General features: G+C 39.9%; 375 protein-coding genes, 5 tRNA genes, 16 rRNA genes, 11 pseudogenes and 1 riboswitch. Of the genes and pseudogenes, 243 read left to right on the forward strand and 164 right to left on the reverse strand.

Annotated elements, in window-relative coordinates; all coding sequences use genetic code 11:
* Positions 1 to 71 precede the first annotated feature (71 nt).
* From dnaA to CMT41_RS00035, 7 genes are all read left to right on the forward strand, one after another.
* Positions 72 to 1,454: a chromosomal replication initiator protein DnaA gene (gene dnaA, locus CMT41_RS00005; protein ID WP_057183534.1), complete on the forward strand. Its 1,383-nt coding sequence runs from the start codon at positions 72 to 74 to the stop codon at positions 1,452 to 1,454.
* A 43-nt stretch (positions 1,455 to 1,497) separates the two neighbouring features.
* On the forward strand, positions 1,498 to 2,601 hold the full coding sequence (gene dnaN / locus CMT41_RS00010) for a DNA polymerase III subunit beta (RefSeq protein WP_058025995.1): 1,104 nt from the start codon (positions 1,498 to 1,500) through the stop codon (positions 2,599 to 2,601).
* A gap of 27 nt (positions 2,602 to 2,628) precedes the next feature.
* The gene (gene recF, locus CMT41_RS00015; RefSeq protein WP_057183538.1) at positions 2,629 to 3,762 is read left to right on the forward strand and encodes a DNA replication/repair protein RecF; all 1,134 of its coding nucleotides are present in this window, start codon (positions 2,629 to 2,631) and stop codon (positions 3,760 to 3,762) included.
* Positions 3,763 to 3,771: 9 nt separating this feature from the next.
* Positions 3,772 to 6,216, forward strand: coding sequence for a DNA topoisomerase (ATP-hydrolyzing) subunit B (gyrB, locus tag CMT41_RS00020; protein WP_057183540.1), 2,445 nt, complete (start codon positions 3,772 to 3,774; stop codon positions 6,214 to 6,216).
* Between the two features lie 151 nt (positions 6,217 to 6,367).
* Positions 6,368 to 7,324: a glycine--tRNA ligase subunit alpha gene (glyQ, locus tag CMT41_RS00025; RefSeq protein ID WP_058025996.1), complete on the forward strand. Its 957-nt coding sequence runs from the start codon at positions 6,368 to 6,370 to the stop codon at positions 7,322 to 7,324.
* Positions 7,324 to 9,390: a glycine--tRNA ligase subunit beta gene (glyS, locus tag CMT41_RS00030; protein WP_058025997.1), complete on the forward strand. Its 2,067-nt coding sequence runs from the start codon at positions 7,324 to 7,326 to the stop codon at positions 9,388 to 9,390. The genes glyQ and glyS overlap by 1 nt, the downstream gene beginning before the upstream one ends.
* Before the next feature lie 153 nt (positions 9,391 to 9,543).
* The gene (locus CMT41_RS00035) at positions 9,544 to 9,858 is read left to right on the forward strand and encodes a TraR/DksA family transcriptional regulator (protein ID WP_057183546.1); all 315 of its coding nucleotides are present in this window, start codon (positions 9,544 to 9,546) and stop codon (positions 9,856 to 9,858) included.
* A 90-nt stretch (positions 9,859 to 9,948) separates the two neighbouring features.
* On the opposite strand, the pseudogene CMT41_RS19295 reads toward CMT41_RS00035, so the two are convergent.
* The 4 genes and pseudogenes from CMT41_RS19295 to tusA all read right to left on the reverse strand — a co-directional run.
* Positions 9,949 to 10,512: pseudogene (locus CMT41_RS19295) on the reverse strand (transposase); the annotation flags it as partial.
* Positions 10,513 to 10,523: 11 nt separating this feature from the next.
* The gene (locus CMT41_RS18855; RefSeq protein WP_157466229.1) at positions 10,524 to 11,144 is read right to left on the reverse strand and encodes a hypothetical protein; all 621 of its coding nucleotides are present in this window, start codon (positions 11,142 to 11,144) and stop codon (positions 10,524 to 10,526) included.
* Between the two features lie 659 nt (positions 11,145 to 11,803).
* Positions 11,804 to 12,496 carry a signal peptidase I gene (gene lepB, locus CMT41_RS00050; protein ID WP_058026000.1) on the reverse strand — a complete coding sequence of 231 codons (693 nt, stop codon included), beginning with the start codon at positions 12,494 to 12,496 and terminating at the stop codon, positions 11,804 to 11,806.
* A gap of 345 nt (positions 12,497 to 12,841) precedes the next feature.
* A complete protein-coding gene (tusA, locus tag CMT41_RS00055; RefSeq protein ID WP_057183550.1) occupies positions 12,842 to 13,087 on the reverse strand; it encodes a sulfurtransferase TusA in 246 nt (81 codons plus the stop codon).
* Between the two features lie 180 nt (positions 13,088 to 13,267).
* Here tusA and CMT41_RS00060 point away from each other — a divergent pair, with 180 nt between their 5' ends.
* From CMT41_RS00060 to CMT41_RS00075, 4 genes are all read left to right on the forward strand, one after another.
* Complete coding sequence (locus CMT41_RS00060; RefSeq protein WP_083494173.1) at positions 13,268 to 15,199, forward strand: lytic transglycosylase domain-containing protein; 1,932 nt, start codon at positions 13,268 to 13,270, stop codon at positions 15,197 to 15,199.
* A gap of 143 nt (positions 15,200 to 15,342) precedes the next feature.
* Positions 15,343 to 16,674 (forward strand): Xaa-Pro dipeptidase, encoded by a 1,332-nt coding sequence (gene pepQ / locus CMT41_RS00065; protein ID WP_058026002.1) that lies wholly within the window; start codon positions 15,343 to 15,345, stop codon positions 16,672 to 16,674.
* Between the two features lie 43 nt (positions 16,675 to 16,717).
* Positions 16,718 to 17,335, forward strand: a complete 618-nt coding sequence (locus CMT41_RS00070) for a YigZ family protein (RefSeq protein WP_057183556.1) — start codon at positions 16,718 to 16,720, stop codon at positions 17,333 to 17,335.
* A 21-nt stretch (positions 17,336 to 17,356) separates the two neighbouring features.
* The gene (locus CMT41_RS00075) at positions 17,357 to 18,808 is read left to right on the forward strand and encodes a TrkH family potassium uptake protein (protein ID WP_057183559.1); all 1,452 of its coding nucleotides are present in this window, start codon (positions 17,357 to 17,359) and stop codon (positions 18,806 to 18,808) included.
* Between the two features lie 84 nt (positions 18,809 to 18,892).
* Here CMT41_RS00075 and CMT41_RS00080 read toward each other — a convergent pair whose 3' ends face one another.
* The 5 genes from CMT41_RS00080 to def (CMT41_RS00100) all read right to left on the reverse strand — a co-directional run bounded on the left by CMT41_RS00080 (position 18,893) and on the right by def (CMT41_RS00100) (position 26,231).
* On the reverse strand, positions 18,893 to 21,832 hold the full coding sequence (locus CMT41_RS00080; RefSeq protein ID WP_058026003.1) for a TolB family protein: 2,940 nt from the start codon (positions 21,830 to 21,832) through the stop codon (positions 18,893 to 18,895).
* Between the two features lie 108 nt (positions 21,833 to 21,940).
* Complete coding sequence (gene trkA, locus CMT41_RS00085; RefSeq protein WP_058026004.1) at positions 21,941 to 23,317, reverse strand: Trk system potassium transporter TrkA; 1,377 nt, start codon at positions 23,315 to 23,317, stop codon at positions 21,941 to 21,943.
* Positions 23,318 to 23,354: 37 nt separating this feature from the next.
* Positions 23,355 to 24,677 (reverse strand): 16S rRNA (cytosine(967)-C(5))-methyltransferase RsmB, encoded by a 1,323-nt coding sequence (gene rsmB, locus CMT41_RS00090; RefSeq protein WP_058026005.1) that lies wholly within the window; start codon positions 24,675 to 24,677, stop codon positions 23,355 to 23,357.
* An 8-nt stretch (positions 24,678 to 24,685) separates the two neighbouring features.
* On the reverse strand, positions 24,686 to 25,681 hold the full coding sequence (gene fmt / locus CMT41_RS00095; RefSeq protein WP_058026006.1) for a methionyl-tRNA formyltransferase: 996 nt from the start codon (positions 25,679 to 25,681) through the stop codon (positions 24,686 to 24,688).
* 43 nt (positions 25,682 to 25,724) lie between these two features.
* Complete coding sequence (def, locus tag CMT41_RS00100) at positions 25,725 to 26,231, reverse strand: peptide deformylase (RefSeq protein ID WP_057183569.1); 507 nt, start codon at positions 26,229 to 26,231, stop codon at positions 25,725 to 25,727.
* Between the two features lie 155 nt (positions 26,232 to 26,386).
* Between def (CMT41_RS00100) and CMT41_RS00105 the strand changes: the two genes are divergently transcribed.
* The 4 genes from CMT41_RS00105 (at position 26,387) to CMT41_RS00120 (ending at position 29,879) form a co-directional block, all read left to right on the forward strand.
* Positions 26,387 to 27,475 (forward strand): LysM peptidoglycan-binding domain-containing protein, encoded by a 1,089-nt coding sequence (locus CMT41_RS00105; RefSeq protein ID WP_058026007.1) that lies wholly within the window; start codon positions 26,387 to 26,389, stop codon positions 27,473 to 27,475.
* Between the two features lie 75 nt (positions 27,476 to 27,550).
* Entirely contained in the window at positions 27,551 to 28,702 is a 1,152-nt protein-coding gene (gene dprA / locus CMT41_RS00110) for a DNA-processing protein DprA (protein ID WP_057183573.1), read from the forward strand.
* 19 nt (positions 28,703 to 28,721) lie between these two features.
* On the forward strand, positions 28,722 to 29,195 hold the full coding sequence (locus tag CMT41_RS00115) for a DUF494 family protein (protein WP_057183575.1): 474 nt from the start codon (positions 28,722 to 28,724) through the stop codon (positions 29,193 to 29,195).
* Between the two features lie 123 nt (positions 29,196 to 29,318).
* On the forward strand, positions 29,319 to 29,879 hold the full coding sequence (locus tag CMT41_RS00120; RefSeq protein WP_058028105.1) for a DNA topoisomerase family protein: 561 nt from the start codon (positions 29,319 to 29,321) through the stop codon (positions 29,877 to 29,879).
* Between the two features lie 73 nt (positions 29,880 to 29,952).
* On the opposite strand, the gene CMT41_RS00125 is transcribed toward CMT41_RS00120, so the two are convergent.
* Positions 29,953 to 31,110, reverse strand: a complete 1,158-nt coding sequence (locus tag CMT41_RS00125) for a 5-(carboxyamino)imidazole ribonucleotide synthase (RefSeq protein ID WP_058026008.1) — start codon at positions 31,108 to 31,110, stop codon at positions 29,953 to 29,955.
* Between the two features lie 10 nt (positions 31,111 to 31,120).
* Positions 31,121 to 31,603 carry a 5-(carboxyamino)imidazole ribonucleotide mutase gene (purE, locus tag CMT41_RS00130; protein WP_058026009.1) on the reverse strand — a complete coding sequence of 161 codons (483 nt, stop codon included), beginning with the start codon at positions 31,601 to 31,603 and terminating at the stop codon, positions 31,121 to 31,123.
* A 194-nt stretch (positions 31,604 to 31,797) separates the two neighbouring features.
* On the opposite strand from purE, the gene CMT41_RS00135 reads away from it, so the two are divergent.
* From CMT41_RS00135 to CMT41_RS00145, 3 genes are all read left to right on the forward strand, one after another.
* Positions 31,798 to 32,349 (forward strand): Sua5/YciO/YrdC/YwlC family protein, encoded by a 552-nt coding sequence (locus tag CMT41_RS00135; RefSeq protein WP_057183581.1) that lies wholly within the window; start codon positions 31,798 to 31,800, stop codon positions 32,347 to 32,349.
* A gap of 184 nt (positions 32,350 to 32,533) precedes the next feature.
* A complete protein-coding gene (gene aroE / locus CMT41_RS00140) occupies positions 32,534 to 33,361 on the forward strand; it encodes a shikimate dehydrogenase (protein ID WP_058026010.1) in 828 nt (275 codons plus the stop codon).
* A gap of 13 nt (positions 33,362 to 33,374) precedes the next feature.
* Positions 33,375 to 33,608: a hypothetical protein gene (locus CMT41_RS00145; RefSeq protein ID WP_057833167.1), complete on the forward strand. Its 234-nt coding sequence runs from the start codon at positions 33,375 to 33,377 to the stop codon at positions 33,606 to 33,608.
* 21 nt (positions 33,609 to 33,629) lie between these two features.
* Here CMT41_RS00145 and CMT41_RS00150 read toward each other — a convergent pair whose 3' ends face one another.
* A complete protein-coding gene (locus CMT41_RS00150) occupies positions 33,630 to 34,169 on the reverse strand; it encodes a gamma carbonic anhydrase family protein (RefSeq protein ID WP_057833168.1) in 540 nt (179 codons plus the stop codon).
* A gap of 765 nt (positions 34,170 to 34,934) precedes the next feature.
* Here CMT41_RS00150 and CMT41_RS00155 point away from each other — a divergent pair.
* The 6 genes from CMT41_RS00155 to CMT41_RS00180 all read left to right on the forward strand — a co-directional run bounded on the left by CMT41_RS00155 (position 34,935) and on the right by CMT41_RS00180 (position 40,888).
* Positions 34,935 to 36,490: ribosomal RNA gene (locus tag CMT41_RS00155) — 16S ribosomal RNA — on the forward strand.
* A gap of 93 nt (positions 36,491 to 36,583) precedes the next feature.
* Positions 36,584 to 36,660, forward strand: a tRNA-Ile gene (locus CMT41_RS00160).
* A 638-nt stretch (positions 36,661 to 37,298) separates the two neighbouring features.
* Positions 37,299 to 40,203, forward strand: a 23S ribosomal RNA gene (locus tag CMT41_RS00165).
* Positions 40,204 to 40,334: 131 nt separating this feature from the next.
* Positions 40,335 to 40,449: ribosomal RNA gene (gene rrf, locus CMT41_RS00170) — 5S ribosomal RNA — on the forward strand.
* A 98-nt stretch (positions 40,450 to 40,547) separates the two neighbouring features.
* A 5S ribosomal RNA gene (rrf, locus tag CMT41_RS00175) occupies positions 40,548 to 40,662 on the forward strand.
* Together the 16S, 23S and 5S rRNA genes with 2 tRNA genes alongside form the textbook arrangement of a ribosomal RNA operon.
* A 141-nt stretch (positions 40,663 to 40,803) precedes the next feature.
* Positions 40,804 to 40,888: transfer RNA gene (locus tag CMT41_RS00180), tRNA-Tyr, on the forward strand.
* 16 nt (positions 40,889 to 40,904) lie between these two features.
* Here CMT41_RS00180 and CMT41_RS00185 read toward each other — a convergent pair.
* On the reverse strand, positions 40,905 to 42,509 hold the full coding sequence (locus CMT41_RS00185; protein ID WP_058026011.1) for a response regulator: 1,605 nt from the start codon (positions 42,507 to 42,509) through the stop codon (positions 40,905 to 40,907).
* Between the two features lie 91 nt (positions 42,510 to 42,600).
* Here CMT41_RS00185 and CMT41_RS00190 point away from each other — a divergent pair, with 91 nt between their 5' ends.
* The 8 genes from CMT41_RS00190 to rrf (CMT41_RS00225) all read left to right on the forward strand — a co-directional run bounded on the left by CMT41_RS00190 (position 42,601) and on the right by rrf (CMT41_RS00225) (position 55,915).
* Positions 42,601 to 43,851: a DEAD/DEAH box helicase gene (locus tag CMT41_RS00190; RefSeq protein ID WP_058026012.1), complete on the forward strand. Its 1,251-nt coding sequence runs from the start codon at positions 42,601 to 42,603 to the stop codon at positions 43,849 to 43,851.
* A gap of 697 nt (positions 43,852 to 44,548) precedes the next feature.
* Positions 44,549 to 46,104, forward strand: a 16S ribosomal RNA gene (locus CMT41_RS00195).
* 677 nt (positions 46,105 to 46,781) lie between these two features.
* A 23S ribosomal RNA gene (locus tag CMT41_RS00200) occupies positions 46,782 to 49,686 on the forward strand.
* A 131-nt stretch (positions 49,687 to 49,817) separates the two neighbouring features.
* Positions 49,818 to 49,932 (forward strand): 5S ribosomal RNA (gene rrf / locus CMT41_RS00205).
* A gap of 496 nt (positions 49,933 to 50,428) precedes the next feature.
* Positions 50,429 to 51,984 (forward strand): 16S ribosomal RNA (locus tag CMT41_RS00210).
* 92 nt (positions 51,985 to 52,076) lie between these two features.
* Positions 52,077 to 52,152, forward strand: a tRNA-Ala gene (locus tag CMT41_RS00215).
* Between the two features lie 620 nt (positions 52,153 to 52,772).
* Positions 52,773 to 55,669, forward strand: a 23S ribosomal RNA gene (locus CMT41_RS00220).
* Between the two features lie 131 nt (positions 55,670 to 55,800).
* Positions 55,801 to 55,915 (forward strand): 5S ribosomal RNA (rrf, locus tag CMT41_RS00225).
* A gap of 1,064 nt (positions 55,916 to 56,979) precedes the next feature.
* Here the strand turns inward: rrf (CMT41_RS00225) and CMT41_RS00230 are convergent.
* A pseudogene (locus CMT41_RS00230) lies at positions 56,980 to 57,994 on the reverse strand (IS110 family transposase).
* A gap of 779 nt (positions 57,995 to 58,773) precedes the next feature.
* Here CMT41_RS00230 and CMT41_RS00235 point away from each other — a divergent pair.
* From CMT41_RS00235 to CMT41_RS00275, 9 genes are all read left to right on the forward strand, one after another.
* Positions 58,774 to 59,160, forward strand: a complete 387-nt coding sequence (locus tag CMT41_RS00235; protein ID WP_057179167.1) for an ATP synthase subunit I — start codon at positions 58,774 to 58,776, stop codon at positions 59,158 to 59,160.
* A 43-nt stretch (positions 59,161 to 59,203) separates the two neighbouring features.
* On the forward strand, positions 59,204 to 60,058 hold the full coding sequence (gene atpB, locus CMT41_RS00240) for a F0F1 ATP synthase subunit A (protein WP_057179168.1): 855 nt from the start codon (positions 59,204 to 59,206) through the stop codon (positions 60,056 to 60,058).
* 44 nt (positions 60,059 to 60,102) lie between these two features.
* Positions 60,103 to 60,336 carry a F0F1 ATP synthase subunit C gene (atpE, locus tag CMT41_RS00245; RefSeq protein WP_004335261.1) on the forward strand — a complete coding sequence of 78 codons (234 nt, stop codon included), beginning with the start codon at positions 60,103 to 60,105 and terminating at the stop codon, positions 60,334 to 60,336.
* A 40-nt stretch (positions 60,337 to 60,376) separates the two neighbouring features.
* The gene (atpF, locus tag CMT41_RS00250; RefSeq protein WP_057179169.1) at positions 60,377 to 60,847 is read left to right on the forward strand and encodes a F0F1 ATP synthase subunit B; all 471 of its coding nucleotides are present in this window, start codon (positions 60,377 to 60,379) and stop codon (positions 60,845 to 60,847) included.
* 10 nt (positions 60,848 to 60,857) lie between these two features.
* Positions 60,858 to 61,391, forward strand: coding sequence for a F0F1 ATP synthase subunit delta (gene atpH / locus CMT41_RS00255; RefSeq protein ID WP_057179170.1), 534 nt, complete (start codon positions 60,858 to 60,860; stop codon positions 61,389 to 61,391).
* A gap of 25 nt (positions 61,392 to 61,416) precedes the next feature.
* The gene (atpA, locus tag CMT41_RS00260; RefSeq protein WP_057179171.1) at positions 61,417 to 62,958 is read left to right on the forward strand and encodes a F0F1 ATP synthase subunit alpha; all 1,542 of its coding nucleotides are present in this window, start codon (positions 61,417 to 61,419) and stop codon (positions 62,956 to 62,958) included.
* Positions 62,959 to 62,993: 35 nt separating this feature from the next.
* A complete protein-coding gene (gene atpG / locus CMT41_RS00265) occupies positions 62,994 to 63,863 on the forward strand; it encodes a F0F1 ATP synthase subunit gamma (RefSeq protein ID WP_058026013.1) in 870 nt (289 codons plus the stop codon).
* 106 nt (positions 63,864 to 63,969) lie between these two features.
* Positions 63,970 to 65,355, forward strand: a complete 1,386-nt coding sequence (gene atpD / locus CMT41_RS00270; protein ID WP_057179173.1) for a F0F1 ATP synthase subunit beta — start codon at positions 63,970 to 63,972, stop codon at positions 65,353 to 65,355.
* An 89-nt stretch (positions 65,356 to 65,444) separates the two neighbouring features.
* On the forward strand, positions 65,445 to 65,870 hold the full coding sequence (locus tag CMT41_RS00275) for a F0F1 ATP synthase subunit epsilon (protein WP_057179174.1): 426 nt from the start codon (positions 65,445 to 65,447) through the stop codon (positions 65,868 to 65,870).
* Positions 65,871 to 66,089: 219 nt separating this feature from the next.
* Here CMT41_RS00275 and CMT41_RS00280 read toward each other — a convergent pair whose 3' ends face one another.
* The 4 genes from CMT41_RS00280 to CMT41_RS00295 form a co-directional block, all read right to left on the reverse strand.
* Positions 66,090 to 67,046, reverse strand: a complete 957-nt coding sequence (locus CMT41_RS00280; RefSeq protein ID WP_058026014.1) for a phosphotransferase — start codon at positions 67,044 to 67,046, stop codon at positions 66,090 to 66,092.
* Positions 67,047 to 67,061: 15 nt separating this feature from the next.
* On the reverse strand, positions 67,062 to 67,706 hold the full coding sequence (gene pnuC, locus CMT41_RS00285) for a nicotinamide riboside transporter PnuC (protein WP_058026015.1): 645 nt from the start codon (positions 67,704 to 67,706) through the stop codon (positions 67,062 to 67,064).
* Positions 67,706 to 67,972 carry a hypothetical protein gene (locus tag CMT41_RS00290; RefSeq protein WP_058026016.1) on the reverse strand — a complete coding sequence of 89 codons (267 nt, stop codon included), beginning with the start codon at positions 67,970 to 67,972 and terminating at the stop codon, positions 67,706 to 67,708. The genes pnuC and CMT41_RS00290 overlap by 1 nt, the downstream gene beginning before the upstream one ends.
* 88 nt (positions 67,973 to 68,060) lie before the next feature.
* Positions 68,061 to 70,256 carry a TonB-dependent receptor gene (locus tag CMT41_RS00295; protein WP_058026017.1) on the reverse strand — a complete coding sequence of 732 codons (2,196 nt, stop codon included), beginning with the start codon at positions 70,254 to 70,256 and terminating at the stop codon, positions 68,061 to 68,063.
* 467 nt (positions 70,257 to 70,723) lie between these two features.
* On the opposite strand from CMT41_RS00295, the gene CMT41_RS00300 reads away from it, so the two are divergent.
* The 3 genes from CMT41_RS00300 to CMT41_RS00310 all read left to right on the forward strand — a co-directional run bounded on the left by CMT41_RS00300 (position 70,724) and on the right by CMT41_RS00310 (position 76,560).
* Complete coding sequence (locus CMT41_RS00300) at positions 70,724 to 74,194, forward strand: hybrid sensor histidine kinase/response regulator (RefSeq protein WP_058026018.1); 3,471 nt, start codon at positions 70,724 to 70,726, stop codon at positions 74,192 to 74,194.
* Positions 74,195 to 74,546: 352 nt separating this feature from the next.
* Entirely contained in the window at positions 74,547 to 76,046 is a 1,500-nt protein-coding gene (locus CMT41_RS00305) for an FG-GAP repeat domain-containing protein (protein WP_058026019.1), read from the forward strand.
* A gap of 307 nt (positions 76,047 to 76,353) precedes the next feature.
* A complete protein-coding gene (locus CMT41_RS00310) occupies positions 76,354 to 76,560 on the forward strand; it encodes a DUF3565 domain-containing protein (protein ID WP_057179182.1) in 207 nt (68 codons plus the stop codon).
* Between the two features lie 49 nt (positions 76,561 to 76,609).
* Here the strand turns inward: CMT41_RS00310 and CMT41_RS00315 are convergent, their stop codons facing one another.
* From CMT41_RS00315 to cyaY, 5 genes are read right to left on the reverse strand one after another with little or no spacing between them, the layout of a single operon-like run.
* Positions 76,610 to 77,821 (reverse strand): heme biosynthesis HemY N-terminal domain-containing protein, encoded by a 1,212-nt coding sequence (locus CMT41_RS00315; protein WP_058026020.1) that lies wholly within the window; start codon positions 77,819 to 77,821, stop codon positions 76,610 to 76,612.
* Complete coding sequence (locus CMT41_RS00320; protein WP_083494175.1) at positions 77,818 to 79,098, reverse strand: uroporphyrinogen-III C-methyltransferase; 1,281 nt, start codon at positions 79,096 to 79,098, stop codon at positions 77,818 to 77,820. Before CMT41_RS00320 ends, CMT41_RS00315 begins: the two co-directional genes overlap by 4 nt.
* A 38-nt stretch (positions 79,099 to 79,136) precedes the next feature.
* Positions 79,137 to 79,979, reverse strand: coding sequence for a uroporphyrinogen-III synthase (locus CMT41_RS00325; protein ID WP_058026022.1), 843 nt, complete (start codon positions 79,977 to 79,979; stop codon positions 79,137 to 79,139).
* Positions 79,963 to 80,916, reverse strand: a complete 954-nt coding sequence (gene hemC / locus CMT41_RS00330) for a hydroxymethylbilane synthase (protein WP_057179186.1) — start codon at positions 80,914 to 80,916, stop codon at positions 79,963 to 79,965. The genes CMT41_RS00325 and hemC overlap by 17 nt, the downstream gene beginning before the upstream one ends.
* Before the next feature lie 24 nt (positions 80,917 to 80,940).
* Complete coding sequence (gene cyaY / locus CMT41_RS00335; RefSeq protein ID WP_057179187.1) at positions 80,941 to 81,261, reverse strand: iron donor protein CyaY; 321 nt, start codon at positions 81,259 to 81,261, stop codon at positions 80,941 to 80,943.
* Positions 81,262 to 81,415: 154 nt separating this feature from the next.
* On the opposite strand from cyaY, the gene lptM reads away from it, so the two are divergent.
* The 6 genes from lptM to CMT41_RS00365 all read left to right on the forward strand — a co-directional run bounded on the left by lptM (position 81,416) and on the right by CMT41_RS00365 (position 88,279).
* Positions 81,416 to 81,694: an LPS translocon maturation chaperone LptM gene (gene lptM / locus CMT41_RS00340; protein WP_082606383.1), complete on the forward strand. Its 279-nt coding sequence runs from the start codon at positions 81,416 to 81,418 to the stop codon at positions 81,692 to 81,694.
* On the forward strand, positions 81,694 to 82,524 hold the full coding sequence (gene dapF, locus CMT41_RS00345) for a diaminopimelate epimerase (protein WP_057179189.1): 831 nt from the start codon (positions 81,694 to 81,696) through the stop codon (positions 82,522 to 82,524). The genes lptM and dapF overlap by 1 nt, the downstream gene beginning before the upstream one ends.
* A gap of 34 nt (positions 82,525 to 82,558) precedes the next feature.
* Positions 82,559 to 83,272, forward strand: coding sequence for a DUF484 family protein (locus CMT41_RS00350; protein WP_232299988.1), 714 nt, complete (start codon positions 82,559 to 82,561; stop codon positions 83,270 to 83,272).
* Between the two features lie 276 nt (positions 83,273 to 83,548).
* A complete protein-coding gene (locus CMT41_RS00355) occupies positions 83,549 to 84,325 on the forward strand; it encodes an HAD family hydrolase (RefSeq protein WP_058026023.1) in 777 nt (258 codons plus the stop codon).
* Positions 84,326 to 84,786: 461 nt separating this feature from the next.
* Positions 84,787 to 86,961, forward strand: coding sequence for a DNA helicase II (uvrD, locus tag CMT41_RS00360; protein ID WP_058026024.1), 2,175 nt, complete (start codon positions 84,787 to 84,789; stop codon positions 86,959 to 86,961).
* A 58-nt stretch (positions 86,962 to 87,019) separates the two neighbouring features.
* Entirely contained in the window at positions 87,020 to 88,279 is a 1,260-nt protein-coding gene (locus tag CMT41_RS00365; protein WP_058026025.1) for a diguanylate cyclase, read from the forward strand.
* A gap of 72 nt (positions 88,280 to 88,351) precedes the next feature.
* On the opposite strand, the gene rarD is transcribed toward CMT41_RS00365, so the two are convergent.
* Entirely contained in the window at positions 88,352 to 89,254 is a 903-nt protein-coding gene (gene rarD / locus CMT41_RS00370) for an EamA family transporter RarD (protein ID WP_057179193.1), read from the reverse strand.
* A gap of 386 nt (positions 89,255 to 89,640) precedes the next feature.
* Between rarD and recQ the strand changes: the two genes are divergently transcribed.
* Positions 89,641 to 91,470, forward strand: a complete 1,830-nt coding sequence (gene recQ, locus CMT41_RS00375) for a DNA helicase RecQ (RefSeq protein ID WP_083494176.1) — start codon at positions 89,641 to 89,643, stop codon at positions 91,468 to 91,470.
* A gap of 540 nt (positions 91,471 to 92,010) precedes the next feature.
* Here the strand turns inward: recQ and CMT41_RS00380 are convergent.
* From CMT41_RS00380 to CMT41_RS00390, 4 genes and pseudogenes are all read right to left on the reverse strand, one after another.
* Positions 92,011 to 94,176, reverse strand: coding sequence for a prolyl oligopeptidase family serine peptidase (locus tag CMT41_RS00380; protein ID WP_057179194.1), 2,166 nt, complete (start codon positions 94,174 to 94,176; stop codon positions 92,011 to 92,013).
* A gap of 296 nt (positions 94,177 to 94,472) precedes the next feature.
* Positions 94,473 to 94,889 (reverse strand): VOC family protein, encoded by a 417-nt coding sequence (locus CMT41_RS00385; RefSeq protein ID WP_057829897.1) that lies wholly within the window; start codon positions 94,887 to 94,889, stop codon positions 94,473 to 94,475.
* A 53-nt stretch (positions 94,890 to 94,942) separates the two neighbouring features.
* A pseudogene (locus tag CMT41_RS19405) lies at positions 94,943 to 95,104 on the reverse strand (VOC family protein); the annotation flags it as partial.
* A gap of 24 nt (positions 95,105 to 95,128) precedes the next feature.
* A complete protein-coding gene (locus CMT41_RS00390) occupies positions 95,129 to 95,761 on the reverse strand; it encodes an NAD(P)H-dependent oxidoreductase (protein ID WP_058026026.1) in 633 nt (210 codons plus the stop codon).
* A 178-nt stretch (positions 95,762 to 95,939) separates the two neighbouring features.
* Between CMT41_RS00390 and CMT41_RS00395 the strand changes: the two genes are divergently transcribed.
* Positions 95,940 to 96,557, forward strand: a complete 618-nt coding sequence (locus CMT41_RS00395) for a helix-turn-helix transcriptional regulator (protein ID WP_058026027.1) — start codon at positions 95,940 to 95,942, stop codon at positions 96,555 to 96,557.
* A 251-nt stretch (positions 96,558 to 96,808) separates the two neighbouring features.
* Here CMT41_RS00395 and CMT41_RS00400 read toward each other — a convergent pair whose 3' ends face one another.
* Positions 96,809 to 98,194, reverse strand: a complete 1,386-nt coding sequence (locus CMT41_RS00400; protein WP_058026028.1) for a GAF domain-containing sensor histidine kinase — start codon at positions 98,192 to 98,194, stop codon at positions 96,809 to 96,811.
* A gap of 147 nt (positions 98,195 to 98,341) precedes the next feature.
* Between CMT41_RS00400 and CMT41_RS00405 the strand changes: the two genes are divergently transcribed.
* On the forward strand, positions 98,342 to 99,070 hold the full coding sequence (locus tag CMT41_RS00405; protein ID WP_058026029.1) for a GGDEF domain-containing protein: 729 nt from the start codon (positions 98,342 to 98,344) through the stop codon (positions 99,068 to 99,070).
* 257 nt (positions 99,071 to 99,327) lie between these two features.
* Here CMT41_RS00405 and CMT41_RS00415 read toward each other — a convergent pair whose 3' ends face one another.
* The 6 genes from CMT41_RS00415 to CMT41_RS00440 all read right to left on the reverse strand — a co-directional run bounded on the left by CMT41_RS00415 (position 99,328) and on the right by CMT41_RS00440 (position 105,368).
* Positions 99,328 to 99,993 (reverse strand): YceH family protein, encoded by a 666-nt coding sequence (locus CMT41_RS00415; protein ID WP_058026031.1) that lies wholly within the window; start codon positions 99,991 to 99,993, stop codon positions 99,328 to 99,330.
* 148 nt (positions 99,994 to 100,141) lie between these two features.
* Positions 100,142 to 101,005 carry a YicC/YloC family endoribonuclease gene (locus tag CMT41_RS00420; protein ID WP_058026032.1) on the reverse strand — a complete coding sequence of 288 codons (864 nt, stop codon included), beginning with the start codon at positions 101,003 to 101,005 and terminating at the stop codon, positions 100,142 to 100,144.
* Between the two features lie 114 nt (positions 101,006 to 101,119).
* Positions 101,120 to 102,049 (reverse strand): DM13 domain-containing protein, encoded by a 930-nt coding sequence (locus CMT41_RS00425; protein WP_058026033.1) that lies wholly within the window; start codon positions 102,047 to 102,049, stop codon positions 101,120 to 101,122.
* Between the two features lie 123 nt (positions 102,050 to 102,172).
* On the reverse strand, positions 102,173 to 103,900 hold the full coding sequence (locus tag CMT41_RS00430) for a GMC family oxidoreductase (protein WP_058026034.1): 1,728 nt from the start codon (positions 103,898 to 103,900) through the stop codon (positions 102,173 to 102,175).
* 109 nt (positions 103,901 to 104,009) lie between these two features.
* Positions 104,010 to 104,744: a gluconate 2-dehydrogenase subunit 3 family protein gene (locus CMT41_RS00435; RefSeq protein ID WP_058026035.1), complete on the reverse strand. Its 735-nt coding sequence runs from the start codon at positions 104,742 to 104,744 to the stop codon at positions 104,010 to 104,012.
* A 72-nt stretch (positions 104,745 to 104,816) separates the two neighbouring features.
* Positions 104,817 to 105,368, reverse strand: a complete 552-nt coding sequence (locus tag CMT41_RS00440) for a thioredoxin family protein (protein WP_058026036.1) — start codon at positions 105,366 to 105,368, stop codon at positions 104,817 to 104,819.
* A 134-nt stretch (positions 105,369 to 105,502) separates the two neighbouring features.
* On the opposite strand from CMT41_RS00440, the gene rph reads away from it, so the two are divergent.
* The 3 genes from rph to CMT41_RS00455 all read left to right on the forward strand — a co-directional run bounded on the left by rph (position 105,503) and on the right by CMT41_RS00455 (position 108,464).
* Entirely contained in the window at positions 105,503 to 106,216 is a 714-nt protein-coding gene (gene rph / locus CMT41_RS00445) for a ribonuclease PH (protein WP_057179210.1), read from the forward strand.
* A gap of 33 nt (positions 106,217 to 106,249) precedes the next feature.
* Complete coding sequence (gene pyrE / locus CMT41_RS00450) at positions 106,250 to 106,915, forward strand: orotate phosphoribosyltransferase (RefSeq protein ID WP_057179211.1); 666 nt, start codon at positions 106,250 to 106,252, stop codon at positions 106,913 to 106,915.
* Positions 106,916 to 107,075: 160 nt separating this feature from the next.
* Positions 107,076 to 108,464, forward strand: a complete 1,389-nt coding sequence (locus tag CMT41_RS00455) for an alpha/beta hydrolase (protein ID WP_058026037.1) — start codon at positions 107,076 to 107,078, stop codon at positions 108,462 to 108,464.
* On the opposite strand, the gene CMT41_RS00460 is transcribed toward CMT41_RS00455, so the two are convergent.
* The 3 genes from CMT41_RS00460 to waaA are packed head-to-tail and all read right to left on the reverse strand — an operon-like array spanning position 108,461 to position 110,886.
* The gene (locus CMT41_RS00460; RefSeq protein ID WP_058026038.1) at positions 108,461 to 108,781 is read right to left on the reverse strand and encodes a hypothetical protein; all 321 of its coding nucleotides are present in this window, start codon (positions 108,779 to 108,781) and stop codon (positions 108,461 to 108,463) included. The genes CMT41_RS00455 and CMT41_RS00460 overlap by 4 nt on opposite strands.
* A gap of 9 nt (positions 108,782 to 108,790) precedes the next feature.
* Positions 108,791 to 109,567 carry a 3-deoxy-D-manno-octulosonic acid kinase gene (locus CMT41_RS00465; protein WP_058026039.1) on the reverse strand — a complete coding sequence of 259 codons (777 nt, stop codon included), beginning with the start codon at positions 109,565 to 109,567 and terminating at the stop codon, positions 108,791 to 108,793.
* 11 nt (positions 109,568 to 109,578) lie between these two features.
* Positions 109,579 to 110,886: a lipid IV(A) 3-deoxy-D-manno-octulosonic acid transferase gene (gene waaA, locus CMT41_RS00470; RefSeq protein WP_058026040.1), complete on the reverse strand. Its 1,308-nt coding sequence runs from the start codon at positions 110,884 to 110,886 to the stop codon at positions 109,579 to 109,581.
* A gap of 89 nt (positions 110,887 to 110,975) precedes the next feature.
* Between waaA and CMT41_RS00475 the strand changes: the two genes are divergently transcribed.
* Positions 110,976 to 111,881: a hypothetical protein gene (locus CMT41_RS00475; protein WP_157466231.1), complete on the forward strand. Its 906-nt coding sequence runs from the start codon at positions 110,976 to 110,978 to the stop codon at positions 111,879 to 111,881.
* 60 nt (positions 111,882 to 111,941) lie between these two features.
* Here CMT41_RS00475 and CMT41_RS00480 read toward each other — a convergent pair whose 3' ends face one another.
* Positions 111,942 to 112,370, reverse strand: a complete 429-nt coding sequence (locus CMT41_RS00480) for an Lrp/AsnC family transcriptional regulator (RefSeq protein WP_057179217.1) — start codon at positions 112,368 to 112,370, stop codon at positions 111,942 to 111,944.
* Positions 112,371 to 112,604: 234 nt separating this feature from the next.
* Here CMT41_RS00480 and CMT41_RS00485 point away from each other — a divergent pair, with 234 nt between their 5' ends.
* From CMT41_RS00485 to glpG, 4 genes are all read left to right on the forward strand, one after another.
* Positions 112,605 to 113,813, forward strand: a complete 1,209-nt coding sequence (locus CMT41_RS00485; RefSeq protein WP_057829916.1) for a glycine C-acetyltransferase — start codon at positions 112,605 to 112,607, stop codon at positions 113,811 to 113,813.
* A gap of 130 nt (positions 113,814 to 113,943) precedes the next feature.
* Entirely contained in the window at positions 113,944 to 114,969 is a 1,026-nt protein-coding gene (gene tdh / locus CMT41_RS00490) for an L-threonine 3-dehydrogenase (protein ID WP_057179219.1), read from the forward strand.
* 127 nt (positions 114,970 to 115,096) lie between these two features.
* Positions 115,097 to 115,423 (forward strand): thiosulfate sulfurtransferase GlpE, encoded by a 327-nt coding sequence (glpE, locus tag CMT41_RS00495; protein WP_082606371.1) that lies wholly within the window; start codon positions 115,097 to 115,099, stop codon positions 115,421 to 115,423.
* Positions 115,424 to 115,428: 5 nt separating this feature from the next.
* The gene (glpG, locus tag CMT41_RS00500) at positions 115,429 to 116,340 is read left to right on the forward strand and encodes a rhomboid family intramembrane serine protease GlpG (protein ID WP_058026042.1); all 912 of its coding nucleotides are present in this window, start codon (positions 115,429 to 115,431) and stop codon (positions 116,338 to 116,340) included.
* A 74-nt stretch (positions 116,341 to 116,414) separates the two neighbouring features.
* Here glpG and CMT41_RS00505 read toward each other — a convergent pair whose 3' ends face one another.
* Positions 116,415 to 116,804 (reverse strand): flagellar basal body-associated protein FliL, encoded by a 390-nt coding sequence (locus tag CMT41_RS00505; protein WP_058026043.1) that lies wholly within the window; start codon positions 116,802 to 116,804, stop codon positions 116,415 to 116,417.
* Between the two features lie 213 nt (positions 116,805 to 117,017).
* Here CMT41_RS00505 and CMT41_RS00510 point away from each other — a divergent pair, with 213 nt between their 5' ends.
* Positions 117,018 to 117,674, forward strand: coding sequence for a chorismate--pyruvate lyase family protein (locus CMT41_RS00510; RefSeq protein ID WP_057179222.1), 657 nt, complete (start codon positions 117,018 to 117,020; stop codon positions 117,672 to 117,674).
* A 39-nt stretch (positions 117,675 to 117,713) separates the two neighbouring features.
* Positions 117,714 to 118,577 carry a 4-hydroxybenzoate octaprenyltransferase gene (ubiA, locus tag CMT41_RS00515; RefSeq protein ID WP_058026044.1) on the forward strand — a complete coding sequence of 288 codons (864 nt, stop codon included), beginning with the start codon at positions 117,714 to 117,716 and terminating at the stop codon, positions 118,575 to 118,577.
* Between the two features lie 11 nt (positions 118,578 to 118,588).
* Here the strand turns inward: ubiA and CMT41_RS00520 are convergent, their stop codons facing one another.
* Positions 118,589 to 120,400 (reverse strand): putative bifunctional diguanylate cyclase/phosphodiesterase, encoded by a 1,812-nt coding sequence (locus CMT41_RS00520; protein ID WP_058026045.1) that lies wholly within the window; start codon positions 120,398 to 120,400, stop codon positions 118,589 to 118,591.
* Positions 120,401 to 120,414: 14 nt separating this feature from the next.
* Positions 120,415 to 121,551: an FIST signal transduction protein gene (locus CMT41_RS00525; RefSeq protein WP_058026046.1), complete on the reverse strand. Its 1,137-nt coding sequence runs from the start codon at positions 121,549 to 121,551 to the stop codon at positions 120,415 to 120,417.
* A gap of 272 nt (positions 121,552 to 121,823) precedes the next feature.
* Between CMT41_RS00525 and CMT41_RS00530 the strand changes: the two genes are divergently transcribed.
* The 10 genes from CMT41_RS00530 to CMT41_RS00575 all read left to right on the forward strand — a co-directional run bounded on the left by CMT41_RS00530 (position 121,824) and on the right by CMT41_RS00575 (position 138,508).
* Positions 121,824 to 122,912 (forward strand): TRAP transporter substrate-binding protein, encoded by a 1,089-nt coding sequence (locus CMT41_RS00530; RefSeq protein WP_058026047.1) that lies wholly within the window; start codon positions 121,824 to 121,826, stop codon positions 122,910 to 122,912.
* Positions 122,913 to 123,012: 100 nt separating this feature from the next.
* Positions 123,013 to 123,534 carry a TRAP transporter small permease subunit gene (locus CMT41_RS00535; RefSeq protein WP_197410231.1) on the forward strand — a complete coding sequence of 174 codons (522 nt, stop codon included), beginning with the start codon at positions 123,013 to 123,015 and terminating at the stop codon, positions 123,532 to 123,534.
* Positions 123,534 to 124,814, forward strand: a complete 1,281-nt coding sequence (locus CMT41_RS00540) for a TRAP transporter large permease (protein ID WP_058026048.1) — start codon at positions 123,534 to 123,536, stop codon at positions 124,812 to 124,814. The genes CMT41_RS00535 and CMT41_RS00540 overlap by 1 nt, the downstream gene beginning before the upstream one ends.
* Positions 124,815 to 124,925: 111 nt before the next feature.
* Positions 124,926 to 125,519: an ECF-type sigma factor gene (locus tag CMT41_RS00545; protein ID WP_058026049.1), complete on the forward strand. Its 594-nt coding sequence runs from the start codon at positions 124,926 to 124,928 to the stop codon at positions 125,517 to 125,519.
* A 95-nt stretch (positions 125,520 to 125,614) separates the two neighbouring features.
* The gene (locus CMT41_RS00550) at positions 125,615 to 127,921 is read left to right on the forward strand and encodes a serine/threonine-protein kinase (protein ID WP_257721039.1); all 2,307 of its coding nucleotides are present in this window, start codon (positions 125,615 to 125,617) and stop codon (positions 127,919 to 127,921) included.
* A gap of 375 nt (positions 127,922 to 128,296) precedes the next feature.
* On the forward strand, positions 128,297 to 134,386 hold the full coding sequence (locus CMT41_RS19410; RefSeq protein WP_058026051.1) for a PKD domain-containing protein: 6,090 nt from the start codon (positions 128,297 to 128,299) through the stop codon (positions 134,384 to 134,386).
* Between the two features lie 21 nt (positions 134,387 to 134,407).
* Positions 134,408 to 134,791, forward strand: a complete 384-nt coding sequence (locus CMT41_RS00560) for a four helix bundle protein (protein ID WP_058026052.1) — start codon at positions 134,408 to 134,410, stop codon at positions 134,789 to 134,791.
* A gap of 249 nt (positions 134,792 to 135,040) precedes the next feature.
* Entirely contained in the window at positions 135,041 to 136,708 is a 1,668-nt protein-coding gene (locus tag CMT41_RS00565; RefSeq protein WP_058026053.1) for an RNA-directed DNA polymerase, read from the forward strand.
* Positions 136,709 to 136,727: 19 nt separating this feature from the next.
* Positions 136,728 to 137,249 carry an Lcl C-terminal domain-containing protein gene (locus tag CMT41_RS00570; protein ID WP_058026054.1) on the forward strand — a complete coding sequence of 174 codons (522 nt, stop codon included), beginning with the start codon at positions 136,728 to 136,730 and terminating at the stop codon, positions 137,247 to 137,249.
* Between the two features lie 284 nt (positions 137,250 to 137,533).
* Entirely contained in the window at positions 137,534 to 138,508 is a 975-nt protein-coding gene (locus CMT41_RS00575) for a transposase (protein WP_058026055.1), read from the forward strand.
* A gap of 43 nt (positions 138,509 to 138,551) precedes the next feature.
* On the opposite strand, the gene CMT41_RS00580 is transcribed toward CMT41_RS00575, so the two are convergent.
* On the reverse strand, positions 138,552 to 138,920 hold the full coding sequence (locus tag CMT41_RS00580; protein ID WP_058026056.1) for a helix-turn-helix transcriptional regulator: 369 nt from the start codon (positions 138,918 to 138,920) through the stop codon (positions 138,552 to 138,554).
* 232 nt (positions 138,921 to 139,152) lie between these two features.
* Here CMT41_RS00580 and CMT41_RS00585 point away from each other — a divergent pair, with 232 nt between their 5' ends.
* The 5 genes from CMT41_RS00585 to CMT41_RS00605 all read left to right on the forward strand — a co-directional run bounded on the left by CMT41_RS00585 (position 139,153) and on the right by CMT41_RS00605 (position 148,407).
* Positions 139,153 to 142,758, forward strand: a complete 3,606-nt coding sequence (locus tag CMT41_RS00585) for a PKD domain-containing protein (RefSeq protein WP_058026057.1) — start codon at positions 139,153 to 139,155, stop codon at positions 142,756 to 142,758.
* Positions 142,759 to 143,227: 469 nt separating this feature from the next.
* Complete coding sequence (locus CMT41_RS00590; RefSeq protein WP_058026058.1) at positions 143,228 to 144,475, forward strand: hypothetical protein; 1,248 nt, start codon at positions 143,228 to 143,230, stop codon at positions 144,473 to 144,475.
* Between the two features lie 44 nt (positions 144,476 to 144,519).
* A complete protein-coding gene (locus tag CMT41_RS00595; RefSeq protein WP_231732931.1) occupies positions 144,520 to 144,909 on the forward strand; it encodes a hypothetical protein in 390 nt (129 codons plus the stop codon).
* A complete protein-coding gene (locus CMT41_RS00600; protein ID WP_057179230.1) occupies positions 144,902 to 146,497 on the forward strand; it encodes a sensor domain-containing diguanylate cyclase in 1,596 nt (531 codons plus the stop codon). The genes CMT41_RS00595 and CMT41_RS00600 overlap by 8 nt, the downstream gene beginning before the upstream one ends.
* Positions 146,497 to 148,407 (forward strand): putative bifunctional diguanylate cyclase/phosphodiesterase, encoded by a 1,911-nt coding sequence (locus tag CMT41_RS00605; RefSeq protein WP_057179231.1) that lies wholly within the window; start codon positions 146,497 to 146,499, stop codon positions 148,405 to 148,407. The genes CMT41_RS00600 and CMT41_RS00605 overlap by 1 nt, the downstream gene beginning before the upstream one ends.
* A 9-nt stretch (positions 148,408 to 148,416) precedes the next feature.
* Here CMT41_RS00605 and CMT41_RS00610 read toward each other — a convergent pair whose 3' ends face one another.
* Positions 148,417 to 149,205, reverse strand: a complete 789-nt coding sequence (locus CMT41_RS00610) for a hypothetical protein (RefSeq protein ID WP_058026059.1) — start codon at positions 149,203 to 149,205, stop codon at positions 148,417 to 148,419.
* Between the two features lie 119 nt (positions 149,206 to 149,324).
* Positions 149,325 to 151,760 (reverse strand): glycerol-3-phosphate 1-O-acyltransferase PlsB, encoded by a 2,436-nt coding sequence (gene plsB / locus CMT41_RS00615; RefSeq protein ID WP_057179233.1) that lies wholly within the window; start codon positions 151,758 to 151,760, stop codon positions 149,325 to 149,327.
* Between the two features lie 237 nt (positions 151,761 to 151,997).
* Between plsB and CMT41_RS00620 the strand changes: the two genes are divergently transcribed.
* Positions 151,998 to 152,471 carry an NYN domain-containing protein gene (locus CMT41_RS00620; protein WP_057179234.1) on the forward strand — a complete coding sequence of 158 codons (474 nt, stop codon included), beginning with the start codon at positions 151,998 to 152,000 and terminating at the stop codon, positions 152,469 to 152,471.
* Positions 152,472 to 152,501: 30 nt separating this feature from the next.
* On the opposite strand, the gene CMT41_RS00625 is transcribed toward CMT41_RS00620, so the two are convergent.
* The 3 genes from CMT41_RS00625 to CMT41_RS00635 all read right to left on the reverse strand — a co-directional run bounded on the left by CMT41_RS00625 (position 152,502) and on the right by CMT41_RS00635 (position 156,393).
* Complete coding sequence (locus CMT41_RS00625; RefSeq protein ID WP_058026060.1) at positions 152,502 to 153,242, reverse strand: TVP38/TMEM64 family protein; 741 nt, start codon at positions 153,240 to 153,242, stop codon at positions 152,502 to 152,504.
* A gap of 205 nt (positions 153,243 to 153,447) precedes the next feature.
* A complete protein-coding gene (locus CMT41_RS00630; protein ID WP_058026061.1) occupies positions 153,448 to 155,637 on the reverse strand; it encodes an SHOCT domain-containing protein in 2,190 nt (729 codons plus the stop codon).
* A gap of 57 nt (positions 155,638 to 155,694) precedes the next feature.
* Entirely contained in the window at positions 155,695 to 156,393 is a 699-nt protein-coding gene (locus tag CMT41_RS00635; RefSeq protein WP_058026062.1) for a single-stranded DNA-binding protein, read from the reverse strand.
* Between the two features lie 133 nt (positions 156,394 to 156,526).
* Here CMT41_RS00635 and CMT41_RS18865 point away from each other — a divergent pair, with 133 nt between their 5' ends.
* The 5 genes from CMT41_RS18865 to ftnA all read left to right on the forward strand — a co-directional run bounded on the left by CMT41_RS18865 (position 156,527) and on the right by ftnA (position 160,921).
* Positions 156,527 to 156,682, forward strand: a complete 156-nt coding sequence (locus CMT41_RS18865) for a hypothetical protein (protein ID WP_157447778.1) — start codon at positions 156,527 to 156,529, stop codon at positions 156,680 to 156,682.
* Positions 156,682 to 157,500, forward strand: coding sequence for a class I SAM-dependent methyltransferase (locus CMT41_RS00640; protein ID WP_057179238.1), 819 nt, complete (start codon positions 156,682 to 156,684; stop codon positions 157,498 to 157,500). The genes CMT41_RS18865 and CMT41_RS00640 overlap by 1 nt, the downstream gene beginning before the upstream one ends.
* A 107-nt stretch (positions 157,501 to 157,607) precedes the next feature.
* Entirely contained in the window at positions 157,608 to 159,557 is a 1,950-nt protein-coding gene (locus CMT41_RS00645; protein ID WP_058026063.1) for a methyl-accepting chemotaxis protein, read from the forward strand.
* A gap of 140 nt (positions 159,558 to 159,697) precedes the next feature.
* Entirely contained in the window at positions 159,698 to 160,171 is a 474-nt protein-coding gene (locus tag CMT41_RS00650) for a peroxiredoxin (protein ID WP_058026064.1), read from the forward strand.
* A 222-nt stretch (positions 160,172 to 160,393) separates the two neighbouring features.
* A complete protein-coding gene (ftnA, locus tag CMT41_RS00655; protein WP_057179241.1) occupies positions 160,394 to 160,921 on the forward strand; it encodes a non-heme ferritin in 528 nt (175 codons plus the stop codon).
* 153 nt (positions 160,922 to 161,074) lie between these two features.
* Here the strand turns inward: ftnA and CMT41_RS00660 are convergent, their stop codons facing one another.
* Both CMT41_RS00660 and CMT41_RS00665 read right to left on the reverse strand, forming a co-directional pair.
* Positions 161,075 to 161,404: a winged helix-turn-helix domain-containing protein gene (locus tag CMT41_RS00660; RefSeq protein WP_058026065.1), complete on the reverse strand. Its 330-nt coding sequence runs from the start codon at positions 161,402 to 161,404 to the stop codon at positions 161,075 to 161,077.
* Between the two features lie 10 nt (positions 161,405 to 161,414).
* Positions 161,415 to 162,929: a DUF4397 domain-containing protein gene (locus tag CMT41_RS00665; protein ID WP_058026066.1), complete on the reverse strand. Its 1,515-nt coding sequence runs from the start codon at positions 162,927 to 162,929 to the stop codon at positions 161,415 to 161,417.
* 325 nt (positions 162,930 to 163,254) lie between these two features.
* On the opposite strand from CMT41_RS00665, the gene CMT41_RS00670 reads away from it, so the two are divergent.
* Together CMT41_RS00670 and CMT41_RS00675 are read left to right on the forward strand one after the other, a co-directional pair.
* Positions 163,255 to 164,463 carry an NAD(P)/FAD-dependent oxidoreductase gene (locus tag CMT41_RS00670; protein ID WP_058026067.1) on the forward strand — a complete coding sequence of 403 codons (1,209 nt, stop codon included), beginning with the start codon at positions 163,255 to 163,257 and terminating at the stop codon, positions 164,461 to 164,463.
* A gap of 510 nt (positions 164,464 to 164,973) precedes the next feature.
* The gene (locus tag CMT41_RS00675) at positions 164,974 to 165,156 is read left to right on the forward strand and encodes a hypothetical protein (protein ID WP_057179245.1); all 183 of its coding nucleotides are present in this window, start codon (positions 164,974 to 164,976) and stop codon (positions 165,154 to 165,156) included.
* A gap of 333 nt (positions 165,157 to 165,489) precedes the next feature.
* Here CMT41_RS00675 and CMT41_RS00680 read toward each other — a convergent pair whose 3' ends face one another.
* A complete protein-coding gene (locus CMT41_RS00680) occupies positions 165,490 to 165,720 on the reverse strand; it encodes a glutaredoxin family protein (RefSeq protein ID WP_057179246.1) in 231 nt (76 codons plus the stop codon).
* A gap of 528 nt (positions 165,721 to 166,248) precedes the next feature.
* Positions 166,249 to 166,659, reverse strand: a complete 411-nt coding sequence (locus CMT41_RS00685) for a CBS domain-containing protein (RefSeq protein WP_058026068.1) — start codon at positions 166,657 to 166,659, stop codon at positions 166,249 to 166,251.
* Positions 166,660 to 167,242: 583 nt separating this feature from the next.
* On the opposite strand from CMT41_RS00685, the gene CMT41_RS00690 reads away from it, so the two are divergent.
* The gene (locus tag CMT41_RS00690) at positions 167,243 to 168,130 is read left to right on the forward strand and encodes an alpha/beta fold hydrolase (protein WP_058026069.1); all 888 of its coding nucleotides are present in this window, start codon (positions 167,243 to 167,245) and stop codon (positions 168,128 to 168,130) included.
* A 134-nt stretch (positions 168,131 to 168,264) separates the two neighbouring features.
* Entirely contained in the window at positions 168,265 to 170,268 is a 2,004-nt protein-coding gene (locus tag CMT41_RS00695; protein WP_058026070.1) for a methyl-accepting chemotaxis protein, read from the forward strand.
* A 65-nt stretch (positions 170,269 to 170,333) separates the two neighbouring features.
* On the opposite strand, the gene CMT41_RS00700 is transcribed toward CMT41_RS00695, so the two are convergent.
* The 7 genes from CMT41_RS00700 to CMT41_RS00725 all read right to left on the reverse strand — a co-directional run bounded on the left by CMT41_RS00700 (position 170,334) and on the right by CMT41_RS00725 (position 181,122).
* Positions 170,334 to 171,602, reverse strand: coding sequence for a leucine-rich repeat-containing protein kinase family protein (locus tag CMT41_RS00700; RefSeq protein ID WP_058026071.1), 1,269 nt, complete (start codon positions 171,600 to 171,602; stop codon positions 170,334 to 170,336).
* 209 nt (positions 171,603 to 171,811) lie between these two features.
* Complete coding sequence (locus CMT41_RS00705; RefSeq protein WP_058026072.1) at positions 171,812 to 174,430, reverse strand: glycosyl hydrolase family 18 protein; 2,619 nt, start codon at positions 174,428 to 174,430, stop codon at positions 171,812 to 171,814.
* 114 nt (positions 174,431 to 174,544) lie between these two features.
* Positions 174,545 to 176,137, reverse strand: a complete 1,593-nt coding sequence (locus CMT41_RS00710) for a lytic polysaccharide monooxygenase (protein WP_058026073.1) — start codon at positions 176,135 to 176,137, stop codon at positions 174,545 to 174,547.
* 88 nt (positions 176,138 to 176,225) lie between these two features.
* Positions 176,226 to 179,390: a glycosyl hydrolase family 18 protein gene (locus CMT41_RS00715; RefSeq protein WP_058026074.1), complete on the reverse strand. Its 3,165-nt coding sequence runs from the start codon at positions 179,388 to 179,390 to the stop codon at positions 176,226 to 176,228.
* 511 nt (positions 179,391 to 179,901) lie between these two features.
* Complete coding sequence (locus CMT41_RS19830) at positions 179,902 to 180,054, reverse strand: CPBP family glutamic-type intramembrane protease (RefSeq protein WP_083494177.1); 153 nt, start codon at positions 180,052 to 180,054, stop codon at positions 179,902 to 179,904.
* A complete protein-coding gene (locus CMT41_RS00720; protein ID WP_058026075.1) occupies positions 179,991 to 180,650 on the reverse strand; it encodes a hypothetical protein in 660 nt (219 codons plus the stop codon). The genes CMT41_RS19830 and CMT41_RS00720 overlap by 64 nt, the downstream gene beginning before the upstream one ends.
* A gap of 169 nt (positions 180,651 to 180,819) precedes the next feature.
* Positions 180,820 to 181,122 carry a hypothetical protein gene (locus CMT41_RS00725; RefSeq protein ID WP_232299989.1) on the reverse strand — a complete coding sequence of 101 codons (303 nt, stop codon included), beginning with the start codon at positions 181,120 to 181,122 and terminating at the stop codon, positions 180,820 to 180,822.
* Between the two features lie 168 nt (positions 181,123 to 181,290).
* On the opposite strand from CMT41_RS00725, the gene CMT41_RS00730 reads away from it, so the two are divergent.
* From CMT41_RS00730 to CMT41_RS00745, 4 genes are all read left to right on the forward strand, one after another.
* Positions 181,291 to 182,070: a SapC family protein gene (locus CMT41_RS00730; RefSeq protein WP_058026077.1), complete on the forward strand. Its 780-nt coding sequence runs from the start codon at positions 181,291 to 181,293 to the stop codon at positions 182,068 to 182,070.
* Positions 182,071 to 182,206: 136 nt separating this feature from the next.
* Positions 182,207 to 183,691 (forward strand): hypothetical protein, encoded by a 1,485-nt coding sequence (locus tag CMT41_RS00735; RefSeq protein WP_058026078.1) that lies wholly within the window; start codon positions 182,207 to 182,209, stop codon positions 183,689 to 183,691.
* A gap of 107 nt (positions 183,692 to 183,798) precedes the next feature.
* The gene (locus CMT41_RS00740; protein WP_057179260.1) at positions 183,799 to 184,464 is read left to right on the forward strand and encodes a YjaG family protein; all 666 of its coding nucleotides are present in this window, start codon (positions 183,799 to 183,801) and stop codon (positions 184,462 to 184,464) included.
* 76 nt (positions 184,465 to 184,540) lie between these two features.
* The gene (locus CMT41_RS00745) at positions 184,541 to 186,133 is read left to right on the forward strand and encodes a serine hydrolase (RefSeq protein ID WP_058026079.1); all 1,593 of its coding nucleotides are present in this window, start codon (positions 184,541 to 184,543) and stop codon (positions 186,131 to 186,133) included.
* A gap of 137 nt (positions 186,134 to 186,270) precedes the next feature.
* Here the strand turns inward: CMT41_RS00745 and CMT41_RS00750 are convergent, their stop codons facing one another.
* Together CMT41_RS00750 and rsmD are read right to left on the reverse strand one after the other, a co-directional pair.
* Positions 186,271 to 186,819 (reverse strand): methylated-DNA--[protein]-cysteine S-methyltransferase, encoded by a 549-nt coding sequence (locus CMT41_RS00750; RefSeq protein ID WP_057179262.1) that lies wholly within the window; start codon positions 186,817 to 186,819, stop codon positions 186,271 to 186,273.
* Between the two features lie 84 nt (positions 186,820 to 186,903).
* Positions 186,904 to 187,527 carry a 16S rRNA (guanine(966)-N(2))-methyltransferase RsmD gene (gene rsmD / locus CMT41_RS00755; protein WP_083494178.1) on the reverse strand — a complete coding sequence of 208 codons (624 nt, stop codon included), beginning with the start codon at positions 187,525 to 187,527 and terminating at the stop codon, positions 186,904 to 186,906.
* 422 nt (positions 187,528 to 187,949) lie between these two features.
* Here rsmD and ftsY point away from each other — a divergent pair, with 422 nt between their 5' ends.
* The 12 genes from ftsY (at position 187,950) to hemB (ending at position 200,344) form a co-directional block, all read left to right on the forward strand.
* Positions 187,950 to 189,383: a signal recognition particle-docking protein FtsY gene (gene ftsY / locus CMT41_RS00760; protein WP_058028107.1), complete on the forward strand. Its 1,434-nt coding sequence runs from the start codon at positions 187,950 to 187,952 to the stop codon at positions 189,381 to 189,383.
* A gap of 135 nt (positions 189,384 to 189,518) precedes the next feature.
* Positions 189,519 to 190,211, forward strand: coding sequence for a cell division ATP-binding protein FtsE (ftsE, locus tag CMT41_RS00765; protein ID WP_057179263.1), 693 nt, complete (start codon positions 189,519 to 189,521; stop codon positions 190,209 to 190,211).
* A complete protein-coding gene (ftsX, locus tag CMT41_RS00770) occupies positions 190,211 to 191,185 on the forward strand; it encodes a permease-like cell division protein FtsX (RefSeq protein ID WP_058026080.1) in 975 nt (324 codons plus the stop codon). Before ftsE ends, ftsX begins: the two co-directional genes overlap by 1 nt.
* A 252-nt stretch (positions 191,186 to 191,437) precedes the next feature.
* Complete coding sequence (gene rpoH / locus CMT41_RS00775; protein ID WP_058026081.1) at positions 191,438 to 192,295, forward strand: RNA polymerase sigma factor RpoH; 858 nt, start codon at positions 191,438 to 191,440, stop codon at positions 192,293 to 192,295.
* A gap of 381 nt (positions 192,296 to 192,676) precedes the next feature.
* Positions 192,677 to 195,181: a TonB-dependent receptor gene (locus tag CMT41_RS00780; RefSeq protein WP_058026082.1), complete on the forward strand. Its 2,505-nt coding sequence runs from the start codon at positions 192,677 to 192,679 to the stop codon at positions 195,179 to 195,181.
* Between the two features lie 305 nt (positions 195,182 to 195,486).
* Positions 195,487 to 195,756 carry a twin-arginine translocase TatA/TatE family subunit gene (tatA, locus tag CMT41_RS00785; RefSeq protein WP_058026083.1) on the forward strand — a complete coding sequence of 90 codons (270 nt, stop codon included), beginning with the start codon at positions 195,487 to 195,489 and terminating at the stop codon, positions 195,754 to 195,756.
* A gap of 3 nt (positions 195,757 to 195,759) precedes the next feature.
* Entirely contained in the window at positions 195,760 to 196,233 is a 474-nt protein-coding gene (tatB, locus tag CMT41_RS00790; RefSeq protein ID WP_058026084.1) for a Sec-independent protein translocase protein TatB, read from the forward strand.
* The gene (tatC, locus tag CMT41_RS00795) at positions 196,230 to 196,994 is read left to right on the forward strand and encodes a twin-arginine translocase subunit TatC (protein WP_057179269.1); all 765 of its coding nucleotides are present in this window, start codon (positions 196,230 to 196,232) and stop codon (positions 196,992 to 196,994) included. Before tatB ends, tatC begins: the two co-directional genes overlap by 4 nt.
* A 5-nt stretch (positions 196,995 to 196,999) precedes the next feature.
* Positions 197,000 to 197,500, forward strand: coding sequence for a hypothetical protein (locus tag CMT41_RS00800; protein WP_157466233.1), 501 nt, complete (start codon positions 197,000 to 197,002; stop codon positions 197,498 to 197,500).
* A gap of 90 nt (positions 197,501 to 197,590) precedes the next feature.
* Positions 197,591 to 198,394: a TatD family hydrolase gene (locus CMT41_RS00805; protein WP_057179356.1), complete on the forward strand. Its 804-nt coding sequence runs from the start codon at positions 197,591 to 197,593 to the stop codon at positions 198,392 to 198,394.
* Positions 198,395 to 198,400: 6 nt separating this feature from the next.
* Positions 198,401 to 199,282, forward strand: coding sequence for a GGDEF domain-containing protein (locus CMT41_RS00810; RefSeq protein WP_232299991.1), 882 nt, complete (start codon positions 198,401 to 198,403; stop codon positions 199,280 to 199,282).
* A gap of 15 nt (positions 199,283 to 199,297) precedes the next feature.
* Positions 199,298 to 200,344, forward strand: coding sequence for a porphobilinogen synthase (gene hemB, locus CMT41_RS00815; RefSeq protein ID WP_057179271.1), 1,047 nt, complete (start codon positions 199,298 to 199,300; stop codon positions 200,342 to 200,344).
* A 126-nt stretch (positions 200,345 to 200,470) separates the two neighbouring features.
* Here the strand turns inward: hemB and CMT41_RS00820 are convergent, their stop codons facing one another.
* The gene (locus tag CMT41_RS00820; RefSeq protein WP_058026086.1) at positions 200,471 to 201,127 is read right to left on the reverse strand and encodes a glutathione S-transferase family protein; all 657 of its coding nucleotides are present in this window, start codon (positions 201,125 to 201,127) and stop codon (positions 200,471 to 200,473) included.
* Between the two features lie 129 nt (positions 201,128 to 201,256).
* On the opposite strand from CMT41_RS00820, the gene CMT41_RS00825 reads away from it, so the two are divergent.
* Together CMT41_RS00825 and CMT41_RS00830 are read left to right on the forward strand one after the other, a co-directional pair.
* Positions 201,257 to 201,826, forward strand: coding sequence for a TetR/AcrR family transcriptional regulator (locus CMT41_RS00825; protein ID WP_058026087.1), 570 nt, complete (start codon positions 201,257 to 201,259; stop codon positions 201,824 to 201,826).
* Positions 201,827 to 201,851: 25 nt separating this feature from the next.
* Positions 201,852 to 202,109 carry a hypothetical protein gene (locus tag CMT41_RS00830; RefSeq protein ID WP_232299992.1) on the forward strand — a complete coding sequence of 86 codons (258 nt, stop codon included), beginning with the start codon at positions 201,852 to 201,854 and terminating at the stop codon, positions 202,107 to 202,109.
* A 35-nt stretch (positions 202,110 to 202,144) separates the two neighbouring features.
* Here the strand turns inward: CMT41_RS00830 and CMT41_RS00835 are convergent, their stop codons facing one another.
* On the reverse strand, positions 202,145 to 203,125 hold the full coding sequence (locus tag CMT41_RS00835; protein WP_058026089.1) for a Ppx/GppA phosphatase family protein: 981 nt from the start codon (positions 203,123 to 203,125) through the stop codon (positions 202,145 to 202,147).
* 23 nt (positions 203,126 to 203,148) lie between these two features.
* Positions 203,149 to 204,450: an ATP-dependent RNA helicase RhlB gene (gene rhlB / locus CMT41_RS00840; protein WP_057179276.1), complete on the reverse strand. Its 1,302-nt coding sequence runs from the start codon at positions 204,448 to 204,450 to the stop codon at positions 203,149 to 203,151.
* Between the two features lie 186 nt (positions 204,451 to 204,636).
* Between rhlB and trxA the strand changes: the two genes are divergently transcribed.
* From trxA to fre, 4 genes are all read left to right on the forward strand, one after another.
* The gene (gene trxA, locus CMT41_RS00845) at positions 204,637 to 204,963 is read left to right on the forward strand and encodes a thioredoxin TrxA (protein WP_057179277.1); all 327 of its coding nucleotides are present in this window, start codon (positions 204,637 to 204,639) and stop codon (positions 204,961 to 204,963) included.
* Between the two features lie 244 nt (positions 204,964 to 205,207).
* On the forward strand, positions 205,208 to 206,467 hold the full coding sequence (gene rho / locus CMT41_RS00850) for a transcription termination factor Rho (protein ID WP_057179278.1): 1,260 nt from the start codon (positions 205,208 to 205,210) through the stop codon (positions 206,465 to 206,467).
* Between the two features lie 90 nt (positions 206,468 to 206,557).
* Positions 206,558 to 208,039, forward strand: coding sequence for a 4-hydroxy-3-polyprenylbenzoate decarboxylase (gene ubiD, locus CMT41_RS00855; RefSeq protein WP_057179279.1), 1,482 nt, complete (start codon positions 206,558 to 206,560; stop codon positions 208,037 to 208,039).
* A 119-nt stretch (positions 208,040 to 208,158) separates the two neighbouring features.
* Entirely contained in the window at positions 208,159 to 208,878 is a 720-nt protein-coding gene (fre, locus tag CMT41_RS00860; RefSeq protein ID WP_058026090.1) for an NAD(P)H-flavin reductase, read from the forward strand.
* A gap of 115 nt (positions 208,879 to 208,993) precedes the next feature.
* Here fre and CMT41_RS00865 read toward each other — a convergent pair whose 3' ends face one another.
* Both CMT41_RS00865 and CMT41_RS00870 read right to left on the reverse strand, forming a co-directional pair.
* Positions 208,994 to 209,644, reverse strand: a complete 651-nt coding sequence (locus CMT41_RS00865; RefSeq protein WP_083494180.1) for a response regulator transcription factor — start codon at positions 209,642 to 209,644, stop codon at positions 208,994 to 208,996.
* Between the two features lie 475 nt (positions 209,645 to 210,119).
* Positions 210,120 to 210,416, reverse strand: coding sequence for an extracellular solute-binding protein (locus tag CMT41_RS00870; RefSeq protein WP_058026092.1), 297 nt, complete (start codon positions 210,414 to 210,416; stop codon positions 210,120 to 210,122).
* Positions 210,417 to 210,437: 21 nt separating this feature from the next.
* Here CMT41_RS00870 and CMT41_RS19300 point away from each other — a divergent pair, with 21 nt between their 5' ends.
* From CMT41_RS19300 to CMT41_RS19840, 4 genes and pseudogenes are all read left to right on the forward strand, one after another.
* Complete coding sequence (locus CMT41_RS19300; protein ID WP_198149772.1) at positions 210,438 to 210,686, forward strand: hypothetical protein; 249 nt, start codon at positions 210,438 to 210,440, stop codon at positions 210,684 to 210,686.
* 12 nt (positions 210,687 to 210,698) lie between these two features.
* Positions 210,699 to 210,923, forward strand: a pseudogene (locus CMT41_RS19835) (EAL domain-containing protein); the annotation flags it as partial.
* Positions 210,919 to 211,416: pseudogene (locus CMT41_RS19655) on the forward strand (EAL domain-containing protein); the annotation flags it as partial. The pseudogenes CMT41_RS19835 and CMT41_RS19655, both read left to right, overlap by 5 nt.
* 150 nt (positions 211,417 to 211,566) lie before the next feature.
* Entirely contained in the window at positions 211,567 to 211,785 is a 219-nt protein-coding gene (locus CMT41_RS19840; RefSeq protein WP_442855075.1) for a diguanylate cyclase, read from the forward strand.
* 161 nt (positions 211,786 to 211,946) lie between these two features.
* Here the strand turns inward: CMT41_RS19840 and CMT41_RS00885 are convergent, their stop codons facing one another.
* From CMT41_RS00885 to coaBC, 3 genes are all read right to left on the reverse strand, one after another.
* Entirely contained in the window at positions 211,947 to 213,410 is a 1,464-nt protein-coding gene (locus tag CMT41_RS00885; protein ID WP_058026095.1) for an aminoacyl-histidine dipeptidase, read from the reverse strand.
* Between the two features lie 96 nt (positions 213,411 to 213,506).
* A complete protein-coding gene (gene slmA / locus CMT41_RS00890; RefSeq protein WP_057179285.1) occupies positions 213,507 to 214,103 on the reverse strand; it encodes a nucleoid occlusion factor SlmA in 597 nt (198 codons plus the stop codon).
* Positions 214,104 to 214,173: 70 nt separating this feature from the next.
* Entirely contained in the window at positions 214,174 to 215,385 is a 1,212-nt protein-coding gene (gene coaBC / locus CMT41_RS00895) for a bifunctional phosphopantothenoylcysteine decarboxylase/phosphopantothenate--cysteine ligase CoaBC (protein WP_058026096.1), read from the reverse strand.
* Positions 215,386 to 215,519: 134 nt separating this feature from the next.
* Here coaBC and radC point away from each other — a divergent pair, with 134 nt between their 5' ends.
* From radC to mutM, 8 genes are all read left to right on the forward strand, one after another.
* Positions 215,520 to 216,272, forward strand: a complete 753-nt coding sequence (gene radC / locus CMT41_RS00900; protein WP_082606376.1) for a RadC family protein — start codon at positions 215,520 to 215,522, stop codon at positions 216,270 to 216,272.
* A gap of 86 nt (positions 216,273 to 216,358) precedes the next feature.
* Positions 216,359 to 216,670: a PilZ domain-containing protein gene (locus tag CMT41_RS00905; protein ID WP_057179287.1), complete on the forward strand. Its 312-nt coding sequence runs from the start codon at positions 216,359 to 216,361 to the stop codon at positions 216,668 to 216,670.
* A 97-nt stretch (positions 216,671 to 216,767) separates the two neighbouring features.
* Positions 216,768 to 217,436 (forward strand): AAA family ATPase, encoded by a 669-nt coding sequence (locus CMT41_RS00910; protein ID WP_058026097.1) that lies wholly within the window; start codon positions 216,768 to 216,770, stop codon positions 217,434 to 217,436.
* Positions 217,423 to 217,857 carry a hypothetical protein gene (locus tag CMT41_RS00915; RefSeq protein ID WP_057179289.1) on the forward strand — a complete coding sequence of 145 codons (435 nt, stop codon included), beginning with the start codon at positions 217,423 to 217,425 and terminating at the stop codon, positions 217,855 to 217,857. The genes CMT41_RS00910 and CMT41_RS00915 overlap by 14 nt, the downstream gene beginning before the upstream one ends.
* A gap of 270 nt (positions 217,858 to 218,127) precedes the next feature.
* On the forward strand, positions 218,128 to 218,364 hold the full coding sequence (gene rpmB / locus CMT41_RS00920) for a 50S ribosomal protein L28 (RefSeq protein WP_019029297.1): 237 nt from the start codon (positions 218,128 to 218,130) through the stop codon (positions 218,362 to 218,364).
* Positions 218,365 to 218,391: 27 nt separating this feature from the next.
* A complete protein-coding gene (gene rpmG, locus CMT41_RS00925) occupies positions 218,392 to 218,547 on the forward strand; it encodes a 50S ribosomal protein L33 (protein ID WP_057179290.1) in 156 nt (51 codons plus the stop codon).
* A gap of 155 nt (positions 218,548 to 218,702) precedes the next feature.
* Positions 218,703 to 219,203, forward strand: coding sequence for a hypothetical protein (locus tag CMT41_RS00930; RefSeq protein WP_057179291.1), 501 nt, complete (start codon positions 218,703 to 218,705; stop codon positions 219,201 to 219,203).
* 49 nt (positions 219,204 to 219,252) lie between these two features.
* Positions 219,253 to 220,068, forward strand: a complete 816-nt coding sequence (gene mutM / locus CMT41_RS00935; RefSeq protein ID WP_058026098.1) for a bifunctional DNA-formamidopyrimidine glycosylase/DNA-(apurinic or apyrimidinic site) lyase — start codon at positions 219,253 to 219,255, stop codon at positions 220,066 to 220,068.
* Here the strand turns inward: mutM and coaD are convergent.
* On the reverse strand, positions 220,065 to 220,538 hold the full coding sequence (gene coaD / locus CMT41_RS00940) for a pantetheine-phosphate adenylyltransferase (RefSeq protein WP_057179293.1): 474 nt from the start codon (positions 220,536 to 220,538) through the stop codon (positions 220,065 to 220,067). The two genes, mutM and coaD, sit on opposite strands and share 4 nt — an antisense overlap.
* Positions 220,539 to 220,773: 235 nt before the next feature.
* Between coaD and CMT41_RS00945 the strand changes: the two genes are divergently transcribed.
* The gene (locus tag CMT41_RS00945) at positions 220,774 to 221,430 is read left to right on the forward strand and encodes a TetR/AcrR family transcriptional regulator (RefSeq protein WP_057179294.1); all 657 of its coding nucleotides are present in this window, start codon (positions 220,774 to 220,776) and stop codon (positions 221,428 to 221,430) included.
* 107 nt (positions 221,431 to 221,537) lie between these two features.
* On the opposite strand, the gene CMT41_RS00950 is transcribed toward CMT41_RS00945, so the two are convergent.
* From CMT41_RS00950 to bioH, 3 genes are all read right to left on the reverse strand, one after another.
* Positions 221,538 to 222,548, reverse strand: coding sequence for a putative metalloprotease CJM1_0395 family protein (locus CMT41_RS00950; protein WP_057179295.1), 1,011 nt, complete (start codon positions 222,546 to 222,548; stop codon positions 221,538 to 221,540).
* A gap of 48 nt (positions 222,549 to 222,596) precedes the next feature.
* Positions 222,597 to 222,899, reverse strand: a complete 303-nt coding sequence (locus CMT41_RS00955) for a hypothetical protein (RefSeq protein ID WP_057179296.1) — start codon at positions 222,897 to 222,899, stop codon at positions 222,597 to 222,599.
* Positions 222,900 to 223,029: 130 nt separating this feature from the next.
* Positions 223,030 to 223,866 (reverse strand): pimeloyl-ACP methyl ester esterase BioH, encoded by an 837-nt coding sequence (bioH, locus tag CMT41_RS00960; RefSeq protein ID WP_057179297.1) that lies wholly within the window; start codon positions 223,864 to 223,866, stop codon positions 223,030 to 223,032.
* Positions 223,867 to 223,937: 71 nt separating this feature from the next.
* On the opposite strand from bioH, the gene CMT41_RS00965 reads away from it, so the two are divergent.
* A complete protein-coding gene (locus CMT41_RS00965) occupies positions 223,938 to 224,699 on the forward strand; it encodes a ComF family protein (protein ID WP_057179298.1) in 762 nt (253 codons plus the stop codon).
* Between the two features lie 11 nt (positions 224,700 to 224,710).
* On the opposite strand, the gene CMT41_RS00970 is transcribed toward CMT41_RS00965, so the two are convergent.
* Positions 224,711 to 227,287, reverse strand: coding sequence for a M14 family zinc carboxypeptidase (locus CMT41_RS00970; protein ID WP_058026099.1), 2,577 nt, complete (start codon positions 227,285 to 227,287; stop codon positions 224,711 to 224,713).
* A gap of 173 nt (positions 227,288 to 227,460) precedes the next feature.
* Between CMT41_RS00970 and nfuA the strand changes: the two genes are divergently transcribed.
* Genes nfuA through CMT41_RS00985 form a run of 3 tightly spaced genes read left to right on the forward strand, consistent with a single transcriptional unit; the run spans position 227,461 to position 228,687 of the window.
* Positions 227,461 to 228,039 (forward strand): Fe-S biogenesis protein NfuA, encoded by a 579-nt coding sequence (gene nfuA, locus CMT41_RS00975; protein WP_057179300.1) that lies wholly within the window; start codon positions 227,461 to 227,463, stop codon positions 228,037 to 228,039.
* Between the two features lie 12 nt (positions 228,040 to 228,051).
* Entirely contained in the window at positions 228,052 to 228,303 is a 252-nt protein-coding gene (locus CMT41_RS00980) for a hypothetical protein (protein ID WP_057179301.1), read from the forward strand.
* A gap of 27 nt (positions 228,304 to 228,330) precedes the next feature.
* A complete protein-coding gene (locus CMT41_RS00985; protein ID WP_231732936.1) occupies positions 228,331 to 228,687 on the forward strand; it encodes a VanZ family protein in 357 nt (118 codons plus the stop codon).
* 83 nt (positions 228,688 to 228,770) lie between these two features.
* Here the strand turns inward: CMT41_RS00985 and CMT41_RS18875 are convergent, their stop codons facing one another.
* Positions 228,771 to 228,947, reverse strand: a complete 177-nt coding sequence (locus CMT41_RS18875; RefSeq protein ID WP_157447779.1) for a hypothetical protein — start codon at positions 228,945 to 228,947, stop codon at positions 228,771 to 228,773.
* A gap of 70 nt (positions 228,948 to 229,017) precedes the next feature.
* Here CMT41_RS18875 and CMT41_RS00990 point away from each other — a divergent pair, with 70 nt between their 5' ends.
* Positions 229,018 to 230,091: a polysaccharide deacetylase family protein gene (locus CMT41_RS00990; RefSeq protein ID WP_058026100.1), complete on the forward strand. Its 1,074-nt coding sequence runs from the start codon at positions 229,018 to 229,020 to the stop codon at positions 230,089 to 230,091.
* Positions 230,092 to 230,140: 49 nt separating this feature from the next.
* Here CMT41_RS00990 and CMT41_RS00995 read toward each other — a convergent pair whose 3' ends face one another.
* The 11 genes from CMT41_RS00995 to CMT41_RS01045 all read right to left on the reverse strand — a co-directional run bounded on the left by CMT41_RS00995 (position 230,141) and on the right by CMT41_RS01045 (position 240,981).
* Positions 230,141 to 230,806, reverse strand: a complete 666-nt coding sequence (locus CMT41_RS00995) for an SCO family protein (RefSeq protein WP_057179304.1) — start codon at positions 230,804 to 230,806, stop codon at positions 230,141 to 230,143.
* 57 nt (positions 230,807 to 230,863) lie between these two features.
* Positions 230,864 to 231,784, reverse strand: coding sequence for a heme o synthase (cyoE, locus tag CMT41_RS01000; protein ID WP_057179359.1), 921 nt, complete (start codon positions 231,782 to 231,784; stop codon positions 230,864 to 230,866).
* A gap of 28 nt (positions 231,785 to 231,812) precedes the next feature.
* Positions 231,813 to 232,874 carry a COX15/CtaA family protein gene (locus tag CMT41_RS01005; RefSeq protein ID WP_057179305.1) on the reverse strand — a complete coding sequence of 354 codons (1,062 nt, stop codon included), beginning with the start codon at positions 232,872 to 232,874 and terminating at the stop codon, positions 231,813 to 231,815.
* A gap of 4 nt (positions 232,875 to 232,878) precedes the next feature.
* Positions 232,879 to 233,502 carry a hypothetical protein gene (locus CMT41_RS01010; RefSeq protein WP_057179306.1) on the reverse strand — a complete coding sequence of 208 codons (624 nt, stop codon included), beginning with the start codon at positions 233,500 to 233,502 and terminating at the stop codon, positions 232,879 to 232,881.
* Entirely contained in the window at positions 233,495 to 234,397 is a 903-nt protein-coding gene (locus CMT41_RS01015; protein ID WP_082606377.1) for an SURF1 family protein, read from the reverse strand. Before CMT41_RS01015 ends, CMT41_RS01010 begins: the two co-directional genes overlap by 8 nt.
* Positions 234,398 to 234,408: 11 nt before the next feature.
* Complete coding sequence (locus tag CMT41_RS01020; RefSeq protein ID WP_057179307.1) at positions 234,409 to 235,293, reverse strand: cytochrome c oxidase subunit 3; 885 nt, start codon at positions 235,291 to 235,293, stop codon at positions 234,409 to 234,411.
* Between the two features lie 24 nt (positions 235,294 to 235,317).
* On the reverse strand, positions 235,318 to 235,881 hold the full coding sequence (locus CMT41_RS01025) for a cytochrome c oxidase assembly protein (protein ID WP_057179308.1): 564 nt from the start codon (positions 235,879 to 235,881) through the stop codon (positions 235,318 to 235,320).
* A 1-nt stretch (position 235,882) separates the two neighbouring features.
* On the reverse strand, positions 235,883 to 237,508 hold the full coding sequence (gene ctaD / locus CMT41_RS01030) for a cytochrome c oxidase subunit I (protein ID WP_057179309.1): 1,626 nt from the start codon (positions 237,506 to 237,508) through the stop codon (positions 235,883 to 235,885).
* Between the two features lie 10 nt (positions 237,509 to 237,518).
* Entirely contained in the window at positions 237,519 to 239,024 is a 1,506-nt protein-coding gene (gene coxB / locus CMT41_RS01035) for a cytochrome c oxidase subunit II (RefSeq protein ID WP_232300055.1), read from the reverse strand.
* 662 nt (positions 239,025 to 239,686) lie between these two features.
* Positions 239,687 to 240,322 carry a transcriptional repressor LexA gene (gene lexA / locus CMT41_RS01040; protein ID WP_057179310.1) on the reverse strand — a complete coding sequence of 212 codons (636 nt, stop codon included), beginning with the start codon at positions 240,320 to 240,322 and terminating at the stop codon, positions 239,687 to 239,689.
* 53 nt (positions 240,323 to 240,375) lie between these two features.
* Positions 240,376 to 240,981, reverse strand: a complete 606-nt coding sequence (locus CMT41_RS01045; RefSeq protein WP_058026102.1) for a HutD/Ves family protein — start codon at positions 240,979 to 240,981, stop codon at positions 240,376 to 240,378.
* Between the two features lie 517 nt (positions 240,982 to 241,498).
* Positions 241,499 to 241,596, forward strand: a riboswitch (TPP riboswitch).
* Positions 241,597 to 241,710: 114 nt separating this feature from the next.
* On the opposite strand from CMT41_RS01045, the gene thiC reads away from it, so the two are divergent.
* The 6 genes from thiC to CMT41_RS01075 all read left to right on the forward strand — a co-directional run bounded on the left by thiC (position 241,711) and on the right by CMT41_RS01075 (position 249,553).
* The gene (thiC, locus tag CMT41_RS01050; RefSeq protein WP_058026103.1) at positions 241,711 to 243,687 is read left to right on the forward strand and encodes a phosphomethylpyrimidine synthase ThiC; all 1,977 of its coding nucleotides are present in this window, start codon (positions 241,711 to 241,713) and stop codon (positions 243,685 to 243,687) included.
* A 115-nt stretch (positions 243,688 to 243,802) separates the two neighbouring features.
* Positions 243,803 to 244,987: an FAD-dependent oxidoreductase gene (locus tag CMT41_RS01055; protein WP_058026104.1), complete on the forward strand. Its 1,185-nt coding sequence runs from the start codon at positions 243,803 to 243,805 to the stop codon at positions 244,985 to 244,987.
* 322 nt (positions 244,988 to 245,309) lie between these two features.
* The gene (gene thiS, locus CMT41_RS01060) at positions 245,310 to 245,522 is read left to right on the forward strand and encodes a sulfur carrier protein ThiS (RefSeq protein ID WP_057179314.1); all 213 of its coding nucleotides are present in this window, start codon (positions 245,310 to 245,312) and stop codon (positions 245,520 to 245,522) included.
* 5 nt (positions 245,523 to 245,527) lie between these two features.
* Positions 245,528 to 246,322 (forward strand): thiazole synthase, encoded by a 795-nt coding sequence (locus tag CMT41_RS01065; RefSeq protein WP_058026105.1) that lies wholly within the window; start codon positions 245,528 to 245,530, stop codon positions 246,320 to 246,322.
* Between the two features lie 368 nt (positions 246,323 to 246,690).
* Positions 246,691 to 248,316 (forward strand): thiamine phosphate synthase, encoded by a 1,626-nt coding sequence (gene thiE / locus CMT41_RS01070; RefSeq protein ID WP_058026106.1) that lies wholly within the window; start codon positions 246,691 to 246,693, stop codon positions 248,314 to 248,316.
* A 130-nt stretch (positions 248,317 to 248,446) separates the two neighbouring features.
* On the forward strand, positions 248,447 to 249,553 hold the full coding sequence (locus tag CMT41_RS01075; protein WP_058026107.1) for a multicopper oxidase domain-containing protein: 1,107 nt from the start codon (positions 248,447 to 248,449) through the stop codon (positions 249,551 to 249,553).
* Between the two features lie 326 nt (positions 249,554 to 249,879).
* Here the strand turns inward: CMT41_RS01075 and CMT41_RS01080 are convergent, their stop codons facing one another.
* Complete coding sequence (locus tag CMT41_RS01080; RefSeq protein ID WP_057179318.1) at positions 249,880 to 250,545, reverse strand: PEP-CTERM sorting domain-containing protein; 666 nt, start codon at positions 250,543 to 250,545, stop codon at positions 249,880 to 249,882.
* A gap of 456 nt (positions 250,546 to 251,001) precedes the next feature.
* Here CMT41_RS01080 and CMT41_RS01085 point away from each other — a divergent pair, with 456 nt between their 5' ends.
* The gene (locus tag CMT41_RS01085) at positions 251,002 to 251,343 is read left to right on the forward strand and encodes a methyltransferase family protein (protein WP_198149773.1); all 342 of its coding nucleotides are present in this window, start codon (positions 251,002 to 251,004) and stop codon (positions 251,341 to 251,343) included.
* Between the two features lie 123 nt (positions 251,344 to 251,466).
* On the opposite strand, the gene CMT41_RS01090 is transcribed toward CMT41_RS01085, so the two are convergent.
* Positions 251,467 to 252,318 (reverse strand): delta-class carbonic anhydrase, encoded by an 852-nt coding sequence (locus CMT41_RS01090; protein WP_058026108.1) that lies wholly within the window; start codon positions 252,316 to 252,318, stop codon positions 251,467 to 251,469.
* 506 nt (positions 252,319 to 252,824) lie between these two features.
* Here CMT41_RS01090 and CMT41_RS01095 point away from each other — a divergent pair.
* Together CMT41_RS01095 and CMT41_RS01100 are read left to right on the forward strand one after the other, a co-directional pair.
* The gene (locus CMT41_RS01095; RefSeq protein WP_058026109.1) at positions 252,825 to 253,031 is read left to right on the forward strand and encodes an AbrB/MazE/SpoVT family DNA-binding domain-containing protein; all 207 of its coding nucleotides are present in this window, start codon (positions 252,825 to 252,827) and stop codon (positions 253,029 to 253,031) included.
* Between the two features lie 44 nt (positions 253,032 to 253,075).
* Entirely contained in the window at positions 253,076 to 253,783 is a 708-nt protein-coding gene (locus CMT41_RS01100) for a lipoate--protein ligase family protein (RefSeq protein WP_057179322.1), read from the forward strand.
* Positions 253,784 to 253,861: 78 nt separating this feature from the next.
* Here the strand turns inward: CMT41_RS01100 and prsT (CMT41_RS01105) are convergent, their stop codons facing one another.
* Positions 253,862 to 256,657: an XrtA/PEP-CTERM system TPR-repeat protein PrsT gene (gene prsT, locus CMT41_RS01105; RefSeq protein ID WP_058026110.1), complete on the reverse strand. Its 2,796-nt coding sequence runs from the start codon at positions 256,655 to 256,657 to the stop codon at positions 253,862 to 253,864.
* Positions 256,658 to 257,039: 382 nt separating this feature from the next.
* Here prsT (CMT41_RS01105) and CMT41_RS01110 point away from each other — a divergent pair, with 382 nt between their 5' ends.
* The 3 genes from CMT41_RS01110 (at position 257,040) to CMT41_RS01115 (ending at position 259,858) form a co-directional block, all read left to right on the forward strand.
* A complete protein-coding gene (locus tag CMT41_RS01110; protein ID WP_057179324.1) occupies positions 257,040 to 257,846 on the forward strand; it encodes a PEP-CTERM sorting domain-containing protein in 807 nt (268 codons plus the stop codon).
* Between the two features lie 175 nt (positions 257,847 to 258,021).
* Positions 258,022 to 258,237: a cysteine-rich CWC family protein gene (locus tag CMT41_RS18420; RefSeq protein ID WP_082606379.1), complete on the forward strand. Its 216-nt coding sequence runs from the start codon at positions 258,022 to 258,024 to the stop codon at positions 258,235 to 258,237.
* 136 nt (positions 258,238 to 258,373) lie between these two features.
* Entirely contained in the window at positions 258,374 to 259,858 is a 1,485-nt protein-coding gene (locus CMT41_RS01115; protein ID WP_057179325.1) for an FAD-dependent oxidoreductase, read from the forward strand.
* Positions 259,859 to 259,903: 45 nt separating this feature from the next.
* Here CMT41_RS01115 and CMT41_RS01120 read toward each other — a convergent pair whose 3' ends face one another.
* Positions 259,904 to 260,584, reverse strand: coding sequence for a phosphoglycolate phosphatase (locus CMT41_RS01120; RefSeq protein ID WP_057179326.1), 681 nt, complete (start codon positions 260,582 to 260,584; stop codon positions 259,904 to 259,906).
* Between the two features lie 219 nt (positions 260,585 to 260,803).
* On the opposite strand from CMT41_RS01120, the gene CMT41_RS01125 reads away from it, so the two are divergent.
* The 5 genes from CMT41_RS01125 to CMT41_RS01145 all read left to right on the forward strand — a co-directional run bounded on the left by CMT41_RS01125 (position 260,804) and on the right by CMT41_RS01145 (position 266,673).
* Positions 260,804 to 261,124 carry a DUF3649 domain-containing protein gene (locus CMT41_RS01125; protein ID WP_058026111.1) on the forward strand — a complete coding sequence of 107 codons (321 nt, stop codon included), beginning with the start codon at positions 260,804 to 260,806 and terminating at the stop codon, positions 261,122 to 261,124.
* The gene (locus tag CMT41_RS01130; RefSeq protein ID WP_058026112.1) at positions 261,124 to 262,788 is read left to right on the forward strand and encodes a PepSY-associated TM helix domain-containing protein; all 1,665 of its coding nucleotides are present in this window, start codon (positions 261,124 to 261,126) and stop codon (positions 262,786 to 262,788) included. The genes CMT41_RS01125 and CMT41_RS01130 overlap by 1 nt, the downstream gene beginning before the upstream one ends.
* Entirely contained in the window at positions 262,788 to 263,111 is a 324-nt protein-coding gene (locus tag CMT41_RS01135) for a DUF3325 domain-containing protein (RefSeq protein WP_058026113.1), read from the forward strand. The genes CMT41_RS01130 and CMT41_RS01135 overlap by 1 nt, the downstream gene beginning before the upstream one ends.
* A gap of 320 nt (positions 263,112 to 263,431) precedes the next feature.
* Positions 263,432 to 265,333: a methyl-accepting chemotaxis protein gene (locus tag CMT41_RS01140; protein WP_057179330.1), complete on the forward strand. Its 1,902-nt coding sequence runs from the start codon at positions 263,432 to 263,434 to the stop codon at positions 265,331 to 265,333.
* 581 nt (positions 265,334 to 265,914) lie between these two features.
* Positions 265,915 to 266,673 carry a TSUP family transporter gene (locus CMT41_RS01145; RefSeq protein WP_057179331.1) on the forward strand — a complete coding sequence of 253 codons (759 nt, stop codon included), beginning with the start codon at positions 265,915 to 265,917 and terminating at the stop codon, positions 266,671 to 266,673.
* A 17-nt stretch (positions 266,674 to 266,690) separates the two neighbouring features.
* Here CMT41_RS01145 and CMT41_RS01150 read toward each other — a convergent pair whose 3' ends face one another.
* Positions 266,691 to 269,141, reverse strand: coding sequence for a cation:proton antiporter (locus CMT41_RS01150; protein ID WP_057179332.1), 2,451 nt, complete (start codon positions 269,139 to 269,141; stop codon positions 266,691 to 266,693).
* 187 nt (positions 269,142 to 269,328) lie between these two features.
* Between CMT41_RS01150 and CMT41_RS01155 the strand changes: the two genes are divergently transcribed.
* Positions 269,329 to 269,814: a hypothetical protein gene (locus tag CMT41_RS01155; RefSeq protein WP_057179333.1), complete on the forward strand. Its 486-nt coding sequence runs from the start codon at positions 269,329 to 269,331 to the stop codon at positions 269,812 to 269,814.
* A 48-nt stretch (positions 269,815 to 269,862) separates the two neighbouring features.
* Entirely contained in the window at positions 269,863 to 270,108 is a 246-nt protein-coding gene (locus tag CMT41_RS01160; protein ID WP_057179334.1) for a helix-turn-helix transcriptional regulator, read from the forward strand.
* A gap of 69 nt (positions 270,109 to 270,177) precedes the next feature.
* Here CMT41_RS01160 and CMT41_RS01165 read toward each other — a convergent pair whose 3' ends face one another.
* From CMT41_RS01165 to CMT41_RS01180, 4 genes are read right to left on the reverse strand one after another with little or no spacing between them, the layout of a single operon-like run.
* Complete coding sequence (locus tag CMT41_RS01165; protein ID WP_082606380.1) at positions 270,178 to 270,576, reverse strand: FixG Ig-like domain-containing protein; 399 nt, start codon at positions 270,574 to 270,576, stop codon at positions 270,178 to 270,180.
* Complete coding sequence (locus CMT41_RS19845; protein WP_442855059.1) at positions 270,555 to 270,899, reverse strand: sigma 54-interacting transcriptional regulator; 345 nt, start codon at positions 270,897 to 270,899, stop codon at positions 270,555 to 270,557. The genes CMT41_RS01165 and CMT41_RS19845 overlap by 22 nt, the downstream gene beginning before the upstream one ends.
* Positions 270,853 to 271,122 (reverse strand): PAS domain S-box protein, encoded by a 270-nt coding sequence (locus CMT41_RS19850; protein ID WP_058026115.1) that lies wholly within the window; start codon positions 271,120 to 271,122, stop codon positions 270,853 to 270,855. Before CMT41_RS19850 ends, CMT41_RS19845 begins: the two co-directional genes overlap by 47 nt.
* Before the next feature lie 48 nt (positions 271,123 to 271,170).
* Entirely contained in the window at positions 271,171 to 272,145 is a 975-nt protein-coding gene (locus CMT41_RS01180) for a methylenetetrahydrofolate reductase (protein WP_057179337.1), read from the reverse strand.
* A 251-nt stretch (positions 272,146 to 272,396) separates the two neighbouring features.
* Here CMT41_RS01180 and CMT41_RS01185 point away from each other — a divergent pair, with 251 nt between their 5' ends.
* On the forward strand, positions 272,397 to 272,636 hold the full coding sequence (locus tag CMT41_RS01185) for a hypothetical protein (protein ID WP_058026116.1): 240 nt from the start codon (positions 272,397 to 272,399) through the stop codon (positions 272,634 to 272,636).
* Between the two features lie 297 nt (positions 272,637 to 272,933).
* Here the strand turns inward: CMT41_RS01185 and CMT41_RS01195 are convergent, their stop codons facing one another.
* The 9 genes and pseudogenes from CMT41_RS01195 to CMT41_RS19860 form a co-directional block, all read right to left on the reverse strand.
* Positions 272,934 to 275,186, reverse strand: a complete 2,253-nt coding sequence (locus CMT41_RS01195; RefSeq protein WP_058026118.1) for a xanthine dehydrogenase family protein molybdopterin-binding subunit — start codon at positions 275,184 to 275,186, stop codon at positions 272,934 to 272,936.
* 2 nt (positions 275,187 to 275,188) lie between these two features.
* On the reverse strand, positions 275,189 to 275,689 hold the full coding sequence (locus CMT41_RS01200; RefSeq protein WP_058026119.1) for a (2Fe-2S)-binding protein: 501 nt from the start codon (positions 275,687 to 275,689) through the stop codon (positions 275,189 to 275,191).
* A 23-nt stretch (positions 275,690 to 275,712) separates the two neighbouring features.
* On the reverse strand, positions 275,713 to 276,375 hold the full coding sequence (locus tag CMT41_RS01205) for a nucleotidyltransferase family protein (protein ID WP_058026120.1): 663 nt from the start codon (positions 276,373 to 276,375) through the stop codon (positions 275,713 to 275,715).
* On the reverse strand, positions 276,365 to 277,408 hold the full coding sequence (locus CMT41_RS01210; protein ID WP_057179342.1) for an XdhC family protein: 1,044 nt from the start codon (positions 277,406 to 277,408) through the stop codon (positions 276,365 to 276,367). Before CMT41_RS01210 ends, CMT41_RS01205 begins: the two co-directional genes overlap by 11 nt.
* 109 nt (positions 277,409 to 277,517) lie before the next feature.
* Positions 277,518 to 280,601, reverse strand: coding sequence for a PqiB family protein (locus tag CMT41_RS01215; RefSeq protein ID WP_058026121.1), 3,084 nt, complete (start codon positions 280,599 to 280,601; stop codon positions 277,518 to 277,520).
* A gap of 2 nt (positions 280,602 to 280,603) precedes the next feature.
* On the reverse strand, positions 280,604 to 281,290 hold the full coding sequence (locus tag CMT41_RS01220; RefSeq protein WP_058026122.1) for a paraquat-inducible protein A: 687 nt from the start codon (positions 281,288 to 281,290) through the stop codon (positions 280,604 to 280,606).
* Entirely contained in the window at positions 281,277 to 281,924 is a 648-nt protein-coding gene (locus CMT41_RS01225; protein ID WP_057179345.1) for a paraquat-inducible protein A, read from the reverse strand. Before CMT41_RS01225 ends, CMT41_RS01220 begins: the two co-directional genes overlap by 14 nt.
* A 132-nt stretch (positions 281,925 to 282,056) precedes the next feature.
* Positions 282,057 to 282,599 carry a c-type cytochrome gene (locus CMT41_RS19855; RefSeq protein ID WP_442855076.1) on the reverse strand — a complete coding sequence of 181 codons (543 nt, stop codon included), beginning with the start codon at positions 282,597 to 282,599 and terminating at the stop codon, positions 282,057 to 282,059.
* 144 nt (positions 282,600 to 282,743) lie between these two features.
* Positions 282,744 to 283,013: pseudogene (locus CMT41_RS19860) on the reverse strand (c-type cytochrome); the annotation flags it as partial.
* A gap of 244 nt (positions 283,014 to 283,257) precedes the next feature.
* Between CMT41_RS19860 and yihA the strand changes: the two are divergent.
* Positions 283,258 to 283,944 (forward strand): ribosome biogenesis GTP-binding protein YihA/YsxC, encoded by a 687-nt coding sequence (gene yihA / locus CMT41_RS01235; protein ID WP_057179361.1) that lies wholly within the window; start codon positions 283,258 to 283,260, stop codon positions 283,942 to 283,944.
* Between the two features lie 104 nt (positions 283,945 to 284,048).
* Here yihA and CMT41_RS01240 read toward each other — a convergent pair whose 3' ends face one another.
* On the reverse strand, positions 284,049 to 285,854 hold the full coding sequence (locus CMT41_RS01240) for an ABC transporter ATP-binding protein/permease (protein WP_057179347.1): 1,806 nt from the start codon (positions 285,852 to 285,854) through the stop codon (positions 284,049 to 284,051).
* A 1,162-nt stretch (positions 285,855 to 287,016) separates the two neighbouring features.
* Here CMT41_RS01240 and CMT41_RS19305 point away from each other — a divergent pair.
* Positions 287,017 to 287,352 carry a helix-turn-helix transcriptional regulator gene (locus CMT41_RS19305; RefSeq protein ID WP_197410232.1) on the forward strand — a complete coding sequence of 112 codons (336 nt, stop codon included), beginning with the start codon at positions 287,017 to 287,019 and terminating at the stop codon, positions 287,350 to 287,352.
* The gene (locus CMT41_RS01250) at positions 287,349 to 288,623 is read left to right on the forward strand and encodes a HipA domain-containing protein (protein WP_058026124.1); all 1,275 of its coding nucleotides are present in this window, start codon (positions 287,349 to 287,351) and stop codon (positions 288,621 to 288,623) included. Before CMT41_RS19305 ends, CMT41_RS01250 begins: the two co-directional genes overlap by 4 nt.
* Before the next feature lie 44 nt (positions 288,624 to 288,667).
* Here the strand turns inward: CMT41_RS01250 and CMT41_RS18430 are convergent.
* The 4 genes and pseudogenes from CMT41_RS18430 to CMT41_RS01260 form a co-directional block, all read right to left on the reverse strand.
* Positions 288,668 to 288,947, reverse strand: a pseudogene (locus tag CMT41_RS18430) (IS66 family transposase); the annotation flags it as partial.
* Positions 288,948 to 289,270: 323 nt separating this feature from the next.
* Positions 289,271 to 290,245 carry a transposase gene (locus CMT41_RS01255; RefSeq protein WP_058026125.1) on the reverse strand — a complete coding sequence of 325 codons (975 nt, stop codon included), beginning with the start codon at positions 290,243 to 290,245 and terminating at the stop codon, positions 289,271 to 289,273.
* An 89-nt stretch (positions 290,246 to 290,334) separates the two neighbouring features.
* Positions 290,335 to 290,502 (reverse strand): annotated as a pseudogene (locus CMT41_RS18435) (transposase); the annotation flags it as partial.
* Positions 290,503 to 291,040: 538 nt separating this feature from the next.
* The gene (locus CMT41_RS01260; RefSeq protein ID WP_058026126.1) at positions 291,041 to 291,358 is read right to left on the reverse strand and encodes a hypothetical protein; all 318 of its coding nucleotides are present in this window, start codon (positions 291,356 to 291,358) and stop codon (positions 291,041 to 291,043) included.
* A gap of 277 nt (positions 291,359 to 291,635) precedes the next feature.
* On the opposite strand from CMT41_RS01260, the gene CMT41_RS01265 reads away from it, so the two are divergent.
* Together CMT41_RS01265 and CMT41_RS01270 are read left to right on the forward strand one after the other, a co-directional pair.
* A complete protein-coding gene (locus tag CMT41_RS01265; protein WP_058026127.1) occupies positions 291,636 to 293,102 on the forward strand; it encodes a methyl-accepting chemotaxis protein in 1,467 nt (488 codons plus the stop codon).
* On the forward strand, positions 293,086 to 293,613 hold the full coding sequence (locus tag CMT41_RS01270; RefSeq protein WP_058026128.1) for a DUF6436 domain-containing protein: 528 nt from the start codon (positions 293,086 to 293,088) through the stop codon (positions 293,611 to 293,613). The genes CMT41_RS01265 and CMT41_RS01270 overlap by 17 nt, the downstream gene beginning before the upstream one ends.
* A 261-nt stretch (positions 293,614 to 293,874) precedes the next feature.
* On the opposite strand, the gene CMT41_RS01275 is transcribed toward CMT41_RS01270, so the two are convergent.
* The 8 genes from CMT41_RS01275 to CMT41_RS01310 form a co-directional block, all read right to left on the reverse strand.
* Positions 293,875 to 294,156, reverse strand: coding sequence for a hypothetical protein (locus CMT41_RS01275; RefSeq protein WP_058026129.1), 282 nt, complete (start codon positions 294,154 to 294,156; stop codon positions 293,875 to 293,877).
* 259 nt (positions 294,157 to 294,415) lie between these two features.
* Positions 294,416 to 294,799 carry an HsmA family protein gene (locus tag CMT41_RS01280; protein WP_058026130.1) on the reverse strand — a complete coding sequence of 128 codons (384 nt, stop codon included), beginning with the start codon at positions 294,797 to 294,799 and terminating at the stop codon, positions 294,416 to 294,418.
* A gap of 89 nt (positions 294,800 to 294,888) precedes the next feature.
* Positions 294,889 to 295,659: an MBL fold metallo-hydrolase gene (locus CMT41_RS01285; RefSeq protein ID WP_058026131.1), complete on the reverse strand. Its 771-nt coding sequence runs from the start codon at positions 295,657 to 295,659 to the stop codon at positions 294,889 to 294,891.
* Positions 295,660 to 295,911: 252 nt separating this feature from the next.
* Positions 295,912 to 299,004: an efflux RND transporter permease subunit gene (locus CMT41_RS01290; RefSeq protein ID WP_058026132.1), complete on the reverse strand. Its 3,093-nt coding sequence runs from the start codon at positions 299,002 to 299,004 to the stop codon at positions 295,912 to 295,914.
* Positions 299,005 to 299,016: 12 nt separating this feature from the next.
* Complete coding sequence (locus tag CMT41_RS01295; RefSeq protein WP_058026133.1) at positions 299,017 to 300,162, reverse strand: efflux RND transporter periplasmic adaptor subunit; 1,146 nt, start codon at positions 300,160 to 300,162, stop codon at positions 299,017 to 299,019.
* Positions 300,163 to 300,274: 112 nt separating this feature from the next.
* Positions 300,275 to 300,997, reverse strand: coding sequence for a TetR/AcrR family transcriptional regulator (locus CMT41_RS01300; protein WP_057179370.1), 723 nt, complete (start codon positions 300,995 to 300,997; stop codon positions 300,275 to 300,277).
* 236 nt (positions 300,998 to 301,233) lie between these two features.
* Positions 301,234 to 301,557, reverse strand: a complete 324-nt coding sequence (locus CMT41_RS01305) for a hypothetical protein (RefSeq protein WP_231732942.1) — start codon at positions 301,555 to 301,557, stop codon at positions 301,234 to 301,236.
* Positions 301,558 to 302,139: 582 nt separating this feature from the next.
* Positions 302,140 to 303,006: a LysR substrate-binding domain-containing protein gene (locus CMT41_RS01310; RefSeq protein WP_058026134.1), complete on the reverse strand. Its 867-nt coding sequence runs from the start codon at positions 303,004 to 303,006 to the stop codon at positions 302,140 to 302,142.
* Between the two features lie 218 nt (positions 303,007 to 303,224).
* Here CMT41_RS01310 and CMT41_RS01315 point away from each other — a divergent pair, with 218 nt between their 5' ends.
* Together CMT41_RS01315 and fghA are read left to right on the forward strand one after the other, a co-directional pair.
* Complete coding sequence (locus CMT41_RS01315) at positions 303,225 to 304,391, forward strand: S-(hydroxymethyl)glutathione dehydrogenase/class III alcohol dehydrogenase (protein WP_058028109.1); 1,167 nt, start codon at positions 303,225 to 303,227, stop codon at positions 304,389 to 304,391.
* Between the two features lie 87 nt (positions 304,392 to 304,478).
* Positions 304,479 to 305,318, forward strand: a complete 840-nt coding sequence (gene fghA / locus CMT41_RS01320) for an S-formylglutathione hydrolase (RefSeq protein WP_058026135.1) — start codon at positions 304,479 to 304,481, stop codon at positions 305,316 to 305,318.
* A 110-nt stretch (positions 305,319 to 305,428) separates the two neighbouring features.
* On the opposite strand, the gene CMT41_RS01325 is transcribed toward fghA, so the two are convergent.
* From CMT41_RS01325 to CMT41_RS01340, 4 genes are all read right to left on the reverse strand, one after another.
* Positions 305,429 to 305,821 carry a DUF2750 domain-containing protein gene (locus CMT41_RS01325; protein ID WP_058026136.1) on the reverse strand — a complete coding sequence of 131 codons (393 nt, stop codon included), beginning with the start codon at positions 305,819 to 305,821 and terminating at the stop codon, positions 305,429 to 305,431.
* Between the two features lie 109 nt (positions 305,822 to 305,930).
* Positions 305,931 to 307,112 (reverse strand): lipocalin-like domain-containing protein, encoded by a 1,182-nt coding sequence (locus tag CMT41_RS01330; RefSeq protein WP_058026137.1) that lies wholly within the window; start codon positions 307,110 to 307,112, stop codon positions 305,931 to 305,933.
* Complete coding sequence (locus CMT41_RS01335) at positions 307,109 to 309,547, reverse strand: FtsX-like permease family protein (protein WP_058026138.1); 2,439 nt, start codon at positions 309,545 to 309,547, stop codon at positions 307,109 to 307,111. The genes CMT41_RS01330 and CMT41_RS01335 overlap by 4 nt, the downstream gene beginning before the upstream one ends.
* A gap of 4 nt (positions 309,548 to 309,551) precedes the next feature.
* Positions 309,552 to 310,220: an ABC transporter ATP-binding protein gene (locus CMT41_RS01340; RefSeq protein WP_057179378.1), complete on the reverse strand. Its 669-nt coding sequence runs from the start codon at positions 310,218 to 310,220 to the stop codon at positions 309,552 to 309,554.
* Positions 310,221 to 310,574: 354 nt separating this feature from the next.
* Here CMT41_RS01340 and CMT41_RS01345 point away from each other — a divergent pair, with 354 nt between their 5' ends.
* The 4 genes from CMT41_RS01345 to ubiB all read left to right on the forward strand — a co-directional run bounded on the left by CMT41_RS01345 (position 310,575) and on the right by ubiB (position 315,716).
* Positions 310,575 to 312,188, forward strand: a complete 1,614-nt coding sequence (locus CMT41_RS01345) for a CHASE domain-containing protein (protein WP_058026139.1) — start codon at positions 310,575 to 310,577, stop codon at positions 312,186 to 312,188.
* Positions 312,189 to 312,555: 367 nt separating this feature from the next.
* A complete protein-coding gene (gene ubiE, locus CMT41_RS01350; protein ID WP_082606389.1) occupies positions 312,556 to 313,395 on the forward strand; it encodes a bifunctional demethylmenaquinone methyltransferase/2-methoxy-6-polyprenyl-1,4-benzoquinol methylase UbiE in 840 nt (279 codons plus the stop codon).
* Between the two features lie 2 nt (positions 313,396 to 313,397).
* A complete protein-coding gene (locus CMT41_RS01355; protein ID WP_058026140.1) occupies positions 313,398 to 314,093 on the forward strand; it encodes a ubiquinone biosynthesis accessory factor UbiJ in 696 nt (231 codons plus the stop codon).
* 54 nt (positions 314,094 to 314,147) lie between these two features.
* A complete protein-coding gene (gene ubiB, locus CMT41_RS01360) occupies positions 314,148 to 315,716 on the forward strand; it encodes a ubiquinone biosynthesis regulatory protein kinase UbiB (RefSeq protein ID WP_057179381.1) in 1,569 nt (522 codons plus the stop codon).
* Between the two features lie 101 nt (positions 315,717 to 315,817).
* On the opposite strand, the gene rep is transcribed toward ubiB, so the two are convergent.
* Positions 315,818 to 317,848 (reverse strand): DNA helicase Rep, encoded by a 2,031-nt coding sequence (gene rep, locus CMT41_RS01365; protein ID WP_058026141.1) that lies wholly within the window; start codon positions 317,846 to 317,848, stop codon positions 315,818 to 315,820.
* Positions 317,849 to 317,959: 111 nt separating this feature from the next.
* On the opposite strand from rep, the gene ubiK reads away from it, so the two are divergent.
* The 11 genes from ubiK to ltrA all read left to right on the forward strand — a co-directional run bounded on the left by ubiK (position 317,960) and on the right by ltrA (position 334,024).
* Positions 317,960 to 318,211: a ubiquinone biosynthesis accessory factor UbiK gene (ubiK, locus tag CMT41_RS01370; RefSeq protein WP_058026142.1), complete on the forward strand. Its 252-nt coding sequence runs from the start codon at positions 317,960 to 317,962 to the stop codon at positions 318,209 to 318,211.
* An 82-nt stretch (positions 318,212 to 318,293) separates the two neighbouring features.
* On the forward strand, positions 318,294 to 319,706 hold the full coding sequence (locus CMT41_RS01375; protein WP_058026143.1) for a phosphomannomutase/phosphoglucomutase: 1,413 nt from the start codon (positions 318,294 to 318,296) through the stop codon (positions 319,704 to 319,706).
* Between the two features lie 23 nt (positions 319,707 to 319,729).
* Entirely contained in the window at positions 319,730 to 320,881 is a 1,152-nt protein-coding gene (locus tag CMT41_RS01380; RefSeq protein WP_058026144.1) for a GNAT family N-acetyltransferase, read from the forward strand.
* Between the two features lie 3 nt (positions 320,882 to 320,884).
* Positions 320,885 to 321,160, forward strand: a complete 276-nt coding sequence (locus tag CMT41_RS01385) for an acyl carrier protein (protein WP_057830066.1) — start codon at positions 320,885 to 320,887, stop codon at positions 321,158 to 321,160.
* 11 nt (positions 321,161 to 321,171) lie between these two features.
* Positions 321,172 to 321,999, forward strand: coding sequence for a hydrolase 2, exosortase A system-associated (locus tag CMT41_RS01390; protein ID WP_058026145.1), 828 nt, complete (start codon positions 321,172 to 321,174; stop codon positions 321,997 to 321,999).
* Positions 321,993 to 322,856: a hydrolase 1, exosortase A system-associated gene (locus CMT41_RS01395; protein WP_058026146.1), complete on the forward strand. Its 864-nt coding sequence runs from the start codon at positions 321,993 to 321,995 to the stop codon at positions 322,854 to 322,856. Before CMT41_RS01390 ends, CMT41_RS01395 begins: the two co-directional genes overlap by 7 nt.
* Positions 322,857 to 322,975: 119 nt before the next feature.
* The gene (wecB, locus tag CMT41_RS01400; protein ID WP_058026147.1) at positions 322,976 to 325,255 is read left to right on the forward strand and encodes a non-hydrolyzing UDP-N-acetylglucosamine 2-epimerase; all 2,280 of its coding nucleotides are present in this window, start codon (positions 322,976 to 322,978) and stop codon (positions 325,253 to 325,255) included.
* 122 nt (positions 325,256 to 325,377) lie between these two features.
* Entirely contained in the window at positions 325,378 to 328,122 is a 2,745-nt protein-coding gene (prsT, locus tag CMT41_RS01405) for an XrtA/PEP-CTERM system TPR-repeat protein PrsT (RefSeq protein WP_058026148.1), read from the forward strand.
* A 133-nt stretch (positions 328,123 to 328,255) separates the two neighbouring features.
* Positions 328,256 to 331,045, forward strand: a complete 2,790-nt coding sequence (gene prsT, locus CMT41_RS01410) for an XrtA/PEP-CTERM system TPR-repeat protein PrsT (protein ID WP_058026149.1) — start codon at positions 328,256 to 328,258, stop codon at positions 331,043 to 331,045.
* A gap of 199 nt (positions 331,046 to 331,244) precedes the next feature.
* Positions 331,245 to 331,889: a PEP-CTERM sorting domain-containing protein gene (locus CMT41_RS01415; RefSeq protein ID WP_058026150.1), complete on the forward strand. Its 645-nt coding sequence runs from the start codon at positions 331,245 to 331,247 to the stop codon at positions 331,887 to 331,889.
* A 923-nt stretch (positions 331,890 to 332,812) separates the two neighbouring features.
* Positions 332,813 to 334,024 carry a group II intron reverse transcriptase/maturase gene (gene ltrA / locus CMT41_RS01420; protein WP_232299993.1) on the forward strand — a complete coding sequence of 404 codons (1,212 nt, stop codon included), beginning with the start codon at positions 332,813 to 332,815 and terminating at the stop codon, positions 334,022 to 334,024.
* Positions 334,025 to 334,368: 344 nt separating this feature from the next.
* Here ltrA and CMT41_RS01425 read toward each other — a convergent pair whose 3' ends face one another.
* Entirely contained in the window at positions 334,369 to 334,671 is a 303-nt protein-coding gene (locus CMT41_RS01425) for a c-type cytochrome (RefSeq protein WP_057179390.1), read from the reverse strand.
* Positions 334,672 to 334,874: 203 nt separating this feature from the next.
* Between CMT41_RS01425 and CMT41_RS18890 the strand changes: the two genes are divergently transcribed.
* The 6 genes from CMT41_RS18890 to CMT41_RS01450 all read left to right on the forward strand — a co-directional run bounded on the left by CMT41_RS18890 (position 334,875) and on the right by CMT41_RS01450 (position 340,034).
* On the forward strand, positions 334,875 to 335,033 hold the full coding sequence (locus tag CMT41_RS18890) for a hypothetical protein (RefSeq protein WP_157447780.1): 159 nt from the start codon (positions 334,875 to 334,877) through the stop codon (positions 335,031 to 335,033).
* A 28-nt stretch (positions 335,034 to 335,061) separates the two neighbouring features.
* The gene (locus CMT41_RS01430; RefSeq protein WP_057179391.1) at positions 335,062 to 335,541 is read left to right on the forward strand and encodes a DUF523 domain-containing protein; all 480 of its coding nucleotides are present in this window, start codon (positions 335,062 to 335,064) and stop codon (positions 335,539 to 335,541) included.
* A 139-nt stretch (positions 335,542 to 335,680) separates the two neighbouring features.
* Complete coding sequence (locus CMT41_RS01435) at positions 335,681 to 336,169, forward strand: DUF4442 domain-containing protein (protein WP_057179392.1); 489 nt, start codon at positions 335,681 to 335,683, stop codon at positions 336,167 to 336,169.
* Between the two features lie 92 nt (positions 336,170 to 336,261).
* Entirely contained in the window at positions 336,262 to 339,189 is a 2,928-nt protein-coding gene (locus CMT41_RS01440) for a hypothetical protein (protein WP_058026152.1), read from the forward strand.
* Positions 339,190 to 339,251: 62 nt separating this feature from the next.
* The gene (locus CMT41_RS01445) at positions 339,252 to 339,437 is read left to right on the forward strand and encodes a DUF1289 domain-containing protein (RefSeq protein WP_057179417.1); all 186 of its coding nucleotides are present in this window, start codon (positions 339,252 to 339,254) and stop codon (positions 339,435 to 339,437) included.
* Positions 339,438 to 339,512: 75 nt separating this feature from the next.
* The gene (locus CMT41_RS01450; protein ID WP_232299994.1) at positions 339,513 to 340,034 is read left to right on the forward strand and encodes a hypothetical protein; all 522 of its coding nucleotides are present in this window, start codon (positions 339,513 to 339,515) and stop codon (positions 340,032 to 340,034) included.
* A 46-nt stretch (positions 340,035 to 340,080) separates the two neighbouring features.
* On the opposite strand, the gene queG is transcribed toward CMT41_RS01450, so the two are convergent.
* Positions 340,081 to 341,283, reverse strand: coding sequence for a tRNA epoxyqueuosine(34) reductase QueG (gene queG / locus CMT41_RS01455; RefSeq protein WP_058026153.1), 1,203 nt, complete (start codon positions 341,281 to 341,283; stop codon positions 340,081 to 340,083).
* 60 nt (positions 341,284 to 341,343) lie between these two features.
* Between queG and CMT41_RS01460 the strand changes: the two genes are divergently transcribed.
* The 15 genes from CMT41_RS01460 (at position 341,344) to CMT41_RS01530 (ending at position 358,713) form a co-directional block, all read left to right on the forward strand.
* Positions 341,344 to 342,951: a bifunctional ADP-dependent NAD(P)H-hydrate dehydratase/NAD(P)H-hydrate epimerase gene (locus CMT41_RS01460; protein ID WP_058026154.1), complete on the forward strand. Its 1,608-nt coding sequence runs from the start codon at positions 341,344 to 341,346 to the stop codon at positions 342,949 to 342,951.
* Between the two features lie 50 nt (positions 342,952 to 343,001).
* Positions 343,002 to 343,490: a tRNA (adenosine(37)-N6)-threonylcarbamoyltransferase complex ATPase subunit type 1 TsaE gene (gene tsaE / locus CMT41_RS01465; protein WP_058026155.1), complete on the forward strand. Its 489-nt coding sequence runs from the start codon at positions 343,002 to 343,004 to the stop codon at positions 343,488 to 343,490.
* 19 nt (positions 343,491 to 343,509) lie between these two features.
* A complete protein-coding gene (locus CMT41_RS01470; protein ID WP_058026156.1) occupies positions 343,510 to 344,844 on the forward strand; it encodes an N-acetylmuramoyl-L-alanine amidase in 1,335 nt (444 codons plus the stop codon).
* A gap of 5 nt (positions 344,845 to 344,849) precedes the next feature.
* Positions 344,850 to 346,814: a DNA mismatch repair endonuclease MutL gene (gene mutL, locus CMT41_RS01475; RefSeq protein WP_058026157.1), complete on the forward strand. Its 1,965-nt coding sequence runs from the start codon at positions 344,850 to 344,852 to the stop codon at positions 346,812 to 346,814.
* 85 nt (positions 346,815 to 346,899) lie between these two features.
* Entirely contained in the window at positions 346,900 to 347,799 is a 900-nt protein-coding gene (gene miaA / locus CMT41_RS01480; RefSeq protein WP_058028111.1) for a tRNA (adenosine(37)-N6)-dimethylallyltransferase MiaA, read from the forward strand.
* A gap of 167 nt (positions 347,800 to 347,966) precedes the next feature.
* A complete protein-coding gene (gene hfq, locus CMT41_RS01485) occupies positions 347,967 to 348,218 on the forward strand; it encodes an RNA chaperone Hfq (RefSeq protein WP_057179399.1) in 252 nt (83 codons plus the stop codon).
* A gap of 54 nt (positions 348,219 to 348,272) precedes the next feature.
* Positions 348,273 to 349,559 (forward strand): ribosome rescue GTPase HflX, encoded by a 1,287-nt coding sequence (hflX, locus tag CMT41_RS01490; RefSeq protein ID WP_058026158.1) that lies wholly within the window; start codon positions 348,273 to 348,275, stop codon positions 349,557 to 349,559.
* A gap of 63 nt (positions 349,560 to 349,622) precedes the next feature.
* Entirely contained in the window at positions 349,623 to 350,771 is a 1,149-nt protein-coding gene (gene hflK / locus CMT41_RS01495; protein ID WP_058026159.1) for an FtsH protease activity modulator HflK, read from the forward strand.
* A 3-nt stretch (positions 350,772 to 350,774) separates the two neighbouring features.
* A complete protein-coding gene (gene hflC, locus CMT41_RS01500) occupies positions 350,775 to 351,662 on the forward strand; it encodes a protease modulator HflC (protein WP_058026160.1) in 888 nt (295 codons plus the stop codon).
* Between the two features lie 171 nt (positions 351,663 to 351,833).
* A complete protein-coding gene (locus CMT41_RS01505; protein WP_438819287.1) occupies positions 351,834 to 352,415 on the forward strand; it encodes a hypothetical protein in 582 nt (193 codons plus the stop codon).
* 126 nt (positions 352,416 to 352,541) lie between these two features.
* Positions 352,542 to 353,837: an adenylosuccinate synthase gene (locus CMT41_RS01510; RefSeq protein ID WP_057179404.1), complete on the forward strand. Its 1,296-nt coding sequence runs from the start codon at positions 352,542 to 352,544 to the stop codon at positions 353,835 to 353,837.
* A gap of 484 nt (positions 353,838 to 354,321) precedes the next feature.
* On the forward strand, positions 354,322 to 355,563 hold the full coding sequence (locus tag CMT41_RS01515; RefSeq protein ID WP_057179405.1) for a malic enzyme-like NAD(P)-binding protein: 1,242 nt from the start codon (positions 354,322 to 354,324) through the stop codon (positions 355,561 to 355,563).
* A 133-nt stretch (positions 355,564 to 355,696) separates the two neighbouring features.
* On the forward strand, positions 355,697 to 356,080 hold the full coding sequence (locus tag CMT41_RS01520) for a hypothetical protein (protein WP_058026161.1): 384 nt from the start codon (positions 355,697 to 355,699) through the stop codon (positions 356,078 to 356,080).
* A 67-nt stretch (positions 356,081 to 356,147) separates the two neighbouring features.
* Complete coding sequence (locus CMT41_RS01525; RefSeq protein WP_058026162.1) at positions 356,148 to 357,254, forward strand: hypothetical protein; 1,107 nt, start codon at positions 356,148 to 356,150, stop codon at positions 357,252 to 357,254.
* A 31-nt stretch (positions 357,255 to 357,285) separates the two neighbouring features.
* The gene (locus CMT41_RS01530; protein ID WP_057179408.1) at positions 357,286 to 358,713 is read left to right on the forward strand and encodes a hypothetical protein; all 1,428 of its coding nucleotides are present in this window, start codon (positions 357,286 to 357,288) and stop codon (positions 358,711 to 358,713) included.
* Between the two features lie 34 nt (positions 358,714 to 358,747).
* Here the strand turns inward: CMT41_RS01530 and CMT41_RS01535 are convergent, their stop codons facing one another.
* The 3 genes from CMT41_RS01535 to CMT41_RS01545 all read right to left on the reverse strand — a co-directional run bounded on the left by CMT41_RS01535 (position 358,748) and on the right by CMT41_RS01545 (position 361,991).
* Positions 358,748 to 359,242 (reverse strand): SixA phosphatase family protein, encoded by a 495-nt coding sequence (locus tag CMT41_RS01535; protein ID WP_057179409.1) that lies wholly within the window; start codon positions 359,240 to 359,242, stop codon positions 358,748 to 358,750.
* 101 nt (positions 359,243 to 359,343) lie between these two features.
* Positions 359,344 to 360,771: a Si-specific NAD(P)(+) transhydrogenase gene (gene sthA, locus CMT41_RS01540; protein ID WP_057179410.1), complete on the reverse strand. Its 1,428-nt coding sequence runs from the start codon at positions 360,769 to 360,771 to the stop codon at positions 359,344 to 359,346.
* Between the two features lie 101 nt (positions 360,772 to 360,872).
* Positions 360,873 to 361,991 (reverse strand): acyl-CoA desaturase, encoded by a 1,119-nt coding sequence (locus CMT41_RS01545; protein ID WP_058026163.1) that lies wholly within the window; start codon positions 361,989 to 361,991, stop codon positions 360,873 to 360,875.
* Positions 361,992 to 362,185: 194 nt separating this feature from the next.
* On the opposite strand from CMT41_RS01545, the gene fabR reads away from it, so the two are divergent.
* Entirely contained in the window at positions 362,186 to 362,818 is a 633-nt protein-coding gene (gene fabR, locus CMT41_RS01550; protein WP_057179413.1) for an HTH-type transcriptional repressor FabR, read from the forward strand.
* A gap of 1 nt (position 362,819) precedes the next feature.
* On the opposite strand, the gene trmA is transcribed toward fabR, so the two are convergent.
* Both trmA and CMT41_RS01560 read right to left on the reverse strand, forming a co-directional pair.
* The gene (gene trmA / locus CMT41_RS01555; protein WP_058026164.1) at positions 362,820 to 363,914 is read right to left on the reverse strand and encodes a tRNA (uridine(54)-C5)-methyltransferase TrmA; all 1,095 of its coding nucleotides are present in this window, start codon (positions 363,912 to 363,914) and stop codon (positions 362,820 to 362,822) included.
* 644 nt (positions 363,915 to 364,558) lie between these two features.
* On the reverse strand, positions 364,559 to 365,041 hold the full coding sequence (locus CMT41_RS01560) for an RNA recognition motif domain-containing protein (RefSeq protein ID WP_058026165.1): 483 nt from the start codon (positions 365,039 to 365,041) through the stop codon (positions 364,559 to 364,561).
* 746 nt (positions 365,042 to 365,787) lie between these two features.
* On the opposite strand from CMT41_RS01560, the gene CMT41_RS01565 reads away from it, so the two are divergent.
* The 8 genes from CMT41_RS01565 to rrf (CMT41_RS01600) all read left to right on the forward strand — a co-directional run bounded on the left by CMT41_RS01565 (position 365,788) and on the right by rrf (CMT41_RS01600) (position 377,308).
* A 16S ribosomal RNA gene (locus CMT41_RS01565) occupies positions 365,788 to 367,343 on the forward strand.
* A gap of 92 nt (positions 367,344 to 367,435) precedes the next feature.
* A tRNA-Ala gene (locus CMT41_RS01570) sits at positions 367,436 to 367,511 on the forward strand.
* Positions 367,512 to 368,132: 621 nt separating this feature from the next.
* A 23S ribosomal RNA gene (locus tag CMT41_RS01575) occupies positions 368,133 to 371,037 on the forward strand.
* 131 nt (positions 371,038 to 371,168) lie between these two features.
* Positions 371,169 to 371,283, forward strand: a 5S ribosomal RNA gene (rrf, locus tag CMT41_RS01580).
* Positions 371,284 to 371,809: 526 nt separating this feature from the next.
* Positions 371,810 to 373,365 (forward strand): 16S ribosomal RNA (locus CMT41_RS01585).
* 92 nt (positions 373,366 to 373,457) lie between these two features.
* Positions 373,458 to 373,533, forward strand: a tRNA-Ala gene (locus CMT41_RS01590).
* A 621-nt stretch (positions 373,534 to 374,154) separates the two neighbouring features.
* Positions 374,155 to 377,059 (forward strand): 23S ribosomal RNA (locus CMT41_RS01595).
* Positions 377,060 to 377,193: 134 nt separating this feature from the next.
* Positions 377,194 to 377,308 (forward strand): 5S ribosomal RNA (gene rrf / locus CMT41_RS01600).
* A gap of 622 nt (positions 377,309 to 377,930) precedes the next feature.
* On the opposite strand, the pseudogene CMT41_RS01605 reads toward rrf (CMT41_RS01600), so the two are convergent.
* The 4 genes and pseudogenes from CMT41_RS01605 to dusA all read right to left on the reverse strand — a co-directional run bounded on the left by CMT41_RS01605 (position 377,931) and on the right by dusA (position 384,143).
* Positions 377,931 to 378,892 (reverse strand): annotated as a pseudogene (locus CMT41_RS01605) (IS1595-like element ISCosp3 family transposase).
* A 1,068-nt stretch (positions 378,893 to 379,960) separates the two neighbouring features.
* Complete coding sequence (gene istB, locus CMT41_RS01610; RefSeq protein ID WP_058026166.1) at positions 379,961 to 380,725, reverse strand: IS21-like element ISShfr5 family helper ATPase IstB; 765 nt, start codon at positions 380,723 to 380,725, stop codon at positions 379,961 to 379,963.
* 30 nt (positions 380,726 to 380,755) lie between these two features.
* Positions 380,756 to 382,300, reverse strand: coding sequence for an IS21 family transposase (istA, locus tag CMT41_RS01615; RefSeq protein ID WP_058028112.1), 1,545 nt, complete (start codon positions 382,298 to 382,300; stop codon positions 380,756 to 380,758).
* A gap of 832 nt (positions 382,301 to 383,132) precedes the next feature.
* Positions 383,133 to 384,143, reverse strand: coding sequence for a tRNA dihydrouridine(20/20a) synthase DusA (gene dusA, locus CMT41_RS01620; RefSeq protein ID WP_057179422.1), 1,011 nt, complete (start codon positions 384,141 to 384,143; stop codon positions 383,133 to 383,135).
* A 106-nt stretch (positions 384,144 to 384,249) separates the two neighbouring features.
* On the opposite strand from dusA, the pseudogene CMT41_RS01625 reads away from it, so the two are divergent.
* Positions 384,250 to 385,314 (forward strand): annotated as a pseudogene (locus CMT41_RS01625) (site-specific integrase).
* 50 nt (positions 385,315 to 385,364) lie between these two features.
* Here CMT41_RS01625 and CMT41_RS01630 read toward each other — a convergent pair.
* A complete protein-coding gene (locus CMT41_RS01630; RefSeq protein WP_057179420.1) occupies positions 385,365 to 385,748 on the reverse strand; it encodes a hypothetical protein in 384 nt (127 codons plus the stop codon).
* A 420-nt stretch (positions 385,749 to 386,168) separates the two neighbouring features.
* On the opposite strand from CMT41_RS01630, the gene CMT41_RS19665 reads away from it, so the two are divergent.
* From CMT41_RS19665 to CMT41_RS01640, 3 genes are all read left to right on the forward strand, one after another.
* A complete protein-coding gene (locus CMT41_RS19665; RefSeq protein WP_257721030.1) occupies positions 386,169 to 386,297 on the forward strand; it encodes a hypothetical protein in 129 nt (42 codons plus the stop codon).
* 105 nt (positions 386,298 to 386,402) lie between these two features.
* Positions 386,403 to 386,651 (forward strand): hypothetical protein, encoded by a 249-nt coding sequence (locus CMT41_RS01635; RefSeq protein ID WP_057179421.1) that lies wholly within the window; start codon positions 386,403 to 386,405, stop codon positions 386,649 to 386,651.
* Positions 386,652 to 387,151: 500 nt separating this feature from the next.
* Entirely contained in the window at positions 387,152 to 388,144 is a 993-nt protein-coding gene (locus CMT41_RS01640) for a TRAP transporter substrate-binding protein (protein WP_198149774.1), read from the forward strand.
* Positions 388,145 to 389,622: 1,478 nt separating this feature from the next.
* Here the strand turns inward: CMT41_RS01640 and CMT41_RS01650 are convergent.
* Positions 389,623 to 390,438, reverse strand: a complete 816-nt coding sequence (locus CMT41_RS01650; RefSeq protein ID WP_198149775.1) for a rhodanese-like domain-containing protein — start codon at positions 390,436 to 390,438, stop codon at positions 389,623 to 389,625.
* A 346-nt stretch (positions 390,439 to 390,784) separates the two neighbouring features.
* Between CMT41_RS01650 and CMT41_RS01655 the strand changes: the two genes are divergently transcribed.
* Together CMT41_RS01655 and CMT41_RS01660 are read left to right on the forward strand one after the other, a co-directional pair.
* Positions 390,785 to 391,297 carry a type II secretion system protein gene (locus tag CMT41_RS01655; RefSeq protein WP_058026170.1) on the forward strand — a complete coding sequence of 171 codons (513 nt, stop codon included), beginning with the start codon at positions 390,785 to 390,787 and terminating at the stop codon, positions 391,295 to 391,297.
* 181 nt (positions 391,298 to 391,478) lie between these two features.
* Positions 391,479 to 392,402 (forward strand): manganese-dependent inorganic pyrophosphatase, encoded by a 924-nt coding sequence (locus tag CMT41_RS01660; protein WP_057179426.1) that lies wholly within the window; start codon positions 391,479 to 391,481, stop codon positions 392,400 to 392,402.
* A gap of 77 nt (positions 392,403 to 392,479) precedes the next feature.
* On the opposite strand, the gene fadA is transcribed toward CMT41_RS01660, so the two are convergent.
* The 3 genes from fadA to CMT41_RS01680 all read right to left on the reverse strand — a co-directional run bounded on the left by fadA (position 392,480) and on the right by CMT41_RS01680 (position 398,327).
* Entirely contained in the window at positions 392,480 to 393,640 is a 1,161-nt protein-coding gene (gene fadA / locus CMT41_RS01665; RefSeq protein ID WP_058026171.1) for an acetyl-CoA C-acyltransferase FadA, read from the reverse strand.
* 15 nt (positions 393,641 to 393,655) lie between these two features.
* Positions 393,656 to 395,824, reverse strand: a complete 2,169-nt coding sequence (gene fadB, locus CMT41_RS01670) for a fatty acid oxidation complex subunit alpha FadB (protein ID WP_058026172.1) — start codon at positions 395,822 to 395,824, stop codon at positions 393,656 to 393,658.
* A 280-nt stretch (positions 395,825 to 396,104) separates the two neighbouring features.
* Complete coding sequence (locus tag CMT41_RS01680; protein ID WP_058028113.1) at positions 396,105 to 398,327, reverse strand: bifunctional diguanylate cyclase/phosphodiesterase; 2,223 nt, start codon at positions 398,325 to 398,327, stop codon at positions 396,105 to 396,107.
* A gap of 291 nt (positions 398,328 to 398,618) precedes the next feature.
* On the opposite strand from CMT41_RS01680, the gene CMT41_RS01685 reads away from it, so the two are divergent.
* On the forward strand, positions 398,619 to 399,506 hold the full coding sequence (locus tag CMT41_RS01685; protein WP_057179430.1) for a TIGR03899 family protein: 888 nt from the start codon (positions 398,619 to 398,621) through the stop codon (positions 399,504 to 399,506).
* A 171-nt stretch (positions 399,507 to 399,677) separates the two neighbouring features.
* On the forward strand, positions 399,678 to 400,058 hold the full coding sequence (locus CMT41_RS01690) for a MerC domain-containing protein (RefSeq protein WP_057179431.1): 381 nt from the start codon (positions 399,678 to 399,680) through the stop codon (positions 400,056 to 400,058).
* Between the two features lie 72 nt (positions 400,059 to 400,130).
* Here CMT41_RS01690 and glnG read toward each other — a convergent pair whose 3' ends face one another.
* The 4 genes from glnG to glnA form a co-directional block, all read right to left on the reverse strand.
* Positions 400,131 to 401,531: a nitrogen regulation protein NR(I) gene (glnG, locus tag CMT41_RS01695; RefSeq protein ID WP_057179432.1), complete on the reverse strand. Its 1,401-nt coding sequence runs from the start codon at positions 401,529 to 401,531 to the stop codon at positions 400,131 to 400,133.
* Entirely contained in the window at positions 401,528 to 402,643 is a 1,116-nt protein-coding gene (gene glnL / locus CMT41_RS01700) for a nitrogen regulation protein NR(II) (protein ID WP_057179433.1), read from the reverse strand. The genes glnG and glnL overlap by 4 nt, the downstream gene beginning before the upstream one ends.
* Before the next feature lie 169 nt (positions 402,644 to 402,812).
* Positions 402,813 to 403,280 (reverse strand): DUF4124 domain-containing protein, encoded by a 468-nt coding sequence (locus tag CMT41_RS01705; protein WP_231732945.1) that lies wholly within the window; start codon positions 403,278 to 403,280, stop codon positions 402,813 to 402,815.
* Between the two features lie 308 nt (positions 403,281 to 403,588).
* A complete protein-coding gene (gene glnA, locus CMT41_RS01710) occupies positions 403,589 to 404,995 on the reverse strand; it encodes a glutamate--ammonia ligase (RefSeq protein ID WP_057179435.1) in 1,407 nt (468 codons plus the stop codon).
* Between the two features lie 433 nt (positions 404,996 to 405,428).
* Here glnA and CMT41_RS18895 point away from each other — a divergent pair, with 433 nt between their 5' ends.
* Positions 405,429 to 405,593 carry a hypothetical protein gene (locus CMT41_RS18895; protein WP_157447781.1) on the forward strand — a complete coding sequence of 55 codons (165 nt, stop codon included), beginning with the start codon at positions 405,429 to 405,431 and terminating at the stop codon, positions 405,591 to 405,593.
* Between the two features lie 613 nt (positions 405,594 to 406,206).
* Positions 406,207 to 406,338, forward strand: a complete 132-nt coding sequence (locus CMT41_RS18905) for a hypothetical protein (RefSeq protein ID WP_159459914.1) — start codon at positions 406,207 to 406,209, stop codon at positions 406,336 to 406,338.
* Positions 406,339 to 406,362: 24 nt separating this feature from the next.
* Here the strand turns inward: CMT41_RS18905 and CMT41_RS01715 are convergent, their stop codons facing one another.
* Entirely contained in the window at positions 406,363 to 407,532 is a 1,170-nt protein-coding gene (locus tag CMT41_RS01715; protein ID WP_057179436.1) for a 2Fe-2S iron-sulfur cluster-binding protein, read from the reverse strand.
* A gap of 109 nt (positions 407,533 to 407,641) precedes the next feature.
* On the opposite strand from CMT41_RS01715, the gene mpl reads away from it, so the two are divergent.
* The 3 genes from mpl (at position 407,642) to CMT41_RS01730 (ending at position 410,315) form a co-directional block, all read left to right on the forward strand.
* The gene (gene mpl, locus CMT41_RS01720) at positions 407,642 to 409,042 is read left to right on the forward strand and encodes a UDP-N-acetylmuramate:L-alanyl-gamma-D-glutamyl-meso-diaminopimelate ligase (RefSeq protein WP_083494187.1); all 1,401 of its coding nucleotides are present in this window, start codon (positions 407,642 to 407,644) and stop codon (positions 409,040 to 409,042) included.
* 96 nt (positions 409,043 to 409,138) lie between these two features.
* Complete coding sequence (gene def / locus CMT41_RS01725; RefSeq protein ID WP_057179438.1) at positions 409,139 to 409,639, forward strand: peptide deformylase; 501 nt, start codon at positions 409,139 to 409,141, stop codon at positions 409,637 to 409,639.
* Positions 409,640 to 409,667: 28 nt separating this feature from the next.
* On the forward strand, positions 409,668 to 410,315 hold the full coding sequence (locus CMT41_RS01730; protein WP_082606393.1) for a flavin prenyltransferase UbiX: 648 nt from the start codon (positions 409,668 to 409,670) through the stop codon (positions 410,313 to 410,315).
* 87 nt (positions 410,316 to 410,402) lie between these two features.
* On the opposite strand, the gene CMT41_RS01735 is transcribed toward CMT41_RS01730, so the two are convergent.
* The 4 genes and pseudogenes from CMT41_RS01735 to CMT41_RS01745 form a co-directional block, all read right to left on the reverse strand.
* The gene (locus CMT41_RS01735) at positions 410,403 to 410,867 is read right to left on the reverse strand and encodes a chemotaxis protein CheX (RefSeq protein WP_057179439.1); all 465 of its coding nucleotides are present in this window, start codon (positions 410,865 to 410,867) and stop codon (positions 410,403 to 410,405) included.
* Between the two features lie 168 nt (positions 410,868 to 411,035).
* A complete protein-coding gene (locus tag CMT41_RS19435; protein WP_058026175.1) occupies positions 411,036 to 411,224 on the reverse strand; it encodes a DUF6702 family protein in 189 nt (62 codons plus the stop codon).
* Positions 411,225 to 411,711: 487 nt separating this feature from the next.
* Positions 411,712 to 411,932 (reverse strand): annotated as a pseudogene (locus CMT41_RS19440) (hypothetical protein); the annotation flags it as partial.
* A 66-nt stretch (positions 411,933 to 411,998) separates the two neighbouring features.
* Positions 411,999 to 412,433 (reverse strand): transcriptional repressor, encoded by a 435-nt coding sequence (locus CMT41_RS01745; protein ID WP_057179440.1) that lies wholly within the window; start codon positions 412,431 to 412,433, stop codon positions 411,999 to 412,001.
* 251 nt (positions 412,434 to 412,684) lie between these two features.
* Between CMT41_RS01745 and CMT41_RS01750 the strand changes: the two genes are divergently transcribed.
* The 6 genes from CMT41_RS01750 (at position 412,685) to rplI (ending at position 417,009) form a co-directional block, all read left to right on the forward strand.
* The gene (locus CMT41_RS01750) at positions 412,685 to 413,761 is read left to right on the forward strand and encodes an acyltransferase family protein (protein ID WP_058026176.1); all 1,077 of its coding nucleotides are present in this window, start codon (positions 412,685 to 412,687) and stop codon (positions 413,759 to 413,761) included.
* A gap of 151 nt (positions 413,762 to 413,912) precedes the next feature.
* Positions 413,913 to 415,268, forward strand: coding sequence for a hypothetical protein (locus tag CMT41_RS01755; protein ID WP_057179442.1), 1,356 nt, complete (start codon positions 413,913 to 413,915; stop codon positions 415,266 to 415,268).
* Positions 415,269 to 415,460: 192 nt separating this feature from the next.
* Positions 415,461 to 415,904 (forward strand): 30S ribosomal protein S6, encoded by a 444-nt coding sequence (gene rpsF, locus CMT41_RS01760; RefSeq protein WP_057179443.1) that lies wholly within the window; start codon positions 415,461 to 415,463, stop codon positions 415,902 to 415,904.
* 10 nt (positions 415,905 to 415,914) lie between these two features.
* Entirely contained in the window at positions 415,915 to 416,256 is a 342-nt protein-coding gene (priB, locus tag CMT41_RS01765) for a primosomal replication protein N (protein WP_057179444.1), read from the forward strand.
* A 55-nt stretch (positions 416,257 to 416,311) separates the two neighbouring features.
* The gene (gene rpsR / locus CMT41_RS01770; protein ID WP_019029522.1) at positions 416,312 to 416,539 is read left to right on the forward strand and encodes a 30S ribosomal protein S18; all 228 of its coding nucleotides are present in this window, start codon (positions 416,312 to 416,314) and stop codon (positions 416,537 to 416,539) included.
* A gap of 17 nt (positions 416,540 to 416,556) precedes the next feature.
* A complete protein-coding gene (gene rplI / locus CMT41_RS01775) occupies positions 416,557 to 417,009 on the forward strand; it encodes a 50S ribosomal protein L9 (protein ID WP_057179445.1) in 453 nt (150 codons plus the stop codon).
* Positions 417,010 to 417,333: 324 nt separating this feature from the next.
* Here the strand turns inward: rplI and CMT41_RS01780 are convergent, their stop codons facing one another.
* Positions 417,334 to 418,533: a BamA/TamA family outer membrane protein gene (locus CMT41_RS01780; protein WP_058026177.1), complete on the reverse strand. Its 1,200-nt coding sequence runs from the start codon at positions 418,531 to 418,533 to the stop codon at positions 417,334 to 417,336.
* A 408-nt stretch (positions 418,534 to 418,941) separates the two neighbouring features.
* Here CMT41_RS01780 and CMT41_RS01790 point away from each other — a divergent pair, with 408 nt between their 5' ends.
* Complete coding sequence (locus CMT41_RS01790; protein ID WP_058026179.1) at positions 418,942 to 419,904, forward strand: phospholipase A; 963 nt, start codon at positions 418,942 to 418,944, stop codon at positions 419,902 to 419,904.
* A 123-nt stretch (positions 419,905 to 420,027) separates the two neighbouring features.
* On the opposite strand, the gene yrfG is transcribed toward CMT41_RS01790, so the two are convergent.
* Positions 420,028 to 420,693: a GMP/IMP nucleotidase gene (gene yrfG, locus CMT41_RS01795; protein WP_057179448.1), complete on the reverse strand. Its 666-nt coding sequence runs from the start codon at positions 420,691 to 420,693 to the stop codon at positions 420,028 to 420,030.
* A gap of 125 nt (positions 420,694 to 420,818) precedes the next feature.
* On the opposite strand from yrfG, the gene nudE reads away from it, so the two are divergent.
* The 3 genes from nudE (at position 420,819) to CMT41_RS01810 (ending at position 423,532) form a co-directional block, all read left to right on the forward strand.
* Positions 420,819 to 421,370 carry an ADP compounds hydrolase NudE gene (gene nudE / locus CMT41_RS01800; protein WP_057179449.1) on the forward strand — a complete coding sequence of 184 codons (552 nt, stop codon included), beginning with the start codon at positions 420,819 to 420,821 and terminating at the stop codon, positions 421,368 to 421,370.
* A gap of 56 nt (positions 421,371 to 421,426) precedes the next feature.
* Positions 421,427 to 422,248, forward strand: coding sequence for a 3'(2'),5'-bisphosphate nucleotidase CysQ (gene cysQ / locus CMT41_RS01805; protein ID WP_057179450.1), 822 nt, complete (start codon positions 421,427 to 421,429; stop codon positions 422,246 to 422,248).
* 483 nt (positions 422,249 to 422,731) lie between these two features.
* Positions 422,732 to 423,532 (forward strand): DUF1338 domain-containing protein, encoded by an 801-nt coding sequence (locus CMT41_RS01810; protein ID WP_057179451.1) that lies wholly within the window; start codon positions 422,732 to 422,734, stop codon positions 423,530 to 423,532.
* 49 nt (positions 423,533 to 423,581) lie between these two features.
* Here CMT41_RS01810 and CMT41_RS19670 read toward each other — a convergent pair whose 3' ends face one another.
* The 7 genes from CMT41_RS19670 to CMT41_RS01830 all read right to left on the reverse strand — a co-directional run bounded on the left by CMT41_RS19670 (position 423,582) and on the right by CMT41_RS01830 (position 430,289).
* Positions 423,582 to 423,710 carry a hypothetical protein gene (locus tag CMT41_RS19670; RefSeq protein WP_257721031.1) on the reverse strand — a complete coding sequence of 43 codons (129 nt, stop codon included), beginning with the start codon at positions 423,708 to 423,710 and terminating at the stop codon, positions 423,582 to 423,584.
* A gap of 13 nt (positions 423,711 to 423,723) precedes the next feature.
* Complete coding sequence (locus CMT41_RS18910) at positions 423,724 to 423,864, reverse strand: hypothetical protein (protein ID WP_157466244.1); 141 nt, start codon at positions 423,862 to 423,864, stop codon at positions 423,724 to 423,726.
* A 186-nt stretch (positions 423,865 to 424,050) separates the two neighbouring features.
* On the reverse strand, positions 424,051 to 424,287 hold the full coding sequence (locus CMT41_RS01815; RefSeq protein WP_057179452.1) for a YheU family protein: 237 nt from the start codon (positions 424,285 to 424,287) through the stop codon (positions 424,051 to 424,053).
* A 2,041-nt stretch (positions 424,288 to 426,328) separates the two neighbouring features.
* A complete protein-coding gene (locus CMT41_RS01820; protein ID WP_058026180.1) occupies positions 426,329 to 427,015 on the reverse strand; it encodes a flagellin in 687 nt (228 codons plus the stop codon).
* A gap of 110 nt (positions 427,016 to 427,125) precedes the next feature.
* Entirely contained in the window at positions 427,126 to 427,263 is a 138-nt protein-coding gene (locus CMT41_RS19310; RefSeq protein WP_197410238.1) for a hypothetical protein, read from the reverse strand.
* Positions 427,264 to 427,341: 78 nt separating this feature from the next.
* Entirely contained in the window at positions 427,342 to 428,118 is a 777-nt protein-coding gene (locus CMT41_RS01825) for a tetratricopeptide repeat protein (protein ID WP_058026181.1), read from the reverse strand.
* A gap of 245 nt (positions 428,119 to 428,363) precedes the next feature.
* Positions 428,364 to 430,289, reverse strand: coding sequence for an ATP-binding cassette domain-containing protein (locus CMT41_RS01830; RefSeq protein ID WP_058026182.1), 1,926 nt, complete (start codon positions 430,287 to 430,289; stop codon positions 428,364 to 428,366).
* A 144-nt stretch (positions 430,290 to 430,433) separates the two neighbouring features.
* On the opposite strand from CMT41_RS01830, the gene CMT41_RS01835 reads away from it, so the two are divergent.
* Entirely contained in the window at positions 430,434 to 430,637 is a 204-nt protein-coding gene (locus tag CMT41_RS01835; RefSeq protein ID WP_058026183.1) for a YheV family putative zinc ribbon protein, read from the forward strand.
* 68 nt (positions 430,638 to 430,705) lie between these two features.
* On the opposite strand, the gene CMT41_RS01840 is transcribed toward CMT41_RS01835, so the two are convergent.
* The 4 genes from CMT41_RS01840 to CMT41_RS01855 all read right to left on the reverse strand — a co-directional run bounded on the left by CMT41_RS01840 (position 430,706) and on the right by CMT41_RS01855 (position 434,716).
* Positions 430,706 to 431,473 (reverse strand): hypothetical protein, encoded by a 768-nt coding sequence (locus CMT41_RS01840; protein WP_058026184.1) that lies wholly within the window; start codon positions 431,471 to 431,473, stop codon positions 430,706 to 430,708.
* A gap of 13 nt (positions 431,474 to 431,486) precedes the next feature.
* Positions 431,487 to 433,100, reverse strand: a complete 1,614-nt coding sequence (locus tag CMT41_RS01845; protein WP_232299995.1) for an esterase/lipase family protein — start codon at positions 433,098 to 433,100, stop codon at positions 431,487 to 431,489.
* A 435-nt stretch (positions 433,101 to 433,535) separates the two neighbouring features.
* A complete protein-coding gene (locus CMT41_RS01850; RefSeq protein ID WP_058026186.1) occupies positions 433,536 to 433,799 on the reverse strand; it encodes a SlyX family protein in 264 nt (87 codons plus the stop codon).
* A complete protein-coding gene (locus CMT41_RS01855; RefSeq protein ID WP_232299996.1) occupies positions 433,781 to 434,716 on the reverse strand; it encodes a WD40 repeat domain-containing protein in 936 nt (311 codons plus the stop codon). Before CMT41_RS01855 ends, CMT41_RS01850 begins: the two co-directional genes overlap by 19 nt.
* A gap of 216 nt (positions 434,717 to 434,932) precedes the next feature.
* Here CMT41_RS01855 and CMT41_RS01860 point away from each other — a divergent pair, with 216 nt between their 5' ends.
* Together CMT41_RS01860 and CMT41_RS01865 are read left to right on the forward strand one after the other, a co-directional pair.
* Entirely contained in the window at positions 434,933 to 435,706 is a 774-nt protein-coding gene (locus CMT41_RS01860; RefSeq protein WP_057179468.1) for an FKBP-type peptidyl-prolyl cis-trans isomerase, read from the forward strand.
* Between the two features lie 164 nt (positions 435,707 to 435,870).
* On the forward strand, positions 435,871 to 437,124 hold the full coding sequence (locus tag CMT41_RS01865) for a glycosyltransferase (protein WP_058026187.1): 1,254 nt from the start codon (positions 435,871 to 435,873) through the stop codon (positions 437,122 to 437,124).
* A gap of 249 nt (positions 437,125 to 437,373) precedes the next feature.
* On the opposite strand, the gene CMT41_RS01870 is transcribed toward CMT41_RS01865, so the two are convergent.
* Complete coding sequence (locus tag CMT41_RS01870) at positions 437,374 to 438,261, reverse strand: S1/P1 nuclease (protein ID WP_058026188.1); 888 nt, start codon at positions 438,259 to 438,261, stop codon at positions 437,374 to 437,376.
* Positions 438,262 to 438,282: 21 nt separating this feature from the next.
* Positions 438,283 to 438,759 (reverse strand): acyl-CoA thioesterase, encoded by a 477-nt coding sequence (locus CMT41_RS01875; RefSeq protein WP_057179471.1) that lies wholly within the window; start codon positions 438,757 to 438,759, stop codon positions 438,283 to 438,285.
* Between the two features lie 300 nt (positions 438,760 to 439,059).
* On the opposite strand from CMT41_RS01875, the gene CMT41_RS01880 reads away from it, so the two are divergent.
* The 8 genes from CMT41_RS01880 to CMT41_RS01920 all read left to right on the forward strand — a co-directional run bounded on the left by CMT41_RS01880 (position 439,060) and on the right by CMT41_RS01920 (position 445,437).
* Positions 439,060 to 439,488: a DUF2753 family protein gene (locus CMT41_RS01880; RefSeq protein ID WP_058026189.1), complete on the forward strand. Its 429-nt coding sequence runs from the start codon at positions 439,060 to 439,062 to the stop codon at positions 439,486 to 439,488.
* A 25-nt stretch (positions 439,489 to 439,513) separates the two neighbouring features.
* A complete protein-coding gene (locus CMT41_RS01885) occupies positions 439,514 to 439,696 on the forward strand; it encodes a hypothetical protein (protein WP_057179473.1) in 183 nt (60 codons plus the stop codon).
* Positions 439,697 to 439,722: 26 nt separating this feature from the next.
* On the forward strand, positions 439,723 to 440,226 hold the full coding sequence (gene sodN, locus CMT41_RS01890; protein ID WP_058026190.1) for a superoxide dismutase, Ni: 504 nt from the start codon (positions 439,723 to 439,725) through the stop codon (positions 440,224 to 440,226).
* Positions 440,227 to 440,269: 43 nt separating this feature from the next.
* The gene (sodX, locus tag CMT41_RS01895; RefSeq protein WP_057179475.1) at positions 440,270 to 440,566 is read left to right on the forward strand and encodes a nickel-type superoxide dismutase maturation protease; all 297 of its coding nucleotides are present in this window, start codon (positions 440,270 to 440,272) and stop codon (positions 440,564 to 440,566) included.
* A 1,192-nt stretch (positions 440,567 to 441,758) separates the two neighbouring features.
* Positions 441,759 to 442,826, forward strand: coding sequence for a uroporphyrinogen decarboxylase (gene hemE, locus CMT41_RS01905; protein WP_057179478.1), 1,068 nt, complete (start codon positions 441,759 to 441,761; stop codon positions 442,824 to 442,826).
* 474 nt (positions 442,827 to 443,300) lie between these two features.
* The gene (locus CMT41_RS01910) at positions 443,301 to 443,678 is read left to right on the forward strand and encodes a GntR family transcriptional regulator (protein ID WP_058026192.1); all 378 of its coding nucleotides are present in this window, start codon (positions 443,301 to 443,303) and stop codon (positions 443,676 to 443,678) included.
* Positions 443,675 to 444,532: an ABC transporter ATP-binding protein gene (locus CMT41_RS01915; protein WP_058026193.1), complete on the forward strand. Its 858-nt coding sequence runs from the start codon at positions 443,675 to 443,677 to the stop codon at positions 444,530 to 444,532. Before CMT41_RS01910 ends, CMT41_RS01915 begins: the two co-directional genes overlap by 4 nt.
* Positions 444,532 to 445,437 carry a hypothetical protein gene (locus CMT41_RS01920; protein WP_058026194.1) on the forward strand — a complete coding sequence of 302 codons (906 nt, stop codon included), beginning with the start codon at positions 444,532 to 444,534 and terminating at the stop codon, positions 445,435 to 445,437. Before CMT41_RS01915 ends, CMT41_RS01920 begins: the two co-directional genes overlap by 1 nt.
* 220 nt (positions 445,438 to 445,657) lie before the next feature.
* On the opposite strand, the gene metJ is transcribed toward CMT41_RS01920, so the two are convergent.
* Positions 445,658 to 445,987, reverse strand: coding sequence for a met regulon transcriptional regulator MetJ (gene metJ / locus CMT41_RS01925; protein ID WP_057179482.1), 330 nt, complete (start codon positions 445,985 to 445,987; stop codon positions 445,658 to 445,660).
* Positions 445,988 to 446,232: 245 nt separating this feature from the next.
* On the opposite strand from metJ, the gene metB reads away from it, so the two are divergent.
* The 3 genes from metB to CMT41_RS01940 all read left to right on the forward strand — a co-directional run bounded on the left by metB (position 446,233) and on the right by CMT41_RS01940 (position 452,152).
* The gene (metB, locus tag CMT41_RS01930; protein WP_057179483.1) at positions 446,233 to 447,399 is read left to right on the forward strand and encodes a cystathionine gamma-synthase; all 1,167 of its coding nucleotides are present in this window, start codon (positions 446,233 to 446,235) and stop codon (positions 447,397 to 447,399) included.
* Between the two features lie 554 nt (positions 447,400 to 447,953).
* Complete coding sequence (metL, locus tag CMT41_RS01935) at positions 447,954 to 450,500, forward strand: bifunctional aspartate kinase/homoserine dehydrogenase II (RefSeq protein ID WP_057179484.1); 2,547 nt, start codon at positions 447,954 to 447,956, stop codon at positions 450,498 to 450,500.
* Between the two features lie 272 nt (positions 450,501 to 450,772).
* Positions 450,773 to 452,152 (forward strand): hypothetical protein, encoded by a 1,380-nt coding sequence (locus CMT41_RS01940; RefSeq protein ID WP_058026195.1) that lies wholly within the window; start codon positions 450,773 to 450,775, stop codon positions 452,150 to 452,152.
* A 243-nt stretch (positions 452,153 to 452,395) separates the two neighbouring features.
* Here CMT41_RS01940 and argE read toward each other — a convergent pair whose 3' ends face one another.
* Positions 452,396 to 453,544 (reverse strand): acetylornithine deacetylase, encoded by a 1,149-nt coding sequence (argE, locus tag CMT41_RS01945; RefSeq protein WP_083494188.1) that lies wholly within the window; start codon positions 453,542 to 453,544, stop codon positions 452,396 to 452,398.
* A 122-nt stretch (positions 453,545 to 453,666) separates the two neighbouring features.
* Here argE and argC point away from each other — a divergent pair, with 122 nt between their 5' ends.
* From argC to argA, 6 genes are all read left to right on the forward strand, one after another.
* Positions 453,667 to 454,719: an N-acetyl-gamma-glutamyl-phosphate reductase gene (argC, locus tag CMT41_RS01950; protein WP_438819289.1), complete on the forward strand. Its 1,053-nt coding sequence runs from the start codon at positions 453,667 to 453,669 to the stop codon at positions 454,717 to 454,719.
* A 35-nt stretch (positions 454,720 to 454,754) separates the two neighbouring features.
* Positions 454,755 to 455,561, forward strand: coding sequence for an acetylglutamate kinase (gene argB, locus CMT41_RS01955; RefSeq protein ID WP_057179487.1), 807 nt, complete (start codon positions 454,755 to 454,757; stop codon positions 455,559 to 455,561).
* 82 nt (positions 455,562 to 455,643) lie between these two features.
* Positions 455,644 to 456,585 carry an ornithine carbamoyltransferase gene (locus tag CMT41_RS01960; RefSeq protein WP_057179488.1) on the forward strand — a complete coding sequence of 314 codons (942 nt, stop codon included), beginning with the start codon at positions 455,644 to 455,646 and terminating at the stop codon, positions 456,583 to 456,585.
* 166 nt (positions 456,586 to 456,751) lie between these two features.
* Complete coding sequence (locus CMT41_RS01965) at positions 456,752 to 458,029, forward strand: argininosuccinate synthase (RefSeq protein ID WP_057179489.1); 1,278 nt, start codon at positions 456,752 to 456,754, stop codon at positions 458,027 to 458,029.
* 2 nt (positions 458,030 to 458,031) lie between these two features.
* The gene (gene argH / locus CMT41_RS01970) at positions 458,032 to 459,966 is read left to right on the forward strand and encodes an argininosuccinate lyase (protein WP_057179490.1); all 1,935 of its coding nucleotides are present in this window, start codon (positions 458,032 to 458,034) and stop codon (positions 459,964 to 459,966) included.
* An 82-nt stretch (positions 459,967 to 460,048) separates the two neighbouring features.
* Positions 460,049 to 461,359: an amino-acid N-acetyltransferase gene (argA, locus tag CMT41_RS01975; protein ID WP_057179509.1), complete on the forward strand. Its 1,311-nt coding sequence runs from the start codon at positions 460,049 to 460,051 to the stop codon at positions 461,357 to 461,359.
* Positions 461,360 to 461,373 lie beyond the last annotated feature (14 nt).

Raw genomic sequence — 461,373 nt, forward strand, 5'->3', positions numbered from 1 at the left:
TGCACTTGTGGATAACTCCATAGATAATAGCCCTCAGAAAAATATTAACCTAGTAATTACTGGAGTTTTGGTTGGATCATTCCCCTTGGCAACGATGCCTATCTGTTCTACAAGAAGAATTGCCTGCTCAGCAATTTAGTATGTGGATCCGACCTTTGCAGGCCGTTGTCAATGACAATGTTATGACGTTATATGCACCTAACCGTTTTGTACTTGATTGGGTTAGAGATAAATACGTCAATCGGATTAATGAACTTTTAAGCATTAATGAAGCAAATAATCCATTGTTGCTGCGTTTTGATGTTGGCAGTAAACCTATTGTTAATACAACAACTAATATTTCAACACCGGCGAATGTTCGTGGTAATGAAAATATGTTTGCTCGCTCAACTCCTGCTGTCAAAATTTCCCAGCCGGTAAGTAATATTCCTAAAAAATCCAACATACGACTAAATTACACTTTCGATAACTTTGTTGAAGGTAAATCTAATCAACTTGCCCGTGCTGCGGCCTCGCAAGTTGCAGATAACCCAGGCACTGCTTACAACCCTTTATTTATCTATGGGGGCACAGGTTTAGGTAAAACGCATTTATTACACGCGGTTGGCAATGCTATATTACTTAAAAACCCCAATGCTAAAATTGCCTATATGCATTCAGAGCGATTTGTCCAAGATATGGTTAGAGCATTACAAAATAATGCCATGGAACAATTTAAACAATATTACCGGTCAGTTGATGCATTACTTATTGATGATATTCAATTTTTTGCTGGTAAAGAGCGTACTCAAGAAGAGTTTTTTCATACATTTAACGCTTTACTTGAAGGAAATCAACAGGTTATATTAACTAGTGATCGTTATCCTAAAGAAATTGTTGGTGTAGATGACCGGTTAAAATCTCGATTTGGTTGGGGATTAACTCTTGCCATTGAACCGCCCGAACTTGAAACTCGTGTTGCCATTTTAAAACGTAAGGCGCAAGAGAGTCAGATCAACCTAGCAGATGAAGTTGCTTTCTTTATTGCCAAGCGCCTGCGTTCTAATGTTCGAGAATTGGAAGGGGCATTAAATCGTGTTATTGCTAATGCTAATTTTACCGGTCGTGCCATAACCATTGATTTTGTCCGTGAAGCATTACGTGATTTATTAGCACTGCAAGACAAGCTGGTTACTATAGATAATATTCAGCGCACCGTTGCCGAATATTATAAAATTAAGATTTCCGATTTATTATCGAAACGCCGCAACCGTTCTGTCGCTAGGCCTAGGCAAATAGCCATGGCATTATCTAAGGAATTAACCAATCATAGTTTACCTGAGATTGGCGATGCCTTTGGTGGCCGAGATCACACCACTGTTTTACATGCTTGTCGCAAGGTTAAATCTTTACGTGAAGAAACGCATGATATTAAAGAAGATTATTCTAATTTAATCAGAACACTTTCGTCTTAGTTTTTATAAAATAAAAATACTAGCCATTCAAGCAGGTAAAAAAATGAAGTTTTCACTGAATAGGGAATTATTACTTAAGCCACTATTATTGGTTTCTGGTGCAGTAGAACGAAAAAGCACCTTGCCCATTCTAAGTAATGTACTTTTTGAAGTAAGTGGTCAATCACTTACTCTGACCGCTACAGATTTAGAGTTAGAAATGGTTGCTTATGCACAAATTGATAATCAAGGTGAAGATGGAAAAATTACTATTCCAGCGCGGAAATTATTAGATATTTGTAAAAGTTTACCTGATAATTCTTTGATATCTTTTGAGGTCATTAAGGAGACGATTAAGTTATCATCTGGTCGTAGTCGCTATTCTCTGTCAACGTTACCAGCAGCAGATTTTCCTAATATTGAAGAATGGCAGGGCGATGTTGAATTTAAGCTGTTAAAGTCTGAATTTTTGCGCCTAATTGAAAGTACTCATTTTTCCATGGCCAACCAAGATGTTCGTTACTATTTGAATGGCATGTCCATTGAAAGCGACGGTAATGAAATCCGTTCTGTTGCTACCGATGGTCATCGTCTGGCGATCTGTAAAATTTCAAACGACTCGCTCGATTTACCGGTTAGACAAGTTATTGTGCCGCGGAAAGGTATTTTAGAGATTATACGTCTACTGGCACCCGTTGATGAGTTGGTGCAGATTTTTTTAGGCTCTAATCATATTCGCATTATAGACACAGAGTTTTCTTTTACTAGTAAATTAGTTGATGGTCGCTTTCCTGATTACCGTCGAGTATTACCTCGTAATGGTGATAAAGTTTTTGAAACAAATAAAGATGAACTTCGTCAAGTGCTTTCACGAGCATCAATATTATCGAATGAAAAGTTTAAGGGTGTACGTTTAAACTTCTCTAAGACTAATTTAAAAATAACAGCGAATAATCCTGAGCAAGAGCAAGCGGAAGAAGAAATTGAAATCGATTTTCCTTACGATGATTTAGAAATTGGTTTTAACGTAAGTTATGTGCTTGATGTGTTAAACGCTATTAAAGATGAGAACGTTAAATTTACTTTGGCGGATGCAAATAGTAGTGTTGTTATTGAAGGCAGTAGTAATAGCGAAGCGCTTTACGTTGTCATGCCTATGCGTTTATAGTTTTCAATAAAATTATTATATCTACAGATGAGTGTTGCAAAACTAACTACTTATAACTTTAGAAATTTATCATCGGTAACTATAGATTTTCACCCTAAGCTTAACTTCTTTGTTGGCGATAATGGCAGTGGTAAAAGTAGTTTACTTGAAGCTATTTTTTTTATTGGACACGGAAAATCTTTTCGTACCTCTAAGGTAGAACATCTAGCAAGTTATGATACTGATAATTTTGTTGTTAGTATAAAAGATGATAATGATTTACAACTAGGTCTTAGTAAAAATACAGCTTCAGGGGTAACGTTAATAAAGATAAATGGTGAGCGGCATGCTCGATTATCTGAACTCGCCAAGAATATTGCCGTACAAATAGTTACGCCCGAAAGTTTTAAGCTTTTTTTTGGTGGACCCAAAGAACGTCGACGCTTTATCGATTTAGGTATGTTTCACGTGAAACATGATTTTTCTAAACAGTGGCGGGAATTTAATCGGGTACTTAAGCAGCGTAATGCTTGCATCAGAAATGCTTTAGATAAATCGAGTTTAGATTACTGGACTAAAATATTTTGTCAGTTATCAGAAAATGTTGCCGAGACCAGATCACAATATGTTGCCGACCTAGTGACAGAATTGCCTTTCTGGTTGGCTATATTATTACCTAATATAGCGGCAAAGGTTAGTGTGCAATATTTACAGGGCTGGCCACAAAAAAAGAATTTAATGGCAGCACTACAGGATAGTCATGAAAGAGAGCAAGGTTTTGGTTATAGTATCTATGGCGCGCATAAATTTGATGTTAAATTTCTTATCGCTAAGCAGCCATTAGAAAGTCAACTTTCAAGGGGACAACAGAAGTTGTTTTTATTGGCATTAACATTTGCACAAGCTAAATTAATTGCAAGAGTTAATCGAGTAAAACCAATTTTACTTATTGATGATGTAGGTGCTGAGTTAGATAGTAATTCAAGGCAGGCTTTATCAAATGCAACGAGTAAATTAGATTGCCAAGTTGTTATTACGGCAATTGAAGAAAGTGTTCTGCAACCTTTTTTTAATGACAGCCAAGTTATTAATAATGAGGGTAGCGAAAAGAATAATTATCATATGTTTCACGTGAAACATGGTGTTATATTACCTGTGAATAATTCAGTAATGATTGAGTAGGCTAAAACTATGACAGTAGAAAATGAATATGGTTCGTCCAGTATTAAGGTACTAAAAGGACTTGATGCAGTACGAAAAAGACCTGGTATGTATATAGGTGACACGGATGATGGCACTGGTTTACATCATATGGTTTTTGAGGTTCTAGATAACTCAATCGATGAAGCATTAGCAGGGCATTGCTCTGAAATTGTGGTAACCATTCATTTAGATGGCTCGGTATCGGTAAAAGATGATGGCCGTGGTATCCCGACTGACATACATCCAGAAGAAGGTATATCTGCTGCTGAAGTTATTATGACTGTTTTACACGCCGGTGGTAAATTTGGTGGTGAAGATTCGGGTTATAAAGTTTCCGGTGGTCTTCATGGCGTGGGCATTTCAGTGGTAAATGCTTTAAGTGCAAAGCTTAAGTTGAATATTCGTCGCGATGGTAAATTGTTTGAACAGTTTTATTATGTAGGTGTAGCGGAAGCGCCACTTGCCGAAGTGGGTGTAAGTGATGAAACGGGTACTGAAGTACGCTTCTGGCCAAGTACCGATACCTTTACGGATGTGCTATTTCATTACGACCTATTAGTTAAACGTATTCGTGAATTATCTTTCTTAAATTCAGGCGTATCAATACATTTAATTGATGAACGTGAAGAAGGTAAAGAAGAACTTTTTTGCTATAAAGGTGGTATTCAAGCCTTTGTTGATTATTTAAATACCAATAAAACACCTGTTAATGAAGAGATATTTTATTTCGATTTAGAGCGTGACGACGGCATTATTGTCGAAGTAGCCATGCAATGGAATGATGGTTTTCAAGAAAGTATTCACTGTTTTACCAATAATATTCCACAACGTGATGGTGGTTCGCATTTAAGTGGTTTTAGAACTGCGCTTACCAGAACACTGAATTCTTATATGAACAGAGAGGGCCTGAATAAGACCAAAAAAGGTGGTAGTACTGAAACTAGTGCTACCGGTGATGATGCCCGTGAAGGTTTAACTGCGGTAATATCCGTTAAAGTACCAGATCCTAAGTTCTCATCACAAACCAAAGATAAACTTGTTTCATCTGAAGTGAAAACTGCCGTTGAACAAGCCATGGGTGAAAAGTTAGGTGAATATCTATTAGAGAATCCTTCTATTGCCCGCACCATCATTATGAAGATAGTTGATGCTGCTCGAGCTCGTGAAGCTGCCCGCAAAGCACGTGAAATGACACGTCGTAAAGGTGCTTTAGATATTGCTGGTTTACCAGGTAAGTTGGCAGATTGTCAGGAAAAAGATCCGGCCTTATCTGAAATATATATTGTGGAAGGGGACTCTGCTGGTGGTTCAGCCAAGCAGGGCCGTAATCGTAAAAACCAAGCAATTTTACCGTTAAAAGGTAAAATTCTTAACGTAGAAAAAGCACGTTTTGATAAAATGATTTCTTCGCAAGAAGTAGGTACCTTAATTACCGCATTAGGTTGTGGTATAGGTCGCGACGAATATAATCCAGACAAATTACGTTATCACAGCATTATCATCATGACCGATGCCGATGTCGATGGTTCTCATATTCGTACCTTATTACTGACATTCTTTTATCGTCAAATGCCTGAAATTATGGAACGTGGCCATATTTTTATTGCCCAGCCACCGCTTTATAAAGTGAAAAAAGGTAAGCAAGAACGCTACATTAAAGATGATGAAGGTTTAACCGAGTACTTAACAACATTAGCACTTGATAACGCCTCTGTTCATGTTAATGAAGATGCACCGGGAATATCGGGTACTAGCTTAGAACAGTTAGTAAATCAATATCGTAAAACCATGGATATAGTTAAACGTCTATCTAGACAGATGCCTGCTGATATTTTAGAGAAGATGATTTATAGCAGAACTATCACCACTGAAGACTTTTCCGATGAAAGTAAAGTGCAAGACTGGACCAAAGATATTATTACTCAACTAGAAAATCAAGATGGTAACGGTTCAATCTATCAAGTTGAAGTGAAGCATAACCAAGAGCGTAATATATATTACCCGAACTTTATTGTTAGAAAACATGGTATCGATAAAGAATATCATTGTAGTTATGAGCTTTTACAATCAAAAGAGTTTGCCGCAATTATGTCATTAAACACGGAAATTAATGGCTTGATGGAAGATGGCGCTTACGTTAAACGTGGTGATAAAGTTAAGTCAGTAGATACCTTTGATGAAGCTTTGGAATGGTTAATGACAGAATCGAAACGTGGTCTATACATACAGCGTTATAAAGGGCTAGGAGAAATGAACCCTGAGCAGCTTTGGGAAACTACCATGGATCCTGACACACGACGTATGTTACAGGTAACTATCGAAGATGCCATTGCTGCGGATCAACTGTTTACCACCTTGATGGGTGATCATGTAGAACCGCGCAGGAAATTTATCGAAGAAAATGCCTTACGAGTTTCAAACTTAGATATATAGTTCTTATTAAAGCTTAAATAAGATGCCCGGTCTTCATGTCTGGGCATTTTTGTAGCATAAACGTTATAATCGTCAGATGTAAAAAGCGCATGATAATTCCCAGCAAAGACCCTTTGCTCAGTTAACTAAGACAAAAGTGAATTTGAACACCATGACAACTTACCAAAGTAAAACTTTTCAAGGCTTAATTTTACAGTTGCAAGATTACTGGTCACGTCAAGGTTGTGCAATCGTACAACCTCTTGATTTAGAAGTTGGGGCAGGTACCTTCCATCCCATGACTTTTTTACGCTCAATTGGCCCTGAGCCGATCAGCAGTGCCTATGTACAACCTTGCCGACGTCCCACCGATGGTCGTTATGGTGAAAATCCAAATCGCTTACAGCACTATTATCAATTTCAAGTGATGCTAAAACCATCGCCAAAAAATATTCAGCAGCTTTACCTCAACTCGCTAAAAGAGTTAGGTATCGATCCTCTGGTGCATGATATTCGGTTTGTTGAAGATAACTGGGAATCACCTACCTTAGGTGCTTGGGGTTTAGGTTGGGAAATTTGGTTGAACGGCATGGAAATATCTCAATTTACCTACTTCCAACAAGTGGGTGGTTTAGAGTGTAAGCCAGTTACCGGTGAGATTACTTACGGCTTAGAGCGCTTAGCAATGTATATTCAAAATGTGGATAGCATTTATGATCTAGTGTGGACTGATGGCCCATTAGGAACTATCTATTACCGTGATATTTTTCACCAAAATGAAGTCGAGCAATCTACCTATAACTTTGAATACGCGGATGTTGACGCACTATTTAAGCAATTTGACCAATGTGAAAAAGAGAGTAAAAAACTGATTGAGGTAAACTTACCATTACCCGCTTATGAGCAAGTAATGAAAGCATCCCATGCCTTTAATATGCTTGATGCTCGCCATGCGATATCAGTAACTGAACGTCAGCGATATATTTTACGTGTCCGTACCTTATCTAAAGCCGTAGCAGAATCATATTACCAAAAACGTAAAGAGCTTGGCTTTCCCTTATGTAAAAATAGTGAAGGTAAAAATAATGATGCCAGTACGAAGCAAGCTTCAACTAAAGGAGATAAATAATGACTACTGAGACACTCCTTATTGAGCTTGGTACAGAAGAGTTACCACCAAAATCATTAAAAACATTAGCGATAGCTTTTTATGACAATATTAAAAGCCAACTCGATAGCCATAATTTAACTTATAGCGATATTAAGTGGTTTGCTACTCCGCGCCGTTTAGCTGTACAAGTTTTTGATTTAGTTGATAAACAACCAGATAAAATTGTAGAAAAGCGTGGACCAGCAGTCAATGTTGCTTTTGATGATGCCGGTAATGCCAGCAGAGCAGCGCAAGGGTGGGCAAGATCCAATGGTATCGATGTTGAGCAAGCCGAGCGTCTAGTAACCGATAAAGGTGAGTGGTTACTGTACCGTGCGACAGTTGCGGGGAAATATGTTACTGAATTAGTGCCGGATATGGTAACAAGCGCATTAAGTAAGTTACCTATTGCTAAACCAATGCGTTGGGGCGCTGAACGTATTCAGTTTATTCGTCCTGTGCACACGTTAACTATGCTTTTTGGTAGCGAAATAATTGCTGGTGAAGCCCTTGGCGTCAGTTCAAGTAACCAAGTGCAAGGTCATCGCTTTCATCATGAAGGTTTAGTGACCATTAATCATGCTAACGATTACCAAGCCGAATTAATCAAAGCTTATGTAGAAGTCGACTTTAACGTAAGACAAAGTAAAATTGTTGCGCAAATAAAACAAGTCGCTAAAGATATTGACGCTGTCGCTCTAATTGATGAAGAGTTACTAAACGAAGTCACGGCATTGGTTGAGTGGCCGGTAACCTTAGTAGGTACCTTCGATGAAAAATTCTTAAATGTTCCGGCTGAGCCATTAATATACTCGATGAAAGATCATCAGAAGTATTTTCCGGTAACCGATCATCAAGGCCGATTGGTTAACAAATTTATTTTTGTTGCCAATATCGAATCTAAAGATCCAAATACCGTTATTTTTGGTAATGAGAAGGTGATTCGCCCACGTTTGGCTGACGCTGAATTTTTCTTTAAAACAGATAAAAAACAGACTTTAGCATCAAGACTAGCCAGCCTTGAATCAGTATTATTTCAAAAGCAACTGGGTACACTGAAAGCAAAGTCTGAGCGAATCGCTACTTTATCTCAGTTCATTGCCGAACAGTTAAACGAGAATGCACAAGATGCGTACCGTGCTGGCTTACTGAGTAAAACCGACTTGATGACAGAAATGGTACTAGAGTTTCCACAAGTGCAAGGCACTATGGGTAAGTACTATGCATTGCATGATGGTGAAAATGAAAATATTGCCCAAGCACTGGAAGATCAATACCGGCCACGTTTTGCTGGTGATAGTCTACCTGAAGCCAATATTGGCTGTGCAGTCGCTATCAGTGATAAAATTGATACTTTAGTCGGTATCTTTGGTATTAATCAGGCTCCTAAGGGCGATAAAGACCCCTTTGCGCTACGAAGAGCCGCCATTGGTAGTATTCGTATCATCATTGAAAAACAGCTCGATTTAGACCTTGCCGTGTTAATTAACAAAAGTATCGAGTTATTTGGCGATAAATTAGTTAATAACAATACCGCTAGTGATGTTCTTGAATTTATTATGGGCCGATTTCGTGCCTTCTATCAAGAACAGGGTATTAGGGTTGATGTTATCCAAGCGGTATTGGCTAAAAAGCCCAGCGCACCACTTGATTTTGAAAAGCGTATTAAAGCCGTTACCTTCTTTGGTAAATTGCCGGAAGCAGCGACACTTGCTGCCGCAAATAAGCGTGTTGGTAATATACTGGCTAAATTTGATGGTGAGCTATATCAAGCCTTTAACAAAGATTTAGCAACAGAACAAGCGGAAAACGATTTAGCAAATATCTATCAAGAAATAAGCTTGAAAGTAGCTCCCTTGATGGCTGATAAAAATTACCAAGCCGCACTGACTGAATTAGCACAGCTTAAAACACCTATAGATACTTTCTTTGATAGTGTTATGGTGATGAGTGATGATGAAGCAGTTAAAATTAACCGGTTAACCTTGCTGAATGAAATTAGAAATAGTTTCTTTGCCATAGCGGATATATCAGTGCTGCAGTAATAAACTCAGCGACAAAATAGCGATCAAAGGTCATGGTAACATGGCCTTTTTTTATGGCTGAAATTTGAGCTAGAGCAATAATAACAGTACAAATAGGCGTAAGGTGAATGTAAGAGCTAATATAAAGAGATACCGAGTCATAAGGAGCTGTTTATGCCAAGCAAAGAAATCACAATATTATTGAAAAATAAACAAACACAGCTAACCAAGCGCATTGCCGCCATAGAAGCTGACTTTCATAAAGGCAGATCACAGGATTTTTCTGAGCAAGCTACGGAGACAGAAAATGATGGTGTACTTGATGAAATACATCACGAAGCAAAGTTAGAATTAACCTTAGTTAAATCGGCATTACAACGAATAGCCGAAGGATTATACGGACATTGTGAGGAGTGTGATGAATTGATAAACCCAGACCGTTTATCGGCGTTACCTTATACAAGCAAATGTATTAACTGTGCACTTTAGGCTCTGTTGTTGTTGTTGTTGTTGTTTAGTGTGGGCGAGTAAACAAGCGATACGCATAAACCCATCCATGGCTGAGGGATCCCCATTTCTTTATCTGAATTGTGCATCCGCGCATGCCTTTAACCCTCCTAGTGCTAGAGCAATGTCAGCAACATTAAACTGATATTGTTCTCGTCTGATTAACTCCTTTCCCAATCGAAAATAAGATAGTACTCGTCTAGATTTAACCGTGTTAGCTTGGAAGTCTTTATAGTAGCCTTTTATGTAAGCCATTTTTCCTACCAATATCAATGAAAATTGGGTAAGCATTGCTATCATGAGTAAAATATTTACTCGTTCTAAACTTGAACTTCGGCAAAAATTTAGTGCTAGGCCGTAACGTTCATTTTTTGTATCTCTAAAGCCTTCTTCTATCTGCATTCGTTGATTGTATAAGTTGACAATCCGCTCTGCAGGCCACTCTAATTCAGGCATGTTGCTCACTAACAACCAAGGCTCTCTACCGCCTTTAGCATACTCTAAGCTTACGCTTCTTCTACTTTTTTTACCGTCTAATGTTTTCGTACTCCTTCCTTTGGAGGCTTTTTTATAAAGGACGGCTGTGCAAGTGTGCTTTTGCGTCTTTCCCAACAAACATGTCCCTAAGTGCTTTTTTTCATTGACTTTTACTTGTGAAAATAATTCATAAACACTCTGCCATTGCTCTTCAACTTGAAGACTACTCTACCTCGTAAACGGCCAAGCCAAAACCATCCTTGTGCTTCTACTTCTTTAAACCACGGAACCCTATAACCAGCATCGGTTGAAATTATTGGGGTTATATTTTTAGGAAGAACTAACGCTAATTTATTCAAAAAATCTTTATGAGCGGTAACCGTGCCAAGTTGTTTTTCTGGATAAACTTCTTCATAAAGAGTAAATGCTCTGCCCCCTATAGGGATCACCGCGCGCAATATTTGTTTATCTAGCCTATTTACAGGTGACCAATCAATAATAATCAAAGGATATTTGATATTCTTGAGGCTGACTTTAGCAATCGCAGCATAAACACCTATCCGCTCTTGGTGTAAATTTTCATTGCCTAATAGCCGACAGACACGTTTAATGGAGTTTTTAACTTTTGCTTTAGTATTGATGATACCTCTGCCTAAACCTGTAAGGGTAAGCGTTTCATCCATTGCAAGTGAGTCAGTACAATCTAAAACAGCTTTGATCCTCCGTTTATCATTAATAGCATTAAAAGAAGACATTTTGAAAAAGGTGTGTAACATAGTGGATGTATTCATGAATATTGACGTCAATTGGGTTTTAGAGAATTTAATGATCGCCGATATTCATGGGTACACCTAACCTTATTTAACTATTTTTATGCTTTTTTTAATGAGTCTCCCGGCCCAAGGGTTTCGCTTAGGCGAAATTTTCTGCGAAAAGAGAGGGTATCTTTAGTTAGTTTATCTCATCTTTTTTCACCGTAAGCGCTGGGGAATTAAACCCAACTAAGATTAAAAAGTTATGGGGATTCGTCAGCCATGGGGCTCTACACAAGCATCAGGACAGTGTGCTCCTGCACTGTCTAGTAAGGGTATATCCATATACCGTCATGCTTGTGACGCTCGCTTTTATCACACCACCAACACTCACTGTAAAATCAATAGCCTTACTATATTACCAACACCTAACTACAACACCGCTGCTTTAACATGCAAGAAAATCAGCTAGGAGAGGAGAATGACAGTAGAGAAACATAACTTACACCGCGAATTCCCACATTTAACCGATGAAATACAGCACTTATAAATGAATGACAACTATTTTTATAGAAGCTTTAATGAGTATCATGAAGTTGATAAATAAATTCACCGAATAGAGCAGGGTGTTGAAAATAGCGGCATAGCTATTACCATAAAATAGGCCTTGCCAACACCCGTTCGGTTTTTTCTATTAGTTAGATACCATAAATATCTTTGAAAAATCGTTTAGCGCGGGGAAGATAAAAATTATTATAATCTACAGAAAATGCGATGGCTGTTGCCTTGCCTCGCAACTCTTGATGTGGCACAAAGCCATAAACACGAGAATCGGCACTATGGCGGCGATTGTCACCTAACACGAGATAATGACCCGCAGGTACCGTTATCGGGCCAAAATTGCTAAGCCTATTACTTGCTGTGTTATCAATGTTTATCTGATGTTTAATATTCGCTAATTTTTCTATTGTTACCGTTACACTCGCGGAATCTGCTGACCAGGTACTTTTACTTGAAGGGCTATAAGATAAGGCTAAACCGTTTATTTCAATAACTTCATTGTTCATCGCGACGACATCACCAGGTAAACCCACAATTCGTTTAATTAATCGAAGATCAGCCGGTTTAGATTCGAAGACTACAATTTCTCCACGTTGTGGTGTATTAAGGGCAAGTAATATTATATCGGTAAAGGGCAAGCGTAAATCATAGGCCATTTTGTTTACCACTATGCGATCACCTACTTTAATGGTGGGCTGCATTGAACCGCTAGGTACTGAATACCAGTCAGCAACAGCACTACGAAATACCGACATTAGTAAAATAAAAATAAGCAGTTTTTTATTACTTAGTAAAATTGCAATGAGTTTATTATTGCTAGCTTTTAGCATTATGTCTTGCTCCTTATGTAAATACCTACCAGCTATAAGGCAACATAAAAGCATGATAGTTCCACACAGAAATACTTACTTAACCTGAACTCTGGATAATGAGTGCTTGATGGTTTAGTAAAAACAACAATTTACGATTATTAAGAATAACATTTACAAAATCAGTCGCGATATAGGTTATCAATGTTTCAATTTATTCGATTATCAAGGCATAACGTTTATGAATAACGAGTTATTTATCGACGTTTTAACGCTGATAATCAGATAAAGGGGAATATTGAGCAAGTGCTGCTTATCCAGAGTTCAGGTTACTTACAACTAGCTAAGAAAAACACTGCGTCAGGGTTAACTTTTTTTTATCACATACAGATAGGGTAGTTTTTCTGTTTGCTTAGCCAGAAGCTCATGCTCCATAAAGCGACAAAAGCTTGGAATATCTCTAGCGGTAGAAGGGTCATCACATTTAATTAATAAGGTCTCACCGCTGGCGATTTTTCGAATATTCATACGAACCATCATCACGGGCTCGGGACAGCGCAATCCTATAGCGTCAAGCATATGATCTGTTTGTTGAAAAATAGTAGTAAGCATAAACGGGTATTTACAGAGTGAGTTAAATAATAATTATACCCTATTAAAACAATTCAACATAAGAAATAAAGCAATTTTAGCTTTAAAAAAACAGCTTCAGCTATACTCAAACTATTGTAATTAGTTAGACAAACGATGCACAATTTCAGTCTAAATCTATATAGCTACGTCGAGGTACCAGTGAAAAACATACTTAAATTTATATTATGGTCAGTTTGTATCTTTGCCTCAATAAATCTGTCAAAAGCCAATGAAAGTTTGCAGATAATGACAGATATCGACCAGCAAAAAAAATTTTTAAAGGCTGAGAAACTATTAGCAATAAGCTATTCTGAGCAGTATAAAAGTCTCTATAACCAACTGTATTACTACCCATTACAGCCCTATTTAGAGCAAGGTCGTTTAATGGCAACGATGCAGTTATCATCGGCAGGTGAAATTTCGGTTTTTTTAGAAAAATATCGGCACTCACCATTAGATTGGCCACTGAGAAAGGCGTGGTTAAAGTACTTAGCAAAAAAAAATAAAGGCACACTATTTCTCGAATTTTATAAAAAATCTAGTAATACGGCGTTGACCTGTCAAAAGCTGAAATTCTCATTAACAGCAGGTATGCCAGCAAGCGTGGTGTTACCGCAAGTGACAAAATTATGGTTAGTGGGTAAGTCGTTAGATAAAGCCTGTGATCCGCTAATTGACCAGTGGCAACAAGCGGGCTATAGAACGAATGAACTAGTTTGGCAACGTATTGTCTTGGCGGCAGAGGGTGGTCAACAGACACTAATCCCTTATTTAACAAGATTTCTTGCTAAAGAACAGCAATACTTGGGCCGGTTATGGCATCAAGTAAGGCGTGACCCTGCAACCGTAGTACGGCAAGATGAATTTATTAAAAAATCGCTAAAAGAGAGTCAAATTTATACTTATGGCATTAAGCGGTTGGTATGGCGTGATGCCGATAAAGCGTTGGCGAGTTATAAAAAGGCGCAGCTAGCTTTCACCTTTTCAAGCAGACAAAACCAACAGATAGCAGAGAAGTTTGCTGTGGCTTTAGCCAGTAAAAATCACGTACAAGCAGGGGCTTGGTTGGATAAAGTAGATCCAGTAAATATAGATGCTAGTATCATGCAATGGCAGTTAATCGAGGTGTTGAAGCAACAAAATTGGCACTTAGTACTGCAAGCGTTAGCCAAAATGCCGGGGAAATATAAAACCGAGTTACAGTGGCAGTATTGGTATGCTAGGGCACTGATCGCTACTGATAAACTTGAACGAGGTCAAGATGTCATGAGTGAGTTAGCAACTAAACGCCATTACTATGGCTTTCTGGCAGCGAGTTATTTAGAAACACCAGTCAGTTTACAACATAGTCCTTTAGCAATAACTAACCAGGAAAAAAAAGGTGTATTGTTGCACCCCGCTGGGAAGCGGGCATTTGAGTTTTACTACTTGGGACGCTATGTTGAAGCGCGTAGAGAATGGCGCTATTGGCTTAGCCAACTCAATTATCGGGAAAAACTCGTGGCGGCAAAATTAGCCAATGAAAATGGCTGGTTTGATCGCGCTATTTTTACCTTAGCTCAGGTTGGCTATTTAGATGATGTCGAGTTACGTTTCCCAAAAGCATTTGATAAGAAAATTACCCAACATGCACAACAGCAGGAAATAAATCCTGCTTGGGCTTTTGCTATAACTCGACGTGAAAGTTCGTTTATGACCGATGCTCATTCATCGGTAGGGGCGAAGGGTTTGATGCAATTAATGCCTAATACCGCCAAGCAACTGAAACGCGGTCGTGTCAGTCGACAATACCTATACAATGCGGAGAATAATATCCAACTAGGGACAAGGTATTTACGTAAATTACTTGATAAAAACAAGGGTAATCAGCTACTTGCTACAGCATCTTATAATGCCGGACCTTATAGAGTAAAAAAATGGTTAAAAAATGCCAGTGCCATGCCAGCAGATATTTGGATAGAAACCATACCGTTTAAAGAAACACGAAACTATGTAAAAAGTGTCTTAGCGTATCAAGAGATTTATCAGCATCAGCCCGGGCAGATTAGTCGGGTTTTTGAACAAGTTATTAATATGAATATTGGCGATTAGTTAAAACCTCGACATCAGCGAATAATTGCCAAGTTTAATGCACAGATCTAGCCGCCGCCTTTCTTTTGTCAATAGCGTGCTTTTTGAGGTGTATGCTATCATGAGGCAAATTTCTTGATGGCCGTCTTTCGGATACATAATATATGACAACACTTAATGCTAAGTTGGCTAGCCAATACCCAGCTCATATTGCCCAATTGCAACAGATGACTAAAGCTGCACTTTCCCGTGAAAACCTAGAAGGTTTAGTTATCCATTCTGGACAAGAAATTAAGGCCTTTCTTGACGATAACTGTTACCCATTTAAAGTTAACCCTCATTTTAAATATTGGCTGCCATTAATTGAACTGCCAAACTCTTGGTTGGTGGTTAATGGCGAAGATAAACCAACCTTAATCTATTATCAGCCAGTGGATTTTTGGCATAAAATCACCCCGTTAAGTGAAAGTTATTGGGGGGAATATTTTAATATTAAAATTTTAACTAATGCGAGTGAAGTCGATAAATTACTGCCTTATGATAAAAAGGGTTTTGCCTATATTGGCAGTCATATTGAAGTGGCAAAAGCCTTAGGTTTTGAAGCTATTAATCCTGAATCCTTGCTTAATTATATTCATTACCACCGTGGCTATAAAAGTAAATATGAGCATGAGTGTCTTCGTCAATCTAATACTTTGGCAGTAAAGGCACACCAAGCGGCTCGTAACGCTTTTTTACAAGGTGATAGTGAATATGATATTCAACAGGCTTACCTTAAGTCTATCGGTTATGGTACTAACGATACCCCATACGGTAATATTGTCGCGCTAAATAAAAACTGTTCAATTTTACACTATATGTCTTTGGATAAAATGCCTCCGCAGGCGCATCGCTCATTCCTTATCGATGCCGGCGCTAACTTTAATGGTTATGCAGCTGACATTACCCGTACCTATTCATATAAAAATGATAAGTTTGCCGAACTCATTGTTCGTATGGATCAATTGATGCTTAAGGCCGTGGCAGGATTAAAACCTGGTGTCAGTTATGTCGATCTTCATATTGAAACACATAGAGCGATTGGCCAAGTATTACGTGATTTTAACTTTATCAATGTTGACGCTGATATTGCCGTTGAGTCTGGCATTATTTCTACCTTCTTCCCCCATGGTTTGGGTCATCATTTAGGACTACAAGTTCATGATGTTGGTGGTTTTATGGCCGATGAACGTGGCACTCATGTAAATACACCCGCCAGTCATCCATTTTTACGTACCTCTCGACTGATAGAAGCCAATCAGGTCTTTACTATTGAACCTGGCTTATACTTTATTGATTCATTATTGGCAGAGCTAAAAGCATCGCCTAATGCCGACCAAGTTAATTGGAAAAATGTTGATGAAATGCGTTGTTTTGGTGGTATTCGTATTGAAGATAATATTATTGTCCATCAGTCTCATAATGAGAATATGACCAGAGATTTAGGCTTAAACTAAACTTAATTAAAGTAAACCAAGCTTAGAGAAGTAAAAGTATATTGTGACTAAGTCTTTTCCTATCGCGGTTAATAATGTCGAAGATGAGATCATTATTAACCGCAGTCGTTTTATCTGCTATTTACGCCCCTGCGACGATATAGTGGCAGCAAAAGCTATGCTCAAAGAGTTACAGCATCTTCATCCGCAAGCTAGCCATCATTGTCATGCTTTTTTAACCAGAGCAGCCGGAGATAGTCAAGGCTATGGTTTTTCTGATGATGGCGAGCCGAGCGGAACTGCGGGTAAACCTATGTTATTAGCCTTGCAAGGTGGTGGTGTAGGTCAAGTCTGCGCTGTTGTAGTTCGCTACTTTGGCGGCACTAAATTAGGCACAGGCGGTTTGCAAAGAGCATATGGTGGCAGTGTACGCCAAGCCTTAGGCTTTTTGCAGTCAAAAATTAAAATAGCTATGGTACACAAAACCTTAGCATGTCAATATAGCCAAGTAGATGATATTTTGCATTTACTTAAGCAAGTTGAAGGTCATGTTATAGCTCAAGATTATCAACAAACAGTCATTTTCAGACTTGCCATTCCAAGTCAAAATTTGGCTTTAATGCAAGATCAGTTACACACCTTGTCATCCGGGCAATTACAGTTAACCACTCTCGAACAATAAAGCGAACAAGAAAAATAACACGTGCAATATAAAAATATTATCCGAATTCTAGGTTTGATGGTTGCGTTACTGAGTGTGACCATGCTGCCACCTGCGTTAATTTCATTAATCTATCGCGATGGTGGCGGCTTATCTTTTATTCTGGCTTTTCTCTGGTGTCTTGGCACCGGCTTATTGGCTTGGTATCCTAACCGTTATGAAAAAACCGACCTTAAAGCCAGAGAGGGCTTTTTAATTGTCGTGCTCTTTTGGTTAGTTTTAGCCAGTTTCTCTGCTATTCCGTTGATGTTATTAGATCAACCCAATTTATCGGTCACCGATGCCTTCTTTGAATCTTTCTCCGGGTTAACGACTACCGGGGCAACTATTTTAAATCACATTGACGATTTACCTCATGCGGTCTTATGGTATCGCCAGCAATTACAGTGGTTAGGAGGTATGGGTATAATTGTTTTAGCTGTTGCCGTATTACCTATGCTAGGTATTGGTGGTATGCAGCTATATCGCGCTGAGACACCAGGCCCAGTGAAAGATTCAAAAATGACGCCTCGTATTGCCGATACCGCAAAACACTTGTGGTACATCTATTTAGGGTTAACTATCGCGTGTGCGTTAGCTTATTGGCTTGCCGGTATGTCTGGTTTTGATGCCATTTGTCATGCTTTTTCAACCATTGCTATTGGCGGTTTTTCTACCCACGATGCCAGTATGGGCTACTTTAATAGCCCTGCTATCAATCTGGTTTGTGTCAGCTTCTTACTTATTGCCGGGGTTAACTTTGCCTTGCACTATGCCGCACTACAAAATAAATCGCTGAAAAATTACTTCTTTGACCCAGAATTCAAAGTTTTTATTGGTATCCAAGTGGTGCTGCTTATTATTTGTTTTACCGTGTTAATAAGTACCGGCACATACCAAGATGCTGATCATGCATTTGATCAAGCTCTATTCCAATCGGTTTCAATTAGTACTACGGCGGGGTTTACCACAACATCCTTTGCTGATTGGCCAACCTTATTGCCTATGTTACTTATTTTTTCTAGTTTCATTGGTGGTTGCGCTGGTAGTACTGGCGGCGGCATGAAGGTCGTACGTGTGGTGTTACTCTATTTACAAGGTCTTCGTGAGTTAAATAAACTGGTTCACCCTAGGGCCCTTTTTAGCATCAAGTTCGGCCGGAAAGTTTTACCTGATCGCGTAGTTGAGGCAGTATGGGGCTTCTTTTCTGCTTATGCCGCTGTGTTTGTTATTTGTATGTTATTACTACTTGCCACTGGCATGGATAACATGACCGCCTTCACCGCGGTTGCTGCTTGTATTAATAACCTAGGACCAGGGCTAGGAGAGGTGGCCGCTAATTTTTCATCGATTAATGATATGAGTAAATGGGTATTAATTATGGCAATGCTGTTTGGCCGTTTAGAGATATTTACTCTGTTAGTTTTATTTACACCGGGGTTCTGGCGTACATAAGAGCCATTATTTGTATATTTAGCCGTACCAATCAATATACCTGTTTCAGCGTGCTTGAATGGTACGGCTAGAGCTATCTATAAATTACCACTTGTAACTAAAGGCAACCCAGCCTTGAGTATCAGAGCTATCATTTTCTGGGTTTACCTGTGCTAAGCCATAATTTATCACTAAATTAGTTAAGCCAGTAAAACCAAAGTCATTATGTAAACTACCTTTAACACCGTAACTATCGATAACGGCTTGTTCAGCCATTTTATGACGAGTATAAAAAACTTCAACAAAGCCTAAGGGTATATAAGCTTGATATGCTTGATAGTCATTAGCCGTTTGTCGATAAAAGGCTAATTCAGGCGACAATTGCTTATTTAAGTGTGCTTTTTCTTGGATTAAAGTTGAAGAGTAACCACCTAAACTGAGTATATCGCCAGCATCCTCTGAGCGGTGCGCCCATAGGTAATTAAAGCCTAAGCCATAATCATGAATATGTGCACTTAAGTTAATCAAGCCATTACTACCGGTATAACTGCCGTCATTACCCTTAACTTCAGCTTGCTCATCTTGACCGGTAATTAACTGGACATTTACTGCTTGTGATATGCCCCAGCTTTGTTGGTCATGCGACCAGCTTTGCTCAATGCCTAGAGCAAAAAAGTGACTGGAAAAATCTACACCTTGGCTATTTTCAAAGCTTGCAGCCTGCACTTGGGCAAATAAATCGACCGTAAGCGTTGCTACGCTATAGGGGTAGCGTGCTTCTAAAAAGAGTCCTTTCTCAGATGTTTTACCTAAGGCTAAGGCATCACTACCTTGTTGGTCAGTTTTTAAATTAAATAGGTAGCTGTGAGCCAATAATTTAACCGGCCAGCCTTGCCATCGTATAGCCGCCGAGGCACCAGAAATAATATGATTAAAAACATCTTGGCTGGCGTTTACTTGCCAATCAAAACGAGACAGTACATCGCCAGACTTATAACCTAGCTCAAGCATACTACTACTCGCTGAATAAGTACTTTCAGCCAGGGTTATTGTGCCTTGTTGCGGACCTATGCCATAGGGTGATTGTTCACCAATGCTTTCATCTATAGCAATACTTGCCTCGGCTAGCTTTAAGTTATCGGCCAAGTTTTGGCTAATAGCCGAACTTGTGGTGGTGTTGGTGATTATTTGCTTATTTGCCTTGCTTAAATCAAGCTGATACACATCGGGTCCTTGAGCATTTATGGCTAAATGTAGCAGCTTATTATCGCTGTTAACCATAGGCCAAGTAATGACTTGCTCTCCTGAGGTAAGCGCAGATAATTTTTGCTGGGAAAAGTCATATTGATATAAACGGGTAGCACCCTCTAAACCAGCGACAAAATACAGTGATTGACCATCTTTAGACCACTCAGGGAATGAAAGGAATTGATAGTGCTGTGGCATAGGTATTATTTGCTCTTCATCACCTTCTAACTGACGAACTTTTAATTGCCATTTATTATTCAAACTTGAACTGACGTAAGCAAAGCTTTTCGACGCTGAACCATCAGGTATTGGCCTAAGTCGAGGAAAGTCATAAACCTGCTCTAGGCTTTGTGGCGTTAATTCCGCGGTTATTTCACCTAAAGATTCAGGTATTAAACTTACTTTAACTAATTGAGAATAGCCGAAACGACTGCGTTCAGCAATGAGGTATTGGCCATTTTCACTAATGTCAAAACGACGAAGGTTAGCATTTTTCGTAAGTTGTTTGACAGTATTGCTCGGTAAGTGCCAAGAAAATAGATCTTGGTGGTAGTCGTTTTTGCTCGCTAAACTACGGGCACCATAAATAATAGTATCCTTATTTAACCAGCGAGGGTTGTTTATACCACGATCATTTCTTTGATTTAAGGTGTAGGCAACTTCTCGCTTAAAAACACTTGGCTTTTTATCGGCAATGTCTTCTGGGTCATCAGCTAATAGCTCTTCAACTTGTTTGTTAAACTCTTCGATCTTTTTGGTGTTTTCACTGGTTTTATAGATTTGTAACTTAGTGGTATTACCATCATCGGTTCTTTCGGTTTCAACAATAGCGAGGTAATCACCTTGTGGACTTAAACTCGGCTCACCGACAGAGCCAGATAAATCTAACCATAATGTTGAGCTATTATCTTCGTTACTGTCTGCACGTAATTGTGCTTCATGTTGCATGGCTTTATAGGTATATTCAGCAACAAAACGCTGATAGAGGTGTTGAGCAGTGTCAGGGAATACGCCTTTAAAGGCTTGCTCAAAATCACGTTGTTCCACGGCTGACCAACGCGTCCATACAGCATCAAGGGTGTCTTGACCGTATTTTTCTTCTAACCATTGTAAATATCGAACACCGACCAGATAAGCCATAGCACCAGACATAAAGCTATCATCGGCTTTATTGAGTTGTTTATAGCTGGGTAGGGCACCTTGGCGGGCAAACTGTTCAATGATGGCCTCAACCTGATTGTTAAATAATCGACCTCGGCCGGTAAGTCTAGATTCTAGTAAGGTGGCATAACCTTCACTGACCCAGCGTTCACCATTAATTTGTGCAGCATCAAAAATATCATACCAATTGGCTAAGTTGTTGCGCCATTTACTCCGGCTCTTTTGCGCCAAATGCACTAGGTGTACATATTCATGTAATACCAGTAACTGTTGCCAACCCGTAGTGTTGGCAATAATGCTGTCTGATTGTGGCGGTGTGGTAAATAAAGCCATATAAGGTCGATGACTTAATGGCAAGGCAAAGCCATTGGCGGCATTATAGGGATCGATAATATAAGCATCGACCTTTTCCGTTAATACTCTACCTTGTTGCTCTTTGATTAATTGACGGACAACTTCCATTTCTCTGGCACTTGATAAAGCCCATTGGCGATACTCAGGAGTGAAATGAACTCGAAAATTTTTCGTTTCAAACGTTTGCCAGTCTTGAGCACTATCAACAAGCTCTGCTTGGCTATTAAAGGTCATACTCGTTAACGCTAATGTTATCGCTGTGAATATTCGGGAAGCTTTCATAAAAATCCTTGTAAATTAGGGCTTGGGTTGCTGTATTCAGGGGGGATTATTACAGCTAATCAATCCAAGGATAAGTGATTAGCTGGAAGTAAAGAGGTCAAAAATGCATTAAAAATAGGTAGCACTGACTTGAAAGAGCTTTTCTATATCATAAATATAGCGTTTGTTAACTAAAAATAAAATCACATGGTCTTCTTCGTGTATTAAGGTGTTTGAGTGAGCGATAAGCACTTCACTACCACGAACTATAGCGCCGATCGTGGCTCCGGGTGGCAGTTTGATGTTTTTGATGGCACGGCCAACCACTTTTGAGGATTTTGCATCCCCTTTGGCAACAATTTCAATGGCTTCAGCAGCACCACCACGTAGGCTATAAACGTTATCGATGGCGCCACGTCTTACATGAGTTAAGAGGGCCGATATGGTTGCTTGTTGTGGTGAAATGGCAATATCAATAGTACTGCCATGTACTAAATCTATATAGGCATCGCGTTGAATAAGTACCATGGTTTTACGAACACCAAGTCGCTTAGCCAGCAGTGATGACATGATATTAGCTTCGTCATCGTTAGTCACCGCAATAAAAAGATCAAATTGGTCAATATTTTCTTCCATAAGTAGCTCTTGGTCTGAAGAGTCTCCGACGAAAACTAAGGTATTATTGAGTTCAGAGGTTAATTGCTCTGCGCGTTTTTGTGAGCGCTCAATAAGTTTTACTTGATGGTTTTTTTCTAGAATACGAGCTAAACCAGCACCGATATTACCACCACCGGCAATCATTATACGTTTATAAGCAGGTTCGAGTTTTTGTAACTCATTCATCACCGCACGAATATGAATACTGGCGGCGATAAAAAACACTTCATCATCTGCTTCTATTACTGTCGTGCCAAGAGGACGAATAGGTTTACCATTTCGGTAAATTGCCGCGACTCGAGTATCCACATTAGGAATATGATCTTTTAACGCTGACAGCGCATGGCCAACGAGTAGACCACCGTAGTAGGCTTTTACCGCGACTAGACTTACTTTGCCACTAGCAAACTCTAATACTTGCAGCGCGCCTGGGTAATCAATTAGTCGAGCTATATCTCGGGTCACTAATTGTTCAGGGGCAATGATATGGTCAACAGGTATGTGTTTTTTATGAAAAAGTTGTTCAGCATATTTTAATATTTGATTAGAGCGGATACGGGCAATTTTTTTCGGCGTGTTAAATAATGAGGAGCATATTTGGCAAGTGATCATATTGGTGGCATCGTCATTGGTAACTGCTATCACCATATCAGCATCTTCACCACCCGCTTCTTTTAATACATCTGGATGGCAACCTTGACCAATAACAACTTTCAAATCCATTTTATCTTGTAGCTCGTGCAATTTTTCACCGTCAATATCTACAATACAGATTTCATTATTCTCGCCAACAAGGTTTTCAGCTAAGGTGCCGCCAACTTGCCCAGCACCTACTATGATTATTTTCATGTGTTAGTTTCTGCTTAGGTTATACCAATAGGATTAATTATTTGAGTTTTAACAGTTTGGCGTAATAAAAGCCGTCCATATTTTTAGCATCGGGTAATAATTGCCAACCGATAGAATTTTCATCAGTATCAAGGTTATTACCAGTAATGGCAATTAATTGTGCATCTTGGTTTTGTTCCACAAAACGAGCAATCTGTTGGCAGTTTTCTTCGGGTAAAACACTACAGGTAGCATAAAGCAAGGTACCGCCCGGTTTGAGTAAAGACCAAATATTATCAAGAATCTGCTGCTGCAATATCACTAACTTATCAATGTCGTCGGCTTTACGTAACCACTTTATATCAGGGTGACGGCGAATAACGCCAGTACCTGAACAAGGGGCATCCAGTAAAATTCGATCAAATAGTTCACCTGACCACCAATCTTTACTGGCGGCATCAGCAGTAATAACCTTTGCTGAGAGACCTAAACGAGCCAAGTTTTCATGAACCCGAGTCAGGCGACCTTCTTCAATATCTATTGCAGTCATCGAGGCAATATCAGGTGTTAGCTCAATAATATGGCAAGTTTTTCCACCAGGGGCGGCACAACAATCCAATACCACATCATTTGGTTGGCAGTCTAATAAACGTGCCGCTTGCTGTGCTGCACCATCTTGTACTGAAACCCAGCCTTGTTCAAAGCCAGGTAATTTAGCGACATCGATGGGGTGAGCAAGGGCAATGGCTTGAGAATTGACTTCAATATTAGCTATGTCTATCTCTGCTGCAATAAGTAACGCTTGATACTGTTCACTAGTATGGTGTTGTTGGTTGGTGCGTAACCACATTGGTGGTCTTTGCTGGTTAGCATCGAGTATGCCTTGCCATTGTTCAGGGTAGCTTTGCTGTATTTTTTTAATAAACCAGCTAGGGTGATTATATTTTATCGAGTCAGGTAGGTTTTTATCTGTTTTATTTTCTAGTTTACTTGCCGCCTCTTGTGTACGAAGAAATCCCCTCAGTACAGCATTAACTAATGCTTTCATATGACGGTTTTTTAACGTACTTGTTGCCGATACCGTTTCACTAACCGCAGCATGGTCAGGTATACGCATATATCTTATTTGATAAACACCCACTAACAGTAAAAAGTGAAAGACTCTTTGTTTGCCCTTTAGCGGTTTCTGCATTAAATGACTGACATCGTTTTCTAATTCTGGTAGGTAGCGCAGTACGCCATAACAAATTTCTTGCAGCAAGCCCTTATCTTTACCAAGCAACTTATCTTGCTGTTTAGGCAGTTCATCACTTAAGCTTCGCCCTTTATCTATAACGGCGTAACAACATTTTGCTGCCAGGGCTCTAATATTAATTGTCATAATTTCTCTTAACCAAGCTTATTTATAGGGCTGCCAACAGTGAACCAATCGCTGCGACCATTAAGAATATCTTGCACAGGTAAGGCTTTTTTACCGGGCAATTGCATTATTTCTAAGCGTAATGAACCGTCGCCTGTTGCTACTTCTATACCTTGTTTATCCACTTTTATTATGGTGCCTGGAGCCGCACTGCCTTGATATTCTTGAACGGATGCTTGCCATACCCGTAATCTATGTTGCTTACTTTCTGATTCCGACTCTAATTCAGTGAAGGTGAATTGAGAGACAGGCCAGGGGATATATGCACGGATCTTTCTATGCAGTTCGTTTGCACTGAGTTGCCAATTAAGCTCAGCTTCTGCTTTGTCTAGTTTATGCGCGTAAGTGGCTAGTGTATTATCTTGGGCAATATTGTGCTCCCTTGCTTGATAATTAGTTTGCGCCATCAGTGCCAGTGTTTCTAGCAAAGCCGCTGGCCCCAAATCGGCAAGTTTTTCATAAAGGCTGGCGCTAGTATCGGTATTTTCAATGGCACATTCAGCCGTTAATATCATATCGCCAGTATCGAGACCTTTATCCATTTGCATTATGGTGACACCTGTTTTTTTATCTCCCGCTTCAAGTGAACGTTGAATTGGCGCTGCACCACGCCATTTAGGCAAAATTGAGCCATGGACATTTATACAGCCTAACCGTGGCGAGTTTAAAATGACTTCAGGTAAAATTAGACCATAAGCAACCACCACCATAATATCAGCGTCATATTGAGCCAATTTTTGTTGGTCTTCGTCACTTTTAAAGTTTATCGGTTGTTCAACAATAATGTTGTGTGCTAGCGCTAGCAATTTGGTCGCACAAGCGGTTAGTTTTTTACCACGACCTGCGGGTTTATCTGGCGGACAATAAACAGCAACTACATTATGTTCAGAGTTAATTAATGCCGCTAAATGTTTAGCGGCAAAGTCAGGAGTGCCAGCAAAAATGATATTTAATGGGGGAGCCAAGGGAGTATCCTATAATGGTAAATAATTACTTACTTAGTGGTTGCTATTTATCTAAACGAGCTTCTTTTTCAAGTTTCTTTTGAATTCGTTGGCGCTTTAATGGCGATAAATAATCAACAAATAAAATGCCATTTAAATGGTCAATCTCATGTTGAATACAAATGCTTTGTAAGCCGGTGGCGCTTAAAGTGAATTCTTTACCCTGGCGGTCAAGTGCTGTTACCGTGCAAGTATCATGGCGATTTACTTTGGCATAAGTTCCGGGTACGGATAAACAGCCTTCTTCATTAATCGACTTTTCATCACTGCTAGCAATAATTTCAGGGTTGATAAGTACCATAGGCTGATTGCTATCTTCAGAGGTATCCATTACAACGATACGTTGATGAATATCGACTTGTGTAGCGGCAAGACCTATGCCTTTCTCTTCGTACATAGTTGCCAGCATATCGTCTATAATTGTTGCTGTCGCACTAGTAACATCAGTAATCGGCTGCGCTTTTGTTCTTAAACGCGGATCAGGAAAACGTAAAACAGTTAGAATAGTCATATTTTGTTAAAAGAATTAGCGATAATTCATCTAGAATGTTATGTTTTAATTATATACTCAAGTAACTGTAACTGAAACCTGCATTTTAAAGTCACTCGATATAACTAATCATTATAGTGCGTTACAGCAGTAAGCACGTAAAAGGAATGAGCACCATGCTTAAAAAAATAATACTCTCGCTATCTTTAATGTCTTGTCCATTGATTGCACTTGCTGAGCAAATAAAACTTAATGATGACGCACCTAAAACCCATGTGGTAGTGAAAGGTGATACGTTATGGGATATATCAGCTTTATTTCTTGAGCAACCTTGGTTATGGCCTAAATTATGGCGTTTAAATCCAGAAATTAATAACCCACATTTAATTTACCCCGGTGATATTTTAAAGCTGGTCTTTGATGAATACGGTGAGCCAATGTTAGTGATAGAGCCGGCAAAACCTAGTTATAAATGGTCGCCTAAGATTCGTCAAAAGAAGAAAAAAGACTCGGCTATTACCTTATTACCCCTTGAGATTATTGCACCTTTCCTTAGGTACGAGCACTTATTTACCGAAGATGAGCTAGCAGCCTTACCTTATATTATAGGTAGTGATGAAGGTTATAGAATGTCGACCAAAGATTTTAAAGTGTATGTTAATGCGGATCTAGATGTGGCAAAAAGTTATGCAATTTATGATAAAGGGCAGGAGATTTTTGATCCTGAAACAGACGATTCATTAGGCTTTTATGTCAACTTAGTCGGCACAGGGCAGGTATTGAGGCGTGGTGATATTGACAACGATGTACCATCTACTCTGAATGTGGGCTCGGCAAAAAGAGAAATTCATGTCGGTAACTATGTCGTACCGGTTAATGACGGGCAATTATTGCCCGCAGTTTTTTCAATGAAAGCTGCTAAGGAGTCGCTTCGCGGTGCAATTGTTAAAGCGAGTAGTAATGGCCGTGAATTTGCCAAGTTGGAAGTTGTTATGATTAACCGTGGTCTTGAACATGATGTGACCGTAGGTGATGTCATGGCCATAAAACGTATCAGTCCAGCAGTAGTTGATACCGGTGATGGCCCCGCTTATGTGGCCGAAACATCACTTTGGCACCAAATTACTGGCGGTGATTATAATATGCCAGCAGAGACATTAGGTGAGTTAATGGTCTTTAAAGTTTATCAAAAAGCAAGTATGGCACTGATTCTACATACGGATAAACCTGCCAGAATCAGTGATTTGATTACGGCACCAGACTAGCCAGCTGTTAAAGGTTTTATTTTTTATCTAAAGGGAAAGTAAACCTAGCACTTGCTCTTAGGGAGAAGACAAGTAATGAGCAATAGCAGTAAAAATAATATTGAATATTGGTTAGCTTTAAAGCTTGTTCCTCGGTTAGCCATTCACCAAAAAATAGCGCTGGTTGAAACCTTTGGTTTAACCGCGCTTTTTTCATTTAACGATAAGTCATCGGTGCTTACTTCAGCCAATGGTTTAAGTGTTAAACAACTGCACGCTTTTTACCAGCCGAACTGGCAACAAATAGCGAAAATTATGCTAGCCAGTAAAGCATGTCATAGTGATATTATTTGCTTTGATGATGTTTGTTACCCACAAATATTAAAGCAAATTTATGATCCGCCTTTACTGATATTTATTCAGGGTAATCCTCTATTACTCAATGCGCCACAGTTAGCTGTAGTAGGTAGTCGTTCAGCTAGCGCAGGAGGTAGAGATACCGCCTTTTCATTATGCCAACAACTGGCCAAAAAAAACCTTGTTATTACTAGTGGCTTAGCACTTGGTATTGATGCTGCGGCTCATCGTGGCGCCCTTAGTGAGTCAACCGGTACTATAGCGGTAGTTGCTACTGGCTTAGATCAAGTATACCCCGCAAGACACCGTACTTTAGCGGCACAAATAATTAACTCTGGTGGAGCTATTATTAGTGAGTTTATTCCTGGTACACCAGCGAGAGCCGGGCACTTCCCCAAAAGAAACCGACTTATTAGTGGCTTGAGCTTAGGCGTTTTAGTGGTAGAGGCTGAATTGAAAAGTGGCTCTTTGATTACCGCGCGTTGTGCACTAGAGCAAAACAGAGACGTTTTTGCTATACCAAATTCTATTAAAAATCCGCACGCAAAAGGTTGCCATTGGTTAATTAAACAAGGCGCTAAACTAGTAGAGCATTGTGCCGATATAATAGATGAGTTCGCTTTTGCCGATAAAGCTAGGCTACACTTAAAGAGTGATGCACAGCCATTAAAGCCTGTTAAACAAGGCACTAACAAAGGAGTCACGGAAATAAAACAAAAAGACTTGTGTAACGATGCATTGTTGGCTAGTGTGGGATTTGAAATTACTCCCGTTGATAAAGTGGTTTTACGAAGCGAACTTCCCGTAGAGGAAGTGTTAACTCGATTAACAATGCTTGAGCTAAGTGGTCTGGTAACTGCGGTACCAGGTGGCTACATTAGAACGCAATAAAGTATATAAGGGGCTAATTATGTTCGATATCTTAATGTATCTTTTTGAAACCTATATCCAAAATGAAGCAGAAGCCATGGTGGATCATGAGCTGTTAACCGATGAGTTAACACGAGCGGGCTTTCATCAGGATGAAATATATAAAGCATTAAATTGGTTAGAAAAACTTACCGCGTTACAAGACACCGAGGCTTATCCTTATCTAACCCGTGAGGGTAGTAAGTCGGTACGTATTTATACCAGCGAAGAAATGCTGTTGCTTGATACACCTAGCCGCGGTTTTATTTTGTTTTTAGAGCAAGTGAATGTACTTGATTTTACTACGCGTGAAATGGTAATTGATAGGGTGATGGAGCTTGATACAAAATATTTCTCTATGGATGATCTTAAATGGGTAATTCTTATGGTGTTATTTAATGTACCAGGCAAAGAGTCGGCTTACTCCCAATTAGAAGATTTAATCTTTGAAGAACAAGAAGGTCCATTACACTAATAATACCTCCCAAGCCGAGTAATAAGTAGTTGCGCATTATATAGTCAGCAGTTGCTTAGCATAGGGTTTAGTCAATTTTTGTGGCATAATAGTGCCACACTTGTTTTACCCGCAATTTCAATAATGTCTGAATCTGATAAAGCTCTCTTTACTCATCACGAACATGCTTTAGATAAAGCGCAGCAAGTGTGTCCTGAATGTGGTGCTGAATTGGCTATTAAACGTGGTAAATCAGGTGCCTTTTTAGGCTGTGTCAATTACCCTAATTGTCAATATACCCGCGCAGTAGTAGAACATGAACGTGTTGAAGATAAGATACTATCGGGTAGTGAATGTCCATTGTGCTCACATGAGTTAGCGGTGAAACAAGGTCGATACGGTATGTTTATTGGTTGTAGTAACTTCCCTGCATGTTATCATATCGAGCATGAGGTGCAAGAAACCTTAGATAATGTGGCATGTCCAAGCTGTAAAAGCGGTTCATTGCAAGAAAAGACCAGTCGCTTTGGCAAAAAATTTTACTCCTGTGATGCTTATCCAAAATGTAAGTTTGTTGTGAACCATGAACCTATGGGGGGGCAGTGCGAAAAGTGTCAATTTCCGTTACTATTAAAAAGAAATATGGCCGCTGGGCTTAAATACCAGTGCGCAGATAAAAAATGCTCTCATATGCAGAAGGCATGACAAAGTATCCTCTATAAAAAAAGACGCCTTTCACTATGTGAATAGGCGTCTTTTTTATTGATGGCATTACTTATTAACTTTGTTTGTCTAAATAGTTTTTTGCGAAATCGTTAAGATCAGGGAATGCTTTAGGGCAAAGGATATCAGCTAAACTTTGTAAACGCTGAGCAAGTTGTAATTCATGCTCACCGCTAACATTAATATGGCCCATCTTACGACCTACACGTTTACCTTTGTTGTACCAATGAACAGATACACTTGCTATAGCAAGCACTTCATCAGGGATAGTGTCTTCACCAATAATGTTGACCATCGCTGTTGGGCGAACAAGCGCTGTACTACCTAAAGGCAAATCACAGATTGCTCTTAAGTGATTTTCAAACTGACAGGTGTCAGCACCTTGCTGGGTCCAATGACCTGAATTATGGACTCTGGGTGCAATTTCATTGACCAAGAGCTGATTACCGACTTGGAAAAATTCAATGGCCATAACACCAACATAGTTGAGTTTATCAGATAGCGCTTTAAATATAGTACCAGCTTGCTCTTGTAGTTTAGTATTAATAGGAGCGGCAACGGATACCGTTAAAATACCATTGGTATGGTGATTTTCAGTCAGAGGATATACTGCAACATCACCATTGACTCGGCGTACACCAATAAGAGAAATTTCGCGATCAAAAGGCACCATTTGTTCAGCAACAATGCCCTGCTTTACTGTTGTGGTCGAAGCGTTAAGGAAATCAGCCATTTCTTGCCAAATTGCTTCGGCATCAGCAGCTACTTTTAATCGCCATTGGCCTTTGCCATCATATCCTTCAAGTGCTGTTTTAAAGATAATAGGTAAAGATAAGTAACTAATTGCCTTGTCAAAGTCTTCTTTTGAATTAACAAAATAATGTTTGGCATTGGCAGTATTACAAGATTCAAGCAATGCTTTTTCTAACCGTCTATCACCGCCAATCTTAATAGCTTCACTTTTTGGAAAAAGTTTTCCTGATTGCTGACACTGGTCAAGTATGTCATGAGCTACATGTTCAAACTCGGCGGTAATAACATCAGCATGAATAATGCCAGCTGCTAAATCGCCATATATGTGTTCAGGAGTTATAGGGTGAACCACCTTATTACTTGATACATCGAGTGCTTTGACATCCAAGTTTAAAGGTGTGCCCGCTAATTGCATCATTCGAGCTAATTGGCCTGCGCCAAGTACGAGAACTTTTTTCATCATGCTGTGTTTATTCTGCCGGATTTGGGTTAGCAAGTATGGTTTCGGTCTGTTTTTTACGAAACTGTTCGATGTTTTCTTGGATCTCAGTATTATGAGTGCCGATAATCTGTGCCGCAAGTAAACCGGCGTTAGCCGCACCGGCATTACCTATAGCTAAGGTACCTACTGCGATACCTTTTGGCATTTGTACAATAGATAATAATGAGTCCTGTCCGTTAAGTGCTTTAGATTGCACAGGTACACCCAAAACAGGTAAAGAGGTATAAGCTGCAGCCATACCTGGTAGGTGAGCGGCACCACCAGCACCAGCCACAATGACTTTAATGCCTCTATCTTTTGCACTTTCAGCATATTCGGCAAGTAAGTGCGGGGTGCGATGAGCTGAAATTACTTTTGTTTCGTATTTTACACCCAAAGAATCAAGCATTTCTGCTGTATGTTGCATTGTTGGCCAATCTGATTTTGACCCCATGATGATACCCACTGTCATGAATTTATGCCCTTTAAAAGAATATAGTGTTCTTCGTTTACGAAGAAAGTAAAAATAGAGCTGTAATTATAACCTTGTTTAGCGCAATACGGAATGGAGAACTTTTTTATCGATAAATTAATCCATCACTAGATATTTGTGATGGGGTTTTGGTAATATTGTCATGGATGTAGTTATTAATAGAAGGGTGATTTGTGAACGAAGAAAATGTAGTTGATGCTTTCAACAATGGTGGCATTATCGCTTATCCTACCGAAGCGGTGTTTGGTCTCGGTTGTGATCCAGACAACGAAGAGTCACTTAAACACTTGTTAGCGCTAAAGCAGAGATCGGCTGAGAAAGGACTCATTTTACTGGCCGGAAATTACTCGCAATTACTGCCTTATATCGATGACAGTAAAATTCCGCAAGATAAGCGTTTTACTATGTTATCGAGATGGCCAGATGGCATTACGCAACTTGTTCCTAAAAATAGTAATATTTCACCGTTATTATCGGGTAAGTTTGACACCATTGCGGTAAGGATTACCAGCCAACCTGACGTTGTTGCTCTGTGTAAACAAACCAATAAACCCATAGTATCGACCAGTGCTAACTTATCTGGGCAAGAGCCAGCTAAAACATGGCAAACATTAGATCCGGTATTATCTAAGCAAGTAGATTTTATTATTGAGGGAGTAACGTTAGGTCATAGCTCACCATCAAAAATAATGCATGCGCTGACCGGCAAAGTGATTAGAACATAACTGCAGCGTAGGTATTGAGCATGTTCGTATGGTATATTCAATTATGCTTGCGGAAAATTCTAAAGGTTTCTTTTAGCATCAAAATAAAAATCAGTAACTTATTCGAAAGTGTTACTGCTTTTTTGTTTTCATTAATTGTTGATTCAGTTAGGCTGTCGCCATTCGTTAACTTCTCCCTATCGCTATGACACAACCAATTCCAGATCAATATCGCGTTTTTGGCAATCCAATTAAGCAATCACGTTCACCAGACATTCATCATATATTTGCCAGTAAGAGCCAACAAATAATTAATTACCAAAAACAGCTAGTTGATATTGATGGTTTCGCTAATGCGGTTGCCGAACTTATTGATCAAGGCGGAAAAGGCGCAAACGTAACCGCACCTTTTAAAGAACAAGCACTGGCATTAGCCGATGAGCTCACCGAACGTGCATCATTAGCTGGCGCAGTTAACACCCTAACTTTTAAAGAAGGCAAGATACTCGGTGATAACACCGATGGTGAAGGCTTAGTTCAAGACCTAATTATTAACAAAGTACTGTTAAAGCAAAGGAGAATTTTGCTCTTGGGTGCTGGTGGCGCAGCCAGAGGAGTCTTATTGCCGCTATTGGCGCAAGGTCCTAGCGCTATTGTTATTGCTAATAGAACGGTAAGTAAAGCAAAAGATCTTTGTCAGCATTTTAACGATGGACGACTAAGTGCTTGTAGCTTTTCTGAGACCACAGGTCAAGAGTTTGACCTGATAATTAATGCCACATCTGCAAGTTTAGCTGGAGATTTACCACCAATACCTACTAGCATAATAAACAGTAAAGTGGTTTGTTATGACATGGCATACGGGAAAAATGAAACGCAATTTCTTCAATGGGCAAGAGAGCAAGGAGCGGTAGACGTTATTGATGGTTTAGGCATGTTAGTTGGACAAGCTGCGGTAAGCTTTGCTATTTGGCGAGGGGTAACTCCCCAAGTGCAACCAGTAATTAAAAAATTAAGAGCCGCTCTTAAATAAAATAGGAATAAATATGAATCAAGCCATTTTGTTTAATGATGACTTAGTATTTGATGACGAACAAGACGCTTGGTGTTTTACCGCGCTACTCTCGGCGCAAGTGATGACTATTTACTTTCATTCAATGCAGTTAAAGAACCTTGCAAAGATAGATAACTGTACTAAGTTCGACTTAGAAGAAATAGTTGAACTCTGGCTCGAAAAAAACGAGCCAGAGGGAGATAGTATTCACATACAAATGCGTTAATTATTATCGCCATAAAGGGAATCATTCACTGAGGTAGTCATTTTTTAATTCGACATAGTTTATCGCGGACTGTTTAAGGAAAGCGGCTTCACTTTCTTTTAATGGCCTAACTTGTTTTACTGGGTTACCAACATATAAATAACCGCTTACCAGTGTTTTATTTGGTGGCACTAAACTGCCGGCGCCAATAAAAACATCATCCTCGACAATTACACCATCCATAATTATCGCACCCATACCAACTAATATGCGGTTGCCAAGCTGACAGCCGTGTAGCATACATTTATGACCTACAGTGACGTCGTCGCCAATAATTAATGGATTTCCTTGTGGATTACTCGAACTTTTACGGGTGACGTGTAAAACACTACCGTCTTGTATATTTGTACGAGCACCAATGGTTATGGTATTAACATCTCCTCGGGCGGCAACGAGCGGCCAAATACTGACATCATCTGATAAGGTAATGTCTCCAACTAAAACGGCTGAGTTATCGATATAGATATTCGAACCAAGGGAGGGGTAAATACCTTTATAAGGACGTACGTTAGTTATACTCATATAGCACCTTTTGCACAGCTGCAATTTAATTTAATGGCAAGTGGTGGTAAAAATAACATAGACAGTCAATAAAACCAGTATTAGAGCAGCTTTGTATTGAAAAAATCTATAAAGATAAAATAAGCAATTGAAATGAAAAACAATAAATACGACTAACTAATGAACGTATCGAGGTAAACTCACACAAGGGCTGTGTGAAAATAGAGCAAGGGAAATATTTATACGATTTTAACCAAAAAAGGGTTGACCTAATTATAAAAATGTCTAAAATGCGCATCCAGTTCCAAGGGGTATCCTAAAGAACTGTTTTGATAAGTTATCTACTTCCTTTTAAGGTAAATAAGTTAACTTAACGTTTTAAAAGTTAAGCTGAAAAATTAATTTAAATAAAACGTTGACATCAAAACTCGGAAGCGTATTATACGCATCCTGCTTCGGGCAAACGGCAACGTTAGCAAGGAGTTAAAGCGAGTAACGAATGCGATTACTGCTTATTTCTTTAACAATTAGTTATCATGCAATTTGTGTGGACACTCACATTAATGTTGTTTTACATAGTTTTCCTTTCGGGGAGAACAAAAACGCTTAATGAATGATGTTCATGCAAATAAATATAGTTGCTTATTTCTAGCGAGATAGGTAGCGACTATGTAATGCTTCTTTTACTTGTAGGCGGGAACTTGTTCGCGCATTACTTTTAAAAGGAACGACAGAATTCATTGAGCAGTAACACATCGCTTGCGATGAGGTTACACAAACGATTTTTAATTGAAGAGTTTGATCATGGCTCAGATTGAACGCTGGCGGCAGGCTTAACACATGCAAGTCGAACGGTAACATGAACTAGCTTGCTAGTTTGATGACGAGTGGCGGACGGGTGAGTAATGCTTGGGAATATGCCTTGGAGTGGGGGACAACAGTTGGAAACGACTGCTAATACCGCATAACGTGCTTTTTGTAGTGAAAAGTACCAAAGGGGGGGATCTTCGGACCTCTCGCTTCTTGATTAGCCCAAGTGAGATTAGCTAGTTGGTAAGGTAAAGGCTTACCAAGGCGACGATCTCTAGCTGGTTTGAGAGGATGATCAGCCACACTGGGACTGAGACACGGCCCAGACTCCTACGGGAGGCAGCAGTGGGGAATATTGCACAATGGGCGAAAGCCTGATGCAGCCATGCCGCGTGTGTGAAGAAGGCCTTCGGGTTGTAAAGCACTTTCAGTTGTGAGGAAAGGTGGTGATTTAATAAATCATCACTGTGACGTTAGCAACAGAAGAAGCACCGGCTAACTTCGTGCCAGCAGCCGCGGTAATACGAGGGGTGCAAGCGTTAATCGGAATTACTGGGCGTAAAGCGTTCGTAGGCGGTTATTTAAGCAAGATGTGAAAGCCCAGGGCTCAACCTTGGAACTGCATTTTGAACTGGGTAACTAGAGTACTGTAGAGGGTGGTGGAATTTCCAGTGTAGCGGTGAAATGCGTAGAGATTGGAAGGAACATCAGTGGCGAAGGCGGCCACCTGGACAGATACTGACGCTGAGGAACGAAAGCGTGGGGAGCGAACAGGATTAGATACCCTGGTAGTCCACGCCGTAAACGATGTCAACTAGCCGTTCGTGGACTTGATCCGTGAGTGGCGCAGCTAACGCACTAAGTTGACCGCCTGGGGAGTACGGCCGCAAGGTTAAAACTCAAATGAATTGACGGGGGCCCGCACAAGCGGTGGAGCATGTGGTTTAATTCGATGCAACGCGAAGAACCTTACCATCCCTTGACATCCAGAGAAGAGACTAGAGATAGACTTGTGCCTTCGGGAACTCTGTGACAGGTGCTGCATGGCTGTCGTCAGCTCGTGTTGTGAAATGTTGGGTTAAGTCCCGCAACGAGCGCAACCCCTATCCTTATTTGCCAGCGCGTTATGGCGGGAACTCTAAGGAGACTGCCGGTGATAAACCGGAGGAAGGTGGGGACGACGTCAAGTCATCATGGCCCTTACGGGATGGGCTACACACGTGCTACAATGGCAGGTACAGAGGGCTGCAATACCGCGAGGTGGAGCGAATCCCACAAAGCCTGTCGTAGTCCGGATCGGAGTCTGCAACTCGACTCCGTGAAGTCGGAATCGCTAGTAATCGTGGATCAGAACGCCACGGTGAATACGTTCCCGGGCCTTGTACACACCGCCCGTCACACCATGGGAGTGGGATGCAAAAGAAGTGGCTAGTTTAACCTTCGGGAGGACGGTCACCACTTTGTGTTTCATGACTGGGGTGAAGTCGTAACAAGGTAACCCTAGGGGAACCTGGGGTTGGATCACCTCCTTATCTTGAAGTAAAATTGCTTAATGGGAATTCTCTTTTAAGAGCGTTTCACGAGTGTTCACACAAATTACATGATAACAAAAATGAAGAAACGATAGGTCTGTAGCTCAGCTGGTTAGAGCGCACCCCTGATAAGGGTGAGGTCGGCAGTTCAAGTCTGCCCAGACCTACCAATTTCGTATTCTATCTGCGTTAGTTCGCAGCTCGTGTAGAAAAGCCTACACGTCGCTACCAACTGCCTTGATAGAAAACGAAATGGTATTGTTTCTCTGTATAAAGAAAGAAGCCAAACTTAAAGTGTTGTCGCGGGAATTTATTCGCGCTTATGAAAACAACTTAAGTTTGGTTTTTTAAACCACTTTTTAAGCGAATGTGCCTTAAATTGAAGTTCTTTAACAATCTGGAAAGCTGATATAAATATCGGTATTTATGTCGTAACGAACGGTGTCGCGCTGAACGTTGCAATGATATAAATACCAACAAAAGCGATACAATCTCTCCCAAGAGGTTGTATCAACATTCGATTGATGTCTACTCGACATTGATTGTCTTATCAAGTAACTCATCTTATATGAACCTTTCGAGGTAAGTATATTGAGTACGTGAAAATGTCAGACTTTACAATTAGTTCGGATTAGTCTCCGAACATTCTAGTAAAATGTTTTATCTTTTGTTTTACAATAAATAATTCATTTCGACGGGGTTTGTGCTTTAAACAAGGCGCTTAGATATGAAGTGTAGTTTGTTCTACACGAATATTTAAGCAACGAAGTATAAAGGTCAAATAACAAGAAACTACTTAGGGTTGTATGGTTAAGTGACTAAGCGTATGTGGTGGATGCCTTGGCAGTTAGAGGCGATGAAGGACGTGTTAATCTGCGAAAAGCTCAGGTAAGGTGATAACAACCGTAATAGCCTGAGATGTCCGAATGGGGAAACCCACTTAGCATAAGCTAGGTATCGTTAACTGAATACATAGGTTAACGAGGCAAACCGGGAGAACTGAAACATCTAAGTACCCCGAGGAAAAGAAATCAACCGAGATTTCGTTAGTAGCGGCGAGCGAACGCGAATCAGCCCTTAAGCTTATTGGGCGCTAGTGGAATCTACTGGAAAGTAGAACGATACAGGGTGATAGTCCCGTACACAAAAGCAACCTTTAAGTGAAATCGAGTAGGACGGAGCACGTGAAACTTTGTCTGAATATGGGGGGACCATCCTCCAAGGCTAAATACTACTAACTGACCGATAGTGAACCAGTACCGTGAGGGAAAGGCGAAAAGAACCCCTGTGAGGGGAGTGAAATAGAACCTGAAACCGCATACGTACAAGCAGTGGGAGCCAAATTTAGTTTGGTGACTGCGTACCTTTTGTATAATGGGTCAGCGACTTATATTCTGTAGCAAGGTTAACCGATTAGGGGAGCCGTAGCGAAAGCGAGTGTTAACTGCGCGTTTAGTTGCAGGGTATAGACCCGAAACCCGGCGATCTACCCATGGGCAGGTTGAAGGTTGAGTAACATCAACTGGAGGACCGAACACACGTATGTTGAAAAATGCGGTGATGACTTGTGGGTCGGAGTGAAAGGCTAATCAAGCCGGGAGATAGCTGGTTCTCCCCGAAATCTATTTAGGTAGAGCCTCGGACGAATACCATTGGGGGTAGAGCACTGTTAAGGCTAGGGGGTCATCCCGACTTACCAACCCTTTGCAAACTCCGAATACCAATGAGTACTATCCGGGAGACACACTGTGGGTGCTAACGTCCATTGTGAAGAGGGAAACAACCCAGACCGCCAGCTAAGGTCCCAAAGTACTAGTTAAGTGGGAAACGATGTGGAAAGGCATAGACAGCTAGGAGGTTGGCTTAGAAGCAGCCATCCTTTAAAGAAAGCGTAATAGCTCACTAGTCGAGTCGGTCTGCGCGGAAGATGTAACGGGGCTAAACTAGTCACCGAAGCTGCGGATTTGCAATTTATTGCAAGTGGTAGGGGAGCGTTCTGTAAGCCGTTGAAGGTAGATTGAGAAGTCTGCTGGAGGTATCAGAAGTGCGAATGCTGACATGAGTAACGATAAGGGGAGTGAAAAACTCCCCCGCCGAAAGACCAAGGTTTCCTGTCCCATGTTAATCAGGGCAGGGTAAGTCGGCCCCTAAGGCGAGGCGGAAACGCGTAGTCGATGGGAAACAGATTAATATTTCTGTACTTCATTATATTGCGAAGGAGGGACGGAGTAGGCTAGGTGAGCACGGCGTTGGTAGTCCGTGTGAAAGGCTGAAGGTTGGGAGATTAGGTAAATCCGGTCTCCTCCTTTTATTAGGAAAACTGAGAGCTGAGACGAGTCACTACGGTGATGAAGTCATTGATGCCACACTTCCAGGAAAAGCTTCTAAGCTTCAGATATAGTGGAACCGTACCCCAAACCGACACAGGTGGTTGGGTAGAGAATACTAAGGCGCTTGAGAGAACTCGGGTGAAGGAACTAGGCAAAATAGTACCGTAACTTCGGGAGAAGGTACGCTGGTATAGGGTGAAGGAACTTGCTTCCGGAGCCTAAACCAGTCGAAGTAACCAGGTGGCTGGAACTGTTTATTAAAAACACAGCACTGTGCAAAATCGAAAGATGACGTATACGGTGTGACGCCTGCCCGGTGCCGGAAGGTTAATTGATTCGGTTAGACTTAGGTCGAAGCTGATGATCGAAGCCCCGGTAAACGGCGGCCGTAACTATAACGGTCCTAAGGTAGCGAAATTCCTTGTCGGGTAAGTTCCGACCTGCACGAATGGCGTAATCATGGCCACACTGTCTCCACCCGAGACTCAGTGAAATTGAATTTGCGGTTAAGATGCCGTATACCCGCGGCTAGACGGAAAGACCCCGTGAACCTTTACTATAGCTTGACAGTGAACATTGCTCCTACATGTGTAGGATAGGTGGGAGGCTATGAAACCATGTCGCTAGATGTGGTGGAGCCAACCTTGAAATACCACCCTTGTATGCGTGATGTTCTAACCTAGGGCCGTAATCCGGCTTGGGGACACTGTCTGGTGGGTAGTTTGACTGGGGCGGTCTCCTCCCAAAGAGTAACGGAGGAGCACGAAGGTTGGCTAAGTACGGTCGGACATCGTACGGTTAGTGCAATGGCATAAGCCAGCTTAACTGCGAGACAGACACGTCGAGCAGGTACGAAAGTAGGTCATAGTGATCCGGTGGTTCTGTATGGAAGGGCCATCGCTCAACGGATAAAAGGTACTCCGGGGATAACAGGCTGATACCGCCCAAGAGTTCATATCGACGGCGGTGTTTGGCACCTCGATGTCGGCTCATCACATCCTGGGGCTGAAGTCGGTCCCAAGGGTATGGCTGTTCGCCATTTAAAGTGGTACGCGAGCTGGGTTTAGAACGTCGTGAGACAGTTCGGTCCCTATCTGCCGTGGGCGTTTGAGAATTGAAGAGGGCTGCTCCTAGTACGAGAGGACCGGAGTGGACGAACCACTGGTGTTCGGGTTGTCATGCCAATGGCATTGCCCGGTAGCTACGTTCGGAACTGATAACCGCTGAAAGCATCTAAGCGGGAAGCAGGCTTTGAGATGAGTTCTCACTGGGACTTTAAGTCCCCTAAAGGGTCGTTGGAGACTACAACGTTGATAGGTCAGGTGTGTAAGGACTGCGAGGTCTTGAGCTAACTGATACTAATTGCCCGTGAGGCTTAACCATACAACACCCAAGTAGTTTTTGACTATAAAGTGTGTGTGAGACTGACATAAATATATAAAACACGTACTCGTGTTACTTGAATTGCCTTTGTAAACTTTTTATATCAAATTTCTAGATTGTACCCTTTTTTGTTTAGCGACCATAGCGCTGTGGCCCCACCTGATCCCATTCCGAACTCAGAAGTGAAACGCAGTTGCGCCGATGGTAGTGTGGGAGTTCCCATGTGAGAGTAGGACATTGCTAAACTTTTATTTAAGAAACCCGTAGCTGATGCTACGGGTTTTTTGCTAAAGTTTTATTTGTTTAAATTATTTATAGAGTAAATTAAGCAATTAAAGTTTTTGTCTAGCGACAATAGCGCTGTGGCCCCACCTGATCCCATTCCGAACTCAGAAGTGAAACGCAGTTGCGCCGATGGTAGTGTGGGAGTTCCCATGTGAGAGTAGGACATTGCTAGACTCCTATTATAGTTTAATCGTGAAACGCAACAGCGCCGATGGTAGTGTGACTTATGTTACAGAAAACCCCATGTGAGAGCGCAGCGGGACATTGCTAGACTTCTAATTCTTATCAGCAAGTTGTTGATAAAAATGGCCCCGTGGAGGGGTTCCCGAGTGGCCAAAGGGATCAGACTGTAAATCTGACGGCTCCGCCTTCGGTGGTTCGAATCCACCTCCCTCCACCATATTCCTTTTGGAAGATTAAATACCAGCAATCAGCTGGTATTTTTTTTGCATTTTTTTCAGCTTTTCAAGTTCTTCAGTAGTAGGTGTTAAAACATGTACCTCAACTAACAATCTTTTTACACTATGCAAATCAGTGTTACGCTCACGGTTTTCTTCGAAGGATACTAGTAGCACCTGTATCAGATTTAGTTTAATACCTATATGTTTAGGAAACATTGCCTCAGCTTCTCTTAATTTAATAATAGCCTGGTGGTACTTTTTGTTCGAATATAAGGATAGCCCTAGTTCAATATTAGCTTGAGCGAGATCTTTTAAACTAACACGGGTATCTTTGTTGGATTTATCATCTTTAGAGTTGATTTTTTCGGTAGAAAGTAAGATCTGTGTGGCAAGATTACCCTGGTTCAGCTTTTTTAAGGTAAGTGATATATTTATTAATTTTTTGTGCGGGATATTATCTTGCTCCCGTGTAAGTAAAAGTTGTCCAAGTTTAATTTCTGTATTTGCTAAATCAATTTCTTTGGTAATTTCAAATAAGCACGCGCCAAGCAGATGGGATTGAATTCTGATATCAACATCTTTAAAGTCCCTAATCATTTGTTTCATAAAGCTTAAAGCTTTGCTATTCATCTTCTTCGCATCGACAAGGGAAAGTGATGGCGTATGTTCTATAAGAGCCTGTACGTACTTAATAGTATTGTCTGCACAATGGTGGATAGAATTATGAGCAAGTTTGTGATTATTTTCATAAGCTAATGTGGCCTTATCAAAATGTTGATTGTGAATACATAACTGCGCATACCTCTTTAATCTATTTAGGGAACGAGGTGAAAGTTTAAGCGCTTTTTCTAAAATATCCTCAGCATAAATATGATGAAACTGCTCTTCATAAGTAGCAGCAAGCCAATCATAGCTTGATAAATATAGCGGGTAATCTTGTATTAGTAATTTAAATAATTTTTCAGCCTGTTTTAGTTTGTTTTGATGTAGCGCTAATTTACCAAGTCCTATTGTTGCCCATTGACAGTTGGCGGCGTTTTGATAGGCAAGGTAGATTGATTTTGCTTCGTCGTACCGTTCCAATTCAAAGTATTGCCTTGAGATAATACCTAAGCATTCAGCTTTATAAACTGTATTATTTGCTAATGCATGCTCACACCTATCTATGACAAGTAAGGGTTTATTTAGATCGAGGGCATAATAAATATCTGCCATGGCCTTTTTCTTAGCTAGGCAATTGTTTAAGCGCTTATCTAGTTCATATAGAGAGTAGGGTTTACATAAATAATGGTCAGGTTTATGTTCAAGAGCAGCAAGCACCATAGCTTGAGAAACTTCAGCGGTTATTAAAATAACAATACAATGTCTATTTATATATCTGTTGACCCTCAATTCCTCAAGGATTTGTTGGCCATTCTTTTGGTTATCTCCTAAGTCATAGCCTAATAATATAACGTCATAAGATTTCTGCTGACAAATGGCTGCAACATCTTGTGCGTAATGGGTACTGTCAACTTGCTTTGTCGTCAGGTGCATAACAAATTGCTTAAGAATATCCTGTGATGGCTTGATGTTGTCAACGATCAAGAATTTCATATTTTGATAATTGGGCTTTGCCATAACGTCCTTAATGTCAAATACTCTAATAACCGAGATGGTAATACATCTCTTCTGATACAATTAGCCCATTCAATACTCACGGGCTAAACGAATGACCTTTTCTTCTTTTTCTTTGGACCCAGCATTGCTTAAAGCAATAGCTGAATCTGCTTATAATGAACCCACAGAAATTCAAAAGCAAAGTATACCTCTAATTCTAGCTAACCATGATGTGATGGCAAGAGCGCAAACCGGAACAGGTAAAACGGCTGCCTTTGCCTTGCCAATTCTTCAGCAATTATTATCAGAAAAACCTATCAGTACCAATATCCGCGCGCTAGTGCTCACACCAACAAGGGAGCTTGCCCAACAAGTATATAAAAGCTTCAAGCATTATGGTCAGTTTACTTGTGTAAATATTGGCATTGCATATGGTGGCGTTAGTACAAAGAAGCAGATTTTAGACATAAAAACTGGTTTAGACATTTTAGTTGCAACACCAGGTCGATTATTAGATCTTATTAGAAGTGAGCATCTTTCTTTAGAACAGATAAATACTGTCGTATTTGATGAAGCAGATCGAATGTTGGATATGGGTTTTAAAGAGGAGATAGATCAAATTCGTAAATACCTTCCTGTTGAGAAACAAACCTTGCTCTTTTCTGCAACATTTGCCGATGACATATACAAAATGAGTAAAAGTATATTAGTAAATCCAAAAGTTGTAGAAATTGATGAGAAAAACACAGTTGCGGATGATGTCGAGCAAATTGTTTATGCTGTAGATGCTGATCGTAAAAGGGAACTTACCTCCTATTTAATTGGGTCAAAGAACTGGCAACAAGTTTTAGTTTTCACACGCACAAAGCAATGTGCAGATTATTTAGCAAAAGAAATGACTAAAGATGGCATTAAATCATTAGCTATACATGGTGACAAATCTCAAGGGGCCCGTGAAAAAGCACTTCATGAATTTAAAGAAGGAAATATAAGAGCTTTAATCGCGACCGATGTAGCTGCGCGAGGCATCGATATAAAAGGTCTTAACTATGTTATTAATTATGAACTTCCATATAATGCTGAAGATTATGTTCATCGTATAGGTCGTACTGCTAGAGCAGGAAATTCTGGCTTAGCAGTATCTTTAGTGAGTGTAGGTGAAGAGTGGCTCCTAACAGCAATTGAAGAATTACTTGATATCCAATTATTACAGCAGTGGTTACCTGGTTATGAGCCAGATTTAACAAAAACTGTTCAATCAGACAAAAAACCAATAAATAAAAAAAATGCTAGAAGAAATGCATTGTCTCCAGGAGATAACTCGAACAAAAGAAAGCCCGGATCGAGAAGTAGAAGAAGGTAAGGTGTAAAGCTTACGACTTTTGTGCTATTTATGACCTATACTAATTCGGATAATAAGCGAATAGCGGCATTTATAATCGAACAAACAAAAAAGTGAAATTAACTCTTGTACTAAGATAAAAATTCGCTAGAATGCGCTCCAGTTCCAAGGGGTTCAGCTAAAATGAATCATTAAGGAACTGTTTTGATAAGTTATCTCACCTTTATTAAGGTATATAAGCTAACTTAATGTAACGTTTAAAGTATTTAAAATACTTTACTTTATTATAAAGAAAAACGTTGACATCAAAACTCGGAAGCGTATTATACGCATCCTGCTTCGGGGCAATAGCAACGAGCAACGCAAATTAAGTTCAACTTAATTTGCTCCGGTGAAGAGCGAATGCGACTCTCATCGACGTTTACTTTCCATATTAGGAATAAACGTTTTCTTTAACAATTAGTTATCATGCAATTTGTGTGGGCACTCACATTAATGTTGTTTTACATAGTTTTCCTTTCGGGGAGAACAAAAACGCTTAATGAATGATGTTCATGCAAATAAATAGTGTTACTTATTTCTAGCGAGATAGGTAGCGACTATGTAATGCTTCTTTTACTTGTAGGCGGGAACTTGTTCGCGCATTACTTTTAAAAGGAACGACAGAATTCATTGAGCAGTAACACATCGCTTGCGATGAGGTTACACAAACGATTTTTAATTGAAGAGTTTGATCATGGCTCAGATTGAACGCTGGCGGCAGGCTTAACACATGCAAGTCGAACGGTAACATGAACTAGCTTGCTAGTTTGATGACGAGTGGCGGACGGGTGAGTAATGCTTGGGAATATGCCTTGGAGTGGGGGACAACAGTTGGAAACGACTGCTAATACCGCATAACGTGCTTTTTGTAGTGAAAAGTACCAAAGGGGGGGATCTTCGGACCTCTCGCTTCTTGATTAGCCCAAGTGAGATTAGCTAGTTGGTAAGGTAAAGGCTTACCAAGGCGACGATCTCTAGCTGGTTTGAGAGGATGATCAGCCACACTGGGACTGAGACACGGCCCAGACTCCTACGGGAGGCAGCAGTGGGGAATATTGCACAATGGGCGAAAGCCTGATGCAGCCATGCCGCGTGTGTGAAGAAGGCCTTCGGGTTGTAAAGCACTTTCAGTTGTGAGGAAAGGTGGTGATTTAATAAATCATCACTGTGACGTTAGCAACAGAAGAAGCACCGGCTAACTTCGTGCCAGCAGCCGCGGTAATACGAGGGGTGCAAGCGTTAATCGGAATTACTGGGCGTAAAGCGTTCGTAGGCGGTTATTTAAGCAAGATGTGAAAGCCCAGGGCTCAACCTTGGAACTGCATTTTGAACTGGGTAACTAGAGTACTGTAGAGGGTGGTGGAATTTCCAGTGTAGCGGTGAAATGCGTAGAGATTGGAAGGAACATCAGTGGCGAAGGCGGCCACCTGGACAGATACTGACGCTGAGGAACGAAAGCGTGGGGAGCGAACAGGATTAGATACCCTGGTAGTCCACGCCGTAAACGATGTCAACTAGCCGTTCGTGGACTTGATCCGTGAGTGGCGCAGCTAACGCACTAAGTTGACCGCCTGGGGAGTACGGCCGCAAGGTTAAAACTCAAATGAATTGACGGGGGCCCGCACAAGCGGTGGAGCATGTGGTTTAATTCGATGCAACGCGAAGAACCTTACCATCCCTTGACATCCAGAGAAGAGACTAGAGATAGACTTGTGCCTTCGGGAACTCTGTGACAGGTGCTGCATGGCTGTCGTCAGCTCGTGTTGTGAAATGTTGGGTTAAGTCCCGCAACGAGCGCAACCCCTATCCTTATTTGCCAGCGCGTTATGGCGGGAACTCTAAGGAGACTGCCGGTGATAAACCGGAGGAAGGTGGGGACGACGTCAAGTCATCATGGCCCTTACGGGATGGGCTACACACGTGCTACAATGGCAGGTACAGAGGGCTGCAATACCGCGAGGTGGAGCGAATCCCACAAAGCCTGTCGTAGTCCGGATCGGAGTCTGCAACTCGACTCCGTGAAGTCGGAATCGCTAGTAATCGTGGATCAGAACGCCACGGTGAATACGTTCCCGGGCCTTGTACACACCGCCCGTCACACCATGGGAGTGGGATGCAAAAGAAGTGGCTAGTTTAACCTTCGGGAGGACGGTCACCACTTTGTGTTTCATGACTGGGGTGAAGTCGTAACAAGGTAACCCTAGGGGAACCTGGGGTTGGATCACCTCCTTATCTTGAAGTAAAATTGCTTAATGAAAGCTTCGGCTTTACGAGTGTTCACACAAATTACATGATAACAAAAATGAAGAAGAACCCACTTTTACTGTAAAGTAGAGGGCTATAGCTCAGTGGGGAAAATAACTTCTTCAATTAAAGAAAGAAGCCAAACTTAAAGTGTTGGCGGCGGGAATTTATTCGCGCTTATGAAAACAACTTAAATTTGGTTTTTTAAACCACTTTTTAAGCGAATGTGCCTTAAATCGAGTTCTTTAACAATCTGGAAAGCTGATATAAATATCGGTATTTATGTCGTAACGAACGGTGTCGCGCTGAACGTTGCAATGATATAAATACCAACAAAAGCGATACAATCTCTCCCAAGAGGTTGTATCAACATTCGATTGATGTCTACTCGACATTGATTGTCTTATCAAGTAACTCATCTTATATGAACCTTTCGAGGTAAGTATATTGAGTACGTGAAAATGTCAGACTTTACAATTAGTTCGGATTAGTCTCCGAACATTCTAGTAAAATGTTTTATCTTTTGTTCTTACAATAAATAATTCATTTCGACGGGATTTGTGCTTTAAACAAGGCGCTTAGATATGAAGTGTAGTTTGTTCTACACGAATATTTAAGCAACGAAGTATAAAGGTCAAATAACAAGAAACTACTTAGGGTTGTATGGTTAAGTGACTAAGCGTATGTGGTGGATGCCTTGGCAGTTAGAGGCGATGAAGGACGTGTTAATCTGCGAAAAGCTCAGGTAAGGTGATAACAACCGTTATAGCCTGAGATGTCCGAATGGGGAAACCCACTTAGCATAAGCTAGGTATCGTTAACTGAATACATAGGTTAACGAGGCAAACCGGGAGAACTGAAACATCTAAGTACCCCGAGGAAAAGAAATCAACCGAGATTTCGTTAGTAGCGGCGAGCGAACGCGAATCAGCCCTTAAGCTTATTGGGCGCTAGTGGAATCTACTGGAAAGTAGAACGATACAGGGTGATAGTCCCGTACACAAAAGCAACCTTTAAGTGAAATCGAGTAGGACGGAGCACGTGAAACTTTGTCTGAATATGGGGGGACCATCCTCCAAGGCTAAATACTACTAACTGACCGATAGTGAACCAGTACCGTGAGGGAAAGGCGAAAAGAACCCCTGTGAGGGGAGTGAAATAGAACCTGAAACCGCATACGTACAAGCAGTGGGAGCCAAATTTAGTTTGGTGACTGCGTACCTTTTGTATAATGGGTCAGCGACTTATATTCTGTAGCAAGGTTAACCGATTAGGGGAGCCGTAGCGAAAGCGAGTGTTAACTGCGCGTTTAGTTGCAGGGTATAGACCCGAAACCCGGCGATCTACCCATGGGCAGGTTGAAGGTTGAGTAACATCAACTGGAGGACCGAACACACGTATGTTGAAAAATGCGGTGATGACTTGTGGGTCGGAGTGAAAGGCTAATCAAGCCGGGAGATAGCTGGTTCTCCCCGAAATCTATTTAGGTAGAGCCTCGGACGAATACCATTGGGGGTAGAGCACTGTTAAGGCTAGGGGGTCATCCCGACTTACCAACCCTTTGCAAACTCCGAATACCAATGAGTACTATCCGGGAGACACACTGTGGGTGCTAACGTCCATTGTGAAGAGGGAAACAACCCAGACCGCCAGCTAAGGTCCCAAAGTACTAGTTAAGTGGGAAACGATGTGGAAAGGCATAGACAGCTAGGAGGTTGGCTTAGAAGCAGCCATCCTTTAAAGAAAGCGTAATAGCTCACTAGTCGAGTCGGTCTGCGCGGAAGATGTAACGGGGCTAAACTAGTCACCGAAGCTGCGGATTTGCAATTTATTGCAAGTGGTAGGGGAGCGTTCTGTAAGCCGTTGAAGGTAGATTGAGAAGTCTGCTGGAGGTATCAGAAGTGCGAATGCTGACATGAGTAACGATAAGGGGAGTGAAAAACTCCCCCGCCGAAAGACCAAGGTTTCCTGTCCCATGTTAATCAGGGCAGGGTAAGTCGGCCCCTAAGGCGAGGCGGAAACGCGTAGTCGATGGGAAACAGATTAATATTTCTGTACTTCATTATATTGCGAAGGAGGGACGGAGTAGGCTAGGTGAGCACGGCGTTGGTAGTCCGTGTGAAAGGCTGAAGGTTGGGAGATTAGGTAAATCCGGTCTCCTCCTTTTATTAGGAAAACTGAGAGCTGAGACGAGTCACTACGGTGATGAAGTCATTGATGCCACACTTCCAGGAAAAGCTTCTAAGCTTCAGATATAGTGGAACCGTACCCCAAACCGACACAGGTGGTTGGGTAGAGAATACTAAGGCGCTTGAGAGAACTCGGGTGAAGGAACTAGGCAAAATAGTACCGTAACTTCGGGAGAAGGTACGCTGGTATAGGGTGAAGGAACTTGCTTCCGGAGCCTAAACCAGTCGAAGTAACCAGGTGGCTGGAACTGTTTATTAAAAACACAGCACTGTGCAAAATCGAAAGATGACGTATACGGTGTGACGCCTGCCCGGTGCCGGAAGGTTAATTGATTCGGTTAGACTTAGGTCGAAGCTGATGATCGAAGCCCCGGTAAACGGCGGCCGTAACTATAACGGTCCTAAGGTAGCGAAATTCCTTGTCGGGTAAGTTCCGACCTGCACGAATGGCGTAATCATGGCCACACTGTCTCCACCCGAGACTCAGTGAAATTGAATTTGCGGTTAAGATGCCGTATACCCGCGGCTAGACGGAAAGACCCCGTGAACCTTTACTATAGCTTGACAGTGAACATTGCTCCTACATGTGTAGGATAGGTGGGAGGCTATGAAACCATGTCGCTAGATGTGGTGGAGCCAACCTTGAAATACCACCCTTGTATGCGTGATGTTCTAACCTAGGGCCGTAATCCGGCTTGGGGACACTGTCTGGTGGGTAGTTTGACTGGGGCGGTCTCCTCCCAAAGAGTAACGGAGGAGCACGAAGGTTGGCTAAGTACGGTCGGACATCGTACGGTTAGTGCAATGGCATAAGCCAGCTTAACTGCGAGACAGACACGTCGAGCAGGTACGAAAGTAGGTCATAGTGATCCGGTGGTTCTGTATGGAAGGGCCATCGCTCAACGGATAAAAGGTACTCCGGGGATAACAGGCTGATACCGCCCAAGAGTTCATATCGACGGCGGTGTTTGGCACCTCGATGTCGGCTCATCACATCCTGGGGCTGAAGTCGGTCCCAAGGGTATGGCTGTTCGCCATTTAAAGTGGTACGCGAGCTGGGTTTAGAACGTCGTGAGACAGTTCGGTCCCTATCTGCCGTGGGCGTTTGAGAATTGAAGAGGGCTGCTCCTAGTACGAGAGGACCGGAGTGGACGAACCACTGGTGTTCGGGTTGTCATGCCAATGGCATTGCCCGGTAGCTACGTTCGGAACTGATAACCGCTGAAAGCATCTAAGCGGGAAGCAGGCTTTGAGATGAGTTCTCACTGGGACTTTAAGTCCCCTAAAGGGTCGTTGGAGACTACAACGTTGATAGGTCAGGTGTGTAAGGACTGCGAGGTCTTGAGCTAACTGATACTAATTGCCCGTGAGGCTTAACCATACAACACCCAAGTGGTTTTTGACTATAAAGTGTGTGTGAAGACTGACATAAATATATAAAACACGTACTCGTGTTACTTGAATTGCTTTTGTAAACTTTTTATATCAAATTTCTAGATTGACCCTTTTTTGTTTAGCGACCATAGCGCTGTGGCCCCACCTGATCCCATTCCGAACTCAGAAGTGAAACGCAGTTGCGCCGATGGTAGTGTGGGAGTTCCCATGTGAGAGTAGGACATTGCTAAACTCCTATTTGTGCTTAGGCACTGAGAAGCCCGTTACAATGGTAACGGGCTACTTGAGAAACACTATTTTTTAACTTAATTGCTTGGTAAATAAGCAAATTAAGGTAAAAAATAAGGTTTTATAAAACACTTACTTTTATATAAGATTAAGTGTTGACATTAAAACTAGGAAGCGTATCATGCGCATCCTACTTCGGGCAAACGGCAACGTTAGCAAGGAGCGAAGGTACTTAGCGAATGCGACTAAGACCTCTTTTCTTTAACAATTAGTTATCATGCAATTTGTGTGGACACTCACATTAATGTTGTTTTACATAGTTTTCCTTTCGGGGAGAACAAAACGCTTAATGAATGATGTTCATGCAAATAAATATAAGTTACTTATTTCTAGCGAGATAGGTAGCGACTATGTAATGCGATATCAACTTCGGTTGGTATCACGACAGAATTCATTGAGCAGTAACACATCGCTTGCGATGAGGTTACACAAACGATTTTTAATTGAAGAGTTTGATCATGGCTCAGATTGAACGCTGGCGGCAGGCTTAACACATGCAAGTCGAACGGTAACATAAACTAGCTTGCTAGTTTGATGACGAGTGGCGGACGGGTGAGTAATGCTTGGGAATATGCCTTGGAGTGGGGGACAACAGTTGGAAACGACTGCTAATACCGCATAACGTGCTTTTTGTAGTGAAAAGTACCAAAGGGGGGGATCTTCGGACCTCTCGCTTCTTGATTAGCCCAAGTGAGATTAGCTAGTTGGTAAGGTAAAGGCTTACCAAGGCGACGATCTCTAGCTGGTTTGAGAGGATGATCAGCCACACTGGGACTGAGACACGGCCCAGACTCCTACGGGAGGCAGCAGTGGGGAATATTGCACAATGGGCGAAAGCCTGATGCAGCCATGCCGCGTGTGTGAAGAAGGCCTTCGGGTTGTAAAGCACTTTCAGTTGTGAGGAAAGGTGGTGATTTAATAAATCATCACTGTGACGTTAGCAACAGAAGAAGCACCGGCTAACTTCGTGCCAGCAGCCGCGGTAATACGAGGGGTGCAAGCGTTAATCGGAATTACTGGGCGTAAAGCGTTCGTAGGCGGTTATTTAAGCAAGATGTGAAAGCCCAGGGCTCAACCTTGGAACTGCATTTTGAACTGGGTAACTAGAGTACTGTAGAGGGTGGTGGAATTTCCAGTGTAGCGGTGAAATGCGTAGAGATTGGAAGGAACATCAGTGGCGAAGGCGGCCACCTGGACAGATACTGACGCTGAGGAACGAAAGCGTGGGGAGCGAACAGGATTAGATACCCTGGTAGTCCACGCCGTAAACGATGTCAACTAGCCGTTCGTGGACTTGATCCGTGAGTGGCGCAGCTAACGCACTAAGTTGACCGCCTGGGGAGTACGGCCGCAAGGTTAAAACTCAAATGAATTGACGGGGGCCCGCACAAGCGGTGGAGCATGTGGTTTAATTCGATGCAACGCGAAGAACCTTACCATCCCTTGACATCCAGAGAAGAGACTAGAGATAGACTTGTGCCTTCGGGAACTCTGTGACAGGTGCTGCATGGCTGTCGTCAGCTCGTGTTGTGAAATGTTGGGTTAAGTCCCGCAACGAGCGCAACCCCTATCCTTATTTGCCAGCGCGTTATGGCGGGAACTCTAAGGAGACTGCCGGTGATAAACCGGAGGAAGGTGGGGACGACGTCAAGTCATCATGGCCCTTACGGGATGGGCTACACACGTGCTACAATGGCAGGTACAGAGGGCTGCAATACCGCGAGGTGGAGCGAATCCCACAAAGCCTGTCGTAGTCCGGATCGGAGTCTGCAACTCGACTCCGTGAAGTCGGAATCGCTAGTAATCGTGGATCAGAACGCCACGGTGAATACGTTCCCGGGCCTTGTACACACCGCCCGTCACACCATGGGAGTGGGATGCAAAAGAAGTGGCTAGTTTAACCTTCGGGAGGACGGTCACCACTTTGTGTTTCATGACTGGGGTGAAGTCGTAACAAGGTAACCCTAGGGGAACCTGGGGTTGGATCACCTCCTTATCTTGAAGTAAAATTGCTTAATGAGAGCTTCGGTTCTACGAGTGTTCACACAAATTACATGATAACAAAAATGAAGAAGAATACCCATAAATGGGGCTATAGCTCAGCTGGGAGAGCACCTGCCTTGCACGCAGGGGGTCAGCAGTTCGATCCTGCTTAGCTCCACCATTTAATTTTACTCTGCGTTAGTTCGCAGCTCGTGTAGTAAACTACACGTCGCTACCAACTGCCTTGATTAAAAGTAAATGGATATTTTCTTCTTCAATAAAAAGAGAATAGAAGCCAAATTTAAACTACGCTTTATAAGCTATTTTAAATTTGGTTTTTTTAAACCACTTTTTAAGCGAATGTGCCTTAAATTGAAGTTCTTTAACAATCTGGAAAGCTGATATAAATATCGGTATTTATGTCGTAACGAACGGTGTCGCGCTGAACGTTGCAATGATATAAATACCAACAAAAGCGATGCAATCTCTCCCAAGAGGTTGTATCAACATTCGATTGATGTCTACTCGACATTGATTGTCTTATCAAGTAACTCATCTTATATGAACCTTTCGAGGTAAGTATATTGAGTACGTGAAAATGTCAGACTTTACAATTAGTTCGGATTAGTCTCCGAACATTCTAGTAAAATGTTTTATCTTTTGTTTTACAATAAATAATTCATTTCGACGGGGTTTGTGCTTTAAACAAGGCGCTTAGATATGAAGTGTAGTTTGTTCTACACGAATATTTAAGCAACGAAGATTAAAGGTCAAATAACAAGAAACTACTTAGGGTTGTATGGTTAAGTGACTAAGCGTATGTGGTGGATGCCTTGGCAGTTAGAGGCGATGAAGGACGTGTTAATCTGCGAAAAGCTCAGGTAAGGTGATAACAACCGTAATAGTCTGAGATGTCCGAATGGGGAAACCCACTTAGCATAAGCTAGGTATCGTTAACTGAATACATAGGTTAACGAGGCAAACCGGGAGAACTGAAACATCTAAGTACCCCGAGGAAAAGAAATCAACCGAGATTTCGTTAGTAGCGGCGAGCGAACGCGAATCAGCCCTTAAGCTTATTGGGCGCTAGTGGAATCTACTGGAAAGTAGAACGATACAGGGTGATAGTCCCGTACACAAAAGCAATCTTTAAGTGAAATCGAGTAGGACGGAGCACGTGAAACTTTGTCTGAATATGGGGGGACCATCCTCCAAGGCTAAATACTACTAACTGACCGATAGTGAACCAGTACCGTGAGGGAAAGGCGAAAAGAACCCCTGTGAGGGGAGTGAAATAGAACCTGAAACCGCATACGTACAAGCAGTGGGAGCCAAATTTAGTTTGGTGACTGCGTACCTTTTGTATAATGGGTCAGCGACTTATATTCTGTAGCAAGGTTAACCGATTAGGGGAGCCGTAGCGAAAGCGAGTGTTAACTGCGCGTTTAGTTGCAGGGTATAGACCCGAAACCCGGCGATCTACCCATGGGCAGGTTGAAGGTTGAGTAACATCAACTGGAGGACCGAACACACGTATGTTGAAAAATGCGGTGATGACTTGTGGGTCGGAGTGAAAGGCTAATCAAGCCGGGAGATAGCTGGTTCTCCCCGAAATCTATTTAGGTAGAGCCTCGGACGAATACCATTGGGGGTAGAGCACTGTTAAGGCTAGGGGGTCATCCCGACTTACCAACCCTTTGCAAACTCCGAATACCAATGAGTACTATCCGGGAGACACACTGTGGGTGCTAACGTCCATTGTGAAGAGGGAAACAACCCAGACCGCCAGCTAAGGTCCCAAAGTACTAGTTAAGTGGGAAACGATGTGGAAAGGCATAGACAGCTAGGAGGTTGGCTTAGAAGCAGCCATCCTTTAAAGAAAGCGTAATAGCTCACTAGTCGAGTCGGTCTGCGCGGAAGATGTAACGGGGCTAAACTAGTCACCGAAGCTGCGGATTTGCAATTTATTGCAAGTGGTAGGGGAGCGTTCTGTAAGCCGTTGAAGGTAGATTGAGAAGTCTGCTGGAGGTATCAGAAGTGCGAATGCTGACATGAGTAACGATAAGGGGAGTGAAAAACTCCCCCGCCGAAAGACCAAGGTTTCCTGTCCCATGTTAATCAGGGCAGGGTAAGTCGGCCCCTAAGGCGAGGCGGAAACGCGTAGTCGATGGGAAACAGATTAATATTTCTGTACTTCATTATATTGCGAAGGAGGGACGGAGTAGGCTAGGTGAGCACGGCGTTGGTAGTCCGTGTGAAAGGCTGAAGGTGGGAGACTTAGGTAAATCCGGGTTTCCATTCAACACTGAGAGCTGAGACGAGTCACTACGGTGATGAAGTCATTGATGCCACACTTCCAGGAAAAGCTTCTAAGCTTCAGATATAGTGGAACCGTACCCCAAACCGACACAGGTGGTTGGGTAGAGAATACTAAGGCGCTTGAGAGAACTCGGGTGAAGGAACTAGGCAAAATAGTACCGTAACTTCGGGAGAAGGTACGCTGGTATAGGGTGAAGGAACTTGCTTCCGGAGCCTAAACCAGTCGAAGTAACCAGGTGGCTGGAACTGTTTATTAAAAACACAGCACTGTGCAAAATCGAAAGATGACGTATACGGTGTGACGCCTGCCCGGTGCCGGAAGGTTAATTGATTCGGTTAGACTTAGGTCGAAGCTGATGATCGAAGCCCCGGTAAACGGCGGCCGTAACTATAACGGTCCTAAGGTAGCGAAATTCCTTGTCGGGTAAGTTCCGACCTGCACGAATGGCGTAATCATGGCCACACTGTCTCCACCCGAGACTCAGTGAAATTGAATTTGCGGTTAAGATGCCGTATACCCGCGGCTAGACGGAAAGACCCCGTGAACCTTTACTATAGCTTGACAGTGAACATTGCTCCTACATGTGTAGGATAGGTGGGAGGCTATGAAACCATGTCGCTAGATGTGGTGGAGCCAACCTTGAAATACCACCCTTGTATGCGTGATGTTCTAACCTAGGGCCGTAATCCGGCTTGGGGACACTGTCTGGTGGGTAGTTTGACTGGGGCGGTCTCCTCCCAAAGAGTAACGGAGGAGCACGAAGGTTGGCTAAGTACGGTCGGACATCGTACGGTTAGTGCAATGGCATAAGCCAGCTTAACTGCGAGACAGACACGTCGAGCAGGTACGAAAGTAGGTCATAGTGATCCGGTGGTTCTGTATGGAAGGGCCATCGCTCAACGGATAAAAGGTACTCCGGGGATAACAGGCTGATACCGCCCAAGAGTTCATATCGACGGCGGTGTTTGGCACCTCGATGTCGGCTCATCACATCCTGGGGCTGAAGTCGGTCCCAAGGGTATGGCTGTTCGCCATTTAAAGTGGTACGCGAGCTGGGTTTAGAACGTCGTGAGACAGTTCGGTCCCTATCTGCCGTGGGCGTTTGAGAATTGAAGAGGGCTGCTCCTAGTACGAGAGGACCGGAGTGGACGAACCACTGGTGTTCGGGTTGTCATGCCAATGGCATTGCCCGGTAGCTACGTTCGGAACTGATAACCGCTGAAAGCATCTAAGCGGGAAGCAGGCTTTGAGATGAGTTCTCACTGGGACTTTAAGTCCCCTAAAGGGTCGTTGGAGACTACAACGTTGATAGGTCAGGTGTGTAAGGACTGCGAGGTCTTGAGCTAACTGATACTAATTGCCCGTGAGGCTTAACCATACAACACCCAAGTAGTTTTTGACTATAAAGTGTGTGTGAAGACTGACATAAATATATAAAACACGTACTCGTGTTACTTGAATTGCTTTTGTAAACTTTTTATATCAAATTTCTAGATTGACCCTTTTTTGTTTAGCGACCATAGCGCTGTGGCCCCACCTGATCCCATTCCGAACTCAGAAGTGAAACGCAGTTGCGCCGATGGTAGTGTGGGAGTTCCCATGTGAGAGTAGGACATTGCTAAACTTTTATTTAAGAAACCCGTAGCTGATGCTACGGGTTTTTTGCTTTCTGGGATTTTAAAATAAGCGCGAATAAATTCCCGCCTACAGTATGAGAGCTGTGTAGGCGGGATTTCAATCGCGCAAGGTAATAGCACCGAAGATAGTAAGCGTGTGGGTGTTTTTCTCTTTATGTGAGAGTAGGACATTCTCGATTTCTATTAATAAAGCCCGATTCATAAGAGTCGGGCTTTTTGCTGTCTGGGATTTGAAACAATTAATATTAAGCGGGAATAAATTCCTGCCTACAAATTTTGGAACCACCTGATCCCATTCACTCTTATCTAACCGAAGTGCCGCGGCGCTTAAGAAGTGAGCGCAGTTACGCCGAAGGTAGTAAGTGTGTGGGTGTATTTCTCTTTATGTGAGAGTACGACATTCTCGATTTCTATTAAGAAAAGCCCGATTCATAAGAGTCGAGCTTTTTGCTGTCTGGGATTTGAAACAATTACTAATAAGCGCGAATAAATTCCCGCCTACATATTTTGGCCCCACCTGATCCCATTCAGTCTTCTCTAACGGAAAGTGCCGCAGCGCTGCAGAAATGAGCGCATTTATGCCGAAGGTAGTAAGCGTGTGGGTGTATTTCTCTTTATGTGAGGTCACTCCTTTGCATCAGGACAATATGCTCAGGATAATTTCTCCTGCATTATCTTATAAGGTACATCCTGTACCGTCTGCATTATCCTAATAAGTGGCATCCATGCCACGTCTGCATTCTCTAATAAGCTACATATATGAACCCACTCCGTTTGCAAGATATTTGATCATAGTGTGAGAGGTAAATCATTGCTCTCATATATCCGGCCTGTTTATGGAAGATTTTTACTTCCTGGCCCCGATGGTTATTTGCGCTCATTCTCCTCATCATCAATACGGCTTCTTAAGAGCCGAAGCAGCTAGCAGGTTTTGAATGAGCCGGTCTGACCTATCTCACCATCCGATCTTTTATCTTTTGCAACTGAAGTAAAGGGTTTTACCTTTATTTAATAAGTAATAGTGTTTTTCACTAATACGATTAAATTTCTATTACATGGCTGGGCGGTATGTTTCACCCTTTGCCATAATGACCCATGCTATTCTTGCAAGCTTGTTGGCGACTGCTACACAGGCTTTATTGTGCCCCCTACGTTTGAGTAGTGCCTGAGCCCAAAGACTGAAACGATCATTTTTCTTCTCCGAATGCCTTAATACCACTCTTGCTTCATGTATCAATAACGTCCTCAAATAGCTATTGCCTCGTTTACTGATACCTAATAACCTCGGCTTTCCACCCGTTGAATGTTGACCTGGAACTAAACCAATCCATGCGGATAAATGACGCCCATTAACAAAGTCTTTTCCATCGCCAGCCGTGGCATAAAGTGCACTCGATGTGATAGCACCAATACCTAACACATCACCTAGCCGAGTACATACGTCATTATTTTTTTTCGATATTTGTATTTTCGTATCCAATGTACAAGCAGAACATCCATAGCGCGAAACTCTTCAAGTAGCTTGTTAAAAAACGCTCTGGAGATCACAGTTAAGTCATTTTCTGCCTCTTCAATAATTGAAGGTAATTCATTTCGTATAGCTGAGATACCTTTTTTGATCACGATGCCATATTCAGCGAGCAACCCTCGTATTTGATTGGCTAAAGCCGTTCTTTCTTTTTTACACGTTCTCGTTGGCGATGGACATTTTACAAGTCTTGCTGCTCAACCGATTTAATGGGCACAAATCGCATGCTAGCACGTTGTGATGCTTCCGCTATTGCTTGAGCATCGTTGGAATCATTTTTATTTCCTTTAACAAAAGACTTTACATATTGTGGTGCTATTAATTTGACTTGGTGACCTTGCTTGATAAATTCTCTTGCTCAATAGTTTGCACCACCACAAGCTTTCATCACTACAATACTAGGCTCAAGTTTGGCAAAATAAGCTAATAGCTGTTTACGCTTGAGCTGTTCCTTTCTAACCAATCGCCCGGTATGATTAATCGCAAACGAATGAAAGATAGATTTTGCTATATCAAGTCCAACTGTTGTAATCTTCATTATGCCCACTCCGCTTTTGTTAAATGGTATGTTTACACTTCCATTTTGGCCCATTGCGAGGCCGTTAGAAAGTGGAGTGGGTTCATACCATTATCCATGTAACCTCATAGTAACGCGACATGAGTTAATCCTTTCATGTCAAAGTCGGTGCGTTGCAGGAATTGCATGTGGATGTTCTTCTCTTTATGTGAGGTCACTCCTGTGCATCAGGGCAATAAGCTCAGGATAATATGCTCCTGCATTATCCTAATAAGTGGCATCCATGCCACGTCTGTATTATCTTATAAGGTACGTCCTGTACCGTCTGCATTGTCAAATAAGTTACATCCATGTAACGTCATGATACTTGTGACATTAGTGAATACATTCACGTCAGTAGGACATTGTCGATTTATATTCGTTCTTAGCTACAAAGGAAAAGCCCGTTAGGTAAGTAACGATTTTGGTAATTGTGTGATTTTTTGTTGTCAGCAAGAAGCATCTGTCGCGTTTTTAAGCTCTATATCATCGTTGATCGCTAGACAACCTGCCTGCTATTTATTTTAGCCTTAAACAGGTCAAATAAAGCGTTTAATTCAATAATCTCTATGGTACTTAATGAGATGATAACTTCTTTGTTGAATATATGATAAACGCACAAATAAAGGAAGTTGCCTGCCCTAATATCTTGCAAAATAACCTGAGTTCAGTATACTTACGCAAACTTTTTATAGTTAAAGTTTTTACTTTAAAAACTATAACACATACGAGTTTTTTCGTAATTTAGAAACAAGTCAACTATGAGTAATACATTAACAAAAGTTGGACGGGAATTTGCTTTTAAGCAAATTCTGTTAATGATTGTTGTCGTTTTTATTATAACGCTGACAGTCTATTTTTTTTGGGGTTTTTTACATGCTAAGTCAGCCTTTGTCGGTGGTTTTGTTGCCATAGTCCCGAATATGATTTTTGCATACAAAGCTTTCCGTTATGCAGGAGCTCAGTCGTCAAGCAAGGTGATGGAATCTTTTTATAGTGGCGTAAAATTTAAAATGTTATACACCGCGTTATTATTTGCACTAGCTTTGAAGTTTTTAGTGCTTATACCCGCAGCATTCTTGACTACATATTGCGTAGTAGTGTTTTTACCACTATTACTGCCAGTTTTTTTAATAAAAAATAATTAACTGGCGCTAACAAATTTATAAACTTTAACTTTTGGGATAAGACATGGCAGAAGAAGTTACTCTCTCAGCTCATATTCAGCACCATTTAACTAATGCAAAAATGTGCTCAACTGATACCGGTTGGGCATTTAATAAAGCATGTAGTGATAGTGGTTTCTGGACATGGCATATAGATACCCTTGCATGGTCAATCGGATTAGGCATTATGTTTTTATGGGTTTTCCGACGGGCCGCTATGAAGGCAACCACAGGTGTACCTGATAAATTTCAATGTTGTATTGAAATGGTCATTGAATTTGTTGGTGATAATGTCAGCAAAACCTATCATGGTAAAAGTAAATTGATCGCGCCGCTAGCCTTAACAATTTTTGTTTGGGTATTTTTGATGAATTTAATGGATCTGATCCCCGTTGACTTCTTACCTGCACTTGCTGGTCTAGTAGGTGAAACTGTATTTAATATGGACTCACATGATGTCTATATGAAAGTTGTTCCAACAACAGATATTAATATGACAGCTGCATTAGCAATTGGTGTTTTCATGCTGATGATAGGTTATTCAATTCGTATTAAAGGTATTAAGGGGTTCGTAGCAGAACTTACTCTACATCCATTTAATTCGAAAAATAAAACTTTGCAAGCTGTGCTAATACCTTTCAATTTATTACTTGAAACCATCTCGTTAATTTCTAAACCGTTTTCATTGTCATTGCGTTTATTTGGTAACTTGTATGCAGGTGAATTGATCTTTATATTGATTGGTGCTGTGGGCTTAGCGCAGTTACCGTTACACTTCATGTGGGCTGTATTCCATATTTTGGTCATAGTATTACAAGCGTTCGTATTTATGATGCTGACAATTGTATACCTCAGTATGGCAAGTTCAGACAATCATTAAGTAGAAAACTTTTTTAATTTTTAATTTTAACTTTGGAGAAAAAAATGGAACTAGTATTAGGTCTTAAATATATCGCAGTAGCGCTACTAATTGGTTTTGGTGCTATTGGTACAGCAATTGGCTTTGGTAACATGGGTGGTAAATTTTTAGAAGCGTGTGCACGTCAACCAGAACTTGCCCCTTCTTTACAAGTCAAAATGTTTATCTTAGCCGGTCTTATTGATGCCGTAGCTATGATCGGTGTTGGTATCGCAATGGTATTATTGTTTGTACTTTAATTTTATCATTTGAACAGCTTACTATTAAGGAGGAGCGGTTGTGAATTTAAACGCCACTCTAATTGGGGAATTAATAGCATTTCTATTTTTTGTTTGGTTCTGCATGAAGTATGTATGGCCACCATTAAACGGTGCTATTGAAGCTCGCCAGGAGAAAATCAAAGATGGTTTAGCTGCTTCAGACCGTGCTGAAAAAGACTTGGCTCTAGCCCAAGAAAAAGCAACGGCACAACTAAAAGAAGCTAAAGCTCAAGCCGCATCAATTATTGATGCAGCGAAAAAGCACGAAGCTAAAATTGTTGAAGAAGCTGCTGGTAAAGCAGAAGTTGAGAAAGAAAAAATCTTAGCTGCTGGCCAAACAGAAATTGAAACTGAACGTAACCGAGTGAAAGAGGAATTGCGCATACAAGTTGCACTTCTTGCTGTTGCCGGTGCCGAGAAAATTCTCGAACGTTCAATAGATGCCGCTGAACATAGCGATATCTTAGATAAACTCGTCGCTGAGTTGTAAGGGGAGCTTTATGTCTGAATTGGCAACTATCGCTCGTCCTTATGGTAAAGCAGCGTTTGATTTTGCTGTTGAAACAAATGCTCTTGACAGTTGGCTTAGCCAACTAACATTTGCTGCTCAGGTTTCTGAAAATGAAACTATTGTGGACTACCTTACTGGCGGTGCATCGGTTGAGCAGGTCACCTCATTATTTTTAAATGTATGTGGTGAACAAGTAAATAGTCAAGTCCAGAATTTATTGAAAATAATGGCAGAAAATAGACGCTTGCAAGCGCTACCACATGTTTTAACCGAGTTCTGTTTACTTAAAGCAGAATACGAGAAAACTATTGAAGTGGACGTAACCTCTGCTGTAGAAATTACAGTTGAGCAGGAAACGAAAATTAGCGCCGCGCTTGAAAAACGCTTGGCACGTAAAGTTAAGCTCAATTGTAAAGTAGATGCGTCCATTATTTCTGGTTTGATTATTAAAGCAGATGATATGGTGATTGATGGTTCTATCCAAGGTAAATTGAACCGTTTAGCACAAACATTACAATCCTAGCACTGATAAATTAAGGGAACAGAGCATGCAACTGAATTCCACTGAAATCGCTGAACTGATCAAAAAACGTATTGGACAGTTTAACGTTGTCAGCGAAGCTCGTAACGAAGGTACTATCGTTTCTGTAACAGACGGTATCATTCGTATCCATGGCCTTGCAGAAGTAATGCAAGGTGAAATGATCGAACTTCCTGGTGGCCGTTATGCTATCGCATTAAACTTAGACCGTGATTCGGTCGGCGCGGTAGTTATGGGACCGTACGCGGATCTCGCTGAAGGACAAAAAGTAAAATGTACTGGTCGTATATTGGAAGTTCCAGTAGGACCAGGCTTATTAGGTCGCGTAGTAAACACTTTAGGTGAGCCAATTGATGGCAAAGGCCCTATCGAAAACGATGGCTTTGCTCCTGTTGAAGTACAAGCTCCAGGTGTTATCGAACGTCAATCAGTTAACCAACCAGTACAAACTGGTATCAAGTCAATTGATGCAATGATTCCAATTGGCCGTGGTCAACGTGAATTAATCATTGGTGATCGTCAAATTGGTAAGTCTGCCATCGCAATAGATGCCATTATTAACCAAAAAGATACCGGCATTAAATGTATTTATGTTGCGATTGGTCAAAAATCTTCTACCGTTGCTAACGTAGTACGTAAGTTAGAAGACCATGGCGCTCTAGAAAATACTATTATTGTGGTTGCCTCAGCTTCTGAAGCTGCTGCCTTAATATACTTAGCACCATACGCGGGTTGTTCAATGGGTGAATACTTCCGTGACCGCGGTGAAGATGCGTTGATCGTATATGATGATTTGTCTAAGCAAGCTGTTGCTTACCGTCAAATTTCATTACTACTTCGTCGTCCGCCAGGTCGTGAAGCCTACCCAGGTGATGTTTTCTATCTTCATAGTCGTTTATTAGAGCGTGCTGCTCGAGTAAATGTAGCTTATGTAGAAAAATTCACCAAGGGTGCGGTAAAAGGTAAAACGGGTTCTTTAACTGCCTTACCTATTATTGAAACTCAAGGCGGTGATGTATCTGCATTCGTTCCAACGAACGTTATCTCAATTACTGATGGTCAGATATTCTTAGAGTCTAGTTTGTTTAACTCAGGCATTCGTCCAGCGGTAAATGCAGGTTTATCTGTATCGCGTGTTGGTGGTGCTGCACAAACAAAAATCATCAAGAAACTTGGTGGTGGTATCCGTTTAGCATTAGCTCAATACCGTGAATTAGCTGCGTTTGCTCAATTTGCCTCAGATTTAGATGACGCCACTCGTGCTCAATTAGAGCATGGTCAACGTGTGACTGAATTAATGAAGCAAAAGCAATACAGCCCATTATCAGTAGCTGAAACTGCAATATCATTATTTGCTGCAGAAAAAGGTTTCTTGATCGATATTGCGGTTAATAAGATCAATGATTTTGAAGATGCATTACATATTTATGTAAATAATGAGTATGCTGAGTTGATGGCTAATATCAACGAAACAGGTAACTACGATAAAGACATCGAAGCCAGTTTGACTAAAGCACTTGAAACATTCAAGTCTACGCAAACTTGGTAAGACCTATCTATTAACTAGTTTCGGAGAGAAGAGTCATGGCCGTTGGTAAAGAAATAAAAACCAAGATTGCGAGTGTGCAAAACACTCAAAAGATCACGAAAGCTATGGAAATGGTTGCTGCTTCAAAAATGCGTAAAGCTCAAGAAAGCATGAGAGCCTCTCGTCCATATGCAGAAAATATACGAAATGTGATCGGTCATATCGCGCTTGGTAACTTAGAATATCGCCATCCATATATGGAAGAGCGTGAAGTTAAGCGTGTTGGCTATATTGTTGTATCAACCGATCGTGGTTTGTGTGGTGGTTTAAATATTAACTTATTTAAGCAAGTACTAGCTGATGCTGCTAAATGGCAATCATCTGATACTGAAGTTGAGGTTGAATTTTCGGTAGTGGGTGCAAAAGCCACGTCGTTTTTCAACAACATGGGCGCTAAGGTTTTAGCTCAAATCTCAGGTCTGGGTGATGCTCCTTCACTTGCCGATTTAATCGGTAGTGTGAAGGTCATGTTAAATGCATATAACGATGGTAAAATTGACAGACTATTTATTGTTTACAATAAGTTTGTTAATACCATGACGCAAGTGCCAACAATTGATCAATTGTTACCTTTGCCTAAATCTGACGATGAAAATATGAAATATCGTTGGGATTATATTTACGAACCTGATGCTAACGTATTGTTAGATCAATTATTGGTTCGTTATGTAGAATCGCAAGTATATCAAGGCGTGGTAGAAAACATCGCCTGTGAACAAGCTTCCCGTATGGTAGCGATGAAGTCAGCGACAGATAATGCTAGTGACTTGATTGATGATTTACAATTGATATACAACAAAGCGCGTCAATCAGCAATCACTCAAGAGTTAGGTGAAATTGTTGCTGGTGCTGCTGCGGTTAGCTAAGTTTTTTCTTAAATAGATGAGCTTAGGGCAAATAACAAATTTCGTAATTTAACGACAAGCTAATTAACTATTAATATTTAGTTAGCTTAAATTAAGAGGAATAAACATGAGTGCAGGTAAAGTCGTCCAAATAATTGGCGCAGTTGTGGATGTTGAATTTCCACAAGATGCCGTACCTCAGGTATATCACGCAATAAAGATAACCGAAGGTGACCTAGCAGGTTTAACACTTGAAGTTCAGCAACAGCTGGGCGGTGGTGTTGTTCGTACTATTGCAATGGGTTCATCAGACGGTTTACGTCGTGGTTTGACTGTAGAAGATACAAAAGAAGCTATTCAAGTTCCTGTTGGTGTTGAGACTTTAGGTCGCATCATGAACGTCTTGGGTGAGCCTATCGATGATGCAGGTCCAATTGGCGAAAAAGAACGTTGGGGTATTCATCGCGAAGCACCAGCATACGTCGACCAAGCATTATCTAACGAATTGTTAGAAACCGGTATCAAAGTAATCGATTTAATTTGTCCTTTTGCTAAGGGTGGTAAAGTTGGTCTTTTCGGTGGTGCTGGTGTTGGTAAAACCGTTAACATGATGGAACTTATCCGCAACATCGCTATTCAACATAGTGGTTACTCAGTATTTGCTGGTGTTGGTGAGCGAACTCGTGAAGGTAACGATTTCTACCATGAAATGAACGACTCAGGTGTACTTGATAAAGTATCACTTGTTTACGGTCAAATGAACGAGCCTCCAGGAAACCGTTTACGTGTTGCCATGACAGGTTTAACCATGGCTGAAAAATTCCGTGATGAAGGTCGTGACGTATTATTCTTTATTGATAATATTTATCGCTATACTCTTGCGGGTACTGAAGTTTCAGCATTACTTGGTCGTATGCCATCAGCGGTTGGTTATCAACCAACCTTAGCTGAAGAAATGGGTATATTACAAGAACGTATTACTTCAACTCATAAAGGTTCAATTACTTCAATTCAAGCGGTATACGTACCTGCGGATGATTTGACTGATCCAAGTCCAGCAACCACCTTTGCACATTTAGATGCAACAGTGGTACTGTCGCGTTCTATTGCTGAGTTAGGTATTTACCCGGCAATTGATCCACTAGATTCTACTTCTCGTCAGCTTGATCCTTTAGTTGTTGGTCAAGAGCATTATGATGTAGCACGTGGTGTACAATCGATATTACAACGTTATAAAGAACTAAGAGATATTATCGCTATTTTAGGTATGGATGAACTTTCTGAAGAAGATAAACTGACAGTTACCCGTGCTCGTAAAGTTCAGCGTTTCTTATCTCAACCGTTCTTCGTTGCTGAAGTATTTACTGGTTCTCCAGGTAAATATGTATCATTAAAAGACACCATTGCTGGCTTTAAAGGCATAATAGCGGGTGATTATGATAACTTACCAGAGCAAGCATTCTACATGGTTGGTACTATTGAAGAAGCCGTAGAGAAAGCGAACAAGATGTAATCATTTGTAGGTCGTCCTTTAGGGCGTCATGGTTTTTATAAATATGTGATGGGCTAAAGCCCAACCTACAATTAAAGAGGTCAAGTTAAATGGCATTATTAAGTGTTCATCTAAATGTAGTTAGTGCAGAAGAAAGCTTGTTTTCTGGTAGCATTAAATCATTGCAGATCACAGGTAGTGAAGGTGAGTTAGGCATTTTGCCTGGTCACGCACCTTTATTAACCTCACTAAAACCTGGTATGGTATTGATCACCAAAAGTGACGGCACTGAAGAAGTGATCTATCTTTCTGGTGGTATGTTAGAAGTTCAACCAAACAAGGTTACCGTGTTAGCTGATGTAGCTACCCGTAGTGCTGATTTGGACGAACAAGCAGTACTTGAAGCTAAGCATAGGGCAGAAGAAAACATTAACGCTAATGGCGGTGATGTTGACTATGCTGCTGCCGCGGCTGAATTAGCTCGTGCTGTAGCGCAATTACGTGTTATCCAAGTGACTAAGAAAAAGGTTAGCTAGTTTATCTAGTGATCGTATCTTCAGGGTTAGTGATTTCTGACTTTTATAACTAAGAGTTAAGAAGTGAATAATGATACTGATTTTAAAAGCCGCTTACTCCTAGAGTAAAGCGGCTTTTTTGTCTCTGTCACACTCTGAGTGAAGAGTATATAAAGAATAGCAATAGACACTTTATAAAGAGTCAGTAAGTTCGCAAGCAGTATTGATTCACTGTCGGTATCAATTACGGGGATTAATCATCGACATTAACTTTGGTACAGCAAGGGCGTGTGCACTAGAAAAATGGTCGAAGGCAGACCATTGTGCTATAGCCAGGGCATGCAATTGACTTTCAGCGGCTAAGTTGTTGCTGTTATCGAAGTACCATAAACCATTAATATAAAAGCTATAGAGAATGTAGTAGTTCAGTAATTTAAGATTAGGCTGGTAACTAGCGACTAATTTTCTATAGTCATTAACTATCCCCGCTATATGGTGGTCATCAATATTGTTTACTGCGATAAACATGGCCAAATCGAATTCCACTGGTGCGAAATGTGCACATTCAAAATCTATCAGCCAAGATCTTTGCTCATCATCGAGTAAAATATTAGTGAAATTAATATCACCATGACAAAGCATGCTAGGGCTCTGTGAAGCCTCAATTAGCCTGTTAATAGAGCAAGACAATGACTTGCTCACATTATCTAAAAAGTGCCTCTGTTTTGCTAGTAAAGGGCTAGGGTCAGTTAATAAGCGGCTGACTGACTGTCTAATGTTCAGAGGATGAATCGCTTGTTTGGTAAGTGAACTAGGCAATTGATGTAACTGTGCCATGAGCGTCAGTGCAATTGAAATCTTGAGCTCAATTTTAAGCTCAGCATCAGCAAGCGCGATACCGTTAATAAATTCAGTCACTAACCATTGTTCATCATGATAAATTACCTCTGGGCTAAAGTGATTTTTTTTTACTTGGCCTGAACTTTCCTTAACACCAGAAAGGGCAGTAAGTAGGGCACAAGATACTTCAGTATTAGCGGTATCTTGATTAAGTTTTTTAGCAAAAAACACCTGCGAAGCGGTGCTAACCTTAATAGCCGTTTGACTCAAGCCATCCGCTAATAAACTAATGGCCTGAATCTCGGTAAAACAAGGCAAAGATTGCAGAGAGTTAATAATATCTATAGGAACAAGCATATAACAACTATAGCCTTAGCTACTAGTAGCTGGCTGTAACTTGACTGCAGACTTTTTATACAGGGTTAACCACTTGCCATAACCGTAACATGCAGCAATAACAAAGATAACGAATAAAACCGTGGTCGGTATTAAGCCTTTTTCGATATATAAATAGATAGAAACAAGATCAATAACAATCCAATATAGCCAGTTTTCCAAGACCTTATTAGCAACCAAGTAGGTAGCAAATACAGCATAAACCGTAGTAAAGGTATCTAAGTAGGGCAAGTGCGCAGAGGTATAGTTAGCCATAAGATAACCCAAGCCAACAGCGAGTATTGCTAAGCCAGAACAACTTTTAACGTGCCAGCTTAAATCCCAGCTAACTATAGTAAGTTCAGCGTTATCATCTTGACTATTGTTGCTATTTTTTGACCATTGCCAGTAACCATAAACTGCCATTAGCAGATAATAGCCGTTTAAGGCGCTATCCATTAATAGTAAAACATCATAAAAAATAACTGTGTACAGTGCGGTACTAACAAAGGCAGCCGGCCAACACCATAAAGAACCTTTAGCAGCCAAAATAACATAGGCAAGTGATAGCAGCATAGCTATCAGTTCAAGCCATGGCAGTTGTTGGAAGTAACTTATTACATTAGCTAAAATTTCAGCCATTAACTTTCTGCTTCTACTTGTGAACGATCACCATTAATAAATTTACAGACAAAAACCGCCGCGCCAGTGTTTTGATGCACATGTTTGATCTCAGCCATAACATGATTAACAGCAAGATCGTAATCACCAAACACTTGCGTACTCATGCCGTTAGTGACTACTTGCAAACCTTCTACAGCTCTAAGCCTTTTGATAAACGCCCAAATCTCGGTTTTATATTGCTCTTCTGCTAAGGGATATAAGCTCAGTTCGATAGAAATTTTCATAAGGTACCTTTTATATAATAGGGGGATAGTTAATACTCCCCCTATTTCGTTGTCATAAGTCGGTCACCATAAGTAACCAGCGATGGAGCTAAAATTGGTAATCTAAGCTAGCACCAAAAACCAATGGCTCAGAAAGTTGAGTATGTGCTTTTGGGATATAACCATCACGGGAGTCATTATCAAAATAAAAACCACGGTTAGCGTAATCTTCATCAGTTAAATTACGGCCCCAAAGTTTAACTTGCCAGTTATCTTGAATATAAGAAACAGAAGCATTGAGCAATATAATTGATTCAGATTTTAGATCTTCATCGGGGATAGGTGCGAAAGTACCATCATAGCCATAATCAAAATAACGAGTGTCAGAAAAATAAAATTCATCTTTACCGTCAACTGAAATATTAAATAACCATTCATCTGTTGGTTGATAGTTAACACCGACATTAAACTGATAACTAGGAGCATGTGACTGTTCAGCACCGGTAAGTGAATTTTGGTTTGCATCAATGAAGTCGTTAAATTCAGTTTCAAGTAAACCCAATGAACCATAAACATTAACATAGTCATTGATAGTCCAAGCAGATTCGATTTCAGCGCCATAGTTACTACCTGAAGTAGCATTACCTAAATAGCTAACAAACTCAGTGCCATTGCCTTCCTTAGATACTCTTGAGCTATTAACTTGCATATCATCACGATCCATATAGAAAAGAGCAGTACGTACATAAGCACTGTTATCTAATAATGTGACTTTATAGCCCAGCTCATAGTTCATCAGATACTCAGGATCAAAGCTACGTAGATCTGCAGGTAAGGTACCATCGGTATTATGGCCACCAGCTTTATAACCTCTGTTAACAGAAGCATACCAAAGGTTATCGTCGCTTTGTTGGTAACTCAGCACTAACTTACCGCCAAGCATAGTATCGTCAATACTGTCATCAAACAGATCTGAATTGTTATAGTCAGCGCTATAATTTTCAATACGCAAACCCGAGATAAGCGACCAACGCTCGCTCAGTTGAGTATCTAATTGGCCATAAACGGCAACGCTAGTGCGCTCATTAGTTGAGGTGAAATCAAAACTTTTAATAGGCTTATCATGTCTAGTATATTGACGTAATAAATCTTCATCATCTTGCTTAAAGTAAATACCAGCAACCCAAGCGGTGCTGCCATTAAAAAGTTCTTGCCCTTGCTTAGATATTGCGCGTAACTCTGTCGTTAACACGGCTTTATTACGATAATAATGATCGGTAGAGTTATATTCCCAGTATTCAAAATCAGGATCAATATCAGGGTTGATAGTAGGATCTGAAATGCCAGCATAGGCCCAATCCTCATCAAAGCCATACGCTAGATCTGAATCAGCATTACTAAAAATGGCTATTACGGTAGCCCTTTCAAAGCCTTGATAGGTGAATTTGGCTGATAGAGCTTTGGTTTTTTGATTGTCAAAACCAGGCTCATCAGAAAGGGTTTGTCTGGTGTTATCTAGCGAGAATGTATCATAGCCATTATCGAAATCAAAATAATAGCCCGCAAGATCAATGGTTAAATCATTACTGGCTTCTATGGCTAACTTGCCGCGGATAGTTAATTCATCACGGTTGTTGGTATCATTTCGTTGCAAATGGATATTTTCTATATAACCATCACTATTACTTTGATTCACGGCTAGGCGATAATTAACAAAATCACTGGCGGGGCCTGATAAGGCAACACCCATATCATAACTATTATAATTGCCAACGCCAAATTGCATGGCACCTTCAAAGTCTTCGGTTGGCTCATTAGTGGTAATGTTTATCATGCCAGCAATAGCATTGGCGCCAAAACGAGTACCTTGTGGGCCGCGAAATATTTCCGCTTGTTTAACATCAAATAATGAAGCAATACTGCCGATACCGGTAAAATCCACCTCATCAATAATCACCCCAACTGATGGGTTAATCGTCTCTTGGAATTGACTACGCTCACCAATACCGCGAATTTGATAATAACGTGCTCGTTGTGAACCACTGGCAAAATTCACATTGGGGCTAACGGCAATGAGTTCTTCAAGATGTTTAGCATTGCGCTGTTTAATATCAATAGCGGTTAATACCGTCATTGAAGTCGGCGCTTTTTGCAGGCTTTGCTGGCGAAAATCACTGGTGACAGTAATGGTTTCAATATTGTTAGTGTTGCTGGTGTCTTTACTCGCTTGCTCTGCAGCGAAAGCGGTAACGTTAAAAATACTGGCAGTGATAGCTATACAAATAGCCGATTTGGGGAAGGTCATTAAAAGTCTCATCAAAAAAAATAAAAAGTTGGGCTGTGCAAGTAGGATAATTTTTGATGAATTTTAATATTTATCTATAACCATCCCTATGCCAGAAAAATAATTAAGCTAATTTTCTGCCCAGGTTCAAAGAGTATATATCTCAGCGACTAGTCAGTTAAAAGCTAAATGACAGCGCACCCCTTGGTTGCACGTTATTCTAACAAATAATTACCCTGGAATCTTGTTATTGTTGAGCCGCTGTTAAAAGGTTTTTTGCAGCGTTATTGCGGTTAAATAGGCAGTTACTGGATGTTGCTCATTAGATAAGGTCGGAGCATATTCTGTTGAATATCCTTTATTTTCAATGAATGCTTTACCTAAAGTCTTTTAAATTGACACTGAATCCTGCATTATGAAGTAGCACGAATATCATGATTAATCCACATTGTAATAACTTTCCGATAAAATAATAGTAGCGAGTATTTATGTTTCCTAATTGGCAATTAGTGCTGTTAAGTTTGACTTATATTGGCTTATTATTTTTAATTGCTTTTCTGGGGGACCGATACCGACATCAGCTGGCGAAAAAAGGTCAGAGTATTATTTATGCACTAACGCTTGGTGTTTATTGTACCTCTTGGAGTTTCTTAGGCACCACAGGACAAGCATCTACTAGTTTACTATCGCACTTACCGATCTATTTAGGCCCGATACTGCTTTTTGTTTTTGCCTGGCCCTTTATTCAACGCATCATTCGTGTCAGTTTAAAGTTACATTTAACCTCTATTGCTGACTTACTAGCAGCGCGCTTTGGCAAGTCACACAACCTCGCTATTATGGTGACCATAGTTGCCCTCGTTGGCACCATGCCATATATCGCCTTGCAGCTTAAAGCCATGGTGTATTCTTTTCAGCAATTACAAATAGAGCAAAGTTTCACTAGTTGGGGCATTGGCTTAGTGGTCAGTTTAGTTTTAGCGGTATTTACTGTTTTATTTGGTATTAGACACATTGATGTCACTGAGCGACACCCCGGCGTTATGTTGGCCATTGCCTTTGAATCTTTAGTGAAGTTATTTGCTTTTTTAGCTGTGGGTATTTTTGTCTGTTTTGTTTTGTATGATTCACCGGTAGATATTTGGCAGCAAGCCGATGCAAATGCTTTACTTGAGCAACAACTGACTGTCGATAACGTCACTTCTATGTTGGCCATGTTAGTGATTGTTATGGCGGCATTTTTATCATTGCCGCGTCAATTTCAGGTGATGGTGGTTGAGCTGAAAGATCAGAAAGATACCTGGCTTAGTCGTCGAGTCTTTCCGCTGTATTTATTAGTCTTTGCTTTCTTCGCCGTGCCGCTGGGTTTAGCTGGTCAAATGTTACTAGGGAATACTGTGCCCTCAGATACCTATGTACTGTTTTTGCCGGATGTTACCGAGCAAACCTGGCTGACCTTGTTTGCTTTTTTAGGGGCGATATCGGCAGCAAGCTCTATGGTAATTATTTCCGCTATCGCCCTAAGTACCATGCTCAGTAATGAAATTGTTTTCCCGCTACTTTATCGTCGACAAAAAGTAGCGCAAACTGACTATGATCATTTTCGCAAACGTTTATTAAACATTCGAAAGCTACTGGCCTTGTTTGTTATTCTCCTAGGTTATGGTGTTTTTATTATGGCCTCACCCGATACACTCTCTTCCTTAGGCGAAGTGGCTTTCGGCGCTTTTGCCCAACTAACACCAGCGTTAATTGCGGCCTTTTATTGGCGACGTGCTAGCTTAGTAGGGGTCTATGCGGGTATATTGGTGGGCTTTATCTTATGGCTGACCCTTAACTTCTTACCGCAATTTGGTTTATACGCATCACCTTTTGCTGAAGGGTTTTTACCGGCAAAAACCACCGCCACGCTCTTTAGTTTAGGCGCCAATATCATAGTGATGTGGGCTTTATCACAAATCAGCCGACAGAGTGTACAAGAGCGGATACAAGCCTCGCTGTTTCTTGAGTGGCAGTCACCCAAGCTGCTTAGCGTAGAGAAAAAACGTCATTTAGATGTTAGCGAGTTAGAATTGTTAGCGTCTCGGTTTGTTGGCATAGACAAAGCGCGCGATAGCTTCAAGAACTTCTTATCGGTTAATGATAAAAAGCAATTGGGCAATGTTGGCTATAACCAACAATTATTGCAGCACACTGAAAATACGCTAGCAACTGTGATGGGCTCATCATCTGCTCGTTTAGTGTTGAGTTCAGTATTTGATGGGCGTGATTTTGCCCTAGATGAATTGGCTGTTTTTGTTGAAGAAGCCTCCAGTCATAAACAACAATTTTCCCAAAACTTACTGCAAAGTGCTATAGAAAATGCCAGTGAAGGCATTTCCATCGTTGATGATAAATTACAGCTAGTTGCCTGGAATAAAAAATATATAGACTTATTCGATTACCCAACAGAGTTAGTCTATATAGGCAGCCCGATATCTGACCTTATTCGTTATAATGTGAAACGCGGCTTATGTGGCTCTGGAGATATAGAGTCGCAGGTGAACCGTCGCTTAGACTTCTTACGTAAAGGCAAGCCACATAGTTCAGAACGGCAACAAGCAGGTGGGAAAACTATTCGCATTGAAGGTAACCCTCTGCCGGGTGGTGGTTTTGTTATGTTGTTCTCTGATATCACCGCCTATCGACAAGCAGAGCAAGTACTTAAAGAGGCCAATCTTGATCTGGAAACTCGCGTTTATGAACGTACGCTAACGCTAGCTAAAACCAATGAAGCTCTGGCGAAAGCGCATGAAAAAGCTGAACAAGCGCATTTGAAAAAAAGTCAGTACCTGAAAGCTTGTAGTCATGATTTAATGCAACCCTTAGAAGCCGCAAGATTATTTACTTCGGCTCTGTCAGAGCAAGGTGATTTAACCAAGGTTCAGCAAAGACAAGTCGATAATATTGACCGTTCGTTAAAAGCGGCCAATGATTTATTGGCTGATTTAGCCGAAATTGCTCGTTTAGAAAGTGGCAATATAAAAGCCAATGTGCAAGTTTTTGCGCTCAATGACTTATTTGAGGACTTGTCAGAAGAGTTTGCCGCCCTTGCTATTGAACAGTCGGTCGAGTTTCGTCTAGTGGCCAGTAAAGTTTGGATTAAATCAGATAGACATTTACTCAGGCGTATTATTCAAAATTTGGTTGGCAATGCTTTTAGATATGCCAGCCCAGGAAAAGTGTTATTAGGTGCCAGAGTTTTTAATAACAAAGTTATTATACAAATTTTAGATAATGGTCCAGGTATTCCGCTTGAAAAGCAAGAGTTGGTTTTTGAGCAGTTTACCCAACTTAATACTCCTAATAATCAAGCGGGTAGAGGCTTGGGTTTAGGGCTTAATATCACCCAAAGTTTGGCGCAGTTATTGGGACATAGCTTAAGTTTACAATCGAAAACCATGCAAGGTTGTAAATTTTCTGTGCAAGTAGAGCAAGCGAAGCCTGTGGTGCAAGCGAGAATGGTTACAAAACCTAGCTTTCATGTCGCGTTAAAAGATATCACCGTTTTATGTATAGATAACGATCCAGATGTACTCAGTGGTATGGTTGAGCTACTTTCAGCGTGGCAATGTAATATCCTGGCGGCGGACTCTAGAGAAACAGCCCTAACAGAATTTGCTAATCACAGTAATGAAATCGATATATTATTGGTTGATTATCAATTGGGCTATCAGGCTGGTGATCGACAAGAAATGCAAGTGGATGGTTTAACCTTGATTAAAGACATACGTAGTCAGTGTCATCATTCACTCCCAGCAATATTAATAACCGCGACCACAGACACAGACATTGAAGCTAAGGCCAAAAGTTACGATGTCGGTTATATGCGTAAATTAGTAAAACCGGCCGCGTTACGGGCAATGATGAGCGCTATGTTGGCGAAGAAGTTACAAGCTGATTATGTTGGCTATAGCTAGATTTAACATAGCCTATAGGTGGAGTGGCTCATGATGAGCGCGTGGTTATAAGGTAAGGTGAAGAAGCTGCAAGCGGATTATGTTGGCTATAGCTAGACTTAACATAGCCTATAGGTGGAGGGGGCTCATGATGAGCGCGTGGTTATAAGGTAAGGCGAAGAAGTTACAAGCTGATTATGTTGGCTATAGCTAGATTTAACATAGCCTATAGCTAGGTTTAACTTGGCTATGTTATATATGTTAGAGCATGCTAGGGAACTCTAATGGTTTTTTGTGTTCTACCTTTACCAGAAGATGGTTAATAGCATTAAGTATTATATGGAGATTGCCCTTGTTATTTAAGAAAAAAAGAGTGTTTAGCCTGCTTACTAGCCTTGTCTGTGTAACGTCTTTAACTACGTTTGCTAGCAAGTCGAGCGCCATTGATTTTGATGAAGTTATTATTAAGACACCCTATAAACTCACACAAGAAATTATTGCCGCCGATATACTGGCAGGTAAAGGTAAGGAGCTAATTACTTTTTCTGTCGATGAACAGAGTAATCGTTGGTTAATAATTTACCAACTAGATAGTGACGCTAATCAGTATGTGATCGCGGAAAAAGCTATCATACCGAAACAGTTTTATCGCTTTGATTTAAGTGAATTACACGCAGAGAAAAAACAACAGCTCTACTTCCTTTCTGCTGATTTATTAAGCCTTTATCAAAATCAGCAGTTTAAGCCCCTAGCAAATATTGAGTCGTTATACATTCAAGAGCAAGCCGATTACCTCAGTCGCGGCGATTTTATTCAAGATCTAAATAATGATGCTTTTGCTGATGTAATTATTGCCGACTTTAATAACACCCATATTCTTATTGGTCAGGAAAAGGGTGGCTTTATTAGCCAAGTACTACCGATAAAGCCTGAAGTTCGGGTGTTTTCATCAGGTGCCAGTTATAGCCAAGCAAAGCTGTATTTTAGTGATGTAAACTTCGATGGTAAAGTTGATATTTTACTGATCGGTGATGGTGAAATGATTATTTATCTGCAAACGGAACAGAGTATGTTTGCTAGCACGGCAGTTCACTTAACCATTAATGCAGCGATCAGTGGTACTGAATGGTGGAATAAGCGTGATGAAAGTGGTGAGCAACTTGACCAAAGTGATTTGGAATACCGAAAGTTAGAGCAGCTGCGTGATGTTAATGCCGATGGTATTGTCGATATGGTGGTGCGTTATACTAAGGTTTCAGGTGTACTCGACCGCGTTAATGATTATGAAATATTCCTTGGTCAGAACAAAAACGGCGAATTAAGTTATGCTCAAACTCCCGACAGTGTTATTCATGCCGAAGGTACACTGACAGGTTTAGAGTTTGTCGATATTGATAGTGATGACAAACTTGAGGTTTTACTCGCTGGCTTTGATATCGGCCTATCGCAAATTATCGGTGCCTTAATCACTGGCAGTATTGACCAAGATGTTTATGTATTTAAAATGAATGCAGAAGATAAATTTCCAGAAAAACCAACGATTAAAAAAGGTGTTGAACTGACTTTTAGTTTAAGCTCAGGGCAAAGTGGTAGTGCGGTAGTTAAGTTGGCTGACTTAAACGGTGACGGCCTAAAAGAGCTTATCTTGTCAGATGATGATGAGTTGAAAATATACCTAGGTATAAAAGCGAGCAAGAATAACAAATCATTTAAAAAACGCAGTGTTAGCTATAGCACTCAGTTACCTAAAGATGGCAAACTGGTCATGGTTGAAGATTTAAATGGTGATGGTAAAGATGATTTACTAATGAAATTCTCTCGCCTTGATGGTGAAGATAAAGCTAAAGAGTTTAAAGTACTCTTTTCAAAGTAACTTATACCCGTTACCATTCAAAGTGCTCAATTTCAGTGGGAATTAAAAGGGCTTTAGGCAAGGGAAATAATTGAAGCATAGTCATTCTATGGTTTAATTATTTAACGCGGTATAAAGTCATTTTAAACCCATCGAAGAAGCGTTTGAGCAACATCACTTCATCGTTGCTGTAACTCATAATGGAACAACCATTATTTCATCACAGCGCCTTGAATTGAAATTGCTCAAGCACTCTGAAACATGCATCTTGAATGGTTACGGGTATATACCATAGCCCCCAGAATGCTAAAATAATACTGAGTTAACAATGAAACAGGCGATTTGTGGTTATCATCAAGATGAAGAAGGCCATTGGGTAGCAGAGCTAGTTTGTGGACATTTTCAACATGTTAGGCACAAGCCGCCGTTTATTAATCGACCTTGGGTTGTGTCATTACATGGACGGAAAAGCATGTTAGGGCAGTTACTCAAATGTAAAAAATGTGATGAGGGTGCAGCAAAAGATACAGGCTGAAGCACTGAAGGGTTATTACTTTGCTAAGCAATAACCCTAATTACCTTATCTATAAAGCGCTGGCTTTTAACCAAATAGAATCGGCAGCTTGATACCGGCCTTGTTGGCTATGAGCCTGTGCTAAAGCGTGCAAGTCTTGGCGATCATATTGCCTACCATAATCATCATCGGCTAGCTTTATCAGGCTACCAAAGGCTTTTTCTGCCATAGAATATTGCCCGCTCATCAAGGCTAAATGACCTAAACAGCTTAACCATTTACCGCTATGAACATTTTTATGCAGTTGTTTTTGCACAATAACAATCAGCTCGTCGGCTTGGGTAATGGGCAGGCTACGGATTTCCTTTAAAAACTCACTACTAGGTGATTTTTTTAATAGTGGCGCTAGTAAGTTATTTATTGGCGCTATGATTTTGTTTTCGGCTAAAACTTTGCAATAAGCAAAAAGTACGGCTTCCTGTTGTTTAACCTTACGGCTAAGTGCCTGCCAATTATCAAACAAGGCTTTACTATCATGCTGGGTGATAATGTCATTAAAGCTACCGTAATAGGCTTGTCGTTGCCAAGCTTGAAGTACCCCATCGGTAATGGTCTTCTCTTTACGTGCAGCCGCTAAGTATTTTATCGCTTGGCTAAAACGTTGCTCAATAATGCATAAATCAATTTCTAGCGCCAGTAAGCGAGCGTCATGGCCAATCTGTTTATGGTGTTCATCAATTAAGCTGCGAGCTTGGCTGTAGGTTTCCGCCTTATCTTGATTCATTAATAATTTAATATTCACAAGAACACTTTCTAAACCAACATCTTGCAGCTTAACGGTTTCTTTTTCTAGCAATGCTAGGTAATGATTTGTATTGCTATCTAGGCTTAATTTTGCTGCTGCAGAGGCGGCAAGTAGGTAAGCACTTTGTTTACGTTTTGATGGAATGGCACTCTTGGCGAATAGCGCTTCTGCTTGGCTATAGTCCTCTAACATATAAGCGGCCAGACCTTTGTTAAAGTTGGCAATACCACGGCGTTGCCCGGCAAAAGCGAGCTTGTTCCAGGCACCAAAACTTAAGTTTAAACCTCCGCGCAACAGCTTTAAGCTAATAATGAGGGCAATGAAGAGTAGTGTTAACATAATGCCGGCAGATAACACGGTTAATTCTATGGTGGTGTTACCCATAGCAATAAGAATGTAACCTTTTTCATCAATTAAAAAGGGGCTTATTGCCATTACGCTAAGAAAAAGGATTAAGGCAATGATAATACGGATCATAACTGGCCTCCGCTCGCGGGTTCATTGTCAACGGGTTTGTTTGCTTCGGGTGTTGGCGTTTGTCCTACCGACGGGGTTGATTTTTGCTCTAGAGGGGCATTTTTTAACTTAGGGCTTTGTGGTCGCGTAATTTGCTTAGTATCATCAAGTAAACGTTTTATTGCCGTTAATGAACGTAAATCACTGGGGTAGTCGTAATAGATAGTCTGCTGTTTCAGCTGCTCTATTGCTTGATAGAACTTTTGGTTTACCGGTAAACTCATATCAAAGAATTCATTTAGCCATTGTTGAATATCAAGCAAGGTTTGTTGATAAACTTCTTCCTTTTGTTCGCTGGCAGCCCATTGCACTAACTGTACTTTTAGGCTTATATTTTGTTTTAAATGCTGTTGTTGCTCAGGAGTCATTAATGGCTCAACTTGTCCGGTTCTTCGGCGTACCGTGATAAAGTCGTTGAGAAATTTCTGCCAGGTTTTTGCGAGATTTTCTTGCCAATCACCGATATCATCGGACAAAGCAAGGTCTTCTTTGCTTGCATCGACTACGGCCGTTAGGTTCACGCTGGCCAGTGTTAATGTGGCTACTTGTTTGTTAAGTGCCATCAAGGTCAAAATGGCTTGCTGATTGTTCAGTGTTGGCATTAACGCCAAACTTTCAATATCTTCATTAATTAATGCCCGCACAGGTAGGAACTTTGGCTGATTTAATTCTTCTAGGCGATTGTCAGCATCACGCAGCAAACCGATAGCGGCTTTAGTGTCACGCTCTAGCCACATAGTACGCGCGGCCACACGCACTAAGTATTCTGCTTCATGTATTAACCAATCACTGGGCTGGCGCTGAGTCACTTGCTGTGCTAACTGGCTAATTTGAGCCGCTAATCGCTGCACCTGGGTGTCATGTTCAATATGTACTTGCTGAGCGCTTTGTTGTGATTGGCTATTGGCACTATGCTGTTGTTGCAATTGCTGGTTAAACTCTGCGCTTAAGCTGCTCTTTAGCTGAGCTTGGCTTTGTTGTAGCGCTTGGCTATTTTCTTGGCTTAGTGCTAGAAATTGCGCGCTAGTTTGTTGCTGTTGCCAAGTATAATGGCCAAGTGAAGTAAAAACACTTATCGTGGCAAGTACCAAAGCAATAGTCGCGGTTTTATTTGATGATTTTTTCTGCTCAGATTTTGTTTGGTTAGTGTTACTGTCAGATGATATTTTAGCGGTCTCTTGCTGCTCGGTGCCGCTATGAGCCGATAGTTTGTTGTTAGAGACTTTTTTATCCGACATAATTCTATATTCCATCGTTATTTATTTTATAAATAGGCTTACGAACCAGAGAGTGTTTGCAAGGTCTCACTAAGTATTTGAGCGCTAGCGCTATGGCTATTAATCACCCGTGTTAAACCTAAGGTTTGGGCATTTCTTTCAATACGATCACTGACTACTAACCACAAACACTGGCATTGCCAATAATTATCTGCGTTATCAGAGGTGCTGACTAGGTATTTTACTAATGCTAATAATATATCGTTACTGGTAACGACAATACAGTTAATTTGTTGTGCTCGCCATTGCTCAGCAATATTTATTGCTAATGTTCGCCATACACGTAGGTAACTTTCGACATAACTAACGTTAGCACCGCGTTGCCTTAAACAATCGGCAATATGTTCTCGCCCACCATTACCACGAATTATGACGACTTTTTTACCGGTAACTTGTGCTAATTGCGGTAGCTTAAGTATACCTTCACTGTGCTCTTGCTGAGGTGGTGGCGATATAACGCTAGTAATACCTATTGCCTGTAGCGCTTGTTTGGTGGCATTACCAACAGCAAAAAACTTTCTGCATACCTTGTTATTTAGTGGGTAGCTGGCGTGAGTAAATTCAACGGCGGCAACACTAACAAAGATCAGTATATCGGCGTGTGCTAGCGCTGTGCAGATGTCGTTAGCACTGGCGTTACTTTGATAGTCAAATAAGGTTTGGCTGGTGTTGGCTATGCCTTGTTGGTTAAGTAATAAGGCAAGTTGTTGAGCTTTAGCCTTAGGTCTAGTGATTAAGACCTTAAGCGGTTTACCTAAGGTAAGTAAAGACGGCTCTGGTGTAGGTGTCTCAAGTGCTATCACTTGAGAGCTATGTTCGGCAGACTTAGGTGTTTTCGGCATTACTTTCTGCATACACTTGCTGTAAGATTTTATCGGCACCTCGATTAAGTAATTCTTGCGCAAGCTTATTGCCGAGTGCTTCAGCTTCTGCAACCGGGCCAGTAATTTCACTTTTAATTATTTCACTGCCATCAACAGCACCCACTAAACCACGTAAGTAAAGTTCTTTACCATCTGCAGAGATAACACCATAGCTGCCAATAGGTACCTGACAGCCACCTTGTAAGGCTCTGTTCATCGCACGTTCGGCTAAAACACGTATACGAGTGGTGCTACATTCTAACGGTGCCAACAAGGCTTTAATAGTTTCATCGTCGTTGCGACATTCAATGCCAACAGCGCCTTGGCCATTTGCCGGCAGCATTACTTCTGGTTCGATAAATTCTGCAATACGCTCAGGCATAGCTAAGCGAATTAGCCCGGCAGCGGCTAAAATGATGGCATCGTATTCACCGTCATCTAATTTTCTTAAGCGGGTGTTTACATTACCACGTAAATCACGAACATCTAAATCTGGGCGGCTGGCTTTTAATTGACACTGGCGGCGTAAGCTTGACGTACCGACAATGGCGCCTTGTGGTAAATCGCTTAATGACTTGATGGTATTAGAAACAAAAGCATCACGGGGATCTTCACGAGGACAAATCACTGTTAAGCCTAAGCCATCAGGAAAATCTACCGGTACATCTTTCATAGAATGAACCGCAATATCAGCACGATTTTCAAGTATTGCCACTTCAAGCTCTTTAACAAATAAGCCTTTACCACCCACCTTGGCTAAAGGCGTGTCTAAAATGATATCGCCCTTGGTGGTCATAGGTACTAATTCAACGTTAATACCGGCATGAAAATGCTCAAGTTGAGCTTTAACATATTCAGCTTGCCATAAGGCGAGAGCGCTTTTGCGTGTGGCAATGCGAACTGTAGTGTTAGTCATTCTATTTATCCAAATATATCAAGGTTACTGAGCTGAAAGTGTTAATTCAGTTTCAGCTTGTATGCTTACCGCTTTTGATAAAAACTGCCAAAATTCATCACCACTGCGTTTATCTATCCAACGCTCGTTGTTAAAGACAAAGTGGTGACCGTTAAATTTTGTTGCTACCCATATTTCATGTAAGGGCGCTTGCTTGTTGATGATCACTTTGCTGGAATTTAGAAAAGTGAGCGTTAATAATCCGCCAACGGCTTCGTAATCTATATCGACACCAGAGTCTTCGACAGCTTCTTCTATAGCGAGAAGAAGTTCATCAGTGAGTAAGTTGTATTGGCTATCGTTCATTGCCTATCCTTTAACTATCATTATTTTTCTAAGTGAGTATTATTGTTGATAAGCATGTGAGTATAATGGTAATCAGACCAAATAAATATAGATATAGAGCGGTTAAGTTAAGCTAAAAACCTTGATTTAAACGACTTTCATGGTAAAAACCATCATGAGTACCAATAGACAGCGTTACTTACATCGTAATTTAAATATCAAAAAGATTTTACTGACTTTTCTCGCTGCAGTTTTTTTATCTGCTTGTGGTATTAAAGGTGATTTATATCAAACACCTGAGCAAGCAGTTACCGAGCCAGCTGAACAAAACCAAGCACAAACCGTAACAAGGCTTGATGAGTCAAAAAAACAACAAGCTGTGCAGCAGCCAATAGAGTCAGCAGTTATTCCTTCAGTAAAACAGTCAACAGACCAAGTTAAAGAGTCACCCTAATGTTAGTCAACTTTTCTAAAATGCATGGTTTAGGTAATGACTTTCTCGTGCTTGATAATGTCACGCAAAATGTTTTTTTATCACCAGAACAAATCGCTAAAATTGCTGACAGAAACTTCGGTGTTGGTTTTGATCAACTATTAATTGTTGAGCCGCCCTATGATCCCGATTTAGATTTTCATTACCGTATTTATAATGCTGATGGCAGTGAGGTCGGGCAGTGTGGTAATGGCGCTCGCTGTTTTGCAAAGTTTGTCCGGATGAAAGGCTTGTGTAATAAACATAAGATTAAAGTTTCTACCAGTACAGGCAAGATGAATTTACACATAGAGCGTGATGGTAATATTTCCGTCACTATGCCTGTGCCGCAATTTGAACCGAGTAAAATCCCTTTTACTGCCAAGAAAATGGAAGGCACTTATATTCTACGCAGTGAAAGTGAAACTGTTTTATGTGGCGTTGTCTCTATGGGTAATCCACATTGTGTTGTTACCGTTGATAGTGTCGCGGAAGCACCTGTTGCCTCACTTGGTAAAGAGTTATCAACCCATGAGCGTTTTCCTAAAGATGCCAATGTTGGTTTTATGGAAATCGTCTCGTCGAATTATATTAAATTAAGAGTCTATGAGCGTGGTGCAGCAGAAACCTTAGCTTGTGGTAGTGGTGCCTGTGCAGCCGTTGTTATTGGGTATATGCAGAAAAAACTAGCCAAACAAGTAACCGTAGAGCTGCCAGGTGGTAAATTACGCATATTTTGGCAAGGACCGGGTCACCCGGTGAAGATGTCAGGACCCGCCACTCACGTATTTGATGGCCAAATATCTATATGATACTAATCCCCAACCCTATTAGCGATAGCATGCAATGAAAGAAGAAACCAGTAAAATTAATGATGTACAACAAGGTATCAATAGTGAAGATCTGCCATTAACGGATGAGTTAGTGGTCAGTTACTTACAAGATAACCCTGAATTTTTTAATCGTCATAATAGTTTAATGACCAGCTTACGTTTAATCGATGAGCAACGTGGCACTGTCTCTTTAGTTGAACGCCAACAACAGCTACTTCGCCAAAAAATACACGGTTTAGAAGATGAAATTACTCAGTTAATGTCGGTCGCTAATCATAATGAGCAGTTATTTGTGCTCTATAGTGATCTCTATTTACGTTTACTTGATTGTCAGTCTGCGGGGGAATTACTCGATTGCTTACATCACACAACTATTGAGTTGTTATCGCTATCATCGTTCAAATTGTGGTTACTTCCGGCAAATAATACCGCACTTACTCATCACAGCTTATCAACAAATGATTGCGCTGACATAATGCAAAATCGTTTAAGTAAGGAGGAATACTATTTTGGTCGCTTGCAAGAAAGTGAACAAACCCTGATATTCTCGCAGCCGTGTGCAGGCTCAGTGGTATTGATTAAACTAACTCATGAAGAAAAAGTACTTGGTTTTATGGCGATTGGTAGTGCCGAGGCCCACCATTTTGATCCACGAATGGATACCTTATTACTTAATCAATTTAAACGGCTAGTGGCAAAATTGTTACAACAACAGTTAGCACTGTAGTACTCGCTTTTGCTAAATCAATTTAAACGGCTGCTTACCGAGTAAATGGCAAAATTGTTACAACAACAGTTAGCACTGTAGTACTCGCTTTTGCTAAATCAATTTAAACGGCTGCTTACCGAGTAAATGGCAAAATTGTTACAACAACAGTTAGCACTGTAGTACTCGCTTTTGCTAAATCAATTTAAACGGCTGCTTACCGAGTAAATGGCAAAATTATTACAACAACAGTTAGCACTGTAAATATTTTAAGTATTATCAGGGTTATGTAAGACTATGCGATTTTACCGACGATTAACCACGATTAAGGCCATCAGTTTTGATTTAGATGACACCTTATATAATAACCGCCCAGTAATGCTAGCCATTGAAAAGCAAATGTTGCAGTATTTTACTGAAAGGTTTGCCCTTTTATTGCCTGAGTTAGTTCCTAAGCTAAAGCCGATTTTTAATCGCCGTTTCTGGGCACCATATCGTCAACAAGCACTTGCAGCTACACCTGACCTTAGCCATGATGTTGTTAGAGTTCGTTATGAAACTTATCGTTTGGGGTTGCTGGCACATAATGTCTCGGCAGAAGACGCGGTACAAGAAGCACAAGCGGGCTTAGATTTTTTTATTAGCTTACGTAGTGATTTTACCGTACCGAAAGCGAGCCATGAATTGTTAGCGAGTTTAAGCAAGGAGTTCCCTTTGGTAGCCATCAGTAACGGCAATGTAAATACCAAAACCTTGGGTATAGCTCACTACTTTCAACACATTTACCATGCGGGTTTTCAACGCGGTACTAATCATGGTGAAAGTGGACACTTGCTAAGGCAAAAGCCTGCGGCAGATATGTTTACTTTGGTCTGTCAGCAGTTAACCATTCCAATGGAGCAGTTACTGCATGTCGGTGACTGTGGCTTTGCTGATATTTATGGAGCGTTAAATGCGGGCTGTCAGACTGCTTGGTTACCGCAATACGGTGTCGGTAAAAAATTACAGCAATTACCTCATATTGAATTGACCCAAGTAAGCGAACTGTTGCAATTACTTGATTATAAACAATAGGCATACCTAAATCCGTACAGTTGCTATAGCGCTTAGTGCTATAAAACAGATCAAAAATCTTATCTTTTGCTTGCTCACTACGCAGTAATTCAGTACGGGTTAATTACAGTAACTTCATCTTTATTGAGCATGGGCTACTGTCAGAATTAAAGATAAATAACGCAGCAACACTTGTTGGGGTATGCATCATAGCTTTGAAAGTAAGCAGCAGTTAAATGCTCTAGTCGCTTGTTTTATAGTATTATTTATCCTTGTTTTCTTTATTAACTCCTTGGATATCAAAATCAGTGTAGCGAAATTGACTAGCAGGAACGAGCTATAATGTGCTGCAAGGGTACTGTAAAAATAAACAGCAGATCACAACAACTAGTTTTAAATGGTGATATACTTTTGCCTATTATTATTTAGCACCACTATCTACTTCATTAGATAATGCCACCGCAAGAAAGGTTTTTAACCCTATGGACGTTTCAGAATTACTCGACTCTCTTAATGATAAGCAGCGTGAAGTTGTTGCTGCCCCTAAGCAAAATATGCTTGTTTTGGCTGGCGCAGGTAGTGGTAAAACTCGAGTATTAGTGCAGCGTATTGCCTGGTTAATACAAGTAGAAAAAGTTTCATCACACAGCATATTGGCGGTAACCTTTACCAATAAAGCGGCGGCAGAAATGCGTGCTCGTGTTGAACAGGTAGTGGCTGGTAATACTCATGGTATGTGGATTGGCACCTTTCACGGTTTAGCACATCGTTTGTTACGTATGCATTTTAAAGAAGCCAATTTACCGCAAAGTTTTCAAGTATTAGACAGCGATGATCAATTACGCCTAATCAAAAGAATCGTTAGGTCACTAGAACTTGATGAGAAAAAATGGCCGCCTAAGCAATTTGTTTGGTATATCAATGGTAAAAAAGATGAAGGTCTACGTCCTAAGCATATAGATGCCCAATTTGATCCCACAGAAGAGTTATTTGTTAAAGTGTATAAAGCTTATCAAGAAACTTGTGACCGAGCTGGCTTAGTCGATTTTGCGGAATTATTATTGCGTGCCCATGAATTATGGTTGGAAAATCCTGTGTTGTTAGAACATTACCAACAGCGTTTTGGCCATATTTTGGTGGATGAATTTCAAGATACCAACGCCATTCAATATGCTTGGCTTACCATGTTAGGTAAAGCTCGCAGCAAGGTAATGATTGTTGGAGATGATGATCAATCTATTTATGGCTGGCGTGGCGCAAAAATAGAAAACATTGAACGATTTTTAAAAGAGTATGATGATACTAAAACGATTCGACTCGAACAAAACTACCGCTCCACCGCCAATATTTTGCAAGCAGCGAACCAATTAATTAGCAACAATAATAATCGCATGGGCAAAAAGTTGTGGACCGATGGTGAGGCTGGCGAAAAAATCTCAATTTATACCGCTTTTAATGAAATTGATGAAGCGCGTTTTATCGCCGGTCGTATTAAACAATGGCGTGATGACGGTGGCAAACTGGACGAAATAGCCATTTTGTATCGCTCTAATGCGCAATCTCGTTTACTTGAGGAAGCTCTATTACAAGGACAATTACCTTATCGTATCTATGGTGGTCAACGATTCTTTGAACGACAAGAAATCAAAGACACCCTTGCTTATCTGCGCCTTATCAATAACCGTGATGATGATGCCGCCTTTGAGCGTGTTATTAATACGCCAACCCGTGGCATTGGTAATCAAACCTTATCGTTAATTAGAGATGCCGCCCGTGGTATGGAAGTAACGATGTGGCAAGCTTGTCAGCATATGTTGCAAGCAGAGCAACTAAAAGGGCGAGGTGCTAAAACCATAACCGCCTTCATCCAGCTTATTGAGCAATTAGAAGATGATACCCAGAATTTAGATTTAGATCAGCAAGCGAATTTTGTCATTAATAATAGTGGTTTAAAGGCTATGTACCAGGCAGAAAAAGGTGAGCGGGCTGCCCAACGTATAGAAAACTTAAATGAGCTGGTTACCGCCTGCCAAACTTTTGAAAGTGATCCTGAGTTAGTCGAAGAGCAAAGCCCATTAACCGCTTTTCTCACTCATGCGGCATTAGAGTCAGGTGAGTCACAAGCCGATGAATTTGAAGCCGCCGTACAGTTAATGACCATGCATTCAGCTAAAGGGTTAGAGTTTCCTCTGGTGTTTATTGCGGGACTTGAAGAAGGCATGTTCCCATCACAAAAATCGGTTGAAGAAATAGGGCGTTTAGAAGAAGAGCGTCGATTGTGTTATGTCGGCATGACACGAGCAATGCGTAAGCTATACTTATGCCATGCTGAAAGTCGTCGCTTATATGGGCAGGAAAAACACCATAAAGCCAGTCGTTTTTTACGTGAATTACCTGAAGAGTGTATAGAAGAAATTCGTATGCAGGCGCAAGTAAAACGACCGAGTAAAGTGGGCAGATTCTCCAACACCTTTACCCTTGAAACCTTTGAAAATACAGGTTTTAAGTTGGGTCAGCTGGTTAAACATGCTAAGTTTGGTGAAGGGGTAGTGCTTAACTATGAAGGTAGTGGTACTCAGTCGCGTATTCAGGTGAATTTTGCCGATGTTGGTAGTAAATGGCTAGTGGTGGAGTATGCCAATTTAGAAACAGCCTAAGTTCAGCAGTGAACCTAACGTCCATAGAGTAGCCGATTTAAAATCTGAAGGTGTAGTGATGTCGCAAAGATTATTAGTGGTAGAAGACAGCAAACCGATAGCAACCGTTATCAAACAGATAGCCCATTCATTAAAATTTGAGGTGGTTATAGCGACCACCTTGGCTGAAGTAGAAGATATTTTATCTGCCGATACTGACTTTTTTGCCGCGACCATAGATTATGCGCTACCTGATGCGCTCGACGGTGAAGCCATCGCCTGTGTCTTATCCCATGGTATTCCTAGCATTGTGATGACAGGGAAAATGGATGATGAAACTCGGCAGAAAATATTATCTCAGCCGGTAATTGATTATATTCCCAAAGAGAATAGCCAAGCCTTTTTGTATTTAAAGCGCGTTTTACATTGGCAGCTAACCAATGATCAAAATACCATTTTAGTGGTGGATGACTCCTCGGCAGCGCGTAATCATATTGTTGAATTATTAAAACGTCGTAATTTTACTGTGGTAACCGCTAATAATGGTGTGCAGGCATTAGAGAAACTAGCTCAACACAAAAATATTAAAATGGTGATAACCGATTTAGAAATGCCGGAAATGGATGGTATCGAGCTGACCAATGAAATTCGCCGTATTTATACACGTGAGCAATTAGCCGTAATAGGTATCTCTGGCGCGACTAGCGGCATTCATTCAGCGCGTTTTATAAAAAATGGCGCTGATGATTTTTTACGGAAACCCTTTTGCCCGGAAGAATTTTATTGTCGTATTACCCAAAACATTGAGAGTTTGAATAATATTGCCAAAATTCAACATGCCGCCAATACGGATTATTTAACTGATCTTGCTAACCGTCGTGCTTTTTTCCATGCGGCTGAATTGCGCATTAAAGAATATATCCAGAAAAAAGTACCTTACTGTTTAGCTATGATAGATATCGACTTCTTTAAGAAGGTTAATGATAGCTACGGTCATGATGCGGGTGATCAGGTATTAAAAGTGATTGCGCTTTATATGCGTAAACACTTTAGTGCAGGGCTAACAGCTCGTTTGGGTGGAGAAGAGTTTGCGGTATTATTACACGGCATTGATGTCGATAATTTGTATAACAGGTTAGACGACTTTAGACGCGAAATTTCCGTGTCGACTATTCCAGTCGGTGGAGTACCTATATCAATAACGTTAAGCATTGGCGTGATTTTTGATAGTCAAGATAAGTTCGCTAAGCAAATGAATGAAGCCGATAATGCCTTATATTTAGCAAAAGAAAATGGTCGTAATCAAGTGGTTATCTCAGGCGCTGAACTCGAAGACTAACTTGCCACCTTAAAAAATAAATAAAAGAGCGCTTATCACTGCTGAGGATAAGCGCTTTTTTTTCGCCTACTTTTATGCGCGTTTTCTTAACGAGTCTAAGGTATAGAGTGCTAATGCCGCCCAAATGAAAATAAAGGTGATCAGCTCAGCACTTTTCATGGTTTCTTGATAATAAAAAGTCGCCAATAAAAACATAATACTTGGCCCTAAATATTGAAAAAACCCTAAGCTTGACAGTGTTAACCTTTTTGCGGCTATAGTAAATAATAATAATGGTGCTGTGGTTACCAAGCCTGCCATGATCAAAGTAAAATTCAAACTAGAGCTATTTAACGCCATATTACTGGTACTGCTTTCAACAAAGAAAAACCAATAAATCAGGGCTATCGGTAGCATTAACAATGACTCAATAAATAAACCAATGAATGAATTAACCGGCAGTTTCTTTCTTATTAAGCCATAAATGGCAAAGGTAGTGGCTAAGGCGAGTGAAATCATTGGCAGAGTACCTAAGGCAACCAGTTGCACCAATACACCCGTCAGGGCTAAACCTACCGCTATTAATTGATTACGGCGTAAACGTTCATGAAAAAATATCATGCCAAGGACAACATTAAAGAGTGGGTTAATGTAGTAACCTAAACTGGCATCGAGCAAGTGGTTATTATTAATTGCCCAAATAAACAGAAACCAATTTACCGCCAGAAAGCTAGCTGATAAAGACAGCAAGAGTAATATCTTTGGCTGACGGAAAACAGTAACGAGCTGTGACCATTTTTTCATAACGACAATCATCACTAGCAAAAATAAAGCTGACCAAATAACCCTATGCATTAATATTTCACCGGGCTCAATTTCGTTGAGTAATTTAAAATATATTGGCGCAAAACCCCACAGTAGGTATGCGCTTAAGGCACTTAAGGCGCCGTTACGGCTGCTATTGGCTTCAAGTTGATCAGAGGTTGCTGTACTCATCAGTTAATCATTCCAGGGCAAGCTATAAGGAAAGGCGGAATAATAACATGACCTTAAGCGGTGTAAGTACTAAAAGTTCAGTACTTATTGTTGGCGGTGTAAACTTGTTAATACGAGGAACGGTAAGCTGGCTATACAGCCATAATAGTCACCATGGGTTTTTAGTATGGCAGCGAAAATTATGTTCAAGGTGGGTTTTTTATTAATGGCGTGGTCTTAAAAATAGGGGCTATCAAGAGCATGAATTATGAATTTTAAGGTAACTTGGCCATAAATATCAATAAGATCGACGCTAAGTTAAAAATATATTTTTCTGTACTATGTTTTCACTGCACCGCTGAGTTAAAATAGCTTTATTACTCCTTAGAAAATTAGTCGACACCTTCTTGAATTCCTCAGTAGCCACAGCCAATACAGCAAGCAGTGCAATAGATAAGGCCTTATTGCTTGAAACCTTAAAACACTATTTTGGCTATGAAAGTTTTCGTACCGGTCAAATCGAGATTATTAATAATTTATTGCAAGGGCGAGATTCTCTGGTATTAATGCCTACCGGCGGGGGTAAATCGCTGTGTTATCAATTACCAGCGGTGTTGTTGCCAGGGGTTACTATTGTTGTTTCGCCTTTAATTGCCTTGATGAAAGATCAAGTAGATGGCTTAACTCACCAAGGCATATCGGCGGCGTTTATTAACTCTAGCCTAGAGCAAAGCGAGATCAATGATATTTTTGCTCGCTTAGGGCGAGGTGAAATTAAGTTACTGTATGTGGCGCCGGAACGTTTAACTAATTACTACTTCCTACAAAGCTTAAGGCAATTGCCCTTAAGTTTATTTGCTATTGATGAAGCACACTGTATTTCTCAATGGGGCCATGATTTTAGGCCAGCCTATACCAAGCTACAATGTTTAAAACAAAATTTTCCTACGGTACCTGTGATGGCATTAACCGCTACGGCGGATGTCACCACCCGCAAAGATATTTTGCACCAGCTGGCGCTGCCAAACCCCTATATTCATCTTGATAGCTTTGACCGTCCCAATATCCGTTTTACCTTAGCGCCTAAATATAATGGCGAAAAGCAGTTGCTCGGTTATATCAAAAAGAAAGGCGAAGATAGCGGCATTATTTATTGTAACAGTCGTTGGCAAGTAGACAAACTGACTAAGTATTTAGCGGCCAGCGGTATAAATTGTGCGGCTTACCATGCCGGTTTAGAGAATGAAATCCGTACCATAGTGCAAGAAGGATTTACTAAAGATAACATTCAGATAGTGATAGCTACCGTTGCCTTTGGCCTAGGTATTAATAAACCTAATGTCCGTTATGTTATACATTTTGAGCCACCACGTTCCTTGGAATCTTATTATCAAGAAATAGGTCGCGCTGGGCGTGATGGTTTAGACGCAGAAGCCTTATTTTTGGTTGATGAAAAAGATGTCGCCCGCATTAAGAAACGTATTAGTGAGGGCGATAACCCTGAGCGAGTAAATGTTGAAATGCAGCGCTTTGCTGCCATGAATGCTTTTATTGACGCACAAACCTGTCGTCGACAAGTGGTACTGAATTATTTTGCTGAATATACCGAAAAAGGCTGTGGTAACTGCGATATTTGCTTAGACCCACCGAGTCAGTTTGATGGCACTATAGAGGCACAAAAAGTATTGTCATGTGTATATCGTATCGAGCAACAAGGTGATATTGACCATGTAATTGCCGTGTTACGCGGTGAACTTACCGATAAAATTAAACAGTTAGCGCACGATAAAGTCTCTACCTTTGGTTTAGGCAAGGGAAAAACTGCCGGTTATTGGTACTCGATTATTGGTCAGCTAATACACTTAGGCTATTTGCAGCAAGATATCGAGCAACAATCTATTTTATGTTTAACACAAGCCTCGGGTGTGGTACTAAAAGCGCAAGAGCCATTAATGTTAGCCAGCCCACGTTTACAAAAAGCCAGCTACTGGCAGCAAAAAATCCCACAAAAGAGTTATGATCGGGCTTTATTTGCCAAATTGCGTGAACTGCGTAAAGCCATTGCCGATGGCGAAGATATTGCACCCTTTATTGTCTTTAATGATGCCACCTTATCTGAATTAGCACGGGTAAAACCGAAAACCTCTCGGGGCATGCTTGCTATCAGTGGTATAGGTGAAGTGAAGTTATCCCGTTATGGTCAACCATTTTTGGCCTTGATTAAGGAACATGGCTAAACAGTTCCTTGATTACTTGAAGTAGGTAGGAATCAATTTGTAGTAAGCCCGTTACCATTTTCTTTATTGAGTATCTGGTTAGTTTCTCTATTCGCTATAGCGTCTTTTAACCTGAGTTCGATAGAATATTTAACCGCAGATAAAAAAGCCACTGAACTTGAATAAGTTAGTGGCTTGGTCGTTAACATGAAAAAACTGAGCGAAGCCAGGATAATAAGGCTAATTTATACTGATTTGAACCGATACCAGTTTAAAGCAAGTGTAGTTAATCTTTCTCAGCAGCTTCAGTTTGTGCTGTTGTTTTATCTTGAGCTTGTTCTTGCGCTTTTTTTTCATCATGGCCTTCGCCACCACAACCACCCATAATTTACTCCATTATTAACGTTGAGAAATAAAGTCTCGAAATGCTTTTTTGACATAACACTTCGAATTAAATAGGACTTGTTGCAATAGTACCTGAGTAATATTCTCAGGTACTTGCTCAAGATCAGCTTTGCTCATATAAAGTAAAGGTTAACGATACTTTGACTTTTTACTCTGCTACTTTGGTAACACCTTAAAACCCATGTTAAACAAGGTAAAGGCATAGATATCGGCATATTGATCGATAGTTTTAGATACCGGTGTACCAGCACCATGACCAGCATTGGTTTCAATACGGATAAGCATTGGTGCATTGCCAGCTTGTTTGGCTTGTAACTCAGCAGCAAACTTAAATGAATGTGCCGGCACTACACGGTCATCATGATCGCCAGTAGTGATCAAGGTCGCTGGGTAGCTAACACCAGCTTTAACATTGTGTACGGGCGAATAAGCTTGTAAGTATTTGAACATTTCTTCACTTTGCTCAGCGGTACCGTAATCGTATGCCCAACCTGCACCCGCAGTGAAGGTATGGTATCTCAGCATATCTAATACACCAACGGCTGGTAAAGCTACTTTCATTAGATCAGGACGTTGTGTCATAACAGCACCAACTAATAAACCGCCATTAGAGCCGCCATTAATGGCTAAGTAATCACTAGAAGTATAATCTTTTTTGATTAAGTACTCAGCAGCAGCAATAAAGTCATCAAAAACATTTTGTTTGTCTAACTTGATACCAGCGTTATGCCACTTTTTACCGTATTCACCGCCGCCACGTAAGTTAGCAACAGCATAAATACCACCTTGCTCTAGCCATACCGCACGAGCAACACTAAATCGTGGTGTTAAACTAATATTGAAACCACCATAACCATATAAAATAGTCGGATTTTTACCATTAAGTTCAATACCTTTTTTATAGGTAATGATCATAGGTATTTGTGTGCCATCTTTTGATGGATAAAATACTTGTTTTGATTCATAAGCATTACTGTCAAATTTAGCGCCTGACTTACGGTAAACGTCACTATTGCCATTATCTATATTGTAGCTATAGATGGTACCTGGCGTTTTGTAGTTGCTAAATGAGTAATATAAGATACTTTCGTCTTTGTCACCTTCTAAGGCAGAAGTACTACCAATACCGGGTAAGTTGATTTCACGTACTTGTTTACCTTGATAATCGTATTGGTAAACTTTCGAAATAGCATCAACCATATACTCAGTAAAGAAGTAACCGCCACCCGTAGAAGCGCTTAGTACATATTTAGTTTCGGCAATAAAGTCGGTCCAGTTTTTACTTGCTGGTGCGCTCGCATTTACCGTGACAATTTTCTTGTTTGGCGCATTTAGATTAGTCACTAAAAATAGCTTATCGCCCTCATTTTCAAGTAGATAAGTATCGGCATCAAAGTTATCGGTAATGGTTACTAATGGGCTATCTGGCTTACTTAAGTCTTTAAGATAAAGATCGTTACCTGAGGTTGAAATTGCACCTGAAATAAGTAAGAAGCGGTTATCTTCGGTGACAGTACCACCAACGTAACGACGCTTTTGTTCGGCAGTGTTACCAAAAATAATTTTATCGTCTTTTTGTGGTTGACCTAAGACATGGTAATAAAGTTTATGTTGATCGGTTTTTGCCGATAACTCACTGCCCTCTGGCTTATCATAACTTGAGTAGTAAAAACCTTCGTTTTTGAACCAAGAAATACCTGAGAATTTCACATCAACAAGTGGTGTCTCTAATACTTTTTTTGTTTCTACATCAATAATGATGATTTTACGCCAGTCACTACCACCTTCAGAAATAGCATAAGCGGCAATTGAACCATCTTTTGAGAAGCTAAGTTGTCCCAAAGACGTGGTGCCATCTTCACTGAAAGTGTTTGGATCTAAAAATACTTCAGCAGTGCCACCGTCTTTTTGACGATAAACCACATACTGGTTTTGCAAACCATCATTTTTATAAAAATAGGTATAGTTACCCTCTTTGAAAGGAGCACCCACTTTTTCATAGTTCCATAATTCAGCTAAACGAGACTTTAGTTGGTCGCGGTAAGGAATTTTCGCTAAGTAATCAAAAGTCACTTTGTTTTCTGCTTTAACCCAAGCGCTAGTTTCTTCACTACGGTCATCTTCTAACCAACGGTATGGGTCGGCAACATCAGTACCAAAGTAATTATCAACTACGTCACCTTTAAGCGTTACTGGGTAACTAATTTTTTGTGCTTGAGTGACTGCGATTGGGTCTGATGTTTGTTTAATGCTGTTGCCAGTACAACCGGCTAATACACTAGTGACCAAGATACTGGTCAAGAAAATACTTTGTTTGTTCATTTGAGTCTCGCTTGTTGAAGTGAGTATTATGCCGCGACTAGTACTTAGCGACATATTGACATTTATTTTACAAATCGTTTAGCAGTGTAGCAGAGGAGGCTTTAGTAAAACTATGGCTTACCTCATTGAGTGGTGAGGCAAGCGGCAGTATTTTGTTACAGAGTATTACTAACTGTTTGTCGGAGGGGAAATTAGCGCATAACTTGCTAAGTTTACGCTAGGTTAATGAATACTGTAACCTTCTCATGGTTGGTAACTAGGTACTCATCAACATAGCTTAGCGCCGCATATTGGCATTAATAACGGTTTCTTAGTTCAGGAATATCGGTATGGTATTGCACGAACTCTACTTCATAACCATCAGCATCTAGAAAATAGATGTTCTCTCTATACTTATCAGGGGTGCCGTCTTTATGGATAGGGAAACCAGCTTGGGTTATCCGCGCTATGGTACCTTTTAAGTCACTGGTAACATAGGCAAAATGCGCTAAACCTACTTGATGGCCGGTTAAGTCTCTGTTGTCACCAACACCATTATCGGCAAAGGCGATATATTGATAGTCATCACCAAAGTGTAACCAATTTCTTGGTTTGCCAGACCATTCACCTTTGTCACCACCACGTACATGCCAGTGAGGAAAAGCGGCGCGGTAAAAAGCTAAACTTTTTTCTATATCACTGACCACTAAGTTAATGTGTTCTAAGGTAATCATAATTGCTCTCCGTTACCTATTTTGTAGGTATATTTTTAATAAGTGTAGTCGTTTTATGCCTGGTATTTTTTCTCAATCCGCCAAGGCGGATTTAAACGATTTTCTCCTGCCCAATAGAGTTTTATGTTGTTGCCACTAGGGTCAACTAGGCTTGCTTCGCGCCACAGGTAGGACTGATCTGTTGGTAACTGTTCAAATTGAATGCCTCGTTGTTGATTTACTTTAGTCTGACGATTAATTTACATACCGTACGGGTATAAATACTCGTTGTTATAGGTATTGCCTTGTAAGGTTTCACGTAATATTTTCATCGCCTGGCTGTAATAAAACAGTGTATGTAAGCTATAACCAATACGGTGGCGGATACTTTTATCTCGACGAGTTATAGCGTGATCTTCTTGCTGGTTATGTTCATTAATCGTATTAAGAATTTCTTCAACATTTCTAATAATTAGGTGATCGGGAATAGCAACTAACTTGTTATTGGAAAAGGCATTCATGCGTAATTCTGCGATAGGGTAAGCGCCGCTAATACCATTAACCACAGACACTAGCAGTACTGGTTTATGACCAATATCGGCCGCTTGCGCCATCATTAATAAGTTTTTTAATAACGGTGAGGCTGTACCGCCCCATTCTGGGGTAATAAGTATTAAGGCATCCATCGTTTGTAATTGAGCATTTATGGCCAGCCAATCACTATCATCTTGTTGTTTACTTATCTCTTCACCATCCCATAGGGGTAGGCGCTGTTTACATAATTCAATATGCTGAACGGCACTAAATTGACTACTGTTGTCAGCTAGGTAATTAGCAACTTTAGCGCTTTGTGATTGAGTACGTTGACTGGCACTGATAATAACTAAATTCATCACAATTCTTTCCCGGTATTAAGTAAAGCTTTCTATTTGTTTAATAAGGTAAACACTTTACAAAAGAAGATCAAGTAAAATATAAACAAAAAACTTTACTTAATATGATGCTAGACGATGAAATCATGCTAAAAATGGGTAATAATGGCGTTATACCTACCTTTCGGCCGGAGATCTAATGAAGACTCATGAAAAAATAATTCAGCTATTAAAGACCGAAGGGCCGTTAACGGCAAAAATATTGGCGAGTGAATTAGGTCTTACCACCATGGGTGTGCGTCAGCATGTACAAGGCTTGGAAGACTCGGGCGATGTGGTTTTTAAAGACGAAAAAGCGGCTCGTGGTAGACCAACCCGGTATTGGTCATTAACGGATAAAGGCAATAGTCGTTTTGCTGATCGTCATGATGAATTAACCGTGCAGTTACTCGATTCGGTGATTAGCATCTTTGGTGACGATGGCATGGAAAAACTGATCAGTCATAGAGAAGAAACGGCGATGGCAAACTATCGATTAGCCTTAGCCGATAGATTTGGTATCGAAGAAAAATTACAGACTTTAGCGAAACTGCGTAGTGATGAAGGTTATATGGCGACAGTGGAACAGCATGACGGCGTTTTTTGGTTAATGGAAAACCATTGCCCTATTTGTGCCGCGGCCAGTAAGTGCTTAAGTTTTTGTCGTTCGGAATTACAAATGTTTCAAGCGCTTATGAGTGAGGTCGCTACCGTTAGCCGAGAAGAGCATATTATTGATGGTGCTAGGCGCTGTGCTTACAAAGTAACACCCACTTAAAGTGGACTAACCTAGCAGTGCTACAGCCTGAGTATATTGTTTTAATGCAGTTTCTTTATTACCAATAAAAACAATATTGCCCCGTAATAAGCGCTAGCCCGAAAGGAAAGAGCAGTAGTGCTAATGAAGACTTTAATTTAAGTGTATTTAGAAAGGTAAACATTTTATCACATCCATGATGTTTAAATAAAAACATTGATGGCTAGGGAATATCCAGAAATCATAAGCTAATAAAAGTATTTGATTAGGCTTTAATTACTTGTATTTGCTTTGAATTTATAGTGAAAACAGGCACCAGACTTCGTCTTTTTTACTTCGATAGAGCCATTGATTTTTTGGTTAATTAAGTTAAAGACAATAGACATGCCTAAACCTATGCCACCTTGTGCGCGCGCTGTGGTAAAGAAAGGTTCAAAAATATGTTGCTGTGCTTTTTTAGATAAACCACGGCCATTGTCACTGTATATAACGTCGACTTCACCCGTAGTGAGCTGTTTAATCTCAATAGTAATTTTATTTTCTTGACGGGCATTATCTACCTCAGCATTGTGCTTGCTAGCAAAACCATGTTTAACACTGTTACTGATTAAATTAGTTAATATTTGTGCATGGATACCCGGGTAGGTAGCCAAAACTATTTGCTCTTGACACTCTATAGTAAGGCTAACCTTTTGCGGTTTAAGGATAGAGCGCAAGGTCGAAATGACTTGTTGATAATATTGACCAATATCAAGCGTTTCAATTTCTAATTGATGCTGATCAGCAGCAGTTTTTTTAAAGCTGCTAATTAATTTTTTAGCCCGGTTTAAGTTCTCTCCTTGCATCGCTATGGCACTTTCTGACGTTTTACGGAAGCGCTCCATATCTTTCATACTTAGGCTTTTAGTCGCCAGTTTATCTTGTAATTTATTAAATTCATCGGCCAAAATACTGTGGGTAGTTATGGCGATACCTAGAGGCGTATTTACTTCATGTGCAACACCGGCAACTAAGTTACCTAAAGCAGACATTTTTTCTGATTCTACTAATTGTTGCTGTGTTAGTTGTAATTGTTTTACTGTTTCGGATAGCTCTAAGGTGCGCGCAGCTATTTTATCCTCAAGGGATTGTTCATAATCAAGGCGTTCCAGTTCGGCGGCAATTCTACCTGAGAATAATTGAAATAGCGCCGATGTTTCCTTTTCCTTTTTATGCTCAGTTTCGAATAAGGCGACAATTATGCCGATCACTTGCTGTTTTGAATCAAGGAGCGGTGTACCTAAATAGGCTTGAATTTTCATATCAAACAATAATTGGTCTTTAGGGTAATACTTACAAATATCTTTAGGGTAGAAGCATACCGAATCAGCAGCGACATTAGCGCAAGGGGTATTTTCTAGGGAATACTCAAAGTTATCAACAATTTTTCCTTTGGCAACTAACACCTCTGTTCTACAACTATGAGCATGCGAATCTAACCGGGCAATAAAGGTGTAGTCAGCAGCAATCACTTTATTGAGCGCTAAGGTTACCTTAGTAAAAAATTCATCGCCATAACTGTTTGATACTGCCTCAATAATTTCTTGAATGTGAGTTAACATAGATACTCCCAAGTGCCACCATAACTTAACTATGGCATAAGCCATTTTATTTTTCATAAGTTATCTTCGCCTCTGTAGCGAAATAAAAATAACTTACTGATAAATAATATTATTGGCCTTATGTGCAACTATGAGTGAAAATTACTCGCATTTACTTTTGTTTTAGTTAATTATAGAAAAGGTAGTATTATTCTTGGGATAACTATGGTGCATTATAAGTATTTACATAGACGTTCATTTGTTCGAGATGGATTGTGGTTACTGGCAATAAATGCCATTTTGTTTGCTTTCTTTGCTCATTATGACGTCTTAGAAGTTATTATTAATTTGGTTAAAGAGTATGAACATTGGGAGCTTGATGAGTTTTTACCTTTAGGCGCTAGCTTAACGTTTAGTTTAGTTATTTTTATTTATCGTCGCTTGGTGGAATTGGGGCGAGTCACTCAAGCTTTTGAAGACCTTGCCAAACAAGACCCTCTAACACATGCTTATAATCGGCGTGCAGGTCAGGTTATATTGCACAATTTTTGTCAAAAAGCCCACAGTGAGGGCGAAGGCTTTAGTTTATTACAGCTTAATATTGATAATTTTAAGCGCATTAATGACTGCTATGGCCCGAGTGTTGGAGATGATATTTTAATAAAATTGGTTGCTATCATTCAAAAAAACATCCCGGCAAAGAGCGAACTTATCCATTGGCACAGCGATAATTTTCTTTTAGTTTTACCAACAAGTATCACTTCCCCTTATGAGTTTGCTAACAATCTTAGAGAAACCATAGCCCAGCAACTTTTTACTACCGATACTATTACTTGCAGTATGGGTTTAGCCACGTGGCAAAAAGGCTTTTCTTTATCCGATATGCTGCATAATGTTGAAGATGCCTTGTTGGATGCTAAAGCGGCAAACAAAAATACCATTAAGGTCGCTTAACGGTATTTAGCTGCAGTTGTCATCACTCTACATTCCGAATGTGAATGTAGATTAATGGCGTTAGCTGAGACGCTAGATTAAAGGCCTTATCGGTATCATAAAATTTATTGGCAAAAGCGGGTATACCGCAGTCATGAAATAGTCCTAGGGTATATAAATCGCCAGCTGACATCCCTAGAGATAACTTTAGCAAAATCGGCAAGAATGGCTTCATTATCATGCATTAGGCGTTACTTGCGGGTTAATTAAATCAACAATTATTCACTATCGAATAGCTCAGTTAATGTAGCTACTTGCTCTGTTAATGAGGCAACTTGTTGCTCTAACTCAGTGACTCTCTGAGCAAGTTGATTTTTATTGTCTGTGGGGGCTATTTTAACTGGATTATCACTGAATTCAGCCAAGCTGCTTTCATCAAAATCTGATAGTAAATGTACATAGCGTGAATCACGCCTTCCTGGCTCACGTGCCAGTTTTTTCACCAGTGGTTGACCGTTTAAGTCTTGTAATTGCTTTAAGGCATCTTCAACGGCACTAACATCGCTAAAGTCAGTCAGGCGATTAGTACGCGTTCTTAACTCACCCGGCGTTTGCGGTCCTCTTAGTAACAGTACACAAATGATGGCTCTTTGCTGGGCGGTGAATTTTAAACTGCCAAATTCGGTATCACAAAAGCGATGGAAATATTTATTTACTCGGCTGGAGGCTTTATGGTCGACCATTAATTTATTCAGTTGCACCAACTCATCGACTACGTTTTGCACGTCACTTTCTGATAATGACATTACTGGATCACGGTTGCTTTTTTGATTGCAGCCGAGAGTAATACCGTTTAATGACAGTGGGTATTGCTCTGGTGTGGTGGTTTCTTTTTCAAGCATGACGCCGATAATGCGGCATTGCTCAGTAGAGAGTGAGATCATTTTGAAGGCATCCTGATAAATTAGATGCTGATGTTATAGCAAGCAATATGCGATATTACTAGACTAATGTTGTTGATTGCTAATAAAAAAGCCACAGTTAATGATGGCGCTAACTATGGCTTTTTTATCGATAATATTGGCTTGAGTATTATTCTATATTCGCAATCTGCTCACGCATTTGTTCAATTAACACCTTTAACTCTACCGCGCTGGCGGTAATGTCGGAATTGATGGATTTAGAGCCTAGGGTATTGGCTTCGCGATTAAATTCTTGCATCATGAAATCTAAACGGCGACCTTGGGCGCCACCTTTATTCAAGATCTTTTTAGTTTCGCTCACATGGCTGTTTAAACGGTCAAGCTCTTCAGCGACATCCATTTTTTGGGCCAGTAATACTAGCTCTTGTTCAACACGACCTGTGTCTAGCTCAATTTTAGCATCGGTAAACTTATCGATAATGCGTTTACGCTGCCATTCAATCACTTCAGGCATTCGGCTTTGTACTTTATCGGCTTCAACAGATATCGCCTCAAGGCGTTGTTCAATCATGGCTTTAAGGTTTTCACCTTCACTAGCGCGGGCAGCAATGAAATCTATTAAGGCGGTATCAAAGGCCGCTAAAAGTTCAGTTTGAATAGCCGACATATCGGCTTCGGGTGCTTCCATTACCCCAGGCCAACGCATTATTTCAACAGGATTTACTTGGCTATTCAGCGTGTGTCCATTAATCCAGTTAGCATGCTCAATAAGTTGCAAAGCCAAGTTTTCATTAAGCGCAAGCTCACTTTTGTTGGCTGCATTGGCATTAAAGCGTAAGTTACATTCTACCTTGCCGCGATTTAACTGTTTGCGAAAACGCTCACGTAACACCGGCTCAATGCCACGAAACTGTTCAGGTAATCGAAAATATGTTTCTAAAAATCTTTGATTTACTGAGCGTATTTCCCAGACTGCATTGCCCCAGTCACCTTTTATTTCAACGCGTGAAAACGCCGTCATGCTGTAGATCATAATCTTTCCTATTATTACTCAAAAAGTTTGTTTTATAAGAATGAACAGCAGGATTATGCCTGACCTTGTTATATCTAGCCAGAAATTCAGTGCTGACAAAACCCCTTTTGTCAATTAAGGGGTAAATTCCATTTGGCCAAAGTTAGCATTAAAATCGACACACCAAACACTTAGACCGGTTAAGTCATCTAAGGTTTTATTACGGGGTAATTTAATAATAAAGCTAGCATTGTCAAACACCTGACCATTAAGTCTGTTACCTATTGAAAAAGCCTCATTGCCAGCATATAAATGCTCTGTAGCGCCGTAGATGTATACCTCGGGGCCACCACCATCATAACTAAATTGCGTTATTTCAATGGTGCAGTCATCTATAATTGTCGCTTTGCCTGAGACATTGTGGGCAAAAGTATTGAAGAAACCACTATGACCAACTTTGTCATGTTCTTTACTGCAGCTTGTTATATTGTTATCACTGATCTGATTCAGTGTTAACTGAAAGTGCTCGATTGCCATTGAGGCAGGAATGAGTGTTTGGTAAACGCCACCACTTTGGCTGACGAGTTCCGCGACTTGTTGGGCAAAATCACTGGCGGAAAAGTCAATAATCAAGTTAGTGGCTAATTGGTGCGCCGATGCCGTTATTTCAATGCCATTACTACTATCACCATCACTATCTAAACTTTGTAATAGCCGCAGCAGGTTAATGACTTCAATTTGATTAATATCGGTGGTTTGAAAGAGCTCTAACGGGGTTAAATAGAGACGGGCAAGTGTGGTGGGCAGTTCAATATCACCAATTGAGAAAGTGATCATTTCATTGTCTTGAAAGTTAAATTCGCCCAGCTCATTGGTTTGCCCACTTTGGCTAACCGTTTTATAGTTTAGCCCAGTAACCGCTGAATCTAGAAATATACCAGTATAAGTGGTAACCGCCGAAGGGGGCGGATTTAAATTATTTGCTACTTCAGCAATCTTGTCATCTGAACCGCATGCGGTTAATAACAGGGCTAATATGGCAGTTAATAGTAATTTGACAGTCATATCCGGTCACCAATAATAAGTAAAATATAGAGACCGATATTGACGGTATAACTTCACAGAGATATCACCAATTGATAGTTTTTTAATATTTCTGCTAATGCTTACGCAAATAACACTGAGTTGTTAGGGCTTATTTGTCAGCGTTAACCAATGTGCTTTAATTTTATCCGCTACGCGAAAGGCATTGGCATAAATGGTAAAAGTGTAGGGTACGCTACCGCCAGTGGGCATAAACGAGCCATCAGTGACATACAAGTTATCAACTTCATGGGCTCGGCAGTTTTTGTTTAGCACTGAGGTTGTTGGATCATGGCCAAACCGACAACCGCCCGCCATTAAGTTTGTTGACGGGTAACCACTGACCGAGGAGGAAACATTTTTTGCCCCTAGGGCTGCTAGCAGTTTTTCTGCTTTTTTCGATAAGTACTCTCCGACTTCAAGGTCATGGTCATGATAGCCAATGCGCACCTTAGCGACTGGATCGCCCCATTGATCGGTAACTTCTTTATCTAAGCTGACAAAGCAGTCGTCAGTAGGCAGCCAATCATTAAATACTTCAAAACGTAGGGTTTTATAGCTGGTAAATTCTGTTTTTAAACTTTGCTTGAGATCTTCGCCCCAGAGTAATTGTGCAGTACCACTTTCATCACTAGCCCACTGTGTGCCTTGTGCTCTAGCGATAGGGTTTTGGTGAAATAAAAAGTCGATAGTGCCACCTTTGGCTTGGCCTTTTTTGTTGGCACCAGTAAAATTCTTGTCGTTAATTTGATACCAGTCTTGTAGTGCCCTATTAATAAAGGGACCCACTTGCTTTAAATCATTCACTTTTTGCTCGGATAAATCAGCATAAATGAAGTCACCTTGGCCGGTGCCACCACCACTAAAGAGTAAATTCTTGCCAACCTGACCACTATTATTCGCTAGGCCTTGAGGGAATTTTTCACCGGTTGAAGCCAGTAATAAGCGCGAGGTTTCTACTGCCTGACAAGCAACCACATATATTTTGGCACTGACAGATTTTTTACGACCGATTTTATCGTAATAATGTACACCGGTAATTTTACCCTGTTTATCACTGGCAATTTTATAAACCTTGGCATTGGCTTTAATGGTGCAATTACCCGATGCCACGGCATGGTTTAATAATGCGGCTCTGCCACTACCTTTAGCGCCAGAAGAGCAGCCATAGCTGCTGCAATAACCTGAATACTCGCAACTGCCTCTGCCCATGGCTGGTTTAGATAAAATGGCTCTAGGAACGGGAATGGCATGATAGCCAATTGCTGTCGCGGCTTTATCGATCCATGCAGACATGGGTAATTCGGCAATAGGAGGATAGGGAAAGTCGGTAGAGCGCGGCTCTTGATGTGGGTGTTTAACCACACGGCCAGATACGCCAATTTCACGCTCTACCTTGGCATAGTAGGGTTCGAGTTCGTCATAAGTAATCGGCCAATCTACGATATTGGCACCTTTTATCGCACCAAATTCAGATTCTAAGCGAAAATCTATCGGTTTTAACCGGTGAAAGTAGCCACTCATAAAATTAGATGAGCCACCAACCACAGTACCATTCCACCAACTCCAACCCGAATCACTGGTTTTTTCACCTTGCCAGAAAGGTTGGTCATTTTCATCTAGGTATTCTTCTTCAATAACGTGCTGTTCATCACTTAACTTGGGGTTGTAAGCATCATGAATACTGATGGTCAGCTCATCTTTGAAAAATTCTTTTTCCGTTAACCAAGGGCCTTTTTCTAGCACTAAGACCTTGGCACCGGCTAGCGCTAATTGGTGGGCAATAGGGGAGGCGCCTGCGCCGCTACCAATGATGCAAATATCATAACTCATTGAAAACTCCAAGATTTAGGCGAGGTAAAGGCGTTGTTATCAATAACTCGGTAGCGGCGGGCAGTACCGTCATTACCAGTGCAGCAAATGTCATTATTTAACGAAACGGTCATGCTTTGCGGGTTCCTTGATGGGCTTTTTTCCGCCGGCTGGCGAGGCGTTTATTATCGTATTGCTCTGGGCTAAGTAAATCAATGCGGGCGCGAGTAGGTAATTCAAAATAGCGTTGACCTTTTTCTGGCAGGGGAAAACCTGCTTGATGTTCTAACCATTGCCAACCGATACCGTTAGGATTGCCGCCGTAACTAGGGGCTGATAACATGGCTTCAAAAATGTAACCGAGTAGGGTATTTAACCAATTCTGTCCCGCGGTTGATTGGCTAATACCACGTAATAGCTGTTCTTTATCGGTAAAACTTAATTGGGCAAAGTCGGCAGATTTTTCGCTATTAGCATAAGCATTTAACCAACCAACCCCCTTGAGAATAAAATCTTTTTCATCTTGCTCGGTCGGTTGTACATTCATCACTTGATATAAATAAGCGGTGGCCTTTATTTCTCTGGCACTTGGGCCTGTTGCTGAGCTGGGCAATAAATGATTAAGTGTGGCATCTAGAGTTAACCATGGTTCTGTTTTAACTAAGCTGTTAACTAACTCATGCAGCGAAATTTGTGTTTTTGCGGTGATACTAAAGCTGGATAAACTGGCTAATGCGCCCATACCCGCGGCTGATTTAAGAAAATGACGTCTATTGTGCTGTAGTTGCTTTTGTCTCTCTTTGATAAATTCAGGTGTTTGGTAATTTTTATCAAAAAAAGACCTACATTGCTCTTCATTAATCACTAACTTGCTCCCCTAACCTAGGCCGATCTGATCTTGGTATTACTCGGTTTATGTCTTGCTACTCATTTTGAACTATTCTGCCGCGTTAGTTGTTACTAACTGTGCTGGTATTGCGGTGGCCTTCACTGACCAGTCGCTGAGAAAACGTAACCATTGAGATTTTGAATAATTATTGTCGGCCAGTAATTCGGCGGTATCTTTAGATAAAATCATTTTACCTTGTGCCGTGGAAACATACATATGCGGATAACCCAATACCGGCGGTAGTGATTTCATAAAGTCATTATTTTCATTACTGTCACTGACATTAATTTTCAGCAAAACATATTGACTATGCAAAGCTTGATATACCTCGGGATTTTTAGCAAGAAAGCTATCCATCTTATGGCACCAGCTACACCAGTTACCGCCAATTTCAATTAATACTTGGCGATTAGTCTCTTTGGCCAAAGCCAGTGCTGCTACCGCATCTTTAAAAGGGTCGCGTTGCTCATCATAGATTTTGCTGTAAGTGGGTAAGTCAGAGGCTATTACTGTTGGTGCAGTATAACTAGTAGCACTTACGGTAATAACAAAGTTTAAAAATAAGCTTAAACTGATAACTAAGGCGGTGATAATTTTCATGGTGCTCTCTGCTGATTTTCGGTGCTTGGGACAATTAACATGACCTTACTTTACTGAACTATATTTCAAAAAAGTCTGATAGGCATTATAATAGCGGCAATTATTTTATCCGTCTTTATATATAGGAACACTTCATGCGTCCAAGCGGCAGAACATTAGGGCAAATTCGCCCAGTAACGATTACCCGTCATTTTACCACTCATGCAGAAGGCTCAGTACTTATTGAGTTCGGCGATACTAAAGTGATTTGTACTGCTTCGGTTGAGGTTGGTGTACCACGTTTCTTAAAAGGCCAAGGTAAAGGTTGGATTACGGCGGAATACGGCATGTTACCTCGCTCTACTCATACACGTATGCGTCGTGAAGCGACTACTGGTAAGCAAAGTGGTCGTACGTTAGAAATTTCTCGCTTAATTGCGCGTGCCTTACGTGCCGCGGTTGATTTAAAAGCGTTAGGTGAAAATACCATTTCTATCGATTGTGATGTTATTCAAGCCGATGGTGGTACCCGTACTGCTGCTATTACCGGTGCTTGTGTGGCTTTAGTTGATGCACTTAACTATATGCGTGCTAAAGATATTATTAAAACGAACCCGCTAAAACATATGATCGCTGCCGTTTCTGTTGGTATTTATAAAGGTGAAGTGATTACTGATTTAGATTACCCAGAAGATTCAGCCGCAGATACCGATATGAACGTGGTGATGACAGATACCGGTAAACTTATTGAAATACAAGGTACTGCTGAAGAAGAACCGTTTAGCTTTGAAGAGATGCAAGCCATGCTTGAATTAGCAAAAAATGGTATCAACGAATTATTCGACATACAAAAAGCAGCATTAAGCTAAGCTATATTCAGTTAAGTAAACAGGAAAATAACTATGAAAGATTATCAACGCGAATTTATTGAATTTGCTATCGAAAAGCAGGTATTACGTTTTGGTGAGTTTACTTTAAAGTCTGGTCGAGTGAGCCCGTACTTTTTTAATGCTGGTATGTTTAAAACCGGTGGTGATTTAGCGCGCTTAGGTCGTTTTTATGCGGCGAGCTTAATGGACGCAAAAATTGATTTTGATGTGATTTTTGGTCCGGCTTATAAAGGTATTCCCATTGCCACTACCACGACTATTGCTCTGTACGATCACCATAATCTCGATGTGCCTTATTGCTTTAACCGCAAAGAAGCCAAAACCCATGGTGAAGGTGGCTCATTAGTAGGCGCTGATCTTGAGGGTAAAATTATGCTTGTTGATGATGTTATCACCGCAGGTACTGCCATTCGTGAATCAATGGAAATCATTAAAGCACACGGCGCACAGCTTTCTGGTGTCTTGATTGCTCTTGATCGTCAAGAGAAAGGTCAAGGCGAGTTATCAGCGATTCAAGAAGTTGAACGTGATTTTGGTACGCAAGTTGCGTCAATTGTCACTTTAGGTGATGTGGTAGCTTTTCTTGAAGAAAAAGTTGCCGCGCAAGGTGCTGAGAGTTCAGAGCTAGCAGAAAACTTAGCCAGTATTAAAAAATACCGCTTAAGTTACGGTATTTAATTTTTCAGGCTTACCGTGCTTTAATGGTAAGCCTGAAAATAATGTGCATAAATTTTAACGCCTTTGCCGCATAATGCTGCAAAGGCGTTATTTTTTTGGCTACTATATGACCTTATAGCTCCGCTTGTTCATCGATAAAATACAATTAAAGGAAATCATCATGCAATATGTTAATAAGTACACGTTATTACTACTCTGGTTGGTGAGTACCTTGTCCTTTTCCCAAGGGCAGCAAGATTGTCTGAGTATTCAAGATGACTATGTATCCCTAATTGAATCTGGTAAATATCGATTCTCTAATAAGCTAGCTAAGGATTCTTCAGGTAAATTTTTAGCCAGTGTTAACTTTAAAAAACTATCAAGTTATCAGCAATACCTTAATGATGCTTACCAGGTCATTGTTAATACCAACCCTAGGGCTAATATGCCTTGCCCCATTGTTACTGAGACCTACCGACAATTGGCAAAACAAAAGCAATGGTCAAAAATACCAACAATCAGCCAGTTGCTTGCTCCGTTTGAATTAGCTCAGCCTAATAATGACAAAGCTATTTTACTTATTCACGGCTTAACTGATTCACCGTTTTATTTTCATGATCTTAGCCAGTTTTTCTATCAACAGGGTTTTACCGTACGTACGCTGCTATTGCCTGGGCATGGTATGGCGCCTTCAGCATTGTTGACTACTGATTATAGTGAGTGGCAGCAGGCGACAACGTTTGCTATAGAGCAAACGTTAACTGATTATCAGCAGGTGTATCTTGGTGGTTTATCTACTGGCGGGACACTTATCTTTAATTACTTGATGCAGAAAAACAGTGTTGATGAAAAAATTAAAGGCCTCTTTATGTGGTCACCCGCATCCAAGGCCAAAAGTGATTTAGCTTGGTTAGCCCAATATATTGATGCCATCCCCTTTGTTGACTGGCTTGATCTCGATGCCGATATTGATTTTGCTAAATATGAGTCATTCCCTTATAACGCGGCCGCGCAAGTACATGCCTTAATGAGCCTTGTTGGTGGTGATCAAGCTATGGCGAGTCGAAATATGCATGATATTCCGCTCTTTGTTGTTGCCAGTGAATATGATCAAACCATAGCTACTGAGTCTACTTTACAGCTAATTCAGCAGTGGCAGTTAGCATCACCGCAAGAGGAAATGAAGCAAAGTGTGTTGATTTATTATGGTGATAACAACAAATTGACGAAAAAATTAGCGGAAGTCATGTCAGTGGTAGTGCCTGAATGTTCTGCTGATAGTTTATGCAGTGACATTTTTGATGTTGCTCACATTGCTACCACTAATTCCCCTGATAATCCCCATTATGGCGTTAATGGGCGCTATAGAAATTGTGGTCACTATGTAAAAGATGCCGTTCGTTATCAGGCATGTAAACAAAATAAGCAGGTGATAAAAGGGGAGGTAACAGCAATGAACCTTAAGCATGAATTGCCAATACAAAGGCTGACTTACAATCCGTATTATCAGGAAATGCTTGCTGATATGGCTAAGTTTTTACAGGTGACTCAGCAGTCAGTTAGTGATTAACGTGAGTATTTTAGCCACAGTTTATAAAATACAGCATTACATGTGGCATTATTGTCCATCTTGCCATCCCTGTCACAATCAGAGCCAGTCAATGATCTAGCAACATGTTGACCATATTCATCTTTATCTGCCTTTGATGGCGTTACTGTAATTGTCACCTTGGGTGATTGTTCAATAAAGTCTGCGACATTTTGATAGCGGGCAAACTCTTGCTGAGAAATTAAGTGACTAATATCTTGTGCCGCCGGCTTTTTTGCGCTTAAAGCAAATGACGTTAGCGCTAAACTTGCGGTCAGTAGCAGGATAAAAAAATTCATTTAAGTCACCTAATCAGTGTGGTTTTGATAGCCAGTCAGCAATGTTTGCCAGTTTTTTTTAGTAAAATTAAATTGCGTTATCTTATTGAATTCCTTCAAAAATGAACGCTGTAAACGTGCCATATTAGCATGTTTCCATCGGGCATCAGTTGTTAAATCTGCTTTACTTTGGCGTAATTCGCCACGGTCAAAGTCGATTAGAAACACCTGCTCTTTATCATCGAGCAAAATATTATGGCTATTTAGGTCGTGATGATAAATACCCTGTTGATGAAAGCGTTTAATTGTGGCGCCAATACGTTGCCAAACATTATCAGCTAAGATTTTTTTACTTAATATTGCCACTAAATCTTGTGCGTTTTGAATACGGCTTGATAATAAGTCTGCTTGGTAGGTTAGACGATGGCGAATAACACGATAGGCAATAGGCTCAGGTGCAGGCAGTTGTAGAGTTTGCATATGACTCAGTAAGGCAAACTCACGCGCGGCACGAGTATTTGCAAAACCGCTAAACCAGTAGCTATCGTTAATTATTTTACCCATTAAACCGCCACGGTAATAATGACGTAACACCCAAGCATGTGAAATATTATTGCTATCATTATAAGCGACAAACCAAGTGGTGCCGCGCCCTTGGGCTGAACCTGTCACTGCATTTTTTTGTTGCCAATAGCTTGGCTCAAGCATCTTGGCACTGAAATCATCAATCAGGTTTTTACTAAAAAAACCACTGATGTTACCTTGTGAAAACTGGGCAAACTGTTCGCTGCTTATCGTTTGATTCACACGTTTTATCCTCATGACTTTGCGCCGTTACTCGCTAATAACGCTTGTACTTGAGCCAAGGTTTTTTCGCTGGCGCCTTGGTTTGCTAAGACCACTTTAAGGGCATTTTCGCCCAGAGACTTTTGTCGTTCCGGCTGCTGTAATAAGATGCTAACTTCTTTGGCGAGTTGATGGCTAGGTTCATCAGCAGTTAATTGGACTATGGCATCTGCCTGTCTTAACTGCTGCATGATTTCGTTGAAGTTACTCATGTTAGGGCCAACGATGACTGGTTTATTAAATAACGCCGGCTCTAGTGGATTATGGCCACCCACGGCATTAAAGCTACCACCCATAGTGACAATATCGCTCAACGCAAAAGCCGCCATTAATTCACCCAAGCTATCGAGTAACCATACTTGCTCATTATTAATGACAGTATTTTCACTGCGCTTAGCCAATGATAAACCTTGCTCAAGACAAAGCTTGGCCACTTGTGCAAAGCGTTCTGGGTGGCGCGGCACTAGCACTAATAATAATCGTGGGTATTGAGATAATAATGTTTTAAAAGCGGTCAAGACAATTGTCTCGTCGCCATCATGAGTACTGGCGACTAGCCAAATGCTTCTTTGCTCTTGACGCTGCTCAGTAAAAAGTAGTTTGGCTAATTCGGCTTTTTTTGCCATCACTTGAGCATTGACACTGATATCAAATTTTAAGTTACCACTATTCACACAGCGACTAGCTTGCGCTCCTAGTTGCAAAAAATGGCTTAAATTTTCTTGGCTTTGTGTCAGGATTTTATCGAAGTGGTTTAGGCAGGGTTTAATAAGCGGGCCAATTTTTTGGTAGCTAGTTAATGATTTCTTCGACAAGCGGCCGTTAATTAATAGTAATTTAATGTTTTGCTGAGCACATTGGGCAATTAAGTTCGGCCATAACTCGGTTTCCATAAAAATCATCATTTTTGGTTGTAGTCTATGCAAAAATAATGCGGTGCAGGGCAATATATCTAAGGGTAAATAACCGTGTTGCACACGATCACCAAAGAGCTTAGTTACTTGTGCTGAGCCAGTGGGAGTAAATGAAGTAATCGTAATGGCTAAATCAGGGTAATTAAGTAATAATTTTTCGATAAAACTTTTTAGCGCGATAACTTCGCCAACACTGGCAGCATGAACAACAATACCACCTTGCTGGTAAGGTTTTGGAAAAAAGCCCAGTCGTTCAGCTAAGCGCTGACGATAGGCTTTATTACTTTTTGAGCGAATAAGCAAAAAAATGAGTAGTAAGGGTAGTAATAGCAAGAGTAAAATACGGTAAAATAGCAAGTAAATCATGTCGGTGAATATTGCTCTATAATCAGTTTGTCGGTAGATTATACCAAAGGGTATCCAAATAAGCGTTAGCAATTATGATGGTAAAAGCCATGCAGCAAAAATTAATGAAAAATGTCGGTAGCTCGAAGGTAAAACATCTTGCTTACCTGAGTATATTGATGGTTTACAGCATAGCAATGCCGGCGGATGCCAACAACCATTTGCCAGAGAGAATTGTCTCCCAGGGCTTTTTATCTGAGAGTATGCCAGAGGCACACAAATCGGCTAAGCAAGCTAAGATTGATCTTGCTCTACAATACCAAGTACAGTTTAAAGCTCGGGTCGATCATGACTTTTTATTAGTGGCTGACTATCGCTACTTCCCGGATAAAGCGTCTGCTAAAAATATGGCCGGCGTCATTGTTTTACATGACTGTCATAGTGACCGCAGCAAATATCGAACCGTATCGACCAGTATTGCTGAGCAAGGCTTACATACCTTATCGCTGGATTTTCGCGGTTATGGCAGTAGTGTCGCCCAGGGATATTCTGCCTTAGAGGTGAAAAAACATGCCACTGACATTATGAGTTTTCAAACTGAAATTGCCGTGTTGATGTCTTATTGGTCAGCAGACTTAGTGGCGGCTTATAATTTTTTACGCAAAAAAGTTGATAATAGCAAAGGTATTTCAATTGTTGCTAGTGGTTGTGCGGGTAGCTATGCGGTAGCGTTAGCTGAAAAAGTGCACTTAAACTCTATGGTGTTATTAACGCCTGACATGTCTTATACCGATAAAGAGCGCTATAAAAATTTGGTGGATATTCCAAGTTATTTTGTTAGTTCAGCGCAGCATGCCATAAGCTATGCTACGGCACAGGAGCTCTTTGCTTGGAGTGGCGCAAGGCATTCAAAACTGCAAGTGTACAAGGGCGAACGGCTAAATTATCAGCTAATTAGGGCCAATAAATATTTGGTGGATGATATTGCCCAGTGGTTGAAGCTCACTTTGCGTTAAGGCCGCCTAATCACTTAAATAAGCGTTGGCGGTATTCAGGGCGGTGGCAAAAGGGTAGGGCTAACGCTCAAAGATGGTATCAAGAATAATAGCAGAGTTGGTTCTTTCTACGCCTTCAGTTGAGCATACTATATTGAGTACATCACTGAGTTTTTCTAGTGTGCTGGCTTGTATGATAACCAATAAGTCATATTCGCCACTTATCGAATGGATATGACTAATTTGGTGAACTTTTCTTAAGGCGATACCAATCGTTTTTCGTAAGTTTGGCTTTACTTTTAACGAGACATTAGCAGAAATTAAGCCACTGGTATATGCGCTGCCGAGTACAACGCTGTAGCCTTTAATCACATTATTATTTTCAAGCTTATTGAGTCTATTTTGTATAGCTGTTCTAGAAACGCCTGTGGCTCTGGCGATATCTGAAATACTTGCTCTTGCATTCAGCCGTAATATTGACAGTAATTCTTCATCTTTTTCGGTTAACAAACTAAACTCCACTTTAGTGATTATAGCCGTTATCAATCAATATGGATGTTGCCCACACTTTGAATGATAACGGTTATATATTCATAATATAGTTATTACCTTACACTTTGACAGGTTTACCTGTCAATTTAACTATTAAAAAGGTCATATCACCAAGTAGTGTCACTTTTATTCTAATACGATCTGGGTTGATAATATGACTATTAAACGACAATCATTATTTAAGGAATTTACATGACTGATTCTGTATCGACAAAAGATTTTTACTCGCATTTAACCGCGCAAATAGACCAAGTTAAAACAGATGGTTTATATAAAGCCGAACGTATTATTACTACTGCGCAGCAAGCGAAAATTTCCGTTGCTAGTGGTGAGCAAGTAGTTAATTTTTGTGCCAATAACTATTTAGGTTTAGCAAATCACCCTGAATTAATTGCCGCGGCAAAAACCGGCTTAGATGAACATGGCTTTGGTATGGCATCGGTACGCTTTATTTGTGGTACACAAGATATTCATAAAACCTTAGAGCAAGGTATTAGCCAATTTCTCGGTATGGAAGATACTATTTTGTACTCTTCTTGTTTTGATGCCAATGGCGGTCTATTTGAAACCTTATTAGGACCAGAAGACGCTATTATCAGTGATGCCTTAAATCATGCCTCAATTATTGATGGTGTGCGTTTATGTAAAGCTAAGCGCTTCCGTTATGCTAACAATGACATGGCGGCTTTAGAGCAAAGCCTGATTGAAGCTGATGCCGCGGGTGCACGTTTTAAATTAATTGCTACCGATGGTGTCTTCTCCATGGATGGCGTTATCGCTAACTTAAAAGGTATTTGTGATTTAGCCGATAAATACAATGCCATGGTGATGGTTGATGATTCCCATGCGGTAGGTTTTGTTGGTGAAGAAGGTCGTGGTAGTCATGAATATTGCCAGGTAATGGGTCGTGTCGATATCCTCACTGGCACGTTAGGTAAAGCTATGGGGGGCGCATCAGGTGGCTATACTTCAGCGAAAAAAGAAGTGGTTGAGTGGTTACGTCAACGTTCACGTCCTTACTTGTTTTCAAATTCACTAGCACCGGCAATTGTTAATGCGTCATTAAAAGTACTTGAATTATTAGCTGATGGTGGCGCTTTACGTAAAACCTTAAAAGATAATGCCGCATATTTCCGTAGCAACATGGAAGCCGCTGGTTTTACTTGTGCGGGTGCGGACCATGCGATTGTGCCGGTAATGCTAGGTGACGCTAAAGTTGCTAGTGCAATGGCGGAGCGTTTATTAGCGGAAGGTATTTATGTTATTGGTTTCTCTTTCCCGGTTGTACCGAAAGGGCAAGCACGTATTCGTACGCAAATTTCTGCCGCCCACAGTAAAGAGCAGTTGGACCACGCCATTGCCGCCTTTATCCGTATTGGTAAAGAGATGGCCGTTATTTAGTTAAAAGAGCCTAATTAAAGGTATCTAATTAGCAATAACTATAACTGCTGGTTTAGCCCAGCTAGTACTAAATTAGAATGTGGGCTATGCCATTTAATCGTATTGAATATATTAAAGATAGAGAGCGACAATGAAAGCTTTAGCTAAATTAAAAGCAGAACCAGGCATTTGGTTAACCCAGACCGAAAAGCCGAAACTAGGTCATAACGATCTACTTATCAAAATCAAAAAAACCGCCATTTGTGGTACCGATATCCATATTTATAACTGGGACGAATGGGCACAAAAAACTATTCCTGTGCCTATGGTGGTCGGTCATGAATATGCGGGCGAAGTCGTCGGTATTGGCCAAGAAGTAAAAGGCTTTACTATTGGTGATCGTGTTTCTGGTGAAGGTCATATTACTTGTGGTCATTGTCGAAATTGCCGAGGTGGAAAAACTCACTTATGTCGTAATACCATAGGTGTTGGCGTAAATCGCGAAGGTTCATTTGCTGAATTTTTAGTGATACCTGCTTATAATGCCTTTAAATTACCGGATGAAATTTCAGATGACTTAGCGGCAATTTTCGACCCCTTTGGCAATGCAGTGCACACCGCCTTGTCATTTGATTTAGTCGGTGAAGATGTCTTGATCACAGGTGCCGGTCCTATCGGTATTATGGCGGCGGCAGTGGCCAAACATGTTGGTGCTCGCCATGTCGTTATCACAGATATTAATGAGTATCGCCTTGATCTAGCAAGAAAAATGGGCGCAACTCGTGCGGTAAATGTCAATACAGAAAAACTAGAAGATGTCATGAGCGAATTAGGCATGAATGAAGGTTTTGATGTTGGCATGGAAATGTCAGGTGTACCAGCAGCATTTACCAGTATGTTAGAAAATATGAATAATGGCGGTAAAATTGCCATGTTAGGTATTCCCAGTGGCGAAATGGCCATTGATTGGAGCCAAATTATCTTTAAGGGCTTAACCATTAAAGGTATTTATGGCCGTGAAATGTTTGAGACCTGGTATAAGATGGCGAGCTTGATCCAATCGGGCTTAGATCTAACGCCAATTATTACTCACCATTACAAGATTGATGACTTCCAACAAGGCTTTGATATGATGCGATCTGGTCAATCTGGCAAGGTCATTTTAGATTGGACCTAAATTGGTTATACTAGCGGTTACAAAAGCGCTACCCTAGCTGGGTAGCGTTTATATTAAGTTGAGCGAAACCAAAAAATCACTGTCATCAAGGCCGTGATTTAAATAAAGGTTAATTGAGGAATAGATAGTGTCAGAGAATAGTTTTAAACATATGTCAGTCAGTGAGCTGCAAGCAGTTATGGCAGATAAGTCACATGTTGTTGTAGATATTCGAGATGAAAATTCCTTTGCCAATGGCCACATTACCGATGCGATTAATTTAACGAATGAATCAATGGCTGACTTTTTACGTACAGCAGATCTGGATGCACCGCTAGTTGTTTGCTGTTATCACGGCATTTCCAGTCAACAAGCCGCACAATTTCTCATTAGCCAAGACTTTACTGAGGTCTACTCTCTTGACGGCGGCTTTACTCAATGGCAAACAGATTTTCCTGATAATATTGAGCGATAATTAGCATGACAAATGAGTCTGCTGAGAATATGGATACTTTACAGCCTCTGGTGCAAGTTAAAGATCATAGTATTGCCTTATTATTTAGTAACTATTTACAATCTTTGGGTATTCAAGCGCAGCTTAAAGCAAACCCAGAGCAGCTTAAAGCAAACCCAGAGCAGGGCTATATGATTTTGTGCCCTAAGAATAAGATCTCACAAGCAAAAATAGAATTTGATGCCTTTATTTTGCAACCTTATGCTGATAAATATCAACAAGCAGCATGGGATAGAGCTGAAACAGTCACCTTAAATGCGGATGACTTCAGTTTATTAGCTAGCTTCAAAGAAAACTTTTTAGCTCATGCCGGTATTGTTACCTTAGTGATTTTTAGCCTGTGCTGGTTAGTCTTTCTAGGTAGTGAGCTGGGTTGGGCACAAGAAATTTTCAATAGCTTACAGTTTTATCCGCAACTATCAGTGGATGCTTTTTTAGCAGAGCCGCTACGTTTAATTGGCCCTGCATTTTTTCATTTTTCGTGGTTGCATATTGTCTTTAATACCATGTGGTGGTGGCAATTGGGTGGCAGTATTGAGCAAACGTTAGGTAAAACAACACTGATAAATATACTACTTATCTCGGCGATTGTTTCTAACCTAGGCCAATATTTAGTCTCAGGGGCTAATTTTGGTGGCTTATCTGGCGTGGTCTATGCGCTGGTGGGTTTTGTCTGGTGGTTTGGCTATTTAGCACCAGAGCGCGGCTTGTCGCTGGCTAAACCTTTGGTTGGTTTTTTACTGTTCTGGTTGCTGCTTGGTTTTGTCGACTTACTACCAGTGAATGTTGCTAACACTGCGCATTTGTTGGGCTTATTGTCAGGGTGTTTTTTAGCGTTATTTACCGTGAAAGTCATCGGTATCAAGGTTAAAAAATAACGATACAGCTTATATTTACTCGCTCTCAGCGCTTCACTTACTAAGATATTACTCTTGCTGGCGCTTGGCTTAAATTAGTTATCTAGCCATTGGGTAAAGAGTAATTTTTTAATCAGTGGTTTGCCAGTTTCTTTAATCAGTAACTCTTTTACTTGCTCTTCACACTGCAATAGAATTTCTGCTCGGCCTTTTATTGATTTTACTTTAGCTTCTGATTGCTGACCAATAATGTTGATGATGGCGTCGCGTAATAAAGGCGCATGGTGCTCTACTATGCTTAAGTCATCACCTGCAACCATCAACTCCACCGTTAAGCGAACATAACCCATTTTCTTTTTCACCGCGACATAATTGGTGACAATGTCAGGTTCAAAGCCGTAGTAAGCATAATCGCTGGCATTGGCTCGAGAGACGCTAGTGCATAATGTCAGTAAAAAAGAACAGAGAAGTAAGGTTTTAAACATAAAATAACAGTCGGTTGAGTATGATTGAACTTATCCTTATCATAACCCGATTTTATTTTTTTTCCTTATTATTTTGATAAATGTAGCGTTTTTTTATTTCATTGATTGAGATAAATGAGATTACTGTTTAGGTCTGCTACTATAGCGACGATCTTATACCAAATAAATTAGTGCCCTTGGTATTAACGCCCTATTATTCTATAAAGTAAATTCATGCCGCAGATAACAGAGAACTTTCCGATAACCTTTCCGGTAACCTTATCGGGTCAATGGCAATCGCCTAGTGCTGAGCGTTTCTCTGAGTTGTCAGTGCCCCTAAAAGATTGGTTACTTGATGAAGGTTCACTGACAGCCCGTTTAAAAAATCGTGGTAAAGACTTTAAAGTTAAGGTGATTGGTGAGCAAGAGCAATTATGTTCAGCAGCAGAAGCGGGTGACTTTATTAAAGTAGGTGAGCCTGTTTTAGTACGGGAAGTCATTTTATATTGCGACAATGTGCCACAGGTTTTTGCCCGCAGTTTATTGCCTTTAGCTAGCTTGACCGGTAAAGAGCAAGTGTTGGCAAATTTAGGTGAGCAACCCTTAGGGCAAGTACTGTTTAATAACCCGACATTACAACGTCTAGGATTAGAGCTCTCCGCTTTTGCTAGTGATTCTAGTGTTGCCATCTTAGCCGTTAAATTAGCAACGACACTATCTAATAGCTCATCGGATAAAGTACCGCTAATGCCAGAGCAAGAGTTATGGGGGCGACGTTCCATCTTTATGTTGGCTGATAAACCCTTTATGGTAGCTGAGGTGTTTTTACCCGAGGCCTTTGCTTATCAAAAAACAGCAGTACCGAAGGCATTAAACCAAGAAAGCTTATAAACAAAACTATTAAACGAAACTATTAAAAGAAACAGATAAATGCTGAAAAAAATTCAACAAAAATGGTTAGCAATTAAGTTAATTACCCGCATGGATAAACCTATTGGTACCTATCTACTATTATGGCCAACGTATTGGGCCTTATGGATTGCTAGTGATGGCTGGCCTAACATGCATCTACTGTTGATTTTTAGCCTAGGTGTTTTTATCATGCGTAGCGCGGGTTGTGTGATCAATGATTACGCCGACCGAAAAATAGATGGCCAGGTTGCCCGCACTAAAAATAGACCGCTTGTTAATGGCATGATGACCAGTAAGGAGGCCATCACTGTATTCGGTCTATTAATTGGCATGGCACTTGGCTTAGTGCTTACCCTTAGTTGGACCACTATTTATCTCGCTGTTGTTGCGGTGTTTTTAGCTGCGCTCTATCCCTTTATGAAGCGCTATACCCAGTTTCCACAAGTGTTTCTTGGTGCCGCCTTTGGCTGGGGTATGATCATGGCGTTTTCAGAGGTACAAGGTCAGATACCGTTAGTGGCTTGGTTACTTTTTTCGGCTAACCTCTGTTGGACCGTTGCTTACGATACCATATACGCTATGGTTGATAGAGATGATGATATTAAAATAGGGGTGAAGTCGACCGCTATTTTATTTAGCGATAACGATAAACGTATTATCGGTTTTTTACAGTTAATGACCTTGGCTTTATTGTGGACAGTAGGTGATATTTTAGCTTTTGGTTGGCCATATCAGTTGTCTCTTATTGTGGCTGCAGGCTTGTTTAGCTATCAACAGCTATTGATTGTCAATAGAGATCGCGATGCCTGTTTGCAAGCTTTTTTGCATAACCATTGGGTAGGTTTGATTGTCTTTGTCGGAATATCCATTGAGTATTTATAGTTTTCATTACGTTAGTTAAACAATTGAACAAACTTATCAAAGGGTAGCGGTTTACTAAAATAATAACCTTGGTATTGATAACAACCAAGGTCCTTTAAACAATTGAACTCTGCCACTGTTTCAACTCCTTCAGCTAAAATGTCCATTTTAAGGGTTTTGCCTAAGCTAATAATCATACTGGCAATGGCGGCACTTTCACTGCTTTGCTCTATATTGGCAACAAAAGAACGATCTATTTTTAATAGACTGGCGGGAATACGCTTCAAGTAGGTAAGCGAGGAGTATCCAGTACCAAAATCATCAATGCTACAATCAATAGAGTTTGCTTTAAGATCAGCAATTAACTTGATTGAATCTTCGATATTTTCTACCAAAAGGTTTTCGGTTAGCTCTAATGCTAAACGTTCCGCTGGAATATCATTGAGCTTGATAGCGCGCATTATCTTGTCTTTAAAGTCATGCTGAATTAATTGTTTGGCGCTGACGTTTATGGCTATTTTCTTAAAGGTCTGTGGCAGTGGCAATTGCTCAAGCTTTTTAATGTCACGACAAGCTTGCTCTAATACCCATTGGCCAATAGCGAGAATTAAATCACTTTCTTCAGCAATAGGGATATAAACCGATGGCGATTCCATACCATGAACAGGATGTTGCCACCTTAATAGCGCTTCGGCGCCAATAATGTCACCATAATGATTATATTGCGCTTGGTAATATAATTTAAAATCGCCATTTTCTAGCCCTTGCTTCATATCATCGACATAAGCTAAGCGCCTTTTTATTTTTTCAGACATAGTCTTCTGGTATTGTTTACCCTGTTTACTTTTAGCGCGCTTAGCTTCGTACATGGCAATATCGGCAAACTTAATGAGATTATTCACTGTACTGCTTTGTAACGGAAATAGCGCATAACCAATACTACAACTGAACTTATATGAGTTAGCATCAATAACAAAAGGTATTTCCAGTAATTGATTAATCTGGGTAATTATGTCTTTGATATCATCTTGATAGTTGTGGTTAAGGTTCTTGATGATAATGATAAATTCATCACCACCAAAGCGACCCACATCAATGTGCTCACTCGTTAAGGAATGCAGTCGGTTGGCCAGGGTGAGCAATATTTTATCGCCGACAGCATGACCCATAGCATCATTTATTGGTTTAAAACGATTGAGGTCAATAAAAATGACGGTGCCAATTTTTTTATTGCGATGAGCATCTTCAATGGCATTGCTTAGTAAATGATTAATATGTTGGCGATTGAATAAACCGGTTAAACCGTCGTGTTGTGCTTGAAAGGCAATTTTTTCCTCAATGAGTTGTCTTGAATGTACTTCTTTAACAAGAGAGTCGTGCACTAGTGAGGTATAACAACTTGTGGCTAGTTTTTGTAAAATGGGGGATAACGCCTTTTGCACCTCATCAGCCAAGGTATAATGGGTTTCAAAAATAAGTAAGCCATGTTCAGGAATGATAAAACCAAACAGATACTGACCATTTTCACATTGAAAAGAAATATTGTGCTGAGCCTGGTTAAGTTGCTGGGCAAAGTCGGTTAGTACCGGATTTTTCTGCCATGGTTGGCCACGCTTATTTTTAGGAATGCTTAAAAAATGCTGGTAGATCACACTTTCCAGTGCTGCTAACTTATGGGGCATGCCACTACTATCGCAATATATATAAATGTGGGCACTGGTTAAATTGAGGCGGCTAAAACATACTTTTAAAAAAACTTTTAGCATGGCTTTTAAATCAAGCTTATTACCAATGGCCATGGCAAGCTCATGTTGTAGGGAAATTAGAAACAGTGCTTTAGTCATTACTTACCTAGTTGCTACCAAGAGCTAATTACGATTGATTTATTGAGCAGAGCAATAGCGCCATTGGGGCTATTTGCTACTTCTCCTAAGGAAAGCACGCCAAATAATACCGGAGTCGGGCAGTGCTTGGCGATGGTATCAAGTTCGTGCTCAAATTTATCTGCCAAATATAGCTCCCTGCTAATGCAATCAAAAATCATTGCGGCCGATGTTATTTTTGTCGTTGCGGTAAATGCAGTGATAGCAGCTTGTTCGGCCGAGGATATTAAAGCCTCGCTATTACTTTCAAGCAGATAAACCATAGAATTAATAGGTATATTGCCAGCACATTGCAAATGGTTGTTATGGGTGGCAATAGGATCTCGGACCAGTAAATTATTATTAATATCCTCAATGCCTAGGGGGAAATTCTTGGCAATATCGAAAAAGTTACTGCCATTAAATCTAAACTCACTAGCACTTTCAATTGCTTGGCAATAAACATCCAGCGCCGGTTGATAATTTAAGCCTTGCACTGTTTGTCCGTGGGCATCTGAAACCAAAAAAGGTCCCTGAAAAATTTTCCAGCCATGGGCAACACCGATATTGAGCTTACTAGGTAAAGTAACTAACAACGCCACATTGCTGTGCAACCCTTGGTTGCTATAAATACAAGGGCGTTGAATGAAGTCTAAACTACCCGCACCGCCACCAGCGATATTAATACCGTGATCTAAGCATTCAAATAGGCAATCGATAAAATCTTCGATGTTGTTGATTCGCGAGTCATAAAACATCAAAAAATCATCATGAGCACAATAATTGTTTTTTTGTTCGAGTGTGTTAGTAATGAGGTCTTCTAACTTATCTTCATTGGTGACCTGATGAAGTTGTGAAAATAGCGTGACATCAAAGGCTTCTTTAAAACCAATAATCAACGCACCTTGCTTTATTAACGTATTTTTCCAGGTAAGCATGGGGTAAATACCACCGAAGATGGTCAGTGGGCAGGCACGTAATAATGAGGAAAGCTCTTCTTCGGGGTAATGATTTTGGCTACAGGTCAACAGTAATAAACTTTTTGCCCCGCTATTTTGGGCAATAGTTAAGGCGTGCTTAAAATCACTTAAGGTATCGCTATGAGTATGCCAAGTGAATAATATTGTATTCATCTTATTGTATCTCTTGATTTTTATTATTACAGCGCTGCTAGCATAATGCCTAAGTTATAAGGAGAAAACTAGTGTTAATTGTATTGCCGTACCATTACTTGTGTATTGGTTAATATTCGTTAGTCTGGTCAAGGGTAAAATAACTACGACTTATGTCTAGTTGCATTGTTTAATAAAAATACAGTACAACTAGTAGGTTCAATTAAATCTGTACAGCGTTATGTTCTTATTATAAAAATAATTAATGACAATCAGTTAAAAGGAAGGAACAGATGAAAAAATCAATTTTCGTACAAGCGGCACTCGTGCTATCGCTGGGGTTATCCTCACTGGGGTTTTCGGCCCTAGCCTATGCCGATGACGACAAAAAATATCGTTGGCGTTTAGCCGAAACTTGGGGGCCAAATTTCCCCATCTTTGGTGATACTACTAAAAACATGGCCAAAATGGTCAAAGAAATGTCCAATGGTCGTTTAACCATTCGCATTGACTCATCTAATAAACATAAATCGGCCCTAGGAATTTTTGATTTTGTTAAAAGTGGCCAATATCAAATGGGTCATTCGGCCTCTTATTATTGGAAAGGTAAAGACTTCAATACCATGTTTTTTACTACCGTACCATTTGGCATGATTGCTTCTGAGCAGCATGCTTGGTTCTACTACGGTGGTGGCATGGAGTTAATGAAAAAGGTGTATGACCAATACGGTATTTTATCATATCCAGGTGGCAATACCGGTAACCAAATGGGTGGTTGGTTCAAAAAAGAAATTAACAGCTTAGAAGACCTTAAAGGGTTAAAAATGCGTATTCCAGGTTTTGCCGGCGAAGTTTTAGCAAAATTAGGAGCAAAACCCACCAATATCCCATCGGGTGAACTTTATACTGCTTTAGAGCGCAATACCATTGACGCCCTAGAGTGGGTTGGTCCATCACTCGATTTACGTATGGGTTTTCATAAAATAGCACCATATTATTACACTGGCTGGCATGAGCCAGGTACTGAGTTACAGTTTATGATCAATGAAAAAGCTTATAATACCTTGCCAAAAGATTTACAAAAAATCCTAACCGTTGCCATGAAAGCAGCCGCTTATGATATGTATGCACAATCTATGCATGTCAGTGGCGTGAATTTAGCCACGTTGAAAAAAGATTATCCTAACGTAAAAATGCGCTCTTTTCCTAAAAGCGTGATGAATGCCCTTAAGAAAACGAATGACGAGTTATTAGCGGAGTTTGCGGCGAAAGATCCAATGACAGCAGAAATTTTAAAATCATTAAATGATTATAAAAAGCAAATACGTGCTTGGACTAATTTGTCAGATAGAGCTTACCTTGATAATTTTGATGAAAAGTAGCGTTTCTGTTAGGAGGGAATAGACCTTTAAATCAGTAAAACCAGTGAGTTAGGTTAACTCACTGGTTTTTATTACATAGTATTAATAACTGAGAAGCCAAATGGATTCAGTGTTAAAAATAACGGGTAAAATTATCGATGCCCTAGGTAATTTTTGTAGCTTACTCATGGTCTTAATGATCATGAATGTTTTTTATGACGTTATCATGCGTTACTTTTTTAATGATGTCAGTATTGGTATGCAAGAGCTTGAATGGCATTTGTTTGCCGCTATGTTCATGTTTGGCATTGCCTATACCATGAAAGAAGATGCACATGTGCGAGTTGATGTTTTCTACGATACCTTATCCGCTAATAAACAAGCCTGGGTGAATATTTTTGGCTCGTTAGTATTTGCCTTACCCATCACTTTAGTTATTTTTTATTACAGCTGTGACTACACTTTTGATGCCTACCAAATGGGTGAGGGCAGTGCTGACCCTGGGGGGTTACCGCATCGTTGGCTAGTGCGCAGTGTTATTCCTATTGCTTCCTTCTTTTTAGTCTTAGCCATTATCCATGTGCTGCTTGTGCAAGTGAAAATTCTCAGCACACCAGCTCACTCTGAAACAGGAGCACAGTAATGACAGGTATTGTACTGTTTGCTATTGCTCTGGTTTGCTTATTTTTAGGCTATTCAGTCGCTTTTACTTTTGCCGGCGTTTCATTAATTGTTGGCACTATTGTCTTGGGCGCGGATTTATTCGCTTTTATGCCTTATCGCATAATGAGCATTATGGAAAATACCATTTTAATGGCTGTGCCTATGTTTATTTTTATGGGCATAGTGTTACAAAAAACCGGCTTGGCCGAACGCTTGTTAGAATCTTCCGCTAAACTTTTTGGCGGCATTTCTGGTGGTGTGGCAGTTTCAACCATTATTGTTGGCGCTTTATTGGCGGCATCAACCGGGGTGGTTGGCGCTAGCGTAGTTGCTATGGGTGTTATTTCACTGCCGGTTATGTTGAAAAATAATTATCACCAGCCAACCGCGGCTGGCGTTATTTGTGCTTCGGGCACCTTAGGACAAATTATTCCGCCTTCTATCATCTTAATTATTTTGGGTGATGTTATGGGAGTACCTGTGGGCGACTTATTCCGTGCGGCGGTGATACCCGGTATGATGTTAGTGATTTTTTATATCGTGTATATTTTAATTTTAGGCAAGTTTAAACCCGAATTAATGCCACCGTTGGTGGTTACTGAGAGCAAACGTGAGTTACTAGTACAAGCGCTAAAAGATATAGTGCCGCCGTTAGTACTTATTCTTGCCGTACTTGGCTCAATATTTGCGGGCATTGCCACACCAACTGAATCTGCTGCTATCGGCGCTGTTGGTGCGGTTATCTTATCTATTTGCTATGGCAGTTTTTCTTTTAGTAAAATGCATGAAGTTTCTAAAGAAACGGTGAAAGTAACTTCCATGGTTTTTGCGGTACTTATTGGTGCCACAGCATTTTCCATGGTATTTAGTTATTCGGGCAGCGAGTACTTAATCGAAGACTTCTTTATGGAGCTTCCCGGAGGTAAATGGACGTTCATTATTTTCGCCATGTTAGCCATTTTTATTTTAGGCTTCTTTATCGACTTTATTGAAATAGCTTTTTTAGTGGTGCCTATCTTATTACCGGTCGCTATAGCTTTAGATATTAACCTAGTCTGGTTTGCCATTTTAATTTCAATGAATTTACAAACCTCATTTTTGACGCCACCCTTTGGTTTTAGCCTCTTTTATTTAAAAGGCGTGGCCCCCAAATCGATGAAAACCACCACCATTTATAAAGGTGTTATCCCCTTTATTTTAATGCAAATCATGGTGTTGTTATTAGTGATACTATTTCCGCAGCATTTTATTATTTCTTAGGGTAATAAGTGAATTGGCTCAATAGTAAATCAATTGTATTGTGTTGAGCGAGCAAAACGGGTATGTTTTGTTCGCTCATCATACAAATTAGTCTGAAAAGGATATTCACTAATGCCAACATTAAATAAAGTACCAACAACAGATTTTACTCAGGTACTAAATGTTTGGGTTACTCAGGGAGATGTAACGAGTGCGAATCAACTGAAGAGCATGATTTACTATCACTTAAAGGGCATTGTAAAAAATCAAATTAGGACTAAAGCCAAAAAAATTGGCAACACACAATTATTAGAGCAACTCCCCAATACCACCTCATTACTGCACGATGTTTTTATCGCCTTGGTGCCACCAAAAGAAATTTTTACCAATCGAGAGCAATTTTATCTATCACTGGCCTTGTTTGTGCGTTGGATGCTGCTTGATGAGCTGAAAGCTAAAAATGCTCAAAAACGTGTTTTAAAAAAAGAAAATATCTTAGCACTAGTAAATATGGAAGTAGAAAGTGACCCTTATTTTTCCTTTGATTTAGCACTATCAAATTTAGAGAAACTCTTACCCCGTTGTTATGAAATTGCCTTGTTGCACTACTTTTTGGGCTTTAATGTCGCCGAAATTAGTAGCAAGTTAACCTTAGAAAAATCGACCATTTATAACGAACTGGCAACAGCTAAAGCCTATTTACGTACTCAGTATCAAGCTGCGTAATGTAAAAACCTGATATACCCCACAAACTTTCATTTTAAAATAAGAACAATATGACCTTTAATAATTCACTAGCATTATTCCAGCATTTGCTGACAATGGATAAAACCAATATACGTAATAATTTATTGCAGTATATTGATGAAAATCATGAGTTTTATCAAGAGGTCATCGCCCTGATTAATGCCCATGAAAAAAATTTAGAGCAGACAAAATTTAGTGGTCTAATTAGTGAGCAAGCATCAGTATTGGTTGATGACGAGGTAATTCATCAACTGTTAGGTACTCAACTGGGTTATTACCAATTAACTGAAAAGTTAGGTCAAGGAGGTATGGGTGTTGTTTATCTTGGCGAACGTAATGACGGCAAACTGACGCAAAAGGTAGCCATTAAGTTTGTTTATCCTTCTATTGCTGCTCTGGCGGGTGATGATTTTTTAAAAAAAGAGGCACAGCATTTAGCCAACCTAGGCCATCCTAATATTGCCAAAATTTATACTATTGATAATACCGAAGATGATGTGCCATACATGGTGATGGAATATATTGAAGGTTTAGCAATTGATCAATATTGTCATCAAAACAAATTATCATTAAAAGCACGTTTAGCGTTATTTCAAAAAGTATGTGATGCAGTACATTTTGCCCATCAAAACATGATAATTCACGCCGATATCAAACCCTCTAATATCTTAGTGAATGAACTCGGTGAGCCGAAGTTAATGGATTTTGGTATTGCTAGAACCATTAATCAATCAATAGATATTGAGGATGAAAATAAAGAGGTTACTCAGCGTTATTTGCAAGCGGTAAGTCATGATTTTTCCAGTCCAGAGCAATTAAACGGTGAAATACTAACCTCGAGCACGGATGTTTATTCTCTTGCTCGGGTATTAAAAAAACTATATAAAAATGAAACAAAGAATCGCAGTGGCAAAGAAATTAACGCCATTATTGATAGAGCTTGTGCTGTTGAATCGAACTTGAGATTTCGTTCTCCGAATGAGCTTTCTCGTGTTATTTATCATTTTACAGAAGGCTTTCCAATTAAGGAATACAGCGATACGCTCATATATAAAACCCGTAAGTATGTTAGCCGTAACTGGATCGGTGTTAGCTTGTCTTTTGCTTTATTAACTTCTCTTCTTATTGGGGGAGGAGCCCTTGTTTGGCAAAATAGTGAGCTACGAGAGCAAATTACGATTAGTAATGAAGTTTCAGGTTTTTTATCTAGTTTATTTACCGCCGCCAATGCTTATGATCATATAACCCCTCAGGTTAAAGATTTACTTGATGCGGGTGTAAAGCGAGTAGATGATGAATTAATTGCGAGTGATACGATAAAAGCTAAGTTAAAAATATCTATGGCCAATAGTTATTCTGGGCTCAAAGAGCATGCAATAGCGGAAAAGCTTTATTTGCAAGCTATTACTCATCTAGAGGCTTCTATAGAGGGGGACAGTTTACATGAAGCATATATTTTACTGGCCGATCTATATACCAATATGAGTAAATTTTCGCAAGCAGAAAAATATTTAGATAAAGTCAACAATATTAAAAATAAATCAAAGCAAGTAACATATTTTATGTGGTCAAGGTATGCAGACTTGCACCATACAATAGGGGAGTATGATAAGGCACTAACATATTATAAAAAAACACTTAACGGGTATAAGTCAGAATCAACGGCTAAACTAACTAAAATAGCCGATGTACATAATAATATCGGACTTATTTATAATCGACTAGGTGAGTATGATAAATCTGTAAAGTACTTGCAGCAGGCCATAGACAAAAGTAAAAAAATACATGGTGATATAGCACACCCAAGAATTGCCGCTGGTTTTTTAAATTTAGGTGCTGTGTTGGGTAAGCAAAATAAGCATCAAGAAGGGATTCGTTATTTATTAAAAACGTTAGCTATATATAAAAAGATTAGCCCAGAAGGGCATCCAGGAGAAGGTGTATTATACAACAACTTAGGAGCCGCTTATTTTAAATGGGACAAACCTAACGAGGCACAAACTTATTATGCTATGGCGCTTGAAAAACAGCAAAAAACTCTGGGAAGAGAGCATTTAAATATAGCCATTCTAAACCATAATATTGCTAACGCTCAGCGTTTATCTGGTAATGTGAACAGTGCTATTAGCGCACATCAAGAAGCGTTATCTATTTTAACGGAAATTAAAATATCAGGTCCAACGTTAGCCATTTTTAAAGGGGGGTATAGTGAAACATTATTTAAAGCAAAAAGGTATGAAGATGCTAGCATAGAAATTGCTTTTGCAATTTACACACTTAAAAAAACTATACCTAATCATCCAAAGGTTAAAATATTTGGCAAACTACAAAAAGACATTACAAGTCATTTAGCGTCAAAAATCGGCGATAATAAAAAGTAGGGGTGATCCATTCTCGCAGCGCTTAAAAACAGCACAAAAGACTTTATGCTCAGTAAAAGCCAATTCGTTTGCTATAACAGAGGATTTTACCCCAAGGCGAAGCAAGTGCTTCGCCTTTTCTATTCTATAACTCGCTATGTCGTTCTTTTCCAAATTGAACAGGGATAAAAATAGTCACGAAAGACGGCGTTTTTTTCCAATAAACAATTGATTTTTTAATGAGCGATTTAGGGAATGATTTATTGGCTATTAAGTGTTTAGATAGCTGCAAATTTAGTTTTGTTAAGCTTTTGTCAAAGTCTTGTTAAATGAATTTCATTTACTACAAAATAATAACAATGAATACACAGTCTCTAGCATTAAAAAGGAAAGCCCATGCTCCCGCCGGCAGTAAATATAAATATCGGATTGGTAAAATACATTATAAGTACTTTGTTTGTCTTTACATTAAGTGCTTGTGGCGGTGGCTCGGATGAAAAACCTACTCAAACTCAAGTTAAACAATTTGCTATTACCGCCACCAGCAGTGCTGGCGGTAGCATCTCGCCACAAGCTATTAATATAGATGAAAACAAAACCACTACATTTACTTTAACAGCAGATGATCATTATATTATTGATAGTGTCACCGGCTGTGTTGGCTCTCTAGATGGTGATGTTTATACAACGGCAGCAGTAACTGCCGATTGTAGTGTAGAGGTAAGTTTTAGTTATGTTAATCAAGCGCCAATGGTTAATGCTGGTGAAGATCAAGCAGTAGAAGAAACAGCTACTGTTACCTTACAAGGCTCAGCGACAGATAACGACGGTAGTATTGCTAGTTACCAGTGGGCGCAAGTAAGTGGAACGAGTGTTGTTTTAAACTCACCAAGCCACTCAGCTGCAAGTTTTACTATTCCAACTATTTTAAAATCTGAAACATTAATATTTTCGTTAACCGTTACCGATAACTCTGGCTTACAAGCCACCGATGAAATATCAATTAATGTGAATCACATTAATATTGCCCCCACATTAGCATTAGGTGATGATATTAGCGTTAGTGAAAAGTCGACGATTACATTAACGGCAACAACGGGTGATATTGATGGTGAAATAGCTCAGTATCAATGGCAGCAAATAGCAGGTGACACGTTAACAATATCTGATGACAGCGCCTCAACGTTAACCTTAACGATTCCTGATTTAGTCGAAGAAAAAACAGCAACCTTTCAATTAACAGTTACCGATGATTTAGGCGCAACAGCAACTGACTCGATTATTGTTACCATGATTAATGATAGCCAAGCACCTAATAACGTAGCACTTGTTGCACTTACGGCTTTGTCTGAAAATAGCTTTAATATTGACTGGTTAGAAACGACCGACAATTTAAGTTTAACCGCTAACATTAAATACATTATTCATGTTTCTGAACAAATAGGCTTTACCCCATCAGCCTCTACCAATCAACTTGAACTAACGGGTAGAGCAAGCGCAGAACTCTTAGGGTTTACGGCTAATACTACTTATTACGCTATTATTGTTGCCGAAGATGAAGATAATAATATTAGTTATTCTAATCAGATGAGTGTTACTACTATGGCGAGTGCAGTAGTAGTAAATAGTAGTCAGGTTGTTCATGAAGTTACAACGGTAGCCGTTACTGACACTCAACTAATTTATACCCTAGGTGCTGATGAACCAGAGCCTCAAATAGGTGAAATTATTGTTTCATCAAATGAGAAGGGCATACTGAGAAAAATTACAGGAGTGTCAATTAATGGTGACCAAGTAACGGTTGATACTGAAAATGCCGCTTTGAATGAAATATATGATGAACTTGATTTAAACACCTCGATTAAATTAATAGACGTACCTGTAAGTGAAAATGTTACACAAAATAATTTGAGAAAAATGAATTTAGCGGGCTTGTCGTTAAAAAAATCGATAAGTATTTCGGGTAATAATATTAATGAGCTAAAGTGGCAAAGTAGTGGTTTAACACTTTCGCAAGAAATATATTCGTCTCCAAACCCTAGTAAAACTTCTAGTAAAAGATCATATAAAATATCAGCAACAACCGCACAATCAACCGCTATCACAAGTCGCCACCAAGAAATAAAAGATGTAAACCTTATGGTGAAAGGACCATTAAGGGTTTCTTTTATGCCAGGTAAGCGTGGAACTTTTACAATAAGTGCTGCTGTCATTAATGATTCACAAAATAACTACAAAGTATCAGAACTCGAGTTTATTAAAATAAGCCACAATAAAATTAAGCCTGAAAATACAAATTATGGTGTAAGAGTCGAATCTACTCCTTACGGAACTGATAATAACAAACGTGACGTTACCTTATCTTGGACAACAAAAGAGTCGCATGTCGATACACAAACAGCCCAACCTTATATTGCAACTTTTAAAGCAAAAGTAAGGGAACGCGATTGTATTGTTTATAAATGTAATAAAGGCAGTGCTACTATCAGTGTTAAAATTTATGTCGGTAGCACAGAGATCCCAAAACTAAACAGTGTGGATTTTAACAAAGAAGGCGACATTACTATCATTGGTAGTGCGAGTTTTAAATTTGAACCTAAAATTGATGTTGGAGCAAAAATCAGCTTTGGCAAGCTACAAAATGCGCATGCGGTAGTGAGTGGTTATCTTGATTTTGATGCCGATTTACAAGTAATAGCGAATGTATCTGGAGAAGTTAAAGGTTCGCAGCAATTTGTTAAAAAATCATTTGTAAAAGTGCTAGTCGTTGGTGGTGTTCCGGTTATTATTCGCGGTGAATTTACCCTGACAGGAGAATTTAACGCTATTGCAACGGGTGAATTAGATTTAACCAACCATTTGAATGTGGGTTTTGACTTTAGTGCTGGTTTTAAATATGTACATGGTCAATGGATTGCGGTTAGAGAAAGTAGACCATCGTTATCTTATAAACTAACGGGTAGCGCTAAAGCAGAGGCTTATGCTGAATTAAGGTTAGTACCTGAATTAAAACTTTATTTTTATGAATTTACTTCAGGTCACATAAAAGTAGAACCTTACATTTATGCGGAAGCGGGTATAGAAGGTGAGTTTGTTGGTTTGGCGGCTTTAGAAACTGGCGTAGATATAAGTAGCGACTATCGTTTTACTAAGCTTAATGCGGGTATAGGTATGGACTTGAAGCTACGAGCAGGCTTTGAAGTTTTTGACAAATCAATCGCCGGCTGGCCGAGTAAAAACTTAGATGATTTTAATACCTATGCCGTATTAAATAAAACACCTTTATTTGGCTTACCTGTTATTAGTTTAAGCCCAACAGATATTTTGGGTGCAACTAACAGTTGTCTTATGGGGGTTCAAGCAAAAGTAAAAGCGATAAAACTTCCTTTTACTGATAATGAAACACTCAATGATTGGGAAGAAAATAGTGGTCACTGGACGGTATTTCCCACGGCTGATAACGACAGTATTGTTATGCAAGGCAACGGCTTTACTTATGACGCACAAGCCTTACTAACAACGAAGTCTGAATACCGATTACGTTTTTCAGGTCATAGTGAATTAGGCTCTTGGGCAAATCAGTATCAAGATGTAGTACTCGACTTTAGAGATGAAAATCAAGATTCACTACCCGATTACTGGGCTACTAAATACCAAGTTTCATCTGCACATGCTGATATAGATAATGACGGGATCAGTAATTTAGAAGAATTCAACGCTTGTACTTTTCCAAATAATGCAGATAGCGATAACGACGGCATGCCTGATGGCTGGGAAGTAACACATGGCTTAATGCCAACGGTTGATGATGCCAGCGAAGACAGTGATAACGATGGTCGTAGTAATTTAAGTGAATTTCTTGATGGTACCGATCCAAACGTAGAAGACGAAAATCCAATCCCTACCGTATCAGCAGGTAGCGACCAAAGTGTTGATGAACAAACATTAGTAACACTTACAGGTAGTGCAACCGATGTAGGTGGAGCGATAGCAACCGTACTTTGGCAACAAACCAATGGTACGAATGCTACCTTAAACTCAGAAAATTCACTTGAGGCCACCTTTATTGCGCCAACGGTGAGCGAAGTTGAAGTGCTTACCTTTGCTTTAACTGCCACTGATAATAGTGGCGCACAAGCACAAGACACCATAGCGATAACAATAAATCCGGTTAACAGTGCTCCAATTGCCAATGCTGGCATTGATATTCTTATAACCAATGGTGAAACCGTAGAACTTGATGGTAGCCAGTCAATAGACACTGACGGCAATATTGTGAGTTATCAATGGTCATTCTTAAATAACCAAACACTCACCATTGATAATGCCGAAAGCGTAATGGCAGGTTTTGTTGCGCCAAGCGTAACGGCAAATACACGTTATGAATTACAACTTACAGTAACCGACAACCAAGGTGCTACCGACACTGACACGGTAATAGTAGAAGTAACGCCAAATTTAGCGAATGGCGGTGAATTAACCTCAATTCCATTAGCGGAATTAACCAATAAAGTGATTGTTATTAGAGAAATTGATGATGAAGGGTTACATTCTACGTTAATCTTAAAATTAACGACTTCTGGACCTAGAGTTTATTTTGCTGGACAAAGTAAAGATGCAAGTACAGGTGAAGTAAGTACCGACATTGTTGAATACCCATTAACTTGGCAAGTAGCCAATAATGATTTAATACTCGACAGCAATGCCTTTGGCAGTTTAACGCTAAACTTTGCTGACGGCGTGGTAGATTTGGATGAAAACCTAACCAGTTTAGGTAACGACATAAAAATAGCAGAGCTTTATCATTATCAAACACTAACCACTAATAGCCTCGAAGGTTACCGTTTTACCATGATGGCGAATGAAGCCAATGTTTACTTTGACTTTATTTCTGCGACTAAATTATTTATATACACGCAAGGCAGTAATGATATTACCGAAGCAAGCTGGGAATATACTGAAATTGATGGACAATTACGCTTATTGCTCGATTTTGGCACAGGTAACCCGTATGTAGGTACTTTTAATCTATTTAATACTTGGAACCTTGTTAGTAATTTTAGAATACTAAACATTTCAACACTGCCAAGTATTACCAATCCTATATCTGCATTGGTCTTCACCGACGCGAATTTAGCAAATTGTGTAGCGCAAGCCGCGCAAGCTAATCATTGGCAGAGTGTTGAACAAATAACCACACTAGATTGTAGTAACTTAAATATTACCGATGCAACCGGTATTGCACAGCTTATTGCATTGGTAAATCTTGATTTAAGTAATAATCAACTCACAGAAATTGACTTAAGCAGTAATATCAATATTACGCACTTAAACCTTGATAATAACCAGTTAACTAGTATTGATTTTACCAATAACACTTTATTGCAAACCGTGTCACTGTTAAATAATGTCTTTACGCAAGAGGCGCTTGATTATTTGGCATCAATTAACTGGGTTAATAATTTAATTTACCAAGTTGAAGAAGGGTTACCGCCATTACTTTCATTTTCTTCTACCGCAGTAAATTCAGTGCAAATAACATGGTCGGCACAAGTAGGTAATATTGCCAGCTACCTAATTACTCAAGACTCAGGTATTAATGTTAATCATCAACTAGAAGATATCGATTTAGCAACAGGGCTAACGTTAACGTTTGTTTTACCTGAAATAACCGAAGAAATTATCCTTGAATTCACCGTTACGGTAACTGATGACGCAGGCAGGTCAACCACTAGAACTATATCGTTAACAATAACGCCAACTGGCACACCACCCACAACCTCAACAGGCAAACTAAACGACACTGGTATAACCACCTGCTCATCAGGCTCAAGCAATGGTTTAGGCTGTCCAGTAACTGACTACAACGGGCAAGACGCCGAATATGGCAGAGATGCACAAGCGACAGCAGGCACCTTAACCAAAGTGGGTGCAGGGAATGCAGGGTTTGACTTTACTAAGCTTGATGCTAATGGCAATACCTTACCTGCCAATGCAGCGCAGTGGTCATGTGTGCAAGACAACCACACCGGGCTAATGTGGGAAGTTAAAACCAATACCACAGGTTTACACCATAATAACGACCGCTACAATTGGTACAATACTAATGCTAGCACCAATGGTGGTGCAGCAGGTTATGCCGACAATAATGGTAATATTTGTTACAACTACAACAGCGGTGATGCCAATAGCTTTTGTAATACTCAAGCTTTTGTAGCGCGCGTAAATAGTCAAAGTTTATGTGGCGCAACTAATTGGCGCTTACCTAATAAAAATGAATTATCGTCAATTGTTGATTTTGGGACATACAGCCCAGCAATAGACAGTAATTATTTTCCTAATACGGTTAATAGCTGGTATTGGTCGTCCTCCCCTATTGCCTACTACGGTAGCTACGCGTGGATCGTCTCCTTCGGCGATGGTGGCGGCTTCGGCGATCGCAAGAGTAGCGGCGGTCGTGTGCGTCTTGTTCGCGGCGGACAGTAATTTGGCTTTTTGGGGTTTTTTATGAATTATCAACGTTTACCCATATGGCAACAAGCAAATAGACTGTTGTTTGAATTAGAAATAAGTGTGAAGCAGTTTTCACGTTACCATAAATACAGCGTTGGCTTAGAGTTAAGGCAAACGGTGTTACGTTTATGTAAAGCAATTCACCGGGCTTTTACCCGTAAAAATAGCAAAATAAAATGCATACAACATGTGGTCGAGTTAATAGACGACCTTAAGTTTCAATTACAATTAACTAAGGAGTTAAAAGCATTTAAAAATTTTGCTCAGTACGAGCAGTTAGCCGAATTGGTTGTCAGCTTAGGTAAGCAAGCTGGCGGTTGGTTTAAACAAGCAAAAGCAGAAGTTAATAAAGTTAAACTTAGTGTTAACCTTAATTAGCGAGTCTTAATATCACTGTGCGTCTAGCCCACTTAATCGTTTTTTATATATTTTATAAAAAACGATTAAGTATAAAACCAGCAATAAACTACCGTTAGGATGTTTATTGTTAATAAAGTGGTTAGATAAAGAAGGTAACAGGTGAGAGACCACTTTAAATGGTCGTCCTCCCCTAATGCCAACAACAATAACAACAATCATGTGCGTCTTGTTCGCGGCGGATAGTGATACCAGTAAAAGGGCATTAATATGTTAACGCACTTACATGTAAGTGGTGACGTGCAGAAACGCACTAAATCCACAAACGTATGGCAACGTAAGAGTGATTACAATAATAACGCCGAACCTTATTCGTATTTTAACTTGCAAGCAGTAGACAATGCCTACAGGCAGTGTCGTAAACGCAAGCGAAAAACGGTAAGTGCTTGTTTATATGAAACCAAGCTATTAGATTACACCATTAATAGTAAAAACGCCTTGCAAAACCTTTGCTGGCAACCAAACCCACCCATTGCTTTTGTGGTAACAAAACCTAAAGCACGGGAAGTATATGCCGCACAATTTGAAGACCGCGTAATACATCACTTGCTTATTAATGAACTAGAAACATTGCTTGATAACCAGTTTATTTATGACGCGGCTTCAAACCGTAAAAATAAAGGCACGCACTTTGCCGTTAATCGTTTGCAAAAATTTATGCAGCAACATCAGGGTAAAGGTTGGTTTTTACAGCTTGATATTGCCAATTTTTTTCACAGTATATCTCAACCTATTTTATTAGCGTTATTGCAAAAACACTTAACGAAACAGGTGAATAAAAATGCAATATCTTTTGAAAAGTCACAGCATTTATTCTGGTTATGCCGACAAATTATTCTACAAAAAATTGATGTAAAAACCTGCGTTAAATTAGGTAACCCAAAAGATTTCACCAAAGTACCAAAGCATAAACGGCTAACAGAGTTAGTGCCAGGCAAGGGTATACCTATTGGCAATCTTACTAGTCAATTTTTTGCTAATATTTACCTTAACGAGCTAGACCAATACATAAAACACCAGTTAAAGTGCAAGCATTATGTGCGCTATGCCGACGACTTTATATTGTGTCATACCAACAAAGCACAGTTACAGTTATGGCAAAATGATATTGCTGATTTTGTTGAACAAAAACTAGCGTTGTCATTAAAAAACGACATTATTTTACAGTCACTAAGTCAAGGGGCTAATTTTTTAGGTTATATTATTAAGCCTTATTATAAGTTAGTAAGAAAGCGAGTATTAGGTAATTTACATGAAAAACTGATGGCATTGTATGCACAAATCACTCCGCACAAAAAAAGTCAGCTAGATTGTAAGCCCGAAGTAATACAACAATTACGCGCGGTGCTTAATAGTTACTGGGGGCATTTTGGCCATGCTGATGCTTATACACTTAAAAATGCTTTGTTTCGTCGTTACGCTTGGTTGCAGTGGCTTTTTATTAACCCGCAAAAATTAATACCCCGTTGGTACCCTTTAAGGGTAAATCGTTTTTATTGTCAGTGGCAATATTTTTACCTGCAATACCAAGGTTTTGTGGTGTTATTACAGTGTGGCAACAGAATAATAACGCAACGTATATTACCCGTAAGTGGCTTTAGTTTACATTATTTATATTCAAATAATAAAGTGATAAATAACAAAAACACAAACAACCAAGGTAAAAGTACTCGTATGCACAGTAACAGCAAGGCGATAACCTTGTACCAATTCCCGTTACGGCATTTGTTGGCGGTGCGTAAGCACTTAACATTAAATAACCAAGCTTATGTGTTTTGTAACGAGCAAGGTTATTTAAAAGGCGGATTAAAAAAGCGTTGTGTCCGTATTATTTCTTTAGCAACAAAAAATCATTCGTTAACAAATATTAATACCTAAATTAACATAAGGAACAAAGATGAATAACCCAATAAAAACAGCGTTACTTTCAGTATTAATGCTAATAGCGCTGCCCAGTAATGGGCAAACCTGTAACAGTTCAATTACCCCTAGTACGCCCACTAGCCAATTTGACCTAAACAGTGATGGTACGGTTACCGACAATAAAACAGAGTTAATATGGATGCGCTGTAGTTTAGGGCAAACATGGAATGCAAGTGACAGTAGTTGTTCTGGCAGTGCCCTTAATTATAACTGGCAAAGCGCACTCACTACGGCAAACAGCACTAGCTTTGCTGGGCAAAATAATTGGCGATTACCCAATATAAAAGAATTAAAAAGTATTGCCGAGCAAGCTTGTTACTCACCGGCAATAAATGTCAGTGTATTTCCTGATACATCGACATCAAACTATTGGTCGTCCTCCCCTGGTGCCAGCAGCAATAACTACGCGTGGATCGTCTACTTCAGCAATGGTTACGGCTACTACGATAGCAAGAGTGACTACGGTCATGTGCGTCTTGTTCGCGGCGGACAGTGATTTGGCTTTTTGTGTATAAATAAATTAAATAAATGATAAATAAATGAGGACAGCCATAAACTAGACCTATTAAATAGAAAGTAAATAGAAGACACCCACCTTAAATTAGAAGTAAATAGAAGATAAATAGAAGACACCCACCTTAAATAGAAGACACCCACCTCATTGGTAATTCCCAATAAATAGAAGACACCCAATAAATAGAAGACACCCACCTCATTGGTAATTCCCAAAACCTCAACTATGCTTATTTAATGACCAGTAAAATAGTTGAGGTTACTACTATGGCAACGGCAAGAAAAAAACAAATCAGTTTAATTGACACTCCTTACTATCATTGTGTTTCTCGTTGCGTTCGTCGGGCTTTTTTATGTGGTGAAGATAAAGTTACCGGGCAGAGTTATGAGCACAGGCGCGGTTGGGTTGAGAAGAAACTATTAGCGTTAAGCCAAACCTTTGCCATTGATATTTGTGCTTACGCGGTAATGAGTAATCATACCCATATCGTTTTACATGTTGATGTTGAACAAGCCAAAACATGGACAATGCATGAAGTGATTACCCGTTGGCATCAATTGTTTAAAGGTACACTCATCACTCAACAATACTTGCGTGGTGAAAAACTGATTAAACCTCTGCAACAAATACTGGAAGAAACCGCAGAGGTATATCGAACACGGTTAACCGACATCAGCTGGTTTATGCGCATTCTAAATGAAAGCATTGCCATACAAGCTAATAAAGAAGATAAATGCACTGGTAGGTTTTGGGAAGGACGTTTTAAATCTCAAGCCTTGCTTGATGAAGTCGCTTTAATAGCATGTATGGCTTATGTCGATTTAAACCCCGTTAGGGCTCAGATGGCTAAAACCCCAGAAACATCAAATTACACCAGCATTCAAGGTCGAATAAAATTAGCGATTAAGGGTAAACAAGCGCCACAATTACTGCCATTTATCGGTAACCCAAGAAAGCACATGCCAAAAGGCTTACCCTTTGAATTATGTGATTATATCCAATTGGTTGATTTAACGGGTCGTTGTATTAGAGCCGATAAACGTGGTTATATTGAAAACTCCCAACCTGAAATATTAACCCGTTTAGGTATAAGTCCGCAAAACTGGTTGGTATTAACCACCCAGTTTAGACAATGTTTTCATGGTGCTGTAGGGAGGGCGCAAGCACTGACGGATTTTTGTGAGCATCAGCACTTAAAAAAACGTGCGTCGGTGTCCATTTGCCAAAAGTTGTTTGCTTAATTAACCTTATCAAACCACAGATAATAACTTGTGCCTACTTTACTCAACAAGCTTGGCTTAATTTAGAAGGTGTTTGATTTTCATAGCGTTTAAAAACACTACAAAAGATTTTATGCTCGGTAAATGCTAATTCTTTTGCCACCACCGAAGATTTTATACCTTGTCGAAGTTTTTGCTTTGCCAAACTTATACGGTACCTTGCTAAATATTCCTTCGGACTTTTCTGGCAGTACTCAGCACACCAGCGCCTTAATGTAGCCACGTCAATGTTAAAATACTTGGCTATTTCGGTAATATAAATATCTCGGTAAGAGCCTTCTGGCAATGCCTGCCTTTCAATAATTAAATTATCAATAGCACCATTTAATGCTAACTGGAATTGATATTGGTTATAAGGTTTTACTCTCGCCATTTAGGGTTGCTTATTGCTTAAGTTATAAGGACATTTTGCAATAAGGGCCTTAAATAACTAGTCACGAAAAACAAAGTTATTTTTCCAAAAAAATAAATAATTAATTTGTATTTAATCTAAATTTTACTGCGCGATTTAGGGAAGGTTTTTATTGTTACAAAATGGTTAAATAAGCGACAGCTTGACTAGGTAACCCTAAAACCAAAAGAATACTCATAAACAAGGATTGATCATGATCAGTAGAAAAGCTTTCCAATTATCCATTATTGCCAGTGCGCTTATGCTATCGGCTTGTGGCAGTGATAAAAAAGAAGAAATTAAAGACGTCGTTGATAAAAAAATTGAAAATGTACTGCCTAGCGCAACAATAGCAAACATAAGCGTTAATGAACTTGAAACAGCATCATTAACGGCAACAGCAGCAGATAGTGACGGCACAATCAGTAGTTATCTTTGGACACAAAACAGTGGTACCAGCGTTACCCTTACCGATGCAGATAAAGCTACTGTTTCATTTGTCGCGCCAGAAGTGACTGCCCATGAAGAAATTGGTTTATCACTTACGGTAACAGATAACAGTAATGGTTCAGTGACTGTGACTGGCACGGTAATGGTTAACAATGTTAATAAGTTGCCCAGCGTAACAATTGAAAATAGCCAAGTTAATGAAAAATCCACGGCTGTTATTACAGCAACAGCCACAGATACTGATGGTGAAATAACTACTTATGCCTGGACACAAACCAGTGGTACCAGCATTACCCTTATCGATGCGGGTAAAGCCACGGTGTCCTTTATTGCACCTGAAGTGAGTGCAGATGAAGAAATAGAGTTATCACTTACGGTAACGGATAATGATGGCGGCACAGCAGTTGCGACCACAACAATTATTATTAAGCAGCTTACTATTCCGTTAACTATTCAAGGTTTAGCTACAGATTCACCACTTGGTCATGCTGAAATATCAGTAACTGTATCTGGTCGAGACATCACCGTTGATGTGACCGCTGATGAAAATGGTGTTTATAGTGTTGATTTATTACTAGATGATACTGAAAGTGAGGCCTTTATTTCTATTATCGCTAAAGGTGTTGCAGAACAAGTTAATGCCGGTTTAATTTCATTGCTTGGCACCGCAGGCCAGTTAAGCACTAAAGCGGGTGAAGACAATATCTTAACTCAAGACGAACACTTTGCTGTTAACGTCACCAATATCACTACAGCGCAATATGCCCTGGCTAAGTTAGCTAATAATGGTGAGGACATTACTACCGATGAAGTGTTAGAACAATTATTGCAAAGCATAGATTATGATGAGGTGATAACGCTCGCTACGGCAATAAAGGTGGCAATTGATAAAGCGGGAACTAATAGCGATTTAGCCTTACCTAGTGGCATATCAGATACACTAGCTTTAGTTGAAAATACTGAACTTACACAAGTGTACATCGAAACGGTAAAAGATCAGCCAGAATACCAAGAGGCACAGGAAGAAATTTATCAAGATACAAACTTGGTTGATGTTTCTACATGGCAGGTACCAAGTGCCTATTATGAGAATAAAACAGGTTTATTTTGGAATAGTATTTATCGATTTTATAATGATAATACCGGTAGTTACGCACAAGAGGAGTTTACCTGGCAGCAAGTTGATGGCGTTATCACTGCTACGGTAACCAAGCAAGAGCCAAGTACTTCATATGATAATCGTGAAATTAACGGTCAAATGACTCAGGTTGAAACTACTTATTCAACACTTAGTTATACCTTTAAGCGCTTAACCAGTGGTGAGAAAAGTGATGTACTGTTAGTTACAGTTAACAATCAAGTTCACTTTCCCAATGGTGAATTACCCGATGAAATAAGTAGCTCTACCGATACGTTATCCATGGTGAAAACGAGTGGTTTAGAGAGTATTAGTCATACAGGTTCAGCCATTGCTTACTTGCCTCGTCTTGATATTGAGTCAGGTAATCGAGCAGACGAATATATTTTAAATGCTGACGGCAGTGGTCACTCTACCATAGCTAATAATGACTTTACTTGGCAGGTTAATGCGGGTGTACTTGAATTTATCTACCCACACGATAACTCAGATGCAACAACAATTTATCGCTGGAGCCAATTGCCTAAAAAAAATGAACATCTATTTTATGCGATCGAAGTGATAGACGATGGGGATTTGCTATCGGAAAACGATATCGTTGGTATCGGTGCTATTACCACTGCATTACCTCCGTGGGGTGATGCAGCTGGAATTGCCGGTATTTATGCGGGCCAAAAGCAAGGTGATAGCGATGATGGGGCTTTCTGGTTTGAGCTGCGTGAAAATGGTGAAGCCGATACCATTTCTGCTAGTGATAAAAATGAAGATGGTGTTATTACTGAGGATGAAGCAACCATTATGCCAGGTAGTTGGCTTTTAAATAGTGATGGTTCATTAACGGTTAAACGTGTTACCGATGAAAACTATAACTACACTGAGGACTGTCGTTATGAAACTACACCGGGTTGTATTTTAATTAATGAGCGAACTTGGACGTTATTTTCCCATCATGATGATCAATATCAGGTATTTCGTAAATTTGATTGGCGACCTTCTAACCGCATATATTATACCAACCGTACTCTTTATAAACTTGACTCTGCTCCTGTTGAAATCAAACCAATAGAAGTGCCAGAGTTACATTTTGTTCTTGACCAAACAAGCCAAACTCACGGTGAAAATGTTTTCCGCTTTTATAAAAACAAAACAGGTACTAAGGGCGAAACAAGTTTTAACTGGACTAATGCTAATGGAATAATTGAGGTCCATACCAATTACAGTACTGTCTCGTACGGCGGAGAAACCCGTGAAATTAATGGTGTTATGATTAGGGTTTCTACAGAGTCTTATGATGAGTTTTATCAATTTACCCCAGAGCCGCCAAACCCCAATGGTAGTAATATTAGTGCTTATTACCTAGAGACAACCCGTGTTATACACTTTCCTAATGGTGAGTTTTATGATGAAAGCAGTGTTACAGGTAAAACTGTTCATGTAGTAAAGGCATCTAAAACTATAGCTATTAACCATACAGGTGCAGGTTATGCGTATTTGCCTTTTGGTGATGATAGAGAAAATATTTATGCCGATGAATTTGTTTTAAATGCCGATGGTACTGGTCAAGCAACGGTAAACGGTTTCGATTTTACTTGGCAAAGTAATAACGGTGTCTTTGAAATTACCCTACCAAATGGCCAGGAGGTTGCTAAATGGCATCAATTAACCAATGATCAGGGCGCAAACTATTATGGCCATGAAATGTTTATTAGTGGTGAGGTTAATGCCTCTGATGATTACCTTGGTTTAGGTGCAATTCTAACGACACTGCCTGAATGGGATAGTAACAATCTCGCAGGTATCTATAGCCCCATTCAAGATGCTGTTGGCCATGATGGCCAGTCTTTCTATTGGTATGAGTTTAGTGCTAATGGCGATGTTAATACCTACTGGCTTTATGATGCTAATAACGATTATGTTTTTAGTAAAAGTGAATTGTATACTGAATTTGGTAATTGGCGCATAGATAGTGACGGTGTTTTAATTATCACCTTAGTATCAACTGTTACGGGTGATGCTAGTGAAAGTTGCCGTGAGGTAATTGCCAATACCTGCTTGTTGACAAAAGAAGTTACTTTACGCTTGCTGGGTGAGAAAGATAACCAGCTTGAAGTATTTCAACGGTATTTTCAAAAATCAACGCATCAAGACGTAGAAGATAGCTTGAGTTATGAAAACCGTCCTCTATTTAAATTAGATCAAGCTCCTGTTGATATTATGAACTTGCCTGATTAATAGCAGAAAAAGTTCAGTAAAACTGAAGGCCATGTTTGTATTGAGCAAGCGTGGTTTTTTTATCGTTACTTGTTAATCACGAAATTTCGTTGAGTTTTTATATGCTAGCGAAAATTCTTACTAAATGTATTCTTACGATAGGAAATGTAAGGCGTAATACCCTTTATTTTAATGCAAATCATGGTGTTGTTATTAGTGATATTTTTTCCTGAGCATTTGATTATTTCTTAGCTGGATAAAAATAGCTCGTGAGATTAGCTTAATTAAATTAATGATAAGTCGTTAATATTTGTCTAGGCTCTTTACGGGATTTACTAGCTAATCGATAAATAGCTAAAATTAAATGTCAGTTTTTATGTAAGTGATTGTTTTTATTGTTTTTTGCTTATTCGCTAATGACTGGCACATTGAATAATCAGCAATGTTGATATATATTTTATATATTCCTTAGCTATTGGTTATCTGTTGTATGCTCTTAGCACAATGTAAAAATTTCCTCTGCTTTGCTCTTGTTGGCCTTGCATTTCATGCGGCAGCAAATGAGACGGGTAATGAAAAATTACAATTCAGTGGTTTTGCCACGCTAGGTGTTGTTTATTCTGACTCTGACCATCATGGCTATCGAAAAAATGTCGGCTCAGATGATGCTGTATATTCAGGTGAGGTTGATTTTAAGCAGCATAGCTTACTAGGCTTGCAAGTCGACTGGTCTATATCACCAAGCTTTGATGTTGTATATCAAGCAGTGCTTAGAGGTTTACCCAAGCCGTCATTAGATAGATATACCACGCTGGCTTTTTTGCGTTATGAAGTGAATACCAATTGGACTATAAGGCTTGGTCGGACAGCTCCAGATGTTTTTTTACTAACTGAATATCGAGATGTCGACTTCTCTTATATTTGGGCCACAGCTCCCAATGAAATCTATGGCATTATCCCTTATCGAAGTATTGATGGTATCGATGTTACTTATAGTCGAAGAGCTTTAGGTGGCGTTTTTACCAGTAAATTGTTTACCGGTGCAAGTGAGGCAGAAATCTCTGCAAGTTCAGTGATCGAAGAGATTAAAATTGACGATATTATTGGCCTCTCGCTCACCTTTGATCACTTTAACTGGATAGTACACGCAAAACATAGCCAAGTTAATATTGCTAATGAACCTAAAACTAACGCCTTGTTAGCGGCGATCATTAGTCAAATTCCCGATTTTTTATGGCCTAATCAAGATGTATTTGCTCAGTCAATACGGATGGTGGGACAAGAAGTAAACTATTCATCAATCAGTGGTCAATATCAATGGCAACATTGGTTGGCATCAGCCGAGTTGGCACATATTAACTCAGCAAGTGAAGTCATTCCTAAAATAACCAGCGGTTATGCGGCTCTGTCATACCAATTAGACGCCCACCAATTTTATGGTATTTATGCTTTTACTGATTCTAACAATTATATTTTTGCTGAACCAGGCGTTAATGAGTTAGCACTAGAAGAAATTATTCATGGCACTACGACAATGATGAATTTCTATGCGACCAACCAGCAAACAATATCCTTAGGTTGGCGTTGGGATATTACCAGTTATATGGCCTCATCGTTACAATGGAGCTACACCCGTATTGATGAAGGTGGTGGTACCTTGTGGCTAAATGAAGCGGATCAACATAACGTAGCAGAAGATATTAATACCTTGTTACTTACCTTGAGTTTGATTTTCTGATGGCTAAATTCCCTCAAATTATCGTCATTATAATGCTGACACTATTGAGTGTAATAGTTCAGGCACAAGAACCTCTTGCCGTGGTGGTTAATAAGGCCAATCCTGTTGATGAATTATCCCGCTCCGAACTGATTGACTTATTTATGGGCAAGTATGTGGCCTTTCCTAATGATAGTAAGGCTATTCCAGTCGAGCTTAAGGGGGAGCATGCGATCAAAGTTAAGTTTTATAAAAATCTTGTCGGCATGCCTTTATCTCGGGTTAACGCTTATTGGTCTAGATTACGTTTTACTGGTAGAAAGCGCGCCGCAGTATTTCAGTCAAATGAAGATGACCTAATTGCTTTTATTATAGCGAACGAACAAGCGATTGGTTATGTACCGCAGTCACTTATCACCGATGATTTAAAGGTGGTTTATATTTTAAATGAATAAATCGGGCTTAGTTATTCGATTGGCAGTCGTTATTGTCTTTACAGCAGTTATTGTTGGGCTTATTACTACCCAACTTTTCTATCGTTATACCTTTCTTAACGAGCAACGACTGGGAGAACAAAGTATTAAGCAATTGTATAACACGGTTTCCCCGACGGCCTCTATTGCCAGTTATTTAGGTGATGAAGAACTAGCGAAAGAGGTTATTAATGGCTTGATTAGTAATGATCTTATCACTGCTGCCGCCATTAAAACCGATGTGCTTATGGTGAAAAGTGATAACTATCAAGAGTCGGCAGCTATGCTTGAATTTATCTTGTTTTCGCCTTTTCAACCAGAACGCAGTGTCGGCGTACTTTTTGTCAAAGCAAATGAAAAATACCTCGTTGAAAAAGCCAATAATATAAGTGCGACTAATACTATTGTGGTCGCGGTTGAAGCCTTAATTATCACCATTATTTCCATTTTTGTTACTTATTATGTTATTACCCGTCCTATCTTAAGCATTAGCAAAGCATTGCATGCCATCAGCCCAGGAACGCGAGAACGAATAAATAAACCTTTATCACATCAAAAGAGTGAAATAGGTCAATTAGCGGATGATGTAAATAGTTTATTAGCAAAAGCCGAGCAACAAATGCTCAGAGAAAAAAGCCTTAGAAGTGAAGTACAAGTATTAGAGTCAAGATTTAGAATGCTCTTTGAAAATGCAACTTCAGCGATAGTATTGGTTGAGCCGCAAGGTGATATTCTACTTTATAATCAAGTATTTGAGCAGCTTATTGAGAAACTTAAACTGCCATTAAAAAAGAATTATGGTAACTATTTGCAAGACCTTTTTATCATGAAAAAAGATTTACATGAACAGATTCGCATTGCTTTTACTAATGATGAGTCAGCCGTGGCAGAGCTGGAATTAATATCGTATCAAGAAGAAAAAATTTGGGTGCAAATAGTGGTGACTCAGCTAATAACCGATGACTTTCAAGAAAATTATCAAATTACCTTACATGATATTTCCAAGCGTAAACAACAAATATCATTACTTGCTCAAAAAGCCAATTATGACAGCTTAACCAAGTTACTTAATCGCCAAGCGGCAGAGCAGCATTTAAAACAACTAATCTTTACTAGAGTACCTTTCGCGCTGATAATGATGGACTTAAATGATTTTAAACCGATAAATGATATCTTTGGCCATGATGCGGGTGATGAAGTGCTGATTCATGTCGCCAGTCAGTTAATGAAAAGCTTAAGAAAAGACGATATTCTATCACGTTGGGGCGGCGATGAGTTTGTCATTATTTTACCTAATGCTATAAAAAAAGAGGTGACTAATGTCTGTGCAAAATTGGCTGCACAGTTGAGTAAACCTCATCATTTATCCCAGTATAATAAGAGTGTTAGTGTTACGGCAAGTATGGGGGTTAGTTTTTATCCAGACGATAAATTGGAGTTATTAGAGCTCATTAGAGCGGCAGATAAAGCCATGTATCAAGTAAAAAGAGAAAAATCGACCAATAAAGAGCTTTATTTAGCCTTTAGCAGTGATCTTGCTAAGCAAGCCAATGATAGTACGTCAGCATAATGGCCGTAATAGATGCGGTAGGGCGCTCTTCAATAACACTCTTTTCACAACAGGAAAAAGTTCATCGACTTAGACTAACGCTGAAAATTTTGTTGACTATTCTTACCCTGCTGCTGCTTAGTGAGCTGTTTTTTAATGGTCAATCAGTGTTAGCTTTTGCTATGTTTTCATCGATTAGCCTGTTAGTGGTGTTTTACTATTGGGCTTCTGTCGATACCTGCAGCGTTATATCAGGCATGGTGTTATGGTCTATCGCCGTATTTATTACTTACGCTTGTTGGCTGGGTGAAGGTATCTTTGATGCCGCGGTATTAGCCTTTCCTTGCCTCTTGATGTTAGCCATAGTGCTATCCGGTAAGCTAATTTTTATTTCCTTGTTTGTCTATCTGGTTAGTGCTTTATGTTTCTTCGCTTTGGCCCATAATCAGGGTTTTTTAGTGGCTAGCGGACTGTTTGATACGTTACCCATGTGGGGACGTGTCTTTAGTTATGTGGTCATGTTGACCTTCTTTTCGGTCGGGGTGTTTTATATATTTGCCGATATAAGAACAAGGTTCAAATACATTTTGCAAGCCAATGCTGCGCTTGAATTAGCCATTGCTCAATTAAGAAAAAGTAGTCGCTTTGATCAACTCACGCAATTACCCAATGAAAATGCTTGTAAAACTGATCTTGCACAAAAGCTAAAGCAACAAAAATCGTCAGGTCATCTCTTAGCTTTTATCACCTTGAATGTGGGTAATTTACACTTAATTAAGATGAACTATAGCCATAATGTCTGTGATGAAGCACTTAAACTATTGGCAAAAAGGTTGCTGTCTTTTGCCAATGACAAGACGGTTGTCTATCGGTTTCAACAAAATGAATTTGTTATTTTAAAACACTCCGTGGATTATCGTGGCATCAGTAAATTTGCCGAGCAAGTGCAGCAAGTTTGTTCCCAAAGTTATCATGTCACTGACTTTGAACTTGCGCTGCAACCTGATATTGGTATTGCTCTTGCTCCTTTTGATGGTAGTACTATGGCCGAGTTGCGGCATAACTCTCACTTAGCCATGCATGCTAAGGGTGAAGAGGGTAAAGCTGATTTTAGTTTCTTTGACCGAGTGATGGCGGTGCAAGAGCAAGAAAAGCTACAACTAACTAAAGCGTTAAAAAATGCCATTAGTAATCATGAGTTAGTTGTCCACTTTCAGCCAAAAATAGACTTAGTGACCGAGCAAATAACCGGTGCCGAGGCTTTAGTACGCTGGCTTAGTCCAGAGCACGGCTTAGTACCGGCAACGATCTTTATTCCATTGGCGGAACAATCAGGAGTAATAACTGATATAACTCATTGGGTTATCGAACAATCAGTTGCCGCGTGCAAGCAATGGCATCAGTTAGGTTTTAATAAATTATCTATTGCGGTGAATTTATCCGCGGAAGATTTTAAACGCGGTAACCTATCAACACATATCCTGAGTGCTCTTACTCAGGTTAACCTAGCCGCACATTTTTTAGAGCTAGAACTGACTGAATCCATGTTGATGGATGATATCAATTATATTCAGAAACAAATTAATGAGTTGCGCTCTTTTGGTATTTCATTTGCCATTGATGACTTTGGTACTGGCTATTCTAATCTAGGTTATTTAGCAAAATTTAATGTCTGTACACTTAAGTTAGACCGCTCTTTTGTTAAGAATATCTGTCATGCAACTAATGAACTACAGATTGTTAAAGCGATAATAGGCATGAGTAAAAGTTTGAGCATTACCAATGTCGCTGAGGGCATTGAAGATAAAGCAACCGCAGATTTACTGGCAGAACTAGGCTGTGAGATGGGGCAGGGTTACTTCTGGTCTAAACCGGTAGTACAGCAAGAATTTATTGCTTTATTAGTAAAAAATAGCCAAGAAAATAAGTGATTTTAGTCTTTATCGTTGAATCGCTAGTTTGGCTTGTACCTTCTGCATATGTTCTCTAAAACCCTTATCGAATTTACTTTCCCCACAAGCAAAACTTGTTCTTGTCGCTTCAATTGGGCTACCGTACATTTGCTCTGTCACCATAGTGCAACTACCGTTGTCATTTTTAGTAATACGGGTGTTATTAGAAACACTGGTATTTAGCTTATGTTTTTGATCGCGAGTCAAAGGAACCACAGTATGAGGCACGGGAAAGGGCTCACCATGCATGATGGAAGCGGAACGCTTTTGTGTTAATTCAGTAAAGGCCTGTTGCCGCTGTTGCTCGGCTACTTTTTGTCTAAGACGAGATAAGCGCTCAAAGCTCGAAAAACTGCCTTGGCTTACACTTGGCACTTTATTTTCAGTGGTTACAGTTGTACTTTTAACAGTATTGCTAACCTGTCTAGGTGGCGCTTTAGCTACAGCGATAACAGGGGTAGTTACTGCTTTATTAGCTAATATTTTAGCCACTGTTTGCCCCAAGGCTATCTTCTGGTTTTCAGTCTGCTGCGGCGCTGCTATCTCAGCGATAATTTTTTCTGCGGTAGTTTTTTGAGTGATTATTTCTTGAGGCGCAACTTTTTTTGATACGACTTTCTTAGGGGCAGAATATAAAAAACTTTTGATTATGGTGACTTTAGGCGGCTTTTTCTTGATAACCTTAGGACGATTTATTGAGCTGTTAATTAGGGCAATTAATAGTAATAAGTGCAGTAAAACAGAGATAAAAATGGCAGTGTAAGATCCCTTTAACACAGAGTATTTATTCTTTTAGTTTCCATAGGTAATGTTCTAGACCAAAAAAAACACCACAGGTTCAATACACAGGGTGTTTATTTTTCTAGCAAGTTATTACTCAACGAGCACTATTAGGGTTAGCGGGCGATACTTTGTAATACTTCAATGTCGACCAAGTTAATGATGGTGGCTTTTATTTCAGCCATGCTACTACTGGCAATGAGTAAACCATCATCATTTATTTCAATATAGCCATGCTGACGCATGCTGGCGATTAATGTTGATTGCGCACGTTTGTCGGTAAATTCTGGGGCATTAATATTATTTAATACCGATAAACGCTTGGCAATAGCCACTACTTTGCTTTCTAAATCACGTTTACTTAAAGGCCCTAAACGACTGGTTAATGACGTGATAATCGCTAGGCGCTGTAAGCTTTCATCAACACACTCCGCCATGGCGTGAACTTGGCTTAGGAGCACCATATCGTCAGTCAGTGACCAAAAACCAGCTTTACTTAATGTTGTAATATCTTTTGCTTGTAATGCCGCTAATATTTGATGCGTTTGTGTAGCGACCTGTTCGCTATCTTGGTATAAAAATAAATCTTCTTTGAGTAAGGCCATTAATGCTTGTACTTTGGCAATTAATTCGTCTTGATTAATTTTGTTCTGTCTATCGAGCAAACGACAAATAAGTGCTGGCAGCACAAACGTATGCAAAATATTATTGCGGTAATAGCGCATTTCAAGCTTGGCGGTATCAGAAAGTGATACCAAGCTACCAAAGCTATCTTCAGTGATAGTCACCTTGTTCAGTGAAATAACATGTGTCAGTAACTGGGCACCTGTTTCTTCTGGAATGGTCAGTTGCTCACTAAAAGGCGCTTGGCGTTGTAAATTCAAGAAAAAATCGAGTTGTGTTTGTAATTCCATTTTAGCTAACGCTTTGTTTTTGCTGGCATGTAAAATCAACGCAGTTAAAGCTACCCCGTTCAATGCGGCACTTTTATTGATGTTTTCCATCACTTTATTAGCAAGTATATTGACCGTAGGCGTTAACCAAGTTGGTTTTTGTGGCGCAATAGGGTCTATGGCATCTTTCCAGTTGGGAACTTGTTTATTTAAAAACTCGTTGATATTCATCGGCTCACCAAAGTTCACATAACCATTGCCGTAGTTACGTAAGCTCTTAATTGCTTTTAGCACGCCAAACATCGATTCGCCTTTTTTCTCACCACCACTTAATTCTTTATGGTAAGTGCCTACTTCCATAACGTGCTCATAGCCTATGTAAACAGGCACTAAAGTTAGCGGTCTATCAATGCCACGCAGTAAACTTTGAATAGTCATCGCTAGCATGCCGGTTTTCGGCGCTAACAATCTACCTGTGCGGCTTCTTCCACCCTCAGTGTAGTATTTAACGCTATAGCCACGTTCAAATAAAAGTCCTAAATACTCGCGGAAAATAGTTGAATATAAACGGTTGCCGCCAAAGCTACGTCGAATAAAAAAGGCGCCGCCTTTTCTAAATACGGTACCTGCAGGCCAAAAATTTAAGTTAATGCCCGCGGCAATACGTGGCATGACTAAGCCTTCTTGCAATATGACATAAGAAAGTAATAAGTAATCCATATGGCTACGATGGCAGGGTACATAAATTATTTCATGGCCATCTTGTGCCAATTTACGTAATACCTTGGCATTAGTGACGTTAATGGCGCTGTATAATCTCGCCCATAACCAATGCAAAATAATCTCACCAAAACGTACCCAAGAAACACTGTAGTCACCAGCAATTTCATTCATCATGGCTAGCGCTTGTTTTTTAACGTCTGCTGCCGGTATTTTTTTACTTTTCGCTTCGTCACTGATCATGCGCTTTATTGACGGATTGGCAAACAAGGCGGTAAACATTTGCTTACGATGCATTAATCTTGGGCCTTTAGCGGCAATGGTTTGACGATGAAAATGAAAGCGAGCAACGCGTAAAAACTTATGTGCGGCAACTTCATCGCTACCGTGATTGTCAGTGATATCTCTAAAAGAAAAAGCTTCGCTAAAACGTACTAAGGTATCGCGACCTAAAAAGAGTACGATAAAAAATTTACGTAACCAATTTGGTGACTCTTGATCGGCAATCAGCGTGCCGATATTAAGGTTTGTACGCTCTTTGGTTGGTGTCCGGCCCCATATTAAATTGACTGGAATTAATTTTGCATCGAGACTTTCATCAAGTGCATGTAGCTTTAAAAGCTCTAAACCTTGGCTGCTTGCCGCTGTTTCACTGGCTTTACACCATGAAAAAATGGGTGTTGGTTTGGCTAAACATAAGGTGCGATTAAAAATTTTTCCGTTAATGCTAACTTGGCCAAGAGGATCGGGAAGATTTTGCTTTTTACAAGCACTTTGCAGGGTCAATAAGTCGGAAGCGGATTGATGACGAACAATATAAAAAATAGGATTATTTAGCGGTTCGGTCGCACTTTGACTGTCGTTGATGATTTTACAGCGAACCAGTAATTTAAGAGGGAAATTCAAGAAAAAATAGAAAAAAGAACGTAAGGCTAACATGTTGTCTTGCTCGGATTAGTCATTAACTGCTATAAAAAAAGATTTTAACATCATTAATTAACATTGTCTTGGTTTGTGGCTAATGGTTATTCAGGTGGGTAGTCTCATTTTGTTTATGCTAATGTCATCCGTGCCTTGCTAAGTGTTCTCTTCTTTATGCACAATGCTATAAAGTGGTAGCACACTAGCTCATCGCGTTTAATCAGATAAAAAGACCTTTAATTTCAGGAGATCACCTTGAAAAAAATAGCTGTGTTTGTCGATGTACAAAACATTTATTACACCACCAGAGATGTATTTTCTAAGCAATTTAACTACCGCTTATTGTGGCAAGAGTTGATGGCGCAAGGTGAGATTACTATCGCCAATGCTTATGCCATTCAACGCAGTGATGATCAACAGCATAAATTTCAAAAAGCGCTGAAGCACATTGGTTTTGAGGTCAAACTAAAGCCTTATATCCAACGTCGTGATGGTTCTGCCAAAGGTGATTGGGATGTGGGCATAACCATAGATATCATGGAAGCTGCTGCTGACGTTGATACCGTGATATTACTTTCCGGCGATGGTGATTTTGATGTGCTGCTGCGTAAAGTTCGTGAAAAATATGGGGTTACTACAGAAGTGTATAGTGTTGCCAGCTTAACGGCAAAATCCTTAGTGGATGCTGCTGATGTGCACCATAAAATTGAACAGAGTTTATTGTTGTAGTGTTAGACAGAAGATAGGAAGTTGTTAATATTATTTTACTTTCATTTTATGTTTTTTCACTAAATAGGCGCTTAACAACAGCGCAATAATAAATAGACCTGCGCTAGCCATTAACTCATTTTGTGCACCTAAGCGTATACCGCTACCAGCAAAAGCAAAGATGATCATTTGTGGGATAAAACCAACAAATGAGCCACTAACATAAGCGGGCATTGATACCTTACTCACCCCAGCAATAATATTGGTGATAAAATTACTCCCTAGCGGTAATATACGAATAATGATGGCTTTTAAGAAGGTTTGTTCACCAAGAAAAGCCGATAATTTTGCTAGCTTACTTGGGTACTTACGAGTAATTCTATCGCTTAGTAGGTAGCGGGCAACAGTAAAGGTAATGAAGCAGCCAAGCGTTGCCGCCAATGTCGCGATAATCATGCCGATGAAAGCACCCAAGTTAATACCCGCGACTAAAGCAGCAATTTGTCTAGGTAAACCTATACTGGTTGCTAGGGATAAAAAAACCAACAACACCAAGGTATTATAAGATGTTGAGCTGGCTTCTTCTTGCCAGTTAAGCTTATCAACTAAGGCTATGGTCCACTGACTTAAATTAAAGCCAGCTTCTGCTGCGTTAAGTGTTGTCGCGCCAGCTGCTGGTGTCTGTATTAGCCACTGATATAAGCCAGTCACGATAATAATGATCATGATAAGGCTAGCCAGTATTCTAGTGGTATGTACGTGAGAGGAAAAAAGAACAATCTTAGCAAGCATGGTTATACCAAATAGATTAATTAATTGCCCACTTAGCGATAATTATAAAGCTTATAGGTAAGGCATGGATTGTGGAACATAGTGATTTAGGACATTTTGTTCGAAAAATTACTCAGGATAATACCGTCTGCATTATCTCATAAGGTAGCTCCGGTACCGTCTACATTTTTAGTAAGCTAGATGCGTGCAGCTTACTAGCGAAATATTACTCAGTTTTATTTAAACAGTCCAATAATTTGGCTTTCGCTTGGGAAAATTCATCAGCACTTAAAAAGCCTTGTTGTTGTAGTTTAACTAATTTTTCTAAGGCATTCACCAACTCTGTTTCTACTTTGGCCGCTGTTATCGCGGTCGAGTCATGATAGTTAGATAAAATGATCACATCGCTATTTCCCTGAGCTATTGGTATTTCAGCCGTGGGGACTTGTTCATTAACAGCTAAAGTTGGCTGAGGGTGGGTGGCTGGCCTAATAATAGCGGCTTGGGTATGCAGAGGGGTATCATCATGGCTCTTGTGCTCTGCTAGAGCTATATCTGCGGCAGAGATACTAGCTTTTAAACCACGCTTGCTGGTATGTTGGCTATTGATCTTGGCGGCAATTAACCAGCACCAATTAATGACATCATCGACCACGGCAAAGTAACTGTTTTTGGTTATTCTATCGTTACCTTTGCGTAGGTATAAACAAATGATGTACTTATTTTTTTCACCGGTATTGATTGATAAGCTAATGCGCCTAACTTTACCATCAACCATTTTATCAATTTGCTCGTTATGAAATATCTCACGTAATGCCTGTTCTTGTTGATCATTAAAACCATGAGCCAATGTGGTGTTAATTGTCGCAATGACTAAATCACCCAGTAACAGTTGACACTGCTTAATTTGATCCAGGGCTATCACAGTCTCAGTCTTGTGTTGATGGCGTTTAAATAAGTTTAAAGCTAACTTATCATCAGTCAATGCTAAGTGAGAAAACTCTCGACGTACCAATGATTTAACTGAATTTTTCTGGCTGTTTACTTGGTAAAAAATATAACCAGCAAGTAAAGTGAATAGGCTAATAAAAAAGAAAGTAATACCAGCTAAACCGCTTTGTTTTATTGCTTGATTACCTTGTATATGACCTTGACCTGGTATTATATCCTGTTGAAATAGCTGATAGATAGCGCCAGAGTCCTCATTGAAAAAAAGCAGTTCACCACGATTATCACGAAAAATAGATAATTGCTTAGTGATTAACTTCTGCTGCGATAATGGCCACTCTAGTTGCGGTGTTGATAAGGATTTTTGTTGTTGTACGCCCAATTTAACCACTGGATTACCATTAGTTAATGAGCTCAGTTGCCAGTGCCGCTTTTTTTTAGTCAGTAATAATAACTTGTTGCGCAAGCTTGGTGCATTTTGACCTCGGTATACTAGCAAGCTATTGGCCGTTAAAGGTTGGTCGTTTTGGTATATAAACTGTTTAGGTGAGTATGCCCGCCAATCTTCCCCGCCATAGCTATAAGATAACCAATGTTTTATTGTGTTTTTATAGCGGTATAAATGTGATATCAGTAATTTATTAGAGTATTTATCCGGCCAAATAAATTGCTTTATTTGCCCAGCACCCAGTAAATAAATGGCGGCTGAAATTTCGTTATGAGCGAAATAAGGGTTGTTATCAGGCACACTATAACTAGCCGTAGTAATTTTTTGTGGATTAATACGTAAAATGGCACCGGAATACAGTGGGTATTGGCTTAATTTTTGGTTTTGTGCAAGGGCAATATAGAGCTGAGCAAAGTCATCATGCCATGATTTACTGTAGGGATTAAAGCTCAATTGTTTAATGCCAGTTGTTACGCTGGCAATGGCTATTCTCAATACTTCTCTTTGACTTGAAATATCGACTTGCCTCGCTGGGTTTAATTGCCATTCAGTTACTACGGCATCAAAGCTGAGTGCTATGGTGACCGCCGATTCTTGTAAGCGCTTGGCTCTGCTGATGGTAGGTGATTTTTCTACATGAGCGGTATAAAAAATGCCATAACCGCTATGCTCATTCAAGGCAAAGTTGGGGTGTAAAGCAAAAGCGCTGAGTTGCAGTATCGGCTCTTTAGTCGAGACTTGCTGAAAATCTAGTAATAAAGAGCTGTTAATAGCGTTATCTTGCGCTAACTGATAAATTTGACCCTGTCTATTCGCAAGATAATAATTTTGGCTGTTACCCGGTTGCTCAAGCAGTTGCAGCCACTGGCTATTTTTTCCTTTAAGTAGAGGCGCTTGCACTATTTTTTGTAGTAAATATTGATTTTTTTCACTGGTGCTATTATTGGCATGGCTGCTGCGGGTGAAGAGCACTAGCCATAGGAAAAAAAATAAAAAGAGAGAGTGTTTTACGGTAAGCATTTAGTTGAGTCATCCATAGTCCAGTGTATTGCTAACGATTTTATTTTTGCTTTTCTTTTAGGAGCCCTTAAATAAATGCACGTTTTTTACTTCAATAAACTGATCTTTGTTAAAACCGCTGGTGTAACTTAGTTTTCCCTCTAACATCAGTTCATCGCCAATATTACCATGTTCGGCTAAATACAGTGCTTGTTTGCCCCAAGCATGAATGGCTCGTTCAACAGTAATTGTCTGCCATGTTTGTTTTTCGGTATTATAAATATGTTGATTAATGACAATATTTGCTTGGGTTATCTCTTTGTTTTGTTCGGTTAACATCAGTTTTGGTTGAGACGTTAGCTGGGCACTACAATGAATTTGGTTAATTGCTTGAGTATAGCCTTTACTGAATTTTTGTACGAAGTTAGCGTGGACAATACCCAGGTGATTAGTACTTTTATCCGTTGCTTTGGCCTTAATATTACTTAAATAGCCATGCAGTAAAATAATGTCGCCTTTATTGGCCTGTAATAACGCCTGCTCGACCAATTCACCTTCTACCTTGACATGATGGTAACTAGTCCATTCTTTATATTTGTTAGTATTTTTATCTAACCATTTACTCGATGTCGCTAAGACAATCTCAGTCACTGCGGTGGCAGGATTAGCGCGATAGCGAATATCTGGCGTAGCGACTAAATTGCCCAACAAGGTCACGGCACAAAGCTGTGGGCTTGGTGTTTTTAGGTGTTTATTAACAGCATCGGATAATGACAAAATTTTTCCTGTGAGTGTAATTGTTTACAAAGTATTAAGTTTTCTATTATCTCTTTGCATGATAAATGGAGCAAGTGTTTATATTTTAATATGAATACGAGAGAGTTGTTAATGATTTGTAAGGTGAATTGCTTTGAAAGTTAATTTAAAAGCCTCTTTAGTAGCAATTAACTACTCATTTGAGTGGTTAGTGAAAGACAAAGACGGCCATGGCTTTTATAATGAAGATAATATTTTAGAAGCAAATCAAAAAATCTTGTCTTTCTTAGGCAAGCATATAGGAAGCTAATGAGCGCAACTATTGCCAGCGAATACCTTAATACCATCGCCCTCGGTTATGTCGATAATGTTGATAGTGAATACGCTAAACGACTGGCGAAAAAATGGCATTTCAATTATCTGGGGGATGTAGCCGCTGCCAATAAACAGCCACAGCTGGAATTTATCTTGCAAGTGCATCATCACGCTTTAGAGTTATGTAAATTAGACGAACCTAAACTGGGCGCTATCAAAGTAGACTTCGTTGCCGGCGCGGTCGCCCATCGACGTAAGTTTGGTGGCGGTCGCGGTCAAGATATTGCCAAAGCGGTGGGCTTAAAACATGGTTTTACTCCCCATGTTTTAGACGCTACCGCTGGCCTTGGTCGTGATGCCTTTGTTTTGGCTGGCTTAGGTTGTCAATTAACCTTAATGGAACGTATGCCCGTCGTGGCCGCACTTTTAGAGGATGGTATTGAGCGTGCAAAACTAAATCATGAAGTTGCCGATATAGCTAATAACATGCAGTTAATTCACGGTTCATCAATAGAGCAAATGGACTTGGCCAGCGCGCCTGATGTGGTCTATCTAGATCCTATGTTTCCACACCGAGAAAAATCTGCTGCAGTTAAAAAAGAAATGCGTATTTTTCAATGCCTCGTTGGTGAAGATCTTGATGCCGATGGCCTACTTGAACCTGCACTCGCGTTAGCTAAATACCGCGTGGTGGTAAAACGACCCAGTTATGCACCACCACTGGCAGGTAAAAAACCGTCGATGAGCATTAAAATGAAAAAAAATCGTTTCGATGTTTATGTTAATCAAGCCATTCCAAAATTGACTACTTAAGTCTAGCTCGGCTTACTCAATTACATAAATCCGTCATGTTTATGTAACCTTACTGTCATATTAATACCTGATTATTGCCTTTAATTTATCTTAAAGGCAATGTTATCATGCGCGTTTCTAGCTTCTCCCGCTTGTCTGTTGCGGCAATCAGTATTTTTGCAGTAATTTTTTTGGCAACCATGTATCACGTCGGTGAATCTTTAAGGAAAAGCCAAGCGCAATACCAGGGCTATCAAGCACTTATTTCTTTAACCAGTATTGAGTTTAATCGCACCATTACTGAGTATTTACAAAGTGGTGATGCGGCTTTGCTGAATAAGGCGCAAAAGCAACTCGCTAATATTGTTAAACAAACACATCGTTTGAATATCGATAAATTGTCTAAGCAAATAGACGGGCAAGCAGAGGCACTTGCTAACAATATCGACACTAAATTTCGCGCTATGGGTAAGCTCAGTGGCGATCCTTTAGTGTTATTGCGTAATAGCGAACAAGCAATGCTGGCCATCAATAACCATCTCGCTAACTATGTGCAAAAAACCCGGGTATTATCGCTATCGGCACAGTTTAACTACCTCATTAAAACCCAAACCATAGGGAAATTATTGGCCGATTTAGTCAGTGCCCGAGAGGCTGTTTTTACTAAGCAACAAGGGAGTATTGAATCGATAACGGCCCTCTTAGATGAGTTAAAAGATTTAGGTCGTTTCTTAGCAATACAACCGGCTTTAGCGATTTATGCAGCAAGTGATGATGACTTATTTGATGAGGATGACGTACTTGACGAACCCGAAGAGCTTCAAGATGTAAGTATTGAAGCCATTAATGAATTGCAGTCTTTATTTAATCGCTATCAACGAGAGCTAAAAAACACCCTAGCCCAGCAGCAGCAACGACAAATGGGCTTAGCATTATTGGCCGAGCAAGTAGGCAACATTGAACAAGCTATCATGGCAGGTGAAGCGGATATCTCCCAACAGCAAGAGCAAATGAATGAGCAGCTTTATTTTATTGTCATGGGACTATTAATATTTTTGGTGGTTTTTCTGTTAGCAAACTATGCCTTGCAGCGTAGTGTTATCCTTAAACCACTACGACATTTACGTGATAGTTTTGTGCAATTAATGGCACAAGGCAAGGTAGATAACATCACTAATATTGATAAAAGCACTGAGTTTGGTGAGATTTCAACCAGCTTTAATCATATGGTTAATAAGCTAGCGCAAGACGATAAAGACAAAGCAGAGCAACTTGATTTAGTGGCCAAAGCATTAACCACCATGGAAAGTCAGGTAAAAAGAATTTACCAGTCATCACACACCACCAGTGAACATGTGCAAGGGGCGAGAAAAATAATGCAAGCCTTAGGTGAGGCCACCGAAACAGTGAATACCCTCTCAGGACAAGTGGTTAATAATGCCCAGGCTACCAAAAAAGCCATGGCAGTAAGTCAGCATCATGTTGCGCAAGTACTGGCAGCAAGTGAGTCGACCAATTTAGCAGCAAAGGAAAGTAAAAGTGCTATTACCTCTCTATTTCACTCGGTTGCATCGGTTACTTCTATTGTTGATGTCATTAGCGCCATTGCGGATCAAACCAATTTATTGGCACTGAATGCCGCCATTGAAGCGGCAAGGGCCGGTGAGCATGGCCGAGGATTTTCTGTGGTCGCCGACGAAGTGCGCAAACTCGCGGCTAAAACACAAGCATCACTCAAGCAAATTTCAGCACGCTTAAATCAATTGCACAGCGCCAGCAATTCAATAGAAGGCATTATTAATGACATTGAAAAAGCGTCACATAAGCAACGTATTATCGCCGATGAATTGCAAGAAACAGCACTAGCCGTTACTGGGCAAGCGCAAGTTTCAGCAACGGTTGCCCAAGACACCCTTGAGCAAATTACCCGTCAACGCCAGCATTTTATCGCCTTTGAGCAAGCCATGGCCAATGTTGATAAAGAAGTGAGTGACTCTCAACAATTATCCAGTGTTATCTCGATTGATGTCACTAAGCAAGTAAACGCTATTGGCCTGACCCTGAATAGAGCCTCTTAGTGAGATATTATGTTAAGTTTCTAAAGCTAGGTATAATTAACGTTCATCCGGATAAGTTACTCGAAAACTTATTTCCATTACTAATACCAATCGACCAATAAATTAGTCCGATTGGTCTGATAACAAATAAAGGTGTTTTAATGATTAAGCAAAATAGTTTAATGCCCGTAGGCGAATTACAACAATTAAAAAATGGCAAAATGATCACGCATAAAACTGCTGAACTTTTTGCTAATAAAAAAGTGGTGTTATTTGCCGTACCCGGTGCTTTCACGCCAACCTGTTCCGCCGCACACTTACCTGGTTATGTGGTTTCGGCGGATGAATTTAAAGCCAAAGGTGTAGATGCCATTATCTGTTTATCTGTTAACGATGCTTTTGTGATGAATGCCTGGGGCGAGTCGCAAAATGCCGAAAATATCATGATGTTAGCCGATGGTGATGGTAGCTATAGCAAAGCATTAGGTTTAAGCATGGACACAGCTAGTTTTGGTGGCTTGCGCTCACAGCGTTATGCCATGATTATTGATAATGGTGTAGTGAGCCATTTAAATATTGAACAAGCTAAAGCGTTTGAAGTCAGTAAAGCCGAAGTCATTCTTGCTCAGCTGTAGCATTAATAGCCGTTATAGTATTGGTTATTAAGGCGGTATTTAATAATAGCCGCTTAATAAAGCGGATACTAAAAGCAATAAACAAGAGAACACAAACAAGAATGATTAACCTTATTAACCCATTGGTTAATAAGGTTTTTTATGTGTTTTATGCTATTTTTACTTGAATGTTCTCGGATAAAAAGGCAGAATTAACCCAATTAAAATATTCAAGGCAAAATTATGTTAAAAGCTGACATGGTAGACAAGTTAAACAAACAACTTAATTTAGAGTTTTACTCTTCAAATTTGTATTTACAAATGAGTGCCTGGTGTGAAGAAAAAGGCTTTTCTGGCGCGGCAGAATTTTTACGTAAACATGCTAATGAAGAAATTCAGCACATGAACCGTTTATTTACTTACGTAAGTGAAACGGGCGCCTTACCTATTATTGGTGCTATTGATGCGCCGCCGCATGAATTTGAAAGCTTAGGGCAATTATTTCAACTAACTTACGACCATGAATGTTTAATCACTGAGCGCATTAACTCACTTGCTCATGAAGCATTCACTAATCAAGATTACTCTACCTTCAACTTCTTACAGTGGTATGTGGCTGAGCAACATGAAGAAGAGACTTTATTCAAAGGTATTTTAGATAAAATCAACCTAGTAGGTAACGATGGTCATGCGTTATTCTTCGTTGATAAAGATTTAGCCGAACTTGCCAAAACTGGCAGCACTAGCATAATGACAGGTGCCACAGTATAAGCGCCTAGCTATAGCGCTTCATACGGTTTAACTAACTGCGGCCCTCAAAAGTTTGCACTTCCTTAAAGGGAAGCTTTGAGGGGAGCAGTTAATATAATCATTGCGTCTTTTAGTTAAGTATTTTAGTTAAATATTTAAGTTAATGAATGGACGTTAAGGTTTTAAAAATATATATCCCCGCCCTTTCACTGTTTTAATCACCGTACGCTTCGATATCACCAGTAACTTCTTTCTTAAATTGGCCATGTGACTATTAATACTTTTATCACAATGGGCAAGCTTACGTTGAAAAATCCGCTCAGCAATAACCTCTCTAATCACTAGCGAACCGGCATGGTTCATAAGTAACGCCAGTAAATTAAATTCTAGTCCAGTAGTACTAATAGGCTGTTCTAAAAATATTACCGAGCGATTTAAAAAACTTAACTCAACTTGCGCAATCAATAATTTGTCTACGGGTAGCTGTTGCTCTTTAGTTAACATGAGACTTACCTTATTCTTGTTCGGCAGTTTGGTTAAACAGGGTGGTTTTATAGCCTGTTGGCGAAGTCTCACTGCTTTCAAGCACTAAAAACTGTTCATTTGATTGCTCATTAATGATTAATTCAAATGAATTTAAGATAATCGAGCTGCCATTATTATTGGCGATAACAAAAACTTGATAGCTGTTATTTCTTAATAATATTGAGCCAGTGTTTTTATAGCTAAGTTCCCGGTGATAAATAGCAGAGCTTATGCTTTCATCTTGTCTAACAAAGAAAACGGCTACTTGAGCAAAATCATCCGATTGAATTAAGTTTACTATTTCAATCTCATGCTGATAGATACTGCTCAGCACACTATTTTCAACCATCAAAGAGAAAACATTAACGTCAATTTCATCAATGATGCCATCACCATTTTCATCAATATTACCGTCGTTATCATTATCAACATATTCTTGCTCCGCATAGAAAAAAAGTGTTTTATTAGTATTTCCCACTAAAGATAATAAATGATTGCTCATTAACGGCACATTATCCTCGGTGCTGGTGAGATCTATGTTGTAGTCACCACTTGCTAAGACCAAGGCATTACTAATTTCGCCATAGGGCAGGGCAGCGATAACCGGGTTATCACCAACGCCATTAATATGTAAAGCAAAGACTTCCTGGTAGCTGGTTAATTGCTCATGATTGGCAACGGCATTATAAGCCCTAAATTGTGCTTCAGCTTCGGCGTCGACATACTCAATGACCGCAGAGTCTGACATTTTATCTAACACATAAGGTGAAGAACCTGCTCCCATGTTATCTTTTACTATCATAATGTTCTGCGAGCTATAGGCAAAAGGGATGCTGCTTGATCTAAATAACACCTCATCGCTACCAGCAGTGGTGATATAAAAAATATAGTCATCTTGAGCAAGTTTTTCATTGTCAGATAATTGCTGATAACTGTATTGGCCCACTAAAATCGCCTCATTAAAACTTTCATTTTCTTTAGAGAGATAAAAATCAACGGCTTGCTGGTTTGAATGCATATTTAGCACCCTAAGATTAAAAAGATCGTTAGTGGTATCATCGTCATCATCAATGACCGGAATGCTGTGTATCATGACCTGTGGCGATAAAATACTACCGCTGAGCACTATCATCTGGATAGTATCGTCAACCAAGGCGAGGGTATCTTCATAAATGACCGACAGATCATCGGTCGCTGAACTGTCATCATCTTGCCAGGCAAGCTGGTAGTAATAGTAGTTTTTGCTGGTTAAGCTGATATTACTATGGGCTTTACCATAAGCAATGGCGGTATAGGTTTGCTCATAGTGGTCATCATCATTGTTATCCTCAGTAAGATCTTCATCTATGGTTAAATAAATACTGGGCGAGTCTTTAGATAAATTATAGAGTTTCACATAACCTGTCCCGCTGCTGTCCTCACTAAATTCACAACCGAGTAAGGTCAATAATATGCTGGCAGCAAGCCAGCTCTTTAAGGTTTGTAGGGTTTTAAGTGTTTTCATGTGTTTTCCATAAGGTAAAGTTACAACAATTTGTCGTCAAATGTGATGCAGCAATAGATAGCGAGTTGAGGAAAGAGTTCCTACCTTTACACAATCTTTGCATTTCTTTACTTAGCGTGACATTTTCTTGCACAATCGCGTAATTTACTGCACTTTTATCGGGTGATTCGACGAATGTGCAGCAAATGTGCAAGGAGCGTCTTCCGTAAAAAGACTTATAAAAGCAACGACAGTAAAACGCTAAGGTAAGTTTTTGTATACGACCTATTTGCATACAGATTATAATAGCGGCGAAATTTTCAGGTTTTCTTCTTAAGGTGTAACAGTGATCACAACAGACGTATTAATAATTGGTGCCGGCGCGGCAGGCTTAATGTGTGCCGCACAAGCAGGCTATCGTGGTAAAAGCGTTGTTGTGGTTGATATGGGGAAAAAGCCGGCGCGAAAAATATTAATCAGCGGCGGCGGCCGTGCCAATTTCACCAATGAAGGTGCAAGTCCTGAAAATTACCTGTGTCAAAATCCACATTTTGTTAAATCAGCACTTAGTCGCTATAGCGCGCAAGACTTTATTGATTTAGTTGATAGACATGGCTTGCAATACCACCATAAAACCCTAGGTCAGCTATTTTGTGATGATAGCGCGCAAGATCTGGTGGATATATTGATGACCGAATGTGAGTGGGCCGGAGTAGCAGTAAACTTGCGCACCGAAGTGCTTTCCGTCACGGCAATAACAAGAAACACCGCTAGCGAAAACGAGCTGGGCTATTTAGTTAAAACAAATGAGCAAAGCTACCAATGTAAATCGTTAGTAGTGGCGTCCGGTGGCTTAACCATGCCTAAACTGGGCGCAACACCCATTGGCTATAAAATTGCCGAACAATTTGATTTAAATGTCTTAGAAACCTTAGCTGCGTTAGTACCTTTTACCTTGCATGAGCACGATAAACAACGCTTCGATGGTTTATCAGGCATCAGCTTATTAACCGAAATAACTAGCGAAGACGGTACTAGTTTTCAAGAAAATATTTTGTTCACCCATCGCGGTTTATCAGGGCCAGCGATATTACAAATATCGTCTTTTTGGCGCGCAGGGCAGGCGGTTACTATTAACTTATTGCCAGAATATAACCTTAGCGATACCCTAACTCAGTGGCAAAGTGAGCAAGGGCAAAAATCGGTAAAAAATCTATTGGCGACTTTGTTACCTAAGCGCTTTGTTGAAGTGCTGGTCAAAGAAGGCGTAATCGCCGACAAACCAATTAAACAATTAAACCATCAAGATATTGCCGCACTAAGTGATTACATACACACTTGGCAGATCAAGCCCAATGGCACCGAAGGTTATAGAACTGCCGAAGTAACCTTGGGCGGGGTAAACACCGATGAACTATCTTCAAAAACTTTTGAAAGTAAAAAGCAGCAAGGGTTGTTTTTTATCGGTGAAGTCATTGATGTTACCGGCTGGTTAGGAGGTTATAATTTTCAATTTTGCTGGGCTAGTGGTTTTGCTTGTGGGCAAGCGGTTTAGTTGTTTGACGGAATTATAACGAAGATATTTTGTTAAAAACGAAGACAATGTTATTAGCGATAGTTGAAATTCCATTGAAATTATTGTATTTATTTCGTCTTCGTTTTTTAGTTAAAGTAAATCAGCTAGGTATATAAAAGTGTAAACTCTAAATTTCTAGCCATTTAAGTGAAGGCTTTAATAACTGGTATGTGTCGATGTTCACAAATGTGTGACTGCGCATAATGTTTTAGATTATAAATCAGCAAATGAGATTGACTCTTATGGTCACTGTTACCACAAGGCGAGATACCACTATACAATCACTAATACCGCAGACCAACCGGTAGCATCAGCTTTCCTCTCGAACTGTCTTTTGTACTTGTCGGCCAAAGTAAATTTAATGTTCAGATAGGATGTTATTTTACAGAAATTTTATTGATATCAGTCAGAACATTGTTTGCACTAAATTGTATGGAGAAAAAGTGGTATAATCCGTTCAATTGTCAACATAGATAGAGAGAAGTAGTAATGCGGATCAAATTAACCCAAGACCTAATATGTGGTCAGGACACTTTTTTAACTGGTGAAGAGTACGAGGCAGTCTTGATATTACCTAGATCAACAACGGTAGAGTTTGTTGCAAATTCGGGTAAAAAAGTCAGAGCATTTAGTTATGAATATGTGGAAGTATTACCTGCAACAGACATCTAGAGTTTAACTTCTGTATCGATTTTTATTTATTGCTACATAAAAATCAGCTTGGTTAATGTTGCTAACAGTGAGCTCTGAGCCCCACAACGAATTAGAGCTAATTGTCATTTTTACCACAAAGCCGAGAAAATTTAGACAAAATTTGATCGCAATAAATAGTCAGCTTAGCAACAATACTTGTGCTGATTGATAAAAAAATTATGGGGTTATAATGCTAAGGGGCGGGTTATATGATGCTTTGCTCCTCTATATTTTGTTATCCAGTCGAAATAGAGTAATCAATAACTCTGTGCCCATGGGTTGCTCAATTATCTAATGAGATAATTGAGCTTCTTAATCTGCGGCATAGAGTTTCTTAAAATTTTCTAGATTCCAGCCAATCATTACTTCATTACCAATTTTAAGGGCTGGTACAGAGCGAGCACCTATAGCGTCAAGCTCTTTTCTACCGCGCTGCATTTTCGCATTTGTTAATCGGTATTTAATGCCATTATCATCCAAGTATTTTTGAGCTTTACGGCAATGGGGGCATTTATCTGAAATATATAAAACAACACGTTTCATCACTAACCTTTACAGAACTGTTAAATACTAACTATTTTACTAAACTCTCAAAAAAAAACAAAGATGAATTAACTGAACTGTCGATTATATACAAAGAAAATTAAGCTACTCAGTAAACCAATGGGGTCAAAGCATTTTAAGTAATCGTTTTGGCTTTAATTTAATCGTTTCAGCTTAAAGCTGCCAACGGCAGCAATGAGCTTGAAGCGGACGTTAGAAATAACGGTAGTGTAAATTAAGCTTAAGTTAATGACATTGATTGGCTATCAGTTGACCTAAAGAACAACCAATAACTAACGTCAACTAAGCGCACCAAGAAGTCATTAGCGCTGAACTATTTGTAACTAGCCATTAGTTAATAGCTAAGGATCACTTTAACTCAAGCCACAAAGCCGTGCTAATTATTAGAACAATAGGCTTCTCTTTTATGTCCACTACCTTCAAGAATAGCTGACATTAGCAGTATTTTTCTAAGGCTCTATCGCCGCCATGGCGAGTTAGAAACTATAAATTTAAGGCCAGAATGACTTAGCCACTACACTTGTTGTCAATTTGCTCCAGTAGTTTCTCCAGTACGCAGCGGCGCTGCACCAGCCCGACCACTTTGCCTTCCTCAACCACTGGTAGTACCCGACGATTGTTGTGCAGGAATTTCTCCGCGACATCGACTAGGTTGGTATTGGTACCGATTGATTCGACTTCGGTTGTCATCCGATCGCGAACTAGCTCGCCGATGGTCGAGAAGTAGCCTCCCATCAGCGCGCCGCGCATACAGTCAGCTTCGGACAGAAAACCGATTAGATTTTTATCGGCATCAACCACAGGTGCACCAGACATACTGGCGGTTAGCAGCTGGCGCAGGGCGACGATCACCCCGCTATCGGGTCGAAATGATAACGGTGAACGGTCCATGATGGTTTCAGCGGTGATGGTTTGCATGTTAGGCTCCTGAAGCGGTGGGTCGCTCGTTTGGGTATTGTTGATTGTTATTTGTGGTCGAATGATAGAAAGCAACAGCCGTGCCATCTATAGCATATAAAAATTAACTGTTTTATTACAATCAGTTAGTTTTTTATACGACCAACAAATAACCACTGTCTGGTAATGTATAGCGGTTACTGGGTTAAAGGGGGTCTTCTTTGCACCGAAATGGTGCTGTCCGCCGAAGCGTGCATGCGGGGGTAAGACTAAGCAGAAGTCATAAGAGAATGATGATGCTAACGACCGCTTTAAGTCTTGGACCTGCCGTTAGTGAGGCAGGATTTAACTTCTGTAATACGCACCAAAACGACGTTCAATGGAGCAATTTATAGGTGGCTTTTGATGTGTTTAGCACCGAAATTTAGCTGAACTAGATTATAGTATCGTGCCAGCATATAAATTATTCATATATGCGCTCAATTTTGTTTTTATTCAAAAAAGTATCATGCTCCTTGCTGATGTTTTATTTAACTGTATGCTAATGGTTCAGTGGTCAGACCTTTGATTGCGGTAAATTATTATAGAGGGTTGTAAGTAAGCAATGAAGCAGCAGTCGTTATATATTCAAGGTGAAGGTTACCAACTACATCTTCGCCATATTTCTAAAAATTCAGCGGGCACACCGGTATTAATGATCCACGGAGCGATAGAGAATGGCTTTATTTTTTATACTGAGAAAGGTAAAGGTTTAGCCTGTTATTTAGCGGAACAGGGCTTTGATGTTTATGTTGCTGACCTGCGTGGTCGCGGGAAAAGCACGCCAATAATAAATGCCAAGTCTGATTTTGGTCAATTTGAAGTGATTAGCCAAGATATTCCCATGCTTTTAGATTACATCGCTAAAAAAACCAACAAAGCCATGCATGTTGTTGCTCACTCATGGGGCGGTGTCTTGATGGCGAGTTGTTTAGCTCGTTATCCAGAACGTTTATCACAAGTGTTAAGTAACACCTGTTTTGGCACAAAAAGGTCGGTAACGGTCAGAAGTATAGAAAAGTTTTTAAAAGTGAATTTGTTTTGGAATAATTTTGCCATCAAGCTAGCAAATAAGCATGGTTTTTTAGACGCAAAAAGGTATGGCATAGGCTCAGATAATGAAACGAAAAAATCGCTTGCACAGAGTGTTGCTTGGGTTAAAAAAGGTGCTTGGCTAGATCCTCACGATGGTTTCGATTATAACAACGCCGCTAAAAATATAGTATGGCCGCCGTCTTGGCATTTTACCGGGGTAAAAGATAAGGTGTTAGGGCATGAGCAAGATGTAAAAGCTTTTATTGCCGAGTCATATAATCATCAAGCTAAGTTTAATTTACTGTCAAAGAAAAATGGTAATGCCCTAGATTATGATCATATTAATATTCTGACTCACCCACAGGCGGTTACCGATCATTTTCCACTGTTAGCTGCATGGCTAAAAACGCATCAATAATTTGAGTAAAGGTTTGCTAGATAGCCATTTCATTCGAGCCGTGATACAGTTTTTGCCTTATCAAAATTAACGTTTTGATTTACAGATAATAAAAGCTAAAACTTGTTCAACACCAATCATGCAGTAGGAAGTTCATGTTTAATTTTATCAACCGTTCTATTATGCGTCAGTTAGTTGCTGGCATATCAGGTGCAGTGGCGCTATTACTGATCATCACTTCATTTTTTATCCTGTCAAATGTCAGTGATAACACGCGAACACAAATCATTAGCTCGATTGAAGATATTGTGAAACTGCAATCGGCAGAGGTGCGTGGTTTTTTTGAAGCGAAAGGACAAATAGTGCACAGTGTTTTTGCTAGCCCACAAGTTATCGACTGGTTTTCCAACTATGACCAAAGACTTGCAGATATTGATAACAATAAGCAATACCAACAAGTTACTGAATATTTTAAATTCTTTTCAACGAAAGATCCCGCCATTAAAAGTGTCTTTTTTGGTAGTGAAAATACTCATGAATATTTTGATTTAAATGGTCGCTATACCGATGCCGACTATTACACCAATCAACGACCTTGGTGGACTTATGGTATAGAGCAAGGGCAAATGTATGTTACCGACCCTGCCGTCGATAACAATGATGGCTCTATTTCAGCGACAGTAACCGGGCCTTATTACTTACCTAATGGCAAACTATTAGGCATTGGTGGTATTGATATTTTAATCTCCACCATAGGTAAAGATTTACTGTCAAAAATCAAATATCAAGGTGAAGGTGACGCATTTTTAATGACAGATACCGGTAAACTGGTGTTTTTTCCTGGCTTCAATACGCGCTTCTCGCCAGGTGATTTGATGCAAGACATAGACACTAAGTTTGCTGATGCGTCGGGCTTTACCCAATTACAGCACCTCGCCTTAAATAATTCTTCCGGTATAGGCAGTGTTGAGTGGCAAGGGGAACGGTATACAGTTGTCTTTAATCAGGTACGCAGTGACTTTCCTAAAATGAACTGGAAGCTAGGTTTTATGGTGCCAGAAAAGCTTATTTCTGAACCCGTTACCCAGGCTTTTTGGTCATCAAGCTTTATCGTCTTGATTATCATCGTATTAATCTCGGTAGTTGTTTATGTGATGGTTTTACCGCTGACTAAACGTATCACTCGTTTACAACAAACCATGCATGATATCGCGGAAGGTGATGGTGATTTGACTAAGCGTATTGAACCGCTTAAAGATGATGAAATTGGTCAATTAGTCAAAGAATTCAATACCTTCATTGATAAAATTCAAGCCTTAGTGAAAGAAACCGTGGTGATTACTGCCGAAGTGGGGCAATCAACCAAGATTGCTTCAGCTATTAGTAAGCAAACTATCGAAATTATTGCTGAGCAAAAACAAGAAATTGCCTTGGTTGCCACTTCGGCGAATGAATTGGCGCAAAATAGTAGTGAAATATCTTATAACGCTAATTTATCACAAGAGTTGGCCAATAGTGCTGAAGCTCACGTTGCTCAAGGGGCATCTGTGGTTAATCAAGCCACTGCCGGTATCAGCAAGTTAGCTGAAAATATTAGTGCCGCGGCAACTGTGGTTAATAAACTGAAAGAAGATAGCCAGAGTATTGGTGACGTGTTGAGTGTGATTCGCGGTATTGCTGATCAAACCAATTTATTAGCCTTAAACGCCGCCATTGAAGCGGCCCGAGCGGGTGAACAAGGTCGAGGTTTTGCCGTGGTTGCCGATGAGGTGAGAACGTTAGCCTCGCGGACACAAGAATCAACGGCGAGTATCGAAAAAATTATTGATGAGCTACAAACTACAGCATCAAAAGCGGTGACAGTGATGGAAAGTAGCCGAGTCGAGGCTCAGTCTAGTGTTGAGCTTACTGAGCAAGTGCAAGCGGTGTTAACTGAGATCACCGGTGTTATTAGTAACATTCAAAGCCAAACACAAGAAATTGCGCTCTCGGTTACTCAGCAGTCAACCGTTGCTGAAGAGGTCTCGAAAAACATCGAAAATGTGCGAGCGTTGACCGAAGATACTGTACAAGGCGCCGCAGAAATGCGTGAGGGTTTACAGGGTTTACAAACCTATTCGGAAAATCTGACTACCGTAGTGAATCAATTCAAAGTTTAATCATTAAACTAAATTAACAAAACTTAAGCGTGCAGATGTTCATCTGCACGCTTTTTTTTGTGCTGTTAATAGTGTACTCGTTCATTTAATACCTTAAACGCTTCACTAGCTCTATCTTCTTCAGCACAAATAGTTAATAAATCTTCAATAAAATGATTTAGCGCTCGGTGTTCAATTTGTTGTACTTTTTCTTGCTGTGCTGGCGTTAACATTTGATAGCTAGTAGCAGCACCAAAGTCGCCAAAAATGATATTACCTTGAGTATCAAATAAGGTGTTATGGGCGTATAAATCACCGTGACATACTTTGCTTTTATGTATGTGGTTAAAGACATCTTCCATTTGCAGCACTATGTGGGTGATGAGGGTAATAGTTAAACTAAAACCTTGTGGAAATGTGTCACGGGTACAACTTTTAAAGCAAGGTGGCAGACCTAGGTTTTTATAGTGTTCAGGAATTAAATTCATGATTAACGCTAGGTACTTACCTCCTGAGTTTAAGTCTTCCTTCACTTGCGCCAACGATTGTATTAAATTTGGGTGATTACCGACTTGCAAACACGCTTGTAATTCATCTTCTGGGTAGCCGTCACTGGTCACGTCACCTTTAAATACTTTCACGGCAATGTCATCAGGGAATTGAGACTGGGCACTATGCCAATGGGCTTTTGAAATAACGCCAGAAGCGCCTTGGCCAAGGACATGCTCTAAATTGTAGCTAGCTGATGATAGCTCAGGTACCGATTTAGCCTTAGCTTTTTCTCTGGCACTAAGTTCTGAGAATGGGTTACCGGCAAAAGCCAGCCAAGCTAGCTTTGGTAAGTTTAATAATTGCTCCGGGCATGCAGTTAACTTATTGGCTGAAATTCGAATCAGTTCAAGCTTATGAGCTCGGGCTAATGATTGCGGTAATTGCGTTAAGCGGTTACCGGCTAAGGCTAGCTTTTGTAATCTAGGTCGTTCACCTAAAGAGTCAGGTAAGGTGGTAATTTGATTATCGGTTAATATTAACCAACGCAATTGCGCCGGCAGTGAGTTTGGCGCTACGTGTGTTATTTGGTTTGATTTAAAGCCAACCATCTCTAAGTTAGGTAACTTTCCTAACACTTCAGGCAGGTGTCTGAATTTATTTTGCGAAGCGAAAATTATTTTTAGTTTTGTCAGCTGCACCAGCTCGTCAGGTAATGATGACAAGGCATTACTTGATAAGTCGAGTATCTCTAAACTGTCAGCCAAGGTTAATATTTCCAGTGGAAACTCAGTTAGATTTTCAGCGAGTTTTAACTGATTAATGCCGGCGAGTTCGCCAGAGCGAAGCTGAGCAAGAGTATGCAAAATAAAGCGTCCGTTAGAGGTAATGAAAAACGGCGCTAGTGTACTGGAATTCTGGCTGTAATGCTCATGCTATGCGATCTAATGTGAATTTCAGCCACATTAGTCAAGCGAGTTTGTGGTTTTACTTTTTGAAAAAAGCACCTAGTCTCATTGCTGAAGCTAGGTGCAAAAGTGTAGGGAGTTAACTTAATCCTTCATTACATTTATGATTATTTTTTCCAAACACTGGCAACACCAGGCTGCTCACCTTTAGTCCACCAAGCAGCGGTATACGTTACGTTATTATGTGACACTTTATCGCCGCCGTTATACACTAAATCTGCGCGCCAGGCTCTTACTTGACCGTCATCAGGAATAACTTCCGACCATGCAGCACTTTGATCTGGCTGTTCATCTTTAGTCCACCAATTGGCTTTATAAGTTACCTGGTTATAAATAACAGTATCGCCAGTATTATAGATTTTACTGCTGTCCCAAGTACCACTGCCGCCGGTATCTTTGTTAGTTACCGTAACGGTGAAACTTTGTGAAGTAACGGCAGTACCATCACTCACCTCAACACTTACCGTATAGCTAGTATCAGCTGTTACGTCGCCGGCCGTTAAGGTGACATTGGCACCTGAGCCTGTAAGTGTTAAACCGGTAGGTACTTGCCAGGTGTAAGTTAGTGCGTCGTTATCAGCATCGCTAGCAACAACAGTAATACTTATTTGCATTGCTTCCTCTATCGTTACATCACTTATAACGTTAACAACAGGCGCGATATTACCAGTACTGGGTGCAACTACCGTTAATGTGGTCGATTTACTTACATTTGTTTTACCATCAGATACTGTCAGGGTTAATACATAGTGAGTATTTTGGCTAACTGTACTGGCGGTAATATCAACATTAGCGCTATTGGTTGCCCCAGTTGTTAAGGCGTTATCTACAGTCCAGCTATAGGTTAAGGCATCATTATCGGCATCAGTTGCTGTCGCTGCGATAGTAATCATTTCACCAGAGTTAACCGAAAAGCTACTTGCTAATGAAATCACCGGTTTTTTGTTAATTGGGCCTACCGTGCCGCCTAAACCTTCATGCATGGCATTGAGAATATCGCCATTATCGGCATCAATTTCCCAAGCAAATAAACCACCTAAACCACTGGCTTTAACATATTGACCTTTAGCAATAACAGAACGTGGGCTATCGTAAGTCACTAAAGTGCCTGATTGCTTGTTCCATACATAAGCCGCATCAGCCATTTCATCATAACCAACTTCAAAACCATTAACACCAGTACCGGCAGCGCCAACCATATGCTGAGCAAGGCCTTTGTAATCAATAATGCCGGCTTCCCAAATACCTTGTGCAGAAGTGCCGGTCAGTTTTCCAGTACCGTCAGCTGTCATGGGATTGTCTAAAATGCTGGTGTTATCTGGAAATACACCTTGCCAACCACGACCATACATAGCAGTACCAACAACAATTTTTTTCGCCGCTACACCTTGTGCTAATAATAAATCTACCGTATTGTTGATGGTATAAGCAGGGCCTTTACGTGGTTCGCCTTTATCATCCAAACCCGTGCCATTACACTCATCAACACTCAAATGGCTACCACAATTTAAACCAGTTTGATGACCAGTAACGTTGTTCCAGCCGCCAAAAAAGTCATAAGTCATGGCAAAAATGTAATCCATAAACTGCGCAGCTGCGGCGTAGTCGACATCTTCAATTTTGTCATAACCTGAGCCGATTGCTGAGGTTAATTCATAGGTGCGACCGGTATCCGCTTCTAACTCGTTTAACATGGTGCGCAACTCTTGCATTAAAGCAACATAAGCTGGACCATCATTAATCGGGTCACCTAATGTTGATGAAGCACCACTACCACCAGGAAATTCCCAGTCAATATCAACGCCGTCGTAGAATTTCCATGTTTTTAAGAATTTTTTCATTGAGGCAACAAACACATCACGGTTAGCTTTCTCAGTAAAACCATAGAAAGGGTCTGATAACGTCCAGCCACCAACAGAAGGCAGTATTTTTAAATCAGGGTTACGTTGTTTTAACGCCATCAATTGCGCGTAGGTACCACGAATAGGCTCGTTTGAATCTATACCGGGTAAGGTTTTTTGTACTGCTGCCCAGGGGTCATGAATAACCACTTCATAATCAGCCGAGCCTGCACAGGCTTTTTCTAATGCGCGCCAGCTATTGCCATTCTCTATTTCTTTGAGTGACTCATTAGCGCCACAAATTGGAATAAAGCCGTATAATAAATGCGTTAAGTTATCCGCGGGTATTTGGCTAACATCATAACCACGGCCGTAAATTCCCCACTCAACAAAATAAGCACCAACAACATTATCTATTTGTTTTGGATAGCTTTTATTATTCGGATCTATATTCATGGTTAGGGGGGCTAAATGACCGCCATCGGTATCGGCAATCACGATTTCTTTTTGCGCACTGGTTGCACACACTGTGCCTTCACACAATTCGATAGTTAGCTGATGACGACCAGATCTATCATAAGGAAAGTTAATAACGCCGCTTTTAGTGCCTGCAGCGAAAGTGCCTTGATTAACCAGTGCATTATCGAAATACACTTTGTAGCTATCGCCACCAGTGCCGCTCCAGGAATTCCATTTAATAGCGATATCAACTTGCTCTTTTACTTTAACTAAATCTTTGTAAGAGCCATTGCCTTCAAGGTCTACTTCTACAAAAGAGTAGGTTTGTGGGGTCCAATCTATACTTGGTGCAGCGGGTGCTGCCGCAGCTTGTTGCGATGATAGTGCGGCACTGATTGCGCACATTGTCAGTAATCTTCTATTCATAATTGCCTCTTATTATAATATTGCTGAATTTTATACCCTTGGTATTATCAGCCTTGTTGTTGGTATTATTTTGTGGGGGATTCTTGAGCAAAGGCCTTTTCCTAAGCCAGGGACTTAACGTTTTTGCCAAACATTGCTGACATCAGGCTGGTCACCTTTAGTCCACCATTTGGCTTGGTAGTTAATTTGTTGATAGCTAACCACAGCACCTTGGGAGTATTCATTTTGAGCATGCCAAATGACCATGCTACCGTCGGTGGGTGAGTCGAGTTGCCAAGCATTGCCGCTGCTAGGAAATTGGTTTTTGTTCCACCATTTGGCCGAATAAACTTTATTTTCATAACTAACGTTATCGCCAGTAGAGTAGGCTGTAGTGCTTTGCCATTGCGGAACGCTTGGCTCTACTGAGCTGTTGGTAACCGTGACGGTAAAGCTTTTTGTGGTGGTTAACCGGCCATCTGAAACTTCGACACTGAGGTTAAAGTTAGTGTCGGCATCAACAGCCGGGGCAACTATAGTGATATTGGCATCAGTGCCGGTATAGCTTATTTCATTAGGTATTTGCCAAGTGAAGTCCAAGTTCACTTGTTCATCATCAAAGGCATGCACATGAATGTCCTGTGCGGTAGACTCTGCTATAACAATATTGGCAATGTCATTTACTATCGGTGCGGTATTTACTGGTGCAGCTTGCATGGTAAGAACAAAACTATGATCTTTATCGGTTAGATAAGTGACATTACTGAGCAGGCTGGCCCCATCAAAAACAATATCTCCTTGAGGGTTTTTTACGCCAATTTGCAGTAAATGGCTGTAATCAAGGTTCAATGATTGCGCTAAATCGCTAGCCCAACTTGCTTGATTTAACTCGGTTATCGCAAGTTGTTGCTTTATTAACTCTTGGCCGGTAGCGTTGAATACTCGTAAGCTGACGGTTTCACCAGCAACTACTTCTTGCCCTTGTTTTACGTAGAAACCAGCATCGAACCAAGTGTCAGGCTGAACATTATCTCGGACTATGGTGATGTCACTACAGTTATAAAAGCCCTCACCAGCTGCGTCATCTCGCTGCCAGCGGCTATATAAAATGGCATCGCCAACTCTATCTGCGGGTATGTTGACATCCATCTGATAAAAACGTCTGCCATCGTCATCTTTAATGAAATCGACATTAGCGTGTGACTGCACCAAGGTGATATCTGACCAAGTTAGTGGCATGGTGTTGCCATCATAGTTAGGGTTAGATAAATAAAACTGCCAGAAGCTAGGGTTATGTGGCGTGCTGGCTAAAAACTTTATTTTTATATCGCCATTGGCATTTGGCACCACGTCACTGCGTTGCCAATAAGGTGAAGGCAAGTTCATGCCTTTTTTCTTGTCATCGCCACCGGCACATAAAGTACCATCGGGTATGTTGGCTTTCACGGCAGCTAAATTAGTATAATCAGCAGTATTGACTGCAAATTCATGATGCTGGACAAATTGAAAGTGACCAGAGCTTAAGTAAGCGGCACGACAAGCCGTATTGGGAATATTAGAGCCATCTTCAGGCCACCAGTAACCTTGTTGTAATTGACAAAATGCTTGGCGAGCCATAGGGCTGAACATATAACCATGGGCAGCAACTTGCATACTGGCGCCAGATAAGACACTGGTTAGTACTAAAGCCAAGGTGGTGGACTTAAATTTTAGCTGATTTTTAGACATAGAGTTCCCCTAGCGATAAATACTTAAGTATTTATCGCTGGTTAATTATTAAAAAATATTTGAGTTAATTGCTGCGTTTATAGAGGTTTTATAAACTACAAACGTCATCCCAGTCAGCACCACCTGGCGCTGAGTTTGTCCACCACTTTGCTTTGAAAACAGCATTATTGTGCACAACCATATCGCCTTGGTTGGCATGACTAGAGTTACCGGCCCAATCTTTTTGCGGGAACTCTGGGTAGACCGATAGTGTTGCAACATCAACACCGTCACATGTTGTGCCATTTCCGCCATCAGAGCCGCCACCTGTGTCACCGCCGCCAGAAGTTGCTTCCGGTAAGCTTGGGTACTCAGCTTTGAAGGCAAAAACTTTACCGTCTTTTTCTATGGTGAAATTGACCGGACCACTAATTGGCATGTAGTACATCACCTGAGCATTCACGGTTTGACCTGGTGCGAATGGTTCAGCTGCGCCGCCCCATTCGTCAGTCAAGGTAATTGAGAAGCGATGGAAGTCATTTTCGAAGCCGCCGATGTTATTGCCAACACTATTTGAGGCGTTGTTATCAATAGCCATGTTAAGTTTCTTAGTGGCATTCCAGTTTGATTTGAAGATTGCTGACGTAGATACCGGCACATCAAAGGATATTTTTGCCCCTGAAAAATCAATGGCAGAGTTGTTAGTAAAGGCAAAAGTAGGACTAATAGGGTAGTTATCATCACCACTTGGAAAGTCTTTAGCGGCAAAGCTTACATCAACCATTGCTGCTGGTTTAACAAAGTTCTTATTACCTTTATCTATACCATAGGGTGTGCCACTTTGATTGAATTTATCATAAGCAATGGTGGTCATGGTTGAACCCATAAAGTATTCACCTTTGGCAGCATCATAATCAAAGTCGCCCGCAAGTTCCCAGAACATTACGCCACCTAAACCATGGTCGATAACGTAATCAACCTTAGTAGCCATCGACTCTTCATCTTCGATCGAGATAAAGACTTTTTTACTGTCATTCCATAACCAAGGCGCTATGGCAGCGCTGTCATAATAACGGGTATAAGTGCCAGTTAATTTATCACTTGGCTCATTTACCGGATCAAGGCCGTAAGCGGCTGAGTAGCTGCCAACAATGCCTTTTTCTAAGTTTTTAATATGCCATAGCGGGTTAGAGCCAGCAGGCACTTCTCGGTCATTTTCGGTATCATGCCAAAGGTTGTCGATACCGACAGCGCCATTACCACAGCTATTTTTATCGCCTTTACCTGTTCCTTTAGGACAGTTAGCTTGATCTGGGAAAACTGCTTGACCCCATAAACCATTGGTACCACCAGTAACATCTTTAAAACCACGGGTGTAATAAGGAATACCAATGTTGATACGACCAGCGGATAAACCGCCGCGAAAGTATTTTACCGCCCAGTCGGTATTTAAATAACCAATGCCTTCAAATTCTTTAGTGCCGTAGACATCCCATGCGGCTAGCTCAGAATCTAAACCGGTATCAAACAAGGACGCATTGTGACCTACGTGTGAATTCCAGGCACCGTGCAAGTCGTAAGACATGATATTGACGTAATCAAGATATTGTGTTGCTTGGAAGGTTTCCATACCGCGCAATAAGTAACCCGATGATGGTGACGCTATGGTCAGTAAATAATGTTTACCAGCCGCTTCACCGGCAATATCGAGACTTTCACGTAGTGACTTCATCAGTACTTGATAGGAAGCATTTAGCTGTGCTCGGCGGGCATTTGAAAAACTGAAATCATCTGGATGACCAGAATCAGCCATTGATGATGGGTATTCGTAATCAATATCGACACCATCGAAACCGTATTTTTCAATAAATTCAACCGCGCTGGCGCTAAAGGCTGAGATTGCTGCATGATTAACTGTGCCATCGGCATTGGTGGTTAAGGTATAAAAACCGCCATCAGCAACACGACCATTGTCAGCAAAGTGACCACCTGTTTCAGCCCAACCGCCGACCGAAATTAAGGTTTTTACCTTAGGGTGTAACTTTTTATATTTATTTAACAGGTTGAAGTGACCTTTGTACGGCAAGCTAGGATCAAGCTCTGCACCGACAACACCAGGCCATTCCATATTGGTGGCAGGATTGTTGGCTGAATTTGGCTCACCAATGGATACTTTATTGTTAGCGTCTATATGGGCAAAGGCGTAATTGATATGGGTGACCTTGTCCCAGGGAATATCATTAACCAAGTAACTTGGTTGATTGTTTGCGCCATTTCGCCAACTGGTGAAGTAACCAATAATACGGCGCGGGTGATCTACGCCCATCAACTCACGACCGTCTTGATCGTAAATTGTACAGTATGGCGTGTTCACGCCTGGCGTTTGGTATAAGCCTTCAGGGCGACAGGCGTCAGCATCGTTACCTGTTTGTCCATCGGTAACTACGGTAAAGTTGATAGTATTACTGAGTGCAGTTGCACCCTGGTCATCGGTTGCTGCCACAGTAAAAGCTTGCGGACCTAAGGCGGTTGCTGTCCAGGTAAAGCTGCCTGAAGCGGCATCGATGGTATTTATCACCACACCATTTTCAAGTAACGATAACTGAGTCACTTGACCGTCGCTATCAGTGGCGGAATATTCAAAATTTATGGTACTCGCCACTAAAATTTTACTGGGCAAGGTTGCCATTAATGTTGCCGTTGGTGCTTCATTGACCGGAGGCGTATCTTTAGCGGTTACCGTTAGTGTGGTGTTTTCCGTACTCGCTTGTGCACCTTTATCATCAAAGGCAATGGCTTTTAACAGATGTTCACCTAAGACTGCAGACCAAGTGAATTGGTAGGGCGAGCTAGTTAACGTAGTTAACATAACATCGTCTAAATACAGTGCGATTTTGGCGACACTACCGTCTTCATCAGTGGCGAATACGGAAAAGACAACGCTGTCATTTTCAAAGAAAGAACTATTTTTTTCCGGTGAGATGATAGACACAGTGGGTGGACTGTTTTCAACCACGACACCAGTACAAGTGCCTAGGTTTTGCCATTCTTGCCATTCGCCAGAATGAGTTACCGGGTCGGTCTTGTTCCACCAGTTTGCTTTAAACGCTTGCTCAGCTGATTTTACTATTTGCTCGGCTACTGATACTTGCTCTGCTTGCCATTGGGTTAAATTACTACAATCATAAGTGGCCGCATAAACAGAATTACTCAGTAAAGCGACGAATAGCGCACTTAACTTTAAGGCCTTATTTATTTTTATTATCTGTTCCATACTATTCCTTTACATTTATTTAACATTATTCATGATGTTATTTAAAAATAACACATAAGTTTTAAAGGTCAATATGTCGCCATTTGTAGACAAAAATTAGCAGGATAATAATTAGTCTGTTTTTGTTTAGTAAAATCAGTTGGTTGAGAATGTTTTCAGAACGACAGTAAAAAACTGTAATTTTAGACATATTCAGACATATTTGGATGTATATGGTGGTGTTAATGGGGTGTTAATTATATTGTAGCTGTTGTTTAATAGGGCTGTCAGGTTAAAAAATAATCATGGAAATATTAAGTATAAGATATTACTAATAAGTATATGCTGATTTTTAATTTGGCGAAGAATAGAAAAAGTCTCAAATAATGAAAGCGTTAGCGAGTAAAGTTTAGAGTTTTTATTCTATTTTAGTGTGTAAAAGACCATAAGTAAGTTATTAAAACGATTGGTGCAATCAATATAGATGCAGTGAAATTGTACTGGTCCGTTAACTTTGCCGATGTAATATTAGTTAAAGTAACTGGCCTAAAAACACCGTGGCATTATGGGCTACTATAGGGAAAAGCAAACTGCCAGTTTTCTCTCGCAACCACAGCAGAACTAAGCCATAAACACTGGAAAAAACAATACTGATATAAAAATATGCCAATGTGATTGTTGCCAAATTAGGCCATTTACTAGCGCAAAAAGCAGCACCAGCAAAATGCCGGCAATATTAACTTTTGCCCGATAAATAGGGTAACGTGCCGAGATAATTGCTTTCGACATTACATAGAGTAATACCCCACGATAAAGCATCTCTTTATCTAACCCTGACATTGTCGTTAAAAATAAAAGTTCTTCAGGATCGGTGGAACCATCATCACCACCAAATAAACTGGCAAAAACAAACCTAAACGCTAACAGTAGCAACAGCATTTTTATTGCTGGAATAAGTGAGTTAGGTGTTTGTTTTAAGGTAAAGCCAGCATCGGCTAGGCTAAATTTTTTCTGCCCTAGCCATAGAAGAAGTAGAGCCAGAAAACTGCATGTAATTACGGAGACTTTATCAGCCCAAGGCCAAGCGAACTGGGCAAATAAATGTTCTAAAGGTAATAGAGTGTTCAGCATGCTAGGAGCTAAGACATAAGCAGGAAATAAGGCAATAGCGACTAAGGACCAATTAAGTTTAATCTTAATAAGTTTACGTTGTGATAAAGCTAAACACAGCACGGCAATAATGAATATATAGGCAGTGAGTGGTATTAATAAATCAACCATACAATATTGACTGCTCTGTTAAGTAGTTTATTTTCATTAACTTAAAAGATAACATGAGCGAGGTAAATAAAATCACCTAGGTAGCAGTGTTATTGGGTAAAAGAGCTAACTGCAAGTTTGCCTTTAGCTCTTTTTATTTTAGCTCTAGCGCTAAGGGCTAGTTGCTTACTTACTCTGCTTGATATTTAGGGTGCAGTTCTAAATAATCACACCAAATACTAAAGTGAGTATGATTAAAGCGCACATCAGTTGCGGTAAACCAGTGGGAAGATTCTATCGCTTTAAGACGAAAAAATATTTTATGACCATCGATGGCAATATGACAAATTAGATTTACCATGGTGTCATTACTGACTTGTACTTCGGCAAAGCCTGTGACATTACGTTGATGTTTTACCGTTATTTTAGGCATGGCTATGGCACTAGTAATGAATAATAACAAAGTGAAAAAAGTAAAAATCTTAACGGTCATAATCCTATTTTTAAAAGTATTTAGAAAATAATATTAAGTTTAGCATTGAAAGCTTAATTAAGTGTCTCCATAACTTATAGCAACGAAGTAATTTCATTCTAGTTATAGCAATTCAATTACAATATTATAAAAATATGCTCAATAGAAGCATTTATACGAGATAAAATCATGGCTAATTTTGTAGCAATTAAAGCAGACAAACATCAAAACCTTAAAGTTTCACAAAAACGAAACTTAGCACATGTTGCTAACCAGCACATAATTACCATAACAGCAGCAGAATATGCACAAGCTTCTGCTAGCTTCCCAATAGTACTGGTTAAAAATCCCGATTCCCCACGCTACCGTAGTGTTGCCATGTTAGGTTTAGAAGCAGGTGAAAATTTATATTATAATGATGACAAGTGGTCCGCTTTATTTGTGCCGCAAAGCATTGCTATGGCACCATTCTCTTTGGGTTTAGACCCAGACAAAGAAAAAACCTTAACGGCATGTGTTGATGTTGATAGCGAATTTGTTGGTGAAGATAAAGATTTAGCGTTATTCGAAACTGAGGGTAAAGAGTCAGAATTATTAACGAATGTACAAAATGCACTTGGTCGCTTATATGAAAATGAAAAAATGACTGAGAACTTTATCAAAGAATTAGAAGACAATGATCTTTTACAAGAGCTTGAATTAAAAATTGACTTAAGTAGTGGTGAAAAGAAAAAACTTACCGGTCTTTTTACTATTAATGAAGATAAAGTGAAATCATTAGCCGATGATAAAGTGTTAGATTTCCACAAACGTGGTTTATTTGTACCAATCTATGCCATGTTAGGCTCTTTAGGACAAATGAACCGTTTAGTGCAACTTCGCAATCTTACGGGTAAAAATAAAATTGCCGGTATCCAAATTGCGCCATTAGTTAAACAAGAAGCGAAAGAAGAAGTTACTGAGAGTTAATCAACGGTCGAATAGTGGCTTAAATATTTTTAGAAAATGATAAAAGGGGCTTCGGCCTCTTTTTTGTTTCTTTTTGTTAAAAAAAGTTACTTTCATATTCCGGTGCTGGTGTACCTGTGGTAATTTAGGGACAGTGGTGATTTATAATAATGAGAATAATATGGTCGATAAGAGTACACTTTCTAAGGATATAGAAGAGCAAATACAAAGCCTAGCAAGTGATGTTTACATTCAAGTTGAAGAGAAACTAACTAGCTTGATAACTGCTGCAGTGAATAAGGAAATTAGCAAAAGTACCGATCAACAGAGTGAAAATCTATCAGCACAAGAGCAATCATTACAGCAAGATTTTTCTGAAAAACTAAAGCGGCAAGAGCAAGAGCTTACCCAAATTAAACAAGTGTTAGCAGAAGAACAAGCTGATGCCGAGACAACTAAACAGAATTTCCAAGTAGAGTTCACGCAAAATAGCATTAACTTTAGCGAGACCATAGAGCGTCTAGAAAAAGAAGTCTCTAACTTAAAGCAGCACAGCACTCAGCAGCATGATGAAAAGCAAAGTAGCGATGATAAGTTAGAAGAGAAACTACTCGAAGTTGAACAAGATTTAAATGATAAAACTCAAAAAATTGATGGCTTAAATGGCCGTATCATGGTGTTAACAGAGCAAGATCAAAGTCTAACTAAAAAATTGATTCAAGCAAAAGAGCAAGCGGAGACGGCTGTAGTACAACAAGTTGCGGCACTTAATGAAGCTAAAAAGCAAATAAACGCCGTTGCGCAAAAGCAAATAGATGTCTTGACGGAAAAGCTTCAGCAGGCTCATAGTGAAATTAGCCATGTTAAAACTGAAGCACTACAGAGTAATGATAAGGTCGTAGAGGGGTTACAGCAAAAAAATGCCTTGCTGACCGAGCAAGTTCGACAAGAACAAAACGGCAAGGCCGAATTACAACAACAGTTATCAGTCCAGCAAAAATCTATTGATACCGAGCAAGATAAAAACAAGCAAGCAGAGCGAAAAACATCCGATTATCAGGCGCAAGTTATTAAGTTAGCAGAGCAAGCTGAGCAAAACAGCTCAGACCATCAGGGGCAGATAGCTAAGTTAGTAGAGCAAACTGAACAACAACGCTCAGACCATCAGGGACAAATTACTAGCCTAAATGAACAAAATGCTAGTGAGAGACAGGCCCAGCTTGATGAAATAAAGCTAATGAATGAAGCGGCTGTACAAGCAGAACAATTACAAGAAATGGCGCAACAAAAAATTATCGAATTAGATAAAGCTAATGAGCTACTTAGTAAGCAAGTTACCACCGAGCAAGATGATATAAAATTATATCAGCAGGAAGTTGTTGTACTTAATGAGCAAGTTAAGGTCGCGCAAGAGGGGCAAGAAAATATCTTAAAGCGCTTTAATAGTAATCGTGATAAACAAGAATTAGAAAATGATAAAGTGAGAGAAGCCATTAAGTTTTTGCGTGATGAAAATCATGATCTGCTTGGCGCTAATACTGAGCAAGCCACTAAATTCACCGAAGAAATTAATGCGGTAGAACATAAGTTAACCGAATATCGTTTGAAATTCGAGTATGCCCAAAAACAATTAACCAGTTAATTGTTCTGCTAAAAATATAAAATTACCGCCATCAAGCCAAGCTTATTCGCATTTTGAATAAGCTTGGGTATAATCCAGTTAATTATCGCAACTGAGTATAAGTATAAGTGGCTATTTACCTTCCCTTTGTCAAATTAAGTCAATGGCAACAAATTGCTTTTTCCGCGGCGCTACTTGAGCGTATGTTACCTAATTATAAAATGTTTAGTGAGGCCGTTGATTTTGGTGATGCTAAAATATTGCGCAATCAACTCGATATTATTTGGCAATGGCTTGCCAATCGTAATACGGTAAAAATTAATATTGATGCCCAACTACTCAAGTTGGAGGCTGAAATACCTGATCCCGAAGCATTTGATTCTTTTGGTGTCTTCCCCGCACTGGATGCTTGCATGGCGTTAACCGCGTTATGGCAATTAATGCAAAGTAAGCCGCTAAAAAAATCGATAGTGTCAGAAGTGGATCTAGATGATATTAAAAGTATTAGTCGCTTATCCCATAATAGCGTCAGTTATTATGTTGAGCTGCTTTTACTTGAAGAGGCTGCAGACGTGACAGCGACTAATGCAACCACTCCGCAGCCTATTACCGACGAGCTTGTGATCACGGATGAACAAATGAATGAACATCCATTAATGCAGTGGGAAAAAGATAGCCAAAATGAGCTGTTCGACTTTCTAAAGTTTGCGGCTGAAGATAAGCGTAGCTGTCAATTAGCTAAGCAGATGAGCCTATCTGAAGGTTTATCGAATTTGGGTATAGAAATCTCTTAGTTTAATAGTGGCTAAGTAAAGCAAAGCTTAACCTAGCGCTTAAATAAAAATAATAATGTTAATAATAGGAAGAAAAATGAAGTTACTCAGTAACACATTGTTTTCAATCACCTTGATTTTTACCTTAAGCTTGTTAGTGGCTACTCCGCTGCAAGCCAGCAGTATCGAGGAAAAAAACACTAAAATTGAACTAGCCATTGCGAAAGTTATGAGTACTTTTCAAGTACCTGGTGTAGCGGTTGCCATTATCAAAGATAACAAGGTGGTGATGAGTAAAGGTTTTGGTGTTATTGAACAGGGTAAATCGGCCAAGGTCACTGCTGATACTTTATTTGGTATTGCCTCAAATACTAAAGCGATGACGGTGGCGTTATTAGCCAATTTGGTGGATGAAGGAAAATTAACTTGGCAAACCAAGGTGATTGATATCATTCCTGAGTTTCAAATGCCTAATGCTTATGTGACTAGCGAATTTACTATTACTGACTTATTAGCCCATAACTCAGGTTTAGGTTTAGGTGCGGGTGATTTGATGATTTGGCCGCATACTACTCTAACAAATGATGATGTTATTAAGGGTATTAAACATCTACCTGTGATATCTAGTTTTCGTAGTGAATTTGCTTATGATAATTTATTATATATTGTTGCCGGTGAAGTGATTGCACGTGTTACTGGCCAGTCTTGGAATGAGGTTGTTCAACAGCGTATATTTAGCCCGTTAGGTATGAAAAATACCCGTGCAACTTTCTCACAAATTGACAAACAGAACAAAAATGTTGCTAGAGCGCATGTGCCACTTAACGGCAAGTTAAATGTTATTGGCGGTAACTTCATCGAAAGATTTGGTGCCGCGGCTTCAGTAGCTTCAAGCGTTAATGATATGAGCTTGTGGTTACAGGCTCAATTAAATCAAGGTGTATACGGTAGCAAAACTGATGACAAATTACCTCGTCTATTTTCAGCTAAACAAAGCCGTAAAATGTGGCAGGCGCAAACTTTACGGTCTGTTTCTGAACAAGCGACCCAGCAAGATAAAACCCATTTTTCTGCCTATGGTTTAGGCTGGTTTATGAAAGACTACCATGGGGTGAAATTAATTCATCACAGTGGTGGCATCTTAGGCATGGTGTCAAAAGTGGTGTTAGTGCCAGAAGAAAATTTGGCTATGGTGATTCTGACTAATCAGCAATCGGGTTATGCTCTTAATGCTATCTACCACGAAATCTTAAATGAGTACCTTGAGTTAGAAGAAAAAGATTGGATCGCTTACTATCACGCGAAACAGCAAAAAAATATAGCCAAAGAGAAAAAGCGCTTAGCTAAAATAGCGGATTCAGTTAATAAAAACTCAGCACATTCGTTGCCACTACGTGATTACGCACAAAGCTATGTTGATAGCTGGTACGGTGAAATTGATATTAGTTTTAAAAACAATAAGCTGCATATGCAATTTGCTAATACCGCAGCGTTACAAGGCACACTAGAGCACTACCAGCATAATACTTTTATTGTCCGTTGGCATGATAGAACCCTTGAGGCTGATGCTTTTGTGAATTTCAATTTAAATGAAGAGGGTGGTATTAACTACGTCACCATGAAAGCGGTATCGTTGGCGACCGATTTTAGCTTTGATTTTCATGACTTGAGACTAGTACCGAAAAAATAACTCACTAAGCTGAACTCTGGATAATGGCTGATTGCTTGTTAAGTGCAGCTGAACGAGTTTACTAATTAAAAAGGAGTGCTAATCTGGCACTCCTTTTTTGTTTTTAGCCAATAAGCTAATCCAATTCAGCGTGGATATTAGCGGAGAAATTGTGTTTTTGCTTGTCGTTTATGAATAACATTATTGATATCTAGCTGACTGTTGTCATCAGAGACTTTAACGCTGACCCCTTCATGCTTTAATAACCAGAGTTTACGTTCAATACCTCCGGCATAACCTGTTAAAGCGCCATCAGCACCAATAACGCGATGACAAGGTACTATTAAAGTAATAGGATTTCTGCCATTAGCGCCACCAACCGCCTGGGCAGCTTTTGGCTTATTGAGCATCTTGGCTATGTCGCCATAGGATTTTACTTGCCCAAAAGGAATTTCTGTTAGACAACGCCACACCGATTGTTGAAATGATGTTCCTAGTGGCGCCAACGGCAGGGTAAATACTTGCCGCTCACCGGCAAAGTATTCTGTTAATTGCTGTTTGCACAGTGCCGTGATGTCATTAGTTTTGCCTTGCGCTGGTTCACCACCACAAACTTTATCACCACAAAAAATAGCTTGGCAAATTCCTTGCTCGGAGGCCATAAATTCAAATAAGCCTAATGGCGTGTCGAGATAGTCGGTATACATACTTGTTGTTGCCAAAAGTTGCCTCCAGTGCTGTAAGTTATTATTTCAAGTTATGACTTCAAATTATTGTTAGCAATAGCGAAATTAGGCTTGATATTGATAGAGCTGATAGACAACCTGACCGGCGGTTTTTTCTTTCAATAATTGCCAGTTTGTTGGCATAAGCTGTTTGCTTTCGACTTCCATTTCGACATAAATGAGTGCTTGCTCAGCTAAACCATATTGATTTAATAGCGCTGCCGCTTGCTCTACTAGCTGTTTTCTAAAAGGAGGGTCGAGAAAAACCAAATCAAAGGGCTTGTGGCTACTTGCCGTTTGCTCCGACTTAAGAAAAGCAAGTGCATCACGGTTAATCACCATGACATTGTCAGCTTTAAGTAGCTCTTTATTGGCCTGTAGTTGTTTAGCCGCCGCTTTGTTTAATTCCACTAAGGTAACTTGAGCAGCGCCACGTGATAATGCTTCAAAACCTAAGCCACCAGAGCCAGCAAAGCAATCTAAGCAATTAGCTTGATTAATGTAAGGCATTAGCCAGTTAAAGACGGTTTCTTTTACTCTATCTGTTGTTGGCCTTAGACCATCAGCCATTAATACCGGTAACTTCCTGCCTCTATATTTTCCGGCAATAATGCGGATCTTACCGGTAGATTTTCCCTGAGTCATCCCCGCAGGAGCCTTTCTATTAAGTTGTTTTTTTGCTTGTTTCATATCACTGACAATTTTGCTATTAAGTGCTAATATAGCGCCAATTTTATCCTTGTTTGGCCTTTATACCAAGTAGATTAATTAATCCCATTGGTATTATCGCAAACAAATTCATACTGTAATACCAATCGGACTAATGAACTGATCACTTAGCGAGAATTAAAAGGCTTAGAGGCAAGGCATTGATTGATGAGAATGGTTATTCCCTTGTCAAAATCAATAACGCCGCATGTAAGCCTTTTAAACTCGCCCTTCGGGAACTCGTTAGCAAACTGAGAACGTCACAAAATGAATGAAATATAGAATAACTATGTTTAACTCATTTTGTTTGTTCTAAGCTCACTAACGTAGCTCTAAGTTGGTCAGTTAATTAATCCGTTTGGTATAATATATTTAGGTAGCTAAAAGTGTCGAAAAAAAAAGGTATGTTGTCTTGGTTAGGCTTTGGCAAAAAAGCCAAGCAAGCAAGCGCTGAAAAAAGCACAGCAGAAAGTTCAACAGAGCATCTTCCCGACGCTAAGCTTGCACCAGCGCCCGTAGTTGAGCCACTTGTCGAACCGATAAGCGAACCGACCAGTGAGCAAGCCGCTGAACCAGAGAAAATTGTCCCAGTAGTTAATGACGCTAGCAGCGTCGAACATGAAAGTGGCGAAGAGCAAAAAGTCGAGCATGGCATTAATGTTGCTGAACCAGTCGCTGACGTTGTCGACAGCATTATTACTCTAGCTGATGAAGTGCTACCCGAGGAAAAATTATTAGCTGAAATGACCGCTAGTGAGCAAGGTGAAGAAACAGCTGCAGCTGAGCCTGCTAATGAGTCAGTGCCAAATGAAACCGTACCAGTAGACAGCACAACCACGCTTGAGCCGAGTGACATCAAGACCCTTGTTGGCCAAGATGAAGCAAAAACTGAAGCAAAAACTGAAACAAAGGCGGCAGCTAAGCTGGGTTTCTTTGCTCGTTTAAAGCAAGGTTTAAGTAAAACCAGGCAAAATTTAGGTGGTGGCTTAATTGATTTATTTCGTGGTAAACAAATTGACGATGACTTATTTGAAGAGTTAGAAACCCATTTGTTGTTGGCCGATGTTGGTATTGAAACCACCATGAAAATTATCGATTCATTAACGAAAAGTGCTAGTCGAAAGCAGCTAAAAGATGCTTCAGCCTTGTATGACTTACTGAAAATAGAATTAAAGAAAATCATTGCAGATGTTAGCCAGCCTTTAGTTATCCCAGAGAGTGATGGACCCTTTGTTATACTGATGGTTGGCGTAAATGGTGTTGGTAAAACCACCACCATAGGTAAACTGGCTAAGCAATTTCAAGCTGAGGGTAAGTCCGTAATGCTTGCTGCAGGGGATACTTTTAGAGCCGCAGCCGTTGAGCAATTGCAAGTTTGGGGGGAGCGTAATAATGTCCCTGTTATTGCGCAACATACCGGTGCTGATAGTGCTTCGGTTATTTTTGATGCCATTAGTGCCGCAAAAGCGCGTAAAGTTGATGTCCTCATTGCTGATACTGCCGGTCGTTTACAAAATAAAGCCCACTTGATGGAAGAGTTGAAAAAAATCGTGCGGGTAATGAAAAAATTAGACATTAATGCCCCACATGAAGTGATGCTTACCCTCGATGCGGGCACTGGGCAAAATGCTTTAAGTCAAACTAAGTTGTTTGATGAAGCGGTCGGTTTAACGGGGTTAATTGTGACTAAGCTAGATGGTACCGCCAAAGGTGGTGTTCTTTTTGCTATTGCCGATAAACATAATATTCCTATTCGTTATTTAGGTGTGGGTGAAGGCATCGATGATTTAAGACCCTTTAATGGTGATGACTTTATCGAGGCCCTTTTTAGCAAATAAATAAGCAAAGCCTCAAACGACGGCAAAACAGATTATTGCTTGGTGATGCTAAATAAGCATTTTAACGTCGTTTGAGTATATTGTGGGGAACTGTGCTAAGTTATCCTGCTAACCAGGGCAAAATATAAAAATAATATGATTAATTTCAATAAGGTAAATAAAACCTATCCCGGTGGGTTTTTGGCATTAAAACAAGTGAGTTTTAGCTTGGCAAGCGGTGAAATGGCGTTTTTAACGGGCCATTCAGGCGCTGGTAAAAGTACTTTATTAAAATTAATCTCACTGATGGAAAAGCCTAGCTCTGGCAGTATTCAAGTAAATCATACCGAGCTAGCTGACATTAAATATAAGCAGGTTCCTTATGTGCGCCGTGGTATTGGCATGATTTTTCAAAGTCATAATTTACTTAAAGACCGCACAGTTTTTGATAATGTCGCCTTACCTTTAATTATTGAAGGTGTCAGCCATAAAGAAATTAAAAAACGGGTTGCTACTGCATTGGACAAGGTGCATTTAGCCGCCAAATTAAAATGTTACCCACATATGCTTTCGGGAGGTGAACAACAGCGTGTTGGTATTGCCCGCGCCATTGTTAACAAACCGCCTATTCTGCTTGCCGATGAGCCAACAGGTAATTTAGATCCCAAGTTATCGCTAGATATTATTCGTTTATTTGAGGAGTTTAATGCCGCAGGTGTCACTGTGTTAATTGCTACTCATGACCTAGGTTTAATTGCCCGCATGAAATATCGTACCCTGACGCTAAAAGAGGGGACCATGATTAATGATGGTATTGTTGATGGCTTGCAAGTGCAGGGGGGGAGTTGATGAGTAATATTCATAGCAGTGGTTTAAAAGCACGTTCAAGCTTATTAACACGCATTTTAACCTTACCCATACGACATGTTCAGCAAGCCATAGGTAGCTTAGGTAATTTATGGCGTACACCTTTTACTACCGTGATGACTATTTTTGTTTTAGGGGTCAGTTTGGCCTTGCCCGCAACCTTGCATCTTTTTGTTAAGAATGCACAGCAAGTAAGTGAAAAATGGGATAGCGCTGCGCAAATCACCCTATTTTTAAAACTATCAACCAGTGAAAAGAGCACACAAAACCTGATAAAACGTATCAGCCTTTATAATGAAGTCGCCGAAGTTCGATATATTTCGGCCGAACAAGCATTAAAAGAGTTTAAAATTTTATCCGGTTTTGGCCAGTCACTTGAATATTTAGAGACCAACCCATTACCAGCGACATTGCTGGTGACACCAACACAAAGAGCCAGCCAAGCGCAAGCAGCGAATGCCTTATTAGCAAAACTGAATAAAGAGCGCGAAGTCGACCAAGGTAAGCTAGATTTAGAATGGTTAACACGTTTAGAGGCGATAGCACGTTTAATTGAAGATATTGTCCTTGGTGTCGCCTTATTATTATGTTTATCTGTGGTGCTTATTGTCGGTAATACCATTCGCTTAGCTATTTTAAATGAAAAAGATGCTATCGCTATTATGAAATTGGTGGGTGCAACCGATAGTTTTATTCAGCGACCCTTTTTATATTCGGGTATTTGGTACGGTATTTTTGGCGGTATACTTTCATGTATTGCCGTTACCTTACTTGCTTGGTATCTAGGTTATGCGATAAGTGATTTAACAGCGCTTTATCAAAGTAATTTTCAACTACAGGGTCTTACTGGCAGTGAAGCCTTAATGCTTATTGCTTTTGCTGTGGTACTATCTTTACTGGGTAGTTACATCTCGGTAAGCCAACATATCAAGGCAATAGAGCCCAATGCGGACTAACCACGAAAAAATAACCGTACTTTCAATTAATTGTTGGCATGGTTCTATAATTAGTTATCTGTTTGTTTCTTCGCTTGTTTAAAGTTGAAAAGTAAAGCCACTTACAAAGTGTCACATTTAATTCATCAATAATTTGAAAGATCGCCTTGTGCCCCTCTTTCTATTAGGCTAATGTTCATGTCCCCGCTATCGTAAAGAGTGTCGAACTATGTTATTATCGCGGGCGAATCAAAGAGAGAAAGGAGAGTTATTATGAGTCAAACAATGCAACTTACCCTACCAAAAAGTGGTAGCATCGAAGCCTATATGCAATCAGCGTATAATATTCCTATGCTTACGGCTGAAAAAGAGCATGATCTGGCTACTCGTCTTTATAACGACAATGATTTATCAGCGGCACAAGAGTTAATTATGTCGCACTTACGTTTTGTTATTCATGTGGCTAAAGGTTATGCAGGTTATGGTTTACCTCATGCTGATCTAGTGCAAGAAGGCAACGTCGGTTTAATGAAAGCGGTTAAACGCTTTAACCCCGAAGTAGGTGTACGTTTAGTGTCTTTTGCTGTTCATTGGATTAAAGCAGAAATTCATGAATATGTGCTTAAAAACTGGCGCATTGTCAAAGTTGCCACCACTAAAGCGCAACGTAAATTATTTTTCAATCTACGTAAAAATAAAAAACGTTTAGGCTGGTTCAGCACCGAAGAAGTAAATACGGTCGCAGAGAATCTTGGTGTAACCACTAAAGACGTTATGGAAATGGAATCTCGTATGAGTAGCCATGACCAATCGTTTGAATTATCAAAAGACGATGATGATAATATTGGCGCTAGTAGTTTTTCACCTGCGCAATACTTGGAAGATAAACAATCAGATTTAGCCGTTGAAGTTGAAAATGATAATTGGGAACGTCATGCCAATCAGCGTTTATCAACCGCACTGGTGACACTGGATGACCGTAGCCAAGATATTATTAAGACACGTTGGTTAACAGAAGATAAAACCACCTTGCAAGAGCTAGCTAATAAATATCAGATATCAGCAGAGCGGGTAAGGCAGTTAGAAAAAAATGCTTTATCTAAATTAAAAAATACCATGGTATTTGATTAAGCCTTATCTAAGCTTAAAAAAACCTATGTAAATAAGCCGACTTGATGTCGGTTTTTTTATGGCTAAATTTTACGGCATTGTCATATTATCAAATTTATGCCCACCTTACTCGCTAGTCATTAATCCCATTAGAGCGATATTTATCTTGCAAGTAGCTAAAAAATAGCCAATCTAATCACATCTAATCACATCCTACTCGGCAAAAATCACCACTTCATTACAGTCTTAACTAAATTACCACACTTGAAAACGAACTTTTTCAAATAGATCGCGCAGTATTGATGGCAATTGATTAATACCCGCTCCCACTGAAATCCTGCACTTTGAATAGGAACGGGTATATATCAGTTCCCAATAATTTACGATAAAAAGGTAGAAGTAATGAGCCTAAGAACAGCCAGAAAGAATATTGTCAGCCGTGGAGTAATGTTTGCCCTTGCCGCCACGTCTGTCACTTCAGTACAAGCAATTGCCGAAGAAGGCGCAGAAGAAATTGAACGTATTGCCGTAACCGGTTCTCGTATTAGCAGAACAGATATCGAAACCGCAAGTCCAGTCACAGTGATTTCTGCAGATTTTATTGCTAAAAGTGGTTTTACCTCAGTACAAGAAATATTAGCGATGCAACCTGCAGCTGCGGGTATGAGCTTAGGTGCCACCTCTAATAATGGCTCTGGCGGCTCGGCCACAGTTAATTTACGTGGTATGGGCAGTCAACGTACGTTAGTGTTATTAAATGGTCGTCGTATGGTGGCTTCAGGTACGGGAGCTGATTCTTCCGTAGATTTAAATACTATTCCGGTATCAATGATCCAATCCATTGAAATCTTAAAAGATGGTGCTTCTGCGATATATGGCTCAGATGCTATCGCTGGTGTAATAAACATCATCACTAAAAAAGACTTTGAAGGTACAGAAATTACCGCTGATGGCAGCATTACCGACAAAGGTGATGGTGAAAGTGGCGGTTTTAGCATTTTACACGGCCGTGAATTTGCCGGTGGTAACTTAGTACTTGGTGTACAGTACTCAAAGCGTGGTGAAGTGATTCAGTCGGATCGTGATTTTGTGCCGGCAGGGGAGTCATCATTCATTCCAGGTGGTAGTTTAGGTGGCATGGTGCCAGATGGTAATAGTGGCTTTAAACCACGTGAAGAATCTTATGATTACACCACTTCTAGCTATGCACAAACACCGAATGAGTTATTAAGTTTATTTACTAGCTTTAACAGTGAAATTGCTGACGATACCGAGCTTAGTATTGATCTTATGTATACCCGTCGTGAGTCAAATCAGCAAATGGCACCACAACCAGCAAATATCGATTTAATCACAAGTAAGATAGACCCGACATACATAAAGGGTATTCAAGATGTTTATGATGAGCTAAATTCAGACATTGCTGATTCTGACGATCATTATGTCATTGGTGATACCATTAACTATAGGCGTCGTATGACAGATGCTGGTCCACGTATTTATGGTCAAGAAACTGATACTTACCGTGCTTCTGTTGCTCTAACTGGTTATTTGAGTAATGATGCACAGTGGGAGATGTCAGCGACCTATGGCCGTAATGATTCAAAAGACAGTGTTGCTAACTCTATCCATGCCGGTAATATGGAAAAAAGTATCTACGCCAATCCAGAGGATTGGTTCAGTGGCGAGCCCATGGATAATGACTTCTTAGCAAGTGAAAAAATTATGTACACCGAAGAAAATCAAGGTGGTAACGAGCAATTTATTTTAGCCGCTGGTTATAGTGGCATTAGTGAATCGGATATTGGTTATGCTGTTGGTGTTGAAAGCCGTTTTGAAAGTGGTTACTACACCCCTGATTTAATTACTCAAGCTGGTGACAGTACTGCGGCACAACAAGCCCCAACTGAAGGTAACTATTCAGTACAATCTATTTATGGTGAGATTTCAGTACCAGTAACTGATTCATTTACGGTAGAAGCCGCGACTCGTTACGATAACTACTCAACTTTTGGTGGCGCAGCCACGTGGAAGTTAGGTGCTACTTATACCATTATCGACGGTTTAATGTTTAGAGCAGTAGCGGCAACAGGCTTTAGAGCGCCAAATGTCAGTGAATTATACGGCGGCAACACCGGTTCATTCGATTATCTAGCTGACCCTTGGGAAAACGAACTAGACCCACAAATCAAAGTTAATTATACAAGTGATGCCGATTTACAACCAGAAGAGAGTGAGTCCTTTACTGCCGGTGTAGTGTGGGAAATCGCTGACGGTTTATCTACTACCATGGATTACTGGTCGTTTGATATTACCAATGCTATTAGCCGGGTAAATGTGCAAGCTGAAATGAAAAAGTGTGATGAAGGCGACCTTGTTGCTTGTGCGACTATTAATATTACTCCAAAGGGTGATTTGTCGAACATGACGGCAATGCTAACCAATATTGGTCATCAAAAGACCTCAGGTATAGATTGGAATGTTAGCTACACTGCCGGCATTTTTAGAGTAACACTTGATACCACTTACTTGATAGAGTTTGAAGAAGACAATAATTCCTATGAAGGTACCATTGATGGCAATATGGGTGGTTACTCGCAGTTAAAATCTAACTTAAGTATTAGTGCTGATATCAGTGAAGATTGGAACCTGCTTTATACCGCTAATTATATCCAAGGCATGGACGGTGTTAACTACGGAGACGAATTCACCACGGATGACGTGGTCTATCACAATATATCAACAGCTTACCATGTTAATGATGCTTGGCAGGTAACTGGCGGTATCAAGAACTTATTTGATACTGAACCAGAAGAAGTACCAAATGGTAATGACATGAATACAGTACCCAACATTTATGATGTGGTCGGTCGTATTTTCTTTGTTAATACTTCCTATAAATTCTAGCAGCTATTAATTGCTGATATTCATTATGGTGAATATCAGTCACTCAAACTCAAGGCGACGGTAAAGTCGCCTTTTTTGATCCATTTATTCGACGGCATGACTGCTATTTTGACTGGTTATTTGAGCGATTATTATCGAAACTGACTTACCGACAAAATAAATGTTGTTTTAGCTTATCATTTAGCCATTCATTTACCGCTTTTACTCGTTTCCCAGTATTATTTAGGTATATAATGTTAATACAAAAAGCATGAACTAGGCTATTGCTTAGTCATGTGAACAGCAAATAGCAGGAGTAGTTTATTATGGGTGGCATCGGAATTTGGCAACTAGTTATTATTGCCGTGATTGTCGTGTTATTATTTGGCACTAAAAAGCTGCGTAATTTAGGTGGTGATTTGGGCTCAGCGATTAAAGGTTTCAAAAGTGCTATTGGTGACGATAAAGAGCAAAATACTAAGGTCGAAAAGACAAGTGCCGAAAAAACATCAGATAGTTTAGTCGATAACTCTAGCAGCGCAGCAGCAGAAAGTAGTAAAGCTAGCAGCAAAACTAAAGAAACTGATCAGGCTTAATTTATGTTTGATGTTGGCTTTTGGGAATTAATTCTTATTGCAATTATGGGCTTGGTAATTTTAGGTCCTGAGCGCTTACCGGTAGCAATACGTACACTTCGTGGCTGGATAACAGGGGCACGTAAATTTAGCGATACAGTGAAAGCTGAGCTAACCGAAGAGTTACGTATACATGAGTTGCATGCCAACTTAAAAAAAGCAGAAGAAAGCGGTTTGAAAAACTTAAGTCCGGAAGTCGCCGAGTCATTAAAAACATTACAAGAGGCGGCAGCCTCGGTCACTGAACCCTTTAAAAAAGTGGATAATCAAGCTTTAGATGCCATGACTTCCTCTTCATTGGCATCCTCAGCTAATACTAAAGCTGAGCAAGACGATAGTGCCGATAATGCAACGGTAGCCGAAACAAGTTCCGCAGCACAATCAGCTGAACAATCAATAAAAGTAGCTAACCCAGAAAGTGATAAACGCCAATCATGAGCACAGCCCCAGCACCTAGTGCCAGCCTATTTGATCACCTGTTAGAATTACGTAATCGTTTATTACGCGCTATTTTAGCGGTGTTAATTGTCTTTTGTTGCTTGGTATACTTTGCCCAAGATATTTACCAATATGTGGCACAGCCATTGTTAGCAACTATGCCCGAGGGCTCACAAATGATAGCAACCGATGTTGCTTCGCCATTTTTTGCCCCCTTTAAATTAACCTTAGTATTATCACTCTTTATTGCTATGCCCTTTGTCTTATATCAAATTTGGTCATTTGTGGCACCGGGTTTATACAGCAATGAAAAACGTTTGATTGTGCCGTTAATGTTTGGCTCAACCCTACTTTTTTATAGCGGTATTGCTTTTGCTTACTTTATCGTTTTTCCGGTAGTGTTTACTTTTTTTGCTTCAGTAGTACCAGAAGGGGTGATGATTGCCACAGATATCAGTAGTTATCTGGACTTCATTTTAAAGCTATTTTTTGCTTTTGGCGCGGCATTTGAGATCCCCATTGTTATTATTTTGCTGTGTTGGACGGGTATGACGACACCTGATAGTTTAAGAGAAAAACGAGCCTATGTCGTTGTTGGTGCTTTTATTGTTGGTATGTTATTAACACCGCCTGATATTATTTCACAGACTATGTTGGCTGTGCCTATGCTGCTATTGTTTGAAGTGGGTATTATTATTGCTTCGTTTTATCATAAAGAAGACGAAGATAATTCAATTGATGGAAAAGAGAGTAAAGAATGACAGCGATGAATTTATTAACCTGTACCGCACTTATCAGCGGCTTAGTATTTCCCCTATTAGCGCAAGGTCAGACGACTAATCTCGCTGCTGACATTAAGGTTTGTCGACAAATAAGCCAGGACCAAGCAAGATTAACTTGTTTTGATGCACTTAGTCAGCAAAAACCATCAGTAAGCAAGCTAGCAAGTACCTCGGTAACCGCTGGACAAGTGGCTTTAACGGCAGAGCAAATTGATGCTTTTGCTAAAGAGCAGGTAAAAAAAACCACGGAAGAATTAGCTAATGAAATAAATAGCATTAGCCTAACCATTAGTAAATTAACGAAAACACCACGAGGAAAATGGAATATATTTTTTGAAAATGGTCAAAAATGGCAGCAAAAAGATACTATTAAGTTTAAGTTAAAAGTCGGCCAACAGGTGATTTTAACCAAAGGTGCACTTAGTGCGGTATTTTTACAAAAAGAAAATACCAATACTCGTATTAAAGTAAAAAGATTAAAATAGAGCGAGACTATTTTGAATATCGACTTATTAAAAAGTAATAATTCAAAAGCTAAGACCTCAGCAGCTAAGGCCTCATCAAGCAATGCCTTAATAGATGTAGGTGTTAATTTAACCAATAAACGCTTTGATAAAGATCGTGAAGAGGTGATTGCTCGCGCACAATCGGCAGCGCTCAGTGGCTTGCTGATCACGGGTACCAGTGTTGCCGAAAGCAAAAAAGCCTTAGCACTGTGCCAGCAATACCAAACAGATTTCCCTAACTTTTTATACAGCACAGCCGGTGTTCACCCGCACGATGCTGACCATGTTGCCGTTGACTATATAGCGCAGCTCAAACAATTAGCCATGCACACACAGGTCAAAGCTATTGGGGAATGTGGTCTGGATTTTAATCGCAATTTTTCAACACCCGCCCAGCAAAAAATAGTTTTTAGCGAGCAGGTTGCTTTAGCGGCTGAATTACAAATGCCGTTATTTTTACATCAAAGAGATGCTTTTGCACCCTGGTTTAATATTCTATCGCCATACTTAGGTAAAGTACCTGCCATGGTCGCTCACTGTTTTACCGGTTCGAAAAATGAATTAATGCAATGTATTAACGCTGATATGTATATTGGCATTACCGGTTGGCTATGTGATGAGCGCCGCGGTCAAACCCTTCGTGACATTGTCAGTTTGATCCCGTTAAATCGTTTGTTAATTGAAACGGATGCGCCCTATTTAACGCCTAGAACGATCCGACCAAAACCGAAAAGTAGCCGCAACGAACCCAGTTATTTACCTTACATACTGAAAGAAATTACTAGCATTACCGGGCTTGACCAAGAACAGATAGCTTGGCAAACTAGTCGTAATGCCGAAAAGGTGTTTAATTTTCCTACAAAAAGGAATTAATTCAAAATGAAGCCAGTCGTTATCGCTAAAATTACAGGTTATGCAGCTTTATTGATCTTGTATACTCCTGTGGCTATGGCGGTTACCGCAGAGAGTAGCGAACCGCTATATTTTACTATGGGGTTTTTTTTTGGCAGCGTCATAACCGCCATCATTACTTGTTATTTAAGTCGGCATTTTCACAAAAAATATAAAAAAATGTTATTGCAGCTTAAGTTAGCAAAAAACAATAACAAAATAGCCGAGCAAACCATGAAAAGCTTGACTGAAGAGCAACAAGACAGTCAAGATTTATTAGAAGAAAGGGTACAAGAGCGTACGCTAGAGCTTAATATAGCCTTACAAGAATTAGAAAGTGCTAACCAAGAGCTTGAACGAAAAAATGTCCTAGATGAACTTACCGGCTTACATAACCGACGATTTTACGATCAAAAAATATTAGCCGAGTATCGCCGTAGTCGCCGTAATCTTACCCCCTTAAGTTTAGTGTTAATTGATATTGATCACTTTAAATTAGTGAATGATAATTATGGTCATTTAGCCGGAGATCAGTGTCTTATTTGGCTATCGAAACATATTAAGCAAAGCTTGAAGCGTAGCGCTGATAAAGCATTTCGTTATGGTGGTGAGGAATTTTGTCTCATTCTCCCTAATACCGATGTAGAAGGTGCACTACTCTTGGCTGAACAATTACGCTTGTTGTTAAATGAACAAGTTTTCATTTTCCAAGAAATCGAGATAGCGCTAACGATTAGTTGTGGTATTTGTACTTACCAGCAAGAAGTGGATATTGGCCCCGAACAAATTTTCTCTGGCGCTGATAAAGCGCTATACCAAGCAAAGAATAATGGTCGCAATCAAACGCAACAATATATTTTAACAGAATAATTTTTAGGAATGTTTATGTCTCTCAATGGTAGTTTGGCTTTTGGCCAATATCCTGCTCGTCGACTGCGCCGTATGCGTGTCGATGATCATACCCGTCGTTTAATGGCAGAATCTCAGTTAACGGTTAATGATCTTATTTACCCAGTTTTTGTACTTGAAGGGGAGAATCAGCGAGAGGCTATTGCTTCTATGCCGGGGGTCGAGCGTAAAAGTCTTGATCTCTTATTAGTAGAAGCACAAGAGTTGGTTGATTTAGGCATACCGGCCATTGCAATTTTCCCGGTAACGCCCAATGATAAAAAATCACTCATGGCTGAAGAAGCATATAACCCGGAAGGCTTGGCGCAACGTACAGTGCGTGCCCTTAAAGCTAATTTTCCACAACTCGCCGTTATCACTGATGTTGCGCTTGACCCTTTTACCACTCATGGACAGGACGGTATTATAAGTGATAGTGATGACAATAAAGCCGGTAAAACTGGCTATGTTTTAAATGATATCACCACAGATATTTTAACAAAACAGGCGCTATCACATGCCCAAGCCGGGGCAGATATTGTCGCACCATCAGATATGATGGATGGCCGTGTCGGCGCGATCAGGCAAGTATTAGAAGAAAATGGTTTTGTTAATACCAAAATTTTAGCTTATTCAGCAAAGTATGCCTCTAATTACTATGGCCCATTTCGTGATGCGGTCGGCTCAGCAGGCAACATTAAAGGTGGCAATAAACATAGTTATCAAATGGATCCTGCTAATAGTAATGAGGCTATGCATGAAGTTGCCCAAGACTTGGCCGAGGGTGCTGATATGGTAATGATAAAACCGGGTATGCCTTATTTAGACATAGTCCGTCGCGTTAAAGACACCTTTCAGGTACCTACTTATGCCTATCAAGTCAGTGGTGAATATGCCATGCATATGGCCGCTATTCAAAATGGCTGGTTAGAGGAGAAACCTTGTGTGATGGAAGGTTTGCTCGCTTTTAAACGAGCGGGAGCCGATGGGATTTTAACCTATTTTGCCAAGAAAGCTGCCCGCTGGTTAAAAGAAGACGCTTAAGCTTTACATTAAAACTTAACTTAAAATTTAATATAAAACTTAACTTAAAACTTAATATAAATGCGCGATTTATTCGCGCTTTTCTTTGGCTAGCATTTGATTAAACGGGATTTATTTACGCTATTATTATAATTTTTTTGCAATTAATACTTTTTGACAAGACGGTCTGGTCATTAAGTCAGCTAAATATTGCTCTATTTTCGGATAATCCGCTATCAGGTTAAAACCTGTCGGTAGGCAAGAGATATAATGCAACATGGGTGCTAATAAGGCATCAGCAATGGTGAACTCTGCAGCAGCGAGAGCTGTCTCTTCGCCTAACATCTTTTCAATGATAGCTAAAGTAGCTGCCGCTTTAGGTTGCAGCTCTTTAACTAGGTCAAATCGTACGCTGTTGTTTTCTCCTTTTGGAAAGGCAAACTCCAGCAGATATTCGCGTATCAGTACCCTATCAATATCTATAGATATTAGCGCACACAGAGCATCGTGTCGGGCAAAAGCAAAACTATCATCGGGCTGCAACGTCTTGTCTTTATCAAGATATCGACAAATACTGGTTGTTTCTGGCAGAACTAAGCCACCTTGAAGCGGGTTACCTGCAAGTAATACCGGTATTTTACCAAAAGGGTGCCAAATGTGGTGCTGTTCGCCTTTAAAGGTTATTTTTTTGCCATCCACCTCAATGCCAACGGTATATGCAAGCTGATTTTCTTCACACACTAGCATCACCGTACGAACGAAATTAGAAAAACTTGGCCCGTAGATGTGTATTGCTGCTGTCATTTTATTATCCTTTATGTAAAATCTTCACTGTATAGACAATAATCTACTCATAATGAAAATATGTTCAAGAACATATTTTAAAAATATGAAATACTATCTTTAAAATATGCAAGCAAGTGGAGCTTAGCCATGGCATGGCAAGAAACTCATAAAGAACAGTCCAAAGAGAGAATTTTAACCAGTGCAGCTATGCTCTTTACCCATCATAGTTTTGAACAGATATCCATTGATCAAGTGATGAAAAAAGCAGAGTTAACCCGAGGTGCTTTTTATAGTCACTTTAAATCAAAGAGTGATTTATACGCCCAAGCAATCAGTAAAGCGGCCACTGTCGCTTACCAGCGTAAGCCTGAAAATTGTCCGCAGACCATGAAAAATTTTGCTCAATATTATTTAAGTACCGAGCATAGAGATGATCAAAATGAACAGGCATGCCCGTTAGCCTTTTTGCTATCAGATATAAGCCAACAAGATGAGCAAGTAAAAGAGACTTACACCAAGACCCTACAAGCCTTTATCGGCCAAGCTCAAGCCTTAACTCCAAGCCGAGAACAAGCGCTACAAAGCGTGGTGCTGATGATTGGTGGCTTGGCTTTATCTAGAGCATTAGCTGATAAAGACTTAAGTAATGAACTCTTAGCTGCTTGCCAAGTAGGGATTAGATCGCTAACAAGTAATGAGGAAAATGATGTCGGCTGAATTCAGTATAATATTAGTAAACGCAGTGATTATACTGATTGCTTATGTCTCTGTGTACCCGAAATTGGCCGGTAAAAACCTTAATAAAGTAGCGCTATTTGATTGCGTGGCTTCTTGCTTAGCCTTGGTTATTGTGGCAAGTAAATACTGGGGCACAAGTGTTGAGTTTAATTTTTTAATGGTTGAGCTAAACTGGTTTTGGTTTACCCTACTAAGTTATAGCGTTATTGAAATACCGGTAGCCTTGTGGTATTTCAAAGCTTCATTTACTAAAGGCAGTTAAAGCTAAATATGGCTACCGGCAAGATGAAAAGTTGTTTAGATAATTTTAGCATCGGGGACTAATTCAAAAAGTAAGCCCTCACGAAGTGCGCCGCTGGATAGAGTTAATGTTTCAATATGCAGACACTCGAATAGGGCAATTAAAATAGCTAGGCCACTGGCTAATACCGCTTTACGATCAGCTCTCAGCCCCGGAATATTGATATTATCTATGGTCTGGCAACTTATTAGAGTTTGTTGCATTTCATTAAGAAAGGTTAAGGTGATTATAGGTGTTTGCTGACGTTGCTTAAGTATCTCTATCAAGGCTTGCATGGTGCCTGATCTGCCTACAGCAGACTGCCAACCAAGTTGTATAAAGTCTTTACTCACTGCGGTAATAACATTTGCCGCCGCGGCAATACCATGAGTAAAATTCTGCTGGTTAAGTATGCCAGCAGTAAAGTATTTTCTCATAAAGCTAACGCAGCCAATATTTAAACTCACTACTTTTTTTGCCGTACAGCCAGCGCCGACGATAATTTCAGTACTAGCACCGCCAATATCAAGGACTAATTTCTTAGCATGTGCTTGTTGGTTAATGGTGGTACAAGTGTGAGCAACCCCAGCATATATTGTTTTAGCTTCTTGCTCTCCGCTCAGTAATTTAATGTCTTTAGGCAATATTTTCTTAGCGGCATCAAAAAACAGCTGATTATTTTCGGCAATACGTAATGCTGCTGTTGCGACAATAATAATATTGTTTACTGGAATACTTTGTAGGTATAAGGAGAAGTTTTTAAGACAATCAAGGCCACGTGAAATGGCATCATCGCTGAGCAGGTTATTACTATCTAATCCTGAGGCTAAGCGAACTTTTTGCTTAACTTTATTGACGATTTTTATTGATTTACCCCTTGGTTCGGTAACCAAGCAGGTAATAAGTAGGTGGAAACTATTAGAGCCTAAATCAACCACAGCGTAATGGTTATCATCATACTGTGGTATTACCTGATTTTGGCTCACTAAGTTAGTCAATGTGCATTTATATCTAGGGGAAGTTAGCTGCGGGTGCTGCGATTAGTATTACCACTGCGGTTTCCTGGTCTAGTATTAGCGCGTCCGCCTTGTCTATTACCACCTGTTCTTGAGGTATTAGTTCTATGACGGCGTTGACGAGGTTTAGGTCTAGGTAAGTCAGTCAGTAAGGCCTCATGATCATACTTAGATACTGGTAGCTCATGTTCAATATAGCTTTCAATTTCAGGTAAATTAAAGACATATTGCTCACAGGCTAAACTGATGGCATGACCGCTTTCGCCCGCACGACCAGTACGACCGATGCGATGGACATAGTCTTCGCAATCATCAGGTAGGTCATAGTTGAAAACATGCGTTACGCTGGGGATATGTAAACCTCGGGCAGCAACATCAGTTGCCACGAGAATATCTATGGTACCTTCAGTAAATTGCTCTAATATTTTCAAACGCTTTTTCTGTGGCACATCACCGGTTAATAAACCAACACGTATTTTATCGGCACTCAGATGGTCATAAACTTTTTCACAAACATGTTTGGTATTTGCAAAAATAATGGCTTTTTCAGGCCAATCTTCTTCAATCAATGTTTGTAACAAAGCCATCTTATCCTCGTTAGAGGGATAGAAAAGCTCTTCACTGATGCGAATGTTGGTTTTTTGCTCAGGGGCAATTTCAACACTGGTTGGATCATTCATATGATCGAAGGCTAATTCTTTAACACGGAATGATAAGGTTGCCGAAAACAGCATGCTTAAACGTTCAGTAGCAGCAGGCATTTTATCAAACATATAACGAATATCTTTAATAAAGCCTAAATCAAACATTCTATCGGCTTCATCAAGTACGATGACTTCGATGTTGCTAAGGTTGTAAATGCCTTGTTTCAAGTAATCTATTAAGCGACCACAAGTACCAATAAGAATATCAACACCTTGTTCAAGTTCTAAACGTTGACTTTCATAACCTTCACCCCCATATACCACACCAAGTCGTAGGCCAGTGCTTTTTGCCATTTCTTTAGCATCACGGTGAATTTGTATCGCTAATTCACGTGTTGGCGCCATTATCAAGGCTCTAGGTTGGTTATGTGTTGGCGCTTCTTTTTGTAGCAGATGATGAAAAGTAGCGGCTAGAAAGGCAAGGGTTTTACCTTCACCAGTTTGTGCTTGGCCAGCTATATCAGTGCCTTTTAGTAAAACGGGTAAAGACATCGCCTGAATAGGCGTACAATATTCGAAGCCCATGGCTTCTAATCCGGTCACTACTTGCGGAGCAAGATTTAGGTCAGCGAATTTTGTTTCAGTTAAGTGTGTTTTTTTCATGGCGCAAGCTTAACATTTTTGATTGCTAAATAGTGGCTTAAAAATTAATTAATTAGATTTTAGGGCATTACTAGTTAATTTATCCCAATGAAACATAAAACAGTATTGGCAAAGTAGTGAATCACGGTATAATTACCTCAGATTAATTACCACAAAGGCGTTTTCGCCATAACAACGGAGAATATGATGAGCGATAAAATTGTTCAGCTAACTGATGATAGTTTTGAAGCAGATGTATTAAAAGCATCGGGTTTAGTATTAGTTGATTTTTGGGCTGAATGGTGTGGTCCATGTAAAATGATTGCCCCAGTACTTGATGATATTGCCAAAGAATACGATGGCAAAGTGACTGTTGGTAAATTGAACATAGACCAGAACTCAGTGACACCACCTAAATATGGTGTCCGTGGTATTCCAACCTTATTACTGTTTAAAGACGGTGAAGTCGCTGACACTAAAGTGGGCGCATTATCAAAAACTCAATTAAAAGAATTTTTAGATAAAAATTTGTAATTTTAAAAGTTAAAAAGCCTGACAACTACTAGCTAAGTAGCAGGCTTTTTGTTTTTAACAGAAAAATGTTCACTTACATCTTCATTCAGCCTTTACCTAATCAGATTTTAGTGCTAAATTTAGCCCCTGAGTACAAAATTACATCTCTTTATCTCTATTCTTATTGTAACAAATACATTTAATATACACTTGTGCCGGCAATCGCCTAAGACACTATCACTTAAAATAGTTTAAGAAACCCCCTATGAACCTTACCGAACTAAAAGAAAAAACCATTAATGAATTGGTTGAGCTTGCTGAGTCAATGAAGCTTGAAAACCTAGCTAGAACACGCAAGCAAGACATAATTTTTGCTATTTTAAAAGCACATGCTGAAGGTGATAATGACATTTTTGGCGGCGGTGTTTTAGAGATTTTACAAGATGGTTTTGGCTTTTTACGCTCAGCAGACTCGTCATACTTAGCAGGGCCGGATGATATTTATGTATCACCAAGCCAAATTCGCCGTTTTAGTATGCGAACAGGTGATACCATCCAAGGTAAAATTCGTTCGCCGAAAAAAGGCGAACGTTACTTTGCCTTATTAAAAGTAACTGAAATTAACTTTGATCGCCCTGAAAATGCACGTAATAAAATTTTATTTGAAAACTTAACACCGATTCACCCAACACATCGTTTTGGCATGGAGCGTGGTAATGGTTCTACAGAAGATATTACTGCACGTATTATTGATCTGGCCTCACCCATTGGTAAAGGCCAGCGTGGTTTAATTGTTGCACCGCCAAAAGCCGGTAAAACCTTATTATTGCAAAATATCGCCCAAAGCATTGCTCATAATTATCCGGATGCCGAGCTAATGGTATTATTAATTGATGAGCGTCCAGAAGAAGTAACTGAAATGCAGCGCTTGGTGAAAGGTGAAGTTATTGCTTCTACCTTTGATGAACCAGCAAGTCGTCACGTACAAGTGGCAGAAATGGTCATTGAGAAAGCCAAACGTTTAGTTGAACATAAAAAAGATGTGATCATTTTATTAGATTCAATTACCCGTTTAGCCCGTGCCTACAACACAGTTATTCCTTCGTCAGGTAAAATTCTATCTGGTGGTATTGATGCCAATGCACTACATCGTCCAAAACGTTTCTTTGGTGCAGCACGTAATATCGAAGAGGGTGGTAGCTTAACTATTATTGCTACCGCGCTAGTCGAGACAGGTTCTAAAATGGATGAAGTTATCTACGAAGAATTTAAAGGTACAGGTAATATGGAATTACACCTGTCACGTAAAATTTCTGAAAAACGTGTTTTCCCGGCGATTAATATTAATCGTAGTGGTACACGTCGTGAAGAACTCATTACTAGACCCGATGAATTACAAAAAATGTGGATTTTGAGAAAAATAGTCCACGAAATGGATGAAGTAGGTGCGATTGAATTCCTAATCGGCAAACTAGCCATGACCAAAACCAATGATGAGTTTTTTGATTCAATGAAGCGTAAATAATCGCAGCATTAATTACTCAGCCATAATTTATGAAAACCAGTCCTAATGACTGGTTTTTTTATTTTACCTTACCTCTTACTGGTAACTTAGATGAAATATAGTGATTTAAGAGACTTTATCAGTCAACTTGAAAAAATAGGCCAACTTAAGCGTATTACTCAGCCTATATCAACTCATTTAGCAATGACTGAAATCAGTGATAGAACGCTAAAAGCAGAAGGGCCAGCGTTACTTTTTGAAAATGCGGTTAATGAAAAGGGTGAACCCTATGCTATGCCTGTGCTTACCAACCTTTTTGGTACCACAGACAGAGTTGCCTTAGCCATGGGGCAAAAAAGCTTTGGTGATTTGCGCGATGTTGGTAAGTTACTGGCTATGTTAAAAGAGCCTGAGCCTCCCAAAGGTTTTCGTGATGCGTTAGGCAAAATACCTGTGTATAAACAAGTATTGAATATGCCAGTAAAGGTCATCAAAAAGCCATTATGCCAACAAATAGTGTTATCGGGTGATGACGTTGATTTAACTAAACTACCGATACAAACTTGTTGGCCTGATGATGTCGCGCCATTAATTACCTGGGGGCTTACTATTACTAGAGGGCCTCACAAAGAGCGCCAAAATCTCGGTATTTACCGCCAGCAAGTACTCAGTAAAAACAAAGTCATCATGCGTTGGTTATCACATCGTGGCGGCGCCCTTGATTTTCAAGAATTCAAAAAAGAAAATCCAGGTGAGAGATACCCAGTATCTGTTGCTTTAGGTGCTGATCCTGCCACCATTTTAGGTGCGGTAACGCCAGTACCCGATACGCTATCTGAATATGCTTTTGCCGGTTTATTACGTGGCGCTAGAACACAAGTTGCTAAATCCATCAGTAATGATTTAGAAGTGCCAGCTAGCGCTGAAATCATTTTGGAGGGCTATTTAGATCCCGATGAAACGGCACCAGAAGGTCCTTATGGTGATCATACTGGTTATTATAATGAAGTAGATGTCTTCCCTGTATTTACCGTTACTCATATTACCATGCGCAAAGATGCTATTTATCACAGTACCTATACCGGTCGTCCGCCAGATGAACCTGCGATTCTAGGTGTTGCTCTTAATGAAGTATTCGTGCCTATTTTGCAAAAGCAATTCCCTGAAATTCAGGACTTTTATTTACCGCCAGAAGGTTGCTCTTATCGCCTTGCTATTGTCACTATTAAAAAGCAATATGCCGGTCACGCTAAGGTAGTAATGATGGGGGTTTGGTCATTCTTACGGCAGTTTATGTACACCAAGTTTGTCATAGTCTGTGATGATGATATTAATGCCAGAGATTGGAAAGACGTTATCTGGGCGATGACCACTCGGATGGATCCTAGTCGTGATACTGTTTTGATAGAAAATACGCCCATTGATTACCTTGATTTTGCCTCACCTGTTTCAGGGTTAGGCTCTAAAATGGGCCTAGATGCCACGAACAAATGGCCAGGTGAAACAGATCGTGAATGGGGTAAACCCATTGAAATGACACAGAAAATAAAAGACCAAGTTGATGAGATTTGGGATGAATTAGATATTATTTAACTATTATATAAAGTTTGCTGACTATACTTAAATACAGTCGAAATTTTATCTTATTACCTCTTGGTAAAGACTATTAATTTGCCAAGAGAAATTACTAATAAAGTAGAAAAGGTTAAAGAATGAAGACAGTTAGTTGTCAAATAGCGTCGTTAACATCGTTAACTTCACACGTCTATAAAGTACTTTTAAAGCCCAGTGAAAAAGTAGATTTTATCCCGGGGCAGTATTTAAACTTTGTTATGAGTGAGGATGATAAACGTCCATTTTCAATAGCCAGTTCACCTAATAGTGATTTACTTGAATTACAAATAGGCGCTTTTGTTGCGGATAGTTACCCTATGCAAGTGATTGAACGTATTAAAGCGAGTCATGCTAGTGGTGAAGCGATAACCATTGAAATAGCTGCAGGTCATGCGCAATTACGTACGATGAGTGAACGACCATTATTATTACTTGCTGGTGGTACTGGTTTCTCTTATATTAAATCAATGTTTGAGTATTTGGCCGAACAAAAGTCACAGCGTCATATTATGGTCTATTGGGGGCTAAGGGAAGAAAGCGCCATTTATGAACTAGAAAAAACTATTGCCACTATTGCTAAACTGCCGCACGCTAACTTTATTCCAGTCATCGAGCATGTGCAGGAAAATGCGGCCAAGCCATGGCAAGGTAAAACGGGCTTAGTACATCAAGCCGCTATGCATGATATTGTCAGTTTTGAACCTTATGATATTTATTTGGCTGGTCGTTTCGACATGGTTGGTGCTATTCGTAGTGACTTCGTTGAACATGGTGCTCTGTTAGAGCATATGTATGCCGATGCTTTTGCTTTTATCTAACAAGCTGATGAAATACACTAAGCTAACAGATGAAAAAGCACGTTAATGAGCGATCATTGACGTGCTTTTTTGTTGCAGTCATCAATAGAAAAACAACCTATCACCATACATTTTATTAAAATGTAGCCTCAGATAAATTTAACTGAGCAATGGTAATAACTGCTTGTGTACGGTTGCGAACATCGAGTTTTCTGAAAATTGCTGTAGCATGGGCCTTAATTGTCGCTTCTGAAACATTTAAATCGTAAGCGATTTGTTTATTTAACATGCCTTGGGCAAACATCATTAATATACGGTATTGTTGTTGAGTTAAACTGGCAACGCGCTCTGCAACATTACTTTTACTGTTGCTACCTTGGCTTTGTTCAAAAGAAGCGGGTAACCAGATATTACCTGACAATACCGCAACAATAGCCGCATATATATCATTAACTGGGGTCGATTTGGGTACAAAGCCAGCCGCACCATATTCCATGGCTTTACTGATGGTGTCATGATCCTCATGAGCGGAGACGATAACTACAGGAATTTGGGGGAAGTGATTACGCACATGGATTAGGGTATTAAAGCCATGCGCACCCGGTATATTTAAATCCAGTAATAACAAGTCGCTATCATTATGAGCAGTAAGCTGCTGATTTAGTTCTTCAATCGTTTCTGCTTCAAGCCATGTTGTATAAGTTAGTTTGGCTTTTAATGTCCCTAATAAAGCTTGTCTAAATAAGGGATGATCGTCAGCTATTATTATTTTTTCTGGCTGAATCATAACAAGTATCCTAAATAGTGATTTACCCATTCTAACGGAAAAATTTTTAATAACAAAGCTTAGTTATGAATAGCCATTAGCAGTGTTATTGAGAACGCTATTTTTGCTGAGCAGTTTTAATGAAAAGGAGGTTATCTGCAGTTATCGACTACTGTGCTATGTTCAAATAATTTCTACCACTCAGTCACTTTACTTAACCAGCCATTGTCGGGCGTCTGAGAAAATCACGTTCATCGTTGCTTAGTTCAGGACGTTGCATGGATACAGTTTAATAGAGAATGCAGACGGTACAGCAAGTACCTTATATGGATAATGCCGGAGCAATTATGCTGAGCATATTCTCCTGAACAAGCATTAATGAAATACACGCCTTGATTATGAATCGCTCAGACGTCCTGAAACAAGCATCTTGAAGTCGCTTGGGTAAAAAACTGAGACTTACCAATTACTTTGTGCAATGATTTCGGCCGCCCGCTTATGATATAAAGGCAAACCAATAATTTTCTGGATCACGTAAATTTTCAGGTACATTAGCGCGTAATATTGCGGAGTCGATTGGTTTGATCAGCTTTAGTTGTTTAGCTTTGTCGAGTCTCGCTGCACCTACGGTTAGCAATACATCGGCAAAACTATCATCACCGTCCTGAATAAGTCGCTGCATTAATTTATCGGCTTTACCGCTGACAACATTTACTCTAATGCCTGTTTGTTCGGTAAATTCTTTAATTAACGGTGCAATTAATTCAACGTGGCGAAAAGAATAAACATTCACTATACGCTCATGGGTGTTGCTGTGAGGAGTAAGATAAAGCTCAGTGCTAATGAGTTGATTACAAATGCCGATATCGCCATGTTTGAAGCTAAACGTTTGGGTCGAGGTCGGGTTATATTTTATCAAGCCGATATGCATCAAATTTTAGTGCACAAACAAGATATTGAAGATGAGTTGGCCGATGCTATTAGTAATCAGCAATTAAGTTTGTACTTGCAACCGATACATGAAAACAAAGTGCTAAAAGGTTTTGAAGCATTAAGCCGTTAGCAACATCCTAACAAGGGCATAATTTTCCCTGATGAATTTATTGCGGTTGCAGAAGAAACCGGTCTTATTCATATGCTAGGTAAGTGGCTTATTGAGTCAACTTGTGCACAACTAGCACTATGGCTAGCGAGATATGGCGAACAAAATTGTCCATACATTAGTATCAATGTTTCACCAATTCAGTTGGCACAAGATGAAGTGGTCGATCAAATAGCTAAAAGCCTTATGGCAATATAATGTTCCTAGTAAATTATTAGCGGTAGAACTGACGGAGTCGGCGCTTATTGATAATAAAGCTATCGTTAAAAACAACTTAGCCCGTTTGCAAAAACTTGATGTCAAAATATTTTTAGATGACTTTGGTACCGGCTTTTCATCTTTGTCTTTATTACGCGACTTCCCCATTGATGTTTTGAAAATAGACCGCAGTTTTATTTCTGACATTGCCTTTAATGAAACACATCAAGACTCAAAAAAATTAGTTAAGGCAATGATTAACATGGCCAAAGCGCTGAATATGCAAGTGGTTGCTGAAAGCGTAGAAGACTTAAAGACGTTAAACTGGCTTAATGATGCTGGTTGTCACTTAATGCAGGGCTACTACTTCTCCAAGCCAATTGCACGAGAAAACTTAGATGATTACTTAACCAAACAAATGAAACTCAGTGCTATAATTACAACCGACAAAGAGCAGCAATACCAATTTTTAGCACTCTTGGCGGAAGCTTAATTTTGGCGGATATGGTTAGTTAATTAAAAATATCTGTGTGAGCTACTAAAAATTAATTGCCGCCAAAAGCCAACTATAGCGGTTAACGATAACCGACGCCTTAACCCGCCGCTTTAATCGACGTCACTTTGATGAATACTGCCACAGCGAATTAGTAGTGCCAATAGAGGCCATGAATTATTAGCACTGGTAATCATCGGTATTGATCATTTTAAAAGCTATAACGATGCTTTTAGCCATTCTGCCGGTTATGTTGTCCTTGTTGCACTAGCAAATTTATTAAAAATACAAATGAAGCGGGGTAACGATGCAGTTTTCCGCTGGGGTGGCGAGGAATTCACCCTGCTATATCAAGGGAAAAGCGAATAGAAAGCATTAATATTAAGCGACGATATTCGGGTCGCAGTGGCGTGTTTGAATGAACATGGTGCCATTGAACAAAAAATGATGGTATCTGCAGGGGGGATTGTTAATTCCGCCATGATAAACTGATAGCCTTAAGCTATCAGTTTATCAATATTGTCTTGCTGTTATTTTTTTGGAATATTAGCTAATACCGCGACTAATAATTGCCAATATAGCGCTACTGTGGCAATTTCAATTTTTTCGTCTGGTGAGTGAGGAAACTTAATTGTTGGTCCAATAGAGACCATATCCCAATGTGGATACGCGGTTTTAAATAAGCCACACTCTAAACCAGCATGAATTACCATAACCGCAGGTACTTTATTAAATATATCTTGGTAAGTATCACGTACCGTCTGCATGATGGCAGAATCGGTATTAGGCTGCCAACCAGGGTATGCGCCGGAGAATACAATGTTCGCACCAGCCAGTTCAAAAACAGATTGTACCGTGCGTTGAGTTTCTAAGCTGCCATCGTCATGCAAGCTACGAATTAATACCATGGCACTGAAGTTTTTCCCTCTGGTGCGTATTACCCCTAAGTTTAGTGAGGTCTCTACAATACCTTCAATATCATCACTCATCCGCATGACACCATTTGGACAAGCATTCAGCGCTCGTAAAATGGCGGCTTGTGTTGCTTTTGTCCAACACTGCTCAAAATCTTCTGGTGAAATTAATAACATATCTATATCAGTTTCAATGGCACCAAGATTTGTTCTAATAGTTGCTAAGTAGTTGGCTAGAGCTGCCTTTAAGGCGTCAACTTTATCGTTAGCAATAACAAAACTGGCATTCGCTTCCCGAGGAATAGCATTACGTAAGCTACCACCATTTAATTCAGTTAGGCTAATATCAAACTCATTAGAGGCATTTAATAGAAAACGCACTAATAACTTGTTAGCGTTGGCACGGCCAGTGTGAATATCAACACCAGAATGGCCGCCTTTTAAACCAGAAATAGATAAGTTAAAAGCTTGGTAATCGTGTGCAACATCGGTAAAAGCTAATGGAAAAGTGGCATTACCATCAATGCCACCAGCACAACCCATGTAAACTTCGCCTTCTTGCTCCGAATCAGTGTTGATTAAAATATCACCGTCAAGCCAACCCGCTTCTAAGCCAAATGCCCCGGTCATGCCCGCTTCTTCATCAATGGTTACCAGAACTTCTAATGGCCCATGAGGAATATCATCACTGGCTAAAATAGCTAAGGCTGAAGCCAAACCAACACCATTGTCAGCACCTAAGGTTGTGCCTTCAGCCGTTACCCAATCACCAGACTCGATAATATATGGCTTAATGGGGTCGGTTAAAAAATCATGGTCTGTGTCATTGTTTTTTTGTGGCACCATATCCATATGTGCTTGTAAGATAATACCTTTGCGATCTTCCATACCTTTGGTTGCTGGCTTTTTAATAAATAAGTTACCCACGGCATCTTCTTTAATGGCTAAACCAAGCTCTTTTGCCCAGCTTTGTATCCATAAAGATATCTCTTGTTCATGTTTTGACGGATGTGGAATACTGCAAATTTTTTCAAATAATTGCCACAAGCGGGCAGGTTTTAATTGAGATAGAGCACTCATAGGTTTCCTTGGGAATATTAAGATTATTTACTGTAAAGAGCCGGTACAGGCGATGTTAGCCTGCCTACAGCTGAGATGAAGACAGTATTATTACTATTATTTGTCGGCCATTAAAAATTGCCATTGTTCATTAAAGTCAGCGCTTGGTTTTTTACTATAACCTGAGCGGACAAATCGGCTCATTTTACCTTCAGCGAAAGCAACAAGTAAGCTAGCTAAAGCGGCTTCACTAATAGTAAATGTTTTACCTTCACGTAGTTTGCGTTCACGTAAAACTTGTTTGAATTGCGATTCTAATTTTTCAAAAAATTGATGAACTCTACTACGTAAGCGTTCATTTTCACCCATTAAGGCATCACCCGCTAGAATTCGGCACATGCCAGGATTACGCTCAGAAAAAATTAATAAAACATGCATGATATGATGGCATCTTACTAAGGCTTCTTTATGATCCGCTAGGATTAAATTGATACGAGAAAAAATAGATTCCTCAATAAAATCGATTAAACCTTCAAACATGCGCGCTTTTGACGGGAAGTGCCGGTATAAAGCCGCTTCTGAAAATCCGACTTCAGCGGCTAACTTTGCCGTAGTGATACGCTGCCCAGGACAGTTTTCTAACATTAACGCTAAGGATTCTAATATTTGGTGTTTACGGTTTGGCTTTTTGCTTTTACTTTGTGTGGCGACCATAGTTAAATATTCTCTATTGTTATGTCCGTTAAGCTTGAGGACCTAGCCCGATGTTAAAGTCATTAAGCTATTATGGCTTAGTACTTTTTGCTAGATAATGCTGATTGATTAAGGACACGAGTTTTGTAGCTATAACTTGTTTATTTGCCAAAGGAATTTCTATTTCATCAAACGCACTATAAAGGGTTAAGGCGTTATCATCACTGTTAAAACCTTGTCCAGCTTTAGCGACATCATTGGCCGCGATTAAATCTAAATTTTTACGCTTTAATTTACCACGTGCATAGTGTGCTATATTTTGCGTTTCAGCAGCAAAACCAACGATAAACGGTTTATTGGCTAACTTTGCCACATCAGCAACAATATCTTGGTTTTTGACCAAGGAAAGTTGCATATGCTCATTGTCTTTCTTGATTTTTTCCTTGGCAATATCTGCAACGCGATAATCAGCAACCGCAGCACAAGCGATAAAAGTAGTGCCTTGAGGCGCGTAAGTTAGCGCTTGTTGGTACATTTGTTCGGCGCTAGTGACTTCAATAAGCTCACAGCCTCTGGGCGCGGATATATTTACCGGGCCAGAAATTAAGGTTACTTTAGCGCCCGCACGCAACGCAGCATGAGCAATGGCATAGCCCATTTTACCCGAACTATAGTTAGAAATATAACGTACTGGGTCTATCGCTTCACGTGTTGGTCCGGCAGTAATAACCCAATGTTGGTCTTGCAAGTATTTGTCGGCAAAAAAATCACTACTCAGGGTAACCAATTCATCAACCTCTAGCATACGACCTAAGCCGATATCACCACAAGCCTGTTCACCAGCACCGGGCCCCCAAATATGCAGTCCCCATTTTTTTAAGGTATTGATATTTGCTTGCGTTGCTTTGGCATGCCACATTTGCTGATTCATTGCTGGGGCAATGGCGATTGGTGCGCTGGTAGCTAAACATAAAGTAGCTAATAAATCATTGGCCATACCTGCGGCTATCCGCGCAATAATATCGGCAGTCGCCGGAGCTATGACAATCAAATCAGCCCATTTAGCCAGTTCAATATGTCCCATGGCAAGCTCAGCCTGACTATCGAGTAAGCTATCTGAAACATGATTCCCAGAGACTACTTGCAGCGTTAAGGGGGTAATAAAGGCTTTGGCACCGTCGGTCATAACTACGCGTACATCTGCGCCATGATCTTTAAGTCGACGGACTAATTCTGGTGTCTTGTAGGCTGCGATACCGCCAGTAATACCCAGCACTATTTTTTTGTCCTGAAGAGTTTGCATAACCTGCTAATCTTAAAGTTAACAATAATATCGATAAGATAACATTTATTGGCATTATTTAGAAATAACTGTTGCTAAATAATGACAGTAACTAACCGATAAAAGTAGATAAAATGTAAAGCAAGGATGCAATTATGTTAAAAGGATCAGTGTTGAAGGCATCGTCATTAAATGAAGCACCGTTAAAGTACAGTGTGTTAAAAGATTGGCCGGAACTGGAAAGGCCAAGAGAAAAGCTGCTCCACTTGGGCCCATCGAGTTTAAGTGATGCTGAGTTGTTGGCGATATTTTTACGTACTGGGGTAAAAGGCTGTCATGTGGTCGATCTGGCTCGGCAGTTATTACTTAGTTTTGGTAGTCTAGGTGCTGTTTTTTCTGCCAGTCAGGAAGACTTTTGCGCTAGGCATGGACTTGGTATGGCCAAATACGTGCAATTGCAAGCTTGTTTAGAAATGTCTAAACGTTATTTAGCTGAAAAAATGAGAGAAAGTGACTATTCTTTAACCTCTTCACAAGCAACTCGGGACTATTTATTAAGTGAGTTACGCTTTGAAAACCGTGAAATATTTGCGGTGTTATTTTTAGACAATCAACATCAAGTGTTAGCTTTTGAACGGCTCTTTTTTGGCACACTTGATGCGGCCGCCGTGTATCCTAGAGTTGTGGTGGAGCAAGCCTTAAAACACCATGCCGCCGCAGTGATTTTAACACATAACCACCCTTCTGGTATTGCTGAAGCCAGTCTTGCCGATAAACAAATAACCAATAAATTAATTCAGGCGCTACAGTTAATTGATGTGCGTGTCTTGGACCATATTATTGTTGCGGGCAATCAATGTTACTCGTTTGCAGAACACAATGACATTCCCTCGTTTAAAGGAAAATAGCGGATAATTTGCTAAAAACTGGAAAGACAATTACTTTTAATTAGGAACCCCTAGTTAAAATTTACTAAGTAAAGAAGGATCATCTGATGACTGATAGTAATGGCGAGGGAAAAGAACGTCGAAAATCATTTCGTTTAGATATGGAAAAAGAGTTGGTGGATATTGTTTGGACCGATGAAAATGGTAAAGAGCATAATAAAAAAATTGCTTGTTTAGACTTTGCCCGTGGCGGATTGAAATTAGATTGTGACGAAAGTTTACCCGCTAATACCGCAGTAACCGTGGTCTTTAAATCGACCAATGCCAGTAATAAAAAGCTGTATAGCAAAGTGCTGCGCAGTATTAAACAAGAGAATGGTTGGTTTGAAATTACCCTAGTGCTGGATAAAGATGCTTAGCCATATCGGCTTATTGAGTGAAAGCAATATGGTGAAATTGAACTACAATTAGCACGGGAAGATGTTAATTATATTGTGGTAAAGGACGGTACTAAGCATGATGATATTAGTGGGTGGCGAAAAAGGCGGCAGTGGTAAAAGCTGTTTAGCTCAAAATTTAGCGGTATATTTCGCCTCAAATAAGAAAGCAATTGTGTTAATGGTGGATTGTGATCCGCAAAGAACAACTTCAGATTGGATACAAACCAGAAATGGTGATCCCTCATTACCCTCCATTAACTGTATTCAATTGTATGGGAAAATTCGTAATGATTTACTGAGCTTAGTACAACATTATGACTACGTTATTGTTGATTGTGGTGGCCAAGATAACCTGGCCTTGCGTGCTGCTATGTCGGTTGCTGATCACGTTATTATCCCCTTAAGACCAAAAAGACGGGATTTAAAAACAGTACCTCATATGGAAGATATGCTAAGTACCTGTAAAATGGTCAATCCAAAAATGATGGCCTCTTTTGTTATTACCCAGTGCCCATCATTACCCAACCAAGCAAAGAGAATTCTTGAAGCAAAAGAAGTGTGTAGCTCATATGGCATTAACGTTTTAGATGCCGTAACCTATAATCGAAACGTTTATGATGATAGTGAAGAGCAGGGTTCTTCCGTTATTGAAATAGATCCCACAGGTAAGGCTGCCCTAGAGATGATTGCTATAGCCGAAGAATTATTGGCAATGGAACCGGATAATTTGCATGAGTTTAACTGATTTAAAGAAAAGCAAGGATGGCAAGGTAAAAAGGAAAAACTTCACTATTGATGAGTTTATCTCTGATGCTGAAGATTATGCCAAAGGTGCGCCTAAAATTGTTAGTGAGCTAACAAACGAAGGCACTTGCCATAAGTTAAACCTTAAGCAAGCTATCAGTGAAGCAAAGCGCTATGTTGAAATGACAGAAATTGAACATCAGCAAGCAGAAGGCGTTAAAGTAGGTGTTAGAAATAAGACCAATAAACCTTTTCGGCGGGCAACTTTTACTTTAAGCGAAGAGGCTATTGACCAGCTTCATGATTTATCTGAAGGTTCAGACTTGGCTAAATCACATATATTGCGTATTCTTATTGATGAATTGTGTAATAAAGAACAAAATGAGCAATTAAAGAAGTTATTACAATCAAGAATTGGTTAATTTTCCAGATTTTAACTGAAATTTGTTGACTTTTTACCCTTAAAAGAGACAATATTTAGTCGAAAGCTCACTATTTAGCTGAGCTTTTTCTTTCTATATCCTATTTAACTATATGAAACTTAGTGAAAACTACTATTTTTGTAGTATTTTTCTATTAAGACTAGTATTAGTTAATCAGTTTCTCTATAATATGCCACCTTTTTCAGGATCCCGAGACGACGGTCTTGGGGAAAATATAGCTCGAGCTGAAATTAATATTGGAGTACTCACATGTCTAAAGTTTGCCAAGTAACAGGCAAAGTGCCAATGGTTGGAAACAACCGTTCTCACGCAAGAAACGCGACTCGTCGTCGTTTTTTACCTAACCTTCAATCTCACCGTTTTTGGGTTGAGAGTGAAAATCGTTTCGTTAAATTACGTTTAACTCCGAAAGGAATGCGTATTATCGATAAAAAAGGTATTGATGTTGTTTTAGCAGACATCCGTGCCCGTGGCGAAAAAGTTTAATAACTTTATTATTCTAAGGAAAATACTATGCGCGATAAAATTCGTTTAGTTTCTAGTGCTGGTACTGGTCATTTTTATACTACTGATAAGAATAAAAGGACTATGCCTGAGAAAATGGAAATCAAGAAATTTGATCCAACCATTCGCAAGCACGTAATGTATAAAGAAGCTAAAATTAAGTAATTAATTTCTGTTTCTAGTAAAAGCCCGGTTCTTACCGGGTTTTTTTATGTCTGAATTAGGGTATTGAGCGAGCATATGGGTGTGTAGAGTTGTTATACGCGCTATTTTTTAAAAAGTTCAGTATCATACCTGCATAGTTAACTTGGAATATTTGTATGAAATTATCTCGGACCGGATGGAATAATGTCATTATTTTTTCAGTAATGACGATAATTTTAGTGATTAATGCCACTAATAACAAACTCTTCCCAAAAGAAGAACATGAAAATACGGCCGAACAATTAATACTGCCACAACATAGTGTTATTTTAACACTAGCAATAGATTTGTCAGCAAGGCAACAGGTGTTATTTGAACGTGTCGGTCGCAGTTGGCAACTAACGGCTAAAGGTATTATGTTGGTAAAAACTGAACAGCAAATTGAGCAGATGATGTTTGCTTGGCAACAGAGCACTGGCTTAGTACAAGCAGCAGAAATTGTCATTGATAGCGAGCAAGCAATTAACGTGGAAATTTCTTTAGCAGGGGAGTCGCAAGCGCGAACTTTTATGTTATATCCGCTCAATGATCAATTATTAATTTATCAGCAACAAGGTAACACTTGGTTAGCCTTACCTCCGGCACTCGCCCAGCAGTTATTACCTATTAGTTTGTAGTCGTTTAGTTTTTAAAATAACGTTTGCAACTTTTTACTAAGAAGAAATTATGCCCGAATTACCCGAAGTCGAAGTATGCCGCTTAGGTATAAGCCCTCATATTATTGCTCAGACAGTCAGTAAGGTAACTATTCGTGATAGCCGCTTACGTTGGCCTATCCCTGATGAAATACACTCTGTAGTGGGCTTACAAGTGCTTGGTGTTGATCGCCGCGCTAAATACCTATTATTGCGCTTTAAAACAGGAACTTTATTACTGCACCTAGGCATGTCAGGTACGATAAGGATAATTGAGCATGATACCCCTATAGTTAAGCATGATCATTTTGATCTCGCTTTTCAACACGGCAAGGTATTGCGCTTCAATGATCCTCGACGCTTTGGTGCGGTGTTATGGTTAGCGAATGATGAAGATAAACTGGGCTTACTCAGTAAATTGGGGCCTGAGCCACTCAGTGATGACTTTTATCAGGGCTATTTGTTTAATAAAGCTAAAAATAGAAAAGTCCCTATCAAAACCTTTTTAATGAATAATCATATCGTGGTAGGCGTAGGTAATATTTATGCCAATGAGGCGCTGTTTCAAGCCGGTATTTTACCGACAGCCAAAACGGGGGCTATTGATGAGCAAAGACTAGACCGGCTAACTAATATTATTAAAAAAGTGCTCAGTGCGGCCATTGCACAAGGTGGCACTACCCTTAAGGACTTCACCCAAGCAGATGGTCGTCCAGGTTATTTTGCGCAATCACTGATGGTCTATGGTCGTGCCGGGCAACCCTGTGTGACTTGTCAGAGTAAATTACAGGAAATTAGGCAGTCGAATCGTAGCTCCGTTTTTTGTCCTAATTGCCAACAGGATTAATTTTGCTGTAATGCTTTTTTCACTATGGGATGAACAAACTGACCAACATCACCGTGGTGGAGGGCAACTTCTTTTACCAAGGTTGACGAAATAAATGAATTTTCTTCTGCTGGTGTTAGAAATACACTCTCAAGATCAGGGGATAAGCGGCGATTCATGTTGGCAAGTTGAAATTCATATTCAAAGTCTGACACTGCCCGTAAACCGCGAATAAGCACTTTAGCTTGATGTTGCTTAGCAAAGTCAACCAATAAGCCGCTAAAACCAACGACAGTCACATTAGTTAAATGCTTAGTTACTTGTTCAATCATAGTAACACGCTGTTTTAAATCAAAGCGTGGTTGTTTACTTGGACTGGCAGCAACACCAACAATTACCTCACTAAATAATTTACTAGCGCGAACAATTAAGTCACTATGGCCATTAGTTACGGGATCAAAAGTGCCTGGGTATATTGCTTTTATTGTCATTATCTACTGTTTTCTTAATGGTTGTTAAGCGTTATTGTAATGCTAGAGGTGACATACTGACAAGTATTTATACCTCTCAGTATGTCGCTAAGCCATAGATAATCCACTAAAATGAATTATTAATCACAAAAAAAAGCAAAAAATCCTAAAGTATTTGCTCAAAACACTTTATATATACTGAATTTTGATAGTATTATTGTGTTAGTTTTAATCAAATCAAGTGAGAAGTTGTTGCATGAAAACCCGTGATAAAATAATCCAAGCCAGTATTGAATTATTTAATGAGCAAGGTGAGCGTAATGTCACCACTAATCATATTGCTGCTCACTTAGCCATCAGCCCTGGTAATCTGTATTATCATTTCCGTAATAAAGAAGACATTATTTTATCTATATACGAGGAGTATGCACGTAGTTTACTATTGGAAACCTTGCCGAAGGTGTCCCCGGAAGTAAAACCACTAGACTCACTTGTTTTGTATATGGATGCGGTATTCCAAACAACAATGAAATTTCGTTTTTTTTATAGCAATCTACCGGTGTTATTGGATAAAAGCCCTAGTTTGCGGGAAAAATATGTTGAAGTGCAACAGTCTATTTCAGAGCGTGTTAGTCAATTACTTCTTTCATTAAGAGCCGCAGATATCATTGATTTTTATGATGATGAATTGGCTGATATTGTCAGTATTTTACGTCTTATCAATACCTTCTGGGTTAGTTTTCATCAAACTCAGACTATCGTTAATGAAGTCAATGATTCAGTCTTTTATCAAGGCGTGCTTAAAATATTAGTGATTTTACGTCCCTATACCAAAGCTCATGCCATAAGTGACCTTAATCAAGCGCGTGATGTTTATCAGCAAAGGTACCAAAAAGCGGTAGAAATAGATTAACCTTAGCAGCACTTGCTCAATAGCTCGCTATTGGCATTGAGAGTAAGCCAATCTTGGTAGTTTTTAAACCAGTACCATAAGCAATAACCTAGTAAAATTGGTATTAGTTAAGCTGTTAATTCGAATTGAAAGTTGTCCGGTCTTTCATAACCTTGGCTTACTGTGAAGTAAAAACTTTCGATACGTAGTGCCCGTTGTTGTACCTCATTTGATTGTACGTTCTGAGTACTTTGACTAGCCGCTAACTTTTGCTTTGATGAGTTGGAAATAATAGCGTCTTGCGCAGATAAGGTCTGCTTGATGAAAGTATCGAACTCAGTACTTGTAGCATCCAGGCTCACATTAGCTGCTATATTCAGTTCTTTATTCGAATGACTTGGCTGAGCATCAGCGTTACTTTGTAACGCAAGTAACTCTGATTGTGCTACGAGTATTTTTTGTGTAGCACTGGCGGCAACCCGAGTATCTTGTGTCGACGGATTTGCTGGTGCTAATGCCGCAGAATGCACTTTTTGCATCTTAGTTATGGTTGCTTGCGGATCGCCTACGACACTGCTTAAGTCGACAGATACCTCTCCTCCTACCGCATATTTTTTTCCATCAGGGCCTACTTCAAAGGTATAAGAAGGCGTTCCTGTCACCGCCCCCCCCATTGTCGCGTGAGCTAATTCATGGGCTTTTACTTCTTTATCTCTTTGTTGTAGCTGGCTAATGAGTTTTTCATCGGCAAGTGCCTGTTTAGTGCTGTCGTTATCTTTATCATTTTCGGCGTCGCTATCCTCAGCGCCGCTGTTAGCCTTAGCATGCTGTTCTTCTTGCTTGTGTTCAGCATCCTGCTGAGAGCTCTGTTCACCTTGTTGATTTTCTTGTTCAGCAATGGAGCTAGCAGCATGCTCTGCTTGTTTTCTTAAATGAGCAAGATCGACTTGTTCGTTGACTTGGGCTGGTGTTCGGGCGCGCTCTTTATCGGTAGCGACAGCTTTTTCCGCAGCAGAAGGGTTGGTGGCCGTAACCTGGGTGATAATTTCTCGTTGATGATTATCACGACGCAAGCTTTCCGTAGGTGGGTTGATCACAGTTGCTAAGGGTAAGTTTGCTACATGAGGGGTGATATTCATAAGGACAAATGATTTACCAATAAGTAAAACGTTAACGGCTATATATTATTAGGCGGTGACATCTAGTAGGGTACCTAGAACATCATCAGCACTTTTAATAACTTCAATCGAAGCTTTTGCTTGAAATTCAGCCACTTTTAAATTGACAATAGCTTGGTTTAAATCAGGTAAATCTAAGTGGTTACTTGCCTTAGTCACCTCAGTGTTTACCTCACCACTATTGGCTGGATTTGTTTGTTGCTCAGCATTATAGGTGGTACTGGCGAAAATATCAGCAGCCGCTTGCTCTGCTGTTGCGTTAGCCTTTTGTAAGCCTTGCAAACCTGAATTAAATGCAGACGGTATTTCCATAGGTAATCTTCCACGGCTAATAAGCTTTATTGGTTAATTATTAATCTAAATGGCGAAAAAGTAAAGCTGAAATTACCACCAGGTAAGACATTATCTCATTATTATTTCGGTATTATTATTTCGGTATTATTCATTTCGCCTTATTGGCATTGAAATGTAACGCTAGCCAAGTGCATAACACCTGATAAAAATCATCAAGGTGAGAAATAAAGGGTGCATGGGAAGCATGGTCAAATACGTGTAAGTCACTATGTACGGCTAAAAGACTGATTTTTTCGATCACTGTTTTAGGTACCAAGCTATCATTCTGCCCGTATAACCTTAGAAAAGGTTGCTGGATACTTGCTAATTGCTGGCGTAGATCACAGTCACTCAATAAGGCCAGTGAATTGGCTAACGTTTCTTGGCTAGGCAGGGCATGTGCCATAACTAACTTGCTGATTAGCTTTAAATCTTGTCGAATATGTGGGCTGCCCATGGCTTGAATTTTTAAGAAAGCTTTAATCGTTTTCTCGGTATCTTGTGCTAGCTGATGATGAAAACTATCCAGTACATTGGCCTTTATACCCGGCCAGTTATTTTGCTCTTGTTCAACAAAGTATGGGCTGCTGGCAACCGTAATCAAGGCTAATACTTTTTCTGGGTAGTTGATGGACATTTGCGTGGCAATTAAGCCGCCCAATGACCAACCAAGATAAATAGCGGGTTGGTCAATTACTTGCTCAATATGATGGCAAATATTGGCTAAAGAGTAGGGCTTTATAGCAACAGCACTATTGATACCAAAGCCAGGCAAGTCCAGGGTGATTAACTGGTAGTGACTATTTTTATTTTCGCTGAATAATTTTAGCAGCGGTTGCCAAACGCCTGAGTTTAAGCCCCAACCATGAATTAACACAATAGGAATGGCATTGTTATTAAGGCTACTTTGAGGAGGGAAGGTGGAAAATGTTAAGCTTTTTGCCATGCTTACTACTGCACTATAAATATAAAAGTACTAGTGTATATCATATCATTTGATAGCAAAAGGAAAGCAAGATGGCATGGCAGCTAGAGCTAAGAAAACTTAAGGCGTGTTGTCTTTCTAGCTTAAGAAGTATTAGTTGCTGTGATCTGTGTGGTGAAAATGTCAATAACAGCTTTTTACTCGGTTACTCGCTGCCACAAGCATTACTTTGTCAAAACTGTGTCAACGATTTACCTTATTTTAATCAACAGCTAGTAGCGGGTAACTTACTCAGTTGGCCCGCTATTTATCATGCCTTACCAAACATTCATTTTGAACAACTTTTTGCCTTATCGCCTTATATTTACCCCTTTAATAAATGGCTAGCACAAATGAAATATCTAGGTCGTTTTGAGCTGGCGCATTTGTTCAGTGCCTTGCTCTGTGCTCAGTGGCAAGCCATGGTAAAACACCAAGCGTTAGCTCCTGTGGATTTAGTACTACCGGTGCCTTTGCATATTAAAAAATGGCAGCTTCGTGGTTATAACCAAGCCCACCTGATAGCAAAGTGTTTTGCTAAGCAGTTAACTTTTCCTTATGACGCTAAGTTAGTGGTGCGCATTAAAAATAATACTAGCCAAATGGGGAAAACTGGTCATCAACGGCGAAAAAATTTAGCCAATACTTTTGCTTTGCAGCGAAAATTGGCGAGCCATATCAAACATGTATTGATTATTGATGATGTAGTAACCACGGGTACCACGGTCAGTGAAATTAGTAAGTTATTAAAACAAGCAGGTGTTGAAACCGTCACCTTAGTAACTGTGTGTTTAACCCTACCTAAAAGCAATTAGCAACAATGTCCTTATTTATAAGGCGTGGAAAAAATTTTACTAAAAAACAAGCTGTTGGCGAGTAATTTAGCGCTACCATGCCAGTAACCTCTAAAAGCGAGTACCTCAGTGGTAGCAATGACCCTACCTTCACCGACGTTGTGCGCAACAATGGCAGCGTTATGTGCTAATCGATTTACTAAGTTTTTGTCGGTATAACCACTGAGTAGTGGTGAGGAGGTATATTTCGCTAACGTGACAAACGGTTGATGAGGGTGCTCGATAATGAGATTGCTATTACGAAATACTGGCAGTAAATTATGCTGATAACCGTAAGCTAGTGGATGACTAGTATCTAATTCTACTTGGAAGATAGCGCCAGCAATACGTTTGCGACTAGCGAGTTTTTCTTTATCTTGATAACTGAGATTGTCATTATCAAATAACTGGTCTATCTGTTCTTTAGTGACAAATTTAGTACGTAATATTTCTTGTTTTGCTAACCATTGGGCCGCACGTTTTTGGCCGATAATGACGCCACCTTGTTCAACCCATTGCTTTAATTGCTGCGCAGTATGTTCAGTAACATACTGATAATTACCATCAACAAGAATAATATGACTATAAGTTGATAAATCTACACGTTTTAACCTGCTATGATCGATAATTGACAGAGGAATATTTAGTGTCTCATCAAGGTAAAAGCGCACTTCACCAGCTTCATATTGAGAGATACCCATTCCGCCTATTAATAGTGTTTTAGCCTTACTGATTGGCTTTAATGAGCTACTGCCAATATCAATGCCTTTCAGGGTCAAACCTGTGTTAATACTGTCTAAGGTGATACCTGCGCTATTACTGGCAGCAATTAATAGGCTTTGCCAGTCTTGATTTTGTTGGATGCCAGCGGGCACCACGATACTGCCGGCATTAAAGTGCTTTGTTTTGCCATTAATCATGCTAGAAAAAGGCTTAGTGGCCACTCTCGCTTTGATATTATTGTTTAGTAGCTCATTGAGTAATTTCGGCGCTAAAAAGTGATGCCATTCGAAGACATAGCCATAGGCTGACTTGCTGATATTATTTGAGATAAAGGCTGGCGGCTTAGACCAAGCTTGCTGCGCCAGTTTTAGTCCACGTGTCCGGTTTATTTGAATAGCTGCAATATTCATTGCCAAAGGCATAGTCCAGCCGGAAACATCATAAAAAGTATTATCTTTAAAATTAGTTTGTCGATTAAACAACGCTTGAATCAGGCGAAATTGTGGCTGGGCAAGAGGTATATAATAGCTATAACTTTTTTGATGTTTTTTATCTTTAAATTTAAAATCAGCAGTAAGCGGGTAAACTCTAATTTTATGCTGAGCGAGTGTTGATAACAATGCATTGAGGCGATAGCTATCTTTATTTTCGTGTAATAAGTAGCCGGAAAAATCTTCTTGTTTGGCCAACTTTATACTTTGTTGATAAAAATCACTACGGTATTGCTTTAGTTGCTGGCGATTTTCCCAAGCACCTTGGATAGTTGAAAGCGAGGTGGTCACGTGGTTTTCTATACTAAACTCTAACGTCAGTAAGCCATTTATCGTCTGTTGCTGCATTCCCCTAGCACTGGCTTGCTCGAATAAAACGCCAATACTGCCATTAATATCTGGATAGGTTGAGCCTTTGCCGTAGTAGAAGTCATCAAAATTCTCTTCACTATAATAAAGGCGCTGTTGCTTATCTAACGCTGCCGCATGAAAGCTTGCTAGTGTTGTGGTTAATTCGACATTTCTTTTTGGTGTCAGTGGATGAGTACGGCTTTGAATGCCCGGCTGAAAAAAGTAACTACTGTTGGCAGACATTTCGTGAAAATCACCGACAACATGAGGTTGATATTGGTGAAAGTACTTTAATCTGTGTTGGCTTTCTTGTTGAGAAAGTAATAACCAGTCGCGATTTAAATCAAACCAAAAATGATTAGTTCGTCCAGTAATCCAGCCTTGGTGATGTTCAATATGATTTGCGTCGCTATTGTCAGTGGAGTTACGGTAAGTGTTAACCCAATTAACAAACCTATCCATACCATCGGGGTTAATACTCGGCTCTAAGACGATAATGGTATTGGCCAGTAATTCAGTCATTTTTGCATCGTCATTAGCCGCCAAATAATAGGCAACTATCATGGCGGCATTAGCACCACTTATTTCATCACCATGTACACTATAACCGAGCCAGATAACTAAGGGGGCATTGTCGGACTTTTGCTGAACAAGTCGATTTTTATTTTGAGAAAAAATGTCGCGCTCACTAAGTATATTGGCTAAGTTAGCTAGATTTTTGGGGCTAGAAATGGTCACCAGCAATTGCTCACGTTGCTGAGCCGTTTTTCCCATCGAGGTAATAGCCACCCGTGCTGAGTTATGCGCTAGTGTATAGAAGTAGTTACTTAGTTGATCATGCCTGATATGTCGTTGACCAATTTCAAAGCCTAACGTGCTACTGGGTAAGGGGATTTTACTATTAAACTGAATACCTGTGGGTAAGTAATCTTGTACTGGCATGGCATTTAGCCAAGTAGAGCAGAGTAAGGTGAATGAGATAATTAGAATTCGTATAAGTAGCATCTATGTGGCCCCTTGTTAAGACTGCTCTAAAGTAGCAAACAAAAGCGTAAAAATCATTAGCACATAACTAAATAGCAGAGTAAAATGACCATACTTGAGTAAAACAGTCAGGTACTTTTCACTGTTGATTGATAAAACTGGAAGAGTATCCGAGAGCAAAGAGAGTTAAGATAATGATCAGTATTTCAGAAAATGCGCAAAAGCATTTTATTAATTTACTTTCGCAACAAGCTGAAGGTACACGAATTCGTGTTTTTGTCGTTAATCCAGGTACAGCGAAAGCTGAGTGTGGCGTTTCATATTGCCCTCCTGATGCGATGGAAGACGATGATATTGAACTCCCTTTTGACGGCTTTTCAGCAATGGTTGATGCCGATAGTAAAGGCTTTTTAGTAGACGCTGAGATTGATTTTACTACGGATCAAATGGGTTCACAGCTTACCTTGAAAGCGCCTAACGCTAAGTTACGTAAAGTTGCCGATGATGCACCCTTATTTGAACGTGTGCATTACTTTTTGCAAGCCGAGGTTAACCCTCAGTTAGCGGGTCATGGCGGCGAATGTACCTTAGTTGAAATTACCGATGATGGTTATGCTGTCTTGCAATTTGGCGGTGGCTGTAATGGTTGTGCACAAATTGATGTCACAGTAAAAGAGGGCATTGAAAAGCAATTAATAGAATTAATGGGTGATGAAATTAAAGGCGTTAAAGATGCAACTGATCATAAACGTGGTGATCACTCATATTACTAATCTTTAATTTATATGATTAAATTATTAGAAAAACTAGGTCAAAATCCACAGCGCAGTTTAACACTGTTCTTAAGTGGTCTTGGCCTTTTTGTTATCGGATTACTTTTTGTTGGTTTAGGCTACTTTTATCATCACCTTTGGCAAGTGATCGGCATGGTGATACTTAGTATTGCGTGCTTAATTTCGGCCTGGGGTTATCTAGGTATGTTTGCCAATCGTTGGTTAAATATCATTTATCGCACTCGCCCTATTAACAAACAATAACCTAACAAACAGACACGCTAAATGAACATGATGATTAATTTGATAAAACACTATTGGTTTATCATTACGCTTTTTTTACTTACTGCCATTGCAACGTTATCTTTATGGCCAGCCGAATATTTACCCCAGGTCCCGGGTAGCGATAAAAGCCATCACTTTATATCCTATGGCGCTTTAATCTTGCCGCTAGCATTACGAAAACCTAAACACTGGTTGTGGATTGCCCTAGGCTTCGCTGCTTTTAGTGGTGCTATTGAGTTGATTCAGCCCTATGTTAATCGCTATGGTGAATGGCTTGATATGCTAGCCAATGTGATGGGTTTAGCTTGTGGCACGATACTGGCAAAAATTATTACTCACTTCTTCTCTGGCTCTAGCAAGTAACACTTGTTCAGATAAAGAGTACACTTGCTTGATTCATAGTGCACATAAGCCCGTCGTCGACATACATAAAAGCCATAAGCAAACTACTGAGGTATGAGCATGGCAGCTAGGGTGCTAGCAGCTAAATAGTTAGCATGCTCGGGATGGGCAATATTACCGTGTCGGCTAAGCCAAGCAAGGGGACTAATATTTGATGAAATCATCGGTAATGCTAGATAAAATAAGCGCTGGTGTTGCTTTAAATGGCTAGTTTTAAACAAAGAAATACCCTAAAGTGCTAGTGGTTTACAGACAAGACGTTATCTCATCTGATTTTTAAGGGTATATACCATGAAATATATGTGGCGGACACTATGTTCAGTTTCATTATTATTGAGCGTTGCGCTCAGCAGTCAAGCAGCGGTTATTTTACAATACCATCATGTTAGTGATAGCACCCCAGCAAGCACTAGTATTTCGCCAAAGCAGTTTGAAGTCCATTTACAGTACCTTAAAGATAATAATTTTAAAGTGTTGCCTTTATCCGAGTTAATTGAAAGCATTAAAAATCACCAAGCCTTGCCAGATAAAAGTGTTGCCATCACTTTTGATGATGCTTATATTGATGTCTTAACTCAGGCAAAACCGCTGTTAGATAAGTTTGCTTTTCCGTATACCATTTATGTTAACCCAGGTATTATTAATCGCCATGAAAACAATAAAGCCTCACCTTATTTATCATGGCTTCAACTAAAATCGCTGTCTGATGAAGGGGTGATTATTGCCAATCATGGTTATGAACATGATTCAATGCTGCGTATGACCGAGGGTGTTACGCAAGCACAATGGCTAAGTCAACAAACAGAATTATTATTAAAAGCGGAAACTATTATTGAAGAAAACACCGGGCAAAGCTGGCGATATTTTGCTTACCCTTATGGTGAATATGATGTGGCAGTGCAAGCTTGGGCAAAAGCCAATGATTTTGTCGCTTTTTCTCAGCAATCAGGTGCTATCGATCTATCAACAGACTTAACCAGCGTACCACGTTTTCCTGCTTCTAAACCCTACGATAAACTTTCTGGCTTACGTGACAAGCTCAACTCATTGGCGTTTAATATTAGTTTAACAGGTGATCAAGCCGAAACAATCTTTAAGTACCAAGAAGCTAAAAGTATTACTTTCTCGATTGACAGTGAAGACTTCTATAAATCGGCGTTAAATTGTTATATTTCCGGTTTAGGTAAACAAAAAATTACTTGGCATGATGATCATAGTTTTACTATTAATTTCACTCAAGACCTACCCGTAGGTAGGGTTAGAGCTAACTGCACTGCCGCCAGTATTAGTAAACCAGGACGTTACTACTGGTACTCAAAGCCATGGTTTATCTTAAAAGCTGATGGCAGCTGGTATCATCTATAATAGAGCAGAATAATTTCGCTCAGTTATTTATACCCGTTACCATTCAAAATTATTGTTGATATAAAGCGACTATTTTTTGGTAGTCGCTTAATAGCTTGTCATTATTGATAGTGGGCACTTCACCAATTACTTGTTCAGCTTTAAATATTGCCGCTACTTTTCCTGCTGGATTGATTAATACTAGTGATGCACTGTGATCAACCCAGTAGCTTTCATCCGTCTCCTCAGCCCCGTCTTTACTTGACTCTTTACTAGTGATGGCATACATCATGCCTAAATTTCGAGCAAACGGAAAAAGTACATCGTGCTCTGCACGCAGCGCTTTAAAGTCAGCATTAAAATAAGCAATGTATTGCGCGAGCTTTTCCTGAGTATCTCTTTTAGGATCAACGGAGACTAATAACACTTGGCTATTGCTGGCAATAGCCATTAAATCCTCATAAATGAAATTGAGGTTTTGCAAGGTTATTGGGCAAACATCTGGGCAAGAAGTATAACCGAAAAACACCAGCGACCATTTGCCCTGTAATTGGCTGTTATTAAAAGACTGTCCTGATTCATCGGTGAAGGTAAAAGCGGATATTGGCCGTGCTTGCTGATAATGCAAGGCAAATTCAGCTGCAGGCAATGTTTTTGTTTGCTTAATAAGATGAAAACCAACCGCACCAGCACTAATTGATAGTAAGGCAATAATGCCATAGATAGCTTTATTCATTATCGATACTCTATTATTTTGTGTCATTTTACTAATATGGTTATGCAGTTATTCAGATTAACTCATGGGTAGCCAATAATGATCGATGAGCAAAATAATGAACAGCAGCATTAAATGTACGATGGAGAATTTAAAGGTGGCCATGGCTGTACCTTCGTTAGCATGAAACTTGAGTTGCCACGCATAGCCCATAAAGATTAAATTCAAGCTACAGGCTCCTATTAAGTAGAACCAATTACTCATGCCAACTAAATAGGGTAATAAACAAACCACAAAGAGTAAGATGGTATATAGCAGTATTTGCGTTTTGGTAAAACTGACACCATGGGTGACCGGTAACATGGGAATGTTCACTTTGGCATAATCATCTTTACGGTGAATGGCTAATGCCCAAAAGTGTGGCGGTGTCCAGGTGAAAATAATTAACACTAATAGTAAGGCGTTAGGCGCTACTTCATTGGTCATTGCTGTCCAACCCAGTAAAGGTGGGATAGCTCCGGCTAATCCGCCGATAGTGATATTTTGTGGCGTTGCTCGCTTTAAATACATGGTATAGACAAAGCTGTAGCCAACTAAGCCGGAAAATGTCAAAAAAGCAGTCAGTGGATTGACTAAGCTATAAAGAATAATAAAACCGAGTAAGGCTATGCTAATGGCAAAAACAATGGCATTAGTGACGCTAATTCTACCCTCTGGCAACGGTCTATTATGAGTTCTGCCCATAATGGTATCAATTCTTTCATCAACAATATGGTTGATCGCTGCTGCCGCTGAAGATAATAAAGCAATACCTAACATAGCGGGTAGTAGCACTTGCCAAGGTAAACCGCCGGGAACCGATAAACTCATCCCCACTAAGGCGGTTAGTACCAGCAAGGCGACGACTTTAGGCTTGGTTATATCATAATAGGCACGCCAATTAGTAAAGATATGATTCATGGAAAAATTATAATTGTTGTTAGCAATTGGCGAGGACATAGTATTATTAATAGTTTTATTCATGGCCTTATTCATAGAACGACTCCTTGGAATTTTGTCTTAACCTATAAGCTAAGGTGATCAAACTCAGCATTAAACAGGCGGCAACTAAGTTGTGCGCTACCGCAATCTTAAGTGGCAACGAAAACCAAATATTACTCACCCCCAAACTGATTTGAATAACTAATAAACTAAGTAAAACCATGGCGGCGTTTTTGATCGCATGAGTCTTCGCTTTGAGAAAAACCACGATGGCTAACCAAGCGAGAAACACGCCGGTAATGATGGCGCCAAAGCGATGACTCACATGGATAGTCACTCGTTCATTATGCGCTAGGTGACCAAACTCATAGCTTTCTTGTTTGGGGGGAATTAGGTCAAATGACTGCTCAAAGCTTAAATCCGCTAGCCAATTCCCCTGACAAATAGGCAACTCTACGCAGCTCAATGCCGCATAGTTTGAGGAAGTCCAACCACCTAAGGCAATTTGCGCCGTTAAAATAGTAATGCCGAGTAGAGCATAGCGGCTATATTTTTTAAGTTGAAAATCTACTAAAGTAGCCCCTTGCGCACTTACTCCCTTGGCATTAAGGCGCAAATATAATAAAAATAGCAAACATAAGGTGGTAAAACCACCGAGTAAATGCGCCAGTACCACCACGGGCATTAATTTCAATGTTACTGTCCACATACCGAGAGCGGCTTGCAAGATAACAATGCCTAAAATAAGTAACGGCAGCAATACGGGAGACCTAACGCTGGATCGCGTTGCAACGCGTAATTTAATTGAACAAAAGGCAATAGCAGCAATAAGTAAACCAAGGCTGCCGGCAAAATAGCGGTGGATCATTTCATTCCAGGCTTTAGTCGGCTCGACCGTGCTTTGTGGAAACGCTTGCTCGGCCACGGCAATTTGTAAACTGGTTTCTGGTACAGCAAGCAAGCCATAACACGTTGGCCAGTCTGGGCAACCTAAGCCAGCATGAGTTAAGCGTGTATAAGCACCTAAACCAATCACCACAATGGCTAATAATAAACTGGTCAGTACTAAACGACGCAGTGTTTGCTTGTTTTTACTCTGCTCTGTCATTTAGTTAACCCACCTTGGAATATTTCAAAAGTTTTTTCATATCATTGATAATAGCCTTACCAAAAGACGTTTGCTGCTGCTCATGCTCTGGCAGCTGATGGCTTAAAATAATGTTGCCTAGAGGATCGGCAATCAGCACTTGTGGCTCGTGTAGCAAGTTTTTCATTTGCGCTGTTAAGGCAAGTATTTGCCATTGGCTCTTGGCAAGCCGTTCACTTTGCTGGGCGGTAAATATATTTTCTTGCAGTAATACCGGTGTGACCCTTGGCATATCTTTTCCTAAAGTGACATAACTGTTGTGCACAATTTCAATGCTATGCAAACATATATCAGCACATTGCTTAGGTAGTCGATAAATAATAAGCCATTGTTGGCCAAATTTTTGTTCCTTAATGCCTAAGTCAGTCAGTGTTAACGGCTGTGTTAATAACCTACCTTCATTGGTTACGCCTAAGTCTAGCCACTGATTGTCTAAGGCTAATTTAGCTAATAATATCGGCAAGATAAAAACCGTGATTAACAATAGTAAGCTGCGGCGATTTTTATTATTTGCAGCATGCTCTGGTTTATTGCTACTGCTTAGCGTATTGCTATTATTTGCATCTAGCTGCTTGTTTGACTTAGTCATATTTTACCGCCTTATGCTTGTTGTTATTATTGAGAGTATTAATGTCAGTATTTTCCGCTGGGATATCGGCGCAAGATTGAGCTGAATGTGACGGATGACGACCGGCAAGCTTTGCTGTATTGATGCGCAAACAAATCATCAATATTAGCCAAGCAATAGCTAAGGTTGCCCATTGAAAGGCGTAGCCGAAATGTTTTTCAGCTGGCATCACTATAGGGTGCCAGTTCTTTTTATAGCCAAGGTTTTCTTCTTGGTCCACATAGATGACAAAGGGTAGCAGTGGCTTATTTAACCGTACTTTGTTTAACTGTGCTTTATTTATCAAGGTGGAAAATTTAGCTAATTCAATTTGTTGCACCCGCAATGGCCAACTGGCTTGAGTAAAGTCTTGCTCGGCCAGCATTATGCCTTGCTCGACAATGCGTACATGTCCTTTAAACGTATAGTGCCCCTGCAAAGGGATTACTTCAGGCAGTATACTGCGATCAATTGAACCTTGTACCCAGCCTAGATTAACTAATACTGCATGAGTTGCTGTTTCGACAACTTGTAATACTCGATAGCCTAAAGAAGTCTTTTCCACTTGATTATCGAGTAAAAAGATATAGTTTTCGTTAAACTGGCCGTTAATCGTGACGGGAAAATCGTTAATACTTTCTTTACCGGTGAATTGCTTTTCCTTAGAGAGTCTGACTATTTCTTTAAGGGTTAGTGGCGATTGCTGATTAAGTTGCGTAATACGGGCAGCGCGCCGCTCTTTCTCTAAGCCACGGTCATACTGCCAGAAAGATAGTTTAACCAAACCGACAAAGACAATAAGCGTGAACCCTAACCAAAGGGCGTTTCTTACTACTGATTTAGTTGATATTTTTACTTGGGTATCGACATACTGCAAAAAGTCAGACCTTATAAAATATAGACAAAAACAAAAAGTATTAGCCAAACCACATCGACAAAATGCCAATACCAACTTGCTGCTTGAAAAGCAAAATGGTTATCAGGGGTAAAATGACCTTTTAATACTCTGCACCACATAATTATCAGCATGATACAGCCCAAGGTGACATGCATACCGTGAAAGCCAGTCAATAAGTAAAAAGTGTTGCCATAGACACCGCTATCTAGAAATAGGCGCATTTCTTCAGAATAGCCATGCGCGTATTCTAGAATTTGAAAAGAGATAAAAGCCAAGCCTAGTAGTATGGTTAGGCCAAGCCACTTTTTTAAAGCACTGCGATTATTTTTGATTAATGCATTATGAGCAAAGTGGGCAGTAACTGAAGAGGTTAATAGTAAAACCGTGTTAATTAACGGTAAGCCAAACCAGCCCATCGCCGTAGTGGTGGTGCCATCAGGGGTTTTTATTAACGGCCAAGTCGCAATAAAGTCAGGCCAAAGGACAGCGCCAGTTGCGACATTATTGCCAGCGCCACCAAGCCAGGGTACTGAAAATACGCGTAAATAGAGTAAGGCACCAAAAAAAGCCGCAAAAAACATCACTTCAGAGAAGATAAACCAACTCATACCTTGGCGGAATGAATTATCCATCTGATGTGAGTATTTACCCGTTAACGATTCATTAATGACATCACTAAACCAACCCACTAGCATATAAATAACCAAGGCTATGCCTGCTAGCAGTAAATAGCCACCGTAACCACTCTCTTCATTTGCTAAATCAGTGACAAAGTTTCCCGCGCCAAAGGCAATCATAAAGAGTGCCACCGCACCCATGATTGGCCAGTGGCTTTGGCTGGGTACGTAATAACTTTCGTATGCTTTGTTAGTCATTTTCTATCCCTTTTTCAGTGAACCCTATGACGACTTCTCTGTTATGTCATACAAGGTATAAGATAAAGTTAAGGTGTTAATATCTTCGGGTAACTCTACATCGACATAAAACTGCAAGGTCATTTCAACTTCCTCTGCGGCCCTGAGCGGTTGTTGAGTAAAACAAAAACATTCAATTTTATGAAAATAATTTGCCGCTAAGCCAGGTGAAACTGACGGTACGGCTTGTGCGGTCATGTCATAACTTGCTTTGTTTTTTGCATAGAATGAAACCAGGGTAATTTCCCCTGGATGAACAGTTATTTCATTAATGACAGGCTCAAATATCCATGGAATACCTTGGGCATTGCGGGTAATAAATTGCACGGTAACGGTACGAGACTTGTCAATAGTCGTGGCGGTATAAGCCACAGCCGTTTTATTCGTTTTGCCATTTAAGCCGGTAATATCACAAAAAACATCATATAAAGGTACCAGGGCAAAACCAAAACCAAACATAGCAAGTACCACAAGTAGCAGTTTCTTTACCGTCTTGCTGTTGTTATTGCGGCTTTCAGTCGCCGCTTGGTTTTGCTCGGTATCATTCATATTATTTAATGCCCTGCGGTTCGATATTGTCTATGTCTTTTTGCGAGGGTGGTGTACTAAAAGTGTGATAAGGTGCTGGACTGGCTACTGTCCACTCTAAGCCTACGGCACCCTCCCAAGGTTTGGCGGCTGCTTTTTCGCCACCGCGAATACATTTGATCACTACCACTAAGAAAATCAATTGCGATAAACCAAAGGCAAAACCGCCAATGCTGACCCACTTATTAAAATCGGCAAATTGCAGGGCATAATCTGGAATTCTGCGCGGCATACCCGCTAAACCTAAAAAGTGCATGGGGAAAAATAATAAATTTACTGATATTAAGGAACACCAGAAGTGCCATTTACTTAAGGTATCGTTGTACATATGGCCGGTCCATTTAGGTAACCAATAATAGGCACCAGCATAAATTGAAAATAATGAGCCAGTAACCAGCACATAATGAAAGTGAGCAACAACAAAGTAAGTATCATGATATTGAAAATCAACGGGGGTCATGGCTAACATCAAGCCTGAAAAACCGCCTATGGTGAATAAAATAACAAAGGCGATGGAAAACAGCATAGGTGTTTCAAAGCTTAATGAACCGCGCCACATGGTTGCTACCCAGTTAAAAACTTTTACCCCCGTTGGTACCGCAATGAGCATGGTGCAATACATAAAGAACAGCTCACCAAATAATGGCATGCCGGTGGTGAACATATGGTGTGCCCAAACAATAAATGACAGTAAAGCAATGGATGAGGTTGCATAAACCATTGAGCTATAGCCGAATAATCTTTTGCGAGAAAAAGTGGGGATAGTGGTGGAGACAATGCCAAAGGCTGGCAATATCATGATATACACTTCCGGGTGGCCAAAGAACCAAAAAATATGTTGGAACATCACCGGATCACCACCACCAGCGGCATTAAAAAAGCTGGTACCGAAATAGGTATCGGTCAGTAGCATGGTGACCAAACCCGCGAGTACGGGCATAACCGCAATCAATAAATAGGCAGTAATGAAAAAAGTCCAGACAAATAACGGCATTTTCATGTAAGTCATACCTGGGGCACGCATGTTCATTATGGTAACAACAATATTAATTGCCCCCATAATGGAAGATATCCCCATAATATGAATAGCAAAAACGAAAAATGCAGTACTGCCGTTAGAATAGGTGGTCGATAATGGTGCGTAGAAGGTCCAACCAAAATTGGGTGCACCGCTGTCCATAAAAAATGTACTCAGTAAAATGATAAAAGCAAAAGGTAAAATCCAAAAGCTCCAGTTATTCATGCGCGGCAGTGCCATATCTGGCGCCCCTATCATCATAGGTATCATCCAGTTAGCAAAGCCGGTAAAGGCGGGCATAATTGCGCCAAACACCATAATCAAACCGTGCACTGTGGTTAATTGGTTAAAAAAATCAGGTTCAACTAATTGTAAACCAGGCTGGAATAGTTCAGCACGGATCACCATTGCCATGGCGCCGCCGGTTAAAAACATAATAAAAGAAAACCATAAATAAAGTGTGCCGATATCTTTATGGTTAGTGGTATAGAGCCAGCGTTTTATGCCAGTCATTTTATGCTCAACATGATGTTCGTCGTGCGAATCTTGTTCTATAACGTCTGTAGTCATTTTATATCCCCTACTTCGCACTAGCAGCATCAACAGCTGCAGGTTGTACTAAATCACCAGTATTATTTCCCCAAGCATTACGCTCATAAGTCACAACTGCGGCTATTTCGGTTTTGGTTAATTGACTACCAAAAGCAGTCATGGCAGCATTTTTCTTACTACCGTTAATCACCATATCTAAATGAACAGTAATATCTCCCGTCGCAATCACACTGCCTTTAAGCGCAGGAAATGCCGGAGGTAAGCCTGCCCCTGTCGGTTGATGACAGGCAACACAAGCTTTTAAGTAGACTTTTTCGCCCATTGTCATTAATTCATCATGGCTATACACTTTAGATAAATCCTCTACTGGTACTTCTTCAGTTATTATCTCTACCGCTTCTTCAACTGCAGTTTCAATTGCTAAGGATGCTGTGGCCTCTTGTGCTTTACCTTCAACAGAAGAGGCAACAGCAGACTTTACATCAGATGCTTGCACTAAATCACCGGTATTATTGCCCCAAGCATTACGCTCATAGGTGATCACCGCAGCTAGCTCTTTTAAACTTAATTGCTTGCCATAGGCTTGCATGCCCGTGCCTGTTTTACCGTTAAACACTATATTGATGTGATCTTGTATTGTGCCTGTGGTAGTTATTGGACTGTCTTTTAGGGCCGGGAAAGCTGGCGGTAAACCTAAACCAGATGGCTGATGACATGCGGAGCAGTAGGCGGTGTAAGTTGTTTTGCCTAATTGCATCAGCTCTGCTTTAGACATGGCAGTAGTTAACGAGGCTTGTTCAGCACTGGCTGCTTGGGCGATACGTTGCTGTTGTTCATTAAGCCAAATGTCATAATCTTCTGCTGATTTTACTTCCACAACTATGGGCATAAAACCATGATCTTTACCACATAACTCAGCACATTGGCCGCGGTAAATACCGGGTTCATCAACCCTAGTCCATGCCTCGTTGATAAAGCCTGGGTTAGCATCTTGTTTAATGGCAAAAGCAGGTACCCACCAAGAATGGATGACATCATCTGAGGTTATTAGAAAGCGCACCTTTTTATTGGCGGGTATCACCAGAGGTTTATCAACTTCAAGTAAATAGTGCTCGCCCTTAATAGCAGTAGTTTCTTGTTGGTTTTGATACTGTTCGGGTGGGGTCGACAGGACAGAGTAATATTCGATATCTTGATCAAAATATTTGTAATGCCATTTCCATTGGGAGCCGGTTATTTGAATGGTAACATCAGAATTAGTGTTGTCTTCCATAGCGATTAAGGTGGTAGTTGCTGGTACTGCCATGGCGATTAGAATAACAATAGGTATTGCCGTCCATAATATTTCCACCTTGGTACTTTCATGAAAGTCAGCGGCTTTTGCCCCTTTAGACTTTCGATGAAAAGCCATGGACCAAAACATTGCACCAAAAACTATTACGCCAATTGCGGTACAAATCCAAAGTACCAGCATATGTAAATCATAGACATCTCTGCTAACGGCAGTAACCCCTTTTGTCAGGTTTAACTGCATTTCTGCCCAGGCTGAATTGGTAAATAGGCTGACCAACACTAGCCAAATTAGCTTATGTTTCCCCACACGGCATCTCCTCTTGGTAATCATAGAGAACAGATGTGCAGCAAAGTACTTCATAACCACTGAACTGAATATCTGTAGTTTTTATTATTATTAATAAACTAACAATATCTCGGTTTAGCCACGGTTTCGCGATGGTGAACGATTGATGGCGAATAAACAATACCCTTGGGTATTCCTCCCGAGATCAGGTTAATTATTGACGTGAAGAGTAATCTGGCATGGCACTATAAATTTAGTGTGACAGTATTAGCGCATTGACGTCTTTTTATTCTTTTTATGTTCGTTTTATATGCGTTACTGTTAATAGAATTACGCTAAAATTCGATCGAGGTCAAATATTTTATAGCTAAGTAATTATAAAAAAGTCATTCAATTCAATGGAGTAATAGCTCTAAAGCCTGTGTGAGCTATACTGGAAGTAGCTTTGTTAAAGATAAGAGGGGCATTAAAAAATAGTAGCTAGGGGGAAAATAAATTTATTAGCTTGAAGAAAAAAAAGCACCATAATTACTGCCAATGCTATTATTGGTAAGTGTAATTATGGCGCTTGTTATATTACGGATTAAGCACACTAGCTTGCCTAGGTTTTGTACATTTTACATCCAACTACCACTGCGGATGATACCAACGGCAATACCTTCAATATGAAACTCTTGCTTGCTTAGATCAACTTTAATGGGCGAAAACTCTGCATTTTCAGCATGTAAATAAACAATATTCCCTTCACGTTTATAACGTTTTACCGTGACCTCGTCTTCTACTCGGGCAACAATCACTTGGCCATTTTGTACATCAGTGGTTTGATGTACCGCCAGTAAATCACCATCTAAAATACCAATATCTTTCATGCTTTCGCCATTAACACGTAAGAGATAATCAGCGGCTGGGTGGAATACATTGCCATCCATTTTATAATGCTCTTCAATATGTTCTTGCGCCAAAATAGGTTCACCGGCAGCAACACGGCCAATAAGCGGTAAACCCTCGGGCTCTAAAAACTCTTCAACTAAGCGAATACCACGAGAAGTGCCGGCAAGCATTTCAATATAGCCTTTTTTTGCTAAGGCTTTTAAGTGCTCTTCAGCGGCATTTGCTGATTTAAAACCAAAAAATTTAGCAATTTCGGCTCGAGTTGGCGGCATGCCAGTGTCTTTGATTTTATCTTTGATTAAATCATAAATTTGCTTCTGGCGGTTAGTCAGCGGGCGTAATTCGGTTGTTGAATTTATCATAGCATTAGCCTGTAAATTTACACAGTATTACTGTTAGTATATACAGGATTATTTTAAAGGCAAGCATTTACTTTTAGTTGCATAATAATCATATTCTTACCGCTAATGCTGACATTTAATAACTGCGAATTTTCTGGAGAATTTTTTGCTTGTAACTTAACTAGATGACCAACAGGCACGGTGCAATCTTTACCTTCGGCGGTGTTAACCATCATGGTGTCAGTGAGGCTATAAGCAAACAGTAAGCTATCAGCTAGCAAGGCAAGGGTGACATTTTGTCGCTCACTATAGCAATTCACCTCAGCTGAAAATGCTGTTTGTTTAGTCATGATATTGAAGTCTTTTATGCCGCCATTAAGCAAAGAACCATGAGTTTTATTGGCGCCATCAAAACGGGCTATATCCAGTAATTGTATTAACTTATCTACATCGCCATTACGATGGTCTAGTGTCAAACCTGCACCTTCGATTAAGACTAAATTACGTTGATAACCAGAAAAATTTGAAAAGTCGCCGTCATTTACCACGCTGGCGATACTTAACCGCCAAGCAAAATCATCTAAATTACCACCATCGCTAATGGCTAATTCTGTGGTGTGACCTAAACCATTTTTCCAGGGGATTGTTTTGAATTCATTTGGCGAGATTAACGTTATCACTAGTATTACCTTAGGACTAATTGCTGTTGGGCAGTTATTTTATCTTATACCCGTCACCATTCAAAGTTCTCGATTTCAGTGGGAATTAATATGGCTTTAGGCAAGGCAAATAATTGAAGCATAGTCACTCTATGGTTTCATTATTTAACGCGGTATAAAGTCATGTTAAACCCATCGAAGAAGCGTTTGAGCAACATCACTTCATCGTTGCTGTGACTTATAATGACGCTGCATGGATGCAGCTTATTAGAGAATGCAGACGGTACAGGAAGTACCATATACGGATAATGCAGGAGCAATTATCCTGAGTATATTCTCCTGAACAACCATTATTTCATCACAGCGCCTTGAATTGAAATTGCTCAAGCACTCTGAAACATGCATCTTGAATGGTAACGGGTATATGCTCAGTTATTGGCAATATTTTATCATCTTGTTTTTATATTAGTATTTGCTTGCTAACATGTGCATGCCCACGTTAGAATCAGCTCACGTTTTGTTAGCCTCGCTAGCAAAACAATACTTGTCGGAGTGCCAAAGGCTGAGATCGCGTAAGCGGGATCCGTAAAACCTGATCAGATTAATATCTGCGTAGGAAACAAGAGAGAGTAATTTTCTTTCATACAAGCCTAGTGCTTACCATGTAGAACAAAGCTCTTTTTGCCTCATCTTTAGCTAAAAAACTCCGCCTTTTTTTATTTTATTAAAAATTTTAAAACAGGTGCGACCATGAGCGAGCAAAATAACGCTGCTGTAAAAGACAAAAAAAAACCAACTAGACGTGAAAAACGTGCAGCGGCTGAAGCATTTTTAAAAAATGTTTCCGACCAATCTTTTCCTAATTCAAAAAAAGTTTATGTAGCAGGTAAAATCCATGATATCAAAGTGGGTATGCGTGAAATTACCTTATCTGATACCTTAATTAGTGGTAGTAAAGATACTGCCGTTTATGAGAAAAATGAACCTTTATGCGTTTATGATACTTCGGGCTTTTACACCGATGAAAATGTTGATATTGACGTGCACAAAGGTATTCCACGTTTACGTGAAAGCTGGATTGACGCCCGTGGTGATGTCGAGCCGTTAACTTCAACTAGCTCTGAATACGCGCAACAACGCCTTGCCGATGAAGGTGTTGACAGTATTCGCTTTGAAAATTTACCTCAAATGCGTATCGCTAAAAAAGGTAAAAATGTTACGCAAATGCATTACGCTCGCCAAGGTATTATTACCCCAGAGATGGAATACATTGCTATTCGTGAAAATATAAAACGTGAAGAAGTGAAAGATGCCACCTTACTGCTGCAACATAAAGGCGAATCTTTTGGTGCTAGCATTCCGGAGCAAATCACCCCTGAGTTTGTCCGTGATGAAGTGGCTCGCGGTCGTGCCATTATTCCAGTAAACATAAACCACCCTGAATGTGAGCCTATGATCATTGGTCGTAACTTTTTAATTAAAGTTAACGCTAACATTGGTAACTCAGCAGTAACCTCTTCTATTGAAGAAGAAGTAGAAAAACTGGTTTGGTCAGCAAAATGGGGCGCAGATACGGTAATGGATTTATCTACCGGTCGTAACATCCATGAAACCCGTGAATGGATTTTGCGTAACTCACCGGTACCTATTGGCACAGTACCCATTTACCAAGCACTTGAAAAAGTAAATGGTGTCGCCGAAGATCTTACTTGGGAAATTTTCCGCGATACTTTAATTGAACAAGCAGAGCAGGGCGTGGATTACTTTACTATTCATGCTGGTGTATTACTGCGTTATGTACCTATGACAGCAAAACGTGTCACCGGTATTGTTTCGCGTGGTGGTTCAATTATGGCGAAATGGTGTTTAGCCCACCATAAAGAAAACTTCCTTTTTACCCATTTTGAAGATATCTGTGAAATCTTAAAGCAATACGATGTGTCATTTTCACTCGGTGATGGTTTACGTCCAGGCTCAATCGCCGATGCTAACGATGAAGCACAATTTGCAGAATTACGCACCTTAGGTGAGCTAACTAAAATCGCTTGGCAGCATGATGTACAAGTCATCATAGAAGGTCCAGGCCACGTACCGCTTCATATGATCAAAGAAAATATGGAAGTACAACTTGAAGCTTGTGATGAAGCACCTTTCTACACCTTAGGGCCATTAACCACAGATATAGCCCCAGGTTATGATCATATTACTTCCGGTATAGGTGCGGCTAATATTGGTTGGTTCGGTTGTGCCATGCTTTGTTATGTGACACCAAAAGAGCATTTAGGTTTACCGAATAAAGAAGATGTAAAAGAAGGCTTGATGACTTATAAAATTGCTGCTCATGCTGGTGATTTAGCTAAAGGTCATCCCGGTGCACAAATCCGTGATAATGCCATGTCTAAAGCGCGTTTTGAATTTCGTTGGTATGATCAATTCAATATTGGTTTAGACCCAGAAACCGCTAGAGCTTATCATGATGAAAGCTTGCCACAAGAGTCTGGCAAAGTAGCGCATTTCTGCTCTATGTGTGGACCAAAATTCTGTTCAATGAAAATCTCACAAGAAGTACGAGAGTACGCCGCTAATCTTGATAAAAATGCCATCAAAATTCAATTGCTTGATGAGACAATAACGATAACGTCGGATGAAGCTATTGAAAAAGCCATGCAAGAGAAATCTGCTGAATTTAAAGCGAGTGGTAGTAAATTATACCAACTTGCTGATTAGCTCAACCTAGTCATATCCGAAGGTTCTGAGCGGATATCCATTGACTGCCCGAACAAATGCTTCGGGCATGTCAATACTATGCTTTAGACATAAAAAGATTTTAGGCAGATAAACCATGAATATTGCCATTGTTGGCGCAGGATTGATGGGACGATTACTCGCCCTGTCCTTACTTCGTAATGAACAGCATAGAGGTGAACAGCTTCGACAAAAACAGTCTCAAAGCGTAACCATTACTTTATTTGATAAAGATAATAAACTCGCCCACCAGAGTGCCGCCTATGCTGCCGCAGGTTTATTAACACCATTAGGTGAGTCACTTCATTGTTCACCTAATATTGTTAGTATGGGTTTTGAGTCATTAGGTTTATGGCCGACTTTGCTTGATAGTTTGCATGAACATACCTTTTTTCAACAAACTGGCGCCATCATGGTCAGTCATGAGCAAGATAAAGGTGACTATCAGCGCTTTGTTAGGCACTTAAAAAACAACTATCCGGAGCAAGTATCACATTCGCTAAATCGAGCTGAATTACTTGAATTAGAGCCTGAAATAGGCCGTAGTTTTAACCAAGCTTTGTACCTGCCACAAGAAGGGCAACTGGGTAATCGCCGTTTATTAGTGGCGCTGCGTAAGCAGTTGGCAAAAGAAAGCCCACACGCCAGTACAGGCAATAGGCTTAACTGGTTAAGTGAATGCCAGGTGGTAGGTATTGATGTCGGTGAGCACAGGAGTAAAGTGACCTACCTTCAAGGAAGTGAAAAGCATAGCCAGAGTTTTGATTTAGTGATTGATTGTCGAGGTACCGGGGCAACGAACAATAATAGTAATAGTGCTTGTGCTCCATTAGCGGACTTACGTTCGGTTAGGGGCGAGCTGTTTCAACTGTTTGCACCCGATGTCAATATTTCTCGGCCAATACGGTTAATGCATCCTAGATATCAGCTTTATATCGCGCCCAAGGGCAAAGGTTTTTATGTGGTGGGTGCAACTGAAATTGAAAGCGATGATGATTCACCTATGACAGTACGCTCGGCAATGGAACTATTAAGCGCAGCTTATAGTGTGCACCCTGGTTTTGCTGAAGCGAATATTCGTCAACACGTTAGCCAATGCAGGCCAGCCTTTAGTGATAATCAGCCTAAAATCACCGTGCAAGATACACTTATTCAAGTAAATGGTTTGTTTCGCCATGGATTTTTGATAGCCCCCGTGGTGCTTAAACAAACACTGGCGGTTATTGAAAACAGCATAAATAATACCGAAACAGCTTTACCTTATGCTGACTTATTCTCATGAATAGTTGCCGGTAAATGTTACCTATACCCGTAACCATTCAAGATGCATGTTTCAGAGTGCTTGAGCAATTTCAATTCAAGGCGCTGTGATGAAATAATGGTTGTTCCATTATGAGTTACAGCAACGATGAAGTGATGTTGCTCAAACGCTTCTTTGATGGGTTTAAAATGACTTTATACCGCGTTAAATAATTAAACCATAGAATGACTATGCTTCCATTATTTCCCTTGCCTAAAGTCCTTTTAATTCCCACTGAAATCGAGCACTTTGAATTGTTACGGGTATATAATAACTAGACAAGAACCAATATAAAGAATCTCCTATGAACATTCATATTAACGGAAAAGCGTACGCGTTAGGCCATGAAAACCATATTAGTATTACTTCGGCGTTAACTTTGCATTTTATTGAGCCGCAACAGAGCACTTTTGCCGTGGCACTTAACGGTGATTTTGTTGGTAAAACAGATTACGACACCACCATGGTGAAAAATGGTGATAGTCTTGATGTCTTACAGCCTATTCAAGGAGGCTAAATTCAATGTCATTGAATATCTACGGACAAAAATTAGAGAGTCGTTTACTGATTGGCAGCGCCTTGTATCCGTCACCACAAGTGATGAAAGAAGCGATTTTGGCCAGTGGCTCACAAGTGGTGACACTGTCGCTAAAGCGACAGAACCCAGCGGAAAAGTCGGGTCAACAAATTTGGCGTTATTTACAAGAAATAGTAAAACAAACTGATGGGCATTTACTGCCAAATACAGCCGGCTGCAAAACAGCGAAAGAAGCGGTCACCTTGGCACATATGAGTCGTGAAATTTTTCAAACTGACTGGATTAAGTTAGAGGTTATTGGTGACGATTATAACTTACAACCTGATCCTATTGAATTATTGTATGCCGCAGAACAGTTGATAAAAGATGGCTTTAAAGTACTGCCGTATTGCACCGATGACTTAGTCGTATGTCAGCGTCTGTATGACTTAGGCTGCCAAGTTATTATGCCTTGGGCCTCTCCCATTGGCACAGGAAAAGGCTTGATGAACCCTTATAACCTAGAGACCATTCGCTTTCGATTACCTGATGCTACCTTGATTTTAGATGCCGGTATCGGTAAACCCTCTGATGCATGTTTAGCGATGGAAATGGGCTATGATGGCGTATTACTCAATAGTGCGGTGGCACTGGCAGATAACCCAGTATTGATGGCAAAAGCTTTTGGCCAAGCACTGCAAGCAGGTGAGCAAGGTTATGTCGCTGGTATCATGGAGCAAAGACAGACCGCCCACCCGTCAACGCCGACATTAGATACACCATTCTGGCATCAATCGTGAGTTAAACGGCTTATTGCTATAGCACTCAATCACGACGTCAAAAGCCCTCATTGGCTCAAATAGCTAATAAATGCGTCGTTATTTAACGCTATTGCGGCGTTGAAGATGCTCACCTAGTAAACTAGGCTCCGCGTATTCGCCTTGCATTAGCGCCAACTAACTTAGTCTTTAAGCTATTTTTAAGAAGAAAAATATAACCTAAAGCCATATGAGTTCAAGTTATAGAACATGAATACCCGCCAAGACACTGCAGGTATGACAACTCATGGCTGGATGCTTACTTTATAGTCGTCACTCCCGTGGTGTCCTAGTCGGGAGTCTATTGGCTTTAAAGTTAGTTGAAAGTAAATAATCTAGAGAAATATGAAATGAAAACCAAACTACCAATGGCTAAAAAACCAATAATCTGGACAATTTCTGGCAGTGACTGCTCTGGTGGTGCGGGTATAGCCGCCGATATTAAAACCGGTCATGCTTTAGGGGTGGAAGTTTGTCATCTTATTACCGCTAATACCGTACAAAATTCTCAGCAGTTGCTCAGTGTAAACGCTGTTTCGGTTGAGATATTACAGCAACAAGCGACACTACTTATTGATGACAAATCGCCGTCAGTGATCAAAATTGGCTTAGTGGTTAATGTTGAGCAAGTTCATTGGCTAGCTAAATTGCTTAAGCAATTTAAAGTCATCATGCCCAACTTAATCAGTGTTTATGATCCTGTTGGCCAAGCCAGTGTTGGTGGTAGTTTTAGCTGCCTTAGTCTAGAGCAACTTACTCCTTTATTGATGATAGTTGATGTCATCACCCCTAACTTGATGGAAGCAAAAATCTTAGCCCGCGTTGATAAGTTAGCTAAGCTAGCAGAGGCAAATGATGTCGAGGTGTTAGCAAAAAAAATCTATCAAGACTTTGCCATCACTAGCATCATTATTAAGGGTGGTCATAGTGATGATGCCGAGCATAGTAGAGAGCACAGCCGTGACTATTGTCTGCATCAACTTAACCAACTCAATGGCAAGCAAGATAATCAAGACAAAGACCAGGTGGCGATCGAATATCAACTGAACTCACCACGATTAGCGACGCATTATAGTCATGGCGGCGGTTGCAGTTTTGCTAGCGCACTCTCCGCTTACCTCGCTTTAGGGTATTTATTACGTGATGCTTTTACCTTAACCAAAGCTTTTATTAATCAAGGTTTAGCGGCAACCTTAGAGATAAGCGCTTTAAATGGTCATCAATATTATGGTGCTTTTGAACAAGTAAAGTTACCTGCTAAGGCTAAATTTTTCCCAAGTGTAATTGATGATTTAAGTCTGCAATATCAGTTGCTGCCAGTATTTACTTCCTTAGACCTTAATGGCAAAAAATTAGGGTTGTATCCGGTTATTGACTCATTATATTGGTTAAAACGCTTGTTACCACTAGGTTTGAAAATCATTCAGTTACGGGTGAAGAACTTGACTGAAAACGAGTTAGAGCAAGTGATTATTGCGGCGGTAGCGTTAGCGAAAAACTATGGTACTCGCCTGTTTATCAATGATTATTGGCAACTGGCGATAAAACATGGTGCTTATGGTGTGCATATTGGCCAAGAGGATTTAGCTGATGCTGACTTAGTTGCCATTCAACGGTCTGGCATACGTTTAGGTATCAGCACTCATGGTTGTTATGAGTTTATATTAGCGCAACAATTACAGCCGTCTTATTTAGCCATAGGGGCAATTTTCCCGACCAAAACTAAAGACATGACTGGGCAAATCCAAGGGCTAGATAACTTAAGGCAAGTGTTAAGTTTGCGACCAGCAGAAAATGCTTGGCAGATCCCAGTGGTTGCCATTGGTGGTATTAATCTTGAACGGGCAATAGACGTAGTTGCCACTGGTGTCGAGAGCATTGCGGTAGTTACTGCGATAACTGAAGCGGAACAATCACACGGCATAACTCCAGAGCAAGCAGTAGCAGCATTTGAACAGATCATTGTTAAGGGGTAAATAGTTGGATTTATCATACTGCCTTGGTTATGTGGGCATATTTCAGCTTTAACTGTTTATAAAGTACTATTGATAATTATTCGTATTTGCTATTATGGGGGCAATTCTAATTAATTAGCAGTATAAATAGATGAATACCATGATATCTCTTCTCTGTCGTTTGACCGTGATTTTAGCGACTTTATTTTCATTTCAAGCCGTTGCTGTTGAGCGACTTTATTATGTCGCTGCCGACGAAATTGAATGGCAATATGCAGAAAAGCATCATAATTTAATGATGGATATGCCGTTAATGCCAGAGCAGCAAGTATTTGTTAAAGCGAGTGAAAATACCATTGGTAGCAAGTATAAAAAAGCGCTTTACCGTGAATATACCGATGCTTCTTTTAGCCAGTTAAAAGCACGTCCAGCCAGTGAGCAGCATTTGGGTTTATTGGGACCATTGTTTCGTGCCGAAGTGGGCGATACCATCAAAGTCGTCTTTAAAAATAACGGCACCCGTCCGTATACCATTCATCCCCACGGCGTATTTTACGACAAGGCCAATGAAGGCTCTCCGACCAACGACGGTACCTCGGGCAAGGATAATTTAGACGATCGAGTGATGCCAGGGCAAACTTATACGTATAACTGGCAAGTGCCAGAAACTGCAGGTCCAGGACCAGCAGATACTAGCTCGGTAGTCTGGGTTTATCATTCTCATGTTAACAGCATCAGAGATTCTAATACCGGTTTGATTGGCGCTATTGTTATTACTGCTAAAGGCATGGCTAAGGCTGATGGCTCACCTAAAGATGTTGACCGTGAGTTTATCAATCTATATACAGTGATGAATGAAAATGAAAGCTGGTTTTTAGCCGATAATATCAAAAATTACCTGACCGCTCCGGCCAGCGATGACATTACTGAGGATGAAGATTTTGTTGAAGGTAACCTGATGCATATGATTAACGGTTACCTGTTTGCGAACTTACCTGGTTTAACCATGGTTGAGGGTGAAAAAGTGCGTTGGCATTTAATTGCCTTAGGCACAGAAGTTGATTTACATACCCCGCATTGGCATGGTCATACCGGTTTGATCAATGGCCATAGAACTGATGTGGTGGAATTATTGCCAGCGTCGATGAAAACCTTAGATATGACGGTTAATAATTCGGGCATTTGGATGTATCACTGTCATGTTAATGATCATATCGCTGCCGGTATGACGGCACTTTATCAAGTGTTGGCAAAATAACAGGTATTATATAACTAGTGGGGCAGCAGCGATTTTTTATTGCTACCGTCCTACTTACCGTGAGCTACTACTGGCTAGCATACGCATAGTGCTTTGTGAAAAACTGAGTGAGAAAAATATTAAATGACAGCTTTGCTCTATAACTAGCTTATTGCGAGTAACAGGAGTAAATAGTATTACTGTAGTTACTGCGATAACTGAAGCCGAAAACTCACCAAAAGGTATTTTTTTTGATGCTTGCTCAATCAAAGTAGAGTGGTTAAATTTGCTACGTAAGCAAAAAAGCACCTGACAAATGGCAGATGCTTAAAAGGACCGGAAAATATTTAAGCGTTATTTTTTAATTTTCGTGATGCTAAACCCATAAGGCTTAATGCAAAAATAGCAAGTGTAGTTGGTTCAGGTATATCTGTTACTGAATTTGATGCCGGTGCTATAACTGCACTTACACCAAAATCCCATGGATGTCCCTGAATATCAAAGGCCCATGCTCCATCTTGTCCAAAGTGAATATCCATATTAGATGGGTAAGCATTTAAACCTTGTTGATATTCGTAATATGTTGTGCCGGATTTTTCCCATATAGTGTGGGAAAAGTCTAGCTCAAAGCTAGATTGATCAGCAGCTATCGAGCCTGAAACAGCAAAAATACCAGATTCCAAAATACTATTACTAGCCGCAGTATTGTTATTATTAAATAATGTAAAGGCGTCTATATGAATAGATGGACCATCGTAAGAGAATGATACAAGGTTGTTATTGTCTATAATAAACGCTTCCCCTGGGGTATAACCATTTATTACAATAGAGCCAGACACTTCGATATTTTGAGTTGGATCAGTTAGGCCCATCGTTGAATTACAATCACCACAAATTGCAGTCCAAGTAAAAGTGAAATCAGTGTCACTAGGTAGGATGTTTGCATGTGCTGCCTGAGATAACGATGCAATAACTAGAGCACTTTTTAGTAGGTTAGAAAAAGCTTTGTTCATTTATATATATCCTTATTAATAAAAATAATGGCATTAAATTATAATGCCATTGAGCTTGTAAGGCAAAAAACGTACCAAGTGTTTCGTTGTGTGCTGTGTACTACTGGAATTGGCTATTTAACAGAGATATCCAAATTAATAACGAATACTTTTATAGGTGTTGTAAAAAATCATGACACCTTTTTTATATAATTGATAAAGTTGAATAGCATAGGTAGGGCCTTGCTTCTCATTATCAATAAAGGCATTCATTATGGGGTGAAAACAATGGAACTACTGAAACATAAAGTTGCTATGAAATATCATCTGAATAGACAGTAATAAATATTAAGGATAATAATGAAGTTTTTATAGAACAAGATACCACCACCATTAGTTGCACTATTAATTGCTGTGGCTATGTGGGGCTTAAGCAATTTTACAGCTACTGTAGCGCTACCTGCTACAGTATATTCGATGGTTACGGGCTTTGTTCTCGCAGGCGTATTCTTTGCTTTATCTGGTGCAATATCTTTTCGATTAGCTAAAACAACGGTAAATCCGCTCAAGCCTGATACCGCCAGTTCACTGGTTACTTCGGGTGTTTATCAATTTACTCGTAATCCCATGTATGTGGGTTTTGTTGCATTATTATTTGTTTGGGCTAGTCATTTAGGATCAGCTTGGGGCATAGCGTTAATTGCCTTGTATATCGTTTACATTCAACGCTTTCAAATTGTGCCTGAAGAAAGAGCGCTTGTGGCGATATTTAAAGTAGAATTTTCTGACTATAAAGCAAAGGTTAGTCCGTGGTTATAATGACTACATGTAACGAATTTAGGGCTATAATTTAGTAAATAAACTTCCTTATTAATAGCAAAAAAAAGGGGAAGTGCATCACTGCAATTCCCCTATAATAGAAAATATAATAACTTCCTTATTCTACATTGCCGATAATAACTTAGCATTGGTCACTAGGTTTCTTACACCATGAGCGTGATCTTCATTAAAGGTATTACCTTCACACCACTTGCCAACGGTGGCAATGTTAACCTTGGCAACTTGTGGGCGTACGCTCCAAGAAACTTGTAACGGTGAACCTTTTTCGTTGTAGCCAGGGCCCGTAGTTGAACCCGCATATTGAATGGCACTACCGGTATTGTTTGGAATATTAAATGCTTGTTGATAGCCATTTTTAGCACCATGTTTAGTGAGTTTGCTAAAATCTAAAGCATTTTTATCATTCACCAATACATATACTTGCGTTTCTACGCGTAATTGTGGGTTCATGATTGATTCACTTAAACAAGCACCTAATGTTGGCCCAGGCATTACTTGCGCGCTTGAATGCACGTAATGAACTTCAATGGTATCACCTGAATATAAGCCGCCATGTTTACTTGGACAAACTTTACTTTTATAAGTACTGCTTTCTTTTGCTGTTAGCTTACCAGTGTAAACAAAACCACTTTGAAAACCGTGACCATCACCATTACCCGCGTATTTAGCAAACTCACCCCCTTTATGCTCAGCATTTTTATGGAAGTGAATATTACATAAATTCATAGCAGTATAAGCGGGGGCAGTAGTAAACGCGCGAGCATTACTACCCTTGATGGTATCGATATCTCGTGGAGATTGTGGGCCAAAGCCTTTACCGTCAGTATTTTTCTCAAGCATGGCGCGTTGCTTTTTAATGACGCTGTCGGCAACGTTGTCATGGCCACTACCAGCACAAGCTATTAGTGGTATTAAGGTTGTGGCGATAGCCAGTGCAATAATATTTGTCTTCATGTTTTACCCTTAAGGTTGTTGATTAACAGGTTACTTACGACGAATAGTACTACTGGAGTATTTTCCTACGCGCTAAAGTCAGCAGAGGAGTAGTTTTACGGATTATTGTATGAAAACAAAACTATTCTTCGTTTTTATTATATAGCTGGTAAATAACAAAATCACAAGTCATTTTCCTTAGTAAATTATCCAGATAAACAATGTTACGCTTTGTTTTTACTTGCTTTTCATCATAAGTTACCCACTGACTATGCTACAGTAAAATTGGATTCTAGACACTAGCACAAGCCAAGCATACCCTGCCTAACGTGTTAAAAATTGTAACCGACTTTTTGCTGGCTGTAAGGCTACTGCTCAAAAGCAGTTAAGGCCTTTCGTGATGTTAGCTCGGGTTTGTGCCCCGACAATAGCCAGCTATAATTTTAATTACATCGAGTGCCCAGCATTGAGTTATAGCATTGCTCTATAACCGTGATAATGTCTGGCAATTAAGCGGAAGTATTATTATGATTGAACTAAAAATACAAAGAGTTGGCGCTAGTTTGGGGGTTGAACTTCCTCAGGAAGTGTTAAAACAGTTACAGACCAGTGAAGGGGAAAGTATCTTTTTGGAAAATATGTTTGATGGCAGTTATAGCCTGACTAAACATAATGAGAAGTCTGCTGAGCAAATGATGTTAATTGACGGTCAAATGCATGAGGAAGACTCCTGAAGATATCCGGTTAAATATGAAGAGCAATACCAGAAGAAGTAAATATGAGTCCTAATAAGCTGCTACGCTATCAACAAATTTCAGTTGCTAATGTTTTTGATAAAGAAACACAGCTTATAAAACAAATACAAGCTGGCGAACTTAAGCAGTGCTTAATGTTATGGCAAGCTAAGCAAGCTACCTTGGTGTTACCTGCCGGAAAAAAATGGCCTGAATCTGATGCGCTTAAAACGGAATTATTAGCCGATAAATGGCTTTTGCATGCGCGTAAAACCGGCGGTGCACCTGTGCCGCAATGCCCAGGTGTGATTAACCTATCGCACCTTTATCTGTGGTCAAGTGATACGCCGTATTCGATCCCCCAAGCCTATGAAAACTTATGTACAGTTTTACAAGGTTTTTTCCAGCAATTTAACCTAGTAAGCCATACCCATGCTACTGAGTTTTCCTACTGTGATGGCGATTACAATATGAATATTAACGGTAAAAAAATTGTTGGCACCGCGCAGCGGGTTATCTTGAAAAAAGGCGGTGGCAAGATAGTGTTAGCGCAAGCCTTTATTCTTATTGATGTGTTATTAGATGAGATCATCAAGCCAGTTAACTTGTGTTATCAACTATCTGCTAAAACAGAGCGAGTAAAAGCGCAGGTTCATACCACGCTTTTTGAACAGATTACGGGGCGACCGACAATAGATAAATTATATCAGCAGCTTACGCAAGCTTTTGTCGATAGTGCTTTATATCGATAAAACCGTCAGGTTAATTAGCTTTATGCTGTGCTAAGTGCCATTTTTTAGCTGTAAATAAAGCTCGGTAAAGTTAACGCGCTACCATTGTTTTAACAGAGCACCAGCAGCTGTTTTTTCCGGGAAAGTTTGTTCACTATCAATGGCTTCAATTAAATACTTCTTTGCTTCTACTTCTCTTGATAAGGCATAGAGGGTTACTGCAATGTGGTATTTTACTTCGGCGTTATCAAAGTCTTTGCTAAGGGCGAGACGAAATAAGGCAATCGCTTGTTGGTGTTCACCCAACCGACTTTTAATCCAAGCAAGGGTATCAATAATAGCGACATTTTCGGGTAAATAATCATAGGCTTGTTGAGCATATTGCTTGGCTTTCTCGGTATTGCCGAGAGTAAATTCAATGCTGGCGGCATTATTTAATAAAATAGGTAATGGCCCAAACTTCACCATTAATGCCTGGTAATGTTCAGCCGCCTTGGTTAATTGTTTACTGCCTTTATAGCTATCCGCAAGAGCGATGGCGACTAACATGTCATTGGGGTAGCTCTTTAACCATTGCTGCAATGGCTTGATGGCTTTACTTACTTGCTCTTGTTGCTGATAGTTGCGGTATAAACCCAGTATGGCTTGCTTTTGAGCAGATTTATTTAGCGCACTTTGATAAAATTTTATCGATTGTTTGTGATCACCTAAGGCAAGGTATAAATCACCTTTAAATACTGCTGTTAGGCTAGTACTCTGGGTTATATCGCCAATGGATGAGATCAAACTTAAGGCAAATGCTTTATTTTTGTTTTTAATAGTCAGGTTAACCAACCCTATATAAGCAGGTAGATATTTATCATCGGCGATGATGGCCTTTTTATAAGACCTTACTGCGCCAATATTATCTTTGGCTTGTAATTGCGCTTTCGCTAAAACAATCAGTGCTTTTTCTTTACGACGAGATTTTTCCACATATTCTCTTAATGCCAGTACCGCTTGCGGGTGTTTATTTTGTTGTTGATACAATTTTGCTAGGGTAAGTAGCGCTTGTGGCTCTTTAGCGTTATGACCAATAAATTCATCAATTAAATCTATGGCTGCATCAAGCTGGTTTTGTTTAACTAAAATTCGGCTTAACTTGAGCACCACATAAAAATCATTAGGATCTTGTGCGTATGACTTTTGTATCCAAAGTTGGGCATTTTCAATATCTTTTTTGAATAAATAACTGTCAGAAATTTCGGTCATCAGTAAAATATTTTTATCAAACAAGGCTAATTTAGTTTCCAAGAAGCTCAGTGCTTTATCATAGTCACCCATAATATTATCCATGCGAGCTAAATGCACCATAGCAATAATATTTGCCTTATCTAACACCAAAGCTTGCTCAAAGGCCGCTCTTGCTGACGCGAGTTCTCTGTTTAAGCCATAGAGCATGCCTAGGCGTTGCTGAAAAAAGCTATCTTGGGGGAATTCTGCTACCAAGGATTTGGCAATATCGATAGCTAAAGGATATTTTTGGGTATTTTGATAGGCATCAATCAAGAGTAATTTTATTTGTGTGCCATTAATTTTATTATCTTTAATGGCTGATAAGGCCTCTATGGCTGCTTTATAATCGCCAGATTGCATTTTACTGCGCGCCAAGTTACTTACGCTAACGGTAGAATTGGGGTAACTATCCACTACTTTTTCAAAGTAAAATTGTGCCTTGGCACTATCTTCTAATTGTAAGTAGGTTAAGCCAAGCAGTGTTAAAATATCAGCATTACCTGGACGAGCAACATTGGTTTTGATGAGTAAGTGACGGGCAGAATTTAAATCGCCTTGTTGTATTTCAATACTGGCGAGCATGCGTACAGTATCAATATCATACTCAACATAATTAAGGTAATAGCTTAGGTAGCGATGGGCATCATTTAAGTTACCAAATTGAAAATTGGTCAGTCCAGCTAAAAAATAATAATCAGGGGTGTTTTTCATCACCTCAGGTGGTACTGCGGATAAGGTGGCGATTACCTCGGTGAGTTTGTTGTTAGCAGCATTATTATTATTCGGCATGCTGGCATTGATAATGGCTTTTAAATAACCCGCTCTCGGTTCATTGGGAATTTTCGCCAGAATAAAATCCACATGGGCAACGGCTTGTTGATACTCTTGCAACTCAATGTGCAGCATAGCTATGGTTAAACGAGCGGATAAGTGTTTATCATTAATCTTGAGCGCTTCATTAATAGCAAGTAATGCCCCTTGGCGATCGCCTAAGCGATGTAATATTTTAGCTTTTAATACCCAACCATTGATAAATGGTTTAACACTGCTAAGAGATAAATCAATGTAAGCGAGTGCTTTATTAACGTTGGACTCTTGAAAAGCAATTTGTGCTCTACCTAATAAGGCTATCTGGTTTTTAGGTTTCATACTGAGTGCGGCAATAAACGCTTTATCAGCTAGTTTATATTGTTTTTTGCCAATAAATGCTTGTCCTCTAATGAGTAATAACTCATTTTCAATTTGCTTGTTACGCTGACCAAGTTGCGCTATTTCTAATGCTTGGTCATATTTTCCTTGTAAAAGGTAAGCTTGCCCGTACAAGGTAATTAATCGGTCGTTATCAACCTTGCCATCTCTGGCTCGATCGAGTTCTATTTGTGCTGCCGAGCCATTGCCTTGAGTTATGAGTATTTGTGCCATTAACACCCGCGATGGCATATGTGTAGGGTTTGCTTGGATAATATTTTTTAAATGGATAATAGCACTAGCAAACTCATCATTTTGAAAAGCAATTAAGGCTTGTTCATAACTGGCATCAAGATTTTCGTTTGCCAATGTTAAAGGTGTAATGAACGAGAGAGAGAGTAAAGCAACTATTAAGCTATTATTTATATTCATGTTATACCGATTTTAATAATCTGTTTTTAGGGTGGTTATGCATACTAGTTTACTTTACTAGGTGCTTTGCCTGAGGTTTAACTGTAAATCTATTGCAAGACATTAATTATTAAAATAGTAACATTGATAGTGACTTAGTTAAAAAACATTTATATAAATTAATTAGCAAAAATTTAACAATGATTGTCGGTTTTTTTTACACCAGAAAACTTTACCCGCTGAACTCAACAAGGTAACATGCTTAAGGTGTTGTTAAATGGCGACATTGAATTTATGGTACGATAATTGCTTACTGTATTATGTAATATAAGAAAATGGTTAAACTGCTATAAATGGCGGGTTAACCGGTAATTAACTCTCAAAGCGATAAAGTATTAAGACTATGACTTTAATTAAAAATGTATTTAAAATTCTTGCAGTAACTGCTTTATTTTCATCGGCTAATTTATTCGCCGCTGATTTTTTTGTTAATACCACGATTGATGATGCAAATAATGATGCCGTTGGTGGTTGGAAATATGAAATTGACAAAATGGATGTAAAATGGGCAAGTGACGGTTTAATTACTATTGATATTTATACCAACTTTGTTGATTACAATAATGAATATAGTACTGGTTCAAGTTGGCAATATGATTCAGATTGGCAATGGAAATCTAATGGCAACATTGTTTTAGGTGATTTACTTATTGGCACTGATGGTGCTAATTCACCTTTTGACTATGCTTTTGTTTTGTCTGATGCGGATAGACAACGTCAGAAATATTGGGAAAAGAGTCACTGGGATAATACCGGTACTTTAACTGAAATCAGCTCTACGTTAACGGCAAAAGAATTTCATAATAATTCTAGCAGCGTACAAGAGGGCCAAGTCATGGCTGGAGATATCGTTCCAGGTACAGGTCAACAAAGTGCTTGGTCTGTTGATAGACAAAACACGGGTGCTAATTATGATAATTATGATGTGATCAGTTTTAGCTTTAACGTCAGTGGCATTGATGCTTTTCAAAATGCTTCACAATTAGCCTTTAGTTGGGCCATGTCTTGTGCCAATGATATCGTTGCTGGTGTAGTTAGTGTTAATCGTCCTACTAGTGTGCCAGAGCCAGCAACAGGGTTACTTATGTTATTAGCCTTTGCTTTTATGGCTAAAATCCGCAGCAAAAAAGCAAATGATTTTTCTGCCTAGTTCATGAGTGTATGTAGCTTAGGTAAGTTGTAGATACAAAAATGAATGAAAAAAAACGACCTAAGGGTCGTTTTTTTATGCGCTAAAATACGCATTAAAACACGTACTAACACGGGTAAAGCTGTTAATATCACCGTTTGCTATTACCCCTAACACACATATTTACTGAACTTTTATGACATCTAAAAATGATGATAGTATTTGCCCTTTATGTCAGCAAAATAATCGTTGCGATGTTAACGCTAACAGTGGTTGCTGGTGTATGAATAGCCAAGTAGCTGAAGCACTTTTGGCAAAGATTCCTACTCATCTTAGAAACATAAGTTGTGTCTGTAATGCTTGTATTAGAGGTCATCTACAGCAACAAACGTTAAATCATAGTGCCGAGTAACAGTTTTTATGACACCTGTTTTATTCGCTGTAAAAATAAAAACACCTACGAATAATAATTATTTATCTTTTAGCACTACGAAAGTAACGCTCAGGATAGTAAAATCCCCCTATGAAAGCATTATCTTGTTACCTTTATGAATAAATCCCAAGCAAGCCCAGCAGTAAATCAATCAATACTAAGCTCAAAGGCTAAAATTGCCATTATTGGTGGTGGTGTTGCTGGCTCCACCATAGCTTTACGATTTGCTGAACTCGGCTTAGACACCACACTGATAGAAAAAGGCCCCAGTTTAGTCAATGGCCCACCTATTTGCCATTTACATGCTGGCGGTAACTTGTATCGTGAGATTTGTGATCAGCAGTGTCTTACTTTATTACAGCAATCGATAGATACCGTGAAAGTATATCCACACAGTGTCAATATACGCCCGACACTTATTGCGCTGCCTAAAACGGATCATGGCCAACCAGAAGATCTATTACCTCGCCTAGAAAAATTACGCGCCAGATATGCTGAGCTAGTGGCTCAAGATGAGAGCAACAAGGTACTAGGTGAACCAGAGCATTACTTTCGGTTTTACTCGCGGGCAGAGCTTGATGCACTGCTTGATATACCATTACCAAGCGTGGCAAAAAATGACAGTGATTGGTTAGTCGCCTTTGCCCAGCATGTTGAATTAGACAGTCTTAAATTTCCAGTGCTGTTAGTACAAGAATATGGCTTATCAGCATTTCGTTTTGCTGCTATTACCAATTTAGCGATAGCGCGTTTGCCCAGCTGTCATTTACATACTAACAGCCAAGTTATCGCTATTACTAAGCAAGAAAATTCTTTAGGTTGGCAAGTGTCAACTCAGCACCAACAGAGCCAAGTTATTAGCCATCAGTATTATGATTATGTGATTAATGCCTGTGGTTTTAAAAGTGGTGAAATTGATGACATGGTAAGTGCTAAGCGGCAACGTATGGTGGAGTTTAAAGCCGCTTATGTTGCTCATTGGTCTAAATGCCAAGGCTTATGGCCTGAGGTTGTCTTTTATGGCGAGCGCGGTACTCCGCAAGGGATGGCGCAATTAACGCCATACCCAGATGGCTATTTTCAACTACATGGTATGACCCAAGACATTACCCTGTTTGACCAAGGCCTAGTGGCCAGTTGTCAGCAAAGTGCCCAGCCAAAATTAGCACCACGATTTATCGAAAAAATTGATAAACAGTGGCCTGAGCAGCTGATAAGTAATAGAACCTTAGGGTCTATTGCCCATATTGCCCAGTTTATCCCCGCTTTTAGCACAGCAGTGGTAGCGGCAAAGCCGTTATTTGGTGCTCAGCAAATCCCAGGAGAAGATGCAGATTTACGTACTGCTGATGTCTCTTTTTATGGTCAACATTACGCCCGCGCAGAAATTGTTAAAGCCTCATCGGCCTTAGCCGCTGCCGATGCTATATTGAAAAACCTAGTCGAGTGCGGCTTAGTTGCCGAGTTAGAGCTGGGCAAATATTTAACGGAACACTATTTCCCCATAAGCCTGCAATGTTCTGCTGCCGAAGTCACTGAACATGCTATAGCCTTAGCCAAACAGCGTGATTACCCTATTGCTTTGGCAAAGAACCTGTAGCGCCCTGTCTGTAAGTTAACGTAAGTAATAGTAAATTAGCGAGTGTTAACGCTGCAGGGCTGCCAGTAGTTCGTTAAAAGTGTCAAAGCACCACTGTGGCTGATATGTAGCAATATCTTCACCATAGTTATAACCATAAGTTAAGCCGACACTGTCTATGTTGGCAGCTTTCGCCGCTAAGATATCGTTTTTAGAATCGCCAATCATTAAACACTGCTCGGCGGTCACTTTAAGTTGCTCTAAGGCATAATTTAACGGGGCAGGGTGGGGTTTTCTCTCAGTCAAAGTATCACCACCAATGAGGATTTCAAAGAGTCCACCTATACCTAAAGCCGATAAAATAGGTTGGATAAAGACGGCGGGTTTGTTGGTAATGATAGCCAAGCGAAAACCCGAGCTTTTTAATATTAATAAGCCTTCTTTTACATCGTCATACAGGGTTGACTCAATGCACAAGCCATCTTGGTAATGCTGGAGAAAAATGCCTAAAGCGTCATTTACCAGCGCCGGCTCTAATTGCTCACTAATATTTGCTGAGCCAGATAATCCCCGTTCAACTAATGTCTTGGCACCATTACCAACCCAGTGACGAATCGTCTGTTGACTATATTCAGTCTGTTTTAACTGTCGTAGGGTTTTATTTAGCGCTAAGGCGAGATCTGGCGCACTATCAACTAAAGTGCCATCAAGGTCGAATAATAGGACGTTTTTTTGTTGAATATTCACTGGCAGCTCTTTTCAATGATAATTGTCCACTAATGTACCATAAATTGCGTTTTTACATGAATCTAGCAAGTAATTTGTTGATTCCATCAAGCGAGTGTAGTTTTTCGACGTCACCCTGATAATGAGAATGGTTTCTATTTCTGTTTGTGTGTATGATGTGGCAATAACTTGTCTAGTTTATCGAAGAACATATCTTCGCTCAATGACTATGGAATAATTGTGCCTTACCTTATCAATAAATTACATTTATCTAGTCCGCATTGGCCCTTGGTCTCTAGGGTATTCGCCGCTATTTTGGGTGGTTATGCCTTAGCGACGTCAAGTTCACTTCTTATTAGTCAGTTATTGCAGCATGTTGTTGGCAAGTACCAAGCCATTCATATAGGCTTGATGCTGACTTTTATCGTTTATGCCTGCGCCGCTATGTGGGTTTTTTCAGTCGCAAGTGTAAGTAAAGCCTGGTTAGGCTTAATCAAGTTAACTATTTTCTTTACCGTCGCAACTTGGTTTTTGATGCAGTTTACTGGTGTAACTAGCTGATGAAAGATAACTTTAGACAATCAATGAAGTGGTTGCATACCTGGGTTGGCCTTATTGTCGGTTGGATGTTGTTTTTTATGTTTCTAACGGGCACTTTGGGTTATTTCTATCAGGAAATAACCCGGTGGATGGAACCAGAAAGACCATTTATTGTACATAATATTAGCAATGAAAAGTTAATCGATACCGCGCAGAGTTACCTTAACAAGCACGCTCAAGGCATTGAGGCTTGGGATATTTATTTACCCAATTCCCGTGATCAAAATTTACGTGTCGGTTGGCGACATGAGCCTGAACCAGGAAAAAAAAGAGGTCAATACATAACAAAAGTATTGGATATAACGACAGGAGAAAAGGTCGAAAGCAGAGCTACGGGCGGTGGTCGGTTACTGTATAGAATGCACTATCGTTTGCACTACCTATCAACCGATATCAGCTATTGGTTAGTTGGCTTTTGTTCTATGTTGATGTTACTTGCGGTTATTACCGGCGTGGTTATTCATAAAAAAATATTCAGCGACTTTTTTACCTTTAGAGCGAAAAAAGTCTTACCTGGTTGGTTAGATATTCACAATGTCTTAAGTGTGATTGCCCTGCCATTTCACTTTATGATCACCTATAGCGGTTTACTGTTCTTCCTCTTTACTTATATGGTGTTAAGTAGCAACTTACAAACCAATGAAGATGAATATAGAGCAATGCGCAAAGAGATATATCCGCGTACCGCCCATTTAGAAAAAGCAAACCAAGCTGCGGAGATGTTAGATATTTCAATACTATATCAGCAGGTCAAAACGGCTTGGCAAGGGGATGAATTAAGTTACGTAGAAATTTTTGCTGCTAACGATGTTAATGCTCAGGTATTGTTTGTTCGTCATGAAACCGACATTACTTATAATCCTGCCGATGAAGTGATGATAAGCGCTGTTACTGGCGAAGTTATAACGCAGCAACCTAAAGAGTATACTGCCGCAGGTATGATTCATAATGGCTTTATCTCTTTGCATGAAGGCCAGTTTGCTGGAGCCATAGCCCGCTGGATATATTTCTTCACCGGCCTTATCGGCACAGCGATGATTGCTTCAGGTTTAATCTTGTGGACCACCAAGCGTAAACCTCAACAGATGAAAAAGCCTAATGGCCCTGATTTTGGCTATCGCCTGGTTGAGCAATTAAATATCGGTACCATTGTTGGTTTACCTATTGCCATCGCCTTATATTTTTATGCCAATCGCTTATTACCCCTTGATATGGTTGGACGTGCGGCCTGGGAAGCACATGTGATGTTTATTAGCTGGGCAATATTATTAAGTTATCCAGCGTTTCGGCCAGCGGCTAAAGCTTGGTCTGAGCAATTACAATTGGCGGCCCTAGTTTATTTGGCGCTACCGTTAGTGAATGCACTAACCACAGATAAGCACTTATTTAATAGCCTTAGTAAGCAAGACTGGAATCTAGCCGGCTTTGATTTAACCTTACTATTGGTTGGTAGCTGTTTTGCCTTTGCCGCTTATAAAGTTAAAGCCTTACAAGTAAGTAACAATTCAAGTAAGCGGCCAAGTACGCAGTCAAGTAAACAAAGAGTAAAACAGGGTAAAGCGCCATTACCTGCAACTAGTGGCAGCTTATTGCCAGTGCAGCAAGCGCATAAGGAACAGTGCTAATGTTAGTGTTAACCAGCTTAAGTTTTTCTGCCATGGTGCTGTTTTGTTTAGCCATGAGTAAACATAGAGAGCAGGTATTAGCGCATCAGGTTTCTAGCCTAGTGGTGCGATTTTTACGACCATTGGCTTGGCTATTATTGTCGTTCACGGCCTATTTAAGTGTCGAACTGTTTGGTTGGTCTATTGGCCCAGCATTGTTATTTGGCGCACTGACCATAGCGACTTTATTACTGATATTGTTATTAACCTACCGAGCGAAAATAGTGCCGCCATTAGCCATTGTTATCTCGTTACTCGCGAGCATTAGTATCTTCATCGGCTAGCCGTAATGCTTTTTATCAAGCTTGGTCTTTGCCAGTGACTATGCCATTAACTTAAAGCGTTTTAACATCTCTTGTCATTGCTTTGCCTGATGGGATAACTCTTTTGCAGCAGCAGCGGCGCCGCCTTGTTTGATCATTACCACTAAGTCTAATTAACTTCATTTTAACTGTACTAAAAACACGGCAGTTATTTGTTACTTTTAGATAAAATTATATAAATCCTGAGCTTGTGGTGTAATAAAACTGTAACAAAACTGTCGTATTATCGAAACACAATAATCATCATTCTGTAACAAATACAGATCCTTAAGGAACTTGCTATGGATCGTTTGAATATAAAATGGAAGTTGGGTTTATTAGCAATATTAGCGGCAATAGGTTTTGTGATATTGATCACTTATAATTATTTAGCCACGGCAACCTTGGTAAAATTCAACAATATCTCTCGACAAACCGTGCAACTTGAAGCTGAAATGTTAATGTTGCGGCGCCATGAAAAAGATTTTATCGCCAGAAAAAATATTAAATATTTAACCAAGTTTACGCAAACATTCAGCAAAATCACCCTTACTCTCGCTCAAGTAGAGCAACAGCTATTGTCCGTTGATATTGCGAATCAACAGATTGATGAGCTTAAAAGGGTGTTAGTAAGTTACCGCGACAAATTTTCTATGCTGGTGAAGCAGCAACAAATAGTTGGCCTTCATGCTAAAGACGGTTTGTATGGTTCATTAAGAAATGAAGTACATCACATTGAAAATTTACTGATAGCGCGTGAAAAATTAGCAGGTGAAAGTTTACAGATCCATAGCTTAATGCGCACTATGTTGATGCTACGCCGACATGAAAAAGATTTCATGTTAAGACGCGATATCAACTATGTTGAAAAGTTTAATAAACGTATAGATATTATGCGTACTAAACTAACCAATAGCAGAATTGACCGTGATTTTAAGGAAGAAGCAAATATAGCCTTAGATAATTATCAACAACAATTTATCCAGCTAGTGCGGGCTGAACAGAAATTTGGTTTAACGAGCAATCAAGGTGTTCTTGGGGAAATGAGGGCGATCATTCATCAAAGTGAAACCCTATTAAAATCATTTAGACAATTTTCTATTGAAAATATTGAACAATATATGGCTAAAAAACAGTTAAACGACATAGTAGTCGGTCTTTGCTTAATCATATTAGTCATGTTGGCACTAATTATTATAGCCAATGGTATTTCAAAACGTATTACTGATTTATCTAAGCTAATGACTTTAGCGGCAAGTTCAAAAGATTTAAGCTTGCGGGCGTCGATTTCGGGTAATGATGAAATTAGCACAATGGCAAAAACTTATAATGACATGATGGCTGAGTTTGATTGCTTGATGACGGAAGTAAAAAACTCCTCGCTAGAGCTAGCACAAGCATCTAAAGATTTAAAAGTATCAAGCGAGCATACTTTAGCCGGTGTTAATCGCCAGTTAAGCGACAGCGAACTGGTCGTATCGGCCATGACTCAAGTCAGTGATTCTGTTGCTGAAGTTGCGTTTAATGCTTTAGAAGCCGCTAAAACCTCATCGTCTGCCGAGCAAGCTTCATCTCGTGGGCATCAACTGGTCAAAGAAAATAGAAAAAGTTTTAGCAAACTTGTCGCTGACATTGAAAATTCTGGCACGATAATTCAAAATTTAAGTAAAGAAAGTAATAATATTGAGGCCATGCTCAACGATATACGCAGTATTGCCGATCAGACCAATCTACTTGCCCTTAATGCTGCTATCGAAGCCGCCAGGGCGGGAGAGCAAGGGCGTGGTTTTGCCGTGGTCGCCGATGAAGTAAGAACTCTCGCCAAACGTTCAGCTGAATCAACACTTGAAATAGAAAATGTGGTAACTCGCTTACAATCATTAGCAGCAGATGCGGTAACCGCAATGCAATTAGGCAAAACTCAGGCAGAAACCAGTGTTGAAAATACCAATAACGTCGAGCTAGCATTAACTGACATAAAAAATTCCAGTGAAGCTGTTAATAATATGAATCGACAAATAGCGAGTGCCGCTGAGCAGCAGTCTAGGGTTGTACACGAAATTAATCGTAATTTGATGTCAATTGCTGAAGTAGCAAGGAATACGGCTAACTTGTCTGAGACAATATCAGTGTCTAGTGAGCAATTACAACACTTGTCTGATCAACTTGGCCTTCGTGTCTTAAAGTTTACCCTCACAAGTTAATGGACTACAACTCCAGGACTGAGTGTGTGCCTAAGGCTCAAATATTTCGGGGTGGTTAACTCAAATCCCCCGGTGTTAGGCTGCTTGGATGTATTTGAGGGCAGGGGGCTTTATCGTATAAATCTGCTCTTGGTATTCAATCTTCTGTGGTGATTGATAATCTCAAACCTTAGGCTAGTCACACTTCATTGGTTAAGTCTTATACCAGTTTCATTAAATGATTGCTCACTTGTACTGGTTAAAATAATCCAGCCCTTCGTTGCTTTCAATCCCAATAGCCAGCTATTGCTCAATCAAGCGCCTTGTCCTGAAGTGTTTTTCCTACGCACAACAAGATCAAAAACTTAATGAAAAGGGTATTATTTCATCATAATTAAGCTAAAACTGGCACTTTATTTTCCTCGGTGAAATCGATTATTGCCCCCTAGTGTGTTGCTAATTGTTGAGCACTTGCTTAAAATATGCGGCTATTGGTTGATGTATTGCCAAGCTGATTGAAAATGTGTCCTCGTTGGACAGGTAGGAACCAGTATCTTCAGGTGGTTTGGCTCGATACTTAGTTGAAATTTAGAGGACCTGTTGTGGAGTTTGCCAGCTTAACTATTGAAATGTATTTCTTTTTATTTACCATCGCCATTGTTGCCGGTTTTCTTGATACCTTGGCAGGTGGCGGTGGTTTATTAACCCTGCCGGCGTTAATGATGACTGGCATGCCGCCTTTAGCTGCATTGGCAACGAATAAATTGCAATCAAGTATGGGCGCAGCTACGGCCAGCGTGATGATGTTACGTGGTAGACGAGTGCGCTGGCATCAGGTGAAATACTTAATGCTATCTGCTTTCATTGGCTCGGTGATAGGTACTGTTATTCTTCAGTTTATTGATGCACAAATGCTGACGGTTATTATTCCCGTGGTGATTACTTGTATCGGTATATATTTTTTAATCACACCAATGGTTGATGAAGCGAATAAGCCGGTGAGAGTATCATCAGCAGGTTATAAGAAGTTTGTTGTACCGCTCATTGGTTTTTATGACGGGATTTTGGGTCCTGGAACTGGCTCGTTTTTTACCTTGGCAGGTCGAGCTTTACGTGGTCAGAAATTTCTTGAAGCAACGGCTATCGCAAAAACCTTGAATTTTGCCAGTAATATTGCCTCACTGCTGGTGTTTTTGTTTGCTGGTCATGTAGTCTGGTTACTGGGCATGCTCATGATGGTGGGGCAATTTATAGGTGCTTGGTTAGGTTCTCATTGCTTATTCAAAATACCGGTGAGCTATTTACGTTATTTAGTGGTATTTATGTGTTTTGCCATGCTAATTAAGTATGTTGCTACTTAATTATTGTGTGGGGTAATTTATTGCATCATTTTACCAATAGCTTGTGATAATTCAGGCTCAGTGGCTAAGATAGGTTTTATTTTTTCACCAGGCAACCAAATAATATCCACCAAGGAAGTCGCTTTAATAGTATCAGCAGAAAAGCCAGAGAGTAACGATATCGCACTCACTGTTTCGCCCATACCTAAGACACTGGTAATTGTTTTGCCATCTTGTTCTCGTACTAGTTCCACTGTACCTCGCGTGATAATGCCTAAGGCACAAAAGGCCTTGCCAGCCTTGGTTATTTCTTCATTGGAGTTATAAATACTGTGCTGCATTATGGCGTTAACTTTATCTTGCGTGCTTTTGGGCAGTTTTTGTAACCAAGCGAGCTGTTTGATTAACTGCTCGCCAGAAATTGAGCTTTCAATATTGGTCGCTTTATTGAGTGCCGCCATGCGTTTTTCCACCGCCATTATCATGCGCTCTGCTTCGGGTTTATCAAGTACCGCTTGTTTTAGTTGCTGCGTTATAACCGCTCGCTCGCGATACAATAGCAATCGACAAGCAGAGTAAGTTTCTAAGCTATGGATGATCTCTGGAAAGGCTTCGCGCAAACTGGTGATATAACACATTGTCGTTTTTTTGTTATCTTCGACCATAACATGTACATCTTCAGCGGCTATATCGTTGGGCGCTAACTCATCAATATGTGATTTAAGTTCACTTTGAGCCTGAATAAAGCCCCGGGCAACCTCATAACTTAATGACAAACGATTAAAGCTAAGTTTTAGGGCGAATTTTTTCATTGTTTTAATATTTTTTAAAGCATTTAACAGTGGCGGTGTTTGCCATAAACTTTCTAGTTCAGTACGTGGTGCTATGGTGGGTGTGCCATCAAGGGCATGTTCAACCGAGGCTACGAGTTTGTTGGTCGCCCCTTCCCCCAAGGTGCCTTGTTCAAACTGAGTCCAATAATGTTTACGTTCAGTTTCGAGCAAACGTCGCTGGTAGGCAGTGATTAACTCTTTCTCACTGATTTTATCTACTTGGGTTTGGATGCTGACCGCATGAATACCGGAAATTTTTTTAACTTGTGGCCAATTGGCGCCTTTTAAAAACTCATCGGCCATCATCTCGGGTAAGATAGCCGATAGGGTTTTATTTATTTCGCCACTGGCTTTATCTACTGTGGCTTGTTTTGCTTCGGGTAAACGATTAAGGGCTAACTTTTTAAGTAGCCAACCCATGCTGCCACCATTAATTAACATGGTTAGTACGACAATGCCGGCGCATAAAAACAGGATCTGATCACCTATTTCTCTAGGTATGAGTTCATTTTGTGCCACGGTTAGTGCCAAAGCTAATGATACCGCACCGCGTAAGCCGCCCCAAACTAACACAATGGCTTTTTCTCGGGTGATACCTATGCCAATACGTTTAAGTAATGGCATAAATAGCGCCACCGAAAGACTACGAATAACTTGTACACTAATATATAAAATCAGCAAAGCAAACCACATTTGGCTATTATCTAGTTGCACTCTACCGGCGATGAGGGTGCCCACCAGTAAGAAGATAATAGTATTGGCAATATGAGCCATCATCTCCCAAAAGTGATGTAAAAAACCACTGACCTCAGGAGAAATTTTAGTGCGGCCTAAGCTGGCAAACATTAACGCCAATACCACCACAGCGACTACACCGGAAACATGTAACGCTTCGGCGACCATAAAGGCCAGGTAAGAAACCACGATAGATAGCGTGATTTCAATCATGGGGTCGTTGAATATTCGGCCAATCCAATGAATGACAATAAGACCAAAGAAAGCGCCGATAAAGCCGCCAATAAATACTACCCGTAAAAAATCCCAAGCAATGAATAGTGGATTTATGTTTACTTCACTCGGGCTGACCACCATAGACAGAAATAGCATAAAAAAAACTATCGCGGTGCCATCGTTAAATAATGACTCACCTTCAATCAAGGTCTCCAGTCGTTTACGCGAGCTTAATTCTCTCAGTAACGCCACCACAGCCACGGGGTCGGTAGCACTAATGAGGGCGCCAAACATAAAACATAAGGGCCAACTCCAATCCCAAGGAAAAGCATATTTTGCCAGTACGGCGGTTAACAGGGTTGCTACCATCAAACCTGGCACCGCTAGTAGTGCTATTTGGGAAAAAATACGGCGAAATAAATGCACCTCCATGGCGAAGGCACTTTCAAAAATTAGGATAGGTAGGAACAACCACAGGATTAAATGTGGATCGACTTCGGCGATCATCAGCACAGTTTGCTCCATTAACGGTATATATTGCGCGAAGATGCCACTACGTTGGAGCAAACCGAGCGCTAAGCCAATAACCAATAGCGCCACTGAATAGGGAATGGGGGTGTTTTTTAGGACATCACGGGTGATAGCACCAATTATTAGCGATAGCACCACAAATACCAGTACTAAAATGCCGGTATCAAAATGCATAATCCTTACCTAGTTGTTACGGGCGGATTCACTAAGTATAGTAAAAATTAGTGTAAAACCTGATTGAGCGACTTACTAAGTAGTGTTAACTTAACATAATGCAATGTTAATAATATTTGACATTATGTTTGTTTAAACTTACTCTGTGTTAAGTTTACTTAACATTGTAAAGGTAGGAAGGTTAGCTATGATTTTTAAAAATAGTAATTTTAGTGAGCAAACCGCATGGATTAGTGTGACTTTTACCCTATTCATCGCCTGGTATTATGCCAATGGTATCACTCAGCTTGAGGGAAACTTTGCCAGCCATGCCGAACAAATAGTTGCCTTATGGGCGAGCACAATAATCGCCAGTATCATTTTTGTTATCATTGCTTTTACCATTTTAGCTGTTATTAGCAAGGTGAATGGTGACGGTGAAGACATCTCTTTGATTGATGAAAGAGACGAAGTGATTGAAGCTAGAGCGACTAGATGGGCTTACTATAACTTGAGTACTTGCATCATTATTTTGTTTGTCCATATATTTTGCCAAGGCGTTATTACTAATTACCCCTTTTTCACTAACGTCCCTCCCATCGACTTTCTCATTCACGGCTTAATGTTTTCAGGCCTATTGGTTGAGTTTGTTTTACGGGCGACACAAATTTATCGGTACCGCAAAGCTGCTTAGCAGAAGAGTTAATGTGCCTAGTACAGGTAAACAGTAAAGGTGAAAAACATGAGTAAAAAAGCGAAAGGCGTTATTAGTAATCAGCTAAGAAAAAAGCGTTTTGAAAAAGATGAGATGACTCAACAACAATTAGCTAAAGCCATAGGGGTAACCCGTCAAACGATTGCGGCTATCGAGGCTGGCAAGTACTCACCGTCATTAGAAGTAGCATTTTGTCTAAGCGATATATTTGCCAGCCCTCTTGATGAGTTATTCCAGTGGCAAGCCAATGACAGTGACACTAGCAAAGTGTAAGTGAATGAAATTAGCCTATCATCTTAAATTAATGTAATCAATTCTCATTTGCTTTGGCTTGGGTGTGAGTTAGTTGCGAAAAAAGACGCTACTTTTTTGCAAGACAATGTCTGCTTGCTCGATAGCCTGAATAATAAAGTTAAAACGAGTTATCTTTTGCGGCAACTTATCGCCATCAATAGCCAGGGTGATAGGGAACTCTGGCATAATACCAGCGCCAATAAGTACTTTTTTATCAAGCTTTACTGCTGTCCCCGCTAAATTATCGACATTAATAGTAAAGTGCAGTGGCAGCTGACTTTTATTTAAAATTTTTAAAGTGAAAGTGTTTTCGACCACACCGGCAAAATTAACGCGGTACAAAGCCGTTCTATCACGAATAACATTGGCTTCTAGGGGAATTCGGCTATCTATTGCCCAGACCAGTAAGGCAGTAAAAATTATGCTTAAGCTGGCGTAAGAGACCAGTTTACTTTTACTAGGGGGGAGTTATGGCGTTGACTGAGTTGGTGTACATTACGGGCGACTACTTCTTTACCTGTGCCATTTTCTCCGAGAATTAATACCGTACTGTCGGTTTTTTCGACTAAATTTATTTGTTTGAGCATAGCTCGAAATGGTTTACTGTTACCCTCTAAGCCCGAGCCACTCGAGCTTTCATTAATTTCATCTTGCAGCTTCTCGGTAAGATCTTTTACTTTTTTCAATGCCGCTCTGAGATTGTCATCCGCTAGCTTTTGTTGGCTAACATCTCGAAAAACAGCTACCGTCTTTACGCCAAAATACTTCATTGGTAATTTTACGCTCAATACCGTCATGCATAGTTTGGGAAATATGGCATTCTTCTTTAGGGTAGTGCTCACCATTGGCATGACTATGGTGATGATATTCATGAATGTTCTTACCGAGTAACTCTGCTGATTGCCAACCGGTCATTTTCTCAGCGGCGGGGTTAACAAACAAGGCTATCGCTGAAGCGCTTAAGGACAATGAATAGCTTAAATAACTCATCATAACGATGAGTTATTTTGGAAAAATAGCGGGGTGTTATATATTTATTATTTATTTATTTAAAGCCGCCAATTCTTTTTTCGCTAAAAAATTGTCCATTTTTGAACGTAATAACTTATATAACAAAATTGAGCCGTCTATTTCTTCTTTACGATTAGTTAAGCTCTCAATATTTAAACCTAAAGGTAAGTCATAAGGGATGACGGCATCTAAAATTTGCTGCAAGCTATTGACACAAATACGAATTGATTCATACAAAGGGTTTTTGGCATTAAGAATACGTAAACTGGTCGCCTCGGGAACATTGACGCCTAACCAGTCAATAAATTCTAAGGTCTTTTCACTACCACAGGGGGAGAATGTTAAGATCAAGCGTTGTGGTTTTAAGCCTTGTTTTTGGCATTCAATGGCATAACGGGTAAGCAAGTCTATGGTTGCTTGTGGGTTGTATATGGCTTGAGAAATAAAGAAACTACAGCCTTGTTGGTGTTTGGAAATTAAGCGCTGATGTTCATCTTTCTTATTAGCATGGCGCTCAGCAATAGTAACACCACCAATGAAAAAATCATGGGGGTTATCGACTAACGTTTGATATGCACTAGCCAAAGATAAGGAAACTTTATTATCCTTTGATGGGCTACCTACCAGCACTACATCTCTGACGCCATATTTCTGCCACGCCTCGTTTGCCCATTCATTAAAGTCATCACTATTGGATTGAGTCACGCTTTTATAAGTAATGACTGGACGATTAGATTTTTTATTCAATATAGAAGAATAAAGCCTAGTGTCATGGGTTGATTTGAATGGGAAAGGTCTGGGTTTACTAATACGCGAATTTTCATCTTGAATGTCATAAACAATCAGGCCATCAAAGTCGATATCACTAACACGTTCAAGTAGCTTATCGGCAATTTCAGCCACTTTATCAAGTGGGGTATCACTTTTGGGCGGTGTGGTGCCGATAAAGTAGACACCGCGATTAATATCATTATATCTGGCTTGTAGCTCTGAGTGCGTAGTCAAAATATTTCTTCTTTATTTATTTTTGGGTGTTTGGGCGTTTAGATGGCTATATGTTCGGGCAAATAGCCGCTTTTGTCAACCATTGAGTGTCTTATAAAGTGAATTTTATGCATTTTTATTATTTGGGCGGTTTTCTTTGGGCAGAAAAAAGCGAGTGCTGTATCGCGCACTCGCTGTTACTTACTTAATAACCTTGGCTCAGCTAGGCCAAGGTTATTAATGAAACCCTGTATGAATACCACTCAGGTGGTATGGTACTAGCGGGTGAGCCAAGCGATATTTTTTGGCAATGGCGTGGCCTTATTGATAGTAAAGATCGTAATGAAAAAGATAAAAAATCGCGCCAGTTAAGCGTGACTATGGCGCAGCGTAGCGATGTTTTAATAAAGTTAATCCCTGAAAAAAAAGGTTACTCTTTTACAGAGCTGGTTGCCGGGGCAGTCGTTTTTTTAGCAAGGCGAAGCATGAAATGCCTTTACAACAACCCATAGCTATTAATGCCTGGTTGCAAGTATTGGCGGTATTGTTATTGGCGAGCGGGATTATGGGCTTTGTTTTAGAGCGTAAGTTATTCAAGTTAAGTAATACTAATTTCATTAAATTATTGCCCACTTGTGCTGGTTTAAACACTCCAAGGCGGCGTTGCTCTCAATCCCAATAGCCCGCCTTGCCCTGATTTATTTTCCCTACACACAACAAGATCACAAACTTAATGAAAATGGTATAAGTAATTATTTAATTGATAAAATAAATGGCGCTAACAGCATTTGTGTTAACGCGATTTTTTCCTAAACGCTAAAGACTTTATTCACCGGTAAATCCCTAATGCGCACTTTACTGGCATGATAAATAGCGTTAGTAATGCTCGGCGCTATCGGTGGCACACCAGGCTCACCAATACCACCCGGCGGTGCGTCAGATTCAACAATATGCACATGCATTTCCGGTACTTGGCCAATACGTGCTACCGGGTAATCATGAAAATTACTTTGCTCAACACGGCCGTCTTTTACTGAGATCTCATTCATCAAAGCAATGGATAAACCAAATACCATGGCGCCTTCCATTTGCGCTTTCACCCTATCAGGGGTAATGACAATGCCACAATCTACCGCGGTATGCATTTCAAGTACGGTGACTTTATTGTTAACAACTGAAACTTTCGTTGCTGCGGCCACAAAAGAGCCAAAGCTACGTAAAAAGCTGATGCCCCAACCTTGGTTTTCCGGTAGTGCTTGTTCAACCTTGGCCTTATCACTAACTAAGTTGATTAGGTCTTTCATCCGCTTGGTATCAATTGGATGAGCAGTTAAGTCTAAATCATAATTAGCGTAGTTGAAGCCATTTTTATTAGGGTCGACATGGCGATCGATACCGAGTAAATTTAGCCACATCTGCCTAGTGGATAACTTTGCTTTTACCGCGAGTTCATCGACAAAAGAGCCCAGTGCAAAGCCGTTATTAATACAGGCGACTGAGCGAACCCAACCCGGTCTGACAAAAGAGTCGACCGCATGTTTTTCGATGCTTAAATTGTTCAAGGCAAAGGGAATATCACCAAAGCCAAGGGCCAGTTGGCTATCACTGGGAACTTTAGCTTCGGCATTCCATAACCAGCCAATAGGTGGGTAGGCATTACGACTTATCCAATGATCAGCACTGCCATTAGTGGTTAGTTCCGCTTTGCAGTAATTGGCTGAGATTGAATGATAATAGCCATGTTGAATATCATCTTCACGACTCCAAATTACTTTTACCGGCCGTTTACTGGCCTTCGCTAATTCAACCGCTTCCACAATAAAGTCAGCCTTAGATTTACGACCAAAAGCGCCGCCCATTAGTGTGACATTAAGCTCAATATTGTCGTGCTCATCCTCGCTTAGTCCTAACTCACGGGCAACAGTACTCTTAGCCCACTGTGGATTTTGTGTGCCGGCCCAAATAGTACATTTGTTGCCTTTAACAACCGCGGTAGCGGCAGGTGTTTCCATTGGCGCATGGTGTATGTAAGGCACAGTATAAGTCGCCTCTAAGGTGTTTTTGTCATTATATTTATGGCTATAAACATTGCCTTTACTGGCAACGGTTTCACCTTGTTGATGCACTTGTTTAACAAGCTGTTTACTAAATTCACTGCTGTTGTGGCTTTGCTTATCACCATGTTGCCATTTGATTTTTAACTTTTTACGACCTTCAAGGGCAGCCCAAGTATTGTTGGCTAATACCGCGACACCACCTAAGGGATTAATAGCCACCGGGATACTTCGCGGCTTAAGGGCGATAACATCCACCACGCCGGTTACTTTTAAGGCTTCGCTGGCGTCAAAAGATAAAACTTTACCGCCAACGACTGGCGGTCTGACAATCGTGGCAATAAGCATATTAGGCAGTTGTATATCTTGGGCGTATTGTGCTTTACCAGCAACAATATCGTCTAAGTCGGTTAATTTGACGTCTTTACCAATGAGTGAAAAATCACGATTGGCTTTTAACTTAATGGTTTTGCTATCCGGCGGGGTGAGTTTGGCGGCGTGACTGGCAAGTTCACCAAAGCTAATTTTTTCACCGGTAGCGTTATGAACAACAAAATGCTGTTGCGCTTTAACGGCGCTGCGTTGTACTTGCCAAATATTAGCGGCAGCTTGCTCTAACATTTCACGAGCGACTGCGCCTATTTGACGAATACTGGTGAAATGATTACGAATAGACGCTGAGCCTGCGGTACCTTGCGAGCCATATTTTGCATCGGCTTTAGCTTGTACCACAATCACTTTTTGCCAATCAGCTTCTAGCTCTTCGGCAATAATTTGCGGCACACTGGTGCGAATGCCTTGGCCCATTTCACTGCGATGACAAACTAAGGTCACCATAGAGTCGCTGGCAATACTGACAAAGAAATTTAATTCATGACTGAGTGTGCTGCTCGAGGATTTGGTTTGTGCGCTAGCAAGGGGTAAGTTAATACCTAAAACAAAGGCACCAGTTGAAATACCGGCAACTTTTAAGAAGCTACGACGACTGACATTTTTAATAGAGTTCATGGTTATGCTCCTTGCTTTTTGTTAGCAAACTGACGGGCGGAAGAGTGAGTCGCCGCTGACTTTATTGCCGCTTTAATGCGTTTATAGGTGCCACAGCGACAAATGTTACCTTGCATGTGTTCAATGATTTGCTCATCGGTTGGCTGAGGAATATCTTGCAATAACGCCGCAGCACTCATCATTTGGCCACTTTGACAATATCCACATTGGGGTACTTTGAATTCGCGCCAAGCAACTTGTACGGCACTTTCACCTAAGTTACCGTTTTTATCGGCTAAGCCTTCAATAGTGGTAATTTCTTGCTCAGCAATAGCCGATACCGGGGTCACACAAGATCGAATAGCTTTACCATTAACGTGCACGGTGCAAGCGCCACATTGTCCAGCACCGCAACCAAACTTGGTGCCGGTGAGTTTTAGCTCATCACGCAGGACGTAAAGTAGTGGCATTTGTGGATCAACATCAAGCTCAATAGGCTTTTTGTTTAGGGTTATTTTGATCATACTGGCTCCAGGTTTTTACAGTGTTAAGGTGTTGTTTCACTTAAGTTATTCTCTGCTTGAGCGTTTTGTAAGTATTGTCTGACTTGCTCTAAATCAGCCAAGGTATCAATATCGAATTTTGCCTCTGCACAAGTGATGGCATCAAATTTATTGGCATGTTGTTGTAATAATTTACCTGCGCCCTTATCTCCTTGCAGTTTTAGCAGTTGCGGAAAGTATTTTTCCGGGAAAATAGCAGGTGCCATTAATTGTTCATCGCATCGGGTGGCAATAATTTTATTAGGTTGGGCTTTGCTGGCGTTAAGTAACGCTTGATAATGCTCAGTGGTGACTAATGCTTGATCCGCCAGCGCAATTAACACATGACTACTATGAGCTTTAATCGAGTGCACTGATTCTGCTAGGGTATGACCCATGCCCTGTGACCAATGTTGACTGGTAATGACTGAAACCTCCGCGGGTAATCTGGACTTTATTACATTTTTATTTGCCCCTAAGGTGACATATAAAATGTTAACGCCAGCATGCTCAAGTAAAGGTTGTAATTTTTCAATGCTATAGGTAATTAGTGGCTTACCATCAATTTGAGCAAGCTGTTTAATGCTCCCGCAGCCTACTTGATTAGGAACTGATTGTTGAAAGCGTAGGCCTTTTCCTGCTGCTAATAAAATTATATTAACTTGCATGCTTAACTACTTTCGTGATGCTGCTGATGTTGTTAGTGCTTAACTGACTATGGAAGTAACCCAAAGACTTGCCAGAAGCGTTTTCTATACTGGCATGTGCTTGCGATAAGATGGCTAGCGCAATGGACTCGGGTAGCTCACCACCAAGATCAAACCCCATAGGACTGGCTAACTTATTAGCAAAGTCAGTTGAGTTTAATCCTGCTTTTTCCAGTACTTGTTCTGTGCGATGCTGAGGACCTAATAAGCCCAAGTAACTAGCTGAGGCAAGATTAGCTTGGCTTGCAACCAATTGTAAGGCGTGAGCATCGAGGCAAACGTTGTGGTGCATAATCACCACAGCATCGGCTTTGGGTAACAACAGGTTTTGCGCTAGGCTAGCATAATCTTGATTGATGAGTAGATCAGCCTTGCTAAAATAGGCAGCTCTAGCATAAGCGGTTCTACTATCGACTAAACAAATAAACCAACCTAGGGTATGTGCTATGTCAACCAGGGGCTGAGCATCTAAGCCACCACCAAAAATAACCAAGGCAGGTGCTGGTTTAATGGCAAGTAAAGGTTCAAGGCAGCTGACTGGTTTTGATAAAACTTGGTTCTTACTTTGGTAGGTGCTTGGGGTATTGCCGGTATCAATATGGTAAAAACAAGCGTTTCGATTATCAAGTTGGCTTTTTAAAGTGACTAAGTCGAGGTAATTATTATCGGCAGTGATAGGCTGTAGTAATACTTTCACTAAACCGCCGCAACCTATGCCTAGCTGCCAGGCAATATCACTGTCATCTTGCATATCGTAACAGACAGTAATACTGATGTTTTTATGCCAACACTTTTGCGCTTGGCGCATTAAATCTGCTTCAAGACAGCCACCGCTTAATAAACCATAGCTTTTGCCTTGGCTGTTAATAAGCATCATGGCACCAGCTTTACGATAAGAAGATCTTTGCGTTTCAATAATGCTAGCCAGTACCCACTGGCATGAGTCTTTTTCTGGCAGCCAGTTAGCTAATAATGCGGTAAGGCGATTACTCATTGGTGGTTTTATTTCACTTAACTTAACAGGAGTTAAGTTAACATAAATGAGAAAGTCACCAAATTAAACCGTTGTCGGCAATAAAAATGTAAGCAATTAAGTAATGCTTTTACTCAACTTTTGCCGCTTGTTGGTTAAGGGCTATCCTAGGCTGCCACTCCAACCAATCCTGATCAAGATCTTGATGCAAAATAAAGCTTAGTGGCAACTTGCTACTTTCATGCTCAAACTCCGGTGTTGCAAAGGCGACACCACCAGCAATCAGGGTTTCTATTGATTCAGAATCAATAGAAATGCCAGAGAAAATTCCGGCTTCAATCTTGATACCACTGGTGTTCCAAAATTGGCTTTTACCGTTCACCAGCGACGTGTAACGTTTGGCAATGTTAATAAAAACATTTACCTCATCCGCGCTAGGTGATAAATCAATACCAATCACTTTGCCGACTTTAATTTGACGATACAAAACAGGATTACCAACACGTACTGAGCCAAGACGGGTAGCGGTTAATTTTATATTTAAACCGTAAGCTAGTTGCTCAACGGTAGGTGCGAGTTCAAGTGCGGCAAACTCAAGTTGTTTAGCCTGAGATGAATGAGCGGGTAATAAACCAATAAAAGCACCCTCAAGTAAGGCGGCAATATTTTTTGAGCCGACTAAGCCAATTACTGGTTCTATTTTCCAAAACTTAGTGCCTTGTCGCGCATATTGGCTACCTAGATCATTTAATAACACCAGTGCGGTAACGCCGGCCTTATCTTCACTAAAAATCAAACGCTCAATTATGCCCATGGTTTGTTCTTGATAAACCACCTTGGTATTAACTTTTAAGCCGGAAAAATCGTTAAAATGTATGCTTATGCTTTGGCCGGCATCTTTTGCCTGCTCTTCATGTTTAAACAAGGTGAAGCTGGTCAACTCTGCAACGGGCGCACTGGTTGTTATCGAGCTAGTAAGCGCATTTTCAGGAGTATAAAAACTGATAGCGCCACGTAAAATAGCATCAAGAGATTCAGTTTTAACCACGAAGTCGCTTATGCCGCCAGAGATAGTAATACCGCTGGCATTATAAAAACGGCTGGTGCTTTGCACTAGGTCTTTATGCTCTTCATCTATGGTAATGCTGACTTTAATATTATCGGCCGCTTTATCTAGGCTGACATGGTCTACTTGACCAATGGTTATGCCGCGATAACTAATAGCACTACCCGGTGTCGCCACATTGGCGTGATCAGTGGTTAAGGTAAGCTGTAAACCTGGGGCGCTGGCTAATTTTATCGGTGGTTTGTTAAACAAGGTGAACTGCGTTTGTTTTGCACCTTGGCCAAGGTTAAAAGTGATGTAGCTACCGCCGAATAATGCCTCGGTATCGCTAGCACCAGAAAGGCTTAAGCTGGGTTTAACTAAATAAAACTGGGTATCTGTTGTTAATATATACTGATATTTAGCTAATAAGCCTACTTGCAGCTGCTGGTATTCACCGAGGATATTAATGTGGTGAATTGCGCCGATTTCAACACCACGATATAAAACTCGGGTATTGGTGGTGATTTTTTCACTTAGCGCGATACTTAGCGTGAAAGCAATATTTTGTGCAGCCAGTTTTTCATTGGCATAGAGGGTAAAACTATCACCATTATCAACAGCATTTTTCGGCTTAACCTGACTGCCATCCGTATTAGTAAAGGCAATACCACCGGTTAAGATAGTTTGTAATGACTGCGCTTGAATATCAATGCCCAGTAAACTTGCCGAGATTTTAATGCCGGAATTATTGTAAAAACGACTGCTGTTATTCACATAATGACTAAATTCTTTTTGCAGATGTATATGTATTAAATGCTGTTCAGGGGCCGTAGTTTCAATGGCTTGTATGTTACCAACTACTTGTTGCTTGTAATAAACATTGCTACCGACCTGTAAAGAACGGCGATCATTGCTTTTTAGTATTAAGTGCAAACCCGGTTCACTATATTTATAAGGCGGTTTACTATTAAAAACTTTAAATTTATTACTGGCTTTACCTGCTAATGAGGGTCTGATACTAATGTAGCTACCTGTTAATAAGGTTTTAGCGTTAGATAAGCCGGTAAGACTAATTTGTGGTGAAACAATATAAAATTGTGACTGCTCCGTTAAGTAAGGCACCACACGGGGATTCACTTTAGCGATGGCAGTAATTTTTCTCCTGACAGGGTCTATTTTACTGAATGACTCTATCACGCCTATGGTTAATCCTTGAAATAAAATGGCCGCATTGTGATCTATGCCGGAATTCCAATCTAGGATTAACTCGATTTCATGACCCATTTCCGCTGATTGAAAGTCAGCATGTAAGGGGTATTCTTGGCCATTCTTTGCTGGCGATAATTCTTCTTGGTAACTTAGGGTATCTACGGCAATGCCCCCGGCCATAATGGATGCTAAAGAATCGGTAGTGATCTTAAGGCCACCAGAGAGTGAGGCTGTAACTTGTATGCCACTGGTGTTATAAAATAGCGAGTTCTCTTTTACTAAGTGAGCAAACTCAGGCTTGATAAAAATATTGATGGCAATTTTTTTACTGCTTTCAATATAGTGATACCCTGTAACATAGCCAATAGGGATTTGTTTAAAGCTTATCGGTGAATTTTCACTAATAGAACCTAAAACATCAGTATGCAAGGTCAGGTGTAAACCTGGGGTCGACATATCTAATGTCGGGGCTTCAGCTAAGGCAATAAAGTGCTTCTGACTCGCCATATTTTTCCGGGTATCCGGTAATATAGTAATATAGCTACCGGAAATGAGGGTATCTAAGCCCGAGACACCTTGCAGGGAAATATCGGCACTGACTAACCAAAAACGGGTGTTTTCGGTTAAATATTCGGCGAAGTCTTTCGAGATTTCCACTTCGGCAATAACACTTTGTAAGTCTGGCGAAGGCACAACTTTTTTCACCAAGCCAGTGACTAAACCTTTATAGCGTACTTCGGTTTTATTGGGCACTATACCAGAGCCATTATCAAATTCTATGGTGATAATGGTGCCTTGTTCAGCAACCACCTTTACCGTAAGCCATATGCCAAAAATTAACGCGATAAAAGGCACAAACCAAATAATAGAAATCCCCTGACGCGGAACAACTTCTGCACGGTTATTCTTGGGTTGTTGATTATGCTCAGAGGTGGCAATATCTTTGTTCTTGGTCATTGCTATCCTTTTTCTTCTGGTAAAGTGGCTGGTAGAGTGTCGGGCAAGTTTGCTGACGGTAAGTGTGCTTGTTTTGCTGTATTCTTATCCGCTGCTTTATCCCATAATAAGCGTGGATCAAAACTGTTGGCAGCAAACATGGTGAAAATCACCGTAATGGTAAAATAATTTATCGCAGGACCTGCAGCTACCGAGGTAATAAAGCCAAGCTCTACCACGGTAACCATTAAAGCAACAACAAAGACATCAAGCATTGACCAAGGGCCTAAAAACTCAAGTATATGGTAAATTTTACTATGTCTATTTGGTTTTAAACGGATCCCTGTATGTGCTTTATAAACTAACACAAATAAACCAATAATTTTTATTAGCGGCACTATGATACTGGCGGTAAATATTATAATTGCTATCGGGTATAAACCCAGATCAATAAATTCGCCTATGCCTGACAAAATGTTGGCTTCATTAGGAATACCAAATTGATAGACAATCATTATCGGATAAAGGTTAGCCGGAATAAAAGCTAATAGGGCGGCAAAATTCCAAGCCAAGGTGTATTGTAAACTGTTGCGCTTACGTTGGTAAAACATACCATGACAGCGACTACACTGCTGAGGTTCGGCTTGTAAACTATTTAACTTATGGCATTTAGGACATAAGGATAAACCATTGCTTTTAGCTGTGTTCATTAGCACAGTTCCTTGGAAAAGCCCGCTCTAACTTATCCCAAATATAGTCTTGGTCGAGTGCTGCAGCAGACATAGTGGAGCAAATTAACCAGAAAACAAAAGCAAATAAACCCAGATTTATCGATAGTTCAGTATCATCAATTAATTTATACATAGAAACGACGATACCTAGCATAAAAACATTGAGCATAGCCCAGTTATCAAGATGATGATAAGCACGGAAAAAATTCAATAAAGATGGCTTTAGTTTATTAAATTTAAAGCAGTAGGAAATATAAAGTGCACCCGCTAGACGGACAATGGGCACGGCAATAGCAAAGAGAAATACTAAGCAAGCAATCATAAAAAAGCCACGATCAATCAATACCAAAATACAATCAAATAATGAGGCTTGATGAAATTGTCCTGCCAAGGTAATACCCATGAGCGGTAACAAAATTGCCGGTAACATTAACATTAAACCAGCAAGAGACCAGTGAAAGCTACGTTCAATGGAATCAACCTTACGTTCTATTAAGGTACTGCCGCAATGATTACATTTGGCTATTTGTCCTTGTTTTAATTGCGGCTTGTCATAAAGTGCATCACATTGTTGGCAAGCGACAAAGAAAGCTGGGTTTATTTTGTGGTCCATTTAATTGCTAGTTGTCCATTCACTTGCTCGCTGGCTATTTAATTGTCAGTTATGAAAAAGTACCATGAAAAAAAAAGCAGCGATAAACGCTGCTTTTTTTAGAAACTGGCTAATGAAGCAACCAAGCCATTATTATTTTAATGACGTGATGTATTGTGCAACAGCTTCAATATCAGCATCTGATAATTTAATGGCGATGTTACGCATAATGCCATTGTTATCATTACTACGGCTGGCGTCACGGAAGCTAGCAAGTTGCTTTTTCAAGTAATCTTTACTTTGGCCGGTAAGGCTTGGAAAACCAGCTTGTTTCATACCTTTACCCGCTACACCATGACAAGCAATACAAGCGGTCACACCTTTTTTAGCATCACCGCCAAAATATAATTTATGGCCGGCTTCATTTGACTCACCAGTACCAGCATTAGTACTTTGCACCGCGAAAAATGCGGCTAAGTCGTTGATGTCTTCTTTCGATAACGCGGCAACCATACCCGCCATTACTGGGTCTTTACGAGCCCCTGATTTGAAATCAGCTAATTGTTTGGCAAGATAGTTAGCACTTTGACCGGCAAGGCTTGGGTACATAGGGGCTGGGCTGTTACCGTCAGCGCCGTGACAGGCGGCACATGCTACCGCTTTATTTTTACCTGCTGCGACATTACCTGCGTAAATGGCTGCTGCTGGAGTAGAAGAAAGAACTTCAACATTACCGGCAACGGCTGCACTGCTTGGTGCTGTTTCTGCGCTAGAGCCTGTACTTGCTGATGCTGCAGCTTGTTCGTTGGCACTAGGTAAGCCGGAGAAGTGAGCTGCTAAATCAGCCATATCTGCATCAGATAGGTTAGCCGCCATAGGCGCCATCATGGCATCGGTACGAGCGCCTGATTTGAAATCTTTTAATTGCTTAATGATATAAGCGTCATTTTGACCGGCAAGGTTAGGAAATATTGGACTTGCACTAACGCCTGTAGGGCCATGACAGGCGCTACAAACAGCTGCTTTTTCTTTACCTGCGTTAGCATCTGCGGCTTGTGCAGCACTGACGGAACTTAAGGCTACAAGTAGCGAAAAGATAATTTTTTTCATTGAGTTGCTCTCTGCTTGTCATTAATTACCTAGCTGCTCGAATAATATAATCGCTATGTAATTAAAAAATGATAAAAAAGTATGATGGATGTGTCGGCATTTTACACGAATATTAGCACCTTGTAATAGTGGTGAGGCGAAATCCAGCAAAAAAATAGCTTATTTCACTGATTTGTGCATTTTTTTGATAATAAAAGCGGTAAAAAAACGCTATAATGGCGAAAATTTTAAACGAGTTAAGCCCTTGTCTTCTACAAAGATACATTTAAGTAAAGCCACCTTTACCATTAGCGCTCCAGATATTCGTCGTTTACCAGCTGATTCTGGTATCGAAGTCGCCTTTGCGGGTCGCTCTAATGCCGGTAAATCAAGCGCTTTGAATACGCTAACCAATCAACGAGGTTTAGCGCGCATAAGTAAAACCCCAGGTCGAACTCAGCTGATTAACGTATTTGAAGTGGCAGAGAATCGACGCCTTATTGATTTACCTGGTTATGGTTTTGCCAAAGTGCCATTAGAAATGAAGAAAAAATGGCAAAAAGCATTAGGTGAATATCTAGAAAAACGTAAATGCTTAAAAGGTTTAGTTATTTTAATGGATATACGTCATCCGCTAAAAGACTTAGATATGGATTTAATCCAATGGGCGGCAGATAGTGAATTAGCCGTGTTAGTCTTGTTAACTAAGTGTGACAAGTTATCACAAGGTAAACGTAGTGCTGAGGTGCTTAGCGTTAAAAAAGCATTAGCGCTATTAAATGCCGATATTAGAGTACAAGCTTTCTCATCACTAAAATATACTGGCAAAGAACAAGCTGATACCATTATTTGTGATTGGCTTGAACAAGAAGCCCAAGATTATGACTTGCCTGAAGCTGGTGATTTAGACGATGAAGATGAAAATATCTTACCCGAAGATTTTCAAAATTAATAAAACCAACTCAATCGACTAATCTAAAATGAAAAAAGGAGAACGCTTTAGCGGTTCTCCTTTTTTTTTGCATAGGTGTCTCGTCCTGAATTTTTTAAGTGAAGTTAGCTTATTTTTTTAAACTGTAACTCCACTAATCGCTGATATAAGTCACACGTTTGCAATAATGATTGGTGATCACCGATATCAACTAACTGGCCTTGATCTAATACGGCAATTTTATCAGCGTGTTGTATGGTTGAAAAGCGATGAGCAATAATAATGGTAGTACGGCCACGCATTAATTCCTCTAAAGCTTGTTGCACATGATGTTCACTTTCACTATCAAGGGCACTAGTCGCTTCGTCTAATAATAAAATATCTGGGTCTTTTAATATTGCACGAGCGATAGCTATACGCTGACGTTGCCCCCCAGACAGACGTACACCGCGCTCACCTAAAAAGCTATTGTAGCCTTGTGGTAATTGACTTATAAATTCATGAGCATGGGCTTTTTTAGCCGCTGAGATCACTTCTTCATCGCTAGCATCAGGTTTTCCGTAGCGTATATTATGAAAAACATCACTGCTAAATAGTGCGGGTTGTTGCGGCACTAGCGCCATTTTTTGGCGAAGATCTTTTGGATCAAGTTGACGTATATCAATCCCGCCCAAGGTAATACGGCCAGCTTGTGGATCATAAAAGCGCTGCAGCAGTTCGAATAATGTGGTTTTTCCTGCGCCGGAGGGACCCACTAAAGCCAATACTTTTCCTTGTTCAGCAATTAAATTTAGCCCCCTGGTTGCAGATTGATCTGGCCTTGAAGGGTAATTAAAGCTCACTTCCTCAAAGGCGATTTCTGCGGAGAGTTTTTTTGCTGAGATAATATTGTCAACAGGGGGAAGAATATGGCTTTCAACTTGTAAAATCTCAATTAATCTCTCGGTCGCACCGGCGGCACGTTGTAATTCCCCTAAAACTTCTGAAATAGTTGCTAAAGAAGATGCAACTAAAATAGCATAAAATACAAAAGCGCCTAAATCACCACCGCTCATTTTACCTTGAATAACATCGCTGCCACCGACCCATAACATGCCGGTAATAGCGCCAAAAACAATAATAATAACACCGGCTATTAACGTGGCGCGTTGCTGTATGCGGCTACGGCCAATCTCAAATGACTTTTCAACTTCCACAGCAAACGCGCGTCTTTCATGCTGTTCATGGGTATAACTTTGCACTGTTTTAATATGTTCAATGGCTTCACCAGCATAGCTGCCAACATCGGCCATGGAATCTTGGCTTTTACGTGATAATTTTCTTACTTTACGGCCATAAAATAAAATAGGCACCAAAATAAACGGCACGGCTATTAAAACAATAACGGTTAATTTAATATTGGTGGCAAATAGCATTACCAAGGCGCCAATAAGCATTAATACACTGCGAATCGCCATGGAAAATGAAGAGCCAATAATACTTTGTAATAAAGTGGTGTCAGTGGTGATACGCGACATGATATCGCCGCTGCCATGGGTCTCAAAGTAGCTCGGGTGCAAGGTTATGACATGATTAAACACCGCCAAACGCATATCAGCACTCACTCGCTCACCTATCCATGAAACTAGATAAAAACGGGCAAAGGTACCGCCGGCAATTAATACTATGATGGCTAAGATAAAGAGCACCGCGTGCTGTAATTGTTCAATTGACTGTTGAGCAAAGCCCTCATCAATAAGCATTCTAACGCCTTGCCCAACGGACAACATTACCCCAGCAGTAAAAATAAGGGCGATAAAGGCCGCTAACACCTGACCATTATAGGGACGAATAAATTGCAAAAGTTCAAAGAGTATGGCTATTTTTTTATCTTGATGCTTTGGTCTTGAGTCTGTGTCTTTTAGTGCGCTGTTTGAGGAATGTTCAGACATAAGGTCCCTTAGTTTCTGCTAGTTAGATGTAAGTAACATAACTAGCTGATGAATATAGTGCCTATAGTTTACGTGGTTAGCTAACGCTGAACTAGGCAGTTGTATTTTAATATGGGGGCATTAGCGAAAAATAACGCTAACTTACCATTAAAGATGTAAGAGCAAGTTACCCCATTAAGGTGATTTTACCCGTGGTGTCGGGGAAGTTATCTATTAAAGGGCTCACCTTAGCAGGGCTTAAAAGAGCAAACAGTACTATTTGCTAATTTTAAGACATAAAAAAGCCGATGATAATATCTCCACTAATAAATAGTTAAGAATTACATCGGCATAGTTAGCTTATGGGGAAGCTACAAAAAATTATTACAATAAGTGTTCGCTTAAGAACAAGTGTACTATAGAGCAAGAACTCTATATAAGTAAAGCTATTTATAAAGTATAAGCTCTATTTTATTTGTTCTGGATGATTATTCGTGCGTTTGTACCTGTGTGGATAGACATTACTAATGAAACTTTTGGACACAAAATGAGCTTGATGTGTTTTGCACAATATTCACTAATGCCACGAGCAAGCATGACCGCATTTACCACAGAGCCGACTAAAGCAGAAATCTAGGTAAAGTCAGGTATATGATCTGAAAGCGGACTCTGGGCTACCTTAATCACTGCGCCTTGTTGCTTTGGGGTCAAAGCAATGACTTCATCACTACCAAATGTGTTTATACGATCGATAACGCCAGTAGCTAAACTATCAATAACAGATGGGTCGAGATTATGGCTTTTGGCACAGCGAGCGGCTAAGGCTCTGATTGATGTTTGTACTTTTTCACTGAGGTGTTTACGGAATTCGTACTTGATTTCATGATGGTACCTTGATTGTTTAGCGTGGGATAATTATGTCAAAAGTGGGATTATTGGCAGATAACTAAGCTGCGAACCGGTTATTTTCTTTTTGACTTTTTGAGTGGTTTTATCAAACTTATCAATAACCTTGTGAACTACTTGGAGATAAATTCACACGAACGGGTGAAAGATACTAAAATACACATGTTTTCTGATTAAATTAAGTCGATCGGCTGAATTCACTTGAACGAGTGAAAACAATTGATCTTTTTGATTGTAAGGCTATAATTCATGCATACGCGTGAAATATAGGTGGTTTATGGAAATTCAAATACAGTCGGTTAAACAGCTTGGCTCTGTCAGTAAATTGATCAGGAAAAGCCAAGGTTTTGATCAAGCGACATTGGGTGCATTTTCGAGTAATGGGATCAACTTTGTCAGTCAATTTGAAAACGGCAAGACAACGGTTGAAATAGGCCGTGTATTAGAAGTGTTGGATACGCTAGGTATAAAGTTGTCTATCGATATTCCAATACCCCATGATAATAATTTGAAACGCAGGTTATATAAATCCTTACATGACGCTGGCGTGAATGTAGAAAAGGCAACAAGTAAAGACGGTAAGAATACATTTGTAATGAGAGCGTTTCAATGACAGTTAGAAAGCTAAACGTTTATGCTAACGACAGTCTGATGGGAGTACTCTTTGATGAGAAAAATATTTGGGCTTTCCAATACGAGCTGTCATGGTTAGAAACAGAAGGTTCTTACGCGCTTTGTCCTGACATACCACTTAATGTTGAAAAGCAAATTGATGGCAGTTCAACGCGCCCTATCCAACACTTTTTTGACAACCTACTGCCCGAAGAAAATGCTCGTCAGTTGCTTGCCAATGATCTAGAAGTAAAAGATATATACGATACTTTTTTAATTTTGCAAAAATCTGGTAAAGAGTCAGCTGGTGCTTTGACGATCACTTCAGAAGATATGTTACTTCCAAAACGAACGATGGAGTTGCTTTCAAATGAAGAATTAAATGATCGGATCAAGAATCTACCAAAGTATCCTTTAAATAATAAAAAGACTAAGCGAATGTCACTTGCCGGTGCCCAACATAAAATGTTGGTGATCATGCAAGGTGATGAAATTTTCGAGCCGAATTTCTCGATGCCTTCAACTCACATCTTAAAGCCTGATCATTCAGTTCCAGAAGAATATTGGCAAACTACAATGAATGAGTGGTTTGTAATGATGTTAGCTGATGCCGTTGGTCTTGATGTGCCACCTGTTCGTATACTCTATACGCCTGAACCCATTTATTTAATTGAAAGGTTTGATAGACAGGGAGAGTTTCCTAAACATGAAAGAATTCATATTATAGATGCTTGTCAATTAATGGGGGTGGGTAAAGGTGGCAAGTACACGTTATCAAACGTGGAGACCTACAAAAAGGTGATTGCTGCGTCTAGGCCAAAGGCAATAACAATAATGAGGCTTTATAAGTGGGTATTATTTAATCTGCTTATTGGTAATGGTGATGCACATCTAAAGAACTTGAGTTTTTATCAAGTGGGGAAAGGTTCAGTATTGTCACCATTTTATGATTTATTGAGTACTGTCATTTACGCAGAACCTCATAAGACATTAAACGAAAAGTTATCTATTGCCATTGGTGGTAAAGAGAGGTTTGAAGACGTTGCATATGCTGACCTTGAAGTTTTTGCTGGCGAAATTGGTTTGCCATTAAAGATCATGAAAAAAGAGACTGCTAATATGGTCGATATAATTGAACGTGAGTTTGATGCTCTCTACGATCTGGTGGTTAAAGCTCCAGTGAACGATCAAAAAGCAGGAGAACTACGTATGCTTAGAGAGATAAAGTATAGAGTATTGATACCGATCCTAAAGAATATAGCGATCGATTAGCAAGTTACATTTAGAATGTTGAGTAAGCGTATAGGGAACGGCACCTAGCCGCGCTCAATATTCCATGGTAACAGCGGTTCAAGGTTGTTTGGTTGCTCAACAATATGTTGCAAGCATCTTGAGATATAATCATGCACGACTAGGCCATTAGCCTTAGCCGTTTCAACGAGACTATAGAGAATAGCACTCGCATGAGCGCCATTGCATGTATTTGAACAGCCATGCCTTGCGACCTATCACAAACGGTTTTGTTGCCCGCTCTGCTCGATTGTTATCAATCGATAGTCTGCCATCTTCAAGGTAGCGTTGGAATTTATCAAACTGATTTAAACTTTAGCTCAAAAACACCAAAACACCAGACACCCACTCAAAATAATTAATACATAAGTTCAATAAATCTGCGTTACTGATTGACATTGAGAAGTGGTTTCTTTGATTTTTAAACAAAACACCAGACACCCACTCAAAATAATTAATACATAAGTTCAATAAATCTGCGTTACTGATTTACATTGAGAAGTGGTTTCTTTGATTTTTATTGTGTCGAATAGAATATTAATAACAATGCAAAAAAACAGAGAATTCATCAAATTAAAGGCACAACTAGCCTTAAGTGAGTAATTTATCCCGATGAGTTATATGGATTATTAAGCAAGCAACTTTTGGCAAATTGACACCGTTGCGCGTTTTTTTAAGTGCTGATGCTCACAAAAATCCGTGAGTGCTTGCGCTCTACCCACTGCGCCATGGAAACACTGCCTAAATTGTGTAGTTAACACCAACCAGTTTTCGTGACTTATGCCTAAGCGGGTTAATATTTCAGGTTGATCTTTGTCAATATAACCGCGTTTATCGGCTCGAATACAACGACCAGTTACATCAACCAATTGTATATAGTCACTTAATTCAAACGGTAAACCTGTAGGCATGTTCTTTCTTGGGTTACCGATAAAGGGCAGTAGTTGTTGGGCTTGTTCACCCTTAATCGCCGCTTTTATTCGTCGTTGAATGCTGGTGTAGTTGGATGTTTCTGGGGTTTTAGCTACCTTAGCTCTAATTGGGTTTAAATCGACATAAGCCATACAAGCGATTAACGCCGCTTCATCAAGCAAGGCTTGAGATTTAAAACGTCCTTCCCAAAACCTGCCGGTACACCCATCTTCAAGATTGGCTTGTTTAGCGATAGTTTCATTTAAAATACGCATAAACCAACTGATATCCATCAGGCGCTGACGGTAAACCTTGGTGGTTTGTTCGACGACTTGTTGTAGTGTGTCAATGAGTGGCTCACCCCGTAAATATTGCTGGGTTAGCAAGGTACCTTTAAATAACCGATGCCAACGGCTAATCACTTCATGCATTGTCCATGACTTAGCTTGCTGCTCATCAATAAATAATACCAAATGGGTATGATTACTCATGACCGCATAAGCACAGACATCAATCGCAAACACCTCACTTAATACCTGTAGTTTATCGGCGACCCAACCACGTCTATGCTCATAACTTTGCCCGGTGTGCTTATCTTCACCACACAGATATGCCCGCCGAACACAACGAGATACACAATGATAATAAGGCGTGTCAACTAAGCTTATTTGTTGTTTTCTTGCCGTGGCCATAATAACTCTCAATGGAAACTTATTGATTATTATTTAAGCATAGTAGAGTCACTCATTATTTCCATTTGAGTGGGTGTCTTTTATATTCCCTCACTTAATACCTGTAGTTTATCGGCGACCCAACCACGTCTATGCTCATAACTTTGCCCGGTGTGCTTATCTTCACCACACAGATATGCCCGCCGAACACAACGAGATACACAATGATAATAAGGCGTGTCAACTAAGCTTATTTGTTGTTTTCTTGCCGTGGCCATAATAACTCTCAATGGAAACTTATTGATTATTATTTAAGCATAGTAGAGTCACTCATTATTTCCATTTGAGTGGGTGTCTTTTATATTCTTCTTTGAGTGGGTGTCTTTTATATTCTTCTTTGAGTGGATGTCTTTTATATTCTTTTTATATTCTTATGATAATAAGGCGTGTCAACTAAGCTTATTTGTTGTTTTCTTGCCGTGGCCATAATAACTCTCAATGGAAACTTATTGATTATTATTTAAGCATAGTAGAGTCACTCATTATTTCCATTTGAGTGGGTGTCTTTTATATTCTTCTATTCATTGGCTAAAAGTTAAGGTTCTCTAATATCACAGAGTGAACGTTAATATTGTTCTGTCTCGACACCTTCTTAATGGCTCTCAACCTGATGGCTTGAACTTAGATTTAGTTCAAGAACCATCACTGCTGAAACAGTTAGTTTTGCTTAGTTTTCTTGTTGAGATAATCTCACTACTGATGTATATCATTACCCCGTTTTGTTGGTCACTAAACTTGTCGTAAATGCATTGTGGATTAATGGATTGTGCGCTCTTGCCTGTCCCACAGGCTTCCTTGCCAATGTGAGATCGTTCCAGAGGCTTCACAAGTGTCGCAATGCCATTCAATCAAACCCAGGGCAATACCTGTTGCCGCAATGCCCCCTAGACAAAAAAGTTCATCAGCTCGGCTGTTGCATTGTAAATCAACATCAATGAGTGGTTGCTCTATATTTTCAGAAATCGATGACACAATTTTGGTCAGAAATTTGAAAACCGTTTTTGCTTGTTCAGTAAGCTCTAGTACGTTACCTTCTTCGTCAAGGAAATCTCTTAAATTTGCTTTTAACGCCATACATTTTATCAATCATAAAAGGTTAAGCTAGCTAACATATAGCAGTTAAAGCTCTCGGTACATCATTTCTACTTTAATATTCTATTTTGCCCTGATGTCGACAAAGCCCCCCATGAAAACATCGCAGACCTTTACCCCTGATCATGCTTCGATTACGACAAAGTAGCTCAAGATAACTAGTTAGGTCAATGGCTAGTCTTTTTTCATAAGACCCCGATATAACAATTCTAAACTATAATTTATAGACTTTAAATTATTCAGTATGAATGAGAGAATTATGAATAAAACTAATCAACTATTCAGTTATCTTTTTAGTGCCTTATTTGCTGAGAGCCTATTGTTAGCGGTACTTTTTGATTCATATCTTTCTGCTTTTGTTATCGGTATACCTGCCTTATTGGTACCCTTATATTTTAATCGAACGGCGCCTAAATCGGCAATTACTAAGCATGTGTCCGCACTTGCAACTATGATTTTTGCCGCCCTTCATATCCATCAAGCAAACGGTCTAATAGAAGTACATTTTGAGATATTCATTTTGATGGCATGTTTGATTATTTATCAAGATTGGCGAGTCTTTATTACCGCTGTGTTGGTTATCGCGGTGCACCATGTTTCTTTTTATTTCCTACAAATCAATGATGTTGGCGTATTTATATTTGACCAAGGCAGACTGGTATTTAGCACCGTAATAATTCATGCCGTGTACGCCATCATAGAAGCTGTTATAGCCGGATATATGGCAAAAACAATGGCAGAAGAGAGTAAAGCAGGGCAAGAGCTATCGAGGGTAGCAACGGCAATAGCCGCGGATATAAATGCGATAGACTTGAGCATAAAAACAACGGCTGACAATAATAGTACCTTAGTTTCATTTAACCAACTCTTAGAGCTATTGTATCGTGTCATCACTGGGGTAAAAGAGCAAGTAATTGAACTTAATAGCAATTCAAGTAATTTAATGAAGACTAAAGATGATTTGGAGAAATCTTCATCACAACGCCAACAAGAAACCGATACTATTGCCACCTCTGCGGAAGAAATGGCGGTAACCGTTGCCTCAATTGCCGAAGAAACCAGTCAGTTAAGTGATCAAATGCAAGAAGCAAATAATTACACCCAGACAGCAAATGAAGATATTCTTAAAATTAATGAACAAAACAAAAACCTCACTTCTGCGCTGGAAAAAACCAGTGAACAAGTAACAGAGTTGGCTAACTCGACCGATGCTATTGCCAAGGTATTAACAGAAATTACTAGCATAGCAGACCAAACAAACTTATTAGCATTAAACGCGGCAATTGAAGCTGCAAGAGCTGGAGAGCAAGGTCGAGGCTTTGCCGTGGTTGCTGATGAAGTGCGTGCTTTAGCTAATCGCACGAAAGAAAGTACGGATAAAATTGGAGCGACTTTGTCTCTATTACAGAATTATTCTAAATTAGTCACCGATTCAATGACGAGTAGTCTGGAAATCGTTCTTACTGTTATTGAAAGTGCCAATAAAGCGCAAGAGCAAATAGCCCAAGCATCAAGTTTAGTTGAGCAAGCAAGTGCTATTTCTATCAATGTAGCAGCAGCGGTTGAACAACAAGCAACGACAACTGAGGATATTGCAAAAAGTGCTGAGATGCTCCGAAGTACAGTGCAGCTTGATATTGAAAAAGTGGAAATACTAGGTCAAGAATCAATTAGGGTAAGCAAAACCGCAAGTGAAATGGAGCATAATATTGCCCGATTTAAATAATAACTTAACCAAGTTTCAATTTACTATAATCATTATTTGGCTAAGTTTTACTGTGGCAGCTTTTTATTACTTTGTCATGAATAAATTGGTCAGCTTTGATGTTGACAATAAGCTGCTAGGCATTGGTCATCAACAACTTGCCACTTTGTTAACACCCTATATAGCACCTGGGCGGCAAGGTGTAGGGAATACTGTGCTACATTTTTCTCAGCCAAACTGTGATTGTCAGCAATATAGTAAAGCGCATATTCAGGATATCAATTTAATAGCGAGCGATAATGAATTTACTATCATCAAGGTTGTTATTCATGAACATAAGATTATTCCCGCTACGCCATCGGTTGCTATTTTCGATGCTCTGGGAGACATTATTTACTTTGGTCCTTATGGACAAGGCCTAGCCTGTTCACAAACTTCAGGATATGCACAAACCATGTTAAATAACCTTATCAAAGGATATAAAGCACACATCATCATTAAAGAAGCAAAGGGCTGCTATTGTTCAGTATAAGTTTTTATAACTAGAGCTTGTAAACGAAATTACCTCATCACTAAAGCTATGAAAACCGTAGTGCAAGTTTGATTTTCATGGCTGGTAACTTCTGCTTGGTGTTGTGACTTAAAGATATTTTTTCCGTAAAACTTTCATTGTTTGTTCGCCATTTTTTACAGTTCAGCAAACATTGCTCAATAATTTTCCTTAATTTCCCTTAATTTTCATAGCCCGACAATTATTTATGACTGAAGATAATATTTGAGAGAGCAATAAATACTATTTTCGTATATGAATATTTACTTGAGTATTAATAGTCCCTTCTTTATCAATGGCAATGACCGCCTCATTAAGCAACATGACTACCTGGGTTATTTCATCTTCGGTGCGAATAAAGCTAAGTTCATAGCCATAATTATGCATTGAACTGACAGACGCTTGCTGGGCAACACTCAGTTGCGTCCATAATGCATGTGTACTCGGGCAAACATGCCTGCGTTCGTCTGGCTCTATTTCATTTTTACGGGTTAAATTCTTGGTGTTATTAATAGCAGAAGACATAGGACATTGCATCCTTGTAACACGACAATGGGTAGCTAAGGTATAGCAGTTTTCAATTTATATTCAATCAGAATGCAGGTTTTATAGTCGTTGTTAGCAAGCCAAGTGTTGTTTTTTAACCTAGGGTGAGAGTTTAGCACGGGTATTTTATTAGGGTAAATGAGGCGATACGGACAGCTTTTAAAAGGAGAATTGTCATACCTCAGCAATAATTCAACCATTTTGCCTATGCACAGATGACAGAACTATTGCTGGTTAATCATTTCCCTAAGCCACTAAGCCCAAGATACAGACCAGAAATATAGGAAATCATCCAGAAAGCCCAAACAAGGATGCTAAAGCGGTGGAAAGTTTTTTGCAGCTCTATATCATTATTCCGGATAGCGATGAATGCCCAACAAAAATGGAAAATCATCAAGAAAAGCCCTAAGAAGCCCGAAATTGAATGAGCAGTAAAGATAAGATGGCCGACATGCAGGTACATCATGATAGTGCCAATAGTATCGGTAATGACTCCCAGTCCAAACATGGTTAAATGCCACTTCTTTAATTTTTTATGGCAATAGTCATTCCAGATACCAATAGAATAAAAGATCAGGGCGAGGGTGAAAAAAATGGCTCCCGATAAAATTAACGGTGTCACAGCTTTATCCTTTAGATAGCGTCAAAGGCATGATTTTAATCTAATTGATAATTAATTGCATTAGTGAGTTGTTACAGTACATTAATATTTTACTTAATAGTGTTATTTTTAGGCATAAACTTTATTAAACTCTTGAGCTTTGTCTTAACAGAGCGCCAATGAGTTCTAGGGATTTTAGGAGCTAGCGCCAATAAATGTTGAAAATCATGCTCAGATAGATGTACTTCCCCGCCATGCGCAAGAATAATGCTGTCGGCCTGTAGCGCGATTATTTTGTGCAGTGATGCTCGATACCTATTTGGGTGAAAAATAGGGAAGGGCGGAATAAATTTGTTTTTAACTTTAACCATTAAATCGGCAACATAGACTTTATTGCTGGGCAGGTGATGTAAAGATAAATCTCTATCAGTATGCCCTTGAGTGGCTAAGGCCACCCAATCAGAAAACCCGGGTAACGCCTCGCCATCATCTAATTTATAGTCAGCTTTGAGTTGGCTTGAATACCAAATGTTCTTACTGGGTCTTTTCATGCGTTTGGCTACCCATTTAGCCAGTAGTATGTCGGTAAGATGCATAAGCCGACCATCTAAGCCTGAATACCATTGGCCACTGACATTGGCGGTGGCAATTTTACAGCCGGTTATTTCTCGTATCTTATTAGCGGCGCCAGCGTGATCGGGATGCATATGAGTTACCACCACTAAGGTTATATCACTAAAGGAACGCTGTAAGGTTTGTGTGATAAAGTGCTTTAGTACCGAGATGTCTGAGCGACAGCAACCATCAAGCAGCAGTAACTTATCGGGATATTCAGCTAGTAAAATTGTTTGAATATGCCCGTCAAGGTGATGTAGTTTCATAGCGATAAAACAGCTCAGTAAATAGGTGGGTATCTCAAGGTTACAGTATAAGAAACTGCTTAAGAGCGCACTGTTTTTTTGAATTAAGTGAATAAAAAATCACAGTATTAGTCTTGAATGGTAACGGGTATATACTAGCTTGAATAGCCTTTATCTTTAGGTTGAAAGTCATTCCGCTTATTCAGCGAGCGTTTGGCTTGAAAACCACCCACAGGATCTTGGTGGGTGGTTTTATCAACTAGCTAAAATACTTTAATTAAGTACTTTTTCTAGGGCTTCTTCAGATACGTCAAATTCGTGTTCGTCCAACTTGTGCCTGGTTTCCGCCAGTAATAAATAAAAGCTAGGTAAAATAAATAAGGTAAAGATAGTGCCAATAAACATACCAGCCACTAAAATTATGCCTATGCTGTTACGCGCTTCTGCGCCTGCACCAGTAACCAATACTAAGGGAAAATGCCCGAGTATTGTTGCTGCTGAGGTCATTAAAATAGGCCGTAACCGTGTCGTTGCCGCTTCAGTGACCGCCGTGAGTTTATTGGCGCCAAGCTCTTGGGCATGGTTGGCAAATTCAACAATTAAAATACCATTTTTAGCAATTAAGCCAATCAAGGTAATCAAACCTATTTGCGAATAAATATTAATGGTGGTTAATTCCATATAAGGGATTAATAACGCACCCGATAGCGCTAACGGTACACAACCTAGCAGCACCACTAAGGGATCTCTAAAGCTATTAAATTGTATGGCTAATACCAAGAAAACAATCAATAAAGAAACCGCCAATACCATAATTAAGGTATTACCTTCTTGGCGTAACTGTCTAGATTCACCAGCGTAGTCAATAGAGTAGCCTAAAGGTAATATTTCTTTGGCTGCCTTTTCAAGGGCTGATAACGCTGCTTCTTTGTTTGATCCCGGTGCGACACCACCGTAAATTCTAAACGAAGCTTGTTGAGCAAAGGTACCGAGTTGTCTCGGCACCGTTTTCCATTTTAACTCAGCCACCGCTGAGACAGGTAATAGCTCGCCGGTAGGTAATTTAATATTCAATGATAAAATTGCTTCGGTTTTACTGCGTACTTCATCATTAACGATGGGAATAACGCGATAAGCTTTACCGTTAGCATCAAAGCGATTAACAAAGTTACTCGATAATAAAACACTCAGTTGCTCACTAATTTGTCTGACAGTCATACCTAAATCAGCAATTTTTTCTCGATTTAATTGCAGTTCCACTTGTGGCAGGTCTATTTTTAAGTCGGTATCAGCGAAAAGAAATTGTCCACTGGCAAAGGCTGCTCCGACAAGTTGATCGGCATATTGCTTCATTTCACTATAGGGCGCTGAGGCTTTAACAATCATGTCAATTTCAAACTGACCTGAACTCGGTAAAGACGAGGGGAGAATTGGAAACATATTCAGCCCAGGTATTTGTGCTAACTTCCCGTAAATACGCGGCACTAATGACTGGGCGCTGTAGTCGCGTTCATCGGCACTGACTAACTCTAAACCGCCAAAACCACCACCGCCAAAGATGATCTGCCAAACTTTCTTACCGCCTTCTATTTCTTGCAAGCTCTCTACTACTGGGTTCATTTGTGCGACGTTATAAGCGAGCGAAGCATCAGGAGGTGATTGAATAACAAACATGACCATTGATTGATCTTCTATGGGCGCAAGTTCTTTTTTCGAGTGTAGATAAAAAGGCACATTAAGTAGCGATATCACTAGAGCAATAAGAAATACTTGTCCTTGCCACTTAAAAATCTTATGTAACAGCTTGGCGTAGCTGCTCTGCAATTTTTCAAAAAGGTGATTTACTTTACGGGTGAACCAACCTTCATCACCGCCTTTAGGAGCAACATATGCGCTCATAATGGGTGATAAGGTAACGGCAACAATCCCTGAAATAATAACGGCAATCGCTAAGGTAAAAGCGAACTCTTTGAATAATACCCCAGTCAGACCAGACAAAAATCCGATAGGTGCATAAACTGCTGCCAGTGTTAAGGTCATTGAGATAATGGGCACCAAGAGTTGGCGCGAACTAATCAAGGCAGCATCAAATCTTGACATGCCTTGACGCATCAGTCTGGCAACATTTTCTACTACCACAATGGCATCATCAACCACTAAACCCACCGAGAGTACGATAGCTAACACGGTTAATAGGTTTAACGAAAAACCCATCATAGTCATAGCGGCAATAGCCCCTAAAATAGAAATAGGTATGGTGATTAATGGCACTATGGCGCTTCTAAAAGAGCCCATAAGTAGTACCACTACCAAGCCAACTAAAAAGACTGTTTCAGCTAAGGTGGTAAAAATCTCAGTTAAGGCATCGCGCATATACAAGGTGCCATCGTAAGCATAACCAATGGAAATACCGTTGGGTAGAGTTTTGTTTAGCTCAGCTACTGTTTTATATAACCTATCACCAATGGCAATTTCATTAGCGCCAGGCAGTGGCCAAATAGAAATATAAACGGCATCTTGATCATTTAATCTAGCGGTGACACTGCTATCTTCTGCGGCTAGCTCAATTTTTGCGACATCTCTTAAATAGATATTCGCGCCATCTAGCTCACTGACCACCAATTGTTCAAACTCTTCGACACTGCTGAGTTGGGTATTAGCAACGATATCAATTTTTTGCCGACTATTTTCTACATAACCCAAAGTGGCTATGGTGTTGTTTGCTGCTAAGGCTTGATAAACATCACTGGCGCTTAAGTTAAATATTTGCAGTGCCTCTGGATCTAACCAGACACGCATTGCCGGTGTTCGAGCGCCCTCAATACCAACTCTTTGTACACCTTCAATAGCATTTAAAATCGGATTAACTTGGCGAATTAAATAATCGGTAATGCGTGATAAGTCATTACCGTTGGCATGAACATTTAAATAAAACACCGCAAAAGGTCTATCGGCACGACTCACTGATACCATGGGGTCTTGCGCGCCAGCAGGTAACTCAAAACGAATTTGACTTAAACGAGCGGTTAATTCAGCTAGCGCCAAGGTCGAATTTTCATTGAGTTTTAGCCAAGCGGTAACTTTCGAACTGCCAGATGTGCTGGTCGATTCGACATATTCAACGCCTGGCACAGTAGCGGCAACACGCTCAATTGGCTCGGTAACAAAACCTTGCACTACATCAGCGGCAGCGCCGATGTAATAGGTCTCAATTACTAATGAGGCACTTTCAATTTTTGGAAATTGCAGTACCGGAATTTTACTTGCTGACCATAGGCCGGCAATACAAATAATAATAGACAAAACAATGGCGACTACAGGTCGCTTGACAAAGATGTCCATAATCGATGGTTTATTTTCTTGCATCATAAGCCCTTATTATTGTGTACTTGCATCGAGAGCAGGCGCTTTAGCGGCTACTTTGGCAGTTTCATCAGCCGCTTCATGGGCAGATTCACGGGCAAGGTATACTTTCATACCAGGGTATAATTTGAACGCGCCTTTATTGGCAACCAGCTGGCCTGCTGTTACGCCGGAAAGTATCATTACCCGTTCACCTTGTCGCTGGCCAAGTTTAACGGCTACTTGTTTCGCGCGATAGCTACCCTTACCGGCAGCTTCTAAGACAAAAACATAGTCACCTAAGGCATCGCGTTTTATCGCTAAATCAGGTACTGAGGCGAGTATAGCTTGCTTAGCAATGGGCACTATCACAGAGACCAAGGTATTTGGTTTTAATGCTAAGGTTGCTGATGGCAATTGTGCGCGGTATTTTAAATGACGTGAAATGCGTGATAACTGAGGGTCGATAGCTATAATTTTTGCTGTAAAATCAGCATCTTGATTCATTGGGCTAATTTTTACCATCGAGCCTAAACTTAGCTCTTGATAGCGTTGTGGCAAATGAAAATCAATCCAAGTAAAGTCATTAATACCAATAAGCTCAAGTACCTGGCTGTTTTTATCTAAATACTGGCCAACTTCTAAGTTATGAATACCAACCTTAGCGGTAAAGGGCGCAGTTAAGGTTTTTTTATCTATTGCCGTGGTAATCACAGCAATATCTGCTTGTGCTATTTGTACTGCCGCGCGAGCTTGGTCAACGCGTTCTTCACTAATGCCGCGATTTTTCTGCAACTCAATATTACGCGCTAGGGTCTGTTGCTGTAGCGTCAAGGTCGCTTGAGCTGCCATTAAACGGGCATCTTCGTCCCTATGGTCTAATACCAGTAACACTTGTCCTTCTTTAACGACACTGCCAGAGCTGGCATTTAACTGGGTAATTTCACCGGCAAGTTCGTTAATAAGCAGTAAAAACTTGAACGCTTGTACTTCGCCACTTATCTGAATATGCTGCTGATAACTAATATTGCTGACGGTTACCGCAGTAACTGTTGCTGCTGGCTCAGGCATGCTGGCAGCATGGGCTTTGGCCGCTTGTTGTAGTGATGATTTATAGCTATATAAGCCAAAAATAGTGCCGGCTAATAATATTATCACCACAAGCCATTTAGTTAGATTCATGATTGTTCCTTTATCCCTTTTTAAACGCTTAATTAATACCTTGAGCGTTTTTACTGTAGTGCGGTTAAGTTGTTTAATGATAGTTAATCTGTGCAGGTATTGGCCTTTAAACTTATCTAAGCCCAGCCTCTGTTAGGCGTAGGCATACTTTTTTTATGCCATCATCTGTTATTTTTTGCTGCCAATCATAGGTATTGACTAAGCGCTGCATGGTGCGAATATGTAAATTATCAGGTGCAAGCGCTAACATTTCTTCTGCTGGCTTGTCAGCTAGATCGTTGCGCCAGCATTGGTGTACACGTACCGTTTGAAAATAACCCAAGGATAACGACCAGCTGCCTATGTTTATCTCTTCAATATCTCGTCTACCTGAAATTAATTCACCGGAATCAGCGGCGGCTTGTAAAAATTGTTGAAACATAGTTTGGCAGCGCTCACCGCAAGCTATCATTTGTGTTAACCAACGCTGTGAGCAGCGCTTCATCATGGCTTGGGTGTTGACTATGCTTTCAAGCTGACTATCAAAGTTATACATTTGTACTTTGGAAAAATCTAACAAGCTGGTGGCAATAATGCGCTCGGGTGTGGTCAGGGGTAAAGCCAGTACTTTTTTAAAAATACTTTGTCGCTCTTGATACATGCGAGTGGCTAAGGCAATCAGTACATCTTCTTTGCATTGGACAAATTTATAAACAGAGCCCATAGACAGACCCGCCAATTTGGCAATAGCGGACATTGAAAAATCTAATAAACTACTGTCTTCAATAGCCTTGATTGCTGCGTAAATGATTAATTTCTCTTGTTCTGCTGCGCTAAATCTTGGAGCTGGAGCCATATATAAATCTTATCTTGTAATTGTATTCGAATGTTATTCAAATGTTAGTTTAACTAACTTTTTGTTAAGTTCAAGGACAAATACCTTATTATTAATAACATTTATCGATAGTTTGCCGAATAGCCGATTAGATAAACAGCCGATAGATAGAGCATGAACAGCTTTTTAGATTATGGAGTGCACGTTGGGGCAGTACCACAGCTCTTGTTAGAGGTAGTTTGTTAGCGGGGTGGAAATTAACTAACCTGTGCTTGTTCTAATTGCAACCAGTTCAGTGCCACATCACGATCTGAATAAATTCGTAAATTCCACTTATCAGCTCTTGGGATGGTATTAGCTAAATACTCTGTGTTTAATTGGCTGGCTATTTTGTAGACAATAACCGCTATCGCGTGAATTTCGCTTAGATTACCAATATTTATTTGTGCTTCAAAATCATAAGAATAAGCGTTAATTTTATTGATTAGTAACGAAAAAGGGCTATGAAGATGAGCCAGAAAAAATTCATGCAACTGCTTGACCATAGTAAGATTAAGTTCTACACCCTCGTTGACTATCACCTCGGCAATACTATCGCTAAGTAATATGATTCTGGCGAACGGTAGTTCATATAGTTTGATACCTTACTCCTACCCTTGGAAACGACTAACCATAAAGCCGCCTACCTTTCTAGTATAGCGAAAGGTCTAGCATTAAGGTTTGCTCGCTAAGCTAGGTGCACAGCCAGGTAATCGACTAATAATCTAATTTTGACGGACAGTTGTCTATTATGAGGATAAACAGCCCAAATACCCTCATCAGGCCCGCGGTTATCGCTAAGCTAGGTGCACAGCCAGGTAATCGACTAATAAGCTAATTTTGACGGACAGTTGTCTATTATGAGGATAAACAGCGCAAATACCTTCATCAGGCTCGCGGTTATCGTTAAGCTAGGTGCACAGCCAGGTAATCGACTAATAATCTAATTTTGACGGACAGTTGTCTATTATGAGGATAAACAGCCCAAATACCCTCATCGGGCTCGCGGTTATCGTTAAGCTAGGTGCACAGCCAGGTAATCGACTAATAAGCTAATTTTGACGGACAGTTGTCTGTTATGAGGATAAACAGCCCAAATACCCTCATCAGGCTCGCGATTATCGTTAAGCTAGGTGCACAGCCAGGTAATCGACTAATAATCTAATTTTGACGGACAGTTGTCTATTATGAGGATAAACAGCCCAAATACCCTCATCGGGCTCGCGATAATGGTCAAGTAAGCTGATTAAACGACCCTGCTCTATATAGTCTTTTACATAGTAATCGGGTAGTTGCACTATACCAATACCTTTTAATGCCGCATCAACTAAGCCATAACCCGAGTTGAAGCGGAGACTACCACTGACGCGGATATTTTTCTCCTTGTTATTCTCTCGAAAGCGCCAGTAATCTAAGGTGCCTAATAGACAATTATGTTGCTTTAATTCAGATAGGGCATGAGGAGTGCCGTACTTACTGATATAAGCAGGTGCCGCACAGACATAATTTGTACGTTGGGCTAGTTTTTTTGCCATCAAGGTAGAATCATGTAACTTGCCTAGTCGAATGGCGAGGTCATAGCCTTCATCAACTAAATCAATTTTTTGATTGCTTAAGTGTGCCATTACCTGAATATCTGGGTGTTGCAAAATAAAATCATTGATTAGCGGTAGTACTTGTTGCTCTCCATAAGTAACTGAGGCAGTCAGTTTAATCTTGCCTTGTGGAGTGGATTGTAAGTTGGTTATTGCCGTTTCAGCTTGCTCTAGTCCGTCAAGAATGACTCGGCAATGTTGATAAAATAACCTGCCTTCTTGGCTAAGTGATACTTTTCGGGTGGTGCGATATAACAATTTCACCTTCAGACGATGTTCTAATGCGGTGATCTGACGACTCACTTGTGCAGTTGATATGGCTAATTTTTTAGCCGCTAAGGTAAAGCTCTCTGCTTCTGCGACATAAACGAATTCACTGATACCTTGCCAATTCATGATTGTTACCTATATGTAAAAGTGATTTACTAAAATAGGATATTATCATTTAAGCGGAAACAAATATAATAGCCCTAATACTTTACTTGGCTAGAGTTATTTAGCGTTAGTTAAACCTTATTAGTAGATAAGCTTGTTGATAGGTTTAGCTTTTTCTTAATAGACTACACTTGATAGCCATACTACTAGCCTTTGCCAGCGATAAAAGCGAGAATACTATGCCTAAAAAAACGCCTGAACAAACGTCCGAACAAACGCCTGATCAATTTATTAAATCGAAAGCCGCCATTGCTTGGGGCCCAAATCAACCGCTATCCATTGAAGAAATTGATGTCATGCTGCCTAAAAAAGGTGAAGTACTGGTTAAAATCATTGCTTCTGGTGTCTGTCATACCGATGCCTTTACTTTATCAGGTGATGATCCAGAAGGCATTTTTCCGGTGATTTTAGGTCATGAAGGTGGTGGTATTGTTGAGCAAATTGGTGAAGGTGTTACCAGCGTACAAGTTGGTGACCATGTTATCCCATTGTACACACCAGAGTGTGGCGAATGTAAGTTCTGCCTATCGGGTAAAACTAACTTATGTCAAAAAATTCGTGAAACGCAGGGCAAGGGATTAATGCCTGATGGTACTACCCGTTTTTATAAAGATGGTCAGCCGATTTTCCATTACATGGGCTGTTCAACGTTCTCTGAATACACGGTATTACCTGAAATTTCCTTAGCAAAAGTTAATAAAGCAGCTCCGCTAGAAGAAGTGTGTTTATTAGGTTGTGGTGTTACCACAGGTATGGGCGCAGTAATGAATACTGCAAAAGTGGAAGAGGGAGCGACAGTAGCCATTTTTGGTCTTGGTGGTATTGGCCTTTCAGCGGTTGTTGGCGCTACTATGGCAAAAGCCAGCCGTATTATTGTCATTGACATTAACGAAAGTAAATTTGAGCTGGCGAAAAAATTAGGCGCAACCGATTTCATTAATCCAAAAGATTATGACCAGCCAATTCAAGACGTTATTGTGGAGTTAACGGATGGCGGTGTTGATTATTCTTTTGAATGTATAGGTAATGTCGACGTGATGCGCTCAGCACTTGAGTGTTGCCATAAGGGCTGGGGTGAGTCAATAGTTATTGGTGTTGCGGGTGCGGGACAAGAAATATCCACTAGACCTTTCCAATTAGTGACGGGCCGAGTATGGCGTGGCTCTGCATTTGGTGGTGTTAAAGGTCGTACTGAGTTGCCTGATTACGTAGAGCGTTACTTGGCAGGTGAATTCAAGCTAGATCATTTTATTACTCACACCATGGGACTAGAAGACATCAATGAAGCCTTTGAGCTGATGCATAAAGGCGAGAGTATTCGTAGTGTTATTCACTTTGATAAGTAGCACTTGGATAAATAGCCTTTATTCACTACGTTATTTTATCGCTGGTGTTTTGTTTGCTAAAGCACTAGCCAAAGCTAAGGATTTACTATGACCATAGAATGTTTAACCAGTAATAAAATGTTTGGCGGATGGCATAAACAATATAGCCATCAAGCCAGTAGCTTAAATTGCCGCATGCGTTTTGCTATTTATTTACCGCCACAAGCATCGAGTACCAATAAAGTTCCTGTGCTTTATTGGTTATCAGGGCTTACCTGTACCGATGAAAATGTTATGCAAAAATCAGGCATACAGCGTATAGCCGCTGAGTTAGGTATGGCTATTGTTGCCCCTGATACTAGCCCAAGAGGTGAAGGTGTTGCTGATGATGACGGTTATGATTTAGGCCAAGGAGCAGGGTTTTATCTTAATGCTAGCCAAGCGCCGTGGAATCGCCATTATCAAATGTATGATTATATCGTCGATGAGTTACCGGCATTAATTGAAGCAACTTTTCCGGTAAGTAATAAGCGTGCTATCGCCGGTCATTCTATGGGCGGGCATGGCGCGTTAACCATAGCCTTGAAAAATCCAGAACTGTATTGCTCCGTTTCTGCCTTTAGCCCTATCAGTAATCCCATCAATTGTCCTTGGGGGCAAAAAGCCTTTAGTGCCTACTTAGGTGATGATAAGGATTTATGGCGAGATCATGATGCCAGCGAATTGATGCGAAATGCTAAGCAATTCGTTCCTGCTCGGGTGGATCAAGGTGAAGCGGATAATTTCCTTAATGAGCAGTTAAAACCTGATGCTTTACTGTCGGCGGCAAAGAGCAATGGCTACCCGCTTGAGTTAAATCGTCATGAAGGTTATGACCATAGCTATTATTTTATCAGTAGCTTTATTGAACAGCAGTTACGCTTTCATGCACAATATCTCATTCGATAGCTAGCTTTTAGTCACAAAAAAGCCACCTAGTTACTAGTCATAGTCATTAAGTGGCTTTTTTATTGGTCGCTTAACCGTGTTAGTGCACCGATGCGTTTTTACTTTCGAGGCTATTTTCGATTTTGCTTTTTAGTTTCTTTTAGCAGCAACTGTTCAAATTCTTCAGGATATAGTATCAAGCCCTTATTATCTTGATTGGGAAAAACCACCAAAGCCAAGTCATCATCGGCCAGGCCCATGCTCCATCGACTGTACCATTTAGCCAAAGAAATCTCCTGAGGCTGGCATGCTTGCCACTCACCTGTCGCCCAACCCTGAGCAAATTCTTTATTGGGCCATACCGGCACACAATCCTCATCGTCAGTATTTAGCATCATACAGCCATGCTCATCAGTCAATAGCCAAATTTCTTTATTGCTAACGACTTGTTGTAGCAGGTAGTTTAAACGTTTTTCATCATCATAATTTTCTATGGTATTAAGCTGTTCAGTTGATATAGGCATGGGCAAGAAGGGCTGTTTGAAATAAGAGTAATTATTTTATCGTGTTATCTACACACTAACAACCGCTGCTTTACCCTAATTTTATTGCTTAACTACTGCCAAGTTGAGCTTACTTATTACTATACCCTGTCATTTCGACAAAACCTTGGCCTTGATGACTGCCACTAAAAGTCACCATACCTTCAAAGTACTCAATACCAAAGCGCATAATTTGTTGCTCATTAACTACCGTCACCTTGATATCGATATTTTCTTTCGCGATAAGTAATGAAAATGATTGTGGGTAGGGGGAGTTACTGGTGAGCTTATTGTCGTGACTGGTAAGGGATATCTCGTTCGAGGCGATGCTACGAATGTCACCATTGCGCGTCATTATGCTGGCATACAAATAATCTTCTTGCTCTGAGCGAGCACGAAAAACCATCAAGGCAGTATTGTCATTAAGGCGTAGTGCAAACCAGTCCCAACCTTGTTGATCTGGCCCTAGCGGTTGTGAAGACCATTCACGTTCGAACCAGGCTTGACCAGTCACTTTTTGCCAATTACCTTGCCAATAGACCTTACCCGTGACTTCTATAAAAGGCTGAGAATAATAGTGGCTGGCGATATTTAAACTCGGGTGTTTAATGCTAAAGCCCTTTTCGCCCTGCAGAAAGAACTCTGCTGTTGTGGTTAGATTCAGTTCTACTTGCCAATGGTTTTCTGTCTTAGTAACAATGCCTTTTTCTTTCATTGGCGCATTTATTGCCCTATCTACTGCGGCAACAGTTACTGCACTCGTTATTGAGCCGACCGCTGAGCCATAAACTAGGCGTGCCGGCAGTAAAGATGCTGTGGACTGCCATTGCCAGTCATCTATGCTGGCATTAAAGGGCTCAGCAGATATGTTGACGTTGCCTAGCTCTTCACGACCATGTCTATAGGCGGTGTTATGGCTTTGTGCATCCGCTAAAGCGGCATGAGCGAAGTACCAATGTTTATCGCCAACCGCGCGGCGAAAAAGGGTCCATTGACTTGCCAATGACTGGCCATGTTCAGTGGTTAACGTTGTGGTTAAATACCACCACTCTTGGCGATACGCTTTTTTCGGGGCATGGGCTTGTGGAAAAAGTATCTGATTATCCCTTGATGGACTAGCAAATTTACCGTCCGCATCGGTAAGGTATTTTAGTGGTTGACGTTTTTTTTCCTCTGCTTCATTGCAGCCAGTAATAAGTAGGCCACTGGCTAGCAAGATTAATAGCGGTTTTAAGTAATATTTTAAGCAATGCCTTAAGCAAAAAATTATCATGACAAACTGGCCCTGACATTGAGCTTATATAAGGGAATGGCTAATGCAGGTAATAATATCAATAGCCCAGTAATACTAGTGAGCGCAAATGGCGCGATATCTAATACTAGCGGCATTGACCAGCCAAATGAGGCGGGTAGCACTTTTGCTACCAAGGCTTTAGCCAGTAAGCCAGCTATCGGCCAGCTAAGTAAAAGCACACCAAAAGCTAACAATAGCCACTGCATTAACATATGACTAAAGAGCTCAATACGGCTATACCCCAAACTACTTAAGATGTGTAAATCTGGTTTGCGCGCCAATTCTAAATTGTTGGCTGATAAAAACAGGCCAAAGCAGGCGATAATGAGTAAAACAAAAGCGATTGCCTGAGTCAGTACAAAAGTTTGCTTAAATATTGCTAGTGCCATTGTTTTGATTTCTTCAGGTAAAAATATCTGTTCGTTATCAAGACCTAACTGCTCAGCTAACGCGGCTGTACTTAGATTATTACGGCCCTTAAAGTAGACACCGAAGCCATGTTCACGCCAGCCTGAAAGAGGAATTTCCTGGGCCTTTAACGGAATTTTGACCGAATAGCCTTGATTTCCATAGTCATAAAAAATGGCTGTTATGGTACAGGTGAGCTGTTGCAGGCCTTGCTCGACGGTGAACTGTTCATTTAAGGCTAAGCCTTTTTTCAGCGATAGCTGTTCGTTGATATAACAACTGAATTGTCCCGTTGCTTGCTGCTTGGACGACCTTGCTTTAAACAATAAACTATTTTGTTGTTTTGCCGACATAAGCGCATGAACCGCTAGGGTATCATTACCGTATTTGGCAACAGTCTGTTTAAAGAGCACATATTCATCAATATCATCTTGCTGTTTAAGCCAGGCCTCAACCTTGTTTTTTTGCTTGGGGTTATAACTGATAAAGAGGTCTGCACTTAACAACTGCTCTAAATAGGCAGTGAAAGCTTTTTCAAAACTGTTGACCATAAGCGCCGCAGAAATACTGGCGGTGAGTGCTAGGTAAAATGCTGCTAAGGGTAAATAGCGTCTACCCACTTGTTGGCGGGCATCTTTAACCACAAATTTGACTCGAAAAGAGCGGGTAAAATAACTCATGCCCTTAAGTAAGTAACTCAAGATATTAGGTAATAAGGCGACACTGGCGATTAATAATAGGCCATATTTTATCATTAATAGATGCCAGGAATTTTGTCCATAAACCTCAGGCCAAAGCAGGAAAACAGCCAGCAAGGTTACACCAATGGCCGCGCTTGCTCGGTAGTTAAATGGTTGAGGCACAATGCGGGCTGTTAGGGCGATTTTTGCTGAGCTAATAAGCCTAAACTGTTTTAATAGTGCCAAAAAAACGGCCACGGCAGAAATAGCGAATGCCCATAAGCTATATAACCAATGCCATTGGAAATGTCCGCTTTGTCTTAGCTGATAAAGCTGCTCTAAGGTTATGCCTAATATAGGCAGTAAGATTGACACCAAGGCAAAAGCGATGGCAATACCTATAATACTGGCGAGCAAGGTTAATAGCAAAGCTTCACATAGCATGACTTTTAGTATGCTGGTTAATTCTACGCCAAGTAAGCGTAACTTTGCCGCTAACTCGCCGCGTTTTTGCCATGCTTGATCAGCGGCTTGAAAAGCGATAAATAAACTGACGATAAAACCTAAAATGGCCAGTGCCGATAAATTTAAATGCAAAGCATCGGCAAAACCTTCTCGTTCTTCTAGTGACCAATCCTCTTGAATGGATAAATACTCTGGTAAAGCTGCGGCTAACCGCGCCTTTTCATCGGCGCTAATGGCGGTCACCATTAAATGACTAAAGCCTTTGATATCGGGAAATAGTTGCCAAGCAAGGGGTAAGTCAACTAAGGCGACTTTGCCCCAGTCATTGATTTGATTGTAGTTAACCTTTAATGATTGGCCATCAGCTAAGGTAATTTGCTTGGCATCATTTATATCTGTCGTTGAATTAAGCGTCAAGCCAAGGGCTTTGGCGTATTTGCTGCTTAGATTAATATGATGAGTGGTAAAACTTTTTGGCATGGCCAAAACCAGTGGCAGTATGTCTATGGCTCGGAATGATATTTTCTTACCGGAAGCAAGTGTTTTACCAAAAAGATGTATTGGCGCAAGTTGATAAAAGCCTTGGGCTTTTAAATGGCTAAAGTCATGGCGTGAAATATTGTCGCCGCTATTGGCAACAATATAAAAACTCACGGGAGATTTTAACCCCCTATTGGCTGCTTGGTATTGCTGCTCACTGGCATGATTTAATACCAGAATGCACAATAAAGTGCTGGTGGCTATGGCTAAACTTAAAATAAAGCCAAGGTTTAATAAGGGCTTGTTTAAGTATTCAGCTAAATGCGCCTTTAATACCAAGAAAAATTCGCTATTTGTTTTTGTGCTCGGTTTTGTTTGCATCAGCTTAATCAGTAACTAAGCGGATGGAAGATTCTTGTAAACGATAGATTTTATCCATACTAGCAGCCACATCGGCGCTATGGGTCACCATAAGTAAGGCGGTGTTGTTGGACTTAGCTAGCTGGACTAACTGTGCTACTACCTGGCTACTATTCTGCTGGTCTAAATTTCCGGTTGGTTCATCAGCAAGCAACAATTTTGGCTTACTGTTTAGCGCGCGAGCAATAGCTACTCGCTGCATTTCACCTCCTGACAAGGTGGCCGGATATTTTTTTAATAAATGGCTAATACCAAGTTGCTCTGCTAGTGCTAAACCATGCATAACATCATAGCGACCAGCGAGTTTGGCACTGAACTCAATATTATCTTGCACCGATAAGCTAGTAAGTAAATTAAAGTGTTGGAAAATAATGCCGATATGCTGTTTGCGTAACTGGCTAAGCTGCCTATCACTGGCTTGTGTTAAGGAGATACCTGCTACGGCAATCTTACCTTGCTGAATTGGCTCTAAACCGGCAATCAAGTTGAGTAGGGTGGTTTTGCCACTGCCGCTATCGCCCATCAAAGCCACACATTCACCCGGGGCAACGGATAAATTTAAATCGACTAATAATTGGCGATGATTATCACCATCGATGATTTGATGATTGAGTGACTGGATAAGTAAGGACAAAACACCTCCTGTTATTATTACGGACTAATGCGAGTTATTAGCATTATAGCGAAGCTAGCGTTAATCTCACCCCGCTGGAAGCGGTGAATATAAAAGTGATGCTGATTTTAACCTTGTCATATATTACGACACGTTCAAAAAAATGTTTTAACCGCACTAGCTTATGCTTTTATATTGTACTCCTTTGGCAGATAGCTCTTGTACTAATCACATTATGTTATTAATATCCTTCATGAATATCCCTTCATACTTATAATTAGCCTAAACAGCACAACCACTTTTAGGCTTGAAAAACACTGGCTGCTGAGCCTTGATAATAATAGTGGTAGGGAAGCAGTTGCTTAAGGATTTCAAATGGTTTTAAAAACCAACAATGCAGTAATGCAAATTTTTGTCATGATTGTCGGCATCTTACTATCTACGTTAAGTGGCTGGTTTCTTTTTGATGTTGAAAAAAAAGCCATCATTAGTGAATTTCACAAGGATATTGACGAACGCGCTGCCTCATTATCTCGTGAGATAGAAATAAATATTGAAGCACTATATACCTTAGCAACGTTATTTAGCCAAGCATCAACCCCTGATTTCCAAGCTTTTACCACGCAAGCAAGAAAGACCTTAAATCGTCATAATGATATCCAAGCTTTGGAATGGATACCCCGTGTGCCGCACGATCAAAGACAAGCTTATGAGGCAGAGTTAAGAAAAAGTTTCCCTGACTTTGAGTTTACTGAACGTAAGGCGCAAGGCTATATGGCAGTGGCGCAGCAAAGAGCCGAGTATTTTCCTGTTTATTATGTTGAGCCTTTAGTTGGCAACGAAGCCGCATTTGGTTTTGATTTGGCGTCAAATGCCACACGTCGTGAGACGCTAGAAAAATCACGAGATAGCGCTACGGCGCGAGCTACGGCGAGTATCACCCTGGTGCAAGATAATTATAAGGAAAAAGCTTTTTTAGCCTTTTTACCAATATATAAAGGGCAACCAAGCACCTTAGCTAAGCGTAAACAAAACTTACAAGGTTTTATTCTTGGGGTTTATCGTATCGCCGACATTTTTGTCAGCTCAACCCTAAATGATGAATTACTGGGCTTAGAAATTGACCTTGTTGATGAGACTGATCCCAATAATATTGATTTGCTCTATACCCATAGTTCATCAACAGGTTTTATGGTTGATAGAAATATTATTTATAAAAAAGTACTACCTGAAATATTAGGACGTAAGTGGAGTTTAATTGGTTCACCAACACAGAGCTATATTTCGGTAAGAAGAAGTGTACTGCCTCTGTTTGTCTTTGGTGCGGGTATTATTTTCACCCTATTTATTACTGTTTATATTCGTAGCATTACCAAGCGCGCCAATGTGGTACAAAGGATTGTTATCGAAAAAACCAATGAACTGAATGAAGCTAATAAAAGGTTAAAAAAGCTATCGAGGATTGATGGCTTGACCGGTATTGCTAATAGACGTTTTATGGATGAATTTTTAGATAGGGAATGGTTACGGGCTATCAGACAAGAATCATCAGTCTCCTTTTTGTTAATTGATATCGATTTCTTTAAAGCCTATAACGATAACTATGGCCATTTAGCCGGTGATGAGTGTTTGAAAAAGGTTGGTGCTTGTCTTAAACAGCAGGTGAATCGTGCTGTAGATATGGTTGCTCGATACGGTGGTGAAGAGTTTGCTTTTGTTTTACTTGATACTCACGATGTTCAATTGATTGCCCAACGCTGCTTAAAGTCTATCGAAGCGCTAAACATTAAACATGAGTTTTCTCAAGTTGAGGCGGTGATAACCATTAGTATTGGTTATAGTACCATAGTGCCGCAAAAGGGCAGTGATCCCAGTAGTCTTATTGCTGCCGCGGATGAAGCATTATATAAAGCTAAAGAAAGCGGCAGGAACAATGCCCTTGCTTATGACGACTCGAGACACTTTACCGCGTTGACCTCGAGTAAGTAATTTCATCTTTGCATAGCTAAGCCAATAACCTAGTTAAATTTAAGGCAAAAAAAACCGATAGCAAAGGCTATCGGTGAGTTAGCTATGAGGAAAGCTAGAATATTCAATTATTACAACAAGCGTCCGTATAAGGGAACGAAGAGAAGTATAGAGTAGACACTCTATTTCTTCAAGTTAAAAATGTAATTTTATTTCATATTTGTTGTTTAGTTACATTATTTTATGGCAAGTAAGAACTTATTATTCAGTTAGGTCAGCAAAGCTTTAGTTAAATCAATAAAAAACCTGCTGGGTATTTGGTGATTTAGCATGCATACAGTAAACTATCGACAATTATAGTTTTAATATTGCTTTAAGTGAAATTACCATGTCATCCTCAGATAAAAATTCTCAAGCCAGTGACTTATCAACCAGCCAGCAGACACCAGCCGATGCCGACACTTCAGCCGATAACTCAGCCGAAAGTAAAGGTACTACGCACTTTGGTTATAAAACTATAGAAAAAGCCGACAAAATATCTATGGTAGCAGGCGTTTTTCACTCGGTGGCAAAGCAATATGATGTGATGAATGATTTAATGTCCTTTGGTATTCATCGCTTATGGAAACGTTTTACTATTGATGCCAGCGGTGTTCGTCCAGGCAATACCGTTTTGGATCTAGCCGGTGGTACCGGTGATTTAACCGCTAAGTTTTCGCAACTCGTTGGTCGAGAAGGTAAAGTGATTTTAGCCGATATTAATAGCTCAATGTTAAATGTTGGTCGCGATAAATTACGTGATAAAGGTTTAGTGCAAAATATAGAATATGTCCAAGCAAATGCTGAATATTTACCTTTTGAAGAGAATACTTTTGATATAGTCACTATCGCTTTCGGTTTACGTAATGTAACGGATAAAGATAAAGCCTTACGCTCAATTTATTCGGTATTAAAACCGGGTGGCCGTTTACTTATTTTAGAGTTTTCCAAGCCAGAGCATGAGCTATTGAATAAAGCCTATGACTTCTATTCCTTCAATATTTTACCTAAAATAGGGGAGTTGGTGGCGAAAGATGGTGAAAGCTATCAATACTTAGCTGAGTCAATTCGCATGCATCCTGATCAAGAAACCTTGAAAAGCATGATGGATAACGCCGGTTTTGAACAAACCAGTTTCAAAAATTTAACCGGTGGGGTAGTTGCCTTACATAAAGGCTACAAGTTTTAACGATGCGAGCTTCTAATAACCAAGCATTAACGCCACTAAGTACTCAACTTAGTCCTCCATTAAGAGATAGCCTATTGTTACCACAAGTTGCCACGGCAACCCTTGAATTCATTATTAACAAAGCCTTGGCGTTAAATCATAATAAGGCCATCTCTTTTGCCGCGTTAAAGCAAAAAACGTTAACCCTAGAGTTAGCTGAGCTTTCATTTCCGCTATCGTTTACTGTTAATACTAGCGATAGCTCAGCTGTGGTCATAGTTAGGTCTCAAACTGACAGTAGTGACTGTACGATAAAGACCAGTATAAAGGCGCTAAAAAAATTAAAAGCTAAGAAATCTCTAACACAATTAATCAAACAAGATGAATTAGATGTTAGCGGTGATATAAAAATAGCACAGCAATTTGCTCACATTACTCAGTCACTGGCAATAGATTGGCAGTCTGAGCTAGCTAGGCACCTTGGTGATGTGCCCACCCATAAGTTACTACAGTTTAGTGATAAAATTAGCAAATCCATTTCTGCAACCGTGAAGCAGATTGAAACAGATATTAGCGAATATCTAGTACATGAAAAACGCTTACTGGTGACTATAAGTGAAGTAACTGCTTTTAACAGGCAAGCCAAACAACTTGCCAGTGAAGTTAGCGCTGTCTCTGCGCGTATTGATAAAATTTTTGCTGACTTAGCTGAAAAATAAATTCAAGCTTAATGAGTAAATACCACTAATAATCTATAGGAAATAATAACCATCGTGAGTAGTAAACGTCTTTATCAAATCGTTAAAACCTTCTTGAATTTTGGTTTAGATACAATGGTACCCGCAGGGATGTTACCTTGGTATGTAAAAGTCGGTCGAGCCAGTTTATTTTGGTTGAGAAACCAGCATAAAGATAAAACCCCAGAACGACGATTTCGCTTAGCGATAGAAACTTTAGGGCCGGTTTTTATTAAATTCGGTCAAATGCTATCAACCAGGCGTGACTTATTAACCCCAGAGTTAGCCGATGAACTTGCCCTATTGCAAGACAAAGTAGCACCATTTGATGGCGAGCAAGCTAAGCAACTTATTATTGAAGCCATGGGTATTGAGGTTTTTGAACAGCACTTTAAAGATTTTGACCTTACCCCTTTGGCGTCTGCCTCTATTGCGCAAGTTCATACCGCAACCTTAATTTCAGGCAAAGAAGAGCAAAAAATAGTTATCAAGGTTTTACGTCCCAATATAAGTGAAACCATCTTAGCGGATATTAAAGTGATGTCACTGTTTGCTGGCATTGTTGCGCGTTGGTTACCCGATGGTAAGCGTTTACGTCCAAAAGAAGTGGTACAAGAATATCGTAAAACCATTTTAGATGAGTTAGACCTTAATCGTGAAGGCGCTAACGCTATTCAATTAAAGCGTAATTTTGAGCAGGGCAGCGAGTACGATAAAGCGCTTTATGTACCAGAAATTCATAGTGAATATAGCTTTAAAAATGTATTGGTGATGGAGCGTATTTATGGTGTTGGTGTGGGTGATATCGCTAGACTAAACGAGCTTGGTGTCAATATGAAATTACTGGCTGAGCGTGGTGTTGAAGTTTTCTTCACTCAGGTATTTCGTGATAGTTTCTTTCATGCCGATATGCACCCGGGTAATGTTTTTGTTGATGCCACTAACCCAGATGATCCTACTTGGATTGCCATAGATTGTGGTATTGTTGGTACCTTAAACCGTGAAGATAAACGTTATTTAGCCGAAAATTTTGTTGCTTTTTTTAATCGTGATTATCGAAAAGTGGCGCAATTGCATGTTGATTCTGGTTGGGTACCGGCAAATACCAGTGTTGATGAATTTGAGTTTGCCATTCGTACCGTTTGTGAGCCGATTTTCAATAAACCTTTGTCAGAGATATCATTTGGCCATGTACTGGTTAATTTATTTAATACCGCACGACGTTTTAATATGGAAGTACAACCGCAGCTGGTGTTACTGCAAAAAACTTTATTGTATATAGAAGGCTTAGGTCGTCAATTATATCCACAGTTAGACTTATGGCAAACAGCAAAACCATTCTTAGAAAACTGGGTGAAAGAGCAGATGGGCTTTAAAGCTGTCTTTAGTAAAATTAAAGCTAACTTACCGTTCTGGAATGAAAAGCTGCCTGAAATGCCAGACTTAATTTACGACTACTTAAAAACCAGTCGTGAAAATCAACATCAACAAACACAATTAATGCAGGCTATGCTGGCGAACCAGGGTAAACAGAATCAACGAGTTATTTACAGTGTTGTTGTTGCCGCTATTATTATTGCCACTGCGATATTATTAAGCCACTAGAGTTCATCACTAGTGGCTAGTGCTTCAAGTTAAAACTGTCAGTATGTTTTTTTGCTGCCTTAGCTTTCGCTAGTTGGGCAGGTAAACTTGCCATGCCTTGTTTATTCTTTTGCCGCCTTGGCTTTCGCTAGTTGGGCGCGTAAACCGGCCATGCCTTGCTTATTTGCTTGCTCAACATGCGCGACTGTTTTTTTCGTGGTACCCAGCTCCCAATTTAAATCATCTTGCGGTAACTCATGTAAAAATCGGCTTGCTTCGGTTCGTACAAGCTCACCAAACTGACGACGTTCTTTAGCATAAGTGAATATTAACTCCCGTTTCGCACGCGTTATGCCAACGTAAGCAAGACGGCGCTCTTCTTCAACACTGCCTTCATCAATACTGGTTTGGTGTGGTAATAAACCTTCTTCCATACCTATAAGAAATACGTAAGGAAACTCTAAGCCTTTGGATGCATGAAGTGTCATCAATTGCACTTGGTCGTTACTCTCTTCCTCTTCATTTCGTTCCATCATATCGCGTAAGGTTAAACGAGTAACAATATCTGGTAAGGTCATGGGCTCTTGGTCATCACTGCCTTCGAGCATTTGTGTCACCCAGCTAAAGAGTTCGGTGACATTTTTCATACGCATCTCTGCCGCTTTTGCACTAGGCGAGGTGTCATAAAGGAAGTCTTCGTAGTTAATTTCGCGTATCATCGAGCGTAATACGGCTGCGGTATCACCACGTTCAGCTTGATCGCCAATATCAACCAACCATCGAGTAAATGCTTGCATTTTCAATAAACCACGACCGGTTAAGGTTTGTTCTAAACCAAGCTCAAAACTGGCGGCAAACATGCTAATTTGACGCATATTGGCGTAATTACCTAATTTCTCTAATGTGGTCGGGCCTAATTCTCGTTTAGGGATATTAACAATGCGTAAAAAGGCATTATCATCATCTGGATTCACCAAAACGCGTAAGTAGGCCATGATATCTTTGATCTCTGCCCGAGAGAAAAATGAGGTGCCACCGCTTATTTTATACGGTATGCGGTTTTGCATCAGTGCCTTTTCTAATAAACGTGATTGATGATTACCGCGATAAAGCACCGCGTAATCTTTGTATTGGCTACGGTTCATAAAACGATGGCCTATTAGCTCGCCAATAACACGTTCAATTTCATGCTCTTCATTTTTTGCTTGTAATACACGCAGCTGTACGCCATAGGCAAGTTCACTGAATAAGGTTTTTTCGTATACATGGGGATTATTGGCAATGAGTACGTTAGCGCACTTTAATATCCGACCGCTGGAGCGATAATTTTGCTCTAATTTTATCACTTTTAAATTGGGGTAATCTTTACCCAGTTGCACTAGGTTTTCTGGTCTGGCACCACGCCAAGAATAAATGGATTGATCGTCGTCACCCACTACCGTTAAACGAGCTCGTTCACCGGCTAGTTGTCTTACTAATTCATATTGACTGGCGTTGGTATCTTGATATTCATCGACTAATAAATAGCGAATTTTTTGTTGCCAGCGCTCTTTAACCGCAGGGTAATTTTTCAGTAATAAGGTCGGAATAAGAATAAGATCATCAAAGTCGAGGGCATTATAGGCTTTCATATGCTGATGATAACGCTGATAAAACTCGGCATATTCAATGCTATTGGCATCACTGGCCATTTTCAATGCTGCATCGGGTAAGTACAAATCATTCTTCCAGCTTGAAATCATGCTTTGTAGTTTACTCAGTAAATCTTTATCACCATCAAGCTCGTCCAGGGTCAATTCTTTAAGCAAGGCTAAACTGTCTTGATCATCAAAGAGAGTGAAACCTGGTTTGTAACCTAAGGTTTTAATTTCCCGACGGATAATATCAAGACCCAGTGAGTGGAACGTAGAAACCGTTAAACCACGCGTTAAGTCTTTACCTAACATTTTTTGGATACGTTCTTTCATTTCACGTGCGGCTTTATTGGTAAAGGTTACCGCGGCAATATTACGGGCTTTGTAATCACACTTTTGAATTAAGTAAGCAATTTTTTGACAAATAACCCCTGTTTTTCCTGAGCCAGCGCCCGCTAGCACTAAGCAAGGGCCACTAACATATTTTACTGCTTCATTTTGTTTAGGATTAAGTTTCATTATTTTTTTACTACACTATTGAAAATAAACTATCGACCCGTGATTTTACCTGTTTTTAGTCATAGGCAAAACAGTTACAATGCAAGACAAGTAAAAAAAGAGGAAATTATTATGTTGAATGCAAAAAAGTTAGAAGAAATTGCCAAACAAGTAACCGAGTCTATTCCTGCAAGCTTAAAAAATCTCGCCCATGAAATTGAAGACAAGGCTAAAACAGTTTTGCAAAGCAAGTTATCACAACTTGATGTGGTAACACGCGAAGAGTTTGATGTACAAACACAAGTATTGCTCAAGACGCGGGCGCAATTAACCGCGCTTGAAACTAAGCTAGCAGCACTGGAAGAAAAAATAGCAGCAAGCTAATTTAGTTAAAAAGTAATCATTCTATTATTGATTACATCATACACCCCCTTAACCTTAATATTAACAAGGACAAATTTATTTCATGTCATCATCTAAAGTAGCCTTAACATCAGGCCCTTCTGCTATTACCTGTTTCAAAGCTTATGATATCCGCGGAAAATTAGGCGAAGAATTAAATACTGATGTCGCTTATCGCATCGGTCGCGCTTTTTCCCAGTATACCCAAGCAAAAACTGTAGTGGTTGGTGGTGACATTCGTTTGACCAGTGAAGAATTAAAGCAAGCTTTAGCGCAAGGGCTAATGGCGGGTGGCACTAACGTTATTGATTTAGGTTTAGCGGGTACTGAACATATTTATTTTGCCACCAGTTATTTAGAGTGCGATGGCGGCATTGTTGTTACTGCCAGTCATAATCCGATTGATTACAATGGTATGAAGCTGGTACGTGAAAACTCAAAACCTATCAGTGGTGATACTGGCCTGTTCGATATTCAAGCCCTTGCCGAGCAGAATGATTTTATTGAGGTTGCCGTAAAAGGTACATTAAGCACAGTTGATATTACTCAACCTTATACTGAGCATTTGTTAACTTATATTGATAACAAAAATATCACGCCATTAAAGCTGGTAGTGAATGCCGGCAATGGTACGGCAGGCCCAGCGCTTGATGCCATAGAAAGTGCTTTTAACGCCTTAAATGTCCCTATTGAATTTATTAAAATACATCATCAACCGGATGGTAATTTTCCCAATGGGATTCCGAACCCACTATTAATAGAAAATCGTGCCGCGACTCGTGATGCAGTAATCAAACATGGTGCTGATATGGGCATTGCCTGGGATGGTGATTTTGATCGTTGTTTCTTATTTGATGAACATGGTGAATTTATTGAAGGTTATTATATTGTTGGTTTATTAGCTGAAAACTTTTTAAGTAAAGTTACCGGTGATAAAGCCCAAGCAAAAATCATTCATGATCCACGTTTAACGTGGAATACTATTGATATTGTTGAACAAGCGGGTGCTCAAGCCATCCAAAGTAAAACAGGTCACGCCTTTATTAAAGAGCGTATGCGTAGTGAGGATGCTATTTATGGCGGTGAAATGAGTGCTCATCATTATTTTCGCGACTTCTTTTATTGTGACAGCGGCATGATCCCCTGGTTATTGATTGCCGAGTTGGTTTGTTTACGTAAGCAGCCGCTGTCTAGTTTAGTGAAAGAGCGCATAGCGGCTTATCCATCATCGGGTGAAATTAATAATAAAATTGCCGATCCAAAAGCTGCTATTACCCGTGTTTTTGATTTTTATCAACAGCAAGCACAAGTTATTGATAAAACCGATGGTATTAGTATGGAGTTTGGCAATTGGCGCTTCAATTTACGCAGCAGTAATACTGAGCCTGTAGTACGGCTTAATGTTGAGTCTAAAGGCGATAAAGCCTTGATGCAGGAAAAAACAGCGCAAGTATTAGCTTTGTTGTTAGCTGAGTAGTTGATTTAAGGACTGAGGTTTAAGTGGCTGATATTCTAATGATCCCGAACGAACACTTTTCTTATCGCGTGCTGTCATTTACTGAGTTTATTGAGCAATATACAACTCAGTATCAAGCGCTGTCTGAAGGTGAAATGCCTAAGGCGAGGTTATTTGAATTAACGTTGCCTTGGCTTATTGCGACAGAGCAGTTTATGCTGCCCGAAAATAGCCAAGTGCTGGTGCATTGTTTATATCAAAAAAGTGAAGGGCAACAACCAGTCTTAAGCATTGCTTGGCCTTTGGTGCATAGCACTATCAATAATAAGAGTAAATGGTCTCAACCGCAGATTAGATCACTGAGCAGTTTTTACTCGGCAGTTACCGAGCCCATATTTTTTATCACACCGGATAAACAAGCATTACAGCAGTTGTTTTCTTATATAAAGCATGACCATCAGTGGCATAGTATGCAACTTGGTGCTTTTGACGAGGGTATTTTCAGCCAAGCACTGCTGGAGTATTTCCCTTATCAGCGCGTTTTTGCTAAAACTGATAATATCTACCAACAAGGGCTTACTGACTATGCTAGTTATTATCAACAAAGACCGAGTCAATTACGTAACACCATAAAAAGACGTCAAAAAAAACTGACTAAAGCGCAGCAATACCGAATTGAAATAATTACCGAGGTCAGCAATTTTGCCTCGGCATTTTCTGCTTATAAAGTCATTTACCAACAAAGTTGGAAAGGTGATGAATTTAGCTTCGATTTTATTGAGCAAGTGTGTTTGGCAGCGTTGCAGGAAAATAAATTACGTTTTGGGCTATTGTTTGTTGATGATGAGCCAGCAGCTGCCCAGCTTTGGTTTGTGCAAACTAGTTATAATGATAGTGGACAGGTCCAAGCAACGGCTTCTATTTTTAAGCTGGCTTATGCCCCCAAGTATCAAATGTACTCGGTCGGTTCTATTTTATCCTTAGCTTTATCTGAACATGTTATCAGTCAAGATAAAGTCACCAGTATTGAATTCGGTATGGGCTCTGAGCCATATAAACAAGATTGGTTAGCAGGCAAAAGAACTCGACAAAGCTATCTAATTTTTAATCAGCATAGTATCTATGGTAAGTTAGCCATTATTCGGCATCTGCTACTACCCTGGCTAATTAAACCATTCAAAAGGAAAAGTAAGTAAATAATGACTTCTGTACAATCTAGCGAGCAAGTTAGCGCACAAACCACAGCGCAACTCATTAAGTTATTAATCGCCATTATTCCCAATTATGATGAAAGTTTTTGGCATGCTGAAACTGAGTTATTTGGCGCTATTGCTGAGTTTGATTCCATGACGTTAGTCACCTTGATTGGTGAAATGGAAGAATCTTTCGATATAACCCTTGATGATGATGATATCAGTGCCGAGAATTTTGCTTCGGTGGCTAGTTTAACCGAATTAGTACTAGAACGTAGTTAATCATTTTGGCTATGGTATCGACGAGAGTAGAATTTTATCCAGGTGCTAAAGGGCCATTATTTCGGATAATTCGCACCCCAGAGCAAGTACTTGCTCACCTGCTATTTATTGCGCCCTTGTTCGAACAGGCCAATCAAACCCGACACCATATTAGCCGTTCAGCCATTAATGGTTATCACCATGGCTGGCAAACTATCATTTTTGATCACTATGGTACTGGGGATAGTGGTGGTGAACTTGTTGATACTAGCTTAGTCTTGTGGCAGCAAGATATTGTTAAGCAGCTAGTCGAAATTAAAGCCAACTCGGCTCAAGCAATCTACCTGTCATTACCATTATCAGCGGTGTTATTATTATCGGATGAAATCCTTAGTCATGTTGATGGCGTGCTACTGTTACAACCTGACTTTAACGGTAAACGTTTTGTCCAACAATTTAAGCGTCTAGCGTTAGCGGCTGGCTTTACTCAGCGTAAGACGGCAATACCTACGACCATAGCTGCAGCAAAAAAACGACAACAAACCATTGAGATTGCCGGCTATACCATGGAAGAAAATTTGCTCGACCAGTTAGCTGCACAGAATTTAAATCAGCTAACTGACGTTAAGGTCCCTTGTTATTGGTTTGAATGGTTAGCCCAGTCAGAGGCGTTGAGCCCAGGCAGAGCAAAGCAGCAACAAGCACTCGCCAATAAAAGTAACAAGTTGATTATTCAACAAATAACAGCGGTGAAATTTTGGCAGGCCACTGAATTACAAATATCGCCTGAGTTTTTACGGCAAGAGCAGTTGCTTTTTAGCCAGTTAATTGCTGGCGCAGCGGAAATAAGCGGATGTTAGAGCAAGGTGTTATTTTTAATAGCAAGGGTAAACAATTAATTGCCATTGAACATTTACCCATGGCAGTAACGATGACCCGTGGTGATAAGGCCACTAAAAAAGGTGTGATAATTGTTGTTGGTGGCCCACAAACACGTGTTGGTAGCCACAGACTGTTTGTTTATTTGGCAAGGGCGTTAGCTAAACAGGGCCTTACCGTATTTCGCTTTGATTATAGCGGTGCTGGTGACAGTGAAGGTGAACTTAGTACTTTTACTGACATTCAAAGTGACATTGATGCTGCCATACAAACCTTTCAACAACGCCATAGTGATATTACTGACTTGGCTTTATGGGGCTTATGCGATGCTGCCTCGGCCATTTTACTTTATCTTAATGGCAATCATCATCACCAAGAAAAAATAACACAGCTTTTCTTAGTTAACCCTTGGGTAAGGCAAGTACAAACACAAGCAAAAACATTTTTGCGCACTTATTACTTTAAACGACTAATCAGTAACGAATTTTGGCGAAAACTAGTTTCGGGGAAAGTGCGGGCAAAAGTCGCGCTTAGTGAGATTAATCAGTTTCATCAGCAAGGCAAAGCAAGTAATAATATTCACCCAGAGGATAACTTTGTTACGCAAATGCTACAGGGCTTGAGCAAGTTTACTGGCCAAAGTCATATCATCCTTAGTGGTAATGATTTAACCGCGGATGAATTTAGGTTGTTAGTTAAAAGTAATAAACATTGGCAGCAGGTAATGGCTCAGGCTAGTATAGAGCAGAAAATAATCAGCCAAGCTGACCATACTTTTTCTCAACGGGATAAACAAGATCAACTGATAGAATTTACTGTGAAGGCGTTAGTAACGTAAATTCGTTAACAGAAGGTTAAAATACTCACCTGAGTTATGTTACTTGTGTGAGTAAATGCTTTACAATTGCCAAGAAAATGTAAATAGCCGCATCAATCTAGTAACTTTAAGGAAGCAAAATGAAAATAGGGATTATCGTTGGCACTCGCCCCGAAATAATCAAAATGGCGCCCGTTATTCGTGAATGTAAAAAACGTGGTATTGCCTATTTTATTATCCATTCTAATCAACATTACTCTGAAGAAATGGATAGTATATTTTTTAAAGAACTAGAATTACCGGCACCGGATTATAATTTGGGTGTTGGCTCAGGTTTACATAGCAATCAAACCGGTAATATTTTGATTGAAATGGAACCTATCTTAATACACGAAAAACCTGATGTAGTGCTTGTGCAGGGTGATACCAATACGGTACTAGCCGGGGCCTTAGCTGCCTCAAAACTTGGCATTAAGGTAGGTCATATTGAAGCGGGTTTACGTAGTTATGATCGCACTATGCCCGAGGAAACCAACCGTATTTTGACGGATCATATGAGTGAGTACTTATTCGCCGTTGGTCCTAATCAACATGCTATTTTGGCAAAAGAAGGTATTGATAGCGATAAAATATTCACTGTCGGTAATACCGTTTCTGATTCTTTATTTCAACATTTAGATATTTCAGCCAGCACCAGTACCATTTTGGCAGATTTAGCTGTGACATCAGGTGAGTTTTTCTTAGTGACTGCCCATCGTGCTGCTAATGTTGATATACTCGCAAACTTATTAGAACTGCTGGCATTATTTGATAAGTTACATGCAAAATATAGTCAAACCATGGTCTGGCCAATTCATCCAAGAACCCAAGCTAAACTGAAAGAATTTTCCATTGAATTACCTGCTTATTTACAGCTTATTCCACCCATTGGTTATTTAGATTTTATTCAATTACAAAAACATGCTCAGCTTATTTTAACTGACTCTGGCGGTATTCAAGAAGAAGCCTGTTTATTAGGTGTGCCTTGTATTACCTTACGTGAAAATACCGAGCGTCCTGAATCTATTGAAGTAGGTGCTAACATATTGGTTGGTCGTGATGCCAATAAAGCGTTAGCCGCAGCGGATAAATGGCTTGCTAAAGATGCAGCTGACTTTACTTGGGGCAATCCCTTTGGTGATGGTCATGTAGCAGAAACTATTTTAGATATCATTACTAATTCAGTACCTTGCACTCTGGATGCTGAAATTATTGCTAAACATGAAACACTCAGTGTTATTGGTCTGGGCTATATGGGGTTACCTATAGCCAGCTTATTAGCAGAAGCTGGCTATCATGTTACCGGCGTTGATTTGAATAGCGATAAAGTTACCGCGATTAATAAGGCACAATGCCCCTTTGATGAAGCTGGTTTACCTGACTTACTTACTAAGGTTGTTTCACAAGGTTTTTTAACAGCCAGTAGTGAAATTCCTACCAGCACAACCTATTTAATTGCTGTACCGACACCGCACAAGGATAATAGCTGTGACCGAAGTTATGTCTTTAGTGCCGTAGATGCCATCGCGAAAGTGGCTAAAGAGGGTCAAACGGTAATTATTGAGTCAACTATCTCGCCACAAACAAGTTTAGCCGTGGCACAACGCTTTGCCGAAGCAGGTTTAACCATTGATGTTGTCCATTGTCCTGAACGTGCCATTCCAGGGCAAACCTTGCATGAACTGGTGCACAATGACAGGATCATAGGTGCAACAAACCCTCAGGCACAACAGAAAGTTAAAGCTATTTATCAAAGTTTTGTTAAAGGTGAAATCTTCTTAACGGATTTAACCACAGCCGAATGTATCAAGTTGGTAGAAAATACCTCTCGTGACGTGGGTATTGCTTTTGCCAATGAACTATCACAAATTTGTCAAGAGCTCAAAGTGGATGTCCATGAGGTTATTCGCCTAGCTAACCGTCACCCAAGAGTTAACGTGTTATCGCCAGGGCCAGGTGTTGGTGGACACTGTATCCCCATTGACCCTTGGTTCTTGGTTGAAAATACTCAAGCAGGAGAGTTGGTTCGTTTAGCACGTACTATTAATGACCAGCGTCCAAGTATAGTTGCTGAACAAGCTTTGGCGCTATTAGGGGATACCAGCCAGCTTAAGGGCAAGAAAATTGGCATCTTAGGCGTAGCTTATAAAGCCAATGTTGATGACTGTCGTGAATCACCTGCTGATGCCATTCATCAGCATTTTATCCAAGCGGGCTTGGAAGTTAATTATCATGATCCCTTCGTACCCAGCTGGCATTGCGCTCGTCAAGAGACGTTAACCGCCATTGATGATTGGGCAGATGTATTGATCTTGGTTACCGATCATGAGTGTTATAGTAATTTGGCGGTAGTTACGCCACTGCTCAATAGCCGAGCATAAAAAAGGCCCATTAGCTTTGCTGTTAATGGGCTTTATTTTTTGTTAGCTTTAAATTAGCTGCCAAGGCAATACCTTAAGGTATTAGCTTTAATAATAATGATAATAGCAAAAGGACTCTCGACATGAAATTTGTAAAAGCCTCCCTCTGTTTAAGTATCACTCTGGCACTCAGCGCCTGTAGTGAGCAAGTCTCAGTTGAATATCACCTAGAAAGTGCTAAAAGTTATCTCAGTAACAAGCAAATAAATGAAAGTATTATTGAATTAAAAAATGCTATTCGTGCGGATGGTAAAAATGCGGAAGCGCGTTTTATCTTAGGTCAAATTTATTTGAATTTGGGCGATGGCCTTGTTGCAGTAAAGGAACTTGAAAGAGCCCAACAGTTTAACTATGCCGCTAATAAAGTGCTGCCATTACTTGCCCGCGCGTATATATTAACGGACAGTGACGCCGATGTTTTAGCGTTAAGTGAGCAGGCCGCAAAGTTGGCTAATGAAGAACACAGCCATTACTTAGCTTATAAAACACTGGCGGCATTGCGTAGTGAGCAAGCTGAACAGGCAACAGATAGTGCCACTTTAGCGCAGTCTATTGCCCAACAAAGTTTATATAGTATGTTGGCTTTGGCTTATTTAGAGCTGTCTCAAAACAACAATGATGCAGTGAAAACCTTAATTTCACGGATATTAACCATAGATGCCGAGCAAGTTGATGCGCTTATGTTGCAAGGACAAGTGTCCATGGTGACTAAAGACTATCAACAAGCGGCGTTAAGTTTTGAAAGCTATTTAAATTTACAGCCACGTTCAGGTATTGTGCAATTATTGTTAGCCGATGCGTTACTTAAGTCGGGTCAAGATAAAGCCGCTGAAAAGTATGCTGATGGTATATTAGCCAAAATTGATAGTCAGCCTTTTGCCCATTATATTAAAGCCATGGTTGCTTTTAATGGTAAAGATTTTGCTAAAGCCAGTGAACATGCGGAAAGGGCTTTATCGGCTAATTTTAATCAGTTTAACTTAAGGTTAGTGGCGGGGGCGAGTGCCTTTTATTTAAAAAACTGGCAACAGAGTCATCATCATTTGACCATGGTGGTTAAATACTTACCTAAAGAGCACCAAGCTAGACGCATGTTGGCTGTTACCCAGTTAGAGCTAGGCTTAGTGGGCGAGATAAGTGCCACTGTGGGTGACTTTTCAGTAAACCAAGCGGGTGATGCTCAATTTATCTCTTCCTTAAGTTATAAGCTACTAGAGTTAGGTGCAACGAGTGAAGCAAAAAAAATACTGGCCCAGCATGAGGCTTCTACTGTTATTAATGCAGCTGATAACGCTAGGAAGGGTATTTTAAAGTTAATGATGAATGATCCATCAGGCATCCAGGACTTGCAAGATGCGGTTAAACTAGACCCAAGCTTTATTGAGGCTGAGTTAGCGTTAGCTTATGCGGCGCTACATAATAATGATATTAAGCAAGCGCGTGAGATAGCGATAAAATGGCAGGAAAAATATCCTGAAAAGTCGGGTGGTTATAACTTAATGGCAAGTATTGCCATAAAAGAAAAAAAATATCAACAAGCAGAACAATCGTTAAAACAAAGCTTAACTTTAGCGCCTGACAATATTTTTGCCCTCACTGAGCAACTGAGGTTAGCTCGTCAACAAAAAAATGAGTCATTGAGTAAACAGCGTGTTGATTATTTAATGACATTGGCGCCAAGTAACAACAAGGTATTACGCCATTATTTTGGTATCTACCGTAATGACATGGCCTTAGAAAAATTACAATTGGCCTATCAAGCGGATAACAGCGATATTAAAAAAGCAGTATTAGTGGCTGAAGCTATGGTGACTTTAGCGCAATATAAGCAAGCCGAAAATTTACTAACTAACTTAGCTGATACGCCAAAATTACCAAAACGCTATTGGCAATTGGTGGTATTTAACCATAGAAAACAGCATGACGTTAAGAAAGTTCAATCGGCTTTAGAACGTTGGTTAAAAGCCAGTCCATACCATATAGAGCCGGTAGTGTTATTAGCCGATTTACATGCTAACCGTGGTAATAATGAGCGTGCCTTGCAGGTAATTAAACGGGGCTTAGATTACCATCAAGATCATTTGGTATTACAACTGGTGAAGATGCAGTTACTGCTTAATAGTAAAAAAATTATGCCAGCTAAAACTCTCTATAAAACATTAGCAGTTAGCGCTATCAATGATGCTTTAAAACAAGGTTTTCTTGGTCGCATTCTACTGCTAGAAGAGAAGTATGACCAAGCGATAGTAAAATTAACTAAGCTCTATCAAGTTTACCCGAGTAGTCAAAATGCTGTGTATTTAGCGGGTGCTTATATGGGCAATAAAGACGAGCCTAAAGCCGCCAAAGTATTAGAGCATCATTTAACCGTCGAGCCGCATGAAAATCGTATTAAAACTATGCTGGCGGGTATCTATCTTGAAAGTGATACTAATAAAGCTATCGCGGTTTATGCTGATGTTGTTAAAAAACAACCTAACAATGTTATAGCCCATAATAATTTAGCTTGGCTGTATTTAGAGCAGAGCAAATTAGATAAAGCCTTAATGCATGCTAAAGAGGCTTTTGCGCTAGCGCCTCATATTCCAAATGTTGCTGATACCTACGGAAAAGTACTGCTTAAATCGGGTGATAAAAGAGCGGCGTTAAAATATGCCAGTAAAGCCTTTGATTTAACTAAAGGGCAAGACATTGATATTCAACTTAATTACATCGAAGCACTTATTGCCAATAGTCGAGAAAATGAAGCAAAAGATTTGTTAAGTAAAACATTGCCAGAAACAGATGAGCAAACCCAGAAAAAAGCAAAAATACTAGCACGATTATAATTGTTTTGCCTTGCCAATAAGCGACTGTGTTAGCTGTCGCTTTTATTTTATTGTTACCAGTATATTGGCTGATTTATCAATCTATTCTACGGTAACTGAACCGTTCGGTTCGAATTTCATAAAGGATTTTTTCATGAATAAAATAATGATAACATCAGCATTAGCCTTGGCGCTTAATCTGAGTGCTTGTAGTGAGCAAAAAACGGCTGAACAATTGATGGCCAGTGCCAATGCGTTTAGCCAGCAAGGAAAATATGCCACGGCTATTATAGATTATAAAAATGCGGTGCGATTAGCGCCTAAAGATGCGGATGCTAGATTAGGGTTGGGCAAAGCATACCTGAATCAAGGTAATTATATTAGTGCAGAAAAAGAATTAGATAGGGCGGTACAGCTTGGCGCAAGCTTTAGCCAAACAGCGGCCTTACTTGCGCAAGTAAAAACACGATTAGATAAATTTTCTGACGTTGAACAATTGGTCAAAGCAAGTGAAGATCTTAATGATAATGACTATATAGTGATTTTGACTTTTGCTGGCATGAGTGCCTTAGCAGAGGGAGAAGTAACTAAAGCACAGGATTACTTTGCTCAAGCGGCCGCGATTAATCAAAATGAAGCTTTTAGTCAACTGGCTAGTGTTTATTTACTCTATAGTGAAAGAAAGTTTGCTGAAGGTCTAGCGCAGATCAATACCTTGTTAGCAACAGATGGAGATTTTGTCGAAGCCTTGTTATTACAAGGCTATTTGTATTTTGCCGCAAAAGATTTTGAGCAAGCAAGCCAGGCTTTTACTCGCTACTTAACTGCTTACCCACTTGATCATAATATAAAGTTTTTCCAAGTGAATACCTTAATCAAAGCTGAAAAATTTGACCAGGCTAATGTGCTTACGGATAAATTATTAAAACACTTTAAACAATCACCACTTGCCTTGCAATATAAGTCGCAGATTGAATTCCACCATGGCAATTATATGGCTGCTAGGGGGTATGCGAGCCAAGCCGTAGGTTATGATGAAAGTTTTGTGGTCGCTAAAATGGTTGCCGGAGTTAGCTCATATAAGCTGGATGAGTTAGAGCAGGCTTATGATTATTTAATTGCTTTAGAGGGTATGTTACCGATAACCCACCCCATTAATGTCATTTTGTTATCAATTAAAATTAAACTCGGTCATACCGATGATTTAGTCTCGTCTGTATCTAGACTAAATGCCTTACAAAATAGTGAAAGTGATGCTGATTTATTACACATAACCAGTTTAGAATTAATGAAAATTGGTGATTATACCAATGCCCAGTTATTGCTAAACAAAGCAGGTCAAGTTTCGCCTAACAACGCTAGAATTAAAGTAAACCAAGGAGCACTTCTACTTAGCCAAGGAGACTTGTCTGGTATTAAGTCATTAGAACAAGCGATCAGTATTGATCCCAGCTTACATGAAACTGAGTTTGCATTGGCACGCCAGTATATTCAAGGGGATGAAATTAGTAAGGCACAGGTTATTGCAACCAAATGGTTAGCGAGTGACGAATATCAAGTATCGGGTAATGTTTTATCTGGCTTGATTGCTTCTAATCAAGAGAAAGTGACTGAAGCCGAAGCATATTTTAATAAGGCACTAGCACTAGACGAAAATAATATTAGTGCTCTTTATAGTTTAGCCGCAGTATATGAGTTTAAAAAACAAACAGAGGGTGCCATCGAGGGTTATGAGAAGGTAATAGAATTAAACCCTAATCATCATAATGCTATTCGCCGCTATGGTGTTTTACAAACCAAAAATGAAAATACAGTAATTGCCATTTCTTTCTTAAGTGCCTTACATGATCAAAATAAACTAAATGGTAATACTCATAAAAACCTTGTTATCGGTTTAGCACAAAACTTACGCGTTAATAATCAGCTACCTGCTGCTATTAAGTTGTTAGAAAGCATTCAAAATGAAAAAAACTTACCATCTCGTTATTGGATAATATTAGCAAACAGTTACACATATAATCAGCAAGATGATTATGCATTAGCTACCTATAAAAAGGCAGTGAAAGTGTCCCCTAATAGCTACATTCTTCGGGTTGGTTATATTAGCGCATTAGAAAAATTAAAAAAATATGGCAACGCGTTGGTAATAGCTAAACAAGCTAATAAAGATTTCCCTCATGATAATAATCTAATGACAACATTGGCGTATTTAGAGCTTGAAAATAATAATAAAAAAGCAGCTAAAAATCAGTTGGAGTTGTTAAAAGAAAAAGGTATTTCAAATTTTTTAATGATTGCTACTGAAGCAAAAATTGCCATGATAGAGAAGGATTATGAACAAGCCATCAACTTATATGGTGAAACGTATAAAAAGATGCCAAATGCCAACAATGTGGTTAACTTAGCGAGAGCGTTGCAATTTTCTCAGCAAGGGGATGAAGCTGAAAAGGCGCTAGAAAGTCATTTAACTAAGAATGCTAATGATAACAAAGTAAGAATGTTACTAGCGGAGCTGTATGGTACTAATAATGTAGATAAAAATAAATCAACCAAAATTATCTCTACCTACCTAGATATGATAAAGGTTCAACCAGATAACATTGCCGCATTAAATAACCTAGCTTGGATAGAATATCAAATTAATGATCTTGTTAATGCACAGCTGCATATTGAACAAGCTCTTGCTATAGCCCCAAATGAAATATTCTTACAAGAAAGCTATGGTGTGATTTTAGTAGCTAATAAAAATTATCAACAAGCTATTGAGGTGTTGATCGCTGCAGATAAAAGCGGCTCAGTAGACGTTAATGCTAAAGTTGCCTTAGCGGAAGCTTATATTGCAACTAAACAACCGGAAGTAGCCAAGGACGTGTTGCTTGGCTTAAGTGCCCATGATAGTGAATTAAATATCAAAATAGCGAAATTGAAAAAGCTTGTTGAATAGCCGATGATTGAATTGAAAGTGAGATAAGTTTGTTGTCAGGAAATTTTACACTCTGTTATTTTCTTGTTAACCGCATAAAATGCGCCATTGTTTATCTATTGATTTTTAAGGGGAAATTAAATAAATATCAAGTTGGCACAACAAGTGCTTTAGTGCTGTTAGAATTACACATTAAACCGAATATCTAAAAGGAAATTTCATGAATTTATTAAAAACTTTTGCAGCAACAGCAGCAATCGCGTTAGCAAGCTTCGGTGCATCTGCATCACCAGTTTCTTCAGGTGGTATTACTTGGGATCCTGATTATGTTGGTAGTCATTCGAATTTTACCTATGGTCAAGACTTTATTGCTAGCGGACTTTACCAGCAAGTAGATGAGAATGGCGTAGTTTCTGGTAAAGGTGTCATAGCTTCATTTAATGGTAAGTCTGGAGGCGAATACTGTACAGTGGTTAATACCTGTGTACTTACATTTGAGTATTCAGATTTATTAAATGGTGGCAATTTAGATTTTATTGTGAATAATACGGTTACAGGTACTAGTAGTTTATGGTTAAGATTACAAGCTGATACAGCTACTCATTCAGCTGATGCCGATTCAGTTGATTATGATGTTTTTTTCAACGCAGTAGATATCGCTGGTACAGTTTACAGTAACTTTAATACCAACACTATGAAAGGTGGCACTGATGTAGCTGTTATTTCAGCTGCTTTTTCTTCAGGTATAAATACAAATATTGGTAGTGCTACTTTTGCTGGTGATTCAATCCCAGAGCCTACTTCAATTGCTCTTTTCGGTTTAGCTCTTATGGGTTTAGCTGGCGCAGCACGTCGTAAAGTTTAATATTGCTTAATGACTTAAATATTAAATGATTTAACTATCAACTAATATTTAGCGAGAAAACCTCCTGTTGGAGGTTTTTTTATGTTTGCCCAGCGAAGCTGGCAAACCCGACAGGCTGAAAGAAGCCTGATCACCCTGACTAAGGGGAAGATAATCTGAATGGCAAGGGCGTTATTGGCTAACGATAGGGTCTGAAGGAAGCCATAGGAAGATAGATGTACACAACTAACCGTAACCTGTTTCGGCGGTATTGGTGGGTAAGCGTCCATAATAGCGCGAAGCCCTATTCTTAGTCAGACCAATGCTGTGCTTGAGGGTGGCATATCTATCGGGGAGCTAGTGCAGTAACTGGGGAAGCCTTGCATTGTATCCAATCAAAATGATTTGATCAAAAATGGTTGGACGTATTGTTCAAGAGGTGACTCAAGAATTTTGCGAGTGTGAGGTGGCAGATGAACCCGTAGTAGTGAGTAAGGCTAGGCCGATGACAGCCAGTAATGGTGTGGAGGATAAAACCAAGCCGACTATCAGCATTGTGTTTGATAGGGTCAATTTGAGTTAAAAGCTTTCATTGATTGCGAAGGGGGGAAGTGATTTATAAATCACTCAAGAATAGTGGGATTTGTATCGGGTCTACGAGTTGTCTAATAAGGCAAGGTCTCCTTAATTTGCTAAGGGTGAAATCAAGGCTGAGAATGGAACTGGACACGGGGAGTAATTATTTCTCTTTACTAGAGGCAAAATAAAGGCGGTTAAGTACATTGCAATAATAGAGAATAAAATTTCTCTCGCTAGAAGGCTTACCGCGATAATGAAACAAACCTAACCGATGTAAAGGAAGCTAATCCCAAGTGATGTGAGACAGTAATTTGAGAGTACATTTTAGTCTTTATGGACGCATGTTATCACTGCAAGCGCTTTATATGGCTTACAAACAAGTGAAAAAGAATCGAGGCGCTGCCGGTATTGACGGACAGAGTATCGATGATTTCACCCAAAATTTGGAAAAAGAACTCAACCAATTATTGCTTGAACTGCAAGAAAAGCGCTATCAAGCGCAACCAGTAAAACGTGTTGAAATCGACAAAGACGATGGCGGCAAACGCTTACTGGGCATTCCAACGGTTCGAGACCGAATTGTTCAACAATGTTTATCGACTATCATGACACCGATATTTGACCCGCACTTTCATCCATCAAGTTATGGCTATCGTGTGGGGCGAAGCTGTCATCAAGCGATCAGCAAAGCGACGTTATTTATACGCAGGTATAACAAGCGTCACGTTGTTGATATGGATTTGTCGAAATGTTTTGACATACTCGACCACGAGTTAATTTTAAAATTCGTAAGAAAGCGCATCACAGACGGCAGTATATTAAACTTGATAAAACAGTTTCTCAACAGTGGTGTAATGGTAGGCTCAACGTTTGAAAGTAGTGAACTTGGTAGTCCACAAGGAGGCGTTATTAGTCCGCTATTATCAAACATCTATTTAGATGAATTTGACCAAGAAATGATGAGCAGGCAGCACAGGATAGTGCGGTATGCGGATGACATCTTGATTTTCTGCACCTCAAAAGCAGGGGCAGAGAACGCATTAAAAGTAGCGAGCCACTATCTAGAAGTAACACTGAAACTTAAAATAAATGAGCGTAAGACCCATATAGCACATAGCGACACGGGGATAAAATTCTTAGGAGTGATAATTGGCAGCAATTACACCCGTATTCAAGAAAAGAAACTCAACAACTTCAAAGTAAAAGTGAAGCAACTCACCAAGCGTAATGGAGCAGGTAATTTAGTGACAGTGCTAAAAAGACTCAACCCAGTGCTAAGAGGTTTTGTAAATTACTTTAAGATAGCGAATATAAGCTCAATTTTACAACAACTGTCGGCTTGGCTCAGGCGACGATTAAGGGCTGTACAACTGAGGTTGTGGAAAAAGCCGATGAAATTACATCGGCGATTAAAGCAGTTAAAGTTCAAGCCACCCTTTAAGTTTATCAAGATGAACTCATGGCGAAGTGCCAAGAGTCCACTAGCAAACTACGCAATGCCAAACAAATGGTTTAAAGAAATCGGCTTATATCAGATAGATGAAGTGAAGACAGGAGTTCTTGCTTCTTATTATTAGCTTGATGAGAAATAGTAAATTGCATGAGCCGTATACAAGGTCCGTACGTACGGTTCTGTGAGAGGGATGAGGCATGAGCCTCACCCTACTCGATGCCTGAAATAAAGCTAATTGAAACACCGATATTGTTAACGTATGAGTTGAAGTAACTACAATTTATCAACTGGCAGGGTATGGGTAACTATGAATTGCTAAGACTAATATTTTAAATGAAGTTGAAATTGGAGAATTTTCGATATTCTTCAGAATGAACTACTAAATGTCACCTACAAAAAAGCCCCAGTTTAATTAAGTTAAACTGGGGCTTTTTACAGGACTTTTACCAGATTTGAAAAAGTGAAAGCTTATTTCAGGTTAGCGTAGTAAGCCGCTAAGTTCTCTATATCAGTAGCAGAAAGCGCCATAACCATACCTTTCATAACTGGGTCATTACGTTTGCCTGATTTAAAGTCGGTAAGTTGCTTAACAAGGTAAGCTTCTTTTTGACCGGCTAAGTTAGGATAAGTTGGTACTGCAGAAATACCGGCAGGTCCGTGACAAGCCGCGCACATCATTGATTTTGCTTTACCCGCTGCTGCGTCGCCAGCAAATACAGGAGATGCCATCATAACTGTTGCTGTTGCCACAGCAAGCATAAGTTTATTCATAGTTTCACTCTCTTTGGTTCAAAGGTATTTGTAACCAAGGTAAAATGCTAGCATGATACTTGAGTTACAAAGATAAAATTCTGTCTTGAGTATATGAAAATTAGACTAACTTGTCGTGGATTTTTTTTATCAAACTCTCTGATTAACATCAAACTTTCATCGTATAATTAGCTATATACGATCAGATAATAGAGTGCTTCATTGTGTTCCCTTTAACAAGGTCACAGAGTATTAAGTTGTTTTCATGGCAAGCAAAGCATCTAAGCGTTAATTTTGAAAATGACGGCTACCAAGAATACATTGCCGCTGATCGAGAAAAACTTGCTTCTCTTGGCGAGATAGCAAAAATACCGAATATTTAGCTAAGCTGCACTCGGCATGAGGTAAGTAATGGCCAGCAACAAACAATGTTTTGATAAGATTTTGATCAGTGCCTGCTTTCTAGGTGAAAGAGTACGCTATAACGGCGAAGTAAAAGCTTTAGCAAGTCAATTGCTAAGCCAATGGCAATCTCAAGGCCGGTTAATTTCCGTATGCCCTGAGGTTATATCAGGTTTACCTGTGCCAAGGCCGCCAGCAGAAATAAACCCAAAAACACTGCAAGTGATTACCATTGATTCAGTTGATGTCAGTCAACAATTTTCACAAGGAGCTCAGCAAGCTTTAAGGTTATGCCAGCAGCATAATATTCGTTTTGCCTTACTAAAAGAATCGAGTCCATCCTGTGGTAGCAATACCATTTATGATGGTTCCTTTAGTCAGCAAAAGATTGTTGGCGAAGGTATTACTACCAAGCTACTGCGCCAGCATGGCATTCAGGTGTTTTCCGAGTTTTACCTTAAGCAACTGCAGGGGTTATTAGACCAGTAAGTTTTACTCTTGCTGCCACGGTTAATTTGATTTTGAGCTTGTGGATCATAGCTAGCAGTTGAATATAATAATTTACTTGCAGGTCTGACCAGTATGGATAACAATGCCAATATCAATTAATTTATGAAAGACTCTACTTATGGCTAACCAGTTTAATAATATAGTATCAAAAATCAACTCAGCCCCTAGCTTTATGCGTTCATTTCTTTTAACAAAGTTATTCACCAGCAAAGTTAAATTTGCCGGGACCAGTGGTATTAAGATTATTGAGATCACTAAGCATAAAACTCAGTTGTCTTTAGCTAATAAAAAAAATGTGCAAAATCATATTGGTGGCATACATGCAATCGCTGCCGCGGTGTTAGCAGAGTCAGCAACGGGTATTGTTTTTGGTATGAATGTACCTAACTCAAAGTTACCATTATTAAAGTCAATGCAAGTAAATTATCAACGACGTATGCAAGGTAGTTTAACTGCTGTGGCGCAATTAACTGCTGAGCAGATTGAACTCATTGAACGTGAGGATAAAGGTAGTGTCTTGGTGCCTGTAACCATTAAGGATGAATCGGGACAAACACCGATAGAGTGTCAGATGGAATGGGCATGGGTCAGTAAAAAAAAGCGTTAAAAAAGACTAAACAAAAGTAGCAAAGCTTAATGTCTTACTAGGCTATATGGTATAAAATATCGTTCAATGGAGCTGAACTATGTTGATGAATAATGACTACCAATAAAACGGATAAAAATACTAACAACTTACCGGGTAAGCAAGTACTTGAGCAAGATAGTAAAATAGCTAATAAGTCATTTTATCAATATTTCACCGTGTATTTTTTGGCCATATTCTTGCTTGTTGTGGCCGCATTATCTTCTGCACTATGGTTTGCATCTCAACAAGCTAAACAATCCCATGCGTTAATAACGGAACAGCTACTACCATTACAAAATCAGTTTTTACAACTAACCTACCTGATCAACGCGAATAAGCTTATTGATGAAATATTGCTAAACGCTAATGCAGATAAATTAATGCCCTTGCAACAACAACTTTCTTTGCAAAGTAAAAAGTTGTCCTTATTACAATCTCAGTATAAAAATACTTACCAACAATGGTTTTCCAAAAATAATGTTGTCACGAATCTCATTACCCGCATTGAAGCTAGCCAACCAAGTAATACCCGCTTAAAAAATAAAACTTTAATTCAACTTGATACCTTACTTGATGCCCTAGCAATTCAATTAACTAATCAATACCTTGACTCTCATCAAGTACAATTATTATCGAAAGTAGAAAAGCAATTAACCAGCATAGTTACTATGCTAATGCCCTTGAATTTACAAACTTCGCTTGGGGTATTCGAGCAGTTACGCCAGAAAGTAGATGAAATCTTTGTTACTGATTATGCCAAGAAAATAGCGAATCAGCCGGGTGAGAGGCAGAGTTTGGCCGATATTGTTCGAGATCTTATTCGTTTTGAAGACCTAATTTTAACCGCGGGTTTGTTGGTAAAGTGGCAAGGCTCTTTACGCTTAATGGCTGACTATCAGCAACAACTCGTCTCCCAGCAGCAACAACTACACCGTATTCTTGCTAGCGTCTTAGCTAATCCAGTAATTAATCATAATGTAAGTGCAGATATAGACGTTATCACGAACAAGCAATTATCCATATGGCAGTTATGCGTATTTATTGCTAGCTTAGCGAGCATTTTTGTCTTGCTGTGTTTAGTTCGAATAAAAATCAAGCTGGTTAACCAATACAGTGTCAACTGTATTGGTCGCGCCTTAGATGGTGCGCAGTTGCCCATAAATGATAGCAGCAACGCTATGGCGTTTAATAAATATCGCTTTGCTACTGAGGAAACTGAGCAACTGATAAAGAAAATACAACAAATAAAGGCTAGTAATTATAGCGAGATAGAGTATCTAGCACTGAGTGATAAAAATCAGCAACTTGAAGAGTTAATTGTTAATAATAAGGCTACACAAGAGCAATTAAAGCTCGAATTAGCGCTGAATAAGGTTAAGACTTCGCAAGATTATCAAATACAAATATTGCTTGAACAACAACGTGGTAAAACTCTGTACTCAACCGTTATAAAACAATTAGTACTATTAGGCAGTAGCGCCACCATTCACACTAGCAGTGAACATGAGCCTGGTGCGGAAGAAAATTATTTGTATCATGCTCACCAGCAAGGGCGAGACCTAGTTCGAAAGTTAAGACAAGCTAGTTGTTATCGTTACTGGCAAAGTAGTGACGCGGTACTGACCTTGAGCGATGTCAATCTGGTTGCTCTAATTCAGGCTGTTTTATTTAATCTAGAGAATAAGTTATTACTCGATAAAAACACCTTACGACTGAATCTTGATAAAAATATTATTGCTGAAGTAAACCTAGATGCAGAACTCTTTGTCGAGATGTTTCGCATTTTTATCCGCCTGTTATTTTCCCAGAAAACAGAGAGTGAATTAGCGCTAAACTTGCGCTTAGTCGATAAAAATAATGGCCAAGAGGAAATATGTTTTACCGGTCATGTCAATGCTACTGGTGAAATTAGGCAACTGCCGCCAGTACTGCAAAGCTTTAATGATGAAAGCGCCGAGCAAAGTGAAATTGGTGAGTATTTTAATAGCTTATTACGCTACCAGCATGGTCATAATGTCAGTGCAAATTTAACTGAGCAAGGTTATCAGCTCAGTTTCACTCTGCCGTTAGCGGTTACCAACAGTAAACAGCAAGAAAGTCATCCGATATTGTCATTACCCGGGTATGTAACAGGTATTGAACAAGCTTGTACAGCCTTAGCCGCTAAATATATTGCTATGCCTATAGAGGTGTTGCTGGCGGTAAAAAGTCCTAATAAATATCAACGTTTGCAACAATTGTTGCAAGCTATGGGCTTACAAACGACTTTTGTTAGTTGCGAATTGATGTTACAAGAAAATTGGCAAAGTGGTCGCTTTGCTGTGTTGTTGACAGAAATCAACTGTCAGGCTTTTACCCATTTTATGGTGGACGAAGGTGACAAAACCTCGGAAAATCTTGCCTTAAAGAGAGGCGTTTTTAGCTTGGACAGCTCAGTTGTTTTAGCTAATAAAACTGAGGCTTATGCTCACTGGCTTGTTGGTGAGTTAACTGCCAACAGTAGTATCGATGACTTAATTATCGCCATGCAACCTTGGCTCAACGAGCAGGTCAGTGACGCATTCAGTAGCAACAATAAAAGCCAAGTAATACCGGTTAAAAGCTTTGCCTTTAGCGACCAACAAGCTGAAAGTACTTTGTCAGCGACAATGGCCGATTCGCCAAGTTTTAATTTTGACCGTTATGTGCAACATCAAGGCACGGCTGAGATAGCGCTTTATATGCTAGAGGAATATACCGCAGAAAATAGCGAATTAGTGGCGCAATTAAGTCAAGCCTTTACCATGAACGATGATAAAAACGTTGCACTAGCTATTCAAGCCTTAGGGGTTAACGGTAAAATACTTGCGGCAGAATATTTATTGCAACTATGTCAGCGTTGGCAGACCTTGCTAAGTAATCAAGAATTAGATAACAGTGCGCAAAGACAAATTAATCTATTAAGTAAAACTAAACAAGCGGTGCAAGCGATCAGTCAAGATGCAGAGGCCATCGCTTAGTAATATTTTTATCATAAAGTAATCAAATCAAAAGGAACATTGTGAGTAATAATAAGCAAATAATGTTAACAGACAGCCCATGTATTAGAAATTGCTGCTTAGATGGTGATGATATTTGTTTGGGTTGTTTTCGGCACATTGATGAGATAGTGGCTTGGCGTAGTTATTCCACGCAAGATAAACACCACGTTGTTGAGCTATGTCAACAAAGGCGAGAAAGTAGTGAAGCTAAGCCTGAGAGTACATGATAGCTTGTCTAGTATGTCTTGGTGGTATTAGCCTGGTAAGTTGAAGATATAATCAAATTTAAATAAGGACTTTTTGTGATTAATAAGAAAACCCTCAAAGCAATGCTCAGCTTTACTGAGAGCCAACACCCTGCTCCTAGCTTTATCGTCATCTATATGATTACTTGGCTTGCTTGGCATAATCAGTTATTTACGCATTTTATTAATGCTCAGGGGGACTTTTTTACTAAAGTGGCCGCCGCTTTGTCTTCTATTGACGATAATCAATATATTGTCGTGTTTCTGCTTACCGGTTTAATTTTTATTGTTCGCCTTGCTGTGAATTATTTAAGCTTTAAATCTAAGCAGCTATTAAATTCGGCCGATGATGATTTCGTCAATGCGAGAGACGAGCAAAAATATGCTAAAAACAATGATATTACTAATTTGATGGCTACATTGACAAAAACTCAACAGCAATTGGTTGAGAGTAGAGCACGTGAGCAGAAAGTAACGGCGGAGAAGAATAATGCCATTAAAAAGTTTTTGACTGTTCAACATGCATTAGATGAAGCCAGAGCGGATATCGAGATGCTAAATAACAGCAAGGTTAGTTAATCTTAGTTAAGGTGACTAAATAGCTGTTAACCTTTAAACGGTAGCTCTAAGCATCTCTAGTTAGGCCTTTCTCGACAGAGCGGATCAAGCGTAGTGTTAATCTATGGTTTTTCTCTTGCTCAGCGGCAGTTTTCTCCGAGAGCATTTTTTTATTACTCTGCTGTGCTAATGCCCAGTTAATATGTTCTACCACGAGTTCACTGGCCTTAGCGCGTTTTTCAGTTAAGGCCTTAACAACCTCATCACTATAGGGGGCATTGCCTAATGCCACGGCAATATTACGTAGCCAACTTTGAAAGCCAATACGCCTGATAGGCGAGCCCTGTAAGGTGTTAAGAAAATACTCTTCTGTCCACGCGAATAACTCCAGCAAACTGATATCATCGAGATTATTTCTCGCTTGAAAGTCATCAATAAGGCTGAGTTTGGCGTATTTATTCCATGGACAAATTAATTGGCAATCATCACAACCATAAATACGATTACCCATTAATGGCCGCAACTCTTCGGGGATGGCGTCGGGTGATTCAATGGTAAAATAAGAAATACAGCGCCGTGCATCAACCGTATAGGGCGCTACTATGGCTTTAGTTGGGCAAATTTTAATGCAGGCGACACAGCTGCCGCAGTCATTAATCTTAGTTTGTGTTTCAATGGCTTTAATGGCCGCAGCGCTATATTCATTGTTGCTAACGGGTAACGGGATATCAACAAATAATTCACCCAGAAAAAACCAAGACCCCGCTTCTTTATTGATTAAGAGGGTATGTTTACCAGCCCAACCCAATCCGGCCTTTTCGGCTAAAGGCCTTTCCATTACTGGCGCTGAATCTACAAAGGGTCGGCAATTAAAATCACTGCAGTGCTCGGCTATTTTCTTGCCTAATTGCTGCAAGCGTTTGCGCATTAATTTATGATAATCGCGGCCAAGGGCATAGCGGCTAATATAGGCCTTGTTCTTATCTTTGAGTACGCTAGCAAACTTAGCATTTTGTGGCAGATAATCTAAGCGTACACTGATGACTCTAATGGTACCTGGCACTAGTTCCGCCGGTCGAGCACGCATTAAACCATGGCGGGCCATATAATCCATATTGCCGTGGTAGTTATTAGCCAACCAACGCTCTAGTACACTTTCATGAGCTGTTAGATCAATATCACTGATGCCTAAATCAGAAAAGCCTAGTTCTTTACCCCAGCACTTGATTTTTTCTGCTAATTCTTGATAGTTAATAAGAGACATTGTCATACAAATAAAGTCAGCTTTAGCTCGATTGTTGAACCATAGATTAAGGGTAAGATTATCACCATGAAATTACTGGTAAGTTTATCACAAAAGCCGCCCATGACGTCAGTGTATAGTGCGGAGCAAGTATTGAATCATGAAGCTAGAATTGCGCTTAGTCAAGACATAGCAAGCTATGATCTTATGAACAGTGCCGGTGCAGCCGTTTTTACCCAGCTATTGAAAAGCTGGCCGAAAGCCGAGCATATACTAGTACTGTGTGGTAAAGGCAATAATGGCGGCGATGGTTTTATTGTTGCGCAATTAGCCCACAAAAAAAATATAAAGCTCAGTGTTTTACTTAGCTGCGCTGTTAGTCAGCTAAAAGCAGATGCTCTGCTAGCTTATCAAGCAATGATTGCTGCAGGCGCTGTGTTACTTATTGATAAGGTGGAGGAACGTAATAACGCTAAGAGCTTAGCTTGCATCGATAGCTTTACCGGTGAGGTCATCGTTGATGCGTTATTTGGTATCGGTTTTACCGGTCAGCTTAAACCCAGTTTGCAACGGCTGGTATTGAGTATTAATCATCATACCGCCAAGGTCATTAGTATTGATCTACCTTCAGGACTTTGTGCCACCACAGGGCAAGTGCATGGGGCAAACCGAGATATTCAAGCCATTATTGCGGATGTTACCTTAACATTTATCGTTTATAAGCAAGGCTTGTTAACCGGAAAAGCAGCCAATTTTGTCGGTACGTTACTACTAGCCCCTCTAGCATTGAATAACGCCTTTACTAGGCGGGTGAAAACTAATCATTATTACAGTCAATATAAACAACCCTTGAACTTAGCCAAGCGCTTGCCTGCCAGCCATAAAGGCATTAGTGGCTTATTATTAGCCGTAGGCGGAGGGCTGGGAATGCCAGGGGCAATTCGCCTTGCCAGTGAAGCCGCTTTACGTTGTGGCGCGGGTTTAGTTGCCGTCAGTTGTCACGCAAGTAATCAAGCAATTATCATGTACGGCCGACCTGAATTGATGTTAGCGCCAACAACCGCAGAGTTATTGGACAATTCAGCGCCACTGCATCAGGCGAAAACTTATCTTATTGGTCCAGGTCTAGGACATGATAATGAGGCAGAGCAACTATTTACATTACTCTGTGCAACGAGTCAGGCAACTAAGAAAAACATCATCCTCGATGCCGATGCTTTAATATGGCTAAGCAAGACTAAGTTAAGCAATACTAGGTTAAGTAAGATGAAACAACATTATCATCATTGGGTATTAACACCACACCCGAAAGAGGCTGCGGCTTTGTTACACTGTGACATTGCTAGCATAGAAGCCGATCGTTTTGCTGCTGTCAGTGCTATTGCCAAACAATATGGAGGTGTTTGTTTACTTAAAGGCGCGGGGTCATTAATCTCTGATGGTGAACAAATTGTTATCAATAACTCAGGTAATGCCGGTATGGCATCAGGTGGTATGGGTGATGTATTAAGTGGCATTATTAGTGCGTTAGTGCTGCAAAGTGATGATGTTTTTTCGGCAACATGTTTGGCAGCCTATATTCATGGCGCGGCAGCTGATATTATAGCCAATAATAATGGTCAACGTGGTTTGTTAGCCAGTGATTTATTTGTACCCTTACAGCACTTGCTTAATGGTAAAATACCCAGTCATTAACGTCACACTAGTTGTCGCAGCAATAGCCTTAATAAAGATAGAAAAGCAAAATGAAAGAATTAGAATATTTTTTAGCTGATGAAGCAGCTACCATTGCCATTGGTGCTGGGCTGGCGCAAGTACTTAAAAGTACAGCCGTTCAGCAAGCGTTAGTCGTTTACCTTAATGGTGATTTAGGTGCGGGTAAAACCACGCTGACTCGAGGCTTTGTCCGAGGTATGGGCCATCAAGGCAATGTAAAAAGCCCGACTTACACCTTAGTTGAACCTTATGAGCTGGCAAACTGGCGAATATTCCATTTTGACTTGTATCGTCTTGCTGATGCGGAAGAATTAGAATATATGGGCATTAGGGATTATTTTAATGATGATTGCTGCTGTTTTATTGAATGGCCAGAAAAAGGCACAGGGCTATTGGCTAAAGCAGATATAATCATTAATATAGCTTACCAAGATGAACAAAGAATCATCAAGTTGCAAGCAGAGTCAACTCACGGCGAACAAGTGATGACGGCACTGGCAGATATTATAAAGTTATAAAACAGTTGGGGTTAATTGCATGTATCACAGAGTTCTTCTGGCGATAATAAAGTTACGGGCATTTAGTTTACTAAGTGTTTTTTTATTATCGAGCCTATTTTCGGTAAGTAGCTTCGCCGCTAATAGCATTGATGGCATTCGTGTCTGGCCGGCACCAGAAAATACCCGTATTGTTTTTGATGTTAGACAAAAGCCGGAATACAAGTACTTTACTCTTACTAATCCACACCGTTTGGTTATCGACTTTAGCAATACCAAAAACACGGTAGCCTTAAAAAACCTTGCCGCTAATGATCCAAGGGTAAAGCTTTTCCGTTCCAGCATAAATAAAGGCAAAACCCGCCTGGTGTTAGAGCTGGCGCAATCGTATCAACTCACTGTTTTTCCTTTAGCGCCTGCAGGCCAATACGGTAATCGCTTGGTGATTGATCTTTATGATAAAAAGCGTAGTAAAAAGAATATTTCTAAGCCAAAGCAAACTATTGGCGATATTATAATTGGTATAGATGCTGGCCATGGTGGTGAAGATCCCGGTTCAATCGGTGGTAAAGGCACTTATGAAAAACGAGTGACTTTAGCGATAGCTAAAAAATTACAAACACTCATTAACAAAGAAAAAGGCATGAAAGCGGTCATGATCCGTAGTGGCGATTATGCCGTAGATATAAATCGTCGTACTAGCTTAGCCAGAGAAAAATACGTCGACTTCTTTGTCTCTATTCATGCAGATGCGTTTTATACTCCGGGACCTAGTGGTGCTTCGGTCTGGGTAGTGACTAAGCGTAGGGCTGAGTCTGAACTGGCAAAGTGGTTATTAAATAGAGAGAAAAAGTCCGAGCTACTTGGTGGTGGTGGTGGGGTGATAAAAAACACTTCGGATAGTCATTTAGCGCTAGCCTTAGCCGATATGAGCAAAGAGCATTCCCTTGGCGTCAGCTTTGGTGTTGCCAATGAAGTTATTAAAGAATTGAAAAAAATCACCAAAATGCATAAGAAAACCCCACAAAATGGTAATTTTGGTGTGCTGAAATCTGCAGATATACCCTCTATTTTGGTCGAGACTGGTTTTATTTCTAACCATAGAGAAGAGAAAAATCTCACCTGGCCTAAACACCAGCAACGCTTAGCCAATGCAATTCATCAAGGTATCAAGAATTACTTTTTAGCGCACCCTTTAACTGGGTCTTATTTTGCTTCGGTTGGCTATAAAAAGCATAAAGTTCGCAGTGGCGAATCACTATCGGTATTGGCTAAACGTTACAATATCACTATGAGTAAACTCAAAGCCATTAATAATTTAAAGTCTAATTCAATACGAATTGGTCAAACATTAAAAATCCCCCGTACTGGATAAATCTTATGACTATTGCAATATTACCAGCACGTTTGGCTAACCAAATTGCTGCCGGTGAAGTGGTTGAACGCCCGGCGTCGGTAATAAAAGAACTGATCGAAAATAGTTTAGATGCGGGTGCCACATCGATTCATATTGATGTTGATAAAGGCGGCATCAAAAAAATAAAAATTACTGATAATGGTCACGGCATAGTAAAAGAAGAATTAACCTTGGCGTTAAGTCGTCATGCAACCAGTAAAATAAAAAATTTAACTGACTTAGAAGCGATTGATAGCTTAGGTTTTCGTGGTGAAGCCTTAGCCAGTATTAGTTCAGTGGCACGATTAACCTTAACGTCAAAACCTAAAACTCAAGCAACTGCTTGGCAAGCCGTTGCCCAAGGGCGAGATATGTCGGTGCAGATAATGCCAGCGGCTCACCCCGACGGTACCAGCATTGAAGTACTCGACTTATTCTTTAATACGCCCGCTAGGCGAAAGTTCTTACGGACAGAAAAAACTGAATTTAATCATATCGATGAAGTGGTACGTCGTATCGCACTTGCCAACTTCTCGGTCAGCTTCATGCTAACGCACAATGGTAAAACTGTGCGCCAATATCGTCTGGCAAGTACGCAAGCGCAATGTACTAAACGTGTTGCTATGGTCTGTGGGCCAAAATTTATTCAACATGCCGTTGAAATCGATTGCCCTCATGACAATATGAAGCTATCTGGCTGGTTAGCAAAGCCAAGTTTCTCACGCAGTCAAAACGATCTTTGTTATAGCTATGTCAATGGCCGGATGATGCGTGATAAGTTAATTAATCATGCGATACGCCAAGCGTATGCAGATTTATTACCGCCAGACACTTACCCAGCTTTTGTTTTGTTTTTACAACTTGATCACCGCGAAGTGGATGTCAATGTTCATCCCGCAAAACATGAAGTCCGCTTTCATCAAAGTCGCTATGTTCATGACTTTATCTATTCTGTTTGTCATAAAGCGTTGACGTCGGCATTAGCCGGCGAAGAGTTATTTACTGCGCCAGAGAGTGATTTAGCGTTAGTGCCTGAGCAATCTTATGCCGCTGTTGGTAATAATGAAGCACAAGTCAGTCAGGCACCAGACACGAGTTCGCCGACAGTAAATTACTCACGGCCTGATTATGTTAGACCGTTACAGCAGGTAAATGATGTTAGTAACAGTCAATCGAGTTATGGCTACCGTGGTAATGCCCAGCAAGCACAGACTCAGAAAATCTCTCCAGAGGCAGTGGCTAACTATCAAGCATTGATGACACCTCATAGTGACGCTGCAAGTGAAGTCGCGCTTGCAGTTGACTCAAATAAAGATTTTACACTCGAGCATGAGGTAGCAATTCAGCAGGGCTCTTCTGATCAGAGCATCTTGCTAAGCATACATAAACCGGGTTATGCACTGTATGAGGTAAAGAGTAAGGTCAGAGTTTTATCGCTGTTTAAATTAGCTAAAAGTACTTATGGCAAACTTGTTGCGCAAAGCTGGCAGAAAAATAGTGAGCAAGAAGAGGGCGCTATTACAGGCTTGGTCAGTCAACCATTACTATTGCCTGTAATGGTCACTCTTTCTGCGCAGCAATTAAAGCTGGCAGTAGCAGAGCAAGAGAAACTAGCGCAAGCGGGTATTATTTTTGTTGACCAGGGTAAAAACAAAATACAAATAAGGCAATTCCCCGCGCTATTGCGTGAGCAAGATGTCAGTCATGCTTCTATCGTAATTCTTGATGAGCTTAGGCAAAAGCAGAATGGTAATAATGGTAAGCAACTTGCTGAACAGGATTTTTATCATAGTATTGGTGTTGCCATGGTGTTAGCGCAATACGATGAAACACAAGCAGAAATTTTATTAAAACTGTCAAATAAATTGTTTAATGAACAACTTAGTGAGCAATTGCTCTTGAATTCTATCCCCCTTGACCTTACATCTCATATTAAGCAGTTACTTTAGTTCCTTTAGATAATTTAGATAGAGTTCAGTATTCGTGTCAGTTGAAAACATCATAGCGTCAAATCAGCCACCTGTTATTTGTTTAATGGGACCAACAGCATCAGGGAAAACCGCCTTGGCTATGGCACTGCAAGAAGCGTTACCTTGCGATATCATCAGCGTTGACTCGGCGCTTATTTATCGAGATATGGATATAGGCACAGCTAAGCCAAGCAAGGCCGAATTAGCACAGTATCCACATCGACTTATTAACTTACGTGATGCCAGCGAAAGCTATTCGGCCGCCGATTTTTGTCGTGATGCCTTAGCTGAAATTGCTGAGATCAGAAGTAATAACCGCATTCCATTGTTGGTTGGCGGTACTATGATGTATTTCAAAAGCTTAATTGAAGGTATTTCCCCGTTACCTACGGCAAATGCTGAAATACGCCAAGCGATTGCCAGTGAGGCTTTGACAAAAGGCTGGCAGGCAATGCATGATCAGCTAGCAGAAATAGACCCTGTGTCAGCCTTACGGATTCATCCAAATGACCCGCAGCGCTTAACTAGAGCGCTTGAAGTGTATAGGATCACGGGTAACACTTTGACACAATTGACGCAAAAAAAAGGTGCTAAGCTCAGCGGCAATGTTCTACAATTGGCCATCACTCCCCAAGAGCGGAGTACCTTACATGAACGAATTGCCCTGCGTTATCAACAAATGATTGCTATGGGTTTTGAACAAGAAGTAATTAGGTTAAAATCACGAGGTGATTTACACCAAGATTTACCCGCTATTCGCTGTGTTGGCTATCGGCAAATGTGGCAATACCTTGAGGGTGAAATTGACCATGATGAAATGATTTTTCGTGGTATTTGTGCAACCAGGCAATTAGCGAAAAGGCAATTAACCTGGTTACGAAATTGGCCTGATTTACACTGGCTAACCACAGATGATAGCAGCAACTTAACACAAGTTTTATCACTGCTTGAGACCAAGAAATAAAGCCTAAGTAAATATACAGCAATAGTTTAAAATTGATGTATAATTAATTTGTTAGCTATTTAATACAACGTTTTGTTGTGCTGTTTTCATAGTAAATTTTTCAGAAATATTGTTACTGTTTTTCAAGTTTACCAGTAACGTTTTAATAATAATAAAGGGACCATATAATGGCAAAAGGGCAGTCTTTGCAAGACCCATTCTTAAATGCATTACGTCGTGATCGCATTCCAGTTGCAATATATTTAGTTAACGGTATTAAGTTACAAGGACAAGTAGAATCGTTTGATCAGTTTGTTATTCTCCTTAAAAATACTGTTAGTCAGATGGTATATAAGCACGCTATATCTACCGTTGTACCTTCGCGCGCTGTTAATACAGCGCCAATACCTAGTTCGGATGATCAACCTTCAGATGCCTAAGGCTTTTGATGTTTTTTTGAGTACGATTAATTATGGTACTAGGATTTAACGCTATTGTTTGAACGTTATCAAGCGGGTGAGCAAGCCGTACTTGTTCATATAGACTTTCCAGATGAAAGCTGTAAAGAAGACCTAAACGAATTTAAAATGTTAGTGTCTTCTGCTGGAGTTCAAGCCTTAACCATTGTAACGGGTAAACGAAATAAACCTGACTCTCGTTTTTTTGTCGGCTCAGGTAAAGCAGAAGAAATACGTGACGCAGTTCATTTAGTGGCTGCTAACGTCATTTTGTTTAATCATAGCTTAACGCCGTCTCAAGAAAAAAATATCGAAGCATTATGTGAATGTCGAGTTATTGATCGTACTACCTTAATTCTGGATATTTTTGCCCAACGAGCCCGAACACATGAGGGTAAGTTACAAGTCGAATTAGCACAATTACGTCATATGAGTAGTCGTTTGATTCGAGGTTGGACTCATTTAGAGAGACAAAAAGGTGGTATCGGCCTTCGGGGCCCAGGTGAAACACAGCTAGAAACAGATAGACGTTTACTGCGCGAACGTATGGTTAATATTCGCAAACGTTTAGACAAAGTTGAAGTACAAAGACAGCAAGGGCGTAGAGCTAGAACTAGAGCCGAGTTACCGACTTTATCGCTAGTGGGCTATACCAATGCCGGTAAATCAACCTTGTTTAATACCTTAACTCAATCTGAAGTGTATGCTGCGGATAAACTTTTTTCTACTTTAGATCCAACGTTAAGAAAAATGGATTTACCAGGTATTGGTAGGGTTATTTTAGCCGACACCGTAGGTTTTATTCGCCACTTACCTCACGATTTAGTGGCGGCTTTTAAAGCAACACTGACCGAAACTCGTGAAGCCGAATTATTATTGCATGTGGTTGATATTTCAGATGACAGGCGTAGCGAAAATATCGAACAAGTAGAATATGTACTTAAGGAGATAGAAGCAAACGAAGTGCCTCAGTTGGTTATCTGTAATAAAATTGATAACTTAGATGATATTGAACCGCGAATAGATCGCGATGAGCAAGGGGTGCCTATTCGTGTTTGGCTGTCGGCACAAGCAAATATAGGCATTGAATTATTATTTACCGCACTTGCGGAACGATTGGATATAGAAGTAGTGAATCACCAACTGAATATCCCGCCAAGTGCAGGTAAATTACGTGGTGAGTTGTACAAGTTAAATTGCATTACCCATGAGACTTTTGATGAGCAAGGTTATTGTCACCTTGAAGTTAAAATGCCCTCGCGGGAATGGCAAAGGTTAATTGCGACTAAGTACAGTGAGTTAGTAGATTATATTGTACATTAGCTTAAATAATTTTAATTGTAGGGGCGATAAGTTTATTGTCGCCGATTATTAGTGGAGAACAGTATGGCTTGGAACGAACCGGGGAATAATGATAAAGACCCCTGGAAAAATAAAGGTGGCAAGAATCAAGGGCCACCAGATTTAGATGAACTTCTTAATGATCTTGGTAAAAAAGTTACCGGCATTTTTGGTGGTAAAACGACTAAAGGTGGCTCTGGTTTTGGCAAGAACTTTTCCCGCATAGGGCTAAGTATTCTTTTAATCGTAGCATCAATTGTTTATGCCTTTAGTGGTTTTTACACTATTAAAGAAGCAGAGAAAGGTATTGTACTTCGTTTTGGTCAGTACACAGGTACGGTTGAACCCGGTATTAACTGGAAGTGGACTTTTATTGACCGCATTATTCCTGTTGATATGCAAAGTACCCGTGATATGCCTTCATCTGGTTTTATGTTAACTAAAGATGAAAATGTTGTTCGCGTAGAAATGCAAATTCAATATCGTGTTGTTGATGCCCGCAACTTTATTTTCAGTGTGACAAATGCCGAAGACAGCTTAAATCAATCACTTGATAGTGCCCTTCGTTATGTTGTTGGTCATGCAGACATGGATGACATTTTAACCAGTGGTCGTGAAGATATTCGCCAAGCGGTATGGCAAGAGTTAGAAAAAATAATTGCACCTTATAACCTAGGGTTAATTATTGTTGATGTTAACTTTAAAGATGCTCGTCCACCGAATGAAGTGAAAGAGGCTTTTGATGATGCGATCTCGGCCCAAGAAGATGAAGTTCGTTTCTTACGGGAAGCCGAAGCTTATGCTAAAGGCATTGAACCACGTGCACGTGGTCGTGTTAAGCGTATTGAGCAGGAAGCAATGGCCTACAAAGCTCAAATAGTACTAGATGCACAAGGTGAGGTCGCTCGTTTCGAAAAAATCTTACCAGAATATCAAGCAGCACCTAGAGTAACACGTGAACGTTTATATATTGCTACCATGGAAAAAGTATATAGTAATACCAGTAAGGTTATGATTGATGTAGAGGGTAGTAATAATATGATGTACTTACCTTTAGATAAAATTATTCAGCAACAAAATACTAGTAATCGTAGTGGTAAAAGTAATTACCTACCTGCGACTCAGTCTAGTGTGAATACGTCACCTTTATCATCGTCAAACCGCTCTGATAGATTCAGCAATGGGAGAAACTAAACAATGAAAAATTTTTCCATTGCTATATTAGCGTTACTTGTCGTGTTAGGTTTATCGTCAGTTTTTGTAATTTACGAAGGCCAACGTGGCATAGTCTTCCAATTTTCAAAGATTAAACGTGATAGTGCTACCGATGAAATGATGATCTATAAGCCGGGCTTACACTTCAAGATTCCATTTGTTGAGACAGTACGTAAATTAGATGCGCGTATTCAAACATTAGATGAACCTGCGGATCGTTTTGTAACCTCAGAGAAAAAAGATTTAATGGTTGATTCATTTGTTAAATGGCGCATCGTTGATTTCTCTACTTATTACCTACGTACTGGTGGCTCTCTGGATAATGCTCGGGCATTACTTAAGCAGAAAGTTAATAACGGTTTACGGACTGAATTTGGTAATCGCACCATTAAAGAAATAGTTTCGGGTGATCGTGCTGCTATTATGAGCAAGGCACTTGAAAGTGCGGCAAGTAGCCGGGAAGACTTAGGCATTGAAGTCATAGACGTACGTATTAAAGCCATTAACTTACCGACAGAGATAAGTAATTCTATCTATGAACGTATGCGTGCTGAACGAAATGCTGTTGCTACAGAACATAGGTCACAAGGTCAAGAGCAAGCAGAAATTATTCGCGCTACTATTGATGCCAAAGTAACCATAATGTTAGCTGAAGCACAGAAATATTCATTTACTGTACGTGGTGAAGGTGATGCAATAGCCGCTAAAGTCTATGCCGATGCTTATACAAAAGATCCAGAATTTTATAGCTTCTATCGTAGTCTTGAGGCTTATGAAAAAAGCTTTAGCAGTAAAAATGATATCATGGTGGTCCAACCTGATAGCGAATTCTTTCGTTATTTAAAAGGTGGCAGTGCTATTCAAAAATAGCTGAATATTGCTCGCGCCTTGCTATTTATAGCAAGGCGAGCTATTACTCACCCTGAACATAAGCCAGCATAATTGCTGGCTTTTTTATATCTAGTGATGGGTAAATTGCAATAGCAGAGTTCCAGCAAGGGTAAATTTAATAAAGGGAATAATATGACAATAAAAAAATATATGATCGCGGCAATCGCATCGTTGCCATTGGCTGCCACCTTAATAGCGGCTGAAGCGCCATTGGTTTCAATAAAGAGCCAAGATGATTTTTTTAACCATATCAGTAAACATTGTGGTAAGTCCTATGAAGGTAAGGTCACGGTTGATAATGTTGCCGGTGGCAGTTTTGCTAATAAAAAATTAATCATGCACGTGCGCAAATGTACCGACAGTCAACTACAAATACCTTTTCATGTTGGCGATGATTCATCACGGACATGGATTATTACTAAAACCGGCTCAGGTTTGTCGTTAAAGCATGATCATCGAAAAAAAGATGGTAGCTTTGATAAATCAACTATGTATGGTGGCCATACCAACGATGCTGGTTGGGCCGAAATGCAATCTTTCCCAGCAGATCAGTATTCTAAGGAGCTATTTGTCGCGCAAGGCATACCACAATCAGTTGGTAATACTTGGCAAATGTATATTTACCCGGAGAAATTTACTTATCGTTTGATCCGTCAAGGTCGAGAATTTAGAGTGGATTTTGATTTAACTAAGCCAATTAGTACGCCAATTACCCCTTGGGGCTATGAATAATTTCGAGCTAACTTGTTAACTTCATAGGTTATTTTAAAAGCAGCACAAAAAGCTGCTTTTTTCTCTTGGACTACAAATAATTCTTTGGTAAAATCCTCGCCTAATTTACTTACGAAATAGTAAAACATGGGCAAAAATGTAGTTGTTCTCGGCACTCAATGGGGTGACGAAGGTAAAGGTAAGATCGTAGACTTACTAACTGATAAAGCTAAATATGTAGTTCGTTATCAAGGCGGTCACAATGCTGGCCATACTTTAGTGATTAACGGTGAAAAAACCGTGTTACATCTTATTCCATCGGGCATATTACGTGATAACGTAAAATGTCTAATTGGTAATGGTGTAGTTTTATGTCCTAAAGCTTTAATGACAGAAATTAGCATGTTAGAAGCCAAGGGCGTTCCAGTACGTGAACGTTTATTGATTAGTGACGCATGTCCACTAATCCTTCCTTACCATAACGCCTTAGATGCTGCACGTGAAATTGCGCGTGGTAATAAAGCCATTGGTACTACAGGTCGTGGTATTGGTCCTGCGTATGAAGATAAAGTTGCACGACGCGGTTTACGTGTTGGTGATTTGTTCTGCGCAGAAACATTTGCGGTTAAACTAAAAGAAATTGTTGAATATCATAATTTCTCATTGGTTAACTACTATAAAGTTGAACCAGTAAACTATGAAGAAGTATTAGCCGATGCGTTAGCTGTTGCCGATACCATTAAAAAGATGACAGCTGATATTTCAGAAATATTAGATCAAGCGCGTAAAGCGGGTGAGTCAATCATGTTTGAAGGTGCCCAAGGTACTTTACTTGATATCGACCATGGAACTTACCCTTACGTAACTTCTTCAAATACTACTGCCGGTGGTGTTGCCACGGGTTGTGGTTTCGGTCCTCGTCACTTAGATTACATCTTAGGTATAACCAAAGCTTACACTACTCGTGTTGGCTCAGGCCCATTCCCTACGGAATTGCATGATGAAATTGGTGACCACTTAGGTACTGTAGGTCGCGAGGTTGGTGCTACTACAGGTCGTGAGCGACGCTGTGGTTGGTTTGATGCGGTTGCCATGCACCGTGCCATCCAAGTAAATAGCGTAACAGGTTTTTGTTTAACTAAGCTAGATGTACTTGATGGTTTAAAAACATTAAAAATCTGTATTGGCTATAAAACTGAAGCCGGTGATATTATCACTGTACCGCCTACGGCTGCTGAAGGATATGAGAAAATCACCCCGGTATACGAAGAACTACCAGGTTGGAGTGAAAGCACAGTGGGTGCAACATCAGTTGATGATTTACCGGAAAATGCCCTTGCTTATATCAAGCGTATTGAAGAAATTACCGGTATACCAGTAGATATCATCTCTACCGGTCCTGATCGTGTTGAAACGATTATTAAAGTGAATCCTTTTCATTAGGAAAACTTTACTCTCCCTTACCGAATAGAAGGTAAGGTAATCACTTAATAATAAAGTCCAGCAAAAAGCTGGACTTTTTTTTGGAAATTTTTCCTGTCCGGTAAATTAAATTTAAGTGATCCGATGTCTAGATTAATTCATTATGACTTTCATAGTGCCCTATATAAGGCTTGGCGCTAGATAATGTATTTTAAAGGGGGTTAAGTCCATTTTAGCTTGGCTAAGTTAAGTTTGTTATTGAATACTTAATTAGAAATAGCCACTATTTATCAAAATGATATGAATTTAACCTATGATAGAGTCTTATTAGTTATAGCTTACATCGATGTTATATAGTAAAACGGACTTGTATTGAGCTAGCTAATTGCAATACCATATAAGTAAGTAAATGCCAGTGATACTGATATCGATAATAAAAAGAAAATATGGCTATACTGGCCTTAATAACAAAACTAACACTATTAATAACGCATAAGGAACCCTCATGACAGATCTACGCCAGCAAGCTTTAGATTACCACTCCCTACCTACGCCAGGTAAAATTAGTGTCGCATTGACAACATCAGCTGAAACAAGTTATGACTTGTCACTCGCTTATAGCCCAGGTGTGGCCGAGCCCTGTCGTGAGATTGCCAAAAACCCAGATGATGTATATAAATACACAGCTAAAGGTAATACTGTTGCGGTTATTACTAATGGTACGGCGGTTTTAGGCTTAGGTAATTTAGGTCCTATGGCCTCAAAGCCTGTTATGGAAGGTAAGTCGTTATTATTCAAACGCTTCGCCAATATTGACTCTTTTGATATTGAAGTTACACATAAAACGGTTGAAGAGTTCATCAATACCGTTGCCAGTATTGCGGATAGTTTTGGTGGCATTAACCTCGAAGACATTAAAGCGCCAGAGTGTTTTGTCATAGAAAAAGCTTTAATTGAGCGTTGTGCTATTCCAGTGTTTCATGATGATCAACATGGTACGGCAATAGTTACAGCTGCAGCTATGATGAATGCGTTAGACATCCAGGGCAAAGATATTAAACAAGTTAACATCGTTTGTTTAGGTGCGGGTGCGGCAGCAATAGCTTGTATGGGATTATTGATCAAGTGTGGTGCCCAGCGTGAAAAGATTTACATGTTAGACACTAAAGGTGTAGTACATACACGTCGTACTGATCTTAATGAATATAAAAAACTATTTGCTAACAATACCGATAAACGTACCTTAGATGATGCTATTGCAGGAGCTGATGTTTTTGTTGGTGTTTCCGGTCCTAATCTTCTGTCGCAAAAACAAGTGAAATCCATGGCGAAAAATCCAATTATTTTTGCTTGTTCTAACCCAGATCCAGAAATTAAACCAGAGCTTGCTTTAGCTGTACGTGATGACTTAATTATTGCTACAGGGCGTTCAGATTATCCAAACCAAGTTAATAATGTTTTGTGTTTTCCGTTTATTTTTCGTGGCGCCTTAGACGTTCGCGCTCGTACTATCAATGATGCCATGAAGATTGCTGCGGTACATGCCATTAGAGCTCTTGCCAAAGAACCAGTACCGGCTGAAGTACTTAAAGCAAGTGGTGAGTCGGAGCTTACCTTTGGCAAAAACTATATTATCCCTAAACCTATGGATTCTCGTTTATGCGCCGTTGTTGCTAGGGCTGTTGCACAAGCAGCGGTAGACTCTGGTGTTGCGGCACTAGCAATGCCAGAAAATTACATGGTTTAGCTGTGTAAATAAGCTAAAGTGTAAAGGTAAGCAATACACTGGTTAATGTTGTTAGTCTTTGATTATTTTGACAACAATGTAAATAAAGGTCATGGTATGAAATTACCTTGGCCTTTTTTATTGGATAAATATTATGAAAGAAATTTTAATCGCTGCAGTCACACTGAGCTTGTTAGTTGCTGGTTGCTCACAAGCACATGAGCTATCAAACAATGAAAATAAAGTTACTGAGCTAAGGAAGGACAATATGGATAACTCAGCAAAAAAAACTTGGCAACAAGTTACCGTAAAGTATCTGGATTTTGAAGGTGGCTTTTACGGCTTAGTATCAAAAACAGGTGACAAACTATTACCGATGAATCTCGCCAAGGAATATCAGTTACCAGGTACAGTACTAAAAGTTCAAGGCCATGTAATTAAAGACATGATGACCATTCAACAATGGGGACAGGTTTTTAAAATAACTGAGGTCGAATTAATAAAATTAGGTAAGGTTAATACGGGTGAAGCTTTTTAATTACTAGATCATACTTAGCTGCAAGATAATGTATATCAAAGGAATCCAAGTGAAAGGGAATTTAAACATGGTTAGTATTGTTCGGTATATTTTTATTTTATCAATTTTATTTTTAGTTGGCTGTTCTCGACTAGATCTGCACTTGGCTGAAAAGGCTTACGCACAAGCAAAGACAACAAAGCAAGCTGAGCCCATTATTGCCGCGCTAAATACACTGGTAATGTTAGACCGCGAATTATATCAAAGTAAACTCAATTCGGCGCAAATGGCATTAGTAGAGCTGCAGAAGGCTAAGTCCTATATGGCAGAAAGCAATTTTTATTTAGCTTATCTTGCCAGCCATAAGTCATATCGAACTTTACCAACAAAAGAGAGTAAAAGTGTACTGATACAGGTAGGGAGAAAATTACGTTATTTACTCAATGTTCAGGCAAATATAGTTAAATCATTTCAGTATTTACCCAAATCAATCCCAGCACTTCTCTCTAAATATGAAAATAAGCCCGCTGTTGAATGGGATTTGATCGAAGTAAATAGCGTAATTGAGCAGTTTGTTAGCTCCGCGAAAGCGATAAAAAGGTCATTGACAATTATTGAGCTTGAAAAAGGGACTAGCTTATCTGCTGAAATTAAACTGTGGCAACTTGCTCTCCATAGTCAATTGCAAATGATTAACCAAATAAAAACCCACTTAATTAATTTAGCACTTTATAGTAGTGCTAACGTTCTTGAAAAAATTAATGTTCAATTAACTGAAGACAGTGCTAACTTGTTGTCTCTTGTACGTGAAAATTTAGCTGAAGAAGCAATGCGGCCGAATTTTATTAAAGCTAAAAAAGAATATCAGCCTTATTATCACTTGAATGAAAACTTAGCTTTGGCAAGTTCCTCATCTCGAGGCAATAGTCATGCTACATGGTATTCATCTTGGCATAGCATTGAAGTTGAAATTCTGGAAAATAGTGCCTCATTTTCTGAGTATCCACTAGCTTTTACTGACAGAGCTAAGAAGTTAAGCCTATTTAAGGATGAGGCAATGACTACAGAGCTTAACTTAGAGCAAGGTCTTTTAAATTTGAGCTTGTTCATAGGAAATCATCAGGCTGTTTATAGCTTGATTAATAAACTGAACAGAGATCGCATGATACTGAACTACGGTGAGTCTTCAGCTTAAAAAGATAACCACAATCGAAAAGGATTTATATATGAGTTATTTAGAAAAATTTATTTTTGTCACTTTGTTGTCATTACTGTTATTTATACCACCAGTCGTCGCTCAGGATGAATTACCTACCATCCTCGATTATTACCCTAATTGTGCTTATCAGATTATTGATAATGCCAAAGTAAAAGTCACAACAGAGCGGCCTTTTGCAGATAAAACAAGATTAAGCTTATTGAAAAAATTACGTATAAAAGCTAAATCACTTGGTGCAGATAATCTGCTACTGATAGATAAAAAAGTTAAAAAGCTTATGAAAACTGAGACATATTTGGTTGCGGACTCAGAGCATTTTGTTAAGTATATGGTAAGTTATGAAGCTGAGTTAATTAAGTCTTGTGAAGGAGGGAATAAAGTGGGCGAAAAGGCAACGCCGTTTAACCACCAAGGTTATTTAGTAAAAAAAGGGTGGAGTACATCAATTGCTATTCAAACAGAAGTCGTTTTCAGCCCACCGACAAAAGCTAAATTAAATCATCCGATAATAACTAACAAAGAACTTTCATTAGTCAATGGTATATATGGCGCTACTATTGGCATGAGCTATAAGCAAGTGATTGGTAAATTTGGTGAGCCTAGCGTGGTATTATCCATGTTTGAAGGTGAGCTTATTACCGGCTATGGAAGAAATCATTGGCTGCACTTTCAAAATAATAAATTGGTTAAAGTGCAAAGCAAATTATCTGTTATATCTCCTACATTGTTAAACATGGTGCCATTACGTGATTTTTTCGACCAAACACCCTGGCTTGTAGCTAATAAGGTAGCACGTCAATCTTCTTTCTCAGCAGTAAAGTCAGCCTTGAAGATGGCTGTGCAACTAAACAATCAGAAAAAAGTAGTGATAAAGGGTCAAGAAAATACTTTGATACTCTCTTTTCGTTATAGGACTACCGATGATAATGAAAAAAAATATTTTTTAGAGGACTTCTCGTTGGAGTCAAACCTTTATAAAGAGCCAAAGTTTAAACAACAACATAGCAGGATAGCTCAGTTTGAAACTCTAGGATTGATACTATCGAAATTGACTCAAGGTGAAACCGTTGAGCTAGCATTACTAAATGAAGAGTTAGGTGACCCTGTTGGACGTATTACAATTTCGGCTACGTCATATATAGATATTTATAACTCAAGCTTACTTGTTGAAGTAAAGAGATCTGAACTAGCTTCAATTCAATTGTTAGAGGAACTATTTAATATAAAAGACGACATTACTGCAAATATCCCATGGTCTTTAGGTGATTTTGTCCAAGGAAAAAGCATTACAGAACTTGATAGATTCTTTCCAGATGACATCTATGAGTTAAGTAATACGGTTCAAATTGACTCTGATGAATTTCAACTAACGCTTTGGTTTGATGATTATGACGACAAGAATATACTTTATGAAGCAAAGGTTACTATTTATTAAATAGCATAATCAGTTTAATCAAAATCCATTTTATCTAGTTACAGACAAGTGGTTGCATAAACTTGGTTAATATAGCCTGCTTATCAACAAACTGAATCTGATATAGTGTTTGATAATTATCTTCACTTAACGCGGCTACTTTTTCATCGCTCAATAGCTGAGTAAGTTGCGGAGTAGTATTACTATGCCCGATAATGAGGGCATTTTTTTTGCTTTGCTTTAGATGTAAAGCGAACTGCTCAAGCTGCTTAGGATTATAATGCTTGATTGCAACGTGTTGCTGTTTAGCTAGCGGGGCAGCAGTCAACATCGTTCTTTGGTAGCTAGTACTGTAAATGGCTTTTATCTTAGCCGTGCTGAGCAAGGTTGCTAACTGTTTTGCTCTAGCCTGACCACATTGAGTTAAGCGTGGTTTTTTATCATCTGCTTGCTTTTCAGCATGCCTTACTAGGTAAAGGGTAAAATTATCATTCGCTAAGCAAGGCTGGAGCAATAACACACCGGCAATTATCAAACTAAACTTTTTCATCGTATACCTTTCAGCATCTTATTTTCTTCAAATTAGATTGAACAGCGAGAGTGATAAGTATTTAACTATCACTCTCGCTCGTTATAAAGTTTAGCTCATTATTAAAATAATCGATTTAAGCCGTTTAAGGCTGCCACACGAAATGCTTCAGCCATCGTTGGATAATTGAAGGTTGTTTCAACAAAGTACTCTATGGTATTGCCACCATTTTTTTGTTGCATAATCGCCTGACCAATATGGATAATTTCAGCTGCATTCTCACCAAAACAATGAATACCTAAAATTTCTTTGGTTTCACGATGGAAGAGAATTTTTAAAGAGCCCACCAAGTTATTAGAGATTTGTGCACGAGCTAGATGTTTAAATTGAGCTCGACCAACTTCATAAGGTATTTTGGCTTCAGTTAGCTCTTGTTCAGTTTTACCAACAGAGCTAATTTCAGGAATGGTGTATATGCCAGTGGGAATATCAACAATTAATTTAGCTTTACTCTTGCTATCAACCATAGCTAAAGCGGCAATTCTCCCCTGATCAAAAGCAGCACTAGCCAAGCTTGGGTAGCCAATAACATCACCTACAGCAAAAATATTGTCCACTTCTGTTTGATAATAATCGTTTACTTTTAATTGACCACGATTATCAGCTTTTAAGCCAGCAGCAGCTAGATTTAAATCTGCGGTATTACCAGTACGGCCATTGGCAAATAGTAAACAATCGGCACGCATTTTCTTACCCGATTTCAAATGTACAATCACAGCATCATCGCTTGTTTCTACACTTTCAATCTCTTCACCATGTCGAATGACAACACCGCTATTGCGTAAGTGATAACTGAGTGAGTCAGACATTTCTGCATCTAAGAAGGACAGTAAACGTTCACGGGTATTGATTAAATCTACTTTTACCCCTAATCCTCTAAATATTGAGGCGTACTCGCTACCAATAACACCCGCACCATAAATAATGACATGTCTAGGAGCATGTTTTAGGCTTAAGATACTATCAGAGTCATAAACCCGAGCATGAGTAAAGTCAATATTATCTGGTTGGTAAGGTCGAGAGCCAGTAGCAATAACTATTTGCTTAGCAGATATTTTTTCGACTGAGCCATCAGGGTGTAATACACGAATAGTATGGGCATCAATAAAGGAAGCTTCACCTAAAATTTTCTCGACGCGGTTACGGTTATAAAAACCGCTACGTAAACTAACTTGTTTACGAATTACCGCAGAGGCATGACTTAATATATCTTGGAAGGTTAATTGTTTAACTTGATCATTTTGATTAAACAATGGGTTGGAATTGTATTCAATCAAACGACTTACCGATTGGCGTAATGCCTTTGATGGAATGGTACCCCAATGTGTACAACCGCCACCAACTTGATGGTAACGTTCAATAATGGCAACCTTCTTTTGGCGCTTAGCAAGGTTCATTGCCGCACCTTCGCCACCAGGGCCAGTACCTATGATAATTACGTCATAATCAAAATTTTTTTCTTCAGTTTTACTCGTTTTTGATTTAGTCAAAGGAAAGTCCTCAAAACCTACTTATCTATTTTATTTGAAGCAAAAATTTTAACAGGATTTGAGGTAAATGGTAATACAGTTGTTAGACCATTTTCTTGATGTTAACCAAGTTTTTCCGTTAAAGTCTGCCAACTGCGACGCTGCTCAGTTAATCTTTGTTTTAATTCTTGGTATTGCGCCATCAAGTCTGACTTTTCAACCTCTGCTAGTAGGTGATCTCGTTTTGCTTGCAATACTTTTTTACGAACAAGGTAATACTCGTTTATTTTACTCACTAGCAATTCATACTCTTGTTGCAGGTAAATAAGTGTTTGCTCAGTATTGGGGTGAGTAATTAACTTTGCTTTGGTATTTTTCAGTGTCATGGCAATACGCATTTTTTCAATTTTGTCTTCAGGGCTAACACGTAAATGATGAGTCAGACCTAACCATTGACAGCTTTTAATTAACCACTTAGTTGGGTCATATTGCCACCAACGAATGCCATTACGGTAATCATTTTCAAACATATGGTGATAATTATGATAGCCCTCGCCAAAAGTTAAATAAGCTAATAAACCATTATCTCGGGCGGTGTTTTTGTCCGTATAGGTTTGTTTACCCCAAATATGAGCCAATGAATTGATGAAGAAGGTTGTATGGTGACTCATAACCAGGCGAAAGAATCCTACCAATAATAAGCTGTTAATTAAATTGCCATGCCATAAACCAAAAGCAACGGGAATACCTATATTCATCAACAGTGTTAGTAGTAAATAGTATTTATGTTGCCACATAACTATGGCATCTTTTTGTAAATCACGAACATTTTTGTAATCACTATATCGGGATGCTTGATACTCCCTACACATCCAACCTATATGAGAATACCAAAAGCCCATTTTAGCTGAATAGGGGTCAACATCATTTTTATCAACATGTTTGTGATGTATTCTATGGTCTGAGCACCAATGTAAAATACTATTTTGTAAGGCAAAGGCACCACCAAGCGCAAATATGAAACGCAAACTCCAATGCGCTTGATAGGTTTTATGTGACCAGAGACGATGATAGCCTGCGGTAATTGACATGCCACAATAAATAAAGCAAAGCAAAGCAAAGATTATTTCAGTGTTATCAAAACCATAAGTTAAGGCACGATAAGGTACAGCTATAACTGCTATTAAAAAGGTAACTAAAAAAATGGTAACATTAAGCCAAATGACAGTGGGTTTTTTCATTTATTTCTCTAAACCAGGATTAATCAATTTAAGCGTACACGTGTACGCTGTTATGGGTAGTTTAGCTAGATCATCTGACCAGTCAAGTGAGTTTACTAAATATTTTTTACTTCTTGGGCAAAACAGACATTTATTCGCTATTACAGTATGATAGTTACAGTAAATAATTCGCTATTTTTAGAAGAGCAATGAGCATGAGTGGTGTAAGAGCACAGCAAAAAGAAAAGACCCGTCGTCAAATAATTAATGCCGCTTTAAAACAACTCAGCGCCGAGCGTAGTTTCTCTAGTTTAAGTTTACGCGAGGTCGCAAAAGAGGCCGGCTTAGCGCCAACCTCTTTTTATCGTCACTTTTCTGATATGGACGAATTAGGTTTAACTCTAGTTGATGAAGCGGGTTTAACGCTTAGGCAGTTGATGCGCCAAGCAAGACAACGTATAGCTAAAGGTGGCTCCGTTATTCAAATATCGGTACAAACCTTTATGGAGTTAATTGAGAGTAATGGTAATATTTTTAGGCTATTACTTCGTGAGCGCTCTGGAACCTCGGCGGCTTTTCGTGCTGCAGTCATTCGAGAAATCCGATATTTCACCATGGAACTTTGTGATTACTTGCAAAAAGCGAATCATCTTGATGCCGATGTTGCTTATATACACGCACACGCCGCAGTAACCATTGTTTTTGGTGCTGGCTCTGATGCGCTTGATATCGACGATAAAGAAGAACGAGAACAATTAGCGGAGCAAACCATTCAACAATTACGCTTCATTGCGCGCGGTGCACTTGAATTTAGTGACCGTCGCAAAGTGTCTAAAAAATTTCGTTAAGCTATTTTCTGGTAAGTATTACGCCTGTTTCAATATGATCGGTGTAAGGGAATTGGTCAAATAAAGCAAATTTATCAATTTGATGAGTCTCTACTAATAAGGCTAAATTGTCTTTTAATGTTTCAGGGTTACAAGAAATATAAATAATTTTATTAAAGCGCCTAACTAATTCAACACTATCTCTATCTAATCCTGCTCTAGGGGGATCAACCAATACCGTATCGTAGTTATAAGTGGTTAAGTCAAAATCTGCTAAACGTCTGAATTTTCGTTCACCATTCATGGCCTGACTGAATTCTTCACTCGACATACGGACAATATCAATATTTTCAATATTATTTTTACTAATATTAATTTGAGCGGAGCGAACAGAGGTTTTAGATATTTCTGTAGCTAATACACGGGTAAAGTTCTCCGCTAGGGCAATACTGAAATTGCCATTACCACAATAAAGCTCAATCAAGTCACCACCTGCATTTTTTGTTGCTTGCTGGGCCCATAACAGCATTTTTTCATTTACACCTGCATTAGGTTGAGTGAAACTGTTTTCAACTTGTTGGTAAATAAAGGTCTTACTGCCGACTTGCAAAGATTCCATCACATAGTCTTTATCTATGATGATTTTCTGTTTTTTGGCGCGACCAATGATATCGACAGGAGCTATAGTGGAAAGCTGTACTTTTAATTTTTCCGCTTCAACTTTCCAGCTTTCTTCTAATGACTTGTGATACAACATGCTAATCAACAATTCACCACTTAATGTTGATAAAAAATCAACTTGGAAAAGCTTATATCGTAATTCCTTATGATCTTTAATTGCAGCAAGTAAAGCTTTCATCGCCTTGTTAATCAATTTACTGGCAACAGGGAAGTCATCTACGCGATATTTTTCCTTAGTTTTACTATCAAACATTATGTAATAAAGATCATCACCGTCATGCCAAACCCTAAACTCAGCTCTTTGGCGGTAATTTAAGGGGGCAGATGGATATAAGTCAGCAGCTGGTAGTGAGAAATCACTAAATAGCTTAGCCATATCTTGTTGTTTCTTTAATAATTGCGCATCGTAATTATCGGGATGAATGTGACTAAACATAAAAGTGCCTTGTATAAAGAAATAGAGATAATAATAATACAGCGCGGATTTTACTATCGACTTAGCTTTTGTCTAGCGTTTAATTTATATAATTAATAATCAAAGAATTATTAAAAAGGCTCTGATTTTAGCCCCAATGGTCGGTAATCTAGTATATAGCATAAGTAAAGTAAGGCGTATGACATGGTCAATTCAACTAAGCCTTTGAATACAAAGGTACACCTAAGCATAAATTATTGCTCCGCACTAGTCGGCAATAAAATAAATTAATGTGAGAGTAGCTAATCAAAGTGAAGTGGGAAAACGATAATGTATAACTTGTACTGGATACTATGAAGGCAGATGATAAAACACTAATAGCGATGAAGTTACTCTATAGCGTTATTTCAATCAGTTAACATTATCTATCAGCCATGGGCGATCTAGGCAAATAACTACTTAAGTAATATTTACTATATTAAAACAGAGCAAGAGTCAGTTGTAGCATTGTTTCATTTAGAAGATGTTACCAGAATGTAAAGGCATTTGACCATACTAGTCATATATCTGCTCAAGCGCGTGGCGCGGTTGCAGCAGCGTTATATTAAGGCAATAAAAAAGGCTGCTAAAATAAATTAACAGCCTTTTATTTATAATTTCTAGCTTTAATCGTCTAGGTTATTATCTTCAGTTCGCTCTGGGCGATCTTTTGCTTCTCTTACTTTCAATGTTCGTTGTTGAAACTCGGTATCATTAAGCGCAGCAATAGCAGCATCTAAATCATCAGCAGCCATTTCAACAAAACCGAAACCTCGACGTTTTCCTGTATGTTTATCTTTCATTAAACGTACAGAAAGAACAGCACCATGATTGGAGAAAAGTTCTCTTACTGCTGTTTCATTGGCTCTATAAGGTAAATTACCAACATAGAGTGTTCTAACATCTTCATCTGAAGCAATAGTGTTATTGGCTGTAGAAGATTGTGGACCAGTTGATGTTTTACCAACGACTAGAGGTGCGAGAAACGCACTAATAAATACTAGACCAGCTGCAAGAACAGGGCTAGCTGTCATGTTAGAAGCGATAATGTAAGCGATAATGGTAAAAACAACAGCAATAATGACTGTTTTTAAGGTTGGAGACTTCATATAAAGATACCTAATTATTATTTTAATGAACTAATTTAACTGCTTGAATATATGCAAATAGCAATTCTATGTTACGCAGCTTTTTACAATGTGCAACTATCAAGTGCAAAATTTATGCAATTAATCTGCTAATACAGCATAAATAGTAAAAACACCTAGTGCAATAGTTGTTTAAGTAATCATGTTGTAGCTTAAGTAAACGAATGATGCAATATATAGAAGATTAAGTTAAAAAGGTATTGACCAAAACTAAAAACTCTCTAGAATGCGCATCCAGTTCTAAGGGGTAACCCAAAGAGCTGTTTTGATAAGTTATCTACTTCCTTTTAAGGTAAATCAGCTAACTTAAGCTAACGTTTTAAAGTGTTTTAAAATACTTAACTTTTAATTAAAATAAACGTTGACATCAAAACTCGGAGGCGTACAATGCGCATCCTGCTTCGGGCAAACGGCAACGTTAGCAAGGAGTGAAGGTACTTAGCGAATGCGACTAAGACCTCTTTTCTTTAACAATTAGTTATCATGCAATTTGTGTGGACACTCACATTAATGTTGTTTTACATAGTTTTCCTTTCGGGGAGAACAAAAACGCTTAATGAATGATGTTCATGCAAATAAATATAAGTTACTTATTTCTAGCGGGATAGGTAGCGACTATGTAATGCGATATCAACTTCGGTTGGTATCACGACAGAATTCATTGAGCAGTAACACATCGCTTGCGATGAGGTTACACAAACGATTTTTAATTGAAGAGTTTGATCATGGCTCAGATTGAACGCTGGCGGCAGGCTTAACACATGCAAGTCGAACGGTAACATGAACTAGCTTGCTAGTTTGATGACGAGTGGCGGACGGGTGAGTAATGCTTGGGAATATGCCTTGGAGTGGGGGACAACAGTTGGAAACGACTGCTAATACCGCATAACGTGCTTTTTGTAGTGAAAAGTACCAAAGGGGGGGATCTTCGGACCTCCCGCTTCTTGATTAGCCCAAGTGAGATTAGCTAGTTGGTAAGGTAAAGGCTTACCAAGGCGACGATCTCTAGCTGGTTTGAGAGGATGATCAGCCACACTGGGACTGAGACACGGCCCAGACTCCTACGGGAGGCAGCAGTGGGGAATATTGCACAATGGGCGAAAGCCTGATGCAGCCATGCCGCGTGTGTGAAGAAGGCCTTCGGGTTGTAAAGCACTTTCAGTTGTGAGGAAAGGTGGTGATTTAATAAATCATCACTGTGACGTTAGCAACAGAAGAAGCACCGGCTAACTTCGTGCCAGCAGCCGCGGTAATACGAGGGGTGCAAGCGTTAATCGGAATTACTGGGCGTAAAGCGTTCGTAGGCGGTTATTTAAGCAAGATGTGAAAGCCCAGGGCTCAACCTTGGAACTGCATTTTGAACTGGGTAACTAGAGTACTGTAGAGGGTGGTGGAATTTCCAGTGTAGCGGTGAAATGCGTAGAGATTGGAAGGAACATCAGTGGCGAAGGCGGCCACCTGGACAGATACTGACGCTGAGGAACGAAAGCGTGGGGAGCGAACAGGATTAGATACCCTGGTAGTCCACGCCGTAAACGATGTCAACTAGCCGTTCGTGGACTTGATCCGTGAGTGGCGCAGCTAACGCACTAAGTTGACCGCCTGGGGAGTACGGCCGCAAGGTTAAAACTCAAATGAATTGACGGGGGCCCGCACAAGCGGTGGAGCATGTGGTTTAATTCGATGCAACGCGAAGAACCTTACCATCCCTTGACATCCTCAGAAGCCAGTAGAGATACAGGCGTGCCTTCGGGAACTGAGTGACAGGTGCTGCATGGCTGTCGTCAGCTCGTGTTGTGAAATGTTGGGTTAAGTCCCGCAACGAGCGCAACCCCTATCCTTATTTGCCAGCGCGTTATGGCGGGAACTCTAAGGAGACTGCCGGTGATAAACCGGAGGAAGGTGGGGACGACGTCAAGTCATCATGGCCCTTACGGGATGGGCTACACACGTGCTACAATGGCAGGTACAGAGGGCTGCAATACCGCGAGGTGGAGCGAATCCCACAAAGCCTGTCGTAGTCCGGATCGGAGTCTGCAACTCGACTCCGTGAAGTCGGAATCGCTAGTAATCGTGGATCAGAACGCCACGGTGAATACGTTCCCGGGCCTTGTACACACCGCCCGTCACACCATGGGAGTGGGATGCAAAAGAAGTGGCTAGTTTAACCTTCGGGAGGACGGTCACCACTTTGTGTTTCATGACTGGGGTGAAGTCGTAACAAGGTAACCCTAGGGGAACCTGGGGTTGGATCACCTCCTTATCTTGAAGTAAAATTGATTAATGAGAGCTTCGGTTCTACGAGTGTTCACACAAATTACATGATAACAAAAATGAAGAAGAATACCCATAAATGGGGCTATAGCTCAGCTGGGAGAGCACCTGCCTTGCACGCAGGGGGTCAGCAGTTCGATCCTGCTTAGCTCCACCATTTAATTTTACTCAGCGTTAGTTCGCAGCTCGTGTAGTAAACTACACGTCGCTACCAACTGCCTTGATTAAAAGTAAATGGATATTTTCTTCTTCAATAAAAAGAGAATAGAAGCCAAATTTAAACTACGCTTTATAAGCTATTTTAAATTTGGTTTTTTTAAACCACTTTTTAAGCGAATGTGCCTTAAATTGAAGTTCTTTAACAATCTGGAAAGCTGATATAAATATCGGTATTTATGTCGTAACGAACGGTGTCGCGCTGAACGTTGCAATGATATAAATACCAACAAAAGCGATACAATCTCTCCCAAGAGGTTGTATCAACATTCGATTGATGTCTACTCGACATTGATTGTCTTATCAAGTAACTCATCTTATATGAACCTTTCGAGGGAAGTATATTGAGTACGTGAAAATGTCAGACTTTACAATTAGTTCGGATTAGTCTCCGAACATTCTAGTAAAATGTTTTATCTTTTGTTCTTAAAATAAATAATTCATTTCGACGGGATTTGTGCTTTAAACAAGGCGCTTAGATATGAAGTGTAGTTTGTTCTACACGAATATTTAAGCAACGAAGTATAAAGGTCAAATAACAAGAAACTACTTAGGGTTGTATGGTTAAGTGACTAAGCGTATGTGGTGGATGCCTTGGCAGTTAGAGGCGATGAAGGACGTGTTAATCTGCGAAAAGCTCAGGTAAGGTGATAACAACCGTAATAGCCTGAGATGTCCGAATGGGGAAACCCACTTAGCATAAGCTAGGTATCGTTAACTGAATACATAGGTTAACGAGGCAAACCGGGAGAACTGAAACATCTAAGTACCCCGAGGAAAAGAAATCAACCGAGATTTCGTTAGTAGCGGCGAGCGAACGCGAATCAGCCCTTAAGCTTATTGGGCGCTAGTGGAATCTACTGGAAAGTAGAACGATACAGGGTGATAGTCCCGTACACAAAAGCAACCTTTAAGTGAAATCGAGTAGGACGGAGCACGTGAAACTTTGTCTGAATATGGGGGGACCATCCTCCAAGGCTAAATACTACTAACTGACCGATAGTGAACCAGTACCGTGAGGGAAAGGCGAAAAGAACCCCTGTGAGGGGAGTGAAATAGAACCTGAAACCGCATACGTACAAGCAGTGGGAGCCAAATTTAGTTTGGTGACTGCGTACCTTTTGTATAATGGGTCAGCGACTTATATTCTGTAGCAAGGTTAACCGATTAGGGGAGCCGTAGCGAAAGCGAGTGTTAACTGCGCGTTTAGTTGCAGGGTATAGACCCGAAACCCGGCGATCTACCCATGGGCAGGTTGAAGGTTGAGTAACATCAACTGGAGGACCGAACACACGTATGTTGAAAAATGCGGTGATGACTTGTGGGTCGGAGTGAAAGGCTAATCAAGCCGGGAGATAGCTGGTTCTCCCCGAAATCTATTTAGGTAGAGCCTCGGACGAATACCATTGGGGGTAGAGCACTGTTAAGGCTAGGGGGTCATCCCGACTTACCAACCCTTTGCAAACTCCGAATACCAATGAGTACTATCCGGGAGACACACTGTGGGTGCTAACGTCCATTGTGAAGAGGGAAACAACCCAGACCGCCAGCTAAGGTCCCAAAGTACTAGTTAAGTGGGAAACGATGTGGAAAGGCATAGACAGCTAGGAGGTTGGCTTAGAAGCAGCCATCCTTTAAAGAAAGCGTAATAGCTCACTAGTCGAGTCGGTCTGCGCGGAAGATGTAACGGGGCTAAACTAGTCACCGAAGCTGCGGATTTGCAATTTATTGCAAGTGGTAGGGGAGCGTTCTGTAAGCCGTTGAAGGTAGATTGAGAAGTCTGCTGGAGGTATCAGAAGTGCGAATGCTGACATGAGTAACGATAAGGGGAGTGAAAAACTCCCCCGCCGAAAGACCAAGGTTTCCTGTCCCATGTTAATCAGGGCAGGGTAAGTCGGCCCCTAAGGCGAGGCGGAAACGCGTAGTCGATGGGAAACAGATTAATATTTCTGTACTTCATTATATTGCGAAGGAGGGACGGAGTAGGCTAGGTGAGCACGGCGTTGGTAGTCCGTGTGAAAGGCTGAAGGTTGGGAGATTAGGTAAATCCGGTCTCCTCCTTTTATTAGGAAAACTGAGAGCTGAGACGAGTCACTACGGTGATGAAGTCATTGATGCCACACTTCCAGGAAAAGCTTCTAAGCTTCAGATATAGTGGAACCGTACCCCAAACCGACACAGGTGGTTGGGTAGAGAATACTAAGGCGCTTGAGAGAACTCGGGTGAAGGAACTAGGCAAAATAGTACCGTAACTTCGGGAGAAGGTACGCTGGTATAGGGTGAAGGAACTTGCTTCCGGAGCCTAAACCAGTCGAAGTAACCAGGTGGCTGGAACTGTTTATTAAAAACACAGCACTGTGCAAAATCGAAAGATGACGTATACGGTGTGACGCCTGCCCGGTGCCGGAAGGTTAATTGATTCGGTTAGACTTAGGTCGAAGCTGATGATCGAAGCCCCGGTAAACGGCGGCCGTAACTATAACGGTCCTAAGGTAGCGAAATTCCTTGTCGGGTAAGTTCCGACCTGCACGAATGGCGTAATCATGGCCACACTGTCTCCACCCGAGACTCAGTGAAATTGAATTTGCGGTTAAGATGCCGTATACCCGCGGCTAGACGGAAAGACCCCGTGAACCTTTACTATAGCTTGACAGTGAACATTGCTCCTACATGTGTAGGATAGGTGGGAGGCTATGAAACCATGTCGCTAGATGTGGTGGAGCCAACCTTGAAATACCACCCTTGTATGCGTGATGTTCTAACCTAGGGCCGTAATCCGGCTTGGGGACACTGTCTGGTGGGTAGTTTGACTGGGGCGGTCTCCTCCCAAAGAGTAACGGAGGAGCACGAAGGTTGGCTAAGTACGGTCGGACATCGTACGGTTAGTGCAATGGCATAAGCCAGCTTAACTGCGAGACAGACACGTCGAGCAGGTACGAAAGTAGGTCATAGTGATCCGGTGGTTCTGTATGGAAGGGCCATCGCTCAACGGATAAAAGGTACTCCGGGGATAACAGGCTGATACCGCCCAAGAGTTCATATCGACGGCGGTGTTTGGCACCTCGATGTCGGCTCATCACATCCTGGGGCTGAAGTCGGTCCCAAGGGTATGGCTGTTCGCCATTTAAAGTGGTACGCGAGCTGGGTTTAGAACGTCGTGAGACAGTTCGGTCCCTATCTGCCGTGGGCGTTTGAGAATTGAAGAGGGCTGCTCCTAGTACGAGAGGACCGGAGTGGACGAACCACTGGTGTTCGGGTTGTCATGCCAATGGCATTGCCCGGTAGCTACGTTCGGAACTGATAACCGCTGAAAGCATCTAAGCGGGAAGCAGGCTTTGAGATGAGTTCTCACTGGGACTTTAAGTCCCCTAAAGGGTCGTTGGAGACTACAACGTTGATAGGTCAGGTGTGTAAGGACTGCGAGGTCTTGAGCTAACTGATACTAATTGCCCGTGAGGCTTAACCATACAACACCCAAGTAGTTTTTGACTATAAAGTGTGTGTGAGACTGACATAAATATATAAAACACGTACTCGTGTTACTTGAATTGCCTTTGTAAACTTTTTATATCAAATTTCTAGATTGTACCCTTTTTTGTTTAGCGACCATAGCGCTGTGGCCCCACCTGATCCCATTCCGAACTCAGAAGTGAAACGCAGTTGCGCCGATGGTAGTGTGGGAGTTCCCATGTGAGAGTAGGACATTGCTAAACTTCTAATTTGTGCTTTGGCACACGAGAAGCCCGTTACAATGGTGACGGGCTACTTGAGAAACACTATTTTTTAACTTAATTGCTTGGTAAATAAGCAAATTAAGGTAAAAAATAAGGTTTTATAAAACACTTACTTTTATATAAAATTAAGTGTTGACATTAAAACTAGGAAGCGTATTATGCGCATCCTACTTCGGGCAAACGGCAACGTTAGCAAGGAGCGAAGGTACTTAGCGAATGCGACTAAGACCTCTTTTCTTTAACAATTAGTTATCATGCAATTTGTGTGGGCACTCACATTAATGTTGTTTTACATAGTTTTCCTTTCGAGGAGAACAAAAACGCTTAATGAATGATGTTCATGCAAATAAATATAAGTTACTTATTTCTAGCGAGATAGGTAGCGACTATGTAATGCTTCTTTTACTTGTAGGCGGGAACTTGTTCGCGCATTACTTTTAAAAGAAACGACAGAATTCATTGAGCAGTAACACATCACTTGTGATGAGGTTACACAAACGATTTTTAATTGAAGAGTTTGATCATGGCTCAGATTGAACGCTGGCGGCAGGCTTAACACATGCAAGTCGAACGGTAACATGAACTAGCTTGCTAGTTTGATGACGAGTGGCGGACGGGTGAGTAATGCTTGGGAATATGCCTTGGAGTGGGGGACAACAGTTGGAAACGACTGCTAATACCGCATAACGTGCTTTTTGTAGTGAAAAGTACCAAAGGGGGGGATCTTCGGACCTCCCGCTTCTTGATTAGCCCAAGTGAGATTAGCTAGTTGGTAAGGTAAAGGCTTACCAAGGCGACGATCTCTAGCTGGTTTGAGAGGATGATCAGCCACACTGGGACTGAGACACGGCCCAGACTCCTACGGGAGGCAGCAGTGGGGAATATTGCACAATGGGCGAAAGCCTGATGCAGCCATGCCGCGTGTGTGAAGAAGGCCTTCGGGTTGTAAAGCACTTTCAGTTGTGAGGAAAGGTGGTGATTTAATAAATCATCACTGTGACGTTAGCAACAGAAGAAGCACCGGCTAACTTCGTGCCAGCAGCCGCGGTAATACGAGGGGTGCAAGCGTTAATCGGAATTACTGGGCGTAAAGCGTTCGTAGGCGGTTATTTAAGCAAGATGTGAAAGCCCAGGGCTCAACCTTGGAACTGCATTTTGAACTGGGTAACTAGAGTACTGTAGAGGGTGGTGGAATTTCCAGTGTAGCGGTGAAATGCGTAGAGATTGGAAGGAACATCAGTGGCGAAGGCGGCCACCTGGACAGATACTGACGCTGAGGAACGAAAGCGTGGGGAGCGAACAGGATTAGATACCCTGGTAGTCCACGCCGTAAACGATGTCAACTAGCCGTTCGTGGACTTGATCCGTGAGTGGCGCAGCTAACGCACTAAGTTGACCGCCTGGGGAGTACGGCCGCAAGGTTAAAACTCAAATGAATTGACGGGGGCCCGCACAAGCGGTGGAGCATGTGGTTTAATTCGATGCAACGCGAAGAACCTTACCATCCCTTGACATCCTCAGAAGCCAGTAGAGATACAGGCGTGCCTTCGGGAACTGAGTGACAGGTGCTGCATGGCTGTCGTCAGCTCGTGTTGTGAAATGTTGGGTTAAGTCCCGCAACGAGCGCAACCCCTATCCTTATTTGCCAGCGCGTTATGGCGGGAACTCTAAGGAGACTGCCGGTGATAAACCGGAGGAAGGTGGGGACGACGTCAAGTCATCATGGCCCTTACGGGATGGGCTACACACGTGCTACAATGGCAGGTACAGAGGGCTGCAATACCGCGAGGTGGAGCGAATCCCACAAAGCCTGTCGTAGTCCGGATCGGAGTCTGCAACTCGACTCCGTGAAGTCGGAATCGCTAGTAATCGTGGATCAGAACGCCACGGTGAATACGTTCCCGGGCCTTGTACACACCGCCCGTCACACCATGGGAGTGGGATGCAAAAGAAGTGGCTAGTTTAACCTTCGGGAGGACGGTCACCACTTTGTGTTTCATGACTGGGGTGAAGTCGTAACAAGGTAACCCTAGGGGAACCTGGGGTTGGATCACCTCCTTATCTTGAAGTAAAATTGATTAATGAGAGCTTCGGTTCTACGAGTGTTCACACAAATTACATGATAACAAAAATGAAGAAGAATACCCATAAATGGGGCTATAGCTCAGCTGGGAGAGCACCTGCCTTGCACGCAGGGGGTCAGCAGTTCGATCCTGCTTAGCTCCACCATTTAATTTTACTCAGCGTTAGTTCGCAGCTCGTGTAGTAAACTACACGTCGCTACCAACTGCCTTGATTAAAAGTAAATGGATATTTTCTTCTTCAATAAAAAGAGAATAGAAGCCAAATTTAAACTACGCTTTATAAGCTATTTTAAATTTGGTTTTTTTAAACCACTTTTTAAGCGAATGTGCCTTAAATTGAAGTTCTTTAACAATCTGGAAAGCTGATATAAATATCGGTATTTATGTCGTAACGAACGGTGTCGCGCTGAACGTTGCAATGATATAAATACCAACAAAAGCGATACAATCTCTCCCAAGAGGTTGTATCAACATTCGATTGATGTCTACTCGACATTGATTGTCTTATCAAGTAACTCATCTTATATGAACCTTTCGAGGGAAGTATATTGAGTACGTGAAAATGTCAGACTTTACAATTAGTTCGGATTAGTCTCCGAACATTCTAGTAAAATGTTTTATCTTTTGTTCTTAAAATAAATAATTCATTTCGACGGGATTTGTGCTTTAAACAAGGCGCTTAGATATGAAGTGTAGTTTGTTCTACACGAATATTTAAGCAACGAAGTATAAAGGTCAAATAACAAGAAACTACTTAGGGTTGTATGGTTAAGTGACTAAGCGTATGTGGTGGATGCCTTGGCAGTTAGAGGCGATGAAGGACGTGTTAATCTGCGAAAAGCTCAGGTAAGGTGATAACAACCGTAATAGCCTGAGATGTCCGAATGGGGAAACCCACTTAGCATAAGCTAGGTATCGTTAACTGAATACATAGGTTAACGAGGCAAACCGGGAGAACTGAAACATCTAAGTACCCCGAGGAAAAGAAATCAACCGAGATTTCGTTAGTAGCGGCGAGCGAACGCGAATCAGCCCTTAAGCTTATTGGGCGCTAGTGGAATCTACTGGAAAGTAGAACGATACAGGGTGATAGTCCCGTACACAAAAGCAACCTTTAAGTGAAATCGAGTAGGACGGAGCACGTGAAACTTTGTCTGAATATGGGGGGACCATCCTCCAAGGCTAAATACTACTAACTGACCGATAGTGAACCAGTACCGTGAGGGAAAGGCGAAAAGAACCCCTGTGAGGGGAGTGAAATAGAACCTGAAACCGCATACGTACAAGCAGTGGGAGCCAAATTTAGTTTGGTGACTGCGTACCTTTTGTATAATGGGTCAGCGACTTATATTCTGTAGCAAGGTTAACCGATTAGGGGAGCCGTAGCGAAAGCGAGTGTTAACTGCGCGTTTAGTTGCAGGGTATAGACCCGAAACCCGGCGATCTACCCATGGGCAGGTTGAAGGTTGAGTAACATCAACTGGAGGACCGAACACACGTATGTTGAAAAATGCGGTGATGACTTGTGGGTCGGAGTGAAAGGCTAATCAAGCCGGGAGATAGCTGGTTCTCCCCGAAATCTATTTAGGTAGAGCCTCGGACGAATACCATTGGGGGTAGAGCACTGTTAAGGCTAGGGGGTCATCCCGACTTACCAACCCTTTGCAAACTCCGAATACCAATGAGTACTATCCGGGAGACACACTGTGGGTGCTAACGTCCATTGTGAAGAGGGAAACAACCCAGACCGCCAGCTAAGGTCCCAAAGTACTAGTTAAGTGGGAAACGATGTGGAAAGGCATAGACAGCTAGGAGGTTGGCTTAGAAGCAGCCATCCTTTAAAGAAAGCGTAATAGCTCACTAGTCGAGTCGGTCTGCGCGGAAGATGTAACGGGGCTAAACTAGTCACCGAAGCTGCGGATTTGCAATTTATTGCAAGTGGTAGGGGAGCGTTCTGTAAGCCGTTGAAGGTAGATTGAGAAGTCTGCTGGAGGTATCAGAAGTGCGAATGCTGACATGAGTAACGATAAGGGGAGTGAAAAACTCCCCCGCCGAAAGACCAAGGTTTCCTGTCCCATGTTAATCAGGGCAGGGTAAGTCGGCCCCTAAGGCGAGGCGGAAACGCGTAGTCGATGGGAAACAGATTAATATTTCTGTACTTCATTATATTGCGAAGGAGGGACGGAGTAGGCTAGGTGAGCACGGCGTTGGTAGTCCGTGTGAAAGGCTGAAGGTTGGGAGATTAGGTAAATCCGGTCTCCTCCTTTTATTAGGAAAACTGAGAGCTGAGACGAGTCACTACGGTGATGAAGTCATTGATGCCACACTTCCAGGAAAAGCTTCTAAGCTTCAGATATAGTGGAACCGTACCCCAAACCGACACAGGTGGTTGGGTAGAGAATACTAAGGCGCTTGAGAGAACTCGGGTGAAGGAACTAGGCAAAATAGTACCGTAACTTCGGGAGAAGGTACGCTGGTATAGGGTGAAGGAACTTGCTTCCGGAGCCTAAACCAGTCGAAGTAACCAGGTGGCTGGAACTGTTTATTAAAAACACAGCACTGTGCAAAATCGAAAGATGACGTATACGGTGTGACGCCTGCCCGGTGCCGGAAGGTTAATTGATTCGGTTAGACTTAGGTCGAAGCTGATGATCGAAGCCCCGGTAAACGGCGGCCGTAACTATAACGGTCCTAAGGTAGCGAAATTCCTTGTCGGGTAAGTTCCGACCTGCACGAATGGCGTAATCATGGCCACACTGTCTCCACCCGAGACTCAGTGAAATTGAATTTGCGGTTAAGATGCCGTATACCCGCGGCTAGACGGAAAGACCCCGTGAACCTTTACTATAGCTTGACAGTGAACATTGCTCCTACATGTGTAGGATAGGTGGGAGGCTATGAAACCATGTCGCTAGATGTGGTGGAGCCAACCTTGAAATACCACCCTTGTATGCGTGATGTTCTAACCTAGGGCCGTAATCCGGCTTGGGGACACTGTCTGGTGGGTAGTTTGACTGGGGCGGTCTCCTCCCAAAGAGTAACGGAGGAGCACGAAGGTTGGCTAAGTACGGTCGGACATCGTACGGTTAGTGCAATGGCATAAGCCAGCTTAACTGCGAGACAGACACGTCGAGCAGGTACGAAAGTAGGTCATAGTGATCCGGTGGTTCTGTATGGAAGGGCCATCGCTCAACGGATAAAAGGTACTCCGGGGATAACAGGCTGATACCGCCCAAGAGTTCATATCGACGGCGGTGTTTGGCACCTCGATGTCGGCTCATCACATCCTGGGGCTGAAGTCGGTCCCAAGGGTATGGCTGTTCGCCATTTAAAGTGGTACGCGAGCTGGGTTTAGAACGTCGTGAGACAGTTCGGTCCCTATCTGCCGTGGGCGTTTGAGAATTGAAGAGGGCTGCTCCTAGTACGAGAGGACCGGAGTGGACGAACCACTGGTGTTCGGGTTGTCATGCCAATGGCATTGCCCGGTAGCTACGTTCGGAACTGATAACCGCTGAAAGCATCTAAGCGGGAAGCAGGCTTTGAGATGAGTTCTCACTGGGACTTTAAGTCCCCTAAAGGGTCGTTGGAGACTACAACGTTGATAGGTCAGGTGTGTAAGGACTGCGAGGTCTTGAGCTAACTGATACTAATTGCCCGTGAGGCTTAACCATACAACACCCAAGTAGTTTTTGACTATAAAGTGTGTGTAAAGACTGACATTTTAAATATATAAAACACGTACTCGTGTTACTTGAATTGCTTTTGTAAACTTTTTATATCAAATTTCTAGATTGACCCTTTTTTGTTTAGCGACCATAGCGCTGTGGCCCCACCTGATCCCATTCCGAACTCAGAAGTGAAACGCAGTTGCGCCGATGGTAGTGTGGGAGTTCCCATGTGAGAGTAGGACATTGCTAAACTTCTATTAAGAAAAGCCCGATTCATAAGAGTCGGGCTTTTTGCTGTCTGGGATTTGAAACAATTACTAATAAGCGCGAATAAATTCCCGCCTACATATTTTGGCCCCACCTGATCCCATTCACTCTATCTAACGGAAAGTGCCCCGGCGCTTCAGCAGTTGAGTCTGCTCCTTGCCATCCATGGCAACGCGGCGACATTAGTACATCCATGTACGTCACGCAGTTACGCCGGAGGTAGTAAGTGTGTGGGTGTTTTTCTCTTTATGTGAGAGTAGGACATTGCTAGGTTTCTATTAAGAAAAGCCCGATTCATAAGAGTCGGGCTTTTTGCTGTCTGAGATTTGAAATAATTACTAATAAGCGCGAATAAATTCCCGCCTACATATTTAGGCCCCACCTGATCCCATTCACTCTATCTAACGGAAAGTGCCCCGGCGCTTCAGCAGTTGAGTCTGCTCCTTGCCATCCATGGCAACGCGGCGACATTAGTACATCCATGTACGTCACGCAGTTGCGCCGGATGTAGTAAGTGTGTGGGTGTTTTTCTCTTTATGTGAGAGTAGGACATTGCTAAACTTCTATTAAGAAAAGCCCGATTCATAAGAGTCGGGCTTTTTATTGGCTATGTCTGAAGTAGCTGTTGTGGCATTCGTCCAACAGCTTCAAATAAGCAAATCTCTGGGCTTATATGAGAATAACGTTCTAGCATTCTTCTCCATCCTAAGTAATTCCCCAAATACTTGGTTGCAACACCGTGAAACCGTTTCATCCACCCTTTAAGCCTGCTATCAAATGCATTGACGTTTTGAATATGAAATGCGCCTCGCGTTCTCGGGCCTTTAGTCGGGATCACCTCATGTTTGATCCCTTTAGTTTTACAAAATGCGGAATATACTGCTGCACCATCAGTGCAAAGTACCGCATCTTTATCAACAAGAGGGGTTAAAACCGCAGCCACATGCTGGGCATCAACTTTTGCTAAGATCACTGTCGCGGTAGATTTATGTCTATCCCTGACGACTAGCACAGGAATTTGATCATCGCTGGTTCCTCTGGTTTTACCCACGCCTCCACGCCTCCACGCTTTCTTGGTGGCCGCGGTAAGTTGCGTTGACCTTTAAACGACTCAAGAAAAAAGGTTTCATCAGCTTCAACAATCCCTTCTTCATGCAACGCTTGATGCGTGTTAGCGATTTCTAGAAACCGGTGACGCCAAAGAAATGCTGTGTTCTTATCAACACCGCATAATTTGGCTGCTTTTCTAATACTCAACCCATCAATTAATGTTTGAGCATAGGTTAGCCACTTATCGCGTTGGCGTAATCTAGCCAGTGGCGTTTTAGTTAATGGATTACATGTTTTTTGACAGGTTGCACACCGATAACGGGGCAGTCCATGGCTTGAACCCCATGGTTTTAATAACGTTGACTGACAGTGAGGACATCGTTGCAAAGTTGCCTGAACTGATAATACTTCTTCTGCCGATAATTCAGTCTGTCCTAGTCTCTGATGAAGTCGTTGTCGCTGACTCGGCGATAACAATGTAAGCTGCTGTAAAAAAGGAGTAAATTGTTGTTCATTCATGAGTGTCACCTTGGAAGTTATTCACACATAAATTAAGTATGGTTCCTTTGCAACAATTTACTCAGATATAGCCTTTTTATTGCCTGGGATTTGAAATAATTACTAATAAGCGGGAATAAATTCCCGCCTACATATTTTGGCCCCACCTGATCCCATTCACTATTCTCTAACGGAAAGTGCCGCAGCGCTGCAGAAGTTGAGTCTGCTCCTTGCCATCAGGATAATGTGCTCCTGCATTATCCTAATAAGTGACATCCATGCCACGTCTGCATTATCTAATAAATTACATCCATGTACGTCACGCAGTTGCGCCGGATTGTAGTAGTAAGTGTGTGGGTGTTTTTCTCTTTATGTGATGTCACTCCTGTGCAGTAGGACATTCTCGATTTCTATTAAGAAAAGCCCGATTCATAAGAGTCGGGCTTTTTTCTGTCTGGGTTTTGAAAAATATAAGAGAATAGGATAGCGCTGTGGACCTATCTGATCCCATTCACCATTCTCTAACGGTAAGTAAGTAAGTAAGTAAGTACGGAGCTCTCAGAAGTTTTATTTACTCGTTACCATCAAGACATTGCTTATGCATTGCCTAATTGCATATTCTCATGCATTGCCTAATCACATACCTGCCGGTACAACCGTGGTAACGTGACATTATAGGAAGATTTTATGCAAACACAGTTGCAGCGTACGCCTTAGTGTATGAGTCTACTTCTCTTTATTAAATAATGCTGTCATGAAATTATTTACACTTAGATTATGCCGCTATGTGAAAACTCAACATAGCAGAAATTAAATAGCTTATTGAAAATCTATCACTAATAAGCCCATAAATTAAATTGGATAATTTGGTATTAGTTTGTTAAATTTTTATTCAATCAAATTTAAGTTAAAGCACCTAAGCGTAATTTACTGGAACTAGTATGGGTATGGGGGCTTATTTCGAGGTGTTTTAAGTCTTCACGCTAGTAATATACATTCACTATGACATTTGCGTAATACCATGATGCCGATCGGTCGATACTATTCAAGCCGATCACTTTTTTGTTAATTCAGTAGACCTTCGTAAATCTAACTTGAGTGATCGCCATCAGTCAAGGAATTTAGTTTTTTTCGCATTGATTCACCTTTTAATTCTAACTTAATTGCCCCGTGAACAAGCCGATCTAAAATGGCATCAGCATGAGTCGATTCTCCGATCATTTCATACCAATTTTCTATCGGTAATTGACTGGCAATTAAGGTCGATTTTGTATCGTATCTAGCATCAATTAATTCCAGTAAATCACTCCGTTGTTGAGCCGTTAATGGCTCTAACCCCCAATCATCTAAGATCAGTAAACTGGCCGAGCTAAGCTTGTTAATTAGCTTGCGATAACTGCCATCTGCCTGTGCCAGAAACATTTTTTCTAATAGCTCTTTGAGCCTAAAATAGTAAACGCTATTCCCTTGTTGGCAGTGGTTTTGACCAAGCGCGCAAGCGAGATACGTTTTGCCACAGCCAGTTGCTCCTGTGATCAAGATATTTTGATGAAGGCGAAGCCATTCCCCTTGTGCCAATGAGCGGATCTGTGTTTTATCTAGTTGTCGTTCTGCGCCATAATTTAACTGGCTAAGCGTGCCGCCAACTCTGAATTTAGCTTGTCGAGTTAAGCGATCAATTTTGCGTTGATCACGTTGTGTTATCTCAACATCAAGCAGTAAACTTAACCGCTCTTCGAAGCTCTGTTCTACGTATAGATTGGGCTGTTCATACTGTTGCTGTAGCGCATCACGTATGCCGCTTAGCTTTAAGTTACTTAATTGACTATTCACTTGTTGAGTTATATTTTGCATAGGGTTTCCTTTGTTTTATGGAGTTTGGGTTTAATGGTAATAATGGTTGCCACGGATATTTTTATGGTCAATCTCTGTCAGTAAATCACCTTGTTTTTCAGGTAAATCTTGTTTATCCAAGCCTTTTTCTAAGATGGTTTTTACTTGTTTTACCCGCGTTACGCCTGTAGCTAAGGCACGGTAACAGGCGGCTTCAAGCCGTTGTTCGGTATATTTCTTACCTAAGTTCAATAACCCCATACAAGCGCGGTAGCTTTGCTCTGGATGCTTTTTAGCTTGCATCAATTGCATAACAAACGCCTCTGTTGATGGTCCGAATTTACTTGCCCAACGTTCAAAACGTTGTGGTGTCCATTGTTGCTGTTTTTGATGAGCGACTGGCATATGCAGATCAAGTGTGGTGTGAGCACCTTGTCGGTGGGATCTTGGGTGAACAGCGACTTGAACGCCTTGATGGTAAAGTGTCACCAGTTGTCCTGTTGCATGGGCTTCAAGCTTTTGTTTTATCAAGGTATACGGCACTGAGTAATAGTGTTTTTCAACTTCAACATGGTAATCAATATGCACGCTAACTTGTTTGACCAAGGTGTAACTGTAAGCCCGCATAGGCAAAGGTTTGAGTGCAGGTTTATCAATGGCTTCAAATTGGCTAAGCCTTGAGCCAGGGTGCTTTTTCATTTGCCGCTGGTTTAAATCCACCAGTAATTCTTGTATTTTTAAGTTGAGTTGGCGCAAGCTAAAGAAGCTTTCATTGCGAAGCCGTGCCATGATCCAGCGTTCGACAATTTGCACACCCACTTCTGCTTTGGCTTTATCCTTGGGCTTATATGGTCTAGCAGGTACAATGACCGTATCGTAATGTGTCGCCAGTTGTTGGTAAGTTGGATTTAAATCAGGCTCATACCGGCAGGGTTTGGTTACCGCACTTTTAAGATTATCAGGAATAACCAGCTCAGGCACACCACCAAGAAACTCAAAACAACGGGCGTGACTCATCACCCAATCTTCGAGTTTTTGACTGTAGGTTGCCTCTGCATATGTGTAATTAGAGGCCCCCATAACGGCGACAAACACCTGTGCCGTGCGGCATTCCCCGGTACTACCATCGACAATATTCATGGTTGGCCCACAGTAATCAACAAACAGTTTTTCACCTGCTTTATGATTTTGTCGCATGGAAGGTTTTTGACATTTAAGCCATGCTTTGTACTGTCGGCAGAAGTGGGTGTAACTGTAAAAGCCCTCTTCGTGTCGCTCTTTGTATTCTTGCCAAAGCAGTAATAGCGTCATCGTTTTGGGCCGCAGCTCCTGCTGAACTAATGACCAGTCAGGAATGGTAAAACCTTTTAATCTAGGTTTTGTTTTGAAGAACGCTTGTTGCAGGGAGTGATCATCCCACTTCTCATCAAGCGGCCAGCAAGTGATCCCTAGCTCTGCTGATTTACAGGCATATTTAGACACAATTGACGGTGAAATTGATAAGCTGTTTGCTATCTTTCGATGACTGAGTTTACAGTCGTATTTTAGTCTTAAAATCTCTTTAAGTTTACGCATTGAAATAGGTGCCGTTGGCATGGTTATTCTCATCATCAAAAATGAAAAGGATAACGGTTAAAAACACCTACTGGTTAGACAAAAAAGTGTAAAAATTGAACGATACCATTCAAGCCGATCACTCAATACCATTTTGACCGAAAAGTGATCGGCATCGATGGTATTGAGTGATCGCGATGGATAGTATTAGGTGATCGGCTTAGATGGTATTAGGTGATCGCTATGCATGAGAATATGCAACATTATAATAAGGTATTTTAATGTCATGGTTCAGGACGTTTTTTACATTTATATCGCTTTATTATTGGTAGTTCGAATATCAATAATAGCTTTATAATTACGGTGCTTGTCCAAAATACTTAGTGCAAAGTCAGATCATATTTATTGCATAAGAAACGCAGCAACATCAAACTTAGCGGGTCAACAGTATAAGTACTTAGTTCTTTGATTCAAAAACACCGACAATGATTGAAGTGATAAGCATGGCTGAGCCAGGGATCATTGTTAACATAAATAAAGTGTTTAAATCTAACATTGTTATTCCTTGTAATCTTTTGCGTATAATATTCGTACGAATTTTTGTGCGAAAGTGTTAGTAGTTATTACTAAGTTGCAATAAGTGTTACAAAGGTTGTGCCATGATTGGTAGTATTTTATATCTATATGAATTTATTGGCTATTTATTTTAATCAGGGCTATAGGGTTAAGATGTATTTTTAAGATGTGTAATGGTTTGGTCATAACTACTATTTTATAGTTAAATTTGTTCTAGAATGGTTTAATTCACATACGTTATAAAGCACAGGTTCTCAATAACGGGACATCAATTCCCGAAATTGAGATAATCAGGACGTTACTCAGACAAGGTCACCTTAGAAAATGCATCAAGAAGAACTTGTCCGTCTGCCCCATCTTTACCTGCACATTCACTCAAGTGCTGCCTAAATTTACGGGCCCCAGCTAAACCATTACAAAGGCCAAGCATGTGGCGCAATATGTGCCAAGCCCTACCACCATCCTTAATCGTATTATTGATATAAGGAACCATTAACTCAATAACTTCTGTTCTTGATAATTTAGCTTCATTTGATTGGTATATATCACTATCAGCATCGACTAACATATACGGGCTGTTATATATCTCACGGCCTATCATCACTCCATCAATATGTTGGAGATGTTCATTGGCCTCAGAGAAAGACTTGATACCGCCATTAATGGATATTTCTAAGGCATCAAAATCATTTTTCAACTGGTAGACCCGTTTATAGTCTAGCGGTGGAACATCACGGTTCTGTTTAGGGCTTAACCCCGTTAACCAAGCTTTCCTTGCATGGATTATGAAATGTTGGCAACCGGCTTTTGCAACCTGTTCGATAAAGGTATGCAAGAATTCGTAAGAGTCTAGATCATCAATACCTATACGTGATTTTACTGTAACGGGGATATTAGTCGCTGCTTGCATTTGATCAACACACTCTGCAACTAGGGATGGTTCAGCCATTAAACATGCACCAAAGCGACCGTTTTGTACCCTGTCTGAGGGACAACCTACGTTTATATTAACTTCGTCATAACCATATTGTTCGGCGATCTTTGCACATTCAGTCATTGCTTTAACATCACTGCCACCAAGTTGTAATACTAAAGGGTGTTCCGCATCGTTATAGGTTAAATAATCGCCTTTACCGTGTAAAATAGCGCCAGTAGTTATCATTTCCGTGTAAAGTACAGTGTGCCGTGTCATCAGTCTGTAGAAGAATCTGGAATGTTTATCGGTCCAATCTAGCATGGGCGCTACACTTAGCCTGTGATCTATTGTAGGCCTTGATTTATATAGCTTTGGTGTCGTAATTGTAGTCATTCGGTTATACCCTAAATCGCCTTGAATCGCCTGTACTTTCGTTGGATTTCCGTTTACGGTGTTCCAAATGCGCCCCATTTTGGGTAGGACGATTAAGGATAATACAATGGCATCAGTAACAATTGATAAACGCCAAAAGGCTAACGGAGACTTTAGCTACCGTTGCACAATTCGCGTAAAAAAGAATGGTGTAATTATACATAGAGAATCTAAAACATTCAGTAAAAAAGAATTAGCCAAAACATGGGGCAAAATACGTAAAGAGGCTGTAGAGCTAAATAGTATTACAGCTCAAGATAAGGTGATATCAATTGGTGAATTACTAGACCTATTTATCAATGACGTTTATTTGTGGGCGGCTACTGGTAGAACTAAGCAATACGTGGTGAAAATGCTAAGAGATTACCCAATAGCAGATGTATTATCAAACCAGCTTAAAAGCAGTGACTTATAGCCCACTGTAAAATTCGGAGAGACGCAGGGGCTGGTGGTGCAACCATTTATCATGATGTTGCCTATTTACGTAGTGTAATGAAAATTGCTTTACCTGTTTTTGATGTAACGGCTAATTGGAAAATCTTTGAAGATGCTGTACCGGTATTAATTGAAATGAAGTTTAGTCGGTAAAAGCCAAAAGCGAACACGCAGACCTACTGAGAATGAACTCGATAAGTTAATTGCAGCATTAACTGAAAGGCAGGAAAAACAGGGCAGTAAAATTCCCTTTGTTGATATTCTAAATTTTTCTATATTCACCTGCATGAGAATAGGCGAAGTTTGTAAAATCGAATGGAAAGACTTAAACCATGAACATAAAACAGTAATTGTACGAGATAGGAAAGACCCAAGGAAAAAAGAGGGTAATCATATGATCGTACCATTGTTAGCTGGTTCATATGACTTAGTGAAAAAGCAGTCAGAAAAGGATGATAGAATATTTCCTTATAATTCTAGGTCTGTAACAGCAGGTTTTCAGCGTGTTAGGAATGATTTAGGTATAACTGACCTAAGATATCATGATTTAAGGCGAGAGGGCGCATCTAGGCTATTTGAGAAAGGATATAGTATTGAAGAGGTGGCACAAGTTACAGTCCATAGAAATTTGAATATACTGTGGCAAGTGTATACTCAGTTATTCCCTCATAAGCTACATGATAAATTTGATGAGTAATGACTGTTTAGGAAACGGAAAGTAGCGAGGTATCATAAATAGATAAAGAGTTACTTTGCATTATGAGCACAGGCTTCTTTTTTAGCTTGTTTCGCTTTATCACTATGGTCTCCCATAGCCGAAAATATGGCATCATTACACAACTTGTCAGCTCTAGACATGGACAGTTTCTTAAACTTTTTAAATTGAATTTTTGATGTTGTAGGGGAGGGTTGCTGTATTGGCACCTGGATAGTCATCGCCTCTCCTTCATCTTTTAATATCGGCCTTCGGGAATCTGAAAATTCACCTGCGGATTCCTCTACTATAAACTGTCTTTCATGCTCAGGAAGTGAATTAAAAGACCCCACATCATACCCCCTCAAAATCATAGGTATAAGCCAAGATAAAAAAGTAGCAAAAACGATAATTGATATCCATTTTATAGCATTCATAAATAAATCCTTTTTGAAGAGATAGTATTCTATAAAAAAGCCCAATTCAGTGCAAGGCGGCATAGTTTGGTGGAATCTACCCCCGTAATACTATGAAGGGGGCTTTCCGCTCTCCACTCTTCCTCGTTGCTCAGGCTTCGCCCTCGTCGTTCGCTACCAAAACCAATAAAAAAAACGAACAAAAAAACAAACAAAAGTTCAAAAGAAGGTTCCAAAGAGCTTCAAGCCTAATTTAGTAAAGTAAAATAAAGGTTTCTAAGAACATTTTCAAAGATACGAAAATAACCTCAGACACTCCTTGATTTTCATTGACAAAATTATTCTCTCACTCTGTTTGATTAGCATCAAATTAAGCGCGCACCCCCTATGTTTCTACGAAACGGGTACTTCTTAAATTGACACTATCAAGGAACTTTGAGCATGAATACTACACCTGAGCTAGACAGCACTGAGATTGAAAAAGAAATTCAAGAACTAATGAATGAGACTAGAGCAATAGTAGCGAAAGCAAAGGCAGCTAACGAAGCTGATGCGATAAAAAGGAAGTAGTTAAAGTTAATAGAGTAGGTCTGCACTTAACCTTTCATGAACAAAAAGACCTTATGCCGTCAATTGTTAGAACTTTAACCACAGGGAGAATAAAAGGAATTCATCATGTTAATCAAAATAAATGAATCAGAGCCTGAGTTCGTAGCGTTCGTTGACGAACTGAAGCAACATTATAGCGAGGCAACCGCAGCTGGAGCCGCAAAGAAAGCGATTGTTAATCACATATCAGTCGTTAACGATTTAAGGAAGACCAAAAGGAAGTTGGAGAGGCTAGAAGATATACTTGAAGAAATCAAAAACATAAAGCAGCAGCAAAAAGGATTACAGCAAGCCCTCGATATTTTAACTTATTAGTACCAAAATCAACTTGCCGGTTTATCATGGCAACACGATTCTGGTATTAAAACGTAGTATTAGACTAAATTTTCTACCAAAGAATATGAGGTTTTTCATTAAGTAATTATGACTATCTAAGGCTAACTATTACCACTTTGAAGACCAAAGCTATTAGCTGAAATTACTCATAATTAGGTGTGCTATCGATATATAAGCGGACATAGATATTTGAAAGGGTATCCGCACACGTTCGCAGACCTGACATAGGTGAATTTTTTATCGGAACTATCATTAAAAGTTATTCTATACTTTTACTAATGAATTGTTTGGTTACGGCGCACTTCAAGACTTAAAAACTGATTTATAAAACTGTAACTAATTTAAAAATTATGAAAAAAAATAAATCAGCACGCTTGTCGTCACTGTTTTACTTGTCTGGACAATATGGATTACCGTCTGAGGGTTATGGTTAAATGATTAGATATTTCATCTTTTTTTGCGTTCTATTGATTTCATCTTTGTCAGTAAAATCTGCACCAGTCAAAATAGTTTGCAGTACCGATAATCCAAAGGGCTCAATACATGTAGTTGCCTTAGAAAAATTTGGAGAGTTAATTGCAAAATATTCAAACGGTAGGTTAATTGCTGAAATTCACTTCCGTGGTAATGAAGAGTTTCCAGCGATTATGGGGGAAGAAGTCAACATGAATATGATGATGACCAGTCATAGTGGCGTACATAATCGAGTTCATGTTACCGCTATTGCCTCAGGGAATGCCTCTATTAAAGCAAGTATTTTAGAATTCTTAATGTTGCCATATATTTTCGAAGACAAAAAATCGGCAATGAAGCTTTTTCGAAGTAAATTTATGATGGAAGAGATTAACGAAGTCTTGGCGAGAAAACACAATATTAGAGCTATTGGATGGCTTATAGGTGGATTCAGGCATATGACAAACTCTAAAAAGCCAGTTCAACGACTAGAAGATATTCAAGGATTAGTTATTCGGACTCCCCGCAATCGTCTAATGAGGGATACCTATATGACTCTGGGCGCAGAGGTAATCCCATTGAATTGGGAGCTTACATTTGAGGCACTTAAGAAAGGTGAGATAGATGGACAAGAAAACCCATATTCAGTCATTGCTGATTCAAAATTTTGGGATGCCAACCAAAAGTATGTAACGAATAATGGCCCTTTTTTATGGGTAGGGCCTATTTTGATGAACGAAGAATTTTATCAAAGTTTGCCTGATGATTTAAAAAATGTCGTTAGAAAAGCTGGTCGGGAAGCTGCAGAATATGAGTGGGAGTGGGAAAATAAAAAAAACAACGAATTCAAAGCTATATTGTTGAATAATAACATGAAGATTTTAGACTTGGAAGATAAGCAAAGGTGGGTTGACGCCACAAAACCACTCTGGGAAAAATACTATAAATTTATAGGATATGGCGATGAAGCAAAGGGAAAAAAAATAGTTGAAAATGTTTTGATAATAACAAATCAGTAAATTGATAGAGCCGAGTTTTCATGCTGTGTTTTTAACTATAAAGGGTAGTCATTTCAATTTGCATCTGTTTCATAACTTATCTAAACTTTAACCATATAAAACCTAATCAAAATGTAGCAATACAATTCGATTACCTAATGTCTAATGTGGCAGAAGTTAGTCTTACGAATTCAACAGTAATGGTGCTATCGAACCAATTGTAGAAGTTAAAATTTAGTGCTACCCACTTCCGCAATGCGCACCAAAGCAGTCTAAATTAGAGTGAAAATCTAAAGCGCTTTGTGCTCCATAACGAGACAATACTAAGCGTCACTTTTGCCACTAATAAAACCGTAGCGCTAAAATGTAATTTTTATTGGCTGGGACGATGCTAACAGCTAGAACTCAATTATTTGATAAGCTCGCTTTAAGAGGTTTAATAACTGTCAGAATGAAGGGGGGTTATCAGTGTTAATTAAATGGTATAAACAAATTGAATTCTTCCGACTTAGTCCACTTGTCGTGTAGTTGTTTAAACTCATTCATTTCTCGAATCGATACATTGTCATTGATTGATTTTTCAGACAAATAATTTAAGCGTTCAAATTCTTGGGCATCCATGCAGTCGTACTCCTTTTTACTCCATGGTTAAATGATAAATCATAATTGAAATAAAAGTGGACCATATGGGTGGAAAATATATAACAATGAAGTTTAAGAAACAAAGACAAAACAAACAAAGAAAGCAAAACAAATAAATATCAATCATTTAGTGACGCACGCTCTGTATACCACTAAACTTTATGTAAGTGATGTCTCACAAAAGTGTGAGATATAACTTACGAAATCTATCGTATTTTGTCAGGGGCATTACCAAAAACTTCTCCTGGTAACTGTCCAGGAGGATGAATTAGTACCAAAATCAGCTTGCCGGTTGAGCCAGGTTAAACAAGTTTGGTACTAAAACGTATTACTCCATGCTGCGCATATCAAATCAACTTCATTTGCACAGCACTGGAATTAGCCCTTTCGTTAAAAGTCTCATTTGGTCTAGTTGGCTACAATAAACATAATTACTATGCTTATCTGACCTTAGCTCAAGCAAACAATCAGACTTATAAAAAATCCTATAGCCCATAGCAATAAGTGATTCAGAGCCTACATTAAGCTCTTCACCATCTATATAAACAGTAAAGACATAATCTCTAGTGACCTTAAACTTATTGAAGTAAACGGTATTAACCGCATTCACATACATTTTTTGAGCGTTAAATGTGTTGATTTTTTGGTTGTCACTAAGGCTTCTTAGTAATATGAAATGAATAATTTATTAGAAATAGTGCTGAAGTTAAAGTTCGATTTGGAACCCTTTTTATATACATATATTTCTAGTGGTTCCACTAGTGTTCCATAAGAGCTTTAAGCCCATTAAAAATAATAATTTACGTCCAATCTAGCATGAGTACAATAGCTACCTTCAGATTAAATATCATAAGGAATTATTCTTCAATCATCCTTAGATCTCTTTCATGGACAAAATTTTTGACTCCTCCCTCTAGAAAATAATAATTATCAAAACCTTCTTTTTCCAATAAATATTGAACCCACCTAACTTGCCTGCCTACAGCATCATAAATCAGCAATTTTACCTTTTCATTTTTTGCACGACTTAATAGGCTATTTAATTTGTCGATTGAATGAGCATAAGTGGTATTTTCTAGAATTTTTATGTCGCGTTGAAAAGGATCTCTGATATCTAGTATCCATGTATTGATTCCAATTTCTTTCATGAAATTACGAGGAGATAAATTGTGTTTAAAGAATAAACTATCAGAGATCAGTTCGTCCCTTGATGTCATAAATTCACCAAGTAAAACCGAATGTTTAGGGTATGTTTTAGCCCAAGCATGTACACCACCATCATAAACCTTAACGTTTAAGAAGTCATGAGTTCGAGCTTTTATTGCCGCGTGAGATGATTTGAGGCAATCGACTCCATTACAATAAAATATAATAGGTCGAAAATCTTTATCAGTAATACTCGTTAAAGAGGGAATAAAGCTCATATTTGAAATGGGTATATTGATAGCATCTTTAATATGCAGTATTTCAAATTCAAATTTTGACCTTACATCTATTATTAATTTTTTGTGATTATCGTTAAAAAGCTCTTCAGATGAAATAAATTCCAAATTTGTAAATATATGCCTAAGTGGGTATTTGGAATCGGAAGTATTAAAGGCAAAGCTGATTGGAATGAATAACAGACATAGAAAAGTAATTATAGTCAGCGAACCACTTTTACTTAATTTCATGTTCAGCACCATTAGAAATGAAGTATATAAAGTATAGACAGCTTCAATTCATGGCGCTGAAATTTTTCATAAACAAGATATGAATTGGGAGTATTATTTGGGGCCCTTTTTCGAAACATCTATTTTGAGTAGTTCCAATAGTGTTCCATAAGCACTCAGAGACCATTAAAAATGTATATTTCCGTCCAATCTAGCATAAGGCTGAATTTTCTGGTTGTTGTCTTTTATGCCGTATTATTGAGCCCCAAACTCAGTAAAATACTATATTTATAAAATAGAAAATACATATGGCTTTAATGGTCATAAAGAAAAACATACAAAATAATCAACAATAACTGAGAGATAAATGATTAAGAATAAAGGCTTCACCTTAATTGAACTAGTAGTTGTTATTGTCATACTGGGTATATTAGCAGTGACAGCAGCACCAAAATTTATGAATTTAACTGATGATGCTTTAGAGGCAAAAGTTAAAGCCAATGCTGGTGCTTTAAGGTCAGGTGTACAACTTGCCCATATGAAGTGGCGCGTTTTGGGCTCACCAGCTGCATTTAGTCAACGCGATAACATTCAACTATATGGGGCTGATGTGTCTGGACAAATAGACATTAACCCAGAAGGTTTTCCTGCTCAAAGTTATCCTGGTAGTGATGTAGTAATATCGACAGATAATGACGATGATTGTTTATCTTTATGGGAAGCGCTAATAGAAGACGGTGACAACAAAGCAGCGATTGATGATTCGAAAGAATTTATTAGTAACTATGAAGGTAATAATACTTGTTCATACAAGCTAACAAGAAAAGTTGAGTTTGGTTTCATCTATGATTCAACTACAGGTGAAGTTACATTACTTTAATAATATTGAGTGCCTATAACGCAGCTATTATAATTTTATTTTGATGAGTAAACAAAGCTGCAATGCTAAAGCAGTAGTGGAATGTAGATAGTTATAAGATATCACTAAGCACTACGCGAACAACATACACAATTAATACTTACTTTGGTAGAATGTCGCTAATTTAAAGGAGAGCACTTTTATGCCAAATTACGTTGTAGGTCACAAAATACCGGATTCAGATTCAATCTGTTCTGCTATTGCTTTATCATATTTAAAAACAACCTTAGGTGAGGAGACTGTTCCTGCGCGTTTAGGTGAGCTTACCCCAGAAACCCTGTTTATCTTAGATAAGTTTGGCTTTGACCAACCTGAATTAAAGACTAGTTATGCAGGTGAGGGCGTATATATTGTTGATCACAGTGATCTTGAACTCGCTCCAGATGATATAGAAAAAGCAACTATTCTAGGCATTATAGATCATCACAAACTTGGTGACTTGACCACGACTTCTCCACTTGAAATCTGGGTACGTCCGGTGGGTTGTACCAATACAATCATTAAGATGATGTTTGATTTTCATAATGTAGAGATCCCTAAAAATATAGCGGGAGCCATGTTATGCGCCATTTTAAGTGACACTGTTATTTTTAAATCGCCAACCTGTACCACGGCGGATATAAAATGTGTCGAAGCATTAGCAGAAATTGCAGGCATAGAAGACTTTAAAGAACTAGGCATGGACATGTTTAGGATTAAGTCTGCTGTTGCAGGAACCCCTATTCGAACTTTAGTCAAACGTGATTTTAAAGACTTTAATATGAATGGTCATAAGGTTGGCATTGGTCAACTTGAAGTCATTGATTTATCCGTTTTTGATGACATCAAAGATGAGCTGCATGCTGATATAGCAAAGCTTAAAGTTGAAGGTGGCCGTCATAGTGTCTTTTTACTTTTGACTGATATTATGAAAGAAGGCTCTGAGCTATTAGTCGCCAGTGATAGCGATACGTTAGCAGAGCAAGCCTTTGGTGTTGCATTACACGATGGCAAAGCTTGGTTAGACGGTGTGTTAAGCCGGAAAAAACAAGTTGTTCCGCCGCTGCAAGAAATTTTTCTTAAGTAGCTATTCTTAAGTAGTTATTAATTGCTTAAAAGAAAAAACCCAGCAGTTGCTGGGTTTTTTATGTCAGTTATTTAAAGCTAAACGCGTTCAAATATTGTTGCTATACCTTGACCTAAGCCGATACACATAGTGGCTAAACCAATATTGACATCTTGGCCTTCCATTAAGTTAATCAAGGTGCCGGATATACGTGTTCCTGAACAACCTAAAGGATGACCCAGGGCAATAGCGCCGCCATTTAAGTTAATTTGGTCCATTTTATCTTCAACTTTTAATGCTCTTACACAAGAAAGTGCTTGGGCAGCAAAAGCTTCGTTAAATTCAAATAACTCAATATCTGCAATTGATAGACCGGCACGTTTTAAAGCTTTATTCGTTGCAGGAACAGGGCCATAGCCCATAGTCGCAGGATCGCAACCAGCAACTGCCATACCACGAATTTTAACGCGAGCTGTTAAACCTAGTTCTTTTGCTTTCTTAGCAGACATAATTAACATTGCTGAAGCGCCGTCAGAAAGTGCAGAAGACGTTCCCGCAGTAACGGTACCATTTACTGGGTCAAACACTGGACGCAATGCTGATAAGCTTTCAGCCGTTGTGTCAGGACGAATTACTTCATCATGCTCAACTAACGTTAGTGCACCTGTAGCATCATGACCTTCTGTGGCAACAATTTCATTGTCCCAACGACCAGCCAAGTGTGCTTCATGGGCTTTTTGATGCGAACGTGCACCAAAAGCATCTTGCATTTCACGGGTAATGCCGTGTTGCTTACCCAATAACTCAGCAGTTAAGCCCATATTTCCAGAGGCTAAGGCAATATGTTTATTGAGTGCAGGGTCAAAATCAACATCATACATCATAGGTACGTGACCCATGTGTTCAACACCACCAATTAGAAATACATCACCTTGACCAGTCATTATACTGGTAGTCGCTTGGTGCAACGCTTCCATAGAAGAGCCACATAAACGGTTAACCGTAACACCAGCAATAGATTTTGGTAAACCAGCAAGTAATGATGCATTACGGGCGATATTAAACCCTTGTTCTTTAGTTTGTTTTACACAGCCCCAAATAACATCTTCAATGTCTTCTGGGTCTAATGCTGGGTTGCGTTTTAAAATTTGTTTCATTAAGTGTGCTGACAATGCTTCAGCACGTACATTGCGAAAAACGCCGGCCTTAGAGCGACCCATTGGAGTTCGTATGCAGTCTACAATTACAACTTCGTTCATTTTATTCTCCTCGGCTTAAGCTGATTTAACATCGGTAGTGAAGTAAGATTTACCTGATTTTGCCATTTCACGTAGGCCATCAGTCACTTGATAAATTTCACCTAAATCAGCATATTTATCAGCCATTGCGATGAAGTTATCTAAACCAAGTGTTTCTAAATAGCGAATTGCACCACCTCTAAATGGTGGGAAACCAACACCATAGATTAAGCCCATATCAGCTTCAGCTGCAGTATCAACGACACCTTCTTCTAAACAACGTACCACTTCATTAACCATAGGAATCATCATGCGCGCAATAATTTCTTCGCTGCTGAAGTCTTTTTTATCAGCACAATGTTGGCCAAGTAATTCGTATGCAATAGGAGCAGGTACTTTCATTGGACGACCACGTTTATCTTTGATGTGATCATAAAAGCCTTTGCCATTCTTCTGACCAAAACGCTCATTAGCATAAAGAGTACTAACGGGGTCATTGGCAATTTTTTTCATGCGCGTAGGGAAACCAGCTGACATAACACCGGTACAGTGATCAGCCGTATCAACACCAACAACATCAAGCAAATATGCAGGACCCATTGGCCAACCAAATTGTTTTTCCATAACTTTATCGATAGCAGTAAAGTCAGCACCTTCAAGTACTAATTGACTAAAGCCAGCAAAGTATGGGAACAAGACACGATTGACATAAAAACCTGGGCAATCATTAACAACAATCGGCGATTTACCCATTTTAGCGGCATAAGCTACGACAGCAGCTATCGTTTCATCCGAGGTATCTTTACCGCGAATTACTTCAACTAATGGCATTTTATTGACGGGATTGAAGAAATGCATTCCACAAAAATTTTGCGGACGTTTTAAGCTTTGTGCTAATAAATCAATTGAGATAGTCGAGGTATTAGAAGTAAGAATAGCATCGTCACTGATTACGCCTTCAACTTCAGCTAGTACCATGCCTTTGATTTTAGGGTTTTCAACAACGGCTTCAATAACAATATCTACATCTTTAACGCTGTCATAACTTAAGCTTGGCGTGATGTTATTTAATACACCAGCCATTTTCTTAGCATCCATACGACCACGTTCAACTTGTTTAGTTAATATGCCCGTTGCTGTCGTTAAACCTAAATCGAGTGCTTGATCATTAATATCTTTCATAATGATAGGCGTGCCTTTATAGGCTGATTGATAGGCAATACCACCACCCATAATACCTGCACCTAATACCGCGGCTTTTTTGACAATTTTAGTTGCCAGTTTAGCCGCTTTTTTGGCTTTACTTTTAATGACTTGGTCTGCCATAAACAAACCAATTTGTGCTGTTGCTGCATCAGTTTTTGCTAATTTGGCAAAACCGGCATTCTCAGCAGCCATTGCACCGGTGCGATCTAAGTTAGCACTAGCAATCAATGTATTTATCATCACCATTGGTGCAGGGTAATGTTTGCCAGCTTTAGCGGCAATCATACCTTTGCATGTTGTCGATGACATGATTAATTCTGTCGGAGATAAGTTTAATGCTTCCAATTTAGGCTGACGTTTAGCACGCCAATCTAGCTTGCCATTAATCGCCAATTTAAGCATGCTAATAGCAGCACTGCGTAAATTTTCTGGTTCAACAACTGCGTCAATAACGCCTTGTGCAAGTGCCGCCGCCGGTTTAAATGCTTTACCAGTTGACATCCAAGTTGCTGCATTATCAAAACCGATAATTCGAGGTAGTCTGACAGTGCCACCAAAACCAGGCATCAATCCTAGTTTAACTTCTGGTAGGCCAATGCTTACGGTAGTATCTGCAACACGGTAATCACAGGCAAGAGCCATTTCACAACCACCGCCTAATGCAACACCATTAATGGCGGCAATGGTAGGTAATTGAATATCTTCAAATGAATCGAAAACATCAGATGCTTTCTTTGCCCAAGCGGCTAATTCATCTTCTGGCTGACCAAATGAAGTTAAAAACTCAGTGATATCCGCGCCAACAATAAATGTTGATTTACCTGAGGTAACCATAACGCCTTTAGCATCACTGCAGTTGTTAATTGCTGCAACTACTGCAATATATTCTTCAAAAGTTGCTTGATCAAATTTATTTACTGATCCCTGAGCATCGAACTTAAGTTCGACAATGCCGTCTTCGAGTAATTGGGCTGAAAGGCTGTTGCCTTGATATATCATGCTTCGTCTCCTTCACCTAAAGGTGGTGTTGATTTTTGATGATTGAACTAGATTTTTTACGCTATAAAAAACTTAGATCATTAATAATAGCTGACTGAGTGTGCCTTGAATAAAAGTTAAATGCAATAAAATTAAAACGGTTGTTTTAATTGGCTGTTTGTTTACTAGGAAAAAGTATAATAATGCATGCAAAAAAATACCCAGCGAAATATGACTGGGTATGTTAATAGATTGTTTACGCTTAAAAAGGTAGTGCCAATTTAATGGTCTATTATAGGTATTACCTTTGTTGCTGGAGAAAGTTAATGAAATCACTTGCTGGCATTGGCTTAGCGTAATAGAAACCTTGGACTTCATCACAGCCAAGTTCAATTAGGCGTTTTTCTTGCTCAATTTCTTCAATACCTTCAGCAATTACTTTAAGTTTCATTTTCTGACCCAAAATGATGATGGTTTCAGCAATAATGGACTGACCCTCTTTATCAATATCAGTGACAAAGGCACGATCAATTTTTAGTCTATCAAGAGGTAATTTTTGTAAATAGCTTAATGATGAAAAGCCAGTACCAAAATCATCTAATGCTATACTGATCCCTTGGGCTTTTAACTTGGTTAAGGTATCAATGATTATTTGTGGTTCGTCCATTAAAATATTTTCAGTAATTTCTAATTCAAGTTTATTTGGTCTGATTTTATGTCGAGTAATAGTGTTGATAACATTGTCAACGAAATTATCTTGTCGAAACTGAGGTATCGAGACATTGACTGAAATACTAATGTCGGGGAAGTCATTCTCCATAGTTTGTAATTGTTTACATGCTTGGTTAATCACCCAGTCACCAATTTCAATAATTAAGCCTGAATATTCAGCTAAAGGAATAAATACAGCAGGAGAAATATATGTTCCATCAGCAGTACGCCATCGAAGTAATGCTTCTGCGCCTATGACTTTACCGGTACTTAATGATAATTGCGGCTGATACCAAAGCTCTAGACAGTTATTACCAAAATCCTTACGTAGTTGGCTGATCATATTTAATCGCCATTGCATTTGATCTTCGATATCGGGGTGATAATAAGAAAAATGATCTAGAGGATTTTTTTTAGCAATATTTAAAGCAATATTAATTTGATTTAAAACTTGAACACCACTGCTTTGTGCATGCTCTTTGGTACAAAAGCCAAAACAAGCATTGATAGGAAGATGTTGCTCACCGGCCTTAAATGGTTGATGGAATAAAGCCATTAAAGTCTCAGGAGTTAAACAATCAGCAGGACCAATAATACCAAAAACATCTGCACCGACACGGGCGAATTGACAGTCACTATAGATACTTTGCATGCGTTGACCTACAGCAGTAAGTAGTTTGTTACCTATATCTTGTCCTAAGGCATCGTTGATATCGCTGAAATGATTAATGTCAATTAAGGCTGCAACTTGGTTTTCTTGCTCACTTTGTGCAAATTGGTCAAGTAAGCGCACGAACTCTAAGCGGTTGGGTAAATTTGTTAGCCAATCTTTATAGGCTGCATTGGTGAGTTTTTGGAACAAATGAACATTTTCGTAACCCACCGCTACTCCAGATAAAAAAACATTGAGTAGTTGCGTTTGTATTTCGGTTAAAGGGCTGGACAGTATTACGTGGATAACAGAACGATAGTCGCCTTTAGCAACGTATAAATTCAGACTGTCATCGAGGTACTGGTGCTTTTGTTGCAAGAAACAAGCTTTTACTTGTTTATTTGCTTGCTCATTTTCCAGCATTTCTAGCTTTTGGTTAACTAAGCTATCATCAAATCCTATTTGCGCAAGTATATAAAAACTTAAATCATCAATATTGTCGATAATGCCTTGACCTCTAGCGCAAAAAACGGCCGAAATATCTTCATTTATGAGGGTTTTTAATTGCGATAAAACTTCTTGACTATAGGTAGGCAGGGAGTGTTGAGAAGATAATTCGGTGGCGCCTGAGACAATAGTTTCCAAGCCTAAACGGTTTTCATTAACCGTGGCTATTTGTTGAAAAGAGCGAATGGCGGCAAAAACGGTGGTTACCAGTTTACGGCGAGTTAACTCTGTTTTTGTCTTATAGTCATTAATATCATATTCTTTGATCACACTTTCTTCGGGAGCATAGCCGGGTTGACCGGTACGCAAAACAATGCGGATATCTTTTCGTTGTAATGTTTCTCTTATATATTTTACTACATTTAAGCCGGCATCATCCGTTTCCATAACGACATCGAGTAATACAAGAACAATATCCTTATGATCTTTAATGAGCTGACAGGCATCTTTACCTGAGTAGGCATGTAAATACTCAAGGCGGCGGCCTAATACAATCAAATCGGATAATGCTAACTGAGTAACTGAATGAATTTCTGGATCATCGTCAACAATTAAAACCTGCCAAGTTTCATCACTGCCAAACGCTAAAATCTCGTCTTCATCACTATCATCAATGAATAAAAAATCATCGTTTGAATTTTCGGATGCTTGCATACTGCCCTCATAACTAAGCATATTTATTACAAATATCCCAGTTAAAATTGAAATGTATTTTATTTAGCTTAACTATAACCTAATACTACTTTTTTACACTATTGAACGGGAGATTAAAAGCCTGTTTACAAAAAAAATTATTTATTTCGTTGAGTTATAATAAATTGAATTGATTGCAGCCCGGTTAACCGCACTTTATCATGTAGTGCAGTGATTCAAGTCACTAAGTATTGACCATCAGGTGAATTATACCTACTTTAACTTAATATATTGCGAGAAGGAGTTAGCAAAGTGAATAAAGAAAAATCAACAGTTTTGGTACCTGAAAAAGATGCGGATGATACTTTAATAGTGACCACGAATAAATCGAGTCACACACCAGATGAAACCGCCGTTTCTCAGCAATTTTTTAAGTTAGCAAAAAAATTCGCCATAGATGGTTCTTTATTTCCTGAAGATAAACAAATGCTTATCGAAGATAGGACAGCTAAGCGAGCTAGATTATGCCAATTGCGCAAGCAGAAAAACATTGAAAATATTATGCAAAAGACATTAGCCTATTGTGCAGATTTTGAAATAGGACAAAGAACTGATCTGGACTGGTTTAGTCGCTATATTGCTTTGTCCGAAGAGGTAAGTAACCCTAGCATGCAAGATCTATGGGCTAAAATTTTAGCAGGAGAACTGACAAAACCAGGCACATTCTCATTTAAGGCCTTACAGGTATTTCGTGATATGAGTATTTTTGACGCGAAATTATTAGCTAAAGCTTGCGCATTAGCGATAAAAGATCCCAATAAAAAGGGCATTCGGTTAATCACGGGTGCTTATCAACAGCCGGGTTTATTTAATATTTTTTCTAAGCAGCGACAGCTATATTGTAACTTAAGTCATTATGGTTTGAATTACGCTGATTTATTAGCTTTATCAGAGAATCACCTTATATACTTACAAGAAAGTGAATCGAGCTTAATAAATAAAGGAGATGTTCTGCAATTTACTTATAACGGTTTACCGTTAAAGTTAACCGCAAAAAAAAGCAATATTTGCCTGCAATTTTATAAGTTCACACCACTAGGGGCTGAACTTGCTCACTTGATTAGTGATAAAAGTAATGATGATTTCTTTGAGCATTTAAAAAGTAAATTAACGCAATACTTTGTCATTAATAGCGCTTAAAAAAAGACTATTCTTCGGCACTGTATCTCCTTGAAAATATCAGGGGCGTTTTAGATTTGCACCCTTAGGGTTAATTTACTAATGTTATATTATATCAATTGTGATAGTATCTCATTTTGAGGGCCGGAGCTGGCCAATGAAGATAAATTAATCGAGATTCGCGGAATAATCATGTTAGACAGAATAGGCATTACAGCAACTTCTTTATGTGCATTACATTGCATATTATTACCTATTTTATTGCCTATGTTGCCTTTAATGGGGTTAAGCTTTTTAGCTGACCACGCTTGGGAGCATGTTTTCCTGCTGATGACGGCTGCACTAGGCAGCATAGCCTTATTTTCTGGCTTTAAACGTTACCACAAACGCCTTTATCCTTTCTATTTGCTTTATTTAGGCGTTGCCTTGTATTGGATAAAACATGACTTCTCTCAAGAGTTGGAGCCGTACTTTATCATTGGTGGCGCTAGCCTCATCATTGCTGCTCATTTTATCAATATCAAACTGTGCAACAGTTGTAAACGATGTGAAGATGAGGCTTGTAATAGTTAAACACAGTAATTGCATGCTAGCCTAAATTACTAATATTATTCATAATATTAGTAATATTAGTAATTTTAGTAATTAGCCATTAAATTCTTTCAATTTTCTCGTTAAAGTATTTCTTCCCCAGCCCAGTTTTTTTGCTGCATCTTGTTTATGGCCTTGGGTGAATATTAATGCTCGTTCAAGCATTATTTTTTCAAATTCAATTTGAGCATAATCGAGAATTGCATTTTTCCCCTGGGCTAATTCTTGGTCCATCCAGTCGCTGAGCGCATCCTGCCACGCATTTACTTCATGTTTTAAAGGGGTAGAAATTTTGGTTAATTCACTCGGCAAATCTTCAATCAGTATTTCTTGACCGCTTGCCATTACCGTTAAAAACCGACACATATTTTCTAATTGCCTAACATTGCCTGGCCAATGACAGTTATTGAGAAAGGCACTGGCTTTTTTACTTAATGTTTTAACCTCTACACTCAACTCATTAGCCGCTTGCGTTAAAAAATGTTGGCTTAGTTGGGGAATATCTTCTTTACGTTCTCTAAGGCTAGGTAAGTGAATTCGAATAACATTGAGACGATGAAATAGGTCTTCCCTAAATTCACCTTTCTTTACTCGTTCTTCAAGGTTTTGATGAGTAGCAGCAATTATTCGAACATCAACCTGAACAGGTGAATGCCCTCCTACCCGATAGACTTGTCCATCAGAGAGTACCCGTAAAAGGCGAGTTTGAATTTCTAGCGGCATATCGCCAATTTCATCTAAAAATAGTGTTCCGCCATGGGCTTGTTCAAATCGACCTTGTCGAACAGCATTTGCACCGGTGAAAGCGCCTTTCTCATGACCAAATAATTCAGATTCAATGAGATCTTTTGGAATAGCGGCCATATTCAATGGAATGAAAGGGGCATTTACTCGAGGACTGTGGGAGTGTAGTGCTTGAGCAACTAATTCTTTACCTGTGCCGGACTCACCATTAATTAATACACTAATACTTGAGCGAGATAAACGGCCAATGGCACGAAATACTTCTTGCATAGCAGGCGCTTCGCCAATTAACCCCGCCGCTAACGGGACATTTTTTTGCTGCTGCTTTTTTGCGTTTTGCTCTCTAGCATGAGTACACGCACGTTTAGTAAGGTTGATAGCTTCATCTATATCAAATGGCTTAGGTAAATATTCAAAGGCACCACCTTGATAGGCATTAACGGCACTGTCTAAATCAGAATGTGCCGTCATAATGATCACAGGAATATGATTATGCTGTTTGTTTATTTTTTTTAATAACTCCATGCCATCCATATTCGGCATACGAATATCAGAAATAATCACCTCTGGTTGGCCATGGTCTAAGGCAATTAATAAATTTTCAGCGCTTTCAAAGGCGGCACAACTCATATTAACTTTGGCAAAGGCTTTTTCTAACACCCACCTAATGGAACTATCGTCGTCAACTATCCACACTTGTTCTGTGATCATAATTCATTCTCTTGTGATAAAGGTGTTTGATTTAAAGGCTGTTGTTTCAATGGTAGTAGAATGGTAAATTCAGTATGACCAGGGCGGCTATGGCACGATAGCTTACCTTGGTGCTGATTGATCAGGGTTTGCGCAATGGACAAACCTAATCCTGTGCCATTCGAACGTCCAGACACCATAGGGTAGAATAAAGTATCTTGAATTTTACTCGGAATGCCAGGGCCATTATCAATAATACTAATTTGCACCGCTAACTTAACGCGTTTGCCATGAATGGTTTTATTGCTGGCGATACGTGTTTTTATGGTAATGTCATGTATTTCGTCAATCGCTTGAATAGCATTATTAACAATATTAAGTACTGCTTGTTGCAGTTTTTCTTGATCACATTCAACCTGGGGAAGTGAGGGATCATAGTCACGCAATAAATGAAATTTTTGTCCATTTGAATAACTTACCAGCTGACATACTTTTTCGAGTATACCGTGAATATTATGTGCTTTTATTTGCGGTAATTGATTTGGACCAAGTAAACGATCAACTAAATTTGTCAGTCTATCAGCTTGCTCGATTATCATGCTGGTGTATTCTTGTTGCTCCTCACTCACTTCTTTACTTAATAATTGTGCTGCACCACGTAAACCCGCAAGTGGATTTTTAATTTCGTGGGCTAGGCCTTTTATTAGGTCGCGGGCGGCAAGCCATTGTTGATGCTGAAAAACCTCTAGGCTTATCTGTTTTTGTTGGTCTATTTGTTTAAATTCAAGTAATACATGAGGGGTTTGGGCAAACTCGACCGAAGAAGCGGTAACTTCTGCGGTAAAGCGATGGCTTTCATTGAGTTCAATTACTATATCGCTGTCAGTAAACTCTTGACCGGTGGCAATGAGTTGTTTTAAACGCGTGCTATTAATGCTGGTCTTGGCAAAAATGCTTTCAGCTGCGGTATTATATAAACGATAAAGGCTCTTGTTTAGTAGTGCCTCGGCAGCAGGATTTGCATATACGATGGCAAGTTCTGCATTGAGAATAATGACGGCAGTCACCAATTGATTAGCGAGAGATTGCTGATAGGATAACTTCTGCTCTTGTATATAACTTCGACTGTGCATAAAAAACCTCAGGGAGATACATCATCTTGCACTATTTTGGTGCGTTAAATGCAATTTTACTAAAGAAATGTTTTATATGCAGTATTATTTTTTTGAACTAACAAGAGTTAATTTTGTTAGTTCTCTTGCTAGCTCTTTGATAGCGTGGGCTGATAGTTAAATGGTTAACTTAGTTAGTTGAAGCTCTATGCATATAAAACGTTACTGATGCTGATGATGCAATAACCTTGCCTTCTTCATCAAGTAATAACATTTTTATTTTATGTTCACCCCTATCAATATTTCTTAGAGAAAACATAGAGTGATTTTGTGGACTTTGATGAGGCTTGCCGTCAAGGAGTAATTGTACTTCTAGCCCAGATTTAAATCTTGGCTTGATACCCCCGCCAATATATATAGAGCCAGTATTATCACGTATTGTGGCATTGTTTTTAGGTGTATTGATAACTATTTCGTATTCTTCGATGGTCACTTGCGGCGAGATATCGAGTACTTTAGTCTCAATCGAAGTGCTTGATTGAATGATATTACCCGGCTTAGTTATTACTTCTACAGCGCCTGCTCGGGGAGAGTCCGAAAAAACTAATACACCTTGTTCATTACGCCAGACATAAATTTTGGCGGTACTTGGGTGCACAGGAGCTGCTAATGTAATTCCCAATAGTGAAAATAGCAATAACTTGATCATAGTTCGTTAAATTGTTCCTGTGCTTGGGTGCTCAACATCCGCATCGTTCCATAATGTACGCTAATATAAGTATATAGCTATAATTTATACAAAAAAATGTTTTTATTGTTTTATCTGTCAATAAGTACATTTTAAGGTGCATTATGGCAAGCTTGTTACTTTTATGCTCCGATGTTGCTATTTAACCCATAAAAAAACTCACCTAAGTGAGCTTTTTATAATGAGCGCAAGCGCTACCAAGATAGTGTTAGGCGAAATTAAACGCTGTAGTACATATCAAATTCAACCGGGTGAGTAGTCGCATTCAATAGTTCAATTTCTTTACGCTTAAGGCCAATGTAAGCATTAATCATATCGATATCCATAACGTCACCTACGGTTAAGAAGTCGTTGTCCGCTTCTAATGCATCAAGGGCTTCTTCAAATGATGAACAAACTTGTGGAATTTCTGCCGCTTCTTCTGGAGGTAAGTCGTATAAATCTTTATCCATGGCTTCGCCAGGATGGATTTTATTTTTAATACCGTCAAGGCCAGCCATTAACATTGCCGTGAAGCCTAAGTAAGGGTTCATCGTTGGATCAGGGAAGCGAACTTCGATACGCATTGCTTTTGGTGTAGGTACCATAGGAATACGGATTGAAGCAGAACGGTTTCTTGCTGAGTATGCCAGCATAACAGGTGCTTCAAAACCAGGGACAAGACGCTTGTATGAGTTAGTTGAAGCGTTAGTGAAAGCATTTAATGCTTTAGCATGCTTGATGATACCGCCAATATAGAAAATCGCCATTTCAGACAAGCCGCCGTACTTATCACCAGAGAATAAGTTAACGCCATCTTTGGCAAGTGATTGATGCACATGCATACCACTACCGTTATCACCCACTAATGGCTTAGGCATGAAAGTAGCTGTTTTACCGTAAGCGTGAGCAACGTTATGTACTACATATTTATAGATTTGTACTTCATCTGCTTTTTTAACCAAGGTATTAAAGCGACAAGCAATTTCATTTTGACCACAAGTAGCTACTTCATGATGATGCGCTTCAACCACTAAGCCCATATCTTCCATCACTAAACACATGGCTGAACGTAAATCTTGAGAAGAATCTACTGGAGCTGTGGGGAAATAACCGCCTTTAACACCAGGACGGTGACCCATGTTACCTTCTTCGTATTTGGTACCAGAGTTCCAAGCCGCTTCTTTATCATCAATCTTGTAGAAAGAACCACTCATGTCAGTGTGGAAACGTACATCATCAAAAACGAAGAATTCTGGCTCAGGACCAATTAATACCGTATCAGCAATGCCAGTACTGCGTAAATATTCTTCAGCACGATGGGCTACCGAACGTGGATCACGGCTGTAGCCTTGCAAAGTGCTAGGCTCTAAAATGTCACAACGAATATTTAATGTTACCGCTTCAGTAAATGGGTCTAATACTGCTGTTGATGCATCAGGCATCATAACCATGTCGGACTCATCAATGCCTTTCCAGCCTTCAATTGAAGAACCATCGAACATTTTACCGTCTTCAAAAAAGTCTTCATTTACTTGGTGATGAGGAATTGAAATGTGTTGTTCTTTACCTTTTGAATCAGTAAAACGAAGGTCAATAAATTTGACATCGTGCTCTTTAATTAAGTCGAATACTGCTTGTGACATTTTGTCTCTCCAGTGAGGTTAATTTTATAAATTTTTTAAATAGCCAAGTAAGTTTTAACATGGATGAAGTTATCAAGGTTGGTTACTATCATTATTCATCTATTATTGTTCATTGAATAAGCTAAAATCGTGCCAAGATTAAGTGCATTGATTTATAAGCTTTTTTATTGTTTTAACCTTACATTACGCACCGAAACGGTGCTCGTGTTGCTCTTTTTTGGTGCGCTGATAAGTCATGTAAGAATCTACTATAGAATATATTTAGCTAGTTGCCTCTAAGAATTTATACTTATTTACCTGTTATGTTTAAAATATAAGGCCAAGAACGCCTTTATTGATATTTATAGTCAGGTAAATATATATTTTTGGTATTTATACAGCTGACTTTTATGGCTTTTTATAACGTTAATGCCTTTGATGAATGAGAGCGTTTATGAATAAATTGATAGTCTCTGTGTTAGCTAAAATTTATTTTGTCATCTTTTTATTAACTACGTCGATTAGTGGCCATGCCAATGAAGAGTTAAGTATTTGGCAAAAACCAATCCTAGTTTATCAGCAAGACTTTGATTGGCTCAAACTCACCTCAGACGAGTGACTCAAAGGCGATATAGTTTCAATGTACGGTGAAAAATTAGAGTTCGATAGTGAGGACTTAATATGCAGATTGGTACGATGTAGTTGAGTTAGGTAGTAAGGCAATGGCAAAGTATTGGTATGTTTGATGGCACTATAGCGGAAGGTTATTTTGTACTAAAAGAGGGTGAATTATCTTTAGTTAAACATGCTGTTACTACTCACTATATTTAAATAGCCTTTTATCTATAGCCTTTTATCTATAGCCTTTTATCTATAGCCTTTTATCTATAGCCTCTTTGGACAAAAAGGAAAGAGATTTATGGGATGGCTATATAAACGTAGGTATTAATTTACGGCAAGGTAACACTGTTCAAGTCGATTATACTTTTTCTGCTGGCATGCAAAGGCGAAGTTCGAGCAGTCGCTTTAAGGCGAATTACATCGCAGATTATAGTCGTTAGTAAGACCAAAATACGAATAAAAAAAGTTACCGCCGATAGCGAACGTTTCACTTCATCTTATTACTGGTTCTTCAGCCCGAGGATATATTTCAATGTTTCATATAATATACAAATGCTTGATGCAGCCTTTGGTGGTAATAGCCACCATTTAAAAACGGGTTTACAATCGATTTGACCAATGATTTTGAGCTTGATTTAACTTTCTATGCCGATCGTACTGACAAGCCAAAGCCTAATAGCGAAGGGGGTATACCTGAGAAAAATGATTACCGTTTAGTAGTCATTCTTGGCTATGTTTTTTAGTCTTTAAAGCGCTAAACGTCTGACTTACTCATGGCTCAGCACAACATCGGTTAACGCGTTACAACTGCAAAGTAAAATATAGCCTTGTTGCTTTTCTACCGCAGATAAGCCATTGGTTGAATGTTGCTTGACTTGACCGCTTATTAATTTCGCTTTACAACTGCCACAACAACCAGCCCGACATGAATAAGGCAATATTAAACCGGCGGCTTCCCCTTGCTCAAGTAGTGAATCTTCTTTATTACCTTCGCATTTTTTATGCCAACGGTTAAAGGAAATCGATATTTTAGCGGTTTTTTCCACTGGTTTTGTTATTTTATTTTCAGTTATCGTATTTGGCATTATATTTTTTTTCTTAGCAAAATTGACACTTGTATTAGCAGAATTGACCACTGCATTAATAGCAAGGACATTTGTATTAGTTGAACTAACACTTGGCTTCGAATATTCATATTCACCATAACTTTCGTAATGGTAATTGCTAGGCTGTAAACCTAATTTTGCTAATAGCTGTTGAGCAGATTTTCTGAATAATTTCGGTCCACAAACGAAGGTTTGATAATGACTAAGTTGCTCAATATTGTGCAGCATGTGCTCATTTAATCGTCCTTGAAAGCCATACCATTGTGGACTAGCAACTTGAGTAAGGGTGTAAATTATTTTGCAATTACCATGCTGCCTAGCCAAGCTAACAATTTCAGTGTGAGCAATCAAGTCGGTTTCTTTTTGCGCACTATGAATAAAGACCACTTGATTTTTACATTGTTTAGCGACCATATAACGTAGCATGGCAAGCATTGGGGTAATGCCACTGCCAGCACTTAACAGTAATACCTTGGGCGGAACAGACTCGCCAAGATAAAAGTTGCCAGCTACCTCTTGGGTAGAAATAGTCTGACCTACCTTAAAGTGGTCATGGAAATAGTTAGATATCTTTCCTTGTGGGATGCGCTTTATCGTGATGCTAAGGTAATCGACTGTTGTCGGTGAAGAAGACAGGGTATAACAGCAAGGTTGTATTTTTCCGGCCATTTTAAAAGTAAAGTTGAGGTGCTGGCCCGCGTAGTAGCGAAAAGATAACTTATTTGCTGATCTTGGGTAGGAGAAAATAAAAGTTTTTACATCATGGGTTTCTATTTGAATTTTTTGACAAATTAATTGGAATGTTTGCTTTGTCGCGGTTGATAGGGCCATTTTTTAATTTACTCAACTAAGTTTAAGGAGTCTGTTTACAGCTAAAGCTTAGTAATTAAGGTATGATATCGCCAATTATAGCGCTTCTTTATCCTTGATTATTATATCTATGAGCAAAAAAAATCAACATCTTCATATATTAGGCATTTGTGGTACTTTCATGGGTGGTATTGCTGCTATAGCTAAGCAACTCGGTTTTAAAGTCAGTGGCTCTGATGCAAATGTGTATCCACCAATGAGCACTCAGCTAGAGCAACTTGGTATTGAGTTAAACTCTGGTTACCAGGTAGAAAATTTCAGCGATGATATTGATATGGTTATTGTTGGCAATGCCATGTCCCGCGGTAACGCCATGGTGGAATATATGTTAGATCGTAATATCCCTTATATTTCTGGTCCACAATGGTTGCTAGATAATGTACTACAAGACCGCTGGGTAATTGCCGTTGCTGGTACTCATGGTAAAACCACTACCACAAGTATGCTGGCGTGGATTTTAGAATATGCACATTTATCACCTGGCTTTTTAATTGGCGGAGTGCCACAAAATTTTCCTTGCTCAGCTCGCCTAGGTGATGCGCCTTTTTTTGTCATTGAAGCCGATGAATACGATAGTGCTTTTTTTGATAAGCGCTCTAAATTTTTGCATTACCGTCCGCGTACGTTAGTGATCAATAATTTAGAGTTTGATCATGGTGATATTTTTAATGATCTCAGTGATATTCAGAAACAATTTCATCACCTTATCCGTACGATACCCAGTAATGGTTTGATTTTGTCACCCGCCAATGACCCAGCCATTAGTGAAACATTAGCCATGGGGTGTTGGACAGCCACAGAGTTTGCTCAGCACGATACTCACCTTGAAAAGGGTTGGCAAGTTGAAAAGTTAAATGCGCAAGGCAGTGAATTTATCGTTAAATTTGACGGTACTACACAGGGCGTAGTTAAGTGGGATCTCATTGGCGATTTTAATATTGATAACGGTGTCATGGCAATAGCAGCGGCCCGTCATGCGGGTGTACCAAGCTCAGTCGCTATTGAAGCGCTAGCAGAGTTTATTAATACTAAACGTCGTTTTGAGCTACGCGGTACAGTCAATGGCATTAGTGTTTATGATGATTTTGCTCATCATCCTACGGCCATAGCAAAAACATTAGCAGCTGTACGTGCTAAAATAACACAACAAACTCAAGCTGGGCGTATCTTAGCCGTATTTGAACCTAGATCAAACACCATGAAATCAGGGGTACATAAAGAGGCACTGCCTCAGTCACTTATCGATGCTGATCAGGTGTTTATCTATCAAGGCGAGCAAGTAAAATGGTCATTGGCTGATATGATCAAACAGTGTCAGCCACCTTGCCAAGTCGCAGATAATATCGAAACATTAGTTGAAAATATAGCGCAACAAGCCCAAGCAGGCGATATTATTGTTGTTATGAGTAACGGTAGTTTTGCCGGAATACATGACAAGTTATTAAATCGTTTGGCGACCATAACCGTATAAATAATCAAGCCGTTTAAGTAATGCCATTCCGTACCATACCAACCCGTTTGGTATAATAGTAGTTTAACTAAATTCGTAAAAAGAGAAGCAAGTACAATGACAGTATTAACCATACTTACCGCCCCTAATGATAAGCTATTAAAACCAGCAACACCTGTTGCCGATGTCACTAAAATTCAGGGTTTAATCGATGATTTATTTGAGACCATGTACGATACTGATGATGGTATAGGTCTTGCGGCAACACAAGTTGGTAGTGGTGAGGCCGTGGTGGTTATCGATATTTCGGAAAATCGTGATGAGCCTTTAGTTTTAGTCAACCCAGAGATTGTCAGTGGCGAAGAAAAAGCTAAAGGTGAAGAAGGCTGTTTATCTGTGCCTGGTTATTACGCGGAGGTTGAGCGATTCACCAAGGTTACCGTTACAGCGTTAGATCGTGACGGTAAAAAAATAACCATTACCAGTGATGATTTTCTTGCCATTGCTATGCAACATGAAATTGATCATTTAAAAGGTAAGTTATTTATTGACTATTTATCGCCACTTAAAAAACAAGTGGCGCTAAAAAAAGTTAAAAAAATGATTAAGAACAGCTAACTTTATTGAAAGAGTAAGTGGACAGTTAATGACAAATAAATCAAGTAAGGCCGTTATGGGGCAAAGTGACTTTAATGGCATAATAACATTAGCGATTACCGGTGCATCAGGTGCCGGTTATGCCTTACGTTTAATTGAATGTTTAATCGCGGCTAATTATCAATTATATATACTGTGCTCAAGTGCCGGGCGAATTGTCTTAGATACGGAAGTGGGTGTTAAAATTCCTAGCTCCCCAGACGCGGCTAGTCGATTTCTAACTGAAAAATATCAAGCAAAAGCAGAACAAATAACGGTTTTTGGTAAAGAGCAATGGTTCTCTCCTGTTGCTTCAGGCTCTGCTGCGCCAAAACAAATGGTTGTTTGCCCTTGCTCGACCGGAACCATGGCGGCTATTTGTTATGGTATGAGTGATAACTTGATTGAGCGAGCGGCAGATGTGGTGATCAAAGAACGTGGTCAGTTAATTCTAATGATAAGAGAAACGCCGTTCTCGACCTTGCATTTACAAAATATGCTTAGCCTATCTCAACAAGGGGTCACTATTATGCCGGCCTCGCCAGGCTTCTATCACCAAGCCAAATCAATTGAAGATCTCATTGATTTTATGGTGGCTCGAGTATTAGATCATCTCGGCATAGCTCAAGATATTATGCCGCGTTGGGGTTATAGCTAAACTGAGATAAAAAAAGCGACAGACTTTAATAGCATGTCGCTTTTTTCGAACAATGTATATTACGCAATTATAATGTAAGCGTTAGATTTACTCATCAAAACTAAATTCAATATAAGCTCTTCCTACGTCACTTTTTAGCGGAATAATAATAACAGGCCCCTTGGCTTTGTGATGAATGGTGTGGTTTGGGCCAGAAACAACGATAGGTGTGGCCATATCGAACTCAATGCCTTTTTCACTTAGTAAACGCTTAGCGCCACCGGTAACCATATTGGTAATTTCACCAATTAAATCTGTAATCTCTTCATTGACTTCATCAGGTGCTTCGCCGACCATATTTTTCATTGTGGCTAAAGCTAAACTTGCTTCAAAAGTAATGGATAAAGAGCCTTTTGCTTGCTTGCTAACCATACCAATTAAACCTGAGACATCACCCATGGCGACTTCATTTTTTTTAAGTCGTGGTTTTTCTGGGGTTAATTCCATTTGAGCCATGGTTGACATGACATTAAGCATTGAAGATAAAAATGGATTAATAAACTCTACATTCATGAAGTTTCCGAATCTTAACTGTTTTAAATAAAGTACTTACTTTGATTTTGCATGCTTATTTTACAAATGTAAATCAAATAGCGTAATAGTTTTATAATTTATGCAGTTAATTGCTAGGCGGTCTAACTAGTGATCCCTTTGCGCAACGATTATCGCTTCTTTACTTCTCTAATCGAAAGTTAAGCTGCCAAAAAATGCGACACCTTTAAGATCTTTACCTTGAAAATTAACTGTTCTAACTTGCTTAGGATAAGTATCGATGAGTATTGCATTTTTTACCACTATTTGTGGTAAAAAACTTTGCTGTTTACTTTCTTGGTAGGCGATAATTTTTCCGGCACTTATTTCAAATCCCAACCAATTTAAAGGTATTTTTATTTTGTTTTTTTTTCTAGCGAAAATTGCTGCTCAAAATACTATTGAATATATAAGTCGTAATATTTATGTGCTGCTGAAAAATGAATCTGTTTAAGCTCAGCAATGGCATTTTCAATGTCATGACTGGTAAATTGATGGACTATTTCCAGGTGTTTAGTTTTTGGGGGTGGCGGTTAAATCACTTAGTCCAAAAAATAGGTATGACTAGTGGCAGTTGCCACAAGTCCAGAGTATTAAGCTTATACCATTTTCATTAAGTGTGTGATCTTGTTGTGCTTAGGGAAAATATTGCAGGACAAGGCGCTCGATTGACCAATAGCTGGCGTATGTGGGATTGAGAGCAACATAGTCTTGGGCTATTTTAACCCCACAAGTGGGCAAGAACTTAGTGGAATTGGTATTAGAGCAATTAAAAGCTTGCTCAGTACCTTAACCATTATAGGCCTTATTCTTCCTAAGCTTATTCGGCAAGAAATTGTAAAAAGGTATTTAAGTTCTCATCCATCCAGGTCCACTGACGTTCATCTGAATTGACAATCATTGGAACGTAGTTGTGACCTACCTCATGAATAATAATGCTAATTAAGCGGTATCTAGTGCGACGAGAATAGGTTTTTATCTAAAGTAGGAAGGGCCATTGACGGTTATCATCGGATATTCCATATCACCGACTGGGCCGTTTACTGATAAAACGATATTCGCGATAAGAAGTAGATTAATTAAGATCAGTGTAAAGAGTAGGTGGGATTAGACTTAAGTACAGTTTTTACAACTACCGTGAGCTTCAACAATTTGATGACTGACGGTAAAACCGTTTGCATCAGCCATAGTACGCAAAGCTAAATCAAAATTATTAGATTGTATTTCTTCGACATGGCCACATTGGTCGCAAATTAATAGTTGCACTGGGTGATTACATTCCCCGAAGTGATGACACATTATAAAGGCATTAATCGACTCTATTTTATGGACAAAGCCCTGCTTAGATAAAAAATCTAAAGCACGATAAATGGTGGCGGGCTTGGCAGCAGCATCTATTTCCTTTAGTTCTGCTAATAAATCGTAGGCGCCAACAGCCCCATGATGATTGGCTAGCAATAAAAATACTTGTTCTCTAACTTTAGTAAAACGAGCGCCTTTTTTTTGGCAAACGAGTTGTGCTTGTTGTAATAAAGATTCTGCCGTCATGGTGATATTTAGATATATATTGTATAAGAGCTGATTGTTTTTCCAGTGTAGCATAGCTCTTTATCAGGGCGTAAATATTTTTATTTTAGGCCGAACAGATTGCTAGCATGGCTTGTTAGCGGGAGGTTTATTATGTCGTTATAAATTATTCGCCATTTAAATAGCCTTCCATTACAATGAGGTTTATTCGCTAAAAAGACAGCGCTGTCTTTTTTTGCGGTATTTGATGATTTATTTGCTAGGAAATTACCATGACCCGTTATCTCGCGCTCGATGCTTTTAGAGGCATTACCATAGCTTTAATGATTTTAGTCAATACGCCGGGAACCTGGTCGCATGTTTATGCGCCCTTATTACATGCCGAGTGGCATGGCGCTACACCAACTGACTTAGTCTTCCCGTTTTTCTTGTTTATCATTGGTTCAGCCATGTTTTTCTCCTTTAAAAAGAGTAACTTCGCTGCCAGTACTGAGCAATTTAAACGAATTATTAAACGTGGCTTTATTATGTTTTTCATTGGCTTTATGTTAAACGTTATTCCCTTTACCGCTAATATTGAAGATTGGCGAATTATGGGTGTTTTACAACGCATAGGGTTAGCCTACGCTGTGGCCGCTTGTTTAGTACTTATACTAAAGCGCAGCGGCATATTTATCGTGTCAGCGGTGATGTTATTGGCTTACTGGGCATTACTCTTGAGTGTCGGTGAGGGCGCTTTAACCCTTGAAGGTAATATTATTCGTCAGTTTGATTTAGCCGTACTAGGTGCTAATCATATGTATACCATGCGCGGTGTTGCTTTTGAGCCAGAAGGCTTATTAAGTACTATTCCTGCCATAGTGAATATGTTGCTTGGTTTTGAATTAACACGTTATTTAACCAGTATTAAAGATAAAAAAAGCAGTGTTATTAAATTAATCCTGATTGGCGGCTTAGCGATAGGTTTCGCGGTGTTATGGAGCTTAATTCTCCCCATTAATAAGTCTTTATGGACACCTTCTTATGTTATTTATTCCACCGGCTTCGCTTGTCTATTACTGGCCGCCTTTATCTGGTTAATTGATATCATGAAGCAGGTGAAACTTGCCCAGCCGCTATTGGTTTATGGTACTAATCCCTTGTTTGTTTATGTATTGTCATTTTTAGTAGTGACAGTTTACTTAAATATTAATATAGCTGACGTCTCACTGTATGCCTGGTTATATCAGCAGCTTAGTGCGCTATTCACGCCGAAATTAGCATCATTTATTTTTGCTTTTTCACATGTGATATTTTTCTGGTATGTGTCATTAAAACTCTATCAACGCAAAATATTTATCAAGATTTAGTAATAAAGTTCCCGCGCTTAATTTCATCAATTATCATTGGAGTTAAGCGTTAAAAGGCTATCAAAAAACCTTATTTTTGCTATGCTTAGCTAATGATATCACACCATCAATCATGGCCTGAGTAAAGTGAAAATAAGGAGTTATTTAACGAGTGAATAAAGCTAAGCTTAGCCAAGATGAAAACTTGTCTTTCAAAGTTAGTCATCAATTATTGCCGCAAGAATATCAGCGTATTGACCTCTACTTCTCACTGCCAGTTGAAATGGGCATAAATCCGAGTACGCTCAATGAAGAAGAATTCTTTTACTCAAATATTAAAAACCAGAGTGCTTACTACGCGGATAAATTACACCTGCCTTTAGTGAGAAGTCGTTTTATTAGTCAAAATAAAGGTGAACAAAGCGATTATCGACTAAACCTTAATTTATATTGTTACCAGGTTAGCAAAGCACTGGATGCAGATATCAAACAAACACTCAAGTTGAAAACCGCAGAAGAATTTTATCCGGCGGCCATTGAATTGGCGGAGCAAACCCAGTTATTGACCAAAAAGTTAAGGCGTTATACCCCCTCAGATAATAAACTAATATCCTTTTTTGAAAATGCTGACAATTATTTAAGTTGGCATATAGAACAATCATTTTTAAAGCTGCTGACTTTGGGACCGAAAAGCTCAGAATTCACCCTTGAGCGAGAGTCGTTGTTAAGCTTATGTAAAGCTGAAAGTAGCTATCGTGTTGACAATAAGTACAACTCCCAAGTCACCCTTGATGACGCTAACCGTATAACCAATAAGATGCGGTTATTACAACGATTGATAGAATATGGCGTAGTCTTTCAACGGCAAACCCGTTATTTAAATGTTAACTTAAAGCGTTTAGTGCGTGGTGTCATCACGGCAGTTATCATGGCTTTTGTCATGGTACTGGTGTTAAATGCTCGTTCTAATTTTACTGAAGTTACGGTGGCTTTAGTGGCTTTTCTCGGGCTAATTTATGGTTTACGAGAAACATTTAAAGAAGATTTAACCAGTTTGATTTGGCGAAAAATCCAAAAAGGCCGGCCCAAGTGGCAAAATATGTTTACCCACAGTGTCACTAAAAAGCGAATATTGAGTCAAATTCTCTGGCTAGAATACATAAGTAGTAAAGATTTACCTAAATCGGTTAACGCCTTATTTCAGCAGCGTAGACAGCAAAACAAACAAGCAGCACAGCTATTACATTTTCGCTGTGACAATAAAGTGATGGCGAAAGAGTTTTTACCGGGTTATGGCGAGATCCAACTACAGACTTTTTTTAATTTAACGCCTTTTGTGCGTTTCTTAAAAAAAGGCGCTGGACGTTTATATACCCTAGATGGGCAAAAGATTTCTAGCCAAGGGGTAGAGCGGCGTTATCAAATAAATCTAATTTTACGGCATTTATCCCAAGGTGAAGAATCACTACAGCGTTTTAAAATCACTTTAAATCGCTCAGAAATTGTCAATATTGAGCTCATTGAATAAAGAAATATTACCCTAGGTACAGCTATTTATAGTCTGCTACTGCATGCAAATGAGCCTAAGTTAGTTATTGCTTGCATTTATTGCTTGTTTTCCCTACTATACGCCTCCTTAATTCAGCCTGAACTTTTGTTCCTTGCCTCAACTGGTGTTGGCTGAGCCAGACTATGAGGCTACAACCGTAAGGAGCTCGTAATGCGTCATTACGAAATCATATTTATGGTTCACCCTGATCAGAGTGAACAAGTGCCTGGTATGATCCAGCGCTACACAGACTTGATCAATGCTGCTGAAGGCAAAATCCATCGTCTAGAAGACTGGGGCCGTCGTCAATTAGCATACCCAATCAATAAATTACACAAAGCACACTATGTTCTTATGAACATTGAAGTGCCACAGTCAGTTATTGATGAACTAGAAACAGCTTTCCGTTATAACGAGATTGTTATTCGTAACATGATCATGCGTACTAAAGACGCGGTAACTGTAGCATCGCCAATGGCTGCTGCTAAAGATGACCGTCGTGACGATCGTCGTGATGACCGTCGTGATGTTAAGAAAGAAGTTACTACTGCGCCTGTTGAAGCTAAAACTGAAAACTCTGCACCAGAGAAAACAGAAGAAGCTGCTAGCGAATAAGTAATCTGTGATGCTCTCGCAAGATTCTTTGCAAGGTTCCATACAAGAGAATTGCCTGGTGTTGAGTGGTACGGTGGTGAAAGCCCCGAAACAGTCAACCAGCCCAGCCGGTATTGTTCATAGTCAGTTTTCTATAGACCATAAGTCTATACAAAATGAAGCTGGTTTGAATCGACAAGCATTTGTCAGAATACAAGTTGTTGCTACAGGTGAATTATCACACTTAATACGTGAATTAGTTGCTGGACAAAATGTAAAAGTGAGTGGTTTTATTAACCGTCACGAATCTAGAAATGGTAACCCACTTTTAGTGTTACATGCTCAGCAAATACAAATGATTAATTTAGACTGATTTTCTTCTACTCTTTTTAAAGAGTAGATTAAGAGAATTAAGTCAGGAGAATATTATGTCTCGTTTTTTTAGACGTCGTAAGTTTTGCCGCTTCACAGCGGAAGGCGCAACCTCTATCGATTATAAAGATGTTGCAACCTTAAAAAATTATATCACTGAAAGTGGTAAAATTGTTCCTAGCCGTATCACTGGTACTGCTGCTAAATATCAGCGTCAATTAACTCGTGCGATTAAACGCGCTCGTTACTTGTCTTTGTTACCATACACTGACTTACACAAGTAAGCTTAAAGGGGTTTATTATGGAAGTAATTCTTCTAGACAAAATCGCCAAATTAGGCGGCCTTGGTGACAAGGTATCTGTTAAATCAGGTTATGCACGTAACTACTTATTACCACAAGGTAAAGCAGTATTTGCATCAGCAGCTAACGTTGAGCACTTTGAAGCTCGTCGTGCTGACATCGAAGCTAAGTTAGCTGACGTTTTAGCCGCAGCGACAGCTCGTGCAGCTAAAATTGTTGAGTTAGCTGAAGTTACTATCGCATCAAAATCTGGTGACGAAGGTAAATTATTCGGTTCTATTGGTACTCGTGATATCGCTGATGCGATCACTGAAGCTGGCGTTGAAGTTACTAAAGCTGAAGTACGTTTACCATTAGGTGCTATCCGCGAAACAGGTGAATTCGAAATCGTTATTCACTTACACACTGATGTTGATACTAGCATCAAAGTTGTAGTTATCGCTGAAGCATAATTTGTAGGAGCGACTTTAGTCGCGCGAAACAGGCATTAGCTTAGTTTCAACTGCAAAAATAAAAACACCGCACCCTCCTTGAGGTTGCGGTGTTTTTTTATGGCTATTTTTTAACTCACTAGTGCGGTAAATAAATGCTAGTAGCGAAGATAGTGTTTACTTTGGCAAATATGAACTGCTCTACCTATAGAGAGCGAATTGCCCAGGGAAAATCAACAAGAGCAAGGCGCTTGAATCAGGAGTAAGAGCTGAGTAATAGTTCGCTATTATTCTTGTTATACTAAGTGAAAATAACGAAGCTATTCTGAGTTTTAACCAGTAATTTTACCAAGCAGACCCAGCTTGGATATAGAACACCGTATCCTCAGGCCCTTGAGCGATATCTATGCCCATATTAAAGCCATAACGACGGGCAACAAGGTATCTAAAGCCTGCGCCTTTACTGACTCTACTAGGGCTTGCTGAAAAATCTGAAAATTTATTGGTTGCTTTACCTATGCCGGCAAAGGCATTAACTTCCCAACGGAAATTTATTTTATAGATTAACTCTAGTTCAGACATAGCCACAGATTGCCCTTGATAGCGAGCCATAGGGATACCGCGCATACTAATGCTTGGCGTGGCATAGGGTGGTAGGAAACCATCGCTATTGGCGTAATTTGCTTCTACCCTAAACGCCGTACGCCACTGCTTAGATAGCTTGAAGTAATGCAAGGCGGTAAGCTCAGTTAAATGATAATCGACATCTGAGCCTAGAGCTTTATCAAACCAGAGGTAATTAAGTTCATACTTCAAGCCATCGGTTGGCGAAAAGAAATTATCTCTTGAGTCATACTCTAGGGTAAAACCTGCACCTGAGGTGGTGATGTTTTTTGTTAATACGTTAGTTAATGCTTCTTGCCACTCGGGCAGAAAGTTACCAACTAAGTCGTTGATATTACTTGGTGAAATTTGAGCATCAATATAACGATGAGTAGGGCCTAAATAAAAGTTGCTATCCGCAAGTTTAAATTTTACTGTTTGCATAATAACGCTGGCTTGCGTTTTTATTTCCAAGGGTTTATTAGGGATAATGTCACCAAAACCGTAAAAATCAATGTTCATATCACCGTAGCCACCGGCGCCCATATAGCGAATTCTCCCCTGGTTAAAAAAGCCAAGGTGACCACCACCAATCAAATACGAATCGTTACCGGTATAGGCAGCAAACGCTACGGAGACGCTGGGTGGTAGTAAACTCTTAGCCGCTTTATCATTGCTTTCATCTTGCATGGTTTTTAACCGCGCTGCTTGCTCTTCTTCAGATTCATGAAAAAATAAGCCCATCATCCCTAAGCCACCTTCTACAGCTGGATCGGTAATAATAATCGGTACAGGTAAAAAACCATAAGCATTTTCTGACAGGTAACGTGAAGCATCGAACTGGCCATCTAACTGATCGGTAAATATTCCGGAGGATGCCAGCACATTGGTCGATAAAAGGGACATCAAAATAGATGCGGCGATTTTTTTAAATAGGGTCATGCTTTACTCTTTGAAAATACTTGCTGAAAACGTAGCCAAGATGTTGAAATATGTATTCATATTGTAACAATTTTCCATTAGAAGCACATGATTAGCAAGGATGATTATAACGTCAGTTGTATATTTATCTGTTAACCATTGATGTGCGGCATTATTTACCGTGCGCTGATGTTGCAGTGGGAACAGCTCTACCATATTACTCTGCGTTTGTGCAAACGGATAAATACTGACTAGCTCCTCTTTAATAAGGTGATGCCTTGGCAAAAAAAGTAAGGTAATTACGCATATCATCAGTCTACTGATAATAATGTTTTGCTACTAGGCTTATAAATATAATGTCATAAGTTACAGAATTGTTTAAAATTGTTGTTAATTCGCACCTTATACATTTACCAGCTAAAGTCTTTTATGAAAAATATAATACTAATAAAATTACTGCCTTTATGTCTGTGGTCATTTAGCTTGTTGGGTCATGCCAATGATGAAGCAAGCAATACGAATGAAAAAGACATCGCTGTTGCAGCAAATAAAGTAAGTAAGCCGTCAGAAACAAAGGGAGAGTCTGCTTATTTTGATCGCCTATCGACTCAAAAGAAGGCTGAATTTGATCCCTATATTATGACCCCCCATAAAATGACTTATCTTTTACCGCTAAGTGTTTCAAATAATATGAATAGGCAAGCTTACGATGGTATAGGGCAGTGGGGTGAAGACATTCAAAGTATTGAAGCTAAATTTCAATTTAGCTTCAAGATCCCTTTAACGCGAACCGCCATTTTTACCGAAGGTGATAGCCTAGAGTTTGGCTTTACCTTGCAATCTTGGTGGCAACTTTATAACCAAGAGTTATCACGACCATTTAGAGAAACCAATTATCAACCTGAATTGTTTTATACCGCACCGTTAACTTGGCAACCGCTTGGCGGCCAAACTAATATGGTGGTGGGTTTTGAGCATCAATCTAATGGTCGTACACAAATGTTATCGCGTAGTTGGAACCGTTTGTACTATATCTTTACCTTTGCTAAAGATAATTATGCGCTGTCTTTGCGTCCATGGTGGAAAATCCCTGAAGGCAATAAAGAGACAACACCTACAGAATCAGGTAATGATAATATCGATATTACTGATTATATGGGGCACTTTGATCTAACTGTCCTGTATAAATGGGACAGCTTGGAGTTTTCTTTTGTTGGCCGCCGAAATTTTAAAGAACAAAAGGGTGGTTTTGAGGTAGGAATGACCTTCCCACTTTCAGGTAAGTTGAAAGGATATTTACAATTTACTAATGGCTATGGTGAAAGCTTAATTGACTATAATCATGCACAGAAAACGTTTGGTATTGGTATCGCCTTAACCGAAATATTATAAACTGGGCTAGCTCAATAGGTAGGATTGAGCTGAAACTCGCCTGTTGAAGGTTCATGGGTATAGACTATTAAATAAAGGCTGTTACTGATTTGAGTAACAGCCTTTTCTTTGCGCTAAGGTTGCTTATCTAAGTTGCTCAGCTAAGACGTTAAAGTCGGTAACTGAGGGGAAGTCTTTAATGATACTTGCTGCTTTTTTACTGTCGGGATTAGCAACGGCTAACAAATGTTTAATGCCATATTGCTGAGCAGATTTAAGTATTTCTACACTATCATCAATAAATAGCGTTTTATCACAATCAAAGCCATGTTTGTCTTGCAGACGTTGCCACAGTAATTGTGACTCTTTGCTGACGCCAAATTCATGGGTAGAGTATAGGGCATCAAAATATTGGTCTAACTGGGTACGTTCAATTTTTAAGGATAATGCTTCAGGGTGAGCATTGGTCACCAAAACAACGTCTCTGCCACTGGCTCTCAGTGCTAATAAAAAATCTCTGGCATCACTGCGTAAATGAATTAAGTGTTGAATTTCGCGTTTGAGTTCTTTAATCGGCATTTGGGTTTGTTCAGACCAGTAATCTAGGCAATACCATTCAATAGTACCGACAACCGCTAAGTAATCAGCTTTTAGCTTAGCTTTTGCTGCCTCTATCGATATCGACATTTTTTCACTGTAACGTAAAGGTAGGTGTTCTAGCCAAAAATGATTATCAAAGTGTAAATCTAAAATGGTGCCATCCATATCAATTAACACGGTAGAAATTTGTGACCAATTAATGTTTGCCATATTGGCCATTCCTCAAAATAAATATCAGTGCAATAAATATTAGCATTTTGCTATTCCAAAAGTATTGTTTATCGTGTCATTATAGTGATATCTAATGAACAAAAATAACTAAAGTAGCTAGCTTTATGGCTGATAAAAATCAATTACCTACCATCACTCATCGCCAACAAGTGGCTAAAAGTAACTTATTCGCTATTGAGCAAATAGATCTCACTTTTAGTAATGGTGAAAAAAGGCAATATGAGCGTATGATTGGCTCTGGTCGTGGCGCTGTAATGATAGTACCTATGCTTGATGATGAGACCTTATTACTGGTTCGTGAATACTGTGCCGGCACCCACAGTTATTTATTAGGCTTCCCGAAAGGCCTTATTGATCAAGGTGAGCTGCCTCAGCAGGCTGCCAATAGAGAACTACAAGAAGAAATTGGTTACGGCAGTGAGCAATTATATCAGGTTAGTGAATTAATGATGGCACCGGCATTTTTTAACGCAAAAATGACCATTTTTTTAGCTAAGCAACTTTATAGTGCCGAGCTTGAAGGTGATGAGCCAGAACCATTAGAAGTGGTATCTTGGCCGATTAAAGACTATAAAGAACTGTTACAACAACCTGATTTTACCGAAGCACGCAGTATTGCAGCATTAATGTTAGTACGAGATTTTCTTGAAAATTAACTTTCAATGAATTGATAGTTATCAGGTACTAAAGCAACGATGAACGGGGTATAACGATGAGCCAAGATAAATTATTAAATATTGCTTTAGAGAGTGCAAAAAAAGCTGGCGTAGAAGTAATGAAATATTATCGTCAAGGCAACTATACCGAAGAAACAAAAGCTGACGAAAGCCCAGTTACCAGTGCTGATATTGCCGCCAATGATATTTTAATGGACCAGCTTAAGACACTGACCCCTGATATTCCTATTATTTCAGAAGAAGTAGGAGCCGTGCCATTTAGCGAACGGAAAAATTGGTCACGATATTGGTTACTCGACCCGATAGATGGTACCGGTGAATTTATTATTGGTAGTGGCGACTTTGCTGTCAATATTGCGCTGGTGGAAAATGGCTGGCCAACAATGGGTGTTATTCACGCCCCGGATCACTGCCTGACTTATTATGGCCAAAAAAACCTTGGTGCTTTTAAAGACAATTGCCAAGCAAGTCATGCCATTAAAGTGGCTGACTATGAAGAAAATCGCCGTATTAAAGTTGCGATTAGTCGTCGTCAACAGCTAGAGCCTATAAAGCAATATTTAAATGATGACTATGATTTTGATTATATTGCTTTAGGCAGTTGTTCATTAAAAAATTGCCTTATCGCGGAAGGTGGGGCTGACTGCTATATACGTATTGGTGTTACGGGTGAGTGGGACACTGGCGCAAGCCAATGTATTCTAGAGCAAGCGGGTGGTGATATTTTAGATAGTGAGTTTAATCCGCTTAGTTACAATAAGCGAGAAAGTTTACTTAACCCAGATTTTATTAGTTTAGGCGCCAGAGACTTTACCTGGAAAAAAATTATTAAAGCGCATAGAAAAGTATATGAATAACAAGCAGCTAATCAAACTAAGGCTAATTCTAATTTATACTAAGTGATGCAGCGCTAAAATACAGTTAAAATGAAGTAGTTCGTTTTGCCTAAGATTTATGCTAAATTAGCGTTCTTAGTCGAAGTCAGCTGAGTGCTAACTTCCGATACTATCATCATAGAGGCCATTTTGTTTTAGCTATGTTATCAAACGTATTAAAAACACATACATCTCGCCATCAAGCAGGGCGCCGTCCTTGCTTCTTTAAAAGTATCGATCAGATCTAAATCTTTGGTAGATAGCCACTGCTGTCAGCCAAAATATCACAGTGTTATTTTTCCTGACCATTTTGCTATCTGCTATTTTTTCAGCTATTAATTTTACCTGTATCAATACCTTTACCCGTAAGGTTAATAGCTGGAGTTATCAACCTTGAATATTCAATTAATCTTATTTAATTAATACTACTTAATTAAAACTACTACATAATTAAGAGGACAAACCATGGCAGCGCAAGTAACCGCACTTTTTAATGAGATTTGGCAACAGTATCTTAGTGTGACACCGTCAGCAAAAAGCATTCACCAATTATTAGGTAAAGGTAAGGATGTCATCAATGATCATGTTGCTTATCGTACTTTTAATCACCCTAAAATTAACTTACAGCAATTAGCGAAAGGCCTACTGAAACTCGGTTATACCGAATGTGGTCAATATGATTTCTCAGCAAAAAAATTAACAGCAAAACATTTTGAACATCCTGACAGTACTATGCCTAAGGTCTTTATTAGTGAGCTACGCGTAGAAGAATTCTCTAGTGAAGTACAAGAGATTATCACTGGCTTAATCGATCAATTACCCGAAGATGTTAGTGACCGTGCTGACTTTCTTTATTCAGGTCGTCTTTGGGAAATTAGCTCAAAAGACTATGCAACCTTGTTAGATGTTAGTGAGTATGCCGCGTGGTTAGCCGCTTGGGGTTATCGTGCCAATCACTTTACTGTCAGCATAAACCACCTAGCTAACTACCAAGATATTGAAACAGTAAACGCTACCCTTAAAGACGCTGGTTATGCACTTAATACTAATGGTGGTGAAATTAAGGGTGATAAAGAAGTGATGTTAGAGCAATCATCGACTCTTGCTGATAAGGCGCCAGTGAAGTTTACCGATAAAACTATGGAAATTCCAAGTTGTTTCTATGAATTTGCTAAACGTTATCCAATGGCTAATGGTGAGTTGTATACAGGTTTTGTTGCCGCCTCGGCAGATAAAATTTTTGATAGCACCAATGCTAAAGGCTAGTTAAAACTGGACCTGCGGAGTTATTAACAACAGCCGTAAGAATCAAAAACTAAAAAGCCAGTGCTAAGTCACTGGCTTTTTTGCTAATTATTTGTAATTTATCTTTTTCAATAAAAATAGTGTCACGCCATTGCAGCTTTTCACTATTGTTAAGCCAAGCAGGATTAGTAATTAACACCAGATGAATAGTGTTATTCTCTTAGTAGCGTTCGATGCGTTTTGATCACGGTAACACTAATGTCTAATTCATCAGCAATTTCGGTAATGATATCTTTGATGATGCCGTCATCGAGTTGCTCTGCTCTTTCAATAGCATAGGGTGCCAGCATCATGCTCACCGTAGCCAATAATTAATTTAGTTTTATTGTCAGCAAAGCCAGCGTTGAGCTGAAGGCGGAAAAAGCATAACCAGCTTAACTATTCTAAATATCATCATAAAGTCGATACTTCCTCTAAGCTAATTAAGGCTTTACTCAGTATAGATGAGCGAGTTAAATACTGGTTAACTTGAACGTAAATTAGCCTTCTTCTTCCATCCCTGCTGTGAATTGCTCACTGGGCAATATATTGACACTTTCATGAAGCTCTGAATAAACTAACACCGCATTACCTTGTGCAAGCTGCTTTTTTACTTGCTCAATCTTTGCTTGCTGGCTAACATCTTCAGCACCATATTCAGTTCCTTCACGTAAAATGAAGTCTTCAATAATAGCAACTAAGGTTTCGTTTGATAGTTGTTCTAAGGGGATAATCATAAAGGGGTCTTTAGGCTTTTTAATAATGAAGTGCTATTGTAGCGCTGAATTTTCACTATTGCTCGATACTAATTTATTAAAGAGTATGGTTTTACCATTTTTATCCGTTTTTATCCATTTTTATTAGTGATCTTAGTGATGCTTTAACACTTGGTAACAGCACGGCATTTTGTTCTTGTTCGCTCGTTTTAGTGGTGGTGGCAGCAAACTTGGTATGTCCAATAGGTGAGCGTATAACACTATGCTTTAATTAACGTATCGTTGCAGTGGTGAAGTAAAATTGGACACTGTTTCACTAGATTAATTTATTAAAGAGTATGCCTTTACGTTCTTCTTCATTTTTCTTAGTGATGCTTTAACACTTGGTAACAGCACGGCATTTTGTTCTTGTTCGCTCGTTTTAGTGGTGGTGGCAGCAAACTTGGTATGTCCAATAGGTGAGCGTATAACACTATGCTTTAATTAACGTATCGTTGCAGTGGTGAAGTAAAATTGGACACTGTTTCACTAGATTAATTTATTAAAGAGTATGCCTTTACGTTCTTCTTCATTTTTATTAGTGATCTTAGTGATGCTTTAACACTTGGTAACAGCACGGCATTTTGTTCTTGTTCGCTCGTTTTAGTGGTGGTGGCAGAAAACTTGGTATGTTCAATAGGTGAGCCGTATAACACTATGCTTTAATTAACGTATCGTTGCAGTGGCAAGTAAAATTGGACACTGTTTCACTAGATTAATTTATTAAAGAGTATGCCTTTACGTTCTTCTTCATTTTTCTTAGTGATGATGGCACTTTGTAACAGCACGGCATTTTGTTCTTGTTCGCTCGTTTTAGTGGTGGTGGCAGCAAACTTGGTATGTCCAATAGGTGAGCGTATAACACTATGCTTTAATTAACGTATCGTTGCAGTGGTGAAGTAAAATTGGACACTGTTTCACTAGATTAATTTATTAAAGAGTATGCCTTTACGTTCTTCTTCATTTTTATTAGTGATCTTAGTGATGCTTTAACACTTGGTAACAGCACGGCATTTTGTTCTTGTTCGCTCGTTTTAGTGGTGGTGGCAGCAAACTTGGTATGTCCAATAGGTGAGCGTATAACACTATGCTTTAATTAACGTATCGTTGCAGTGGCAAGTAAAATTGGACGCTGTTTCACTAGATTAATTTATTAAAGAGTATGCCTTTACGTTCTTCTTCATTTTTATTAGTGATCTTAGTGATGCTTTAACACTTGGTAACAGCACGGCATTTTGTTCTTGTTCGCTCGTTTTAGTGGTGGTGGCAGAAAACTTGGTATGTTCAATAGGTGAGCCGTATAACACTATGCTTTAATTAACGTATCGTTGCAGTGGCAAGTAAAATTGGACGCTGTTTCACTAGATTAATTTATTAAAGAGTATGCCTTTACGTTCTTCTTCATTTTTATTAGTGATCTTAGTGATGCTTTAACACTTGGTAACAGCACGGCATTTTGTTCTTGTTCGCTCGTTTTAGTGGTGGTGGCAGAAAACTTGGTATGTTCAATAGGTGAGCCGTATAACACTATGCTTTAATTAACGTATCGTTGCAGTGGCAAGTAAAATTGGACACTGTTTCACTAGATTAATTTATTAAAGAGTATGCCTTTACGTTCTTCTTCATTTTTATTAGTGATCTTAGTGATGCTTTAACACTTGGTAACAGCACGGCATTTTGTTCTTGTTCGCTCGTTTTAGTGGTGGTGGCAGAAAACTTGGTATGTTCAATAGGTGAGCCGTATAACACTATGCTTTAATTAACGTATCGTTGCAGTGGCAAGTAAAATTGGACGCTGTTTCACTAGATTAATTTATTAAAGAGTATGCCTTTACGTTCTTCTTCATTTTTATTAGTGATCTTAGTGATGCTTTAACACTTGGTAACAGCACGGCATTTTGTTCTTGTTCGCTCGTTTTAGTGGTGGTGGCAGAAAACTTGGTATGTCCAATAGGTGAGCGTATAACACTATGCTTTAATTAACGTATCGTTGCAGTGGCAAGTAAAATTGGACACTGTTTCACTAGATTAATTTATTAAAGAGTATGCCTTTACGTTCTTCTTCATTTTTCTTAGTGATGATGGCACTTTGTAACAGCACGGCATTTTGTTCTTGTTCGCTCGTTACCGCGGCAAAGTCGGTATCTTCAATTTGAGAGCGTGCAGCACTAACATTGATAATAGTGGTTTGGTAGGTGGCTACTTGACGAGCCAAAGCATTAGTTGCTGCACCTAAAGCACTAGCACTTTCATTGACCAGTTGTGAGGTGTCTTGAATAATTGTTTGTGTGGTTGAAGGGTCGCTAGCATCGAGACCACTGATAAAATTATCCTGCCCTAATACCTCACTAGCAAGGGTATTTATTTGCTCGGTAATTTGGTCTAATTCAGCCTGTATGGCATCACCAGCGTAAAGGGGGTTACCTGATTGAATAGATAACTCTTGTGCACGCAATAAGCCATCATTAATCGCTGACAAAGCGCCAGCTGCAATATTATTAATATTGGCTTGGTCTTGGGCGTTAAAGCTCAGTTGTTGATTTTGATTAATTTGACTAGTAAGCCGACTGGCAATTTGTAAACCAGCGGCATCATCAGCGGCTTTATTAATGCGTTTTCCCGAGGCGAGTTTTTCCGCTTGCTCTTCTCTTTGTTGATTGAGCTTATCAATAAAGCTTAAATTGGCTGATGATTGATTTACCGACAACATAACTACACCTCAACAAGCTAAACTTGAATCTTACTAACAAGTAGTATAGCAAGAGAGAGCTATTTAGCTTATGTCAGCAGACTACTAACCTAGTTAATATAATCATTAGATTAGCGATCTTTACTATCCTCTTGAATATGCGTAATAAAGTAATAAATATAATAACCAGAAATAGCGAGAAGAATAGCTAAACCACCTAAAGCGAACATCACTACAGGATCGTTAGCTAACATTGATAATAAGTTCATATTGAGCTCCATAATTTACTAAGTAATTCGTGATGTACCTAGTGTAATTAATTTGCCCAATCACTAAACTGATTTAGATCAATAGTAGCGCTGCTTTTCTGCCATTTTTTCTTGCAGTGCTAGTTGGTCTCTTATTTTCTTATAAATTTGATTAGCCTTTTCCAAGCTCTCTATAATTTCAAGTCTAGATAAATCTCGTTCATCCATTATTCGGCTTTTTTCAGCATTTGGATAACCATTCCATGATGCCATGGTATTCCAGACAAAAGACATCGGCGTGCTTTTTTCTACGCCTTTTCCTTCACTATAAAGTAGGGCTAAATTATATTGAGCAAGGGCATAGTTTTGATTGGCGGAATTTTGATACCAACGTGAGGCTTTAAAGTCATCTTGTTTTATGCCGGTACCATTGGCATAGGCAACGCCTAAGTTAAACTGTGCACTCGCTAAACCTTTTTTTGCTGCTTTATGGGTCAATTCAAAATATTTCTTCAGGTCTTTTTTAACGAGCTTTCCTTCGCTATAAAGTAAGGCCAACTCAAATTGTGCATCGGGATAGTTTTGTGCAGCAGCAAGCTGAAATAACTCAAGAGCTTTCATGCCATCTTTAGGCACAGAGTAACCGAATTGATAGATCAAGGCCATTTGATATTGAGCGGGTGCATAGCCTTCGTTTACTAGTGGACGAAATTGGCTAATAGCAGCTTGGAATTTACCACGATTAAACTCATAAATACCTTGCTCAAGATCATTGCCTTGACTAAAGGTAGAGAAGCTAGCGAGTAAGATCATTGCAGAAAGTATTTTTTTTACGCTAAAGTGTATTTTGAGCATTGCACTGGCTTTAGGGAACATAATTTTCCTTGGTCGGCATTATTATTATGAATAAGTGTAGCTTAGAACTTATGTGACTTACATTAAAGAACTGTTTCTTCCCATAATTTTTTGCCGTTATGGCTATAATTCACCTTTTATCACCGTTTCGGAAATTATTAATGCTGGGATTATTGTCAGGCGCTACACTCTATTTAACGAATTATTGGCGATAGGGAAGTGCTCTTCGCTTAAGAGCACTTTAGCTATATTTTAATTGTTCGCGGTTAATTTGTCACTGACATCATTTCTTCAATCTGCTCAGCAACTTCAAGCCACTCCATTTCATTATCTTCAATATCGTTTTTCAAACGCGCTTGTTTTTTCAGTAAGTCGGTCAATTCAACTTTGCGTTCTGCTTGGTAAATATCACTATCACTTAATAACGCTTCAACTTTTGTTAACTCTTCTTGCCAATGATGAATACTTTTCTCTAATTTATCCGCTTCTTTACGCAAAGGCGCCGATTTTTTGCGTAGCTCAGCTTGTTGCTGGCGAAGTTGTTTTTTGTCTAAGCCTTTATCACTGCTTTGTTGACTACTTTTTATCGATTTCATGGCTTGTTTTTTATCATCATTAAGCCATTGCTGATAATCATCAATATCACCGCTAAAATCACTGACTTGGCCGTTAGCAACAAGATAAAATTCATCAACACAGGATTCTAATAAAAATCTATCATGGGCAATTAATATAATGGCGCCCTCAAAGTCCTGTAATGCCATGACTAAGGCTTGACGCATTTCTAGATCTAAATGGTTGGTTGGCTCATCTAATAATAATAACTGCGGTTTTTCTAACACGATTAATGCTAGTACTAAACGTGCTTTTTCACCGCCAGACATATTGCTCACGGGAGCAAGCGCTTGGTCGCCGCTAAAGCCAAATTTACCTAAAAAGGTACGCGCCTGTGGCTCACCTAAGCTTGGTTTAGCACGCAGGATATGATCAACTGGACTCGATGCTATATGCAATTGCTCTAATTGGTGCTGAGAAAAATAACCAATTTTTAGCTCTTGTGCACAATATCGCTCGCCGCTAAGTAAAGCAATATCTCCGGCGAGTGATTTGATCAGGGTTGATTTACCCGCGCCATTTCGCCCTAATAAACCAATGCGACTGCCCGGCACTAAGGTTAAGCTAACACTGTCTAAAATGATTTTTTGTTCACTCTGGTCAGACTTAGGGTAACCACACTGACTGTCTTTAAGGGATAATAGTGGGTAGGGCAAACTTTCTGGTTGTTCAAAGCTGAAGGTAAATTGGCTATCAACATGAGCTGGTGCTAAATCTGGTAATTTCTCTAAGCGCTTTAATCGGCTTTGTGCTTGTTTTGCTTTACTGGCTTTAGCACGAAAACGATCAACAAAAGCGGTCAGATGGGCGGCTTCTTTTTGCTGTTTTTGATATTGTGCGTCTTGTTGTGCTAAATGTTCGCGGCGTTGGCGTTCAAAAGAGGTATAGTTACCGTTGTATAATTTAGCCTGCTGGTGCTCAATATGGAGTATTTGACCAATCACTGTATCAAGAAAGTCTCGGTCATGTGAAATCAGCACCAGTGTACCGGTAAAACGCTTTAACCAACGTTGTAGCCAAATAACCGCATCTAGATCTAGATGGTTAGTCGGTTCATCGAGTAATAACAAATCAGCACGAGAGATTAGCGCTTGCGCTAAGTTTAAGCGCATGCGCCAACCACCCGAAAAATCTTTCACTGGGTTAGCGAGTTGCGATTGTAAAAAACCTAAACCATGTAATAACTCACCCGCACGGGCAGGTAAGCTGTAGCCGTTAATGGTATCAATTTTATTAATAATGGTGGCTTCAAGGTTACCGTTATCATCTATGCGTGCTTGCTCAAGTTCGCGCTCTAACTGACGAAATTCTTTATCACCATCCATGACATAATCAAGGGCACTTTGCGCTAAAGACGGCGTTTCTTGTTTTACGGTCGCTATATCCCAACTTGCCGGCATAGATAAATCACCAGCGTCGGGCGTTAACTCACCCAAGAGTGCGGCGAAAAGAGAAGATTTTCCACAACCATTACTGCCTACTAAGCCTACTTTATGGTTAGGGTGAATAGTAAAGCTAGATGATTTAATTAGGTTTTTAGCCCCTCTATCTAAACTTAGGTCTGTGGCTATAATCAATGGTAATTCCTCGATAAAATGGCATAGCGTTGCTGGGAAAAGACAAGCTAAAAAAATGCCTGTGCATTGTCGCTGTTCCTATGACCATAATTCAAGGTAAAATAGCGATAATTCTGGATTTAGTGTAATAAATAGTAGGTAAAAATGAGCAACCCCCTAAAAAAGAGATTTATCGCCGGCGCAGTTTGTCCAAAATGTAAAGCTATGGATACCCTGGCACTAACCAAAGAAAATAACGTAGAAAAAGTGACCTGCGTTAGTTGTGGTGAGCAAATGGTACAAACTGAAGCTCATGTTGAAAAGGTTATTCGTGCAAATGAACAAGTGATTGGTGTGTTTAAGCCTTAATTCTTGTCGGTGTGAGTGGGGTCAGATCAACGTGAAGTACTCATTAAAGTTGATCTGACCCCAATTAATTACTCCTTTAAAACCAGTTCAATATGTTGCTCTAATTGACTTATCGTAATAGCTAACGGTACTTGTAAAATATCTGTTGTTTTTTTTTGTGGCGGCTGCCCTAGCATAAAATCAACTACCATGGCATTTAAGCCTTTACATTGTATGACATCTTCGTTTTTGATAGTAATCATTTTATCAGCGGAACTCAGAGGGAAATATAATGATACATCGCAAGACTCTGCAGATAATAATCTGATATCTATGTTGCCACCTAATATTTCTTGTTGCCAGCTTAAGGTTATCGAGCCATCGTCATTCATTAAAAAACCATCAAGTTGATCTAATACAATAGGTTTAGCTAATGTTAAGGTAAAACTATCTTCTAAAATTCCGTTTCGTTTAAACTCAAATTGCCAAATATTATCCGCTAACGCTATATCAAAGTCTGCTAAGTTTTCTCTATGTACACCAGCAGAAAAAGTACAACATAAAAAGATAGATTTTAAAAGCCCCAGCTGTTGATAATTGACCCCCTTCATAACTTGGCCATCCGGCGTAATTAAATTAAATTGGTCATTTGCAGATAATTTAATATCGTTATAATTGTTTGCTGTAATACCTACTGAGCCTGCGATGCCTAAATCAGCGCCTGAGCTGCCAAAGCTAGCACTGGTGGTTAGCAAACCACTATACTGAAAATCACTACTGTTTACAGCTTCACTTTTTTCGGTTTCATTACATGCTGTTAGCAGTATTAGTAAGAGAACTAAGAATGATTTTTTCATTTGTAAATCTTCCTTATTGGACTAACAAAGTGAATGGGTAAGTAACCATGCGATGCTCTAAATGCTGAGCATAAGCATCACCGCGATATATATATTTATCAAAACTACCATTTTTCCCTGCAAAGGCAGAATCAGTGGTAACAAAAACATGGCGACCCTTATTTACGGTGCGAGTTTCTTTTTTAACACTGAGCAGCGCCTGATTTCCAGACCTAATGCTATCACTGATATTTTTGTACATAGTCACATAACTACCATTGCGTGCTTCTCTAGGGGTTGAATACAACCGAGAATGTGGACCATTTGATAGATACCATTTTATGTCGAGCTTTAAATCATTCTCGACTCTGCCAGTATACACTTCGGGAATAGGACTTAAATCACTTTTCCCATATGAAATCGCAGTGCTGCGTGTTGGGTTAAAGAAAATAGCTAAATCTTTAAAACGCTTGCGTAATGCAATGTTTTGCGGGCTGCCTTCATCCAGTTGTTTGAAAGTGTAAGAGTCAAAAATATCATTAATTGACTTTAAACGGCGACGGTTATCCCGACAGTCTCTTCTTTTTCGGCTATTCCAGAAATATAAGACAGTACAGCTTCTAAGTTTCTTTGCTTCTGTTTCAATTTTATTAGCAAAGGCTCTAACATCTTGTGGTATATGCACACCATAAAAAGGCGAGTCTATGGCAACAAAATCACTGACGTTATGTACTTTACCTTTGTTTTCCATATACATAATGGCGAGTTTACCCACAATACCGCCCATTGAGTGACCAACAACCCTAACTTCAGCGCTTGTTTTGGCAAGTTTTTCTAATAACGTTGCTAATGCCCAAGCATTTGATTCTATGCCAGAGTCTTGTTTGGCATAACGAAATAACACTAAATCATAGCCCGCATTGTAAATACTGGTCTCTGCATTAAGTTTAGGGCTGTTGAGAATAAAACGATCAAAGGTCTCTTTTTCATTGGCAACCTTGTTTAGAGTAAAACCATCGGTAAAATCGCCACCATAACCTTGCACAAATACAATCGGTTTATTGAGCCTTTTATCTTTACCATAACGTACAGAGACATAACCAGAGGTTGAAACAATCGTTCTTTGTCGCCATTCAACACAGCGAGATCCTGGCGCAGCTTTAGGTTCAATAAATTGTGTTTGTTTGGCTAAAAAATCAGCGGTAGAGGTTACTTGATGCGCGAGGCCTGTTGATTCTACTTTTACGGCTAAAGTGCTTTCAATAGTAGTGTCATCAGAGGCGGACAAATATGGGTGTTCTGGGTGTGATTTTATATGTTGCCCGTCCCACCGCACACAATAACTTTCAGTACGTGTTGCTTGTGTGGTAAAGCTGGTATCGGGTAGTTTTTTATAACCACTGGCTAAATATTTTGAAGGCAGTGGTCGTGGTCGTGTTGGTGGTCTTGGGCAGCCATCAGTAACATATTTTGTTTCGCTATTAGCCTTATCTGTCGTTGTTGAATCTTGGTTATAACTTGCTTGAATTGAATCACAGCGATAAGGCTGCGTTATTTCGCTATCAGTTAAATTAAGTTCGTGTTTTAAAGTCGCTTCAAACTGTATAAAGTCAGTATTTTTGGCCACGGCACTTACACTTGTTAACATGCTTGTTAAAAGTAATAACTGAAGATTAAGCTTGTTTGTCCATTTGTCCATTTGTCCATTTTATGATATTCCGTATCATTAATTAAATCATAGGATTACATTTTATTAACAATAAGGGAAGGGGTTATTTTTAGTCAGTGGCTCGATTAAAAGAGGGTAACTAGAGTTTATTAGGGATAATTAAAGTAAGAAACTAGTAAAGCTAATGATGAAACAAGATGGTACAAACTGAAGCACAAGTTGAGAAAGTTATTCGTGCAAATGAACAAGTGATTGGTGTGTTTAAGCCATAGGCTCTTTGATAAGATTAATGGCTAAAGTGACTGAAAGAATAATTTGCTGTCATCCTCGAAGTGTCTGGTCGAGGATCCATGGTGGTAGGCTTTATTTATGACTAGATTCCCGACAAGACGACTCGGGAATGACGGCTGAAGCTTAATAATGCGGTGGTGGTGGTTCAACATCGTCTGTATCACCCGATGAGCTACCGGTATCTTTAAGGCGATTAGCCACTAGTTGAATTTGCTGTTTAAGCTCTGCAATCTCATGCTGATGGGCAGCGAGTTCTTCACTTAACTGGTCAATAACATCATCTTGAAAAACATTGCGTGACTCTAGGGCGTCAACACGCTCTTCGAGTTGCTGGACATAGTTAGTGTTCGGGTTGTTAGCGCTTAGGGTTATTTCGGCATTGGCCATGATTCAACATATCCTGAGGAACTTATCGTTAATAGGTTGTTATTATCGCCAAATGCGACACTATACACAACCGCCCCGGTAGGTCTTTTTGCTTCTTTTGGTGTAACAAACCAATACGCAAGGCGTTTGCCGGTAGCAATATCCCAAACACTGACCTTCCTGCTGGCTGCACCTGTGATCATAGTTTTACCATCGGGTGAAAAACGCACGGTACTAAACACCTCATGGCGTTTTGTCCCTTGTAAGGTACTAATACGTTTACCTGTTTTTAAGTCCCATATATAAGCAGACTTCATACTGTCGGCGCTAAAGGCGTAACGTGCCTGTGCATCTAATGCTACTTTTGATACGCGAGAGCTGTGATTAAATTGATAAACCACTTGTCCTGATTGAGTATCCCATACATAGGCGATAAAATCGTTACCTCCAGACATAGCCACACGGCCGTTGGGCAGCATATCTACGGTATTAACTTTTTCTTTATGGCCAAGAAACTCTAAGCGCCTGCCGGTATCAACGGCGACATGCACGACAGTACCGTTGCTTTTACCAATCAGTAAGTAATCACCGCCATTACTGATAGCAATATCTCTAATGTTTGATTCACGTACTTGCCAGTACCCCTCTGACTTGCCATTTTTCAAGTTCCACAAGGCAAAGTTTTTTCTATTGGCGGTGAGAACATGACTTGAATTGTCACTGATATCGATGGTAAGTACTAAATTATCACTACTATTTTGCTCTTGTGCCCAGTTATAAATGCGCTCATTTTTGGTTAAATCCCAAACACTCAAGCCATGGTGAATGGAAGAAATAACCGAGAATTTGGCATCTTTAGAAATATTGCCAGCATAGGCGCCTTCAACAGACTGCTGCCAACGCTCTATTGGCGCTTGCGTTAATGGCTTACAAGCCATGAGTGTAGTCATTAAGATGACAGGAAAAATCCAATTACATTTTAACAATATATTAATACTTTTTTATTTGCGCATTTATCGTTAGTATAAGGTCTTTTTTATAATTGTTTAGTGTTATCTTATAAATTTTAAAAGTTAAATTTTAACGGTAACATCACAATTTTTAGTTTGTAAATTGGGGAATTCTCCAATTGTCTTGTATAAATGGAGATATAAATGAAATTATTTAAGCCTACCCTAGTAGCCTTAGCGTTAGTGGCCATTGTTGGTTGTAACGAAAAAGTGGTTGAAGTAGTAAAAGCACCAGTATTAGATACTGAAGTGCAAAAACAAGCTTACGGTTTGGGTGCTTCCATTGGTATGTACATGCAACGTAACTTAGCAGAGCATGACAAATTAGGTTTAACTTTAGACAAAGAGCTTATTGTCCGTGGTTTTACTGACAGCATTGACGGTAAAGCTGTTATTGAAAAAGAAGAAATTCAAGCCTTACTGATGAACCTTGATGCTAGCATGAAAGAAAAGCAACAAGCGGCGAGTATTGCCGAGTCTGAAGCTAGTTTAGCGGCAGGTGCTAAGTTTCTTGCCGATAACGCTAAAAAAGAAGGCGTAATAGTAACTGAATCAGGTATTCAATACGTAGTATTAACTGCTGGCGAAGGTGAAAAACCTGCGGCAACAGATACGGTAAAAGTTCACTATAAAGGCACCTTCTTAAACGGTGAAACGTTTGATAGTTCATACGACCGTGGCCAACCCGCTGTATTCCCACTTAACCGTGTCATTAAAGGTTGGACTGAAGGTGTACAATTAATGACGGTTGGCGCTAAGTTTAAATTTACTATTCCATCAGATTTAGCATACGGCCCTAACGGTAATCCACCAAATATTCCGGGTAACTCAGTGTTAGAATTTGAAATTGAATTATTAGAAATTCAAAAAGATGAACCAACACCAAAAACAGATGGTCACGACCACGCTGCTCACTAGTTAAGGTTAGTGTGGGCTAAGCTTGCTTAGCTATTCACCGACTTACTAGTAAAAAAATATAAAACCATCAGTAATGCTTTACTGGTGGTTTTTTTGTTTAGAGTTACATTATATTTTAGTTTTATCGCTTGGCTTTCCATAACAGCTCGCGATAAAATACTTACATGAAAAAACTTCTTATCATTGGCTATGTTTGGCCTGAGCCTAACTCTTCTGCGGCAGGTCGCCGTATGATGCAGTTAATCCACTTCTTCCATGGGCAAAGCTACCACATTACCTTTGCCAGCCCTGCGCAACAAACAGATCATATGGTTGATTTAAGTGCCTTAAATATTGCCATTGAAAACATCAGTCTCAATTGCACCAGCTTTGATGACTTTATTACCAAGCTACAGCCTGATACGGTAATGTTTGACCGGTTTATGATGGAAGAGCAATTTGGCTGGCGTGTTAGTGAATTTTGCCCACAAGCGCTACGAATCCTAGATACCGAAGATCTGTTTTGTTTACGGAATGGCCGCCATCAAGCTTATAAACAAAAACGTGACCTCAGCGATGAAGATTTACTTACTAGTGAGCTAGCTAAACGTGAAGTGGCATCGATATTTCGTTCTGATATCAGCTTAATGATCTCAAGTGTGGAAGTGGCGTTATTACAACGCTTATTTAAAGTCGATGCCAGCTTAATTCACTACTGTCCCTTTATGTTAAGTGAGGCGCAGTTAAGCCAAGAAAATCCAAGTTATGACCAGCGAAAAGATTTTATGGTGATAGGTAACTTTCGTCATGCGCCCAATTGGGATGCAGTATTATGGTTAAAACAGCAAATATGGCCGCTAATACGTAAACAGTTACCCAATGCCAAGTTAAATGTTTATGGCGCGTATCCACCGGCAAAAGCAACTGACTTGCATGATGAAAAGTCAGGGTTTTTGGTTAAAGGCTGGGTTGATGATGCGGTACTTGCTATGCAAAGTGCCAAAGTGTGTTTAGCACCGCTACGTTTTGGCGCTGGTATTAAGGGTAAACTTGCCGAAGCTATGTATTGTGCGACGCCTTCAGTGACCACAGATATTGGCGCCGAGAGCATGCAAACCGATCTGCATTGGCCTGGTGCGATAGCCAATGAGCCACAAGCCATTGCTGATGCAGCGGTAAAACTTTACCAAAATGAGCTTGCTTGGCAAAGTGCCAGTGACTTAGGGCAGAAAAATGCCCAGTTAATGTATCAACAAGAGACTATATTAGCCGAGCTAGCGGATCGTTTTACGCAACTAGAGGCTAATCTTAGTTCACACCGGCAAACGAACTTTATCGGTAGCATGCTTAACCATCATCACCATAAAAGTACGCAATATATGGCGCAGTGGATTGATGTAAAAACCCAGCTAAAGGTTTTTACGGAAAGCGATAGCTGAAGGGATAAAGGAGAAGGTTCAAGTGGGAGAGTGGCTAGCTTTTAGTTAAGCAACTAGCCGAACTTACGCCACTCTGCATGTTACTTAGGCCAGGTTTAGTTTTATCACGGATAAGAATGGAAAAAAAACAAGGTAAGATAATAGATTCCCGACAAGTGAACTCGGCAATGACACCTAGTTAGGTTCCTGTATACCGCCATTGTTGTCAGCTTCATAATGATGTTGAACAGGGTAGTTACGGCAAAAAAATTATAAAGACAGCTCAAGTATACGATTAAGGCGTTGCGCGGCCTTCAGTAGTTGCTGTTCCATTATCGGTAAATAATGCTGAGCATAATTGTCGTTTAGTTTTATTTTTCCTTTAGGGCGCAGACAAACATTTTGGCTATTGAGTTGGCAATATTGAAAACGTGGCGTGCGAATAAGTTGATAAGATTCATTTGCCCAATGCCATACCTGCTTGGCTTGATACGCTGGCGTATCGCTTTTATGCCATTGAGCGTTTAAGTGAGCCAGCCACTGTTTTTTTGAGCGCTTAGCTTTTTTAATCAAACAAGCATCCCAATACCAATGCATATTCTTGCAATGACCTTGCTGCTTAGCAAAATTAAGCTTATTACCGCCTAAATCGCTGGCGTAACTGACATGTAAAGGTTGATGGATATCGCCGAGCCAATGCCCTAAAAATAATAAGGCTTGCGCTGACTGCCAGGATATTGGTGAAAATTTTAGCTGCTGTTGATGGGTGATTATGGCTTGCGGCAGGCAATTTCCCTTACAAACGGCCTTAGTAATCGCGGCTAAATCTCGTGCTACGTTTAGGTAATGCCAGCTGTTAAATTTTTTAAATAGTGGATATCTTTTGGGATGTTTCTTAATAGCGTCAGCCCAAGTACAGGCATTAGCAAAGGTGAGGGGGGTGTTTTTTTTCAGGCGATTATAGTGATTAATAATTGTTTGCTGCTCTTTTGGCACAAGATGCAGAAGCTGAGTAAGTTTTTGCTGTTTTGCCCACGGTAAATGCTCAAAGGCAAGCTGACAAACTATTTTATGACCGAACTTTGCTAAAGCAAAGCTCGGTTGACTGCACAGTAACATGCCGCCCAAGAAGAACGACCATAACAGTTGTTTTAACATGACGGCTTAAGGTACTAAGCACTAATCGATAAAAATCTGCATTTCTTCACCAATTTGTTTACGCATCTCCATCAATTTTACCGCTGAACTATGCTGCTTTTTATCTGCTTCAGTTTCTGGTTGCCACTTAGGCACACTTTCAGATTGACCATTTTGATCAACCGCCACCATGATAACAATGCAGTGGGTAGTTAACCGTCTGTTTAATGATTTAGGGTCACAAGCGTTAACTGCTAAGGCGATATGCATTGACGAGTTTCCGGTATAAATAACTTTCGCTTCTACTTCCACTAAACTACCGACATGAATAGGGGCAATAAAACGTATACCACCGGCGTAGGCGGTAACACAGTATCGACCACTCCAACCAGCAGCACATGCATACGCAGCTAAATCTATCCATTTCATCACCGCGCCACCATGCACCTTACCACCAAAATTGACATCTTGTGGCTCGGCTAAAAATCGTAAGGTAATGTCGCGTTGTGGTGTATTCATAAGTGAGCTCTTTATCGTTAATGAGTGGAATAGGTAAATCTAAAGGCGATAGCTCAAAAATATAGTGTTCACCGTTAATAAGCAAATATTATCTATTAGGCTTTTTACAGAAGTAATCTAACGTTATCTTTTATAACGTTTAGCTGCATATTTCTGCTATTTGCCCGCTTTATTCAAATAGTTTATACGGGCTAAATTAACTATGCCAATTGAAAGCATAACAAATATTGTCTTTACAGGTTCCAATAAAAGAAATAGAATGCGAACCATTATCATTTGTATTGGTTGTTTGGAAGGGTTATGGAAGTCTGGCAAATATTACTGTTAAAAGGTAACGATAGTTTTAATAAACAACAGTTACCACTAGCTGAAGAATATTATCACCAAGCCATAGAGTGCTTAGAGCAACTGTGGCAAGCAAATATTGAAGATTGTGAGCTATTAATGGCATGGATCAGTGCTTTTCATAACTTAGCTGTTTTGTATGAAGAACAGGACCAGCCTAAAATGGCCTTTCGTTATTTACAAATCCCCCATCAACGCATGGCTGAATTATCCCAGCAGACACAAAATAGCGAAGATTTACAGTTTGTGGCGTTGCGTTCATTGAAAATAACGTTAATGCCGCTGTTGGCTTTTAGTAAAAAACACCCCGCGTGTGATGGCTGTTTGTCATCGCTTAATAAAATGGCCATGGCCGTTAATGCTAGCCAACCGGTAATGCATTAGTTCACTCACCTTTAAGGATATGATGATGAAAAGAACAGTTATTATTTTTGCTTTGTTGGCATTACTACTAAGCAAGCCATTATTTGCCCACCCAGGACATGATCACAGCGCCCCTGGTGCAGGTTTAATACATTTGCTTTGGTTAGTCCCCTTTATTATTGCCGCAGTGGTTGTGGTGTTTAAAGAAATTACCGCCCCTAAAAGCTAAGCCGAAAATACCAGCAGGAGATGATGATGCTATATAACCTTATTGCCAAGTTAGACAAAAAATTAAACTTTCCCGTGGTGAAGGCGCACTGCGATATACCTTGTAAAATTTATGATCCTATCAGTGCACAAATTGCCGCATTGACCATGATTCGATTGGTTGATTTACTCAATGAATTAAAAGCTAAGCCATCGCTAACTTTGGATGAACAGGCGCAGTTTTTACGATTGGTTAATCAAAAAGAACAGCATGGTTTAAAAGTTAAAGAAGAAATAACCATAATATGGGGTGATTACATTAAAACGCCACAATTAACGCAATACCCTGAGTTGCATGATTTAGTGCACGGCATCATGCTCGCCAGCTCACAAGTAAAACAGCATATTAGTAGAGAGGCTGCATTGACATTATTGCAGCAAGTAAATCGTTTTGCTGAAATATTCTGGGCAACTAAAAAAGTGACTACCTTTACTGCTGTTTGCCCTTATCCACCAGCCGAAACGCTGGTATATCCTAAGTTACAAGCTTAACGACTTTACCGTGCTGAAGCATCTTTATTACTAGGAATACATTATGTTTGGCTTTCATTTTTGCAAAGTTACCGGGGTGAGTATGTCACCGCGTATACCGGAAAATAGTTATGTTTTTGTCGTGCCCTGGTTGAGAATATTTAACTTAAAAGAAGGCTGTTTACTGAAGGTAATTCACCCCCGCTATGGCCATATAGTTAAGTCATTAGCGAAAGTGGATAGAAATGGTCTGTTTTGGCTTAAAGGCCATCATAAAAGTAGCCTGCCGATTGAGAAGCTTGGTCCCGTGGGTAAGTCGCAAATACAAGGCAAGATATTGTGGGTTTTTCCGCCTAAATAAGCCATATACTTTATTCGTTTATCTTGGAGAAAATAGCCACACTTTAAAGCTTTGCTGGCAAGATAGGCTAGGTCACCTACAGTCGGTTTAAACCCTGATTTAATGAAGCCCCAGCGTCTTTATAAGCACTCTTTTCTAAATGACTATTGCTACTTAATCTTGTGTATTTTGTTCTTAATAACCGTAAGTCGTTGTTTTTACTTAACCATCAAGCACTCATTATCCAGAGTTCAGGTTAAGTAATCTACACTTTCGGTTTTTATAGCCGCTGCACCCGCACTTGAAAATAATGAACTTAGGGATGATTTAGCCACTTTAGGGGCTTTGTTTAAATAGCGTTGTGCATCAGGCACGACTTTACCGATTCAGGAAAATCTTTGCTGAGTTAAATTATCTTGTGCACCTTAAGTAGTGAGCAAAAACTTGCTGGGACAGTCTCTGTCGAGAGATTTAACTGTTTAGCTACATATTCGTTCATGGCATCAGTTGGTCATGGTATACCGACATCCTTAACTGCTGCTCAACTGAAGATTTACGGGCATTCTTTAAAGGAGTTATTTCGCGGGAGTTTTAATAAAGCAGCGAGAGGGTTTTGCGCCAATAAAAAAGCCTTTCTCAAAGAGAAAGGCTTGAAATGCTCGCATATTGGTCTTGTTTACCAAGCTTCTTATTATTAATTTCTAGCCAATATTTTTTTATTATTATTAATTTTTGGCTGAATTTATTTTATACTTATTGTTTTTGTTTTTGTTTTTATTATTGTTTTTCTGTAGCGCAGGCATTTTATAGCAAAGCATTTTTACTACCGCAACAACTTTAATAGAGTATAAGCTCGACGACTTTTTTCGTACTAAACTGGTCCAACAAGTCAGTGCTGCTAAGTTATTGATTCAAAGTTCATTGGTAAAAATCAAGCTGATATTAATACTTTTAAAAAAAAGTTAAATAAATTGAACTTTTATCCGGATGAGGTCTTTTCTCTGCACTCCGCGGCGTTTTATTTTTTCGGCGTGTTGAGTTAGCGCATAGATCAAAAGCCAGGTCGGTGCTAAACTGGGCACCATAAAATTCATTCGCTAGGCTGCGTAAAATAAAGCGGCGTGGCAAAAAATTAAGCCAGTCATTGCAAGTACGTTATTGTTAAGTCATTAGCTAGCGCAAGGACAAAGCAAAAGAATAAGAGGAACTATTGGTGACAGAATTAAAAAATGATACCTATTTACGTGCGCTATTAAAGCAACCAGTAGATTACACGCCGGTATGGATGATGCGTCAAGCGGGTCGTTATTTACCTGAGTATCGTGAAATACGTAAAGGTGCCGGTGACTTTATGTCGGTATGTAAAAATGCTGAGCTAGCATGTGAAGTAACGTTGCAACCGTTACGTCGTTTTCCCTTAGATGCTGCTATTTTGTTTAGTGATATTTTAACTATCCCTGATGCCATGGGCTTAGGTTTGTACTTTGAAACAGGTGAAGGTCCTAAATTTGAGCGTCCAATTACCTGTAAAGCCGATATTGATAAAATTAGCATCCCTGATCCAGAAGATGAATTAGGTTATGTCATGAATGCCGTGCGTACAATTCGTAAAGAATTACAAGGTGAAGTACCGCTTATTGGTTTTTCAGGTAGTCCTTGGACATTAGCTACTTACATGATTGAAGGTGGCAGTTCGAAAGCTTTCACTAAAATCAAAAAAATGATGTTCTCTGAGCCTCAAGCCTTGCATTTGTTACTTGATAAACTAGCTGACTCAGTCATTAGTTACTTAAATGCACAAATTGCTGCTGGTGTGCAATCAGTGATGGTATTTGATACGTGGGGCGGCGTATTATCGCCACGTGATTATAAGGACTTTTCATTACAATACATGGCGAAAATCGTTGCTGGTTTAACTCGTCATAATGAAGGTCGTAAAGTACCAGTAACCTTATTTACTAAAAATGGCGGCATGTGGTTAGAATCTATCGCAGCGACAGGTTGTGATGCAGTTGGCTTAGATTGGACCATTGATATTGAAAACGCTAAGGCACGTGTTGGTGATAAAGTTGCTCTACAAGGCAATATGGACCCGTCAATGTTATACGCGCCATTGCCACGTATTGAACAAGAAGTTTCAAAAATACTAGCAGGTTTTGGTGACGGTGGTACCGGTCATGTATTTAACCTAGGCCACGGCATTCATCCTGATGTGAAGCCAGAACATGCGGGTCACTTTATTGAGTCAGTGCATAGGTTAAGTAAGCCTTATCACAAGTAATCCTTATCATAAGTAAACCTTAGTATAAGCCCTTAGTAATAAGTAAATATATAAGCAGCTGTAGTTAGAGTAAACCTATAACTACAGCTTATATTAAAGAAAATAAAGCCGTTGTTAACTTAACCTATCTTAAGCTAGGGTAAGTTAACAACGGCTTTTTTATTGGCAACGTTTAGCTAAGCTCGTTAGCTAGGCCTAATTACCCTCATTAACTGTGTGTTGTTTTCAACCTAACCTGCTGCCAACTTAAGTGTTTTGCCATGTAAACTAATTTACATATGCTGTTACATTCTTTAAATAAAAAAAACACAAACTAAATTTATTATTAATATCAATGAATTAGTTGCTATCTTTTAGTTATTAACACCATAAAATACCATCATTTGTATAAAATAACTGCAACCCGTTCTTGTGTTGTGGTGTGCTGGTGATGTATAACACTACTATCTTTAGGTATTATTCAAGGAAAAGGGCATGACACCTCAATGGGATCCAGATAAACCAATATACCTGCAACTGTATCAGCAAGTAATCACTCGTATTTTAGATGGTTATATCAAGGAAGGCGAAGCGTTGCCTTCAGTAAGGAAAGTGGCGGCTGAATATCAGCTGAATCCAATTACTATTTTAAAGGCGTATCAAATGTTACAGGACGAAAAAATTGTCGAGAAACAACGCGGTAAAGGCTTGTTTGTTATGCCTGGAGCACAAGAATTGATGCTAAATAGAGAGCGTGATAGTTTTTTATCGCACCAATGGCCAGAAATACTAATGCAAATTTCACGACTTAAATTGTCAGCAGAGCAGTTACTGTCAGTTAATGTGAATAACCCAGTGGAGGGCAAGGTATGAGCCCACTCATTTCAATTTCTAATTTAAATAAATCATATGGTAATAAAAAAGTATTGTCAGGGATTAATTTATCACTTAATGCGGGACAAATTGTTGGTTTAGTTGGCCCAAATGGCGCAGGTAAAACTACTTGTTTACAAGCTATTTTAGGCTTGACAGATTTTGAAGGTGATATCAGTGTCTTAGGTTATCACCCGAGAAAAGACCGGGTAAAAATGCTTAAGGATGTCGCTTATATAGCTGATGTGGCTATTTTACCAAAATGGTTGAAAGTGTCACAAGCCTTAAGTTATATGCAAGATATTCACCCAAACTTTGCTATTGAAAAGGCGCAAGCGTTTTTGGCTAAAACCAATATTGAGTTAAAAGATAAGGTGAAAACCTTATCTAAAGGCATGGTAGCGCAATTGCACTTAGCACTTATTTTAGCAATTGATGCCAAGGTGCTTATTTTAGACGAGCCAACCTTAGGTTTAGATATTTTGACTCGCCGTCAGTTTTATAGCCACTTATTGGAAGATTTTTATAGCGAAGATAAGTGCATTGTTATCACTACCCATCAAATTGAAGAAATTGAACATATCTTAACGGACGTTGCTTTTATACAAAAAGGCAAGATTGTACTTGCCCAGAGCACCGATGAGATAAGACAGCGGTTTAATCTGGTATCGGTAAGCAACGAGCAAGTCCCACAAGCAGATAAGCTAAAACCGTTATTTAAAAATAGCATGATGGGGCTGACTACCATGTTATTTGATAATCAAGATAAAGCTACTTTACAGGGCTTAGGCAAGGTTAGTGTACCTAGTTTGGCTGATGTTTTTGTTGGTGTAATGAATAAGGAAACTTGCTAATGAATGTTTCAATAATGAAAGCCTCAATTAAAAAAGAGTTATGGGAATATAATGGTATGTTGACTTGGGTGCCAGTCACCTTAGCCGGCGTCTTTATTTTTATTCCGTTACTTAGTTTGATTTTAAATGGCATTGATATGCAAGCGGTACTAGTAGAGCTTGAGCATATAACGCAATTTCAACAATCCGATCGTTTAGGTGAGTTCTTCTTTGTTTCGGCCATTGCCTTGTTTAGTCCTTTTATTGTCATTGGTTTTATTGTGCAAGTTTATTACTTTGTTACCTGCTTATTTGATGAACGGCGCGACCAATCGGTAATGTTTTGGCGTTCGTTACCCGTTTCTGATGAGATGACCATTGCCAGTAAACTGTTAACAGGTGCTATTGTTATTCCGGTGATCTTTTTCGCTGCGGCGACCTTACTCATGGTACTTATGCTAGTATTTGCCGTTGTGGCTTGTATCATCTTATCAATAGGTTTTGATATCTCTTTATGGGGCATGTTGGCTAGCGCTAATATATTGAGTAGTGTCGGCTATATTTGGTTAACACTTGTGCCTATAGCTATTTGGTTACTGCCGTTATATAGCTGGTTAATGCTGGCATCTATTTATGCTAATAAAGCACCATTTTTATGGGCAGTATTACCTATTGTTGCGCTATTAGTGATTGAAGCCATTGTGGTGAATTATTTACATCTATCGCAACCATTCTTTGGGCATTTCTTGATGGATTACTTCTCTATAACGCCAGACCACCATGTTGATATGTCGGTAGCGCAAGAGCAGTCTCGCTTGGTAGCACTAAAATTATTGATAGCACAAATTGATTACCGCACGGTATTGGTATCCGCAGGCTTATTATTTGCAACTTATTGGTTTAGAGTGAATAAGCAAGAAAGTTAAAGTAGCGGAATTATCCTAGCTTGGTTATTAATAAACAAATTATAAACGCTTAATAAGCGAATAATAAACAAATAAAAAAGCGATATTTACTCAGTAAATATCGCTTTTTTATCATTAGATTTTGCTAACAGCTTAGCTTATGCAGAATATGGCTAATAAAGCAGGCCATAAAAAGGCACTTAACCAGTAGCTTTTTTAGCCGCTATTTTAAAAAAAATAGTTATTCCTCTTCGATTTTATATGCGCTAAAGTCAGTAATACCTTTTGCTTCGAGTAAACGCCTGACACTGGCAGGCAACATTTCATTATTATCCTTTGCTAAATCCTCATCGTCAGGTAAGGGCTGGCCAGTAAAGGCATGTAAAAACGCTTCACATAACAATTCACTATTAGTGGCATGGCGAAGGTTATTTACTTGACGCCTAGTGCGTTCATCCGTCAATACTTTAAGCACGCGCAAAGGAATCGAAACGGTAATTTTCTTTACTTGTTCGCTTTTTTTACCGTGTTCGGCATAGGGATTTATGTACTCTTCATTCCACTGAGCCATGGATATTCCTCTGTCTTGTTATAACTTATTCGAAATTCTATTAGGGTAGATTTTACCTGTTGAAATAAACCAGTCAAGTAGAAGTTTAGATGTCCAAAATTACTTGACCCAATTAATTAAAATGTTTAGAGTTATAGACGTCCAAACATCTAAACGTAAATGTGCTATATATCGGCTAAATTATCGGTAAAGCCGGCGAGATAGAAACTGTGTTTGCATGCTTACTTAATTAATGGAGAAACATAATGTCGATGGCTAAAACAAGTAATATTACTACTTCGGCAGTAAGAGCCGGTATCAATACTGATCAGCACCATGGTGCTGTGGTCGCTCCTATCCATTTATCCAGTACGTATTCATTAAAAGGTTTTAATGATAAACGTCAATTTGATTATTCTCGCACTGGTAACCCAACCCGAGCTAATTTTGCTGAAACGATTGCAAAATTAGAGCAAGGCAGTGTTGGCATAGTTACCAGTACCGGCATGGCAGCAGTGCATTTGATTTGTCAGCTGTTATCAACGGGTGATACTGTCGTTATTCCACATGATTGTTATGGTGGCAGTTTTAGATTATTTACCCACTTAGCTAAACGTGGCTTGTTCAAACTCATCGTTGTTGACCAAAATGATCAACAAGCACTGGCTAATGCCTTAGCCCAGAAACCTAAATTAGTATTACTTGAAAGCCCAAGTAATCCGCTATTACGCTTAGTGGATATTGCCGAAGTAACTAAAGCATGCCACGGGGTGGGTGCTTTAGTGGCAGTTGACAACACTTTCTTATCCCCCGCACTGCAACAGCCTTTAACCTTGGGCGCTGATATCGTTTTTCACTCAACCACTAAATACATAAATGGTCATAGTGATGTTGTTGGCGGTGTTTTAGTCACCAAAACGGCCGAGCTAGGTGAAAAGCTAGCATGGTGGGCAAACTGTATTGGTATTACCGGCAGTGCCTTTGATAGCTTCTTAGCATTACGTGGCTTAAAAACTTTACCAGTAAGAATGAAGCAACATCAAGAAAATGCTTTACAGGTGGCTGACTTCCTAAAAAATCATGATGCCATTGATGCGGTATATTTCCCTGGTTTCCCTGACCACCCTGGTCATGATATCGCGAAAAAACAGCAATCTGGCTTTGGTGCTATGTTAAGTTTTGAAGTGAAAGGTGGCGTCGAAGCGGTGAAAAAGTTATTCGATAACCTAGAATTGTTCACTTTAGCGCAATCTTTAGGTGGTGTTGAGAGTTTAATAAGTCACCCATCAACCATGACCCATGCGGGTATGGCGATAGTTGATCAGTTAGCGGCGGGGATTACTCAATCTTTAGTGCGCATATCTGTTGGTATTGAAGATATTGATGATATAATAGCTGACTTAGCTCATGGTTTAGCGCAAAGCCAACAGTAACTACAACTTGTTGGGCACGAAAGTATTGATGATATTCTCGTTGAAATAACAACTAACCTAACCATGGTTTAGCATAAAGCCGACAGTAATTACAACTTGTTGGCTTCGAAAATGTAGATGATTTTTTCGTTGAAAAAACAACTGACCTAACTATGGTTTAGCATAAAGCCGACAGTAATTACAACTTGTTGGCTTCGAAAATGTAGATGATTTTTTCGTTGAAAAAACAACTGACCTAACCATTGTTTAGCATAAAGCCGACAATAATTGCAGTTTGTTGGCTGCGAAGATATTGAACTTTCGTTAAAAAAAACTGATAGCCCATGGTTTAGCGCAAAAATGACAGTAATTGCAGCTTGTTGGGCATGAATCTATTGATAATACTTTCGTTGGAAAAACTAACTGATTTAGCACCAAGCCGACAGTAACTGACACTTGTTGGGCATAAAGATATTAATCTTTCGTTGGAAAAACTAACTGATTTAGTCCAAAGCCAACATTAATAAACAAATTAACAATTGCGAAAATAAATTCGCAGTTGAGCAGGTAGAGAGATGACACAAGAAAATATTACGCTCAATAAAATTAACGAACATAAATCAGTGCTAAGGCAAGAGGGTGCTGAGCATGAATTGGTCGCTGACTTTATCTCGGAAAATAAATTAGCTAAACATGCTATTCAAGTACACAAATTTGGTGGCAGCTCTTTAGCCACGGGAAAATGTATTAAACGTGTTGTTGAAATTATCCGTAAAAATTGTCAGTTGAACGATATTATCGTGGTATCAGCTAATGGTAAAAATACTGATAGTTTATTTGCAATTTATTCTCTGGTCGAACAATCAATCACTGCACAAGCTACGCAAACAAGTGATGAGTTAACGCAAGCCATCACTGATTTAGCGGAAAAACAAGCGCAATTAATTACTGAGGTATTAAATGCTAATAATACTAAACAATTATTACAGCTTTTAAGCAAAGATATAGCACAATTAACTAGCTGGCTAGCGGGCGATATTGTCCAGCATCACAATGATATTTTAGCCTTTGGTGAGGTGTGGTCAGCAAGATTACTGTCAGCGATACTGAATGAGCAAGTTTGTCCAAGTAATAACATCGATGCTCGTGATTTTCTCGTTATTGATAATGAGCAAAACTGTGCCGTTGATACCGCAATAAGCGCCGTGCAATTAAGACAAAGACGTCAGTTTGGTAAGTTAGCCGTCATTACGGGTTATATCAGTAAAGATGCGCGTGGCAATAGCTGCACCTTGGGCCGAAATGGCAGTGATTACTCTGCTACTATTATTGCTGCTTTAGTTGCTGCCGGTAATGTCACTTTATGGACCGATGTTGATGGTATTTATAGTGCCGATCCTCGTGTGGTGCCTAACGCGAGGAAACTACATCGTTTACCTAATGGTATTGCCAAGGAATTAGGTCGTTTAGGTAACCCTGTATTGCATGCCAAAACATTATTGCCTTTGATTAATCCACAGAGTGAACATCATACCCACTTACATGTGGCCAGTAGTTTTGACCCCGACGTTATCGGCACTGAAATTGGTAAATTTGGTCAAATAGCTAAACAAGAATTATCGGTAACTTATCTTAATGATCTATTGTTGGCGCAATCCGTGAGTTTTATTGGTGAGACTGGTGCCAAGGCGCATGCAGAATTTTCACCTATTTGTATGGATGATGAAAAAGGCTTTATGGTCATCACCCAAACACAACAAAAAGCATTAAGTCAGTGGTTGGCTAGTCATGATGTTGAGGTTAGCTTTAAGCCAGTTGCTATTATTGCCACCGTTGGTCATAGAGTAGCAGAGCGTGGCGATATTAAAGCTCGCTTTAAACGTTCATTAAAAACAGCCAAGCCATTAAATATAGTTGGCAGTGATAATCGCCATAGTGTTATTGCTATTCTGCCAGAGGCTTGTTCGATTGAATTGTTGAATACTGTCCACCATGAAATGACCAAAGATGCTCGCCATATAGGTTTAGTTGTTGTCGGAATGGGCAATATAGGTCAACGATTTTTAGAATTATTACCCGCGCAACTTAATAAAGTGTATGCCTTAGAAAACTTGCACCTAGTTGGCTTACTTTCCTCGAAAAAAGCGTTAATCAACAATGATGGTATTGATGTAAATCAAGCAACGTCATTATTTGTCCAAGATGCACAAACTTATGACACAGAACAGCTTATTTCTTGGTTGAGCCATCATCCATACGACGATTTAATTGTTGTTGATATCACCCCAAGTGAAGATTTTAGCTTATTGTATGAGCAAATTTTTGCCTTAGGTATTCATGTGATAGGTGCAAATAAATGGGCGGCGTCAAGCAGCACTGAACATTATAATAATTTAGTAAATACCGCGGATAGTCATAATAGCTTGTGGCTAGGCAATACCACAGTAGGTGCGGGTTTACCGATAAACTATGCCATTGATGATTTGCGCCAAAGTGGCGATAGTATTAGTGAATTATCAGGAATTTTTTCAGGGACCCTTTCTTGGTTATTTGAAACTTTTGATGGCAGTTCAAAATTCTCCGAGCTGTTATTAAATGCCTTAGCACAAGGTATTACCGAACCTGATCCTCGTGAAGATTTGTCAGGCAGAGACGTACAACGCAAATTGTTAATCTTAGCGCGTAAAGCGGGCTTTGAGTTGGCGTTAGAAGATATTGACTGTCAAAACTTAGTACCAGAAGCATTGCAATCATTATCAACCAGTGAGTTTTTAGCCAGAGTTGATGAATTAGATGACTACTTTGCTACAGCGTTAACAGAGGCAAATAGTAAAGGCGCTTGTATCCGTTATGTTGCCCGTTTTAAGTATAACGAAACCACAGGTATTAGCGCAAAAGTTAGTTTAGAGGTATTGCCACAAAGTGATGCTTTTGCCAACTTAACCCCGTGTGACAATATTTTTCAAATCAATAGCCTCTGGTATAAAGACAATCCATTAATCATACGTGGACCAGGAGCAGGACGAGATGTTACTGCCGGCGGTTTACATTCTGACCTCGTTAATATTTGTCAGCAACTTGCTCATAAGAAAAATCAAGTAAAAATAAAGGGCATGAATTAACCTGCTCTAGCCAGGCCAGTAGTTTCACTCAATGGTAGTTTGAGTGAAACTGGCTATGGACCCAGTATCATGGTGGTTTTCCCGCCTTATACCTTGGCAATGGCAACGAGGGGATGAAATACCCTTAAGCGTTTAGCACCTTAAAACCACAATAAATAAATCGAACTCAGCCAATATTTTCTTGTTGTTCAAGGTAACTGCTCTTGTGTAACTATTGCATTTGGCTATCATTACTAGCATGATAGCTATTATTTATTCCCTTCAACGATGCAATGGCTAAAGAATCCCCTCACCAAACACATTACACCCGACAAATTCATCATTTGTTAGCAAAAGTCTACGGGCGCAGTAGCGTTAAAGATTCTTTGTTAGATCGCGCTATCGACTACTTTAGCCACGAAGAATTTCGACCTTCCGATGAGAAAATATCACCGGAAGAATCACAACTAGCTCAAATGCAGCGTACAGAACGCCACTCTAGTTTACTGTCTCTTGCCCTCACTATTCTTGATTTAGCGGAAGGGGACAATTACGCTGAGAGTAACCGGAAATCAGCACAATTTCTTGGCACCATTCAATTAACTAGCCCTAGTGAAGGTAAACGTATTGCCATAATTCATGAACAGAGTAAGTCGATTTATAAAGCGGTATTATGCCTACGGTTGCTCGATCGTTTAATTATTGATGGCAAGATGGTCGAACCTTATATTACTAAATTTCTCAAGGATATCTGCCCTGAACAATATAGGGATTTTGCCTCTCACGACAATGCAGGTCACCAGCGCTTTGCCGAGCAGGTGAAAATTCCACTTATTATGGCGGCACTATTGCAAGATGTGGGTAACTACCACCCTAAATCCCAAGCGATACTTCTGGGTAGTGATGGCAAACAAGACCCTTTTCGTACCCTTGAAATTGCAGAACGAAAAGAACTACTGCAAATTAATTATCGTGCAACAGTTAAATACCTGAGTGAAGGTATTGGCATGCCAACATTTGTCGGTAATACCAAGCCCGAGCGTGAGCAGTTTATTGCCGATGAGCAGGACAAACTGTCTTTTATCAAGTTGCTATTAAAAACCAGTGTTAATCCTAAAAACACTATTGGTAATATCTTAAAAGTACCACAAATTTATACTTCAATAATTTTATCGACTAAGGCCAGTTATAATTACAAGTTGTTGCCGAAAGTCTTTCAAGTACTCAATAAAAATGCTGAAATTGGTGCCTGTGCACAAAGTGTCGTTGATGCCTTATATAAAATTACCGGCATGTTCCCACAAGGGTTTGGTATTGTTTATATGCCCTTAGGGGAGTTTGGTGAAAAAAGCGACTGCTATGAATATGCTATTGTAAATAGCCTTTACCCTGAAAAGGCAGAGCAACCTATTTGTCGAATGGCAACACGTAAACTTACTTTTATCGGTTATGGCCAAAATACAATTATCAAAAATAACAGCAATCTTTATTTCACTGAAACGGCAAAGAAATTAGCAACCTTGAGTAAAGAAAGGTTGAATGAAATTCTGGAGTTATTAAGTTCAAATGCTCAGGAGCGTAAGCAGTTAGATCTATTACCTCGTTGTTGGCATGCTAAAGAATTTTTCTCACTGAAAAGCAATCAAAACCTGTGGAATAAAGTTGATTCATAGGATGCCTGAATAAGATGGTTACGGCATGTTTTTTCAAAAGGAAGTGAAGGCGTGATAAAATAAGTAAAAAGTAAAGGTATTGCCGCATCTTGAATGGCATCGAAGTTTCAAAGTGACACAGCTAGACTCTTTTGGTTGGAATAGCTGTAGGGGAGAAACTGAAAAAAGGCAGTCATAGCAAAGCGATGACTGCCTTTTTCGTATTGATAAGTATCACTGCTGCGCTAATGTGATGGCTAAAGGCTATAAACAGTAATGCTGGATCATTCTGGTTAGTAATCTTTCAGTTTTTTCGACTTCACTATGAGCCAAAAATTCATTCGGCTGATGAGCTTGCTGAATAGAGCCCGGACCAAGCACTATAGTTTGACAGCCTAGTTGCTGAATATAGGGGGCTTCGGTGGCGTAATTCACCGCACAACAACTATGACCACTAATCTCTTCGGCAATATCAATCAGTGTACTGGGTTTTTCTTGCTTAAAACTGGGTGAACTCGGGTGCATTTCGGCAAAAGAGATACGACCAGGATAGAGTTCAGCCAAAGGTTTGAGCGCCTCGCTTAAGCAGTTAATCAATTCGTCATCACTCATGCCCGGCAAAGAGCGTAAATCAATATCTAAATGACAATGACCACAAATCCTATTGGCATTATCACCGCCAGCAATAGCGCCTAAGTTTAAGGTTGGTGCTGGTACATCAAAGGCCTTATTTTCGTAATTTAGTTGAAACTTTTCTTTTAATTCGATTAACTGACCAATGACTTTATACATAATTTCTATGGCATTAACACCCAAATTGGGCTGACTTGAATGACCAGACTTGCCTTCAACACTAATCCGGTGCGACATGTGACCTTTATGCATAACCACGGGTACTAAATTGGTGGGCTCGCCAATAATGGCAACATCAGGTTTTATCGCTTGGCTCTTGGCAAAAAATCGGGCGCCAGCCATAGTGGTTTCTTCATCAGCAGTAGCCAGAATATACAAGGGCTTTTTCAGCTGAGCAGCGCTTAAGTTTTTACATACTTGTAAAATAAAGGCGAAGAAACCTTTCATATCACAAGTGCCTAAACCAAAAAACTTATCATCTTTAACAATTACCTTGTGTGGGTCTGATTGCCATTGGTTTTCATCAAAGGGTACAGTGTCACTATGGCCGGCTAATAATAGACCACCTTCGCCACTACCTAACTTAGCAAGTAAGTTGAATTTATTGCTGGTCTCAGGTACTGCTTGAATTTCAATAGTAAAACCAAGTTGCTCAAACCAGGTGGCTAAGAGTTGGATGACCTCTTGATTACCCTGATCCCAACTGGGTTGGGTGGAGCTGATAGAAGGACAAGCGATTAACTGGCTTAAGCTTTGGCTGAAATTAGGCAGCTTTGTCATAAATAACCTATAAATTGGAATAATTACTTAAATAGTTATGCTGTTTGATTGCATAACTACCCATGTGATGTTACTTTAGTAATACAGTGTAAATAACCTGCTTTGATAAGGCTACATCAAAAATGACAACGGCTATACCAGATTCGAATAACAGTATGCAAAAAGTGGCGATTATTGGCGCCAGTGGCTATGCAGGTGCTGAGCTTGTTGGTTTATTAGGCAAGCATAAGCGAGCACAAATTTGTCATCTAGTTGTTTCTGAAAATAGCAGTTCAGAAGGAAAGTTATTTAGTGAATTACATGGTCGTTTTAAAGGGGTATGTGATTTACCATTACAAGCATTCTCGCCAGCATGGTTTGATAACAATGCGGCTGATTTAGATGTAGTGTTTTTTGCCACTCCCCATGAATTCAGTGCAAAATGGGCGCAAGCCTTTATTGATGCCGGTGTTAAAATTATTGATCTTTCTGGCGGTTTTAGATTAAAAGACGCCAATGATTATCCCAAATACTATGGTTTTGAACATGCCAATATTGATGCTTTAGCTACGGCTAAATATGGTTTAGCTGAATGGCAGCAAGATGATATTGCTAAGACAAATTTAGTGGCTGTGCCTGGCTGTTACCCAACGGCAAGTTTGCTTTGTTTAAAACCTCTCACTGTAAACAATTTAGTGGTAGAAAATTCATTGGTGGTCGTTAATGGTATTAGTGGTGTTAGTGGTGCCGGACGAAGTGCCTCGCTAGCGACAAATTTTAACGAGGTAAGCCTAAAAGCTTATAACGTATTACAGCACAGGCATCAGCCTGAGATTTCACAAGAAGCCGCAATAGAAGTGGTGTTTATCCCTCACTTAGCGCCTTATAAAAGAGGGCTTTTAGCAACCGTAACCTTGCAAGTTAAGGATGGCGTTACCAATGCTCAAATAAAACAAGCTTTTGCACAGGCTTATAGTGATACACCTTTAGTCAGGTTAGTGGCAAGTTGGCCAGAAATTGGCAACGTCGCTTATACACCATTTGCTGATGTGCACTGGCAGTTTGATGAAGACAAGCAGGTTGTAGTGGTAAGTTGTGCCATTGATAACTTACTTAAAGGCGCAGCCTCACAAGCCGTACAATGTTTTAATATTTCACTGGGCTTGGCCAGTGAATATTCGTTAATCAATACTTAGAAAAAGAACGTATTAAGGTATAGCAAGGAATAAAAATGAACAACCCTGAACTAAAGCCAGTAGTTAAACCCGTGCTAAAACCATTAGTCATTAAAATTGGCGGTGCCATTCTTGAAAAAGAATCCGCACTCAGTGCTTTATTCAGTGTCATTGCGCAGTTGAAAAACAAACAAGTGGTTTTGGTTCATGGTGGTGGCTGTGTGGTTGATAAAATGTTAGCACAAGCGGGCTTTACTACCGAGAAAATACAGGGCTTGCGGGTTACGCCAAAAGAACAAATAGCCTTAATAAGTGGCGTCCTGGCCGGTACGGTTAATAAAGCTATTGTCGCTACCGCGAATAGTATGGGGTTAGCGGCGGTGGGTTTATCGTTAAATGATGGCGATATGATCTCTTGTACGTTATCCCAGCAAAATTTAGGTCAAGTGGGTGTGCCACAAAGTAATAACAGTAAGTTATTAGACACCTTATTAAAAACTAATTTCCTACCGGTAATTTCTTCCATTGGTGCGCTAGATAATGGTGACTTAGTGAATGTTAATGCCGATGATGCGGCGGTCGCTATTTGTCAGCTGCTTAATGCCGAACTTTTGTTATTAACCGATGTGAATGGTGTTAAAGGCGCAGATGGTCAGTATTTAGCGTCACTTAACGCGGAACAAGCTCAACAGCTAATTAAGCAAGGGGTTATTGCTGGTGGTATGACGGCAAAAGTAAATGCTGCCTTGTATGCCGCACAACAATTACGACGAAGTATCGCGGTTGCCAGCTGGCAATCGCCGGAGCAAATTAGCCAGTTACTTGATGGTGTTGGTGTTGGCACACAAATACAGCCAAATTAATCCTTAACAGGATCTCAGCCAAGAGCGCCATTAATGAGCCTACTATCAATTAGTCAAAATGGAATATTGAGAGAAAAATCTTATGTCGACCACTAACGTATTACCACCACTAAGAAGTTTTTTAGCGGATGATCAGTTCAGCAAAGCGCAATTATTAGCCTTAATCGACTTAGCGATTAATATTAAAAAACACCCGGCGGACTATAGCCAAGCGCTGGCGGGAAAATCAGTGGCGATGATTTTTGAAAAACCTTCTTTAAGAACACATGTTAGCTTTGACATGGGTATCAATAAATTAGGGGGTCATGCGTTGTATTTAGGTCAACAAAATGGCAAGTTGGGTGAACGTGAGCGGGTTAGTGATTACGCAAAAAATTTATCTTGCTTTGCTGATGTCATTGTTGCCCGTGTCTTTAGCCATAAGTCTATTCAAGTTTTAGCGGAGCACGCCAGTATTCCGGTGATTAACGCTTTGTGTGACGTTTATCACCCGTGCCAGGCATTGGCTGATTTTGTTACTTTATCAGAAAACTTCCCAGATTTAAGCCAGGTAAAATTAGCCTATGTTGGTGATGGTAATAATGTTTCTAATTCATTAATGCTTATGGCGGCTATTTTAGCGGTAGATTTTACCTTGGTCTGTCCTGAAGGTCATGAGCCACAAGCAGATATCATTGAAAAAACCAAGCAGCTTGCCCAAGAGTCAGGCAGTAAATTTATCCTTACCAATGATATTGACGCCATTGGTAAACAAGATGTCATTTATACCGATACTTGGATATCTATGGGTGATGAAGATGCCAATAAAAAAGCTGACATTCTCGCTAAATTTGCCCCGTATCAAGTTAATCACGCTTTGATGGCGAAAGCACAAGCTAATATGCTATTGCATTGTCAGCCAGCGCATTTGGAAGAAGAAATAACTACCGAGTTATTCGATAGTGAATTATCGAAAGTATTCCAGCAAGCGGAAAATAGAATGTGGGCACAGAATGCCGTGTTAGTAACATTGCTTGCTAATTAACCATTGTTGTAACTATTTATTACCATAGCTAGGGCAAAAAGTACTCACCTACAAGAGTATGAAGCGTGCTTTTTTCTTGCTCTAGCAGCAAATAGCATAACGAACATTGATTAATTTAAAAATTGATAAAAATTAGTCACATCTAAAAATTTAAGAGAGAATAAAAATGGCTTTAGCAAAGAAAAAAATTAAAAAAGTAGTATTAGCGTATTCTGGTGGCTTAGATACCTCGGCTATCATTCCGTGGTTAAAAGAGAACTATGAAGGTTGTGAAGTTATCGCTTTTTGTGCCGATGTTGGTCAAGGTGATGAAGAGCTTGAGGGCGTAAAAGAAAAAGCCCTAGCCTCAGGTGCATCAGCATGTTATATAGTTGATCTTAAAGAAGAATACGTAAAAGAATATATCTACCCAATTTTAAAAACTGGCTCAGTGTACGAAGGCCAATATTTATTAGGTACGTCAATGGCGCGTCCTATTATTGCTAAAGCACACGTAGAGATTGCGCTTAAAGTTGGTGCTGATGCCCTTTGTCATGGTTGTACTGGTAAAGGCAATGACCAAGTACGTTTTGAGTCTTGTTTTGCTGCCCTAGCACCAGAGTTGACGGTAATTGCGCCATGGCGTGAGTGGGATATGGTTTCTCGTGAAGACTTACTCGATTACCTAGCTGAGCGTGATATCCCTTGTTCAGCGTCATTAACTAAAATCTATAGTCGTGATGCTAACGCTTGGCATATCTCTCATGAAGGCGGTGAGTTAGAAGACCCATGGTGTGAGCCATCAAAAGAAGTATGGACCATGACGGTTGATCCAATGGATGCGCCCGATGTGCCAGAAAAAGTGCAATTAAGTTTTATTGCAGGTGAACTAGTTGCTATTGATGGTAAAGACTTTTCTGGAAATAGTGAGACTGGTAGTGAAAAGGGTGCCGGTGCTTATGATGCATTAATGTATCTAAATGATAAAGGTGCAGCACACGGTGTTGGTCGAATTGATATCGTTGAAAACCGTTTAGTGGGTATGAAGTCTCGTGGTTGTTATGAAACACCCGGTGGCACCATTTTAATGGCGGCATATAAAGGCTTAGAGACACTGATCCTCGATAAAGAATCACTTAAATATCGGGAATCAATTGGTCTTGAATTTTCACATGTTATTTATGATGGTCGTTGGTTTACGCCACTGGCTAAAGCGCAACTTGCTTCTGCGGCATCGTTTGCTGAAAAATTAACCGGTGATGTAGTAGTTAAGTTATATAAGGGCATGGCGCAAGTGATTCAACGTCGTTCACCAAATAGCTTGTACTCAGAAGCGTTTGCTACTTTTGGTGCTGATGATGTTTACGACCAAAAACATGCCGAAGGTTTTATCCGTTTGTTCAGTTTATCAAGCAGAATTACCGCGCTAAGCCAAAATGGCAGCTTAAAAAATCTGGAGAAGTAATTATGGCGTTATGGGGTGGAAGATTTAAAGGCAAGGCGAGTTTACAATTTAAGAAATTTAATGATTCACTGCCGATAGATTATCGTATGGCGGTACAAGATATTGTCGGCTCAATTGCCTGGGCACAAGCGATTCATGAAGTGGGTGTATTAAACGATGACGAATTAGTCCGTTTAACGGCAGCACTTGAAGAGTTAAAAGCCTCTGTTGAAGAAAATCCTCAGCAAATTTTATTATCTGATGCCGAAGATATTCATAGCTGGGTAGAAATTCAGTTAATTGAAAAAATCGGTGATTTAGGTAAGAAACTCCATACCGGCCGTAGTCGTAATGATCAAGTAGCAACCGATTTGAAACTTTGGTGTAAAGAAACTGGCGGTGATTTATTATTTGCCTTAGTGAACTTACAACAAGCGATGATGAATTTGGCTGAGCGTGAAAAAGATACCGTGCTACCGGGTTATACCCACTTACAAAGAGCACAGCCTATTACTTTCGGTCATTGGTGTTTAGCCTATGTAGAAATGTTTGATCGTGATATCGGTCGTTTAAAAGATGCGCTTTATCGGTTAGATGTTTCGCCGCTTGGCTCTGGCGCCTTAGCAGGTACCGCCTACCCAATTGACAGAAAGGCATTGGCGCATCGTTTAGGTTTTAGAACGGCAACCCTAAACAGCCTTGATGCTGTTTCTGATAGAGACCATGTTATTGAATTATTGGCCTCAGCCAGTATTTCTATGATGCATTTATCACGTTTTGCCGAAGATTTAATTTTCTACAATTCAGGTGAAGCGGGTTTTGTTGAAATGAGCGACTTAGTTAGCTCTGGCTCGTCGTTAATGCCGCAAAAGAAAAACCCTGATGCTTGTGAATTAATTCGTGGTAAAACCGGGCGTGTTTTTGGTGCTTTAACCGGCATGTTGACCACCATGAAAGCCTTAGCCCTTGCCTATAATAAAGACATGCAGGAAGATAAAGAAGGTTTGTTTGACGCCCTTGATACGTGGCAAGAATGTATGGAAATGGCGGTATTAGTGGCCGATGGCTTAAAGGTCAATCGTTCACGTACCCTTGCCGCGGCACAACAAGGTTACGCCAACGCCACTGAACTGGCTGATTATTTAGTGGGTAAAGATATACCGTTCCGCGAAGCGCACCATATTGTTGGTGAAGTTGTACTCGCCGCTATCGATAAAGCTGTGCCGTTAGAAGATTTAACCATCACGCAACTGCAAGCGTTCAGTGATAAAATTGAGCAAGATGTCTATCAACACCTTACCATTGAATCGACCCTTAATAAGCGTGAAGTGCTGGGTGGTACTTCCCGTGCACAGGTTGAAAAAGCGTTAGCCACAACACAGTCTGGTAATGAAGCTATTTTGAACGAGCAAGTCGTCGGTGCACCAGGTAAGCAGCAAATTCAAGTGGCGCTTAAGCAAGTGAAGCAACGTTTAAATGCCCAACGCGCTGCAGCTATGTCAGTTCGTCGTGCAAAAATGTCTGATGTTGATAGTATTCATCAACTGGTTAATTTTTGGGCCGATAAAGGGGAGATTCTGCCACGTAGTCGTGACAATATAATTCACGATATTCAGAATTTTGTTGTCACCGAACTTGAGGGTAAAGTTGTTGGTACCGCCTCTCTCTATATCTATCAAACCGGCCTAGCTGAGATTCGCTCAGTTGTGGTGGACGAAAGTGCTCAGCAGCAAGGGCAAGGTGAAGCGTTGGTTCAGTACTTGCTAGAGTTCGCCCATCAAATGGAATTAGCACAAATTATTGTGTTAACTTATATTCCGCAATATTTTGAGCAACTTGGTTTTAATTTAATTGATAAAAACTCCCTCGCAGAAAATATTATTGAAGACAGTGAACCTAGTCCACATAAAGATCCTGCGGATGAAGTGGCGATGGCATATATACTCAACCAGCCTTAGACGGCAAATTTCAATGAGTATAATGTTGTTGAAAGTAACTCGGCTTTTAGTGATGAAACTAAGCAAATAAAGAATGGAAAACATGAATAATAGTGATCAGAATTACGTAAAATGGTTTAGAAACGCCGCGCCCTATATTAATGCCCATCGCGGAAAAACGGTGGTATTAATGTTTGGTGGTGAAGCCGTCACGCACGCTAATTTTTCTAATATTATTCATGATATTTCGTTATTACGTAGCTTAGGGGTGAAATTGGTGGTGGTGCATGGCGCGCGGCCACAAATTGAAGACCGTATGAAGCAACGGGGTCTTGCCGGCAAGGTGGTCAATAATATTAGGGTAACTGATGCGCAAACGTTAGTTGCCGTTAAAGACGCTATCGGTTCATTACGTCTGCACATTGAAGCCTTACTCTCCACTGGTATCGTTAATTCACCTATGCACGGCTCACAAATTAGAGTCAGTACGGGTAATTTTGTTATAGCGAAGCCTATGGGTGTTCGTCATGGTATAGATTATAAATTCACTGGTAGTGTCAGACGCATAGATTCTGACGGTATTAACATGCAATTGGATTATGGTTCCATAGTTTTGTTGTCACCGATTGGTTATTCACCGACAGGGGAAGTTTTTAATCTTGCGTTAGAAGATGTTGCCACACAAACCGCTATTGCACTGCAAGCCGATAAGCTTATAGCCTTTACTGAAGATGAAGGGCTTATTGATAAATCAGGCCAGTTAATTCGCAGTTGCAGTGTCCGGACAGTGAAAACGCTGTTGGATGACAATGACTGCCATGTTCGTCAATTATTGCTGCGCTCCATTATTGAGAGTAGTGAAAATGGCGTTGAACGTTGTCATTGTGTCAGTTATCAAAGTGACAGTGCCTTGTTGCAGGAGCTATTTACCCGTGATGGTGCCGGTACTTTGATTGCCAAAGATCATAAAGAATTAATTTCTACCGCCACTATTGATGATGTCGCCGGAATTTTAGAATTGATACAACCGCTGGAGGAAGAGGGCGTGTTAGTTAAACGCTCTCGTGAACTGCTCGAGATGGAAATAGAGTGTTTCATGGTGCTTAAAAAAGAAGATGTCATTATCGCATGCGCTGCTTTATATCCTTATCCAGAAGCTGAAACAGGTGAAGTTGCTTGTGTTGTTATTGACCCGGATTATCGAAATGGTAACCGTGGCGAAAGAATTATTAATGCTGTAGAGCTGAGTGCTAAGAAGAAAGGTTTAACATCACTATTTTTATTAACCACTGTGAGTGGTCATTGGTTTAGAGAGCAAGGCTTTATCGAAACATCTCTTGAAAGGTTACCTGAAGGGAAAAAACAAATGTATAATTTTCAGCGTAATTCGCAAGTATTCATCAAAGAGATATAATTTACTAAGCTATT

This window comes from Colwellia sp. MT41, assembly GCF_001444365.1.
Classification (GTDB): domain Bacteria; phylum Pseudomonadota; class Gammaproteobacteria; order Enterobacterales; family Alteromonadaceae; genus Colwellia; species Colwellia marinimaniae.

Bases quoted from the DNA above. Each gene is read 5' to 3' on its own strand.
- CMT41_RS00585 (WP_058026057.1), top strand. From the start codon at position 139,153: ATGATCAGTAGAAAAGCTTTCCAATTATCCATTATTGCCAGTGCGCTT.
- CMT41_RS01865 (WP_058026187.1), top strand. From the start codon at position 435,871: ATGAAAAAACTTCTTATCATTGGCTATGTTTGGCCTGAGCCTAACTCT.
- CMT41_RS00530 (WP_058026047.1), top strand. From the start codon at position 121,824: ATGAAAAAATCAATTTTCGTACAAGCGGCACTCGTGCTATCGCTGGGG.
- CMT41_RS01375 (WP_058026143.1), top strand. From the start codon at position 318,294: ATGTCATCATCTAAAGTAGCCTTAACATCAGGCCCTTCTGCTATTACC.
- CMT41_RS00980 (WP_057179301.1), top strand. From the start codon at position 228,052: ATGATTAAATTATTAGAAAAACTAGGTCAAAATCCACAGCGCAGTTTA.
- rplI (WP_057179445.1), top strand. From the start codon at position 416,557: ATGGAAGTAATTCTTCTAGACAAAATCGCCAAATTAGGCGGCCTTGGT.
- CMT41_RS00720 (WP_058026075.1), bottom strand. From the start codon at position 180,650: ATGGTTGATTTATTAATACCACTCACTGCCTATATATTCATTATTGCC.
- CMT41_RS01885 (WP_057179473.1), top strand. From the start codon at position 439,514: ATGAAAAGAACAGTTATTATTTTTGCTTTGTTGGCATTACTACTAAGC.
- CMT41_RS01435 (WP_057179392.1), top strand. From the start codon at position 335,681: ATGGCTAACCAGTTTAATAATATAGTATCAAAAATCAACTCAGCCCCT.
- CMT41_RS01445 (WP_057179417.1), top strand. From the start codon at position 339,252: ATGTTAACAGACAGCCCATGTATTAGAAATTGCTGCTTAGATGGTGAT.
- CMT41_RS01860 (WP_057179468.1), top strand. From the start codon at position 434,933: ATGAAATTATTTAAGCCTACCCTAGTAGCCTTAGCGTTAGTGGCCATT.
- CMT41_RS01130 (WP_058026112.1), top strand. From the start codon at position 261,124: ATGAAAGATAACTTTAGACAATCAATGAAGTGGTTGCATACCTGGGTT.
- fadA (WP_058026171.1), bottom strand. From the start codon at position 393,640: ATGAACGAAGTTGTAATTGTAGACTGCATACGAACTCCAATGGGTCGC.
- CMT41_RS01560 (WP_058026165.1), bottom strand. From the start codon at position 365,041: ATGAAGTCTCCAACCTTAAAAACAGTCATTATTGCTGTTGTTTTTACC.
- CMT41_RS00320 (WP_083494175.1), bottom strand. From the start codon at position 79,098: ATGTCGGATAAAAAAGTCTCTAACAACAAACTATCGGCTCATAGCGGC.
- CMT41_RS00970 (WP_058026099.1), bottom strand. From the start codon at position 227,287: ATGCTACTTATACGAATTCTAATTATCTCATTCACCTTACTCTGCTCT.
- CMT41_RS01440 (WP_058026152.1), top strand. From the start codon at position 336,262: ATGACTACCAATAAAACGGATAAAAATACTAACAACTTACCGGGTAAG.
- CMT41_RS00510 (WP_057179222.1), top strand. From the start codon at position 117,018: ATGCCGCAGATAACAGAGAACTTTCCGATAACCTTTCCGGTAACCTTA.
- CMT41_RS01225 (WP_057179345.1), bottom strand. From the start codon at position 281,924: ATGGACCACAAAATAAACCCAGCTTTCTTTGTCGCTTGCCAACAATGT.
- CMT41_RS00125 (WP_058026008.1), bottom strand. From the start codon at position 31,110: ATGAAAAAAGTTCTCGTACTTGGCGCAGGCCAATTAGCTCGAATGATG.
- CMT41_RS00035 (WP_057183546.1), top strand. From the start codon at position 9,544: ATGCCAAGCAAAGAAATCACAATATTATTGAAAAATAAACAAACACAG.
- CMT41_RS01470 (WP_058026156.1), top strand. From the start codon at position 343,510: ATGTATCACAGAGTTCTTCTGGCGATAATAAAGTTACGGGCATTTAGT.
- waaA (WP_058026040.1), bottom strand. From the start codon at position 110,886: ATGATTTACTTGCTATTTTACCGTATTTTACTCTTGCTATTACTACCC.
- tusA (WP_057183550.1), bottom strand. From the start codon at position 13,087: ATGCTTACTACTATTTTTCAACAAACAGATCATATGCTTGACGCTATA.
- CMT41_RS00185 (WP_058026011.1), bottom strand. From the start codon at position 42,509: ATGGCAAAGCCCAATTATCAAAATATGAAATTCTTGATCGTTGACAAC.
- metL (WP_057179484.1), top strand. From the start codon at position 447,954: ATGACACAAGAAAATATTACGCTCAATAAAATTAACGAACATAAATCA.
- CMT41_RS00275 (WP_057179174.1), top strand. From the start codon at position 65,445: ATGGCATTATTAAGTGTTCATCTAAATGTAGTTAGTGCAGAAGAAAGC.
- CMT41_RS00695 (WP_058026070.1), top strand. From the start codon at position 168,265: ATGTTTAATTTTATCAACCGTTCTATTATGCGTCAGTTAGTTGCTGGC.
- CMT41_RS01505 (WP_438819287.1), top strand. From the start codon at position 351,834: ATGATCGCGGCAATCGCATCGTTGCCATTGGCTGCCACCTTAATAGCG.
- thiE (WP_058026106.1), top strand. From the start codon at position 246,691: ATGAAAACCAAACTACCAATGGCTAAAAAACCAATAATCTGGACAATT.
- CMT41_RS00675 (WP_057179245.1), top strand. From the start codon at position 164,974: ATGCGGATCAAATTAACCCAAGACCTAATATGTGGTCAGGACACTTTT.
- CMT41_RS01115 (WP_057179325.1), top strand. From the start codon at position 258,374: ATGAATAAATCCCAAGCAAGCCCAGCAGTAAATCAATCAATACTAAGC.
- glnA (WP_057179435.1), bottom strand. From the start codon at position 404,995: ATGTCACAAGCAGTATTCGACTTAATTAAAGAGCACGATGTCAAATTT.
- def (WP_057183569.1), bottom strand. From the start codon at position 26,231: ATGACTATTCTAACTGTTTTACGTTTTCCTGATCCGCGTTTAAGAACA.
- CMT41_RS01005 (WP_057179305.1), bottom strand. From the start codon at position 232,874: ATGACAGAGCAGAGTAAAAACAAGCAAACACTGCGTCGTTTAGTACTG.
- ftsX (WP_058026080.1), top strand. From the start codon at position 190,211: ATGAGTAATATTCATAGCAGTGGTTTAAAAGCACGTTCAAGCTTATTA.
- CMT41_RS00115 (WP_057183575.1), top strand. From the start codon at position 28,722: ATGTTCGATATCTTAATGTATCTTTTTGAAACCTATATCCAAAATGAA.
- CMT41_RS01195 (WP_058026118.1), bottom strand. From the start codon at position 275,186: ATGAACTCTATTAAAAATGTCAGTCGTCGTAGCTTCTTAAAAGTTGCC.
- CMT41_RS01460 (WP_058026154.1), top strand. From the start codon at position 341,344: ATGAAATTACTGGTAAGTTTATCACAAAAGCCGCCCATGACGTCAGTG.
- CMT41_RS01745 (WP_057179440.1), bottom strand. From the start codon at position 412,433: ATGACGGCAGAATCTTTATTACAACAAGCACAACTCGTTTGCCAAAAA.
- sodN (WP_058026190.1), top strand. From the start codon at position 439,723: ATGCTATATAACCTTATTGCCAAGTTAGACAAAAAATTAAACTTTCCC.
- CMT41_RS01750 (WP_058026176.1), top strand. From the start codon at position 412,685: ATGACCCGTTATCTCGCGCTCGATGCTTTTAGAGGCATTACCATAGCT.
- aroE (WP_058026010.1), top strand. From the start codon at position 32,534: ATGACACAACCAATTCCAGATCAATATCGCGTTTTTGGCAATCCAATT.
- CMT41_RS00575 (WP_058026055.1), top strand. From the start codon at position 137,534: ATGGCAACGGCAAGAAAAAAACAAATCAGTTTAATTGACACTCCTTAC.
- CMT41_RS00750 (WP_057179262.1), bottom strand. From the start codon at position 186,819: ATGTATACCGACTATCTCGACACGCCATTAGGCTTATTTGAATTTATG.
- CMT41_RS01525 (WP_058026162.1), top strand. From the start codon at position 356,148: ATGGTTAGTATTGTTCGGTATATTTTTATTTTATCAATTTTATTTTTA.
- CMT41_RS01185 (WP_058026116.1), top strand. From the start codon at position 272,397: ATGGTACTAGCGGGTGAGCCAAGCGATATTTTTTGGCAATGGCGTGGC.
- CMT41_RS01780 (WP_058026177.1), bottom strand. From the start codon at position 418,533: ATGACCCTATTTAAAAAAATCGCCGCATCTATTTTGATGTCCCTTTTA.
- CMT41_RS00525 (WP_058026046.1), bottom strand. From the start codon at position 121,551: ATGAATACAATATTATTCACTTGGCATACTCATAGCGATACCTTAAGT.
- argC (WP_438819289.1), top strand. From the start codon at position 453,667: ATGACAACGGCTATACCAGATTCGAATAACAGTATGCAAAAAGTGGCG.
- ltrA (WP_232299993.1), top strand. From the start codon at position 332,813: ATGGCTTACAAACAAGTGAAAAAGAATCGAGGCGCTGCCGGTATTGAC.
- radC (WP_082606376.1), top strand. From the start codon at position 215,520: ATGTTAAAAGGATCAGTGTTGAAGGCATCGTCATTAAATGAAGCACCG.
- CMT41_RS00400 (WP_058026028.1), bottom strand. From the start codon at position 98,194: ATGAAAAATAAAATGGCTTATGCCATAGTTAAGTTATGGTGGCACTTG.
- CMT41_RS18910 (WP_157466244.1), bottom strand. From the start codon at position 423,864: ATGATGCTGGCACCCTATGCTATTGAAAGAGCAGAGCAACTCGATGAC.
- recF (WP_057183538.1), top strand. From the start codon at position 2,629: ATGAGTGTTGCAAAACTAACTACTTATAACTTTAGAAATTTATCATCG.
- CMT41_RS00590 (WP_058026058.1), top strand. From the start codon at position 143,228: ATGCTCTTAGCACAATGTAAAAATTTCCTCTGCTTTGCTCTTGTTGGC.
- CMT41_RS01660 (WP_057179426.1), top strand. From the start codon at position 391,479: ATGCCAAATTACGTTGTAGGTCACAAAATACCGGATTCAGATTCAATC.
- lptM (WP_082606383.1), top strand. From the start codon at position 81,416: ATGAGTACCAATAGACAGCGTTACTTACATCGTAATTTAAATATCAAA.
- ubiK (WP_058026142.1), top strand. From the start codon at position 317,960: ATGTTGAATGCAAAAAAGTTAGAAGAAATTGCCAAACAAGTAACCGAG.
- CMT41_RS18895 (WP_157447781.1), top strand. From the start codon at position 405,429: ATGAATAAATTGATAGTCTCTGTGTTAGCTAAAATTTATTTTGTCATC.
- CMT41_RS00630 (WP_058026061.1), bottom strand. From the start codon at position 155,637: ATGCTTACCGTAAAACACTCTCTCTTTTTATTTTTTTTCCTATGGCTA.
- argH (WP_057179490.1), top strand. From the start codon at position 458,032: ATGGCGTTATGGGGTGGAAGATTTAAAGGCAAGGCGAGTTTACAATTT.
- tdh (WP_057179219.1), top strand. From the start codon at position 113,944: ATGAAAGCTTTAGCTAAATTAAAAGCAGAACCAGGCATTTGGTTAACC.
- CMT41_RS00540 (WP_058026048.1), top strand. From the start codon at position 123,534: ATGACAGGTATTGTACTGTTTGCTATTGCTCTGGTTTGCTTATTTTTA.
- CMT41_RS01820 (WP_058026180.1), bottom strand. From the start codon at position 427,015: ATGTTGTCGGTAAATCAATCATCAGCCAATTTAAGCTTTATTGATAAG.
- CMT41_RS01915 (WP_058026193.1), top strand. From the start codon at position 443,675: ATGAGCCCACTCATTTCAATTTCTAATTTAAATAAATCATATGGTAAT.
- coxB (WP_232300055.1), bottom strand. From the start codon at position 239,024: ATGCAGTTAAACCTGACAAAAGGGGTTACTGCCGTTAGCAGAGATGTC.
- hflC (WP_058026160.1), top strand. From the start codon at position 350,775: ATGAAAAATTTTTCCATTGCTATATTAGCGTTACTTGTCGTGTTAGGT.
- CMT41_RS01415 (WP_058026150.1), top strand. From the start codon at position 331,245: ATGAATTTATTAAAAACTTTTGCAGCAACAGCAGCAATCGCGTTAGCA.
- CMT41_RS01425 (WP_057179390.1), bottom strand. From the start codon at position 334,671: ATGAATAAACTTATGCTTGCTGTGGCAACAGCAACAGTTATGATGGCA.
- CMT41_RS01155 (WP_057179333.1), top strand. From the start codon at position 269,329: ATGATTTTTAAAAATAGTAATTTTAGTGAGCAAACCGCATGGATTAGT.
- CMT41_RS00535 (WP_197410231.1), top strand. From the start codon at position 123,013: ATGGATTCAGTGTTAAAAATAACGGGTAAAATTATCGATGCCCTAGGT.
- CMT41_RS00660 (WP_058026065.1), bottom strand. From the start codon at position 161,404: ATGTTAACTAAAGAGCAACAGCTACCCGTAGACAAATTATTGATTGCG.
- CMT41_RS01290 (WP_058026132.1), bottom strand. From the start codon at position 299,004: ATGCAAGAAAATAAACCATCGATTATGGACATCTTTGTCAAGCGACCT.
- ftnA (WP_057179241.1), top strand. From the start codon at position 160,394: ATGTTAAAAGCTGACATGGTAGACAAGTTAAACAAACAACTTAATTTA.
- fadB (WP_058026172.1), bottom strand. From the start codon at position 395,824: ATGATATATCAAGGCAACAGCCTTTCAGCCCAATTACTCGAAGACGGC.
- ftsE (WP_057179263.1), top strand. From the start codon at position 189,519: ATGATTAATTTCAATAAGGTAAATAAAACCTATCCCGGTGGGTTTTTG.
- CMT41_RS01065 (WP_058026105.1), top strand. From the start codon at position 245,528: ATGTCATTGAATATCTACGGACAAAAATTAGAGAGTCGTTTACTGATT.
- trmA (WP_058026164.1), bottom strand. From the start codon at position 363,914: ATGTTTAGTCACATTCATCCCGATAATTACGATGCGCAATTATTAAAG.
- CMT41_RS01715 (WP_057179436.1), bottom strand. From the start codon at position 407,532: ATGGCCCTATCAACCGCGACAAAGCAAACATTCCAATTAATTTGTCAA.
- CMT41_RS00955 (WP_057179296.1), bottom strand. From the start codon at position 222,899: ATGGAAATACCGTCTGCATTTAATTCAGGTTTGCAAGGCTTACAAAAG.
- CMT41_RS01295 (WP_058026133.1), bottom strand. From the start codon at position 300,162: ATGAATCTAACTAAATGGCTTGTGGTGATAATATTATTAGCCGGCACT.
- hemB (WP_057179271.1), top strand. From the start codon at position 199,298: ATGTCTCTCAATGGTAGTTTGGCTTTTGGCCAATATCCTGCTCGTCGA.
- CMT41_RS01515 (WP_057179405.1), top strand. From the start codon at position 354,322: ATGACAGATCTACGCCAGCAAGCTTTAGATTACCACTCCCTACCTACG.
- fre (WP_058026090.1), top strand. From the start codon at position 208,159: ATGAAGACAGTTAGTTGTCAAATAGCGTCGTTAACATCGTTAACTTCA.
- CMT41_RS00605 (WP_057179231.1), top strand. From the start codon at position 146,497: ATGGCCGTAATAGATGCGGTAGGGCGCTCTTCAATAACACTCTTTTCA.
- lepB (WP_058026000.1), bottom strand. From the start codon at position 12,496: ATGCTAAAAGCTAGCAATAATAAACTCATTGCAATTTTACTAAGTAAT.
- cyaY (WP_057179187.1), bottom strand. From the start codon at position 81,261: ATGAACGATAGCCAATACAACTTACTCACTGATGAACTTCTTCTCGCT.
- CMT41_RS00420 (WP_058026032.1), bottom strand. From the start codon at position 101,005: ATGATCTACAGCATGACGGCGTTTTCACGCGTTGAAATAAAAGGTGAC.
- glnG (WP_057179432.1), bottom strand. From the start codon at position 401,531: ATGATCACAGAACAAGTGTGGATAGTTGACGACGATAGTTCCATTAGG.
- pnuC (WP_058026015.1), bottom strand. From the start codon at position 67,706: ATGGCTGAAATTTTAGCTAATGTAATAAGTTACTTCCAACAACTGCCA.
- fghA (WP_058026135.1), top strand. From the start codon at position 304,479: ATGACCATAGAATGTTTAACCAGTAATAAAATGTTTGGCGGATGGCAT.
- atpD (WP_057179173.1), top strand. From the start codon at position 63,970: ATGAGTGCAGGTAAAGTCGTCCAAATAATTGGCGCAGTTGTGGATGTT.
- CMT41_RS00325 (WP_058026022.1), bottom strand. From the start codon at position 79,979: ATGCCGAAAACACCTAAGTCTGCCGAACATAGCTCTCAAGTGATAGCA.
- CMT41_RS00645 (WP_058026063.1), top strand. From the start codon at position 157,608: ATGCGCGTTTCTAGCTTCTCCCGCTTGTCTGTTGCGGCAATCAGTATT.
- CMT41_RS01010 (WP_057179306.1), bottom strand. From the start codon at position 233,502: ATGACTAAGTCAAACAAGCAGCTAGATGCAAATAATAGCAATACGCTA.
- CMT41_RS01025 (WP_057179308.1), bottom strand. From the start codon at position 235,881: ATGAATGATACCGAGCAAAACCAAGCGGCGACTGAAAGCCGCAATAAC.
- CMT41_RS01210 (WP_057179342.1), bottom strand. From the start codon at position 277,408: ATGAGTAATCGCCTTACCGCATTATTAGCTAACTGGCTGCCAGAAAAA.
- CMT41_RS00820 (WP_058026086.1), bottom strand. From the start codon at position 201,127: ATGACAGCAGCAATACACATCTACGGGCCAAGTTTTTCTAATTTCGTT.
- rsmB (WP_058026005.1), bottom strand. From the start codon at position 24,677: ATGACAATTAATATTAGAGCCCTGGCAGCAAAATGTTGTTACGCCGTT.
- CMT41_RS00680 (WP_057179246.1), bottom strand. From the start codon at position 165,720: ATGAAACGTGTTGTTTTATATATTTCAGATAAATGCCCCCATTGCCGT.
- CMT41_RS00365 (WP_058026025.1), top strand. From the start codon at position 87,020: ATGTCGCAAAGATTATTAGTGGTAGAAGACAGCAAACCGATAGCAACC.
- CMT41_RS00780 (WP_058026082.1), top strand. From the start codon at position 192,677: ATGAGCCTAAGAACAGCCAGAAAGAATATTGTCAGCCGTGGAGTAATG.
- prsT (WP_058026110.1), bottom strand. From the start codon at position 256,657: ATGAATATAAATAATAGCTTAATAGTTGCTTTACTCTCTCTCTCGTTC.
- CMT41_RS00430 (WP_058026034.1), bottom strand. From the start codon at position 103,900: ATGAGTTATGATATTTGCATCATTGGTAGCGGCGCAGGCGCCTCCCCT.
- bioH (WP_057179297.1), bottom strand. From the start codon at position 223,866: ATGGCAAAAAGCTTAACATTTTCCACCTTCCCTCCTCAAAGTAGCCTT.
- trxA (WP_057179277.1), top strand. From the start codon at position 204,637: ATGAGCGATAAAATTGTTCAGCTAACTGATGATAGTTTTGAAGCAGAT.
- CMT41_RS01020 (WP_057179307.1), bottom strand. From the start codon at position 235,293: ATGACTAACAAAGCATACGAAAGTTATTACGTACCCAGCCAAAGCCAC.
- def (WP_057179438.1), top strand. From the start codon at position 409,139: ATGACAGTATTAACCATACTTACCGCCCCTAATGATAAGCTATTAAAA.
- hflK (WP_058026159.1), top strand. From the start codon at position 349,623: ATGGCTTGGAACGAACCGGGGAATAATGATAAAGACCCCTGGAAAAAT.
- pyrE (WP_057179211.1), top strand. From the start codon at position 106,250: ATGAAAGATTATCAACGCGAATTTATTGAATTTGCTATCGAAAAGCAG.
- CMT41_RS00710 (WP_058026073.1), bottom strand. From the start codon at position 176,137: ATGTCTAAAAATCAGCTAAAATTTAAGTCCACCACCTTGGCTTTAGTA.
- hemC (WP_057179186.1), bottom strand. From the start codon at position 80,916: ATGACTAACACTACAGTTCGCATTGCCACACGCAAAAGCGCTCTCGCC.
- CMT41_RS01315 (WP_058028109.1), top strand. From the start codon at position 303,225: ATGCCTAAAAAAACGCCTGAACAAACGTCCGAACAAACGCCTGATCAA.
- metB (WP_057179483.1), top strand. From the start codon at position 446,233: ATGTCGATGGCTAAAACAAGTAATATTACTACTTCGGCAGTAAGAGCC.
- nfuA (WP_057179300.1), top strand. From the start codon at position 227,461: ATGATCAGTATTTCAGAAAATGCGCAAAAGCATTTTATTAATTTACTT.
- CMT41_RS01850 (WP_058026186.1), bottom strand. From the start codon at position 433,799: ATGGCCAATGCCGAAATAACCCTAAGCGCTAACAACCCGAACACTAAC.
- CMT41_RS00385 (WP_057829897.1), bottom strand. From the start codon at position 94,889: ATGATTACCTTAGAACACATTAACTTAGTGGTCAGTGATATAGAAAAA.
- CMT41_RS00865 (WP_083494180.1), bottom strand. From the start codon at position 209,644: ATGATTCAGCCAGAAAAAATAATAATAGCTGACGATCATCCCTTATTT.
- CMT41_RS00600 (WP_057179230.1), top strand. From the start codon at position 144,902: ATGAATAAATCGGGCTTAGTTATTCGATTGGCAGTCGTTATTGTCTTT.
- CMT41_RS00485 (WP_057829916.1), top strand. From the start codon at position 112,605: ATGACTGATTCTGTATCGACAAAAGATTTTTACTCGCATTTAACCGCG.
- CMT41_RS00545 (WP_058026049.1), top strand. From the start codon at position 124,926: ATGCCAACATTAAATAAAGTACCAACAACAGATTTTACTCAGGTACTA.
- CMT41_RS00730 (WP_058026077.1), top strand. From the start codon at position 181,291: ATGGCTAATTTTGTAGCAATTAAAGCAGACAAACATCAAAACCTTAAA.
- dapF (WP_057179189.1), top strand. From the start codon at position 81,694: ATGTTAGTCAACTTTTCTAAAATGCATGGTTTAGGTAATGACTTTCTC.
- CMT41_RS01140 (WP_057179330.1), top strand. From the start codon at position 263,432: ATGGATCGTTTGAATATAAAATGGAAGTTGGGTTTATTAGCAATATTA.
- queG (WP_058026153.1), bottom strand. From the start codon at position 341,283: ATGACAATGTCTCTTATTAACTATCAAGAATTAGCAGAAAAAATCAAG.
- ubiE (WP_082606389.1), top strand. From the start codon at position 312,556: ATGTCATCCTCAGATAAAAATTCTCAAGCCAGTGACTTATCAACCAGC.
- CMT41_RS01395 (WP_058026146.1), top strand. From the start codon at position 321,993: ATGTTAGAGCAAGGTGTTATTTTTAATAGCAAGGGTAAACAATTAATT.
- CMT41_RS01875 (WP_057179471.1), bottom strand. From the start codon at position 438,759: ATGAATACACCACAACGCGACATTACCTTACGATTTTTAGCCGAGCCA.
- CMT41_RS00800 (WP_157466233.1), top strand. From the start codon at position 197,000: ATGAATTTATTAACCTGTACCGCACTTATCAGCGGCTTAGTATTTCCC.
- cysQ (WP_057179450.1), top strand. From the start codon at position 421,427: ATGAGCCAAGATAAATTATTAAATATTGCTTTAGAGAGTGCAAAAAAA.
- CMT41_RS01870 (WP_058026188.1), bottom strand. From the start codon at position 438,261: ATGTTAAAACAACTGTTATGGTCGTTCTTCTTGGGCGGCATGTTACTG.
- ctaD (WP_057179309.1), bottom strand. From the start codon at position 237,508: ATGACTACAGACGTTATAGAACAAGATTCGCACGACGAACATCATGTT.
- CMT41_RS01430 (WP_057179391.1), top strand. From the start codon at position 335,062: ATGGCCAGCAACAAACAATGTTTTGATAAGATTTTGATCAGTGCCTGC.
- ubiD (WP_057179279.1), top strand. From the start codon at position 206,558: ATGAAATATAGTGATTTAAGAGACTTTATCAGTCAACTTGAAAAAATA.
- CMT41_RS01940 (WP_058026195.1), top strand. From the start codon at position 450,773: ATGGCTAAAGAATCCCCTCACCAAACACATTACACCCGACAAATTCAT.
- CMT41_RS01650 (WP_198149775.1), bottom strand. From the start codon at position 390,438: ATGAAATTAAGTAAAAGTGGTTCGCTGACTATAATTACTTTTCTATGT.
- CMT41_RS00280 (WP_058026014.1), bottom strand. From the start codon at position 67,046: ATGCTTGTTCCTATAGATATTATTAACTCTCTGCAATCTTTGCCTTGT.
- glyQ (WP_058025996.1), top strand. From the start codon at position 6,368: ATGACAACTTACCAAAGTAAAACTTTTCAAGGCTTAATTTTACAGTTG.
- priB (WP_057179444.1), top strand. From the start codon at position 415,915: ATGCTCTCGCAAGATTCTTTGCAAGGTTCCATACAAGAGAATTGCCTG.
- coaBC (WP_058026096.1), bottom strand. From the start codon at position 215,385: ATGCAAACTCTTCAGGACAAAAAAATAGTGCTGGGTATTACTGGCGGT.
- CMT41_RS00910 (WP_058026097.1), top strand. From the start codon at position 216,768: ATGATGATATTAGTGGGTGGCGAAAAAGGCGGCAGTGGTAAAAGCTGT.
- CMT41_RS01285 (WP_058026131.1), bottom strand. From the start codon at position 295,659: ATGAAACTACATCACCTTGACGGGCATATTCAAACAATTTTACTAGCT.
- CMT41_RS19850 (WP_058026115.1), bottom strand. From the start codon at position 271,122: ATGATGAGTTATTTAAGCTATTCATTGTCCTTAAGCGCTTCAGCGATA.
- glpG (WP_058026042.1), top strand. From the start codon at position 115,429: ATGACAAATGAGTCTGCTGAGAATATGGATACTTTACAGCCTCTGGTG.
- atpE (WP_004335261.1), top strand. From the start codon at position 60,103: ATGGAACTAGTATTAGGTCTTAAATATATCGCAGTAGCGCTACTAATT.
- CMT41_RS01085 (WP_198149773.1), top strand. From the start codon at position 251,002: ATGGTTACGGGCTTTGTTCTCGCAGGCGTATTCTTTGCTTTATCTGGT.
- argE (WP_083494188.1), bottom strand. From the start codon at position 453,544: ATGACAAAGCTGCCTAATTTCAGCCAAAGCTTAAGCCAGTTAATCGCT.
- rph (WP_057179210.1), top strand. From the start codon at position 105,503: ATGCGTCCAAGCGGCAGAACATTAGGGCAAATTCGCCCAGTAACGATT.
- uvrD (WP_058026024.1), top strand. From the start codon at position 84,787: ATGGACGTTTCAGAATTACTCGACTCTCTTAATGATAAGCAGCGTGAA.
- CMT41_RS01075 (WP_058026107.1), top strand. From the start codon at position 248,447: ATGAATACCATGATATCTCTTCTCTGTCGTTTGACCGTGATTTTAGCG.
- CMT41_RS00565 (WP_058026053.1), top strand. From the start codon at position 135,041: ATGTTAACGCACTTACATGTAAGTGGTGACGTGCAGAAACGCACTAAA.
- CMT41_RS01530 (WP_057179408.1), top strand. From the start codon at position 357,286: ATGAGTTATTTAGAAAAATTTATTTTTGTCACTTTGTTGTCATTACTG.
- atpG (WP_058026013.1), top strand. From the start codon at position 62,994: ATGGCCGTTGGTAAAGAAATAAAAACCAAGATTGCGAGTGTGCAAAAC.
- CMT41_RS01300 (WP_057179370.1), bottom strand. From the start codon at position 300,997: ATGGCTCCAGCTCCAAGATTTAGCGCAGCAGAACAAGAGAAATTAATC.
- rpmG (WP_057179290.1), top strand. From the start codon at position 218,392: ATGCGCGATAAAATTCGTTTAGTTTCTAGTGCTGGTACTGGTCATTTT.
- atpA (WP_057179171.1), top strand. From the start codon at position 61,417: ATGCAACTGAATTCCACTGAAATCGCTGAACTGATCAAAAAACGTATT.
- CMT41_RS01655 (WP_058026170.1), top strand. From the start codon at position 390,785: ATGATTAAGAATAAAGGCTTCACCTTAATTGAACTAGTAGTTGTTATT.
- CMT41_RS00705 (WP_058026072.1), bottom strand. From the start codon at position 174,430: ATGAATAGAAGATTACTGACAATGTGCGCAATCAGTGCCGCACTATCA.
- CMT41_RS00390 (WP_058026026.1), bottom strand. From the start codon at position 95,761: ATGAATTTAGTTATTATCAGTGCCAGTCAACGTACTCAATCACAAAGC.
- CMT41_RS01345 (WP_058026139.1), top strand. From the start codon at position 310,575: ATGGTTTTAAAAACCAACAATGCAGTAATGCAAATTTTTGTCATGATT.
- CMT41_RS01200 (WP_058026119.1), bottom strand. From the start codon at position 275,689: ATGATCAAAATAACCCTAAACAAAAAGCCTATTGAGCTTGATGTTGAT.
- CMT41_RS00355 (WP_058026023.1), top strand. From the start codon at position 83,549: ATGCGATTTTACCGACGATTAACCACGATTAAGGCCATCAGTTTTGAT.
- CMT41_RS01690 (WP_057179431.1), top strand. From the start codon at position 399,678: ATGTTAGACAGAATAGGCATTACAGCAACTTCTTTATGTGCATTACAT.
- dnaN (WP_058025995.1), top strand. From the start codon at position 1,498: ATGAAGTTTTCACTGAATAGGGAATTATTACTTAAGCCACTATTATTG.
- CMT41_RS19410 (WP_058026051.1), top strand. From the start codon at position 128,297: ATGCTCCCGCCGGCAGTAAATATAAATATCGGATTGGTAAAATACATT.
- hfq (WP_057179399.1), top strand. From the start codon at position 347,967: ATGGCAAAAGGGCAGTCTTTGCAAGACCCATTCTTAAATGCATTACGT.
- CMT41_RS00235 (WP_057179167.1), top strand. From the start codon at position 58,774: ATGAGTAATACATTAACAAAAGTTGGACGGGAATTTGCTTTTAAGCAA.
- CMT41_RS00690 (WP_058026069.1), top strand. From the start codon at position 167,243: ATGAAGCAGCAGTCGTTATATATTCAAGGTGAAGGTTACCAACTACAT.
- CMT41_RS01680 (WP_058028113.1), bottom strand. From the start codon at position 398,327: ATGCAAGCATCCGAAAATTCAAACGATGATTTTTTATTCATTGATGAT.
- ubiA (WP_058026044.1), top strand. From the start codon at position 117,714: ATGCTGAAAAAAATTCAACAAAAATGGTTAGCAATTAAGTTAATTACC.
- CMT41_RS00190 (WP_058026012.1), top strand. From the start codon at position 42,601: ATGACCTTTTCTTCTTTTTCTTTGGACCCAGCATTGCTTAAAGCAATA.
- rhlB (WP_057179276.1), bottom strand. From the start codon at position 204,450: ATGAAAAAAACACACTTAACTGAAACAAAATTCGCTGACCTAAATCTT.
- mutL (WP_058026157.1), top strand. From the start codon at position 344,850: ATGACTATTGCAATATTACCAGCACGTTTGGCTAACCAAATTGCTGCC.
- CMT41_RS00105 (WP_058026007.1), top strand. From the start codon at position 26,387: ATGCTTAAAAAAATAATACTCTCGCTATCTTTAATGTCTTGTCCATTG.
- wecB (WP_058026147.1), top strand. From the start codon at position 322,976: ATGAAAATAGGGATTATCGTTGGCACTCGCCCCGAAATAATCAAAATG.
- CMT41_RS01090 (WP_058026108.1), bottom strand. From the start codon at position 252,318: ATGAAGACAAATATTATTGCACTGGCTATCGCCACAACCTTAATACCA.
- rpmB (WP_019029297.1), top strand. From the start codon at position 218,128: ATGTCTAAAGTTTGCCAAGTAACAGGCAAAGTGCCAATGGTTGGAAAC.
- CMT41_RS01265 (WP_058026127.1), top strand. From the start codon at position 291,636: ATGAATAAAACTAATCAACTATTCAGTTATCTTTTTAGTGCCTTATTT.
- CMT41_RS00300 (WP_058026018.1), top strand. From the start codon at position 70,724: ATGTTTCCTAATTGGCAATTAGTGCTGTTAAGTTTGACTTATATTGGC.
- CMT41_RS00825 (WP_058026087.1), top strand. From the start codon at position 201,257: ATGGCATGGCAAGAAACTCATAAAGAACAGTCCAAAGAGAGAATTTTA.
- CMT41_RS01310 (WP_058026134.1), bottom strand. From the start codon at position 303,006: ATGAATTGGCAAGGTATCAGTGAATTCGTTTATGTCGCAGAAGCAGAG.
- argB (WP_057179487.1), top strand. From the start codon at position 454,755: ATGAACAACCCTGAACTAAAGCCAGTAGTTAAACCCGTGCTAAAACCA.
- CMT41_RS01385 (WP_057830066.1), top strand. From the start codon at position 320,885: ATGACTTCTGTACAATCTAGCGAGCAAGTTAGCGCACAAACCACAGCG.
- fabR (WP_057179413.1), top strand. From the start codon at position 362,186: ATGAGTGGTGTAAGAGCACAGCAAAAAGAAAAGACCCGTCGTCAAATA.
- dprA (WP_057183573.1), top strand. From the start codon at position 27,551: ATGAGCAATAGCAGTAAAAATAATATTGAATATTGGTTAGCTTTAAAG.
- CMT41_RS01910 (WP_058026192.1), top strand. From the start codon at position 443,301: ATGACACCTCAATGGGATCCAGATAAACCAATATACCTGCAACTGTAT.
- CMT41_RS00395 (WP_058026027.1), top strand. From the start codon at position 95,940: ATGAAGACTCATGAAAAAATAATTCAGCTATTAAAGACCGAAGGGCCG.
- CMT41_RS00745 (WP_058026079.1), top strand. From the start codon at position 184,541: ATGAAGTTACTCAGTAACACATTGTTTTCAATCACCTTGATTTTTACC.
- rho (WP_057179278.1), top strand. From the start codon at position 205,208: ATGAACCTTACCGAACTAAAAGAAAAAACCATTAATGAATTGGTTGAG.
- CMT41_RS01510 (WP_057179404.1), top strand. From the start codon at position 352,542: ATGGGCAAAAATGTAGTTGTTCTCGGCACTCAATGGGGTGACGAAGGT.
- CMT41_RS19305 (WP_197410232.1), top strand. From the start codon at position 287,017: ATGGAAATTCAAATACAGTCGGTTAAACAGCTTGGCTCTGTCAGTAAA.
- CMT41_RS01810 (WP_057179451.1), top strand. From the start codon at position 422,732: ATGGCAGCGCAAGTAACCGCACTTTTTAATGAGATTTGGCAACAGTAT.
- purE (WP_058026009.1), bottom strand. From the start codon at position 31,603: ATGACAGTGGGTATCATCATGGGGTCAAAATCAGATTGGCCAACAATG.
- CMT41_RS00425 (WP_058026033.1), bottom strand. From the start codon at position 102,049: ATGACTGTCAAATTACTATTAACTGCCATATTAGCCCTGTTATTAACC.
- CMT41_RS00315 (WP_058026020.1), bottom strand. From the start codon at position 77,821: ATGATCCGTATTATCATTGCCTTAATCCTTTTTCTTAGCGTAATGGCA.
- pepQ (WP_058026002.1), top strand. From the start codon at position 15,343: ATGACAACACTTAATGCTAAGTTGGCTAGCCAATACCCAGCTCATATT.
- CMT41_RS01630 (WP_057179420.1), bottom strand. From the start codon at position 385,748: ATGAATGCTATAAAATGGATATCAATTATCGTTTTTGCTACTTTTTTA.
- CMT41_RS01250 (WP_058026124.1), top strand. From the start codon at position 287,349: ATGACAGTTAGAAAGCTAAACGTTTATGCTAACGACAGTCTGATGGGA.
- CMT41_RS00460 (WP_058026038.1), bottom strand. From the start codon at position 108,781: ATGAATTTTTTTATCCTGCTACTGACCGCAAGTTTAGCGCTAACGTCA.
- CMT41_RS00415 (WP_058026031.1), bottom strand. From the start codon at position 99,993: ATGATCTCACTCTCTACTGAGCAATGCCGCATTATCGGCGTCATGCTT.
- CMT41_RS01355 (WP_058026140.1), top strand. From the start codon at position 313,398: ATGCGAGCTTCTAATAACCAAGCATTAACGCCACTAAGTACTCAACTT.
- yrfG (WP_057179448.1), bottom strand. From the start codon at position 420,693: ATGGCAAACATTAATTGGTCACAAATTTCTACCGTGTTAATTGATATG.
- CMT41_RS01535 (WP_057179409.1), bottom strand. From the start codon at position 359,242: ATGAAAAAGTTTAGTTTGATAATTGCCGGTGTGTTATTGCTCCAGCCT.
- metJ (WP_057179482.1), bottom strand. From the start codon at position 445,987: ATGGCTCAGTGGAATGAAGAGTACATAAATCCCTATGCCGAACACGGT.
- CMT41_RS19665 (WP_257721030.1), top strand. From the start codon at position 386,169: ATGAATACTACACCTGAGCTAGACAGCACTGAGATTGAAAAAGAAATT.
- rpoH (WP_058026081.1), top strand. From the start codon at position 191,438: ATGAGTCAAACAATGCAACTTACCCTACCAAAAAGTGGTAGCATCGAA.
- nudE (WP_057179449.1), top strand. From the start codon at position 420,819: ATGGCTGATAAAAATCAATTACCTACCATCACTCATCGCCAACAAGTG.
- gyrB (WP_057183540.1), top strand. From the start codon at position 3,772: ATGACAGTAGAAAATGAATATGGTTCGTCCAGTATTAAGGTACTAAAA.
- CMT41_RS01730 (WP_082606393.1), top strand. From the start codon at position 409,668: ATGACAAATAAATCAAGTAAGGCCGTTATGGGGCAAAGTGACTTTAAT.
- CMT41_RS00985 (WP_231732936.1), top strand. From the start codon at position 228,331: ATGATGATTAATTTGATAAAACACTATTGGTTTATCATTACGCTTTTT.
- tatB (WP_058026084.1), top strand. From the start codon at position 195,760: ATGTTTGATGTTGGCTTTTGGGAATTAATTCTTATTGCAATTATGGGC.
- CMT41_RS01260 (WP_058026126.1), bottom strand. From the start codon at position 291,358: ATGGCGTTAAAAGCAAATTTAAGAGATTTCCTTGACGAAGAAGGTAAC.
- CMT41_RS01160 (WP_057179334.1), top strand. From the start codon at position 269,863: ATGAGTAAAAAAGCGAAAGGCGTTATTAGTAATCAGCTAAGAAAAAAG.
- CMT41_RS19310 (WP_197410238.1), bottom strand. From the start codon at position 427,263: ATGAACTTATTATCAATGTTAGCTAACGATCCTGTAGTGATGTTCGCT.
- rep (WP_058026141.1), bottom strand. From the start codon at position 317,848: ATGAAACTTAATCCTAAACAAAATGAAGCAGTAAAATATGTTAGTGGC.
- CMT41_RS01135 (WP_058026113.1), top strand. From the start codon at position 262,788: ATGTTAGTGTTAACCAGCTTAAGTTTTTCTGCCATGGTGCTGTTTTGT.
- CMT41_RS01215 (WP_058026121.1), bottom strand. From the start codon at position 280,601: ATGACCAAGAACAAAGATATTGCCACCTCTGAGCATAATCAACAACCC.
- CMT41_RS01325 (WP_058026136.1), bottom strand. From the start codon at position 305,821: ATGCCTATATCAACTGAACAGCTTAATACCATAGAAAATTATGATGAT.
- CMT41_RS01275 (WP_058026129.1), bottom strand. From the start codon at position 294,156: ATGTCTTCTGCTATTAATAACACCAAGAATTTAACCCGTAAAAATGAA.
- istB (WP_058026166.1), bottom strand. From the start codon at position 380,725: ATGCAAAATATAACTCAACAAGTGAATAGTCAATTAAGTAACTTAAAG.
- CMT41_RS01735 (WP_057179439.1), bottom strand. From the start codon at position 410,867: ATGAATGTAGAGTTTATTAATCCATTTTTATCTTCAATGCTTAATGTC.
- CMT41_RS01835 (WP_058026183.1), top strand. From the start codon at position 430,434: ATGAGCAACCCCCTAAAAAAGAGATTTATCGCCGGCGCAGTTTGTCCA.
- CMT41_RS00145 (WP_057833167.1), top strand. From the start codon at position 33,375: ATGAATCAAGCCATTTTGTTTAATGATGACTTAGTATTTGATGACGAA.
- CMT41_RS00685 (WP_058026068.1), bottom strand. From the start codon at position 166,659: ATGCAAACCATCACCGCTGAAACCATCATGGACCGTTCACCGTTATCA.
- glnL (WP_057179433.1), bottom strand. From the start codon at position 402,643: ATGCACAGTCGAAGTTATATACAAGAGCAGAAGTTATCCTATCAGCAA.
- CMT41_RS00725 (WP_232299989.1), bottom strand. From the start codon at position 181,122: ATGACCGTTAAGATTTTTACTTTTTTCACTTTGTTATTATTCATTACT.
- CMT41_RS18855 (WP_157466229.1), bottom strand. From the start codon at position 11,144: ATGAATACATCCACTATGTTACACACCTTTTTCAAAATGTCTTCTTTT.
- CMT41_RS00640 (WP_057179238.1), top strand. From the start codon at position 156,682: ATGAGCGCAACTATTGCCAGCGAATACCTTAATACCATCGCCCTCGGT.
- CMT41_RS01100 (WP_057179322.1), top strand. From the start codon at position 253,076: ATGAGTCCTAATAAGCTGCTACGCTATCAACAAATTTCAGTTGCTAAT.
- CMT41_RS01110 (WP_057179324.1), top strand. From the start codon at position 257,040: ATGACTTTAATTAAAAATGTATTTAAAATTCTTGCAGTAACTGCTTTA.
- rarD (WP_057179193.1), bottom strand. From the start codon at position 89,254: ATGAGTACAGCAACCTCTGATCAACTTGAAGCCAATAGCAGCCGTAAC.
- CMT41_RS01205 (WP_058026120.1), bottom strand. From the start codon at position 276,375: ATGCAAGTTAATATAATTTTATTAGCAGCAGGAAAAGGCCTACGCTTT.
- CMT41_RS01150 (WP_057179332.1), bottom strand. From the start codon at position 269,141: ATGCATTTTGATACCGGCATTTTAGTACTGGTATTTGTGGTGCTATCG.
- CMT41_RS00520 (WP_058026045.1), bottom strand. From the start codon at position 120,400: ATGACTAAAGCACTGTTTCTAATTTCCCTACAACATGAGCTTGCCATG.
- CMT41_RS18420 (WP_082606379.1), top strand. From the start codon at position 258,022: ATGACATCTAAAAATGATGATAGTATTTGCCCTTTATGTCAGCAAAAT.
- CMT41_RS01825 (WP_058026181.1), bottom strand. From the start codon at position 428,118: ATGTTCCCTAAAGCCAGTGCAATGCTCAAAATACACTTTAGCGTAAAA.
- thiC (WP_058026103.1), top strand. From the start codon at position 241,711: ATGAGCGAGCAAAATAACGCTGCTGTAAAAGACAAAAAAAAACCAACT.
- CMT41_RS00080 (WP_058026003.1), bottom strand. From the start codon at position 21,832: ATGAAAGCTTCCCGAATATTCACAGCGATAACATTAGCGTTAACGAGT.
- thiS (WP_057179314.1), top strand. From the start codon at position 245,310: ATGAACATTCATATTAACGGAAAAGCGTACGCGTTAGGCCATGAAAAC.
- argA (WP_057179509.1), top strand. From the start codon at position 460,049: ATGAATAATAGTGATCAGAATTACGTAAAATGGTTTAGAAACGCCGCG.
- CMT41_RS00945 (WP_057179294.1), top strand. From the start codon at position 220,774: ATGAAAACCCGTGATAAAATAATCCAAGCCAGTATTGAATTATTTAAT.
- rsmD (WP_083494178.1), bottom strand. From the start codon at position 187,527: ATGAAACAAGCAAAAAAACAACTTAATAGAAAGGCTCCTGCGGGGATG.
- CMT41_RS01790 (WP_058026179.1), top strand. From the start codon at position 418,942: ATGAAAAATATAATACTAATAAAATTACTGCCTTTATGTCTGTGGTCA.
- sodX (WP_057179475.1), top strand. From the start codon at position 440,270: ATGTTTGGCTTTCATTTTTGCAAAGTTACCGGGGTGAGTATGTCACCG.
- CMT41_RS00950 (WP_057179295.1), bottom strand. From the start codon at position 222,548: ATGAATATCACCCCTCATGTAGCAAACTTACCCTTAGCAACTGTGATC.
- CMT41_RS01880 (WP_058026189.1), top strand. From the start codon at position 439,060: ATGGAAGTCTGGCAAATATTACTGTTAAAAGGTAACGATAGTTTTAAT.
- prsT (WP_058026148.1), top strand. From the start codon at position 325,378: ATGAAATTTGTAAAAGCCTCCCTCTGTTTAAGTATCACTCTGGCACTC.
- CMT41_RS00475 (WP_157466231.1), top strand. From the start codon at position 110,976: ATGCAGCAAAAATTAATGAAAAATGTCGGTAGCTCGAAGGTAAAACAT.
- CMT41_RS00150 (WP_057833168.1), bottom strand. From the start codon at position 34,169: ATGAGTATAACTAACGTACGTCCTTATAAAGGTATTTACCCCTCCCTT.
- CMT41_RS01335 (WP_058026138.1), bottom strand. From the start codon at position 309,547: ATGCAAACAAAACCGAGCACAAAAACAAATAGCGAATTTTTCTTGGTA.
- CMT41_RS01545 (WP_058026163.1), bottom strand. From the start codon at position 361,991: ATGAAAAAACCCACTGTCATTTGGCTTAATGTTACCATTTTTTTAGTT.
- CMT41_RS00915 (WP_057179289.1), top strand. From the start codon at position 217,423: ATGAGTTTAACTGATTTAAAGAAAAGCAAGGATGGCAAGGTAAAAAGG.
- CMT41_RS01220 (WP_058026122.1), bottom strand. From the start codon at position 281,290: ATGAACACAGCTAAAAGCAATGGTTTATCCTTATGTCCTAAATGCCAT.
- CMT41_RS00405 (WP_058026029.1), top strand. From the start codon at position 98,342: ATGGTGCATTATAAGTATTTACATAGACGTTCATTTGTTCGAGATGGA.
- CMT41_RS00380 (WP_057179194.1), bottom strand. From the start codon at position 94,176: ATGAACAAACAAAGTATTTTCTTGACCAGTATCTTGGTCACTAGTGTA.
- slmA (WP_057179285.1), bottom strand. From the start codon at position 214,103: ATGGTCGCCACACAAAGTAAAAGCAAAAAGCCAAACCGTAAACACCAA.
- CMT41_RS00665 (WP_058026066.1), bottom strand. From the start codon at position 162,929: ATGAAAACACTTAAAACCCTACAAACCTTAAAGAGCTGGCTTGCTGCC.
- CMT41_RS01390 (WP_058026145.1), top strand. From the start codon at position 321,172: ATGGTATCGACGAGAGTAGAATTTTATCCAGGTGCTAAAGGGCCATTA.
- CMT41_RS00905 (WP_057179287.1), top strand. From the start codon at position 216,359: ATGACTGATAGTAATGGCGAGGGAAAAGAACGTCGAAAATCATTTCGT.
- CMT41_RS01255 (WP_058026125.1), bottom strand. From the start codon at position 290,245: ATGGCCACGGCAAGAAAACAACAAATAAGCTTAGTTGACACGCCTTAT.
- plsB (WP_057179233.1), bottom strand. From the start codon at position 151,760: ATGTTAGCCTTACGTTCTTTTTTCTATTTTTTCTTGAATTTCCCTCTT.
- CMT41_RS00570 (WP_058026054.1), top strand. From the start codon at position 136,728: ATGAATAACCCAATAAAAACAGCGTTACTTTCAGTATTAATGCTAATA.
- coaD (WP_057179293.1), bottom strand. From the start codon at position 220,538: ATGACAATAAAAGCAATATACCCAGGCACTTTTGATCCCGTAACTAAT.
- CMT41_RS01055 (WP_058026104.1), top strand. From the start codon at position 243,803: ATGAATATTGCCATTGTTGGCGCAGGATTGATGGGACGATTACTCGCC.
- CMT41_RS00290 (WP_058026016.1), bottom strand. From the start codon at position 67,972: ATGAAAATTTCTATCGAACTGAGCTTATATCCCTTAGCAGAAGAGCAA.
- CMT41_RS00350 (WP_232299988.1), top strand. From the start codon at position 82,559: ATGAAAGAAGAAACCAGTAAAATTAATGATGTACAACAAGGTATCAAT.
- CMT41_RS00120 (WP_058028105.1), top strand. From the start codon at position 29,319: ATGTCTGAATCTGATAAAGCTCTCTTTACTCATCACGAACATGCTTTA.
- tatC (WP_057179269.1), top strand. From the start codon at position 196,230: ATGAGCACAGCCCCAGCACCTAGTGCCAGCCTATTTGATCACCTGTTA.
- CMT41_RS01840 (WP_058026184.1), bottom strand. From the start codon at position 431,473: ATGAAAAAATCATTCTTAGTTCTCTTACTAATACTGCTAACAGCATGT.
- CMT41_RS01095 (WP_058026109.1), top strand. From the start codon at position 252,825: ATGATTGAACTAAAAATACAAAGAGTTGGCGCTAGTTTGGGGGTTGAA.
- CMT41_RS00990 (WP_058026100.1), top strand. From the start codon at position 229,018: ATGAAATATATGTGGCGGACACTATGTTCAGTTTCATTATTATTGAGC.
- CMT41_RS01960 (WP_057179488.1), top strand. From the start codon at position 455,644: ATGTCGACCACTAACGTATTACCACCACTAAGAAGTTTTTTAGCGGAT.
- CMT41_RS00625 (WP_058026060.1), bottom strand. From the start codon at position 153,242: ATGCTTGCTAAGATTGTTCTTTTTTCCTCTCACGTACATACCACTAGA.
- tatA (WP_058026083.1), top strand. From the start codon at position 195,487: ATGGGTGGCATCGGAATTTGGCAACTAGTTATTATTGCCGTGATTGTC.
- istA (WP_058028112.1), bottom strand. From the start codon at position 382,300: ATGCCAACGGCACCTATTTCAATGCGTAAACTTAAAGAGATTTTAAGA.
- CMT41_RS01330 (WP_058026137.1), bottom strand. From the start codon at position 307,112: ATGATAATTTTTTGCTTAAGGCATTGCTTAAAATATTACTTAAAACCG.
- CMT41_RS00310 (WP_057179182.1), top strand. From the start codon at position 76,354: ATGAAACAGGCGATTTGTGGTTATCATCAAGATGAAGAAGGCCATTGG.
- CMT41_RS00580 (WP_058026056.1), bottom strand. From the start codon at position 138,920: ATGGCGAGAGTAAAACCTTATAACCAATATCAATTCCAGTTAGCATTA.
- CMT41_RS00810 (WP_232299991.1), top strand. From the start codon at position 198,401: ATGAAGCCAGTCGTTATCGCTAAAATTACAGGTTATGCAGCTTTATTG.
- CMT41_RS00455 (WP_058026037.1), top strand. From the start codon at position 107,076: ATGCAATATGTTAATAAGTACACGTTATTACTACTCTGGTTGGTGAGT.
- CMT41_RS00505 (WP_058026043.1), bottom strand. From the start codon at position 116,804: ATGTTTAAAACCTTACTTCTCTGTTCTTTTTTACTGACATTATGCACT.
- CMT41_RS01635 (WP_057179421.1), top strand. From the start codon at position 386,403: ATGTTAATCAAAATAAATGAATCAGAGCCTGAGTTCGTAGCGTTCGTT.
- CMT41_RS01080 (WP_057179318.1), bottom strand. From the start codon at position 250,545: ATGAACAAAGCTTTTTCTAACCTACTAAAAAGTGCTCTAGTTATTGCA.
- CMT41_RS01520 (WP_058026161.1), top strand. From the start codon at position 355,697: ATGAAAGAAATTTTAATCGCTGCAGTCACACTGAGCTTGTTAGTTGCT.
- CMT41_RS01815 (WP_057179452.1), bottom strand. From the start codon at position 424,287: ATGATTATCCCCTTAGAACAACTATCAAACGAAACCTTAGTTGCTATT.
- CMT41_RS00885 (WP_058026095.1), bottom strand. From the start codon at position 213,410: ATGAGTGCTCTATCTCAATTAAAACCTGCCCGCTTGTGGCAATTATTT.
- rpsF (WP_057179443.1), top strand. From the start codon at position 415,461: ATGCGTCATTACGAAATCATATTTATGGTTCACCCTGATCAGAGTGAA.
- mpl (WP_083494187.1), top strand. From the start codon at position 407,642: ATGAGCAAAAAAAATCAACATCTTCATATATTAGGCATTTGTGGTACT.
- CMT41_RS00650 (WP_058026064.1), top strand. From the start codon at position 159,698: ATGATTAAGCAAAATAGTTTAATGCCCGTAGGCGAATTACAACAATTA.
- mutM (WP_058026098.1), top strand. From the start codon at position 219,253: ATGCCCGAATTACCCGAAGTCGAAGTATGCCGCTTAGGTATAAGCCCT.
- dusA (WP_057179422.1), bottom strand. From the start codon at position 384,143: ATGACTACAATTACGACACCAAAGCTATATAAATCAAGGCCTACAATA.
- glyS (WP_058025997.1), top strand. From the start codon at position 7,324: ATGACTACTGAGACACTCCTTATTGAGCTTGGTACAGAAGAGTTACCA.
- CMT41_RS00965 (WP_057179298.1), top strand. From the start codon at position 223,938: ATGGCATGGCAGCTAGAGCTAAGAAAACTTAAGGCGTGTTGTCTTTCT.
- ftsY (WP_058028107.1), top strand. From the start codon at position 187,950: ATGTTGTCTTGGTTAGGCTTTGGCAAAAAAGCCAAGCAAGCAAGCGCT.
- CMT41_RS00550 (WP_257721039.1), top strand. From the start codon at position 125,615: ATGGATAAAACCAATATACGTAATAATTTATTGCAGTATATTGATGAA.
- rpsR (WP_019029522.1), top strand. From the start codon at position 416,312: ATGTCTCGTTTTTTTAGACGTCGTAAGTTTTGCCGCTTCACAGCGGAA.
- lexA (WP_057179310.1), bottom strand. From the start codon at position 240,322: ATGATAAATTCAACAACCGAATTACGCCCGCTGACTAACCGCCAGAAG.
- CMT41_RS00995 (WP_057179304.1), bottom strand. From the start codon at position 230,806: ATGAATAAAGCTATCTATGGCATTATTGCCTTACTATCAATTAGTGCT.
- trkA (WP_058026004.1), bottom strand. From the start codon at position 23,317: ATGAAAATAATCATAGTAGGTGCTGGGCAAGTTGGCGGCACCTTAGCT.
- CMT41_RS01920 (WP_058026194.1), top strand. From the start codon at position 444,532: ATGAATGTTTCAATAATGAAAGCCTCAATTAAAAAAGAGTTATGGGAA.
- CMT41_RS00440 (WP_058026036.1), bottom strand. From the start codon at position 105,368: ATGAAAATTATCACCGCCTTAGTTATCAGTTTAAGCTTATTTTTAAAC.
- prsT (WP_058026149.1), top strand. From the start codon at position 328,256: ATGAATAAAATAATGATAACATCAGCATTAGCCTTGGCGCTTAATCTG.
- cyoE (WP_057179359.1), bottom strand. From the start codon at position 231,784: ATGTCCTCGCCAATTGCTAACAACAATTATAATTTTTCCATGAATCAT.
- atpH (WP_057179170.1), top strand. From the start codon at position 60,858: ATGTCTGAATTGGCAACTATCGCTCGTCCTTATGGTAAAGCAGCGTTT.
- CMT41_RS00715 (WP_058026074.1), bottom strand. From the start codon at position 179,390: ATGGAACAGATAATAAAAATAAATAAGGCCTTAAAGTTAAGTGCGCTA.
- tsaE (WP_058026155.1), top strand. From the start codon at position 343,002: ATGAAAGAATTAGAATATTTTTTAGCTGATGAAGCAGCTACCATTGCC.
- CMT41_RS19845 (WP_442855059.1), bottom strand. From the start codon at position 270,899: ATGAAGTATTTTGGCGTAAAGACGGTAGCTGTTTTTCGAGATGTTAGC.
- CMT41_RS01240 (WP_057179347.1), bottom strand. From the start codon at position 285,854: ATGTCTGAACATTCCTCAAACAGCGCACTAAAAGACACAGACTCAAGA.
- CMT41_RS01845 (WP_232299995.1), bottom strand. From the start codon at position 433,100: ATGTTAACAAGTGTAAGTGCCGTGGCCAAAAATACTGACTTTATACAG.
- CMT41_RS00560 (WP_058026052.1), top strand. From the start codon at position 134,408: ATGAATTATCAACGTTTACCCATATGGCAACAAGCAAATAGACTGTTG.
- CMT41_RS01855 (WP_232299996.1), bottom strand. From the start codon at position 434,716: ATGGCTTGTAAGCCATTAACGCAAGCGCCAATAGAGCGTTGGCAGCAG.
- miaA (WP_058028111.1), top strand. From the start codon at position 346,900: ATGGGACCAACAGCATCAGGGAAAACCGCCTTGGCTATGGCACTGCAA.
- CMT41_RS00295 (WP_058026017.1), bottom strand. From the start codon at position 70,256: ATGACCTTCCCCAAATCGGCTATTTGTATAGCTATCACTGCCAGTATT.
- CMT41_RS00930 (WP_057179291.1), top strand. From the start codon at position 218,703: ATGAAATTATCTCGGACCGGATGGAATAATGTCATTATTTTTTCAGTA.
- CMT41_RS01965 (WP_057179489.1), top strand. From the start codon at position 456,752: ATGGCTTTAGCAAAGAAAAAAATTAAAAAAGTAGTATTAGCGTATTCT.
- atpB (WP_057179168.1), top strand. From the start codon at position 59,204: ATGGCAGAAGAAGTTACTCTCTCAGCTCATATTCAGCACCATTTAACT.